Source organism: Solitalea lacus, from assembly GCF_022014595.1.
GTDB classification, from domain to species: Bacteria; Bacteroidota; Bacteroidia; order Sphingobacteriales; family Sphingobacteriaceae; genus Solitalea; species Solitalea lacus.
This window is the reverse complement of sequence record NZ_CP091740.1, coordinates 2,998,686-3,460,058: the sequence shown is the minus strand read 5'-3', so window position 1 is coordinate 3,460,058 and position 461,373 is coordinate 2,998,686. Positions and strand designations below refer to the sequence as shown.

General features: G+C 38.7%; 372 protein-coding genes, 4 tRNA genes, 1 other RNA gene and 2 pseudogenes (2 of these 379 running past the window's edge). 200 read left to right on the top strand and 179 right to left on the bottom strand.

Translation table 11 applies throughout. The features are described from left to right. The 8 genes from lacZ to L2B55_RS14815 form a co-directional block, all read left to right on the top strand. On the top strand, positions 1-1,770 hold the 3' portion of the coding sequence (gene lacZ / locus L2B55_RS14850; protein ID WP_237846945.1) for a beta-galactosidase, LacZ type. The gene continues 1,437 nt to the left of window position 1, outside the view; the window shows 1,770 of its 3,207 coding nt (coding positions 1,438-3,207); its start codon lies off the left edge, out of view; the stop codon is at positions 1,768-1,770. Between the two features lie 256 nt (positions 1,771-2,026). After that, positions 2,027-4,402, top strand: coding sequence for a beta-galactosidase (locus L2B55_RS14845; protein ID WP_237846944.1), 2,376 nt, complete (start codon positions 2,027-2,029; stop codon positions 4,400-4,402). A gap of 95 nt (positions 4,403-4,497) precedes the next feature. Next, positions 4,498-7,041, top strand: a complete 2,544-nt coding sequence (galB, locus tag L2B55_RS14840; RefSeq protein WP_237846943.1) for a beta-galactosidase GalB — start codon at positions 4,498-4,500, stop codon at positions 7,039-7,041. A 349-nt stretch (positions 7,042-7,390) separates the two neighbouring features. Continuing rightward, positions 7,391-7,831, top strand: a complete 441-nt coding sequence (locus tag L2B55_RS14835) for a potassium channel family protein (RefSeq protein WP_237846942.1) — start codon at positions 7,391-7,393, stop codon at positions 7,829-7,831. A 28-nt stretch (positions 7,832-7,859) separates the two neighbouring features. After that, positions 7,860-8,948: an AI-2E family transporter gene (locus L2B55_RS14830; RefSeq protein ID WP_237846941.1), complete on the top strand. Its 1,089-nt coding sequence runs from the start codon at positions 7,860-7,862 to the stop codon at positions 8,946-8,948. A gap of 46 nt (positions 8,949-8,994) precedes the next feature. Then, a complete protein-coding gene (locus L2B55_RS14825; protein ID WP_237846939.1) occupies positions 8,995-10,344 on the top strand; it encodes a TolC family protein in 1,350 nt (449 codons plus the stop codon). A gap of 3 nt (positions 10,345-10,347) precedes the next feature. After that, positions 10,348-11,397: an HlyD family secretion protein gene (locus L2B55_RS14820; protein ID WP_237846937.1), complete on the top strand. Its 1,050-nt coding sequence runs from the start codon at positions 10,348-10,350 to the stop codon at positions 11,395-11,397. 8 nt (positions 11,398-11,405) lie between these two features. Further along, on the top strand, positions 11,406-12,971 hold the full coding sequence (locus L2B55_RS14815; protein ID WP_237846935.1) for an MFS transporter: 1,566 nt from the start codon (positions 11,406-11,408) through the stop codon (positions 12,969-12,971). A 225-nt stretch (positions 12,972-13,196) separates the two neighbouring features. Here L2B55_RS14815 and L2B55_RS14810 read toward each other — a convergent pair whose 3' ends face one another. Next, a complete protein-coding gene (locus tag L2B55_RS14810; protein WP_237846933.1) occupies positions 13,197-14,336 on the bottom strand; it encodes a TlpA disulfide reductase family protein in 1,140 nt (379 codons plus the stop codon). Between the two features lie 78 nt (positions 14,337-14,414). Next, positions 14,415-15,638: a thioredoxin family protein gene (locus L2B55_RS14805; protein WP_237846932.1), complete on the bottom strand. Its 1,224-nt coding sequence runs from the start codon at positions 15,636-15,638 to the stop codon at positions 14,415-14,417. Positions 15,639-16,102: 464 nt separating this feature from the next. Between L2B55_RS14805 and L2B55_RS14800 the strand changes: the two genes are divergently transcribed. The 8 genes from L2B55_RS14800 to L2B55_RS14765 all read left to right on the top strand — a co-directional run bounded on the left by L2B55_RS14800 (position 16,103) and on the right by L2B55_RS14765 (position 34,470). Then, positions 16,103-20,491 carry a DEAD/DEAH box helicase gene (locus tag L2B55_RS14800; protein WP_237846931.1) on the top strand — a complete coding sequence of 1,463 codons (4,389 nt, stop codon included), beginning with the start codon at positions 16,103-16,105 and terminating at the stop codon, positions 20,489-20,491. A gap of 188 nt (positions 20,492-20,679) precedes the next feature. Then, positions 20,680-23,880: a GH92 family glycosyl hydrolase gene (locus L2B55_RS14795; protein WP_237846930.1), complete on the top strand. Its 3,201-nt coding sequence runs from the start codon at positions 20,680-20,682 to the stop codon at positions 23,878-23,880. 12 nt (positions 23,881-23,892) lie between these two features. Next, entirely contained in the window at positions 23,893-25,737 is a 1,845-nt protein-coding gene (locus L2B55_RS14790; protein ID WP_237846929.1) for an alpha-1,3-galactosidase-related protein, read from the top strand. A 543-nt stretch (positions 25,738-26,280) separates the two neighbouring features. Then, positions 26,281-29,484 (top strand): SusC/RagA family TonB-linked outer membrane protein, encoded by a 3,204-nt coding sequence (locus tag L2B55_RS14785; protein WP_237846928.1) that lies wholly within the window; start codon positions 26,281-26,283, stop codon positions 29,482-29,484. Positions 29,485-29,522: 38 nt separating this feature from the next. Then, complete coding sequence (locus tag L2B55_RS14780) at positions 29,523-31,184, top strand: RagB/SusD family nutrient uptake outer membrane protein (RefSeq protein WP_237846927.1); 1,662 nt, start codon at positions 29,523-29,525, stop codon at positions 31,182-31,184. A 57-nt stretch (positions 31,185-31,241) separates the two neighbouring features. Next, positions 31,242-32,186: a TlpA family protein disulfide reductase gene (locus L2B55_RS14775; protein ID WP_237846926.1), complete on the top strand. Its 945-nt coding sequence runs from the start codon at positions 31,242-31,244 to the stop codon at positions 32,184-32,186. A gap of 105 nt (positions 32,187-32,291) precedes the next feature. Then, complete coding sequence (locus L2B55_RS14770) at positions 32,292-33,212, top strand: TlpA family protein disulfide reductase (RefSeq protein ID WP_237846925.1); 921 nt, start codon at positions 32,292-32,294, stop codon at positions 33,210-33,212. A 40-nt stretch (positions 33,213-33,252) separates the two neighbouring features. Beyond that, on the top strand, positions 33,253-34,470 hold the full coding sequence (locus L2B55_RS14765) for a thioredoxin family protein (RefSeq protein ID WP_237846924.1): 1,218 nt from the start codon (positions 33,253-33,255) through the stop codon (positions 34,468-34,470). Between the two features lie 57 nt (positions 34,471-34,527). On the opposite strand, the gene L2B55_RS14760 is transcribed toward L2B55_RS14765, so the two are convergent. Next, on the bottom strand, positions 34,528-34,899 hold the full coding sequence (locus L2B55_RS14760; protein ID WP_237846923.1) for a hypothetical protein: 372 nt from the start codon (positions 34,897-34,899) through the stop codon (positions 34,528-34,530). 112 nt (positions 34,900-35,011) lie between these two features. On the opposite strand from L2B55_RS14760, the gene L2B55_RS14755 reads away from it, so the two are divergent. The 10 genes from L2B55_RS14755 (at position 35,012) to L2B55_RS14710 (ending at position 49,566) form a co-directional block, all read left to right on the top strand. After that, positions 35,012-36,271, top strand: coding sequence for a pyridoxal-dependent decarboxylase (locus tag L2B55_RS14755; RefSeq protein ID WP_237846922.1), 1,260 nt, complete (start codon positions 35,012-35,014; stop codon positions 36,269-36,271). 324 nt (positions 36,272-36,595) lie between these two features. Beyond that, complete coding sequence (locus L2B55_RS14750; RefSeq protein ID WP_237846921.1) at positions 36,596-37,291, top strand: RNA polymerase sigma factor; 696 nt, start codon at positions 36,596-36,598, stop codon at positions 37,289-37,291. A gap of 208 nt (positions 37,292-37,499) precedes the next feature. Then, the gene (locus L2B55_RS14745; RefSeq protein WP_237846919.1) at positions 37,500-38,681 is read left to right on the top strand and encodes a FecR family protein; all 1,182 of its coding nucleotides are present in this window, start codon (positions 37,500-37,502) and stop codon (positions 38,679-38,681) included. 162 nt (positions 38,682-38,843) lie between these two features. Beyond that, positions 38,844-42,293 (top strand): TonB-dependent receptor, encoded by a 3,450-nt coding sequence (locus L2B55_RS14740; protein WP_237846918.1) that lies wholly within the window; start codon positions 38,844-38,846, stop codon positions 42,291-42,293. A 35-nt stretch (positions 42,294-42,328) separates the two neighbouring features. Continuing rightward, positions 42,329-43,762, top strand: a complete 1,434-nt coding sequence (locus L2B55_RS14735) for a RagB/SusD family nutrient uptake outer membrane protein (protein ID WP_237846917.1) — start codon at positions 42,329-42,331, stop codon at positions 43,760-43,762. 155 nt (positions 43,763-43,917) lie between these two features. After that, positions 43,918-45,078, top strand: a complete 1,161-nt coding sequence (locus tag L2B55_RS14730; protein WP_237846916.1) for a TlpA disulfide reductase family protein — start codon at positions 43,918-43,920, stop codon at positions 45,076-45,078. Between the two features lie 30 nt (positions 45,079-45,108). Beyond that, positions 45,109-46,497 (top strand): thioredoxin family protein, encoded by a 1,389-nt coding sequence (locus tag L2B55_RS14725; protein WP_237846915.1) that lies wholly within the window; start codon positions 45,109-45,111, stop codon positions 46,495-46,497. A gap of 52 nt (positions 46,498-46,549) precedes the next feature. Next, the gene (locus tag L2B55_RS14720) at positions 46,550-47,698 is read left to right on the top strand and encodes a TlpA disulfide reductase family protein (protein ID WP_237846914.1); all 1,149 of its coding nucleotides are present in this window, start codon (positions 46,550-46,552) and stop codon (positions 47,696-47,698) included. Between the two features lie 277 nt (positions 47,699-47,975). Beyond that, positions 47,976-48,578: an aspartyl/asparaginyl beta-hydroxylase domain-containing protein gene (locus L2B55_RS14715; RefSeq protein WP_237846913.1), complete on the top strand. Its 603-nt coding sequence runs from the start codon at positions 47,976-47,978 to the stop codon at positions 48,576-48,578. 4 nt (positions 48,579-48,582) lie between these two features. Next, complete coding sequence (locus tag L2B55_RS14710; protein ID WP_237846911.1) at positions 48,583-49,566, top strand: sulfotransferase; 984 nt, start codon at positions 48,583-48,585, stop codon at positions 49,564-49,566. Here L2B55_RS14710 and L2B55_RS14705 read toward each other — a convergent pair. Both L2B55_RS14705 and cysC read right to left on the bottom strand, forming a co-directional pair. Next, the gene (locus L2B55_RS14705; protein WP_237846909.1) at positions 49,553-50,575 is read right to left on the bottom strand and encodes a phytanoyl-CoA dioxygenase family protein; all 1,023 of its coding nucleotides are present in this window, start codon (positions 50,573-50,575) and stop codon (positions 49,553-49,555) included. The two genes, L2B55_RS14710 and L2B55_RS14705, sit on opposite strands and share 14 nt — an antisense overlap. Further along, the gene (gene cysC, locus L2B55_RS14700) at positions 50,568-51,131 is read right to left on the bottom strand and encodes an adenylyl-sulfate kinase (RefSeq protein ID WP_237846908.1); all 564 of its coding nucleotides are present in this window, start codon (positions 51,129-51,131) and stop codon (positions 50,568-50,570) included. Before cysC ends, L2B55_RS14705 begins: the two co-directional genes overlap by 8 nt. Positions 51,132-51,589: 458 nt before the next feature. Here cysC and L2B55_RS14695 point away from each other — a divergent pair, with 458 nt between their 5' ends. The 4 genes from L2B55_RS14695 (at position 51,590) to L2B55_RS14680 (ending at position 60,316) form a co-directional block, all read left to right on the top strand. Beyond that, positions 51,590-52,135, top strand: coding sequence for a phage tail protein (locus L2B55_RS14695; RefSeq protein ID WP_237846907.1), 546 nt, complete (start codon positions 51,590-51,592; stop codon positions 52,133-52,135). 78 nt (positions 52,136-52,213) lie between these two features. Next, positions 52,214-53,359, top strand: a complete 1,146-nt coding sequence (locus L2B55_RS14690) for an ABC transporter substrate-binding protein (protein ID WP_237846906.1) — start codon at positions 52,214-52,216, stop codon at positions 53,357-53,359. Positions 53,360-53,408: 49 nt separating this feature from the next. Next, entirely contained in the window at positions 53,409-59,384 is a 5,976-nt protein-coding gene (locus tag L2B55_RS14685) for an MBG domain-containing protein (protein ID WP_237846905.1), read from the top strand. A gap of 29 nt (positions 59,385-59,413) precedes the next feature. Beyond that, entirely contained in the window at positions 59,414-60,316 is a 903-nt protein-coding gene (locus L2B55_RS14680; RefSeq protein ID WP_237846904.1) for a PorP/SprF family type IX secretion system membrane protein, read from the top strand. Between the two features lie 61 nt (positions 60,317-60,377). Here the strand turns inward: L2B55_RS14680 and L2B55_RS14675 are convergent, their stop codons facing one another. The 4 genes from L2B55_RS14675 to L2B55_RS14660 form a co-directional block, all read right to left on the bottom strand. Further along, the gene (locus L2B55_RS14675; protein WP_237846903.1) at positions 60,378-62,342 is read right to left on the bottom strand and encodes a tetratricopeptide repeat-containing sensor histidine kinase; all 1,965 of its coding nucleotides are present in this window, start codon (positions 62,340-62,342) and stop codon (positions 60,378-60,380) included. A gap of 249 nt (positions 62,343-62,591) precedes the next feature. After that, positions 62,592-63,038, bottom strand: coding sequence for an SRPBCC family protein (locus tag L2B55_RS14670; protein ID WP_237846902.1), 447 nt, complete (start codon positions 63,036-63,038; stop codon positions 62,592-62,594). Between the two features lie 297 nt (positions 63,039-63,335). Further along, a complete protein-coding gene (locus L2B55_RS14665) occupies positions 63,336-64,478 on the bottom strand; it encodes an acyltransferase family protein (RefSeq protein WP_237846900.1) in 1,143 nt (380 codons plus the stop codon). Between the two features lie 293 nt (positions 64,479-64,771). Beyond that, a complete protein-coding gene (locus tag L2B55_RS14660; protein ID WP_237846899.1) occupies positions 64,772-65,461 on the bottom strand; it encodes an RNA polymerase sigma factor in 690 nt (229 codons plus the stop codon). A 134-nt stretch (positions 65,462-65,595) separates the two neighbouring features. Between L2B55_RS14660 and L2B55_RS14655 the strand changes: the two genes are divergently transcribed. From L2B55_RS14655 to L2B55_RS14630, 6 genes are all read left to right on the top strand, one after another. After that, positions 65,596-66,771, top strand: a complete 1,176-nt coding sequence (locus L2B55_RS14655; protein ID WP_237846898.1) for a FecR family protein — start codon at positions 65,596-65,598, stop codon at positions 66,769-66,771. Between the two features lie 112 nt (positions 66,772-66,883). After that, complete coding sequence (locus L2B55_RS14650; protein ID WP_237846897.1) at positions 66,884-70,228, top strand: SusC/RagA family TonB-linked outer membrane protein; 3,345 nt, start codon at positions 66,884-66,886, stop codon at positions 70,226-70,228. A 9-nt stretch (positions 70,229-70,237) separates the two neighbouring features. Next, positions 70,238-71,665, top strand: coding sequence for a RagB/SusD family nutrient uptake outer membrane protein (locus tag L2B55_RS14645; RefSeq protein ID WP_237846896.1), 1,428 nt, complete (start codon positions 70,238-70,240; stop codon positions 71,663-71,665). Positions 71,666-71,757: 92 nt separating this feature from the next. Further along, complete coding sequence (locus L2B55_RS14640) at positions 71,758-72,687, top strand: ABC transporter ATP-binding protein (RefSeq protein WP_237846895.1); 930 nt, start codon at positions 71,758-71,760, stop codon at positions 72,685-72,687. Between the two features lie 23 nt (positions 72,688-72,710). Next, positions 72,711-75,080: a Gldg family protein gene (locus L2B55_RS14635; protein ID WP_237846894.1), complete on the top strand. Its 2,370-nt coding sequence runs from the start codon at positions 72,711-72,713 to the stop codon at positions 75,078-75,080. Positions 75,081-75,350: 270 nt separating this feature from the next. Then, a complete protein-coding gene (locus tag L2B55_RS14630) occupies positions 75,351-76,712 on the top strand; it encodes a MutS-related protein (RefSeq protein WP_237846892.1) in 1,362 nt (453 codons plus the stop codon). Between the two features lie 356 nt (positions 76,713-77,068). Here the strand turns inward: L2B55_RS14630 and L2B55_RS14625 are convergent, their stop codons facing one another. From L2B55_RS14625 to L2B55_RS14615, 3 genes are all read right to left on the bottom strand, one after another. After that, on the bottom strand, positions 77,069-78,184 hold the full coding sequence (locus tag L2B55_RS14625) for a TlpA disulfide reductase family protein (protein WP_237846891.1): 1,116 nt from the start codon (positions 78,182-78,184) through the stop codon (positions 77,069-77,071). Between the two features lie 355 nt (positions 78,185-78,539). Next, positions 78,540-81,476 carry a M16 family metallopeptidase gene (locus L2B55_RS14620; protein WP_237846890.1) on the bottom strand — a complete coding sequence of 979 codons (2,937 nt, stop codon included), beginning with the start codon at positions 81,474-81,476 and terminating at the stop codon, positions 78,540-78,542. A 123-nt stretch (positions 81,477-81,599) separates the two neighbouring features. Then, a complete protein-coding gene (locus L2B55_RS14615) occupies positions 81,600-82,904 on the bottom strand; it encodes an IS1380 family transposase (protein ID WP_237846691.1) in 1,305 nt (434 codons plus the stop codon). A gap of 545 nt (positions 82,905-83,449) precedes the next feature. Here L2B55_RS14615 and L2B55_RS14610 point away from each other — a divergent pair. Further along, positions 83,450-92,011: a T9SS type B sorting domain-containing protein gene (locus L2B55_RS14610; protein WP_237846889.1), complete on the top strand. Its 8,562-nt coding sequence runs from the start codon at positions 83,450-83,452 to the stop codon at positions 92,009-92,011. A 235-nt stretch (positions 92,012-92,246) separates the two neighbouring features. On the opposite strand, the gene L2B55_RS18940 is transcribed toward L2B55_RS14610, so the two are convergent. From L2B55_RS18940 to L2B55_RS14595, 3 genes are all read right to left on the bottom strand, one after another. Continuing rightward, a complete protein-coding gene (locus tag L2B55_RS18940; protein ID WP_255696580.1) occupies positions 92,247-93,557 on the bottom strand; it encodes a S9 family peptidase in 1,311 nt (436 codons plus the stop codon). Next, a complete protein-coding gene (locus L2B55_RS18935) occupies positions 93,553-94,518 on the bottom strand; it encodes a DPP IV N-terminal domain-containing protein (protein ID WP_255696483.1) in 966 nt (321 codons plus the stop codon). Before L2B55_RS18935 ends, L2B55_RS18940 begins: the two co-directional genes overlap by 5 nt. 666 nt (positions 94,519-95,184) lie before the next feature. Next, positions 95,185-95,793 (bottom strand): dihydrofolate reductase family protein, encoded by a 609-nt coding sequence (locus L2B55_RS14595; RefSeq protein ID WP_237846888.1) that lies wholly within the window; start codon positions 95,791-95,793, stop codon positions 95,185-95,187. 269 nt (positions 95,794-96,062) lie between these two features. Here L2B55_RS14595 and L2B55_RS14590 point away from each other — a divergent pair, with 269 nt between their 5' ends. The 22 genes from L2B55_RS14590 to L2B55_RS14490 all read left to right on the top strand — a co-directional run bounded on the left by L2B55_RS14590 (position 96,063) and on the right by L2B55_RS14490 (position 132,221). Beyond that, positions 96,063-96,467, top strand: a complete 405-nt coding sequence (locus L2B55_RS14590) for a hypothetical protein (protein WP_237846887.1) — start codon at positions 96,063-96,065, stop codon at positions 96,465-96,467. A 274-nt stretch (positions 96,468-96,741) separates the two neighbouring features. Further along, complete coding sequence (locus tag L2B55_RS14585; RefSeq protein ID WP_237846886.1) at positions 96,742-97,305, top strand: helix-turn-helix domain-containing protein; 564 nt, start codon at positions 96,742-96,744, stop codon at positions 97,303-97,305. Positions 97,306-97,670: 365 nt separating this feature from the next. Further along, a complete protein-coding gene (locus tag L2B55_RS14580; RefSeq protein ID WP_237846884.1) occupies positions 97,671-100,037 on the top strand; it encodes a TonB-dependent receptor in 2,367 nt (788 codons plus the stop codon). Between the two features lie 13 nt (positions 100,038-100,050). Next, positions 100,051-100,893: a DUF4249 domain-containing protein gene (locus L2B55_RS14575; protein ID WP_237846883.1), complete on the top strand. Its 843-nt coding sequence runs from the start codon at positions 100,051-100,053 to the stop codon at positions 100,891-100,893. A gap of 105 nt (positions 100,894-100,998) precedes the next feature. Beyond that, entirely contained in the window at positions 100,999-101,259 is a 261-nt protein-coding gene (locus tag L2B55_RS19090; RefSeq protein WP_420854526.1) for a DoxX family membrane protein, read from the top strand. A 404-nt stretch (positions 101,260-101,663) separates the two neighbouring features. Beyond that, entirely contained in the window at positions 101,664-101,981 is a 318-nt protein-coding gene (locus L2B55_RS14570) for a hypothetical protein (protein WP_237846882.1), read from the top strand. Between the two features lie 256 nt (positions 101,982-102,237). Beyond that, entirely contained in the window at positions 102,238-102,591 is a 354-nt protein-coding gene (locus L2B55_RS14565; RefSeq protein WP_237846881.1) for a DUF6922 domain-containing protein, read from the top strand. Next, positions 102,592-102,840: a hypothetical protein gene (locus L2B55_RS14560; RefSeq protein ID WP_237846880.1), complete on the top strand. Its 249-nt coding sequence runs from the start codon at positions 102,592-102,594 to the stop codon at positions 102,838-102,840. A gap of 348 nt (positions 102,841-103,188) precedes the next feature. Next, the gene (locus L2B55_RS14555) at positions 103,189-104,211 is read left to right on the top strand and encodes a LacI family DNA-binding transcriptional regulator (protein ID WP_237846879.1); all 1,023 of its coding nucleotides are present in this window, start codon (positions 103,189-103,191) and stop codon (positions 104,209-104,211) included. Positions 104,212-104,626: 415 nt separating this feature from the next. After that, positions 104,627-107,653: a SusC/RagA family TonB-linked outer membrane protein gene (locus L2B55_RS14550; RefSeq protein ID WP_237846878.1), complete on the top strand. Its 3,027-nt coding sequence runs from the start codon at positions 104,627-104,629 to the stop codon at positions 107,651-107,653. 22 nt (positions 107,654-107,675) lie between these two features. After that, on the top strand, positions 107,676-109,319 hold the full coding sequence (locus L2B55_RS14545; protein ID WP_237846876.1) for a RagB/SusD family nutrient uptake outer membrane protein: 1,644 nt from the start codon (positions 107,676-107,678) through the stop codon (positions 109,317-109,319). 34 nt (positions 109,320-109,353) lie between these two features. Further along, the gene (locus L2B55_RS14540) at positions 109,354-112,365 is read left to right on the top strand and encodes a SusC/RagA family TonB-linked outer membrane protein (protein WP_237846874.1); all 3,012 of its coding nucleotides are present in this window, start codon (positions 109,354-109,356) and stop codon (positions 112,363-112,365) included. A gap of 19 nt (positions 112,366-112,384) precedes the next feature. Beyond that, positions 112,385-114,121 carry a RagB/SusD family nutrient uptake outer membrane protein gene (locus L2B55_RS14535; RefSeq protein WP_237846873.1) on the top strand — a complete coding sequence of 579 codons (1,737 nt, stop codon included), beginning with the start codon at positions 112,385-112,387 and terminating at the stop codon, positions 114,119-114,121. A gap of 192 nt (positions 114,122-114,313) precedes the next feature. Then, entirely contained in the window at positions 114,314-115,672 is a 1,359-nt protein-coding gene (locus L2B55_RS14530; RefSeq protein ID WP_237846872.1) for a glycoside hydrolase family 88/105 protein, read from the top strand. A gap of 26 nt (positions 115,673-115,698) precedes the next feature. Further along, positions 115,699-116,967, top strand: a complete 1,269-nt coding sequence (locus L2B55_RS14525) for a DUF2264 domain-containing protein (RefSeq protein WP_237846871.1) — start codon at positions 115,699-115,701, stop codon at positions 116,965-116,967. A gap of 295 nt (positions 116,968-117,262) precedes the next feature. After that, complete coding sequence (locus L2B55_RS14520) at positions 117,263-118,666, top strand: hypothetical protein (protein ID WP_237846870.1); 1,404 nt, start codon at positions 117,263-117,265, stop codon at positions 118,664-118,666. Between the two features lie 273 nt (positions 118,667-118,939). Beyond that, a complete protein-coding gene (locus L2B55_RS14515) occupies positions 118,940-119,347 on the top strand; it encodes a hypothetical protein (RefSeq protein WP_237846869.1) in 408 nt (135 codons plus the stop codon). A 24-nt stretch (positions 119,348-119,371) separates the two neighbouring features. Further along, a complete protein-coding gene (locus L2B55_RS14510) occupies positions 119,372-125,407 on the top strand; it encodes a CBM96 family carbohydrate-binding protein (protein WP_237846868.1) in 6,036 nt (2,011 codons plus the stop codon). Between the two features lie 455 nt (positions 125,408-125,862). Continuing rightward, a complete protein-coding gene (locus L2B55_RS14505) occupies positions 125,863-128,013 on the top strand; it encodes a glycoside hydrolase family 3 C-terminal domain-containing protein (protein ID WP_237846866.1) in 2,151 nt (716 codons plus the stop codon). A 725-nt stretch (positions 128,014-128,738) separates the two neighbouring features. Next, positions 128,739-128,981 carry a hypothetical protein gene (locus tag L2B55_RS14500; RefSeq protein ID WP_237846865.1) on the top strand — a complete coding sequence of 81 codons (243 nt, stop codon included), beginning with the start codon at positions 128,739-128,741 and terminating at the stop codon, positions 128,979-128,981. A 499-nt stretch (positions 128,982-129,480) separates the two neighbouring features. Next, positions 129,481-131,226 carry an adenosylcobalamin-dependent ribonucleoside-diphosphate reductase gene (locus tag L2B55_RS14495; protein ID WP_237846864.1) on the top strand — a complete coding sequence of 582 codons (1,746 nt, stop codon included), beginning with the start codon at positions 129,481-129,483 and terminating at the stop codon, positions 131,224-131,226. Between the two features lie 50 nt (positions 131,227-131,276). Next, positions 131,277-132,221 carry a 1-phosphofructokinase family hexose kinase gene (locus L2B55_RS14490; RefSeq protein ID WP_237846863.1) on the top strand — a complete coding sequence of 315 codons (945 nt, stop codon included), beginning with the start codon at positions 131,277-131,279 and terminating at the stop codon, positions 132,219-132,221. Between the two features lie 45 nt (positions 132,222-132,266). On the opposite strand, the gene L2B55_RS18930 is transcribed toward L2B55_RS14490, so the two are convergent. The 3 genes from L2B55_RS18930 to L2B55_RS14480 form a co-directional block, all read right to left on the bottom strand. Next, on the bottom strand, positions 132,267-132,395 hold the full coding sequence (locus tag L2B55_RS18930) for a hypothetical protein (protein ID WP_255696470.1): 129 nt from the start codon (positions 132,393-132,395) through the stop codon (positions 132,267-132,269). Positions 132,396-132,710: 315 nt separating this feature from the next. Beyond that, entirely contained in the window at positions 132,711-133,169 is a 459-nt protein-coding gene (locus L2B55_RS14485) for an OsmC family protein (protein ID WP_237846862.1), read from the bottom strand. 63 nt (positions 133,170-133,232) lie between these two features. Further along, a complete protein-coding gene (locus tag L2B55_RS14480; RefSeq protein WP_237846861.1) occupies positions 133,233-133,448 on the bottom strand; it encodes a YgaP family membrane protein in 216 nt (71 codons plus the stop codon). Between the two features lie 172 nt (positions 133,449-133,620). Between L2B55_RS14480 and L2B55_RS14475 the strand changes: the two genes are divergently transcribed. From L2B55_RS14475 to L2B55_RS14450, 6 genes are all read left to right on the top strand, one after another. Beyond that, positions 133,621-134,049: a MarR family transcriptional regulator gene (locus tag L2B55_RS14475; RefSeq protein ID WP_237846859.1), complete on the top strand. Its 429-nt coding sequence runs from the start codon at positions 133,621-133,623 to the stop codon at positions 134,047-134,049. Between the two features lie 55 nt (positions 134,050-134,104). Then, on the top strand, positions 134,105-134,764 hold the full coding sequence (locus L2B55_RS14470) for an NADPH-dependent F420 reductase (RefSeq protein WP_237846858.1): 660 nt from the start codon (positions 134,105-134,107) through the stop codon (positions 134,762-134,764). A 333-nt stretch (positions 134,765-135,097) separates the two neighbouring features. After that, a complete protein-coding gene (locus tag L2B55_RS14465) occupies positions 135,098-135,937 on the top strand; it encodes a CHAD domain-containing protein (RefSeq protein WP_237846857.1) in 840 nt (279 codons plus the stop codon). A gap of 148 nt (positions 135,938-136,085) precedes the next feature. Next, positions 136,086-136,796 (top strand): hemerythrin domain-containing protein, encoded by a 711-nt coding sequence (locus tag L2B55_RS14460; protein WP_237846856.1) that lies wholly within the window; start codon positions 136,086-136,088, stop codon positions 136,794-136,796. A 166-nt stretch (positions 136,797-136,962) separates the two neighbouring features. Next, on the top strand, positions 136,963-137,385 hold the full coding sequence (locus tag L2B55_RS14455; protein ID WP_237846855.1) for a hypothetical protein: 423 nt from the start codon (positions 136,963-136,965) through the stop codon (positions 137,383-137,385). Between the two features lie 26 nt (positions 137,386-137,411). Then, positions 137,412-138,266, top strand: coding sequence for a restriction endonuclease (locus L2B55_RS14450; RefSeq protein WP_237846854.1), 855 nt, complete (start codon positions 137,412-137,414; stop codon positions 138,264-138,266). Between the two features lie 375 nt (positions 138,267-138,641). Here the strand turns inward: L2B55_RS14450 and L2B55_RS14445 are convergent, their stop codons facing one another. The 8 genes from L2B55_RS14445 to L2B55_RS14410 form a co-directional block, all read right to left on the bottom strand. Beyond that, positions 138,642-140,132 carry an IS1634 family transposase gene (locus L2B55_RS14445; RefSeq protein ID WP_237845796.1) on the bottom strand — a complete coding sequence of 497 codons (1,491 nt, stop codon included), beginning with the start codon at positions 140,130-140,132 and terminating at the stop codon, positions 138,642-138,644. Between the two features lie 211 nt (positions 140,133-140,343). Further along, positions 140,344-141,402, bottom strand: coding sequence for a response regulator (locus tag L2B55_RS14440; protein WP_237846853.1), 1,059 nt, complete (start codon positions 141,400-141,402; stop codon positions 140,344-140,346). A 3-nt stretch (positions 141,403-141,405) separates the two neighbouring features. Continuing rightward, positions 141,406-142,683 (bottom strand): PAS domain-containing sensor histidine kinase, encoded by a 1,278-nt coding sequence (locus L2B55_RS14435; protein ID WP_237846851.1) that lies wholly within the window; start codon positions 142,681-142,683, stop codon positions 141,406-141,408. 179 nt (positions 142,684-142,862) lie between these two features. Then, positions 142,863-143,408 carry an HdeD family acid-resistance protein gene (locus tag L2B55_RS14430; protein WP_237846850.1) on the bottom strand — a complete coding sequence of 182 codons (546 nt, stop codon included), beginning with the start codon at positions 143,406-143,408 and terminating at the stop codon, positions 142,863-142,865. A gap of 387 nt (positions 143,409-143,795) precedes the next feature. Continuing rightward, positions 143,796-145,142, bottom strand: coding sequence for a L,D-transpeptidase family protein (locus L2B55_RS14425; RefSeq protein ID WP_237846849.1), 1,347 nt, complete (start codon positions 145,140-145,142; stop codon positions 143,796-143,798). A 368-nt stretch (positions 145,143-145,510) separates the two neighbouring features. Next, positions 145,511-145,951: an Hsp20/alpha crystallin family protein gene (locus L2B55_RS14420; RefSeq protein ID WP_237846848.1), complete on the bottom strand. Its 441-nt coding sequence runs from the start codon at positions 145,949-145,951 to the stop codon at positions 145,511-145,513. Positions 145,952-146,512: 561 nt separating this feature from the next. After that, positions 146,513-146,680 (bottom strand): hypothetical protein, encoded by a 168-nt coding sequence (locus L2B55_RS14415; RefSeq protein ID WP_237846847.1) that lies wholly within the window; start codon positions 146,678-146,680, stop codon positions 146,513-146,515. 37 nt (positions 146,681-146,717) lie between these two features. Then, the gene (locus L2B55_RS14410) at positions 146,718-148,052 is read right to left on the bottom strand and encodes an erythromycin esterase family protein (RefSeq protein WP_237846846.1); all 1,335 of its coding nucleotides are present in this window, start codon (positions 148,050-148,052) and stop codon (positions 146,718-146,720) included. A gap of 138 nt (positions 148,053-148,190) precedes the next feature. Between L2B55_RS14410 and L2B55_RS14405 the strand changes: the two genes are divergently transcribed. Together L2B55_RS14405 and L2B55_RS14400 are read left to right on the top strand one after the other, a co-directional pair. Then, entirely contained in the window at positions 148,191-148,850 is a 660-nt protein-coding gene (locus L2B55_RS14405; protein WP_237846844.1) for a dienelactone hydrolase family protein, read from the top strand. A 45-nt stretch (positions 148,851-148,895) separates the two neighbouring features. Next, positions 148,896-149,543 (top strand): phosphoribosyltransferase, encoded by a 648-nt coding sequence (locus L2B55_RS14400; protein WP_237846843.1) that lies wholly within the window; start codon positions 148,896-148,898, stop codon positions 149,541-149,543. A gap of 37 nt (positions 149,544-149,580) precedes the next feature. Here the strand turns inward: L2B55_RS14400 and L2B55_RS14395 are convergent, their stop codons facing one another. Beyond that, positions 149,581-149,850 (bottom strand): zinc ribbon domain-containing protein, encoded by a 270-nt coding sequence (locus tag L2B55_RS14395; RefSeq protein ID WP_237846842.1) that lies wholly within the window; start codon positions 149,848-149,850, stop codon positions 149,581-149,583. A 61-nt stretch (positions 149,851-149,911) separates the two neighbouring features. Further along, positions 149,912-150,736: a universal stress protein gene (locus L2B55_RS14390; RefSeq protein ID WP_237846841.1), complete on the bottom strand. Its 825-nt coding sequence runs from the start codon at positions 150,734-150,736 to the stop codon at positions 149,912-149,914. A 183-nt stretch (positions 150,737-150,919) separates the two neighbouring features. Here L2B55_RS14390 and ftsH point away from each other — a divergent pair, with 183 nt between their 5' ends. From ftsH to L2B55_RS14355, 7 genes are all read left to right on the top strand, one after another. Continuing rightward, positions 150,920-152,854, top strand: a complete 1,935-nt coding sequence (gene ftsH, locus L2B55_RS14385) for an ATP-dependent zinc metalloprotease FtsH (protein WP_237846840.1) — start codon at positions 150,920-150,922, stop codon at positions 152,852-152,854. A gap of 329 nt (positions 152,855-153,183) precedes the next feature. Further along, entirely contained in the window at positions 153,184-153,453 is a 270-nt protein-coding gene (locus L2B55_RS14380; RefSeq protein WP_237846839.1) for a hypothetical protein, read from the top strand. 57 nt (positions 153,454-153,510) lie between these two features. Then, positions 153,511-154,254 (top strand): outer membrane lipoprotein-sorting protein, encoded by a 744-nt coding sequence (locus L2B55_RS14375; RefSeq protein ID WP_237846838.1) that lies wholly within the window; start codon positions 153,511-153,513, stop codon positions 154,252-154,254. Next, positions 154,251-155,468: an ABC transporter permease gene (locus L2B55_RS14370; RefSeq protein WP_237846836.1), complete on the top strand. Its 1,218-nt coding sequence runs from the start codon at positions 154,251-154,253 to the stop codon at positions 155,466-155,468. The genes L2B55_RS14375 and L2B55_RS14370 overlap by 4 nt, the downstream gene beginning before the upstream one ends. Next, complete coding sequence (locus L2B55_RS14365) at positions 155,468-156,676, top strand: ABC transporter permease (protein ID WP_237846835.1); 1,209 nt, start codon at positions 155,468-155,470, stop codon at positions 156,674-156,676. Before L2B55_RS14370 ends, L2B55_RS14365 begins: the two co-directional genes overlap by 1 nt. Beyond that, positions 156,673-157,362 (top strand): ABC transporter ATP-binding protein, encoded by a 690-nt coding sequence (locus L2B55_RS14360; RefSeq protein ID WP_237846834.1) that lies wholly within the window; start codon positions 156,673-156,675, stop codon positions 157,360-157,362. The genes L2B55_RS14365 and L2B55_RS14360 overlap by 4 nt, the downstream gene beginning before the upstream one ends. Then, entirely contained in the window at positions 157,328-158,503 is a 1,176-nt protein-coding gene (locus tag L2B55_RS14355) for a hypothetical protein (protein WP_237846833.1), read from the top strand. The genes L2B55_RS14360 and L2B55_RS14355 overlap by 35 nt, the downstream gene beginning before the upstream one ends. 127 nt (positions 158,504-158,630) lie before the next feature. Here L2B55_RS14355 and L2B55_RS14350 read toward each other — a convergent pair whose 3' ends face one another. Together L2B55_RS14350 and L2B55_RS14345 are read right to left on the bottom strand one after the other, a co-directional pair. Then, positions 158,631-159,011, bottom strand: a complete 381-nt coding sequence (locus L2B55_RS14350; protein WP_237846832.1) for a hypothetical protein — start codon at positions 159,009-159,011, stop codon at positions 158,631-158,633. A gap of 24 nt (positions 159,012-159,035) precedes the next feature. Then, positions 159,036-160,046, bottom strand: a complete 1,011-nt coding sequence (locus tag L2B55_RS14345; protein WP_237846831.1) for a 2-hydroxyacid dehydrogenase — start codon at positions 160,044-160,046, stop codon at positions 159,036-159,038. A 172-nt stretch (positions 160,047-160,218) separates the two neighbouring features. Here L2B55_RS14345 and L2B55_RS14340 point away from each other — a divergent pair, with 172 nt between their 5' ends. Next, on the top strand, positions 160,219-160,731 hold the full coding sequence (locus tag L2B55_RS14340) for a DUF2231 domain-containing protein (RefSeq protein ID WP_237846830.1): 513 nt from the start codon (positions 160,219-160,221) through the stop codon (positions 160,729-160,731). Positions 160,732-160,787: 56 nt separating this feature from the next. Here the strand turns inward: L2B55_RS14340 and L2B55_RS14335 are convergent, their stop codons facing one another. From L2B55_RS14335 to L2B55_RS14300, 8 genes are all read right to left on the bottom strand, one after another. Further along, entirely contained in the window at positions 160,788-163,553 is a 2,766-nt protein-coding gene (locus L2B55_RS14335; RefSeq protein ID WP_237846828.1) for a cation-translocating P-type ATPase, read from the bottom strand. Between the two features lie 10 nt (positions 163,554-163,563). Beyond that, positions 163,564-164,445: a ribose-phosphate pyrophosphokinase gene (locus L2B55_RS14330; protein WP_237846827.1), complete on the bottom strand. Its 882-nt coding sequence runs from the start codon at positions 164,443-164,445 to the stop codon at positions 163,564-163,566. Next, positions 164,435-165,955 (bottom strand): thymidine phosphorylase family protein, encoded by a 1,521-nt coding sequence (locus L2B55_RS14325; RefSeq protein ID WP_237846826.1) that lies wholly within the window; start codon positions 165,953-165,955, stop codon positions 164,435-164,437. The genes L2B55_RS14330 and L2B55_RS14325 overlap by 11 nt, the downstream gene beginning before the upstream one ends. A 96-nt stretch (positions 165,956-166,051) precedes the next feature. Continuing rightward, positions 166,052-167,062, bottom strand: a complete 1,011-nt coding sequence (locus tag L2B55_RS14320; RefSeq protein WP_237846825.1) for an MlaD family protein — start codon at positions 167,060-167,062, stop codon at positions 166,052-166,054. An 8-nt stretch (positions 167,063-167,070) separates the two neighbouring features. Beyond that, positions 167,071-167,847 carry an ABC transporter ATP-binding protein gene (locus tag L2B55_RS14315; RefSeq protein WP_237846824.1) on the bottom strand — a complete coding sequence of 259 codons (777 nt, stop codon included), beginning with the start codon at positions 167,845-167,847 and terminating at the stop codon, positions 167,071-167,073. 6 nt (positions 167,848-167,853) lie between these two features. Next, positions 167,854-168,624 (bottom strand): MlaE family ABC transporter permease, encoded by a 771-nt coding sequence (locus tag L2B55_RS14310; protein WP_237846823.1) that lies wholly within the window; start codon positions 168,622-168,624, stop codon positions 167,854-167,856. A gap of 142 nt (positions 168,625-168,766) precedes the next feature. Next, positions 168,767-170,434, bottom strand: coding sequence for a Na/Pi cotransporter family protein (locus L2B55_RS14305; RefSeq protein ID WP_237846822.1), 1,668 nt, complete (start codon positions 170,432-170,434; stop codon positions 168,767-168,769). 194 nt (positions 170,435-170,628) lie between these two features. After that, the gene (locus tag L2B55_RS14300) at positions 170,629-171,096 is read right to left on the bottom strand and encodes an NUDIX hydrolase (RefSeq protein WP_237846821.1); all 468 of its coding nucleotides are present in this window, start codon (positions 171,094-171,096) and stop codon (positions 170,629-170,631) included. A 274-nt stretch (positions 171,097-171,370) separates the two neighbouring features. Here L2B55_RS14300 and L2B55_RS14295 point away from each other — a divergent pair, with 274 nt between their 5' ends. Next, positions 171,371-171,892: a YciE/YciF ferroxidase family protein gene (locus L2B55_RS14295; protein ID WP_237846820.1), complete on the top strand. Its 522-nt coding sequence runs from the start codon at positions 171,371-171,373 to the stop codon at positions 171,890-171,892. Positions 171,893-171,903: 11 nt separating this feature from the next. Here L2B55_RS14295 and L2B55_RS14290 read toward each other — a convergent pair whose 3' ends face one another. The 3 genes from L2B55_RS14290 to L2B55_RS14280 all read right to left on the bottom strand — a co-directional run bounded on the left by L2B55_RS14290 (position 171,904) and on the right by L2B55_RS14280 (position 173,685). Next, a complete protein-coding gene (locus tag L2B55_RS14290; RefSeq protein ID WP_237846819.1) occupies positions 171,904-172,290 on the bottom strand; it encodes a TerB family tellurite resistance protein in 387 nt (128 codons plus the stop codon). Positions 172,291-172,378: 88 nt separating this feature from the next. Further along, on the bottom strand, positions 172,379-173,218 hold the full coding sequence (locus L2B55_RS14285; protein WP_237846818.1) for a universal stress protein: 840 nt from the start codon (positions 173,216-173,218) through the stop codon (positions 172,379-172,381). Between the two features lie 11 nt (positions 173,219-173,229). Next, positions 173,230-173,685, bottom strand: a complete 456-nt coding sequence (locus L2B55_RS14280) for a hypothetical protein (RefSeq protein WP_237846817.1) — start codon at positions 173,683-173,685, stop codon at positions 173,230-173,232. Between the two features lie 128 nt (positions 173,686-173,813). On the opposite strand from L2B55_RS14280, the gene L2B55_RS19085 reads away from it, so the two are divergent. Beyond that, the gene (locus L2B55_RS19085; RefSeq protein WP_420854508.1) at positions 173,814-174,044 is read left to right on the top strand and encodes a HupE/UreJ family protein; all 231 of its coding nucleotides are present in this window, start codon (positions 173,814-173,816) and stop codon (positions 174,042-174,044) included. 212 nt (positions 174,045-174,256) lie between these two features. On the opposite strand, the gene L2B55_RS14275 is transcribed toward L2B55_RS19085, so the two are convergent. Next, the gene (locus L2B55_RS14275; RefSeq protein WP_237846816.1) at positions 174,257-174,967 is read right to left on the bottom strand and encodes a Crp/Fnr family transcriptional regulator; all 711 of its coding nucleotides are present in this window, start codon (positions 174,965-174,967) and stop codon (positions 174,257-174,259) included. Positions 174,968-175,136: 169 nt separating this feature from the next. Between L2B55_RS14275 and L2B55_RS19080 the strand changes: the two genes are divergently transcribed. The 3 genes from L2B55_RS19080 to L2B55_RS14265 all read left to right on the top strand — a co-directional run bounded on the left by L2B55_RS19080 (position 175,137) and on the right by L2B55_RS14265 (position 177,480). Next, positions 175,137-175,244 carry a PhnA domain-containing protein gene (locus L2B55_RS19080; protein ID WP_420854507.1) on the top strand — a complete coding sequence of 36 codons (108 nt, stop codon included), beginning with the start codon at positions 175,137-175,139 and terminating at the stop codon, positions 175,242-175,244. Between the two features lie 2 nt (positions 175,245-175,246). After that, complete coding sequence (locus L2B55_RS14270; protein WP_237846815.1) at positions 175,247-176,803, top strand: SulP family inorganic anion transporter; 1,557 nt, start codon at positions 175,247-175,249, stop codon at positions 176,801-176,803. Positions 176,804-176,880: 77 nt separating this feature from the next. Next, positions 176,881-177,480, top strand: a complete 600-nt coding sequence (locus L2B55_RS14265) for a methyltransferase domain-containing protein (RefSeq protein ID WP_237846813.1) — start codon at positions 176,881-176,883, stop codon at positions 177,478-177,480. A 210-nt stretch (positions 177,481-177,690) separates the two neighbouring features. Here L2B55_RS14265 and L2B55_RS18995 read toward each other — a convergent pair whose 3' ends face one another. The 8 genes from L2B55_RS18995 to L2B55_RS14230 form a co-directional block, all read right to left on the bottom strand. Then, positions 177,691-177,879: a hypothetical protein gene (locus L2B55_RS18995; protein ID WP_338092184.1), complete on the bottom strand. Its 189-nt coding sequence runs from the start codon at positions 177,877-177,879 to the stop codon at positions 177,691-177,693. Positions 177,880-178,035: 156 nt separating this feature from the next. Then, positions 178,036-179,742 carry an FAD-dependent oxidoreductase gene (locus L2B55_RS14260; protein ID WP_237846812.1) on the bottom strand — a complete coding sequence of 569 codons (1,707 nt, stop codon included), beginning with the start codon at positions 179,740-179,742 and terminating at the stop codon, positions 178,036-178,038. A 217-nt stretch (positions 179,743-179,959) separates the two neighbouring features. After that, entirely contained in the window at positions 179,960-181,207 is a 1,248-nt protein-coding gene (locus L2B55_RS14255; protein ID WP_237846811.1) for an MFS transporter, read from the bottom strand. Positions 181,208-181,220: 13 nt separating this feature from the next. Next, positions 181,221-181,943: a DUF2490 domain-containing protein gene (locus L2B55_RS14250; RefSeq protein ID WP_237846810.1), complete on the bottom strand. Its 723-nt coding sequence runs from the start codon at positions 181,941-181,943 to the stop codon at positions 181,221-181,223. 9 nt (positions 181,944-181,952) lie between these two features. Beyond that, positions 181,953-182,447, bottom strand: coding sequence for a YeeE/YedE family protein (locus L2B55_RS14245; protein WP_237846809.1), 495 nt, complete (start codon positions 182,445-182,447; stop codon positions 181,953-181,955). Between the two features lie 11 nt (positions 182,448-182,458). Next, positions 182,459-183,019, bottom strand: a complete 561-nt coding sequence (locus tag L2B55_RS14240; RefSeq protein ID WP_237846808.1) for a YeeE/YedE family protein — start codon at positions 183,017-183,019, stop codon at positions 182,459-182,461. A 9-nt stretch (positions 183,020-183,028) separates the two neighbouring features. Continuing rightward, a complete protein-coding gene (locus L2B55_RS14235; RefSeq protein ID WP_237846806.1) occupies positions 183,029-183,403 on the bottom strand; it encodes a rhodanese-like domain-containing protein in 375 nt (124 codons plus the stop codon). Then, positions 183,379-184,791, bottom strand: coding sequence for an MBL fold metallo-hydrolase (locus tag L2B55_RS14230; RefSeq protein ID WP_237846805.1), 1,413 nt, complete (start codon positions 184,789-184,791; stop codon positions 183,379-183,381). The genes L2B55_RS14235 and L2B55_RS14230 overlap by 25 nt, the downstream gene beginning before the upstream one ends. Positions 184,792-185,101: 310 nt before the next feature. Between L2B55_RS14230 and L2B55_RS14225 the strand changes: the two genes are divergently transcribed. Next, positions 185,102-185,740 (top strand): Crp/Fnr family transcriptional regulator, encoded by a 639-nt coding sequence (locus L2B55_RS14225; RefSeq protein ID WP_237846804.1) that lies wholly within the window; start codon positions 185,102-185,104, stop codon positions 185,738-185,740. A gap of 156 nt (positions 185,741-185,896) precedes the next feature. On the opposite strand, the gene L2B55_RS14220 is transcribed toward L2B55_RS14225, so the two are convergent. The 4 genes from L2B55_RS14220 to L2B55_RS14205 form a co-directional block, all read right to left on the bottom strand. Continuing rightward, positions 185,897-186,145, bottom strand: a complete 249-nt coding sequence (locus L2B55_RS14220; RefSeq protein ID WP_237846803.1) for a hypothetical protein — start codon at positions 186,143-186,145, stop codon at positions 185,897-185,899. 353 nt (positions 186,146-186,498) lie between these two features. Beyond that, positions 186,499-188,112: an NAD-dependent malic enzyme gene (locus tag L2B55_RS14215; protein WP_237850297.1), complete on the bottom strand. Its 1,614-nt coding sequence runs from the start codon at positions 188,110-188,112 to the stop codon at positions 186,499-186,501. 38 nt (positions 188,113-188,150) lie between these two features. Then, entirely contained in the window at positions 188,151-188,318 is a 168-nt protein-coding gene (locus L2B55_RS14210; RefSeq protein ID WP_237846802.1) for a hypothetical protein, read from the bottom strand. 67 nt (positions 188,319-188,385) lie between these two features. Then, positions 188,386-189,840, bottom strand: coding sequence for an aspartate ammonia-lyase (locus L2B55_RS14205; RefSeq protein ID WP_237846801.1), 1,455 nt, complete (start codon positions 189,838-189,840; stop codon positions 188,386-188,388). A 784-nt stretch (positions 189,841-190,624) separates the two neighbouring features. Here L2B55_RS14205 and L2B55_RS14200 point away from each other — a divergent pair. The 4 genes from L2B55_RS14200 (at position 190,625) to L2B55_RS14185 (ending at position 193,967) form a co-directional block, all read left to right on the top strand. After that, complete coding sequence (locus L2B55_RS14200; RefSeq protein ID WP_237846799.1) at positions 190,625-191,380, top strand: alpha/beta hydrolase; 756 nt, start codon at positions 190,625-190,627, stop codon at positions 191,378-191,380. Then, entirely contained in the window at positions 191,377-192,183 is an 807-nt protein-coding gene (locus tag L2B55_RS14195; RefSeq protein ID WP_237846797.1) for an alpha/beta hydrolase, read from the top strand. The genes L2B55_RS14200 and L2B55_RS14195 overlap by 4 nt, the downstream gene beginning before the upstream one ends. Positions 192,184-192,463: 280 nt before the next feature. Next, positions 192,464-192,970 carry a P-loop nucleotide/nucleoside kinase family protein gene (locus L2B55_RS14190; RefSeq protein ID WP_237846795.1) on the top strand — a complete coding sequence of 169 codons (507 nt, stop codon included), beginning with the start codon at positions 192,464-192,466 and terminating at the stop codon, positions 192,968-192,970. Then, positions 192,948-193,967 (top strand): hypothetical protein, encoded by a 1,020-nt coding sequence (locus L2B55_RS14185; protein ID WP_237846794.1) that lies wholly within the window; start codon positions 192,948-192,950, stop codon positions 193,965-193,967. The genes L2B55_RS14190 and L2B55_RS14185 overlap by 23 nt, the downstream gene beginning before the upstream one ends. Before the next feature lie 545 nt (positions 193,968-194,512). On the opposite strand, the gene L2B55_RS14180 is transcribed toward L2B55_RS14185, so the two are convergent. The 5 genes from L2B55_RS14180 to L2B55_RS14160 all read right to left on the bottom strand — a co-directional run bounded on the left by L2B55_RS14180 (position 194,513) and on the right by L2B55_RS14160 (position 201,736). Beyond that, positions 194,513-196,000 (bottom strand): Fic family protein, encoded by a 1,488-nt coding sequence (locus L2B55_RS14180; protein ID WP_237846793.1) that lies wholly within the window; start codon positions 195,998-196,000, stop codon positions 194,513-194,515. Positions 196,001-196,394: 394 nt separating this feature from the next. Then, the gene (locus L2B55_RS14175; protein ID WP_237846792.1) at positions 196,395-198,752 is read right to left on the bottom strand and encodes an arylsulfatase; all 2,358 of its coding nucleotides are present in this window, start codon (positions 198,750-198,752) and stop codon (positions 196,395-196,397) included. A 745-nt stretch (positions 198,753-199,497) separates the two neighbouring features. Next, positions 199,498-199,895: a transfer-messenger RNA gene (gene ssrA / locus L2B55_RS14170) on the bottom strand. A gap of 127 nt (positions 199,896-200,022) precedes the next feature. After that, on the bottom strand, positions 200,023-201,255 hold the full coding sequence (locus L2B55_RS14165) for a pyridoxal phosphate-dependent aminotransferase (RefSeq protein WP_237846791.1): 1,233 nt from the start codon (positions 201,253-201,255) through the stop codon (positions 200,023-200,025). A gap of 85 nt (positions 201,256-201,340) precedes the next feature. Then, entirely contained in the window at positions 201,341-201,736 is a 396-nt protein-coding gene (locus L2B55_RS14160; RefSeq protein ID WP_237846790.1) for a DUF1573 domain-containing protein, read from the bottom strand. Between the two features lie 331 nt (positions 201,737-202,067). On the opposite strand from L2B55_RS14160, the gene L2B55_RS14155 reads away from it, so the two are divergent. Next, the gene (locus L2B55_RS14155) at positions 202,068-204,506 is read left to right on the top strand and encodes an alpha-ketoacid dehydrogenase subunit alpha/beta (RefSeq protein ID WP_237846789.1); all 2,439 of its coding nucleotides are present in this window, start codon (positions 202,068-202,070) and stop codon (positions 204,504-204,506) included. Between the two features lie 141 nt (positions 204,507-204,647). Beyond that, positions 204,648-205,208, top strand: a complete 561-nt coding sequence (locus L2B55_RS14150) for a tetratricopeptide repeat protein (protein ID WP_237846787.1) — start codon at positions 204,648-204,650, stop codon at positions 205,206-205,208. Between the two features lie 81 nt (positions 205,209-205,289). On the opposite strand, the gene L2B55_RS14145 is transcribed toward L2B55_RS14150, so the two are convergent. Beyond that, the gene (locus L2B55_RS14145; RefSeq protein ID WP_237846786.1) at positions 205,290-205,967 is read right to left on the bottom strand and encodes a rhomboid family intramembrane serine protease; all 678 of its coding nucleotides are present in this window, start codon (positions 205,965-205,967) and stop codon (positions 205,290-205,292) included. Between the two features lie 421 nt (positions 205,968-206,388). On the opposite strand from L2B55_RS14145, the gene L2B55_RS14140 reads away from it, so the two are divergent. From L2B55_RS14140 to L2B55_RS14120, 5 genes are all read left to right on the top strand, one after another. Beyond that, positions 206,389-207,474 (top strand): phosphoglyceromutase, encoded by a 1,086-nt coding sequence (locus tag L2B55_RS14140; protein ID WP_237846785.1) that lies wholly within the window; start codon positions 206,389-206,391, stop codon positions 207,472-207,474. A 238-nt stretch (positions 207,475-207,712) separates the two neighbouring features. Continuing rightward, positions 207,713-208,102: a DoxX family protein gene (locus L2B55_RS14135; protein ID WP_237846784.1), complete on the top strand. Its 390-nt coding sequence runs from the start codon at positions 207,713-207,715 to the stop codon at positions 208,100-208,102. Positions 208,103-208,201: 99 nt separating this feature from the next. Further along, entirely contained in the window at positions 208,202-208,615 is a 414-nt protein-coding gene (locus L2B55_RS14130) for a DUF4345 domain-containing protein (RefSeq protein WP_237846783.1), read from the top strand. Positions 208,616-209,025: 410 nt separating this feature from the next. Next, positions 209,026-209,604: a hypothetical protein gene (locus tag L2B55_RS14125; RefSeq protein ID WP_237846782.1), complete on the top strand. Its 579-nt coding sequence runs from the start codon at positions 209,026-209,028 to the stop codon at positions 209,602-209,604. 112 nt (positions 209,605-209,716) lie between these two features. Continuing rightward, the gene (locus L2B55_RS14120) at positions 209,717-210,169 is read left to right on the top strand and encodes a YybH family protein (protein WP_237846781.1); all 453 of its coding nucleotides are present in this window, start codon (positions 209,717-209,719) and stop codon (positions 210,167-210,169) included. Positions 210,170-210,224: 55 nt separating this feature from the next. Here the strand turns inward: L2B55_RS14120 and L2B55_RS14115 are convergent, their stop codons facing one another. After that, positions 210,225-211,148, bottom strand: coding sequence for a metallophosphoesterase family protein (locus tag L2B55_RS14115; protein ID WP_237846779.1), 924 nt, complete (start codon positions 211,146-211,148; stop codon positions 210,225-210,227). A 306-nt stretch (positions 211,149-211,454) separates the two neighbouring features. Between L2B55_RS14115 and L2B55_RS14110 the strand changes: the two genes are divergently transcribed. Both L2B55_RS14110 and L2B55_RS14105 read left to right on the top strand, forming a co-directional pair. Beyond that, a complete protein-coding gene (locus L2B55_RS14110) occupies positions 211,455-211,832 on the top strand; it encodes a cupin domain-containing protein (protein WP_237846778.1) in 378 nt (125 codons plus the stop codon). Between the two features lie 256 nt (positions 211,833-212,088). Then, positions 212,089-214,371 (top strand): Tex family protein, encoded by a 2,283-nt coding sequence (locus tag L2B55_RS14105; RefSeq protein WP_237846777.1) that lies wholly within the window; start codon positions 212,089-212,091, stop codon positions 214,369-214,371. Between the two features lie 87 nt (positions 214,372-214,458). Here the strand turns inward: L2B55_RS14105 and L2B55_RS14100 are convergent, their stop codons facing one another. Further along, the gene (locus L2B55_RS14100; protein WP_237846776.1) at positions 214,459-215,460 is read right to left on the bottom strand and encodes an N-acetylmuramoyl-L-alanine amidase family protein; all 1,002 of its coding nucleotides are present in this window, start codon (positions 215,458-215,460) and stop codon (positions 214,459-214,461) included. Positions 215,461-215,746: 286 nt separating this feature from the next. Between L2B55_RS14100 and L2B55_RS14095 the strand changes: the two genes are divergently transcribed. After that, a complete protein-coding gene (locus L2B55_RS14095) occupies positions 215,747-215,959 on the top strand; it encodes a hypothetical protein (protein WP_237846775.1) in 213 nt (70 codons plus the stop codon). 83 nt (positions 215,960-216,042) lie between these two features. Beyond that, positions 216,043-216,540, top strand: a complete 498-nt coding sequence (locus L2B55_RS14090) for a YkgJ family cysteine cluster protein (protein WP_237846774.1) — start codon at positions 216,043-216,045, stop codon at positions 216,538-216,540. Positions 216,541-216,561: 21 nt separating this feature from the next. Here L2B55_RS14090 and L2B55_RS14085 read toward each other — a convergent pair whose 3' ends face one another. Together L2B55_RS14085 and L2B55_RS14080 are read right to left on the bottom strand one after the other, a co-directional pair. Continuing rightward, on the bottom strand, positions 216,562-217,443 hold the full coding sequence (locus L2B55_RS14085; protein WP_237846773.1) for an ROK family protein: 882 nt from the start codon (positions 217,441-217,443) through the stop codon (positions 216,562-216,564). Between the two features lie 47 nt (positions 217,444-217,490). Continuing rightward, entirely contained in the window at positions 217,491-218,537 is a 1,047-nt protein-coding gene (locus tag L2B55_RS14080) for a Gfo/Idh/MocA family oxidoreductase (RefSeq protein WP_237846772.1), read from the bottom strand. Positions 218,538-218,708: 171 nt separating this feature from the next. On the opposite strand from L2B55_RS14080, the gene L2B55_RS14075 reads away from it, so the two are divergent. Further along, positions 218,709-219,680, top strand: a complete 972-nt coding sequence (locus tag L2B55_RS14075) for a CobW family GTP-binding protein (protein ID WP_237846770.1) — start codon at positions 218,709-218,711, stop codon at positions 219,678-219,680. Here L2B55_RS14075 and L2B55_RS14070 read toward each other — a convergent pair. From L2B55_RS14070 to aroB, 8 genes are all read right to left on the bottom strand, one after another. Further along, a complete protein-coding gene (locus tag L2B55_RS14070) occupies positions 219,677-220,297 on the bottom strand; it encodes an NAD(P)-dependent oxidoreductase (RefSeq protein WP_237846769.1) in 621 nt (206 codons plus the stop codon). The two genes, L2B55_RS14075 and L2B55_RS14070, sit on opposite strands and share 4 nt — an antisense overlap. Before the next feature lie 175 nt (positions 220,298-220,472). After that, the gene (locus tag L2B55_RS14065) at positions 220,473-220,880 is read right to left on the bottom strand and encodes a VOC family protein (RefSeq protein WP_237846768.1); all 408 of its coding nucleotides are present in this window, start codon (positions 220,878-220,880) and stop codon (positions 220,473-220,475) included. Positions 220,881-220,971: 91 nt separating this feature from the next. Then, complete coding sequence (locus L2B55_RS14060; RefSeq protein ID WP_237846767.1) at positions 220,972-221,547, bottom strand: porin family protein; 576 nt, start codon at positions 221,545-221,547, stop codon at positions 220,972-220,974. 150 nt (positions 221,548-221,697) lie between these two features. Further along, positions 221,698-222,771: a chorismate synthase gene (gene aroC, locus L2B55_RS14055; RefSeq protein ID WP_237846766.1), complete on the bottom strand. Its 1,074-nt coding sequence runs from the start codon at positions 222,769-222,771 to the stop codon at positions 221,698-221,700. 67 nt (positions 222,772-222,838) lie between these two features. Continuing rightward, a complete protein-coding gene (aroA, locus tag L2B55_RS14050) occupies positions 222,839-224,125 on the bottom strand; it encodes a 3-phosphoshikimate 1-carboxyvinyltransferase (RefSeq protein WP_237846765.1) in 1,287 nt (428 codons plus the stop codon). An 82-nt stretch (positions 224,126-224,207) separates the two neighbouring features. Continuing rightward, positions 224,208-225,311, bottom strand: coding sequence for a chorismate mutase (locus L2B55_RS14045; RefSeq protein WP_237846764.1), 1,104 nt, complete (start codon positions 225,309-225,311; stop codon positions 224,208-224,210). Between the two features lie 79 nt (positions 225,312-225,390). Next, the gene (locus L2B55_RS14040) at positions 225,391-226,218 is read right to left on the bottom strand and encodes a prephenate dehydratase (RefSeq protein WP_237846763.1); all 828 of its coding nucleotides are present in this window, start codon (positions 226,216-226,218) and stop codon (positions 225,391-225,393) included. Positions 226,219-226,467: 249 nt separating this feature from the next. Next, positions 226,468-227,538, bottom strand: coding sequence for a 3-dehydroquinate synthase (aroB, locus tag L2B55_RS14035; protein WP_237846762.1), 1,071 nt, complete (start codon positions 227,536-227,538; stop codon positions 226,468-226,470). A gap of 154 nt (positions 227,539-227,692) precedes the next feature. Here aroB and L2B55_RS14030 point away from each other — a divergent pair, with 154 nt between their 5' ends. Both L2B55_RS14030 and L2B55_RS14025 read left to right on the top strand, forming a co-directional pair. Next, positions 227,693-228,886, top strand: coding sequence for a proline dehydrogenase family protein (locus tag L2B55_RS14030; protein WP_237846761.1), 1,194 nt, complete (start codon positions 227,693-227,695; stop codon positions 228,884-228,886). A 302-nt stretch (positions 228,887-229,188) separates the two neighbouring features. After that, a complete protein-coding gene (locus L2B55_RS14025) occupies positions 229,189-229,662 on the top strand; it encodes a hypothetical protein (RefSeq protein ID WP_237846760.1) in 474 nt (157 codons plus the stop codon). Positions 229,663-229,715: 53 nt separating this feature from the next. Here L2B55_RS14025 and L2B55_RS14020 read toward each other — a convergent pair whose 3' ends face one another. Beyond that, positions 229,716-230,027 (bottom strand): Mpo1-like protein, encoded by a 312-nt coding sequence (locus L2B55_RS14020; RefSeq protein WP_237846759.1) that lies wholly within the window; start codon positions 230,025-230,027, stop codon positions 229,716-229,718. A 177-nt stretch (positions 230,028-230,204) separates the two neighbouring features. On the opposite strand from L2B55_RS14020, the gene lysS reads away from it, so the two are divergent. Next, positions 230,205-231,917: a lysine--tRNA ligase gene (gene lysS, locus L2B55_RS14015; RefSeq protein ID WP_237846758.1), complete on the top strand. Its 1,713-nt coding sequence runs from the start codon at positions 230,205-230,207 to the stop codon at positions 231,915-231,917. 82 nt (positions 231,918-231,999) lie between these two features. Here the strand turns inward: lysS and L2B55_RS14010 are convergent, their stop codons facing one another. Beyond that, the gene (locus L2B55_RS14010; protein ID WP_237846756.1) at positions 232,000-232,440 is read right to left on the bottom strand and encodes a hypothetical protein; all 441 of its coding nucleotides are present in this window, start codon (positions 232,438-232,440) and stop codon (positions 232,000-232,002) included. A 167-nt stretch (positions 232,441-232,607) separates the two neighbouring features. Here L2B55_RS14010 and ung point away from each other — a divergent pair, with 167 nt between their 5' ends. Further along, positions 232,608-233,288, top strand: coding sequence for a uracil-DNA glycosylase (gene ung / locus L2B55_RS14005; protein WP_237850296.1), 681 nt, complete (start codon positions 232,608-232,610; stop codon positions 233,286-233,288). Here ung and L2B55_RS14000 read toward each other — a convergent pair. After that, complete coding sequence (locus tag L2B55_RS14000) at positions 233,275-233,751, bottom strand: Lrp/AsnC family transcriptional regulator (protein WP_237846755.1); 477 nt, start codon at positions 233,749-233,751, stop codon at positions 233,275-233,277. The genes ung and L2B55_RS14000 overlap by 14 nt on opposite strands. Positions 233,752-233,873: 122 nt before the next feature. Here L2B55_RS14000 and L2B55_RS13995 point away from each other — a divergent pair, with 122 nt between their 5' ends. The 3 genes from L2B55_RS13995 (at position 233,874) to smpB (ending at position 236,961) form a co-directional block, all read left to right on the top strand. Then, positions 233,874-234,530, top strand: a complete 657-nt coding sequence (locus L2B55_RS13995; RefSeq protein WP_237846753.1) for a metal-dependent transcriptional regulator — start codon at positions 233,874-233,876, stop codon at positions 234,528-234,530. A gap of 5 nt (positions 234,531-234,535) precedes the next feature. Continuing rightward, complete coding sequence (locus L2B55_RS13990) at positions 234,536-236,422, top strand: Nramp family divalent metal transporter (RefSeq protein ID WP_237846752.1); 1,887 nt, start codon at positions 234,536-234,538, stop codon at positions 236,420-236,422. Between the two features lie 86 nt (positions 236,423-236,508). Then, the gene (gene smpB, locus L2B55_RS13985; protein WP_237846751.1) at positions 236,509-236,961 is read left to right on the top strand and encodes an SsrA-binding protein SmpB; all 453 of its coding nucleotides are present in this window, start codon (positions 236,509-236,511) and stop codon (positions 236,959-236,961) included. 61 nt (positions 236,962-237,022) lie between these two features. On the opposite strand, the gene L2B55_RS13980 is transcribed toward smpB, so the two are convergent. Next, complete coding sequence (locus tag L2B55_RS13980; protein WP_237846750.1) at positions 237,023-237,667, bottom strand: protein-L-isoaspartate(D-aspartate) O-methyltransferase; 645 nt, start codon at positions 237,665-237,667, stop codon at positions 237,023-237,025. A gap of 116 nt (positions 237,668-237,783) precedes the next feature. On the opposite strand from L2B55_RS13980, the gene L2B55_RS13975 reads away from it, so the two are divergent. Beyond that, the gene (locus L2B55_RS13975; protein WP_237846749.1) at positions 237,784-238,464 is read left to right on the top strand and encodes a hypothetical protein; all 681 of its coding nucleotides are present in this window, start codon (positions 237,784-237,786) and stop codon (positions 238,462-238,464) included. Here the strand turns inward: L2B55_RS13975 and priA are convergent. Together priA and L2B55_RS13965 are read right to left on the bottom strand one after the other, a co-directional pair. Beyond that, the gene (gene priA / locus L2B55_RS13970) at positions 238,461-240,944 is read right to left on the bottom strand and encodes a replication restart helicase PriA (RefSeq protein ID WP_237846748.1); all 2,484 of its coding nucleotides are present in this window, start codon (positions 240,942-240,944) and stop codon (positions 238,461-238,463) included. The genes L2B55_RS13975 and priA overlap by 4 nt on opposite strands. A 71-nt stretch (positions 240,945-241,015) precedes the next feature. Continuing rightward, the gene (locus L2B55_RS13965; protein ID WP_237846747.1) at positions 241,016-241,408 is read right to left on the bottom strand and encodes a DUF423 domain-containing protein; all 393 of its coding nucleotides are present in this window, start codon (positions 241,406-241,408) and stop codon (positions 241,016-241,018) included. Between the two features lie 110 nt (positions 241,409-241,518). Here L2B55_RS13965 and L2B55_RS13960 point away from each other — a divergent pair, with 110 nt between their 5' ends. Both L2B55_RS13960 and L2B55_RS13955 read left to right on the top strand, forming a co-directional pair. Beyond that, positions 241,519-244,245, top strand: a complete 2,727-nt coding sequence (locus L2B55_RS13960; protein WP_237846745.1) for a DUF3352 domain-containing protein — start codon at positions 241,519-241,521, stop codon at positions 244,243-244,245. Positions 244,246-244,387: 142 nt separating this feature from the next. Next, positions 244,388-245,815, top strand: coding sequence for a DUF5723 family protein (locus L2B55_RS13955; RefSeq protein ID WP_237846744.1), 1,428 nt, complete (start codon positions 244,388-244,390; stop codon positions 245,813-245,815). Positions 245,816-245,827: 12 nt separating this feature from the next. On the opposite strand, the gene tsaB is transcribed toward L2B55_RS13955, so the two are convergent. The 5 genes from tsaB to rpmH all read right to left on the bottom strand — a co-directional run bounded on the left by tsaB (position 245,828) and on the right by rpmH (position 249,194). Beyond that, positions 245,828-246,514 (bottom strand): tRNA (adenosine(37)-N6)-threonylcarbamoyltransferase complex dimerization subunit type 1 TsaB, encoded by a 687-nt coding sequence (gene tsaB, locus L2B55_RS13950; protein WP_237846743.1) that lies wholly within the window; start codon positions 246,512-246,514, stop codon positions 245,828-245,830. A 62-nt stretch (positions 246,515-246,576) separates the two neighbouring features. Beyond that, positions 246,577-248,232: a S41 family peptidase gene (locus tag L2B55_RS13945; RefSeq protein ID WP_237846742.1), complete on the bottom strand. Its 1,656-nt coding sequence runs from the start codon at positions 248,230-248,232 to the stop codon at positions 246,577-246,579. Positions 248,233-248,317: 85 nt separating this feature from the next. After that, positions 248,318-248,542: a membrane protein insertion efficiency factor YidD gene (yidD, locus tag L2B55_RS13940; protein ID WP_237846741.1), complete on the bottom strand. Its 225-nt coding sequence runs from the start codon at positions 248,540-248,542 to the stop codon at positions 248,318-248,320. Further along, positions 248,542-248,946, bottom strand: a complete 405-nt coding sequence (locus L2B55_RS13935; protein ID WP_237846740.1) for a ribonuclease P protein component — start codon at positions 248,944-248,946, stop codon at positions 248,542-248,544. Before L2B55_RS13935 ends, yidD begins: the two co-directional genes overlap by 1 nt. Before the next feature lie 89 nt (positions 248,947-249,035). Continuing rightward, on the bottom strand, positions 249,036-249,194 hold the full coding sequence (gene rpmH, locus L2B55_RS13930; RefSeq protein WP_237846738.1) for a 50S ribosomal protein L34: 159 nt from the start codon (positions 249,192-249,194) through the stop codon (positions 249,036-249,038). Positions 249,195-249,489: 295 nt separating this feature from the next. Here rpmH and L2B55_RS13925 point away from each other — a divergent pair, with 295 nt between their 5' ends. Next, positions 249,490-250,320 (top strand): ChaN family lipoprotein, encoded by an 831-nt coding sequence (locus L2B55_RS13925; RefSeq protein ID WP_237846737.1) that lies wholly within the window; start codon positions 249,490-249,492, stop codon positions 250,318-250,320. A gap of 60 nt (positions 250,321-250,380) precedes the next feature. Here L2B55_RS13925 and L2B55_RS13920 read toward each other — a convergent pair whose 3' ends face one another. Both L2B55_RS13920 and mscL read right to left on the bottom strand, forming a co-directional pair. Then, complete coding sequence (locus L2B55_RS13920) at positions 250,381-251,313, bottom strand: DUF3078 domain-containing protein (RefSeq protein WP_237846736.1); 933 nt, start codon at positions 251,311-251,313, stop codon at positions 250,381-250,383. A gap of 145 nt (positions 251,314-251,458) precedes the next feature. Further along, positions 251,459-251,869, bottom strand: coding sequence for a large-conductance mechanosensitive channel protein MscL (gene mscL, locus L2B55_RS13915; protein ID WP_237846735.1), 411 nt, complete (start codon positions 251,867-251,869; stop codon positions 251,459-251,461). A 385-nt stretch (positions 251,870-252,254) separates the two neighbouring features. Here mscL and rpoN point away from each other — a divergent pair, with 385 nt between their 5' ends. Beyond that, on the top strand, positions 252,255-253,727 hold the full coding sequence (gene rpoN / locus L2B55_RS13910; protein ID WP_237846734.1) for an RNA polymerase factor sigma-54: 1,473 nt from the start codon (positions 252,255-252,257) through the stop codon (positions 253,725-253,727). A 68-nt stretch (positions 253,728-253,795) separates the two neighbouring features. On the opposite strand, the gene L2B55_RS13905 is transcribed toward rpoN, so the two are convergent. Further along, positions 253,796-254,353: a glutathione peroxidase gene (locus tag L2B55_RS13905; protein ID WP_237846733.1), complete on the bottom strand. Its 558-nt coding sequence runs from the start codon at positions 254,351-254,353 to the stop codon at positions 253,796-253,798. 83 nt (positions 254,354-254,436) lie between these two features. On the opposite strand from L2B55_RS13905, the gene L2B55_RS13900 reads away from it, so the two are divergent. Together L2B55_RS13900 and L2B55_RS13895 are read left to right on the top strand one after the other, a co-directional pair. Next, positions 254,437-254,880 carry a DUF2147 domain-containing protein gene (locus tag L2B55_RS13900; protein ID WP_237846732.1) on the top strand — a complete coding sequence of 148 codons (444 nt, stop codon included), beginning with the start codon at positions 254,437-254,439 and terminating at the stop codon, positions 254,878-254,880. A 29-nt stretch (positions 254,881-254,909) separates the two neighbouring features. Beyond that, positions 254,910-255,803, top strand: a complete 894-nt coding sequence (locus L2B55_RS13895) for a hypothetical protein (protein ID WP_237846730.1) — start codon at positions 254,910-254,912, stop codon at positions 255,801-255,803. Positions 255,804-255,815: 12 nt separating this feature from the next. On the opposite strand, the gene L2B55_RS13890 is transcribed toward L2B55_RS13895, so the two are convergent. Genes L2B55_RS13890 through L2B55_RS13870 form a run of 5 tightly spaced genes read right to left on the bottom strand, consistent with a single transcriptional unit; the run spans position 255,816 to position 259,403 of the window. Further along, positions 255,816-256,256, bottom strand: a complete 441-nt coding sequence (locus L2B55_RS13890) for a hypothetical protein (protein ID WP_237846729.1) — start codon at positions 256,254-256,256, stop codon at positions 255,816-255,818. 56 nt (positions 256,257-256,312) lie between these two features. Continuing rightward, positions 256,313-256,912 (bottom strand): hypothetical protein, encoded by a 600-nt coding sequence (locus tag L2B55_RS13885; RefSeq protein WP_237846728.1) that lies wholly within the window; start codon positions 256,910-256,912, stop codon positions 256,313-256,315. 12 nt (positions 256,913-256,924) lie between these two features. Continuing rightward, positions 256,925-257,392 carry a hypothetical protein gene (locus tag L2B55_RS13880; RefSeq protein WP_237846727.1) on the bottom strand — a complete coding sequence of 156 codons (468 nt, stop codon included), beginning with the start codon at positions 257,390-257,392 and terminating at the stop codon, positions 256,925-256,927. Positions 257,393-257,399: 7 nt separating this feature from the next. Then, on the bottom strand, positions 257,400-258,716 hold the full coding sequence (locus L2B55_RS13875; RefSeq protein WP_237846726.1) for an ABC transporter permease: 1,317 nt from the start codon (positions 258,714-258,716) through the stop codon (positions 257,400-257,402). Positions 258,717-258,776: 60 nt separating this feature from the next. Continuing rightward, a complete protein-coding gene (locus L2B55_RS13870; RefSeq protein WP_237846725.1) occupies positions 258,777-259,403 on the bottom strand; it encodes an ABC transporter ATP-binding protein in 627 nt (208 codons plus the stop codon). Between the two features lie 152 nt (positions 259,404-259,555). Between L2B55_RS13870 and L2B55_RS13865 the strand changes: the two genes are divergently transcribed. Both L2B55_RS13865 and L2B55_RS13860 read left to right on the top strand, forming a co-directional pair. Continuing rightward, positions 259,556-261,082 (top strand): ATP-binding cassette domain-containing protein, encoded by a 1,527-nt coding sequence (locus tag L2B55_RS13865; RefSeq protein ID WP_237846724.1) that lies wholly within the window; start codon positions 259,556-259,558, stop codon positions 261,080-261,082. Between the two features lie 79 nt (positions 261,083-261,161). Beyond that, on the top strand, positions 261,162-261,674 hold the full coding sequence (locus tag L2B55_RS13860) for a GNAT family N-acetyltransferase (protein WP_237846723.1): 513 nt from the start codon (positions 261,162-261,164) through the stop codon (positions 261,672-261,674). Here L2B55_RS13860 and L2B55_RS13855 read toward each other — a convergent pair whose 3' ends face one another. The 3 genes from L2B55_RS13855 to L2B55_RS13845 are packed head-to-tail and all read right to left on the bottom strand — an operon-like array spanning position 261,675 to position 263,523. Further along, positions 261,675-262,082 (bottom strand): GNAT family N-acetyltransferase, encoded by a 408-nt coding sequence (locus L2B55_RS13855; RefSeq protein WP_237846722.1) that lies wholly within the window; start codon positions 262,080-262,082, stop codon positions 261,675-261,677. It abuts the gene before it with no gap. A 10-nt stretch (positions 262,083-262,092) separates the two neighbouring features. After that, complete coding sequence (locus tag L2B55_RS13850; RefSeq protein WP_237846721.1) at positions 262,093-262,560, bottom strand: GNAT family N-acetyltransferase; 468 nt, start codon at positions 262,558-262,560, stop codon at positions 262,093-262,095. Positions 262,561-262,602: 42 nt separating this feature from the next. Continuing rightward, positions 262,603-263,523, bottom strand: coding sequence for a DMT family transporter (locus L2B55_RS13845; protein WP_237846720.1), 921 nt, complete (start codon positions 263,521-263,523; stop codon positions 262,603-262,605). 95 nt (positions 263,524-263,618) lie between these two features. Between L2B55_RS13845 and L2B55_RS13840 the strand changes: the two genes are divergently transcribed. Further along, positions 263,619-265,067 carry an aminotransferase-like domain-containing protein gene (locus L2B55_RS13840; protein WP_237846719.1) on the top strand — a complete coding sequence of 483 codons (1,449 nt, stop codon included), beginning with the start codon at positions 263,619-263,621 and terminating at the stop codon, positions 265,065-265,067. A gap of 72 nt (positions 265,068-265,139) precedes the next feature. Here L2B55_RS13840 and L2B55_RS13835 read toward each other — a convergent pair whose 3' ends face one another. Continuing rightward, positions 265,140-265,841, bottom strand: coding sequence for a type 1 glutamine amidotransferase (locus L2B55_RS13835; RefSeq protein ID WP_237846718.1), 702 nt, complete (start codon positions 265,839-265,841; stop codon positions 265,140-265,142). A 298-nt stretch (positions 265,842-266,139) separates the two neighbouring features. Here L2B55_RS13835 and L2B55_RS13830 point away from each other — a divergent pair, with 298 nt between their 5' ends. Both L2B55_RS13830 and L2B55_RS13825 read left to right on the top strand, forming a co-directional pair. Then, on the top strand, positions 266,140-266,565 hold the full coding sequence (locus L2B55_RS13830; protein WP_237846716.1) for an OsmC family protein: 426 nt from the start codon (positions 266,140-266,142) through the stop codon (positions 266,563-266,565). A gap of 1 nt (position 266,566) precedes the next feature. Beyond that, the gene (locus L2B55_RS13825; RefSeq protein ID WP_237846715.1) at positions 266,567-266,815 is read left to right on the top strand and encodes a (4Fe-4S)-binding protein; all 249 of its coding nucleotides are present in this window, start codon (positions 266,567-266,569) and stop codon (positions 266,813-266,815) included. A 49-nt stretch (positions 266,816-266,864) separates the two neighbouring features. On the opposite strand, the gene L2B55_RS13820 is transcribed toward L2B55_RS13825, so the two are convergent. The 17 genes from L2B55_RS13820 to L2B55_RS13750 all read right to left on the bottom strand — a co-directional run bounded on the left by L2B55_RS13820 (position 266,865) and on the right by L2B55_RS13750 (position 284,014). Then, positions 266,865-267,983, bottom strand: a complete 1,119-nt coding sequence (locus L2B55_RS13820) for an ABC transporter permease (RefSeq protein WP_237846714.1) — start codon at positions 267,981-267,983, stop codon at positions 266,865-266,867. Next, positions 267,980-269,086, bottom strand: coding sequence for an ABC transporter permease (locus L2B55_RS13815; protein WP_237846713.1), 1,107 nt, complete (start codon positions 269,084-269,086; stop codon positions 267,980-267,982). The genes L2B55_RS13820 and L2B55_RS13815 overlap by 4 nt, the downstream gene beginning before the upstream one ends. A gap of 28 nt (positions 269,087-269,114) precedes the next feature. Beyond that, positions 269,115-269,852, bottom strand: coding sequence for an ABC transporter ATP-binding protein (locus tag L2B55_RS13810; RefSeq protein WP_237846712.1), 738 nt, complete (start codon positions 269,850-269,852; stop codon positions 269,115-269,117). A gap of 24 nt (positions 269,853-269,876) precedes the next feature. Continuing rightward, positions 269,877-270,809 (bottom strand): ABC transporter ATP-binding protein, encoded by a 933-nt coding sequence (locus L2B55_RS13805; RefSeq protein WP_237846711.1) that lies wholly within the window; start codon positions 270,807-270,809, stop codon positions 269,877-269,879. A gap of 12 nt (positions 270,810-270,821) precedes the next feature. Further along, on the bottom strand, positions 270,822-271,757 hold the full coding sequence (locus L2B55_RS13800) for an HlyD family secretion protein (protein ID WP_237846710.1): 936 nt from the start codon (positions 271,755-271,757) through the stop codon (positions 270,822-270,824). Between the two features lie 23 nt (positions 271,758-271,780). Then, the gene (locus L2B55_RS13795; protein WP_237846708.1) at positions 271,781-272,416 is read right to left on the bottom strand and encodes a TetR/AcrR family transcriptional regulator; all 636 of its coding nucleotides are present in this window, start codon (positions 272,414-272,416) and stop codon (positions 271,781-271,783) included. A gap of 129 nt (positions 272,417-272,545) precedes the next feature. Then, positions 272,546-273,106 (bottom strand): DUF3347 domain-containing protein, encoded by a 561-nt coding sequence (locus tag L2B55_RS13790; RefSeq protein WP_237846707.1) that lies wholly within the window; start codon positions 273,104-273,106, stop codon positions 272,546-272,548. A 32-nt stretch (positions 273,107-273,138) separates the two neighbouring features. After that, the gene (locus tag L2B55_RS13785) at positions 273,139-274,341 is read right to left on the bottom strand and encodes an efflux RND transporter periplasmic adaptor subunit (protein ID WP_237846706.1); all 1,203 of its coding nucleotides are present in this window, start codon (positions 274,339-274,341) and stop codon (positions 273,139-273,141) included. Positions 274,342-274,343: 2 nt separating this feature from the next. Then, the gene (locus L2B55_RS13780; RefSeq protein WP_237846705.1) at positions 274,344-275,612 is read right to left on the bottom strand and encodes a heavy metal-binding domain-containing protein; all 1,269 of its coding nucleotides are present in this window, start codon (positions 275,610-275,612) and stop codon (positions 274,344-274,346) included. A gap of 5 nt (positions 275,613-275,617) precedes the next feature. Then, positions 275,618-276,871, bottom strand: a complete 1,254-nt coding sequence (locus tag L2B55_RS13775) for a TolC family protein (protein ID WP_237846704.1) — start codon at positions 276,869-276,871, stop codon at positions 275,618-275,620. Continuing rightward, the gene (locus L2B55_RS18925; RefSeq protein ID WP_255696461.1) at positions 276,858-278,780 is read right to left on the bottom strand and encodes an efflux RND transporter permease subunit; all 1,923 of its coding nucleotides are present in this window, start codon (positions 278,778-278,780) and stop codon (positions 276,858-276,860) included. The genes L2B55_RS13775 and L2B55_RS18925 overlap by 14 nt, the downstream gene beginning before the upstream one ends. 19 nt (positions 278,781-278,799) lie before the next feature. After that, entirely contained in the window at positions 278,800-280,074 is a 1,275-nt protein-coding gene (locus tag L2B55_RS18920; protein WP_255696460.1) for an efflux RND transporter permease subunit, read from the bottom strand. Between the two features lie 34 nt (positions 280,075-280,108). After that, positions 280,109-280,243 (bottom strand): hypothetical protein, encoded by a 135-nt coding sequence (locus tag L2B55_RS18915; protein ID WP_255696459.1) that lies wholly within the window; start codon positions 280,241-280,243, stop codon positions 280,109-280,111. A gap of 215 nt (positions 280,244-280,458) precedes the next feature. After that, positions 280,459-280,839 (bottom strand): HYC_CC_PP family protein, encoded by a 381-nt coding sequence (locus tag L2B55_RS13765; RefSeq protein WP_237846703.1) that lies wholly within the window; start codon positions 280,837-280,839, stop codon positions 280,459-280,461. 87 nt (positions 280,840-280,926) lie between these two features. Then, positions 280,927-281,136, bottom strand: coding sequence for a heavy-metal-associated domain-containing protein (locus L2B55_RS13760; RefSeq protein WP_237846702.1), 210 nt, complete (start codon positions 281,134-281,136; stop codon positions 280,927-280,929). A gap of 28 nt (positions 281,137-281,164) precedes the next feature. After that, positions 281,165-283,411, bottom strand: a complete 2,247-nt coding sequence (locus tag L2B55_RS13755; protein ID WP_237846700.1) for a heavy metal translocating P-type ATPase — start codon at positions 283,409-283,411, stop codon at positions 281,165-281,167. A gap of 99 nt (positions 283,412-283,510) precedes the next feature. Next, positions 283,511-284,014 carry a helix-turn-helix domain-containing protein gene (locus tag L2B55_RS13750; RefSeq protein WP_237846699.1) on the bottom strand — a complete coding sequence of 168 codons (504 nt, stop codon included), beginning with the start codon at positions 284,012-284,014 and terminating at the stop codon, positions 283,511-283,513. Between the two features lie 40 nt (positions 284,015-284,054). On the opposite strand from L2B55_RS13750, the gene L2B55_RS13745 reads away from it, so the two are divergent. Then, the gene (locus L2B55_RS13745; RefSeq protein ID WP_237846698.1) at positions 284,055-285,590 is read left to right on the top strand and encodes a M1 family metallopeptidase; all 1,536 of its coding nucleotides are present in this window, start codon (positions 284,055-284,057) and stop codon (positions 285,588-285,590) included. Positions 285,591-285,648: 58 nt separating this feature from the next. Here the strand turns inward: L2B55_RS13745 and L2B55_RS13740 are convergent, their stop codons facing one another. Together L2B55_RS13740 and L2B55_RS13735 are read right to left on the bottom strand one after the other, a co-directional pair. After that, on the bottom strand, positions 285,649-286,674 hold the full coding sequence (locus tag L2B55_RS13740; protein WP_237846697.1) for an EamA family transporter: 1,026 nt from the start codon (positions 286,672-286,674) through the stop codon (positions 285,649-285,651). Beyond that, positions 286,646-287,140, bottom strand: coding sequence for an Lrp/AsnC family transcriptional regulator (locus L2B55_RS13735; protein WP_237846696.1), 495 nt, complete (start codon positions 287,138-287,140; stop codon positions 286,646-286,648). Before L2B55_RS13735 ends, L2B55_RS13740 begins: the two co-directional genes overlap by 29 nt. A 209-nt stretch (positions 287,141-287,349) precedes the next feature. On the opposite strand from L2B55_RS13735, the gene L2B55_RS13730 reads away from it, so the two are divergent. Continuing rightward, positions 287,350-287,787 carry a hypothetical protein gene (locus L2B55_RS13730; RefSeq protein ID WP_237846695.1) on the top strand — a complete coding sequence of 146 codons (438 nt, stop codon included), beginning with the start codon at positions 287,350-287,352 and terminating at the stop codon, positions 287,785-287,787. Positions 287,788-287,877: 90 nt separating this feature from the next. Here L2B55_RS13730 and L2B55_RS13725 read toward each other — a convergent pair whose 3' ends face one another. Further along, entirely contained in the window at positions 287,878-288,276 is a 399-nt protein-coding gene (locus tag L2B55_RS13725; protein WP_237846694.1) for an STAS/SEC14 domain-containing protein, read from the bottom strand. A gap of 85 nt (positions 288,277-288,361) precedes the next feature. Here L2B55_RS13725 and L2B55_RS13720 point away from each other — a divergent pair, with 85 nt between their 5' ends. Beyond that, complete coding sequence (locus L2B55_RS13720) at positions 288,362-290,578, top strand: helix-turn-helix domain-containing protein (RefSeq protein WP_237846692.1); 2,217 nt, start codon at positions 288,362-288,364, stop codon at positions 290,576-290,578. Between the two features lie 98 nt (positions 290,579-290,676). Here the strand turns inward: L2B55_RS13720 and L2B55_RS13715 are convergent, their stop codons facing one another. Next, entirely contained in the window at positions 290,677-291,981 is a 1,305-nt protein-coding gene (locus L2B55_RS13715; RefSeq protein WP_237846691.1) for an IS1380 family transposase, read from the bottom strand. Positions 291,982-292,007: 26 nt separating this feature from the next. Here L2B55_RS13715 and L2B55_RS13710 point away from each other — a divergent pair, with 26 nt between their 5' ends. After that, positions 292,008-292,682, top strand: coding sequence for a PDDEXK nuclease domain-containing protein (locus tag L2B55_RS13710; protein WP_237846690.1), 675 nt, complete (start codon positions 292,008-292,010; stop codon positions 292,680-292,682). Between the two features lie 566 nt (positions 292,683-293,248). On the opposite strand, the gene L2B55_RS13705 is transcribed toward L2B55_RS13710, so the two are convergent. Next, entirely contained in the window at positions 293,249-293,818 is a 570-nt protein-coding gene (locus tag L2B55_RS13705) for a hypothetical protein (RefSeq protein WP_237846689.1), read from the bottom strand. Positions 293,819-294,083: 265 nt separating this feature from the next. Here L2B55_RS13705 and L2B55_RS13700 point away from each other — a divergent pair, with 265 nt between their 5' ends. Genes L2B55_RS13700 through L2B55_RS13690 form a run of 3 tightly spaced genes read left to right on the top strand, consistent with a single transcriptional unit; the run spans position 294,084 to position 294,747 of the window. Continuing rightward, positions 294,084-294,227, top strand: coding sequence for a hypothetical protein (locus L2B55_RS13700; protein ID WP_237846688.1), 144 nt, complete (start codon positions 294,084-294,086; stop codon positions 294,225-294,227). Between the two features lie 48 nt (positions 294,228-294,275). Continuing rightward, entirely contained in the window at positions 294,276-294,434 is a 159-nt protein-coding gene (locus L2B55_RS13695; RefSeq protein ID WP_237846687.1) for a hypothetical protein, read from the top strand. Between the two features lies 1 nt (position 294,435). Continuing rightward, entirely contained in the window at positions 294,436-294,747 is a 312-nt protein-coding gene (locus L2B55_RS13690) for a hypothetical protein (RefSeq protein ID WP_237846685.1), read from the top strand. A gap of 72 nt (positions 294,748-294,819) precedes the next feature. On the opposite strand, the gene L2B55_RS13685 is transcribed toward L2B55_RS13690, so the two are convergent. Further along, entirely contained in the window at positions 294,820-295,995 is a 1,176-nt protein-coding gene (locus tag L2B55_RS13685; RefSeq protein WP_237846684.1) for a Fic family protein, read from the bottom strand. Between the two features lie 1,087 nt (positions 295,996-297,082). Between L2B55_RS13685 and L2B55_RS13680 the strand changes: the two genes are divergently transcribed. From L2B55_RS13680 to L2B55_RS13645, 8 genes are all read left to right on the top strand, one after another. Continuing rightward, on the top strand, positions 297,083-298,930 hold the full coding sequence (locus L2B55_RS13680; protein ID WP_237846683.1) for a M61 family metallopeptidase: 1,848 nt from the start codon (positions 297,083-297,085) through the stop codon (positions 298,928-298,930). 834 nt (positions 298,931-299,764) lie between these two features. Further along, on the top strand, positions 299,765-300,370 hold the full coding sequence (locus L2B55_RS13675) for an RNA polymerase sigma factor (protein ID WP_237846682.1): 606 nt from the start codon (positions 299,765-299,767) through the stop codon (positions 300,368-300,370). 617 nt (positions 300,371-300,987) lie between these two features. Then, positions 300,988-301,401: a hypothetical protein gene (locus L2B55_RS13670; RefSeq protein WP_237846681.1), complete on the top strand. Its 414-nt coding sequence runs from the start codon at positions 300,988-300,990 to the stop codon at positions 301,399-301,401. Between the two features lie 162 nt (positions 301,402-301,563). After that, positions 301,564-301,902: a hypothetical protein gene (locus tag L2B55_RS13665; RefSeq protein WP_237846680.1), complete on the top strand. Its 339-nt coding sequence runs from the start codon at positions 301,564-301,566 to the stop codon at positions 301,900-301,902. Positions 301,903-302,632: 730 nt separating this feature from the next. Beyond that, positions 302,633-303,793: a TlpA disulfide reductase family protein gene (locus L2B55_RS13660; RefSeq protein ID WP_237846679.1), complete on the top strand. Its 1,161-nt coding sequence runs from the start codon at positions 302,633-302,635 to the stop codon at positions 303,791-303,793. Positions 303,794-304,214: 421 nt separating this feature from the next. After that, a complete protein-coding gene (locus L2B55_RS13655; protein WP_237846677.1) occupies positions 304,215-305,402 on the top strand; it encodes a FecR domain-containing protein in 1,188 nt (395 codons plus the stop codon). A 213-nt stretch (positions 305,403-305,615) separates the two neighbouring features. Next, the gene (locus L2B55_RS13650; protein WP_237846676.1) at positions 305,616-309,050 is read left to right on the top strand and encodes a TonB-dependent receptor; all 3,435 of its coding nucleotides are present in this window, start codon (positions 305,616-305,618) and stop codon (positions 309,048-309,050) included. 49 nt (positions 309,051-309,099) lie between these two features. Beyond that, a complete protein-coding gene (locus tag L2B55_RS13645; protein WP_237846675.1) occupies positions 309,100-310,965 on the top strand; it encodes a RagB/SusD family nutrient uptake outer membrane protein in 1,866 nt (621 codons plus the stop codon). A 299-nt stretch (positions 310,966-311,264) separates the two neighbouring features. Here the strand turns inward: L2B55_RS13645 and L2B55_RS13640 are convergent. Continuing rightward, positions 311,265-312,467: pseudogene (locus tag L2B55_RS13640) on the bottom strand (IS1380 family transposase). Between the two features lie 113 nt (positions 312,468-312,580). Then, positions 312,581-312,712 (bottom strand): transposase, encoded by a 132-nt coding sequence (locus L2B55_RS13635; RefSeq protein ID WP_237846674.1) that lies wholly within the window; start codon positions 312,710-312,712, stop codon positions 312,581-312,583. 765 nt (positions 312,713-313,477) lie between these two features. Between L2B55_RS13635 and L2B55_RS13630 the strand changes: the two genes are divergently transcribed. From L2B55_RS13630 to L2B55_RS13605, 6 genes are all read left to right on the top strand, one after another. After that, positions 313,478-314,779, top strand: a complete 1,302-nt coding sequence (locus L2B55_RS13630; protein ID WP_237846670.1) for a TlpA family protein disulfide reductase — start codon at positions 313,478-313,480, stop codon at positions 314,777-314,779. Positions 314,780-314,929: 150 nt separating this feature from the next. Further along, entirely contained in the window at positions 314,930-315,832 is a 903-nt protein-coding gene (locus tag L2B55_RS13625; RefSeq protein WP_237846668.1) for a hypothetical protein, read from the top strand. A gap of 65 nt (positions 315,833-315,897) precedes the next feature. Beyond that, the gene (locus L2B55_RS13620) at positions 315,898-317,097 is read left to right on the top strand and encodes a TlpA disulfide reductase family protein (protein ID WP_237846666.1); all 1,200 of its coding nucleotides are present in this window, start codon (positions 315,898-315,900) and stop codon (positions 317,095-317,097) included. A gap of 103 nt (positions 317,098-317,200) precedes the next feature. Then, a complete protein-coding gene (locus L2B55_RS13615) occupies positions 317,201-319,273 on the top strand; it encodes a carboxy terminal-processing peptidase (protein ID WP_237846665.1) in 2,073 nt (690 codons plus the stop codon). Continuing rightward, positions 319,248-320,780: a S8 family peptidase gene (locus L2B55_RS13610; protein WP_237846663.1), complete on the top strand. Its 1,533-nt coding sequence runs from the start codon at positions 319,248-319,250 to the stop codon at positions 320,778-320,780. Before L2B55_RS13615 ends, L2B55_RS13610 begins: the two co-directional genes overlap by 26 nt. Before the next feature lie 30 nt (positions 320,781-320,810). After that, a complete protein-coding gene (locus L2B55_RS13605) occupies positions 320,811-321,746 on the top strand; it encodes a TraB/GumN family protein (RefSeq protein WP_237846661.1) in 936 nt (311 codons plus the stop codon). A gap of 465 nt (positions 321,747-322,211) precedes the next feature. Here the strand turns inward: L2B55_RS13605 and L2B55_RS13600 are convergent, their stop codons facing one another. Continuing rightward, the gene (locus tag L2B55_RS13600) at positions 322,212-322,406 is read right to left on the bottom strand and encodes a hypothetical protein (RefSeq protein WP_237846660.1); all 195 of its coding nucleotides are present in this window, start codon (positions 322,404-322,406) and stop codon (positions 322,212-322,214) included. Positions 322,407-322,429: 23 nt separating this feature from the next. Between L2B55_RS13600 and L2B55_RS13595 the strand changes: the two genes are divergently transcribed. From L2B55_RS13595 to L2B55_RS18905, 3 genes and pseudogenes are all read left to right on the top strand, one after another. Next, positions 322,430-322,777 (top strand): ribbon-helix-helix protein, CopG family, encoded by a 348-nt coding sequence (locus L2B55_RS13595; RefSeq protein ID WP_237846658.1) that lies wholly within the window; start codon positions 322,430-322,432, stop codon positions 322,775-322,777. A gap of 128 nt (positions 322,778-322,905) precedes the next feature. Beyond that, on the top strand, positions 322,906-323,175 hold the full coding sequence (locus L2B55_RS18910; RefSeq protein WP_255696455.1) for a recombinase family protein: 270 nt from the start codon (positions 322,906-322,908) through the stop codon (positions 323,173-323,175). A gap of 77 nt (positions 323,176-323,252) precedes the next feature. Beyond that, positions 323,253-323,561: pseudogene (locus L2B55_RS18905) on the top strand (hypothetical protein); the annotation flags it as partial. On the opposite strand, the gene L2B55_RS13585 reads toward L2B55_RS18905, so the two are convergent. The 7 genes from L2B55_RS13585 to L2B55_RS13560 form a co-directional block, all read right to left on the bottom strand. Beyond that, complete coding sequence (locus L2B55_RS13585; RefSeq protein ID WP_255696454.1) at positions 323,550-324,128, bottom strand: ISAon1 family transposase; 579 nt, start codon at positions 324,126-324,128, stop codon at positions 323,550-323,552. The pseudogene L2B55_RS18905 and the gene L2B55_RS13585 overlap by 12 nt on opposite strands. Continuing rightward, positions 324,125-324,487 (bottom strand): transposase, encoded by a 363-nt coding sequence (locus L2B55_RS18900; RefSeq protein ID WP_255696453.1) that lies wholly within the window; start codon positions 324,485-324,487, stop codon positions 324,125-324,127. Before L2B55_RS18900 ends, L2B55_RS13585 begins: the two co-directional genes overlap by 4 nt. A gap of 28 nt (positions 324,488-324,515) precedes the next feature. Then, complete coding sequence (locus L2B55_RS13580) at positions 324,516-324,881, bottom strand: ISAon1 family transposase N-terminal region protein (protein ID WP_237846650.1); 366 nt, start codon at positions 324,879-324,881, stop codon at positions 324,516-324,518. A gap of 177 nt (positions 324,882-325,058) precedes the next feature. Continuing rightward, a tRNA-Lys gene (locus tag L2B55_RS13575) sits at positions 325,059-325,131 on the bottom strand. Positions 325,132-325,171: 40 nt separating this feature from the next. Further along, positions 325,172-325,244, bottom strand: a tRNA-Lys gene (locus L2B55_RS13570). Positions 325,245-325,284: 40 nt separating this feature from the next. Then, positions 325,285-325,357, bottom strand: a tRNA-Lys gene (locus L2B55_RS13565). Positions 325,358-325,473: 116 nt separating this feature from the next. Beyond that, positions 325,474-326,595, bottom strand: a complete 1,122-nt coding sequence (locus tag L2B55_RS13560; protein ID WP_237846648.1) for a GNAT family N-acetyltransferase — start codon at positions 326,593-326,595, stop codon at positions 325,474-325,476. A 91-nt stretch (positions 326,596-326,686) separates the two neighbouring features. On the opposite strand from L2B55_RS13560, the gene L2B55_RS13555 reads away from it, so the two are divergent. Further along, positions 326,687-327,208 carry a thioredoxin family protein gene (locus L2B55_RS13555; protein ID WP_237846647.1) on the top strand — a complete coding sequence of 174 codons (522 nt, stop codon included), beginning with the start codon at positions 326,687-326,689 and terminating at the stop codon, positions 327,206-327,208. A 104-nt stretch (positions 327,209-327,312) separates the two neighbouring features. Here the strand turns inward: L2B55_RS13555 and L2B55_RS13550 are convergent, their stop codons facing one another. After that, on the bottom strand, positions 327,313-327,525 hold the full coding sequence (locus L2B55_RS13550) for a hypothetical protein (protein WP_237846645.1): 213 nt from the start codon (positions 327,523-327,525) through the stop codon (positions 327,313-327,315). A gap of 145 nt (positions 327,526-327,670) precedes the next feature. Then, entirely contained in the window at positions 327,671-328,237 is a 567-nt protein-coding gene (gene scpB / locus L2B55_RS13545; protein WP_237846643.1) for an SMC-Scp complex subunit ScpB, read from the bottom strand. A gap of 356 nt (positions 328,238-328,593) precedes the next feature. On the opposite strand from scpB, the gene L2B55_RS13540 reads away from it, so the two are divergent. The 6 genes from L2B55_RS13540 (at position 328,594) to L2B55_RS13515 (ending at position 335,029) form a co-directional block, all read left to right on the top strand. After that, entirely contained in the window at positions 328,594-330,708 is a 2,115-nt protein-coding gene (locus L2B55_RS13540) for a type IA DNA topoisomerase (protein ID WP_237846641.1), read from the top strand. Between the two features lie 163 nt (positions 330,709-330,871). Continuing rightward, a complete protein-coding gene (locus tag L2B55_RS13535; protein ID WP_237846639.1) occupies positions 330,872-331,084 on the top strand; it encodes a hypothetical protein in 213 nt (70 codons plus the stop codon). Positions 331,085-331,231: 147 nt separating this feature from the next. Next, positions 331,232-332,815 carry an arylsulfatase gene (locus tag L2B55_RS13530; protein ID WP_237846638.1) on the top strand — a complete coding sequence of 528 codons (1,584 nt, stop codon included), beginning with the start codon at positions 331,232-331,234 and terminating at the stop codon, positions 332,813-332,815. Positions 332,816-332,900: 85 nt separating this feature from the next. Then, the gene (locus L2B55_RS13525; RefSeq protein ID WP_237846637.1) at positions 332,901-333,890 is read left to right on the top strand and encodes an HAD family hydrolase; all 990 of its coding nucleotides are present in this window, start codon (positions 332,901-332,903) and stop codon (positions 333,888-333,890) included. A 117-nt stretch (positions 333,891-334,007) separates the two neighbouring features. Continuing rightward, positions 334,008-334,412: a VOC family protein gene (locus L2B55_RS13520; RefSeq protein WP_237846635.1), complete on the top strand. Its 405-nt coding sequence runs from the start codon at positions 334,008-334,010 to the stop codon at positions 334,410-334,412. 197 nt (positions 334,413-334,609) lie between these two features. Then, a complete protein-coding gene (locus L2B55_RS13515; protein WP_237846634.1) occupies positions 334,610-335,029 on the top strand; it encodes a nuclear transport factor 2 family protein in 420 nt (139 codons plus the stop codon). A 90-nt stretch (positions 335,030-335,119) separates the two neighbouring features. Here L2B55_RS13515 and L2B55_RS13510 read toward each other — a convergent pair whose 3' ends face one another. The 3 genes from L2B55_RS13510 to mqnC all read right to left on the bottom strand — a co-directional run bounded on the left by L2B55_RS13510 (position 335,120) and on the right by mqnC (position 338,528). Continuing rightward, the gene (locus tag L2B55_RS13510; RefSeq protein ID WP_237846633.1) at positions 335,120-336,706 is read right to left on the bottom strand and encodes an FMN-binding glutamate synthase family protein; all 1,587 of its coding nucleotides are present in this window, start codon (positions 336,704-336,706) and stop codon (positions 335,120-335,122) included. 326 nt (positions 336,707-337,032) lie between these two features. Next, complete coding sequence (locus L2B55_RS13505; protein WP_237846631.1) at positions 337,033-337,323, bottom strand: GNAT family N-acetyltransferase; 291 nt, start codon at positions 337,321-337,323, stop codon at positions 337,033-337,035. A gap of 80 nt (positions 337,324-337,403) precedes the next feature. Then, positions 337,404-338,528: a cyclic dehypoxanthinyl futalosine synthase gene (gene mqnC, locus L2B55_RS13500; RefSeq protein ID WP_237846630.1), complete on the bottom strand. Its 1,125-nt coding sequence runs from the start codon at positions 338,526-338,528 to the stop codon at positions 337,404-337,406. 210 nt (positions 338,529-338,738) lie between these two features. Between mqnC and L2B55_RS13495 the strand changes: the two genes are divergently transcribed. The 3 genes from L2B55_RS13495 to L2B55_RS13485 all read left to right on the top strand — a co-directional run bounded on the left by L2B55_RS13495 (position 338,739) and on the right by L2B55_RS13485 (position 342,047). After that, positions 338,739-339,974 (top strand): M16 family metallopeptidase, encoded by a 1,236-nt coding sequence (locus tag L2B55_RS13495; protein WP_237846627.1) that lies wholly within the window; start codon positions 338,739-338,741, stop codon positions 339,972-339,974. A 21-nt stretch (positions 339,975-339,995) separates the two neighbouring features. Beyond that, positions 339,996-341,279: a M16 family metallopeptidase gene (locus tag L2B55_RS13490; RefSeq protein ID WP_237846626.1), complete on the top strand. Its 1,284-nt coding sequence runs from the start codon at positions 339,996-339,998 to the stop codon at positions 341,277-341,279. A gap of 291 nt (positions 341,280-341,570) precedes the next feature. After that, entirely contained in the window at positions 341,571-342,047 is a 477-nt protein-coding gene (locus tag L2B55_RS13485) for a YybH family protein (protein ID WP_237846625.1), read from the top strand. Positions 342,048-342,125: 78 nt separating this feature from the next. Here L2B55_RS13485 and L2B55_RS13480 read toward each other — a convergent pair whose 3' ends face one another. Continuing rightward, positions 342,126-343,190 carry a hypothetical protein gene (locus L2B55_RS13480; protein WP_237846624.1) on the bottom strand — a complete coding sequence of 355 codons (1,065 nt, stop codon included), beginning with the start codon at positions 343,188-343,190 and terminating at the stop codon, positions 342,126-342,128. A gap of 198 nt (positions 343,191-343,388) precedes the next feature. Between L2B55_RS13480 and guaB the strand changes: the two genes are divergently transcribed. From guaB to L2B55_RS13455, 5 genes are all read left to right on the top strand, one after another. Continuing rightward, positions 343,389-344,864 carry an IMP dehydrogenase gene (gene guaB / locus L2B55_RS13475; RefSeq protein WP_237846623.1) on the top strand — a complete coding sequence of 492 codons (1,476 nt, stop codon included), beginning with the start codon at positions 343,389-343,391 and terminating at the stop codon, positions 344,862-344,864. A 247-nt stretch (positions 344,865-345,111) separates the two neighbouring features. Then, positions 345,112-346,191, top strand: a complete 1,080-nt coding sequence (locus L2B55_RS13470) for an IS110 family RNA-guided transposase (RefSeq protein ID WP_237845150.1) — start codon at positions 345,112-345,114, stop codon at positions 346,189-346,191. Between the two features lie 723 nt (positions 346,192-346,914). Next, the gene (gene ltrA / locus L2B55_RS13465) at positions 346,915-347,832 is read left to right on the top strand and encodes a group II intron reverse transcriptase/maturase (RefSeq protein WP_237846621.1); all 918 of its coding nucleotides are present in this window, start codon (positions 346,915-346,917) and stop codon (positions 347,830-347,832) included. 73 nt (positions 347,833-347,905) lie between these two features. Next, the gene (locus tag L2B55_RS13460) at positions 347,906-349,396 is read left to right on the top strand and encodes an IS1634 family transposase (protein ID WP_237846619.1); all 1,491 of its coding nucleotides are present in this window, start codon (positions 347,906-347,908) and stop codon (positions 349,394-349,396) included. Between the two features lie 18 nt (positions 349,397-349,414). After that, positions 349,415-349,972: a group II intron maturase-specific domain-containing protein gene (locus L2B55_RS13455; RefSeq protein WP_237846617.1), complete on the top strand. Its 558-nt coding sequence runs from the start codon at positions 349,415-349,417 to the stop codon at positions 349,970-349,972. Positions 349,973-350,051: 79 nt separating this feature from the next. On the opposite strand, the gene L2B55_RS13450 is transcribed toward L2B55_RS13455, so the two are convergent. Together L2B55_RS13450 and gpmI are read right to left on the bottom strand one after the other, a co-directional pair. Further along, positions 350,052-350,585: a hypothetical protein gene (locus tag L2B55_RS13450; protein ID WP_237846616.1), complete on the bottom strand. Its 534-nt coding sequence runs from the start codon at positions 350,583-350,585 to the stop codon at positions 350,052-350,054. 71 nt (positions 350,586-350,656) lie between these two features. Then, positions 350,657-352,180 carry a 2,3-bisphosphoglycerate-independent phosphoglycerate mutase gene (gpmI, locus tag L2B55_RS13445; RefSeq protein ID WP_237846615.1) on the bottom strand — a complete coding sequence of 508 codons (1,524 nt, stop codon included), beginning with the start codon at positions 352,178-352,180 and terminating at the stop codon, positions 350,657-350,659. Between the two features lie 133 nt (positions 352,181-352,313). Here gpmI and L2B55_RS13440 point away from each other — a divergent pair, with 133 nt between their 5' ends. The 4 genes from L2B55_RS13440 (at position 352,314) to L2B55_RS13425 (ending at position 355,122) form a co-directional block, all read left to right on the top strand. Beyond that, a complete protein-coding gene (locus tag L2B55_RS13440) occupies positions 352,314-352,706 on the top strand; it encodes a DUF4783 domain-containing protein (protein ID WP_237846614.1) in 393 nt (130 codons plus the stop codon). A 56-nt stretch (positions 352,707-352,762) separates the two neighbouring features. Next, positions 352,763-353,605: a carboxylating nicotinate-nucleotide diphosphorylase gene (gene nadC, locus L2B55_RS13435; RefSeq protein WP_237846612.1), complete on the top strand. Its 843-nt coding sequence runs from the start codon at positions 352,763-352,765 to the stop codon at positions 353,603-353,605. Between the two features lie 66 nt (positions 353,606-353,671). Next, entirely contained in the window at positions 353,672-354,313 is a 642-nt protein-coding gene (gene plsY, locus L2B55_RS13430; RefSeq protein ID WP_237846609.1) for a glycerol-3-phosphate 1-O-acyltransferase PlsY, read from the top strand. A gap of 8 nt (positions 354,314-354,321) precedes the next feature. After that, positions 354,322-355,122: a M48 family metallopeptidase gene (locus tag L2B55_RS13425; protein ID WP_237846606.1), complete on the top strand. Its 801-nt coding sequence runs from the start codon at positions 354,322-354,324 to the stop codon at positions 355,120-355,122. Positions 355,123-355,186: 64 nt separating this feature from the next. Here the strand turns inward: L2B55_RS13425 and L2B55_RS13420 are convergent, their stop codons facing one another. From L2B55_RS13420 to L2B55_RS13395, 6 genes are all read right to left on the bottom strand, one after another. Beyond that, the gene (locus tag L2B55_RS13420; protein WP_237846603.1) at positions 355,187-356,512 is read right to left on the bottom strand and encodes a sensor histidine kinase; all 1,326 of its coding nucleotides are present in this window, start codon (positions 356,510-356,512) and stop codon (positions 355,187-355,189) included. A 9-nt stretch (positions 356,513-356,521) separates the two neighbouring features. Beyond that, entirely contained in the window at positions 356,522-357,853 is a 1,332-nt protein-coding gene (locus tag L2B55_RS13415) for a sensor histidine kinase (RefSeq protein ID WP_237846602.1), read from the bottom strand. Between the two features lie 130 nt (positions 357,854-357,983). Continuing rightward, positions 357,984-359,258 carry an anthranilate synthase component I family protein gene (locus L2B55_RS13410; protein ID WP_237846601.1) on the bottom strand — a complete coding sequence of 425 codons (1,275 nt, stop codon included), beginning with the start codon at positions 359,256-359,258 and terminating at the stop codon, positions 357,984-357,986. Between the two features lie 69 nt (positions 359,259-359,327). Next, complete coding sequence (locus L2B55_RS13405; RefSeq protein ID WP_237846600.1) at positions 359,328-360,605, bottom strand: adenylosuccinate synthase; 1,278 nt, start codon at positions 360,603-360,605, stop codon at positions 359,328-359,330. A 121-nt stretch (positions 360,606-360,726) separates the two neighbouring features. Then, positions 360,727-361,212 carry a Fur family transcriptional regulator gene (locus L2B55_RS13400; RefSeq protein WP_237846598.1) on the bottom strand — a complete coding sequence of 162 codons (486 nt, stop codon included), beginning with the start codon at positions 361,210-361,212 and terminating at the stop codon, positions 360,727-360,729. Between the two features lie 139 nt (positions 361,213-361,351). Beyond that, on the bottom strand, positions 361,352-363,565 hold the full coding sequence (locus L2B55_RS13395; protein WP_237846597.1) for a RelA/SpoT family protein: 2,214 nt from the start codon (positions 363,563-363,565) through the stop codon (positions 361,352-361,354). A 407-nt stretch (positions 363,566-363,972) separates the two neighbouring features. On the opposite strand from L2B55_RS13395, the gene L2B55_RS13390 reads away from it, so the two are divergent. The 4 genes from L2B55_RS13390 to L2B55_RS13375 all read left to right on the top strand — a co-directional run bounded on the left by L2B55_RS13390 (position 363,973) and on the right by L2B55_RS13375 (position 367,097). After that, positions 363,973-364,626 carry a DUF4294 domain-containing protein gene (locus tag L2B55_RS13390; protein WP_237846595.1) on the top strand — a complete coding sequence of 218 codons (654 nt, stop codon included), beginning with the start codon at positions 363,973-363,975 and terminating at the stop codon, positions 364,624-364,626. Then, entirely contained in the window at positions 364,583-365,080 is a 498-nt protein-coding gene (locus tag L2B55_RS13385) for a glutathione peroxidase (protein ID WP_237846593.1), read from the top strand. The genes L2B55_RS13390 and L2B55_RS13385 overlap by 44 nt, the downstream gene beginning before the upstream one ends. 45 nt (positions 365,081-365,125) lie before the next feature. After that, entirely contained in the window at positions 365,126-365,851 is a 726-nt protein-coding gene (gene bshB1 / locus L2B55_RS13380; RefSeq protein WP_237846591.1) for a bacillithiol biosynthesis deacetylase BshB1, read from the top strand. A 112-nt stretch (positions 365,852-365,963) separates the two neighbouring features. Then, the gene (locus L2B55_RS13375; protein WP_237846588.1) at positions 365,964-367,097 is read left to right on the top strand and encodes a TlpA disulfide reductase family protein; all 1,134 of its coding nucleotides are present in this window, start codon (positions 365,964-365,966) and stop codon (positions 367,095-367,097) included. Between the two features lie 76 nt (positions 367,098-367,173). On the opposite strand, the gene lat is transcribed toward L2B55_RS13375, so the two are convergent. The 3 genes from lat to L2B55_RS13360 all read right to left on the bottom strand — a co-directional run bounded on the left by lat (position 367,174) and on the right by L2B55_RS13360 (position 370,788). Continuing rightward, complete coding sequence (lat, locus tag L2B55_RS13370; RefSeq protein ID WP_237846587.1) at positions 367,174-368,505, bottom strand: L-lysine 6-transaminase; 1,332 nt, start codon at positions 368,503-368,505, stop codon at positions 367,174-367,176. A gap of 208 nt (positions 368,506-368,713) precedes the next feature. Continuing rightward, complete coding sequence (locus tag L2B55_RS13365) at positions 368,714-369,601, bottom strand: 1-aminocyclopropane-1-carboxylate deaminase/D-cysteine desulfhydrase (protein WP_237846581.1); 888 nt, start codon at positions 369,599-369,601, stop codon at positions 368,714-368,716. A 104-nt stretch (positions 369,602-369,705) separates the two neighbouring features. After that, a complete protein-coding gene (locus L2B55_RS13360) occupies positions 369,706-370,788 on the bottom strand; it encodes a DUF6588 family protein (protein ID WP_237846580.1) in 1,083 nt (360 codons plus the stop codon). A 171-nt stretch (positions 370,789-370,959) separates the two neighbouring features. On the opposite strand from L2B55_RS13360, the gene L2B55_RS13355 reads away from it, so the two are divergent. From L2B55_RS13355 to L2B55_RS13340, 4 genes are all read left to right on the top strand, one after another. Beyond that, entirely contained in the window at positions 370,960-372,012 is a 1,053-nt protein-coding gene (locus L2B55_RS13355) for an RluA family pseudouridine synthase (RefSeq protein ID WP_237846579.1), read from the top strand. Positions 372,013-372,119: 107 nt separating this feature from the next. After that, the gene (locus L2B55_RS13350; protein ID WP_237846577.1) at positions 372,120-372,962 is read left to right on the top strand and encodes an aminotransferase class IV; all 843 of its coding nucleotides are present in this window, start codon (positions 372,120-372,122) and stop codon (positions 372,960-372,962) included. Positions 372,963-373,117: 155 nt separating this feature from the next. Continuing rightward, positions 373,118-374,692, top strand: a complete 1,575-nt coding sequence (locus L2B55_RS13345; protein ID WP_237846574.1) for a glycosyltransferase family 39 protein — start codon at positions 373,118-373,120, stop codon at positions 374,690-374,692. 66 nt (positions 374,693-374,758) lie between these two features. Further along, a complete protein-coding gene (locus tag L2B55_RS13340; RefSeq protein WP_237846573.1) occupies positions 374,759-375,304 on the top strand; it encodes a hypothetical protein in 546 nt (181 codons plus the stop codon). Positions 375,305-375,473: 169 nt separating this feature from the next. On the opposite strand, the gene fmt is transcribed toward L2B55_RS13340, so the two are convergent. Continuing rightward, the gene (fmt, locus tag L2B55_RS13335; RefSeq protein ID WP_237846572.1) at positions 375,474-376,406 is read right to left on the bottom strand and encodes a methionyl-tRNA formyltransferase; all 933 of its coding nucleotides are present in this window, start codon (positions 376,404-376,406) and stop codon (positions 375,474-375,476) included. Between the two features lie 94 nt (positions 376,407-376,500). Here fmt and corA point away from each other — a divergent pair, with 94 nt between their 5' ends. Continuing rightward, positions 376,501-377,478, top strand: coding sequence for a magnesium/cobalt transporter CorA (corA, locus tag L2B55_RS13330; RefSeq protein ID WP_237846570.1), 978 nt, complete (start codon positions 376,501-376,503; stop codon positions 377,476-377,478). A 36-nt stretch (positions 377,479-377,514) separates the two neighbouring features. Here corA and L2B55_RS13325 read toward each other — a convergent pair whose 3' ends face one another. Continuing rightward, positions 377,515-378,717, bottom strand: coding sequence for an exo-beta-N-acetylmuramidase NamZ family protein (locus L2B55_RS13325; protein ID WP_237846565.1), 1,203 nt, complete (start codon positions 378,715-378,717; stop codon positions 377,515-377,517). A 101-nt stretch (positions 378,718-378,818) separates the two neighbouring features. On the opposite strand from L2B55_RS13325, the gene L2B55_RS13320 reads away from it, so the two are divergent. Next, entirely contained in the window at positions 378,819-380,036 is a 1,218-nt protein-coding gene (locus L2B55_RS13320; protein ID WP_237846562.1) for an ABC transporter permease, read from the top strand. A 247-nt stretch (positions 380,037-380,283) separates the two neighbouring features. Further along, positions 380,284-381,417, top strand: a complete 1,134-nt coding sequence (locus L2B55_RS13315) for a hypothetical protein (protein WP_237846559.1) — start codon at positions 380,284-380,286, stop codon at positions 381,415-381,417. Here L2B55_RS13315 and L2B55_RS13310 read toward each other — a convergent pair. Beyond that, a complete protein-coding gene (locus L2B55_RS13310; RefSeq protein WP_237850295.1) occupies positions 381,410-383,236 on the bottom strand; it encodes a sensor histidine kinase in 1,827 nt (608 codons plus the stop codon). The two genes, L2B55_RS13315 and L2B55_RS13310, sit on opposite strands and share 8 nt — an antisense overlap. Between L2B55_RS13310 and L2B55_RS13305 the strand changes: the two genes are divergently transcribed. Beyond that, a complete protein-coding gene (locus L2B55_RS13305; RefSeq protein WP_237850323.1) occupies positions 383,172-383,321 on the top strand; it encodes a hypothetical protein in 150 nt (49 codons plus the stop codon). The two genes, L2B55_RS13310 and L2B55_RS13305, sit on opposite strands and share 65 nt — an antisense overlap. 2 nt (positions 383,322-383,323) lie before the next feature. Here L2B55_RS13305 and L2B55_RS13300 read toward each other — a convergent pair whose 3' ends face one another. The 7 genes from L2B55_RS13300 to L2B55_RS13270 form a co-directional block, all read right to left on the bottom strand. Then, positions 383,324-384,370, bottom strand: coding sequence for a proline iminopeptidase-family hydrolase (locus tag L2B55_RS13300; RefSeq protein ID WP_237846557.1), 1,047 nt, complete (start codon positions 384,368-384,370; stop codon positions 383,324-383,326). A 107-nt stretch (positions 384,371-384,477) separates the two neighbouring features. Then, on the bottom strand, positions 384,478-384,975 hold the full coding sequence (locus tag L2B55_RS13295; protein ID WP_237846554.1) for a hypothetical protein: 498 nt from the start codon (positions 384,973-384,975) through the stop codon (positions 384,478-384,480). Positions 384,976-385,087: 112 nt separating this feature from the next. After that, positions 385,088-385,228 (bottom strand): hypothetical protein, encoded by a 141-nt coding sequence (locus L2B55_RS13290; protein ID WP_237846550.1) that lies wholly within the window; start codon positions 385,226-385,228, stop codon positions 385,088-385,090. Positions 385,229-385,342: 114 nt separating this feature from the next. After that, positions 385,343-386,035, bottom strand: a complete 693-nt coding sequence (locus tag L2B55_RS13285) for a LytR/AlgR family response regulator transcription factor (RefSeq protein WP_237846548.1) — start codon at positions 386,033-386,035, stop codon at positions 385,343-385,345. Then, positions 386,032-387,075 carry a sensor histidine kinase gene (locus tag L2B55_RS13280; RefSeq protein ID WP_237846547.1) on the bottom strand — a complete coding sequence of 348 codons (1,044 nt, stop codon included), beginning with the start codon at positions 387,073-387,075 and terminating at the stop codon, positions 386,032-386,034. Before L2B55_RS13280 ends, L2B55_RS13285 begins: the two co-directional genes overlap by 4 nt. Positions 387,076-387,253: 178 nt before the next feature. Then, positions 387,254-388,051, bottom strand: coding sequence for a nucleoside triphosphate pyrophosphohydrolase (gene mazG / locus L2B55_RS13275; protein ID WP_237846544.1), 798 nt, complete (start codon positions 388,049-388,051; stop codon positions 387,254-387,256). 95 nt (positions 388,052-388,146) lie between these two features. Further along, a complete protein-coding gene (locus L2B55_RS13270) occupies positions 388,147-388,308 on the bottom strand; it encodes a hypothetical protein (RefSeq protein WP_237846541.1) in 162 nt (53 codons plus the stop codon). 158 nt (positions 388,309-388,466) lie between these two features. Between L2B55_RS13270 and L2B55_RS13265 the strand changes: the two genes are divergently transcribed. Further along, positions 388,467-388,640: a hypothetical protein gene (locus L2B55_RS13265; RefSeq protein ID WP_237846539.1), complete on the top strand. Its 174-nt coding sequence runs from the start codon at positions 388,467-388,469 to the stop codon at positions 388,638-388,640. Positions 388,641-388,727: 87 nt separating this feature from the next. Here L2B55_RS13265 and mnmC2 read toward each other — a convergent pair whose 3' ends face one another. Continuing rightward, entirely contained in the window at positions 388,728-389,417 is a 690-nt protein-coding gene (gene mnmC2 / locus L2B55_RS13260; RefSeq protein ID WP_237846536.1) for a tRNA (5-methylaminomethyl-2-thiouridine)(34)-methyltransferase MnmC2, read from the bottom strand. Positions 389,418-389,484: 67 nt separating this feature from the next. Between mnmC2 and L2B55_RS13255 the strand changes: the two genes are divergently transcribed. Both L2B55_RS13255 and L2B55_RS13250 read left to right on the top strand, forming a co-directional pair. Then, positions 389,485-390,024 carry a GNAT family N-acetyltransferase gene (locus tag L2B55_RS13255; protein WP_237846534.1) on the top strand — a complete coding sequence of 180 codons (540 nt, stop codon included), beginning with the start codon at positions 389,485-389,487 and terminating at the stop codon, positions 390,022-390,024. A 128-nt stretch (positions 390,025-390,152) separates the two neighbouring features. Continuing rightward, positions 390,153-392,792 carry a valine--tRNA ligase gene (locus L2B55_RS13250; protein ID WP_237846531.1) on the top strand — a complete coding sequence of 880 codons (2,640 nt, stop codon included), beginning with the start codon at positions 390,153-390,155 and terminating at the stop codon, positions 392,790-392,792. 54 nt (positions 392,793-392,846) lie between these two features. Here L2B55_RS13250 and L2B55_RS13245 read toward each other — a convergent pair whose 3' ends face one another. Both L2B55_RS13245 and L2B55_RS13240 read right to left on the bottom strand, forming a co-directional pair. Then, entirely contained in the window at positions 392,847-393,359 is a 513-nt protein-coding gene (locus L2B55_RS13245) for a hypothetical protein (RefSeq protein ID WP_237846528.1), read from the bottom strand. 409 nt (positions 393,360-393,768) lie between these two features. Then, entirely contained in the window at positions 393,769-394,293 is a 525-nt protein-coding gene (locus L2B55_RS13240) for a hypothetical protein (RefSeq protein ID WP_237846526.1), read from the bottom strand. Between the two features lie 406 nt (positions 394,294-394,699). On the opposite strand from L2B55_RS13240, the gene L2B55_RS13235 reads away from it, so the two are divergent. Continuing rightward, the gene (locus L2B55_RS13235; RefSeq protein ID WP_237846523.1) at positions 394,700-395,185 is read left to right on the top strand and encodes a copper resistance protein NlpE; all 486 of its coding nucleotides are present in this window, start codon (positions 394,700-394,702) and stop codon (positions 395,183-395,185) included. A gap of 54 nt (positions 395,186-395,239) precedes the next feature. On the opposite strand, the gene L2B55_RS13230 is transcribed toward L2B55_RS13235, so the two are convergent. Next, positions 395,240-397,105 (bottom strand): glycoside hydrolase family 35 protein, encoded by a 1,866-nt coding sequence (locus L2B55_RS13230; RefSeq protein ID WP_237846521.1) that lies wholly within the window; start codon positions 397,103-397,105, stop codon positions 395,240-395,242. A 386-nt stretch (positions 397,106-397,491) separates the two neighbouring features. Here L2B55_RS13230 and L2B55_RS13225 point away from each other — a divergent pair, with 386 nt between their 5' ends. Then, positions 397,492-398,121, top strand: coding sequence for a hypothetical protein (locus L2B55_RS13225; protein ID WP_237846519.1), 630 nt, complete (start codon positions 397,492-397,494; stop codon positions 398,119-398,121). A gap of 17 nt (positions 398,122-398,138) precedes the next feature. Then, positions 398,139-398,327, top strand: coding sequence for a hypothetical protein (locus L2B55_RS13220; RefSeq protein ID WP_237846514.1), 189 nt, complete (start codon positions 398,139-398,141; stop codon positions 398,325-398,327). Between the two features lie 249 nt (positions 398,328-398,576). Here the strand turns inward: L2B55_RS13220 and L2B55_RS13215 are convergent, their stop codons facing one another. The 7 genes from L2B55_RS13215 to L2B55_RS13185 are packed head-to-tail and all read right to left on the bottom strand — an operon-like array spanning position 398,577 to position 404,914. Beyond that, the gene (locus tag L2B55_RS13215) at positions 398,577-399,620 is read right to left on the bottom strand and encodes a hypothetical protein (RefSeq protein WP_237846512.1); all 1,044 of its coding nucleotides are present in this window, start codon (positions 399,618-399,620) and stop codon (positions 398,577-398,579) included. 11 nt (positions 399,621-399,631) lie between these two features. Then, the gene (locus tag L2B55_RS13210) at positions 399,632-401,308 is read right to left on the bottom strand and encodes a flavin monoamine oxidase family protein (protein ID WP_237846509.1); all 1,677 of its coding nucleotides are present in this window, start codon (positions 401,306-401,308) and stop codon (positions 399,632-399,634) included. Then, positions 401,286-402,797, bottom strand: a complete 1,512-nt coding sequence (locus L2B55_RS13205; RefSeq protein ID WP_237846506.1) for a polyamine aminopropyltransferase — start codon at positions 402,795-402,797, stop codon at positions 401,286-401,288. The genes L2B55_RS13210 and L2B55_RS13205 overlap by 23 nt, the downstream gene beginning before the upstream one ends. A 46-nt stretch (positions 402,798-402,843) precedes the next feature. Then, positions 402,844-403,068, bottom strand: coding sequence for a DUF350 domain-containing protein (locus L2B55_RS13200; protein ID WP_237846503.1), 225 nt, complete (start codon positions 403,066-403,068; stop codon positions 402,844-402,846). Between the two features lie 16 nt (positions 403,069-403,084). After that, on the bottom strand, positions 403,085-403,249 hold the full coding sequence (locus tag L2B55_RS13195) for a hypothetical protein (RefSeq protein WP_237846502.1): 165 nt from the start codon (positions 403,247-403,249) through the stop codon (positions 403,085-403,087). Continuing rightward, positions 403,242-404,555 (bottom strand): DUF4178 domain-containing protein, encoded by a 1,314-nt coding sequence (locus L2B55_RS13190; protein ID WP_237846500.1) that lies wholly within the window; start codon positions 404,553-404,555, stop codon positions 403,242-403,244. The genes L2B55_RS13195 and L2B55_RS13190 overlap by 8 nt, the downstream gene beginning before the upstream one ends. A 2-nt stretch (positions 404,556-404,557) precedes the next feature. Continuing rightward, on the bottom strand, positions 404,558-404,914 hold the full coding sequence (locus L2B55_RS13185; protein WP_237846498.1) for an S-adenosylmethionine decarboxylase family protein: 357 nt from the start codon (positions 404,912-404,914) through the stop codon (positions 404,558-404,560). Positions 404,915-405,032: 118 nt separating this feature from the next. On the opposite strand from L2B55_RS13185, the gene L2B55_RS13180 reads away from it, so the two are divergent. Continuing rightward, positions 405,033-405,488 carry a type I restriction enzyme HsdR N-terminal domain-containing protein gene (locus tag L2B55_RS13180; protein ID WP_237846494.1) on the top strand — a complete coding sequence of 152 codons (456 nt, stop codon included), beginning with the start codon at positions 405,033-405,035 and terminating at the stop codon, positions 405,486-405,488. Between the two features lie 90 nt (positions 405,489-405,578). Next, positions 405,579-406,604: a DNA polymerase III subunit delta gene (holA, locus tag L2B55_RS13175; protein ID WP_237846492.1), complete on the top strand. Its 1,026-nt coding sequence runs from the start codon at positions 405,579-405,581 to the stop codon at positions 406,602-406,604. A 54-nt stretch (positions 406,605-406,658) separates the two neighbouring features. On the opposite strand, the gene L2B55_RS13170 is transcribed toward holA, so the two are convergent. The 9 genes from L2B55_RS13170 to L2B55_RS13130 form a co-directional block, all read right to left on the bottom strand. Then, on the bottom strand, positions 406,659-407,825 hold the full coding sequence (locus L2B55_RS13170; protein ID WP_237846482.1) for a hypothetical protein: 1,167 nt from the start codon (positions 407,823-407,825) through the stop codon (positions 406,659-406,661). After that, positions 407,822-408,835, bottom strand: a complete 1,014-nt coding sequence (locus L2B55_RS13165) for a DUF2157 domain-containing protein (RefSeq protein ID WP_237846480.1) — start codon at positions 408,833-408,835, stop codon at positions 407,822-407,824. The genes L2B55_RS13170 and L2B55_RS13165 overlap by 4 nt, the downstream gene beginning before the upstream one ends. Before the next feature lie 43 nt (positions 408,836-408,878). Next, entirely contained in the window at positions 408,879-409,865 is a 987-nt protein-coding gene (locus L2B55_RS13160; RefSeq protein WP_237846478.1) for an NAD(P)H-quinone oxidoreductase, read from the bottom strand. A gap of 124 nt (positions 409,866-409,989) precedes the next feature. Next, entirely contained in the window at positions 409,990-410,607 is a 618-nt protein-coding gene (locus L2B55_RS13155) for an alpha-ketoglutarate-dependent dioxygenase AlkB family protein (protein WP_237846474.1), read from the bottom strand. Continuing rightward, positions 410,588-410,797: an Ada metal-binding domain-containing protein gene (locus tag L2B55_RS18895; RefSeq protein WP_255696579.1), complete on the bottom strand. Its 210-nt coding sequence runs from the start codon at positions 410,795-410,797 to the stop codon at positions 410,588-410,590. Before L2B55_RS18895 ends, L2B55_RS13155 begins: the two co-directional genes overlap by 20 nt. 42 nt (positions 410,798-410,839) lie before the next feature. Continuing rightward, positions 410,840-411,553: a 2OG-Fe(II) oxygenase gene (locus L2B55_RS13145; RefSeq protein ID WP_237846471.1), complete on the bottom strand. Its 714-nt coding sequence runs from the start codon at positions 411,551-411,553 to the stop codon at positions 410,840-410,842. Positions 411,554-411,556: 3 nt separating this feature from the next. Beyond that, entirely contained in the window at positions 411,557-412,411 is an 855-nt protein-coding gene (locus L2B55_RS13140) for a methylated-DNA--[protein]-cysteine S-methyltransferase (RefSeq protein ID WP_237846469.1), read from the bottom strand. A 180-nt stretch (positions 412,412-412,591) separates the two neighbouring features. Continuing rightward, positions 412,592-413,416 carry a hypothetical protein gene (locus tag L2B55_RS13135; RefSeq protein ID WP_237846468.1) on the bottom strand — a complete coding sequence of 275 codons (825 nt, stop codon included), beginning with the start codon at positions 413,414-413,416 and terminating at the stop codon, positions 412,592-412,594. 197 nt (positions 413,417-413,613) lie between these two features. Continuing rightward, positions 413,614-414,054, bottom strand: a complete 441-nt coding sequence (locus L2B55_RS13130) for an Hsp20/alpha crystallin family protein (protein ID WP_237846467.1) — start codon at positions 414,052-414,054, stop codon at positions 413,614-413,616. Between the two features lie 422 nt (positions 414,055-414,476). Between L2B55_RS13130 and L2B55_RS13125 the strand changes: the two genes are divergently transcribed. Both L2B55_RS13125 and L2B55_RS13120 read left to right on the top strand, forming a co-directional pair. Then, positions 414,477-415,199, top strand: coding sequence for a hypothetical protein (locus tag L2B55_RS13125; RefSeq protein WP_237846466.1), 723 nt, complete (start codon positions 414,477-414,479; stop codon positions 415,197-415,199). 494 nt (positions 415,200-415,693) lie between these two features. Further along, positions 415,694-416,101, top strand: a complete 408-nt coding sequence (locus L2B55_RS13120; RefSeq protein ID WP_237846464.1) for an EVE domain-containing protein — start codon at positions 415,694-415,696, stop codon at positions 416,099-416,101. A gap of 75 nt (positions 416,102-416,176) precedes the next feature. On the opposite strand, the gene L2B55_RS13115 is transcribed toward L2B55_RS13120, so the two are convergent. After that, positions 416,177-416,695 (bottom strand): acyl-CoA thioesterase, encoded by a 519-nt coding sequence (locus L2B55_RS13115; RefSeq protein WP_237846461.1) that lies wholly within the window; start codon positions 416,693-416,695, stop codon positions 416,177-416,179. 490 nt (positions 416,696-417,185) lie between these two features. Here L2B55_RS13115 and L2B55_RS13110 point away from each other — a divergent pair, with 490 nt between their 5' ends. From L2B55_RS13110 to L2B55_RS13060, 11 genes are all read left to right on the top strand, one after another. Then, on the top strand, positions 417,186-417,935 hold the full coding sequence (locus L2B55_RS13110) for a DUF11 domain-containing protein (protein WP_237846458.1): 750 nt from the start codon (positions 417,186-417,188) through the stop codon (positions 417,933-417,935). Positions 417,936-418,204: 269 nt separating this feature from the next. Next, the gene (locus tag L2B55_RS13105) at positions 418,205-427,555 is read left to right on the top strand and encodes an HYR domain-containing protein (RefSeq protein ID WP_237846456.1); all 9,351 of its coding nucleotides are present in this window, start codon (positions 418,205-418,207) and stop codon (positions 427,553-427,555) included. A 21-nt stretch (positions 427,556-427,576) separates the two neighbouring features. Further along, positions 427,577-428,554, top strand: a complete 978-nt coding sequence (locus L2B55_RS13100; RefSeq protein WP_237846448.1) for a PorP/SprF family type IX secretion system membrane protein — start codon at positions 427,577-427,579, stop codon at positions 428,552-428,554. A 57-nt stretch (positions 428,555-428,611) separates the two neighbouring features. Beyond that, positions 428,612-430,846 (top strand): OmpA family protein, encoded by a 2,235-nt coding sequence (locus L2B55_RS13095; RefSeq protein WP_237846446.1) that lies wholly within the window; start codon positions 428,612-428,614, stop codon positions 430,844-430,846. Between the two features lie 554 nt (positions 430,847-431,400). Further along, complete coding sequence (locus L2B55_RS13090; RefSeq protein WP_237846445.1) at positions 431,401-436,923, top strand: T9SS type B sorting domain-containing protein; 5,523 nt, start codon at positions 431,401-431,403, stop codon at positions 436,921-436,923. A gap of 18 nt (positions 436,924-436,941) precedes the next feature. After that, on the top strand, positions 436,942-437,919 hold the full coding sequence (locus tag L2B55_RS13085; protein WP_237846437.1) for a PorP/SprF family type IX secretion system membrane protein: 978 nt from the start codon (positions 436,942-436,944) through the stop codon (positions 437,917-437,919). Between the two features lie 531 nt (positions 437,920-438,450). Beyond that, the gene (locus L2B55_RS19075) at positions 438,451-438,579 is read left to right on the top strand and encodes a hypothetical protein (RefSeq protein WP_420854525.1); all 129 of its coding nucleotides are present in this window, start codon (positions 438,451-438,453) and stop codon (positions 438,577-438,579) included. Positions 438,580-438,866: 287 nt separating this feature from the next. Continuing rightward, complete coding sequence (locus tag L2B55_RS13080; RefSeq protein ID WP_237846432.1) at positions 438,867-439,841, top strand: PorP/SprF family type IX secretion system membrane protein; 975 nt, start codon at positions 438,867-438,869, stop codon at positions 439,839-439,841. A gap of 48 nt (positions 439,842-439,889) precedes the next feature. Then, positions 439,890-441,878: an OmpA family protein gene (locus tag L2B55_RS18970; protein WP_276573974.1), complete on the top strand. Its 1,989-nt coding sequence runs from the start codon at positions 439,890-439,892 to the stop codon at positions 441,876-441,878. Positions 441,879-442,246: 368 nt separating this feature from the next. After that, the gene (locus L2B55_RS13065) at positions 442,247-446,899 is read left to right on the top strand and encodes a Calx-beta domain-containing protein (protein ID WP_237846430.1); all 4,653 of its coding nucleotides are present in this window, start codon (positions 442,247-442,249) and stop codon (positions 446,897-446,899) included. A gap of 162 nt (positions 446,900-447,061) precedes the next feature. After that, positions 447,062-447,595, top strand: a complete 534-nt coding sequence (locus L2B55_RS13060) for a hypothetical protein (RefSeq protein WP_237846427.1) — start codon at positions 447,062-447,064, stop codon at positions 447,593-447,595. On the opposite strand, the gene tamL is transcribed toward L2B55_RS13060, so the two are convergent. Next, positions 447,592-449,958 (bottom strand): translocation and assembly module lipoprotein TamL, encoded by a 2,367-nt coding sequence (tamL, locus tag L2B55_RS13055; protein WP_237846426.1) that lies wholly within the window; start codon positions 449,956-449,958, stop codon positions 447,592-447,594. The two genes, L2B55_RS13060 and tamL, sit on opposite strands and share 4 nt — an antisense overlap. Here tamL and L2B55_RS13050 point away from each other — a divergent pair. The 5 genes from L2B55_RS13050 (at position 449,949) to ltrA (L2B55_RS13030) (ending at position 454,539) form a co-directional block, all read left to right on the top strand. Further along, complete coding sequence (locus L2B55_RS13050; RefSeq protein WP_237846422.1) at positions 449,949-450,710, top strand: TrmH family RNA methyltransferase; 762 nt, start codon at positions 449,949-449,951, stop codon at positions 450,708-450,710. The two genes, tamL and L2B55_RS13050, sit on opposite strands and share 10 nt — an antisense overlap. A gap of 124 nt (positions 450,711-450,834) precedes the next feature. Beyond that, positions 450,835-450,905: transfer RNA gene (locus L2B55_RS13045), tRNA-Cys, on the top strand. Between the two features lie 96 nt (positions 450,906-451,001). Further along, complete coding sequence (locus L2B55_RS13040; protein ID WP_237846421.1) at positions 451,002-451,181, top strand: spore protein; 180 nt, start codon at positions 451,002-451,004, stop codon at positions 451,179-451,181. Positions 451,182-451,428: 247 nt separating this feature from the next. Continuing rightward, a complete protein-coding gene (locus tag L2B55_RS13035) occupies positions 451,429-452,508 on the top strand; it encodes an IS110 family RNA-guided transposase (protein WP_237845150.1) in 1,080 nt (359 codons plus the stop codon). A 723-nt stretch (positions 452,509-453,231) separates the two neighbouring features. After that, positions 453,232-454,539, top strand: coding sequence for a group II intron reverse transcriptase/maturase (ltrA, locus tag L2B55_RS13030; RefSeq protein WP_237846420.1), 1,308 nt, complete (start codon positions 453,232-453,234; stop codon positions 454,537-454,539). A gap of 282 nt (positions 454,540-454,821) precedes the next feature. Here the strand turns inward: ltrA (L2B55_RS13030) and L2B55_RS13025 are convergent, their stop codons facing one another. Continuing rightward, positions 454,822-455,853 carry a quinone-dependent dihydroorotate dehydrogenase gene (locus L2B55_RS13025; protein ID WP_237846417.1) on the bottom strand — a complete coding sequence of 344 codons (1,032 nt, stop codon included), beginning with the start codon at positions 455,851-455,853 and terminating at the stop codon, positions 454,822-454,824. 132 nt (positions 455,854-455,985) lie between these two features. Between L2B55_RS13025 and L2B55_RS13020 the strand changes: the two genes are divergently transcribed. Further along, complete coding sequence (locus L2B55_RS13020) at positions 455,986-457,908, top strand: ABC-F family ATP-binding cassette domain-containing protein (RefSeq protein ID WP_237846414.1); 1,923 nt, start codon at positions 455,986-455,988, stop codon at positions 457,906-457,908. Between the two features lie 281 nt (positions 457,909-458,189). Here L2B55_RS13020 and L2B55_RS13015 read toward each other — a convergent pair whose 3' ends face one another. Next, positions 458,190-458,774 (bottom strand): Crp/Fnr family transcriptional regulator, encoded by a 585-nt coding sequence (locus L2B55_RS13015; RefSeq protein ID WP_237846411.1) that lies wholly within the window; start codon positions 458,772-458,774, stop codon positions 458,190-458,192. Positions 458,775-458,982: 208 nt separating this feature from the next. Here L2B55_RS13015 and L2B55_RS13010 point away from each other — a divergent pair, with 208 nt between their 5' ends. Together L2B55_RS13010 and L2B55_RS13005 are read left to right on the top strand one after the other, a co-directional pair. Beyond that, the gene (locus L2B55_RS13010; protein WP_237846404.1) at positions 458,983-460,548 is read left to right on the top strand and encodes an alkaline phosphatase D family protein; all 1,566 of its coding nucleotides are present in this window, start codon (positions 458,983-458,985) and stop codon (positions 460,546-460,548) included. An 82-nt stretch (positions 460,549-460,630) separates the two neighbouring features. Further along, positions 460,631-461,373, top strand: the 5' portion of a protein-coding gene (locus L2B55_RS13005) for a type IX secretion system plug protein (RefSeq protein WP_237846401.1). It continues 553 nt past the right edge of the window; the window shows 743 of its 1,296 coding nt (coding positions 1-743); the start codon lies at positions 460,631-460,633; the stop codon falls past the right edge of the window.

Here is a 461,373-nt window from a genome sequence, read left to right as displayed (position 1 = left end):
AACCCACATTTTGAGAGGATCAGAAGGATGTATGAACGCGATAAAAATCATGCATCGGTAATTACCTGGTCTTTAGGAAATGAAGCGGGTAATGGAACCAATATGTACGAAGCTTACCAATGGCTGAAAAATGCGGATCCAACCCGTCCAGTGCAATATGAACGTGCTGAAGAAGATTTTAATACTGATATGATCGTTCCTCAGTACCCTGATCCGGATTGGATGTTACAGTACTCTTCACAAAGTAAAGATGTTCGTCCGTTAATTATGAGTGAGTTCGCCCACATTATGGGTAACAGCTTGGGTAACTACAAAGATTATTGGGATGTAATTGAAAATAATCCAAAACTACAAGGCGGATTTATTTGGGAGTGGATCGATCAGGGAATTGATACTATTAGAAATGGAAAGCGATTTTTAGCTTATGGAGGTGATTTCCCATTAGAAGGCCCTGTAAATGAAAATTTCAGTGATAATAACTTCTGTGTCAAAGGGGTAGTAACCGCAAATCGTGAATTAACTCCAATGGCAGTTGAGGTGAAGAAAGTTCACCAGTTTATTAAAACCGCTTACCTTGGCAATAATAAAATCAGTATTAATAACAGTTACTTCTTTAGAAATATTGACAATACTCAGTTAAACTGGGAATTGGTGCAAAATGGAAAGGTAATAGAGAAAGGAACTGTACCGACTCTATCTGTTGCTCCTCGTCAAAGTATTTCTATTGATCTGCCAATTAAATCGAAACAACAAAATGGCAATGAATATTTCCTAAACGTTCGTTACACCTTAAAACAAGCCGAACCGTTTTTAGAAAAAGGGTACGAGGTTGCATATGAGCAATTTGCCATAAGTAACACAAGCAGTAAATTTTCTCCTGATACAGTAAAAGGAAACCTGATATCCAATAAATCTGATAATTCATATACAATTAGCGGAAGTGATTTTTCAGTAGTTTTTGATACTAAAAATGGTCTGCTGAAGAGTTATACAGTTAATAAGCAAGCGTTAGTTCAAAATGGTCCTGAGCCTGCTTTTTGGAGAGCTCCAACGGATAACGATATAGGGGCGGGATTTAATGCAAAGCTGCGTAAATGGCGTAATGCTTATACTACGGGTAAATTAATTGCAGCAGATGTTAAACAAAATGCTGATGGCTCATACAGTGCTATCTTTAAGAAATCATTGTTAGACGGTGATGCCGAGCAAGAACAAACAATAACGGTTTATGCTGATGGAACACTTAAAGTGGAAAACAAATTCAACGCGGTTAAAGGCAAGCACGAATTATTGCTCAGAATTGGTAATAACCTCCAGTTGAATAAGCAGTTTGGTAATATAGAGTTTTATGGCCGTGGTCCATGGGAAAACTACTGGGATAGAAAATCGGCTTCATTGGTTGGTATATACAAGCAAAATTTGAAACAACAGTATTTCCCTTATGCACGTCCGCAGGAAAGTGGTAATAAAACCGATGTTCGTTGGGTAAACTTTACAGACAGTAAGGGTAAAGGAGTACAGTTTGTTTATGGTGATAACTTGTTAAGCTTTTCTGCCTTGCCGTATAGTTTAGATGATTTGGATCCAGAGGAAAAGAAGAAACAATATCACTCAGGAGAATTGACAGAACGCAACGAGATTTATGTTCACATGGATTTGCAGCAAACCGGTTTGCAGGGGATTGATAGCTGGGGAGCTTGGCCACTGAAACAGTATCGGATTCCTTTTGCCAGTCAGCAGTACACTTATTGGATTAAACCGATAAAATAAAAGAGATCTAATGTAAATTAAATGTTAATCCAACTAGTAAGAAAGAGGTTGTTAACTACAGGCAATCTCTTTTCTTTTTAACTCAAATGATCCTTGTTTTAATAAAAAGTTAAATAATTAAAATTTACACAACCGTTTGCATTGCGATTATATAAGCGATAAGCGGAATTTGGGTTGCAAGGGCTTTTCAAGTCTTGGAGCATTCAATTACATTTGATAGTTGTTTTCGTTTTTTTAAGTCAACTTAAACCAAAATATGAAAAGATTAATACTGGTTTGCTTATTAGCATGCGCACAAATTGTATTTGCTCAGAATGCAATTAAAAAATCGGGTAATCCATCAGCTACTGCTAAAACAAAAGGAACCTTTGTTTTAGGTAAGAAGGAGTTTTTACTAAATGGAAAACCGTTTTTAATTAGAGCCGGCGAAATTCATTTTCCACGTATCCCCAGAGAATATTGGGATCATCGTATTAAGCTTTGCAAAGCAATGGGGATGAATACCATTTGTATTTACCTCTTTTGGAACTTTCATGAACAAAAGCCAGATCAATTTGATTTTACAGGACAAAAGGATGTAGCAACCTTTGTCAAACTTGTTCAGGCCAATGGCATGTATTGTATAGTTAGACCCGGACCCTATGCATGTGCTGAATGGGATATGGGGGGATTGCCTTGGTGGTTGCTTAAAAAGGCTGATGTAAAGGTAAGAACTAATGAGGATAGCTATTTTATGGATAGATCAGCCAAGTACTTAAAGGAAGTTGGAAAACAATTGGCTCCTTTACAAATTCAAAACGGGGGCAATATTATAATGGTGCAGGTTGAAAATGAGTATGCGGGTTTTGGAAATAGTTCTGAATATATGGAGGCAACCAGAAAAAACCTTAAGGCTGCCGGCTTTGATAAAGTACAACTAATGCGCTGTGACTGGCCTTCTTCTTTTGATTCTTACACAACTGATCCTGAAGTTGCCATAACGCTCAATTTTATGGCAGGATCAGATGTGGATAAGCAATTCAAACGCTTTCAGGAAAAGCATTCTGAGGCTCCATTAATGTGTGGTGAGTACTGGACTGGCTGGTTCGATAACTGGGGCAATCCACATGAAACCCGCTCAGTTAAAAGTTTTATTGGGAGTTTGAAAGATATGATGGATAGGAAAATATCCTTCAGCTTATACATGGCCCATGGCGGTACAACATTCGGACAATGGGGTGGAGCCAACTCACCGCCTTATTCAGCAATGGTGACTTCTTATGATTACAATGCCCCAATTGGTGAACAAGGCAATACAACTGAAAAGTTTTTTGCCGTTCGTGACCTGTTAAAAAAATACTTGAATCCGGGCGAAAAATTAGGAGACATTCCAGCTCCTATTCCTGTAATAACAATACCTAAAATTACCTTTGAAGAGGCTGCTCCATTGTTTGATAATTTACCACAAGGTAAAGAGTCTGTAAATATCAAACCGATGGAGATGTTTGACCAAGGTTGGGGAAGAATAAATTACAGAACGAATTTAACGGCATCTTCAACCCCAAGAAAACTGAATATTACTGAAGTTCATGACTGGGCTCAAGTTTTTGTTGATGGAAAATTAATCGGAAAACTTGATCGAAGAAGGGCAGACAGTACAATTGAAATTCCTGCAACAAAAGCAGGTGCTGTCTTGGATATTTTAGTGGAAGCAACTGGTCGGGTGAATTTTGGAGAAGCGGTAATAGACAGAAAAGGTATCACAGAGAAGGTTGAAATTTTAGATAGAAATACTGTTCAAGAACTAAAGAATTGGACCGTATATAATTTCCCTGTTGATTATCAATTTCAAGCCAAAGCAAAATTTGTAAAGCAAAAGGTAAATGGGCCGGCTTGGTACCGAGCCAAGTTTAACCTTAACAAAACTGGTGATACCTATATAGATTTAAGTACCTGGGGTAAAGGAATGATTTGGGTGAATGGTTATAACATTGGGCGTTTTTGGAAAATTGGTCCGCAACAAACTTTTCTTATGCCAGGGGTTTGGCTTAAAAAGGGAGTGAATGAAATCATTATCCTTGATTTGGAAGGGCCTAGAGAGGCTGCTGTTCAAGGTTTAAAGGATCCGATTCTTGATAAAATTAATCCTGATGCTTCTTTGTTAAGCAGAAAAGTAGGACAAAATCTCATTTTGGCTAATGAGAAGCCTGTTTTTGAAGGAAGTTTTGATGCTGCCGATAGCTGGAAAACAGTAAGCTTTGCATCGGCTTCAAAAGGCAGGTACTTCTGTTTTGAAGCTTTAAGCTCACAAGAGAATGACAACTACACTTCTATAGCAGAGATGCAATTGTTGGGTAAGGATGGAAAACCTATTTCAACGCAAAAATGGAAAGTGATTTATGCTGATAGTGAGGAGGTAACTGCTGCAAATAATTCTGCAGAAAAGGTCTTCGATAATCAGGAATCAACTATTTGGCATACTCAATATATCGGAAACCAGAGCAATACTAAACATCCTCACCAGTTAGTAATTGATTTAGGAAAGGATGAGGAAATTACGGGTTTTAGGTGCCTTCCTCGTTCAGACAAAAGTAAGAATGGAATGGTTAAAGATTATAAGGTGTATCTGAAATCAGCTGTGTTTAATTTCTAAAAGCAAGGGCCTCAAGTATAAGTTATTTGAGGCCTTTTGCTACTAATAGGATCCTGTTTTTTATGTAACTATAGATAAGATTGAAATTTAACAGAATGAATAAAAAGCGTGTTGTAAGAAAATTACTTTTCCTTCTTTTACTTTTTTCAGTTGCCAATGCATATAGTCAGTCAGTAAGAACAGAAGAGAATTTCGATCATATTTGGCTTTTTGCTCGTTACGGTTTACAGGCTGATGGTTCTTCTGTTGTGGAGCCAAAAAACGTCCAAAACAATGCTTTTGATGACACGAAATGGCGAAAACTTGACTTGCCCCATGATTGGGGAATTGAGGGTCCATTTAGAGCTGATTTAGATGGTAATACCGGGAAACTTCCATGGAGAGGTATTGGGTGGTACCGAAAGCATTTTACTGTTTCAGCCAACGATAAAGACAAACGGTTCTATATAGACTTTGATGGCGCTATGGCCAATGCCGAGGTATGGTTGAATGGTCACAAAATTGGGGAGCGACCTTATGGATATACTTCATTCCGGGTAGATTTGACACCCTATATTTGGGAAGGCAAAGAAAACATTATTGCCGTACGATTAGATACGGAGCTATTGGGTTCGCGTTGGTATCCGGGAGCAGGAATTTACCGGCATGTACGTTTGGTAAAAACAGCTCCTGTGCATGTGGCGCAATGGGGTGTTTTTGTCACTACTCCTCAAATAACCGATAGTTACGGCAATGTTTCAGTTGCTGTTGCTATCGATAATCGATTAACTAAACCGGTCAATGTAGATTATAAGCTGGAAATATTTGAGCTGAGCGCCAATGATATTGCGCAAAAAAAAGTAGCCACCGTTGAAAAGAAAACATTATTCATTAATCCTAATCAAACGAGTTCGGACTCGGTTGTGGTAAAAGTGAATAAGCCTAAATTGTGGGATTTGGAGCATCCTAATCGGTATTTAGCGAAAGTGTCTGTATTTGAAGGGGGAAAGTTAACCGACCAGTATTCGGCGCCATTTGGATTTCGCACCATCCAATTTACGCACACTAACGGCTTTTTATTAAATGGAAAACGAGTACCGCTTCAAGGTACCTGTAATCACCATGATTTAGGAGCTTTGGGAGCTGCTGTTAATATCCATGCTTTGGCTCGACAACTGACCATTTTAAAAAATATGGGGTGTAACGCCTTGCGGACTTCCCACAATCCGCCTGCACCCGAACTGCTTACGCTTGCTGATAAAATGGGAATGTTGGTAATGGATGAAGCTTTTGATTGTTTTCTTATTTCAAAAGATGATAAAAACAAAAATGATTATGCTCGTTGGTTTGAAAAATGGCATGAAAATGATTTGGGATCATTAATTAAGCGTGATAGAAATCACCCTTCTGTTATTCTTTGGAGTACGGGAAATGAAATTCCGGAGCAATATTATCCTGATAAATTCTACTTGTTTACTCAATTGCGAAATGTGATTCGCAAGTACGATCCTACTCGTCCGGTTACTTGCGGTATTTCAGCACCTAATCAAACTGCTTTCAACGGGGTTGAATTGACAGTGGATGTACATGGGATGAATTACGGTTCGGGTGATGCTTATGGAGGGCCTGATTTATATAAACGCTTTTTAAATTTTAAAGGGCATGAGCATTTTACCGGTTACGGAAGTGAAACAAGTTCTACTATAAGTTCACGAGATGAATATTTCCCTGGAAATTTTCAAGTGTCTTCATATGATTTAACAGAACCCGGCTGGGGATCGCTGCCCGATGCGGAATTTGCTGCATTAGATAAGAATCCGGCTATTTGTGGTGAATTTGTTTGGACCGGTTTCGACTACTTAGGGGAACCTACACCGTTTAACAGCGATGCAAGTCTTTTATTAAATCATGCTTCTTTGAGCAAAGAAGAACTGGAAAATAAAAAGTTGGAGTTAGCTAAAATGGAGGCGATGCGTCCTCCTTCAAGAAGTAGTTATTTTGGAATTGTTGATTTGGCGGGCTTTCCCAAAGACCGTTATTATTTATATCAGGCCAGATGGAAACCTGATTTACCCATGGTTCATATTTTACCGCATTGGAATTTCGCCGAGCGTTTGGGGAAAGTTACGCCTGTATTTATCTATACTTCTGGTGATGAAGCGGAACTGTTTTTAAATGGCAAATCCTTGGGAAGAAAAAAGAAACAGTCCTATGAGTATCGTTTACGTTGGAATGATGTTGTCTACGAGCCTGGCGAGTTAAAAGCGGTAGCCTATAAAAATGGTAAGAAGTGGGCTACTTCAAGTGTAAAAACTACCGGGACGCCTGCAATGATGAAACTTTCGGCAGATAAAACTTCTATTAAAGCCGACGGAGAAGATTTATCATTTGTGACCATTGCCGTTACTGATAAAGAAGGCAATAGGGTGCCAACGGCCAATCACCTTATATCGTGCAAGTTGGAAGGTCCTGGTGAGGTTGTTGCAACCGACAATGGTGATGCCTCCTGTTTAATTACTTTTTCTAATCCAGTTCGTCCCGCATTTAACGGCTTGCTGTTAGCTATCATCAAAGCCAAACCGCAGCAAAAGGGTAAGTTAAAATTAACGGTTATTGCTGATGGATTGGCCAGTAGTTCAATCGATATAGATATAAAGTAAAAAGCTCACAAAGCTAAAACTTATGACTATGCCTCCGATAAGTGTTTAACTTTTTGGAGGCATTTTTAATTTCTACTAGCCCACGACACTTTTTGATAACCTGTTTAAGGAAAAGTTAAGTTTCCAAGTCGGATACAAACCTCTCCATTCATATATTTAATTTTTTTTGTATCTTAATATATACCTGTTTTTATAGTTTTTAACTATAAAAACATTTCGTAAAAAGCGAGCATTTTCCATCCTGTTGAGCACTATCATCTTTATTTAAGTTTAAAAACAAATAGGACTTCATTATATAGAATTTGAGCATGAAAATCGGCGTGGTCCCCCCCTAAATAGTAAGTATTGAATGTTTATACAAGTTATTATTAGCCTTATAATTATTGCTATAACCATTTTTATACATGGTGTGGGTACCTCATTGCTGGTTAAATACCTTTTGCGAAAGCATGAATCAAAGGATCATGTGTTTAGATTTGTTAAAACCATGAAAATACTTTCCTATACGGCAGTAGTTTTAATGCTGATGCACTATCTGGAAATTGCACTTTGGGCTTTGGCATACCTGGCGATACCGGAGCTTGAGAAACTAAGTACTTGGGAAGAAGCCATTTATTTTTCAACGGTTACTTATACTACATTAGGTTACGGCGACATAACCCTTTCTCCTGTATGGCGCATTATGAGCGGTTTTGAAGCCATGAATGGTATACTCCTGTTTGGTTGGTCTACAGCAATGTTTTATGCGGTGGTACAACGAATGGTAGAATTAACAAAGCAACGAGCATAAGTATATACATTACTAAATACATCATACAATGAACAACGAGCTAGAAAATAATTCGTCATTGGAAAAGAAAGTTATAGACCTTTCGCTAAAACTGATATTAATATTAATTCTTGTTGCCTGGTGTGCAATGATTATTTTACCATTTATAACTCTGGTGCTATGGGCAGTTATTTTGGCCATCACAATTTACCCTATGTATAAACATCTGCTTAAGTTGCTAAATGGGAAAAAAGCATTTGCAAGTACTGCCGTAACCATTATTCTACTTTGCATACTTCTTATACCTGCAATTTTGATGATAGGAGCAATTGTAGACGAGGCCAAGGAGTTAAAAACTGCTTTTGTTAATAAAACTCTTGTTGTTCCACCGCCTAACCCTAAGGTTGCAGAATGGCCATTGGTTGGAAAAGAGATATATAAAGCTTGGTCCTCACTATCCACAAATTTAGAATCAGCGATTGTTACCTATCATGATCAGATATTGGAGGTTGGTCAAAAAATAGTGGGAGCCATGCGCAGTGTGTTTTCTAATATTATGATGTTTACATTTTCAATAATTATAGCTGGAATATTTTTAGCCTACAGCGATGAGTCTGAAAAGTCAACTAATGCATTTGCCAAACGTCTCGTTGGGAGCAAGGGAGATGAGTTTAACAAATTAGTAATACAAACAATTCGGAATGTTTCCAAAGGAATCTTAGGGGTCGCATTCATACAGTTCGTAATAATGGGTGCGTGTTTTATGCTTGCTGGAGTTCCGCTTGCCGGATTATGGGCAATATTGGTGTTTTTAATAGCTCTTATTCAACTGCCTGGAGCAATCGTAGCCATACCTGTAATAATTTACATATACTCTGTTAAAGAACCAGTCCCTGCCACTATATGGGCTATAATAATTCTACTTTGTGGATTAAGTGATAATGTGCTTAAACCCTTATTAATGGGTAAAGGGGCTCCTGTTCCTATGATTGTAATTTTTCTTGGAGCCATTGGAGGGTTTATGTTATCAGGTTTCATTGGCTTGTTTACCGGTGCCGTTGTACTCTCATTGGGTTATAAACTTAGCGGCATATGGATAAATTACGATAGCCCTCAACCAACAGCAAAAAAAGAATAAGATGTAGGTAGAAAAGGTAATTCTAACTGATAGGTTCTGTTATTAGATGAAGAAACGGAAAATTCTACAGCACATTATTTTTTTGTTCATCGCTTTGTTGCATATAAGTGATGTTCAGTTTGGATTTGCTCAAAACAGAGTAGCATTAACAGTAAAAGAAATAAACCTTGACGAAATCCTTCAGCTTGCAAAAAGAAATAACCTGGAACTGAAAATGTCTCAAAAGGACAGTGCTATTGCGGCTGAAGATATTAAACAGACAAAAATGTCAAGGGCTCCGTTTGTTAATGTAGGTGGCATTTATAATTATATAGGTAACCCGGTTTTATATAGCGGTTTTTATTCCAAGGATACCGTAATTGATTATTATCATCATCAGGCAAGCTGGAGCATAGCTGCCGGGGTTCCCCTTTATTTCGGCGGAAGAATTAATACGCAAATTACGCAAAGCGAAATTGTAAGCCGTATCCGGAATGAAGCATTATTGATGACAGAAAATCAATTGAGGCTTTCAATCATTTCTCAATTTTATACACTTTATAAACTTTACCGAGAAGTTGAAATTATTGAAGCTAACATCAGTAACGTAAAAGTAAACATCAAACAATTAGAGTCGAAAGTAGCAAACGGACAGAACCTTGTAAGTGATCTTACCCGTACACAGTTACAATTGTCAAATTTTCAAATAGACGTTTTTAAAACCTGGAACAGCATTGATTTGTTGAGCAATTATTTATGTATTCAAACCGGATTGCCAACCAATACCCGTTTACAGCCCAAAAATGTGGTTTTGAAAGTTCCAGAAGATCAGCTTCAGTATGAACAATGTCTTGAAGAGGCTTTTGCAAACCGCAATGAAATAAAGCAATCTTTGTTGCAAAAGAGTTATTCGGAAATGACGTTAAAATTGTCAAAGAGTTTTTATAAACCGTCTATTTCGGGTAATGTCATTTATAGCTCTAACCATCCGGTTCCGGGAACCTTTCCGCCCCAGCCCGATATTTTAAACTACTGGGCTGTAGGCATTGGCTTAACTTATGACCTTTCGAGTATCTACAACTTGAATCATCGCATAAAGGCTGATAAGCTTCAAATTGCCAAAGAAGACGATAATATAAAACAGGTTAAGTATAACATTGATCAGGAAGTAAAGGCTGCTTATGTTCATTTTATTGAAAGCAGAACGAATATTATAGCCTATCAGAAAAATGTTGAAATGGCTGAACTTAACTACCGGGTCGTAAAAAGCAGATACGATAATGACTTTGCATTAATCATTGATATGATTGATGCTGAATTACAGGTGAATGATTCAAAAATGTCATTAAACAAGGCCATTATTGAAGCGATCATTCAATATCATTCATTATTATATTCAATGGGTAAACTGAATTAAACTATGATGGACGGAAAAACTACTGATGGGGGAGAAAAAAAAAGAAATCGAATAATCGAAATTATTGCTATCCTGTTTTTAGCAGCTGGTGTACTGTGGATGGTTTCAATATTTTTTGATTTTAGTAATACTATAAAAACTAATAATGCCCAGGTTGATGCAGATATAGCTGCGGTAACCTCGCGTGTGTCAGGTAACATCAAAGCAATTAAGTTTAGTGAGTATGGGAAGGTGAGGGCAGGAGATACGATTCTACTACTTGATGATGAAGAATTCCGTATAAAAGTAGCTCAAGCGGAAGCCGATTTGGACATTGCAAAAGCAAATCTTGCCACAGCAAAGCAGACTGTAGTAACCTCAATATCTTCGCAGCAAGCAACTGAAGCCCGGCTAAAAGGCAATGCTGCCAATCTCGAAAAAGCTGAAAAAAACTTTAAGCGTTTTACCAATATGTATAGAGATTCAGCTGTTACGCTCAATCAATTCGACCAAGTGACCGCACAGCTAAAGTCCGAACAAGCCAATCTTCAAGCAATACGAAGCGATGTGAATACCAGTAAGTCTGTAATTGAGCAGAATCAGTTAAATATTGAATCTCTTAAAGCAACTATTAAACGTAAGGAGGCTGACCTTGCAGCTGCTCAATTACAATTGTCATATACAAAAATTATAGCCCCTGTTGATGGAATTGTGGGAGAGCGAACAGTTCATGTTGGGGAGTTGGTAAATGTAAATCAGGTAGTTGCTGAGATAGTCGCACAGAACAAAAAATGGGTTACGGCAAATTTTAAAGAAACTCAAATGGATGATATTAAGGTAGGGCAACAAGTTGATATTATGGTGGATGCTTTAGGAGGAAAAATCTTTAAGGGTACAGTGAAGGACCTGTCTCCTGCAACAGGCGCCAGATTTTCGATGGTGGCTCCTGATAATTCAACCGGAAATTTTGTGAAAATAACACAACGCATACCCGTGAGGATAGAGTTTGTTGACGATCCTGAAAAGCTTGTGGAAATAAAGCCAGGAATGAATGTTACTGTTGAAATTAAATGATAATTTAAATGCGATGGAAAAAAGCGGAGTTGTTTAAAGCAACAGGATTATATCTCCTGATTATTCCGTTTCTGAATGCTCTCAATGCAACTGGGTATGAGAACGCTCAGATACAGGGCCACTTTGGGGCTTCTTCGGTGGAGTTTATGTATATCAATCTAATTCCCTTTTTTACGATAGTTGCCGGTTTACCCTTAGCGCTTGAACTTTCTAAAAAGTTTCCGCTAAAGTCAATGATGCTTATAATAACGATTATCTCAATTATTCTCAATACTTGTTCAGCTTTTGCCTCCTCTATCTTATGGTTTACCTTTTGGCGCTCGCTGCTTGCTTTCTTCTCCATTTTCGGTATTGTGGCAGCTATTATTCCTATTGTGCTTCTTTATAATCCAACACTTAATATGGCCATCATGTATGGCATCATACAGTTTATCATACAAGGAAGCAGTAATCTTTATAAGTTTTTAGGGGCCCAGTTTGCAAGTGTTTACGATTGGCGCACCTCATTGTTAATGCTTAACATTAATTTTTTTCTGTGCATATTATTAACGTTTGTGTTTATCAGAAAAGATGTGCCCTTAGGTAAGCAACCTTTTCGATTTGATTTTAAAGGCTGGATTTTGTTGATTTTATTTTTGTTGCCATTACTATTTATTGCTGCTGAAGGACAAAATCGGGAGTGGTTTTTCGATTCAAAAATAGCACTAGCCACAGCAGTATGGCTAATAATAACAGCTTGTTATATTTTCTATGCTAGAAATACAACAAACCCAATTATTGATTTTGAAGTTTATAAGTATAAGAATGTGGTACAGGGCACCTTATTCTTTTTTTTAATAGGATTGGCAAATGGAACCGGTAGTGTGATAATGGGGTATATGTCGGGTTTACTCGGTTTTAACGACCTGTACATCGCCAGAACCCATTTGTACATATTCCTTGGATTAACAATCTCAGTTCCTGTTTGCACTTATATGATGTATCATAAAGTGTATTTAAACGTTGCCGCCATTATTGGTTTTCTTGCATTCACCCTGTATCATATGCTTATGTATTTCAGGTTTTATCCCGGAATCGGAGAAGAGGATTTTATTTTGCCATTAATTATAAAAGGTATTGGTATTGGTTTTTTATACTTATTAAGTGCATTGTATATTTCTGAAAGCGTTCCTAAACAATTAAGTACTTCTCGTATGATGAGTGGAATAGTAGCCCGGATTGTTTTTGCGACAATTATAGGCGGCGTTGTTTTAAGTACTTTTATTGCCAATACAACCATACAACACAAAACAGGTATTAGTCAGCAACTCACACCAGGCAATGAGGCTGCGGCACAAAAAAAGGCGAACACTAAAAGTTATTATTTGTACCAAGGGTTAAAATCAACAGAGGCCGATAAAATGGCTGATAATCCTTTGCAGGCTGAAATGACAGAACCTGCGACCTTGCTTACTTATAAAGATATTTATTTAGTGATGGCAGTTGTAAGCTTTCTCCCAATTCTATTGATATTGTTCTTAAGAATTGGAAGACGCCCATTGCAGCGCATTGAAGTTGAGCCGTTGCCGATATAAGGGGGATCCAGAATTCTGTGTAAATCGCCTAGCTCGCTTACTGTTTTTAAGGATTTGTCATCCACAAAATCTTCTACTTTTATTTTAACTGTGTTTTTGAAAAAAGATCCGAGTTATTCACCCGGATCTTACTTATACAGTTTCTTATATACTACCCATTAGTTGCGGCGTAGATCCTGATATTACCAAAGAGTCTACGCCACTATGCTAAATTCCTGACATGATTTATCTTACTTTCAACACTTCTTCAAGCTTTGCTGCTAAATCCTCTCCTCGCAAGTTAGCGGCGATGATCTTGCCATCAGGGCCAATCAAATAATTTTGCGGTATTGACCTAACTCCATAAAGAACAGCTACCGCATTTTTCCAGCCTTGCAAATCGCTCAGCTGTGTCCACTCTAATTTATCCTTTTCAATAGCATTCAACCATGCTTCTTTCTTTCCCGGATTGTCTAAAGAAATTCCTAAAACTGTAAAGTTTTTATCTTTGAATTTATGAAAAGCAGCCACGACATTGGGATTCTCCTCACGGCAAGGCCCACACCAGCTGGCCCAGAAATCCAACAGAACGTACTTCCCTCTGAAGTCAGATAGTTTTACTTCCTTACCATCCACATCAGTCTGTGAAAAGTCAGGTGCCATAGCGCCTTTTGCTGTTGCTTTAGCCGTCAAAATCTGCTTTGCAAAAGCCTGTCCTGCAGGCGTATTTTTAACTGATGCAGACAAGGTATTAAAAAGAGACTCGATTATGTCAACATCTTCAAGCCTTGAACCTCCAATGTCCTTTAGGGCCATCAAACTGAAATACGAATCAGGGTTCTTTTTAATGTATTCTTTCTGAATTCTTTGCTTTTCGGCATTAATCGGTTTACTTTTTGCCACTAAACGCTTTGCCAAACTCCCGTCTTTTTTTTCTGCTTCAGTTCCCGCGGCCCATTCCTTATCCAACCCAGCAAGCGCCAAGGTTTGAGCAGCAAAAAGTTTGCTGTATCGAGCATATTCAACACTTAATTTAGCCCCAGAAATAGTAGCGTTTTTAATCGAATCTTTTGTAGATAATACAATGTCTCCCTTATCTAAATATAAAATGTATTTATCTTGGTTTTCCCCAAGTCTTTGACCAGAATGAGCAAGGGTTAATGTTGCAGATGTAGGAGCTGAAACTTTACCGGAAAATAAAAACTTCCCATTTACCAACTCAGCAGAATCAATCTTATTTTTACCCTCTGCTCTATACATCAAATAAGCCTTAGCTTCTTGTTTTTGATTTGCTACTCTACCTTCAATCTTAAAGGTTTCAGTTTCAGTTTGAGCCCAAACCAAAATAGGCATGGACATAGCCGCTGTTAAAATTATCTTTTTCATCAAAATTTGTTATGGGTTACCAAGCTTGCATAATAATATGCTTATGCAAGCTTTATTAAATTTTTTTTAAAAATATCCTTAGATTTTCTGCTTGGCTTTCAATCCTTTAACCATTTCAATCTGGCCTTCAATTGTCTTTGTTGGTTTACCGGCTTTAACCTCATTATCTCTAATCTCATTCCCTATTAAAAGCGCTTTATCCAGGTTATAATTTCTCCAGAGTATATAAAAATAGGTATTCAAATAACGGGGATCACGATTCCTTTCCAACAAATCTTCCATCCATTTTATTCCGGCAATGCCTTCATCTTTCTTGCCTGTACAATTACCCAACAAACCGGTTAATGCAAGCGTATAAGCATCATTATTCTTACCATACTTAGCTAAAAACGCAGTCCCTCTTCGCATATATTCATTTACATCAACACTACCCTTGCTATCAAATGTTTCATAAACGCTATAAAACATGGCGTACTCGTCATAATAAGGGTAATTTTTAGCTTTGAATTTCTCCATTGCGGCTTTGAATTCCGGTCTCGGCTCATTACCGACCAAGCCCTTTAAATGCCATAAATAAGTATCTGCAATGTATTTATCTATCTCAGTTGCCCCAACTGATTGGGCATATGCATTACGATTCGTTTCAAGGTACTCAAAGACAGGAGAGAAGGGTACTGCCCCAACGGTTTTCACTAATTCAAAAGTACTTTTCTTAGCCTTATCATTTGCGCTTAATTCGTTAAAATAGTTGGCAAAATCAGCGCTTGCCTTTTCACCCCGATAAGCCTTTTTAAGTGCGGTGAAATATTTAGCTACGAATTCTTCCTTGCGGTTACCAGCATCCCATTCTTTAATTAAGGATGCCAAATTCCTTTCAGGATTCGCGGCAGTTTTTGCCAGTTCAATCAGCCCATCGGCCGATGGAGCTCCTGCAGTCGAATGTACAATAGCACCATTCTTATCGATGAACATTAAAGTAGGATAAGCATTAATCTGGTACTTTTTACCCAGTTCAACACCAACACCCTTATCGTCGCACTGAATTTTACAATTGATAAACTGGCTATTGAAATAACTGCCCACCTTGGCCTGAGGGAAAACCTCATTTGACAACATTTTACAGGGGCCACACCAGGAGGTATAAAAGTCTATAAACACCATTTTATTCTCTGCTTTAGCCTTTGCCAGGGCCTCGTCAAGGTTGTGAAGAAACTCAATTCCTTGTGCTTTGACAATCACCGGCGCAGCCATCAGCCCTAAAACGGCGATATAGACAGCACCTATTTTTCTGATTATTTTCATTTTATTTCGTTTTATTTTTAAAGAAGGTAAATAATAAGATTACTGATTTTGATTGCAGAATGCTTTGATCCTTCCAAACCAGAATAGGTTCTGATGTATGATGGATTCGTTGTTAAACCATCTATCCCTGTCTTTATTGCTTAAGGCATTCATGTAATACAGTATCTAATGATATAATGGAAGTCCTTAAAAGTATTACTAATTCTTATTTTTTTAAATCAGATTTTAAAAGAATGTTTTTCAAATTAAAAAACCTGGTACCTTTTCAAGTTAACTGGGAATTTGATTTAGATTAGATATGAAGAGAAGTTTGTCGAGTTATTTAATCGTTTGCTTGTATAGACGCCATGTTAATGTCTTTTTACTAACGTTTTTGATTTTTTTTCAAATTTATTCGAATAGGTCACCAAAGGGCAGGAGCGGGCATAAAAACCAAAACCCTTATTTCGTACTTTTATAGAAGTATGTCACTTAATTTATTCCATAAAGTAGTAAGCTCATGGTTTGAAAAAAGTTTTCAAACACCTACGGATGTACAGGTGCAAGCTTGGAACGCTATAAAATCCGGGGAAAATACACTTATTGCAGCTCCAACAGGCTCGGGTAAAACGTTGGCAGCTTTTCTTTCAGCAATTGATGAGCTGGTAAAACAGGGGATCGAAGGCAGAATAGAAGCAGGAACACAGGTGGTGTATATTTCTCCGCTTAAAGCTTTAAGCAATGATATCGAACGTAACTTGCAATTTCCGCTACAGGGGATTAAAACGGAGCTGCAACAAGCCAGATTGCCCGACGTTCAAATTGAAGTAATGGTACGAACGGGAGATACCCCGATGGCCGATCGGGCCAATATGCTGAAGCATCCGCCGCATATTCTGGTTACTACACCCGAATCACTTTATTTGCTGCTTACCAGCGTGAATGGTCGTAAAATGTTGAGCACCGTACACACTTTGATTATAGATGAGATTCATGCTTTGGTAGGTGATAAACGAGGTTCACACTTATCGCTTTCTGTAGAGCGCCTGGAAGCACTTGTTAAGCGTAAGCTGCACCGCATTGGCCTTTCTGCAACGCAGAAACCGGTTGAACAAGTGGCTAAGTTCCTTGTGGGCAATTCTCTGGATGAGAAGCTTAATTGCAAAATCGTAGATACCGGGCATTCACGAAAGCTTGATTTATCCATCGAAATTCCCCGTTCACCGCTTACGTCGGTGATGGCAAATGAAGTATGGTCTGAGATTTATGACAAACTCATTGAACTGATACAGCTTCATGAGACGACTTTGATTTTTGTGAATACGCGAAGATTGGCCGAACGCTTATCGCACAATCTGAACGAACGGCTTGGTGCCGGTCAGGTGCTGGCACACCATGGAAGTATGTCGAAAGATCATCGTTTTGAAGCTGAGCAAAAATTAAAGTCAGGAAACTTAAAGACCTTGGTTGCGACGGCTTCGATGGAGCTGGGCATTGATGTAGGTTCCATTGATTTGGTGTGCCAAATTGGATCGCCGCACTCCATTGCGGCCTTCCTGCAGCGCGTTGGCCGATCAGGTCACAGCGTTGACAAAACGCCTAAAGGAAAGCTCTTCCCCTTAACCTGCGATGAATTGGTGGAATGCGTAGCGATTATGGATGCCATTCAGCGCGGGGAACTGGATAAGATTATTATGCCTGAAAAACCATTGGATATTCTTGCCCAACAAATTATTGCTGAAACTGCTTGTGAGGAATATACCGAAGAAGAGTTGTTTGCATTAGTTAAGAGGGCCTACCCTTACCGTGATTTAATCCAGAAAGAGTTTGATGAAGTAATTACCATGCTTGCCGAAGGCTTTTCCACTCGCATGGGAAGGAGAGCCGCCTATATTTATCATGATAGTATCAACCATCGAATCAAGGCCCGCAAGGGAGCCCGGTTAACAGCCATAATGTCGGGAGGAGCTATACCTGATAATTTTGAATATGACGTCATGCTGGAACCCGAAAATGTTTTTCTGGGAACCTTGAACGAGGATTTTGCCATTGAGAGTATTCCCGGCGACATCTTTCAATTAGGAAATAATTCATGGAGAATATTACGGATAGAAAATGGTAAGGTACGTGTGGCTGATGCCGAGGGGCAGCCACCTAATATTCCATTTTGGTTAGGAGAAGCACCTGGAAGAACGGCCGAACTTTCACTGGCTGTTTCCCGTTTGCGGGAAGAAATTGCAGGTCGACTTGATCTTGATTCTCTGGCTGTTGATCAGGATGGAATAAGTTATGATAACAGCTGGAAAGAAGAAGCCGTAAACTGGCTGGTGGAAGAAAAAAAGATAGCGCCTGAAGCAGCCGATCAAATGGTCGTTTACCTGGCCGCTTCAAAGGCAGCATTAAAAGTAATGCCCTCACAGCACACTTTGGTGATGGAGCGTTTTTTTGATGAAGCAGGGGACATGCATCTGGTCATTCATTCACCTTTTGGCAGCCGTTTAAACAAGGCCTGGGGGCTTGCTTTAAGGAAGCGCTTCTGTCGCACGTTTAATTTCGAGTTGCAGGCAGCGGCCAACGACGATGCCATAATCCTTTCACTTGGCTCAACTCATAGTTTTCCGTTAGAAGAGGTTTTTAATTACCTCAATCCGGCCAGCGTACGTGAAGTATTGGTCCAGGCTATGTTAGATGCGCCTGTTTTTGGTATCCGCTGGCGCTGGAATGCTTCGCGAGCCCTGGCGGTGGTGAGAAGGAGAGCCGATCGGAAAGTACCGGCTCAATTGCAGCGCATGCAGTCGGAGGATTTGGTGGCCCATGTGTTTCCTGATCAGCTGGCTTGTTTGGAGAATATTCAGGGTAATAGGGAAGTGCCCGATCATCCACTGGTAAATCAAACCATTCGCGATTGCTTGTATGAGGCCATGGATATTGAAGGGTTAGAGAGCCTGCTGGTCAAAATAAAAAATAAAGAAGTAGAGTTGGTGGCCATGGATCTGAAAGAGCCATCGCCGCTTGCCCACGAAATACTGAATGCCCGACCCTATGCATTTTTAGATGATGCTCCGCTAGAGGAACGCAGAACGCAAGCCGTAAAAAGCAGGCGATGGTTTTCGCCCGCCGACCTGACTAATATTGGTCAACTGGATGCCGAGGCAATAGCAACCGTGAAGCGGGAAGCCTGGCCGGAGGTGACTAATGCCGATGAATTGCATGATGCCTTGCTGCTTTCAGGTTTTATTACCGGACAGGAGGTAACTGAGAATACCTGGTCATCCTACATTGATGAACTGCTGCAAACCAACAGGGCCACTGCATTGGAGTTAGCTGATCAGCATCTGCTTTGGGTGGCAACAGAACGACTCTCTTTTATCCAGGAAATCTACCCTAAACATGAACCCTTGTACAAGGTGGTTGTGCCCGAATGGTTGATGAATATTGACCCGGATAAAGATGCTTTAACGGAATTGGTTCGCGGGCGCTTGGAAATTATGGGTCCTGTTACTGCGCGGCAAATCGCCAACCTTATGACGCTTCCCGTTGGTGAAATCAACGCCGCCTTGTATCGACTCGAAAATGAAGGTTTCATATTTAGAGGGAAATTTAATGATACAAGCGAGGAAGAATGGTGCGAGCGGCGGTTGCTGGCGCGCATTCACCGGTATAATATTCAAAAACTCAGGAGTGAAATTAAACCGGTTTCTGCAGCAGACTTTATGCGGTTCTTATTTGCCTGGCACCAAATGGTTGCCGATGGGCAGGGGCAGGGGCCCGATGCTTTGGAACACATCATTCAAAAATTGGAAGGCTTTGAGGCTCCGGCTGCATCCTGGGAAGGGGAGATCTTCCCAAGTCGTATCGCCGACTATGATTATTTATGGTTAGATATGCTTTGCATTTCGGGCAAAATAGCCTGGGGACGGTTTCGCCCTTCGGTTTCGGCTATTAATAAAGAAAAGAAAGCCGCCAGTCCGATTAAAACTACGCCGATTACGTTCCTTCGCAGAAATTATTTAAGCACCTGGAAGAATGTTTCCAGCGGTATCGAAGAAACTAAGTTCGATTCAGATTCGCTACACCTTTCTGCGAATGCTTTGTTGGTATTGACAACATTGGAACAATGTGGCGCTTCTTTCTTCGATGATATTCTACAGAAAACAAAACTTTTCCCCTCGCAGACTGAGGACGCTTTGGGAGAGTTGATCAGTGCCTGCCTGATTACCTCCGATTCGTTTACAGGAATGCGCGCTTTACTGGTACCCAACAAATTCAAAACGCAGGCAGGAAGCAAACGCAATTCGGGTGTGTTTTCGATGAACTATGCAGGCCGATGGTCACTATTGTATGCTGCTGACAATGTTCAAACTAATGCGTACGAAAATACCGAGGCTATCGCCTGGGCTTTGCTGCGAAGGTATGGTTGCATATTCAGGAAACTGGCTGAACACGAAAACCTGACGCCACCTTGGCGCGATTTAGTAAAGGTACTGCGTACCATGGAAGCTCGGGGACAAATAAGGGGCGGACGTTTTGTGGAAGGGGTTTGGGGGGAACAGTTTGCACTGCCCGAAGCCATTGTGGAACTGCGCAACAGTCGCAAAGCAAACTCCGAACATCAAATAGAGCTGCTGATTTCTATCAGTGCTGCCGACCCTTTAAATCTTACCGGCATTTTAACACCTGGTCGGCGTATCGCTTCCTACAGCGGAAACCGTATTCTTTATCGAAATGGAATTCCGGTGGCAATTATGGAAGCAAAGGAAGTACAGTTTTTGATAGAGGTCGATGAAGATCAAAAATGGGCATTGAAAAACGCCCTGGTACAGCGCACAATTTCTCCAAAACTTCGCAAATACCTCGGGAAGGGGGTATATTAGGAATTTAGGCAAATTGAAAAGGCTTTAAGAGAAATCTAAAAGCTTTTTTTGCACTTAGCTAGGTTGCTAAATCGATTTGTTAATTGTAATATGGTACTTTTTCTAGCTATAATCGTTTTGCTACTTACAGATGGGGCAAGTTGAATAAAAATGGTAGATGGACATTATCAGTAAATAACATAAATACAATGCCGAAATTTATTTTTCTTATTTTTTTTGTATCAGTTTTACAGGCTACTGCCCAACAGCAAATTGTTTGGCATATAGGTGAGAATAATCACCGAGGAAATGAATTTGCCCTTGGTACTTCAGGTTATAAAAGCTTTGTGGCAAATTTTGGGGGTGAAAACACTGTGTTTAATGTAGGTTATTCTTCCGCAGCTAAACATTGGCCCTTTGTATTACCGGGTCCATTAGATAGTTGGAGCGGGGGCGGTTATTGGGCCGGATTTCATCCTCGTCATTTTCCACGTATTTTCTTTTCGTTACCTAAGCCTTTAGCTCAGGAAAAATATGTGCTTACCATTGGTTTGGCCGATGTTGCCAATAAGAATGCTCCTAAAGTTCGAGTTAACATTAATGGGCATCGTACTGAAAAGCAATTGGAACCAGGAAGCGGAAAACTGTTGACAGACTCTTTGGCACTTGGAAAAATACAAACAATTAAAATTAATGTACCCTCAAAATGGTTAAAAGAAGGATTGAACACCATTCAGCTAGGCTGCACAACCGGATCCTGGGCAATTTTTGATTACATTGATTTTGAGACCGAGTCGCCTGTGAGAATAGGTGCTGCATTCAGTTCGTTAATACTCTCAGCTAAATCAGCTGATTTTGAATATTTACAAGGGCTAAAACGAGTACAACCTTTGATAATTGATATTCATCAGTTTGATGCAAATCAGAAAATAAAAATTGCAATTGAAGGACTTCCTTCTATAAATAAAACTGTTGAAAAGGGACATAGTATTTTAGAAGTACCTATGCCTGCTCTAAAATCATCGGCAAAGTCAGTTAGTAAAGCTATTACTATATCTGCAGGGAATAACATCATTTATAAAGGCACTATATTACGTTCGTCTAGGCCGTTGCATACCTATGCTGACTATGTGGATCTGCTAATTGGGACAGGTAATTCAAGGTGGATGTTCAAACCCGGACCTTCTCTGCCGTTAAGTATGGTACAAATAGCCCCTGATAATCAGGATGAGACCTGGAAAGCGGGTTATGAATACACCATAGATAATATTATGGGGTTTAGTCATTTTTCAGACTGGACCCTATGCGGATTATTAATGATGCCCACAGGAGGGAAGCTTCAGGTAAATCCAGGAAAAGAAGATGATCCGGATGGAGGATACCGTTCAAGAATTGATAAAAAATCAGAAAAGGGGCAAATTGGGAAATACAGTGTTTTTATGACTGATACCCGTATTCAGGCCGATATTACAGCCACCAAGCGGGCCTCAATGCAACGTTATACTTTTCCTAAAATGGACAGCGCCCGCATCTTAATTGATTTATTTACTCCCAACGAATATCCACATAACCTTGTAAGTGCCAAAATAACCAAGGTGAGCAATACGGAAATTGAAGGATTCGCCACCTATTACAATGCTTTTACAGGTTATTCACTTGAACAATCCTATACAGTTTATTTTGTGGTACAATTCAGCAAACCTTTCCTTTCAATGGGAGGTTGGGTGAATTCGAATGTAGTGCCTGTTAAAGCCTATATACCCGAATGGCATAGGGATCATGAGTTTACTTCTGCTCCGGAAATCCATCAAAACATAAATGAAATTAGTGGCAAAGGTGATTTGGGAATCTTTCTGAATTATAAAACAAAAGAAGGAGAGGAAGTTAAAGTTAGAACGGGGGTGTCATTAGTGGATTTATCCGGTGCACGTAATAATCTGGAAACTGAAATTAATAAGCCTTTTAAGTGGAATTTTGAAGAAGTAGTAGCTAATCAGCGGAAAGTATGGAATGAGCTTTTGGGGCGTGTAGAGATTGAAACCGATGATTACTTGCAGAAAGTAAAATTTTATACCAACCTATACCGGGCTTTGTCTGCTAAAGCAATCGGGTCAGATGTTGATGGTCGCTTTACTGATGAAAATGAGCAAATTCGTAAGCTTTCGGATAATAAGGCTTGCATTGTCAGTGGTGAATACTGGAATACATTTTGGAATAATCAGCAGCTTTTTAACCTGGTGGCGCCCGAAATTTCGTCTCAATGGGCAAAATCAGCCATAGCTTTGTATAAGAACTCAGGCTGGTTTAATACCGATCCGGCGGGCGTTGAGCAAACAGGGGTAATGGTAGCGATGCACCTTGCATCACAAATTCAGGGAGCATGGCAGAGCGGTATACGTGACTTTGATTTAAGTCTTGCCTATGAAGGACTAAAAAAAATGCTTACTGTCCCTCCTCAGAACTATAGCGGAGGGGGAACTGTTGGGGTAGAAGATTTAAATCCCTATCAGCAATACGGATACATACCCCAGGGAATGGGGGCTGTTTCTAATACAATGGAATATGCCTATGATGACTTTTGTTTAGCACAAATGGCTTTAACTCTTGGGAAACAGGATGATTACCAGCGCTTTCTAAATCGTTCAAATAGCTGGAAGAATATAATGGATACAGTTAGTGGATTTGTGCGTCCGAAAAACAAAGAAGGAAAATGGATGTCACCATTTGATCCTTATCATACTCCCGGATTTGTTGAAGGCAATTCCTTTAATTACACGTGGTTTGTACCCCATGATCCTAATGGATTAATTTCTGCAATTGGCAAAGAACGTTTTATTAATCGTTTGGATACAGCTATGTTGAAATCATCAAAAGCCAACTTTAATGCCTTGGGAGATAATTTCTCAGCTTATCCGATCAATCATGGTAATGAACCCACCATGCAGGTTGCGTATTTGTTTAATTGGGCAGGAGTTCCTCACCTGACGCAAAAATGGGTAAGAGCTATTCAGGAACAATATTACGGTTGCACCCCTTACGATGCTTATCCGGGCGATGAAGATTTAGGACAGATGAGTAGCTGGTTTGTGATGAGCGCAATTGGTCTTTTTCAAATGGACGGAGGTTGTTCGGCTCAGCCGGTTTATGAATTAGGCAGTCCTAGGTATTCTAAAATTACGGTGCATTTGGATGGCAAATACAATCGCGGAAAAGAGTTAGTGATTGAGGCTTCAGACGCATCGAAAGAAAATAAATACATTAAATCAGCATCCTTTAATGGACAACCGCTTAATGATTTCAAGCTATTGCAAAGTGAGGTGCTAAAAGGTGGAAAGTTGAAGTTGCAAATGGTAGCGGAGCCCAATATGAAATCTAATTTATACAGCCTTTGGTACTATTTATCAAAGTAAATTATATGTTTTTTGAACTACGCTAATAAAAACGGGATGAAAGTGAAATACCTACTTGTAGCCATTGTTTGCCTATGTTTTGGAGTTAAAAATGTTTTTAGTCAAGACGTAATCAAAGCATCCGATTTTGGTGTAAAATCAAACAGTTTTGAAAATGCGGCAACAGGGATTAAAAGGGCCATCAATGCTTGTAAAGCAAAAAATAGCACTGTTTTGGTATTGCCCGGTGGCCGCATAGATATTTGGCCGGATGAAGCTGAGAAGCGTGAATTGTATGTTTCTAACTGTACAGAAAGTGATACGCTTTCGAAAGTGAAGAATATTGCGTTTTTATTTGAAAACAGTAAAAACATAACTCTGGATGGGAATAATACGCTAGTAGTGCTTCATGGCAAAATGATCTCATTTGCTATTCTTAACAGTCAAAATATTAAAATCAACAATATCAGGTTTGATTATGAAAGACCAACAATTTCGGAGTTGACAATAAAGTCAGTTACTAACAATATAGTTGAAACCGAAATACATCGTGATTCAAAATACGTAATTGATAGCGGTCGAATTTGCTTTATTGGAGAAGGCTGGAAAACTAAATCTTATCACACTATTCTCTTTAGCCCTGAAAGGAATACATTGCACTATAGCACTTTCGATCCTTTTCTGTCGGCTAAGGCTGTTGAAACCGATCCATTTAATGTAAAGTTTGTCGGTGATTTTTCAAAGGCCCAATTCAAACCTGGACAAATACTTACTATCCGCGATCCTTACCGCGATAATTGCGGAGCATTTATTTCGCTAAGCAAGAACATATGGCTAAATGCTGTCAAAATGCACTATATGCATGGTTTGGGGATCGTATCCCAGTTTTCTGAGAACATATATCTGAAGAAAGTAGCTGTTGCTCCGAGGGAAAACAGTGGCAGGGTGATTGCCTCGTTTGCTGATTGTTTCCATTTTTCAGGATGCCGAGGAAAAGTGATGATCGATAGCTGTTTTACTTCCGGTTCACATGATGATCCTGTTAATGTTCATGGAACGCATTTGCAGATAACGGGAATAGACAATGCAGGGAAAATTACAGTACGGTTTATGCATCACCAAACCTATGGGTTCGCTGCTTTTTTTGCCGGTGATAGCATTGCTTTGGTGAACCCAAAGTCACTATTGCCGCTGGCAGTTGCAACAGTAAGGTCAGCTAGGCTTATTAACAAAAAAGAAATGGAGCTGGAATTGAATCAGCCTATGCCCGCTGACATACGAACAGGTTTGTGCATCGAAAATCTTACATGGACTCCAGAGGTAACGGTTCAAAACAGTCGTTTCGAGCGCACCAATACCAGGGGATTGTTGATCACAACACGGAGAAAGGTGTTGATCACAAACAATGTTTTTTATCGTACTGGGATGCATCCCATTTTAATTGCTGATGATGCCAGCAGCTGGTTTGAGTCGGGGTCGGTTCAGGATGTGGTAGTACGCAATAATGTGTTTGAGGAATGTGGATATAATTCAGGTAGTGGAGCCATTAATATAGCACCAGAAAATCATGAATTGGATGCAATTAATAGTGTGCATCGGAATATTCGCATTATGGATAATATATTTAAGGTGTCTAATAATACTGTATTAAGTGCCCGTAGTGTCGATTACCTTACATTTACCGGCAATAAAATAATCTATCCGCAACCTAATGTGAAAGGAATCAGCAGGGGGGCAACTGTTCATTTGACAGCCTGCAAGCATGTTTTAATTAATAAAAATATTGATTTGCAGGGTGTACTGCAGGTGAATACCTCAAAGATGAACATCAATGACATTAAAGCTGATAGTAAGGTTGATGTGCAAGAAAGTAGGTGATTTTGATTAAAATTTAAAGGTTACCAAAGGAAGCCTCATTCTTAACTGAATGAGGCTTTGCTGTTCTTAATCCTGTTAGGGTACGTATCATTTACTATGCCACTATTCAATTCCTTAATTCCGCTTTATTACGCTAATATTTAGTGATAGTGTTGGTTTACAATTGCTTGCAAGGTTGCTTCATAAGTGGTTTTTCAGTTTAATAAGTAAATAATCTATCAATTAGTCGAAAAATGGCAGAATAGTCCATTGTTTCTGAGGCGTGTAAAAATCAAATTTGGAATTCCTACATGAGGCAATTTTATAATTCTGATAGAACTTGGAAAAACGAAATTTTTATCAGGATTTAATTTAACCATCAATAACCAAGACCTCAAATTGAGGTTCGTGAAAGGAGGGGGATAGAAGAAATATTGACTTAGATCATAAATTATCGAGGGGTATGCTTTGCCCTATCAATCCGTAAAGGTAAGTTTTTCAACTCATTTGCTTTTCAACAGCAAACAAAGATTTATTGAGAATAACTCAACCAATCCAAATCTAATGAAACAGAACTACACAAAAGTTAATACTATAAAACAACTCTTAAATAGAGGAATCAGAAATAAAGGAATGGTTACCTTCCTTTTGGTTGCCACTTCTGTAAATCTAATGGCGCAAGAGGCTCCTAAAGAAACAAAGGATGTTAAGACTGTGGATGTCTCTAAACCGTCTTATGTGGTTAAAGGACGTGTAATGGACGAAAAGGGTCAGCCTTTAGAAGGAGCAACAATTCTTGTTAAAGGGACCAATTTGGGAACGCTTTCCGATAAATACGGTGACTTCACAATTAGAGTGCCGGAAGGTTTTGACGTTCTGATGGTCAGCCATGTTACTATGAAGTTTCAGGAAATCAATGTGAAAGGAAAAGCCAGTATCAAGGTTCAAATGGAGAGTTCGGGCCGTCAACTTGATGAAATTGTAGTTGTGGCATATGGAAAGCAGCAGAAAAAAGATGTTGTTACTTCAGTTTCAACAATCAAGGCTGAAGAAATTATGCAGGAAAACCAAACCAATATTGCTAATGCTTTGCAAGGTAAGGTAACCGGTGCGACTGTTATTTCCAGTAGAGGTACTCCAGGTAAAACCAGACCTCAAATTCTTATTCGTGGGGTCAATCCAAAGCAAACACCTTTGATTGTAGTAGATGGCGTACCACGTTATAACGACAATAATACTAACTCTGTTGGTCTTACATTAAACGGACTAACGATCGATGATATCAATCCTGATGAAGTTGAGTCTATTTCAGTATTAAAAGACAATGCGGCAACTGCAGTTTATGGTACCAGAGGTTCTTTTGGTGTAATTGTAATTACTACCAAACGCGGAAAGATTGGTAAGCCACAGTTTTCTTATTCTACAAACTTTTCAATGGATGAGCCAGCCAACTTCCCTAAGCTGTTTGACAGCTATAAGTGGGCTCTTGTAGATAATGAATACAAAAGGAACAGTGGTCAAGCGATTTCATACAATGACTCAGTTTTGAATGTGATTCGCTATGGCTTAGATCCGGCTAAATATGCAAATGAAAGTCTTTATGACCGAATGGTTCAACGTACCGCTATGCAACAAACGCACTCCATGAGTGTTAGAGGCGGAACTGAATCGGTTCGTTACTATATCAATGGCTCATTCAATGACCAGAAAGGTATTATCAGCGCCTTTGATTCTAAGCGCTATACAATTCAATCAAATGTAGATATCAAAATCTCCAATGATATCAAACTAGGGCTAAGCACTGGTTTTAGAACCACTAGAGTTAGTAGTGCATTTAATCAGACTGGAGATGCTGTATTTGGTGACCTTTTCCTTAGCAGCCCCCTTACTCCATTTTATAACAAGGACGGTTCAATCTATGGTACAAGCGAATACAATAATAAGCTAGTAAATACCATGCCTGATATTGCAGGGTCTAGAGTTAACAGGTCTAACAATATTTCAATTCAGTCTAACTTTGAATACTCTCCTTCATTTATAGAAGGTCTAACTTTCAAACTGAATAATAGTCTCAACTTTAACGCTGCTGACTACAAAGCTTATCAGAAGTTTTACAACACCTATGTGCCTGATGCTAGCTCTCCAACAGGTTATAGGAAAACTGGAGGATTTTCTTCCAATAAAGTTGAAGAGCAGCTTGGTAGCGCCAATTTCTTTAATACAGATTTAGGTTTTGATTATTCAAAAGCGTTCAAAAAGCACAGAATAGGCCTTATGGTTTTGGGAACCAACTATTATACTAACTCCCTTAATACTACTGTTTCTCGCGATGGACTTGTTGGTAACCTTGAAAACATCAGTTCAGGTCGTACACTTAACCAAACAACGGCTGGTAATGAATCTGAGTCAGGTAGAGTTGGAGGATTAGCTCGTTTGAACTATGATTTTGCCGGTAAATATTCTTTGGAATACTCAATGCGTGCAGATGCTTCTGATAACTTCCCTAAAGCACACAGATGGGGCTTTTTCTCGGGAGGAGCTGTTGCATGGCGTTTGAGCCAGGAGAAATTTATCAAAGACAACCTTCGTTTTGTGAATGATTTTAAAATTAGAGCATCCCTAGGTTATACTGGTATTGATAACCTGACTGCAGCTAATTACTATTATTCTTATAACATTGCCACTTCAGGTCCAAATGGAGGTGCAGGGTATTCGTTTGGCGGTACTTATCAACCATCCTTTATTTTGAATACCAGTAATATTCCAAATGTAAATGTAACGTGGGGAAAAAGCTTGATGCGAAATCTTGGGGTTGATTTCTCATTGTGGAGCGGTTTACTTTCTGGTACATTTGATATTTACGATAAGAAGGTTTCTGATCTTCCTAAAGAAAAATTACTTACCATTCCTGCCACTTTTGGTATAGGTGCACCGTTGTTTAACTTCGCTAAAGAGAAGTACAATGGTTATGAAGTGTCTCTTACCAATAATACAAAGTTTGGCAAAGAAATGTCGCTTCAAACCTCACTTAGCTTCCAGTATACCAAGTCACGCGCTGTTGACTATGGTGAATTGCCAGAAACTAAGGAATACTTGAAAAAAGAAGGTCATTCTATTTTAAGTAAAGCTTTCTACCAATCACTTGGTATTTTCCAGACACAAGAGGAAATTAACAATTACGATGTTAACCAAGACGGAGCGGCTGTTAAGAACTCAACTCTTAAGCCAGGCGATATTAAATACGCCGATTTGAATGGTGATAAGAAAATTGATGCTAATGACCAGATAGTATATGATAATACGGTCTATCCTCCTTACTCAGGTGGTTTGAACCTAACATTCAGATATAAGTCATTTTCAGTAAATGCTTTCTTCCAGGGAGCAGGTGGAAATATGGTTACGTTTGCACCAAATATCTATACTGATTATGGTTACAACAATAGCTGGAGACCTGATAATACTGATGCACGTTACCCACGTATTTCTAGCTCGTCAAACAATTTGGCAAGTTTTAGACCAAGTACCCACTACTTGAATAAAGGTGATTATATCAGGTTTAAGAATTTAGGCTTTGCATATAATGTTCCTGTCAATTTAGTGAAGAGGATAGGACTATCAAATGTATCAATCTCTGCGAGCGTGTTGAATTTAATGTCATTCTCAACAGTGAAAGATATTGACCCAGAAGTTATGGAAAACGCTTCAACAAGTGGTGGATATTATCCTATTCAGCGTAATTATAGCCTCGGAATCAACGTTGGCCTGTAAAAAATTAAAAACAAGGTGACAGCAAAATAAGAAAAGACATGAAAACCAAAATATTTGTATTAAGCCTACTGGTTTCCGGCATCTTCAGCCTTACAAGTTGTAAAACGGGACTGGATTTAGAGCCCAAAGACCGCATTTCTGATGTTGAGATGTGGCAGGATCAGAAGCTGGTATCATTGTACGCTAATAACTTCTATTCACAGTTAAGAAGCGGATTCAACAATACGTTATTGAACGGCAGGTTGTTCAGTAGTATAACTGATGATGCCATGGATCCAAGTACAAGCAGTACATCACCACGTATCAGCTTTGCCAATCCAGCATATACAGCAACCAATTCGCCACTTAATGGCTTATGGTCCTCGCGTTACAATTATATTCGTAGAGCTAATATATTTCTCTCTAAAATTGACGAGGTGCCTGGCGATGCTCAGCTGAACACACGTTTAAAAGCTGAAGTAAGATTCTTGCGCGCATATTATTATTATGACCTAATTCAGTTCTTTGGCGAAGTACCTATCATTACGGTTGCCCAAGATTATGATGATGAATCATTGTTTCTGCCTAAAAACACCCTTTCGGAATGCTATGATTTCATTATTAGTGAACTAGATTTAGCCGCCAAAGACCTTCCTACTGTTTATCCGGCAAGTGATGCTGGCAGGATTACAGAGCAAGCTGCATGGGCAATGAAATGCAGAGTGCAGATGCTTAAACAGGATTGGACAAACGCGGCGGCAACTGCCAAAGCGATAATGAATTTAAATGTAAACAGACTTTTGACGGATGCCAATCCGGTAAAAGCCTATACAGATGTTTTTGCGACCAAAAACAATGTCGAGATGATCTTGTCAGTTCAGCACAATGATCGTTTTGACGAGTTAGGTACTTTATTTGATAAAAATACAATGTCGCCATACTTCGGTGGATTGGGTTACAATTGTCCTACTCAGAATTTGGTGGATGAATATGAAATGAAGGCAACAGGTAAGCCAATTACTGACGCTGCATCAGGTTTTAATGCTGCCAATCCTTATTCAGGCAGAGACCCACGATTTGATGCAACCATTTTGTATGATGATGTAACATTCAAAAGCAGAAAGATGCAAATGTATACTGGTGGCGAAGACATCACTGTAAATGCACTTGCAGGTATAACCAGTGAAAAAATTTCACCAACAGGATATTATTTGAGAAAATTCACCAGTGAAGCTTTTAATCCAAATGGAGATCCAAATGGAAGAAGCAGTTACAACTGGCCACTGATTCGTTATGCAGAAATTCTGTTGAATTATGCAGAAGCGCAAAATGAAGCTGTTGGACCAGACGAGTCAGTTCGCAGTGCGCTGAACTTGGTGCGTCAGCGTGTAGGAATGCCACAAGTAGCCCAAGGTTTATCACAAGCCCAAATGCGTGATGTAATCAGACATGAACGCCGAATTGAATTGGCGTTTGAAGATTTCCGTTACTGGGATGTGAAAAGATGGAAACTGGCTACTACTTTGTTTTCTAATAGCACTCCAATTCGTAAAGTAACAATTACCAAAAACCCGACAACTGGTGTAAAAACTTATGCTTATTCTGCATTTACTACCACTCAGTATAGCAGGGCATTTTTGGATAAACATTATTTGTTCCCTATCCCTCAAACTGAAATGGATAGACCAGGTAATAAGTTAATTCAAAATAAAGATTGGTAATCTGCAATTCCGTTTAAACAAAATAGATATTAATTAGTCATATAATAAACTTAGATAATGAAGACCATCAATAAATTATTAATTGCGGCATTTTCACTTGCTTTATCAGCACAAAGCAGTTATGCTCAAACTGTAAAATTTGTTACCATAGATTCAACAAAAGCATATTTTAAGAATGCTGACTCTATTGCTGCAAGAAAAACAAAAGCTTTAGCGGGTATGGAAGATTTGAAAAAAGCTACTCCTGAATTCATGAAAGCGCTGAATGAAGCAGCGAAAGATAAAGAATTCAAGCTGGCTGAAATTAAGTACTATACTGCAGAGTACATTCAAATTCCTTTTGAACAATATCGTAAGCTTCTTTATGATATATCAGGAGATTGGACGGATAATACTTATGGAGACATAGGGTATAACAAAAAGGCTGCTGTACTTCGTAAAACCACACCAGAAGAGAAGGCAAAGAGAGTAGAAGCAGTTAGGGCTTCTTATGCTTCGAAATCGGGTTCACCTATTGCTACAAATAATGTCGAACTGAGTAAATTAGTAGGCCAACCTGCGCCAGACTTTACAGTAAAAACACTTGACGGAAAAGAGGTTAGCATCAGCAGCTTAAAAGGGAAAGTAGTGGTGATGAATTTCTGGTTTACAATGTGCAAACCTTGTGTGGAAGAAATCCCTACGTTGAATAAATTTGTAGAGAAATACAAAGACCGTAAGGACATTGTTTTCTTAGCTCCTGAATGTGCTAACGCTACAAATGAGGATGTGCAGAAATTCTTGAAGCGTGCTCCTTTTTCTTACCAAATTGTATTAGGTGGAAAAGATGCGGCTATGAAACAATATCAGGCAAAAGTATTCCCTGCAAACTTTTTAATTGACAAAAATGGTATCATTCGCACCGGGTATGTAGGATTAAATCCTGTGGCTCTTGATGACTACGGAAAGATGATTCCTAAGCTTTTGGAAGAAGCTCCTGTAAAAGTTGTAAACAAAAAATAAATCAGGTTGCTTCTAAAAACGAAGTATTCTTCATTATTAAATATTGTATTGTTCGGGCATTACCAATTTGGTAATGCCTTGAGCAGTATTAAAAGAATATATCCCATGTTACTTAATAAAGTATTATTACCAGCCTTATTTGTTGTGTGTTCAACCGGTATGTTGAAGGCGCAAGTGGTTAGCACAACAAAAGCTGACAGCTTAAAACAAATTGAAGAGCGTAAAGCGAAATATCTACAAGGGCTCCGAAAAGTGAGTTCTGATAAAGAATTGAAATACGCGGATTCTATCACTCAGGCGAAAAATATTTTTAGTTCTGATATACGGTTCTTGACTCCGGACTACAAGAAACTGTACTATACTGAATTTAATCAACTGATTGAAAACAGCCATTTTAAGATGATTGCGGATGTTTTTGTTGATTCAGCTTCTGTAATCAGGGCTAAGGTGGCCCGCCCAGCCACTAAAAAAGAAGAGGAAAAAACCATTGCAGATCTTAAAAAAGTGATAGACGAGGAAACGAAGTCGCCTAGAGGTCAGGAACGCGAAAAAATATTTGCTTCGCAATTGGGAAAACCGGCTCCTTTGTTTTCAGTGGTGGATGTTGATAACGTAAAATATGATCTGAACCAATTGAAAGGCAAAGTGGTAGTGTTGAACTTCTGGTTTACTGCATGCGCTCCTTGCAAAAAGGAAATACCTGATTTGAATGCAATGGTTGAGAAATACAAAGGCAAAGACGTGGTGTTTTTAGCATTTGAGGTTAATAGTTACGAGCCTGCTAAATTGAAAGCCATTACCGAAAAGTTTTTCAAATACACGATGATTCCTAGTACCAGAAAGGAAGGGGATGTAGCTAGTAAATATCAGATCAAAGCATATCCTACTTCTTATGTAATTGATCAGTCGGGTATCGTCAGATTTGCAGTGGCTTATAATCCTTTCAGATTACCGGAAATGGATAAAACCATTGAAGGGTTATTAATGAAGAAACCTGTAGCAACGAAGAAACCTGCAAAAAAGTAATTCGGGAATTGCATTAAGTATAAACTAAAAAAAATATTAAATGAAAGGCTTTCTATTTAGCGTATGCTGCGTGTTTGCAAGCGTCGCTGTGAATGCACAGGATAGGGCGATTAACTTTGAGCACGGTACATGGGCCGAGATCAAAGCGAAGGCGGCGAAGGAAAAAAAGGTAATCTTCATGGATTGCTATACCAGCTGGTGCGGGCCTTGTAAAAAATTGGCAAAGGAAGTATTCACACTCAATGAAGTGGCTGATTACTACAATGCTAATTTTGTCAATGCCAAAATGGATATGGAAAAAGGCGAGGGACCAGAGTTAGCAAAGCAATATGGCATTAGAGCCTACCCTTCATTGCTGTTTGTTACTCCTGAAGGAAAACTCATTAGTAAAAATGAAGGAGCTCCCGATTTCAGAGCGTTTATTGATTATGGTAAGAAGGCTGTGTCGGGAGAGTCTCTGGAATCCTTGATGGCCGAATACAAAAAAGGCAACAGATCTCCTGAGTTCATGAAGAAATACATGACCAGAATGGAAGGCATTAAGGGAAATACTAGCGCAATAATTGAAGAGTATTTTAGCCGCATTCCTCAAATCCAGTGGCAAACAGCTGAAAACTGGTACTTTATTAATCGTTATGTAAGGAGTGAACAGTCTTTGGTTTTCAAGTATGTGCTTCAAAATCAAAAGGCCTACGAAAAGAAATTTACTGCTGAGGCTGTGTCGGATTATTTTGTAATGATATATGGCAATTCTATTCAGAAGGCGGCCAACGGCGCTTTTCCGGCGGAAGATCTGAAAGATCTGAAAGACGGTTTTGGTAAGATGAATTTTGCAGGAGCGGGTAAGCTGGCATTGCAGTGTGATGCCGCTGCGGCAAGTATAAGCAAAGACATGAAAGCCTATGCTGATGTAATGGAAGTTATTTTTACAAAATACCCGGAAAAGAAAATCGATGATCGAATTGTAGCAGTGGGTTCTTTTTGCTGGAAAATGCTCAATCAGGCTTCTGATCCTTACGTTTTGCAAAAGGCAACCAAATTGGCAGAAATGTCTATGCAAGTCCAAGACCCGGAATTTATGGATGTTTACGCAAGACTCCTTGTAGAAACAGGAAATTTTGATAAAGGTATTGAAGTAGAACAGAAGGTAATCGCGATGCTGAAAGCTAAGCCGAGTGCGGATGTTTCTCTTACAGCTTGCGAAGAACGCCTGGAGAAATTTAAACGCAGGAAAAGTCAAGCTTCAGTGCAGAAATAAAGACTTTTAAATTAGGTCAAAGAAAAATGTTTTTTAGAGATTAAAGATAGATTGATCTCACCATATAAAAAGGTAAACTCCATAATTGAAGTTTACCTTTTTTAATGTTTGTAATGGTGGTGGCACAGGAGGAATGCCACGTATTTCATCTCTTTCGACCTTTGCTACTACAACTTGTTTTGTTTGCTTATAAACTATTAAAGCAATTGAACTTTCTTTTAATTTTTCAATGGTCAATTGATAACCTTTTTCTGTGAATTTTATTGGTTTTTGTTTTCCATCTTCATAGTAAAACTTATTGAAGAGTAGGTTATTTCTTAATTCATTTCCTTTAGGTTGGCTATATAAGGCAATCAGTTTCGTTGTTGAATACGATTTAGGAGATACTAGTTTTTCTCCAATAAATTTGGCTAAAACGGCACATAACATAAAGAGGCTTATAATATGGTTGTCTATTTTTTGAAAATAGACTGATTATATGATATTTATCATTTTTATGTATTTAAAGTTCTGATAGCTTCGCCTCTTAAGATTGAAGATTATGTATTGGAAAAAATTAAGTCATATCGAGATTAAGGAAGTTGTATTTGATGCTTTAAATAAAAATGCAAATTATCGTAACCAGCCTATTCTAGGCGTGCCGGGAACTTTCCTTGATAGCGAACAGTTTTATCCGGATGCTCCGTTTCTTAAAGACGCGCCGTTTATGTCGATTATGATCAATAATCCCAATCATATTGGCTGTCACACTTTAAGCGAAGAGTCAGTGTTGGATATCTTTTCGGGCACTCAACAAATAGAAAAGGAATTAATAAAGCTTTGCGCCGAACAGATTTTTAAAGGAGATGCAAATGGTGCAGACGGTTATGTAGCTCCCGGAGGTACAGAGGCCAACATTCAAGCCATGTGGGTTTACCGAAATTATTTTATGAAAAAGTTCGGAGCAAAAATAGACGAAATTGCCTTGGTTTATTCTCAGGACAGTCACTATTCAATGCCTAAAGGTGCAAATATTCTAGGTCTCCGTTCTATTATTTTGGATGTGGACGATAATGATCGATCTATTGTTCAGACTGATCTTGAAACCAAAATTGAGCAAGCCCGTGATTGCGGAATTAACTACTTTATTGTAGTGATGAACCTTTCAACCACCATGTTTGGCTCAGTAGATGACATTGACCGAGTGGCTGGTTATTTCGATTCTACAGGTGTTGAATACAAAGTACACGTTGATGGTGCCTATGGTGGTTTTATCTACCCGTTTACCAATCCTGATAGTCGTTATACTTTTCAAAATAAATACATCACCTCTTTCACAAGTGATGGACATAAGATGCTGCAAACTCCTTACGGAACAGGTTTGTTTCTAATACGTAAAGGTTTTATGGAGTATGTATGTACCGATGAGGCCCAATACATCCCTGGAAAAGACTATACGATTTGTGGTAGTCGATCTGGTGCCAATGCGATATCGATTTGGATGATTTTAATGACACATGGGTCGGCGGGATGGCAGTACAAAATGGAGTCGCTTTGTGATCGCACCAGTCGTATTTGTAGCAAATTGGATGAAATGGGGGTTAAATATTTTAGAAACCCTCATATAAATATTATCACTATAAAAAGCGGAGATGTTTCTAAACAACTGGCTGAGAAGTATCACCTGGTGGCCGATAGTTATGAATTTGAAGCCAAGTGGTGGAAGATTGTGGTGATGCCTCATGTTAAGCAAGGATATATCGATAGTTTTCTAATGGAATTGGAGGCTGAACGAAATGCTTTAGTATCGGAAACTGTTTAAATTATTAGTTAATTGATAGGTAACGAAAATGACTTAAAAGCAAAAAGATGCGTATGAACTGTAAAGAAGAATTTACGATTGTAAGAGATGATTCTTTTCGACTTTTTAATTTTTATGTTGATTTTTGGAGTCCTGTATACAATGTAGAAGAAGTTTGATTTATATATAAAGCATAAGCTTAAAGATTTTGGTTCGGTTTAATTGTGCGAATAAGCCCGGCTCCCGCCGGGTTTTTCGTTTATAGACAATTTTAGGAGGATTTGCTTTTGCGATAATTTTTTCTACTTTTCCGGTCTTTATTTTTCTAATTGTTAAAAAACTGTGATGATTACGGAACGTGATACACTTAATAGTCTCCTTCTAAGAATTGTGGAGGGCGACGAAACCGCTTTTCGACTGGTTTTTAATGAGTACTCAGGTAAGGTATACACGTTTGCCCTTAAGCTAACGCATTCAGAAACGTTGGCCGAAGAAATCGTACAGGATATCTTTATGAAAGTTTGGTTAAATCGCCAAGCGCTTTTAACGATCAACTATTTTCCCTCGTACTTGTATGCACTTACCAAAAATCATACGTTTAATGTTTTAAAACGCTTAACAAAAGAAGCAAATATAAAAGCTGCTATTAGTCTCGATCTATCAGAGATTCAGCATGAAACCGAGGGCCGGATTGTTTTTAACGAGTATGAACGTATACTTAAGGAGGCTATTGATAAACTTCCGCCTCAGCAGCGAAAGGTATATACCATGTGTCACTTAGATGGAATGACCTATGAAGAAGCTGCCCAATTGCTTAATTTATCAAAGCTTACCGTAAAGACACATGTGCAACAAGCTTTACGTTTTGTCAGAGGGTATTTCAACTCCCATTTAAATGTTTGGGTATTGTCGGTACTGTTGCTTTCCAATAAAATCAATGCTGACTCACCTGCGTCAAACGAAATGTTTCCATTTTCAGATCAGCAAATACAGGATGCTGATGCTATATCTCTGCAGACATTCAGACTCAAGGCTGACTAAGGATTTGTCAACCCGAAGCAGGGGGGAATATATTGTTGACACAGATTCTTTCGTTCCTTAGAACGACAAAACATTGTTTTGATTTCTATATTTAAATTTTATTTTAATTCTAACTACTCCTCTAACTCTTTCCAATTGTCTTACTAGTAAAACCAATCACATAACAGGTTTGGTTTTGATTGATTATATATTTTAAACCCAAGGATCAATGAGCAACTTTCGCTTTGTTTATTTATTTCAACAGTATATAAATCATAACTGTACAGCGCAAGAACTTCAGGAGTTCATGGATTTGGTTAACAAGTCGAAGAACGATGATCAGTTAAAAGCACTCATGGATGAGCTATGGGAAAAAGTGCCTGCAGGAAAGACATTGAATAGTGTCACTGGTGAAAGAATTCTGAATGAGATCTTTGCCTCAGATACGGGCGTAGTTTCATTGCAAAGGAGATCACTTTCTGTTTGGTACAAAGTAGCCGCTTCATTTGCAGCACTGGCATTTCTGCTGGGCGTTTTATACTATTCATTTTTAGGTGAAAAAAATCAGCAAAGGCAGCAAATTGTACAGAAAAACGATGTGGCCCCCGGCGGTAACAAGGCGGTATTAACCCTGGCTGATGGTAAACAGCTGATATTGGATAGTGCCGTTAATGGTGCTCTTGCCAAACAGGGGAATGCAAACGTATTAAAACTGAAAAATGGAGAGATTGCCTATAATTCCGGTAGCAGTGCAGATAAGGAAGTGATGTACAATACACTTGCTACGCCTGCTGGAGGGCAGTATAAACTTATACTACCCGACGGCAGTAAGGTTTGGCTGAATGCAGCATCATCTATCAGGTATCCGACAGCGTTTGCCGGTAAAGAGCGTAACGTTGAGATAAGTGGTGAGGCGTATTTTGAAGTAGCAAAGAATGCTGAAATGCCTTTTAAAGTAAAAATTGACGGTGATACAGAAGTAGAGGTATTGGGAACCCACTTTGATATTATGGCCTATAAGAATGAATTGAAATCGGCTACCACTTTATTAGAAGGTTCGGTGAGGATTAAGAGGGGGAATAACCACCAGCTGCTTGTTCCCGGCCAGCAAGCAGTATATCAACGTGGTGTTAATAATGCCGTTGAAGTTGAAAAAGCTGACTTGGAATCAGTTATGGCTTGGAAAAACGGGTTGTTTGTGTTTGATAATGTTAATATAGAACAGGTCATGCGACAAATAGAACGCTGGTACGATGTAGAAGTTGTTTATAAGGGAAAAGTTCCGGATATATCTTTTACCGGGGTAATACCACGAAATAGTAATGTTTCTAAAGTGCTACAAGCGTTGGAATCGACAGGAGGGCTGAGGTTTGCAATAGAAGGAAAAAGAATTATTGTTTATTCAACCTAAACCAATCAACTTATTATGAAACCGGAAATCTGATTTGAAAACTTAGCAAGTAGAACCCGCTGAAGAAAAGAACCACCCCGGATTGCGGCCGGAGTGGAGAATGGTCGGGTTAACCTAAAAAACTGTTTTAATAGAATTATTATTCCCAAACCAATCAAATGTATGAAAGAACCGATACATTTTAAAATTCCGGGTATAAACAGCCCGGGTGCAAAACTGTGCAATAAACTTTGCAGAGCAACCGAAAACCAAGTTCTTCTTATCATGAAATTAACAGGTATAATGCTATTGGTCATAAGCCTGCATGTTAGTGCAGTTTCTTTGGGCCAAAAAGTAACTGTATCGTACAATAATGCCTCCTTAATAAAGGTGTTGCATGAACTGCGTAAGCAAACTGGTTACTTTTTTATTTTCAATAATGAAACCATTCAAAAAGCTCGTCCTGTAAGTATTAAGGCTGTTAATAAAGAATTAGAGGAGGTGCTTAAGGAGGTGTTCAAGGGACAATCGCTGGAGTATAGCATTCAGGATAGGATTATTTCTATAAAATCCAGCGAAGAGCATGTTATTGTTCCATTAATAAATATGGAGCTTGTTACCATTTCTGGAATTGTATCAGATGAGCAGGGTAATCCATTGCCAGGTGTGAGCATCTCCGTTAAGGGACATTCCAAAGGTGTTCAAACGGATACCGATGGCCGGTATACGCTCTCTGTACAAAAAGGAGAGGTGCTGGTGTTTTCATTTGTGGGTTTTAATTCAACTGAAATTAAAGTGACCGGTCAGCCAGTGATAAACATAATGCTGAAAGTAAATGTTTCGGCTTTGGTTGAGGTGATTGTAACAGGTTATACCGTTGAGAGAAAAACATTAACATCTGTTTCGGCCAGCACAATAAGTAATAATACGATTTCAAACCTGAAACCAACTACTATTGGTCAGGCCTTACAAGGCAATGTGCCGGGCATAATGGCAACCAGCGCATCAGGATCTTCAGGTTCGTCCACCACTGTTCGTATCCGTGGAATTGGTTCAATTACTAGTTCTGCTTCACCTTTATATGTAGTTGATGGTTTGATTGTTAACGATGGTCAAATAGGTGCTACAATAAGTTCTAATAACGAAGTGCTTAATAACCTGAATCCTGATGATATTGAAAATATTAGTGTGTTAAAAGATGCAGCAGCTACTGCTTTATATGGAGCAAGAGGTGGAAACGGTGTAATTGTAATCACTACCAAAAAAGGTAAGGAAGGTCCCACTAAGGTATCATTTTCGACAAGGCAAGGATTTAGCGAGGCACTAAAAGGTAATGTAAGGATGATGAATAGCCAACAGCTGTTGCAATATCACCGTGAACTGCTGACTTTAAGGGGCGAGGCCCAGGCTGATATATTAAATTATCGTCCTGATTTTCTTACCAAATACAATACTAACTGGTTTGATGAGGCTTACAGAAAGGGCTATGACCAAACCTACAACCTGTCTTTAAACGGCGGTAATAGTAAAACACGGTTTTATCTTTCGGGCGAATACAGCAATCAGAAAAATACCCAGATAGGAAACGAATTTAAACGTTATTCAACATTACTGAATTTAGATCATGAGGTGAATAAGCGTTTAAGTCTGTCGGCTAAGGCCAATGTTTCGTCAGCAAATCTTAATAACATTCCTTTTTTTGATGCTTTAAACTCTCCAACAAGGGGTGCCTTTGCTTATTTGCCGTTTCTGCCTGCAAGAGATGTGAACGGCAAGCCTTATGACGGTTTTCAAGCCGGTCAGCCGGGAGCTATAGGCTCAACACTTTTTGACCCAATTCCTGCAAGCTATAAACCCTTATTTTCAGGCGGCTCGTTTCTGGATGCAGCAGATAAGAATTACAGCCAAATTAAAAACATCCTTGCCTTATTGAATATTGAAGCTACTTATAAGTTTACCAACTGGTTGAAGTTTTCTTCGAATCTGGCTTATAATTATGGCAATAGTGAATCAAAAGAATGGCTCGATCCATTGAGTGCAAGAGGAAGCATATTTAATGGTGATTTGAATATAGGGAACAGTAATAACAACAACCTGATCAGTAAAAACCTACTGCGATTTGATAAATCATTCAACCAGGGGCATAACTTTTCAGCTGTTGCCGGCTATGAATATCAGTTTGGCAACAATTATACCTTTAATGCAATTGGTGATAATTTTCCAACCGGTAGTGTTCAATTGCTCAATGCAGCTGCAACGATAGCCCGGCCGATTGAATCAAAGTCACAGGAAGCCTACATCTCATACCTGTTTAATGTGAATTATGATTATGCCGGAAAGTATTTCGCTGGAGGCTCATTGAGGAACGACGGCTCATCGAAATTCCCTATTAATAATAAATGGGAAAATTATTTTTCTGTGAGTGGTGCCTGGCGCTTAGATAGAGAAAGCTTTATAAAGGAGGCTGACTTTATCAATCTGTTGAAGGTGCGAGCCAGCTTTGGTACTTCAGGTAATGATGCAGGGGTGCCACTTTATCCGCTGGGGAGATATTCAGTTTCAGGCACCTATAATGGGCAAAACATTATTCAACGGCTTGGATACTACAACCCTGACTTGAAATGGGAGAAGTCTGGATTGCTGAATGCCGGAGTAGACTTTGGATTCTTTAATTCGCGTTTGACCGGTTCAATTGAATATTATAACAAGAAGACCAAGAACTTCATCTTCGACCTTCCTGTATCTTATACAACGGGCAGTTTGTCAATTCTCGGAAATGCAGGAAAGCTTCAGAATTCAGGCTTTGAGGTTTCCTTATCCGGAACACCCATTAAAACCAGGGATGTAAAATGGCAGATTGATTTAAATGTTGGCGGCTATAAAAATAAGATCCTTTCACTGTTAAACGGTCTCGATACAATGTTTAGTTCGCGCAATATTTTGATTAAAGGAAAATCTGTCGGCACTGTTTACATGAAAGAATGGGCCGGTGTTAACCCTGATACCGGTGCGCCAATGTGGTATATGAAGGATGGAAGCACCACCAGCAACTTTTCACAAGCGCCTGCGCGGGTATTAGGCGATGCTCTTCCTAAATTAACCGGTGGTATTACTAATAGTATTGCTTACAAAGGCTTCGATCTTTCGGCGCTGATCACTTTCAGCCTTGGCCATAAGGTGATTAACCTTACCCGTCAGATACTTGAACACGACGGTGCTTCAGTATTGAATACAAATCTTACCACCGACGCTTTAAATTACTGGAAAAAGCCCGGAGATATGGTCCCGTTCCCGAAACCAGCCTGGAACAACAGCAACTCATCAAATGCAATTACATCACGTTACTTGGAGAATGCCTCGTTTGCACGCCTGGCTAACCTGCGTTTAGGCTATACCTTAAATCCCTGGAAGAGCACCAATTTAAGTTTTATTGACAGGTTTGTGGTGTATGCACAGGCTACTAATCTATATACTGTTACAAAATATAAAGGATTAGATCCTGATGTAAGCACTGCTTTCCGTCCGTTTATTAATAATGTGCTGGGTGGTGATGGACGTGATTCAGGAGGACTGGAAAACTTTAGATTACCAACTTCAAGACAGTTCAGTCTTGGATGTTCTATTACATTTTAACGGTTCATGGTTGGATGAAAGTAAATGCAAAGACAATGAAAAAGAATAAACTTAATTATATAAATAGGTATGCTTTCAGAATAATGATAGCCTCAGCATTGACACTATCGTTGCCGGCATGCCATGGCAAACTTAATCTGGAACCTTTTGACAGTTTAAACGAAAATCAGGTTTTTTCGGATAGCAAAACCTTGAGGAATTATTTGAATGGTGCCTACGGAACAAATACATCAGGCCTAAAGAATTCCTCTTTCTATGGTAGCAGTTTAATTACCAGTCAGAATTATCAGGGAGTGGATTTATATTCGACCGGATCGGGCTCTCTTTCGCAGTACATTATGACCGCTAATAGTTCGGGTAATCCAAGCTGGACAGTTGCTTATTCTGTTAACTTCATTGCCAACAAGGTAATTGAAAAAACTGTTGAACCTTCTTTAAGTACCTTCAAAGGGGAGGCTCATTTTATCCGGGCAATCACTCTGTTTGATCTGGCCCGAGCTTATTGCCGTCCATTTACTAACCTGGCAGCTAAACCTGATGATCCTAATACAGGTTTACCAATTGTCTTAATTGCATCTGGTATTCAGGCTGATCCGTTTGCCTTGCTTCCCGGACGGGCTACCTTGCGTGAAACTTATACGCAAATAATCAGCGATTTAAAAGAAGCACAAAATCTATGTCCTGTTTCGGAGCCCAAAACCTCAGCCATTAATTATGCATCTAAAGATGCCGCCACTGCTTTATTGGCCAGGGTATACCTGTACATGGGCGACTGGGATAATGCCATTAATGAAGCGTCAAAGATCGTTTCTGCTAACAAGTATGCATTATGGAATGCCGCCGAATTAAAGGATATCTTCACTAAAAGTAAAACTTCGGAAGAGATTTTCACGTTGGCCTTTGATGCCGGTTCACCTAACAGTATTTTCATGACGGAAGTAAAGAGTGGCATGTTCATTACACCAAACTGGCTCAATATTTTGGGTGATCCCATTAACTCAGCTGATGCACGCAAGAACCATATTGTTAAGGTTGCCAATACCAATAACTACCGGCTTTCTAAATATGATCAACCTGTTGGGACAGCCTTTGTTGACGTTCGGGTATTACGTTATGCAGAAGTTATATTAAATAGAGCCGAAGCCTATGCAGAAAAAGGCATGCTTATGGAAGCCGTGACCGATGTCAATGCCTTACGCAGTAAACGCGGTCTTCCCCCATTTGCATCAGCATTGCAGGCTGAAGTGTTGGATGAAATTAAGAAGCAGCGGCGTCTGGAGTTTTTGGGTGAGGGCTTTGCTAAGGTTGATATTTTCAGGAAGAATGATACTCGTCCTGCAATAACCGGAACACCTTATATCATTAATGAAATCAAGCCTGATGATTTTAGGGCGGTGTTCCCCATCCCGCTTGCAGAGGTTCATTATAATAAAAACGTCAAGCAAAATCCCGGGTACGGGGATAACTAGTCTAAGAGGAAACCTGAATCCCTTGTTTATACAATCGAAATGTGTTTAGGTAAGGATGCCTGCTTGTTAGCAGACAGGTATCCTTATTTAAATAGTGCTGCACTTAGTTTGTATAACTAACTGCTTGAAATTAAAAAATAATCATGTTAAACAGAATGAAGAAAATAACACTGTCGCTGATATTTATTATCAGCTGTATAACCGCTAACGCCCAGGAAAGGGGTTTTACCATTAAAGCTAAGCTACAAAATGTAGGCAAGTTCAAAGTTTTTATAGCTTATACTTCGGCACAAAAACATGTAATAGATACTAATTATGTTGTGGAGAATGGGTCTCTGATTTTTAGAGGAAGGCTAAACGAGCCAACAGTAGTGACAATGGGAGTCCGTAATCCTGCCTTGAGCATTAAGGTTGGAAAAGGTGCTATTCCCTCACCAATTTTGAAATTCTTTTTGGATAATGATGACCTAGTTATTACGGGCGATGCAAATGAAATTTACCGGGCCGATGTAAAGGGTGGCAAGCAAAATTCGGAGTGGGCAGTTATTAAAGCACAACAAGCTGAACTAACTCACAAAGAATGGACGGCAGCAAAAGAGGGGTATGCAGCAATAGCTAAAAATGGGGATTCTTCGCTGTTTAAAAAAGCGCAATCCCTTCGCATAGCTAATAGTAAACAAGATGAAGCCTTACAAAAGGCATTCATTAGAAAATACCCTGGTTCATTGGTGAGCATGTATTTTCTGTCTAATATGATTAACAGTTTGTCGATTGACGAATTGGAAACATCATTTAAACGGTTGAGTAATGAACATAAACACTCAGACTTTGCGCAGCGTATTGTTGATAAAATTAACAACAGTAAAGCTACTGCTATTGGAAAAACAGCAATTGAACTCAATAAAAAAGATATGAACGGCAATGCTGTAAATCTGCAAACACTAAAAGGGAAATATGTACTGCTCGATTTCTGGGGTAGCTGGTGTGGGCCTTGTCGTCAGAGTCATCCGCATCTGAAAGAATGGTATTCAAAATATAAGGATCAGGGTTTTGAGATTGTGGGGATCGCTCATGAACAGGGGAATGATCTGCCTGCTTCAAGAGCTTCCTGGCAGAAGGCTATTAATGAAGACGGAATTAATTGGATACAGGTACTGAATAACGAGGATATGGAAAAGTTTAATGCGGTTAAAGCTTATGGAGTCACCGCATTTCCTACCAAGCTGTTGTTGGATAAAGAAGGTAAAATCATTGCACGCTCTGTAGGAGAAAGCGCTGATTTTGATAAGAAGCTGAAAGAGATCTTCGGCAAATAAATTAATCTGTTAAACTTAAAATCTGTAATAATGAAAAAGATTTTTTCGCTACTGTTTCTATTAATATCTGCCAATACGCTATTTGCCCAGGAAGGTATCATCTTCGATCATGGTACCTGGAAGGAAATATTGACTAAAGCAAAACAAGAGAATAAACTGGTATTTGTAGATGTATATACCAGCTGGTGCGGGCCATGTAAGAAAATGGTTGCTGAAGTTTTTCCAAAGAAAGAAGTAGGCGATGTTTTTAATGCCTCATTTATTAATTACAAAATTGATGCGGAGAAAGGAGAAGGTATGCAAATAGCAAAAGAATTTGGCGTTAAGTCTTATCCTACTTATCTGTTTGTGAATGGCGATGGCGGATTGGTTTACCGGTCGGGTGGGTATAACGAGGCCAAAAAGTTTTTACAAGAGGCAACTATTGCCCTTAAAGAAAAAAAAGATCCAAAACCTCTTGCTAAATGGGAAGATGAATACGATGCAGGACAACGGAGTAAAGAGTTTTTGCTTGGCTACCTGAAAAAAAGAGCGACACTAAAAGCTCCCAGCGCAGAGGTTATTGAGGTTTTAGTTCCCCAGCTTACACCAGCCGATCTTTTGAGTCAGGAGTTTTTAACTTCTGTAATATATTCTAATGAGAATATAGCTTATGTGCCAAAGGGTAAATTTTTCAACTATGTTATCAATCATCATGATGAAATTGATGCTCTTTTAGCTAAAAATAAAAATTATTCATTGCGTGTATTAGACAATGGCATTCAGCAATATTTTATTAGTGATATTATCGCCAAAAATAAGGAGGGGATGCTGCCAGTGATGGAGGCTGCTAAAAAGCAGGTAATGGGCTTGCTGAAAGCTGATGACATCGAAACAATTTCTAAAAGGCTTAGAATGGATTATTATAAAGGAACACATAATTCCCAAAAGCTCATTCCTGCTGCATTAGACTATGTTAATAATGGTCTTATGAAAACAGATATTGCCGGAATGATAGCTGCAGATGTAGCTGATTATCAGAAATTCAGACAACCCTACCTTGATGGAAAAGCTGATTCTTCAAAAGTTGAACAATGGCATACAATGAATAGAATAATGGCAAACCAGCGGGTATGCAATTTCTCTTACAATTTACGTGAGGCTGCAGAAGCGATTTACCATAATGTTGAAGACAAAAAGGTATTAGCGCAAGCTGCTGAATGGGCAAAAAAAGCAGCAACCTATTTTCCTCATTTTTCTAATGAAGCTGTGTATGCGGGCTTGCTTTTAAAGTGTGAAAAGAAACAAGAAGCTATTGAAATGATGAAAAAAGCAAGTGAAGATAATATTATAAAAGGCAAAGATCAACAGAAAATGATACTGAGCAATATTGAGAAAGCGGAGAAGGGTGAGATGCCGGAGAAACTGTGGAAGCTTTAGGTTTAAGGTTAGATAGATTTTTAACTAGTAAAAACAAAAAGAATTATATAAAATGATTAAACAAGTGTTAACATTTTTCGGGCTGGCCTTTGCCATGACTTCAATGGCCCAGGAAAATAGCCAAAAGCAAGCCTATGTTATTAAAGGTCAGTTGAATGAATTGCAGCAAGATGCTAAGGTTTTTCTTGAATATCGTAATAGTAACGGGCGGGTTCAGGATTCAGCAATCGTGCAAAACGGACAATTCATGCTCAAAGGTGCAATAACCGAAACAACCTTCGCAACAATTACTCTAAAGCCCTTGCAAGAAGATAAGGAATTATCGGCCATTGAGAAAAGGTTCACTGCTGATCAGCAGTCGTTTTTTCTCGAAAAAGGCGCTATCACTTTAAAGGGCAATAATCAGGTGAAAACGGCTGTCATAAAAGGCGGCAAGGCTCAAGCCGATTATTTATTGTTGCAATCGCAGTTAAAACCCTTGCAGGAAAAAATGGATCCTTTAAGCCTTAAAATTAGGCAGTTTTTTAAAGAAAAGAACGAAGCTGCAGTGGCGGAGTTAAGTCCAAAATTACAGGAGATACGAAGGGAGATGAATAAGGTAGAAGAAGACTTCATTCGTCAGCATCCTGACTCATTCGTGAGTCTTAATTTATTGGATCAAAGAGGCGGGGTTATTGATGTAGCTAAATTTGAGCCTTTATTTACTAATCTGAGTAACTCATTAAAGAATACTTCTGTTGGAAAGAAGTTGGCGGCCAATTTAAGTAAGGCTCTGAAAACGGCAATCGGTCAACCGGCGATTGATTTCAGTATGAATAATACCGAAGGGCATCCGGTTTCGTTATCGTCATTAAAAGGTAAGTACGTTTTGGTTGATTTCTGGGCCAGCTGGTGCGGACCATGCAGGGCTGAAAATCCACATGTAGTAAAAGCCTATCAACAATTTAAAGACAAAAACTTTGAAATTCTGGCAGTTTCTCTTGACAATGACAAAGAAGCCTGGTTAAAAGCTATTAATGATGATAAACTGCCTTGGCTTCATGTGAGCGATTTAAAAGGATGGAAAAATGCTGTTGCTAATGAGTATGGTATTTCTGCCGTTCCACAAAATTTACTGCTCGATCCTAATGGTATTATTGTAGCCAAAAACCTTAGGGGAGAGGAATTAGCTCGAAAATTAGACGAGGTGCTCGAAAAGTAAGATTTGTTACCATAGAGGATAAGACAGATCAAAATGCTCCTGATTATCTTCTGCGAAACAGCCCGGCTCCCGCCGGGTTTTTCGTTTTTAAACAATATTTTAAGATTCGTTAAAGAAAAATAAATTTTAGGAAAGTGGAGAGTTAGATTGGTTTTTCTTAGTTTCAGCAACGAAAGTGAAATCATTAAATATGTCCAATAGTTTTTTTCAGCTGCCTTTTAATTTTAGTGAAAAAGCGCTTCTGTCTGATTTGCAAAAATGTTTCAATCTAGCTTGGATGGCCCATTTCAACCAAAATGATTATGCTGGAGAATGGACTAGCATTGCCCTGAGATCGGCATCAGGATTGATTTCAGATGTTTTTGCCCATCCCAATGCAGATTATCAAGATACTCCATTACTAGCCCACTGCACTTATTTTCGTTCTATTATAGACTCGTTTAATTGTGAAAAGGAAAGCGTTCGACTTTTGTCTTTAGCACCGGGTAGCAAAATTAATGAGCACGTAGATCAGGCAGGAGGATATGCTGATGGGTTTCATCGTTTACATATACCTATTCAAACGAATGCAAAGGTTGAATTTATTGTAGACGGAAAGCATGTTCCTATGAAGGTTGGAGAGTGTTGGTATGCTGATTTTAGCTTACCACACAGTGTTGTTAATAATAGCAATGAAGCGAGAATTCATTTAGTTATTGACTGCAAACGTAACCAATGGTCGGATGAGTTATTTGAACAATGCGGCTATGACTTTAGTTTAGAGCAAGCTGGAAATAAATACGATAATGAAACTATTTTGAAAGTAATAGATGAATTAGAACAGTTAGATTCTCCGGTTTCCAGAGAACTCATTGAACAATTAAAAAGTCAGCTTAATTAGGAGTATGTTCGAAAAGATAAACTCAGATTTAATTAAAAATTGGATTCCGGTTAAGTTAACTAATTCAGCTAATCAATGGTTATTTGAATGGTTGTATATAGGTGATAAACGATTTATAGAACCCTTTTTTGATGAAACAATAGCAATCTGCAGATCTCAGCCATTCAATAGCAAGCCTATTCGATTGGCGTCAGATTTTGACAGTACTGTTTTTCAGGCCAATCATGTTGACTCGATTGCTCCATCAGCTATTATATTTCATGTTTCTCGATGCGGCTCAACATTGCTTTCGCAATTACTTGGTATTAATGAGCAATGTATTTCCCTGGCAGAGGTTCCTTTGTTTGATGATATACTGCGTTTTCATTTAAAAAATCCAAAGGTAGCCCAAGTAAATCAGCGAGAAGCTCTAAATGCAGCAGTCAAGTTAATGGGCAAAAAACGGGATGAGAGTGAACGTTCTTTGTTTATTAAGGTGGATAGTTGGCATGTCTTTTTTTATGAAACATACAGAAAACTCTATCCTTCTGTTCCATTTATTTTATTGTATCGTTCTCCTGATGAAGTAATTCGCTCTCATCAACAATTGCGCGGAATGCAAGCCGCACCAGGGGTAATTGAACCAGAAGTTTTTGGGTTTAAACCTGAGGATGTTAATTACGCTAACCTAGATGCATATATATGCGATGTGTTAATCAAGTATCAGCAGCAATTTCAAAAGATCGTGCAAACAGATATTAATGCTCATTTGATTAACTATAACGAAGGTCCTTTAAAAATGATGGAGAAAGTATTTCGCATCACAGGAAAATCAGTTACTGATGAGGTGTGGAATGAAATAGTTGAGCGAAGCTCGTTTCACTCTAAGCATCCCGACAGAAAATTCACTGAAGAGCGGAAGCAGGAACTCAATATTTCGGAACTAAATATGGCCTTTAAACTGTATAATGAGTTGGAAGAAATTCGTACATCAGTTACTTCCATTTAGTTTTCACCTCAGAATCAATTGGTGCATAATTAATGTACTGTACCATGCGTGGCAAATGAGAAGTATTACTACTGCTGCCATGAGGTAAAGCCTGGTGCCAAATAATAAAATCTCCGGCATTTGCAGTTATTGGGGTAGCTCCTAATTGATGAAGATCTTCTTTTCGTGGATCCGTTTCAAATGGTAAACTATTGATCCAACTTTCAATTCTATGTTGAAAGCCAGGAACTAAGGTAAATGCACCTTGATCTGCCTGTGTATCTGATAAATAAAGTAATCCTTGCAAGCCAAAAGGAATTGGTAATTCAAGGCTTACATCCCAATGTAAGTGGGGGCCGGGGAACTTCCAGTTTTCATTTTCTGGCGGATTAAAACTTACTCTGTCAGTACTTACCCATAAGTCGGTTCTATTCCATAGTTGCTCGTATGCAGCTTTGATTTTGGGTGAGTTTCTGTTCTTTTCTAAAGCAGGATGCTGAAACAATTGTACCATTATACCCTGACGGGCTGAATGCTCATTGTACCAAGTTATCGGATTGTTCAAATCAATAGACAAAAATTTGGTAAGAGCGGCAATTACTGCATCGCAATCTTCTTTAGGGACAGCGTTACGTACTATTACATAGCCGTTACGTTCCCAAAATAACATATCATCCTCACTTAAAATACTATCTGTTAATAAGCTTTCAGAAAGTTTGTCCTCAAAGAAACTGGCATTAAATAATTTGATTTTTTCTTCATCTAAAGCATTATTATTTAACCTTAGAATCCAGTTTTCGAAAGCATTGAAATCAGGCGCTTCATTATAGAGGTAAATTATGGTTTGTTCAAGTCCAACTCCAAGAATATTTAACAAGGTGGTGTCGGTGGTCCATTCTGCTAGAAAGGCATCTTGAGGTATAATGCCAGCCCTCTTCTTCATGGTTTTATCCCAGAAACGTTTCAAATGAAAGGTATTCAACACTCCCAGATCTTCTGATCGAAAAAGCTCAGCTTTAGTTTTATTCATTTGGTGAGATAATTTGCTTGATTTTGCTTTCTTGAGGTTTTTGTGTCTTTAAAATAAAATCAGCTAAAACTTGGGCCGAATGCACAGGTGTTTCCCTATCGGTGTTTAAAATCAGGTCAGCATTTTCAGGGGATTCATAAGCCTGACTGATTCCTGTAAAATGATAAACCTTTTCAGGGTGACCATCAGGTAATAAGGCTCGCTTATATAGACCCTTAGTGTCGCGCTCGATCAATCTTTCAATTGCACAATTTACCCAAACAATCTTCGCATTATATTTTCCCGCTAGTTCCTTTCTAATGCATTCAAAAGGGTTAATTGCAGCAATAATACTTATATGGCCACTTAAGGCAAAATCGTTGGCAACAGCTCCTAATCTTCTTATGTTTTCTTTCCTATCATCTTCTGAAAATCCCAAATCTTTGCATATGGTTGCTCTGTACCTGTCGCCATCAATTATTTCTACTGGAAATCCATGTTTGCTCAATTCTATTGCAGTTAACCCAGCAATGGTGGTTTTTCCTGCGCCAGAAAGCCCTGTTAGTTGAATAATCACTGATTAATAATTGTTAAATCCATAAATTAAAATATTAGGCCTTACAATAACTTCTTGTTTGAGCTTGTTAGCTCCAAGTTTTTTATTGATTTGATGAGGAAAAACATCCCCGTAAAAGTGTGTTGTTTAGTAGAAATTTTCTGCCATTATTAATAATGGTTGGTTAATAATATCATTTAAAATTATAAAAGTAGAAAGAAATTTTATTACCAAATAGTTTGTTATGAGTACATTGTAACTTTTATGAATTAAATTTAACTAATTATATATATTTTTTAATAATTAAGTTGTTGATTATCTGTTGATATGATAAAAAATTACTTATTGTGAATAAATTTTCTTGTGTGGAAATTTTTGCCTACTAAAAAATAAGTTCTATAATTGCGCTGCAAATCAACAGATTGGCAGTTATTTAGGCTCCATTATATAAAAAACAACTTAATTTAAATAGATACACTATGGATGAATACTTAGCAATCATTAAGCTTTTTGCTGGAAACTTTGCTCCAAGAGGATATGCAATTTGTCAGGGACAACTACTACCTATCTCTCAAAATTCAGCATTGTTTTCAGTTTTGGGAACCACCTATGGAGGCGACGGACAAACTACATTTGGACTGCCGGATCTTAGAGGGCGTGTCGCAGTAGGTTATGGACAAGGAAGAGGGCTTTCAAACTATGTATTAGGAGAGGTTACCGGTATGGAAAATGTAACCCTTACCCTTAATAATTTACCTGCGCATAATCACGCTATAATCGGGACTGTACAATTACCAGTAAATGTAGATTCTTCAGCTACAGATAGTCCTTCGGGTTCTTACCCTGGCCCAACTCCAGGAAATACTTATAACCCAACTCCTAGCCCTGGTGAGTTTGCCGGTAATCTTACTACTAATTTGAACACAGCCATTACTGGCAATAGCATCCCTGTAAGTATTATACAGCCAACTCTTGCGCTGAATTACATTATTTGTACTCAAGGTGTATTCCCGTCAAGAAATTAACGGAATGAACAGATTTTAATAAGTTAAGCGGACTTTGTAATTGTCCGCTTAATTACTTTGAGTTTATCATCAAATACTATGACAGAAAAAAGAGTAGGAGTATTACTTCCTCGATCTTCGCTATACCCGACTTTATCAATTGACTTAATGTCTGGTTTTAAGGCCTACTTGAAAAAATCCGAGGTTTCTGTTAAGATATTTTCTGAAAATATAGGTTTTGGAGAAGCAGAGGCTGTAGTTTATACCAAAGTAGAAAAGCTTCTTTTGGATGAAGATGTTTCATTTGTTATTGCATTTATCGATCATACCGAGGCATTTAAGCTGGTGCCATTATTTTCTAAGCTTAATAAGCTTTTAGTCGTAATGGATCCGGGAGGGCATATTCCTATCGACTGGCAATCTTCCCCATTTTGTTATACATTATCCCTTCAGGCTGCATTTGGTAGTAGGCTCACAGGCCAATTGTCAGGACAAGAAGGAGCTGTTCGCCCCGTTTTTGCCACTTCTTTCTATGACGGAGGATATTTACAATGCTTCGCTTACCAGAAAGGAATTGAGGCTGGCGGTGGGCAGATTCAATCCCATTTAGTTGTTCCATACGTTAGAGAAGATTTTAGCATTTCTCCTTTACATGACGTTTTGGAGCAAAAACAACCAGATTCAATTTTGGCGCAGTTTTCAATAGAATCCGGTGAATTTTTCCTGAAAGAATACACTCGTAGTGGTTTATATAAAAAACTAAAGCTTTACACTTCTCCATTTATGCTCGAAGAGACATGGCTTAATTCTATGGATTATCCTTTTGAGGGTATCAAGGGTCATGTAACATGGTTTCACGATCTTGAAAATGAATCGAATCATTTGTTTAAAAGAACCTTAGGAGGCCAAAGTAACATTTTCTCAATGTTTGGTTGGGAAACTGGTCAATTCTTCATCCAGTGTACTACTATTCTAAATAAATATAACGGAGTAATAGTTGATGCAACTCACGAACTTGAGGCCATCGCATTTGAGAGCCCTAGGGGGGTGGTTGAAATGCATAGCACTTCTCATCATTTGGTAGCTCCTATGTACATCACTGAAGTAATACCTAGTCAATCTGGCAAATGTAAACTTCAGCTTATTGACACAGTTCCTGATATTATTGAAAAATTTGAGCAATACAAAATAGAAAAACCTGAAGGAGTATTCTCCAAATGGACCAATACTTACTTGTGCATTTAACATTCAAAACAATCTACTATATCTACCCAACAGCAAACATCAATTAATAATGAAGAAACTCTGCTTTAAGAAAAAAATCAATTTAAATCTGAGAAAAACATCACTTCTCTTGTTGATACCAATCCTATCATTATGCTCCAGTCGCTTAATGGCTCAAACAACATTGGCTCCTGGAGATCTATCAATTACCGGCTTTAACTCAGCCTTGACAAACAGAGATGGATTTTCATTTGTCTGCTGGGTTAATATCTCATCAGGTACTGTAATAAAATTTACAGATGATGGTTTTAATAGCGCTTCACACTCAAATACTGCAGGAAATATAAGGGAAATGGAACAAACCATTACCTGGACTGCAACTAGTAATATTGCTGCCGGAACTATCATTATTATTGAAGCAGATGGCACTACGCCAACACCAACAACATACAGCAATTTAGGAACTGTTAGTATTGCAACTGGTAGCACAATGCTTCTTGGAAACAATGGAGACCAGATATTTGCTTTCCAAGGCAGTTATACTACTTCTAATAGTACTTTAGGAACACTTTCTGGTACAATGCTATATGGTATTTCATTTCAAGGTACAGGTGCAAATACAACATGGTTATCTACTGGTACTACAGGAACAGTAAACTCATACCTTCCTTCTGATTTGTCATCTGCAAATATGTTTTTGGGAAGCAATGCCGTAGCTGCCGAATATAATGGACCAAGAACGGGATTAACCATTGCACAGTACAAAGCAGCCGTTGCTAATATTGCTAACTGGACACTTTATACAAATACAAGTAGCCCCAATGGCGTAACTTCATATTCTACTACTCCGATAAGTAGTGCTGCTCCAGCTCCTTCCATTACAGGACAACCATCAAACAGCACAATCTGTGCTGGAGCTAATACTTCATTTGGGATTACAGCGTCTAATGCCACAACTTATAAATGGCAGGTTAGTACTAATGGAGGAGCCTCTTTCAGCGACTTAAGTAATGTGGCGCCTTATTCAGGTGTATTAACAACAATATTAACTATTACTGGAGCAACAAGTGCAATGAACGCATATCAATACAGATGTATTGCTTCCGGTTCTTCCTCTCCTGATGCGACTTCCAATAATGCTACACTTACAGTAAATTTAATTACTGTTACTCCAGTTTCCCAAACCAATGTGGCTTGTAGAGGATATTCGACAGGAAGTGCTACTGTGGTAGCTTCTGGAGGGACAGCTCCTTATACTTATTCATGGGCGCCATCAGGTGGTACCGGGGCAACAGCTTCGGCATTAGCCGCTGGAACATATTCCGTAACTGTAACCGATAATATTGGTTGTCAAGCTATAAAATCATTTACAATCACCCAACCTGCAGCTGTTCTTTCTACTAGCGGTACTAGTTCTAAAACCGATGTGTCTTGTAACGGCGAATCAAACGGAACAGCAACTGTTGTCGCTTCTGGCGGAACGGCTCCATACACTTATTCATGGGCACCTTCTGGTGGCACTGGGGCCACTGCATCGGGATTAGCTGCTGGAACATATACCGTTACTGTAACCGATATCAATTCTTGTCAAACGACAAGAGCCTTTACAATCAATCAACCGGCTGCCATCAGCGGAACATCCGTTATAACTCATGTTGCATGTAACGGCGGAGCCACAGGAGCAATTAACCTTACACCTACGGGTGGAACACCGCCATATACTTTTAACTGGGGTGGCGGTATCTTTACTGAGGACAGAACAGGATTGACAGCAGGGAGCTATTCGGTTACCATTACAGATGCTAATAATTGTACTGGAACGGTTAACGTAACTATTAACCAGCCTACAGCATTGGTGGCAACAGCTGGTGCTCAAAACAATGTAAGCTGTAACAGCGGTTCAAATGGTTCTGCAACTGTGAATGTAACAGGAGGTACAACGCCGTATATTTATAGTTGGGCACCTTCAGGTGGTACTGGAGCTACTGCTTCAGGCCTTGCAGCAGGAACTTATACTGTAACAGTAACCGATGCTAACAGTTGCCAGACTACACAAAGCTTTACAATAACTCAGCCTAATGCTCTTGTAGCATCATTTGGTGCTCAAACCAATGTAAGCTGCAATGGGGGTTCTAACGGATCGGCTACAGTAAACGTAACTGGTGGTACTGGAACTTATACTTATTTATGGTCACCATTGGGTGGTACTGGAGCTACTGCTTCAGGCCTTCCAGCCGGAACCTATACTGTAACGGTTAAAGATGCAAATCTTTGCCAGACAACACATAGTTTTACCATAACCCAGCCTTTATTGCTTTCTGCCACAACATCTAAAACCGATGTTTTATGTAACGGAGGAGCAACAGGATCGGCAACGGTAACTGTTTCCGGAGGAACCTCTCCATATACGTATTTATGGTCGCCATCGGGTGGTACCGGAGCAACAGCATCAGGGCTTGCGGTAGGAAACTACAGCTGTTTGATAACAGATGCTAAAGGATGTACCATTACCCTAAACTTTACTATCAATCAACCTGCAGCACTAAATGCTACTACTGCTCAAGTGAATGCTACCTGTTCAACACCGGGGCAGGCAAGCGTAACTCCATTTGGCGGTGTAGGTTCTTATTCTTATTTATGGTCTCCTGGTGGAGAAATAACACAAAGTGTTACCAATCTTGCAGCAGGAAACTACAGCTGTCTGATTACAGATGCTAATGGTTGTACAGTAACTAAAAATTTTACTATCACTACAGCTAATACACTTGTTGCTTCCACTGCACAAACCAATGTATTGTGTAACGGCGCAAGCACAGGCTCGGCTACGGTAGTTCCTTCAGGAGTACCTGGTCCATTTACCTATGTATGGTCACCATCAGGAGGCACGGCAAATACAGCATCAAATCTTGCAGCCGGAAATTACAGTGTACTAATAACATCTTCAAACGGCTGTTCTATAACCAAAAGCTTTACAATAACACAGCCTGTGGCTTTGTTAGCAACAACCGGCTCACAGACTAATGTAAGCTGTAACGGAGGATCTAACGGTTCAGCTACAGTAAACGTAAGTGGAGGAACGGGAACATATACATATAGTTGGGCACCTTCAGGAGGTACAGGAGCCACAGCCTTAGGGCTGGCAGCCGGAACCTATACTGTTACGGTTAAAGACGCCAACCTTTGTCAAACAACGCAAAGTTTTACTATTAACCAGCCAGCAGCATTAAATGCTACACCAACACAAACTAATGTAAGTACAGCAGGAGGAAACGATGGTTCTGCAACCGTTTCTGTAAGTGGAGGAACAGGAACTTATACTTATTCTTGGTCGCCAAGTGGTGGTGCCGGATCAACTGCATCGGGCTTAACTGCAGGTACTTATACATGTACAATTACAGATGATAACTCTTGTACGCTAACCCAAACATTTAATATTTTACAGCCAGCAGCTTTGACGGGTTTTTCGGCAATGAACAAAACTTATGGAGACCCGAGCTTTACGATAACAGCTCCAACATCTAATAGTGCTGGTTCATTTACTTATGTAAGCAGTGATGCAACAGTAGCAAGTGTAAGTGGAAATTCAATATCGATACTTAAACCAGGCGTAATTACTATCACCGCCACACAATCGGCAAATGGAAACTATACTTCGGCTTCAATTTCTGCAACCCTTACTGTAAGTCAAAAAGATATATCGGTTACCTTAAATAATTCTCCTTTAATTATCAAACAATATGATGGAAACACTTCAATTGTCCTTAATGCATCAAACTACCAGCTAAATGGTATAATAGGAGCTGACAATGTAACCATAAATGGTATCGCTCAATTTGATAATAAAGATGCTGGAAACAGTAAGGCAGTCATTGCCAATAACTTTGTGTTATCAGGTACGGAAAAGGATTACTATAACTTAACAACGACTACTGCAACCACAACTGGAACGATTACTCCCAAACAGGTAACGGTAACAGCAGATGCTAAAAGCAAGGTATACGGAGATGTTGATCCAGGATTAACCTATGTGGCAACAGGATTAATAAATGGGGATGCATTAACCGGCAGCTTGAGTCGTGACGCAGGAAATACTGTAGGCACCTATCAGATCAAGCAGAATACGCTAGCAAATGCTAACTATACCCTGACTTATACCGGTGCCAATCTTACCATTACTCCGAAAGCGGTATCGGTAACAGCCAGTGCACAAACGAAAGTATACGGAGATGTTGATCCAGGATTAACCTATGTGGCAACAGGGTTAATAAATGGCGAAGTATTAACTGGCAGCTTGAGCCGTGACGCAGGAAATACTGTAGGTACCTATCAGATCAACCAGAATACGCTAGCAAATGCTAACTATGTCCTGACTTATACCGGTGCCAACCTAACCATTACCCCGAAAGCGGTAACGGTAACAGCAGATGCTAAAAGCAAGGTATACGGAGATGTTGATCCAGGATTAACCTATGTGGCAACAGGATTAATAAATGGGGATGCATTAACCGGCAACTTGAGTCGTGACGCAGGAAATACTGTAGGCACCTATCAGATCAAGCAGAATACGCTAGCAAATGCTAACTATGCCCTGACTTATACAAGTGCCAACCTTGCCATTACCCCGAAAGCGGTAACGGTAACAGCAGATGCTAAAGCCAAGGTATACGGAGATGCAGATCCAGGATTAACCTATGTGACAGCAGGGTTAATAAATGGTGATGTGTTAACCGGCAGCTTGAGTCGTAACTCAGGAAATACTGTAGGTACCTATCGGATTAACCAGAATACGCTAGCAAATGCTAACTATACCCTGACTTATAACGGGGCCAACCTTATTATTACTCCGAAAATAGTAACGGTAACGGCCAATGCACAAACGAAAGTATACGGAGATGTAGATCCAGGATTAACCTATGTAGCAACAGGATTAATAAATGGCGATGTATTAACCGGCAGCTTGAGTCGTGACGCAGGAAATACTGTAGGCACCTATCAGATCAACCAGAATACGCTAGCAAATGCTAACTATACCCTGACTTATACAGGTGCCAACCTTACCATTACTCCTAAAGCAGTAACGGTAACGGCCAGTGCACAATCGAAAGTTTACGGCCAGGCAGATCCAGACTTGACTTATCAGGAAACCGGGTTGATTAACGGTGATGTATTAACCGGAAGTTTAAGCCGTACAACAGGAAATAATGTAGGTGTCTATGCTATCAATAAAGGTACCTTATCAGCTGGAAACAATTATTCATTGAATTTCCAATCGGCGGATTTGACAATTACGAAAGCGGTATTAACCATTACTGCCGATAACAAACAAACCTGTCAAGGCACTTTGCCGAATTTAACAGTAAACTATAACGGGTTTAAGAATGGGGATGGAGAGAGTAACTTGCAAACCAAACCAACTGTTAATACTGTTGCTAATTCAACTTCAGTAGCTGGTAATTATATCTTAACCCCTGCAGGTGCTGCATCCAACAATTACACATTCGTTTATGTAAATGGAGGTTTAACAATTAACGCTTTACCTCAGTTAAGTATTAGTAGTAACAAGCCTCAGCGCATTTCTAAGGGAGATTTTGTTGAGTTGAAAGCTCAGGGAAATGCTTCAGTTTTTGAATGGCAAGAAGCTCCTGGTATTCAAAATGGCAAAAGTACTTCTGTTTTAACAGTAAGACCAATGCAAACTACTACCTATGTGGTTAGAGGCTACAATGAAAATGGTTGTTATACTGAACAAACCTATACGGTAGAAGTAGTAGAAGATTTTGTGTTAAAGGCAACCAATGTAATTACTCCTAATGCTGACGGCCGTAACGATAAATGGTTGGTTCGCAACATCGAAAGCTATCCAAACAACCTGGTGAAAATTTTTGATAAGGCAGGCCGAATTATCTACACCAAGACAGGTTACCTTAATGAATGGGATGGATCCTTTAACGGCCAACCATTGCAAGAAGGTACTTATTACTACATCATTGACTTGGGTAATGGGTCAAAACTGTATAAGGGTTACATTACAGTAGTTCGCGACTAACATTTGGTTTAACTCAACGAGAATACAATATGAAAAATATAAAATATAAAAAGTGTATTTACCTAATGACAATGCTGTTGTCATTAGGTATTACCTTGCCGGTAATGGCACAAAGGAGCTTAGTTCCAGCTCAATATTTCTTTAATCAATACCTGGGTAATGCGGCAATGGCTGGAGCTGATTCCAGTTTGAATATTATGTTGTCGTATAATAAACAATACGATGATATGCCTGGCGCTCCCGTTAATTCGCTGTTAAGTGCAGACTATTATTTAGGGAAAAGGGTAGGTTTGGGCTTAAATGTGTTTAATCAAAAAGCCGGCCTGCTGAATCAAACCCGTGTAGCCCTATCATATGCCTACCACTTGCCTGTAGCTGAGGGACAGCGGTTGAGTTTTGGTATTTCAGCCGCCGTGGTTAATAATAGCTTACCCTTAAGTGATGTAGATGGTGATCAGGAAGATCCGTCGCTGTTGGACTATAACTCCAGAGGGTCATATGTTGATGGTGATTTCGGGCTAGCATATACAGTTAAAGGATTGAATGTACAAGCTTCTCTACCAACCATTCGGAACTATATTGTTAAAGAGGTATATCATACAGTGGATCGTCCTACGCTTTTTACTTCGGCTTCGTATAAATTTAATTTTGGTAAAGAGTTTAACAGTGTAGAGCCAAAGTTGTGTTATACTCAAATCAAAGGTAATAGCGACCTTTGGGATTTTGGATTAGAAGCTCGTTGTGCCAATAATTTAGCTTCAATTCAGACTATTTATCATAGCTCATCAAACTACACAGTGGGTTTAGGGATAGATGCATGGTCGCGCTTTAAAATAATGGCATTTTATACATCTGAAACGAAAGATACTAGACGTTATACAGATGGAAACCTGTCGTTAAATCTCAGGGTGTTACTGCACAAGACGAAATAGGGACTTTACAAGATTTTATAAGAAAAGGCTTTTAGAGGAATCTAAAAGCCTTTTTACAATATTATACTTGTACTGATTGTGAATTGGCTAATACAGTTAATTTTTGAATATCAAACTCAAGATAGATACTGGTGCCATGTTTTTCTTCTGACTCAACCTTCATGTTGCCATTAAATGATTCGACTCTTGAATGCAGGCTTGAGAGCCCCATTCCGTTTTTGATCTCATCATTATAATCAAAACCTTTTCCATTATCTTCAACGGTCATGGTCAATAAATGATCATGGCAGCTAATCTGAACAATAGCTTCGCTTGCTCCTGAATGTTTGATCACATTATTGACTAATTCCTGCACAATGCGATAAACCGAAAGCTCAAAACCTTGCTTAAACTTGGGTACATCACCAAGCGTAACAAATTCTACACTGATAGCAGCACTGTTGATTCGTTTACAAAAATTCGCTAGTGCCACAACAAGTCCGTGTGTTACCAATAATTCAGGCATTAAATTATGAGCCGTTTTGCGTATTTCGCTCGCCGATTCATCCAATAAGCTTAGGGCATGTTCAAAACTCTTGTCATTTTGCAGTTCCAAACTTTTTGCTTTAAGCACGCTGAAGTGCATTTTTGTTGCAGAAAGCAAACCTCCAACGCCATCGTGTAATTCCTTAGCAATGCGATTGCGTTCTTTTTCCTCGCCTCTTATCATTGCCTCCAAACTGTTTATCTCTTTTTCCTTCTCCAGTAATTGAAGGTTTTGATTCTGCAGCATTATCTTGTTGCGATAATTAGTGAAAATGAAAGATGAAATTATTAGGATAAGTACAATCCCGGCAATAGGTACCATTAACAAACGTGTTTTTTGCTTTATGGCTAAGTCTTTCTGAGCTATCTGAAGTTGTTTTTGCGTAAGTTGCTGGTCTTTTTGCGCGGTTTGGTACTTAATTTCGAGTTCATTTATAGTTTTAATCTGTTTTTCGCCTAAAACACTGTCTTTGTATTGCTGTGCTAAAACATAACAATTGTAAGCCTGTTTATAATTGCCAATAGCAGCATACAATTTAGTTAATGAACTGTAAATATTGCCCGAAATCTCAGTTGTTTTTAACGAACGAGAAAGGTTTAGTGCATCGATATAGTAGTTCTTTGCAGTATTATATTTACCAGTTAATAAATATAAGTCGCCTACCCGTTTTTTTATATCAGCAATATCAAAAGGAGTGGTTTGTTTTAAGGCATACTGAAGACTTTTTAAACCATATTCAATAGCTTTCTCGTATTCCTTTTGGGTTTTATAATAATCTGAGATGTTAATATTGGTAACCTGAAGACAATAATAATTATCAATCAACTTTGCTATATGCAATGCTTTCTTTTGTATTGCAAAGGATTGTTCAGTTTTTTTTAAATCATTTAAAACAGTTCCTAAATTGATTAATGAGTTGCATAAGACTGTTGAGTCATTCCCATGTTCGGCATAATTAACAGCTTGCAAATGGTAGGAATAAGCTTTTTCAAATTGCTGCATTTGTTGAAATATTGCACCAACGTTGCTATTTGCTTGTGATAATGCATCTAATTGCGAAAATCTCTTGAAAACATTAAGGGCCAGTTGATAATATGATAAAGCACTATCTAACTTACTTTGGAACTGATAAACATTTCCTATGTTAGTGTAACAGGCTCCTTCTCCAAAAGGATACCTTATTTTGTGATATAAGTTTAATGATTTGCGATACATTGCCAAGGCCTGTTGATATTGGCTTCTATCCGAATAAACAATCCCACTGTAATGCAGCGCTCTTGCCTGCCCTAAAATGTAATTCAATTGCAGGCTTATTTCGTATGCTTTCCGATAAACAATTAATGCGGTTGTTTTATCCCTGCTTTCTAATGCATAGGCAGAATCGAGCAGCTTCTTAACCGTATTACTATCGGGTTTAGATTGCTGAGCATTAGTCTTAGATATAGTCGACAAAACCAACCAGCACAATATATTTAGGTAGAATATTTTCTTAAATCGCATGCTTTTCAAATAAAAATAAGGCTTCAGTTTGATGATGAACGCTATAATACATTTTTGTTGTAGATGTAGTTTTTGATTACAAATCAAATATAATAGAAGATGGTGATTTTGTCTGGTTATGGGGTGTTATATGTTCTCATATGTATTACGAATGACCCTTGAATGAAAAGGCTTTTAGAGCAATCTAAAAGCCTTTTGTTTATATTTTACCCTGACAATACCGAGATGGTTTTTGTCTTCAAGAAAAAATTATGCATCCGGAATTACAGGTTCAACTAATTTTGTCAATTTATCCAGTGACTCCTGCCAGCCTAAATAACACATTTCTACAGGAATTAAAGAAGGAATGCCTTCCTGAACGATTTTAAGCTCCGTGCCGCAAGAAACCTTCGTGAGCCAGATCGAGGTCATCATTACTCCAGGCAAGTTAGGATCGTCAAATTGATCTGTGTATTTGATGAACTCATTGGTTTTGAGTTCCATAAATTCTCCGCCAAAGGAATGTCCGTTTCCGGTGGAGAAATTGATAAAGGACATTTTATAACGACCGCCTACTTTCACTTCCATATTATGAACAACACATAAAAATCCATAAGGTGGAAGCCAAGATGCAATAGCGTTACTGTCTGTAAAGGCTCGATAAAGTTTTTCAGGAGTTGCTTTAAGCACTCTGTGTAATGATACAGTGTTTGACATATGTATTTATTTTTTGTAAGTCCTACTCTTTGGGATTTTCGGTTCTTAGTAATTCGGCGGAAGATCTTATAGAAAGTAGAGTCAACCTAATTTAAGAAATAAAACTTAATATCAAGTTATAACTCTATGTTGTTGCAGACGATATGATTTGGAGGAGGCGGGAAATGATGAGATTAAAGCAGGAACAGCCGGAGAAACATTGTTGAATTCAATGTTGCAATTGCAGGTATTGGATATTGCCAATACCTGCAATTGCAGTGGGTTATTAAGCAATTTCGTTAAGTTTATTTCCTTTAATTATGAACGTCGTACTGAGTCTGCACTGTTATCAATGGTATTCGCTAACGTTTTCGGGCTTTGCGTTCTGACGGTTTTTTTTGCCAGGTATCTCCTGACTGGTATATCATAGAATACCATTGCGAAATAGGCAATGACGACTATTAAAATGATTCCCGGTATGATAATATAGGGTAGTGCCCCAATTGGCGGCTTTTCATTTGTATAATAATTTCCAAAAATCCATATGACTGCATAATGCGTCATGTAAAGAGGGTAGGATATGTTGCCGGAAAACCGACAAATTTTTTTCCATTGAGGCGACAGGCTCGAGCCGGCTCCGAGAGAAACGATCAGTGGAAAATAGAAGAGTACAACTAGCGGCTCCGTCAGCCAGTTCCACTTAGATCCGGGCATAATAAAGGCTAAAAACAACAATATGGCAAGGCCTATAAACCCAAGCTTGTTTTTAATAATCCAATTCGAACGGTAAAGAAAGAGCCCTGCTAAAAAGGAATAAGCAACACGGGCTCCTCCATCTAAAAAGTTATCTTTTGACCATCCGCCCAGAAGGTTTCCTGCCCGGTAACTAACTATACAAATACCAACGGCAGCCAGCAAAGTCAATAGTGCCAAGGAGCGACGGCCCACCTTATAAAGGACAAAAGCATAAAATAGATTGGCAACATATTCCCAAAAAAGTGACCAGGATGGTGCATTGAAGGCAAAGAGGTTATAAAAACGTTCTTCCATCAGGGGAAGCGGAATAAGAAGAAGCGAGCAGACAAATAACAAAACAAGTTTGCCTGTGTCATAAGCTATGCTTGTTGCGAAGGGATCAAAAAGAAAGCCCAATAAACCCAATGCAGTACCCAAGATCACTAAAGGGTGTAATCTTATCAGTCTTAACTTGAAAAACTCCTTCACTCCCAAATTCCGGATACGGTTATCATAGGCATATCCTATTACAAATCCGGATAAGCAGAAGAAGAAATCAACGGCTAAAAAACCATGACCAATAAAGTTTTTGTTGACATCGGTGAAAACCCATTCCATAAAGTGGAAAATGACAACAGCCAGCGCGGCAATACCTCTTAATCCATCAAGAATCTCAAAATGTTTTTTCGTATTTAAAATATTTTCGTTTGGATTTTCTTTGTTCATCTTAGATAAGTGCGAAAAAATCATGCTTCGCTGACATTGGTTTAAGTAATAAAGGCAGAAATGCTGCCGCAAACGTTTCTAGGATTGCCTATCGGCGCAAAGAAAACTTTGGCTTTATAATCAACCCGTGGCTAAAATAGATTGATTTGGTGGAAGAATCAAGTAGTATGTCTTCTGCGCTGTAAGTCAAAATGCTTGTAGCAAGCGTATACCCAAATTGTTTTCAGATAAGATCTTTTCGGTTTATCCTCTAATATGATGATCTGATGGCTGGCCATATTGCCGGCCGAGGGCTACATACCTTTCTTCACGATGTGTAAGTGTTCAAAAGAAGTAGAAGAAACGGCAGTGGAATTATTGTTCCCATGTACCAAATAAATTGTAAATAGTAATGCCAAAACATTCCGATGCTCAAGGACAAAATCCTTAATAGACTGTAATGATTTGGTCATATGGCTATTTACTGTAGCAATAGAAATGCCCAACAATTCTGCAGTCTCTGCATAGCTTTTATCCTCAATTTTGCAGAGCTGGAATACCCGTTTTTGTTGTGTTGTTAGCTGATCGATGGCGCGCTGCAACAGTAACGATTTTTCCTTGTTTTCAAGCAGCTCTTGAGCATCCAGGCAATAATCCATCGTGTTCGCTACTAAGGAATTTATTAGCGTTTGGTCATTCGCTACCTTTCGGAAAAAGTTATAAACAAGGTTTTGGGCAATGGTATACATGTAAGATTGAAAAGATTTTTCTAAATCAATCGTTTCACGGTTATTCCATAATTTAATGAAAAGTTCTTGTAACAACTCTTCTGCATCTTCAGCATTTTTTACCATTCTTAAAATACGCAAGTACAGAGGCTTACTATAAGCTTTATACAAAGCAGTAAAGGCAGACTCATCGCCTTCTTTTAGCTTGATAAGCAATTGCTGTAGTATGTCGTCTTCCAGAATCTTCAACTTCGTTTTATCTTTTCTCGTGTGCAAACATATAAAAAATCAGATTAAATGAAAATTTATTTAGCTGAATATTAGGTGATTATTAAATAATTGTAATTTTTTTACAATTGGACTCATTGTTTTTTTGATTAGCAGTGTATTAGCTATCAATTACATAGAAAATGGAACAATCATTATATTCATTATTTAATAAGTACCTGGAAGATCGTTGTTCGGAGCAGGAGATATTGGTACTACTGAAACACTTCAAAGTTTCAGAAGATGAAGCTGTTTTAAAGCAACTCATATTAGCCGAGTTAAGCCAGGAGGAAATACTTGATTCTGATTTACCTGATGTTGATCTGCGCTTGGATGTGATCTATGCAAATGTAAAATCACATATAAAGCAGAATAACCAGTCAAATGTTCGCACGATTAGATTATGGCCTCGTATTTCGGTAGCTGCTGCCATTGCTTTAGCTGTTACAGTTGGAGGTTACATATATTTTAATAACCTGAAACAACCCTTTGAACAGCCTCAGCCCTCCCTCTATGCAAATGATATTGCTCCTGGTAAAAACACAGCAACATTAATATTGACTAATGGCAAAAAAATTATTTTGTCAGATGCGGTAAAAGGCGAGTTGGCAAAAGAAGCAGGTATAAGTATATCTAAAACGGCTGATGGTCAGATTGTATACGAGGTTAAGGATATCGCTTCTTCTTCAAATGAATTAAATACACTTTCGACTGCAAGAGGAGAAACCTATAGCGTTCGTTTGCCTGATGGTACAAATGTAACTCTGAACGCAGCCTCATCGCTTAAATATCCTGTAAGCTTTGCTTCTCTTAAAACACGTAAAGTTGAACTTACCGGCGAGGCCTATTTTGAAGTAGCTAAGGATAAAAAACATCCTTTTGTGGTAACGACCAATAATCAGGAGGTGGAAGTACTGGGTACACATTTTAATATTAATGCTTATGGCGATGAAGCCAATATCAAAACTACTTTACTTGAAGGTAGGGTAAGGGTTTCTGGAAATAATAAACAAGTTGTACTTCAGCCTAACCAGCAAGCAGTATTTAGTAATGATATACAAGTGAAAAATGTGGATGCTGAGGGCCAAATAGCCTGGAAAAAGGGTGAATTCAACTTTCAAAATAATGATTTAAAAACCATAATGCGCCAACTAGAGCGATGGTATTCAATCGAAGTTAAGTATCAGGGTAATTTCGATAAATACAGCTTTGGTGGTAGTACATTTAGGAATGAAAATCTATCAGAAGTGTTAAAAGTACTTGAATTAAGTGGTATCAAATTTAAAGCGGAGGGAAAAACAATAACAGTATATCAATAATAGACCAAAAAAAAGCCAGAAGCATTCGCACTGCTTCCGGCTGAATGCAGATTAAAATGCATAACAACCGTTAAGAGATCATTTTTACAATTTTCAATCTATTCGCAAATCTATGCAGTTAAAATTACTATTTAAAAAATCTTCACGCCTAATTCCAATTAAGGCTAAATCAAGTTTAAGCAAATTAACTTCAGGGTTAATTATTGTTTTAGCATTATTAATTAGTGAAAGTGTTTATTCTCAGGCTATTACGCTTAATAGCGCAAATGCTTCTTTAGAAAGCGTACTTGAATCAGTAAGTAAACAATCAGGGTACAAATTTTTTTACAATCAGGGCCAAGTTGCTAAAGCAAATCCTGTAACGGTATCTATTAAAAATCTTTCTTTAAAAGATGCTCTTGATGAAGTATTTAAAAATCAGCCGGTTGCCTATGCAATAGCAAATAAAACTATTGTCGTTACTGAAAAGGCGAAAAGTGGGAAACAGAAAAGCGACAATTTAAATGATGAAATCATCAACGGAACTATTATTGACAAAGCTGGCTTGCCGCTTCCAGGAGTAAACGTACAGATAAAAGGTAGCACTAAAGGCACTCAAACAAACGTAAATGGGGGCTTTTCACTAAGTGCGAATCAAAATGATGTTTTGGTTTTTTCTTTTATAGGTTTTAAGAAGAAAGAGGTAACTGTAGGCAAAAGTACTACCATGAACATCGTTATGGAAGAGGAATCGATGCAACTGAATGAAGTGGTGACAATAGCTTATGGAACAGCAGCAAAACGATTTCAAATTGGAAGTGTCAGCACACTAAAATCCTCGGAAATAGAAAAACAACCTGTGATGAATGTCGCACTGATGATGCAAGGCCTGATGCCAGGTCTTATTGTAAGCACATCAGGAGGTGCTCCGGGTGCACAGCAAAAACTTCAGTTGAGGGGCCAAAATACTATCCAAAGTGCATCTTATGCTGGTGGTATTAATCCGTTTGATCAGCCCTTGATTCTTATCGATGGCATTCCGTTCGCACCACAGAATAATAGTTTAGGGAGTACAAAATTAGGTGGAAACGGCGTAAGTCCATTGAACAGCCTGAACCCTGCAGATATCGAAAGCATAACTGCCCTTAAAGATGCTGATGCTACTTCTATATATGGGTCGCAAGGGTTGAATGGGGTAATACTAATTACTACAAAAAAAGGAAAAGCAGGCAAACCGAGTCTGAAAATTGATGCTTTCACAGCTCCGGAAAAGGCAACAAGAGTTGTTGAAATGCTAAATACCCAGCAATATCTTTCCTTAAGGAAGGAAGCCCTGAAGAATGACGGCGTTACCAATTTCACTCCTTATCAAGAGTTGTCTGCTTTTGATTCTACAAAATACACGAACTGGTTCCAAAAATTTTATGGCGGAACGGCAATTAATAAGACGGTAAATGCAAGTCTATCCGGAGGAAATGCAGATGTTACCTATCTTATATCCACCGGATTAACGAAGGCTACTTACAATTTCCCTGGCGATTTCAAGAATGAAAGGGTTAGCATTCATTCCGGTTTTAGTTACAATCCTGCTAACAGTAAGATTTCTGTGGATTTTGGTACTGATTTTTCCTACAATACAGATAAGTCGGCTACTGCTGAATTTACTAAAGCTTTACTTCTGCCGCCCAATCTGCCAGACATGTTAAATTCTGATGGTAGCCTTGTGTGGAATTACAAAGGAAAAGACTTTAGTCCTTATCAGATGCAAGCGCAGTTACTTACACGTTCAGAGATTGTAAATAAAGGTCTTAACAGCTCATTAAGGCTTGCTTACAAGCTATTACCCGGATTGAATATTAGCACTAATTTGGGTTATAGTTATTTTTATTCAGACCGAACTATGCAAGCCCCCAGAAGTTCTTATCCGCCATCACAAGCTAGCTCTTCGAATGCTATGTTTAATGATGATATAAATCAAACATTGAATGTAGAGCCACAAGCTGAATATCGGAAAAAAATCTCCAAAGGAAATTTGACCGTATTGCTTGGAGGTACCTATAAGAATCAAATTAATTCTGTAAATGGTATACAAGCATATAACTATGCAAATGATGCGTTTATAAATTCACCAAATGGAGGAGATAAGAACCAAACCTATCTTAACAATAGTATTTCTCCTTACAAGTATATTGCAGCATTTGGAAGAGTGAATTATGTTTATGATGATAAGTATATTATTAACATTACCGGTAGAAGAGATGGTTCCAGCAATTTTGGACCTAACCGACAGTTTGGTAATTTTGGTTCAGCAGGTTTAGGTTGGATATTCTCAGAGGAAGCATTCTTTAAGAAAGCAGTACCCTTTATCAATTTTGCAAAAGTTTCAGCTAACTATGGTACAGTGGGTTCTGATGGTATAGGTCCTTACCTCTTCCAGGACTATTGGACAAGAAATACCAATGTCGTTTTCCAGGGGGTAACTCCTTATCAACCCAATAAACTTTATAACCCGGATTTTAGCTGGGGGCTTAAGAAAATGTGGAATATTACATCAGAATTTGCTGCTCTTGATAACCGGATAAACCTGAATCTTTCTTGGTACCAAAACAGAACCAGCAACCAGCTAACATGGACCCCGTTACCATCGCAAGTTGGTATGTCTTCTGTGTTCCAAAACCTTGATGCAACTGTAGAAAATAAAGGTTGGGAGATTTTAATTTCGTCAGAAAATGTGAGGAGCAAAGACTTTTCATGGAGATCATCCCTCAATGTTTCTGTCAATCGAAATAAACTGATTGAGTACAACAATCTTGCAAACTCTTCGTACAAGGATACTTATACGATTGGTCGCTCCACCAGTACAATGAAGGTATTTCAATATAAAGGAGTAAATGAAACAACCGGTGTTTTTGAGTATTATAAGGCCGATGGGAAAACTCCAACCTCTAATCCCGCAAACCCTGACGATAAAGTGGCTATGGTGGATCTTCAACCAAAGTTCACTGGTGGATTTTCAAATAGTTTTACTTATAAAGGTTTTGATTTGTCTTTTTTATTCCAGTTTGTAAAACAGATGGGGTATAATCACTTGTATAATCTTGTTACAGAGGATTACCCTTTAACTAATGCAAATAAACCTGCAGCCTTGCTCGACCTTAACCGTTGGCAGAAACCTGGTGATAAGAATGCAGACTTGCAAAGATTGGGCAATAATGGAGGTTCTGCTTATTATTTCCGAAATTCTACTGCGGCCTTTGGAGATGCTTCCTATATCAGATTAAAGAATGTGTCATTGTCTTACGCATTCAGGGGCTCTTGGCTTGAAAAAGTAAAGGTTCAGAATTTACGTGTGTATGTGAATGCCCAGAACCTGTTAACAATTACAGGATATAAATTAGGAGATCCTGAAATGAACGGGAATTTGTATGGGATTCCACCTCAACGGACTGTTGCTTTCGGTACTTCATTAACCTTTTAAAAAAAAATCATGAAAAATATTCTTCTAATAAAAAATAGTAAACTCTATGTGGTTGCCATTTTGGTTTGTTTATCGTGCTTTTCTTGCAAAAAATGGATCGAAATACCAGCTCCCATAGATAAGATTGAGTCAGAAGTTGCTTTTTCTGACAGTACCACAATCGTTGCTGCAATAGATGGTGTTTATGCCAATTTTGGATATTATAATTATACGGGTATGGGAGGAATAAATGGCGAGTACCTCACTATATATCCAGCACTTTCTTCGGATGAACTTTCAGCAAGTTCACCTGGTTCGTATGTTAAGCAATTTGAAGACAATGGCCTCAGACCGGAAAATTCTACTGTATCAGCTTTTTGGAGAACAGGCTATGAAGGAATATACAGAATAAATGCATGCATTGAAGGGATCACTAAAAGCAATGGGGTTCGCAAAGAACTCAAGGACAGGTTTATAGGTGAAATAAAGGTGGCACGTGCCCTTTATTATTTTAACTTGGTTAATCTGTATGGTGGTGTGCCAATTGTTACAACGACAGAATATGCCGCTAACGCCAGACTTCCGCGTGCGTCGGAGAATGAGGTTTATCAGCTGATCATTGCTGATCTTAAGGAGGCCCGGAATGTATTAAAAGCAACCTATCCATCAGCTGGGCGTGCAAGACCTAATCTTTACACAGCAACCGCTTTGCTGGCGAAAGTTTATTTATATCAGCAAAACTGGGTTGAGGCGGAAAAAATGGCAAAAGAAGTATCCAATTCGGGAGTATACAGTCTGGTAACTGATCCTGATAAAGTTTTTTTAGGCACGAGCAGTACTTTTACTAATACCGAAGCCATCTGGCAGTTGCCAACAGTTGGAGGTAATTATCAACAAACAGCCGAGGCGTATACATTTGCATTTTATCCTATTAGGTTCGGTGTGATTCCAACGTATTATCTAACCCAAACATTAATAAATGCTTTTGAGCCTAACGATCTGAGAAAGACAAAATGGTTAAAAGCATTTACATTGAATGGGAATACCTATTACTATCCGTTTAAGTACAAAAACCTTGATGCTGGAACCACACCGCGCGAGGATTATATGTTGTTCAGGTTGTCGGAGCAATATTTAATATTGGCAGAAGCGCTTGCCCACCAGGGTAAATTGACAGATGCTTTGGTTTACCTCAATCAGGTACGTACTCGTGCCGGCCTGCCAACTATTAATCCGGAAACACAGGAAAGTTTATTAAATGCAATAATGCAAGAACGACGGATTGAGCTTTTTTGTGAACGAGGAAACCGCTGGTTTGACTTAAAACGAAGCGGTACTGCCAATACCGTATTAGGAGGAATGAAATCAGCAAAGTGGCAGCCAGAAGATGCATTATACCCAGTTGCATTGTCTGAGTTGAATACTAATTCTACTCTTGTGCAAAATCCTGGATATTAATAGAGAAACTCCTTTAATTTTTATATAGTTAAAATGCTTGGGCTGTGTTTTTACACAGCCCCTTGCTATCTTTTTTTTAAAATAACAGAAATATGCATAATCCATTAGTTAAAATTGAAGGTCTATCTCATAAATATACTGAGAATTGGGCCATCAGGGATATTAACCTGGAGATTGATTCCAAAGGAATTGTAGGACTGCTTGGTTCCAATGGAGCAGGCAAGTCCACCACGATGAACATACTTTGCGGTGCATTGAATCCAACGGAAGGAAAAGTGGTCATTGATGGAATTGATATGCGGGAAAATCCAGAAGAGGCCAAGAGATTAATTGGTTTTATGCCACAATACCCACCGCTTTATCTTGATCTAACGGTGGAAGAATACCTTACGCATTGCGCACATCTTCGACTTATTGAAAAGGGCAATATTAAAAAGGCGGTTAACGATGCGATGGAACGTTGTAAGATACCTCATTTTAGGAATAGACTGCTAAGTAATTTATCCGGTGGATACCGCCAGCGGGTAAGCATTGCTCAATCAATTATACACCTTCCCAAGTTAGTGGTGCTGGATGAACCTAATACCGGATTGGATCCTAACCAAGTAATAGAATTGAGAGCCTTAATTAAGGATCTGGCTTCAGAACGTGCTGTTATTCTTTCTTCTCATGTGTTATCTGAAGTGCAGCTGTTATGTCATAACATCCGAATGATTGAACATGGAAGAATTGTATTTGCAGATACTATGGATGCATTCAATAACTATATAGAGCCTCACAGTATATTGATGACTATGGAAAATCCGCCAAAATCGGAAGAATTATTGGCTATTGAAGGAGTGAGTTCTGCAGAATTTCTTACGGAAAAACAGATAAGACTCTTCTTTAACGGAAACACAGAGATCTCTGAAAGAATTATTGAGACCTGTGTGCATAATAAATGGCGCTTAAGGGAGATAAACCTGGAAAAAACTTCGCTCACTGAAGTATTTGCCCATTTGTCAAACCATAGAAAGAATTAGATACGAACCTTAAAAGAAAATAAGTGAAAAAGATTATAAGAATAGCGAGAATAGAGCTAAGTACAATGTTTTATTCTCCAATAGCATGGCTTATACTAATCATCTTCGTGATTCAGTGTGGAATACGGTATGCAGAAATTATGGAGGCCTATGTTTCTGCTCAAATTACTAATGGTAGTTCAACGCATTCTTTAACTAGTGGTATTTTTTCTTTTGGCAGAACCGCAGAAGGACTGTTTTCATATATGGCTGGTAAGCTATATTTCTATCTTCCATTGTTAACTATGGGGCTTATGAGCCGCGAAACCAGTAGTGGAACTATTAAATTGTTATACTCTTCGCCTTTAAAAATCAGGGACATTATTCTGGGTAAGTTTACGGCCATGGCTATCTTCAGTTTTGTGCTGGTTTTTATACTTGCCTGCTTTGGAGCCACTGCTATAGCCACTATTCCGTTTGCCGATTATGGGCAGATTTTATCAGGTTTATTGGGTATTTTTTTGCTGCTTTGTGCTTATTCTGCTATTGGACTGTTCATGTCCTGCCTTACCAATCACCAGATTGTTGCTGCTACGGGCACATTTGTAGTGTTTGCAATGCTTGGATATATCGATAAAATAGGACAGAATTTAGATTTTGTCAGGGAGCTTACTTACTATCTTTCTTTTACAGGACGTGCAGCAAGTATGATCGGGGGTATGGTTATGACGAATGATATTTTGTATTTCCTGCTTATTATTTCCTTGTTTTTATGTTTTAGTTATTTCAAGTTGCTTGCAACAAGAGAATCGAAGCCTGTGGTTGTAAGAGTAGGAAGATACATAGGTGCATTCGTTATTGTGATCACAATGACATATGTATCATCAAGGCCAACTTTAATAGGTTATTTTGATACTACCCGGAATGACAGGAATACACTTTCACTCAATGGGCAAGCCATTATTGGAAAAATGAAGGAGGGGACCGTTGAGGTGACAAGTTATATCAACCTCAATGATGCTTATTTCGGAGTGGGGCACCCAAGTGAAAGGATGAGAGACCTTGGCAGGTGGCAGAATTATATAAGATTCAAACCTGATATTAAACTGAACTACGTATATTATTATGATACCACTTTTGGGGCATACTCACGGTTTAAATATGAACCCAAGGGCACAACAATTAAAGCATTTGCTGAAAAAAATGCCAGGGCAAATAAGGTTAACTTAAGCGATTTTAAAACGCCTGAGGAAATAAGAAAAGTCATTGATTTAAGATCTGAGGAGAATAGATATGTGATGCAAATAAAATGCGATGGCAAAAGTACTTTTTTAAGGATTTACGATGACATGCAGACTTTTCCATCTGAAACAGAAACGTTGGCAGCTCTTAAACGGCTGGGAGAAGATAAGTTTCCAAAAGTTGGTTTTTTACAAGGTCAACAGGAGCGTAGTTCTGATAACCGCGAAGGGGATAAAGAATATGGATATTTAACCAGTAAAGGTTCATTCAGGCATTCGCTTATCAACCAGGGATTCGATGTGGAAACGGTTTCTTCAAACCAAAAGATACCATCCTATATATCTGTACTTGTAATTGCAGACCCGCGTGTAAGTTTTTCTTCCCAAGCTCTTGAAAATATCCGTGAATATATTGATAGAGGAGGGAATCTGCTGATTGCCGGTGAACCGGGTAAACAGGAGGTATTGAACCCTGTGTTGAAGCCATTAGGCGTGGAATTAACAGATGGTTTGCTTGTGCAACCGGGAACTAATTTGGCACCGGAACTGATATTGGCCGATTTTACTAAAAACGCAATTAAATTTTCGAACACAATTGCCAAGAGCGTATATGATAGTGCTAAGGTTATCATGAATGGGGCAACCGGATTAAGGTATAAAGAAGGAATTTTTACAATTGAACCATTGCTGACAACCAATATCAAAAAGGGCTGGCTTAAAAAAGCTGAACTGGATAAAGATATTCAATTGACTGCCAGTATCGGCAACTCAGTAAATGAGCCACAGGGAAAAAATGATGTTGCCTTTGTTGCTACTGATGGCGATGAGAAAGGTTCATTTCCTACAGCCTTGGCACTTTCTCGGAAAATAAACGGTAAAGAGCAACGAATCATGGTATCAAGTGATGCGGATTTTATGAGCAATTCAGAAGTATCAAATGTTCGAAAGCTCGATGGAGCGATAACCAACAACTTTGGTTTTGCCCTGGCTACGTTTGGTTGGTTGAGCCAAGGAGAATACCCGATTGATACCTCGATACCAGGAAGTAAGGATACCAAGCTTAACTTAACGGATAATGGACTTTCCATAGTGAAATTGATTTGGATTTACCTATTACCCGGAGCATTATTGAGTTTTGGATCTGTTTTGTTAATAAGACGCAGAAACAAATAATGATATTATGTTTAATGGCATTTAGGGAAAAGGGAGTGTCGACAAAGGCATATTTGCTTTAAGTAGGTAGGGATGAAATCCAGATTTGCCTCCATGCTATTTATCAATTAGATATTTATATTTAAGTGGCAAAAGTCGCGCTTCAGTGCGGCTTTTGCTATTCTACTGCCGATTGGAATAGGGGATTACGGCTGATCGTTATGGGATGATCATTGTAAGCAATGAAGGGATTTAGGATATATTGAATAAGAAAAGAGAAGAAGTGAAGATATGAGTTTTATAGTTGATAAACAGAGTCTGGAAGACCTAAACCTGATAAGGAAAGATAATCCCAACTCGATGCTTAGCCTGTACAATCAGGTTAAGACTTTAGGTGGAGAGAAGCTTTTGGAGACTATATTTAATACTCCATTGTCAGATCCTGGCAAGATCAACAAGCGTAGTGCGATTTTTCAGTATTTTCAACAACAAAATCTGAAGTTCCCTTTTAGTAAAGAAATGGTGGACATGTCGGAAAAATACCTGAACGAAGGTCATGATGATAGTTTTCTACGATCCACTATTCGTTTACTAAAATTTAAATCACTCGATATCGCCGTTCATTCGGAAGAATACGAGCGGTTAATAAATGGAGTAAAAACCACCATTGATCTGCTTGAGGATTTGTCCCAATATCTACTGCAACTAAATGACGCAGTGAATCATCCTTATAAATCTGAGATCGGGAAGTTAAAGCAGGTCTTCAAAGATCAACGGTTGGTCAATCTGTTAAAAGAAAACAGTCTCATGAAAGGGAATAGTGATGGGGATAACAACAGCATCCCATTCTTTAGGATAAACCGCTATCATTTCCTGCTTACTAGTACTTTGCAGGAAGAGTTGAAGTTTGTTTTTAAAGCCCTTTATGAGCTTGATGTTTATGTTGCTGTTTCGGGTGTAGCCAGGGCAAAGGGTATGGGGTATGCAAAAGCATTACCTGCCTCTGCAAGCTGTTTAAATGCCAAGGGGCTTAGGCATCCGGCTTTAGATAAAGCTATTTCTAATTCGATTTCATTAAGCCGGGATGAAAATGTGCTTTTTTTAACCGGAGCGAACATGGCAGGCAAATCAACCTGGATGAAAACGATCGGTTTAAGCATGTACATTGCGCATTTGGGTTTTCCGATTGCTGCTGATAGTTTTGAGTTTTCCATATTCGAAGGAATCTATTCATCAATTAATATTCCAGATAACCTGAATATGGGTTATAGTCATTTCTATGCCGAAGTGCTTCGGGTGAAAGATGTGGCACTGCAAGTAAGTGCCGGCAAAAATCTTTTGGTCCTTTTTGATGAGTTGTTTAAGGGAACCAATGTCAAGGATGCCTATGATGCAACCCTTGCCGTTTCTCAGGCATTTTCCGGTTATACGAATTGCCTGTTTGTGATCTCCACGCATATTAATGAAGTAGGTGAAGCATTGGGGGAACGCTGCGAGAATATTCAGTTTAGATACCTGCCCACAGTGATGGAAGGGTCTGTTCCAAAGTATACCTATCAATTGAAAGAAGGTATTGCCAACGACCGACAAGGCATGATGATCATTGAAAATGAAAGGATTTTAGAGATTATTGAAGGGAGAGAGGCCTCTTAGCTGGAAATTGGGGTGAAAATTGAAAAGGTTTGAACTTCAAAAAGCCTTTAAAAGTGCCTTGTGAAATTTAATAGCAACAAAAACACTGTCTTATACACACTAGGCAGCGTTTTTTTATAGGACCATAGGTCTGTAAATTTATCATGTTCGAAGGAGAATTGCGTTGTCGTTAAGCTTTACAAAAGGACTCAATTGCATCATATGAAGGGTGGTTTCTTCATATGTAACAGGTTGTATTCGACATGCTCTAGACCAGATTTTAACCTATTCTCATATTGGGAAAAAAACAAAGGAGGACGATATTCGCCCCCCTTTTATTTAGGTACTATGAAGAAAAGTTCTTATTTAAAGTCACATTAATTTAATAGTTCAGCCAGTTTCTTCTCCAAATTCTCGCCTCTTAGGTTTTTTGCAACGATTTTACCGTCTTTATCAATTAACCAATTAGCAGGAACGGAATGAACGCCGTAAAGCAATGCAACCTCATTTTGCCAGCCATTGAGGTCTGAAACTTGAGTCCAGGTTAAGTTATCCTTTTTAATTGCATTTAACCAATTCGTTTTACCCTTTGGAAAATCTAATGAAACACCAAGAACAGTGAAGTTTTTATCTTTAAACTTCTCATAAGCCTTGACAACATTTGGATTTTCAGCTCTACAAGGGCTACACCATGATGCCCAGAAATCAATTAATACATATTTCCCTCTAAAATCACTGAGTTTCACAGGCTTTCCTGTTGTATCGGCTTGCGTAAATTCTGGAGCCATAGCACCTACTGCAGTGGCTTTTACAGTAGCTATACGGCCAGCAAAATCTATACCTGCCTCACTATTTCTATTTTCCGCAGACAAAGAATTGAACAACGGTTCCATAATGTTGAGATCTATATCATTACCGGCAACTTCATTTAACGCAATCAGACTTATGTAACTATCTGGGTTTTCTTTGATAAATTGTTTCTGAAGCTTTGCTATTTCAGCTTCCGCAGGGTCGCCGATCTTTTTCAAACTAGCCCTATAGGCTGGATCTTTTCTTTGTGCATCTGTAGCTTTGTCCCATTGGGATCTTAATCCATTAATAATTCCTTTTTGCTCAGCCAATAGCTTTTGATACTTAATATAATCATCATTTACCTTTGAGCCTTTTATCAATGCATTTTTAATGGAGTCTTTTGCAATTAACTCTACACCACCTTCAGCTACATAAAAAAATAGCTCATCCCCTTTCGATTGGAAGCCTTTCCCATCATGATCAATTAAAACTTTTGCGCTTCTTGGGCCAGCCACTGTAAAAGCAAATGAACCGCTCTTTAAAACTGTAGAATCAATCACCCTTTTCCCCTTCGAAGCATAAAACAAATATGCTTTTGCAGGTGTCTTTATACCTTCAATTTTCCCCTTTACAGTATAAGTCGACTCTTGTGCAAATAGAGAGCATGGAAGTGCTAATAATAATGTTGTAAGTATTCTCATCTTTATTTCTTTTGGGTTGATTATTGTGACTGCTCCATTTTCTTTTAATTGATAACTAATACACAGCTAGTCCATAAAACAATGACTCCACTTAATAGAAAAATCACTAACCTTCAATAACTACCTGGTAATCAGGTGAATATTTTTTTAATATATGCTTGCTAACAGTAAGCTACATGGTAGCATGATAAGTCGTGGAGAGAGGGACATGGGATTGGAATCTTTTGTGAAGTAGTTATAAATCTTACTACCCTGAATATCCAACAGAAAAATAGGATAATAAAAGAGGGTGAATTAAAACAACTCACCCTCTCTTGATTTTCAAGATTTTTGACAATCTTGATACTAGCTAATGTTAATAGCCAAAAATTTCTTCTAATGTTAATGTTTTCAGATCACCTACTTTTTTCAAGTCATCCATCTTAATTTTTTTATCAGAAGCTACTACACAATAGGTATAGGATTTATTAGCCAGCTCCTGTTGGTGGAACTTGATAATATCTTCCAGATTAATTTTATCCAGTGCTTCGTATTCTTTTTTACGAGGATCGTAGTTTAACCCTTTTTTCTGAGCAGCAAGATAGGAGAAGATTACACCATCCTGAGTGATGCGCTGGGTTTCGATGTCTTTTTTCTCACTAAGTTTAGCTGCTTCAAAGTTTTTATTTACTTGAGGTAAGTTATTCAATAACTCGTTCATGCCTTTTAAAGCATCATTCATTTTATCAGCCTGGCAACCTACATAGGCCATAATGGTATAAGGTTCGTCTTTTTTAGCAGGAGTTGCGTAGTTGGCATAAGTTGAATAAGCCAATGCTTTTGATTCACGAATGGTTTGGAAAACAATGGAACCCATCCCTCCGCCAAAATAACCATTGAATAAATCAATTACAGGTTGTTTATCGGCATTATAAGTTGAAGTGTTGCGTAACCAATTAACTTCCGATTGCACCATGTCGTAATTGGCAAACAATACTTGATTTGAGTTTTGGGTAGTGCGAGCAAATTTAATAGCAGGAGCTGCATCTTTGAAGGTGGCTGGTAATTTATGCAGACCCGCTAACGTAGTTGTAACCTTAGCTAACGGCTCAGGGCCGTAGTAAATTACCGTATGTTTATAATTCATCAAATCATGCAGAATATCAACCAGTTGCTGAGCTGTGATATTGGCAATTTCCTGATCACTCAACGCATTATTAAACGGATTTTTAGCCCCGTAAGAAGCATAGCTCGATAAGCCTTTCATGATATTGCCTTTATTTAATTTGGCATCGGCACGAACCTTCATAATACGACCTTTGAAGGCGGCAAAGGCTGCATCATCGGCTTTACAGTTTGCAATAATATGCTCAAACAGCGAAACGGCTTTGCCAAAGTTTTCTTGTAAGCCGGTAATGGTTACCGTGCTTTCTTCATTTCCGGCTCCTGCATTAAAGCTGCTTGCAATATTGTAATATTCCTTGCTGATTTGTTCTGAAGAATATTTATCCGTTCCTAAGAACGAAAGGTATGAAAATGCCAGTGGCAATAATTTGTTGTTCCAACCGCCCATATCAAACTTATAGTACAAGCGATATAGCTGGTTATCTTTGTTTTGAGTGTATAGAACGCTTGCATTTCCAAGTTTTCCTTTTTGAATGTCTTTTTCAAAATTCATCCATTGAGGAATAACCGCAGTTGCAGGCATATTGTTAACCATCGCTACAAAAGCTGACTGTTTACCTGCATTGGTTTCAACAGGAGTAATTGTTGGTTTATCAACTTTCACAACGTTTTTGTCTTCACCTTTGCGTTTGTACAGTACTACGTAGTTATTGGCAAAAAACTTATTAGCAAACTCAACCACCTGTTGTTTGGTAATTTTAGCCTCATCATCTAACCACGAAACGCTCTTATTCCATCCTTCTCCCTTGTTTTGGATGAAAGTTGTCATTAGTGCCTCGGCTCTATTTCCATTGCCTTCAAGCCCTTGGATTTCACCCAATTTTGCATTCGCAATTACCGCTTTAATCAGCGATTCATCAAAATTACCTTTCTTCAGTTGTTCTAACTGACCCATTAACAATTCTTTTACCTGTTCAAGTGTTTGTCCTTGTTTGGGAGTTCCAGTCAAAATGAAAATACCGTAATCTTTGTACTGGTTCAGTCCGGATCCTGAACTTTGTAATTTTTGCTGTTTATTAAGATTCAGATCCATTAAACCAGCTTTGCCATTACTTAAAATGCTGGAAATTAAGTCAAGCATTAGAGCATCATGTGTGCCTTCGGCCGGTGTTCTGTAACAAATGCGCATGTTTTCAGCGCTTGGGCCATAAATATCTTTAACAATAGGAGCTGCGATTGGCTTTTCTAGAGCTGGCTTATATTCAGTGATTGGCTTAGGCTGCATATAAGCGAAATACTGAGCAACTTTTTTTACCACTTCATCCGGATTAAAATCACCGGCCATTATAATAGCCATGTTATTAGGCACATAGTACTTATTATAGTATTCACGAATGGCCTTTAGCGAAGGATTTTTAAGATGCTCAATAGTACCAATTGTAGTTTGCTGTCCGTAATTATGTGTAGGAAAGAGATTGTAATGCATGGCCTCACTCATTTTGTTGCCATCATTATCTAAACCACGGTTTTTCTCTTCATATACAGCTTCAAGTTCCGTATGAAAAATACGAAACACCGGATAACGGAAGCGCTCAGCCTGCACGGTTAAAAACTTATCCAATGCATTGGCCGGAATATCTTCTTCGTAAACTGTTTCTTCAACCCAGGTATGAGCGTTAGTTCCCTGCGATCCCATTGAGGCCATTAGTTTATCGTACTCATTGGCGATGGCATACTTTGAAGCCTCTCCTGATACACGGTCAATTTCTTTGTAAATTTCCTTACGCTTAGCTTCATCTGTGGTGGTATTGTACTGCTCATACAACCCCTCAATCTTATCTAGTAAGGGTTTTTCTTTAGCCCAGTCTAATGAGCCATATTTGTCAGTACCCTTAAACAATAAATGCTCAAGGTAATGTGCCAAACCGGTATGGTCTTTCGGATCGGTATTACTACCAGCCCTTACTGCAATTTTGGTAGCAATACGCGGTTCTTTCTTGTTAACGCTTAAAATAACACGCAAACCATTTTTAAGTGTATAAAAGCGTGTTTGCATGGGATCATTGGTTACATACTTATACGTGTAACCGGCTGCCGAAGCCTGTTTCCATTCATACTTACCTTGCGAAAAAGCAACTTGAAAGGTACAGGTAAATGCTACAAACAGTAGCAATACTCTAATTCTCATAAGGGTATAAAAATTTGGTTAAAGATTAAATCAGGCCAAAAATATACTTCGTATTTGTTAGTTGAGATATTATTTTGGTTACAATAGGTTATGTTTTGCAAATGCACTCCACTTTAACCTGAATTATGCATTAGAATAGGAGAACTTACCATCCAGCAGGTCAATTTTAGCAAATAATCCATCCATCCATTGCCGCTTTTTGAGGGGCAATGAGATTTTTAGCACTTTTCTGTTGGCATGAGTTGCAGTCCAGGCTCCTAATGCAAAGCAATAGGATTTTAGTGTTTGGTGGGTAGCTTTATTGTGTTCATTTAAAGCAAAGTGTCTAAAAAGACTAATCAGGTTATAGGCTACCATGATGAACCGGAAGGAGGCTTCTGTTGCCCAAAAGTTTTGCATGCAGAAGTTTTCCAGACCAAAATCTTGTTTGAGCTCTTTAATCCGATTCTCGCAATCGGCCCTTGAATTATAAATGTTCCATACCTGGTCAAGAGGTAAATCCAAATTGGTCACATAGCAACTAAACCGATACCCTGGCATATCCTCAAAAAGAAGTTTACCTGTGCAATTAGGCCGATCCTCTACCCGTTTTTTGACAATAATATACCGCCTTGGCTTACCTTGTGAATGGCTGAAAGTCATTTCACTCAACTCTATTCCTTTGCTAAGGGTAATCCATGCGCTCCGGCAGAGTACTTCGCTTTTTATATTGGGATACATTCTGACGGCTACCACGTAGTTTAGCCGCTTTTGCTCAAGGTAATCAAGGATTTCTTCGGTATAGAAGCCACTATCTCCACGAACCAAACCCACTTTCTTCCCCTGCAGACAACAATCAAAGGTTTCCTGCATAAATGCTACGCAATTAGAACTGGCCGCGGTATTTCCGGGTCGCAACCAGGCATTGGCCACCATTCTGGTTTGACTGATAAAAGCCATCAGGGGATGATGGGAGTTCCTGCCCTTTTTATTGGGATTATAACCTACGGCACTGCCTTCCTGTTCTCCATACCGGGTAATAACGGTACTGTCAAAATCAACCGTAATTGTGTTGATTTCCAGCTGCTCCATGAACCACTGCTGCAGGGCAGGGAAGACTTCTGTATTTTTGGCTTGATTGAATTTATTGAAAAATCGACTATAGGTGCTCTGAGAAGGCATCTGCTTCAGACCGAAAATGTCTTGAAGAACCGTATCGTATCTTACCCAGTCGCAATGAATGTAACGACTGGCCCCCGTCCAAATACCTAACCAAAAGGACCGAACAATATCCGATGGTAAATATCCCCGATTGGAGCCTGCAACAGGCAGTGCCAGTTTATTAAGCTGTTCATAAATCTGGGTCTTATCAAGCATGCGCTTTAGTAAACTCATCCCGCCAAATGGGGTTACGGGTTTGTCTGAATACTCTATGGGCAAATTAACCATCAGGGTGAAGTTGTAAATCGCTTTGGGTGACTAATATAAAGACACTTATCGATTACTTTAATAATCTATTGCATAATTCAGGTTTAAGTTAAATAATGCATTTAGGTACCTGTTTGAACTAATATGCTGAAGCCAATACTATGTTCATATTTCTGAAAATAAGATTATGAATTCTCTACTATAACTATCTGCACTTTATTATACTCATTCTTTCTAAAATAGTTTTTTGAATATAGAAGAGACAGGTGTATTGAAATTAAGGTAAGGTGCTCATTTATAGGTTATTTGATGTTAAAGGCTGGGCTTCTAAAATTTAAGAATTTATGCTAAAAAGACGATTGTTTTTTAGATATAACTCATTGAAAATCAATATGTTTAACTGTGACTGGGTTTGCTTGTAAATTTAATCGTCTAACTAACTGTTATTTAAATGAATTTTTTGGCATGATTCATGGTAAATTTTTAATGTATTGGGAAATTATTTCTACTGTGAAATAGTTTCCTCGAAATAGACCTCCACATTCTTTTAATTTAAGTTCAATCTTATGATAAAAGTCAACTACGCTTTCGCCGTGGACAGCATTTCTCATGCTTTTAACGGAACACCACAAATGGGTGAAACCTTAATCACACACACAAACACAAAACGAAAGGCCACTTTCAAGGTTCCACATATCATAGGCAAAAGCAAGTTCCGAAATCATCCCCCTGGCCCTCCTTCTCCGGATATTTTACTTAATCCATCTATACACTTAAAAAAATCTGCAATGAACAATTTTTTACGCTTTCTTGGAACGGTTTTTAGGAAACCAAGAGCTTTTCTGACTATAATTTTACTGTTGAATCTGGTGGGGGTGGGGAGTGTGTTGGGGCAAACTCAAACTCAAACATTTACATCATCAGGTACTTTTATAGTTCCTCCGGGTGTTACTAGTGTTTCTGTTTCTGCTTGGGGTGGTGGTGGTGCTGGTGGGGGGGTTGCATCATCGTCATCACGTAGAGGTGGCGGCGGAGGGGCTGGAGGTTCATTTGCAGGAGGAACACTTTCTGTTACACCGGGAACAACTTATACTATTACTATTGGTGCAGGAGGAGTTGGGCAAGTTGGATTAGATGGTACCAATGGAGCTAGTAGTTCATTTGGTACTAGTATTATCGCCCTAGGAGGTCCTGGTGGAAAGGTTGGAAATAATTTCAGCCAATGGGGTTTAAAAGGAACTGCTCCGATTTCAGGAAATACTGTAAATGGAACTTCTCAAGCTAACTGGTATGGTGGTGATGGAGCAAATGCAGGTAATAATGATAATGGTGGTGGCGGTGGTGGAAGTGCTGGCGCCGGTGGTAATGGAGCAGATGCAAGTGGATCAAATGGTGGCTCTGGAGGATCAAATGGTGGTATTGATGGAGCTGATGGTGTTTCAAGCGGTGATGGAGCAGGCAACGATGCTAGTTCTCCTGGTGCAGGAGGAGGAGGTGCAAGGTTAAATAGTGACGGGGGGAATAATTTCAAAGGTGGGAACGGAGGAAATGGTCAAGTAACAATTACGTACACTTGTGCTGTTCCTTCTCAACCCAGTACAATTACAGGCATCACAAATCCTTGCCTAGGTTCTTCACAAACCTATAGTGTAGCCAATGTGCCAGGTGTAATATATACATGGATATTGCCTTCCGGTTGGACAGGTACAAGCACAACTAACAGTATAACAGTAACGGTGGGTTCTGGCTCAGGAAGTGTTCAGGTAACTCCTTCTAATGCTTGCGGAAACGGAACTGCCAGATCGCTAGCAGTTACTCCGACGACTACCGTTCCATCTCAACCATCAGCTGTTGTAGGAAATGCTACTCCATGTCAAGGATCATCCCAGACTTACAGCGTAACGAATGTTACCGGAGTAACTTACAACTGGACTTTACCATCTGGCTGGATAGGCACAAGTACAACTAATAGTATAACAGTTACCGTTGGTTCTGGCTTTGGAAATATAACTGTGACACCTTCTAATAGTTGTGGGAACGGAACTGCCAGAACACTAGCAGTTACTCCGACTCCTGGCGTTCCAGCCCAAACATCAGTTGTTTCAGGAAATGCTACTCCATGTCAAGGATCGTCCCAAACATACAGTGTAAGCAATGTGGCTGGGGTAACTTATGCATGGACTTTGCCTTCAGGCTGGACAGGTTCAAACACTACAAACAGTATTACAGTTAATGTAGGTTCCGGCTCAGGAAATATAACAGTGACACCTTCCAATAGTTGTGGAAACGGGGCCGCACGAACTTTGGCCGTTTCTCCAATGACAGTACCTGCCCAACCCAGTACAATTACAGGTAGCAGCACAACTCCTTGTCTAGGTTCTTCACAAACCTACACTGTAACTAATGTGTCAGGTGTAACTTATGTATGGAACTTGCCTTCAGGTTGGACGGGTACAAGTACTAGTAATAGCATAGCCGTTACTGTGGGTTCCGGTTCTGGAAATATAACCGTAACACCTTCCAATAGTTGCGGAAACGGAACTGCCAGAACTTTGGCGGTGACAACTAGTATACCCCCAACTACAACAGGAGTTACCATTTGCCCGGGTGGAAACGGCGAGATGATAACTTCAACAGTTTGTCCTTCAGGTAGCTTGACTGGTTCTGGAGCTATTTATGCTGGAGGAGGTGCTAACATAACCAGTATAGGAAATACGTCGTGGGGGGGCGCAACAGTTGGTAATATTGTAAGTGATAATAACTCCTATGCAACTGTTACCTTGCCAAATTCAAGTGCGATAAGTAATTATTTACAGGCCTCAAACTTCGCGTTTGATATAATTCCTAATAATGCGAATATTAATGGTATTCAAGTAACAATTGGTAGATTTTCAAGTAATGTCAGCAGTAATGTTCGTACTCGAGACAATGAAGTTAAATTAGTAAAAGCAGGATCTATAGTTGGATCCAATAAAGCTAATTTGGGTGTAGACTGGCCTTCAAGTGAAGAGGCTTTTACATATGGGGGGGTATCAGATCTTTGGGGAACAACCTGGACTGCAAATGATATAAAATCTAATTTTGGAGTTGTATTATCAGTATTGAATGCTACTCAATTTGGCCAATCTTATACAGCATCTGTAGACTATATCCAAGTCACGGTAACCTATACAGTTAATGGAGTTATTCAATGGTATACTGCATCTTCAGGCGGTTTGCCAATTGGTACAGGCTCTCCATTTAATCCGGTTGCATCTTTGCCGGACGGCAATACCAATACACCAGGCACCTACACATTCTTCGCAGAATGTTCAATCAACCCGGGTTGCCGTACTGCTACGGAATTTAAGATTAATCCAATGCCAAATGCTCCGGCAGCAGATGAAAATACCTACTCATATGATGGCACGGCGAAAACGGCAAATTCAAGTGTAGGAGCCGGAGAAGTTATTGATTGGTATGCTGCAGCTACTGGCACCACAACAGCTTCTGCACCCACAGGCACCAATGCCGGCACTTATATGGCATATGCAGAAGCCAGAAATACAAGTACTGGTTGTGTAAGTGCTAATAGAACACTTATAACGTTAACAATTAATAAAGCCACAACTACTACCGTGGTTACGATTAACGGCGGACCGTTCATTTACACAGGTTCGGCTCAGACCCCGGCGACCGTTAGCGTAACGGGTGCAGGCGGATTGAACGAAACACCGGATGCTGCTTATGCAAACAACACCAATGCGGGCACAGCCACAGCGAGCTACAGCTACGCGGGGGATGCCAATCACGAACCAAGCAGCGACAGCAAGCCATTTGAAATCGGCAAAGCCTCGTCGACTACCGTGGTTACGATTAACGGCGGACCGTTCACTTACACAGGTTCGGCTCAGACCCCGGCGACCGTTAGCGTAACGGGTGCAGGCGGATTGAACGAAACACCGGATGCTGCTTATGCAAACAACACCAATGCGGGCACAGCCACAGTGAGCTACAGCTACGCGGGGGATGCCAACCACGAACCAAGCAGCGACAGCAAGCCATTTGAAATCGGCAAAGCCTCGTCGACTACTGTGGTTACGATTAACGGCGGAACGTTCACTTACACAGGTTCGGCTCAGACCCCGGCGACCGTTAGCGTAACGGGTGCAGGCGGATTGAACGAAACACCGGATGCTGCTTATGCAAACAACACCAATGCGGGCACAGCCACAGCGAGCTACAGCTACGCGGGGGATGCCAACCACGAACCAAGCAGCGACAGCAAGCCATTTGAAATCGGCAAAGCCTCGTCGACTACCGTGGTTACGATCAACGGCGGACCGTTCATTTACACAGGTTCGGCTCAGACCCCGGCGACCGTTAGCGTAACGGGTGCAGGCGGATTGAACGAAACACCGGATGCTGCTTATGCAAACAACACCAATGCGGGCACAGCCACAGCGAGCTACAGCTACGCGGGGGATGCCAACCACGAACCAAGCAGCGACAGCAAGCCATTTGAAATCGGCAAAGCCTCGTCGACTACCGTGGTTACGATCAACGGCGGACCGTTCATTTACACAGGTTCGGCTCAGACCCCGGCGACCGTTAGCGTAACGGGTGCAGGCGGATTGAACGAAACACCGGATGCTGCTTATGCAAACAACACCAATGCGGGCACAGCCACAGCGAGCTACAGCTACGCGGGGGATGCCAACCACGAACCAAGCAGCGACAGCAAGCCATTTGAAATCGGCAAAGCCTCGTCGACTACCGTGGTTACGATCAACGGCGGACCGTTCATTTACACAGGTTCGGCTCAGACCCCGGCGACCGTTAGCGTAACGGGTGCAGGCGGATTGAACGAAACACCGGATGCTGCTTATGCAAACAACACCAATGCGGGCACAGCCACAGCGAGCTACAGCTACGCGGGGGATGCCAACCACGAACCAAGCAGCGACAGCAAGCCATTTGAAATCGGCAAAGCCTCGTCGACTACCGTGGTTACGATCAACGGCGGACCGTTCACTTACACAGGTTCGGCTCAGACCCCGGCGACCGTTAGCGTAACGGGTGCAGACGGATTGAACGAAACACCGGATGCTGCTTATGCAAACAACACCAATGCGGGCACAGCCACAGCGAGCTACAGCTACGCGGGGGATGCCAATCACGAACCAAGCAGCGACAGCAAGCCATTTGAAATCGGCAAAGCCTCGTCGACTACTGTGGTTACGATTAACGGCGGACCGTTCACTTACACAGGTTCGGCTCAGACCCCGGCGACCGTTATCGTAACGGGTGCAGGCGGATTGAACGAAACACCGGATGCTGCTTATGCAAACAACACCAATGCGGGCACAGCCACAGCGAGCTACAGCTACGCGGGGGATGCCAACCACGAACCAAGCAGCGACAGCAAGCCATTTGAAATCGGCAAAGCCTCGTCGACCACTGTGGTTACGATTAACGGCGGACCGTTCACTTACACTGGTTCGGCTCAGACCCCGGCGACCGTTAGCGTAACGGGTGCAGGCGGATTGAACGAAACACCGGATGCTGCTTATGCAAACAACACCAATGCGGGCACAGCCACAGCGAGCTACAGCTACGCGGGGGATGCCAACCACGAACCAAGCAGCGACAGCAAGCCATTTGAAATCGGCAAGGCCTCGTCGACTACCGTGGTTACGATTAACGGCGGACCGTTCATTTACACAGGTTCGGCTCAGACCCCGGCGACCGTTAGCGTAACGGGTGCAGGCGGATTGAACGAAACACTGGATGCTGCTTATGCAAATAACACCAATGCGGGCACAGCCACAGCGAGCTACAGCTACGCGGGGGATGCCAACCACGAACCAAGCAGCGACAGCAAGCCATTTGAAATCGGCAAAGCCTCGTCGACTACTGTGGTTACGATCAACGGCGGACCGTTCACTTACACAGGTTCGGCTCAGACCCCGGCGACCGTTAGCGTTACGGGTGCAGGCGGATTGAACGAAACACCGGCAGCTTCGTATTCGAATAACACCGATGCGGGAACGGCCACGGCAAGTTATACCTACGCAGAAACTGCCAACTACTTAGGCTCCAGCGGCAGCGAGACCTTTGCCATCGGCAAAGCAGCAACCACCACCGTGGTTACGATCAACGGCGGACCATTCACTTATACCGGTTCGGCTCAGACCCCAGCGACAGTAAGTGTGACCGGAGCTGGCGGCTTGAATTTGACCCCGGCAGCTTCATATGCGAATAACACCGATGCGGGAACGGCCACGGCAAGTTATACCTACGCAGAAACTGTCAACTACTTAGGCTCCAGCGGCAGCGAGACCTTTGCCATCGGCAAAGCAGCAACCACCACCGTGGTTACGATCAACGGCGGACCATTCACTTATACCGGTTCGGCTCAGACCCCGGCGACAGTAAGTGTGACCGGAGCTGGCGGCTTGAATTTGACCCCGGCAGCTTCGTATGCGAATAACACCGATGCGGGAACAGCCACGGCAAGTTATACCTACGCGGAAACTGCCAACTACTTAGGAAGCAGTGGCAGCGAGACTTTTGCCATCGGCAAAGCAACAACCACCACCGTGGTTACGATCAACGGCGGACCATTCACTTATACCGGTTCGGCTCAGACCCCGGCGACAGTAAGTGTGACCGGAGCTGGCGGCTTGAATTTGACCCCGGCAGCTTCGTATGCGAATAACACCGATGCGGGAACAGCCACGGCAAGTTATACCTACGCGGAAACTGCCAACTACTTAGGCAGCAGTGGCAGCGAGACCTTTGCCATCGGCAAAGCAGCAACCACCACCGTGGTTACGATCAACGGCGGACCATTCACTTATACCGGTTCGGCTCAGACCCCGGCGACAGTAAGTGTGACCGGAGCTGGCGGCTTGAATTTGACCCCGGCTGCGGCTTATGCAAATAATATCAATGCAGGCATGGCTACATCAAGCTATAATTTTGAAGGGGATATCAATCATTTGGGTTCTAGCGATAGCAAGAATTTTGAGATCGGTAGGGCTAATGCCGTGATAACCGTTATTCCATACAGTGTCACTTATGATGGAAACGCACATACATCGACCTTCACAGCTGTAGGCGTAGAGGCTACTCCAGTGAATCTTGTGGGCCTGTTGACAGTGAGCGGCACCACGCATACTAATGCGGGTACATACTCTGGCGATGCATGGAGCTTTGCGGGCAACGGCAACTACAACGAGGCTAGTGGTACGGTTAATAACGTAATCGGCAAGGCGCCTACTACAACTATTGTTTCCATTGCCAATGCTTCTTATGATGGAAGTGTTCATGGCGGCACGGCTTCCGTAACCGGAGCAGGCGGTTTGAATCAGACTTTGACAGTTATTTATAGCGGTACAACGCTAGGAGGTGCTACCTATAACAGCACTACTGCACCTACGGATGCAGGAAACTATAACGCCAGAGCTACTTATGAAGAAAGCGCCAATCATTTGAGTTCTCAAGACAACAAAGCCTTTACCATAAATGCAGCACTTACTTCTGTTTCCATCAATCCTTATCAAGTGCAATATTCAGATCAGGTGACTTTACATGCTACTATTACGGCTTCTTCAGGTCAGGCAGACTTAAATGCCACCGGAGGTAAAGTATTGTTTGGTTTACAGCCAATTGGGGGGGCTTATGTGTACCTCGGGGAAACTGATGCAACAAATTGGTCGGTTGTTGGAGGGTCAGGAAAGGTAACAAAAGCTTATACGATTACTCAAGCGCCGGGTACCTATACTATAGTTGCTACATTCACTCCTAATTCATCGAATTTTACGGCTTCAACTGTTAACAATAGTAGTATTTTAACGGTTAAACAGGAAGATGCAACTATAGATTATACTGGAATGCAACTTGTGGCCACACCAACGGCTACTGCTACCTCAGCAAATATTACTTTGAGGGCAAATATTTTAGATATATCAGTAACCTCAACTAACGATGCTCTACCAGGTGACATAAGTAAAGCTAGGGTTAAGTTTGTTTTGAGAGATAATGGCACAAGCACAGATATATCAAATTGGCTTCCAGTAACACTTGTTAATAATAATGATTCACGAATTGGATCTGTTTCATTTAATTGGTTGAATGTGCCAATTGCAGCTACCGAAGCGTCAAAACAATTTACGATTGGAATAATTGTAGATAAAGGTGGTGCTACAGACAATGGTCATTACAAAGGAAGTGAATCCAATGATAATGTTGTGGTGACTCTTTACAGACCTGATGGTGATTTTATTACCGGGGGTGGATTTATTGTTCCGACCAATTCTGTGGGAAGCATGAGTTGTGATGCTGGTAAAAAAATGCACTTTGGGTTTAATGTGAAGTTTAATAAAAAGGCTACTAGTTTAAAAGGTAGTATGAACATCATCTTCCAACGGACTGAAAGTGACGGAAAGGTGCATATTTATCAGATTAAAGCCAATGCGATGCAGTCCTTGGGAGTAAATGCAAGCAATCTAAGTCATCAGACTGCTAATTATGTTTCTAAAACAAACATAACCGACATCACCAATCCATTGGCACCGGTTGCAATGGGCGGAAACAAATACTTGCACGTAACTATGACCGATAATGGAGAACCTGGAACCAATGACTGGATATCATTTGCCCTAGTGGATGGAGATGTAAATCCGAATGTGCTTTCAAACCTACTTTTATCAAGTAATTGGGACAACAGTAAAACTCTGGAAATGAAATTAGGGGGAGGAAATATAGTGGTTCACAGCGGATTTAATGTGAATTCGAACAGTAGTATTACCGCGCAAGGATTATCATTAGAAGCAGTTAATTCCAATGAATTAATTGACAAAAATGAGAAAAAAGATGAATTAAAGGGCGGTTTGAAAATTCCTAACGTATTCACTCCAAATGGTGATGGAATTAACGATAGTTTCACGATTTCAGGAATAGAACAACTTGACAATAGTTTGGAGATTTATGATACAAGAGGTAAGGTAGTCTACAAGGCCATGAATTACTCAAATAATTGGAACGGAGGGGGAATTCCTAGTGGTACCTATTATTACGCACTTAAAGTGAAGGAAGAAGGTGTTTGGAAAACCTACTCATCCTATGTTCTAATTCTTCGATAGAAACATTAAATCAAAAAAGACCCGAAAATATCTCGGGTCTTTTTGATTTAATACTGTTTATCTTAATGAGAATTTAAAAAAGTCCGAAAAATAAATTGTTAAGCAATCTTTTTGAGCAATACCTGAATAAAGGTAGTTTTTCTATTCTCCATATTATTCACCCACAAAATATTCGAATCTTTGGTTGAAATGAGAGAAAATGCTTTGTTAAAAGAAAATGTCTGACTTTATAATATTAATTGCAGCTCAATTCATTTTTGTTACGGTTTGGCGGATCAACCCCGAAAAAACTCTTTATAAAGAAATCCCTTTTTCGTTTTCTTCCGTAAGGACCTCCATCACTATGGCCCAAACCAGGTATGGGTAAGAAATCAAAGGTTTTACCGGCTTTTATCAGTGCATCGGCCACGCGGTAGGTTGATTCAGGAGGAACATTTGTATCTGCTTCACCAACAATCAACAATAGATCGCCTTGCAGTTTATGGGCATTGGTCACATTGGATTGCTCATCGTAATGTTTACCTACCGGATAACCCATCCACTGTTCGTTCCACCACTGTTTATCTATACGGTTATCGTGGCAACCGCATGAGGAAACGGCTGCTTTGTAAAAATCGGGATGAAATAACAGGGCGCCCAAAGCATTTTGCCCGCCTGCTGAAGTGCCGTATAAGCCTACCCTTGTGGTGTCAACATACGGATATTTTGCCGCAAGTGCTTTGATCCAAAGAATGCGGTCGGGGAATCCTGCATCGGCTAAATTTTTCCAGCACACATCGTGAAAGGCTTTTGAGCGGTTAGCAGTTCCCATACCGTCGATTTGCACTACAATGAATCCTAATTCTGCTATGCTTTGCATTTCACCATAGGGCAAAAAGTTTTTAGGAGAAAAAGCGTCATGCGGACCTGCATAAATATTTTCAATGACCGGGTAACGTTTATTTGGGTCAAAATTTCGCGGGCGGAACATTACACCCCAAATATCAGTTTTACTATCTCTTGCCTTAGCATGAAGCACTTCCGGTAAACGGATACCGGTAGCCAGATAGGCAGAAATATCCGCCTTTTCCAATTCCATAATTAATTTGCCGTCTGAAGTGCGGTGTAACTCCGTTACAGGTGGCACATGAGGCTGTGAGTAAGTATCAATAAAGTATCTTCTATCGGGTGAAAAAATCACCTGGTGATTACCTTCGGCAGGGGTTAGCTGAATTAATCCTTTTCCATCTAATCCAATACGATAGTAATGAATGTTATAGGGGTCTTCGTTTTTGTTCATGCCGCTGGCGCTAAACCATATTTCCCGTTTTTTTTCATCCACACTATCAACTCCGCGTACCACCCATTCGCCTTTTGTTATGGGTTTAACATTTGCTTTGGATGCATCCACTAAATATAACTGACGCCATCCGTCTTTTTCAGTAGCCCACAGAATTTCATTACTATTCTGAAGATAATTGGTATAAATGCGGTTTTCGTAAATGAAGGTGTTTGTTTGTTCATCAACAATATTTCGGGTATTGCCGTTTACTGCATCTACTTCAATGATACGAAAACGTTGATGCCCGCGGTCTGTTTTTTCGTATGTGAAATACCGACTGTTGTATTTTATTCCATCTTGGATAAGGCATCCCTAAAAAGTCGTATTTTTCGGTATTAACTTTAATAGGCTGTTTGTTGTCTACATGAAATACAAACATTTCATAGTTAGTAAATTCATCACCAGGTTGTGGATATTGTTGTGATTTTAGTAGACCACGGGTGGTGTTTTCTACAGAACTTAATACATAATATACTTCTTTAAATTCTTTAGGGTTGATTTTGTAAGCTATAAAATATTTACTGTCGGGAGACCATTTGATCTCTCCATACGGCTGTTGCTGTGTACCATCGGAAGTAAAAACCACTTCTGCGCCGCCGTTTACAGGACGCATGTAAACATTGTGGTTTTTAATAAAGGCAAACCATTTTTTATCAGGTGAAATACTATCGCTTTGAATATGCTGGAGCGTCCAGCGATTGTAAGAGTTAAAACGATATTTTAATGCCGATTCAGTAATAGATTGAACAGAAGGAGTACAGTTATAAGTAGACAGGTCACATTGCCAGTATTGGCCATTAAACTGAAGGGATATTTTGTTGGAGCTTTCAAATTTCATAGTTGTGATTTGCATCCGACGGGCATCAATAGGTTTTCCGGATACTTTGCTGATAGCCTCGGCCAATCGACTTTGATCAAAAGCGAGTTGCCTTTTTCCGTTAACTGCATCTACGTAAATGTACTCGGTGGTACTGTCTTTTGAATAATTGCGATACCAGAAGCTATTGCCATCGGCCTGCCAGTTGGGCTGTATATTCATTTTAAAGACAGTGTTTTTAACCATACTGTCTAATAAAGCAGCCTTTTGATAGCGTTCTATCACTTCTGAGTGGGTTGGTTTGTAGGGTGATAAGGGAATTGGTTTTGAAGGTACTGGTTGTGCTTTGATATAGCAAAATAAGGCCATAACAAAACTTAGTGTGAAAAAAAACTTTCTGCCGTACATGTATAATATGGTTGTTTGATTTTTACAGATTTTAGGGATAAGCATAGAACTAAAAATTATTTAGTATTTAGCCCGGTTGCAAAATTATTTTTGCAATGATTGTTATGCTATTGAAGAATTGATAGCTTCTTGTATCATATTAGCATGATGTATTGGATTATTTTGAAAATTCAGAGTTAGGTGAAATATTCTCTTGTTATTAAATGTGAGAACTTAGGGTTTTGTGGGCTTTCGGGTGGAAGGAGATGGGAGTTTTTCACTAATGATTACAATTAAAAGTGTTTTAAAATGCACTTTTTAATGTGTTTTATCATTGTGGCTGTAATGTGATTGAAAAAAGTGCATTGTAGTGCCTTTTTTGTGATAATAATAAATATTGGGTTTTCATTAGTTTATGTTTTCAAGAGCTTAAAGGAAAAGAACAAACAGTAATGACCTATTATAAATCGAAGATTCAATATTGTTTATTATTAAACATCTGAATGAATATTTAATAAATTCGGGAAATCCTTATGGTGAAGGTATTCAGATGGGTCATTTTTCTCTTATAAATTCCCGTATTTATGGACTGAATTCTTTAATTTTTTGAAGCCGTTCAATGCCTGTCTTCAACAGGCAGGTTTAATCCTAAGCTCCAACAGTGCCCGTCTTAACTTTTCCAGCTCGCTTGTAATTGGCGATAATAACTCCACTTGGTGTAACAATACTCTCTATTAATGTAAATGCTGCCGGAATCGTTCCATTGTCAAAAAGCTTTTTTCCCTTTCCTAAAGTCAAGGGGTGAATTTTGAGTTTGAGTTCGTCTACAAGGTCTTTTTTAAGCAGCAGCTGAACGAGTTCACTACTACCCCAAACTTGAATGTCTGAACCTTTTGAATTTTTGAGCTTTTGGATATCTGTTAATTTTTTTATTACTACTGAGTTTTTCCACCCGGTAACTATCGGGTCCGACTTTTTCATACTTTTGGAAAACACGTATTTTGTGCCTTCATTAATACCCGGCCAAAAGTCTCCATGTTCAGGCCAGTAGTCGGCCCAAATTTCATATGTTTTTCTGCCCAAAAGATAATCTGCAGGTTTCAGTTCTTGTTGAACCACCTTATCATAAACTTCGTCAAAATAGGGTGCTACCCAACCGCCGTATTTGAAACCGCCAGATTTATCCTCCTTAGGTTCCCCGGGAGCTTGCATTACTCCATCTAATGTAATCATTGATAAGACAGTTATTTTTCTCATAGAAAATGCTTTTAAGTTTTAGTCTTCGACAGACTGCTAAAAACTAAAATATACGCAAAAACAAATGATAATTAAGTGCCGAACTCTAATAGTGCATGCAAAATCCCCAACGGCCCAAAAAGGATTTCAATGCTAACAGGGCTAGATTGTATGATGGGGTAATAAGAGCTTAACATAATTCTTTTTAAAGCTTAAAGTAAAGATAAAATGCAGTTAATTAAATGATTAGAATCAATGCCTTATTTAGCTGCATAAAAATTTATTTAGCTATGAAAAGAAAATTAGTATTGATTCTTACACTTTTTGCCTTCAATTGTTTATTTAAAACAAATGCTCAAAGTTTAAATCATGAACTATCCCCGTCTTCTAAAGAAAAATCCTTAGAAGCCGTTCTAAAGGATGGATGGTATCCAGCATTCGTTTTTAACGATAAGCCGGACATGATTCAATTAATGGTTCAAATTAGTGATAATAAGGTAGTTGCTATGCGGTTTGAAACCGGTAGTCTGCTTGATGATGGAAGGAGCACTGAACTATATAATTATATTGGCGGAAACCTGAATATTAAGCGAAATGAGAATGGAGACATTATAAAAGCAAGCACACGCGTGTCAATAGTTGAAAAAGTGACAGACAACTATCTTAAAGCTTTTGATATCTATTTGAAGTTATAAGAGTCTTAATTTTTTATCCATCAAAAACTCCGTAATTAATCGCTATGGAGTTTTTCGCTTTTAAAGCTTATTGCAATGGATTTAAAATACTTATGAAACTGTATTCACTTTTCTAGCCCGGTAATGATTCCTCTTTTGCTGAGCTGATTAAATACTTGACAATGATATGAGCGCGAGTAGCACACAACCTAGGAAATACAAAATCATTAATATCTTTACGACCACGGCGGATTAAGACGTCGCACTCTATCGACAAATATGAAATGGGAAAGGCATGAGTACACTTTTTATTAAAAATATGGTCTGCAACCGCTGTATTATGGTGGTGCAAAACGAACTGGATAAACTGGGTCTAGCTGTAAAGTATATTAAGCTGGGCGAGGTTACACTCGATAAGGAACCTGCACCAGAAGAAAAAAAGAAGTTGGAAGACGTATTAGTTCCAATGGGCTTTCAGGTAATTGGTGATAGAAAGAGCCGAATTATTGAGAAGATAAAAAATGTGATCATTGAGCTTGTGCACTATCAGGACAATGATGTCAAAGCTAATCTGTCGGAAGTGTTGAGTAATGAACTTCATCATGAGTATAACTATCTTTCAAATCTGTTTTCCGAAGTGGAAGGCACCACCATTGAAAAGTATTTTATTGCCCAGAAGATAGAAAAGGTTAAAGAATTATTAGTCTATGATGAACTATCGTTAAGTGAGATAGCCTTCCGTCTAAACTACTCAAGTGTAGCTTATCTAAGTAATCAGTTCAAAAAAGTAACAGGATTAACACCAAGCCATTTCAAGCAGATCAGGGAAGATAAAAGAAAACCACTCGATAAAGTATAAATCTTACAAATCAATTCCATAATTCCACAATAGCTTCTGTTACTTTTATTGAGAATTTTGCCATGCCTTATAACAAGAAATAACAAGATTATGGAAACTAACAATTAAGAAACTTTATATTCCCTTGGAAGATGTTGAAAGAGGTCAAATGGGTTTCGGTATAGGACTTTTGCTCAATTATTAAGGTTCCAACCAAAGAATAGAAATAATGAAAAAAACTAAAAGGTTTTGTACCAAACCGGCTGCGTCTATCTGACCCAACATTCTACCTTTCTTTATTATTGAAATTAAATTAACTATTAAATAACAAACACCTGTAAAAAGTATACATTCTAATGATCTCCTTTATTTTTATGCTTAAATCTGTGCGAAGAAAGATTTGTCTTTTTCTTTCGCTACTTATTTCTTTTTCTGTAAATGCCCAAACCAAAGAGAAAACGACTATTAGCGGTTATGTCAAGCAGGCCGGCAATGGTGAGAGTCTTATTGGTGTCTCTGTTTTTTTGAAAGAAAGTGGAAAGGGAACCGAAACGAATAATTACGGTTTTTATTCAATGAGTGTTACTCCTGGTGAATACACAGTAGTATTTCAATACTTGGGTTACAAGTCCATTGAACGAAAACTAAAAATCATTGAACCCTCAACATTAAATATCAGTCTGGAATCTGAAGAAAAACAGATGGATGAAGTCACCGTTTCTGCTGCTGGAGTAAAAAAGAATGTTACCAGCATGGAAATGGGTATTAATAAATTGGAAATGCGTTCCATGAAAAAAATGCCGGCATTAATGGGAGAGGTTGACATTGTGCGAAGCATACAATTATTGCCCGGCATCAGCACCGTCGGCGAAGGTTCCTCCGGGTTTAATGTTCGCGGAGGTAGTGTGGATCAGAATCTGATTCTATTGGATGAATCGCCGGTATATAACAGCTCGCACTTATTCGGCTTCTTCTCTGTTTTTGATCCTGATGCAGTAAAAGATGTAAAGCTGATCAAAGGTGGGATTCCTGCTACTTATGGCGGCCGACTTTCGTCTATTCTCGATGTAAGGATGAAAGAGGGGAATGTCAATAATTTCAGTACTTCGGGCGGAATAGGAACCGTGTCAGCACGTGCACTCGTTGAGGCTCCCATTGTAAAAAACAAAGGCTCTTTTATTATTGCAGGTCGAAGGTCATATGCAGATCTTTTTCTGAAACTTTCTCCGGATGAAAAAGTGAGAGGCAACCAGGCATACTTCTACGATTTAAGTGGTAAGGCCAACTACACGATTAATCAAAATAATCGCCTGTATCTTTCGGGTTATTTCGGTAAGGATAAATTTAATTTCCGCGATGAGTTTGGAATGGATTGGGCTAACGCCACCGGAACACTTCGATGGAATCATACCTTTAATCCTAGCCTCTTTGTAAACTTTACAGGAGTGTATAGCAATTATGATTATTCGCTGGGCCGGCCAAGTGGAACCAATGCTTTTGAATGGCGGTCAAAAATTATCAATCAGACTTTAAAAGGGGACTTTACTTATTACATCAATTCGAACAACAGACTTAGCTTTGGTACGAACGTAACCTTTTATCAGTTTATGCCAGGAGAGGCTCGCCCATTTGGAGGTAATGTTACCTTTAATGACATAAAACTGAATACCCAGCACGGTCGCGAATATGCTCTTTACCTTGATAATGAACAGCAAATTTCGGAGCGTTTGTCAGCACAATATGGTCTTCGCTTGTCTGCGTTTGACTATGTGAGCGGCCAAAACAACTTTACTGTTTACGAATACGAAGGCGAAACAGGCAAAAAGAAAGATCCGGTAAACCCGAAAACATATGCCAAAGGTGATCTTATTAAGCGTTATTTTAACTTGGAGCCTCGATTATCATTACGTTATATTCTAAACGACGAATCGTCATTAAAGGCCAGTTATAACCGTACAACACAATATCTGCATTTAATTTCTAATACTACTGCCGCTACTCCATTGGATGTTTGGCAGCCAACAACCAATAACATGCAGCCTGAGTTAGCCGATCAAGTTGCTTTGGGTTATTTCAGGAATTTCAAGAACAATATGTTTGAAGCATCCGTTGAAGGCTTTTATAAAAACATGCAAAACCAGATAGATTATATTGATGGTGCCCAGATATTTTTAAACAGTAACCTCGAAGGCGAATTACTTTATGGCAAAGCCCGCGCTTACGGCCTTGAATTTTATCTGAAGAAGAATGAAGGAAAGCTAAACGGTTGGGTCAGCTACACCTTATCAAAATCAGAACGCAAGATCGATGGCATCAACAATAATCAATACTATAACAGTAAGTATGATAAAACGCATAATCTTTCTGTAGTTGGTATTTACGATATGAGTAATCGCTGGAGCTTCTCTGCTATTTTTACCTATTCTACGGGTGTTAATACAACGTTCCCGAATGGAAGATATGAAGTAGATGGCATTGTGGTTCCTAATAACACAAACGGGACAAGAAACAATTACCGTATTCCTTCTTATAATCGTTTAGACCTTTCGGCGACGCTGTATACACATCATAAACCGGGTAGCAAGTTCAGCAGTACTTGGGTATTCTCTATCTATAATCTTTATTTTCGAAAAAATCCATACACGGTTTATTTTCAGCCCAATAAAGATAATCCACAAGTAACGGAGGCAACTCGTTTGTCTATCATCGGTTCTGCAATTCCTGCAGTTACGTATAATTTCAATTTTAAATAGACCATAAGACTTTATGAAATACCTTAAACTATTTTATATACTCTCAATTTGCATGCTTTCGCTAAGCTCTTGCGAAGATGTCATTGATGTAAAATTAGATGATGGCCCTGCTTTATTATCAGTAGATGGTTGGATTACCAATCGCCCGATACCGGACACGATCAAGCTATCACACACGGCACCCTATTTTTCCAATAGTCCTGCTCCAGCTGTTGTTGGTGCGAAGTTAGTGCTGAGTGCGGCCAGCGGAGCTGTTGAATTGCTAACGGAGGTGTCTCCAGGTAAATATTTGGTCAAAAATATCAGGAGCATTGAGGGCGAAAAATATACACTCAGAATTGAATATGATAATGAAGTATATGAAGCGAAAACTCAAACAGCTCGCCAGGGATTTAATATTGATTCTTTAGCCTTTGAATACAAGGAAAAATCTTTGTACAGAGATGAAGATGGATATATTGTAAAGTTTTACGGGCAAGAAACTAAGGGTTTGGGGGATGCGTGCAGGATCAAGCTGCGCAAAAATGGCAATTACCTTTCTAAAGTTGCGGATCTGAACTTTATGAATGATCAATATGTGGATGGTAATAAATTGCAGGATCTGGAACTTTTCTCTGAAAAGCCATTCCAATTAAAAGATTTGGTGACAGTAGAAACCTGGTCGATTACAATGGATGACTACCATTTTTATGACGAGCTGCATATACAAGTAATGAATGGAGGGATCTTTGCCAATCCTCCTGCCAATGTTCGTACGAATGTGCAAAATGTGAATCCACAATCGCCTAAAAAAGCCGTAGGATATTTCGGGGCTTCGTTAGTGCGTTCGATAAGTTCAATAGTGAGGGAGAAATAATAAAAAAATAGAACTGAAATGGCATGATCCGTTTGTTCCATCATTTAATAGGTAACCAATGGATCATGCTGTTTTTAGTTAACCAATCATTGGTTCGGTAAAAAAATATCCAGCTCTATTTACACCGAACTTATTGGTGGCTTACAACTCATGGTGGGGTTGATCATCCACCCCGTAGCCATCGCCGTTTTCATTAATATGTTGGTAGCAACCATCACCATGATGCCTAAAGGATTTATTGTGGGTGGAGCTTTCTATCCATTTAGTTTGATAATCAGCTCATTGATTATCCTCCTTTCTGGCCTATGCTTTACAGCCTCGATCACCTGCTGTTCCATCGGGGAGAAAAAATGGCTACATAATTGACTTGCCTAATACCTTCTCAAGTGATACGCTCAAAACTACCGCTATTAGGGAGGGGCAGCCTGAAGGATTCCTAACGTGGACTGAATGTGATGGGGGTAGTGCTAACCTACGCCGCAGGGGCTTACAGTGCCAACCCAAAATATACTCAAGTCGGATTTGCCCATCCCATAATGAAAGGTCCCATAAATTTTGAAATAGTTCTTGTTTTGCTAAAAAAATGTGCTCATATTTACTAATAATATTAGTAATTGTGTTTCGCAAAATTGAATTTGAAAATAAAGGAAAAGTCTATAATCGAACAGTTTATGAAGTAATTCAGTAGGTTTAGTTTGAACTGATAAAGAGTTTTTAAAACTAGGCATTAAATAAAAGTAGGTAATAGTAGCATAGTAAAAGATGTGGATATGGAAAAGAGCATAACAACAGACAACCTCATAGAATTTACACCAGAGATTCTTAATCAGTTTAAACAGAAAGGCTATAAAACCATTGCTGTAACCGTAATTGAAAGCAACGAAGACATGACATACTTAGAATATATTAGAACTTATGGAGAAATGATTGCATTCTTGCTTATGCCTTCTTTTGATGAGTACGTCGATAAGTTCACAGATTTCGACAATCTCCCTTATCCAGTCGTATATCCCATCAACAGTGCTATTATAGAAAAGAGAGCTAATGGATGCTCTGGGGTAATTGTTTATGTAGAAGCGGATAGTTAAATCAGAAGTAAATAGACGGAAATAAGTATCAAATTAGAACTTATTTTAAGGGTAAGAGAATTGAAATTGTAGAACAGTGTGACTTATTTTAATTTATAGATATAAAACAGATATTCTTTGAAAAATATAAAGGAATACACCCTGGTATGATTCTAGAGAGGGAGTTAAAGAAACGGAATATCAAAAAGGTCCTTTTGCGCTTTCATTAGAAGTCTATCCTCAGACACTTACAAGTATTGCTAAAGGGAAAAGAGGAATGACTCCAGCGATTTCTTTGAAAATTGATAAGGCGCTTGGATATGAAGGAGGAACAATGCTTATACTTCAGGCTTTTTATGAGATTAAAATGGAAAAACAAAAAGAGCTAAAATCTCTACAACCTGACTTGAAAAAGTTCAGGAAAATACTTTTCTGGGACACTGAAATAAATAAAATCGATTGGCAAAAACAGTATAAACCTATAATTCAGCATATTTTTGAGAGAGGGAATGATGTAGAGAAGAAGGAGATTCTTAGGTTTTATGGAAAAGAAAAAATAAGAGAAATTACCGGTAGTGATAAGGTCACTGGCAATAGAATCCTTCTTTTAAACACAGGTAAAAACAAATAAATGCTATACTGGAACACTGTAAATGATCTTTTAAAAGAAAGCCTACTGCATTTTTGCGAGCTTGATCTGCATAAGTTACGTTTCGAATGGACCCATTACGAAGCTGAAATATTTAAGAATTTTAAAGACTTCTCATCAGCAGATGTGGATTTCGATCCAATATGCCTGAGAATTAAAGAATGGGAGTTCATTAAGGAAAACTTTGAGGAGGCTATTTCCGATAAATCTGTTAATACATCTGATGTATAGCAGGGTGTGGAGTTATATTGCTTGAATCTTATGAAGAACGAATAAAATCCCTTAAAAAATAGGGAACGAACCATCATCTATTGTCGCTGCTCATTGAGCATAATCGTTATATACGTGAAAGACAATTACATCTTGTGAAAAATATATGTTTTTAGATCGCTTGCAATAATAGTTTTTAGTTGCAGTGATGTTGAATAGTTTCATACCCGTTATAAGTATTCAGGAGTTTCGTAAAGGACAGGTAGCCGGCAGTTAAGAAATTTAAGGTTACAAGTAATGCAATCGATTGCAGTAATTTTAATCGTCGATTATTTGTAGTTTGTGTTTCCATATATTTGTTTCTGTAAAATGAAGGAAAAAGAAATTACAATTTATGATATAGCGGAGAAGTTAGGGCTTTCTTCAGCGACGGTTTCCAGGGCTTTAAATGGAGGCAAGGGAAATAAAAAGGAAACTATTGACTTGGTTATGGAAACTGCCAGTCAGATGGGATATCGCCTGAATACAGTCGCATCGAGCCTTCGAAAAAAAGAAACCAAAACGGTTGGTTTGATAGTGCCACGTATCAACATGTTTTTTCATTCCATGGTAATTAGCGGAGTGCAAGATAAGGCGCACGAATATGGCTACAATTTACTCGTTTCCCAGTCAAATGAAGAAATTAATATGGAGAAGGAGTTGGTAAATACCATGTTCTTAAGCAGGGTAGATGGATTGATGCTGTCCACAACGATGTTTACAAAGGATAGCTCATCATTAGATTCTTTCATTAAGAAAAAGATTCCACTGGTTTTTTTTGACAGGGTACCTCAAAATTATACAGGGCCTGTAATTGAAGGGGATGATTATCTGGGTGGTTTTATGGCAACTGAACACTTGATTGTGAATGGTTGTAAACGAATAGCCCATTTCACTGGGCCTACCGGCGTGAATATCTATAAGAATCGATTAGCGGGTTATAAAGATGCGCTGATAAAGCATAACTTACCGGTAGACGATATGATTATTTTTGAGCACTTATTAACCAAAGAATCTTCGGTAGAAGTCTGTGAAAAGATGTTTGCCTTGCAAGAATTGCCAGACGCTTTATTTGCTTCAAATGATTTATCAGCAATTGTAGCTGCCCAAATAGCAAAAGATAAAGGTTTAGTGATACCAGATGATTTCGCAATTGTAGGGTATTCCAATGACCCGCTCACTGAGATTTTTACTCCATCCATTACTTCTGTTGATCAAGCTGCGTATGAATTGGGACGCTTAGCATTTCAAACCTTGCATCAACAAATGAATCCAGTTGAATCACTGATTCTACCAAGAAAGCAGGTAGTGGGTGTTAACCTGATTGAAAGGGAATCGAGCAAACGGCAATAGTTTCTGTTCCGGCACACTCTATCAACTATCCAACTTTGGACAGCCCTGTGGCTTAAACCTTAACCATGCCCCTTTATTTTTTACATCAGCTAAGGCATTGTAAAATGACCTTAAGGCAAGTATTCACTTTTCTGTAGACCCTAATCCACCCAGTTCAAAATTCATTAACCAGCTTGTTCAACACTACAATGCAATCCTTTTCTTGTTTGTCCTCATCTCCGCTACTAAATCTCTAGGCTAAAAAGCCGTTTGAATACACTTAAATAGGTTTTTGAAAATTACGCAAACGTTTGCATAGATAATTTGTAATCGATTACAAATTATAAAAGTATATTCGCTTCTGGAAGGTTTTGAAATCCATAGTTTCAAGGAAATCAGAATAAACCAAATAATATTTCAACCCAATTCAATTTATATGATAAAAGTTTACGTAAACCCCGGAGGTGTTTGGTCCAAAGACATCTCAAAAACTGACCGCTGCAAAACGTGGTTATCACTTGTTTTGATCTTACTGGTTTTGTTGCCTTACAGCATGCTGAAAGCTCAGACAACTCCAGTAACAGGAACTGTAGTAGATGATGCTAAACTGCCGCTACTGGGAGTAGTTGTGGCTGTTAAAGGTACCAAACGCAGTACTCAAACCGATGCGGCTGGAGAGTTTAGTATTAAGGCCGGTGAAAATGATATTCTTGTTTTTACGGCGCCAAACTTTCAGCCATTTCAGGTTAGTGTAAAAAACAAAACGAGGTTTAATGTTAAATTGGATCCAAGTGATTTAACATCAGAAACCATTCAGTTTCTTTACGGAACCCATAAGGCTAAAACCTTTTCAGGAGCAGTTGCAACTATTAAAGGTGATGACATTAATACCGTAGGTTCACCATCGGCCAGTAATGCTCTTGCAGGTAGATTGTTAGGCTTAATTTCTTCCCAATCTATTTCTTTTGGAAATGACGGTTCCAATTTCTCGCTTAGAAATTTTTCTCCGGTAATTATTGTTGATGGTCAAGTACGTGATATTGATCAAATCAACACAAGTGAAATTGCTGAGATCAGTGTTTTAAAAGATCCGGCTTCCCTGGCTCCATTTGGTATGCGTAGTTCAGATGGGATAATTGTTGTGAAAACCAAGAGCGGATCTGCTAAAAAGCAAACGATCAGTTTTTCTGCTCAAGGGGCGCTTCAACAACCTACGTATCTGCCCAAGTACCTTGATTCTTATAATTATGCTGTTCTGTCAAACGAAGCAGCAAGGAATGATGGTAGCACAGAGCCTTATACACAAGCTGATTTGGATGCATATAAAAATGGAACTGATCCTAACGGGCATCCAAATGTAGATTGGTTCAAATTGGCCTTAAAACCTACATATAACTTTACCCGATATAATTTTAATGCAACAGGAGGAAATGCTTCTGCTCGTTATTTCGTATCTCTTGAAAATATGAATCAGGGGGGGATGTTTAATGTTGGCTCACAAGATTATAATACTAATAACGATTACAACAGATATGCATTTCGTTCAAATGTAGATATTGATATTGATAAGAATACGAGTGTAGGATTACGCCTTGCCGGTAAATTTGAAAAGGCCAATTCTCCTGGTGCAGGTATCGGTTCTATCATGAGTGCGTTAAAAAGTACTCCTGCAAATGCATACCCGGTATTTATTCCCGATACTACATTATTAGGCGGTAATTCATTATATAAAGCTAATATCTATGGATTAATTAACAAAACCGGCTTTAATCGTGAAAGCAGAAGAATAGCATTTGTAGATGCTGACCTTAACCGCAAACTTAATTTTATTACTGAAGGCCTTTCAGCTACAGGTTCAGTTCATTATACTTCTTATTATAGCAATACAGTTTTTAGAAGTCGTTCTAACTTTGCCGTTTACCAGTTAACGGTTGACCCGGCTACAGCAAATAAAACTTACCAGCAATTCGGAACGAATGCAAATTACTCAAGTTCTGATAGTTATGACAACAGTTTTTCGAGACGTTTGAGTTTGGATGGAGGCTTGTCTTATAACCATTCTTTTGATAAACATGGAATTGATGCAACTGTACGCTATACATGGGATCAGTATGATATTGGCACGTCGCTAACCCATGCTTATAAAGGTGTTATGGGTCGTGTAAGCTATGATTATAATGAAAAGCTTTTTGCTGATGTGGCATTCAGCTACCAAGGTACAGAACAGTACGTAAAAGGAAGCCGATATGGATTCTTCCCTGCTATGTCTGTTGGCTATGACCTTGCTAAAGAAGATTTCTTAAAAACCTCTGGTATTAATCAGTTGAAATTTAAGGTATCAGGTGGTTTGTTAGGTTTTGACCGAGCATCAAATTATGCATACCAACCGTATTATACTTCTAGTAGCAATGTTTATTATTTTGGTAACTCAGGAACAGCTTTGGGTGGATGGAATGAAGCCGCTATTGCAAATCCTAATATTACTTGGGAGAAATCTAAAGTGTTTAATGCCGGTATCCAGGCCCGCATGCTTGACAATAAATTGGGAGTAACGGTTGAATACTTTAACAAATACAGATATGATGTATTGCAAGCGCCAGGCTCCTCAAACACTCTTTTAGGATTAAGCTATCCTGATGAAAACTTGGGTAAATATCGTTATGAAGGTATTGAGTTAGGTTCTGATTATAGCGTTCGTTTAGGTAAAGTTGACCTAAGTTTAGCTGCCAATGCTCAGTTGTTTGATAATAAAGTGATTTTCCAAGATGAGGTAAACCGTCCGTATGATTATCAATACAGAACCGGTCAGCGTGTTGGCCAGCCGTTTGGCTTAGTTGCTTTAGGTTTATTCCAATCACAAGCAGAAATCGCTACTAGTCCAACTCAGTTTGGTGTAGCCCTGCAGCCAGGTGATATTAAGTATAAAGATTTGAACGGTGATAAGGTAATTGATGATAATGATGTAACTGCAATCGGAAAAAAATCGGCTCCAATTTACTACTCGGGGTCATTAGGCTTGAAATACCAAGGTTTTGATTTCTCTGCCGTGGTGCAAGGTGTTGCTAATAAAGATTTCTTCTTTACCGGAAGCAATGCATGGGAGTTTCAGAATAATGGAGTATCATCTGGTACGGTACAAAATTTACACTTAAACCGTTGGACGCCGGAAACTGCTGCTACTGCTACTTATCCGCGTTTAACTTACGGAACCAATGTTAACAATCATCGTACTTCTACTTATTGGATCAAAGATGGCGATTATCTGCGTGTGAAGAATGTAGAGTTAGGATATACGTTACCATCTTCTGCGTCAAATAAAATCCATCTTTCAAATTTGAGAGTATTTGTTAATGCATATAATCCATTAACCATTACCAAGCTTAAGGATATGGACCCGGAAGCATTATTCAATTTCTATCCTCTGTACAAAAGTTATACAGTAGGAATTAGTGCTAAGTTTTAACAATAGATAGAAGGATATTAATATGAAAAGAAACTATACATTAATTAGCTGTTTGTTTTTTTCGTTGTTACTTTCTTCTTGTGAGAAAGATGTAATGACGCAGCTACCTGTAGATCGTACGGATATTACCGATATTTTTAGCCCGAAAGATAAAGAGGGTAATATGATAAATGAGTATGTTGCAAGTATTTATGCGCAGCTGCCGCGTGGCTTTAACCGTATTGGTAGTAATGTTTTAGATGCAGCTACTGATGATGCGGTTAGTGCAAGCTCAACAACTGTTGAAGTAGATAAGTTTAAAATAGGTCAAGTGAGTCCTACGGATTTACCTGAAAATCCATGGGCAAGTAATTATGCTGCAATTAGACGTGTTAATGTATTACTTGCTAATATAGACAACTCAGGAATACCTCAGGTTCGTAAAGATGCTATTAAAGCTGAAGTACGTTTTTTAAGAGCTATGTTTTATTTTGAGTTGGTAAAACGTTGGGGAAATGTTCCATTGGTGGGTGATAAGGTTTTTGCCGTAGATGATAACTTATCATTAGCACGCAATACCCGCCAAGAGTGTGTAAACTATATCGTGAGCGAGTGTGATGCAATTAAAGGTAAGGTACTGCTCACTACTGATGCTACCTATGAGATTGGTCGCATTAGCAAGGGTGCTGTCTTAGCCTTAAAAGCCCGCTTATTGTTATATGATGCGAGCCCATTATACAATCCAACCAATGACATCACTAAATGGCAAGCGGCAGCAGCTGCGGCTAAGGAACTTATGGACATGGGTGCTTACCAGCTTGTAGCATCAGCCAGCTTTGGAACTATGTTCACAACCCGTAATAACACCGAATTTATTTTAGCATATCAACAAGCTGATAATACTTCAGTGGAGTCATTCAATGAGCCGCCTGGCTTTCAGCGTGCAGGTAAAGGTTATACCAATCCTACCCAGGATTTAGTGGAAGCTTTCAAGATGAAGAACGGCAAAAGTATTACTGACCCTACTTCCGGATATAGCCAGGCAGCTCCTGCTACAAATAGGGATATTCGTTTTGCCCTTACTATCTTTTATAACGGGATGAGCTGGTTAAGTACCCCTTTAGAATTGTTCGACGGAGGTAAACATAATTTGAAACCAGGTGTAGGCAGCGGAACAAAGACCGGGTATTATATGCGTAAGTTTATGACTACCACAGGATCTGCAGCTTCTTTCACAAGTGCTACACATAACTTCCCACTCTTTAGATATGCTGAAGTTTTATTAAACTATGCTGAAGCACAAAATGAAGCTTTAGCAAGCCCTGATGCTTCTGTTTATACAGCCATCAATCTTATTCGTACCCGTGCAGGTTTTACAACTCCACTAGCTGCAGGAAGCTTAACACAAGCCCAAATGCGCGATATTATCCGTAATGAGCGCCGTTGTGAGTTGGCCTTTGAGGAGCACAGATTTTGGGATATCCGCCGATGGAATATTGCCAAAGATGTGTTAAACGGTAGTTTGAGAGGTATGAAAATTACCAAAGATCCTGTAACCTCAGCTTTAACGTATCAGATCGTGAAGGTGCAAGATGTTACATATGATCAAAAAATGAATCTCTATCCAGTTCCTTTTTCGGAGATAATGAGAAATAATCAATTAGATCAAAATCAAGGATGGAACTAGCGAAAATGAATGATTTAGTTTAGACAGAATTCTAATGAAGAAGATATATTTACTAATAGTGTGTTTATTAGCTGTAATACAGGTAATGGCACAGAATCGAACAGTTAGTGGTACTGTTTATGATAAAATTGGTCCTTTGCCAGGGGTAAGTGTGATCATTGAAGGTACAACTAATGGAGCTGCAACTGATGCAGATGGTAAGTTCTCTATTAAAAATGCTCCTGCTAGCGGAAAATTAATTTTCAAAGCAATCGGTTTTAATACTAGAGAATTAGTACTGGATAAAAAAACAGTTTATAATGTAACCCTTCAGGAGGCTGCTCAAGACTTAGGAGAAGTTGTTGTAGTTGCTTTTGGTGTGCAAAAGAAGCCTACAGTAACCGGAGCTATTGCCTCTGTAAGCGGAAAGGAGCTTAGACAAAGCCCTACAGCTAACTTAACCAATGCATTGGCTGGTCGTTTGCCGGGTCTTTTTTCTCAACAAAATAGCGGACAACCAGGTAAAGATGCAGCTAATCTTCAAATCAGGGGAGTAAGTTCTTTCAGAGGAGGAACGAGTCCCTTATTTATTGTTGATGGAATACAACAAGAAAGTATCGGTCAAATTGATATGAATGAGGTAGAAAATATCTCTATCTTAAAAGATGCTTCTGCCACTGCTGTCTATGGGGTGAAAGGTGCTAACGGTGTTATTATTATTACTACCCGTCGCGGAAAAACTGGTGAACCTAAAGTGAGCTTTAGTGCTCAGTCTGGGGTAAATATGGTTCATCGAATGCCTGAATTTTTAGATTCTTATAATGCCCTTACCTTATTAAAGGAGAGTTATGTAAATGACAAAATAGGCGCCAATTTCCCTTATTCTGAAGCGGCTATGGAGCATTTCAAAAATGGAGACATGCCTGACGTATACCCTAATGTAGATTGGTATAAGGAGTTGATGAACAAAGCCTCGGTGCAAACTCAGTATAATGCCAATATATCAGGAGGTACTGATCGCGTTAAGTATTTCGTATCTGCGGGCTATTTAAACCAAGGTGGTATTTTTAAAGACTTTAAAGAAAGTGAAACGGATAATGGTTATTATTTTAAACGCTATAACTTCCGTTCAAACGTTGATATTAATGTTAATAAGAATCTTGATTTAACGCTTAACCTTTCTTCTCAATTACAAAATGTAAATCAACCGCATCCTAGAGAGGCCGGTCGCTCTGTATTTAACCAGTTGATGCGTCTTGGTGCTGCTCCTTATGCGTTCCCAATTTACAATCCTGATGGTTCTTATGGTGCTCCAGTTGATGCTACTATGCACCCGAATATGGTAGCGCAATTAACCTTAGCCGGTTATGACAGAAGTTATCAAACCGATCTTTCTACTACTGTTAGTGCCACTCATAAGTTAGATTTTCTGCTAAAAGGATTGTCAGCTAAAGCACAAATGGCTTTTTCAAATAATCAGTATTCCTTAAAAAGTTTATACAGAGACGATTATCCTACTTATCGTTATAATGCAACTAACGATACTTATTTACTATATAAACCGGAAGCCCCTGTATTGAGACCTTATCTATTAACTACAGGCAATCAGGCTCCTAAAACAATTACTGATATCCAAACATCATTGAATTATACAAATACGTTTGGTAAGCATAATCTTAGTGTATTAGCATTATACAATCAAAATACAAAGCTTGTAGGACCTAATAGACCTATTAGTTATTTAGGATATGTTGGTCGTATGACTTATAATTATAACCAGCGCTATCTATTAGAGTTGAATGCCGGATATAATGGCTCAAACTCATTTAATAAACAAAATCATTTCGGGTTTTTCCCTGCCGTTTCAGCAGGTTGGGTTTTAAGTGAAGAGCCATTCATTAAAAAACACGCGAAGTTTATTGATTTCATGAAAATTCGTGGTTCTTATGGTATAGTAGGTAATGATGATATTGGTATTGCTTTAGAGACCTATGCTTATTTAAGCACTTACGTTAGCTCGGGGTCTTATAATTTTGGCGAAAGTAATGCAACTTATTCCGGTTTGGCAGAAGGTAAAATTGGTAATCCAAACCTTACCTGGGAAAAAGAGAGAAAATCAAACATTGGTTTTGAAACTCAATTGTTTAAATCAAAGTTGAACATTACGGCAGATTACTTTGATAACTACCGTTACGATATTATTACTACTCGTGCTACCGTGGGCCAAATTATTGGGGTTGACTTGCCTGAAATGAACATGGGTAAAGTAAGTAATAAAGGTTTTGAATTAGAGATTGGCCACAACAATAACATTGGAAAGGTTGGCTATTTTCTGAAAGCCAATGTGGCTTATGCTAAAAATAAGGTGCTAGAGCGTGATGAAGCTCCAAAATCCTTTGATTATTTAAGGGCTACTGGTCAATCGGTTAACCAACCCTTTGGATGGACAGCTATAGGATTCTGGACAGCAGAAGAACTTGCAGATGCTAATAACGCAAGGCAGACAGGAGTTTTATCGCCGGGTGATATTAGATATAAAGATTTAAATAACGACGGTGTTATTAACGATAATGATAAAGGCCCAATTGGATATCCGATAATTCCTAATACCACTTTTGGCTTCTCAGCTGGAGCTAACTATAAAGGATTTGATTTTAGCTTCTTGCTGCAAGGATCAAAGAACAGTAGCCTTACATTAAATAGTGAGCTTGTTTATGATAACTTGGGTAAATTCCAGGAATTCCATTTAGGCCGATGGACTCCTGAAACGGCAGCTACTGCTACTTATCCTACCTTACACTTTTCAAATGGAGTTAACAGAGTGGCATCATCATTTTGGCAATATTCAGGTGATTACCTTCGCCTAAAAAATGTTGAAATGGGATACACTTTTACTCCTGCGGTTATTAAGCGTGTTGGTATTCAAAGTTTACGTCTATATACTAATGCTTCTAACATTTTTACCTGGGATAAGGTAAAAATTGTTGACCCTGAGTCTCCATCAGGTCGCGGTGAAAATTATCCACAACAGCGAGTATTTAGCTTTGGTTTAAATGCTAATTTTTAATCCAACAAATTATTTAAACATGAAAATCTCTAAATATTTAATCTTACCGGCTTTTTCTGCTTTGGCTTTATTAGCTTGTCAGAAAGAGGGTTTGTTAACCAATGATACACAAACAGATATATTTGATGCAGCTGTTTGGTCCGATAGTATCAAAACTGTTCAGGTATTAACAAGTGCTTATAGTGGTGTGGGGCCGGAAAATTATATGACTCGTATCAACACCTCGAATACCTTATCGGAATTTTCTGACGAATCAGACGAGCGCTGGTCTACTACCCTTTCCGGTTGGACTTTCCAACAGGGTGCATATACGGCTAGCTCAATACCTTTGCCATTTACTAATCATTGGAGCGACACTTATAAAACTATTCGTAAAATTAATTTATTTATTGCTCGTGTAGATGAATCTCCTTTATCGGCCATAGGGAAAAAAAGAATGAAAGCTGAAGCTCGTTTTTTACGTGCATGGTTTTATCATATTTTAACAAAAACCTATGGTGGAGTTCCTATTCTGGATAGAACTTGGGGTGTCAATGAGGATCTTAATTTACCGCGTAATACTTACGAAGAATGTGTGAATTTTATGATCCAAGATCTGGATGCAGCAGCTGCTGATCTTCCGATCAGGTATGTTGGACAGGATTATGGGCGCGCCACTAAGGGTGCTTGCCTAGCTTTGAAGGCCAGGGTTCTACTATTTGCAGCAAGCCCTTTGTTTAATGGAGGTCAACTGGCAGCAAATAAAGATGCGATATACGGATACAAAGAGGGTTCACCAAATCGTTGGGTTTTAGCTCGAGATGCAGCAAAAGCCGTAATTGATATGGGGGTGTACTCACTAATGCAAGGAACAAATAATGATAACAGCACTGCCGAAGGTTTTTATAAAGTGTTTTTAACGCGTAATAATCCGGAAATGATTTTCATGCGTCTTTCAGGTAGTAATCGTAGTTATGAAGCTTCACATTTGCCTAAAAGCCGTGGTGGAGCGCTTCATACTTCCCCTAATGGCAATTATGTAAATGCCTTCCCTATGGCTAATGGTAAGCCGATTACAGATCCAACCTCGGGCTATAATCCGCAAAATCCATATGTAGGTCGTGATCCTCGTTTTTACCGTTCTGTTATTTATAATGGAGCTACTTGGAAAACTACTTCTGGTACTTTCGGTCCGGTATATACGTATTTAAATGCTCCAACAGATGGATTAACCATTCCGTTTGCTAGCGTTGGTACGCAAAGTGGTTACTTTAACCGTAAAATGATGAGTGAAGATGTTACCGGTTCTACCGGTGGCGCTGAGCATTACTTCCCATTCTTAAGATATGCAGAGGTGCTCTTGAACTATGCAGAAGCCCTGAACGAGAATGGACAAACTGCTGAAGCTTATGCTCCTATGGCTGAAATTCGCAAAAGAGCTGGTTTAAATCCGTTTAATCTTCCTACAGGTTTGACGCAAGATCAAATGCGGACTTATATTCGCGATGAACGTCGTATTGAATTGGCATTCGAAGAACATCGTTTCTATGATATCAGACGTTGGAAAATTCTTCCTGATACATATTGTAAACCATTACGAATGATGGTAGTTACCCCCAAAAGTGGTACTATTACCCCATTAGGTACTAATTATACTTACGAGGAAAGAGATTTTGTTAAGCCTCCTTGTCCGTATAATGATAATATGTATTTGTTACCGATTCCTCAGTCACAAATCAATATTTCTTCAAATTTAAAACAAAACCCAGGCTGGTAAAATAAACCCGAATTTTCTGAATTGATTTTTGTCATTCTGAATAAAAAAGAAATGAATAGAGGTATTTCTGAAATCAGAATGACAAAATTCTTGAGGGATGGGTACCTCTCGTTCTAAACCCTATTGATTCTTATCTTGTGTAAAGGAGAATTAACACAAGGTGTGGATTGAAAAAATTAATCTTAAAATCAAATGCGCAAACTTACATTTTCGCTACTGTTAGTGCTTGTAACATTTTGTTCGGCTCTAGCCCAATTGCGAGCCGATAGTATTTTTCATCAAATGAAAAAGGTGGCCGATTGGCAATGGAAAACCTTAGAAACCGAGGGCTGGAGAAATCCTAAAAAGGATTGGACCAGTGGAGCGATGTATGCAGGTATGGTGGCCTGGGCTAAGGTGGCTAATGACGAAACTTATTTCAAAAAATTGATACAGGTTGGAGAAGACAATAAATGGAAAGTGGGTAAGTACCGTCACTTTGCCGACGATTATTGTGTTGGACAGCTTTACTCACAACTTTACACCATTTATAAAGACCCAAGGTATATTGAAGACTTCAAGACCCTAGCAGATACCATTGCTATGTTGCCTCATACAGAAGGTCTGGAATGGAAAAAAGGAATTCATATGCGCGAATGGGCATGGTGTGATGCCTTGTTTATGGGACCTCCAGCATTAGCTTATTTGGCTGAAGCCACAGGCGATATGAAATATTTGGATTGTACCTCAAAGTTATGGTGGAAATCAACGGAGTACTTGTACGATAAAGATGAACACCTTTATTATAGAGATAGCCGTTATTTCAATAAAAAAGAGAAGAACGGAGCAAAAGTGTTTTGGAGTCGTGGTAATGGTTGGGTAATGGGCGGACTGGTAAGAGTTCTTTCCGTAATGCCTAAAAATCATCCCGATAGAGAAAAATTTGTCCAATTGTTCAAAGATATGTCGGCTAAAGTTGCCAGCATACAGCAAGCTGATGGGAGCTGGCATGCCAGTTTACTAGATCCGGCTACATATCCTGTTAAGGAAACCAGCGGCACAGGTTTCTTTTGTTACGCCTTAACCTGGGGAATTAATCAAGGTATTTTGCCATATAAAAAATACTCAACAGTAGTTGCTAAAGCCTGGGATGCCCTCACAACGTCTATGCATCCTAATGGTAAACTTGGTTTTGTACAGGCACAGGGTGCAGCTCCAGATAAAGTAACCTACGACGATACTGATGTGTATGGTGTTGGAGCATTTTTATTAGCGGGTACTGAAATGTTACGCATGACCGTTGATCAGGAAAAAAATACAGCTATGGTGGAGGCAGTTAATCCTGCTGCATCTGAAAGGAATGAGAAAATAACGGTGGAATGGTCTTCTGTAACAGCGCAAATCAAAAAAGCGAAAGTAAAAGGTCTTGTGGTAGAAGATGCTGTATCAGGCCAGCAAATTCCTTTTGAGGTAATTTACACTGATCAGCAAAAGCCTAAATCGATTGTTTTTCAAACGTCATTAACTCCGGGGGGAAACAAGATTTTTAAAATTAAAAGGACCAGTAATTAACCTAAATTCTTTTATTCATTATTAATATGGTATTAATTAAAAGAACAAGCGGAATGATGCTTATTTTGCTTGTTTTGCTTGGCTTTAGCAATACTTCGGTTTATGCTCAAAAGAAAAAAAGCGAGAAAACTGTTATAAACACCGGACTTCAGGACCGGGAATACTGGAGCAATTTATTATATAAAATGGCTTCACCTGTCATTTTCAACCTGGCCAATGGAACGCTGAGAAAAAATATGCCCGTAGAAGTTCCTCCTGGAGCAAAACCGGATTCATACAAAAAAGTCACTCATCTGGAAGCTGTTGGGCGTACAATGGCGGGAGTGGCTCCCTGGCTGGCTTTACCTGATGACAATACTAAAGAAGGGAAGATGCGTAAGGAGTTGCGTGCCGCCTTATTGAAAGGTATTGTCAATGCTGTTGATCCCAATAATCCAGATTATCTGAATTTCAGAACAGACGCCCAACCTATTGTTGATGCTGCATATATGGCACAGGCATTTTTAAGAGCGCCGAAAGCCTTGTGGGAACCTTTGGATTCTTTAACCAAGAAAAGAGTGACCGAAGAGTTTAAAGCCCTTCGTACCATGACCGGGGCTTACAACAACTGGTTGTTGTTTGCAGGTATCAATGAAGCTTTTTTAATGAACATTGGCGAAAAGGCTGATCCGGTACGTATTCAATACGCACAAAAGAAAATTAATGAATGGTATGTAGGAGATGGATGGTATAGTGATGGACCTAGCTTTAGCCTCGATTATTATAATAGTTATGTTATTCACCCTATGCTTGTGGATTTCTTCAAGGTATTGGTTGACAAAAAACGACTTAAACCTGAGGAGTATGATAAAGCTCTGAAACGCATGATCCGTTATTCAGAATTCTCAGAGCGTTTTATTGCTCCTGATGGTACATATCCTGCATTTGGGCGCTCCATTACCTATCGTACAGCAGCCTTTCAGGCCTTGGCGCAAGTAGCACTCATGGAAAAATTGCCTGAATACATTCAGCCTGCGCAGGTGCGCTGTGCCTTAAGCGCGGTGATGCATCGCATGTATGACCAATGCGATAATTTCGACAGTAATGGTTGGCTGGTCTTGGGCTTTTGCGGCTCGCAACCGATGATCGCCGATGGTTATACTTCTACCGGAAGCTTATATATGGCCACCTTGGGATTTTTACCGCTGGGCTTATCGGCCGATAATAAATTCTGGACCGATCCTGCTGCTGACTGGACTTCAAAAAAGGCTTGGAATAGCCAACCGTTTACGAAAGATTATCATGTTGAATATTAAAAATAGTTTAGATATGCCTTTTATACTAGCTTGTGTATGCTCAATGAAACGTAGAATAGTTCTTAAGGCTATGCTGTGAGCCAATATCCAAGAGGTAAACTAATGGGTTATTCTTTTCGCCGGTAATATCATTTGATCCACTGGAATCCTCATGACATTAAACGAGATAGAATTATATGATCACAGTTGAAAGTAAAGAACTAAAGAATTTTGCCCAGGATACAAAGTATACGAAGATTGTAGATGATTTAATTCGGCAGACTGACCAATTCTTTCGAAAATAGTATTTAATAAAATGAAATGTCAATTACGAATAGGAGCAATTATTTTATTGTTCATCATAATATTAGCTAATTCAGGAAAGAGCCAAGCGAGTACAGTTATTAAGGCAGATAGTGCAACCATGGTGATGCCGATTAATTGGAGTCAATTTCAAAAAAAAGCACCCAAGGATAAATTAGCAACTACTGTAAAAGCTACCTTGCTTAATGCAAACAGGTTTGCGCTTACTGCGTGGTACCATAATGTAAAAAAATACCGGATTGATTCAACCGGGTACCTCGACCTGAAAAGCAAATCAAAGATAAATGAATACCGGTACCGTTTTCCGGCGGCAATGTCATTCGGTATAGCTATCGCTATTAAAACAGGAATTTATGATCCTTCTGTAACAGGAGTGTCCTTACAAGAAGCTAAAGATAAAGCTATCCTGATGCTTAGTTCTGTGGCTTATGATCATAAAGCCAATAATACCCGCAAGGTTTGGGGTGGTGATTGGCAGGCAGCACATTGGGCCTATGATGCCGGATATGCAGCTTGGCTCTTATGGGATGATTTTTCAGCAAAGGATCAAGTTTATTTGGTCCAGATGATAATTGCGGAAGCTAATCGTTTTCTTTCAGTTGCTCCTCCGTATTATAAAGACAGTACAGGGAAAGTATTGTTTCCCGGCGATTCTAAAATTGAAGAAGATGCCTGGAACGCTGAATTGTTATATCTGGCAGCCGTAATGCTACCAAATCATCCTAATGCAAATAAGTGGTTATATAAAGCTGCTGAGTATTTAATCGCGGCAACTTCTTTGCCATCTGATTTAAACAATGCCAGAATTTTACATGGCCGTCCTGTAAGCAGTTGGCTGAATGGCTACAATATAGAAGAGCCAGGTTTTGTAATCAACCACGGCATTATCCATCCAATGTATAATGCACTTGCCTCGATGATCAATGCGCCGATCGTATTCTCCCTGGTTGGAAAAGCAACGCCGGAAGCCGCGCGCTTTAATCTTGACAAAATTTACTATTCCATCACTTCACATCAGTTTTCAGCACCTCCTTATAAAGCACCGGGCGGTACGATGTACCAGGTGGGCTCACCTGAGGTTTATTATCCAGAAGGTTCAGACTGGGGCTTTGGTGTTTATGATACCTATGCTAATCTTGATATTGCAGCCTCTACATATGGATGGGATAATCGGGCGCAAAAACATAATGGGAAATATTGGGCAAAACTGCATACTGCCAAAGTGCTGGAGCAACAGAAACGTTTTGCTGACAGGCACACCTATGCCAATGACAAGGAAAACAGTTATCCGGGCAAAGAAGAAGCCATTGCCACCCGAATGGGGTCAGCATGGATGACCATTTGGTTACAGCAACAGATACCTGCAGTTTATGATAATAAACCCATTTCAAACTAGCTTGCAGTCGGATATGCTGCGGTAAATGTCATTTTACTTCAATAAAATTCACACATAGAATATTACATGAATCAAATTATTACCACCTAGCCAAGGTCAGGACCGTTAAAGAAAATTATCCATCCCCCTATTTATAGAAATGAAACCTTAATTCAATTGTATATGATACACACTCAATCAAAGATGCCGAAGTTTCAGTTGAGGAGTCTGAAACATATTCGGGTTTTAACAGGAGTAGTCATACTACTAAGCCTGTTTATAAGTTCGCTATCGATGGCGCAAAAAAAGTCAAAATCTCAGCCGCCGAGCTGGATTGCGTTGATGGACGATCCGAATGTGAACTATTTTGCGGCAGTAAAGGCCTTTAACTTGTACTGGAAACACAAGGAAAAGCCGGTGGAAGAAAATGAATTGTTTGAATCAGTTGAAGATAAAGAGAAGGAAGAAAAGCTGGAAAGAAAGCGGGAACGACTAAGAGAGGATGATCCAGCCAAACTCTATGCCTTTGAATACAAGCGTTTTCTTTGGTGGAAAGAACAGGTAGAACCTTTTGTGTTGCCTGACGGACGGATAAAGAGCATGGATGAAAGAATAGCGGAGTGGAAGGTCCAGAAACAGCATAAGCACACCAAGGGTGAAAAACAAGAAAAGATATCACCTAAACCAGAGAAAAAGAATTAATCAGTAAGAGTAAAGAAATTGAGCATGAAAAAACTTTACAATTTAACACTTACATTAACAGCCATTCTGGTTTCCTGCTTAACGGCCTGGGGCCAGACATCGGAATGGAAACCGGTTGGTCCCACTCCGTTCCCGGTTAATGCTTCCTCTCAGATCAACGGCATCGGTCGGGTATCGCAACTGAAGTTCGATCCGCTTAACCTCAACCGCATGTATGCGGTTGCCCCGCATAGCGTGTTTGTAAGCGACAATCTGGCCACAAGCTGGAGCATCATGCCTGGTACAGATGATTTCCCTGCGGGAACCAATCTTGCCTCCATTTGTATTGATTATACCAATACCAATATTTTGTATTTAGGAACGGGAGATGCTGACTATTATAGCGCCAGCAATGCCAGTGGGGTTTGGAAATCGACCGATGGCGGGCAAACCTTTGCCCTGAGCAATACCGGAATGGGTAATAAACTGGTAGATGACATCCTGATGTCGCCGGATGATCACAACGTCCTGGTGGCCAGTACCAATGCCGGTATTTATAAAAGTACCAACGGCGGATCTTCCTGGACGCTGACTTCTGCGGTGACCAAGATCACTGATATGTGTATGAAAGCTGGGGCCAGCACTAAGCTTTTTGCCGTGTCTTCTGATAATCAGAATTTTTATTCCTCAGCCGATTTTGGCAGCACCTGGACAACGACCACCCTTGGCGTTACACCTTCCAATGGCGGCCGTGTCGCCATTACGTCGGCTGACCCCAATGTGGTGTATGTTTCTTATGTAGGCTCCAACAATACTATAGGAGGGGGGATTGTCTACCGTTCTGCAGATGGCGGTGTTACGTTCACCCTTAAGAAAGGGGATGTGCTGCCTAACTTAAATGGGTACTCAGGTACTACCAGTGGTCAGGGCGGTTATAATTACGATATTGAGGCAGACCCCCTGGATCCGAATATCCTGTATTCCTGCGGTCACTTGGTCTGGAAAAGCACCGATGGTGGCGCTAACTGGATCCAATCGCAAACGAGTTGGGGGGCAGTGCTGCATACCGATGAGCACCAATTTCTTTTCCATCCGAATGATCCCAATAAATTATTCAACGCTAATGACGGCGGTGTTTGGATTAACACCAATCGTGTAACCACCAATACGTGGGTGCCGACTTCTGACGGACTGGCCGCTACGGAGTTTTATAACTTTGGCAATAGCCGCAGCTATAAAAATTTGGTAGGCGGCGGTACCCAGGATAATGGTGAGGTGTATTATAAAGATGGCGCCTGGAAAACTAACCGTGGAGGAGATTTTACTTCCAAGTACTTTTTTGATAATGCATCCAATTATGCTTATTATGGAGAGAGTGGTAAGCGAAGGGATTTGCTGAATAACCCTACAGGATCTGATGCTTCCATCAATCTTCCGGCAGTTGCCGGCAATAGTGATCAATATACTGCTTCACACCAGAATGCTAATATTGCCTTCTATGCCAATTTAGGGTCAGGTATCTTTAAAACGATCAATTTGCAATCGGCCAACCCTGTATGGTCGGCCTTGAACAGTTTTAAGCCCACTACTCAGCCCTTGGCCATGGAGGTTTCCCCTGCCGATGCCAACGTGCTGTATGTGCTGTCACAGAATAAAACGGTCATGCGCAGTACCAATGCGCTGGGTGCCGCTACCTTTACCGCTGCTGCCCCAGCCCCCATGCCAACCGGTCAGCCGACCAATGGTGCGTTGGCGGTGTTCCGCAATGGAGTAGTGTACATGTCGAGTGATGGTTATGTGTACCGTTCTGCAAATCAAGGGGCTTCCTGGGCGGCGGTAGGTGCCGGTCCGGTAAGTACTATCCTGAAAAGCCAGAAAATTAAGAAAATGATCGCCGATACCTTGCAGGCTTCTACAGAAACGGTATTTGCTTATACCCGCGAGGGTGTTTATTATATTAACAATACCCTTGCCGACTGGGCTTATGTAGGTATCAATTTGCCTACTACCGCCAACTTAAATGGCATGGAGCTGGCGGCAGATCCTCTCAATCCGCTTAATAGTTTATTACGTGTGTGTACTTTCGGAAGAGGGATCTGGGAAACGCCTGCGCGTACACTTGTGGGAACAGCCCCTGTCGTAACAATCATCAGTCCTTCGAGCAATGCGTCTTTTGCTGCCGGATCCACTATTACTATTGAGGCCACGGCCAGTGATGCTGACGGAACGGTGAGCAAAGTGGAGTTCTATCAGGGTAACGTTAAAATAGGCGAAGATGCTGCGGCGCCTTACAGCTGCACCTGGAACAATGTGACCGATGGTGCGTATGCAATTACGGCCAGGGTAACGGATGATCAAGGTAACCAGGGTGTTGCAGCTCCCGTGTCAGTTCTGGTAAATACAACCGTTGCTATTGCCGATAGCTATGTGCGGGATGGTGGAAGCGCCACTGCCAATTTTGGTACGGCAACCGGACTTATCGTGAAAAAGGATGGTGCCGGTTTTAGCCGGGAAATATACTTAAAGTTCGATCTTTCCTCGATTAGTCCCGATAATTATGCCTTCTTGAGGCTGAATATAGCCTCAGCAGGTACAGGGATCAGCGGTACCACCTGGCAGGTGTATTACGTTCCGGACGACAGCTGGACAGAAACCGGTATCAATTGGAGCAACAAACCGGCTGCTACTACGCTGTTGGGAACCGTTTCAGGAAAAAGCTCAGGCTGGGCAGAATGGAATATAACCCAGCAGGCGCTGGCAGAACTGGCAGGGGATAAGACGCTGTCCTTGAAACTGGTTTCAACGGTTTTGGGAAACACAATGGATGTAACGTTTAATTCAAGGGAAGCAAGTGCTACCCTGAGTCCGCAGCTTTCATTCAGAAATGAAAATACGGCCCCTGCTGTTTCCATTACTTCACCGGCGTTCAACGCTTCAATATCATCAACCATTATAATTAATGCCAATGCCAGTGACCAAGAAGGCTCTGTAACGAAGGTGGAGTTTTTTGAAGGCAACAACAAGCTGGGGGAGGACCTTTCCGCTCCTTATAGCTTTACCTGGAATAATGCACCGGCAGGCAGTTACCTGCTCACTGCGCGTGCAACGGATAATGCCGGAGCCACTGCAGATTCTGACCCGATTGCTATCCTGGTAAATACCAAAACGGCAACTGCAGATGCTTACGTAAGAGATGGTGGTGATGCCACGAAAAACTTTGGTACTGCAGCGGGTCTTGATTTGAAAAAAGATGGTGCCGGATTTTCTCGTGAAGTATTCTTGAAGTATGACCTTACTGGTATACCTACGGCTCTTGATACTGTCAAGTTAAGGTTGAATATTGCTTCTAGTAATACTGCAACTAACACCACAACTTGGCAATTGTATTATGTTCCCGATGATAGCTGGACGGAAACGAATATTACCTGGAACGCCAAGCCAGCTGCCACAACGTTATTAGGAACTATTCAGGGCAAAAGTTCCGGATGGGCAGAATGGGATATTAAAGCGCAGGCGCTGGCGGAACTGGCCGGAGATAAAATCTTGTCGTTAAAGATTGTTTCAACTGTTCTTGGCGGGGCTACCAATGTAACGTTTACCTCTCGTGAAATTGGCTCGGTTGGCTTGAGACCTCAGATTACCTATAAAGTACGTATAGCTCCGACAGTAGCGATCACTTCGCCTGTTAATAATGAAAACTTTACCGGCGGGTCATCCGTTACCATCAACGCCAATGCAGCTGATGCGGATGGAACGGTAAGCAAAGTGGAATTCTTTTCAGGTGCCACCAAGTTAGGTGAAGACCTTAGTGCGCCATACAGTTTTGAATGGAATAATGTAGCAATAGGCAGTTATGCCCTTACGGCTAAGGCTACAGACAATAGTGGTGATGTAACAACTTCGGCAACCATAAACGTGGCTGTTAACTGTATTGGTGCAGCGGATATTCCACAGGCAAACTTAAAAGTGATTTATTTTGATAGTCAACAATCAAGTTCTCCTGCCATCAACGCCATTGATGGCAACCCTGCCACTATCTGGCATTCACTGTGGAGTCCTACGGTTGCACAGCTGCCGCACGAAATTCAATTATCGCTGGGGAATACGTATAACGTGAACCGGTTTAAATATTTACCTACCTCAAATGCAGGTAACGGAACAGTTGCTCAGTATCAAATCTATGTAACCTTAGATTCGTTGTCATGGGGAGCTCCGGTAGCTACCGGCACCTTTGAAAAAAATGCGACTGAAAAAGTGGTGATTTTCCCTGAAAAGCCAGGTAAGTTCGTTCGCTTCAAAGCCTTGTCGGAGGCAGCCGGCCAGCAATTTACATCGGCTGCAGAATTAAATGTAGGCTATTGTTCTACTCCTCCGGCTGTAGCGATTACCTCGCCGGCAAACGCTGTCAGCTTTAATGCACCGGCAACGATTACCATTGCGGCTACTGCCAGTGATGCGGAAGGTACGGTAGACAAAGTAGAGTTCTTCCAGGGAAGTACGAAACTTGGTGAAGACCTGGAACCTCCTTTCAGCTTTGAGTGGACAGGTGTGCTGCCGGGCGTTTACGGTTTTCGTACAAAAGCAACTGACAATAGCGGATTAAGTACCATGTCGGATTCAATTACCGTAATCGTAAAGGATGCTACAGCTCCGGTTATTACTTGCCTGGACAGTATTGTTGTGAGCAATGATCCAAGCCAATGTGGTGCAGCAGTAAACTTTGCAGTTACAGCTACAGATGATTTCAGTCAGGCTACCGTTACTTACAGCCATGATCCGGGAACTATCTTTCCGGTAGGGACTACAATCGTTACGGCAACAGGCACCGATGCATCGGGCAATAGTTCAACTTGTTTGTTCCCTGTGACGGTGAAAGATGCAACAGCCCCTGTGATCACTGCACCTGAAGCTATTGTGGTCGATAACGATGCCGGTCAGAACGGAGCCGTAGTAACGTTTACCGCCCCGGCTGGGACAGATAATTGTACCGGAGCAGTTACTACCCAAACGGCAGGTTTGCCAAGCGGCAGTTTCTTCCCGGTAGGAACCACCACCAATACCTTCGTGGTAACGGATGGTGCGGGTAATACCAGCAATTGTTCATTTGCCGTAACCGTAAACGACGTTCAGGCTCCGGTTGTAGCAGCAACACAAAGCATTGTGTTATGTCATAATGCCGATAGTTTCTATTCAATTGGAGATATTACAGCTACCGATAATAATGTAGTTAGCTCAGTTACTTATCAAATAAGCGGCGCAACTGTACGAAATGGCAACGGATTAAATGCCAGCGGACGTTTTGAAGTAGGTGTTTCAACGATTGCCTGGACGGTGAAAGATCAGGCAGGAAATGCGACTGTCGCTCAAACGACCGTAACGGTTAACGGCCCGATCACAGCATCTATAGCTGATGTATACGCGGTGAATCCGGGAGGCGATGCAAATACGATTTATCTTGGCTATTACCCATCGTCATTAACGCTTACAGCCCAGGCCTCTGGAGGATCCGCTCCTTATACCTATGCCTGGTCCAATGGGGCTACTTCGGCGAGTGCAGTCGTAAATCCAACAGCTATAGGAGTTCATGACTTTACTGTAACGATTACAGATGCGCGTGGTTGTGCTACTACATTCACTAAGCAAGTGATTGTGCGTGATATTCGTTCAGTAGGAGATAAGGTGTTTATATGTCATAATGGAACAAACTCGTCTATTTCGGTGAATGCGGTACAGGCCCACCTGAATCATGGAGATAAGCTGGGCGATTGCGGCGTGAATTCTAACTCGAATGCTATAAAGGAGCCGATACTGTCATCTGAAAGTACACCCGTAGCGTATCCGAATCCGTTTGATAAGGTGTTGAACATTAAACTTCCAATGGCAACGGAGGGTCAGACAGTGAATTACGAGATTTATGATGTTATTTATAATACATTGCTCATAAAATCACAGACAACCGTTGTCTCTGGACAAATTAACATTGCTCAGGCAGCCAATCTTGCTTCAGGTCAATACATGATCAGAATCAGTGTGGGCCAACAAAGCCTTGCGATCAGAATAATGAAATCGATGCAATGGTAGATTGCAAAGTGTGATAAAAATAACGGCTGTCTCAATTAGGCAGCCGTTGGTTTAGGCTTGCCGGGGACAAAAAAAATATTTCCGTTCTGGTACAGCAAACTGCTGCTGGAGCAGTTCATCATACAGAAAGGGTGAAGGTAGTTGATCAGTCCTTACTTTACGATCCGATTATGTCTCGAATTTGGAAGGACGAGGAAGACCGAAATCATTAGATGAGTCTGTTCGTGCAGATGTGGAAGCGATACCCAAAAATGGTAGCAAGGAGGTGGATTATGTGGATAGGTCAATGACAGACTGGAAATTACTCCTGCCAGTCGTTATTGCGCGGATGAAAATTTGTGCCAAGCCATCTTAAACACATTTGAATTGGTAGACTAACGAAAGTGTAAAAGTCCAACTGAGAAAAAAAGGAATCACAGTGGTGTTTTTTAACGAATAAATATTTATATAAATCAATGAGAGTAGTCTATTTATTTTTCGCTTTAATTATTGGCATAAATACAGTTTACGGTCAAAATAGAAGTGACCAGGAAGCTTTACAAATTGCCAATGATGTATTATCAAAAATGACCTTGTCTGAAAAGGCGCTGTTGCTCCATGGCGACCATATATTTAGTTTCCCGGGTATCAAGAGATTGGGTATCCCGGTATTTTATCCAATTGACGGTCCTTGTTCGGTAAGGCCCGAATTGTCGGATGGTGGGCGTTACATTCACGTGGGAGATACTGTCGATTGTGCAACAGCTTTTCCGACCCTGTCGGCCTTATCGGCAACTTGGGATGCTGACCTAGCATTTCAGTTTGGTAATGCCATTTCCAATGAATTTAGGGCGCGGGGAAAAGATATGTATTTGGGGCCAGGGGTTAATATTGTGAGAACCCCTTTATGTGGACGGAATTTTGAATACATGGGGGAAGATCCGTTTTTGACATCATCCATATCTACTCCTATAATACAGGGTGTACAGCAGAATAATGTTGCTGCCTGTATCAAGCACTTTGCCTTGAACAATCAGGAGTTGGATAGGTTTGCTGTTAATGTAACAGCCAGCGAGCGGGCATTGCATGAAATTTATTTTCCTGCTTTTGAAACAGCAGTAAAAAAGGGAGGAGCATTGAGTTTGATGGGGGGCTACAATAAATTTAATGGTGATTGGTGCTGTGAAAGCGAATTTTTGTTGAATAAGACATTAAAACAAGACTGGGGATTTAAAGGGGTAGTTATAAGTGATTGGGGGGCTATTCATTCGATGACCAAAGCAATGAAAGCTGGCTGCGATTTGGAATCAAATTTTTCGCGAGAGTATCTTAATATTCAGAAGGCTGTAAATGAAGGAACACTTCCTGTTTCGCTTGTTGATGAAAAGGTTAGAAGAGTACTGTGGATGTATGCTAAGCTAAGAATGATTGGACCAGATGCTGAGAAAAGGGTAAAAGGTGAATTACGTACCGAAAAGCATAAGTTGCTGGCTCGAAAGATTGCTGAAGAATCAATTGTTTTATTGAAGAACCAAGGGCATATTCTGCCTTTAGATAAGAATAAAATTTCCAAACTCCTCATTGTGGGAAAGGTAGCAGATTCCCGATTAACGATAGATATTAATGCAAAAGCTGTTAATGATTTGCTTGGCGGAGGAAGCGGAGAAGCTAAACCATTGTACGAAATAACACCATTAGAAGGTATTAGGCACTATCTGTCTGCTTCCTCTCAAGTAGAGTACATTGCTAATCCGGAGAACTATAAGGATGCTGATTTTGTAAAAAAAGTAAAAAATGTAGATGCTGTTTTGGTTTTCACAGGAAATACGCATGAGCAAGAGCATGAGGGCGAGGACCGAAAGGATATTCTACTTCCTAAAGGACAAGATGAAATGGTTCGGGCTATACTTGCCATACGGCCAAGAGCCGTAATAATTAACCAAAGTGGAGCTCCGGTTGCTATGCCATGGGAAAAAAAGGCCAAGGCCATTGTTCAGAATTGGTTCAACGGACAAGAAAATGGAAATGCGCTTGCTCGGGTTATTTTCGGAGAGGTAAATCCTTCAGGAAAATTAAGCTGTACATTTCCTAAACAGTTGTCAGATGTAGCCTGCCATTCTTTAGATGCTTATAAGTCTAAAAGCGAAAATTATATAGAGGATATTTTGGTAGGATACCGTTGGTTTGATAAACAAGGTATCAATCCACTTTTTGCATTTGGTCATGGTTTGTCATATGCTAAATTTAAGTTTGGAAAGATCAAAATTACCCAATTAGCAGAAGGCGATTCTATTAAAGTTGTTGTTCCTGTAACAAATCAAAGTAATAGAACGGGTACAGAAGTAGTTCAATTATATATTAGTGAAATTTCTCCATCAGTATTAAGACCGAATCAAGAATTAAAAGGTTTTCAGCGGATTCAACTGGCAGCTCATGAAACCAAAGAAGTGGCATTGAATTTATCAACTAGAGATTTCTCCTATTGGAGTGAAATAGAACATGGATGGAAGTATAATTCAGGGAACTATGAAATTAGAGTAGGCGCTTCTTCCCGAGATATTCGCGTAAGCAAAGAAATTACTTTAAAAGAGAACTTTAACTTATTACAAGCAAATGAGCTCAAGTAATATTGAACCTTTCTTAAGATATCTATGAATAAAATTTATAGCGTATTAGTCTGTCTTAGATCGATGGGATTGCAAACAGAAGTTTTAGTGCAAAAGTTATAGGCAGTATCTCACTAACTGTGTAAGTATAAAAAATAATGGGGTTTTAAACCCCATTATTTTTTTGTGTTGTGGATATAACTGTATTAACGAAACAAGAATTTACATACAGAATTTATCCTAACAATGAGTGACAAAACAGTGTATTTCGATATTATTCATACACCAACTACTCATAAGCCTTGATAAGTTGGAAAAGAGTCATTTTTCAGGAATAATGTAGAAGGTCTTTGGAAATTTAATCTGAATTAAACGGATATTTATTCGAATAATTCAGAATTTTTATAAATTTCACAAGCAAAGTACAGGTCTCGTCTTCTGTTTGTTGACTTTTACCAGCCTAAGTTTATAATATTCAAAAGCCGACGCTATGCTTTTTAAAACCGGCAGAAACTATGACCTTAATAGAGGAGTGGATGCTAAATTGATTTACCTTAAATCTTACCGTTAACCCCGATTTTGGTAGGTGGAAGCAGCCCCGGCTCTCAGGCTCCACAGAATAAAAACCGTTAACCTGTAATATTGTTAACGGGTTTTTACTAAACAAAAAAACACATATTGCTAAAAACCAGCAAATTAACCAATAATAAAATCTTTTAACGGATATATATAACGTACCTTTAATTATGCAAATACAACCCTTTTCAATTAATGTATTGTTTGATGGTGTCAACTATAAAGGTATGGTGCAAACGGAAAGCAATACCAAACGCTTAGTCTATAATGTATATATTAAGGGGGCTCCCTTCACGCTTACAATAAACGAGAAAGGACACTGGAGCCAACTGTACGGACCAATGCAGCTTCCTTTCTTTATAGAGACCATTGGTGATGAAATCGATCAACTAAATTCGAATGAAAGCCATTGAGTAATGATTCATCAAAGAGTCAATAGGATGTAGATAGAATTTCGAATCCCTCTGGGTTCACAGAACACATTAAAAAACCGCTTCAAATTATCTTTATAGCGGTTTTTTTATTTTTCAAGACTGTAGAATTCATCGCTCATTTTTAGTCTCAATTCCTAAAATAAGTGCATTCAACAGTCATACAGTAACCATTCAAGGTAAGCACCTATCCATTGGCCAATTTTATAGTTCTGCAGTTAGCAAACTTCTTCGTTCGCTCTCTTTAAGAGCATGACCCTATCACTTTATTCCTGAAGTATTTATAATTCTAAACTTTTAATTTGGGTGGTTTATTAACATCTGCTGATGTCATTAAAGAGAGTTGTCAAGTCGAATTGAGTCAGAATTTGATGACGAAAATCAGCGCGTCGGTTTAGCATTGTCATAAAACATCGTTTTAACTGGTAATAGCTTTGAATAACTTGGTAAGGAATTTTAAAAATAGGAGGTCCAAAGGATTATGACTTCTTTATCTCCAAATGCTTTAAAAGTACTTCAATGTAGGTACTTGCGTAGGAAAAGTGATGGGTTTCTTGAAACACCTGAGGATTTATTTCGAAGAGTGGCAAGAGCTATTGCCGCTGCGGAAATATACTGGGGAACGGCAAGCGATGCTGAAAAATGGGAAGAGCTATTTTATTCGGCATTGAGCCAGCTTTTATTTCTTCCTAATTCTCCCACACTCATGAATGCTGGCACCAAACTTAATCAGCTAAGTGCATGTTTTGTTTTACCTGTTGAGGATAGTATGGAAAGTATTTTCAGTACATTGAAATTGGCTGCCCTAATTCAGCAAAGTGGAGGCGGAACTGGCTTTAATTTCTCTCACCTTCGACCCCAAAACGATTTGGTAACGGCTACAGGTGGCACTGCATCCGGCCCTGTTTCCTTTATGAAAATATTTGACGCAGCTACCGAATACATTAAACAAGGTGGCAAACGAAGAGGCGCCAACATGGGAATCCTGAATGTGGAGCACCCAGATATTGAAGAATTTATTAGCACCAAAAGAGAGAAAGGAGTGCTAACCAATTTCAATATTTCGGTGGGAGTTTCGGATGCTTTTATGGTTGCAGTAGAAAGGGGGGAGGTGTGGAACCTAGTTCACCCCAACACAAAAGAAATAGTAAAAAGTATTGAATCAAAAAAACTTTGGGATGACATTGTAGAAAGTGCCTGGAAAAGCGGTGATCCTGGGTTAATTTTTCTGGATACAATTAATGCAGTAAATCCAATTCCTCAAATTGGGAATATTGAATCAACTAATCCTTGTGGCGAAGTTCCATTACTTCCTTACGAATCATGTAATCTGGCTTCCATTAACCTTTCAAAATTTATAATTGAAACAAACGGAAAACGAACTATTGATTGGCGCCATTTAGAGAAGATTGTGAAAATTGTAACTCGTTTTTTAGATAATGTAATTGAAGTGAATAATTACCTGTTGCCTGAGATTAAAACAATTGTACAAGGTAACCGCAAAATAGGATTGGGAGTTATGGGATGGGCTGAGCTGCTGATTTTACTCGAAATTCCTTATGATTCAACCTCAGCAATAGAATTAGGAGAAAAATTAATGCAATTTATTCAGCAAAAAAGCTTCGATACCTCCATTGAATTGGCAGCGCAAAGAGGCGTATTTAAAAACTGGACTCAAAGTATCTATTATCCCCAAACATCTATACGGAATGCAACCAGGTTAAGTATTGCACCCACTGGCACTATCTCGATCCTTGCCAACACCTCTTCGTCCATTGAACCCCTCTTCGCATTAGCTTATCAGCGTAATCATGTTTTAAATAATGAAAGTTTGGCTGAGATTAACAGCTTATTTATTGAATATCTTTATCGAAATAACCTCTATTCAGAAAATATTATTGAACAGGTTAAAGTGGAAGGGATTGCTAGAAATGTGAATGAACTCCCTGAATCGGTTAAAAATATTTTTAAAACTGCCCTTGAGATTTCTCCTGAATGGCACCTCAAACATCAAGTGGTATTTCAAAAATACACCGATAATGCAGTTTCGAAAACCATTAACTTGACTGAGGATGCAAGCATTTCAACCGTTGATTATATTTATAGAACCGCATGGCGAGAAAAGGCGAAAGGCATTACCATTTTTCGTTATCACTCAAAAGGGAAACAAGTACTTGAAAAAGGGATTAAAAGCAGCGTGAAAGCTTGCAAGGTTTGCATTGAATAAACAACATTTGGAGAAGTATCTGCAAAATCAATAAAAGTAATTTCAGTTCTATGACTCGTATTGCAACCATAACATTTAGTCCTTGTATAGATAAAAGTGCTGCGGTAAGCGCTTTATTGCCTGAAAAGAAACTGTTATGCAGTGAACTCAAGTACGAACCTGGTGGGGGCGGGATTAATGTAGCTCGTGCCATTAATAAATTAGGTGGAGAAGCAGCTGCTATTTATCCAGCGGGAGGCTATACTGGTGAATTTTTCACCCAGTTGCTTGAAGATGAGCATGTCCCTTCAATTGTAATCGATACGGTTTCTCATACCAGGGAAAATATAATTATTCTTGATAAAGCGACGAATCAGCAGTATCGTTTTGGGATGCCTGCCGGTGAATTATCAGAAAATGAATGGGTGGCCTGTCTGCAGGAAATAGAACAGCTAATGGATGTTGAATTTATTGTAGCAAGTGGTAGTTTACCTCCAAGTGTGCCTTTAGATATTTTTGCAAGAATTGCAAAGATCGCAAAGAAGAAAAATGCCAAACTGATTGTTGATACTTCGGGTGAAGCATTGAAGAATGCTATTATTAATGAAGGCGTTTACTTGTTAAAACCTAATTTGGGCGAATTAAGTTCTCTTGTGGGTAAAGAAGAATTGCAGCTGGATATGATTGATGATGCAGCAAAAGAAATTATTGCCAAGGGTTACTGCGAAGTTATCGTTGTCTCCATGGGTGCCGCCGGAGCCATGCTGGTAACCAAAGATATTATGCAAACTATCACCACGCCTCCTGTTAAACGAAAAAGCACCGTAGGGGCTGGCGACAGCATGGTTGCCGGTATTGTTCTAAGCTTATCAAAGGGTAAAAACTTATTACAATCGGTTCAATATGGAGTGGCTTGTGGTACTGCAGCTACCATGAATCCAGGAACTGAATTATGTCGTTTTGAAGATGTTGAAAAATTATTTATGCAAATTCAACGTACGCGCACCGTTATTTGACAAAGGAATGTACTTAACAACTTCTACTTTTTGTAATCACCTTTTTCAAATCGCCCCATTCTTCGTTAAACGTATTCGGTAAACAACGGCCACTTTCATAGTGCCCAGTCTGTGCGAAGGCAATGCTGTTTCGCTAACTATAAAAGGCAGTAGTTGCTTAATTAACTTTTGCATGCCATTATACACATAATTTACCGGAACGATTAAAGTAGTATCATCCGCATGGTAACCTATGCGACCAAGAATCTGGCCTTTAAAAGCTCTTCAATTTGAGTCCTGTTTAACTCGCCAAGCATAAAACAACTTTTAAATTTTATCTGAAAACTATTCTACCACCTTTGTTTGAATTTTAGCTTAATAAATTTATTTCTGCTGGCGAACAAGAGCAATGACCACAATCAATTGCAACCGTGACAACTGGTTTCGTTTATAAGAGATAAAATGATGATACAGATAGGTTTTCCACAAGTTCAGATTAATCCTGAATAGTTAGGTTAGCTGTTCATTAATTAATATGGTGGGTTTCACAATGATCTTTGATTTAATAGAGTTTGAAATTAAACAGGCGGCTTCCGATTTCTGCAAAACCCGTTCTGCTTTATCGCGCTCTTTTTTGTCAGTAATTTCAACGGTGGGTTCAAGAATAATTTCACTTATCATAAATTTTCCATCAACTTGCTCTAATTTCCCTTTAGATCTGCACCTAAAATTTTTAAAATTAAGTTTAGAGTTTTCAGCAATGGCTAAAAAAGTTGTCATTAAACAACTACCTATCGAAGCAGTAAACAAATGTTCGGGCGTCCAGATGCCAGGAATGCCTTTTGGAAATTGAGGAGGGGTTGCTACTTCAATGCAACTGTTTGCCTCGTGGCTTAACTCAGGAGAACACATTAGTCCTTTGCGTTCCATGTTCCAGTTTACATCAACATGATAATAATGCGGTTCCATGGTTAAATGTATATTTCTTAAAAAGCCGATTATTAATGTTAAAAAAAATGACTTATTCAATCATTATTTCGTGCTTTTGGCTATACTGCAAGTATTAATTCCCAAAGGTGCATAAAGCGGGCAAAAACCAATCGCACTTGTCGTAACAAATACACCGGCCAAAACCAATAAAATAATACTCCATGTACCAGTTAAAAAGTCGGTAAAATATAAGATTACAATCATCGCAGCAATGATCAACCTGATCATTCTATCTGCATTTCCCATATTTCGCTTCATTTTTCTATGTTTTTCTTACAAGTTTACAGGGTTTTTGTGTGTTATAATGTGATCAAAGTCACGAGCCAAGGTGTTTTTCGTCAGGATCATGTTTGTTCAAATTTATAGTTTAAAAATATTTGTACATACAAATAAAGGTTCTTTATCTTAGCGAAGCAGAAATTATTCAGGGATGGGCGATCTTAAAAATTCATTTAGTGGATGTTTGTATTATTCAGCAAATGCTTTGGCCAGGGTGATGAATGAGATGGCTGAAGAGGCTTTTAAGCCGGTTGGTTTGCCTCCATCTTATTGTTTTTTATTGATGATAGCCAATAAAGAACCCGGTATTTCTGCCGGCGATACAGCAGGGGTTATGCAGTTAAAACCTTCCACCATTACTCGATTGGTTGACAAAATGGTAGATCAAGGTTATTTAGACAGGCAATACCAAGGAAAACAATCATTCATTTACCCTACGGAGAAAACCAAATACATAAACGAGCTAATTAAAAGTTGCTGGAGGAATATGTACACCATGTATGCTGAAAAATTAGGCGACTCTTACGCGCGTCTGATCACAGCCAATGTATTTGAGCTGTCCAAGAAATTAGGGGTATAATTTTTTTTTAAATCAATAGTTGTATATACAATTGTATTAATCTCTAAAATGTAAAATGAAAATTGCAGTATTAGGAACGGGCATGGTAGGAGTGACCATTGCCTCAAAATTGATTGAATTAGGACACGAAGTAAAATTGGGGAGCCGCTCGGCTACTAATGAAAAAGCTGAGGCCTGGATGGGCAAGAACGGCAGGAATGCCTCTCAAGGTACCTTTGCTGATGCAGCAAAATTCGGAGAGGTCGTCTTTAACTGCACAAAAGGTGTAGCTTGCTTAGAAGTTTTGAAATTGGCTGGAGCAGAAAACCTGAAAGGTAAAATTCTGATTGATGTGTCCAATCCGCTTGACGATTCAAAAGGCATGCCGCCTTCGCTGGCTGTTAGCAACACCGACTCGTTAGGCGAACAAATTCAGCGAGCTTTTCCGGATGTAAAAGTGGTAAAAACATTAAACACCATGTGGTGCGGAATTATGGTCAATCCTCGCATGTTGCCCGAAACAACCAATGTTTACCTGAGCGGTAATGATGCCGATGCTAAAGCAACCGTAAAAGGTATTTTGAAATCTTTCGGTTGGCAGGAAGAAGAGATGCTTGACTTGGGCGATATTACCACCGCCAGAGGATCGGAAAGCGTTTTACCCATTTGGCTACGCGTATGGATGGCTACCGGTAACGGAGCTTTCAACTTTAAAATTGTGGCTGCACAGCAGTAATAAAACTTCTGATAGGCGGTATTATGTAATAAATTAATGCCGTCAATATTGAACATTTAAATCATTTAAGGTTGGGGGTGTAGTATTTGTATAGTTTCTACTCCTGGATCAATCATCAATTGTTACTTACATCATGACCCGAATCAGACCATGATTTGATTGTGCTCATGCATATCCGGATGCCTTCAGGTTAAATTTATAACTGCCTTTAAAAGTGCTCCAGCATAGATGATTTCTTATCTCGGACATGGATTGTTGGGCGTTGAACAACAATTACAGAATGAATTATTTACTGAGGTTGATAGGACTAAATATTTCCAGTATTAAGTAATTATGAACAATCATGAGGTGCGGGTCGTTATTGAAAAGTTTTTTAAATTTTTCAGGAAGTGTGCCAGAAAAATGGAGCCTGAATTGCAGTTTGATGATCTTATTCTTTTGTGGTGTGAAATAAAAAGGTTCAGAGCCTTTCTTAGAATGGCAGGTTATGAATCGGATACTGATCTGTTCTTACCTGCGGGAATAAAAGAGGTATATGGCAAGGCTGGTATTATTAGAAACTTACAATTGCATATACATCGCATTTATAACGCTGCAAAAAATGAAAGAAAGAAGCCTTATAAATACATGCTGCTGCTAGAAAGCGAGCTTGACAATTGGAAAGACAGATTAAGGAAGGAGCTTTCTTTCAATCCCTGGTTTGATGCTGAAAAAATTATTAAAAAAGAATTGCCGAATGTTATCCATTTAAAAGCAATCGAGAATTTTGTGCAAGAAAAAATAACCGAGCTGGATGCACTTATTCACAATAATCATAACAGTGATGACGACTTGCATCTTATCCGCAAGAAATTAAAAGATCTCCTCCATAATTTCAGCACGTTTGAGAAAGAATTGCAACGGCCCTTTCCAGTCTATGTATGGAATGAAGAAGAAATTAAAATTATAAAAAGTGTTGTTGCTGAGTTGGAGCAGTTTAATGATTTGTGCGTTTCCGTTTCATTTTTACATCAGGGTATTGCCAGTGAAATTAGTGACGAAGAAAAGAAACAACTAAGAGTCTTATTACATCACTTGTCACATGAAAAAGAAAAAGCGAAGATTAATATTTTAGCCCAACTGGTAATTATGAATTTGCATTCAATAGCAGTAAAAACTGATCATATAAACTGAAAGCACTGCTGAGGTTTAACCAGGCAGATCATTGCTTTTATTCCTCTTCAGAGTTCATGTAAAGGGTAGTCACAACAGTTTTTAACGGCATGAAAAAATATAAATTAATCGGAGTATCACTTATAAATTAATTTACAGATATCATTTTATGCCCTATAATTATTTCTTAACTCAGGTAATGCAGCGTTATTCGGTTAACCCGCTAAAAGCTGGAGGGTATTTTTATGCTCAACTTCATCTGAAAGGTCTGGATAAGGAATTTATATTTTCCATTCTCAATTTGTTTGAGGAAAATAATTTCAAAGCAGCAGCGTTTGAGCCATTCAGTATTGAATTGATTGTTGACTATATCCAGCGTACGCATGCCTTTTATCTTCAAAAAAAATTGCCTGAAATAGAACAAAGCATCCTCCTGTTACACAACTATTATCAATCCAATCATCCATTGCTTAAAACCCTGCATGATTTTTTTCAACGCTATTGCAACGAGCTCGGTAATCACCTTAGGGAGGAAGAAAACAAACTGCTTCCTTATATTGTGATGTTGCGTAATGCAGAAAACTCCCCAAAGCACCTTTTGCACTATCTACTTGCAGGTGAGGAATATTCCATTACAAAATTTCTTGCCGGGCACCATGATACCGAAGACGAACTGATGCAAATTCGCAATGCCATCCGAATGTATAATCCACCGGTCTCCGATCAGTCATTACACCGTATTTTGCTTTCTCAACTGCAAGCCTTTGAGCAAGACCTGCATGTTCATGCCATTATAGAAGAGCAGGTCCTAATTCCTAAAGCTATTAAAATTGAAACTGAACTAAAATATAAGTTACGCTACTTGGTTCTATTGAACTGATAAACGGAAAGGGGAAAGAGGAATATGAAATTGAGGAATTTGACCGCCTGATATCTCTCAGTTTTCCCTGACCAAACTCATCTTTTCAGCTGATTACGATCGTGTTTATTACTTTTTTTCATGAATATATTTGATTCATGAATTTTTGTATTAAATAAGAACTGCTATGGAATTGATTATTGAAAAAGACTATACGATCAAAAAAATTCAGAAAGCATTTAATGCAGCATACCCTTTCTTGAAGATCGAATTTTTTAGACGGCCCCATCGCGAAAGCAAACCTTCTCCCAAATCTGAACTCATTGCTCCTAATAAAGTATTAGGTGATTTGACTGAATTTCATTTTTCAGGTTTTGTTGATATCGCCCCTAAAAGAACTGTTGCCATGATAGAAAACGACTTTTGGGAAAAATTTGGCTTATCGGTACAGGTCTTTCGCAAATCGGGCAATTTATGGATAGAAACTTCTCTGACCGACAACTGGACACTGGAACAACAAAATTATGAAGGTGAACAACTGAGTACGCCTATAGCGAATGACATGTCCCTGGAAGATCGAATTGAGGACCAGCGAGTTGATGAAGAATGAAAAAGTAGCATCAGCTCCTGTTTACCATGAAATCATCTTTGTTAATTGAAAAAGCATCGGGAGAAATTGTTCCTTTCTCAGCTCAAAAACTTGGACTCTCTTTAAAACGAGCGGGGGCGAGTGATGCTGAGATTAATGCAATAGTTGATAAAGTAAGCAGCCAACTCGTTAATGGAAGCACTACCAAAGAAATCTATAATATTGCATTTAAGTTGTTGAAAAAACAAACGAATTACACCTCTGCAAAATATAACCTGAAACAAGCAATTATGCAGTTAGGTCCTTCGGGTTTCCCATTCGAAAAGTTCCTGGCAGAGCTCTTGAAATTTCAGGGATTCAAAACGGATCTTAATGTTATTATTAAAGGGCATTGTGTGAATCATGAGATTGATATTATTGCGGAAAAGGATGATAAACTCTTTATGATTGAATGTAAGTTTCATAATCAACCGGGTTACATATGCGATGTGAAAATTCCACTCTACATCCATTCCCGGTTTAAAGATGTGGAAGATCAGTGGGAGAGAGGCCTCAATTATAAAACTAAGTTTAACAGAGGATGGGTAGTAACCAATACCAAATTTTCATCAGATGCCATAGAATATGGCAAATGTGCCGGTCTGTACTTGTTGGGCTGGGATTACCCTCAAAACGAAAGTTTGCGCGAACTAATTGATAAAGAAGGTCTGTATCCTGTTACCTGTTTAACCACACTCGCCGGTGCTGAAAAAACAAAATTGCTTGAACAGGGAGTTATTCTTTGTAAAGAAATTTGTGTCGATCCTTCGCTTCTTACAAAAATTGGAATTTCAAGAGGTAGATTACAGAAAATTTTGAATGAAAGCAGAGGGATTTGCAAGCATGGATCTCAATATTCATAAATAATAGTAATTGTTAGCCTAATTTTTCTTCTTACTCATCCAATGCAAGGCTATGCAGGGGGCCAACATTATAAATAGTAGCACAATTCTGATATTCAAGAAAAAAGATAACGTTAACCTGGCCAAGTCAGTTTCGTTTGTATGAAATATGCCCTCAATCCTTGGTACCCAGGTGTTCCAAAAAGCAATTGCTACAATAAAAAGGATGATGGCAAATAAAACACCGATGAGAAATGTCCGAAAAAGAAAATTTCTCCAAAATATAACTTTTTCCTTCTCCATAATTTTAGTTTTAAGAGTTGAGCTTTTAATACAAAAGATTTTTAAGCTTCTCCTTTTCCAGGAGAATAATTTTTCCCTCCTGACTTGTCCCTTTTAGTGCGGCAGTTTTAGATTTTGCACCAATTTTTCGATTAACGGCGTTATTTTGGCCCTAATGCGTATTTCCTTCCCTGTAATTCCATTCACCATCCTGGCGTCCGTGATCTTTTTCAATTCGGTTACGAACTTTTTTATAGATACTTCGGTTGACAATTCAATATGTTTGGATACTACTAGCGACATGAAGCAGACCAATAAGTGAAGGTTTATAGGCTCTTCTTTGTAATGGAAAATTGGTCTGGTCTGAAGATCGCTTTTAGATATCCTAAAAGCCTGTTCAATCCTGTACAGTTCGTGATAATGCCCTATTATCGTATTGTTGTCAGCAACACTTTCTTCCAGATTAGTGTAATACCCTTTTATTCCCAACAATTTTTTCGTTTTTTGGATCAGCGTACGGTTGAGTTCTAATACTTCGCCTCTCGATTTGGTAAACTTTGTCTTCTTACCCTTTGAGGGAGTCTGGATAATCGTTTCTGCTTTCTGTATCTGCTTTTCCATTTCGTACTTATCTTTTTTGTATCGTACTGCCGAATAACTGCATATCAGATATCCATTATCGGTTTTTATCCTGATGCTATGGCCGTCTTCTCTCTTGAGAGAGCGATCGATTTGTTCGATCAAGGGACTCGAAAGATTCCCCAGTCTTGCACCTACGATATAATTGATATTACTTTCGACCAATGCCTGGACATTGACCGAACTTATCATGGCCGCATCTGCGACGATGGTAAAATTGGCAACGCCATGCTTGCGGATGAACTTCTGTACGACGGGAAGGATCGTGTGCCCCTCAAATGTGCTGCCGGAGAACACCTCATAGGATACAGGGAAGCCTTCTTTGGTCACCATCAAAGCAACCAATATCTGGGGTTGTTGTGATTTATTGTCTTTAGAGAAGCCATTCTCCCTGAGCTCGTCTTCCTCAAAAGTCTCGAAATACAAGGTGGTTACATCATAGAACAACAGCTCGAAATTGAACGCGTAGCTGCTCTTTGCGAAGGCAACAACGATCTGTTCGACATCCTGCTTCAGCTCCAGCCAATCCCTGGCTGACTTATAAAAGCTCTGCCTTCGATGACGAATGCCAAAATAGGTATCCATCAGCTCTATAGATCGCAATTTTGAAGCAGGCTCTAAGATCCGCATAATGACAAGATCCAACAATAGTGGTTTCTTGATATAGGATAGACCGACCTTGTTGACGACTTTCGAAAGTACTTCATATAAAAAGGTATAATGTACACCTAAAAACTGCGCTCTGTCCAGGAAAATCAAATTGTCAAACTTTGTTTCCTCCTTGAACGGCAAGCTCGGTGTGTAATTGTCGATGAAATCCTGCGCGACCAACATAAGAGATTCGACTTCCGCCTCTGACCTTCCTGAACCGATATGCTTGTAGACTACCCTTTTTCGCTTATAATAATAAATTACCTGAACAGCCTTTGCTCCTGAGGCAGTCGTAACAGTTCGAATTCGTAGCATAATTTAAGCTTAGTGCGACAAATTACGGTTTTCAAAACTGTAAAATACTGATATTCAGAAGTGAATTAGTTTTAGTGCGACAAGGGAGGACAAGTCAGGAATAAAAAGGATGATGGCAAATAAAACACCGATGAGAAATGTCCGAAAAAGAAAATTTCTCCAAAATATAACTTTTTCCTTCTCCATAATTTTAGTTTTAAGAGTTGAGCTTTTAATACAAAAGATTTTTAAGCTTCTCCTTTTCCAGGAGAATAATTTTTCCCTCGATAATGTCGATTAGTTTTTCGCTTTTAAAATCACTTAAGGTTCTGATGAGCGACTCTGTTGCCGTACCGATCACATGGGCAAGATTTTCCCTTGATAATTCGATAATGGGTTTATTCTCTTCGTTATTTTTAAGCTTATCGGCCACCTGCAGCAAGCCATTGGCCACGCGCTTTCGCAGGGAATTATAGGCAAGGGTTAATAGCTTTTCTTCTTTTTCCAGAACGTTTCGGGTTAACAGCTTGATGAATTGATGGGCTATTTGAGTGTTGGTAGTGATCAGTTGCAAAAAATCTTGTTTTTGGATCTGCATCAACTCCGCATCTTCCAAAATCTCCGCATTATCAATATAGTTAACTTCATGTAAAATGGCCATATAGCCAATAAAATCGCCGGGACCGTAGATGGCAGTGATGAGTTCTTTGCCTTCTTCGTTGATCTTATAAGTTTTAATTTTCCCTTTAACAATAAAATAAACAGCCGTGGGCCGGTGCCCTGCTTCATAGAGCGAATGTTTCCTTTTATAACTGTAAGTTTCGCTTCCTTTAGTAGTAAATTGAACATTGCCCATTCCTTTTGCATATTCAATAAAATCCTTTATTCCTTTTGCATCCCCACTAAATCCCTGTTGCAAAAGCTTTGCTTTCTTTAACCTCATTTCTATAGCCTTTAGCAGATCGATGTCATCAAAAGGTTTGGTTAAGTAGTCGTCGGCTCCCATTTCCATTCCCTTTCTGAAATCGGATTTTTCAGATTTTGCTGTTAGGAAAATAAAAGGAATGCTCGCTGTTTCTTTATTCTTGCTCAAAAGGTGCAACACCCCGTAGCCATCCAGTAATGGCATCATGATGTCGCAAATAATGAGATCAGGTTTTTCATGTAAAGCAACTTCAACTCCTGTTTTGCCGTTATCGGCGGTTAAAACTTTATAATTGGAAAGCTCCAGGATTTCTGCCGTATTTTCTCTAACATCTTGATTATCTTCAATTAATAATATTTTTAGCATCTTTTAAGAATTATGATTTATTTGTGGTACGTAAACAGTAAAGGTTGACCCTTCATTTAGTTTGCTCTGAATTTCAATGCTACCGCTCATCAGTTCAAGGTATTTTGCAACAATATTCAATCCCAAACCGGTGCCTTGTATGTTTGTAGCATTTTTTGCCCGGAAAAACCGTTCAAATAAATGCTGTTGATCCTCCTCTGAAATACCGATACCATTGTCTTTTACTATGAGCACCAAGTCGTTATCAGTAACATTGCATACTACATGAATAATTGAATTCTCGGGAGAAAACTTAATGGCATTTGAAATTAAATTCACTACTATATTTTTCAAGAGAGCAATGTCTATTATTGCTTCACTTTTTCCCCCATGGGTAAAATTGATGATCTGTCCTGGTTTTACGATCTGCTGCATGTCCTGAATAACATCCTCAATTTCTGTACAACATATTTCTGTTTGGGTTATTTCCATTTTTGCCTGTAGGCAACCTTCTTCAAGTTTACCGAGAGACAAGAAATCTTCAAGAATGCTTTTCAAGGAAGCAACTGAACTTTTAATACGTTGAATGTGTTTTGACCTTTTCCCCTGATCCTCTTGTGTATTATACCGCCCAATTAAGGCTGCAGAAGATAAGATGGTGCTAAGCGGGGTACGAAACTCATGAGAGGCCAGGGTTACAAATCGCGATTTCAAATCGCTTAGTTCTATTTCTTTTTCAAGGGCCTCATTCAACTTATCCTTCGATTTTTCCAATTCAGCCAATGTTTCTCGTAGCATTTTGGTACGGTCTTCAACCTTTTGCTCCAGTTCGCGGTTCAGTTGTCTTACTTTCGTTGAAAATCTATGGAGCTCCTCCTGTTGTTGAAGCAACAATTCTTCCTTTCGCTTGCGTACAGTAATATCAGTAACAAAAGCAATTATCTGCATTTCCTCAATTGTCCGGTAAAGACAAAGGCTGACTTCTACAGGAAATTCGCTTCCATCTTTTTTTTTGGCATATAGATCCCTGCCGGTTCCCATGGGCCGGTTTTGAGGGTGATCATAGAAATCTTTTCTGTATTCTAAATGTTTAGAGTGAAACTGTTGGGGAATTAATAGTTCAATTAATTTACCCAAAACCTCATGTTTGTGATATCCAAATTGTAACTCCGCCTGGTGATTAAAATTGACGATTTTACCTTTCTGATCTGTAAAAATAATTCCAATGGAAGCATGATCAAAAAGGGCTTCAAATTGACTAGTTGTATTAGAACCAGCAAGCACTGCAGGTTTATTTTTCATTTTTTTTCTTATTCAGAATGGGGGACAAAAACGACTCTATAATTTAAGAAAAAGGAACATCAGAATTGAGTGGTGCTCCTGTGTGATATTGGGTAGGTAAGTTAGGCTCGAATGCAATTGATGGGCCCTAACGCTTGAAAAACGCATTTGATTTTTTGTGGTTTTAGGCTGTATTTCTATCAAACCAATAATTGCCTGCTCCATGATCGTGCTTTAAATGCAAGAATAATTAGTATGAAGCCGATGGTTACTGCGTAAGCAGCGATTAACCAAATAAGAGCAAGCGCTCCTGCTCCCGGATTTAAAATTACCCATAGACCAAACAGGATTGAGATAATTCCGTTCAACGCGAGCCAAGCCTCATTTTCTATTTCTTTTCGTAGTCTAACAGCTGCCAATACTTCCCATATTCCATTAAAGAGTGCCCTGAAGCCCATGAAAATAACCAAGTAAATTGCCGATAAGGCCGGATAGATTAATGTTAAAATCCCCACCAGAAGGCTGATGATGCCTATAAGTAGCATGCCGACCCAGTTGAATACTTTCCGGTGTTGAAGTGATACTGCTATTGACGAAATTCCGTCAGCGATTGCATAAAAAGCGAAGAGATATAATAATGACTGTAGTGCAATACCAGACCAGCTAATAGCAATAATGCCAAAAATGAGGCTTAACATACCTCTGATTAGTAATGACCACCAGGTTCGGTTGAGAAGTGTCTTCATAGAACTAGGACCTAAATAGTAAATTCTTAATAATTTACAAGTAAATAAACTTAAATACAAACCTGTTATGGACACAATTTCCCACTTACACTTTCTTAAGGTTAAGCGAAGCAAAGTCAAGAATTAAATGAGGTTTCTTCTCTCCGCGATCAATAGCTGGTGTTTAGAATAATAACGTTCATGAACAAACTTGCGGAGTCGCTTCTTATAGGTGGCAGATATTGGCGTAATAGCTGATAGCGATTGAAATAATATTCCATGATAATAGCTATTTATAGGCAAACGATTAAACCAGATAGTAGATAGAAGTATTTACTCATGAAGGAAAGATGAAATGATAGCAGCTTTTGCCTTTTAAAAACATGGAATAGCGTAGATTGGAGCGCCTCATTTTAACAACAAATAAACATCTTTATGATATTCGACAGAATCAGCTCTGCTTGCTTCGGCAGTCATGTAAACCACAAATACAGTAACAGGTTTTTCTAAAGGCAGGGAAACGGGCTTCTGATCCTTAAGACAAGAACTGAGAAATGTGGTATCCAATTTATCTTTTAACAAATAATTGCCTAGTTCCATTGGTTTTTCAAGACGAATGCATCCATGACTCAGATAGCGATTATTTAATTTAAAAGCTGTTTTTAGGTTTGTGTCGTGCATATATACGCTGAATGGGCTGGTTAGGTTGAACTTTATTACTCCTAATGCATTGTCGCAACCCGTAGATTGACGAAATTTATAAGGGAAATTGCTCTTGTTCAAAGAAATCCACTTTATCGAGTCGGGATTGAGAATATTGCCATTTTTGTCAATGATTTGCATGTTCATTCCCTCAATTAAAGAAGGTCTGAATTTGAACAATGGCAATAATTCATTCACTGCAATGCTGTGTGGAACATTCCAATAAGGGTACAAAATCACTTCATTACAATAAGCTACAAACCGTGGAGTTTTGGTGGAAGGTTTACCCACCACAATTTTCATATTCAATTTAACACTGTCGTTTTCGTAATAGCTTAATGTGGTAGAGCCGATATTTACCACGACGAATTTATCGAGCTGAAAATGATGTATCCAACGATAAAAGTTTATAGATGAGATTAGCTTTTTTAAAAGAGAACCCTTTTGAACTTGTACTGTATCATTGAGTTTTTTATTCAATTCATTTTTTAATATTAAATATTCTCTGCTTTTTGGTTCCAGTTCCTTAAAATATTGATCCAACTCTTCAGCTGATTTTACTGCAAGCAACTTGGCCAGTAAATATTCATAGTCCCTTACTGCGCACTTTTCAGAAATCTGGTCATAGCTTACCCAGTAATTTAACTCTGCTCCGGTGTAAATATCTTTAGCATACGAAAGGGCTGCGTCTGTAAATAACCAGTCTGCCCTAAATATTTTCTGGCAATCCATCTCTGTAATGTGATTCCGAAGTTCATTAGCGTGGTAGTTTTCCTTATCAAGACCCAAATACTTTCTATTTTCAATTATGTCCAGAAGCTGTTGCCTTAGTTTTACTGATTTTTCATCGGTTGAAAACCAGAACAATTTTTGATGATTTTGCTGGTAGAATTTATCAATCAATAAGGGCTGAATAAACTTTTCTTTAACATCGCTGGTATCAATGAGTATTGGTCTTCCATGTTGAATAAATGACAACTGAGGTGAAATACAGGCAATTGCTAATATGATAAAAAGTATAGTATAGGGTGATATTAAAACTTTTCTTTTCAACGGAGTAGAATTTTAACGATACATGAATTGTTTAGTCATTATCAGCCTTACTTCGGATTCTTTCCTTTCTGATGTCTGCGAGTGCGAAGTAGCCCCTCTTTCTATGTTTTGCAGATCCAAAAGCCAGGCTATTGGATCTGCAATATGATGGCATTAAATGATTTCTGATTTTTTGATCAAATCTATTTGAAGATATCATCTTAAGAATCCAGCCAAAGTCTTAGCTCTTCCTAATAAATATTCAATGATGTTCTGAAAGTTTGAACCCCACATATCAATTGTCGATTTACTATTGTAAGTTTTTGTTATGAAAAGAGGCTGTCCTTCAAAAAGGCAGCCTCTCCTTTCATGCAGCACAAAAGGCCTTGTTACTTTACACTGATGTGCTTTGCAGCCACTTTTTTTGCTGCTTCATTTTTGGGAAGGACTAATTTCAATACCCCATCTTCATACTTAGCCTCAATTTTGTCTTGGTTTACACCCTCAGGCAATGTGAAAGAACGTGAGAAAGAAGAATAGTTGTATTCCTGACGCGTGAATTTTGCATCTTTTTCTTCTTTCTGTTCTTCAGTTTCGGCGCTAATGCTAAGCATGTTGCCTTCCACATCAATCTTGAAATCATCTTTTTTCATACCAGGAGCGGCCATAGAGACTTTAAAATTGTCTTTGGTTTCAGAAATGTTTACCGCAGGAACCGTTAAGTCTCTGTCCCAAGCTTTTCCAAGCCATCCGCTATTCCAAGGTTTGAAAAAATCTTCGAATAAAGATGGAAACAAATCCTCTCTTCTTCTCACAGGTGCTGATCCCATAATCACCTCCGTTTTTTAAGGTTTTTGATAATAAACTAATTAAGTAATACAAAATTATGTTAGGAAGTTTTCCTAGTCAACGATGTGGATCAGGATGAAAGATGAGTTTCGTCATGTCCAGAAGGGGAGATAAAAGGTTGAATAAAGGTCTTTTATATCATAACTTACTTTTGTGTAAATGACAACGCAGAGGTAATATATTTGCTCCTTCAGGAGACATGCTTCATGGAAACAAGCCATCGCTTTAAAAAGAAAAATACCTTCATGAAGCTTTCGGCTCAATGGAGGTATTTGTAGGCACAAGCCTTAAATTGTTAACCCTTTTCTACTTATTTTACCATTCTTTCGACTTCCTGCTTTAGCAAAATAATATCAATATGGCCTTGTAATCACACGCGGCATCCTCAGATACGACATACCCCACAGGTAATCATTTTAACTAAATTATCAAGCAGTGGGATGGGGCAGTTAAAGTGTTTTTTGAATAGGGAGGTTCCCCACTACTTCAAATACCATGACTTGCATCTGATCGGATAATTACGGCTTCATAAAAAGAAAAAGTCACTCTGGTTCTGGGAGCTCCTCCGGTTTTGGGGTTTGTGGTGGCTCCTGTTCTGGAATAATTTCAGGTTGCTTTTCCTTCCCCGGCCGTTCCGGATTATCGGGCGGCTTAATTTCAGGTTGAATCGAAGGAATTGGAATTTCGCTGGGTTTCTTTTGCTGTTCCATTTGATAAGATTTTAAGCTGCAAGCAGCAGATGAACAATTAAACTCCAAACGGGTATGTTTCCGGCATTTGATGCCCATCAGGTTGCAGGTGTAAAGGATGTAATGCAGTGGTTTCATCCAGATAAATAAAGGCATCATACCGTAAAGGCAAAATACTTGGCACATAATTGCCATATGTTTCATATTCCGGATTGTAAACCACTCCAATAGCCCGCTGACCTATGTGATTTTCAAGAAACACATCATCCTTAAAATGATCCATTAACAATAATTTATCCGTTGGACCGGCCAAATGCAACAAATGCTCCCAGCTACCCTTTTGTGCAGGAGGCATGTGCATGTTTCTCATCACATCGCCCCATTGCCGTCCGGCAATCACACTTCCTTTATATGAGCCGAAACCTACCAGCACTACTCCTTTTTCATGATGTTGCAAGCGCGCTAGTTCACCTATATTAAACAAACCTTCATAAGTCATATCGGTGGCGCGCGCATCACCTATATGTGTGTTGTGTTCCCAAACAATGGCTTTTGTATTTTTTCCATGAAATTGCAGAATTCTTTGTAAAGTTTCAGCCATGTGCCGGTCGCGAACATTCCAGGAGTGTGGCCCGCCATGAATCATGGCGCGGTAGTATTTCTCTGCATTTACAGCAATAAAGGCATTTTGTTCGGCGCTAAAAACATTTTCATAATCGGTATTGTACTGGGGTAATTTTCTCCGGATTTCCCTCAATAAGTCCACTACCTCATTTTCACATAAATGTGGTACAAATTGTGAGGCCCTTGCATAAGATCGACCCTCTTCATATCGATATGGCTCAAAGCATTTAAACGCCTCTTCTGCAGTTTTTAGAGCATGCGGGTCAACTTTTTCCAGGTATCCCATAATTGATTCCATTGATTCCCACAAGCTGTACACATCTAAACCGTAGAAACCAACCTTCAGGTTAGCCGGCAATGCTTTATTGAAACTCTTTAACCACTCTGCCAGAGCCACAATTTCCCAGTTGGCCCACATCCAAGTAGGCCAGCGGTTAAAGCCATGCAATACATCAAAAGCTGAATTTCCAGCATCTGTATAACTCTTAACATACCGATTAACACGGTAACAATCCGGCCAGTCGCCTTCTACGGCAATAAAGTTGAATCCATGCTCACGGATAAGCCGCTGGCTGATGTAAGAGCGCCATTTATAATAATCGTGTGTTCCATGTGATGCCTCTCCCAGCATTACAATTCGGGCGTTACCGATGTAATTAATAAGCGGATCCAAGTCAGCCATTTCATCTAAAATATACGACTTTTCCCTAATCGCTTTTATTACTGACTCTTCATCCAAAACTGCATCTTTAGTGAAGTATCGGCGCATATTTAATTGTTTATCTCATGTCAAATAAAGCTTAAAACCAGCGTTTTATTAATGAGAAGTATCACGGTATGACCTGATTCAAATCATTGCCGCAGGTAATAAAGTAGGATATTTTAGTATAGTGAAAAGCTATCAGTTATGGCCTTGCGATATAATAATGAAGTAAAAATTCCTGTAGGAAGAGTTGTTCTCACAGGAGATTTAAGCATTCCTATTAATGCATTGTCGATTGTGATTTTTTCACATGGCAGTGGTAGTAGTCGCTTCAGTCCACGCAATAAAATGGTAGCAGAGCATTTACAGAGAAAAAACATAGGCTCTTTATTATTTGATCTGTTAACAGAGGAGGAAGATGAGCTTTATCAAAACAGGTTTGATATTGAGTTGCTCACCAAACGATTAATCAGCGCTACGGAATGGCTGGAAACTTTGCCTGATGCAAAGAATTGCAGGTTAGGATATTTTGGTGCCAGTACAGGTGCTGCCTCGGCACTGAAGGCTACAGCTCGTTTACCTCAAATTGGTGCGGTGGTATCACGGGGAGGTCGCCCTGATTTGGCCATGGAAGACCTTGACAAAGTGGATGCACCTACTTTACTGATTGTAGGCAGCCGAGATTACGATGTGCTGCGCCTGAATGAAGAAGCCTATAAAAAGATAAGCGGAGTAAAGAAACTGGAAATAGTGGAGGGTGCTACCCATTTATTTGAAGAAAGAGGCACAATGGAGGAAGTAGTTGACCTTGCGACTGACTGGTTTCAAAAATATTTACAAAAGTTTTCATTCGTAAGCAGGTAATACCTGCCAGTAGAAACCATATCACAGCATAAATAACTAAAAACCATGTATATAGATAGATTGGATGCCGGCGAAAAATTGGTAAAACACTTAAGGAAATATCAAAATGATCCAGGTGTTGTATTAGCTGTACCCAGAGGAGGTGTGCCAATTGCTTATGTAGTTGCTAAAGAATTAGGCTTTCCCTTAAATCTTTTGCTCGCAAAAAAAATTGGCCACCCCCATAATAAAGAATATGCGATAGGTGCTGTAAGTTTAACCGACAGTTATATTGTACCGCATGAGAATGTTCCGGAAGGATACATAGAACTGGAAACCGAACGCATACGTAAGAAATTGCGGGAGATACATAAAAAATTTATGGGCGATACCGAACCCGTGCCTTTGAAAGATAAAACGGTAATTGTGATTGACGATGGTATTGCTACAGGGAATACGTTGATGGCCGCCATCGGTATTATCATAAAGCAAGAACCTGCCAAAGTGATTATTGCAGTGCCGGTAGCTACACAGAGTGCAATTCAAAAATTAGCTCGCCTGGTTGATGAAATAATTTGTCCGCTTATTCCAAGTAATTTTTGGGGCGTTGGAGCTTTTTATGAAAACTTTGAACAGGTAAGCGATAAAGAGGTAATATATTACTTGAATAAACTCCGGGCGGAATTAGGACAACCCGAATTGCCCTTGAATTGAGTAAGAAGTTAAGAAAAGATTTGTACTGACCATAAATTCATACTTCAAATGACTTACTTTTCCAGCGTTTTAAATGTTGCAATCTATTAACAGCAGTTTCAATAATATCAGTAGGGATACACTCTTTTTCCATTTGCTCAATAATACATTCCCTCATTTCATCCAATGTCATATCCGGATTCGTGAATTCTCCATTTTCGTAGCAAAATTTGCAGAACTCCGCACTTTTTGAGCCATCATGCTCTGTACCCAATAGTTCAGGAGCATCTAATGGCATACTGCAACTCTGGCAAAAGTTCTTTTCCATGATTCAAAACGTGATCATTATTAACCGTTTAATAAATTCCGAAATAAGCAATAATAAGCTCTTACTTATGCGCAATAAAAACAGGTGTTTTATAATCTCTTATGATATCGGTGATAAAACTTTTTCTGAAAAACTCATTAAGCCCTCCTCGTCCAAAAGCGCCTGTTACCAACAAAGGATTCTTTTGATCGGCAAGCCAGGTAATAAAATGGTTTCTTGGACTAACATCCATCTTAAATAAAGTCAGGTTGCTGAAATGCCGTGCAGCCAACTCTTCGATGTAAATTTGACTCGGAATTTCATTTCCTTCACCTACATACACCAAAATAGTTCTCTTTTTGCACCATTCAGGAAATAAATAGGTAAACTGTTTGATGGCATAAACAGAAGATTCACTGCCATCATAGGCAAGGACAATGTTATCAGGGAATTTAAATTTTTCTTCGGGCACTAGAATTACAGGACATTCGGTATCGCGCAGCGCATATTTCATGTAGTCATTTGGCTGAATTCTGCCGATGTTCTCATAAAAAAGTTCACTTCCTATGATCATTAAATCAGCAAAACGGCTCTCCTTGCTTATTTCATACAAAGCATATGCTCCTAAATCGTTGTGTACCCGAAAATCGATCCCGTTATTCTGGCAGAGTGTTTCAAAATGGTGAATATTTTTTTCTGCCACTTTTTCATCTTCATCCTCCAGCCCCCAAGTTGGTAAAACAGCAGCTCCACCAGGTACCCCATATTGCCAAACAGTAGTGTAGTCTTTATGACTTAAAAAAGCACCCGTTAATAATGCAGGTTGCATAGTATGCAAATGATATGCAAAGTCAAAAGCGCTTTCAGAAAAATGTTGTCCATCAAAAGCTAAAAGGATCTTTTTCATAACTATTGATTTTAGTGATTACCCAAAACTACACTTAGTTTATAGAAAGATTTATGACGGAAAATAGCAGGTAAACTGATTTTAATCAAGAGATTAGGTAGTTAGCTTATAATCAGTAGTTGGGTTGATTAACATCATACTTTTTAAGCAATAAGAGAATTAATTTTAAGTGAATGCTTGTTTATGCCACAAAAACGTAAAAATATTAAGGTCAATCCACCGGACAATAAAATTCCTATAAACTGGCTTACATGGTTTTACATGGGGGCAGGGGTGTTTTTAGTGATTTCACTTTTGTTCAACAATCCCGGAACCAAGGAGGTTAATTGGCAAGAATTTGAACAAAACTTCCTGAGTAAAAATGCGGTTGATAGAATCATCATTGTAAACCGTGAGCAAGCGGAAATATTTTTAAAAAAAGAATTAATCAACGATCCATCCTTTAAAGAAGTATTACAACCTCGATTTAGTAAAGAAGCCACATCTGGGCCTCATTACATCATGAACATCGGTTCAGTGGAAACTTTTGAACGAAAACTTGAGCAAGCTCAATCTAAACTAAAAATCAAGGAAATCCCGGTTAACTATATCACTAAAAACAACTCATTCTGGAACCTATTGTCTTGGCTGATGCCTTTGGTTGTCTTATTTGTTCTATGGTCGTACATGTTCAGAAGATCAGTCGGAGGAGGGCCAGGGGGAGGCTCATCGCTTTTTTCATTTGGAAAGTCGACGGCAACACTACTGGATAAAGAAAACAAGAGTTCAGTCACTTTTGATGAGGTGGCAGGGTTGGAAGAGGCAAAAATGGAGGTTAAAGAGGTGGTTGATTTTTTAAAAAATCCTAATGCTTTTACCAAACTGGGAGCCAAAATACCCAAAGGCGTAATTTTAGTGGGCCCGCCTGGTACAGGTAAAACCTTGCTGGCAAAAGCCGTAGCTGGCGAAGCCAGAGTGCCATTTTTTAATATATCAGGTTCTGAATTTGTTGAGATGTTTGTTGGGGTAGGAGCTTCGCGTGTACGTGATTTATTTAAACAAGCCAAGGAAAAAACACCCTGCATTGTTTTCATTGATGAAATTGATGCCATAGGGAGGTCGCGAAGCAGAAATACCATTTTCACCGGTGCCAACGATGAACGGGAAAGCACCCTTAACCAGTTGTTGACCGAGATGGATGGATTTGGTACCAACAGTGGGGTAATAGTATTAGCGGCAACCAACCGGGCAGATATGCTTGATCCGGCATTGCTTCGTCCCGGCCGTTTCGACAGACATATTTACCTGGAACTTCCTAACCAAAAAGAAAGGGAAGAAATTTTTAAGGTACATCTTCGTCCGTTAAAATTAAATGATGCCATTGATGTTCATTTTTTGGCCATGCAGACACCTGGTTTTTCCGGAGCTGATATTGCCAATATTTGTAATGAAGCGGCCTTAATTGGCGCTCGGCGGAAGAAAGAAAAGGTTGATAAACAGGATTTCCTTGATGCCATTGACAGGGTGGTTGCCGGTCTCGAAAAGAAAAGCAAGATCATCTCCCCGGAAGAAAAGAAAATCATTGCTTACCACGAAGCCGGCCATGCATTGGTGAGCTGGCTACTAAAATCGGTCGATCCATTGATAAAGGTGTCTATAATTCCAAGAGGAAAATCATTAGGTGCAGCCTGGTATTTACCTGAAGAGCGACAATTAAAAACAGCGACACAATTTAAGGAGCATCTGTGTGCCACTCTTGGCGGTAGGGCAGCCGAAGAAATCATGTTCGGGGAGGTTTCATCGGGCGCTTTGGATGACCTGGAAAAAGTTACCAAAGAAGCTTACATGATGGTGGCTTATTACGGATTCAATGAAAAATTAGGAAACATCAGCTTTTACGATTCTACCGGTCAGCTAGAAACAGGTTTTCAAAAACCTTATAGTGAAGAAACCGGCAAATTGATTGATGAAGAAGTGCGTAAACTGGTTAATGATTCGTACGAGCAATCTAAATTGATCTTACATGAGAATAAAAAAACTCTAACCAAAATCGCCGAGCTCTTACTTCAAAAGGAAATAATTTATAAAGAAGACCTTGAAAAAATAATCGGTAAAAGAGCCATAGATATAACGGCTTAAAAATTACAACTATGGCAAAGCTAATTGATTACGACCTAGCGGTCAGCAAAAATTAAAAAACGGAATCGTTAGGCAAAAGCCGTTATAATAACTCCTGGCCGTCTCGGTAAAAGTAAGGCATTTTACTTTGGAGCATGCGGCCTGGTTGCCGGTTATTTCTTCAACGCTGAATGCATCAACGTTAAAAGGTAAAAAAGAACCCGTAATACCGCATTCCCATTGTTGCAAGGTTTTTTATATGATACATTTCTGTTAATCAGAATATTGATGTATATTTTTATTAAAACTTTAGGTTTAAAGTTTACAAAATACTTCCAATCGATAAAAACATGGAAATAATCCCTTATAAAATTTCGGAATACATTAAGGAACATTTCAGGGAAGATTTTTTGAGCGAAATAAAGAAAGTAAAGAATGCTTCAGGCAAAACGCTTTATTTGGCAGAAATCACACAAAACAATTTAACCTATCATTTAATGTTCAATGAAAAAGGTGTTATAGTGAATGAAGAGGCAGATCCAAACTTTCCGCAGGATGATCATGAAGGGCTGTCTTTTGATGAAGGATTTCATCCCGATGAGAATAACAAGGATGTGTGATCTTTCTGCATCACTCCTTCAGGCAATTCGTTTTATCACTGTTTCAATCCACTTAAATTGAGAATAATTATCAGTCAGATCCTGTTGTTCATTTGCATCAGTGCAAATGCGCAAACTGCTAAAGAAATCATCCAAAAGGCAGAAGAAAATGCCAGAGGTGTTAAAACATCTCAGAGTAATATTACCATTACCATTGTCCGACCAAAATGGACAAGGGATATGAGTTTGAAAACTTGGAGCAAGGGGCAGAAATACAGTTTGATTTTGATTACGGATCCAGTGAAAGAAAAAGGCAATACATTTCTAAAACGAGATAAGGAGATATGGTACTGGGTTCCGGCTATTGAAAGAACTATAAAAATGCCTCCGAGTATGATGATGCAGAGTTGGATGGGAACAGACTTTACCAATGATGATCTGGTACGGGAATCTTCCACTGTGAATGATTACACTCATAGAATTGTTTCGGAGGAAAGCATTGACGGAAGGAACTGTTATAAAATAGAATTAACCTCTAAGCCTGATGCTCCGGTGGTTTGGGGGAAAATCAATGTTTGGATTGATAAGAAAGATTTTATCCAGTTGCGTGCCGAGATGTTTGATGAAGACGGACAACTGATCAATGTAATGCTATCGTCAGAATTAAAAAATATAGGTGGAAGGTTACTGCCAACCATCATGGAACTCATTCCACAGGATAAAAAAGGGCATAAAACCATCATGAAAATCCTTTTCATGGAGTTTGACAAGCCTATTAGCGATGATTTTTTCACTATACAAAACATGAAGAAGGTTAAATGATGTACCTCAAGTTGGCATGGAGAAACATATGGCGCAACAGGCGCAGAACCCTGATCACCATGGCTTCTGTTTTCTTCGCAGTTATGCTTTCCACTCTGTTGATGAGCTTAAAGGAGGGTACTTACTCCAACATGATCGATTCGATGATTGGCTCTTATACCGGCTTAGGTCAGGTTCATGCTAAAGGTTATTGGGAAGAAAAATCGCTTGATTACAGTTTTGAAGCCAATGAAGCATTTAGGTCGAAAATTGAAAATACTTCCGGTATCAAAACCATCCTTAAAAGACTGGAGGGTGTTGCAATGGCTGCTTCAAAGGATGTTACAAAAGTAGCAACCGTGGTGGGAATTGATGTAAAGAAGGAAAGTGTAGTAAATAAATTAAATGAGCGTGTTTTTTCGGGTGTGTATTTACTTCCTGATGATAAAGCGGTGATGATTGGCTCCGGCTTGGCAGAATATTTAAATCTGAGAGTTAACGATACAATTGTTTTGTTGGGACAAGGATATCAGGGGGTAAGCGCCGCAGGAAAATATCCAATAAAGGCCATAGTAAAGTTCGGCTCTCCCCAACTAAGCAAACAATTGGTATTTATGCCGATAAAAGAGGTACAATGGTTTTACGGAATGGAGGGTATGATCAACAACCTTATCCTACATTTTGATGATTCGGATGATTCAAAACGCGTAATGAAAGAGCTGCGAGGCAAGCTTGGTGACGAATATGAAGTGATGAGCTGGCAGGAATTGATGCCGGAGCTTGAGAATATGATCAAAACGGATAAGGCGGAAGGATATGTGTTTATGTTCATCCTTTATATGGTGGTTTCCTTCGGGATTTTTGGAACCATACTGATGATGCTCTCCGAACGGCAAAGAGAATTTGGTGTATTGGTTTCTGTAGGAATGAAACGATTGAAATTAGCAATAATTGTTTGGCTGGAAGTTATAGTAATATCATTAGCTGGAGCGATAATGGGAATTATCGGTGCTTTACCGGTTTGCTATTATTTCTTTGCCAATCCCGTTGAATTGGGAGGAGAATTAAAGGAAATGACAGAAGAATATGGCATGGAAGCCGTGCTACGCTCCTCCATAGAGCCATCGATGTTCATTCAACAGGCATCGGTAATTCTGATGATTTCATGCTTTATTTCAATCTATCCATTTATTAAATTGGTACGGTTGGATGTTATAAACGCAATAAGAAGCTGATGTTGTTAAAGATAGCCTGGCGAAATATATGGAGAAATAAAGTTCGGAGCCTAATCGTCATAATTGCTCTGGCACTTGGATTATGGGCAGGCATTTTTGCTTCAGCCTTTGTCAATGGCATGATGAAACAAAAAATTAACAGTGTAATAGGGTTGGAAATTTCACACTTACAGTTTCATCAAAAAGATTTTCTGAATGATTTTCAGGTAAAACAATACCTGAAAAATGGGTTTTCTATCAGAAAAGAATTACTGAAAGACCCATTAGTAAAAGCTGTGGCCACCCGCACGGTAAGTCTGATGATGATTAGTTCAGCAAAAGGATCAGGAGGGGTGAAAGTGGTGGGCATTTCACCGGAAGAAGAAAAATTAGTAACCGGTTTGCATGGAAAAATGATCGAGGGTGATTACTTCAAAGGAGCCCAGCGCAACCCGATTCTGATCAGCAAAGTTATTGCTGAAAAATACAAAGTAGGGTTGCGATCAAAAGTTGTGCTCACTTTTCAGGATGTGGATGGAGAAATTACCGCAAGCGCATTTCGGGTTGTGGGAATATACGATACCGGCAATAAAATGTACGATGACCAGAATGTATTTGTGAAAATAGATGATATTCAAAAATTACTGAGAATAGGAAGCGGCGTACATGAGTTGGCTGTACTACTCAAAGAAGATGAACCTGCTGAAAGCATGGCACTGAAGTATCAAAAAAAGTACCGTAACCTGGAAGTACTGTCATGGATGGATCTTTCTTCAGGGATGCGCTACATGATCGAAACCATAAAAATGTATACGGTATATGTTGTAGGTATCCTTTTGTTGGCATTGCTTTTCAGTATTGTTAATACCATGCTGATGACTGTATTGGAACGGGTACGAGAAATCGGGATGCTTATGGCCATCGGCATGACGAAATCTCAGGTATTTGGAATGATCATGCTGGAAACTATGTTTCTGGTTATTGTCGGAGGTCCGCTCGGTTTGCTTCTTGCAAAGGTTTCCATTACTTATTTTGGAAAGGCAGGTATCAATCTGGGCAATGCTGCTTATGGTAATCTTGGCTATTCTAATATTGTTTTTCCGACACTCTCCGCCGTGGAGTATTTGAAAGTTACTGTGATGGTTTTGATAATGGCCCTGATAGCTGCAATTTATCCTGCAAGCAAAGCCCTTAATCTAAAACCCGTTGAAGCAATCCGAAAAATATGAACACTATTGTAATAGAAACAAAAGACCTCTGCAAAACCTATGAGGACGTTGTTCCGGTAAAGGCGGTAGATCATATTAATCTTACCATTGAAGATGATGAATTTACCGCCGTAGTTGGCCCTTCGGGTTCAGGAAAAACAACCTTACTGAATCTGATCGGTGGATTGGACAGACCTACTTCCGGCAGTATTAAAGTGAACGGCATTGAACTGAACAATCTCTCAGAAAATCAGCTGATTGATTTTCGACTGAAAAACATTGGTTTTGTTTTTCAGAGCTTTAACCTTATTCCTGTGCTTACGGCAAAGGAGAATACGGAATTTATTATGCTGCTGCAGAAGAAACCGAAGAAAATACGCGATCAACGAGTTGAAGCACTATTAGAAGAGGTTGGCTTAGGAGATAAAATGGATAGCCGACCGGCACAGCTGTCCGGTGGGCAACAGCAGAGGGTTGCGGTAGCCAGAGCAATGGCATCCAAACCCGACTTTGTTTTGGCTGACGAGCCTACCGCCAACCTGGATGGTAAATCAGCATCTAACCTGCTCGATATTATGGCTAGGCTGAATCGTGAAGAAGGAGTAACTTTTATATTCTCCACGCACGACCAACGTGTGATCGACAGGGCCAGGCGCGTAATTACCCTTGAAGATGGCAAGATCGTTTCTGATGAGAAGCGCGGTTAAGTTTATAGTGCTTTTTATTATACCTGCTTCCTTGTATGCACAAGAAGACACTTCATCTGCCCCTAAAAAGTTTACACTAAATGGTTACTTGAAGGATATGCAGATTATGAGTTTTGGAAGCAATGTGAACGGTACTATAAATGATAATATCATTCACAATCGACTCAATTTCCGTTGGTATCCGATGGAGAAAACAACGGTAGGTGTAGAAATGAGAAACCGGGTTTTTATGGGTGAAACAATTAAGTCGATACCCGGTTACAGCCACTTGCTTGATTTTGATCCGGGTTTGGTGGATATGAGTTTCCTGATCATCGATGAACCGGGGCTCATCTTTCTTTCCCAAATAGATCGCGCTTGGATAAATTGGAATAATGATAAGTGGGATATTCGGATCGGCAGGCAACGGCTCAACTGGGGTATGAACCTTTTCTGGAATAGTAACGATCTTTTTAATGCTTATTCACTAGTGGATTTTGACTACGAAGAGCGTCCTGGAGTGGATGCCTTACGCGTTCAGCGTTTCTTTAATAATATGAAAAGCTTGGAGCTTGCCATAAAACCGGGCAAAAACGCTGATGAATGGGTAGGAGGGATCTTATACCGCTTCAACAAATGGCAATATGATTTTCAGGTACTGGCTGGATGGTGGTTCACCGATACTGCTTTCGGCGCTGGTTGGGCTGGCAACATTGGCAATGCCGGCTTTAAAGGTGAGGTGACTTATTTTAGCCAGCGGAATACTTCTAACAATGTCTTAAGTCTTAGTATTTCGACGGATTATGTATTTCGCAACCAACTTTTTCTAACTATTGGCTTTTTGCTCAATAGCGGTACCGCAGATACTAACTTCAGCAATCCAGAGAATCTTTTTATGACTTCCGTTACAGCTAAGAATTTGATGCCAACAAAATATTCAGGTATCATCAGTGTTAATTATCCTTTCACGCCATTGTTAATAGGCGGTTTTACAGCCGTCTATTCACCCGAAGTAAGAACGGCTTTTTTTATGCCTCAGCTTGGCTACTCGATTGCCAAAAACTGGGAATTAGCCCTGTTTGGTCAAAGTTATTGGTTAGATATGGGTAAATTCAACAATATCAGCTATAGTGTTTTTCTACGATTGAAATGGAGTTTTTAGAAGGTCAAAAATAAGGTATTAAAAACAGGTAAATCGCTTAAAGCATTTTCTATTCAGATCCTCAGGATCAACTGCTTTAAGAAGCAGGCTATTGGAAGTGTGTGTCAGAATGTCTGCAAATAACTTTTCATATACTCGAAAGTAGTTGATAACAAGTATATTTTGCATCGATAAACTCCTTTTCTGCACTGTGCATGAGTTGTCGTATTGAATCTTGGTTAGCTTTTATATCTGAAACAATTGCTGAATTATCCACAGGAATTTCATCCTTTAAAAGTTTTTCTTCCTGAAGTTGAATTGATTCTTGAAGAGAGGTAAAATTTTGTTCCTGCTTCTTTAAAAGCTCAAAGCCGGGCTCAAGTTTTTCAGCGATCTGTGGAATTGCATCCCTTCGTATTATTTCATATAACTTGAGATTAAACGCATGAATATCCGCTTCATAGTTTTTGATTGTTTCAGTCCATTCGTTTAATTCATTCAAATAGTATTCTGCGATTAAATAAGCCATATTAGTTTCCTATAAGTAGTGATTTTATTTTAAGACCTGCTCATTTACTTGCAATTCATTTTGTGATTTTTGTTCAAGTCCCCAGCAATCAATGTTATAAAAAGTAGTGGTAGCAATGTTATACAAGGCTTCTTTCGTTGCAAATGCTTGGTGAGGGGTGAGCAGAACATTCTTAAAACTCAATAACTTTTTCAGCATTTTATCATCAAATTTCTTCTCAAAGAAGTCAAAAAAGAAAAGGCCCCTTTCTTTCTCGTATACATCTGCACCAAAATAGCCGATCTGACCATTTTCAAGACCCGCAATTACATCTGCTGTATTTACCACCGCGCCCCTTGCCGTATTGATCAGCATTACACCTTTCTTCATAGTTGTTATAAGTGCTTCATCAATCAGGTATTCGGTTTGTTCATTCAAGGGAACATGAATAGTGATGATATCGGATAAGCGACAAAGTGTATTAAGATCAACATAGTGCAGGTCATACAGTTCAGTCAGCTCCTTGTTTTCCTGAATATCGAACCCTAAAAGAGAGCATCCAAACCCATAAAGAATTTTTGCTGCTACACTGCCTATTTGTCCTGTTCCTATTATACCAACCGTTTTATGATGCAGATCAAAACCGATGAGGTTATCCACTTTAAAATTGTATTGGTGTACCTGATCATTGGCTAATGGCAATTTTCTACTCAGCGCTAGCATCAGCCCTACAGCATGTTCGGCTATGGCGTAGGGTGAATAATCAGGCACATTGGTCACTCTTATTCCCAGCTTTGTGGCACTTTGAATATCCACATTATCATAGCCAGTGGCCCGAATGGCAATAAACCGCACGCCATTCTCATGCAATTTTTCAATTACAGGAGCTGAAGCATCATCTCCAGCAAATATACAAACCACAGAATAGCCCTTGGCTAAATCAACCGTTTTAAGCGAAAGCGCCTCTTCCACCATTTTTAGCTCATGCATGGCCGTATTGGCGTTTTCAAGGTATTGGCGTTCAAAGGCTTTGGTGCTAAAAAAGATGGTTTTCATTGTTTTATAATTAAATTATACCGAGAATGGGTTCATTATCCTAAGTAAAGCAGATATAAATTTAACCAGAAGGTATTCCGATTTGCATGAGCACTGTCAAATTAAGAACTGATTTGGGTCATGGAACAAATGAAAGCATTAATAGAAATTTGAGTGATCTAAATTTATTATTATGAATCAAGCTCATTGGCACCTTGTACTTAACCACTTCCCAATAGTGGGAACTTTTTTTAGTATTTTACTGCTTTTTGCCGGCATTGTCCTTAAAAATCCCGGCTTAAAACGTTCTGGTTTAGTACTTTTTGTTCTTACAGGTATTCTTGCTATTCCAGCATTTCTCACCGGAGAGGGTGCTGAGGAAGTTTTAAAAAACAAGCGGTTAACTGACGAAAATTTGGTAGAACAACACGAGGAACTCGGAGAGATTGCGATGTGGACATTTGGGATAACAGGTTTACTTGCCCTAGTGACACTTATACTTGATATAAAACAGAAAGCTGCAGCAAAGTATTTCGCGCTGCTCACCTTAATCATTAGCTTGGCCAATGGTGTTTTACTGAAAAACGTGGGAACAAGTGGAGGGGAAATCAGGCATATTGAAATTAGAACAAATAGACCGGATACGACAATCCATAGCAAACAAAATCAAAAACAAGAAACAGGACAAGGAAAGGATGAGGATTAAACTTTTTTACCGCTAAATGCCCTTATTAGCAAGTAAAACCCAAATATCAAAAACTCTTAAGATTCAGCATTAGAGGAAGTTTTCATTTTTTTTGATTTAAGCATCAGTGAACGCCTTGTGCTAAAAACCTTCATACCTTCCAGAAAAAACAGATATACAAGAGCCCCTGTTAAGATATACAGCCAATCAATTGCACTTAAAGGTCCTGTATGCAAAAGTACATTCAATGCAAATGTATAGCTCACGATTAACATAAAAACGGTGGACAGACCGACTCCCAGGAAGAGGTTCTTATTACTAAAGAAATAACCGGTGAAAATTGATTTGGAAGTACGGATTGAGAAAATGTTTACAAACTGGCATACAATTAATGAAATCATGGTTACGGTAACAGCTTTCTCATGACGGAATGCATCTCCTAGGTGATGATTGTAGGATTGGAAATATGCTGCAAATGAAAACAGTCCTTTAAAAATACCTGAATAAATGATAACAAACAGACTTCTCCGATTGAGCATTTCGCCTAATTTACGCGGTGCTTGCTTCATTACATCTTTTTCAGTCGGATCAAAAGTGACCATAAGCAGAGGCAGCATATTACCAATGAGGTCTATTAATAGAATGTGAACCGGCATCAATACCAGTGGATAGCCCATGAACGCACCTGCAAAACCAATTAAAATACAAGTTAGTTCTGCAGTATTGCCTATCAAGTTTGCCAGAACAATCTTTTTGAGATTGATATAAATAGTTCGACCCTCTTTGATTGCTAATACAATTGTAGAAAAGTTATCATCAAGTAAAACCATATTGGCTGCCTCCTGAGCTACTTTGGATCCATGCTTCCCCATAGCCACGCCAATATCCGACCTTTTCAAGCTCAATGTATCATTTACCCCATCACCAGTAACGGCCACTATTTCTCCTTTTTCTTTTAGTAAAGAAACAATACGGAGTTTTTCATCCGGTGAAACCCTTGAGAAAATCAGCGAGCGCTTACCAAAGGAGGCATTGAGCTGGTCATTACTCATTTTCTTTAACTCGTTCTCGCTGATTAAATCTGGAAGATTTCCATCTTCATTGCAAATGCCAGTCAAATTTGCAATTGCCTTTGCAGTAATTTCATTGTCGCCAGTAATCATTATTATTTTCATTCCGGCTTCATATGCTGTTTGTATAGCTTGCCTTACCTCTTCATGGGGAGGGTCAATCATAGTAACAAAACCTGCAAAGATCAAATGCTCTTCTGCATCTTGAATTGTGTAGGGTTCTTTTTTTAAAGGAAGGTCTCTGTAGGCTGTTGCAATAATACGATGTGCATTGGAAGCCTGTACTTTTGAAATATTCAGATAATTTTCTCTTTCTTGCTGTGTTAAATTTTTCACCTTTCCATGCAGCATAATTTTATCTGCTTTTTCGAGGATCGACTCAATGGAACCTTTAACAAAACTGATGTATTTACCCTTATGCTCCCGGATAATTGAAATCCGTTTACGAAATGAATCAAAGGGAAAGGATTGAACCTTCGGATATTCTTTTTCAATTACATCAGAAGAATATCCTCCTTTCATGATCAGAGGGGTAAATGCGCATTCTGTAGGATCGCCTATAGGATACCAATCCGGGTGGTACTTGTCTGGGGGATTTGCTTTTCCGGTCGAGGCCAAAAAACCATCCAGAAAAAAAACTTTATCATCCCCTAGGTTATTTTTTTCGATAACATTTCCATCAATATCCAATATCTGCCCCTTGGGTTCATATCCGATTCCTGTAATGGTGTAGTCATTTCCATTAAAGTGACAATGAATGATGGTCATCTCATTTTTTGTGATGGTACCTGTTTTATCCGATGCAATGACCGTGGCTGCGCCTAAGGTTTCTACGGAAGAAAGATTTTTTACAATAGCGTTGTTCTTCGCCAATCGTGCTACGCCTAAAGCCAGGGAAACAGAAATCTGGGCAGGTAATCCTTCGGGCACCATAGCGGCAGCTACCCCAATTGCAAACATTATGGCACTTTCGTAATGCTCTCCATAAAGCAGCCTGCCAGCAAATAAAATAGCCGCCAACAACAAAGTGATGTAAGTAATCTTTTTACCAACCGAATTCAATTCCCGTTGTAGGGGTGTCAGGCCAGTATCAATTGTAAGGGAGGCAGCGGCAATTTTTCCTAATTCTGTTTTCATACCGGTAGATATGACAATTCCTTTTGCCTCACCTTTAGCTATACTTGTTCCCATGAACACACAATTATCCTGCTCAGAAATTGATAAACCGGTAGTTTGGATGGTTTGGTGTGATTTCTCCCTTGGTTGCGATTCGCCGGTAAGAATGAACTCATTAGCAGAGAGACCACTTGAGTCTATCAGTCGTATATCTGCAGGAACACCGTCTCCTTCATACAAAAAGACGACATCGCCCGGAACTAAAGCTGAAGACGGAATTTCAATTTTATTTCCGGAGCGGAGAACACAACATTTTTCAATGATAAGACTTTTAAGTGATGCAAGGATGTTTTCAGATTTCCAATCTTGGTAAAAGCCCACCAAGGCGTTAAAAAACACAATTAATAAGAGGATAACACCGTCGCGATAAGATTGCAAAAAGAAGGAGAGTGCTGCAGCAAAGATTAACAGGATCACCAGCAGGTTTTTGAATTGCTCCAGAAAGACTTGAAAGCCACTACGGTGAGATGTCTTTTGAATAAGGTTAGCTCCATATTTATTTAAACGATTAATGCTTTCCTGTTCTGTTAATCCAGTTTCAACAGAGGTTTGAAAATCACTCACCAGTTCTTGTACGGATTTACTGTAAGAATCCATTAATTCATCATTATTGCAATGCGGTTCTGATTAATTCATCAATTGCTATCTGATTTGTTGGATGTGGAATGGTGTTGGTTGTTATCACTCGGTCTGCACCACTTTTTAGGAGGCGTTCATAGGCATTGGTAGCAAAAATTCCATGCACCCCAATACATACTGGTGACCTGTAGCCTGTCTTTATCAACTGCTTTATTGTTTCGGCCATTGTGATACCCGTTGAAATAATATCATCCACCAAAACAGGGGTATGCAGATCCGGTTGGACTACTTCAGGCACTTTGATGGTTACTTCGTTATCACTTCGCCTGGTTTTCTCCAATATCAGATATTTACTGTCAGCTGCTTTTGCAACAGCAGACACCCACTGTTCACTTTCACTGTCAGGGCCTATTAAAACAGCATTTGTTAAATTTTCTTTTATCCAGAGGGAGATTAATGTGGCGACATGCAGAACTTGAGTTGGTATTGAATAAATTTCATCTAAACCAGTTCTGCGATGCAAATGAGGGTCAATTGTTATCAATTTATCTACCAAAGATGATATCAATTTGGCAAAAAGTTCAGATGTAATGCATTCACCGGGATTGAATAGCTTATCTTGGCGCATGTAAGCCAAATAAGGGGCTATCAATGTTATTTTCTTTGCGCCAAAATCTTTTAATGTGTTACAAAAAAAATAAAGAGATAGCAGTTTATCATCAGGCTGATGCAATGTGCAAACAAGTATCGCATCTTTATCAGTTAGATCACTTTTAACTTTTATATAACTTTCTCCATCAGGGAAACGACGAATTTCTGCTTCTCCTTTTTCAGCCTTAAGTGAAACAATTAACGAATGAGCCAATGCTTCGTTACCAGGCAAAGCAAATATGATAGGTTTATTCATCATTTAAATGGATTATTTGGTGATTGCCACGTTTATAGTAATCATAAGCATATTCCAATTCTCCAGGAGAGTTGGCATGTATAGAAAATAAGGGTTGTCCTTTTTCAACTTTCTGATTTAGCTGCACAAAAAAATCAACACCGGCCACCGATACATCCGGCGCACCAGCCAACTTGGCCACTCTTGCTATTTTTCTATTGTCGATTTCCTTGATAATACCATCTGTTTGGACTTCAACTATTTTAATGTATTTAGCTGTTTTCGGTTCGTTAAAACCACCTTGGGCTTCGCAAATGGCTAATAATTTTTGATAAGCAGCTTCTGAACTTAATTGTTTCTCTGCAATCCTGTATGCTGATTCCTCAGATTCATTCTTTACCAAATGGATAATGGCTGCAGAAATCTTCAGTGCTCTGGATCTTAATTCTTTTGAAGATTTATCTTCATTTCTCAAAACAGAAAGCACATCTCGGGCTTCCAAGGCCGGTCCTATTCCGAAGCCAACCGGCTGCGAACCGTCTGTGAAAATAATGTTAATTTTTAATCCGATGTATTTTGCAACCTTCTCCATTTGGGCCGCTAATATTAATGCATTTTCAGTACTTCTCACTTTTGCAGTAGTTCCAACTGGGATGTCAATTACACAATGAGTAGAACCTGCTGCTACTTTTTTTGATAAAATTGAAGCAACCATTTGACCTTCACTATCAATATCCAAAGCCTTTTCAATTTTTATAATTATATCGTCAGCAGGGCTTAGCTTTACAGCCGCTCCCCAAACAATGCATCCTTTTTCTTTCTTCACTACTTTTTGCATCTCTTGCATACTTAGATTCACATTGGTAATCACACCCATTGTATCTGCAGTTCCGGCAGGTGATGTAATCGCTCTGGAAGATGTTTTTGGAATTGTAATACCTAAGGACGCAATTATAGGAACAACAATCATACTAGTTCGGTTACCTGGTATCCCTCCAACGCAATGCTTATCGGCTATTATTCGCTCATCCCAACTTAACTTGTTTCCCGTTTCAATCATAGCCTTGGTGAGGTAACAGATTTCTTCCGGGTTCATGTTATCCCCTGAACAGGCAGAAACGAATGAAGAAAGGTAAATGTTAGAATACTTTTCTTCGGCAACATCGCTGATAATTGCCGATAGGGCTTCCTGATTTAATGCATTGCCAAATAATTTTGATCTTACATAGGTCATGGATTCTAGGGGGTCCAAATGATCTACCCACAAAAAATCACCATCTTTTACACCTAATTTTTTGATGGCACTAATCGATAAGCTTATTTCTCCATCATTTAATAACCCATTTTCTGTTGTATTGAGGGTAGCTATAATATTGCAGTTGTTTAGCCCTACATTTAACCTAGTTAAAGCCTGAAATCCTTCGGATTGACATACATAGCAACTCTTAGGCATAAATACAACTAATTCTTGCTTCGTATCAATGCCTAATGAACGGAAGCGGAGTAGACTTTTGGGATGATGATGTGATTGCATGTTCCATTGTATTAAAAAAGCACAATCATTTGATTGTGTCTAATCAGCCACTCGGCTCAAGTTTACCAAACTTTAAAGGATTAAAAATGATCGCTATCAATTGGTATCCTGATTGGTATCAGATTTCGACATCTTCTTCTTCTTCTTCGGCTGCTGTTTTTCCTGATTTCGAAAATACCCTCTTAATAATGCGCTGTGCTTTAGCGCTTCCATGTTTTCGTTGAAAGCAGCAGTACCTTTTTCAATATTGGTAAGACTGCTGTTAAGTTTCACGGCGAGCACAGAATCTTTTAATAAAGCATGGACCGTTCCTTTTCCGTTCGATACCTCCTGCACTACTTTATTAAGTTCTTCCGCAAGTAAATTGGCATTGTTGCTTACCAGTTTGATTTGGGTAACTGCTTTATTCAGATTGGAAGAAAAACTTGTATCAGTTAACAAAGCTCCTACTGATCCTTTACCGTGTTTTACATCAGCAATCAACTTTTGAAGATCACTGGTAAAGGCTTTTACCTGACCTGAAGCTGTTCTAATATTGATCATTGAGGCTTTTAAATCAACTGATAGTGTGCTGTCATTTAATATACTCCATAAACCTTTGCTGTTATTGATGCGTTGAACGGTGGTTTTTAAATCTTCAGTTATTACAGCTAGGTTGTTATTAGTCTTGTAGAAAGTTTGCAGCATTTCGTCGGTATTGGGTGTTTTTCTCGTTCGTAGAATATCTCCATCGCTTACCACCTGAGAAGTTTGCTGGGCGGGAGAAATATTAATGACTTTGTTTCCCATCAGTCCATCGGTTCCAATTGCTACAATGGCATTCTTTTGAATGAATTTCTTCACAGCTTCATCTACTTCCATCGATACTTCTATCACCGTATCGTTTATAATGTTAACTTTTCTCACTGTTCCCACCTGAATGCCGGAAAATCGTACATTATTTCCGGGCATTAGGCCATAAACATCATCAAAATGGGCTTTTAATTGAATGGTATTGCCAAACAGGTTGCGGTTTTTGCCGATCATGTACAGCGTAAACACCAGTAGGAGTAACCCCGCTAGTACAAATACACCGAGTTTGATATTACTTATTGCTTGTTTGGCCATAGGATGAATTATTCAAAAAACTGTCTAACCTTATTATCTTTTATTTGCTGTAATTCTTTATAAGTTCCATCTGCATAACATTTGCCATCTATCAACATCACAATCCGTTCGGCTGTATCATGAATTAATTTCATATCATGTGAAATAACAAGCGAAGCCGTGTTGTATTTATTTTGAATTTCCACCATTAAATTACTGATCTCTTTTCCTGTGATCGGGTCGAGGCCCGTAGTGGGCTCATCGTACAAAATAATTTCGGGTTTTAGGATCAATGTTCGGGCTAAAGCAATTCTCTTCCGCATACCGCCTGAGAGTTCTGCAGGCATCATGTCGATGGTATGGGCAAGGCCCACATTGGTTAAAGCTTCCTTAACCATTTCGTCCACCTCCTGATGGGCTAATTGAAATCCATGTCGTCGTAATGGAAACTCCAGATTCTCTCTAACAGTCATCGAATCATAAAGTGCATTGCTTTGAAATAAAAATCCGACTTTCACTCTAATTCTATCCAATTCTTCACGGCTTAGATCAGGAATATTTTTGCCCAATACATTAATGGTGCCTTCATCCGGATCGAGTAAACCAATAATGCATTTAATCAACACCGATTTACCCGATCCCGATTTTCCTAACACCGCAACGTTTTCACCTTTGTGCAGTATTAAATTAAAATCATTTAATACCATATTGTTGCCAAATGATTTTTTTAGATGTGAAATCATTATTACCGGAGTCGCCTCCGATACCTTCGTTTTTAATTCTGTTACGGGTTTTTCTTCCGGCATGTTATGTTAGTTTAAACCCAAAATATCTGTAAACTGCGCCACAATTAAATCAATAACGAATATCATCACCGAAGAAATTACCACGGCAGAGTTGGCCGCTATTCCAACACCCTCCGTACCTTTGCTTGAATTGTATCCTTTGTAACAGCCAATGGTGCCTACAGCAAAACCAAATAGAAAGGATTTTAGGACAGCCGGTATAACGTCGCCAAAACTGATAGCATCAAACACCTGTCGGTAGAATAAATTAAAGCTAGTTATCGCATGAATATTTACGCCCAAATAAGAACCATACAAGGCAATGGTATCCGACAAAACCACTAAAACAGGCAGCATCAAAGTTGCGGCCAAAACCCGCGTTACAACCAGGTATTTAAAGGGATTAGTGCCCGATACTTCCATTGCATCAATCTGTTCGGTTACTTTCATTGAACCAAGCTCAGCACCGATGCTTGAACCGATTTTGCCTGCAAAGATCAATGCGGTAATGACAGGGCCAATTTCTCGGATAATTGCAATGCCCACCATGGCCGGAAGTTGCGATTCAACTCCATATTCGATCAAACTGGGACGTAATTGTATGGTTAAAACCAAGCCCATAATGAAACCGGTTAGCCCAATAAGCGGCAAAGATTGATAACCAATGATGAAACATTGTCTCAGAAATTCCCTGAATTCATAACGGGGTTTGAAACCTTCTAATAAGAATCGGCCCGTGAATTTGGAGATATCACCGGTTTCATCTAGAAAGCTTTGCCACGTATCAGTAAGAGCCATATTTTAATTTAATAAAATATTGGGAATTATTTAGCTGAGAGATAACAGTTAATCGTTATCTGTTAAAAAGTTTGAAGAATAATGCACTAAGAAAGACGGATATAGTAACCTGCTACCAATAAAAAGAATAATTAATTACTTATCACCGAATAAATCCCGGTAAATTATCAAAATACTCCACCTGCTTGCTGTCGAGCAGGTAATCTTTTATGCCCCATACCATCGCTTTCAGAGCAGTGTACATTTCACGGTTAAAATTAACAAGGGTAGAAGTTTCCACTTCGTTCAAATGCTGCGTTAAGCCTTTCTGATAAAATTCCTTTAAAGTTTGTGTATAACCATCCTGTACCGATTGATAGATGCTTACCAACTCTTCAAAATAAATTGATTCTTTCTCAAGCTGAAGTAATTCTGTTAATCGTTTGGAAAAGAATTCAACTTTCTGTTGGGTTTGCAGGTAGAAATCATATTTAGCATCATTGGAAGAATTTCCGAGTTGTTTAACATCCAAATGCGCATCTTTCATGCTTTTAGCAGCATACATACAATTTCGAACCGCCGAAATTAATTGATTCAATTTTTCAGATTCGGGTTGGTTCATCACTATTTTCTGCAATTGAATATAATAACTATGGAGTTCACCATGCAGATGCTTGATGTACTCATATTTTTCCAGATACGATTTTAAGTAAAAATAATTTTGATACGTTACGTTTTGTAGTTCTATGGTATTTACATTAAAGGTATCGAGGCTAAATTGGATGATTAGAAAAATGAAACGTTTGGTCTCCTTTGTTAAGGCATCCATGGCCGAATCTGTTTCATCAGGAGCTATTTTAGCGATAAAAAGGGTATCATCTTCCGAGACTTTGAATTTACCTTCCAAATAACGTCCGATAGTATTTAGAAAAGGAAAAAACATAATGATTCCTAACAGATTTACAAAACTTTGAAAGAAAACCAGAGCTATCAAATGGTCTTTTATTTGTAACACTTCTACAATTAGGCTATTAACTGGTCGTAACATAATAAACACCAACATAGCAGTAATCATGTTGAACAAAAAGTTACCGATCGCGACCCGTTTTTTAGGGGCAAATCCCTTTAAGGAAGCTATGATTAATTTTATGGAAGTGCCTATTTCGGAACCCAGCACAATGGCAGTGGCGGCATACAGGCTGATAACATCAACATATAAGGCGCTCAAAACGATGGTCATCGTGGCCAAACTCGACTGGATCAGGGTGGTAATAAAAAAGCCGAGCAAAAGAAAAACTATAGCCGGGTATTGATTAAAGGAGATCAGGTCAATTTGTTTGACAACCTCTTCAATACCTGTTCGCATGTAGTCAAGTCCGACAAACAAGAACCCAAAACCAAAGAAGAATTTGCTCCATTGGTACCAGCGATTGTCCTTGTTCATTAAAGCCATCGCTATGCCGGCTAAACCGGTAATGGGAAATGCAAAGCTCTCTATATTGAATCTGAAACCGATGGTGGCAATTACCCAACTGTCTAGTGTGGTGCCAAAGTTAGCCCCTAATATTATCGCCAGGGCATTTTGCATTTTTATCACATCAGCACCAACAAATGCCAATACCATTAGGTTTACAACTGAACTACTTTGTAATAGGGCTGTGACAACAGCCCCTCCGGCAACAGCTTTCAGTTTATGTGAAGTTTGACGTTTCAGAAAAAGCTTAAACGGTCGACCTGCCAGTTGTTTCAAGGCATCTTCCAGTTGGTTCATCCCAAGCAGGAAAAAGGCAATTCCTGCAAGTATTTTCCAAACATCGATGGAGAAAAACATAAAATCCTACTTATTATTCATAAATCGTTTTACAGCTGCAGTCGTTGCCTTTAGTAATTCGGTCATTCAAAGTAAAATTGCCTGCCGCAGTTTTAACATCATAAAGTATTCATTTTCCGGGTTGATTGATCGTTATCATGTTGTATATAATTCTGAAGACCCAGAGCCTGTATGGCAAGGGTCAGCATTCCCATTTATATCTTAGTGCAGTATTTGTTGAAGAGTTCATCAATCAACGCTACTTGCCTCTGATTGATCTTTTGCCTTGCTTCTGGTAAAGTAAACCAGCTTGCTTTATCAATTTCCGGGAACTCTTGTCTTTCTCCCGATTTTGGGGGCCATTCCAATTCAAATACATTACTTTTAATTTGCTTGGGATCAATATCACCCTTTACTGCCCAAACGTGAATAATCTTTCCGTTTTTTTGTTTTACGGGCTGAAAACGATCGAATTCACCAACAACTGTCATACCTGTCTCTTCTTTGAATTCACGTTTTGCAGCAAAAAATGGATCTTCGCTTTCCCCAAATTCTCCTTTAGGTATTGACCAGGTTCCGGTATCTTTTTTTGACCAATAAGGTCCACCCGGATGCACTAATAATACCTCGTAGTCTAATCCATTAATTCTATACATCAGTATACCTGCGCTTTGTTTAAGCATATTTATAGAACAATATTGATTCTAATCATTGCAGATCTAATAATGGGTCACTTCTAATAATCTTACGGTGGATCAGGTAAGTAAAGATCTTTATAAAAACTTTAATTGTTCCCTGAAAATCACCAATTCGACAACGGTTAAAACTCACTCATTGTTCAACAAAAAAACAGCAACTGCCCCTTTTTATACATGAGTAGAGTCAAAACAAACCGTGATTATAGTCATTGACTGTTCTTTCTGACCTTAATAAATTTATAAACTTGAAACAATTGTCATGGAAAAGAAAAATCACTCGATCATCACACTACATGATTTGATGATTTATGAATTAAAAAAAATTGCCGATGGTGAATTGCAGTTATATAAAGTGTTGCCCATGTGGATTAACAAAGCTTCATTATTAAAGCTCAAAGAGGTGTTGAAAAAGTATACGGAAAACATCCATCAGCAAACTGAGAAATTGGAAACTTTTTTCCGGGAGGAAGGTATTTTGCAGGTTACTGATTTGAATGAGGCAATGAAAGCATTTATTAAAGAAACAGAATGCAAGATTAATAGCTGTGCTAATACAGAGGTTTTAGATGTATGCTTATTGTCTTCTATTCAGGAAATTAACCATTATAAAATAAGTGTGTACGGAACTGTAACTTCCTTTGCGCACTTGCTGAAAAAGACCAAAGAAGCACAACTTTTTCATCAAGCTGAAATTGTTGAAAAACACATAGACGATCGTTTGTCGCAACTGGCCGAATTTGAAGTTAACCAGAAAGCTAATATTCATATAGCATTCGAATAAGAGCAAGAACTCTAGTTTTCAAATAGTTTGGCTATTTTGTTTATTACTTCCTGTTCTTTTTTATTCGTAGCATGGTAGGCGGAGGCAATAACATGGCAAGTTTTCAGAATGTTAGTAATGATTTCTTTGGTAAATCGTTCTTTATTTGCATGGTAAAAAGATTCAAACGACTCAAACTCATTTTCAGGGAATCCTTCCGCTTCCTCATATTCAAAGGAAAAATCAATAATATTAGCTTTATCAGTTCCATGCCTGTCAATAGAATTCTCTAAAGGAATCCAGGTATTTTGAATAAGTTGGATGAGGGATTCTTTTTCGGCCATATGTACTTTCCTGTCGGCGGATGCTACAAGGTAAAATAGCTTACCTAATTCAGCATATAATTCATCATTAAACATAGTTTTTGATATTTAGTTCATTCATTACTTACTTATGTATTATACGCCACTGCTGTAAATGGATGATAATTTTGACAATCGTTTCATTTTATTTATTGTGAGCAATGAACAAAGGCATTTTAACCTCTCTCATTAATGTATCTGCAATACTTTGATTGAAAAACATAGATATAGCACTCCGACGATATGCACCACACACTACCAGGCTGTTACCTCCATAGATTCGTAAACTTTGCACTATTTCTTCTTCAGGGTATCCACTTAAAACAGTATAATCTGCTTTTGGGAAGTGCCTTTTCATAAACTCTTTTACCAATCTATTGTCTGGCATGTGATGGGATTCTTTTGGAGGTTTTACAGAGATAACATTCGTTTCAAGATGCTTAAGGTTAGGAAGCAAATAACTGAACATTTTTATTGCATGAACCGATGAAGGTTTTCCATCATACAATAACAATAGCTTTTCTATTGAGTTGTATTTATTAGGCACTAAAAAAACCGGACATTGTACATCACTTAATAAATCATCAATAATATGTGTTGGCGGTTCTTCCGTTCGATTGGAGAACGTCTCATGGTAATTAATTACCATTAAATCGGCAAATACACTTTCATGCAACAATTCACGTATGGCAAAATTAGGGTCACGATGCACACTGTAATTTAGACCGGCTTCTTGGCAAGCTCGTTCAAATTTTTCAACCGACAGTTTTCTTGTTTCTTTATCAATCTCATTTAATTCCTTTAACTGTTCAATAGGGGTTCCTTTTAATACCACGGTTTCATAAACTTTGTAGCCACGACGGGTGAAATCATCCAAAAAAACTCCTACTAAATGAGCATTGTGAAGCTTTGCTAAAAAAATAGCGTACTCTTTTGTGCTTTCAGAAAATCTTAAACCATCAAATGCACAGATAATATTTTCCATTTGTACAATTATTAATAGTGACTAATAAAAATGGGTAAATTGAGAGTTTTGATTAGCAATTCTGCTTTGCGGGGTTGAAAAAAATATGAATTTGCACTTTGGACGTAAGCCCCCATCTCCACAAAGACATTTCTTTTTCCAATAAAATAATGAAATAGTTCCTTATTGACATCACCATTCAAGTCAAAAACAACGTTGGAATAATGTGGTTTTAACCAATCTCTGATTTTGTGTTTTTCTTCAGCACCCCATTTACCGTTTGTTTCTTCAACATTGGTAATTCTTCTTCCATTTTGATCCACCATTTCGTTCACTGGTTTAGGAGTAGTTTCCTGAGCTTTTTTTTCTAAAAATATTCCAGTTAACTGGTAAATAGTAAGTTTTGCTATAAATGCAGCAAAGTCCAACGTACTGGTTTTGAAATCTAATGCATTTACAGCTAACAATATCTTTTTCATTGTTTCCAAGGGTGAAATTGTTACTCAAAGGTATCGGTGGTTTTATTGAGGTTTTATGACGTTTGCAAACAGATGAGGTGATTATTGTCAGCTCTTAAAGCAATGTCCATGCCCAAATATCATGATCATCCTGATCGATGGGTCCGGTTTGTCTGATACTTCTGTCTCATTCCCAAAACCTCGGCAACTGTTGCAGAAGTGTTGAAGGTGCATTAGCAAGTATGGGTTTGCCTCAACAGTCAATTCCACTAGCATTGTTTCTTTTCAATGTTGGAGTGGAGATAGGCCAGCTGATTTTTGTTTTTGTCGTTTTATTGGTGATCCGTGTTATACACCATTTGTTACAGAAACAACAACAACAACTTTAATGGATAAGTTTATATATTATTGGGGCAATGGCTGCTTTTTGGTTTTTAGAAAGAATTCTTACCTTTTTCGAGATATCGTTATTGTAAGACTTTTTTAGCTAAGTTAATCTTTACACAGCTACCACTTAAAATAGACAAGGGTATAATGACTTTGAAAATTCACTTAGTGAGGTGTTCAATGATCAATCCATAATTAAAACACGGTAGCAATTCTAGAATTGATAATTTGATATTTTCACCAATTTCTTCACATCCTTGATCAGTATCATTCGGCCCTTTGTTTCAATAAGTCCTTCTGTTCTAAAATCTTTAAGCAATCGGACGACATTTTCTTCTGCGGTGCCTACCATGCTCGCTAAATCATTTCGTGATAAGTTGATTACTGCTTCATTAGCCTCCCCCGATTCTGTTTTATATTTTTCTCTTAATACAATTAACGTAATTGCCAAACGCTCCCTTACTGAATGCCTGGCAAGAACTGAAACACTGTTGGCCAAAACGGTAAACTCATGACTTAATGCTCGCAATAAACGCTTGGCCAGTAATGGTGATTGGTCCAATGTTGCTAAAAAGTCTTCTTTAAGAATAAAGGCTATCGAACAGTCTTCGATTGTGGCTGCCGTATCCTGGTAGCGTTCATTAGAAAGTATGGCATGGTAGCCAATCAGATCCCCACTGTTGGCCACATAGATGATCTGTTCCTTTCCATCCTTGTCGATCTTGTATTTTTTTACCTTTCCTTGTCTGATGAAATAAATACCAAAAGCAACCGCTCCCTCTTTAAAAATAATCTCTCCCTTTTTATAATGTTGCTCAATTATATTCTTATAGAGTAGTGCATATTCTTCAGCAGGGAGGTCGGCTAATATTGAATCGGACCGGAAATTCCACTTTTCGATAGGGAAAATACCTTGTATGCTCATCTTAATGAAATCTAATCTTTTAAAGTTGATAAAAATCAACTTTTTAATTGAGAAAATGCAGTCTGAAAAAGTTTATCAAGCGATAATTTTGCAAAATTAAACTATAAGTATTTTTCTGGTGTATTGTTTTATGCACATGAATTTTTAAGGCTATTTAAAAATATAAATAATGGAAGTAAAAGATTGTAGTGGGAATCCATTAACAGACGGCAATTCAATAATATTGATTAAGAGTTTGAAGGTAAAAGGTTCTTCACTTACCCTGAAAAAAGGATAGCGGTGAAGCGGAAAATAAAATATTACCGTCTTCTTTGGCTTAAACATGATTTACCTGCCGGTTTATCAGTTTTCCTTGTTGCACTTCCTCTGTGTTTAGGGATTGCTTTAGCATCTGGAGCACCTCTCTATTCGGGGCTTTTGTCGGGCATTATTGGGGGATTGGTAGTTTCAGTTGTTAGTGGTTCTTCATTGGGAGTATCGGGCCCTGCCGCTGGATTAACAACGCTATTGTCCGCCTCTATCATTTCATTAGGAGATTATAAAATCTTTTTGCTTGCTGTAATAGTAGCAGGTTTGCTTCAGCTTTTGTTCGGTCTGTTAAAGCTCGGAGCAATAGCAAACTATTTTCCTTCGTCGGTTATAAAAGGGATGTTAGCAGCTATTGGAATTATTCTAATTTCAAAGCAAATTCCTTTAGCCATTGGGTATGATAAGCCAGACTTTTGGACAAGTGGGTTTCCGCAATTATTCTCAGTAAATAACTTTCTGGGTAATTTTCAAAATTTCAATTTGCACATTACCCGCGGTGCCATTTTGATCACAAGCATTTCTTTAGCAGTGCTACTATTGCTGCAATCACGTTTTTTTGCAACAAAAAAGCTAAAAATAGTTCCGGCTCCATTAGTGGTGGTCATCATTGGGATTACTACCAATCTTTTTTTCAATTATTTTGCATCAGGACTTTCTCTTAAACAGACACAGTTGGTAACAATTCCTGCCAATATCTTCTCCAATATTTCTTTCCCTGATTTCTCAAAGCTGTTCTCTACAAGAGAAATTTGGAAGGATGGAGGAATTATCGGGTTGTTTGCAACGTTGGAAACTTTACTTTGTGTAGAAGCCGTGGATAAGTTAGACAGGCAAAACCGCATAACTCCTGTAAATCGGGAATTGATAGCACAAGGAATTGGTAATATTATTTGCGGGTTTTTAGGCGCAATTCCGATAACGTCTGTGGTTGTAAGAGGTTCTGCCAACGTAGATGCCGGTGCAAGAACAAAACAATCAGCTTTTACACATGGACTTTTTCTATTGCTTGCGGTACTTTTTATTCCATTTTTACTGAGTAAAATACCCTATTCTTCGCTGGCGACAATTCTGATGGTTACAGGCTACAATCTTACAAAGCCCAAGCTTTTTCGTAATGTTTGGAGTTTGGGATGGAAGCAATTTACTCCTTTCCTTATTACCATCGTTCTAATTCTTTCTACTGACTTGTTAATTGGAGTAAGCATTGGGTTGTTAATTTCTATTTATTTTATCGTGCAAAATAATTTCCAGCTGGAGTATAAAATCACAAAGACACTGCAGCATAATACTGAGGTTTATTACATTAAACTTAATAGTAATGTTACATTTCTTAATAAAGTAAAGCTTCGCAAGGCTTTAGATCAAATTCCTCCTTACAGCGTGTTGACTATCGATGGAAGTGAAAGTAATTTCATCGATTATGATATTCTTGAAGTCATCAGTGAATACGAAAATAAAGCTCACAACAAACATATTGAAGTTCATCTAAGCGGAATTACCAAGGTGAGTGTAGCATCAATTCATTGAACCAACAGGTATTGTTATTCAAGACATATACACTCCTTCCAATTACACATAATTCAAAGTTATTTATAAAAAGTAGTATGAGTGAAATAGCATTAGAAACCGATTATTTTACTACTGATAAACATTTCGACAAACTTTATGCACCCAGAATTCAGCAGCTTTCAGAAAGGCACTGGACACCAATGAGCGCTGCGTTTCAGGCTGCCGGTTTTCTTACCCAAATACCTGGTTCCAAGATACTGGATATAGGTTCAGGTGTTGGCAAGTTTTGCCTAATAGGAGGCTATCATTTTTCCCATAATCATTTTTACGGGGTGGAGCAGCGTTATGATCTTATTTACCATGCGGAAGCTGCCAGAGAGTTTTCTGGGCTACAGAATGTTAGTTTTATCCATAGCAACTTTACACATCTCGATCTTGATAATTACGACCATTTTTATTTCTACAATTCGTTTTATGAAAACAAGGTGCATGAAGATTATCGCATAGACGATAGTATTGCATACTCCGAAAGTTTGTATGATTACTATACAAATTTTTTATATAACGCTTTAGACGAAAGACCCAAAGGAACACGGCTGGTAACCTTTCATAGTTCGCACGATGAGATTCCTCCAGGATATCAATTAAAGGAGACTTTTTATAAAACCCAATTAACCTGTTGGATTAAAGGATAAGAACGAATTACTATTGGGTCAAAGACTTGAAGAGACTCATGAGGTAAATCAGTTGCCTTACTGGAGATTTCCTCCTATATTAAATTCTGAGTTGAGTTTATGCAAATTCTAATTCAACATTAGTGCCCATTTTTGTGTTGTTACTAGTATTTGATGTTGTATTGTTACTAGTATTTAATGTTGTGCTATTACTAGTATTTGATGTAGATGCTATTCGGACAGTATACGGTAAAGTTCAAGATTGAGATAATATGCACTTCCCGATATCATCCTTTTTTCCAGTATACCCATACCGGACAGTTCATTAAGATATTTTCTGGCTGTATTTTCAGCATAATATTGGCGATCGGTCAGGTGCTTCACACGGGTAAAGGGCTGGGTGAACAGTGCATTTACCAACAGTTCGGGTCGATTGAAAAATAATGACTGTACCTTAAAATAGATAAATAATTGAGGTTAGTAGGATGTTTGACCTCAAATCGATCCAAAATAAGATTAACAACCTTAAAATAAGCATATTTTTAAGGTGTTTCAGGATAGAGTTTCAGACCATTCTTAATTCTCGGAATTCTCATCAAACAAATAATTATGTGCGTACGAAAGCATACCTCCTGCTACGTTCTTCGCTTTGAATCCGTTTTGCGTTAACAGGCGGGTTGCCAGGTAGGCGCGCTGACCAGAACGGCATATCACATTAATCACTTTGTCTTTTGGAAGTTCATTGAGCCTGTCACGAAGTTCTTTGAGCGGAATATTGAGTGCTCCTGGATAACTTTCCACGGCAAGCTCAATAGGTTGGCGCACATCCAGTATAAATCCGGCCTTTGCATTTTCCCAATGAATAAGTTCCATGTCACCTCTCAGTATATTCGCAGCCACCATGCCCGCAAAGTTTATTGGATCTTTGGCACTTCCGAATTGAGGTGCATAGCAAAGCTCCGATTCTTCCAGATCGTATACGGTAGCACCCATTTGAAGCAGTGCAGCAAATGTACTGATGCGTTTATCTACATTGTCTTTTCCTAAAGCCTGAGCCCCTAATAGTTTTCCATCCGATTTACGGAAGATTACCTTCATGGCAATTGGCATGGCTCCCGGGTAATAACCTGCATGTGAATTTGGATAGAGATAGATTTTCTCATAGTCTTTTTTTCCTAAGCGAATCAGAGTTTTCTCACTCACGCCTGTCCATGCCACCGTAGCCCCAAACAATCCTACTATGGAAGTGCCCTGTGTGCCTCTAAAGGATGCTTTATGACCTGCAATCACATCAGCAGCAATTCTGCCTTGCCGGTTGGCCGGACCTGCCAGTGCGATAACACTCCACTCGCCTGTCACAAAATCCTTCACTTCAATGGCGTCACCAACTGCCAAAATATCCGGATCGCTAGTGATCATCTGATCGTTTACACGAATACCGCCGAGTTGTCCAAGTTCCAGACCGGCCATTTTAGCCAGTGTAGCATCAGGCTTCACTCCCAGGGCCAGGATGACGATATCAGCAGAGTAGGTTTTGCCCGATCGGGTTTCTACGATAAGGGTGCCATTTTCTCCTTGTTTAAAACCCGCCACACCATCCTTAAAGGCCAGGATAATACCATGCTCTCTGAGATGGCTCGCCACGATATCCGCATTTTCTTTATCGATCGGAGGCAGCACCTGGTCAATCATTTCCAGCACAGTAACTTCAAAACCTTTTTGTACAAGATTTTCGGCAGTTTCCAGCCCGATAAATCCACCCCCTACTATCACAGCTTTCGTCTTCGGCCGGATGGTTTGGAAACCGGAGTAGCGATACATGCCGGCCAGAAAAGGATTTCCTTTTTCAATCCATTCGTTGATAGCGCGTGCATCCGGCACAGTTCTCACATGGAATATACCCGGAAGGTCAATTCCGGGAAGGGGAGGTCTTACAGAAACCGCGCCGGGAGAAAGTACGAGTTTATCGTATTGGTGTATTATAACTTCACCGGTTTTCACATCGCGCAACTTCACCGCCTTTTCTTTTGGTAAAATCTCAATGGCCTCGCAATTAGTTCGCACATCAATATTAAACTGCTCACGAAACATTTGTTCACTTGCCACCAATAAACTTGATTCCTTCTCGATGACACCACCAATGTAATAGGGCAATCCGCAGTTTGCATACGAAACATAGGGCCCTTTTTCCACCATCATGATTTCGGCTTTTTCATCTAACCGTCTGAGACGTGCAGCGCAGGATGCTCCACCGGCAACTCCACCTACAATAATTACTTTCATAGCTTTTAATTGACGTTCTGCCTATGGCAAAAAGAGATTCTTTTAAAGGGCTTCAAAGTCCAGTTAACCTAATTTATCGATTTGTTTTTGAATCTGTTTAAACCAAACAAAGTTTTCTTTTTTGCCACTTTGTCCTAAAATAACTCGTAAAAAAGCAGTGCATTAAAACCTGCTTCAATTTGGTTAAATTAATTTTTTATGGCATGAAATACTTGAATTAGGTCCGCATTAATACAGCCCTGGCTTGCCCGGGCATACGGTATTTAATGATGAGTGAAGAAACGATCGTCAGACCGCCAATGAATAAAATGGCGTAAGTTATACCAAACATGTCGGCTGTGATACCTGAAATTATGGCGCCCAAGGCATAACCCAAATCTCTCCATAATCGAAATGTACCAATACTTTCGGCTCTTTGTTGAGGAGTTGAGGCTTGGGCAATGGTGGAAAGAAATGTGGGATAAACCAAAGCCGTGCCCAAACCAAGTAAAGCTGAAAGTGAAGCCAGAATTAAAATACCGGTACTAAATGGAATCAGCAAAATGGCCAAACCCTGTACTAACATGCCCCAAAACAGCATTGCCTTTTTTGAATAATGATCCGCCATTTTACCAGTAAAGAGTTGTCCAATTCCCCATACGGTTGGATAAATGGCTGTAATTATTCCCATATTTTGATTGTTGTAGTTAAGCGAAAGAAGAACCATGGGAAGCAAACCCCAAATCATTCCGTCATTCAAATTGTTAATTAAGCCTGCTTGTGTAACACTACTTAATGTTTTGTTTTTAAAGGTGGTTTCCCAAAAGACATTTTCTAACTGGGCTGTATTGTCGGTTGCACTTTCTTTATGCACAAATAGTCTGGTATCTTTTACCCAGAATAAAGTCAGCAAAAAACCGGTAATAGAAATAAAAACACCTATATAAAACGGATATGGGGTAATGCCATATTTGTTAGCTACGTATCCTGTTAAAAAGGCAATTAATCCAACTGAAAAGTAACCCGCGAATTCATTTAATCCCATGGCAAATCCGCGGTCCTTTTCGCCAACCAGGTCAATTTTCATTACCACTGTGCTGCTCCAGGTTACCCCCTGGCTGATGCCTAACAGCACATTGGCCAAAATGACCCAATACCAGCTTTGTGCATAGATCAGCATAAACGGAATTGGGATTGCCATTAACCAACCAATTAACAATAAATTTTTGCGACCAAACTTGTTGGCAAGCTTACCCGTGTAATAGTTTGCAATGGCTTTTGTAAAGCCAAATGCGGTAATAAATGAAAGAATGGCTGTTTTTGAGGCCATGCCAAATTTCAATTCAGCAAATTGAGGAAAGATGGTTCTCTCCATTCCTATCATACCACCAACAAAAGCATTTACAATTACCAAAATGGTAAACTGCTTCCAGTTTTCTTTAAGTCCAAGCTTGATCGTTTCTGCCATCATTATTATTTGAAGCAACTAATGTGTCTAGTTACGATTTAATTTTTAACTGATAAGTCAAATTAAGCATGATATTATTCTCCTTCAGCTTTTGACTGCTCGTAATTGGAAATCGGGTAACATGAATGTATCCGACGTCAAACTTAAGGTTGGGTAAAACTTTGTATTCAAGATTTAGCCCCAAGCGGTCATGATCTAAAAAGTGTTGAACAGTTGTTCCTGACACATTAAATAAAAGTTCGTCAAACAAAGATAGTTTCATTTGTTCCGTAAAGTCATAACGAAAACTCAGACGATTTCTCAATCGTGTTATGTCAGGCTGCAAACTGTTGAACATGCGATATTCTGCAGCTGAGCGATCCACAACATAGAATTTATTAAAAATCTCGTGCTGCAACTCCATGGCCACTGAAAATCTGATTTCTTTGCCGGGATCAGCCATTTCATCTGCCTGTTTTTGGATGATTTTGTAATTCGAAAAATAAGCAAAAGGCGAAATGGAAAACTTTATATCCTTGTTGTGTTGGTAATGAATCCAATTTCTGAATGAGAACATCAGGTTTTCATCAAACATGTTGCGGTATTCAAAACCGTTTTGTCGTCGGTGCTGAAATTCTGCATCCGTTTTAAATTTTGTACCAACAGGAATACTCAAAGTGCCTCTCAGCCAGGCATTGTAATGTTCTTGAGCACGTAGTGTTTGAGCAATAAAAATCAATATTGCTGTTGTGAGCAATGCCGTAAACTTTCTCATAAGTTCTGCTTAGTGAGGCAATTTATCTCTCAAAAAACCATAAACCCATGTCCCTGCAATGGCACTCAAAAGCGTAATGCCGATAACTGTGGCCCCTGTACCGATTTGTGCAAATATTGGCCCCGGACAAGCTCCTGTTATGGCCCAACCCAAACCGAAAATCAATCCCCCGTAAATTTGCCCTTTATTGAATTTTTTAGGGTGAAACACGATCTCTTCGCCATGGATGGTTTTGATGTTGAATTTCTTGATCAGCCAAACTGAAATCATTCCCACCACTACGGCACTTCCGATGATGCCGTACATGTGAAAGGACTGCATACGGAACATTTCCTGTATGCGAAACCAACTTACTACTTCGGACTTTATGAATACGATACCAAACAATACCCCCAAAACCAGGTATTTTATGTTGTAATACCATTTGTGCTGTAAACGACTTTCGTTTACACACATGGCGTCTAAGGAACGAACCTCAAAATCTGTATGTGTATTTTGTTGCATTTATTTTTTGTTTAAAGTGAAAGAATAAAAGGCAAAATCAAGTTGGCCATAATAAACCCACCAATCATAAAACTCATCGTGGCGATCAATGACGGTAATTGTAAATTGGATAATCCCATAATGGCATGCCCGCTTGTACAGCCGCCTGCGTAACGGGTTCCAAAGCCTACCAAAAAGCCCCCTCCGATCATCACCATTAGGCCCCTAAGACTAAACAATGACTGCCAATTCATTAGGTCTTCGGGAATTAAGCTATTGTAATTGGTAATACCGTATGTTGCCAGCTCTGCCGCCAATTTAGGATTGACTTCAATTGGGTTGGGGTTTGCCAATAAGTTAATGGCTATTACCCCGCCTAAAAATATTCCGAACACGAAAAACAGGTTCCATATTTCTTTTTTCCATTCGTATTTGAAAAACGGAATGTTTGCCGGCATACAGGATGCACAAATGTGGCGCAAAGATGAACTGATGCCGAATGATTTATTCCCCATGATTAAAAGTGCGGGAACGGTTAATCCGATTAACGGGCCGGCCACATACCAAGGCCAGGGCTGTAATAAAAAATCCATGAATTTGTTTTATCTCTTTTCGTTAATTAATCCTTTTATATTTTCCCATGTGCCACCGTTTATGACACTTTGAAAACCATTTTGCTCTAAAAAGCTTTTTGCCTGACTGCTTCTGTTGCCACTTCTGCAAAACACGACGATAGTTTCCTTGCCCTTGAATTTTGCCAATTGGTTCGGTAGCCGATCCAGCGGAATATTTACCGCTCCTTTAACGCTGCCTGATGCAAACTCGGCAGGCGTGCGTACATCTACTAAAAACGCACCTCTTTTAAGGGCTTCGCTTAATTGACTGTTGTCTTGGGCGAACATATTTTTGAATAATCCAAACATTGCTTTTACTGTTGATTTAATGATGAAAATTAGTTTAACACTTTGCTTTGGCATACATAATCCGTTTTAGGAACAGAGGTTTTTGCAATGGCTCCGAAACCGCCCTCTACTTCAGTGAAGTTTCTGTAGCCTCTTGACTGTAATATACTTGCTGCTATCATGCTGCGGTATCCGCCGGCACAATGCAGATAAAAATGTTCCCGGGCGTCGATATCCTTAATCCAATCGTTGATATAGGCCAGCGGTTTGCTGTAGGCTTCTTCAACGTGTTCTGCTGCGTATTCGCTTTCTTTGCGAACGTCTATGATTTTGCCTTCGCCAATTTTTACTTCCCTTGCAAACTGTTCTGCTGTAATGCGGTCTACTATATCGATTTTCTCGCCCCCTTCTTTCCAGGTTTCAAATCCGCCTTCCAAATGCCCCAGTACATTGTCAAAACCTACGCGGCTCAACCTGGTTACCGCTTCTTCTTCTTTTCCATTATCTGTCACTAATAAAATGGGCTGCTTTACATCCACTATCATGGCACCTACCCAAGGGGCAAAATCACCGTTTAGTCCGATATTGATCGATTGGGGAATAAAACCTTTGACAAAATCGATGTTGCTTCTGGTGTCCAAAATCAACGCTCCGGATGCTTCGGCAGCTGCTTGAAATTCTGAAATCGAAAGGGCTTTCATTCCGTGGCTCAATACTTCATCAAAGCTGTCGTACCCCTTTTTGTTCATGGCCACGTTCATTCCGAAATAGGCCGGTGGCGGGAACAAACCATCGGTAACGGCTTTAACAAAAGCTTCTTTACTGGACTGATTTAAGGCATAATTCATTTTCTTTTGATTACCCAACGAATCCACTGTTTCTTTCATCATGTTTTTTCCGCAGGCTGAACCGGCTCCATGTGCAGGATACACCGTTATATCATCCGGCAAAGGCAAAATTTTGTTGTACAGACTTTCATAAAGCAATCCGGCCAATTCTTCCTGGCTGAGGTGCGCTGCTTTTTGAGCCAAATCAGGACGACCTACATCCCCCAGGAAAAGGGTGTCACCACTAAATATGGCAGTTTCTTTTCCATTTTCGTCAATCAATAAAAAGCATGAGCTTTCCATGGTATGACCGGGGGTGTGCAGCACCTTGATTTTTACATTACCCAGCTCAAAAACCTGGTTATCCTGAGCCACAATGGCTTCAAATTCAGGATTTGCATTGGGCCCGTAAACGACAGGCGCACCGGTTTTTTTGCTTAAACCAAGGTGACCACTCACAAAGTCCGCGTGAAAGTGAGTTTCAAAAATGTATTTGAGTTTTACACCATCTTTTTCCAACCTTTCCAGGTAGGGCCGTGTCTCGCGCAATGGATCAATAACGGCAGCTTCACCATTTGAAGTAATGTAATATGCACCCTGTGCTAAACATCCTGTATAAATTTGTTCTACTTTCATTGTTATGGTAATTGTTTGACTTATAAACTCTTGTCTGATTTTGATGATGCAAAATTCGCTTGATTATTTTTCCTGTTCTGCTATTTTAGTTACACAAGGAATTTTTTTTCAGGAATATTTATCGATGATGATGATTTAAAATGCTCGTAGTCGAAGGATGCGCAGTCGAAAGACTTTTTTTGTCATACATTAAATGGTTTAGTACTTTCGCTAAAGAACTTTGTTAAGAATGCCGATGCACCAATTTGTAAAAAGTTAGGCATCCGTACAGACATCAATTCCCCCCCAATGCTAATTTTAACATTGAAAAATGGAAACTCTTGAACAAATCACTGAATTTAAGTCATCGCCAGAACTGGTTGAGAAACTGTATGAATACGGCACACAAAAAAACTACAAAGCTGGAAGCACCATCCTAAATGAAAACGCTAATATCCGATCCATTCCTATAGTTATTAATGGAACCATTAAAGTGATCAGAACGGAAGAAGATGGCAGGGAAATTTTACTTTATTATATCAAAGCAGGCGAAAGTTGCATTATGTCCTTCCTGGGCGGATTGCATCATGAAACTAGCAAAGTAAAAGCCCAGGTAGAAGAAGATGCCGAAATCCTTTTTTTACCCGTTGACAAAGTTTCATTATTCATAAAGGAATATCCGCAATGGTTGGATTATATTTTTCGTTTGTATCACAAACGCTTTGAAGAACTATTAGAAATTGTCAATGCCATTGCGTTTAAAAAAGTAGATGAACGCTTATTGGCTTTGCTTAAAAAGAAGGCAAACCTCACCCAATCCAATACCATCCAAATTACCCATGAACAATTAGCCAACGAACTCGGAACGGCTCGTGTTGTCGTTTCTCGGTTATTGAAACAGTTGGAAGAAAGCGGCGTGGTTCAACTTGGCAGAAACAAAATTATACTTACGCAGTCAAACGGGCTATAATGGTTTTGAGTGAGAAGTATTCTCACAAGGGCTTATCTTATATGATTACTACAGGTTTCCATAAAATCAGTTTTTAACTGACAATTTTTCAAATTGTTCTTTGAGCTGTAACAAAAGTAACTGTACGGACAGTATTAACTTCCGAATTTTACTCAACTAATATAAACTGATATGAAAAAGAAAAACCATCCGCATTTTGATTGCGGTTGTCATAGCGGCTTTGTATTTCACCAAAGTCATATCAGACACCCTGGCAATTGCCTCAGGTAAGTTATAAGTGCCATATAATTGATTGTCGGTATGAGCGAGCGATTTTTTTAATTTTTTATCAATAATGGTAGATAGGTGCATATTCCATTGTGCTCCCATGTAATTATTAATAGGGCCACTATTAATATTATCCATCTTAATTGCACTGTCCAATGCGCCTTTTCTTTATTTCAGCCAAATATTTACGAAATTGGGCAGGAGCATCGTGTTCAGGCCGCATATGCAAGTCAGTTATATGAGCAATGCGCATTAACCTTTTAGCCTGCGATCTACTGGCACCGTTTGAGCTGTTATTGATGAAAAACCACCCAAAGCCACAGCTCCCGTAGCTAGTCCTATATTTTTAAAAAGTTCTCTTCTTTACATAGTTAAGACTTTGTTTGATTTGCAAGAAAACCTTTATCGCTATTAAGGACGTATAACTCGGGTATCCAGTGCAAATTCCTCATTCAAATGGGATTGGTGGCTCTTCACATTGTGCCGGTCAATTAACGATATTTTGGTTCATACATTTTGTTTTTAATAAATGTCCTTATATCAGTCGGCTTTTTTATACCGGCTAAACCGCTTTCAAATATTTTTTCTGCAACTTTTACAGCTACATTATAGGACACTTCCTGAATATTATCTATAAGAGGGTAGATTAAACCTTTTGCGAAATTTTCTTCAGTGACTTGTTCGGCCACTGCTTCTGCTGCAGTTACAAATATTTCATTGGTAACTCTATTTGCTTCGGTTGCAAATATGGCCAAACCTATAGCTGGAAAAATATAGACATTGTTCCCTTGACCCGATGTGAATGTTTGGCCCTCAATGGTTACTGGTGCAAATGGACTGCCGCTGGCGAAGATCGCCTTGCCTTTACTCCAGGTGTATGCTTGTTCTGCTGTACATTCTGAATGTGATGTTGGATTTGAGTAAGGAAAAATAAGAGGTCTTAAGTTAACTGCACACATGTTTTCAATAACCTGTTGATTAAAAGCTCCTCCGACAGTACTGACCCCGATTATAGCAGTGGGTTTTATTTTAAGTATAGATTTTGCAAAATCATCAGATGGTTCGCTTTCATGTGCAAAAGGCTTTTGATAATCGGCAAGATCATTTCTTGATTTGACAAGCAATCCATTTACATCAAACATCCAAACATGCTTCAATGCTTCTTTCCTATCAAGACCGTCTTTTTGAAACTTGTAAACAAGCATATCAGCAATGCCAAATGCTGCTGCGCCTGCTCCCAAAAAAAGTATCTTCTGTGTATTGAAAGGAGTGCCTGAAAACCGGCTTGCTGTAATAATGCCGGCAGTAGCGATGGCTGCGGTGCCTTGCATATCATCATTAAAAGTACAAACTTTGTCATGATACCTATCCAGAATGCGGATCGCATCTTTACCCGCAAAGTCTTCCCATTGAATACAAATTTTGGGGAAAACTTTATTAATTGCCACTACAAATGTTTCAATAAATTCATCAAATTCTTGTCCGCCTATTCTTTTTCTTTTTAGACCTGGATAAAGAGGGTCATTTAAAAATGTTTCATTATTTGTTCCCACATCCAATATAATAGGAAGAGTATATTCAGGAGGAACACCGGCACAACTTGTATATAAAACCAATTTGCCAATGGGAATTCCCATTCCACAAATTCCTAGATCGCCTAACCCCAATATTCGGCCACCGTCAGAAACAACTGTAAACCGAACATCTTTGACGGGCCAGTTTCTAAGTATTGTCTCGATGTTATCTTTTTGTTCGATGGATATAAACAATCCTCTTGGCCGCCTGGTAATATGGCCCAAACGCTGACAAGCCTCCCCAACAGTAGGGGTATATACCAGCGGTAAAAACTTTGCAGGATTACTTATGACGGTCTTAAAGAATAATGTTTCATTGGTATCAAGAAGGGCGGTGAGATAAATGTATTTATTAATTGGAGTTTCAAAACTATCCAATTGCTCATTCACTCTGAGGATTTGTGTTTCCATGGTTTCAATTTGGTCCGGCAACAATCCTTCCAAGCCATACTTTTTTCTTTCTTCTAATGTAAATGCTGTTCCCTTATTGGTGCCTGGGTTACGCAATATTGAATAGCCTGAATCTTCCATTGTATTTCTATTCAAGTGTTTTATATTTTCCAGTAAGGTTAGTAATCGCTTTCAATACTGGTTTTGTCAATATTCAAGAGATATAAAGAACCTACAAAATCGTCAACAGAGGCACAAACAGTCCAAACAGAAAAAATCTGTTTAGGCCACCAAATCATTTTTAAATTTGCAGCCGTAGCAATTATACTCAGTCTAATTTCTGACACTTTTAAAATGCTTGCTTATATAAGATATTAGACTGATTATTGATTTTATAGGTTTAATTTCAAGTATTTATGGCTCTTGACCAGTCATTACAGCCGGGTCGAGTAGTTTTTTAATCTGATCCTCTGTCAGTAATTTCTTTTCACGAATCAATTCCAGAATTCCCTTGTTTGATTGGAGTGCTTCTTTTGCAAGCTCAGTTGTTTTTTCATATCCTAATACAGGATTCAGGGCGGTAACGATACCAACACTGCGTTCAATATAACGCTCCAACACTTCTTTATTTGCAGTGATACCATCGATGCAATTCTTCCTGAACAATGGCATTGACTTGAAGAGTAAACCCTGCGACTCCATTATGGCAATCGCCTCCAGAGGTTCATACGCATTTAATTGCAGTAAGCCTGAATGAGCAGCCATTGTTACTGCAAGGTCATTGCTAATTACTTTGAAACATATTTCATTCATCAATTCAGGCATTACCGGATTCACTTTACCAGGCATAATTGATGATCCGGGTTGCAAAGGTGGAAGGTTGATTTCAAAAATGCCGGTGCGTGGGCCGGAGGCAAGGAAGATTAAGTCACTACTGATTTTTGATAAGGCTATCGCGAAACTTTTTAGTGCAGATGAATAAATCACAAATCCTTGCTGACTGCTTGTTGCGGCGATCAGGTCTTTGCTCATCACAATGGGCTTGCCGGTGATTTTGGCAAGATGCGCCGCCACCTTTTCGGCATACCCGGGCGATGCCGTTATACCAGTGCCAATAGCAGTTGCCCCCATATTTTGTTCGCACAAAAATGTTTCTGATCTACGCATGGCAGTTATTTCTGCATCAAGCTGGTTTCCAAAAGCATGAAACTCCTGACCTATAGTCATCGGTACAGCATCTTGTCCTTCTGTGCGTCCCATTTTCAGCAGGGCTTTGAATTCATCTCCTTTTTGATGGAAGGATTGCGAAAGAGCTTGGGCTTCCTTAATCAACTTGTCATTATGCAGCAATAACGCCACTTTAATAGCGGTTGGATAAACGTCGTTGGTGGATTGACCCATGTTCAGGTCGTCATGAGGCTCAATGAATTGATATTCGCCTTTTTTATGCCCGCTTAGTTCTAAGGCAATATTGGCGAGCACTTCATTAGCGTTCATATTAGCTGATGTGCCTGCGCCCCCTTGGTATAAGTCAACCAGAAACTGATCGTGATATTTTCCATCCATTACCGCTTTACATGCCTTCTCGATAGCATCAAGTCTTTCTTTCTTCATTCTCCCTACCTCAGCATTAGCCCTGGCTGCCGCCAGTTTTACTATAGCAAAGGCCTTCACATAGTCGGGGTAAGTCTTTGTTGTGAGGCTACTCACCTGAAAATTCTCTAGAGCACGTGCAGTTTGAATTCCGTAATAGGCGTTTGCAGGAATTTGCTTCTCACCCAAAAGGTCTTTTTCTGTGCGGGTCTGCGCATTGAGACTACCTATGCACAACCAAAACAGAATTGGCGTTATTAATTTTGTGTTACTCATGTTTTTATTTCTAAAGGGTGTCTTGAAGTAATTTTTGATTCCAAACCTGGTCTGCCGAGCAGATAAATAGTCGTTTCGTATTTTCCGAACTGATTTTCAAAAGCAGGAAGCTTCGCGAATTGGAATTGAGCCGAGCCCTACTCAACAATTTTTGTATTGTTTTCATAGGTAAATAGTAATTGTTTAATTAAATAATGTATTTACTTATAACAATCTGACAATCTGATGATTAATATAGGAAAAAAAGCGATATGATGCTACATTTCTTTGCCTTATTCATGAAAATCCTAGTCCGGGGATAAGGCACGTGGGCATTTAGGAACCGAAATTATGAACAAAGCAAAGAATTAGAACTTATACAGCTTACCACTAACATCCCCTTTGACGACAGGGTAAACACGCATGCCGGGGTAGATGCGCTGAGTTTTTCGTTGATGCGCGAATATTTGCATAAAACTAACAGCAAGCTTTACGATGAAAGTGTTAAGATGGATACTAAAGAGCTTGCCGTTCAAGTGAATTTCAGCTAATATTCGCTTGGCAAGCACGGATGACGTGCAACTTGGTTCTTCCAGCAAATCCACTTATTTTAGTCACGGGTTGGCTATTGAGTGTGGTTTCTTTGCGCCGATCGGAAAACTCAGGAACGTTGGGCATCATTCCAACTAACAATGAGTTTAAGATTGGATAATTGACATAATAGCAGAATTCAAAGTATTGATATACTCAGAGGTTTGAAATGATTTTTATTACCTGGATATTTTGGATAATCGGTATTTATCTAGTGACAGCAATTCTTCTCTATTTCTTTCAGAATTATTTCTTCTATCACCCTGAGAGGTTGCCTAAAAACTTTCGATTTGTTTATCCTGAAAAGTTCGAAGAGTTTGAGATACGGGTGCCAAATGGTAGTTATATTGATGCTTTGCTATTCAAAGGAAGAAATTCTAAGGGCGTGGTTCTTTACTTCAAAGGTAATACCCGTTCCATCAAAGGTTGGAGCAAGTTCAGAACTGATTTCCTTAATTCAGGTTATGATTTTTTTATTTTTGACTACCCAGGGTTCGGGAAAAGTACAGGACATCCGACCGAAACAGAAATATTTCATAATACCGAAGCTGTATATGAAAAAGTAAAAGAACTATACCCGGAAGACAGGATCATCATTTACGGAAGATCGTTGGGTAGTGGCTTTGCCACCAGGATTGCTTCATTGAATAACCCGCGTTTATTAATATTGGATTCACCCTTTTATAGCTTAAAGAAACTGGCCAAATATTACAGCTGGATCCTACCCTTAAAAATGATATTGAAATTCAATGTACCTCTCAATGAATATATAAAAGATGTATCCTGCCCCATAATTATTTTTCATGGTAACCGCGATAGAATTATACCATACAAGTTCAGCAAACAATTGAAATCAGAGTTCCCTGAAAAAATAAAACTCCTAACCATCAACGGGGGAAAACATAACAACCTGCCATTATTTGATGAGTATCATCTACAGCTGAATGAAATCCTAAAACTGCTGTTATGATGACAATAATCTGGATAATAATTGGTCTGGCAGTTGCACTAGTGTTTGGAAACATTCTAACATATACTTTTCAGTATCATATATTATTCCGGCCCCGAAAGATGTCTGATGATCATCCCTTTCATTTTCAAGTCCATTTTGAAGAGATAAATCTCATCACTCCAGGAAATGGCAAGATCAACTGTTTGTGGTTTAAAGCCAATAATGAAAAATCAAAAAAAGGTGTTATCCTTTATTTCCATGGAAACGTTGGCAATCTGTTACGTTGGGGACATATATATGATCAGGAATTTCACAAACTGGGACTTGATCTGATTATGATGGATTACCGCGGTTACGGTAAAAGCAAAGGCAGGATCAACGAAAAGTTTTTTTTTAAAGATGCAGAAGCTGTCTTCATGTTTGCCAAACAGCATTATTCATCACAAGAAATCATTATTTACGGCAGAAGTATAGGTAGTGGATTGGCTTCTTATCTGGCTTCTGAAGTTTACGCCCGGAAACTCATACTGGAAACTCCTTTTTCATCTATATCAGACTTATTTCATTCATATTATCCATTTCTTCCTAAATTGTTTGTGTTCCGATTTCCTTTTAAGAACAAGGAATACCTTAAAAGTGTGCCATATCCTATCATTGTTATTGTTGGCGCTAATGATAAAATTACCCCTGTAAGAAGCTCCAGAGAATTAAAGAAATCGTTAAAGAAAGATGACAAGTATGTCATTATTAAAGATGGGAAACATAACAACCTTTCTTCATTCTCAGAATTTTATGAACTGATAAAAAAAGAGTTGTCCTGATGTTCATCTTTATGATGGAACTGTTCCGTATTCCTTACAAAACAAAAATCGCTTAACAAGGCTTCGCGGATTGCTTGTTTAATGGCCTCACGATAAGTTAGGGTGGTCAGCTTATTTGCCATACAGCAAATGGTATTTAAATAAGTTAGCGGTAAATACCGCAAATATTCTTGATTTAAATCTACAAACAAGCTGATTAATATCATATTAGTTATTTTGTTCAAAATCTGTCCTTTACTTAAATTAATGAAATTTTTCTTGAAACATTTTTGAACCTTTTATGATCGTAATTGTGTTTGGCTTGCCAGGTTCTGGTAAAAGTTATTTTGCTTCCCGTCTTGCTGAAATGATAAATGCTGATTATATAAACAGTGACAGATTAAGGATGGAGATGTATGCTGTCAGAACGTATTCTGAAGAAGAGAAACTTTCAGTTTATGATAAAATGCTGGAAAAAGTAAGGCACTCAAATGTGGATAATAGAAATACAATAGTAGACGGTACATTTTATAAAAAAGATATCAGGAAAAAATTCACAGATGAATTAAGGGCCTATGGTACTATCTTTTTTATTGAAGTAAGAGCTGAAAAATCCATCATCCGTGAACGGCTAAAAAATCCCAGGTCGTACAGTGAGGCAGATTTTAACACCTATAAAAAGATAAAGACCCAATGGGAGCCTATGGAGGATGATCACCTAGTGCTGGAATCGACAAACGATAATATCGAAGAGATGTTATTGCAGGCTGTTAACCATTTAAATTATGGAGAAAGAAGAAATAAATAAACTGATTTCAACAAATAAATTTCTCGATATGTGCGACCATGCTGAGCTTGTTGAAACGCATATTTCATGGGTTATTTTGTGTAACAAGTTTGTTTACAAGATCAAGAAACCCATGCATTATTCATTCCTAGACTTTTCCACGCTTGAGAAAAGGAAATATTATTGCCAAAAGGAGGTGGAATTGAATCAAAGACTGACAAAGGATGTGTACCTGGATATTCTGCCCGTTAGAAAATCGCCCGAAGGAATTACTCTTGGCCTGAATGAGGGAGAAATTGTTGATTATGCGGTTCGAATGCGAAAGCTGGATCGCGAAAAGCAAATGGATGTTTTACTGCAAAACAATAGGGTTTCAGAAATCGACATCCAACATATAGCACAACATATAGCAGCTTTTCATATAAATGCCGGCTGCATTTATCAGAAAGAAGTGCTTGATGTTCAGAAGAAATTCAATGCCCTGGAGGAGGAAATAGATTATTTACTCGGGCATTTGGATACTGAAAGCAGGGATATCATCAACAAGGCGGTTGAAGCAACCAAAAGGTTTGTTCTCAAACATGAAGCCCTTTTATTGAAAAGACTCAACTTGGGTTTTTTTCGTGATGTTCATGGAGATCTACACTCACGGAATATTTTTCTGCTGCCGGAGCCGGTTATTTTCGATTGCATAGAGTTCAGTGATGATTACCGCCAGATTGATGTGCTGAACGAGATCGCCTTTTTATGTATGGACCTCGAAGCATTCGGACGACAGGATTTGTCTGAATTGTTTATCAAAGCGTACAATGACTTGTTTCCTGCTATACAGACTGAAGAGGAAAAATCACTCTTTATTTATTACAAATGTTATCGTGCTAATGTGAGGGCAAAGGTTAACAGTCTTAGGGCAAAGGATGCTGATAATGAGCAGCGCAAAAAAGCATTAACTGAAACGGAAAAATACTTACGGCTTATGGATTCTTATGTTTCATTACTTACTTTTCCAGCACTTTAAAAAGGGTAATCTATTTACCGCTGTTTCTAAAAATATCAGGCGGTATTTGGGTGTTGTCCATTTGATCAATTACCCGTGCTTTCATTTCATCCAATGTCATCTCCGGGTTTGTGAAAGCGCCATTCTGATAAAACTGTCCGTGTAAAATAAAAAAAACCGCTTTAAATTATATTTTAAAGCGGTTTTAATGTGTTCTGTAGAGCCGGAGGGGAATGTGTTTTCCTCAAAATAACCTGATGTTCAATATTTTAAGGTGGTAAAAAATCCTAACTCACCGAATTACTCACCACTTTAATTTTATTTAAGGATAGCTGCAAATGCTATGTTCAAATCTAAAAAAAATCGGCTGTTAGCAGCAAGTTTTAATGACAATTTATGATAATGTTTTGTTATTCATCAAGTGCTTGAAAATACTTTACGTTTTATAATGTTAGCAGCTACAAATAATTGCAAAATCTTATATAGTTAATACCGGTGAGAATAGTTCAGGCTGAAGTAGATGAACTGGAGCGGAACTTGCTTTAAATCATGTCGTTTAAATCTCCTTAGGACTGCTCTCCGTCAATCCTTAAAATATAATCCTCTCCCTCTTCAAAGGCATTGCTTTGTTTCAGCACATGGTAAATACGATTCATGTCCTCCCCGGCTATCGTGGTACTGAATTTCCATGCTCGAAGCAGCATCCGGATATACTTCTCCGGCTCGTTCCTTCTGGAAACGGCTCGTAGAGCCCCAAGATAATCTTCCCTGAAAACTGTGGGGATAATAATCTTGCTCTGGTTAGTTTTTAAGAGTTCAGCATTCATCATTACCCTTGCCAGCCTACCGTTGCCATCTAAAAATGGATGGACCTCGCTGACCAGAAACATCATGTAGGCCGCTTTCGCAAACGGTTCGTTAAGGCCCTGGTAAAATTCAAATCCCTTGATCAAAGTTCCCCTAACCAGTTCCATGTCGACGAAGTCGGTATTGCCAGCCCGGTTGTTCCTGTCCTTGAACTCGCCGGGCTTTTTTGATGGCCTGGCACTAAGCATGATCTTGTGCCTGTATTGCAATATCTCCAGCAAATGTTCCGGGCTTTCGGGAGTGATTTTCATCTCATTGCGGTTGCTCACGATCTGATAGGTGCCGAGTATGTCATGGGAATCCTCGTCTCTTGTTGCCATTGGCCGGCCTGTTTCAATGATTTGCATCGCTTCTTCCAGTTTGAATTTGGTCCCCTCGATGAAGTTCGAAAAATAGGCCTCATAGAAAGCAAAATTTTTGAATGCGGTATTGCTCACATTGGGATCCGAGAATGGGCTGGTCGGGGTGTTTTTTAGCGTTACAAACAGGTTTTCGAAAAGCTCGATCCGTTTGGCATCGAACGGTTGCCCAAATGCCCGGGCAAGGGCGATCGGGGATTTTAGTATACTCGATGGCTTGGTCGTCAGGATCGCACTGATAAGTCGGTCGAGCTTTTCGAATTCCTTTTTCATTCCCAACTGGCCGGATAATTCCCTCGCCCTGTCGCGAAGTTCGTTCAATCCAACTTCTCCTTGGATCTTTACTATCTGTTCGAGCTTTTCCTCCACCTCTGGTAGGGTCAAGATTTTTGATGAAGGTCCTGGTCTTCTGGATGTTTGCAGGTTTTCTAGAATTGCCCTTGCCTGTCCTGAGACATGGAGACCATCGACAAATGGCAGATCATCAGATAGTGCGGATGGTCCAGCCATCATGTTCAAGGTCACCCCTGGAAGTTTTATTCTTCTTTCATAGTTATAGGTCAGAAAGATATCACCGGAAGTAGTTGGGCGATACTCAAAAGCGGAGCGGTGACTCAATAGGGCTCCGCTATATAGATGGCCGATAATCTTGAAAAGATTCCTCTTGATGATCGACTGTTCTTCGTCTTCCAGGTTCGGTGAATAGATGCGGGGAGCGAGTTTCTTTAGTTTTCCCTGCTTGATCAGTGAAGATATGGCGCGACTTTTCTCGGCATTGCTCGAGGAGAATATGATTTCCTGTAGGTGCAGGGGTGTGTTCTTGTCCATTATTTACAAAAAATTAATGCTAAATACGACATAAACACTTTAGAATACAAATTTTTCAAGGTAAAATATTGAATTAGTACAAATTTTTCAAGACAAATCCTTGCAAATTTTTCAAGCTTAGACCTCTTTGATATTTAAATTTACAAATTTTTCAAGATTAAATAATGATTTTTTACAAATTTTTCAAGGCAATATTTCGTAACTAAGTACTGTTTGACAAAATCCCAGGATAATAACCGGTAAAAAAAACCGGGGAACAGCACTATAGAAAAAATTTGGTTTCATTTTTAGTCTTAATATTTAAAATTGATTTAATTAATATTTCTAAGTTTTTCTTTGAAAGAACCAACGGTCATCAAATTGTTGAACGTTGGTTCTTTTATGTTCTTTAACATTACTTCTTGGCAATATTTACGGTTACCTTGTCAATCTTCCCATTGAACTTAGATGATTCACCATAATCGGCCACAGGTGTTCCTTCATCAATACCAATATCTGCCAAATCATCAACAGAGAATATTCCCGGCTGTGTTTTTTCAAACTTATTTTCAGCGACCTTTTTACCATCAACGTAAATTGTTGCAGTTCCACCTTTTCCTACCCCAACTCCATCGTATCTGAAATCATACATCAATTTATACTTACCTGCAGGCAGTGCATCAGTGGCCATCACTTGCATAGACTGCAAGCCAAGATAATTGTAAGTAAAGGCAGGTTTTCCATTTTTCATATAGAATGACAAGCCTCCAAAACGACCACCCTGGCAAACAATAACACCGTTTCCATTGGCTTTTACATCCACATCAGCAGTTATGGTGTAAGAAGTATTTCTCAGGTCTATAAAAATATCAACCCCCATTCCTTTCATGCCCTCTCCATATGTTACAGAGGTTCTGTCACCCATAACAGTTGGCCGGCCCATCACTGCCGCATTGGTTCTTTCCAGGAGGCGATCGTCCAACGGCAAAACATGATATTTTTCAGCTTCCTTCATAAACAATGCTTCCATGGATTTCAGTTTGTCTGGGTTTTTCGCTGCCAGATCATCAGACAAACTGAAATCTTCAATAGTATTGTATAACTCCCATTTATCTTCCTGTAGTGTATTGAGGGGTTTCTGTCTCCATGCCGGCCTATGTATAGTGCGGGCAAACCAGCCATCCTGATACACCCCCCTGTTGCCAAACATTTCGAAATATTGTACTCTATGTTGCTCGGCTGCACCGGCATTATTAAATGTATATGCAAGGCTTGTACCCTCAATCGGATCTTGTTTAATACCATTAACCATGGTTGGTGCAGGTATTTTTGTAACCTCATAAATAGTTGGAGCGATATCAATTACGTGGCCAAACTGCGAACGCATTTCGCCTTTTGCTTTGATACCCGCCGGCCATTGAATGATCATGCCATTTCTAGTGCCTCCAAAATCAGAAGCAACCTGCTTGGTGTAAGAGAAAGGAGCATCCATTGCCACTGCCCATCCTGCTGCAAAGTGCGGATAGGTGCTGGGGCCACCCCATTCGTCATAATGCTTTAGCATATCAGGAACAGTTTCGACCACACCATTAAAATAAGTCATCTCACTGTACATGCCGTTCATTTGTCCTTCGGCACTTGCGCCATTATCTCCGGCAATGAATATGATTAATGTATTATCCATTACCCCTAATTCTTTAATAGTTGAAATGAATCTTCCAACTTCGTAATCGGTTTGTTCAGCAAAACCTGCATACACTTCCATTTGGCGTGTAAATAGTTTTTTCTCGTCTGTCGAGAGTTTATCCCAATCTTTTATATCGGCCGGTTTTGGTGCAAGTTTTGTATTTGAAGGAACAATGCCCAGTTTTTTCTGCCGCTCTAATGTCTGTTCACGAATCTTATCCCAACCCTGATCAAATTTCCCTTTGTATTTATCGGCCCATTCTTTTGGAACATGATGAGGCGCATGCGTTGCACCCGGTGCGAAATAAATAAAGAAAGGTTTATCGGGAGATAATGCCTGCTGATAACGAACCCATGAAATGGTCTGGTTGGTCATATCCGTAGTAAAGTGATAATTCGGATCGGTCGGTGTTTCTACTATTGTAACCCCGTCATAAATTAATGGAGCCCATTCATTGGTTTCGCCACCAATGAAGCCATAAAATTTTTCGAATCCCGAACGTGTAGGCCAACGGTCCTGGGGACCCGAGTTGGAGATTTCCCATGTAGGTGTTTCGTGATACTTGCCAAAGGCGGCCGTATTATATCCGTTTTGGCGCAATACCTCGGCCATAGGTGTTATTGTTTGAGGCCTTACTCCGGTATTTCCCGGAAAGGTGGTAGCAGCTTCGGTAATACAGCCCATATTATTACTATGATGGTTGTATCCTGTAAGCAATGCCACTCTGGTAGGTGAGCAAAGTGCACTGGTATGAAAACGGTTATATTTAATACCGTTATCAGCAAGTTTATCCATGTTAGGTGTGCTTACAGGGCCACCAAAGACTTCGGACACTCCAAACCCCATATCGTCTATTAATACAATCACAACATTGGGTGCACCTCGTGGGGGTTTTATATCAAAATGTGTCGGAGGTGTGGCATATCTTACATCAAGTTCTTTATAAGTCTTGCGTGTTGGTTCTTTAATGGGGAGAACCGTTCTGTCCAAACTTTTTGAAGAAGGGTCCTGGGCATTTGACTGACAAACCTGCAAAACACTTAAAGCAGTTGCCATAAATGCGCCTAAAAGAAATGTCTTTTTCATAGCTAAGCATTGATTAACGAGTAAAACACTTTGGCTTATTGTTAAACAATTAAATTTTCCCACTAAGAGAATTATTAAGAAACGCTCACATGAAAGGGATGAAGGGCTGTGTGTTTAGGTTTTAATACTGGCTATAACACATAAATAAGGAGTACGAGTAGAGAGCTTTTCAAAAACATGAAATAGTGTTGTTTAATTTACCTATCATTTATGAGTTTATCAATTAAAAGTATCTGATTTTCAAAAAGTAATTAAAGTTATCCTTCTCTACGATCCTTCCTTACTTGCAGTAAAAATCTCTCCGTCAATTCTTGACAGAACCATTGCTCAACTCACATGTTTCGGCTTGTTTTTTTCTGAAGATGCTCCTAAGGAAGTAACGCTGAAGACCTTTTTAAGTGACCACAGAACCTGCAAAACGGCCACGAATTACGCATGAATACTAAGATATACGCAATCTCAGTATTTTCAAACACATTTCTATAGCACATTAAAAAGTATTCTTAACGCCCTGAAACGTAGAAAAATAGAAATTGATATATGAAATACGCATTGCGCATTTTGGGTTGAAGAATCTAATACTGCTGGTTGTCAGAAAGAGTGCTGACTGTGATAAAAGCTCAAGTCACTTAAACCTAATTTGCATTTTAAAGTTATAAAATTGCCACCTTTTTTGCCACCCATAAATTAAAATTAAACAAAAAACGCCGTTTATTATACATAAACGGCGTTTTTGTTACTTAAGTGGTGGAGTCGGAGGGATTCGAACCCTCGTCCAAACATGGGATCTGTTGCGCTTTCTACATGCTTAGTTGGTGTTTAATTTTCGACCGTAACCTGCCCCCCTACAGGCTAATTACAGCTTAGCTTCTTAAATTGTCGGGTTAGCTGCGAAGCGTTACTAACCTTATTCCTTCTTTTTAGTGCTCCCATTTCAAACGCGGAAGGATTGCGCTTTTGGGGAACATCTTGCCTCTAGCACTATGCTAGATAAAAGTAGTTTCACATCCTGTGAAGATTACGCAGCAAGAGCGTAGTTATTTTCGCCATTTATAGGTTGAGGATTTTCTTTTACAGGCACTCTCCACAACGCCTGGCATGCTTACACACAAATCTTCCACCCTGTCAATTCCGGTCGACCCCATTTGTATGAAAGATTACAAATATAGTGTAATTGCTTATGCTATGCAAACAGATTGCTGTTGCTTATTTGTAGTATTGTTATTAACCATAGTTGATAGATTGATAAACCATCTCGGAATATAATTGGTTATAGTGCTGATTTGGCAGTTAGTCCGGTTGATGATAAAATTCTACCCGGGTACTCAACAAGGGCCTTCTCCAAACATATTAAAGCTTTTTTCAAATCGTCCTGATTGATTACATAAGCCATGCGCACCTCATTTCGGCCAGCTCCCGGTGTTGAATAGAAACCAGTAGCCGGTGCTAGCATTACCGTTTGGTTTTCGTAGGTGAATTTATCCAGCATCCACTCACAAAAACGATCACTATCATCAATTGGTAAACGGACAATTGCATAAAATGCACCGCCTGGATTAGGACAATAAACACCCTCCATTTTGTTTAGGGTATTTACCAATAGGTTGCGGCGTTCTGAATACTCCTTTATTACAGTATCAAAATAACTTGATGGAGTAGCTATTGCGGCTGTTGCTGCGATTTGAGCTACAGCAGGAGGGGCGAGACGCGCCTGAGCATACTTTAAAGCAGCAGCATAAACTTCTTTGTTATGGGTGACTAATGCTCCCAAGCGGGCACCACAAGCGCTGTAGCGCTTCGATACTGTATCGATCATGATGAAATGGTTTTCCAATCCATCCAAGTGTCCAGGTGAGATGAATTCGCGTCCATCATAACAAAACTCCCTGTAGGCTTCATCACAAATCAAAAATAGATCATACTTTAAAACTAGTTTTTTTAGTTCTTCCAACTCTTCTTTTGAGTAAAGGTAGCCAGTTGGGTTATTCGGACTGCAAATTAATATGGCCTTGGTTTTGGGTGTGATCAAACGTTCAAACTCGCTAATTGGAGGGAGTGCAAACCCGGTTTCTATGGACGACTGGATTGGCTTAATTATAGCATCTGATAAGCATGTAAATGCATTATAATTTGCATAAAATGGTTCGGGGATAATTACTTCTTCTCCATGGTCAATACAAGCACTAATGGCAATTGTCAATGCTTCAGATCCACCATCAGTTACTAAAATGTCACTTGGAGTAATGTTGTACCCATTTTTTTGGTAATATTCGGCAAGCTTGTTTCTGTATTGAGGTGTTCCTTCTGATTGAGTGTAAGCCCAAACCTTAAAATCAATATTCTTGACGGCATCAAGCATCCCAACTGGAGTTTCAATATCGGGTTGTCCGATATTCAAATGATAAACCGTTTTACCCTCGCTTTTAGCTTTCTCTGCAAAGGGAGTTAACTTTCGAATGGGTGAAGCAGGCATTTGTAGCCCTTTAGTTGAAATCTTTGGCATGGGTGCAAAAATAAAAAAGTCCACTATATTTATAGACTATATAGCGGACTTTTTTTGTTTCGAACAAGAAACCTAAAGGATAAGTTTACTTTCCTGCTGGTTTCGTTGCAGGTTCAACATCTCCCTTAATATAAAGTACTTTTGAAGGTGTTTTAGAGTTGGAAGTAATGGTAACGTTTTTATTGAAAGCCATAGGACGACCTTGACTGTTATAAGAAACGGTTACAATACCGGTTTCACCTTTTTTCACTGGCTCTTTAGTCCATTTAGGAACTGTACATCCACAAGGTGCAGTAACGTTAGTAATAATTAACGGAGCATCGCCAACGTTAGTGAATTTGAAGTCATAAGTAGCAACGGTTCCTTCTTTAATCTTACCAAAATCATGAACTTCTTTTTCAAATTTAAACTCTGCCGACTGAGCTTTAGCAAGGTTAAAACCGGCAAACATTATAAATCCTAACAATAATAACTTTTTCATGTTGTGTGATTTTAATAGTTTCTTTTAGTTGTATTAATAAACCAATGATACAAAATAGTTCAAATATAATACCAAATATTTCTATATGTTTTAACGCTCGTTTTGGGCAATTAGTTGCATGTCAGTGGTTTTTATTTGTAACAGTTTGATGATGATGCACCTCTAGAGAGGTTTGACAATGGTTTAAAGCAAAAATTAAACCGATTGTGACCGGATGTGATTGAGGAAAAATTTTAAAGATAACACATTTAAGCCTAGCTGAATAATGCTTTAGGAGTAAATGCTGTTTACAAGCTTAATTTTCTTATTTTTGCGCACCAATTTAACCCACATGATGATTAGCGATAAAGAACACATGGTTACATCTTTATTAGAGAATAATGAGCTTAGCTTTGAAGAGTTCAAGCAAGAAGTTCTCACCGATTACCGCCTGGCGCAAGAAAGTCGTCAAGCAAGTTTATTGGGCAGAAAGGAAGTGCTGACTGGTAAAGCCAAGTTTGGCATTTTTGGTGATGGAAAGGAACTTGCACAAATTGCAATGGCCAAGGTTTTTAAAGAAGGCGATTTTCGTTCGGGGTATTACCGTGACCAAACGTTTCACTTTGCTGCCGGTATGTACAACATTAGTGAGTTTTTTGCTCAATTGTACGCACACGCCGATGTAAATGCTGAAAGTTCAACTGCCGGAAGGGGAATGACTTGTCATTTTGGTACCAGAAGCCTTGATGATAATGGCAACTGGAATAATCTTACCGAGATGAAAAATTCTTCGGCAGATATTTCATGTACTGCGGGTCAAATGATTCGTTTAGTCGGTTTAGCACAAGCATCAAAACTTTATCGCGAGAATAAAGAGTTGGCATACATGACCCATTTTTCTAAAAATGGTAATGAAATAGCCTTTGGTACCATTGGTGACGCCAGCACATCGGAAGGTCATTTTTTTGAAGCTTTAAATGCGGCAGGGGTATTACAAGTTCCTATGTTAATGTCGGTTTGGGATGATGGTTATGGAATTTCTGTTAGTCAGAAATATCAAACTACCAAGCAAAATATTTCAGAATTATTAAAAGGCTTTCAGCGTGATGAGAATGGTGAAGGCTTTGAAATTATACGAGTAAAGGGTTGGGATTATGCCGGATTAGTAGAGGCTTATGAAAAAGCCGCTTCTATTTGCCGTACCCATCATATTCCGGTTTTAGTTCATGTGCAAGAGGTTACACAACCGCAAGGACACTCAACCTCAGGTTCACATGAGCGTTATAAATCAAAAGAACGGTTGGAATGGGAAGCTAACCATGATTGTATTAAAAAAATGCGGGAATGGATTGTAGAATCATCAATTGCCACTGTTGAGGAGTTGGATCAAATTGATGAAGAAGCAAAACGTTATGTGCGCGAAATTCAGAAAAAAGCCTGGGCTGATTTCAATGCTCCAATTAAGACAGAGATTACTGAATTGGTAACCATTTTTGATGAAATTGAAGGGCAAAGTCAATTTGCTGCTGATGTAAAATATCATAAAAACGCTTTACGCTCAGCTATTGATCCTACTCGCAAAGATGTAATCGCGGCTACTCGTAGGGTATTGCTTATTACTCGAAATGAAAAAATTGCCGGCCGCGAGAAGTTGATTAAGTGGTTAAATGAGGCCAATGAATCTAATCGCGACCGTTACAATACTTATTTATTTAGCAATACCATTGACTCACCATTGAACATGGTGGAAATTAAGCCGGAATTTCCAGAAACACCTAAAACGGTTGATGGCCGTGAAGTACTGCAAGCTTGTTTTGAAGCAAATTTCTCCCGGGATCCGCGTTTAGTTGCCTTTGGCGAAGATGTGGGTAAGATTGGAGATGTGAACCAGGGATTTGCCGGTTTACAAGAGAAATTTGGTGAGCTCCGTATTTTTGATACCGGTATTCGCGAGGCAACAATTGTAGGGCAGGGGATAGGGCTTGCTATGCGTGGACTGCGTCCGATTGCTGAAATTCAATACCTTGATTATATTTATTATGGCTTGCAGCCGCTTGCCGATGATTTATCATCATTGACTTACCGTACTAAACGTGGACAAAAAGCGCCGTTAATTATCCGTACACGCGGTCACCGTTTGGAGGGTATTTGGCATGCTGGCTCACCAATCGGGGTGTTGATTAACGCTTTAAGAGGTATGCACTTGTGTGTGCCACGTAATATGACTCAGGCGGCAGGTATGTATAATATGTTATTGCGTTCAGATGAACCTGCATTAGTAATTGAATGTTTGAACGGTTACCGATTGAAGGAAAAACTTCCAAGCAATGTTGGTGAGTTTACTGTGCCATTAGGTAAACCAGAAGTTTTACGTGAGGGTTCTGATATTACCCTTGTAACCTATGGTTCTTGTGTGCGTATTGCTGATGAAGCTGCTCATCAGTTGGCAGAATTAGGTATTTCTGTTGAATTGATAGATGTTCAAACCTTATTGCCTTTCGACTTGAATCATTCCATTCTTGAATCAATTAAGAAAACCAGTCGCGTATTATTCCTCGATGAGGATATGCCTGGAGGAGCGACTGCATATATGCTTCAAAAAGTGATGGAAGAGCAGAAAGGTTTCCGTTATTTGGATTCGGAACCACGTACATTAACGGCTAAGGAGCATCGTCCGGCTTATGGTTCTGATGGTGACTATTTCTCTAAGCCTAACATTGAAGATGTAGTTGAAACTGTTTATGAGATGATGCGTGAGGCTAACCCTCATCGTTTTCCCAAGTTATACTAATTATTGAAGGGTGATTTACGAAGTGCAATTTTAAAGTTAAAATCTAAAATTGCGCTTCGTACTTCTAAAATCAATGGTTAATTTTGTGCTTCGTTTAGTGTTATATATAAAAATCATTACTTACTACTCATAACTTAATACATGTTAAAGTATTCTCGTTTAGCGTTGGGGATTGTAGCTTTTGGCTTTGCCATTTACCTGTTTGTTATTGGTCAAATTGCATGGGGACTATTAGCTCTATTATTTTCTATCTTATTTGTTGTGTTTTTCTTTAGAAATGAAAACATGCTTGCTGCATTTTTCTACATGAGAAAAAACAATCTTGAAAAAGCACATTCTTTCTTACAAAGAATTAAGCACCCGGAAGCGGTTTTATTGAAAGGTCAACAGGCTTATTATTACTTTTTAGTGGGCACATGTGAAGCGCAAAAGAGCATCTTCCAATCGGAGAAATATTTTAAAAAGGCTCTTGCAATTGGTTTACGTATGGATCATGACGTTGCAATGGCTAAGTTAAGTTTGGCAGGTGTTGCAATGAGCAAAGGAAACAAACGTGAGGCGCAAAATTTATTAGCAGAAGCTAAGAAGTTGGACAAAAACAAAATGCTGGCAGAGCAAATTAAAATGATGCAACAGCAAATGGGTATGGTTGGCATGCAAAAAGTAGGCATGCAAAGCTACCATGGCAGAAAGAGAATGTAAGCTAAAAAATTAAATAAAGAAAAAGCTGAATGGTTGTTAAGACTGTTCAGCTTTTTTGTTAAGTACAGGGATCAACAATACTTAGTGCAATAAACTATCAGGTTTAGATTCTTCATCGTCTTTGTTTTCCTCATTCCAATATTCATCGTCAAACTCTTCTTCCTCATCCTCATTTTCAATCGCATAAGTTTTACGTTGTGGGCCTTGATTTCTGAAGAAATAACCCAGTAACGCTCCAATAACGCCTCCTGTTAAATGTGATTCCCAAGAAAGCTCAGGGCTTATAGGAAAGATACCCCAAATTAAACTACCGTATAAAAATACCACCAAAAGGGATAAGCCCATTAATCGCGGATCTTTTCTGAATAATCCACTAAAAAATAAAAAGGAAGTGAGACCGTAAACAACACCGCTTGCTCCAATATGTATTGCAGGTCTTGCAAAAAGCCAAACACCTAACCCCGTAAGTAGGTAAATACTGAAAATAGTTTTAATAGCCAACTCTTTAAAGAAATACCACAGCATAGTTGCCGTGATGAGCAAGGAAAGGGAGTTAGATGCCAAATGGTTGATGTCTGCATGGATGAAGGGAGCTGTTAAAATGCCTTTTAGTCCGTTTATGCTTCGAGGATAAATGCCCCAATGTGCAAAGCTAATATCAAACTTAAACTCTATCCATTTTACAATCCAAAGTAATAATACCAGGTAAAAGCCAATGATAAAACTTTTGATTATTGAGCCGGTTTGAGTAGTTTCCAATGAGTTTGATTTTTACGAAAGATAATTAATTTGTTTATTCAGTATCATTTATAATTAACCGCTTTACTTGTTTATGGTTTTTACCTATTGGAAGTTTCATGCCGTTTTTTAGCTTACCCGGTTAAGGAACACCATTTTAAGGCTAATAAAAATCAATTAACGTTAATAGTAAATAAGAAACCTCGGTCAGTAGCAATCGATCCATATTATTTTAAGTTGGATGAAAATCGTGTGGATAATATGCATGCTGTAATTGTTAATTAAATCTTGAGGATATACTGCATGCGTTATTTCTGTTTAATTCGCCAAATAGCCGTTAATAATAGCCAATACATTAATCAATGGATGGAAAGATCTTTGTCACTACGGTACGGGAATATGAGCCAAAAATTGTATCTTAATTCATCAGCTCATTTGCCTTATGAAAAAGCTGCTTGTACTGATGCTATCCATTTTTGTTCTCAATGTTTTTGCTCAATCTGAGCATAAAACGAAGAACATTATACTTATTACCCTGGATGGTTACCGCTGGCAGGAATTATTTACAGGGGCAGATTCAGCCTTGGTATTTAATAAAGAATATACGGCAAATACCTTTAACACAGTTACGCGATTTTGGGGAGCAACTGAAAATGAGCGCAGGCAAAAATTAATGCCTTTTATGTGGCAAACCCTTGCTCAACAAGGACAGCTTTATGGCAATCGCCGCTTGAACAACAAAGTAAATGCGACAAACCCTCATTGGGTGTCATATCCTGGTTATTGCGAAATTTTATGTGGATATGTTGATACCTTAATTGGGGGCAATAAAAAAAGGAACAATCCGAATATTACCGTTTTGGAGTTTTTAAACAATATCGAAGAGTTTAAAGGTAAAGTAGCTGTTTTTAGTTCATGGGATGTATTTCCATATATCGTAAATGCCAATCGGTCCAAAATTCCGGTGAATACCGGATTTAGCCGGGCTGAAAATGAACAAGGGAGTGCTAATATAAAACTCCTAAATACCATGCAAAATCAGGTTCCAGAGTTGTTTGGAGGTGTACGTTTCGACGTATTTACTCATTACTTGGCAATGGAGTACATGAAGAAGCATAATCCAAGAGTCATATTTATTGGTTATGGCGAACCCGACGAATGGGCACATAAAGGTAAATATGAAAATTATCTGCAATCAGCAAATTACATTGATCAGTTCATTGCCGATATATGGAATTTTGTTCAAACCAACCCTTTTTATAAAGATAAAACCACGCTGCTTATTACGACTGATCACGGTCGGGGGGATGCGAAAAAGGGAAAATGGAAAAGCCATGGATTTGATATTGTAGGAGCAGGGGATGTATGGCTGGCCGCTATTGGTCCTGACACCAAGCCGTTAGGCGAAATCAAAACAGAAGGACAACTTTATCTCACGCAAATAGCCCAAACCATAGCCAATTTATTAGGGCTTGAATACTCAAACCATAAACCATTAGGAGGAGCCGTTATCTCAATAATCCATTAAAAAACCATCTTTAACCAATTGAAGAAGTTAATGGAATTACACTAGTTATTCTTTCCCTTTAAGTTTAATGACTATTCTTTGTTAAGCCTTATTGAGCATATAGCAATGTAATCAAAGGCTTGGGTTTTTGTTGAAAATCACCCTCTCAATTGTCGCTTTCACACCTCCTGATTGAAAAAAAAGCCATGCATCTTTACACTATCAAAATCATTTGTGTTAACCTCAAAAAACAGAAAAAATGAAAAGTTCAATAAAAAGTAAAGTATTATTTGTGCTCTCGCTCTTGTTTGGTTTAATGTTTATCAATGCGGGGCTTAATAAGTTCTTAAACTATATGCCAATGCCAGGCAACTTACCCGAAAGAATGGTAAAAGTAATGACTGCCATAATGGAAATAGGTTGGCTTTTACCATTGGTTGGAATAGCTGAAATTGTTGGTGGTTTGTTAGTGGTCATACCAAAAACCAGGGCAATAGGAGCGTTGATTCTTTTTCCGGTAATGGTTGGGATATTACTAACCAATATCGTTATAGACATGAGTGGCTTACCAATTGCAATTGCATTTGGAGCTGTACTAGCCTGGATTATCTACGATAACAAAGTTAAATACCTACCCTTGATAAAATGAGTTTGCTATAAACTCACAATAAAAACTTAATCTTGGTATTTACCAAGATTAAGTTTTTACATCGACCCTAACTTTGTCTTAAATAAAAGTTTTAAGGCAATGAAAAAACAAAAAGCAATTAAAGTCGGCAACACCCTCTTTGTCGGTATCTCAATTCTGGGTTTAGGTTCAGTAAGCCTGCTGTCTCTTTATAACCCACAAGCCACCATGGATCTGGTTAGGGTGAACTTAACCAATACTGATGCAATAAGTTCTATCAGGGGTATTTATGGCGGCGTTGGCTTAACTATCGTCATTAGTTTATGTTATCTCCTGTTTCAAAGGGTTATCGTTGCAGTGCAATTTCTTACTTTGTTTTGGTGTTCATATGCACTATCAAGATTAATCACCATTTTTATTGATGGCCCCTTAGGCGGATTTGGCAATCAATGGATTGTGATTGAGTCTATCTTCTTTCTATTCGGCATAATCCTGCTGTTCCTCAATAGAAATCTAAAGTACGAGCAACATTAAACGATTCGGGAAATTATTCAAAAAAATATCATGAATCATAAACTGAATTTCGCCTTTCTACTCGCCCTTGTTTTAGGCACTCTATCTTTTATAGCATGTAGTATATCAGACGCATCTTATAGAGGCCCTAGTTATTCAGGAGCGAATCCGACCCCACATTTTCTAAAGATGGAAACAACAACAGCTAGTCTAGAAGAAGAAGTACAGCTAAGGCAGGATAAGCATAATTGTCTGGATACAAGGTCAATGTCTGCTGTGTCTAATATTACACAGGGAGCGCTTATTTTACAATAATTGTTGATATAAAATTGCAGTTTTATAAATTTGCCCAAAGGAACAGTTTATCTGCCTAATTTTCTGTTCAGGACATACTACATCTTTAAAAATTAATTTTTTAAACACATTTAACTATGAAAAAGAACGTTTTTCTGGGGATTTCCATGCTATTGTTGTTAATGGCGTGTAAAAAAGAGAAACCTGTAGAACCGACAAAGCATCCGGAAATGAATTATGTGGATTTACAAAATGCCGAGGTCAAGTATCAGCAAACTAAAAAAATCGACTATGACAATGACGGTATTGATGACCTCTCTTTTGGAGTGTTATTGGTAGGTGATCCTATATTGGAAATCGACCGTTTACAGTTTTACGCTAACGCAAAAAATCACTCTGGTTTCTTGATCGATGCACGGCAAGAATCACTTGCACTCAATAAGTTTGATGTAATTACAAAAAACTATGAAGGTTATACATGGGTAATGAATCCGGCAACTATTTTGTGTGAAAAAATTACGGACAATAATGGCAGTCATTGGACCGGACCTTGGGCAGACGCCAATCGTAAGTATTTGCCATTACAGATAACAAAGAACGAGAAAACCTATAATGGCTGGGTGGAAATTTCTTTTGATAAAATAGGAGAAAAATTGGTGCTCCACAAAATAGGCCTAAGTACTGAAGAAAATAAAGATGTAAAGGCTGGATTTTAAGCTGACATCGCTAGCTTTACTAAGTCTTTTAAAATTAATTGGCTTTTAGATACAGATGGCCGGTTTCATAGTCGGCCTAAAACTAAGGTCTTTTTTTCTAATGCAACCTGTAATGACTAAATATATTCAAGTGAAAGCAATTGTTTTTCTATCGATAAGTGCTCTGTTGATTACTTCATGTCATCATTCTAATAAAGATGAAATCAAAAATGAAATTTTTCAAACTGAAAAAGCATTTGAAAAGATGGCAGCAGAGAAAGGTATAGCAGAAGCTTTCTATTATTTTGCAGATGAAAAGGCCGTAATAAAGAGGGAAAATGATACCCTAATTAAAGGGAATGAGAATATTAAAATTTATTACGACAAAAATAATACTAAAAATGCAACAGTAAACTGGACACCAGATTATATAGACGTTTCTGATTGCGGAACATTTGGGTATACATACGGTAAATATTCCTGGAAAGTAAAGAACAAAGAAGGTGTTCTAAAGGAATATAAAGGAATATTTCATACCGTATGGAAGAAACAAATGGATGGTGATTGGAAATATGTCTGGGATTAAATTATAAAAAAAAATATCTTGCCGATTACGCTATAAAATTTTAATAAACAGTTAATTAATAAGTGTACATTGTTCTGGAACTTGTACCATCATCATGCAATTCCATAACAGCATATGCTGGTGCAAATTCCTGGAATTTACCTTTCCACCATCCCCCGCAAACAGCACCATTGCAATAATATTTAACTCCTAAATATTCCAGTTCATCTTGTAAATGGATATGTCCACTGATACACACTTTAATATTAGGATATTCAATGAATAGTTTTTTGAGATCAATGGCATCAATGTGCATCAAATTTCGCTTGAACAATCGATCTCCATTACTCTCTGTCTTCTCAAAAAACAAACCTGCACAAATGGAAAGTATAGGAATATGTGAAACGATACAGATGTAATTTTCTTTCGGTATATTTTGTAAAGTTTGTTTTAACCACTCCAGTTGTTCTTCATCAATTTTAGCAATGTATCCTCCGGCAGGGTTTAACTGTGTGCTATCCAAAACAATAAAATGCCATTTGCTTTTTTGAAAGCTATAATAACGTTTCGGCATTTGGAATTCATCAACTATCCATTGTTTGCCGTATTGGTTATCTGAGTTAAGTCCATCGGTTTTTGAAAACCACCCCCAAATATCATGGTTGCCAATGCAATGATGTATTGGAAGGCTGTTGTTGTTCTTTAAGATACTGTTGAAAATATCGAATTGTGCTCGGGTAGATGCTTTATCTGCTTCCAAAGCGTCCCAAATGGCATCACCTCCATTTATGATAAAATCTACTTTAACTTTTGATTGTTGCACCTGGTGCAATGCTTTTGTCATGCCTGTTTCAGGAACAATACCCGACTTTACATGGATATCGGTCAGGTGAGCAAAACGAAGAGGGTTTTTCTTTCTGGTAACTAATTCATTAGAAAAACCCAGGGAGGGAATTGCAACCGAAAGCAGCGATGCTTTTACAAACGAACTTCTTTTCATTACTAACCAGTTTGAGCTTTAAATTTATTAATTTCATTTCGGAAGGCAATGCCTTTGATATACCCGGCTGTTTCATATAATAGAAGAAAATCCTTCCTAAAGGTTTCAAATAACTGAACTTAAACTTTTTATTGTCATATTTTTTATCGAAACTTTGTAAACTATTTGTCGATAAACAGTATTAGCACCGCTCAACATTAATACACTTCAGTTTCTCATTCTTTCAGCATTCCCAACAGCGCTCTTATTTGTATTTAATTCTTTTTGTTGATTCAGAATTTACCATTATAAAAACAGGAGGTAACTATGAAATACGCTCTCAAATTTCAGGTAATTCTACTTGGCTTAATGTTTATTACAATTGCTGCTAAGGCTCAGGATCCAATAAAAGTAGCGCCCGGTCAGTATCAAAAAGTACTGCTTGATAATGCTCATGTGCGTGTGATGGAAGCTGTCATTAAGCCAGGAGAAGAAGTTCCCTGGCACTCACATCCTAATCATATTGCTTACATACTATCAGGAGGTAAGCTGGAGTTTACCGCCAAAGGCAAATCGCCTGAGACTGTAGAATTGGCTGCTGGGAAAGCTATGTATTTTGATGCCGTAACCCATATGGCAAAAAACATTGGTGATACCGAAGTTAAAGTGATTGTAATTGAATTGAAAGATCAGAAGAAAAAGTGATTAAGACTTGAATCATATCTTAATCTTCAGAATTGCACAGCCACAAAGTGCATGGGAACCATGATCTTTTCTGGGTTGACTATGTGCTTTGTGGTTGAAATTTACCGAAATTTTAGATTGACTTTACATTTGCCTAATGAGAAAATCTACAATGGTTAAAGCAACCCATTCATATTAAAACTCTTACCTATCTTTTTTAAAAATCTCTCCCTTTGCTAAAAAGACAGGGTTATATTTGCAGCCTCATTTAAAAATCATGTCAGAGCAAAAATACTTTCTGAAGATTGCCCAGGATTTGGGCATCGGCAGCCGCCAGGTAGAAGCAACGGTAGGATTGTTGAACGAAGGAGCTACAATTCCTTTTATTTCTCGTTATCGTAAAGAGTTAACAGGCAGTCTTGATGAGGTGGCTATTACCGCTATTCGTGATGAGATAGAACGTTTACGTGATCTTGATAAGCGCCGGGAAACAATTCTTAATTCTATTCGTGAGCAAGGCAAGCTGACCGACGAGTTGGAGAAAGATATTCTTGCAGCCGAAACGATGAGCCGCTTAGAAGATCTTTATCTTCCGTACAAACCAAAGCGAAGAACCAAAGCTACTATTGCACGAGAGCGAGGCTTGGAGCCATTGGCTTTGGTTATTTTTGCTCAGGAATTGAAAGATATTGATGCTGAAGCAGCAAAATTCATTGACGCAGAAAAAGAAGTGAACAATGAAAGTGAAGCTTTACAGGGCGCGCGAGATATCATTGCTGAAATGGTGAACGAAGATGCGGTGTGCCGTGAGAAAATGCGTGCGCTGTTTACCGATAAGGCTGTGATTTCCTCAGCGGTAATGAAGGGTAAAGAAGAAGAAGGCGCTAAATACCGTGATTACTTTGAGTGGTCTGAACCATTGAAAAACTGTCCTTCTCATCGTTTGCTGGCAATGCGTCGTGGTGAGAAAGAAATGATTTTGAGTCTAGATATTGCACCTGTTAAGGAAGATGCAATTGAGATTATAGAAGGTTTATTTGTAAAGAACAGGGGAGAAGCAGCTGAGCAAGTTAAAATAGCTATTGACGATTGTTACAAACGTTTGCTGGCTCCTTCGATAGAAACCGAAATGCGTTTGCTGACCAAGAAAACGGCTGATGAAAAAGCTATTGTGGTTTTTGCAGATAACCTTCGGGAATTATTATTGGCCTCACCAATGGGTCAGAAAAGTATTTTAGCTATTGACCCGGGCTTCCGTACAGGATGTAAAGTAGTGGTGCTAAACCCGCAGGGGAAATTATTGGAGAACACCGTTATTTATCCTACTGCATCTTCTGCTGGAAAGATAGTTGAGGCAGAAGCTACTGTTTTGGCCCTTTGCCAGCGTTTTGAGATTGAGGCGATTGCCATTGGTAACGGAACGGCAAGCCGTGAAACAGAATCATTTGTACTCGGTATAAAAGAGCTTCCGAAAGATATTTTGGTGGTAATGGTAAATGAGGCCGGAGCATCTGTTTATTCCGCTTCAGAAGTAGCGCGTGAAGAGTTTCCGGATTATGATGTAACAGTGCGTGGTGCCGTTTCAATTGGTCGTCGATTAGCCGATCCATTGGCCGAACTAGTTAAAATTGATCCTAAATCAATTGGGGTAGGCCAGTACCAACATGATGTGGATCAAACAGCTTTAAAAAATAAATTGGATGAGGTTGTTGGTTCATGTGTGAATGCGGTGGGGGTTGAGGTGAATACAGCAAGTAAGCAATTGTTGACTTACGTTTCTGGTCTAGGCCCTGCATTAGCTCAAAATATTATCAATTACCGTAACGAAAAGGGAGCATTCAAATCGCGTAAGGATCTGATGGCGGTTCCGCGTATGGGTGAGAAGGTATTTGAGCAGGCTGCCGGTTTCTTACGTATTTTAAATGGAGAACACCCATTGGATGGAAGTGCAGTTCACCCTGAATCATATCACATTGTTGAGAAAATGGCTGCCGATCTTAGCTGTAAGGTTGAAGATTTGTTAGCTAATAAAGACCTGCGAAAAAAAATCGACCTTAAGATATATGTAACCGATACCGTTGGGTTGCCTACACTGAATGATATTTTACAGGAGTTGGATAAACCAGGCCGTGACCCTCGTAAAGAGTTTGAAGCTTTCAAGTTTGCCGATGATGTTAATGAAATTGCCGATTTAAAAGTGGGTATGCGTCTGCCGGGTATTGTTACTAATGTTACCAATTTCGGGGCATTTGTTGATATTGGTGTGCATCAGGATGGGTTAGTTCACTTAAGTCAATTGTCGAATCGTTTTATTACTGATGCCAATGAAGTGGTTAAGGTTGCACAAAAAGTTTGGGTTACCGTAACCGAGGTTGATGTTGATCGTAAACGAATTGGACTTACCATGAAGGACGAAAGCGCTCCAGTTCAACGTACCAAAGCTGAAAAAGAAAAAATGCGTAACGAACGTGCTAATCGTCAGCATGGTAATAAAGGTAAAGCTGAAGAGCCTCAGGATATGAACTCAATGCTTGCTGCTTTGAAGAATAAATGGAAGTAAGTCAGTAATTGAAAGTTAAACAGAAAGGGCTGTCTAATAGTAAGATAGCCCTTTCTGTTTAAGATCTTTTCATGAAGGAGTTAAGTGTTAGTCGGCCGTATTTACCGGAACATAACTAACTCCATTTTCCCTATTTCTCTTATAGGTCATAATGGCTTTTATGATGGCTGTTGCAATTTCATCTTTTCCTTTCTCACTATTCATATAATCTTCCTCATCCGGGTTAGAAACAAAACCAGCTTCTACCAGGATGCTTGGCATTGCAGTCGCTTGGAGTACCCAAATGCCTTCATTGTTACGTTGTTTCACTCCACGGTTTACTCGACCTTGCTTGGTAAATTCATTTTGAACCAAGTCGGCTAACATAAGGCTTTGATCAAAAAACTTCTTGGTCATTAATGAAGCAATGATTCGGGCTTCCGGAGAGTCAAACATATCGTCTCCTGATGATGAACTTCCATGTTCACTATGTTCGCCATGGAGTTCTGAAGAGTCAGAGGTGTTGTTTTGGACAAACTGTACTTTTGAATCGTTTTTATTTACAGCCCAAATAAAAGTTTCCGTACCATTAGTAACGCTCGGGCCGTTCCAAGTACGGTAAACTGGTACCTTTTGAGTGTGTTTTTTTCTTTTCTTGCCTTTGCCGGTATAATAGGTTGTTGTTTTATAATCAACAATTTCACTGTACTTTTTACCCGGCGCCCAATTGCAGTGCAAACTGATAAATAAATCACCATGGTTGTCATTAGCAAATCTGGCACGATAACGGTTGGCCTCGCGAGGACTTGTGAAGCCCCCTGCATCATTCCTGTCGTTCCTGGTGAATAAGACTTTGCAATCCGGTAGGGAGTCTTGTATCTTTTTGGCAAGAGCCTGTCCAAAGCTGAGGGTTAAATCAGCTTCATAACTATATCTTCCCTTGGCATTTAGCGTCGGATAACCATGACCTGGATCAATAATGATAGTTTTGATAGTCTTAGGTTTGGCCGATTGAGCAACAGCCGTTTGGAAACTGAATAATGAAATGGTTGAAAGAAGTAAAGAGAGAGCAAATTTTAGTTTTACAATTGATTTAAGTCTTTTTTGCATTTTATTGAACTATTAACGATAACCCTATTTAGTTAATAATAATATCCCGATCTCGCCTGTTTATACCGTTAATTATAACACACCTAAACAACGCCCAAAAAATATTTATTTTATTCAGGGGCTTAAAATAATTTTATTTTTTCAAAAGGTGAGAAAATAAAATGATATTATCTTCATATTTAAATAATGTAATTAAAATGTTAGCTGGTTTTACAAAAGTTTCTTAATTAGTTTGAAGTATTTGCATCAATAGGACTTAAACCCTATTTTTGGCAAAATTTTAAATATGGAAACCAAAATAGATAAAGACTTCGCATTTTTAGCCGTAGGTGTTATTGTTATCATGATTGGAACATTTGCGCGTTTCATCATGGATTCACATTTATTGTCATTGGTATGCTGGGGAATAATTGCTGTAGGTACTGTATTGAGCTTTATGGCAATTGCTAGTATGCTGAATACTTCACACGAACGTGATCTTCATCAAGAAAATAAATAATTCTAAAGATTCAGTTAGAACTAATCTTTTTGATATATCATCCATTTACCTCACCCTTGCGTGGGGTAAATGTGTTTTAGGGGATGAGGATGATTGATTTAAAACAGCTCAAAGGAGAAGCACAAAAGCGTAAGAAAGAAAATAAGAAGTATTTCGAACGATTAAAGAGTAAAAAATCTCATGATGTTGATGAGGCTTTTGCCGAGCAGCATGAACACGTTTTTGCCCATACTGATTGCTTAACCTGTGCTAATTGTTGTCGTGGAACGGGGCCGCTGTTTACTCAACGCGATATTGAACGCTTAGCATCGCGTTTAAAAATGAAACCGGGTAGTTTTGTAGAAAAATACCTTAGAGTTGATGAGGATAATGATTATGTATTGCAGTCAGTGCCTTGTCCTTTCTTAGGAGATGATAACTATTGTTCGGTTTATGACGACAGACCCAAAGCCTGTCGCCAATATCCTCACACTGATCACTCGCCCATGTTGCAAATTCTTGATATAACCTTAAAAAATACTGCAATTTGTCCGGCTGTTTACGAAGTAGTGGAGCGAATGAAGAAATACTTTCCCGCTTAGCTCTTTAATTGTGCTACACTATCAAACGGTTAATTCTTCACTAAATAGAGATGCTGCACCTATAAGTGCTGCTTCCTCAGATAATTCTGCTTTAGTGATCTTTACTTTCGGGAATTCCTTTTGAACATCATCCTGCACCTTGCCAATGAATAAATTCCAGGCATTGGCAATGTTTCCGCCTATAACCACATATTCAGGATTTTTCTCACGCAAAATAGGAAGTATGAAATCGCTTAAACTTTGACTGAACTCGTCAAAAACCATTTGAGCAGTTCCGTCGGTAGCTGTCAATTCTGAAAGCTGTTTTACATCAGCCACTGAGCGTCCGGAAAGTGCTTCGTAACGATTGACAAACCAGCGGGTTGAAATATAATCTTCGGCCATTCCGTCTCGAAACTCACTACACCAAAGGTCTGCATCTTCTGCACTATTATCCGCAAAATAGGCCGAACCTAATCCGGTTCCAAGGGTTATTCCGAAAGCGGTTTTGGCCCCGGCTGCAGCACCACTAAATGTTTCTCCTTTTAAAAAACAGGCGGCATCGTTTAAAAAACGGAAATTGTATTCAGGTAATTGAAGAGCTTCCGCCAGTAAGGTTTTAATATTTAATCCGTAAAGTAAATCATATTTGTTTTGCCCTTGAATAAAGCAGATGCCCTTTTCGTAATCAAACGGTCCCGGCATGGCTATTCCTATACCTGCTATTTCCGTTTTATCTACTTGCTCAATCGAATTAGCAATGCATCCCGACCAAACAGAAATTATATTATCTGGAGTTCCGTGTGCGTTAACACGCATACGCATATGGCTCGACTCAATAATCTTTCCGTTATTAAGGTCAATTACCGCCGAAGTTATATGCGATCCTCCTATATCAACGCCTATGGCAAATTTTTTAATCATTTTAAACTACAAATTGGGGTGGAAGATACTTAATTTAATTGCCTTCATCAAAGGTTAACAACCTGTTTTGTGATATTACTTTTATAAGCAGCTTCAATAAGTTGAATGCCTTTCATGGCATCTTGGGGATTAACAGGGACAGGTCCTTTATTACGAATGTGATCATATACAAGTTCGTAAAATTTAGCATAGTTTGAAACAGGAGTAGGCAACTGTTTTTTCATAGAAACCCCGTCGTTTATAATATTCAGAATACCCCATTCAGCTTCGGGTTCAACACCATAGTCTGTTTCAAAAGGAGTCATTCCGGCCGCAAGTTGCATCTCCTGCAAATTCATTCTTTTTTTAATGAATGATCCATTTGTTCCATGTAATATATAACCGGGAAGCTCTTCTTTAGCTAAAATTGTACTCTTAAGCTTTAATCTGAAATTAGGATAGAACAATAGCAATTCGAAATAATCATCTACTAGGGAGCCGTCGCGGGTTTTACGGATATCAGCAAAAAGGCTTTGTGGCATACCAAATAATGCAATGGCCTGGTCAATAATATGCGTGCCTATTTCATATAAAAGACCTGTGGCCGGAGCTGCTTCCTCTTTGTGTTTTTTAGGATTTAGTTCGGTTTTAAAACGTTCAAATCTGAAATCAGCTTCAACTAATCTTCCTAAAGCTTCACTTTCAATAACGTTTTTTACAATTAAATAATCACCATCCCAGCGACGGTTATGAAATACAGAAAGCATCTTTTGACGTTCATTTGCCAACGATATCAGCTCCTTGGCCTCAGCTGCAGTTGCTGTAAAGGGTTTGTCAATAATAACATGTTTGTTAGCTAGTAAGGCTTTCTTTGCTAAATCATAATGTGTTTGATTGGGAGTGTTGACAATGATGAGTTCAAGACTATCATCTTTCAGTAAATCATCAACCGATTTATAGATGGTTAATTGGGGATACTGTTCTTTGGAGGCTTCATTGTTACGTTCAACTACTGCTGTCCATTTAAAGTTGTGGTTGTTAATAATTAAAGGCGCATGAAAAACTTTAGTTGAATAACCAAAAGAACAAATGCCGGTAGTAATGGGTGATAGCATTTTGGAAAATAGTGGTTGAATAATGTGAAAAACAAAGATATTAAGAATTAATGTTGTGTTGTTCAACCAACCTTTATTTATCGAATAATTGAATTTAACCTGATAAAAAATATGCTGTAACTTTGCCAGCATAATAATAAAGACGATACCTCATTTATTTATTTCATAAAAATGCAATACCCAGTTCCTGTTACCATTTTAACCGGCTTTTTAGGCGCCGGAAAAACATCTTTACTGAATCAGCTTATAAAACAAAATATGGATAAGAAACTGGTTGTTCTGGAAAATGAATTTGGTGATGTAAGTATTGATAGCGAATTGGTGTTTAAAGGTAACAATGAATTGTTTGAGATTTCCAATGGCTGTATTTGTTGTTCCATGAGTGGAGAATTTAACGAAGTGTTGGCTAAGTTGATACAAGAAATTCCTGTTTTTGACCACCTTGTGGTTGAAAGTACCGGAATTGCAGATCCTTCGTCAGTAGCAGCTGCATTTGTCGGCGATCAGATCATTCAATCACACTTTAAACTGGATGGCGTAATTTGTTTGGTTGATGCCCAAAATGTGCTTTCTCAATTGAAAGAGCGAGAAGAAGTTCGTAAACAGTTGGCATTTTCCGATGTGATTGTAGTTAATAAAGTCGATTTAATTGATGCTGAAGAGTTAATGACTGTTGTAGCTACGATAAAAAAAATAAACCCTTATGCTTCCCTGGTTAACTCCCTGCATGGAGAACAGGAAGAACTTAACTTATTGAGTTTATCAGCATATAGTCCTAAAAAAGTAGAACAAGGGTTTAGGTTCTTTCCAATGGGAATGCAGATAAAGCATGAAGAAGTTGTTTCGCAATCTTTTGTCTTTGATCAACCTTTAGACTTACTGAAGTTCAGGCACTGGCTCAATGTACTATTGGTGATTCAAGGTCAGAGTTTTTACAGAGTAAAAGGTGTGTTGAATTTTGCCGGTTTGGATGAACGGCATATTGTTCAATCTGTTATGAATAACGCATCTTATACTTTAGGTAGCGATTGGGAAGAAGGTATGGTTAGAACCAGTAAGATTGTATTTATAGGAAAAAATCTACGCCGCGATTTATTGGAAAAGGGGCTTAAAAATTGTTATGCTGATTTTTCATTTGTTTAAGCTTTATCGTTACTAATACCAACGCGTTTTTGAATAAAAGCCTTGTCTTTAATTTCATTAAGCATGAAGTCGGCTAAATCGCCTGTGGTAATTGAATTTCCTCCAGGATGATATTCGGATTTAACTAGATACTTTCCTGTTTTTTTTTCGTCAAGAATATTTGGAGGGCAAACAAATGTATAGTCCAGGTTGCTTCCTTTTAATAGGTCGTAAACTTTCAAATGCGAATCGGATATTTCTAAATACTGTGTTGGGAACTTTGGGGTTTGAGCAATGATATTTTTTTCGTCAGCTTGTAAAATGCCCATATTCCCCACAGCAATGAGTCGCTTTATTTGCAGGGATTTCATTCCTGAAACTATATTTTTATAGCTTTCCAACCGGTCATCAAGATTTTTAAAACCTAAAGCAGAAAGCACTATGTCATGTCCCTGCAAAGCTTCTTGAACTTTTTCCGCATCTAAGGTATCACCCATAATAATTTCAAGAGATGGATGTTGTACATGCACACCATATGGGTTGCGGGCAAATGCAGTTACATGATAGTTTTGCGCTAACGCCTGTTGAACAATTTGAGTGCCGGTGCGCCCCGAAGCACCAAAAACTAGTATTTTCATAGTTAAGAGTTATCGCGTCTTGTTATAAACAAATAGTTTTTGATATGTCTATGCGTATTCAATGATTGGCAAAAGTAAGAGAATTCCTTCTCTGTAACTATTTGCCTTATAGCGCTTTTAATATACAAATTCTGTTTTACAAGATTGAACAATCTTTTTTTATAAATTGAAAATATTATGTGTTATCATTTTCATTGTAATAATTTTTGTCATTAGGTTCCCAAAGCTCAATTTTATTTCCTTCAGGGTCCATAATCCAGCCAAACTTTCCAAAAGGATATTCTTCAACTTCGCCAACGATTGTAATGCCCTCTTCTTTGAGTACCTTAAGTAGTTCAATTAAATTCTCAACTCTGTAATTAAACATGAAAGGTTTTTCACTTGGAGAAAAATAGTCAGTATCAGCCTTAAATGGGCTCCAAGCTGTATATGCAACATGGTCAGGTTCATCTTTTAAGCGCCATTCAAACGTTCCTCCATACTCGCCGGATTGAATACCCAAATGCTTGGAATACCATTCTCTTTGTTTTTCAACATCACTGCATTTAAAGAATATGCCACCAATGCCTGTAACTCTTTTCATGGTTTTAAGATTTTATAGTTTTTTCTGTTTATAAAAATAAAAAGACCGCCTGATCAGACGGTCTTTTATTTACTTTTTTATTTTTTTGGTCTTAGAAACGGAATCCTAAACCTAATGAGAATACAGTGTTCTTAACTGAGCCAGATTCGCCTTCCTCTAATTTTGCAATGTTTGCTAAACCTAAAGTGTAACGGGCATCTAAAAATAACCCCATTGGAAATTGATATTCTGCACCAAAGTTGGCTCCCAAATCAAGGTTTTTGTAATTTTTTTTAATATCAACTGATTCGCCATTAAGCTTTTCTTTAGCGCTTAATAAAAGCCCTACCTGTGGTCCCGCTTGAAGGTTTAAGCCACTAATAACATTATACTTAAACATTAAAGGGACATTTAAATAAAGTGTGTTGTTTTTAAACTCTCCTGATTTGTATCCTTGAGATGATAACAAGACTTCTGGTTGGAAGGCAAATTTGTCAGCAATTTCAGCAGTTACTAATCCCCCAACAAAAAAGCTGGTAAGGGACGACGGAGACGCCGAAAAGCCTGCATTTGTGAATGTGTTGTTTGCAAAGTTACCACCTGCTTTAATACCAAATTTAACTGGAGATTGAGCCATTGTTGCTCCTGCCATCATTACCGAGGCAATTAATAAGTAGAATTTTTTCATTTTGTTTAATTGTTAGTACCGAACCAAACATAATGGAAAAAAATATATAAGTGTAAAATATTTTAATTTTAAGTATATATACTTATTTATAAATTTATTTTATTTCTCTTTTAGATGAAGTAATGGAAAAAAAAAGAGGCCGAAGCCTCTTTATATTTTAGCATTTTTATTTCGCAAATAATGATCTGCTAATACTAAAGCAGTCATTGCCTCAACAATAGGAACTGCTCTGGGAACAACACAGGGATCATGGCGACCTTTGCCATGCAATTCTACCTTATTACCGTCTTTGTCTACTGTTTCTTGACCTTGCATAATAGTTGCCACTGGTTTAAATGCTACCCGGAAATAAATATCCTGGCCATTGGAGATCCCTCCCTGGATACCGCCTGAGTTATTGGTTCTGGTTGAAAAATCCGTTTCGAACAAATCATTATGCGACGAACCTAGCATGGTTGCTCCTTCAAAGCCCGAGCCGTATTCAAAACCATGTACAGCGTTGATACTTAACATAGCCTTTCCCAAATCGGCATGTAGTTTATCGAATACTGGTTCTCCTAAACCTACGGGCACTTGTTGAGCGATGCAGGTTACCACACCGCCAACAGTATCACCTGCTTTGCGTACACTATCAATGTAAGCAATCATTTCTTGCGCTTTTTCTGGATCCGCACAGCGCAGAATATTGTTTTCCGCCTCTGCCAGATTAAGCTCACTGTAAGGTTTTTCAACTTTCATTGCTCCCACTGCGCTTACATAAGCACTTATTTCAATGCCTGCAACTTGCTTTAAGAGTAACTTAGCAATAGCCCCGGCTGCAACACGGGCAGCAGTTTCACGGGCTGAAGAGCGTCCGCCTCCTCGATGATCTCTTATGCCGTATTTAGTTTGGTACGTATAATCAGCATGAGAAGGACGGAATGGACCTACGTTATGATCATAGTCTTTTGAACGCTGATCTTCGTTGGGAATTAAAAAAGTAATAGGGGTTCCAGTTGATTTACCTTCAAATATTCCTGAAAGAATTTGCGCTGTGTCAGACTCCTTTCGTTGAGTGGTGATTTTCGACTGTCCTGGTTTTCGACGATCCAACTCTGATTGAACAAAGTTTAGATCTAATTCCAGGCCTGCCGGACAGCCATCAATGATTACACCTATTGCAGTTCCGTGTGATTCGCCAAATGTTGTTATTCTGAATGCTTCTCCGAATGTATTGCCTGCCATATTATAATTACGATTCTAGGTTTTAGAAGTAAATTAATTTATAGATCTAAAACTGTAATTCTAAAACTTAATTGCTCGTTATAGCTTTATCAAACTCAAATCCCACACTTTCTAAATCCCCCCAAAAATGCGGGTATGATTTTCCGGTTACTTGAGGATCCTCAACTTCCAAAGCGTCGACCTTTAAAGCCAATGGTGCAAAAGCCATTGCCATACGATGGTCGTGATAGGTATTGATAAAAACAGCCGAATTCTGTGTTAAAATATCGGAAGCTTGAAGAGGTTCTATCGAACTTTTCGAACAATCAAGATGATAGTTTAACCCATCTTGAGTGATCGTTACACCAAACTTACCCAGCTCGTTTTGGAGAGCAGCTACGCGATCAGTTTCTTTAATTTTTAAACTTTCCAGACCTGTAAACGTGCAGTTGTGACCTTGACCTGCACAGATTACCGCAAGGGTTTGTGCAATATCCGGGCAGTGTTCAAAATCAATAAAGTTGGTTGTAATTTCATCCGAAACTTTGGTTAACCGAATACCATCTGTTTCAAATGTTGTTTTTACCCCAAAATCTTCCATTATTTTTGCAATCACACTATCACCCTGCAAACTAAATCCTTTTAAACCGGTTAGCTTGATTTCTGCATGGTCAGAGAGGGCGGCTAATGAATACCAGTAAGAAGAACCGCTCCAGTCAGGTTCAATAAATAAGTTATTTGGTTGATAATCCTGATGCGGAATCACTATTGCGCCTTCCTGCCAACTATGCTGAATACCCAACTCTTTCATCATGGCCAGTGTCATTTCAATATAGGGTCGAGAAGCTACCGTGCCTGTTAGGTTTAAAATCAAACCTTGAGGCAGGGTAGGGGCAATCATTAACAATGCTGAAATATACTGACTACTTACACTTCCGTTTATCGAAATATTATTGGTTAAGGTTAAGTCTTTTCCTCTGATTTTCAATGGAGGATAACCCTCTTTTCCTGCATATTCAATGTCGGCGCCTAGTTCTTTCAACGCATCAACCAGCAATTTAATTGGCCTTTCCAGCATGCGGTGTGTTCCGGTTAAAAGCCATTCTCCGGGCGTAACGGATAGGAATGCTGTTAAGAAACGCATTGCAGTTCCAGCTGGGCCAACATTTATCTCAGTCAAATGATTTTTTATGTCTGTTGTTAGAAGCTGTTGAAGTGTTACAGTATCGTCGGCAATGGAAAGATTCCTAATTTCGAAAGGATGCTTACAAAGTGCCTGCATAATAAGTGCGCGGTTGCTTTCACTCTTAGAACCAGGCAGTGTAATCTCTCCGTTTATGTTATGAGTTGTAGTTTTTACTAAAATACTATTCATATAAACTGATTACATTGATTAGGCATGATTACCCTGATTGAGCAATAGGAGGCATCATACCTAATCTGTGAAATCTTTTTAATTAAGCGTGCTCAACCGGTTTGGTGTTCATAATTTCTGTTTGACGACGGATCGACTCGCTGTGAATCAGGTCTAGTAAACGGTGAGTGAACGGTTCGCTTAAGTTTAACGCTTTTGCAAATGAAGTACGTTTAGCCATAATTTCTTCCCAGCGATTAACCTGAAGAATAGTAACGTCGTTGTCACGTTTGTATTCACCGATTTTTTCCACAATTGACATACGCTCAGCCATTTTTTGGATTATCTGGTCGTCAAGTTTGTCAATCTGTTGGCGAAGTTGTTCTAATTTACTTACAAATTCTACGTTTTGTGATTCTGGTTTACGCAACGTTAAATTGTTAATCAAAGTAACGAGCGCTTCAGGTGTAACTTGTTGTTTTGCATCAGTCCAAGCTGTTTGCGGGTTAATATGGCTTTCGATCATTAATCCCTGCATGTCAAGGTCCATTGCTTTTTGCGAAATGTAAGGCAACAACTCACGATTACCGCAAATGTGACTTGGGTCAACAATAATTGGCAGTTCCGGGTGCTGTGTTTTTAAGTTGATAGCCATTTCCCACATTGGTTCATTGCGGAAAGCCGATTTTTCGAATGAAGAGAATCCACGGTGAATAGCGACCAATTTGTTGATACCTGCACGGTGTAAACGCTCAATTCCTCCGATCCATAATGATAAATCAGGGTTTACAGGATTTTTAATCATTACCGGAATATCAACACCTTTAAGAGCATCTGCAATTTCCTGAACCGAAAAAGGATTTACTGTTGTGCGAGCTCCTATCCATAAAACATCAACGCCTGCTTCCAACGACTCCTCCACGTGTTTTGCTGTAGCAACTTCACAAGTTACCGGAAATCCGGTTTCTTCTTTTACGCGTTGTAACCATTTTAAGGCTTCAGCGCCATGTCCTTCAAATTCACCTGGACGAGTACGCGGTTTCCAAACACCTGCACGGAATAAGCTAACTTTTCCTGTTTTTTTCAATCCATGCGCGGTTGCCATAACCTGATCTTCTGTTTCGGCACTGCATGGTCCGGCAATTACTAACGGTTCATTGCCGCTTGGGAACCAGTCGTTTAATGGAAGGACGTTGAATGATTTCATGTTGAATAGTTTTAATTTAACCTTATTATTATAATTTGTTTGTTTCTAATTAATGTGATCGCAGCTATGAGAGGTGAGTTTATTTCATTGGATTTTTTTGGTACTCTCCTAAAACAGCCAGATTCACTACAGTCTTTAATAGCTTACGCATACTGTGATCGTAGTCGTTTTCTTTTTCCCACTCTAAATCTACATAAAAGTTATAATCATTTGGTTTTCCGATAATTGGCATAGATTGGATCTTTGTAAGATTAATGTTGTTTTCAACAAAAATGTTTAAAACCTTAGCCAGAGAGCCAATAGTGTTACCTACCTGAAAGCAAATAGAAGCCTTATTGATTTCAGGAGATTCAACGCCATCCTTGGATAAAATCAGAAAACGGGTAAAGTTCTTTTTATTGGTTTCAATGCGACGCTCTAAAACTTCCAGATCATACATTTTTGCTGCGGTTAGATTTGCAATTGCCACTGTGTCGGTTAACAAATTCTCGCGTATGTTTTTTGCGCAAGCAGCTGTGTCGTTTTTTTCCAATACCTGCAAGTGCGGGAAATCTTCAAAGAAATCATTGCACTGGCGAATTGCAATAGGGTGAGAGTGAACATATTTGACATCTTCAAACTTTACCCCGGGTAATGCCAATAAATGCAATTGAATGTGCAGGTAAACTTCTCCAACAATTGGGAAATTGTACTCTTGCAATAAATTGTAGTTAGGCAACAAACTACCGGCAATTGAATTTTCTATGGCCATTACGGCATAATTGGCCTCGTTTTTCTTTACTGCTTCGCAAGTTTGTTTAAAAGTAACACACTCTACAATTTCAATGTCTTCACCGAAATATTTGTAAGCCGCTTCTTCGTGAAACGAAGCTCTTGTACCCTGAATTGCAACCCTTTTTCTGTTCATATTGTGCATAAAATGAAAAAGGTCCCGTCGCATTTGCGCCGGGACCTTTTATGTGAGTATATCTTTCGTATCTACATACTAGTCCCGGCTTTTACTAAAAAAGTAAAAGTAACCGAAGAACCAATATGCGTTGCTTAATAACATTCTTGTTTGTTTTGTGATTAGTACAAATGTAAAAGTCTTTTTGAGTAAAACAAAAAACTTTTGTTAAAAATTATAAATAATTTAAACTATTTTACTTTTTGTTAATTATTTGATAAGATTATTGTAGAATCGTATCGACTCTAATATATCTTCATTTGTGCATGAATGATTAATTGACGATGTGCCTATCGTATTGAGCAGGGTGAAATTGATTTTATCATCCTCATTCTTTTTGTCATTTTTCATGTAAGTAATCAATTCGTCGAAGCTTTCTTCTGAAACTGTATAGGCTGGATAGACTGATAAAATGAAGTCGTAGATTTCCTTTAATTCATCCTCACTTAAACCCGCATGTTTGGCTGATAGCCAACTTTCGGTAATCATACCAATAGCAATAGCTTCGCCATGAGTAAGTGGTTTTTCATCATTTTGCAATGAATAGCTCTCAACAGCATGTCCGATGGTATGGCCAAAATTTAGTTTTTTGCGGATGTTCTTTTCGTGAGGATCTTCAGTAACTATTTCATTTTTGATTTCTACCGATCGGTAAATAATTTTTTCATCAACATTACTGAAGTCAAACGACTTTATAGCTTTAAAATAGGCCTTATCCATTATCAGACCGTGTTTAATAATTTCTGCAAAGCCTGAAATCAATTCTCGTTGAGGCAGGGTTTGTAAAAAGTTAGGATCTATAATGACTAATTGAGGGTTCGTAAAAGTTCCCACCATGTTTTTTACAGCATCAACATCGATTCCTGTTTTACCCCCAACCGAAGCATCAACCTGAGAAAGTAGTGTAGTGGGTATTTGGAGAAAATCAATGCCTCGTTTGTAAGTAGCTGCCGCGAAACTTCCCATATCAGTTACCACGCCACCCCCTAAATTGATTACTAAACCTTTGCGGTCAGCACCAAAATCAAGGAGCATTTTCCAAATACCTATACATATATCAATGTTCTTGTTTTCTTCACCGGCATCAATTTCAATAATATCATGAGGTATATCACCAGCAATATGCAAAGCAATACCAGGATAACAATGCTCTCCGGTATTGGTGTCGACCAAAAAGAAAATTTTTGAATAAGTACGTTGTTTTAGAAAACTGATCAATAGTTCGGCTGCATCTCCGAAAACTACTTTATATCCTGAACTTTGGATGGGTTGTAAACTCATGGCGCCAAATTACGATTTCCAGTCGAATTCAATCAGGTTTTAAGCTTAGAACTACCACGTTTAAACAAAAGTTAATTGTTAACTGATTGTAATTTAATTGTTTAAATATATATCTGTTTTGTGCTTCAAATTGTAAAAAATGTATCTTTGCGCCATGATAGAGAGTCAGCCCGTAAAATCATCAGTTTTATCCTTTGATAATACAGAAATTGCGTTTTCGCATATGTCGAATGGAGAGTTGAAAAAAGCATTCTGGCTTTTTAAAGTGATCAACATTAATTTCCTTGTAAAGATTGGTCCTCCTTTAACAAATTTTGCCTTGAATATTGGTCTGCCAATAGAAGGCATAATCCGCAAAACTATATTCAATCATTTTTGTGGAGGAGAGAGCATTAAGGATTGTGAAGCAACTATTAATCAACTCTCAAATTATCAGGTTGGTACTATATTAGATTATTCTGTTGAAGGTGAGCACAATGAAAAAGCCTTTGACGAAACCTGTCAAGAAATTATAGCGACCATTGGTCGTGCAACAAAAGATAAAAAAGTTCCGTTTTCGGTATTCAAAGTTACTGGTATTGCTCGATTTGACCTTTTAGATAAAATTCAACGCGGTGAAACCTTAACTTCAAATGAGAATGACGAATGGTTGAGAGTTCGCTCACGTGTTGATATGATTTGCCATGCAGCCTATCAGGCAGGCATTCCTGTTATGATTGATGCCGAAGAAAGCTGGATACAAGATACAATTGATAATCTTACAATTGAGATGATGCAAAAGTACAACCGCATCGATCCGATTGTTTACAATACATATCAAATTTACCGTCATGATCGTTTGGCTTTTTTGAAAAAGAATTTTGCTGAAGCTGAATCCAGTAATTATTATTTGGGTGCTAAATTAGTTCGTGGTGCTTACATGGAAAAAGAGCGTAAAAGAGCTGCCGAAATGGGCTATGAATCACCAATTCAGCCTAATAAATCAGCTACTGACCGTGATTATGACGAGGCTGTTAAGTTCTGTGTTGAGCATTTGAATAGGGTGGCTTTTGTTGCAGGAACCCATAATGAAGCAAGTTGCATGAAGCTTGTAAAACTGATGGAAGAGCATGGAATTGAGGCTCAAAATTCTAAAGTGTATTTTTCTCAGCTGTTAGGTATGAGTGATAATTTGAGCTTTAATCTTTCACATGAGAAGTTTAATGTAGTTAAATACGTCCCTTATGGCCCTGTAAAAGCTGTATTGCCTTACCTTTTCAGAAGAGCTCAGGAGAACACTGCTATAGCCGGACAGATGGGACGAGAACTTGGTCTTATCTTAAAGGAAAAACAACGCAGAGGGATTTAATGTAATGCTGCACCTCTTCAAGGTGTTGTCGGTTATGTGATATAAAGTTTTAAGAATAAGTTTAAAAGCTGTGTCAATAATGACGCAGCTTTTTTTATTTTTTGAATTTGATCTTAATCATCTCAAAACTCGGATCTAATTGGTTGTAGGGTAGGTTTTGGTCTATTTTTTGATAAAAGTTTTTTGCTTAAACATGTTGTAATCCTATTGATTAAGTGATTTTTAACTTATATTTAAGTATGAGACTCTCACATTGAGAGTTCAGTATACCATTTGACCTTTAAAAACTAATAACTATACACATGAAAAGTATATCATCTCTAATCTACCCTTTAATTGTATTAGTAATAACAGCCTGCGGGGGAAGCGAAAGTAAGGAACAAATTGACGCTGCTCATAAAACTACTTTAATGCAAGTTGCTGCAATGGATTCACTTTACAATCTGATGATTGCCCAGCAGGTTCGAACAGTAACAGAACGAGATGAGATAGTTAAAGCTGTTAAAAATGAAAGTGATAGCGCTTATTTGGCATTACGTGACCGTGTAAAAGGTAATTTATTACATCAGCGGGCATTGATTGATTCAATGAAGATAGAAGTTGAAAAGCATCAAAGATTTTTAAAGGATATTCCTGTATTGGAGAAAGGACGTCGACAAATTAAAGCCGATCAAGCATTATTATCCCAAACACAAGAAAAGCTTGAAAAACAATATATGGACTCCCAGGCGAGTATGAAGTCATTAAGATTATATGTAGATGAAGGAATCAAATAGTGTTTTTAAGAGAATCGGCTATTACATCTTAATAATCTAATAGCCGTTCTATTTTATAATTTCTGTTTTCCCGCCAGTATGTCAAAAAAAAGCTTAAAGTCGCTACCTAAGCTATATAACGGGTATTGAAAAGTAGCCGGTTTATTTTTCTCAAAAAAGAAATGACCAACCCAGGCAAAACCATAACCAACAAACGGAATTAACAATAATAACCAAGCACTATGAAAAAGCATTGAGGCCGGAAGTAATAAAATGACTAATCCGGTACCGATGAAGTGTAATCTTCTGCTTGTATTGTTTTGATGTTCAGTTAGGTAAAAAGGATAAAACTCTTTAAAGGTTTTATATTTTTTTTCTGTAGCCATAGTTGGTAACTTCTAATTAAATCTTCAAAAATATAATAAAACTTAAGTGAATTGAAAAAAATGAAGGTTGAGTGGAGGGAAAAGTAAATAATCTTCTTGTGTAATTTTCAAATTATCAGGGCTGTTGGCTTAAAATCCCTATATTTGCACTCCAATTTTAAGATAAGAGATAATACCATGCTAAACGAACAGGAAATTCAACGTCGTGAAGGATTGAAAGAATTACGCCAGTTAGGCATCAATCCATATCCTGCTGAATTATTTGAAGTTAACGCTCATGCTAAACAGATAAAAGATAATTTTAAGGAAGGTAGTACTGAATTTCAGTCAGTATCACTGGCTGGTCGTATTATGACCAAGCGGATTATGGGAAGTGCCTCGTTTGCAGAACTGCAAGATGCTTCAGGTAGAGTTCAGCTGTATGTTGCCCGTGATGAGATCGCTCCTGGAGAAGACAAAGCATTATATAATACTGTTTTTAAGAAAATTTTAGATATTGGAGATTTTATAGGTGTTACTGGTTATGCGTTTATTACCAAAACCGGTGAAATCTCTATTCATGTTAGCTCTCTAACAGTGCTAAGTAAATCACTAAAACCATTACCAGTGGTAAAACGTGATGACGAAGGACATGTTTATGATGGATTTACTGATCCGGAGATGCGTTATCGTCAGCGTTATGTTGATTTAACGGTAAATCCTGAGTTTAAGAATATTTTTATCACCCGTTCTAAGTTGATCAGTACCATGCGTCAGTATTTTGACTCGCATGGATGGTTGGAAGTTGAAACGCCAATTTTACAGGCGATTCACGGTGGTGCAGCAGCTCGCCCGTTTAACACTCATCACAATACGCTTGATATGCCTTTGTTTTTGCGTATTGCCAATGAGCTGTACTTAAAACGACTAATTGTTGCGGGTTTTGATGGTGTGTACGAGTTTGGGAAAATGTTCCGAAATGAAGGTATGGATCGTACGCACAATCCTGAGTTTACTTCAATGGAAATTTATGTAGCCTATAAAGACTACAAATGGATGATGACCATGACGGAAGAAGTGATTGAAAAGGTTGCTTTAGCATTGCATGGTACAACGAAAGTACAAGCCTGGGGTAATGAAATTGATTTTAAAGGACCTTACGAGCGTTTGACAATGTACGGCTCTATTGAAAAGTATACAGGTATTGATGTTTCAAAAATGCATGAAGCTCAACTGCGTCAAGTTTGTGAGGAGCTTAAAATTGATATTGATGATACCATGGGTAAAGGTAAATTAGTAGATGCTATTTTCGGTGAGAAAGTAGAACATTTATTAATTCAGCCAACGTTTATCACTGATTACCCAATTGAAATGACTCCTTTGGCGAAAAAACATCGTTCAGAAGAAGGTTTGGTTGAGCGTTTTGAGTTGTTTGTAAACGGTAAGGAAATAGCTAATGCATACTCAGAATTGAATGACCCTATTGATCAGCGTGAGCGTTTTGAAGAACAATTAAAGCTTGCTGCTCGCGGAGATGATGAAGCAATGGCTATGGATGAAGACTTCTTACGTTCATTGGAATATGGTATGCCTCCAACTGCCGGTTTAGGTATTGGTATCGATCGTTTAACTATGCTGATGACTAATCAAAGTACCATTCAGGAAGTATTATTCTTCCCTCAAATGCGTCCAGAGAAGAAAGCTACTGTTAGCACAGATGAAGACTTCGTTGCTATAGGCGTTCCTGTTGAGTGGGTGCAGGTAATTCGTAAAATGGGTTTCAATACCATTGAGGATTTTAAATCCGCGAATCCGAACAAAGTATTTAACGATATGGGAGGGTTAAAAAAGAAAATGAAGCTTGATCTTAAAAATCCATCTTTGGATGAAGTAAAAGCTTGGATTGAATAATCTCTTGATTTATACTGAACAAAATATTAAACGCGTTACTGTTTGGTAACGCGTTTTTTAATTTACAATAAACTGGCCTATATTATTTACGTTTATAAACAAGTTTGGTAGCAATCTGACCGTCTGCATTAACATCAATCATAACAATTGTAAGGTCAGTTGTGGTAAGAGAGTAATTGCCGAAAACCGTCTCAGGCGCATTCTGTCCAGTTTTTACTAAAATTGTACTGCCGTCAATTCTGTAATAAAGAGAGGTGATGACTGCGTTGCCGTCTGCATCAACCTGAGAAATTATTTTATCCACCTTAAATTCGATTTCAAGCTTATCTTTTTCCGCAAATTGAGAAATTGGTATGGCAAAGCTGCTGGAAAGTTCGTTTTTACTATTGTAGTTTAATACTTCAGCACTTTGCAGTTTCCAGCTTCCTTCAAAGGTAGGCTGAGGTTCCGCATCATTTTTGCATGAAACAAGTAATGAAATGCTGGTCAACAATGTCAAGATTAAAAAAGTAATTTTTTTCATATGATGGTTGTAATTGTTTGTAATAAAATATAATCAATAGTTTATATCCTTAATACGGTAAAAGATAATTGATAGTTACGAAGTTTTAAACAATATCTTTTACCGTAAAGCAGCATTCAGAAACTTGTTGAGAGCTAGATTTTGTATCTTGCGACAAAATGAATACTATATCTTTTGCATTGGAGCCGTCATGGCTGACTGTTTTAGAAGAGGAGTTTGAAAAAGAGTACATGAAACAATTACGTACTTTTTTACAAGATGAAAAAAGCAAGGGCTTTACAATTTATCCTAATGGAGCAGATATATTTAATGCATTTAACTTTACCCCTTTTGAAAAAGTTAAAATTGTAATCATTGGACAAGATCCTTATCATGGGGAAGGTCAAGCGCATGGCTTATGTTTTTCGGTGCAAAAAGGTGTATCAGTGCCACCATCATTAAAAAACATCTATAAAGAGCTTGAAGCTGATTTAGGTATCGACGTTGCTAATCACGGATCGTTAACAGAATGGGCTGAGCAAGGTGTTTTGTTATTAAATGCAACGTTAACCGTACGCGCCAATCAAGCAGGATCACATCAAAACAAAGGTTGGGAGCTGTTTACGGATAGGGTTATTAGGAAATTATCAGAACAGAAAGAAGGGTTGGTGTTTATTTTGTGGGGTAATTTTGCTAAAAACAAATCTACATTAATTGATCAAAATAAACATTTTGTATTAACAGCAGCCCATCCGTCACCATTTTCAGCTTATAATGGGTTTCTGGGCTGCAGGCATTTCTCTAAAGCTAATGCATTATTACAGCAACAAGGCTTAACTCCGGTTAACTGGCAAATTACTTGTCAATAACGATTGGGAGAGAAGGCTTTACATTGCTAGAAAGGATCATCATGGTGCTTTGGTGGCCGATTTCTTCAATCTTGCTCATTTTTTCCAAGATAATTTTTTCATAGCTTTTCATATCCTTAGCTACCAGCTTAACCACAAAATCAGATGAGCCGGTTACGTGGTGACATTCTACTACTTCATCAATTTCATTAATCTTTTTAATGAATTTATTACGGGAATCAGGGATGTTGAGGTTAATAGTAATTTGAATAAAGCATTTTACTGTAAACCCTAATGATTCCTCATCTACTGAAGCGTGATAACTTTTAATGTAACCTTGGTTTTCGAGCTTACGAACGCGTTCCAGCGTTGGTGCAGGCGATAATCCAATTTCGTTGGAAAGCTGAAGATTCGTAATTCTTCCGTCTTTTTGCAATAGCTTGATTATGTGTAAGTCTATTTTATCGAGGTGGTGTCCGTTCATTGTTTTATTTTTCGTGCAAATTAGCGAATTTATTTACCACCAAACAATATTTTGCCAAAAAAAAATTTGGGTATTTTAGATTAGTCTAAAAAATATATTAGCTTTGACTGTTTTTATTAAGGATGAATTCATTTACAGAGGAAAATTATTTAAAGGCAATATTTAAATTAACTGAAAACAGCGTAGGAAACGTAACCACCAATGCTATTGCGGAAGCAATGAATACCAAAGCTGCCTCGGTTACCGATATGATTAAAAAACTAGCTGAGAAGAAGTTGGTTAACTACGCTAAGTATCAAGGTGTTAGTTTGACAAAAAAAGGTGAAGAGATTGCCGTGCAAATTATCAGGAAGCATCGATTATGGGAGTGTTTCTTGGTTAATAAACTTCATTTTAAATGGGATGAAGTACATGAAATTGCCGAAGAGCTTGAGCATATCAATTCAGATAACCTGATTAATCGTCTTGATGAATTTTTAGGTTTTCCTAAATACGATCCTCATGGTGATCCTATTCCGTCAAAAAACGGTGTTTTTTCAGCCAATAACTTTTATAAACTATTGAAATTAGAAGTAGGAGACTCTGGTAAAATTGCTGGAGTATCCGATCATAGTAACTCATTTCTTCAATTTCTTGAAAAGCAGCAATTGGGGTTAGGGACATCTATTTATATAACTGAAAAAAATGAATACGACCAATCTGTGCTGATAAGTCTGGCAGATGGTAGAAATCTGTTTTTAAGTAAAGAAGTAGCAAATAACATTCTGATAGCGAAGTAAGCAATATGGCAGAAGTTCAAACAACAACCTCCTTAGGCGAAGTACACTCAAGCGTAAGTATTCCTCAACATAAAAGCACTTGGAAACGTTTTCTGGCGTTCGTTGGCCCGGCTTATATGGTAAGTGTTGGTTATATGGATCCGGGTAACTGGGCTACCGACATTGCCGGTGGAAGTAAATTCGGTTATCATTTGATTTGGGTGCTTCTAATGTCAAATTTAATGGCGCTGTTGCTGCAAAGTTTAAGTGCTCGTTTAGGCATTGTAAGAGGCTTGGACTTGGCGCAAGCTTCCCGTAAAACCTATCCCAAGTTCATTAATATATCGCTTTATTTCCTGGCTGAAATAGCCATTGCTGCATGTGACCTGGCTGAGGTAATAGGAATGGCCATCGGACTTAAATTGCTGTTTGGTCTACCTTTAATTTGGGGTGTTTCAATAACTGTGTTTGATACGCTTATTATTCTCTTCCTGATGAATAAGGGCATTAGAACCATGGAAGTTTTTATTGTTTCGATGGTTTCAATTATTGGCCTGTCATTTTTGGTTGATGTTTTTATCGCTCAACCTGATTTTGGAGAAGTTGCAAAAGGTTTTAAGCCCTCTATTTTAGGAGGGGATGCTCTTTATATAGCGATTGGAATAATAGGAGCTACAGTAATGCCACACAATCTGTATTTACACTCATCCTTAGTGCAGACACGAAAGATTGGTGGTGAGCGAAAAAGCCTTAGAGAGGCCCTCAAGTTCAATTTTTTTGATACTACGATTGCACTGAATCTTGCATTTTTTGTTAACGCGTCTATTTTGATTTTGGCAGCCGCCGCATTTCATAACAATGGATATTATGACGTGGCTGATATTGAAGATGCTCATGAGTTGCTGACATCAATCTTCGGGTCATTAGCTCCGGCACTATTTGCAATTGCTTTAATTGCGTCCGGACAAAGTTCTACCATTACAGGAACCCTAGCCGGCCAAATTGTAATGGAAGGTTATTTGAACTTACGTATTAGGCCATGGTTACGTAGATTGCTTACTCGTTTAATTGCAATTGTTCCTGCCTTTGTAACTATTATTTGGTTGGGCGAGGAAAAACTAGGGGAATTATTAGTACTCAGTCAGGTGGTTTTAAGTTTGCAATTAGGGTTTGCAATAATTCCACTCATTCATTTTTGTAGTGATAGAATGCAGATGAATGGCTTTGCTATTAAATTATGGGTGAAAATATTGGCCTGGATTTGCGCAACGCTCATCATTTCGTTAAATGTAAAACTGGTGATAGAAGAAATTACAAGTTGGATTAAAACAGCAGGTAAAGATGTAATCTATATCTATATTTTTGTGATACCGATTGCCATTTTATGCGGTTGCTTACTAATCTATGTGATTTTCTCGCCTTTTGTTAGAAGGAAAAGCCCTAAAGACGACTTTTTGCCTCACGGAGAAGCTTTGGATCTCGAGTCTCCTGAAATTATATTCTATAAAAACATTGCCGTAACAGTTGATTTTTCAGAAATGGATAAGCACTCAATTCGTAATGCTTTGGTTCAAGGGGGCAAAGATGCTTCCTATACCTTGATCCATATTGTTGAAACAGCAGGGGCTCAATATCTTGGGCAGAATATTAATGATTTTGAAACCCGTAGTGATATCAGAAACCTGGAGAAATATGTAGCCGAGATTGAAGGAATGGGATATGATGTAAGCTATCAAATAGGCTATGGTAATCCGGCAAAAAGTATCTCTGAAATTGTAAATTCAAACCCGATTGATTTATTAGTAATGGGGGCACATGGTCATAAAGCCTTAAAAGATGTTATCTTTGGGGCCACAGTTGACACTGTAAGACACAAAGTAAAAGTGCCGGTGTTAATTATAAAACCACAATGATTGAGTGATAGGGGGAGAACAGGGCCACGGCATAAATCAGGCCATTTTTTCATCCAAACACTTTCTCGTACATTCATTAAATAGACATGTCGGGTAATAACATTAATATAAAGAATAAAAAGGCGTACTTCGAGTATCATATAATTGATAAGTATACTGCCGGAGTAAAGCTATTAGGAACCGAGATTAAGTCGGTAAGAGAGGGCAAAGTGAATATAAATGATGCATTTTGTGCTTTTATGGATAATGAGCTTTACATCCGCAATATGCACATTGCTGAATATTCGCATGGTTCATTTTATAATCATGAGGCTAAGCGTGACAGAGTTTTACTTTTGCAGAAAAAAGAATTAAAAAAATTAGCTCAAAAAACAAAAGAGAAGGGCTATACAATTGTGCCTCTTTACATGTTTATCAATGAGCGCGGTTTTGCTAAAATTGAGATTGCACTTGCTCAGGGGAAAAAAGAATTTGATAAACGCGAAAGTATTAAGGAGCGAGATGCAAAAGTAGAGATGGGCAGACTGAGGAAGTTTTAATAATGAGATTTACAATTTTAGATTTTAGGCTAAAATTGTAAATCTTGAATTGTCGACTTATTTACCAAGCCTTGTCACCAATAAGGGGTACGAACCTGAATTGGGCAAATTCTACCTTTTCAAACTCGTTTTCAGATATCCTTAAAACGGTTGTCATGGTTTGAACTTGTTCATCACCCACAGGGATAACCAAAATACCTCCAATTGCCAATTGTTTTAATAATGTTTCAGGAATACCAGGTGCTCCGGCGGTAACCAATATTTTGTTGAAAGGAGCCTGTTCCGGTATGCCCATAGAACCGTCCCCTAAATAAAAATGAGGGTGATAGCCTAATTTAGGCAAAAACTTAGTCGTTTTGTCATACAGCTCTTTTTGTCGTTCAATAGTATAGACTTCTGCACCCAGTTCCAATAGAATGGAGGTTTGGTAACCCGAACCTGTTCCAATCTCCAAAACTCTCTCTCCCGGTTGAATGTGCAATAGTTCTGTTTGGTAGGCTACCGTATAGGGTTGTGAAATAGTTTGCCCTGCATCAATTTTCAGCGCCTTATCAGCATAGGCAACCTCTGCAGTGTATTTGTCAACAAAAAAGTGTCGCGGAATCTTTTCAATAGAAATTAGAACCTTTTCATCTTTAATGCCTTTCTCTCTCAGCTGCTTAACCAATACTTTTCTTAATCCTTTGTGTTTATATGAATCGAGCATTAAATGTGAATTTTAATTAATAAAATATCAAAAATACAATAAATTTGACTCAATTTATGAAAGGGGGCGGTGAAAAAGCCAAACTCTTATTTGCTTTTCAAATCTAATTTATTCAAATGATCAAACTTAGACTATTATTTATCTTAACTCTTTTATTTTTATTTAGTAAACCATCAGAGGCTCAAAATATTTCGCCTTATAAGTATAGTTTTGGCCTTAATTTGGTAAGTTATAATGAGCAAATTCCTGTTGTAGGAACTGATTATAACAACAATGACTATGTTGCTAGCTATGCAAACGAATTAATATTTAAAGTTCGGAATAATCTTTTTTCTTTTCGCTTAGGTGCTAGATATAATCACTTTAACGATCAAAATCCAACGCCGGATTGTGCAACTTGTGCAAGCAATACTGGTAAGTATCAAAATTTAAAGGTTGGCTTAGGATTTGAACGCGAGTTTTTATACACATTAGTTCGTCCAGTAATCGGTTTAGATTTATTTTATTATCGATCAGATTATAAAGGGCAAACATTACCATCATTAGGGGTAGAATCAAATTATACAAATAACAGAAATGGAGCAGGGTTTTCTCCATTTATTGGTATTAAATTTTATCCTGTTGATCGAGTAACAATAATGGCTTCCTCATCAATTGAAAGTATTTGGTTTCATGAGAAATCAGAAACAGAAACCAATGGGATTAAATATTCAACTCCAGGACACTATTCGTTTGAAACTTATTTTAATCCTATTGCCGGGCTAACCCTGATATATAACTTTGGATCTGAGGATTAATAGGGATCAACATCAATCTTTATCAGGCTGTTGCGGTTCTCTTTTTGAGTATAAAAGCGTTCAATAGCAGCCTGAATTAGCTGTTTAACTTTACCAATTGAAACATTCTCTCTTTCAACCTTAATTAATATTGTTTTGATATAAAAATTACGGATTCTAACAATTAAAGGAAATTCAGGTCCTAAGACGCGTTTCCCTAATTGTAACTTCAGATCTTTGGCTAAAAACTCAGCTGATTCACTTACTTGGTTAAGGTCCCTGTTTTTAATGTCAATTTGAATTAAACGGAAAAATGGAGGATACTGGAAGCCACTACGCTCGGCCAATTCTGCCTTGAATAGCAAATCGTACTTATTGTACATTACCCACTCAATCACTTTATGCGAAGGTTGATTACTTTGAACAATTACTTTACCTCTACTATTTCTTCGGCCGGCACGTCCGCTAACTTGAGTCATTAATTGGTAGCTGCGTTCAAAAGCTCTAAAATCAGGATAATTGAGCATGGCATCGGCATTGAGAATGCCAATTAAACTGACATTTTCAAAGTCTAACCCTTTGGTGACCATTTGGGTTCCAACCAAAATATCAATTTTGCGTTCTTCAAAATCATTAATTAACTGTTGGTAGCCATATTTACTTCTGGTCGAATCGAGGTCCATGCGTGCAATACGTGCCGAAGGAAACATAATGGCAAGTTCATCTTCAATTTTTTCTGTACCAAAGCCTTTTTGTTCAACTTGGGTGCTGCCACATGCCGGACAACGATAGAAAATCTCTTCCTTAAATCCGCAGTAATGGCAGTGCAGTTTGTTATCATGTTTATGATAGGTGAGACTTATATCGCAATTAATGCATTTCGGTGTAAAACCGCAAGTCCCGCACACGAGCATAGGCGCATACCCTCTACGGTTTTGAAATAAAATTATCTGTTCTTTTTTGTTTAATGCCAACTCCATTTCTGTAAACAGTAAACTGGAGAAATGGGAGCGCATTGATTTTTGTTTACGCTCTTGCTGTAAATCAGCTACTTGAATTTCGGGAAGTTGAACACCTCCAAAACGTTCGACCAACGAAACCAATTTATAGCGACCGCTGGTTGCATTGAAGTAGCTTTCTACAGATGGTGTAGCCGATCCCAGAATTATTTTAGCGCCATGAAGGTGGGAGAGGTATAAGGCTGTATCGCGTGCATTATATCTCGGAGCAGGATCAAATTGCTTGAATGAGGTTTCATGTTCTTCATCAACAATAATCAACCCTAAATCGGCAAAAGGTAGAAATACTGATGAACGAGCCCCTAAAATGATCTTATATTGATTTTTAAGCGTTTTCTGCCAAATCTCAGCACGTTCATTGTCATTGTATTTGGAATGATAGACGCCAACATTGTCACCAAAATAGGCCTGCAAACGCTGAATCATTTGGGCCGTAAGGGCAATTTCAGGAAGGAGGTACAGTGTTTGTTTTCCGGTTTTTAAGCAGTCCTCAATAAGCTTTATGTAGATCTGTGTTTTGCCGGATGCAGTTACTCCATGCAATAAAACAGGCATGTTTTCCGTAAATCCCTGTAATATTTCAGTCAGTGCGCTTTCTTGTGCAACCGACAGTGTATAGTTTTTTATTAGTTCAATTTCGGGTTCCGAAAATCGGCTAACTTCTTTCTTTTCAATACGAAAAATATCCTTGTCAACCAATGCCGTGAAAGCTGCAGCCGAAGCACCACTTTCTTCCATTAATTCTTTTTTACTAACAGAGGATTTAATTTTTGAAAGATGGAGATACACCATCAATAAATCCACCTGTTTAGGAGCACGCTCAAGTAATTGAAACAGCTCTTTTAATTGTTCAGGACGATTGTAAGCTTTGTGCAGTTGTACAAATGTTTCAAATTTAGGCTTGTATCGGTTATTGAGTTCTTCAGAAACTAAAACAATTTGTTTTTCATTTAACGACTTAACGATAGGCATTACCAATTTTTGCCCCAGTACTTTCATGATGTCGTTAATACTCAACTCGTCTTTAATTTCAAGCGCATCAACAACTAGGTACTCCTTATCAGTAAGCAAGCTCTTATCGAATGTGTGGTCCCGATTCAGTAAAACTTTGGTTTCGCTAGCCAATTTCATGGCCGAAGGAAGGGCCGCATTCATTACTTCGCCAATGTAACACATGTAGTATGATGAAATCCACTGCCACATGCGTAATTGATTTTCGGTAATTAATGGCATGTCATCCAATATCGAAATGATATATTTAGCTTCATACAATGTTGGAGCATCAGTTGTCAGTTGATTTACCAGGGCGGTATATACTTTGTTTTTTCCGAACTGCACCACAACCCGTTGCCCAACTCTTATCTGTTGATTCAATTCATGCGGAACTCGATAGGTATAATTGCGCGAAATAGCCAATGGGAGTATCACCTCGGCAAATAACGTTACCCTGTCGTTATAATCACCATTATGAAGCTTAAGCATATAGGAATTGAGCTGTTAGATTTTCGATATTAAAAATAGACAACGCAAATTCGATGATAAGTTACTAACACTTACATTCGTTCGCGCATAGCTCCAATAAAGATTGACATCCAGCCAATAATAAAGGATATACCCCCGAATGGAGTTATGATGCCAATAAAAGTTGTGTTGCTTATGCCAATAAGGTCTTTTAAAGCCAAAATGTATAATGAACCGGAGAACAAAACAATTCCGGCAAGGAAAAACCAAACAGCTCTTAAAAATGAACTTTTAACGGATATTTTAGGGTAAAATGCCAAAACCAGCATCACCATAGTGTGGTAAAATTGATATTGAACTCCTTTTTCCCAAATAGAAAGCTGGTAATCATTAAGCAGAGGTTTAAGTCCGTGAGCCCCAAATGCACCCAGTCCTACAGCCAGAGCTCCGCAAATGGCTGCAATCATTAAAACTTGTTTTTGCATGAACGGAAGGTTAATCGTTTTATGAAATAAGCAACAAAATTAACAACAGTTTACAAGAAATAAACGTTAGAAAAGTGTAAAAGTATATTTTTGTTTATAAATCATTCTCAATGAATAAATTTTGGGCAACAGTGATATTACTGATTACAGCAGTAATCTCAGTGGCATACTTCTATTTTAAAAACTTAAACTCAAGTCTCTCGCAAACACAACCTTTTAAAGCTATTCCGGTTACGGCAGCTATAGTTGTTGATTTTCAGCATTCTGATGAACTTTTCTCCTTTTTTAAAAAGAGTGACATGTTTACTAATTTGTTTACATCTAACCAGAATGAAAAATTTAAACTGCTAAACAGCTATTTTCTTCAGCATGCTGATTTAGGAAAACAGCTTAAAAAAAGTCGGATGCTTGTATCTCTTCATCCTACAACAGCCGGAAATACCGAATTGTTATTTGTCGTTGCTATAGATAACCAAGAAGAACTGAAAAACTATTTTAAAAATTTGGATGATAATGAAACTGGATTAAAGTTTTCAACCAAGAAAATTGAAGATACCGACGTTTATGCAATTTCACTTGAAAATAAAGCAGTGTTTTCGCTGTGCAGAACAAATGGCATGTTGATTGGGAGTTTTGATGAGCAGTTGATAAGAGAGAGTATAGAAGTGCAAAGGAATACCGCTGCTCCTTCATTCGGGACGTTTTTTAAGGTGGAAAATGTTAAAAAAATGGCATTAAATGCTTCTCTTTACATTAATTATAAGCAATTGCCAGTAGTTGTTGATGCTTTCTTGAACAAGGCGGACCAGGGAGAATTCAATTTTTTGTCACAAATAGCTCAGTCAAGCTTTCTCAATCTTAATTTTAAAAGTGATGCACTTATGTTTAACGGCATTACTCAGGCAAGTCTTTCCAATGCAGAGTATTTAGCTTTGTTTTTAAATCAAAAAGCACAAAAAATTACAATTCCATCTGTTGTAGCCAACCAAACATCGGTTTTAATTGATTTCGGCATTAGTAACTATTCACAATTTAAAAAAGATCATAAAGTCTTTTTGGGGCAAAGCAAACAAATTGGAGCCTATGATACGTGGTTAGATTCATTCAATAAAATATATAAATCAGACTTTGAAAATGATTGGGCTGATTTTATGGGAAATGAATTCGCCTTGGCTATTTATGACAATGACGGTTTAACTGTAAGGGCAAATCATTTGGGGATTATCGCATTGAAAGATACTTCTAAAGCCTCCGCTTTTTTGAAGAATATTGTATATGTGGATAAAGGTAGAAGAAGCTCTCCTGCGTTTGAGCCTTTTTACAAGGGATATCCTGTTTTTTATTGCAGTTATCCTGATTTATTGAGCTCTGCATTGGGTGGCGTTTTTAAGGAAATCAGAAGACCTTACTTTACCATAGTGAATAATTGGCTTATTACCGCAGCATCTCAAGGAGTTTTGCAGCAGTTTATTGATGAATATCAATCTTTAAATTATCTGGATCAGGACAAAAGCTATCTAAGTTATAAGCAGTACATCAATGAGGAATCATCTGTTTTCGTTTATCTAAACTTTGCAAATAGCAAACGTATGCTCTTGAACGGAATACAAAAAGATTACTTTAATTACCTTTCCGCGGATCAAGGATTTAACAACTTTTATGGATTAACCTATCAGTTAAATACTAGTGGAGGGCAGTTTTTCAGTAATTTAAATTTGTTGTATCAACCTCATCAAAATAAACTTACCTCAAAAGACAACTCTAAATACACACTTGCAAAAACAATTAGTTTAGATGCCGATATGAATGCTGCTCCTGTTTTAATAAGCTCTTCGGCAGGAAAAAATAACTGGTTATTTACTGATATACAAAACCAATTGTATTTCTACACTGAAGAAGGGCGTTTGCTTTGGAAAGTAAAATTGGCAGAACCAATTATGGGAGAGGTTAAATCTGTTCAAAAAAATGGCAGTCCTTTGCTGATTTTTAATACAGCAAGTAAACTATATGTAACTGATGAAAACGGAAAGCCTTTACCTCATTTTCCGATTAGTTTTCGCAAACGTATTACTACTCCGGTGTCTTTGTTCGATTATGATAACAATAATGATTATCGCATTGTAACCACTTTGCAGGATCAGTCAATTTTAATATATGATTTAAATGGAAAGGCTCTTGAAGGCTGGAATCCCAAACGTAATGTTGGATTATTTAACCAATCCGTTCAGCTAGCCAAAGTAAGTGGAATTTCTTTTTTATTTGGCTATACAAATGATAATAGGTTTGTGTATTTCGATAGAAAAGGTAAACAACTTGCAACAGGAAAGGTGCCGGTTTTAATCAAAAATCAATTTTATCGGTCAACAGGAACAAACACTGCCAATTCAAAATATGTTAGTGCTGATACGGCTGGAAATGTAGTAACTGTGTTTTTTGATGGAAGGGTAAGAGAGAAAAGTTTAGGTGCCTGGTCTGGAGAGCATTTCTTTGCCTTGAAAAATATAGCAGGAGACTCAACACCCGAATATGTGTTTTTCGATAAGAATCATTTGTTTGTTTATTCAACTGATGGGTCATTGGTGTATGACTATGAGCCAGTTGGAGAGGCAGGCAATACTGTTCAGTTTTTTGAAGAACAACCCGAAAAATATTTAATTGGTTTAACAATACCTAAAGCTGGCGAGTTGTTAATGTTATCTGACAAGGGTGAAACGGTTTCAGGGTTTCCGTTAGAAGGCAATACCCCGTTTTTATATTACAATTCATCGATTTATGGTAAAAAATGTGTGGTAACCGGACTTTTAGGCAAAAAAGTTGCGGTGTATAAAATGAATTGAGTTAAACCGGACCTATAACTTTTTTAATTTTTAATTAACTCTTGATGCCTTAAGGTAAACGGCTTATCTTACTAGAAGATTATTAAAATATTCTAGAGTTTGGTAGTTCACAGATTTCCTATTTAAAGATTGAGTCAACCTTATGAAAAGAGTCTTTACGCTTCTTGCGGTAATAGTTTTAGGTAGCACTAATTTAATTGCCCAGCGTGTATCTGTTTTTGGAACAGGTACTTTGTTTGAATCGCTGGAAAATCCATCAACTGGCGTTTTAAATAAGAATTGTAACACATTCCAGTTCAATTGTTTTGTGCCTTCTTTTAATTTCGATGGCCGACTTTTTGGAGATGCTGATACCTTATTACGGAACTATGCATTGAATAATAGTAAGGCAATAAACAAAATAGCACCTTTTTCTAATCCTCAAAAGTTAAACTATGGAGCAGGAGTTGCCACATTTAACTGGTTGGCAGCAAAGATTTTGATCAATTATCGTAATGAATCGGAATTGTTGATAGATGTTTCTTCAAAAGCCTATGGCACAGGAGATGTGAAAAATGAAGCTATTTCTTTAGCCAATAAAGACAATATTGGTATAGGAAGTTATCCCAATCAGCTTCTTACAAACAGTTACGGAGCGGCGTATACTCAAATTGCAGTTGGTTTCAGCACATCTATAAACGACTTGCTGAGAGCTGGTGTTAAGTTAGGTTATGTTAGCGGTATAAATTACTCTGATTTAAAGTTTACCAATACACATATGGATATTCAGCAGAGTTCGAGCGCCCCGGATGAGAATTTGTTGTTTCTGAGTTTAACAGGTACATCTAAGCTTTTAGGCAGGACAGACTCCCTGGAAGCAAATCATTTTCTGCCTAATTTTAAAAATCCGGGACTGACATTTTCAGCAGGAGTAAGTGGCCGAATTAATGATGACTGGGAGGCTTCTTTGTACGTAAAGGATCTAGGATTTATAAATTGGAAAGATATCAATAGAGAAAAAATCTATGATGGAAGACGCTATGTAAATGGTGTATTTGTAAGCAAATTTACTGTTGATAGTATTGAGAAGATTCTTAAGTTTAATGATACAACTTATACAGAAAAGCACTTTAAAACCTCCTTGCCTGCCAGATTGGAAGGCGGGATTGGTAAAACGTTTCTGCCATACTTACGATCTTCATTGTTTTTTTCAATGCCCTTGCACTATTGGCAATCCGATGTAGCATTAATTAATGACTTCTTTTACAAAAACTATCATTTCATTTTACAGGCACAGTATAATACGCATAACACGTTTCAGGTTGGTACTCATTTGATGATAAAATCACCAGTGTGTGATTTTGTCTTCGGGTCTGATAATTTGCTTGGAACTATTAAACTGGCAAAGGCAGCCAATGTCAATTATGAATACTTTTACAACTCTCATACTTCTGCCAATGTAAATTTTGGTTTAGTGTTTAAGTTTGGTAAATGTTATTATTCTGAAAATGCAACCTATATTCCGATGGATGATAAACGTAAGAGCAAAACCACGCGTAAAAAGGTGCAACGTACTAAGGCCATTGAATAGCATTGTGTTAGTTTACTTTTTAGATTGAGTGCCAACAAAATCCTTTAAGTAGAACGGCTCAAAGTAAGCCACATTTTCAAAACTTTGCTGTAGGTATTTTTCATAAGCCAACGGAGCAATGTATCGGGCTGAATTATATGATTCGTTTACAAAAACTGCATTCGTAGATTGCAATGTGTTTTTACATTTTTCAGCGCCGTTGCCAAAAAACATTACTTTATGGTTAGTAAGTACATCAGCAAATGAGCTTTCATTAATTATTGATGCATTGGTTTGTAAAACTTCATTCAAATCCTGATCATAAATAGCAGTGAAAACCTCCATTCTTCTGGCATCAATCATTGGGCATAATAAAGCACTGCCATCAATAGCGAGGTTATCGTCTTTAAATCCTTTTGCCATTGCCTTTAAGGTGTTTACTGCAATTAAAGGTTTATTTAGTGCATAGCATAAACCCTTGGCGGTTGAGATGCCAATGCGCAGGCCTGTATAAGACCCAGGGCCCATGCTTACTGCAACAGCATCAAGGTCGGATGCGGAAAGACCTGCAGTTGATAATATATTTTCAATAAAAACGGTTAAAGAGCTGGCGTGAATATTCGGACTGCTTTCTTCTTTAAATCCAATTAGTTCGTTCTTATTTGATAATGCTACCGAACAACATGCCGTAGCAGTTTCTATACTTAAAATTAAAGCCATTATTAATGTAAAAAGGCGAAAGCAATAATGCTTTCGCCTCCAAAAATACTATTTTTAATCTTTTAGTTTTTAACTGCCAAGGCTGAGTTGTATTGACTGGTATTACTCAAAACTTCAATAGCCTTTTTAACATCCTTATCGCGTTTTAAAACTGATTCCACTTTCCCTTTTTGATAATAATACCTAACGGCAATTTCGTTTTCAAGTAAAGCAGTTATTTCATCTTTAAATTTCATTAAATCTGATTGCTTATCATGCTTTAATGAGCTTTTAAGCTTTTCATAATCAGGTTTGATGGCATCAAAGTATTTTTCTTTAACTGCTGCGTTTTTATAATCTTCAAGCGTTTTTTCACTTGCAGTCACATAGTCATAATCTTTATCTGATAAAAACTTCACAAAGTCACTGAAATCATTATCTGAAAACTTGAAGTCTTTAGCCGGACTTATTGTAGCATTTTTATTTCTATAAAGGGTGGCATAGTCGAAAATAAGACCTTTAGCCAATAAGCTTTGAGCAATGCTGCTTAATGAATTCTGTTCAGTTGCAAAGTCAGGGCTTACGCCTCCTCCATCATATACTTTACGTCCATTTGCAGTCTTGAATTCCTTAATTAATGAATCCGGAATTTTACCGACGCTACCATCAGGGTTTCTGTGGGTATAATCTAAAGCTTGGATACATCGTCCGCTTGGAATATAATACTTTGCTACAGTAATCTTCATTTGGGTGTTAAATGCCAGTGGACGGGTGTTTTGAACCAGTCCCTTTCCAAAGGTTCTTTGACCAACAACAACGCCTCTGTCCAGGTCTTGAATAGCACCAGAAACGATTTCTGAAGCCGAAGCAGACTGGCTATTGGTGAGCACAGCTACTGGAATAGTCAGGTCAACTGGAGTGTTAACAGTTTTATATGAGCGATTATTATCGCTAACTTTTCCTTTAGTGGTTACAATAAGTTGACCCCGGTCAACAAAAACATTGGTAACATTTACAGCTTCGTTTAATAAACCGCCCGGATTGCCTCTCAGGTCAAGAATTACAGCCTTTATATTTACATTTTTCTTTAACTCAGTTAAGGCATCTTTTACCTCATTGCCGGCATTTTGGGTAAACCCTGTAAGCTTAATATAGCCAATATGCTCATTAAGCATGCTTGAGTAAGGCACGTTCTTTATTTTAATTTCCTGGCGAGTAAGTGCTTTCTGGAACTCAGCCTTTTCACCAGGCCTCATTAAAGTTAAGTTAACTATGGTATTAGGTTGTCCCTTTAGAAAAGTGGTAATGTCTCCACTGGATTTACCTTTTACCGATTTGCCATCTACAGCCAAAATTATATCTCCGGCACGTAAGCCAGCTGTTTGAGCAGGTGAGCCTTCATAGGGTTCATTAATGATAATATCACCTTTGCGCTGCATAATGGTAGCTCCAATACCTCCATACTGACCTGTAGTCATAAATTTTACATCCTCAATCTCAGATTCGGAGTAAAAGTTCGTATAAGGATCTAATGACTTGAGCATTGCATCAATTCCCGTACGCATTAATTTGGCGGGTTCAATCTCATCAACATAGTTGGCATTCACTTCTCGGTAGAGTGCAGAGAAAATGTCGAGGTTCTTTGATATTTCAAAGAAATCATCAACAAAGGCCATCGTGCCCAGCGAACTTGCTGCAATGGCGATGGTTAAGAGCGTTTTTTTGTAGCGTTTAAACATAATTGGAAAAGATGAATCAATCTACAGCTTAAGTCTCAAAAAGTATTCCTTAGCTAAAGCTAATTATACGCAAATAAATTTAAAATTAAGGTACCGGATCATGTCCATGTCCTCCCCAAGGATGACATTTTGATATACGTTTTACGGTTAACCAGCCTCCTTTCCAAGGCCCGTGTTTGCGGATCGCTTCAACCCCATATTGAGAGCACGTAGGTGTAAATCGACAATTTTGGCCCAATAATGGTGAAATTGCATATTGATAAACCTTGATTAAGGCAATAAAAAAATGATTAAAAATAGTGTTTAACATTAATTTTTTTGAACGTTCTTAACCACTTCTTTACTTAAACGTATGAGTAGTAATTTAAGTTTTTTTTCTAACTCTACATAGGTAAAAATATCGTTGCCAACATAACTGCACATGAAAATAACGTTGATCTTTTGCACTCTTAAGGTTTTATATAAGAACTCTTCTTTATTTAAACGATAGGCTTCTCTGATTAATCGCTTTACCTTATTACGTTTGTTAGCTCGTTTAAACCGTTTTTTAGGTACACTGATTAATAATTGTGCGGGAAAATTGGCTGGAGCAGTAGGGAGGAGTGGCAGCCAAACAATACGGAATGGGTATAATAAGAAAGAAGAACCATTTTGTAGTAATTCCGCAATTTGCGTTTTGCTACATAATCGTTCTTCTTTTTTAAAAGTATTCATTGATAGTTTGAAACCGGGTTTTTTGCGGACTAAAATGGCAAATCCGAGTGTATAAACCGGCCCCACTTGGGCCTGAAGGCCTATATCAATTATGCTTTATGTCTTTTTTCGTCAGATACAGTAAGTCTTTTTCTTCCTTTTGCACGACGAGAAGCTAACACGCGACGGCCGTTAGCGCTAGCCATTCTCTCGCGGAAGCCATGTTTGTTACGTCTTTTACGTTTCGATGGTTGGTATGTTCTTTTCATCTCGTTATATTCTTAGCTGATTATAAACTATTTTAACAGGGCTGCAAATATAGACTTGTTTTTTCTCAAATCAAAATGAAATTGTAACATTCATTTTCGAAATTACTGAGGCAAACTTAATAGTCTTTAAGCTAGTTTGTTGTTCGGTTTTTAAGTATTTGTCAAATTTAATGTTAGATTGGTCTTTAATTAGCTAGTAATCAAAATAGTTTCAATGCTCAGAACCATGTTTGCAATTAAAAGATCTTTATTGTTAATAAAAGTAGGCATTGTTTGTTTTTGTGTTCAATTATTAATGTTAAAAGCAGCTGCTCAAGATTCTTCCCGTCAATTTAAAATTTACTCTACTAAGACCAAGTCATTGATTAGTCTTGATGAGTTGATACGTACTACTTCTACTGGACAAGTGATCCTGTTCGGAGAGGAACATAATGACTCGGTAGGGCATGCTGTGCAAGCAAGCTTGTTCAAAGGATTATATGCTAAATATGGTAATAAAGTAGCATTGTCAATGGAAATGTTTGAACGTGATGTTCAATTGATACTAAATGAATACTTGGCCGGATTGATTACAGAGAAAAATTTTAAGACCGATGCCAGATCATGGAAAAATTACACTGATTACAAACCTTTAATTGAGTTTGCTAAAGAAAATAAGCTCTTAGTTTTAGCTGCTAATGCACCTTCACGATATGTGAACAGGGTTTCTCGATTGGGTTTAAGTTCTCTTAATGATTTGAGCGAACAGGCCAAACAATGGTTGCCTACCTTGCCGATTGATACTTTACAAGGGGCTTATTATGATAAGTTTTTAAAAACCATGGGCAGTCATTCGATGCCCGGGGTACAAATTTATCAGTCTCAAAATTTGTGGGATGCTTCCATGGTAGAAACAATTGTGTCTTTCTTGAAAAAAAACAGTGATTATAAAGTTTTGAATCTAAATGGTCGTTTTCATAGTGATGAATTTTTAGGTACTTGTTACAGATTAAAAAAAGCAGGACTGAAAGTGGCTACCATAAGCTGTTTTGCTTATGATTTGTTTGATACCCCTGATTTTTCTAAGTTGCAGAATTTGGCTGATTATGTGATCTTGACAGACCCTAAAGTGAAAAGAACGTTTTAAAAACGGTTTAAGAAGTTAGCGTTACAGCAGCATTTGTAAATCAATGAGGGTTTGAGTTTTTTAATAATTAAATTTCAACCCTAAACTGATAATTTCTTTAAATTGTACACGCGGTCGACTAACTTCTGTAAGCACCCCGTTAACGTATTCCAATTTTTTTATCAATACTTTTTGATCGTAAATTAAACCAGTTGAAAGATTACAAGTTAAGAAGCGATTAATTTTGCATTCGAATAAAGCCTCCCAATAGGCATCAATCTTGTTTAAATCATCATAGGTAGTGAATAAATCGAGCTTGGTAGTTAGGTTGACATTTTCTATTAATTTGCCTCCAAACCTGAAGCTCGAACTCAAACCCACTTGTTGTAAGGCATTTGCTCCATGTCTAATTAATGCCCCTGTAGAGTCATACGTCGCTTTTCTGACGCCAAATGCACCCTGATCGGCTAATTCCTGGTCGAATACAAAAGTACTTCGTGAAGCAAAAGGAGAAATAAACAATGAAAGGCCTTTGTATGGCTTGTAATCCAAACCAAATGAGGCTGTTAAATACCCTGGTGCTAGAAAATTAGAAACTTTCTTTTGAGGAGCATTTTCAGAATATCTGTAACCTACAATAAATTGGCTACGCAATGACATTAAGAAAGTAGTATAAAGCCTATCCGAAGCTTTTATTCCATATTTGGAGTTAAGCTCAAAACGGTCTTCTGTTTTTCGGTAATCTTTATCTTCTATACGCTGAGTTCCGAATGCAGAGTCAAACAACGTTTCCCAGTCATCTTTGACTGACTTTCGATGGGCGGAACCTTTAAATGTTGTGATAAAAGTGAGTGCATTTTGTCCACCGGCTGCCCAATTATTAAAACTGGCCTGACTAAATTGAAAGGTATTGGTTCCTCCGAATTTCCATTTACTAATGCTATCGGTTTCTTGTGCAAATGATTTTAAGCAGGAAAGTAAAACAATAGTTAAAAGAATAACCGGTTTTCTCATGCCGGCAAAAATAAAAGAAAAAAATGGTACTCAAATTTGAGCGATGCTGATCAATGTAAAAATATAGATGCTTGAAGTTGGTTTCTGTCTGTAATATTATTGGTAATAAAAATGCCGATTGTAATACCGGCACTTTTATTATTTATTATTTGCTTTTTAATACGTCTCTTATTTCTGTTAATAAAGTTTCCGTTGGAGTAGGTGCAGCAGGAGCGGCTTCCTCTTTTTTGCGTAAGGTATTTATGGCTTTAACGGCTAAGAAAATTGCAAAGGCAATAATCATAAATTGGATAAATACCTGAATGAAATTACCGATGTTAATTGCCACCTCTGGAGAAGAAACATTTCCGGCTGCATCAAGTATAGCATCCTTTAAAACGACTTTGATTCCTTTAAAATCAAAACCGCCAATTAAGTAGCCTATTGGAGGCATAATGATATCATCAACAAGTGAGGTGACAATTTTACCAAAAGCTCCGCCAATTACCACTCCGACTGCCAAATCAATCACGTTGCCTTTCATGGCAAATTCTTTAAACTCTTTAATAAAGCCCATAGTTGTTAAGAATATTTAATATCCGTTAAATTTTTTTCTTCAATTTATTTGTATTAAGACACAAAAGCAAGAACTTAATCAAATCGATTGAAAAATGAAAAAAAATGTTTATAATTTTATAATAAATCAAAGTTATTAATTATTGTTTATTGTTGTTTTTGAGATTTATTGCTGTTGTTTGTAAGTTGTTGTAAGTGAGTTTTTTGATTACTATCTGCCCGTGGATTGATAATAATTTCAATTTAATATCGTCCTAATAATAATAATGCACTGTTTTTTTTTAATTAAATAATTGTTTTATATTTTGAACAGTGATGATTGAGGAAAATTTGTATGATTTTCCGTTTTTCAGTTTACATTTGTTTGTACAAGCAAAGCCAACACCATGCTAAAACAGAACCTACAGCAAAAGCTATTACAAAAGTTATCCCCTCAGCAGCTTCAGTTCATTAAGCTGTTGCAGATACCTACTGTAATGCTGGATGCACGAATTAAGGAAGAGTTGGAAGAGAATCCTGCTTTAGAAGATGTTAGTCTGATGGCTAATAATGAAGAAAAAGATGAATATAGTTTTGATGAAGATAGCGATGATTTTAACGAATCAGATAGCGATGTTTCAGAAGAATTTAGCATAGATGACTATATTCAGGATGATGAAGAGAAGGATTACGCAACTTCTATGGCTTATGACGGAGAAGAGGAAGATGACAAGAAAGAGCTCCCGTACGCAGAAAGCAATACCTTTTTTGAAATGCTCCAATTTCAATTAAGTTTAGTTGATTTGGATGACCGTCATTTTTTAATTGCCCAACAACTAATTGGTAGTTTGGATGATGATGGTTACCTGCGTCGGCCAATATTGTCTTTAATGGATGATTTAGCCTTTTCTCAAAATGTTGATGCTACAGTAGAAGAGGTTGAATCAATGCTCAAAATCATTCAAAGTTTTGATCCTCCGGGTATAGGTGCCAGAGATCTTCAGGAATGTTTGTTGATACAACTTCGCAAAAAGGATCAGGAAAATAGAATAGTGCAATTGGCTATCGAGATAGTTGAAAACTATCTTGAGGAATTTACTAAGAAGCACTACGAAAAATTGGAACGCTCACTAAATATTTCATCTGCTGAGCTCAAATCGGCAGTAAGTGAAATCTTAAAGCTAAACCCTAAGCCTGGTGATTCTAGTGCTGATGCCAATTCTAAGCAGCTGCAAATTATCCCTGATTTTCACATTGTTAATAATGATGGGGTGCTAATTTTAACATTAAATTCCCGTAATGCTCCTGAATTGAGGGTGAGCCGTGATTACAAGGAGATGTTTCAAACTTATGATAAGCAAACTAATAAGGATAAAAAGCTAAAAGAGGCGGTTCAATTTGTAAAGCAAAAACTTGATTCGGCAAAATGGTTTATAGATGCGATTAAGCAACGTCAGCAAACGCTTATAAAGACTATGAATGCCATTATGCATTATCAGTACGATTACTTTTTGGAGGGGGATGAACGCAAATTGAAGCCAATGATTCTTAAAGATATTGCTGATCAGATTGGGATGGATATATCAACTGTTTCTCGTGTGGCAAATAGTAAATATGTGCAAACCGAATTTGGTACGTTCTTGTTAAAGTCGTTCTTCTCAGAAGCTATTCAAACAGAAAGCGGAGAAGAGGTTTCGAACCGAGAAGTTAAGAAAATTTTGGAAGACTGTATTGGGAATGAAGATAAACATCGTCCTCTGGCAGATGAAAAGCTTGCCGAAATTCTTAAGGATAAAGGGTATAATATTGCCCGTCGTACAGTAGCTAAATACCGTGAACAGATGAATATTCCGGTTGCACGTTTACGAAAGGAGTTATAGACTTATATAACAAACCAAAGGCCTTTTCTATAATGGGAAAGGCCTTTGTCATCTTATGTCGTGAATGATTATTGCAGTAGAGAAATAATTTCCTGGTCGGTTGGTTTTACCTTTGATGGGAAAAATTTTACCAATTCCCCCTTTTCGTTGATTAGGTATTTACAAAAGTTCCAAGTAGGTTCTTGTTCATTCCAACCATTTTTAGCTTTATCTGTTAGCCATTGGTAAACAATATTTTTATCGGCACCTTTTACAGATGATTTCTCAAATAACTGAAAGCTTACGCCATAGTTTTTCTGACAAAAACCTTTTATTTCAGTGTTGGAACCAGGCTCTTGTCCTCCAAAATTGTTAGCCGGAAAGCCCAGTACCACAATCTTATTGCCATATTCATCGTTTAATTTTTCAAGATCACTGTATTGAGGAGTATATCCACATTCAGAAGCGGTATTGACAATAAGCAATTTTTTGCCTTTATATTGTTTAAAATCGATGGTTTGTCCGTCAATAGAAGTAAATTTTAAATCGTAAAAGCTCAATTTTGGTTGGGTATTTGCTTGGTTGCTTATCGCTTTGTTATTGCATGCACCAACAAATAGGGTTAAAACAATTAATAGGGTTTCCATATAAGTAATAGGTTTTATTGTCAAAATTACATAACACTCACGTTTTATTTTAGTTTTGCATTAAATAATCATTCTTTAATTTTATGAAGAAACTGTTTGCACTAACATTGATTGCCTGCTTTTTTTCGTTAGCAGGTTTTGCTCAAAGTGGAGCCGATGCTATTCTAGGAGTTTGGTTAAACAAAGATAAAGATGCTAAGATCCAAATTCTGAAAAAAGGTACTGAGTACTGGGGCAAAATTATTTGGCTTAAAAACCCTAAAGACAATAAGGGTCAAGATAAGAAGGATGATAAAAATCCGGAAGCAGCTTTAAAAAGCCGCAATATTCACGGATTGGAGATATTGAAGAGTTTTAAGTATGATTCGGGAGATGATAAATGGGCAGATGGTACCATTTATGATCCTAAAAGTGGTAAAACTTATTCATGCAAAATAACGTTAAATGATAAAAATAGCATGAATGTTCGTGGATATATCGGAGTTTCTCTAATTGGTAGAACCGACGTGTGGACACGTGCAAATTAATTTAATAATTGAACAGGAGTTTTAGAAGAATGTTATTTGAATACCGTGGAGATATGAAAGTGAAAGGGGACTTTTTAGTAGTAGCAACATTTATATTCATGTTTTTTTTGAATATAGGAGAGGTGGGTGCACAGCAAAAAACAAACCCTAAAACCCCTGTGACTAAAAAATCAACAGTTACTAAATCAACCATAAAGAAAACAGTTGTACCGGATTCTGTTAAGAAAGCGGTCAAAAAAGCTGAAAAGGATACCACTCTTTTATCAAATCAGGTTATTGGTGACTCGCTTGCTATTGCTCAAACCAAAGTTTTACCTGCAAAATCAACCACTACTGGAACCGCTAAAGGTAAAACAACCACTAAGCCAGCAGATCCGAAGTCTAAAACAGCTGCCACAACAGCCAAAAATGCAAACACTAAGGTTAAGGTTGCTCCCGATTTAATTAAAACCAATTCCATCGGAGTGCTCAGGCTGGGAATGGCTATCGATACGATCAAAAAAATATTTCCTAAAGAACGAGTTTATAGGGTATATGTTTACGATGCTAAAGATAAATATGAACAGTATCAGGTTACTGCAACCGACAAAGTAAGTCAGTTTTTATTGATAAATCCTGAATGCGATGGTGATTCGATTTGCATAATCCGTCAAATTGTAGCCAAAAGCCCTTATTTCAAAACCGACCGTAACATTAGCGTCGGGATGACTTTAGATGATCTGGTGCTTGCTTATGGCTTTCTTGATTCTCGTTGGGAAGAGGAGAATTTGATTGTTCGCAACAGAGAAGGAATCGACTTTGTGATGGATACATCAGATATTCCTAAACGGTGGTACCGTAAAATGAATTTAGATCGTTTGCCTTTACCCACCAGGATTATTGGTATTATGATTACCTCCAAAACACCACCAGTAAAATGGTAAAATTTTGTTTTACTAGTTAACCTGTACGGCTTTTTCAAGAGAAATTGGAACGTTTTCGGCTGCATTGCCATAAATCAGCTTAAATGTGCCTGAAATCATTACCGGTTTGTAGGTAAATTCGATTGCTTCGGCCATTTCAACTTCAATCATAATAGGAACTCCGTTTTTTCCACAGTAATAACATTGATTAACTGGTAAAGTAGAAAGTAAAAAACGTTTATGTTTTAAGCTTTCTTCGATGGGAATCATATATCCCTGTAATGCAACTCTTTTATTTTCCATAGCCTTAAGTTGGGGAGAAAATACCGCAACCTGTTTTTCTGAATTTACGGTATTAATTTTTAATGTTCCTATAATATCCCATACCGGAGATTTGATTAGATCGGAAACATGCTGTCCCTTTGCAGTTATTGTTGCCAGAATAAAAATTGTAGTATAGATCAGTTTTTTCATTTTGCTTTGGGTTAAATTAAATTTGGGTTGGTTTGTGAAGAGATTCTGTCAGGTATTTATTCCATTTCAGCACCCATTAGCATCAAGGCAAAGTGTTCCTCATCACGCTCATTTAATTGAAGAATTCCTTTGATAGCTATTACTTTATCGGTAAAATCGATAGGTACATTCATATGCACTTCAACCATTTCAGGTACTCCCTTAGATTTTCCACAAAAATAGCATTGATTAAGCGGTAAAACAGAAATCATAAAATGTTGTTGAATTTTACCTTGTTCTAAAGGAATTAAATAACCTTTAAGTGTAATTGTTTCACCTTCCATGGCTTTAATCTCAGGGCCAAAAATAGGGAACGTCCATTGTTCACCGTTAATAAGTTCTTTTCTGTAGGTTAGATGAGCAAGTTTAGCCCACACCTCTGTTTTAATCATGATGTGCTTTAACTCATGATTGGGAGGAGGAGTTGTGTCATTTGGAACTGGAATACCAGGAGTGATGTTTGTTAATTTTGAAGAGTTTTCAGTATTTTCCTTTGATTGATGTTCACCAGTAAAGCGCAACTGCGAAAACAATAAAATAAGTGCCAGAATGCCTATTATGTACAATAAAGCATTCCAGTTATTGGTTAGATGGGTTACTAGTTTCTGTTTCTTCATTATTTAACGTCACTAATTCACTTGTTCCGCTTGATCCAATATAATTTCCATATGGTTGGTATCATTTGTATTAAGCTTTATCTTGCCTTTTACGGTAATTGCCTTATCCGAATAAGGGATGGCTTCTGTCATAATAACCTCAACCATTGGAGGAATATTTCCTTGTCCGCAAAAGTAACATTGACTAATTGGTAATACTGAAATTGCGAAATTCTTGTGCTTTGCTCCCATTTTAAACGGAACTATGTATCCTTTTAGATCAATAGTTTTACCATTGATTGCTTTTAATCTATCACTGAAAATCGGCGCAAAATCTCCAGACTTATCCATTTTATAACTCAGGTCATTAATAATATCCCAATTGGCGGATTTAATTGCCAAGTGTTCAGGAGGCGCATCTGCTTTTTGAGCTTTTGAAGTTAACGTTGCAAAAAGCGACAGTATTATGATTAAATATTTGAATTTATTTTGGTTGTTCATTTCTTTACTATTTCTCTGCTAAAGTTTTTGATATGTCCGTTCTGTAGGCTTGAATTGCAGGGATAATGGCTGCAATAATACCAACTATGAGTCCGCCTATGATTAGCTTCCATTCGTCTTTTACAAACGCTTTTCCGGTTAGTTTGGTTTGTTCAGCCTCCTGATAGCTTCCAATAATTTCCAAAGCCCCATGCGACCATAATAAGCCGATTACTGTTGCAATAATTGCCAATAATAGTCCTTCTGTTATAATCAGCATAAATACTTTACTGCGTGGGGCGCCCATAGTACGGATTATAGCTAAATCATACTTGCGGTCTTTAAGTGAATTATACAAACTGATAAATACGCTGAAAATGGAAATAATAATAATCAATCCTGCAAACCATTGTATCGCCTTAATCCCTACACCAATCAGCGAAAATAAGCGTGCACTTTCTTGGGCGGGAGAGGCAGCCTGCATATTGGTTTCGGCATTTACAAAACGAGGAAAGGTAACTATGCTTACCGGCGATCGGTATTTGATTAGCAAAGCAGTAATTTCACGATTATCTTCAGGTTCATTTTCAATCTCGGCATGAGTATGCGGCGTTTTATCCAAAGGGGCTTCACCATGGAATTGGTCATGCACCAAATGAGACTCATCTAAGTCTTGTGCATGTTGATCTGTTGCTCCAATTTCGCCTTGAAGATGACTAGTATGTGCAGCTTCACCATGCATGCCCCAAATGCTCTCCATGGAGGTCAGCACAAGGTTGTCGACTACCGAGCCTGTCTGATTGTAAATTCCTACAACTTTATAATTATGCTCATGATGTTCTTCTCCTCCTTCACTTAAGCCGTGCGAACCATGAAACGTGTCGCCAATTTTAAGTCCTTTTACTTTGGCTACGATTGCTCCAATATTTACTTCATATAAGCCGTCGAAAGGTTTTCCACTGGCCAAACTCAATTCATATAGCTCTGCAAATTTTGCATTGGTTCCCACAATTCGAAACTGTTCATAACTATCACCCAAGCCAACAGGAACCGCCATTTTTACAGCAGGATTACGCATGATGTTTTGCGCCTGGGATAGTTTGATGTTGCCTGTAGGAAAATCAATATGATAAATACTTGAAAGTATAAGTTGTAGAGGACTACCTTTGGCCCCCACCACAACATCTACTCCCTTGGCATTATTCTCAAGTTTTTTGCCAATTTGATCAGAAACAAGCATCAGTAAGGCAATAATCCCTACACCGAAAGAAAGTAGCAATACATTGAGTAATGTAGAAAGGATATTAGCCTTTAAGTTATACCAACTTAGTTTTATTAAGTTCATTTAGTATGTTCAGATGAGGATTTAAAATTTTAAAATGCTAGTTGAAACTACTGTCATTGCTTAAAGTACATATTGTTTTGCAAAACGTTGTTTTACACGTTCGTCGTGGGTCGCAATAACCAATGTGGCACCGTTCCTGTCGGCCTGTTCTTCTAACAATTTTAATACAGCTTCTGTATTGGCATCGTCTAAACTAGAAGTGGGCTCATCTGCAATTACAATTTTAGGATGATTAACCACTGCACGGGCAATCGCAACCCGTTGCATTTGTCCCTGACTTAGTTCTGCTGGCAGTGCTTTACCTTTATCTCCCAGCCCCAATGATTTCAATACTTCCAGTGCACGTTGTTTATCCTGTTTTAAACCTGCAAAGTATTGGGCAACCATAATATTGTTTAGTACGGATAGATTTTTGATTAAATGAGGTTGTTGAAAGATGATTCCAATATTTCTTCCTCTAAAATGATCGAGGGCAGCCCCCTTTAAGTTGTAGAGGTTGGTTCCTTCAATATTCACAGTCCCTTCAGTTGGCTGTAACAGCCCGCTTATAATGTGTAATAAGGTGGTTTTTCCTGTTCCTGATCCGCCAAGCATCAGCCAGTGTTCGCCCTGGTTAATAGTCCAGTTCTTAAATTGAAGAGCTGCTGAACCGTTATATTGATGCTTTACAGCTTGTATATTAATCATTCTTTGGGGTTTAGACTTCGAAAATAAGGATCAAAAATCAGAAATTTAAGCAAATCACTGTAAAGAGCTTGTTAGGCATCGTAAGAATAGCCTGTTCGCCGATTTGAATTTGTCAAAAGCCATTACTTTTGAAGTCTTGAACTGGAAATACTATGATTACATTAATAGAAGCTCGAAACATTTCTTTGTCATTGCAACGCGACCCGGTGTTAAAAAACTGCTCATTTACTGTAAGTAGGGGCGAATGTATTGTTATTACTGGCAAATCTGGAAGCGGCAAAACCAGCCTAGGGAAGGTAATTGCCGGTCACTATCCTATAAATGAGGGTGCCTTTCAGATAAATGAGAACAGCATGCCAAGGGTATTTGTGCATCAGCAACACGATTTTCGATTTTCCTTTCACTCCAGAACCTATTTTGGGCAGCGATACGATCGTAATTATAGCTACGAATTTCCAACTGTTCAAAAAATACTGGACTTGCAGGGTGCAACAGAGGATACAGCTGCGACTATCATAAAATTGCTAAAGCTTGAGGAGAAATTAGAGCAACCGGTTATTGAGCTTTCAAATGGAGAAGGGAAACGGGTTCAGTTGGCACAAGCATTATTGTTAAAGCCAAGCTTGTTAGTTCTTGATCAGCCATTTGTGGGTTTAGATACTGAGACCCGCAAGGTGTTGCATCAGGTAATTTTTACTCTTAAAAATCAAGGTGTTACTCTGGTTATTATTAGCTCTGTTGAAGAAATTCCTGAATGTATCGACCATATTTGGATATTAGAAGATGGCGGAATTGTTCAAACGTTTAATCCCGGGAATTTTCCATTTGATATGTATCAACCGGATTTAAACAATCTGAAAGCAATTGAATGGAACGGTATTGAACAGTACACACCTATTTGTAATAATTCATTTGAATGCGCCATTCATATGGAAAACGTGTCAATTGAGTTTGACGGAAAGATGATTTTGGATGACATTTCATGGACGGTGAACCGAGGAGAACATTGGGCTTTAACAGGTCATAATGGTTCTGGAAAATCAACTTTACTTAGTCTTATAACAGGGGATAATCCTCAAGCTTATTTAAATACCATTTATTTGTTTGATAATAAGCGTGGTACAGGAGAAAGCGTTTGGGATATTAAGCGGAAAATTGGCTACGTTTCTCCTGAAATGCATAATTTTTTTCAACGTACAAGTTCCTATGTGGAAGCAATTACCAGCAGTGTAAATGATTATACCCTGAGTGGCTTCTCGCAAGAGAGCACTACTTGTTATGAAACGGTTTGCTCAGGTTTTAATGATCAGATGGGCTCTTCTGTTGAAGTAAGCTACCGACAGCAGCAACTTGCGTATAATTGGATAGAGGCAATGGAGTTGAAACATTTAATACATAAACCGTTTTACAAGGCTTCATTGGGTGAGCAAAGATTGTTGTTATTAATCCGCTCATTAGTGAAAAATCCGCCATTGTTGATTCTGGACGAACCATGTCAGGGTCTCGACAAATATCAAACTCACAGATTTGTTTCTATCGTGGATGATATTTGTAAAAACCTAGGAAAGACATTGATTTATGTTTCGCATTATGAAACTGACTTGCCAAAATGCATTGATAAGCAGTTAGTTTTAGCAAAAGGTAGAGTGTATAGTAATATGTATTGCGATGTTGTGTGATTTTAATGGGTTATCATTTAACGATTCCTATGTTTCAGATTTTTTCTAGATTGCATATGAAATAACATTATCCCAAATTATGCGCACATATACCTCAGATCGATTGGTAATTAAAGAGCTTAGTTTAACAGATGATGCTTTTACTTTTGAATTGGTCAATACACCCGGCTGGATCCGATTTATTGGAGATAAAAACATCAAAAGCTTGAAGGATGCCATAAATTATATTCAGAAAATAATTAATAGTCCGAATATTAATTATTGGGTTGTTAGTCTAAAGGAGACTTGTTTGCCAATTGGGGTTGTAACATTAATAAAACGGGATTACCTTGATCATTCCGATATTGGATTTGCTTTTCTGCCTCAATATGCCAAGAATGGTTATGCATTTGAAGCTGCTACATTAGTTTTAAGGGATGTGATTTCTAATCCATTACATACTCGAATTCTTGCTACCACATTAAAAGGTAATCTTAATTCGATTAAGCTTATAGAGCGATTAGGACTTAAATTTGAAAAAGTTATTTCTGTCGAAAATGAGTCTTTACAGTTGTATTCTGCTGAGATAAAAGATTTGGCCTTATCAAAATAACTATGTTAACTCTTTTGCATCATTTATGTAAAAACAATGTTCATACTTTGTCATCCCAATTTTGGGATAGTAATGTATAGCAGTCGGAGCGGCCAATAAAATCAGTTTGGCTAAAGGAGCCGCTAATTTGGTTTGTCTTATTAACTCTTTACCAATGCCTTGTTTTTGATATAGAATGTCTACCGCTAAATCAGATAGATAGGTACAATAGGCAAAGTCGGTTAATGAACGCGAAATGCCAATCAACTTTCCTTCGTCCCGTGCAGTAATAATTAAATTGCCAAACTCTAGCATCTTTTTCAAGCGATCGGGCTGGTCAATGGGTCTTCGTTCACCCAATGTAGAGTTAACAAGCACTGTGCTAAACTCCTCAGTCGTTAGATTGGTCTCTTGTTGATAGGTTATCATTTATAAATCGTTAAACATCAATTTCCATTTTAATATCTGAACGGGCATATCCACTATCTTCCAACGGAACTTCGATAAAACCCAGTTTATGGTACATAGTGATTGCGGGGACGAGTATTCTGTTGGAATAAAGAATCACTTTGGTAGCACCCATCTCTTTTGCTTTAGCAAGAATGGCTTTACCAAGTTTCCAGCCAATTTTTAAACCTTGATAATTTTCATCAACAGCCATTTTGGTCATCTCAAAACACTGTTGGTTTACACGTTTTAATGCTACTGTTCCAACTGGTATTCCATCAACCTCAGCCATGATTATTGTGCCGCCATGAGCAAAAATATATTGATCAGGTTTGGTTAAAACTTCTTTATCAATAGGTTCTAGGTAGAAATATTTTTCAATCCAAGCACTGTTCAATGCTTCAAATGCCTTGTAGTGAGTTGAGTTAAAATCAACAATGTTTACTGTGAGCGTTTCCATAAAGTCAAATTATTAGTAGGTAATAATTATTGCTAATATCTTTTATTCTACCGCCAATGCAGCCTGATCTGTTTTTTGTGCTTTAAATCCTTGGTTTACAAGGTAGAGTCCTGCTAAAATAATGACAGCAGAGATGCCAATAATGTTGTTTAACTTTTCATTTAAAATCAGCCAACCCATTATTACAGCAATTATCGGATTTATGTAAGCATACATTGCCACAATTGAAGTTGGTAGTTTTGAAAGTGCATAACTATAGCATGTATAGGATATTATTGAGCCCAATATCACCAAGTAAGCTAGTGCCCAAAGTCCATTTTGATCGAATTTTAAATAGGTGTAATCGTCAACAAAGGGGCTAAAAACAAATAGCATCAACCCGCCGGAAAGTGTTTGAATGCCGGAGGCAAGAAACGGACTAACTTCTTCGGAGTAGTTCCTCTTCGCAATCATAGTTCCTAATGTCCAGGAAATACTGGCAAAAACAATTACAATTATTCCAAACAAGTATTCCCTGTTTTGAAAATCGGCAAGATTATCGCTAAAAATAAGGGCCAACCCAGTAAACCCCATTAAAGTACCAATACCAATCTTCCAATTCAGTTTTTCACCGCTGTTACCAATCAGATTAATCAATATTACCCAAATAGGCATCATGGAGCAAATAATGGTGGCTAAACCACTACTAACATGTTTTACACCCCAGGCTACTACTCCGTTGCCAAATGTTATCATTAGTAAACCTGCTAATACTTGCATTCGTAATTCACTCCATTTAGGCAAGTTTCCTTTGCGGATAAAAAACACTGAGAAGAAAAATGTTGCTGCCAATAATTGTCTTACAGCCGCAAATAGAATAGGAGGGATTGACTGTATCCCAACTCTGGTTGCCAAAAATGTGGTTCCCCAAGTAACACAAATAATAGCTAGTGCTATATATGCTTTGGTCTGCGTGTTAGCCATTTCTAATTTTTTAACTTGTTCTACACAAAATTCAATAAAAAACCCACATAAAAACAGATTCAGTTTTGTTAAATTTGACCATATCAGTTTTGTTTATGGAACAAGAGATATTTATTGAAAAAGTAAGTTTGTATGAACAAATTGCTTTTAATATACAACGACTTATCGAGCAGGAAGTACTCAAGGCTGGTGATAAGATGCCTTCGGTACGAATGCTTAGCGCTGAACAGAAGGTCAGTATGTCCACAGTTTTTCAAGCTTATTATTTATTAGAGAAAAAGGGGATGATAGAAGCGAGACCTCGCTCAGGTTATTATGTAAAGAAATCACCTAAGCGTAATGCCGAACCTTCTGCTACTTCTACCTGGAAGCTGCCAATAAATGTTAGGGTAGATAGCCTTGTTTCAGACTTTATTAAGCCTTTTGAAAAAGATTCAATTGTTGATTTGTCTATAGCTGGTCCTTCTGTTGATTTATTGCCGGTAGCCAAACTAAACAAATCCATACAAGCAGTTTTAAGGCAAAATAAGGGTAATTCTTTTCAGTATTCATTTCCTCCCGGAGATGAAAACCTGCTGCGGCAAATTGCACGTTTATCCATGCATTGGGGAGGTAGCCTTTCATCCAATGAAATAATTGTGACCAATGGATGTATGGAAGCCATTAACATTTGTTTGCGTGCAGTTGCTAAACAGGGTGACACCATTGCTATTGAATCTCCTACGTATTATGGCGTTTTACAAACAATAGAAAGCTTGGGGATGAAAGTGCTTGAAATTGCGACTTATCCTGATAAAGGAATTGATGTAGATGAACTGGAAAAGGCACTTGATAAAACGGAAGTGGCAGCTTGTTTATTTACACTCAATTTCAACAATCCATTAGGTAGTTGTATGCCCGATGCTGAGAAAAAACGTTTGGTTGATTTGTTGGCGGAACGGGAAATTCCATTAATTGAAGACGATATTTTGGGGGATATTTATTTTGGCAAGAGCCGACCTAAAACTGCTAAAACATTTGATAAAAAGGGCTTGGTGCTGTTATGCTCTTCATTTTCTAAAACCATTGCACCCGGTTTAAGGGTAGGGTGGACAGCTCCTGGACTTTATAAAGAAAAAGTGGAACGCTTAAAATTTATGACGAGCATTTCTGCTCCTACATTGATGCAGCAGGCTGTAGCTCACTTTTTGGAAAATGGCCGCTATGATAATCATTTGAAAACCTTGAGATTGTCCTACCATATTCAAATGCGAAAATACAGGGAAGCTATATTTAGATATTTTCCAGAGGGGACAAAAGTAACGGATCCGCAAGGAGGCCACGTAATGTGGATTGAGTTGCCTTCTGAAATAGATACCACAATCCTGCAAGGCAAAGCTTTAGCTCATGGAATTGCGATTCTCCCGGGTTCAATTTTTTCTGCGCAAAAGCGGCATCAGCACTTTATTCGGATTGGCTACTGTAATCAGTTTACTCCTGAAATTGAAAATGCATTGGGAGTACTAGGTAGACTTGTAGGAGAAATGCAGACTGAATGTAATTGATAGCCGGAATGAAACATTGCTAAATTGCTGACTATTTAAGATTGAAAAGTGTGGTGGTTATCAGTAATTTAGTCAAACCTCCACAGTCTTTACTTCTTCAAGGTATTTTAAAATTAAGCGCATTGCATTGTGATTATGTTCCAAATAGTTGTCAGTATTATTTATTATTTGGGCTGCAGATTGAATAAATGCGTTTGAAATCAGTTCGTCTCCACAGTTTTCAATCATTGCATAAAGTGACTCACTGGTTGTCTCTAAATGGAACTGAAGACCAACAACATTTTTCTTAAAACGAAAAGCCTGATTAATACAAGCACGTGAACTTGCAGCTAATGTTGCTCCTTCCGGCATATCAAAGGTGTCACCATGCCAATGAAAAACAGTGATTCTATTTTGGGGGAAATTGAATTTATGTGTGGCTTCAAACACCTCAACCGGAAACCATCCAATTTCCTTAAACTTATTCGGGTAAACTTTAGCGCCCAGAGATTCAGCAATTAATTGCGCACCGAGGCATATACCTAGAACAATTTTATCGGCTTTAATTGCTTGTAGGATAAATTCTTTTTCAGCTTTTAACCATGGATATTGTTCCTCGTCATAAACCCCCATTGGGCCACCCATTACAATTAGCCAATCAATTTCGTTCAGATCAGGCATTAATTCGTTCTCAAAAAACTTGGTATGTGAAAGCTGAAATCCTTTTTCATTAATCCAGGTTTCAATAAAACCAAGTCCTTCAAATGGTACGTGCTGAAAATAGTGAATCCTCATAGTGATAAAGCATTAATTAGTGATATGTTTTAATTTGCGGCCAGTGTGAATTGATAATTCTAAAATTAACCGTATTTCTAACCCTTCCTGACCAGGAACATCTCTTGACGAAATGTTCATCATAAACCGCGCCAATACTTTTAATAGCTTTCTGTGAATGAATATTTAGTTTTTCAGTTTTGATTTTAAGCAGGTTGCTATCAAAGATAACTTTTCGTACGTTTTTTAGATGGGTTAGCAAAAAGCTAACAAAAAAATAACGAAGAACTCTTAAATTTATAATAGAGGCTTAACAAATATGGAGAAAAATATCGCCAAAGCGTTAAAAACGGTTACGGCTATTATTGGTAACGATAATTATAAAACCATGCTTCAAATTAATAATCATTTATTAGTTGCTGATGAGCCTGAGCAAGTTGGAGGCAAAGACCAGGGTCCTGCCCCTGCAGAATTTTTAATGAGCAGTTTGGCAACATGTACAGCAATTACCCTGAGAATGTATGTGCAGCATAAAAGCTGGGATGTTGGTGAAATAAACGTTCAGGTTTGTTTGGAGCACAATAACGATCATGGTAACTTAACCACTAATATTGTACGGTTTGTTTCGGTAAGCAAGCAAGTGGATTATGACAAGCTTCAGCATTTGATAGCAATTGCCAATTCATGCCCGATTCATAATTTGTTAACACACCCAATCAATATTAATACCTCAATAAAATATTAATATGGAGAAGCAGAATTTAAAAAAAGAATATACCAATGGAGAAGTAACCGTAGTATGGCAAAATGCAAAATGCATTCATTCAGGTATTTGCTTTAAGGGATTGCCTCAGGTATTTGATCCTAGACGCCGTCCATGGATTTCTATTTTAGGAGCTGATACACAGAAGATTATTGATCAGGTTAAGCGATGTCCTTCAGGGGCATTGAGTTATTATATGAATGGAAAAAAGAACAAGGATGGTACTACTTAAAGCAAGAACCTTCTTGAAGCTTAAAAAGATTTTTGCTTTGGATGAATAGCTATGATGTTTTTCTATAGTTCCAAATAGCCCAACTATTAAAAAACAAAGCAAATAGAATCATTATGCCAAAATGATAACTGATATCTCTAATACTACTTCCTTTTAAAACGACCATTCGCATTACGTCGATAAAATAAGCTACAGGATTGAATTTTGTTATCACTTGAGCCCAATGAGGCATAGAGTCAATTGAAGTGTACAAACCTCCTAAAAGGATAAAAACCATCATCAGGAAGAAAGAAATAAGCATGGCTTGTTGTTGTGTACCAGCATAAGTAGATATCAGTAATCCTAAGCCTAAAACGCACAAAAGGTAAACTGCAGCAAAAATGTAGATGGTAAAATAGCTGCCCAAAGGAATGATTCCGTAAACCAACCAGGAGATGCCCAGCCCTAATGTGAGAACAAGCATGCCTAAAAGCCAAAATGGAATCAATTTCCCTAATAAGAAATGATGTTTTTTAATTGGCGTAACGTTGATTTGCTCAATAGTGCCTATTTCTTTTTCACGCACAATATTAATAGCAGTTAAATTAGAGCCAATCATGGTGAGGAGTATAACCAATATACCCGGAACCATGAAGTACTTGTAATTCAACAACGGGTTAAACCAGTTGGAGGATGTTATCTCTATAGTAGGCTGTTCGTTGAGTCGTTTGGGTTGTACCCATTCCAGTCTTATTTCGTTATTGAAATCCCTTATAATACTGTTAAGGTAAGAGCCTCCCAGATTAGCTTTTACTCCGTTAATGGCATTTAAGGCCATGAAAACCTTGGATTCGTTCTCTTTGACTAGATTTTTTTCAAATGACTCCGGTATCTCCAAAAGCAAATCGGCTTGATCATTTTCAACCTGGTTTAGCGCCGATTGATAAGATTTAGAATAATCCATCAATTTAAAATAGCCGGAGGAAGTGATTTTATTGACCAACTTTTGTGAATAAGGAGAATGATCGAAGTCAATAACACTTAGTTTGATATCTTTTATTTCATAATCAGCAGCCCACGGCAATATCATCAACTGAATTACAGGCATGATAAAAATAATGCGGATAATGGACGGATCTCGGAATATCTGCCTAAATTCTTTTTCAAGTAAAAACTTCAGTGTTCTCATGCCAGTCGTACTTTAAATTTTTTGATGGCTAAGGTTATCAAAAAGAACATCATACCCAGAAGAATTAGCGTTTCTTTCCAAATTGCAGTAATCCCTAAGCCCTTAATCATAACCGATTTTACTATGCTGTAGTACCATTTTGCAGGAACTATGTTTGACACTATACGAAGTGGAACCGGCATGTTTTCAACCGGAAACATAAAGCCACTTAGCATTACCGTTGGTAAGAACAATGCTACTAAAGAAATGAACATCGCGGTTTGCTGCGAATCGGCTGCGCTTGAAATTAATAATCCTAATGATAAACAAACCAGTATAAATAGAATGCTTTCAGCAACAAGTAAAACAATGCTTCCGTTAATGGGTACCTCCAATACAAATACACTTAAGCATAAAATGCTGATAATATTTATGATGGACAGCAAGAGATAGGGGATGGCTTTTGCCACAATTACCATAAGTGGCTTCATTGGCGAAACAAGCATAATTTCCATGGTTCCCGTTTCCTTTTCTTTTACAATGGTTATAGCTGTCATCATAGTACAAACCAATAAAAGTACCATTGCCATTACTCCGGGAACAAAATTGTAGGCACCCTTTAGCTGAGGGTTGTAAAGCATGCGCATTTCAGTGGTAATGGTAAACGGGGTATGAATGTTAGGATTTAATTTTTTTTGATAATCGCGGATGATAGAAGATGCATAATTCGTAAGAATATTTGCCAAGTTAGGGTCGGACGCATCAGCTATCAATTGAATTTGAGCATGATTTAAATGATGAAGATCTTCGCTGAACCTATCAGGGAATACAACTGCCATTTTAATTGTGCCTGATTGAAATGCTTTTTCAATATCATGGTATGAATGAAGGTTTTTAGCTACTTCAAAATACTTGCTCGCATTAATTTCGTCAATTAAACTAATGCTGGTTTCATCTTTAGCATTGTCTAATACAGCAATTTTTGAGTTTTTGACTTCATTTGTTAAAGCAAAACCAAAGATGACGATTTGGACAATCGGCATTCCCAATAGGATAAACATTGTCCGTCTATCTCGCCAAATATGGTAAAATTCTTTTTTTACAAAGCTGAAGAACTGTTTCATACCTTTAATGTTAGAAGAATTGCCTGTTTTATTCATTTCGTTTCGCACCTCTGGCCAATTCGTAAAACACTTCGTCCATTGATTGTGCTGAAAAACTTTCCTTTAAACCAATCGGTGTATCTAAAGCTTCGATTCGGCCATCCACCATTATTGAAACGCGGTTGCAGTATTCGGCTTCGTCCATATAATGTGTGGTTACGAAAACGGTTATGCCCTGATCGGCTACTTCATAAATCAAATCCCAAAACTGACGGCGAGTTACTGGATCAACTCCACCTGTTGGTTCGTCAAGAAAGACTATTTTAGGTTGATGAAGCACTGCAACTGAAAATGAGAGCTTTTGTTTCCAGCCCAATGGTAATGATCCCACTAGTTTTTGAGTTTCATTTTGTAAGCCCAACCGATTAATCAACGATTCGCTTTTGTCTTTCAAGTTTTGGTCGGATAAACCATAAATACCACCATAGAAACGAATATTTTCCATTACGGTAAGATCTTCATATAATGAGAACTTCTGACTCATATATCCGATGCTTTGTTTAATTTTTTCAGTTTGCTTGTAAACGTCAAAGCCCGCAACATTGGCCTCTCCCGAAGTTGGTATTGATAGCCCGCAAAGCATACGCATAGCAGTGGTTTTTCCGGCACCATTAGCTCCTAAGAATCCGAAAATTTCTCCTGGTGTTACTTCAAACGAAATCTCATTCACCGCAGTGAAATCTCCGAAACGTTTACTCAACTTATTGGCCTTGATAACGGGTTGCATATTGGGAGTTTATTGGAGTTAAGATTATTCCTTTGTCATAGCGACGGAGCCGGTCATTAGTTTTATAAAACAGTCTTCAATAGTCGGTTTTATAAGTTTTATATCAATTTCCGTATGACCATAATTTCTTAAATAATCAAGAACTGCAGGTTTAGGATCAATTATTCCATCTTTAAATGAAATATGAATATACTCTCCAAAAGCGAAGCAGGCTTCTGTATGGTCATAGTTTCTCAGGTGAGTTAATAAATGAAACATAGAATCAGATTTTATTGCAAACAGGTTTCCTTTATACGCTTTTACAATATTTTGGGGAGTGTCTATTGAAAGAATTTTTCCGGATTGGATCAAGGCAATTCTATCGCACAGATTAGCTTCATCCATATACGGCGTTGAAACCAATATGGTAATGCCTTGCGTTTTTAAACGTTTTAACATTTCCCAAAACTCCTTGCGAGAAACAGCATCAACACCTGTTGTGGGTTCATCTAAGAAAAGCAAAGTAGGTTTATGTATCAAAGCACAGCATAAAGCTAATTTTTGCTTCATCCCGCCGGATAATTTGCCTGCTCTTCGGGTTTTAAATGGTTCAAGCTGAATGTAGATATCCTTAATTAGTTCATAGTTTTCTTCAATGGTCGTTCCAAAAATAGTAGCAAAGAAGTTTAGGTTTTCCTCTACACTCAAATCTTGGTAAAGTGAAAACCGTCCAGGCATATAACCAACTCTATTCCGGATGGATTTGTAGTCTTTGACAATCTCAAAGCCATCCACCGTGGCTGAGCCACTATCGGGTAAAAGCAGAGTGGTAAGCATTCTGAAAATGCTGGTTTTCCCGGCCCCATCCGGCCCAATTAACCCGAAAAGTTCACCTGGGTTAACGGTAAAAGAAACCCCGTCAACGGCTAACACGCTGCCTTTGTTATAAGTTTTGGTTAAACATTGAAGGGTTACCATAGTTTAATTGAATTATTGAAATTTTACCTCTCCGTACATTCCAATCTTTAAGGCTCCATCATTTTTTACATGGATTTTTATTGCATACACCAAGTTGGCGCGCTCTTCTTTGGTTTGGATAGTTTTTGGGGTGAACTCAGCTTTGTCATTTACCCAAATAATTACCCCTTCGTGTTCTTTGTATTTATCCGGACCATCATCAGTTAATACTTTAACTTTCTGGTTTAACTTAACTTTAGAAAGTTGATCCCCAGTAATATAAGCCCTTAAATTAAGGTAGGTTAAGTCTGCAATTTTATAAAGAGCCTTGCCGGGCGAAGCCATTTCGTTTACTTCGGCATATTTTACCAAAACGGTACCTGTTAAGGGGTTTATAATCTTGCTTTTTGCCAATTGATCATTTACTTGCTCAATTTGAATTAAAATGGGATTTACATCTCCCTTTAATCCCTTGGTTTGTGTAGAAAGCATTGAATGTTGTGCGGCGTCTTGCTCACGTATTACTTTCAGTTGTTTTTCCAATACATCAATTTGGGCATTGACGTCATCAAGCTGCTTGGTAGGAACCGCCTCGGCGTTTACCAAATTTTGAATGCGCTGGCGCTCCCGATACTGCGTTTTTAACTGACTTTCGGTTACAGCCAATTGCTGTTTGTAGGCGGCGGTTTGTGTAACTATATCCGGCAATTTGGCATTAACAGCCCTGGCCTGACTTTCTAATTGCCTTTTCTTTAAATAAAGCTGAGTGCTGTCAATATATCCAATGGTTTGACCGGCTTGCAGCTGACTTCCTTCCTCAAGGTTTAATTGTTTGATGGTTCCGCTTGCTTCAGCAGAAATAATGGTTTCAACTGCTTCAAAAGATCCGGACGCATCAAAATCGTTTGAACCCCTGTTGCATGATGTCAGTATTATTAAACTAAATCCAAGTATTGATGAGATTTTCATGTATGTTGATGAATTACTTCCGGTTATTGTTGAGTTTGCGGTTTTAAAATGGCTTCTATCCACAGTGGGATAAGTTTCTTTCTTTCAAGCATAAAAGCATTAAACTCTTGCTGATCAATATCGTTTATGTCTTTTATAATTGGATTCACTATAAAAGGAAAGATAGTTAATCCAAGCATATTAGATAAAAGGTGTAAGTGATGAATGTTGGCAATTTCACCATTCTGTTTAGCTTGGTTAAATTGTTTCAGAAATAATGATTCTTTGATATGTGTTTTTATACCCATTTTCAGGATCAAATTTTCCGGGCCGTTTCTCAATTCACTTAATACAAATAATGGCATATCAGGCTGCCGAATCAGCATGTCGATGTAATAATTAATCAGGCGTTCAATTTTCTCTTTAAATGACGTTTGTTCTTGATTTAGAACAGCAACAGCACCCTGAATAAATTGTTGAAAATGATCGGCCATGATGAGCTCAAATAATGCTGCCTTACTACGGAAGTAATAATTAAGCAGAGCCAGGTTGATGTCCGCTTCTGTAGCAATATCGCGGGTTTTGGTGGCAGCATAACCTTTTTGGGTAAACAGCTTTTGAGCTGCGGCTTTAATTTTTTCTTCCGTTGAATGGTCTGGTTTCTGTATTTGTTTGCCCATTACATTTAAGAGCTGGATGATACAAATGTTCACAGATTTTTTGAATTAATCAAAAGATTTAAACAAATGATTAATTCATAAATAAATGAAAGGCTGTCCAATGGAACAGCCTTTCATTTATAAAAACTTTTATTTCAATGTTTCTTCAATACGGCCGCATTTCATCATCTGCTCACCGTAGTAAGGATTTTGAATTTCCTTGCTGTTTGATAACCAAAAACCTCCTTTGTCATTATTCGCCATAGGACAAAACTCCACGTAAACCTCTCCATTTTTTAAACCTTCCCTTTTAATGACACGCTCAAGCTGCTTGCTCAAATCATTAAGCGATGCTCGGATTCCTTCTAAATCATTAGCTGATGCAGTAACTGATGCTGCTTTTACCAGATCGGCATCTTTTAAGGCATCAGTAGCAGTTTTAAGTGCTGTAGCTGCTGTTTTGGATTCTGCCTCGTTTGAAGCCACTAAATTATTTTTCAGGTGGGTATAGTGTGCATAAACATTGGTTAGTTCGTCACTGTTAAAACTTGGTCCGGCAGGCGAAGTATTTTGCGCGGTTGTATCATGGTCGTGTCCTTCATGATTAGCGTGTTGGTGACCTTCATGACTTTCTTCTTTTTTGGTTTGTTGATTACAAGCGGCCAATACTCCTGCTACAAGAGTCATGGCGATATAGATTTTGATTTTCATATTTATCGTTTACTTATTTCAAGTTGTTAAAATTACATTTTATTCATATCATGGCCTTCCATCGGGTTGATTCCTTTTTTGAAAATATATTCGCTGTGCAGTAGATATGCGCCAGTTATCACTATCACATCTCCGGCTTTCAACCCCGATTTAATCTCTATCCTGTCTCCCGTTTCTAAACCTGTTTCTACCATTTTACTTTTAAAGGTATTATTACCGGTTTTTACCCATACAGTAGCACCTTTACCATCTCTAATTACCGCATCAATAGGCAATGTTAATGATTTTCGTAGCTGGCTTTTTAGTAAAACGTAGGCCGGCATTCCTGGTTTTAACTGGTTTTCGGTATTGGGAATGGAAACTCTAATAAGATTAATTCTCGTATCCGGATTGATTTCAGGATTTATAAATTCTATTCTGCCACGAATTTCTTTGTTATTTAAATCCGGTATTTGCACAATGGCTTCACTGGCCCTAGCAATCTCCGATAATTGATAGGTGTACACCTGAGCTTCTGCCCAAAGGGTTGAAATATCTGCCAGTTTAAATACGGTCCCTCCTTCATTGATATAATCTCCTTCCTTTACCGCAAACTCGGTAATAATGCCGCTAGCTTTGCTGTAGAAAGTTGTGACAGGGGGGGCTTTTTTACTTTTGACTAATTCATTTATCTGTGCTTCGTTCATACCCCATAATTGTAATTTGTGCTTAGCGCTTTGTATGAGCTGATTAAAGTCAATAACGGTATTGTCCAAAATTTTCTTTCGTTCTATTGCCAGGATGTATTCCTGCTGTGCATTGCTAAGTTCTTCACTGTACAGGTCAAAAAGCGGACTCCCTTTCTTTACATAATCACCGAGATTTTTAAAATATAGTCTCTCGATTCTACCCATTACTCTCGAGCTAACCGAAGTTGTATTGACCTGATCAAAGTTGAGCGTTGCGGTAAGCACCAGCTTGTCATCGATGGTACCCTTAAAAAGGGTATCGTATTTAATATTGCCCAACTGAATTTGCTGTTCGCTCAATTTTATCTCATCCGATTTTTCACCTTCACTTTTCTTAACAGGTGTTAAATCCATTTTACAGATAGGGCATTTTCCAGGCTTGTGCTCAATGACCTGTGGGTCCATTGAACAAGTGTAATACATATCCTGTTCTTTTGCTTTTTCATCCTTCTTACTATTACATGATACCAATAATAGTGCAATAATTATTTTTAAAATATGCCTCATAACTACTCATTTACTTTTATAAAACTTTCACTATCCATAAGATATTGGGCATTTATTGCCACCGAATCCTGAGGGGATAAACCGCTAATTACCTGAATGTGGTTGTCATGCGTAATACCCGTAATGATTTTATGTGCGCGAAAACCACCGTTTTCCTTTAAAAAAGCAACTTTGTCTAAGCCGAGTGAAACTACAGCATTTTTGGGAAGCCAGTATGCCTCTTTAGTATTGCCGAAAATGACTGCTTTTACCTGACTGCCAACGGGAATTTGCAGTGATTCGTTGTTGAAATTTACCCTTGCAGTTAATGTTTTGCTGTCTTTTCGATAAAAAGGTTCAATGAAATCAATGGTTGCTCGGAAACTTTTATCAGGAGCGGTTTCAGGAATTACTCGAACGGGATTATCTACTTGAACGAGCCCCTGCTGCTCGGCATAAATGGATAACAGGGCCCATGCCTTTGCAGGATTGAATACAGTAAAAATGTTTTGCCCTTTGGTTACATACATGCCTTCTTTAAGCGGTAATTCACTCGTGATTAATGACACATCTTTCATGCCTTCAGGAGCGGTTGGGTTCATGCCGATACTTCTTGTTGCAGCAGCTTCGTGGATATGACCACTGTAATTGCTATATACACTAATTACAAATGAAGATTTTTGAGTTTGCATAAGCTGTTGCAATTGCTGGCGGCTCATGCCTAACAAGAAGAGTTTTTCTTTGGCTGCATTGATGAGCGAAATGTTGTTTGCATCGTTTTTTAACAGGAAAAGCAGATTTTGCTGAGCAGTAAGCAATTCAGGGCTATAGATGTCGAAAATTTTCTGTCCTTTATACACTTTTTGATAGCGATAGTGAACATACATTTTTTCTATTCGCCCGCTAATTTTTGCTGATATAGTGCCTACTTCATTGGTGTTGTAATCAATTTTGCCAATGGATTCGATTTCAATTTCCCGCTCCCTTTTCTCTATAGTGATTTTAGGGATGGTAGAAACCACAAACTCATTGGTTGGTTTAAGTAATGATTCAAGTTTGACATCGTTTACCGTTTGTCTGCCTGTAGTTTCTTTCTTTATCAATTGCATGCCACAAACAGGGCAGTCACCAGGTTCATTCCGTAAGATTTCGGGGTGCATTGAACAGGTATAGATTGCTTCTTCCTTACTTGCTTGATGTTCAGAATGTTCTCGGGTTGTATTGTTCTTACACGAAGAAATGAAAACAATAAATGCCGCAAAGAGGATTGTATATTGAATTATAGTTTTCATAATTGTTACCTCGTTTCCATAATACGTTCTAGTTGAACCTGCATCTGCAGTAGTTGATTCAGTTGCTCCAGATATTCCAGTTGTGTCATATTCAGTGTTTCCCAGGCATCATAAAGCATGAACAATTCTTCTGTATTTTGTTCATAGCCTAATTGCATGGTTTTATAGTTATTGCGCAATGCAGGAATTATATTGTCCTCATACAACTTGAGCTGCTTTTTCTTCAGTTCGATTTCGTTTCGCATGCCATAGGCCATCCCGCTATATTCATTCAACATCATCAGTTTTTGTGATTGCAGGGCATTCGCTTTCCACTTCAGACTTTCAATATTAGCTTTGTTCATTTTAGCTGACCAGGCCATTGGAATTTTCATCATGCCCATTAGTGTGAATTGCATAGGCGAACCACCAAAACCAAACATATGATCGTAGCGAATACCAAATTGAGGTTTCAAGCTTAGCTTTTCAGTGTTTTGTTTCAGGTAAGTAAGCTGAATATCCCTGTCAATTGCTTTTAAATCACTGCGATTACGATAGAAAAAGCTGCTGTCGAATACTATTGTTGTATAATCTTTCAATTGATAGGTGGTATCAATATCAAAATCATCCATTGCTTTACGGCTCATCAAAGAATTCAGCATAATTCGTTTTTGTCTGATGTCATTCTCATTCATCAGACGCATATTTTTCAGGTTACCTAAAGCGGCCTTCGCTTTATAATAAGCACTGATTTTTTCTAATCCATACTTATAGCGCAGCTCCGCATTCTTGATCATAAAATCGAGCAATGCTTCATTTTGATCAATCACTTTCTGTTTTTTCTTCAGCACTATCCATTCGTAATAATTCTTTCTTGCCTGGGCAAACAACTCGTTTAGTGTAGCATTTTTCTTTTCTTTTTCTACACTCGACATTGTTTCCATATAGGCGGCATCTGCATTTTGTTTACTTTTATTAGGAAACATCTGTTGAGCGCCAATCATGTATTGCCCCATGCCCGATTCGCCCATGTCGTTTTTTTTCCACATTTCCGGGTTGTATGGAGCCATAAAAAAGCCTGTATTCACCTCTGGAGGCATCCAACTTCTCGCCCCCTTCGCTGCCTCATCCATTGAACGAATTTCATAATCGTACATTTTTACAGAGGGATGCGATTGCCGGATACTGTCGAGTATAGATTCCAGCTTTAAAGTCTGGGCCTTGCTGCTACCAACAGCAACAACTGCCAATATTATTGTTATGATTTTATTCTTTAACATCTACCAAATCAATTTTACCTTTTCTTTTGAGTTCAAACTCTTTCATCATTTCAAACACAATGGGAGTTACAAATAGCACGTAGATTACAGAAGATATGGTTCCGCCAATAAGGGGAATGGTAATGGGTCTCATTACGTCGCTACCCACGCCTGTAGACCATAATATTGGAAACAAACCAAACATTGATACCGATACCGTCATCAACTTGGGGCGCAAACGTTTAGCTGCACCCTCAATCACGTATTTCCGTAAAAGGGAAGGGTTAATGGTTGCTCTGGAATTACCGTGGTCAGTAACCATTTTATTCATGGCTTCATTTAGATAAATTGTCATTAACATGGCTGTTTCGATGGCCATTCCAAAGAGTGCAATAAATCCAACGGCTACTGCCACTGATAAATTTACCTCATAAAAATACACCATAAATACGCCACCAATCAATGCAAAGGGAACAGTGATCATGGTAATAATCGATTCTTTAAATGAGTGATAGGTGAAGTAAAGCACCATGAAAATGATAACAAGTACGACTGGCATAATTAGCTTCAATGTTTTGTTGGCTCTTATTTGATTTTCCCATTGTCCACTCCATTCCAGGAAATATCCTTTGGGTAACTTGGTAATCATTTGGTTCAATTTACGTTGAGCTTCTGTGACGGTACTGCCCAAATCGCGTTCACGTACGTTGAATAGAACCGTGCCCCGAAGCATTGCATTTTCGGAGCTGATCATTGGTGGGCCTTCAGAGATTTTTACATCCGCAACAGCTTCAAGGGGAATAGGGCCGAAGTTCATCGTTTGTACCTGAAGGCGCTTCAAGGCTTGGATGTTGTTTCTAAAGTCTTGTCCATACCGCGCATTTACCGAAAACCGTTGACGACCTTCAATGGTAGTGGTGAGCTTCATGCCTCCTAATGCGCTTTCTACTACGGCATTCACATCGTCAACACTTAAACCATAACGACCAATTTCTTCCCGTTTTATTACTATATCAATGTATTTTCCACCGGTAATGGGTTCCACATACAGGTCTTTTATGCCATCTATATCTTCCATTTCCTTCTTTATCCTTTGGGTGAAAGAATTGATCGTGTCGAGGTTTTGGCCATAAACTTTCAAGCCAACATCAGTGCGCACACCGGTGGAAAGCATGTTAATGCGATTGATAATGGGTTGAGTCCAGCCGTTGGTAACCCCCGGAATCTGTAATTTAGAGTTAAGCTCATTGATTATGTCGTTCTTGGTAAGTCCTTCTCGCCACTCAGATTTAGGTTTGAGCAAAATAATTGTCTCAATCATGCTGATAGGGGAGTTGTCGGTAGCAGTATTAGCTCTACCGGCTTTGCCCAGTACGTGTGATACTTCAGGCACCGACTTAATTAATTTATCTTGTAACTGCAAGAGGCGTTTAGCTTCCGAGTTTGAGACGTCAGGCAATGTTACCGGCATAAATAGCAGTGAGCCTTCATCCAAAGGGGGCATGAATTCTGAACCCAATCGCAAGAGCATTACCACGCCAACGGCTAAAGCCACTAGATTAATGCCAATAACAGTTTTTCTCCATTCAAGGCACCATTTCAAAATGGGAGTATATATTTTTTCCAGGCCTTTAGTTATGGGATTTTTATCTTCGGGTTGTAATCTTCCTTTTAACAAAAAGGAAATCAGAACAGGGGTTAGCGTTATGGCTAAAAATGCATCTACTAATAAGATGTAGGTTTTGGTCCAGGCCAAAGGATGAAACAGCTTTCCTTCCATTCCTGTAAGTAAAAAAACAGGAAGGAAAGAAGTTATCACAATAATGGTTGAATAAAACACACCTGGTCCAACCTGTTTAGAGGACTTTATTATGATATCAAGTCTTTCCTCCATTGTTAATGGATCTTTATCTCGTTTAAACAAATTCATGAAAAGTATTTTGAGATTATCAGGCTTTATTTTTTAACTGCGCTTCGGAAATATGCCGGTACGAATTTTCTACCATCACAATACCATCATCTACCACCACACCGATGGCCAAGGCAATTCCTGTGAGTGACATGATATTGGAGGAAATGTCAAATGCTTGCAGCAAAATGAAACCAACGGCAACAGAGATTGGTAATTGTATAAGGATGACAACTGCGCTTCGCCAATTAAATAGGAAAATAATGACCACAATGGAAACTGCTATCATTTCTTCAATCAGCGTACCTTTAACCGATTCAATCGCTTCTTCGATCAGGGTACTTCTGTCATATGAAATTTTAAATTTCACGCCTTCCGGTAATCCCTTTTCCACTTCTTTCATTTTCTCTTTTACGGCAGTAATTACTTTCTCTGCGTTTTCATTATAACGCATTACTACAATACCCCCAACCACTTCTCCTTCACCGTTTTGGTCGAAAATGCCGAGGCGAAGGTCTCCTCCCATTTGAATACTCCCCACATCTTTTACACGCACCGGAATGCCATTGTAATTACCTACAGCAATATTTTCTACATCCTCCTTGCTTTTAATGTAACCTAAACTGCGAATGATGTATGCCATATTGCTCATCTCAAATTTCCTTCCCCCCACATCATTATTATTCGCTTTTACCTTGTTCATCACGTCCATCAAAGAAACATTGTAGAACTGCAATTTTACAGGATCAATAACCAGTTGATACTGCTTTTCAAAACCACCAAAAGAGGCAATTTCAGCCACTCCTGACACAGTTTGCAAAGCGAATTTTATATACCAATCCTGCAAGGCCCGTTGTTCGCCTAAATCCATTTTTGGTGCATCCAAATGATACCAAAGGATATGGCCCACGCCGGTTCCATCTGGCCCGAGTGTTGGAGTAACTCCTTGCGGCAACAAGCGCTGTGCATAGTTCAATCGTTCCAATACTCTGGTTCTTGCCCAGTAGATATCTACATTATCTTCAAAAATCACGTACACAAAACTCATCCCAAACATGGAAGAACCACGGATGTTCTTAATTTTGGGGACACCTTGCAGATTACTAACTAAAGGATATGTTATTTGGTCTTCAATAACCTGAGGACTTCTGCCCATCCATTCAGTAAAAACAATTACCTGGTTTTCACTTAAGTCAGGGATGGCATCTATGGGGTTTTGTTCTAATGAGAAAATGCCCCAGGCAAATAGGCAGCCTGCAATAAGCAGTACCACCAACCTGTTTTGCAAAGCAATTTGAATTAATTTACGAACCATCAGTTTGGGTTTTGAGATTATTTAATCACTTCAACTAATTTGCCGCAGCTGAGCATTCATTGGTTATTTTCGACATGTCATGACCTTTGTGCGATTGGTTTGTACCGTTGTTACAGGCTCCAAGACTGAAAGTTCCAATGTTAAATAGGCTGAATATTAATTTTTTCATTTTTTAGTGCTCTTTTTACCGTATTGAAGGTAAATGCAAAGCATTTACGTACGGATTTTAATTTCATACTTCTAAAAATAAATTGATAAGGTATTAATTATCAATTGTTAAATCAATGGGCGTTCAATTAAGAACTTGGATTTAGCTTGAGATAGCAATAGATATACCGATTACCAGACATGAATGCCTGACATTACATAGAAACTGCTGAAAGATTAAATCCTGAAATTTTGATGTAAGATAAACCGCTCTACGGGAAGTTCAGGCGGAGAAGAGTTGAAATAAACCGATTGCTGATCAACATCAGCTAAAGCAGTTAAAGAGGTAACTACATAACAAAGTGCAAATTGTACACTTAATGCAGGAGCTTTATACTTATGCTGACTTTTAAGGAAATCGTTTTCAACCTTAATCAGCTTTGCTTCGTCTTTGCAGCAACCTTTCATAGGTTTTTCTGAATTGCCGCAGCAGCATTTTTTTGATTGGAAATCAGTAGAAGTTAGCATTTTGCCACAATAATGCGCATAAACCGGTATCCCTGCATACATCAACAAGAAGAAAAAGGTAAAACACAATAGAAGCAAACGTTTAGCCATTGATACAAATGTATAATTTTCTTTTAAGAAAGAATTGTAAAATACTTGTCATGTTTTATCACGACAAGTACTTTTATTTAAGTGATATTAAATTGCTTCAGCTTTATATCCAACTGCTTTTAGGGCACCCTCAACTAATTCTGAATTAAGGTTTTCACCTTCAATAGTAAGCACTTTATCCGGACTGTTTAAGTCAACTTTCCAATGTTTTACTTCTTTTAGTCCGTTCAACTCTGGAGTTACCGTTGAGATACAACCTGTACACTTGATATTTGTTTTAAATTTTAATGTTTCCATGTTATTTATGTTTTAGAGTTATTTGTTTTTAAATTTTCTTGCTGCGCAGGCGCAAACTATTTGTTACTACTGAAACCGAACTCAAAGCCATAGCCGCACCTGCAAACATTGGATCCAGTTGCCAACCAAAGACTGGATAAAACAATCCAGCAGCCAATGGAATACCAATGAGATTGTAAATAAATGCCCAGAAAAGATTTTGACGTATCGTTCTCACGGTAAAGTCAGAAAGATGAAGTGCCTTCACAATTTGTCTTAAGTCTGAAGAAATTAATGTCATTTTAGCTACATCCATGGCAATATCAGCTCCTTTACCCATGGCAATACTTAAATCTGCTTGAGCTAAGGCTGGTGAATCATTAATTCCATCACCCACCATTGCTACAATTTTTCCTTTAGCTTGTAACTGTTTTATGAACAAGGCTTTATCAGCAGGTAGTAGTCCAGAATGAACATGTTTGACTCCTGTTTCCCTTGCAACAGCTTGTGCTGTTTCAGCATTGTCGCCGGTAAGTATGTATACTTCAATGCCTGATTTTTGTAATTCAGTGATAGCCTCCTTAGAGCCCTCTTTTATGCTGTCGGCAATTGCAATTATTGCCACAACCAGGTTATCTATTCCGACGTAAATTACTGTTTTGGCTTGTCGTTGCCATTGATGCGCTAGTTGTTTAATTTCTTCAGAAAATGAAAAGCTGTTTTCCTCCATTAAAGGTTTATTTCCAATCAAAACTTTAGTAGAATTAAAAATGGCTTTCACTCCTCTGCCTGTAATATTGATAAACTCGTCGGGTTCAATAGTATTGGTGCTTGATTCCTTTAAATAATTGACAACTGCCAGAGCTAACGGGTGTTCTGACCGTTGTTCAATACCTAAAACATAAGGTGCATACTGATTTTCTGCATTTTTGTTAAGCCAAACCATATCGGTTACCTGTGGAGTACCACGAGTAATAGTGCCAGTCTTATCGAGAACTATAGTATTGACTTTTCGGGCGACTTCTAAGCTTTCAGCATCTTTAACTAAAATACCGCTTTCGGCTCCTTTGCCTACGCCTACCATTAAAGCGGTGGGAGTGGCTAATCCTAATGCACAAGGGCATGCAATCGCCAATACTGCAACAAATGCGGTTATAGCATGATACCAAGGATCATGAACACCCAAAACCATCCAGGCTGTAAATGAAGCCAGGGCAATTAATATCACAATGGGAACAAAAATGCCGGCAATTTTATCAACCAGTTTTTGTACAGGCGCTTTACTGCCCATAGTTTCCTCAACATGCCTGATTATTTGTCCCAATAAGGTTTCACGTCCTATTTTTTCTGATCTGAACTTAAATGCTCCTTGTTGATTTATTGTTCCGGCAAATACCTTACTGCCTTTGGTTTTTTCAACAGGAACCGACTCTCCGGTTATCATGCTTTCATTTACATATGATGAACCTGAAATTACAGTTCCGTCAACAGCAATTTTTTGTCCGGGTTTAACAATAATGATCTGATTGGGATGGACTTCTTCAATTGTTAATTCACGCTCAATGCCGTTTTCTTCAATAGTTACGGTTTTTGCTTGAAGGCCCATTAGTTTTTTTATAGCCGAAGAAGTTTTTGATTTTGAGCGCTCTTCCAGTAATCTGCCTAATAGAATAAAGGTTACCACTACCGCCGCCGATTCAAAATATATCAGGGTATGCATTCCTGCTTTGTGCAATAGATGCGGAAAAATGGTGTTAATGGAACTAAATAAGAAAGCAATACCACTGCTTAATGCCACTAATGTATCCATGTTGGCAGACCTGTTTTTTGCTTGTTTAATGGCATTTACAAAGAACTGCTTACCAAAAACAAACAATACAATGCCCGTTAATACCATCATAATCCAGTTGCCCGGTTGCCAGTGCATAAAGAACATGCCTATAATAACTACGGGAAGCGTTAAAATGCCAGCCCAAAGTGAGTTTGTTTTTAGCTGTCTGTATTTTACTTCTTGCAGCCCAGCTTGTGCTTCCTTAGCGTTTTCAGTAATAAGCAGATCGTAGCCAATGGACTGAACTGTCTTTTTAAGCTGTTCCGGAGAAGTTTGTTTAGAATCAAACTCAATCGCTACTGAATTGGTGGCCAAGTTTACGCTTGCGCTTACTACTCCGGCTTCATGTGAAAGCATACTTTCTATGCTTACAGCACATGACGCGCAACTCATTCCCTCAACTGGAAATGTTTGTTTTATCAAATTCCCTTTTCTCAAAGGTGCTATGGTTTCTATAGTCTGCATAAGTCGATTTGTTTGTTATACAAATGTACCTTGTATAGAAGCCTGAAACTTTACAGAATTATGGAAGAATGTTATATGATTTTATAAAAGAACCTAAAACTAACCCACATTATCCAGCGTTTTGCGCATCGGATTCTTAAGTTTTTTAAATTCTGAAGGGGTTAAGCCAATAGTTTTTTTGAATTGCGCCGATAGGTGAGCCACACTGCTATAACCTAATAAATTGGCTATTTCGCTTAAGGTGAACTCATCATAAAATAATAATTCTTTCACACGTTCAATTCGTTGTAAAATGAGATACTTCTCAATGGTAATTCCTTCGTAAGAGGAAAACAGGTTACTCAGGTAGCTGTAATCTGTGTTTAAGGTAGAAGAAAGATAATCTGAAATATTGATATTGAGGTTTATTCCATTTTTATCATGCACCAACTCAATAATCAGGTTTTTAATTAACTCAATCAGCTTACTTTGTTTATCTTCCAGCAACTCGAATCCATTATTTTGCAAGGTAGACTTAATTCTGTCTATTTCATGGATTGAGGGAGTGCCATCAAGTTCAACTTCACCCAGTTTAATAGAATGGATCGTTTGTCCTATTTTCATCGATCCTAAGGATGAACATGATGGTGTGGTGATTGAAAAAATGATAATTGGTAATGAACAGATTGCTGATTTTAATGACCCGAAGAAAGTTGTGCGAAGCAATACCAATCTTATAGTTTTTCCAGCAAAGGCAATTCTGTCTAAAGCAGAGCAAACAATTGTTATAAAATGGAATTATCCCATAAATATCGGATCTCAAATCCGTACGGGAGCAGTTGATGAAAGTTCTTTTTTTATTGCTTATTCATTTCCGAGAATTGCGGTTTATGACGATATAAATGGATGGGATACATGGAGTTATAAAGGAACGCAGGAGTTTTATAACGATTTCGGTGATTTTGAAGTGGAGATTAATGTGCCCCAAAATAATGTGGTATGGGCCACTGGAGAACTTCAAAATGCTGCCGAGAATTTGAGTGGTGTTGTTCTGGATAAATTAAAACAAGCAAAATCTACACACAATAACATTCATATCATTGATTCAACTGACTACAGAAAGAATAATGTGTTTGCAGCCAATCCTACAGGTAACTGGAGATTTAAAGCCTTAAACGTAACCGATTTTGCCTTTGCTTTAAGTGATCATTATTTATGGGATGCAAGCAGTGTATTGGTTGATTCCGTTACCGGTCGAAGAAGTATGGTTCATACAGCCTATAATAAAACTCATCGTGATTATTTTGAGGTGCAGGAGATAGCCAATAAATCAGTTGAGCTGATGAGTCATGTGTATCCTAAAGTTCCGTTTCCATACCCGCAAATCACCATAATAGATGGAACCGATCAAATGGAATACCCTATGATGGTAAACGACAACCCTACGCATAGTAGAAAAGATGCAGTTCAATTAACCACCCATGAGATTTTTCATACTTATTTTCCATTTTATATGGGAATAAACGAAACACAATATGCATGGATGGACGAAGGTTGGGCTACTATTGGCGAGTCAGTATTGTCTCCAATAATGGGAGAACCAGAAGATGACGGGATTTACAGTCGTGTTCGTTACGAAAGGATTTCTGGAACCGATGAAGATATGCCGCTTATAGTAAATACCAAGAGCTATGATGGATTTGCTTATGTTACAAATTCCTATGGGAAATCAGCCTTGTGTTATCATATCTTACAGGATATGTTGGGTGATAAACTGTTTTTTAAAGCTTTGCATCAATATATGAATGATTGGAATGGAAAACATCCGATTCCCTATGATTTTTTCTACAGTTTTAACGCAGCTGCAGGTAAAAACTTGAACTGGTTTTGGAAAGCATGGTTTTTTGATTGGGTTTATCCGGATTTAGCGATTAAGAAAGTAGCAGATATAAAAGGTGAATCTGTTATAACCATTGAAAATAAAGGAGGTTTGCCAGTTCCAATTTATCTGACAATTACTCTTGAAAACGGTAAAGAAGTACAAAAATATTATAGCGCCGAAGTTTGGGCAAATAACGACAAAGAGTTTCTGGTAAAAGATAAATTTGGTTCCAAAATTACGAAGGTAGTTTTGGTAGATATTTATACGCCTGATAAATTCAGGCAAAACAATCAGTGGGTAGTGGAACTTGATAAGTAAAGGATCTAAAACATAAGAAAAGGCGCTGAATTCTATTAATCAGCGCCTTCTCTTTTTTTTATACTTGTTTATCAACTAAAACCAATGTCTTTTCTAAGGGCTTAGGTTGTTCATTTAACGAACTTTTGGGAGGAGTTAAAGCCGCGGCTTTTGCCTTTTTGCTATTCCCCTTGTTTACCAGCATTACCCCAATTAAAATAACGCCTAATGAAAGCGCCTGTTGCAATGAAATGGGTTCGTTTAGCATTAACCATCCCAATAAAACAGCTACTGAAGGGTTCACATAGGCATAGGTGCCAACTTGTGCAGGTGAGCGAACTGATAGTAGCCATACATATGACAAGTAGCCTATCAAAGAGCCAAAGGTGATAAGATAACCTAGGGCCAGCCATGATTTTGTAGTGGTTTGTTGCCAGTGGTAGGTTTGATATTCACCACGAATTGCAGCAACCAAGAAGAAGGCAACACATGCAACAAGCATTTGTATACTCACTTTCATTAGGGTAGAGCCTTCCGTTGGCGAGTATTTTGTGAATAATGAACCGCCGACCCAAGCAATAGAACCGCTAAGTAATACTAATAATCCAAGAAATTGTTTGGAGTCTGAAAGCGAGAAATGTGTTGTTTCTTTACCCGCGGTTACCAAAATCACCACTCCTGAGAAACCGATCAATAAGCCCGAAATAATAGCAAGGCTAGAAAAAGAATGTTTCCATTCCCGTTTATCAAGTAGGGCCATCCAAAGTGGTGCACCGGCTACAATAATTGCTGTAATGCTGCTGGCTATGTATTGTTCGGCCCAAATTACAGCACCATTACCCCATAATAAGAGTAATAAACCAGATATACTGCTTTTAATTATAGTGCTTTTGGAAGGTAGCTTTTCTTTATTGTACAAACACCAGCCTAGTAACAAAACACCTGCAATTAAGAAGCGAAGGCCTCCCAATATCATTGGAGGAATACTTTGTATGGCTACCATTATACCTAAATAGGTTGAGCCCCAAATGAGGTAAATGGAAGTAAATGCTAAAATAATAGCAATTTTAGAAGGTTCACGTAGTGTGTTGTTGAGCGTTTTCATTGTTCGAAAGTGGTATTGTTAGTTGTGTAGTTTCCTTTAGTGTTTCAAGTACAATGGTGGTACGAGTTGATAAAATGCCTTGTACTTGCCCCAGTTCCTCACGCATCCATTTTACCAAAGCTTGAGAGTCTTCTGTTCGTATTTTTATCAAATAACAATCATCACCGGCAATGTGATGTACCTCTTGAATACCCGGCAACATACTAAGCTTAGCGTCCTGATGGCAATTATTTGGTGCAGAACTGGTCTTTATGAAAATAAAAGCTAGCAATCGTTGATTTAATGCTATCGGATTAATCTTAGTGGTGTAAGAAACAATGATTCCTCGCTTTTCAAGTTTGCGAACACGTTCAAGCATTGCAGAGGGAGCCATGCCCAACTGTTTTGCTAAGTCAGCGTTTGAAGTGCAGGCATTCTCTTGCTTAATAGATAAGATTTTGAGGTCAATGTCATCCAGGTCAAACATGGTTATTTCGAATATTATTCAGTAAATTTAATTGTTTGTAGAATAATATTCAGTAACAATATTGATGTATAGAATATGTTAGGTTCTTGGTTTAGTTTTGAAAAAGAATTGTGTTGATGGAAGTTAATGTTGCACCACTTAGAAGGGAACAGATTTATGTTAAATTTGCCTATTCATTTAATAATTAAATTTAATTGATAACTATTTTTATGAAAAATGCATTTTACCTGGCCCTTGTAATAGCATTGATGACAAGTTGTAAGCCAAAAGAGGATTATAAAGTCCTGCTAAAAGATGTGTTGAAAGTGCATGATGAGGTAATGGCTGATAATGAAAAAATTTTAAGGAATAAAAGACTGCTGAATGATCTTGGTAATAAACTGGATAGTTTAAAAAAGGCAAATCCGGCTTTAGATACTTTGAAAGAAAGACAAGATATTTCAGCGATCGTTAAGCAGCTGGAGGTAGCAGACAATAGTATGTCTGACTGGATGCATGGCTTTGATCCGGAAGTTGGCTCAAAATCAAATGAAGAAGCAGTGGCTTATTACAAAGAGGAAAAAAGAAAGATCAATGTAATTGATAGCCTGTTCAAACAATCTATTAAGGAATCCGATACTTATTTACAGAAGTTTTCTGTTAAGTGAAATTAAACTCCTAATACACAACACAGGCCCATAGTTTTGATAAAATCTATAGGCCTGTTTTATTTAAAGAAGCTCTTATTGTAGTTTTTCTTAAACAAATTGCATTAACCAATCTTTAGCTTCCTGATCGTTGGTAAAACTTTTCATTGGAATCGGAGGTGGTTTCAGGCTGAATAATAAATTCATAATCAACCGGGCCAAGCCCGGTTTAGATACCATAGCCATTGCAGAATATACTGTTGGCAATTGTTCAGTGGAAAACTTGCGAGTTTGTTTATCTGGCACCGGCGAGTCGCACAAGTAAATCAATAGTGGAGCTCTTTTATTGCCAGTAATTTGTTTTACCAGCGCCACATTGTTTGAAATATTCTCTATAGTTCGTTTAGGACTTTTTGATAAGGAAACTAGAATATTACCATCAAACCAATAGGTTGCGATCTCACCTTCCCAAATTTGCCTGTCTGTTGGTATTGTTATATTATTAATCATACAAATCAGTTATCAGAAGGCTAAAATAAACATACTCTTCAATTCAAATACTGTAATACCTTTCATTTGTCTATTTTCGCAGTTTATGTTCGATTCAGATAATACCATTTTTAAGCTTGCCGTTCAGTTTGTTAATCAGACTAACCGGCATTTGTTTATAACCGGAAAAGCCGGTACCGGAAAAACCACTTTCCTAAGGTACATTCATCAGCATACACCCAAGAAAATGGTAGTGGTGGCTCCAACAGGTGTTGCTGCTATTAATGCCGGAGGGGTTACTATTCACTCATTTTTTCAGCTGCCATTCGAACCATTTTTACCCATTAATCAACCTTATTGGAACAAAGATTTAGGTCGATTCAATACTATTTATTCATACCTGAAAGGCTTAAAGATGAGTAAGGATCGTAAGGAGCTGATTCAGGAAATGGATTTACTGGTGATCGACGAAGTGAGTATGGTTCGGGCGGATTTACTGGATACTGTTGATAGCTTGTTGAGGTATGTTCGTCAAAATCCGGTTCCTTTTGGAGGGGTACAGGTGGTTTTTATTGGTGATCTGTTTCAGCTTCCGCCTGTTGTAAAGAGCGATGATTGGAGTGTATTACGTAATTATTACAAGAGCCCGTTCTTTTTCGACGCAAATGTAATACAAGAATCAGAGCCACTTTATTTAGAATTGACTAAAATTTATCGCCAGCAGGATGATGTTTTTATTAATCTGCTTAATAATATAAGGAGTAACACGGTTACAACTGCTGATTTGGAATGCTTGCATCAATATTATAAGCCTGAATTTAAAAAGCCACAACATGAAGATTATATTACCTTAACCACTCATACTGTCAAAGCTGATCAAATAAACAAGGCTGAACTGGAAGCCTTACCAAGTAAAGGACATTTGTTTAAAGCGGATGTTACAGGAGATTTTAATGAATCGGCTTATCCTGTCGATGAAGTGTTGGAGTTAAAGGAAAAAGCCCAAATCATGTTTATTAAAAATGATTCGGGTGAACACCGGCGCTATTACAATGGTAGGCTTGCGACCGTTAAGGGAATTTCTGCTAAGACAATTACTGTGGTTTTTAGTGATGGAAATGAACTTGAGCTTGAAAAAGAATCCTGGCATAATGTGAAGTATCAGTTCAATAAAGATACTGAAGCCATTGACGAGATTGTTCTAGGTGAGTTTAAACAGTATCCGGTTCGATTGGCTTGGGCCGTAACCATTCATAAAAGTCAGGGTTTAACATTTGAGAAAGCCATAGTTGATGCTGGGGCTTCTTTTGCTGCAGGTCAGGTATACGTGGCATTAAGTAGGTTGACCAATTTGCAAGGATTGGTGCTGTTATCAAAAATTACCCAGCAGGCCATTTCTACGGATGATCGTGTGATTGAATTCTGTAGCAAAGCCTTAAATGATCATTTGCTGGAGCAGGAATTGAAGGCTAACCGCAAACAATATGTAAATACCTTGTTATTGCAAACCTTTAATTGGAATAAACTGGTTTTCTATATTGAGCAGCACTATTATAGTTTGAATGGCGGCTTGGTGTCAGATAAAACCGAAGCGGCAGATTTAGCAGAGAAGTGGTATAAAATAGTCTTAAGTCAGCAGAAGGTTGCCAATACCTTTATCTTACAACTCGATAAACTGTTGCCTTTGGCACAAACAGACGGTTATGCAACTTTGATTGATCGTATTGACAAGGCAGTAGGGTATTTCAGTAAATCTTTGGATGAAGTGCTTGATGAGTTGGATGAGCATATCAATCAAACCCGAAAGAAAAAACGCGTAACCAAGTACTTAGCAACATTGAAACAATTACGTAAATTTTTGTTTCGAAAAGTGGAGTTGGTAAAAGCGGCGCAACTAATTGCACAAGGTCTGGCGCAAGGGGTTGATTCGGAGCAATTATTAAACGAACTCAAATTGTCTACATCAACTGCTTCAGCTGAGGGTAATTCTGATGAAGTTGGAAAGTCTCTCAAAGGTGAAACTAGAAGAATAACTCTTGAAATGTTCAAGTCGGGTAAGGCAATTGCTGAAATTGCTGTCGAAAGAAATTTGACAACAGGAACGGTAGAAGGGCATTTAACATCATTTATTTCAAGCGGAGAAATTAAAATTGAAGAGTTGATCACTGAAGCGAAACTTGAAATAATTCTTCAATGCATCCTAAAGATAGGGGATAAATCATTAGGGGCTTTAAAAGAGGATTTGGGTGATGACTTCTCCTACGGAGAAATTAAGGCTGCCTTGGAATATCGTAAAACAGTCAAAAACGAATTAAGAGAGTAATAGAATTGCACGAATAATTGGCCATATAAAAAATCGGATACGTCAGGCTCAGGTTAAAGCTGCCGTAGCTGTGAATGCCGAGTTGGTATTAACCTGAATTATGCATTAGAATAGGAGAACTTACCATCCAGCAGGTCAATTTTAGCAAATAATCCATCCATCCATTGCCGCTTTTTGAGGGGCAATGAGATTTTTAGCACTTTTCTGTTGGCATGAGTTGCAGTCCAGGCTCCTAATGCAAAGCAATAGGATTTTAGTGTTTGGTGGGTAGCTTTATTGTGTTCATTTAAAGCAAAGTGTCTAAAAAGACTAATCAGGTTATAGGCTACCATGATGAACCGGAAGGAGGCTTCTGTTGCCCAAAAGTTTTGCATGCAGAAGTTTTCCAGACCAAAATCTTGTTTGAGCTCTTTAATCCGATTCTCGCAATCGGCCCTTGAATTATAAATGTTCCATACCTGGTCAAGAGGTAAATCCAAATTGGTCACATAGCAACTAAACCGATACCCTGGCATATCCTCAAAAAGAAGTTTACCTGTGCAATTAGGCCGATCCTCTACCCGTTTTTTGACAATAATATACCGCCTTGGCTTACCTTGTGAATGGCTGAAAGTCATTTCACTCAACTCTATTCCTTTGCTAAGGGTAATCCATGCGCTCCGGCAGAGTACTTCGCTTTTTATATTGGGATACATTCTGACGGCTACCACGTAGTTTAGCCGCTTTTGCTCAAGGTAATCAAGGATTTCTTCGGTATAGAAGCCACTATCTCCACGAACCAAACCCACTTTCTTCCCCTGCAGACAACAATCAAAGGTTTCCTGCATAAATGCTACGCAATTAGAACTGGCCGCGGTATTTCCGGGTCGCAACCAGGCATTGGCCACCATTCTGGTTTGGCTGATAAAAGCCATCAGAGGATGATGGGAGTTCCTGCCCTTTTTATTGGGATTATAACCTACGGCACTGCCTTCCTGTTCTCCATACCGGGTAATAACGGTACTGTCAAAATCAACCGTAATTGTGTTGATTTCCAGCTGCTCCATGAACCACTGCTGCAGGGCAGGGAATACTTCTGTATTTTTGGCTTGATTGAATTTATTGAAAAATCGACTATAGGTGCTCTGAGAAGGCATCTGCTTCAGACCGAAAATGTCTTGAAGAACCGTATCGTATCTTACCCAGTCGCAATGAATGTAACGACTGGCCCCCGTCCAAATACCTAACCAAAAGGACCGAACAATATCCGATGGTAAATATCCCCGATTGGAGCCTGCAACAGGCAGTGCCAGTTTATTAAGCTGTTCATAAATCTGGGTCTTATCAAGCATGCGCTTTAGTAAACTCATCCCGCCAAATGGGGTTACGGGTTTGTCTGAATACTCTATGGGCAAATTAACCATCAGGGTGAAGTTGTAAATCGCTTTGGGTGACTAATATAAAGACACTTATCGATTACTTTAATAATCTATTGCATAATTCAGGATTAATGTATCATGATATAGGGAAGATGATCCTTTCACGACAGCAGACAGAAGGCTGGGGCAATGCTGTAATTCCCCGAATTGCTCGTGATATTCGGAATGATCTGTCGGAAATGAAGGGCTTTTCTGAAAGAAACCTTGGATATATGGTACAATTTGCCAAAGCTTATCCTGAGTATTCAATTTTGCAACAGCCTGTTGCAAAATTGCCATGGAGCCATAATATTGTACTGCTTCAATCCGTAAAGGAAGCGGACGTACGAAACTGGTACGCTGAGGAATGTCTTAAAAATGGCTGGGGAAGAGTGGCTTTAACCAAGCAGATAAAACAAAATTTGTGGGGCAGGCAAGGAAAGGCGACGCATAATTTTCAGCAAACCTTGCCATCGCTGCAGTCTGATTTAGCCCAAGAAACATTAAAAGACCCATATAATTTCGATTTCCTTACACTTACCGAAACGTTTAATGAACGGGAACTGGAAGCCGGGTTGGTAGGACATATAGAGAAGTTTTTACTGGAATTAGGCAGCGGCTTTGCTTTTGTGGGACGTCAGTACCCTTTAACCGTTTCTGACCGGGAATTTTTTATCGATCTTCTTTTTAGGAATTTCCGAGTATGAGCTAACCCGCTATTTACCTAATGAGTTAGCCGGCAGCCTACCAAGTATTGATGAATTGGAAAAGGAATTAGAGAATGAGCAATAAAGTATTGAAGAGACGGAGGTAGGGCGTTCCGGAGGAATGGGAGGTGAAGCATGCGATTTGGCTATTAAGCCTAACTCCGCTTCATTTCGTATGTATTATGTTTTAAGTTTAAGCAGCAGGTTTTTGGGTTTTTCGTGTCACTTCCGCATCTTGCCATTGATTGCTACCTGAGGTTCAAGGAGGTTGGAAATAGGTCAGACGGAGTCTGACTTTTCTTCAATCTCAATTGGGCAGACACTGTCTGCCCAATTGAGTTCAAATTCTGCTAAACACTTTCAGTTTCGACAGGATAATCGCCGCTATGTTTCGGTCTCGACCCAGGAGCTGGGTGATGGCTCAAGCTTAAGCCGACACGCGTACTTTGGCTTGTACCGGTTTGTCTTTTAGGTGGCTACAAGAGTTTTCAAGGATATTACTGCCCGGATTTCTTTAAGGAGAACAAATTCCTATTAATATCAAAAGAGTAAAGAGGGATTTGTAATTAGCCTGCAATTGTTTGGCTGAAAAGGTAAGATGGGTAAGGATAGTCACTAGTTCTATCATTGTCCTTCGAAAGTTCACAATGAGTCATTACAGCTCCTACGTAACTGTTAGGAGTCTCTAGGTACCATAAACTTAAATTTCCAATATTTAAGTTAGCTAAAGGCATATTGTATTCTTGTATATATATCATATCACCAGGACGCAATTTCTTATTTTTTACGAACTCTTGTTCTACTCCGAATATCGAATTACTTAGATATAGGACTGATTGATATATTTTATTATATCGACCTCCAGGAACACAATACTTTCGTGGTGCTGGCCCCATATTTCTTGATGAAGCAGGCTTATCAGTCCTCCCTCTAAAAAAACACAAAGATTTTTCACAACAAGTAATGTCATTATCTCTTAGCTCTTTAATAAACTTTTTTTTAGTTGGATGATTCAATAAAGCTCTCAGTGTTGGATATTTAGACCATTTGCATACTTCATTGAATTCTTCACCACAGGTAAAAAAGCATCCAGTAGAAGCAAATTCGAAACTTATTGTAGCAGAGGCTTTAGACATATGTTTTTCCTTATATAAAAATAAGAAAAACAAGTCCGGACAGATGATAGGTTGGCAACATTCATCACAGCAAGACAGCGCCCTCTCAAGAGTTAAAAAAAACGAACAATAGCCGCAGTATGTCATTTGAGATAAACCTTGAACGATTGCAACTCGTTATAACTGGAGAGCCAATTCAAGAAGCTCGATCAACCCATTATGAATTTTAATTATCATAAGAATCGGATTCCGACCTGTTTTGAAACGGAATCAATCTCTCAAAACGATGAAAAGAAAAATAGCTATGGTTGTAAGCCAAGTAAGAATGGAAGATGAAGATGAATTAGATATTATTTTTTGGCAAAAAAAACTGTTTCAGATCGTTTACAGGAGGTTACTCGTTTGCGAAGAAACTATTTTACATGGTTAAACGGTTCTTTTCCCAAAAAATAGAAAAGGTAATTAATAGAAAACATCTATGATATTTGAAGACGATTTTAAAGATTTTATTGCACTCTTAAATAAGCATCAGGTTGAATATATGGTGGTTGGCGCGCATGCTTTAGCTTTTCATGGTAGGCCAAGACATACTGGTGATTTAGATGTTTGGATAAAACCAAGCGGAAAATGCAGATAAAATGATAAATGTAATGACCGATTTTGGTTTTGGCTCTTTAGGTCTTAGTAGAGAAGATTTTTTGAAAGAAAATTATGTTACCCAACTGGGGTATCCCCCATTGAGAATTGATATTCTAAACGCTATTTCAGGGGTACACTTTGAGGAGGCTTATAATAGCAAGATAGAAGGTGTGGTTGATGATTTAAAAATAAATTTTATAAGCCTGTCTGATTTTATCCAAAATAAAAAAGTATCAGGTAGAAAAAAAGATTTAGGAGATATAGAATCTCTTAAAAAGGTGGAAAGATGGAGAAAAGGGCCTAAGTTATAAATCTTAAATAATGATAAAATGAAATATAAAATAAAACAAGGTGTAATCCTTTTGGATATTGAAGGTAACCAATTACCAATTATCTCTCCAGTGTTTAAATTCTTTGGGACTTACCCGATAACGGGCGAAGTTACCATCATGTAAAGCTAATAATTCTGTTTCTACAGCTTCAATAAAAGGAGCTTGATCTTCTACAGGAAAGTCAGTAGCCCTAACCCTGATATGTTCAGCTGCCATTTTCGAGTTCAAGGTTCCTGCGATAATGGTGTTGATCGTTTCCCTGATCTGGTTCCTGTACTTTAGACGAAAGGGGTCTGGTTCACCCAATGACTGACGAACGACTGCATACCTTGCTGCTGAGCGCTCATAACCCCACATGAATACGTCCTTAAGCAGGCTTATATCATTAAGTTCGTAAACACCTACCATGCCTTGTGTGTAAATATCGTCTGGCACATCTGTGAATGACAGAGGTGAAAAGTTACTCTTAATGAAGGGGATATTTGCAGACAGGCGCGACACGCGTTTATTGACGTCATCAAATGGTTGCAAATAAGGTAAATGCACCATGATAAAAAACGATTGTTCGAATGGGTTATTGATCTCCGACGCTTTTGCTAAAATCAATTCAAAAAATTCACTAATCAATTGAGGAATGGCCAAAGGTGTAAAAACTGAACCTGTTATTCCTACTGGAATAATGCGGAGCCTACCTGGTGCTTCCGGGTCACTTAACAAGTTGTTGGCAAGCATAGCATGTACATTTCGTACGGTGAAACTATTGAACCCGATCTCTGTTGCTGTTTCTACCATAAACTCAATGGCATCCTTGTGGTTTAAGATCATTTGCGCTTCCAAGGCAGACTTGGTCTCATCAGTCTCACCTTGTTCAATTAAGCGCTCAGTATCCAGGAGACTATAAGTATTTCCTTCCAACCTACTGGAGTTCCAGGAAAGATCTATGAGGAGACGGTTCAGTATTTGTCGTGCGTACGTTCCTGCCGGCTGATCACCTGCGGCCTGTCCAATGGCTGCCAATTTCATTTTCTCTTTTAGGGTTAAATAAGAGTCAATGTTAGGCCGGTAGCTCTCTATGAATTCGCGTCGGTAGCCGACGGGTTTTCTTTTTTGCAGGGGAGCTGTAACCCTTTCTCGCACCTGTTCACCGCTTTCGGAAAGTGGGATTAAACTTTCTGATTTAGCGGTTAAACCCTCCTCTTTAAGTGGTTCTAGCCCAGATCCTGCCAAGTGATATAGTGTAGCTCTAGCTTTGCCAGATGTCGTAATGATAGCGTTATTTGACATATCTTTCAGATAACGCTGCAGCTTTCTTAAGTGCGTTTCTGGTTCCAAATCTTGTCTGATGTCCTCTACACTAGCACCATGCGGGTAATGGGCAATGATACGCAGTATCATTGCGGTTAATATTTCTGCGTTCGTATTCATTGTCGCGATTTAAGTATCACGACAAAGTTAGTAATAAAATGTCGCAATACTCAGTATCGCGACAAGGTTAGCAATAAAATGTCTCAATACTCAGTATCGCGACTGTTGCTGTCGCGGTACTGAGCAATAAAGCTTAGTTACGACGATATTATAACGTAATGGTCGCGATTTTAAATGTTTTTTGGGGGCATACTAACCCTAGGTTTTTAAATCAGGTGTCCGTATTAATATAAGGTTAAATTGTCTTTAATTTAGTTTGAGTACTTATGAAAAAAACGAATACAAGTCTGCAAAGATTGCTACAATATTGTCTAAACTATTCTTGAAGACACTCGTTGCTGTTTTAATTTAATAACGTTGAATTATTGAACTTAAACCATTAAAAAACACATAAAAATTTACCATTTACTCTTTTCCTTAGTTCATTTTTAATTTCTGTTTCTACTGCTAATGCCCAAAGCAAAAATTGGGTCAGAGGCTTATTGTACCCGCGATGGAACGTGTTGTAGGTAGTAGTTTTCTAACGTTTTATTAATCTTATAACTTTGGTCGTAGCCTTTTTTTCTTCACTGCTTTCTCATCCATTTTCTTTTTAATCTCTTTAATATCGGTCAAATCCTGGCTTCGGCCGGCAGACTGTTTGTAATAAAATCATGCAAACCGATGTAATTAATGGTAAGTTTCTCAGCTTTTAACTGCTGCACGTTTTTTATTGCTCGATTATGGCGCTTTTGTTAAGAAAAGTTTCTGCGGGGTAGTAGTTCCTGAACTGCTTTTCGTCATTCTCTCAATAGCCGCGCATGAGTATTGTCGATATTCTGTTTTTTAGTTGGAGTCATTTTGGATCTTGACCGGCAAATGGAAAATAAAACAAAATCTAAAAGAAGTAATGAAGAAAATTTTTTCGCTGTTTATTCTTGTCAGCATGGTAGCCCCGGTATTTGCCCAGCAACCGTACCACTACAAAGTTGACCTCACAAAAGCATCCAAAAATACCGTACAGGTAACATTGCGTACGCCAAAAATGAGCAAAAAGGAAGTAAATTTCCTGATGCCTGCTATCATTCCGGGTACTTATATGCTCAGCAATTTTGGCCGTTTTATCTCCAATCTGAAAGCCTATGATAAAAAGGGGAAGGAATTACCTGTAGCCCATGAAAAGCTTAGCAACAGCTGGAAAATTGGCAAAGCCACCAGGCTTGATAATGTCTCCTACACGGTGGAAGATACCTGGCACCAGCCCTTTGATGCAGGTGTATATCCAATGGGCGGAACGAGCATTCAACCTGGTAAAAACTTTTCAATCAATGCCCCCGGCTTTTTCGGTTATTTCGAAAACATGGAGAAAGCGCCGTGTGAATTGGAGTTTGTAAAACCGCAGGGTTTTTACGGCTCTTCGGCACTGGAGGTTATTAACAGCAGCGACAGTTCCGATTTGTTTAAGGTAAAAAGTGTTTACGATCTCTACGATTCACCTATTATGTATTGCAAGCCCGATACCGCCAGTATAAACCTGGGCCAAACAAAGGTATTAGTTTCGGTGTACAAGCCGGATGGTAAAAAATATGCTGGTATGCTGGCCAGCCAAATGAAGCAATTGCTTACTGCTACGCAAAACTATCTTGGTGGAAAGCTTCCCATAAAAAAATATGCCTTCCTATATAATTTTTCGAACAAAGCTCCAATGCAAGGCGCTTTAGAACATAATAATTCTTCCTTTTATGCAATGGATAATATGACAGAGGCTAAAATGAAGAACACGATTGTGAGCATTTCGGCTCATGAATTCTTTCACATCCTCACACCGCTATCCATCAGTTCAAAAGAAATTAAGGAATTCAACTATCAGCAACCCGTTTTGTCGAAGCATTTGTGGCTGTACGAAGGTACCACAGAGTACGATGCGCATCACTTGCAGGTGTTGTATGGCCTTACTGATTACCAGCAATTCTTTAAAACACTTTCGAAGAAGATAGCAACCTCGCAGAGTCAATATATTGATACGCTGCCTTTTACTATTATGAGTAAAGAAGTAGCTACCACCTACAAAAAGCAGTATGGTAATGTGTATGAAAAGGGCGCTTTAATTGGCGCCTGTCTCGATATTTATTTGCTGCATCTTTCGAGTGGCAAGTATGGATTGGGTCAGTTAAAGCACGACCTCGGCATTAAGTTTGGCCAGGATAAGTACTTTGACGACGATAGGCTGTTTGATGAAATTGCCGCACTTAGTTTTCCTGAAGTAAAGGATTTTTTAAACAAATATGTGGCAGGCAATACTCCTATTCCATACACCGAATTTTTTGCAATGGCTGGTGTTGATTACCATACCCGTTTGCAGAGGTATATATATTCTATCGGGCAGCCCGGTATTGCTACGATGGCAGGAAACAAAGCAAGTGTTGTAGGTGTAAGCAACTTGGATGAAGTAGGCAAAAAACTGGGTTATAAATTGATGGATGAAATTGTAAGCCTGAATGGGCAGCCTGTTACCGGTAAAGATTTCAGTGAAATACTCGACCGCCAGCGTGCACCCTGGAAGGCAGGTGATATGCTGACCATTGTGGTAAAACGGAGGAACGATGCCGGAGAGATGGAGCAAAAAACATTAACAGCCCCTGTTTCAGTAAAAGAACGCATCACGGAAACCTATAAAATGACCCTGATGGATGATAAGGATATTACCCCCTTGCAGCGTGCCGTTCGCAATGCCTGGCTGAAAAATGGTTGCAGTTAAAAAAGATGACCAAGAAGGTAGAGAACTACAATTTTATGCACAAAGTATATCAAAAAGTTACTTAACATCAAAAATGAGATTAGGAATACAATTGTATTTGTTAATGTTTTTAAGGAATACAATTGTATTTGTTAGCCGGTTTTGTTTCAAATGCCCAGGTAACAAAAACTGTTAAATGGAACTATAAAATTAAAGAAGGTAAACGCCCCTACTTATGAACTGCATAATACAGCAACCATCGATAAAGCCGATCTATTCACAGACCATACCGGCTCCCTACCTACCTACAACAATAAATTTGCAAAGAATTCATTGGTGAGTTTAGCAGATGCAACTAAAGAAGTCGGAAAAGCTTGAATAACATTATAAAAAACGTTTGGTGTGGATGTAAAGCAGTTTTCAAATATGGTGAGTTTTGTGGATACCGTAAAGGTAAAGGCGGCTGTAAAAACAGTTGTATCGGGTACGGCTGTTTTTATGGTGAGCGACGATACGCAATGCTTTCGACAACAATGAATAAATTTTCACTGTCCATTCCAATAATAAATGATGAGAAAGATTAGTGCAGTTCTAAGCTGGAACAGGGTGGTCATCATCTCCATAACATACAAACTTAGGTGTTGCACCTCCACTGATATAATTCCCCTTTTCGTTTACATCATCACTCAAAATATCTGATATTACACCAACTATTTATCGAAATTTGTTTTAATATTTGGCATGTTGTTTTTTTTACTTTTTCTGATAACTTTTAATTCCTCTAATAGGTTGTTATTAGTTAGCTTGTGCTTTTTTTGTTGTAAAAATTATTGATCGTTTAATAACTATATCATTTTGCAAAAAACAGAAAAAATTAATCGTGACAAACGGCTTCAACAAATTGCTGCTGGAGATGAACGGGCTTTTCAGTCCTTGTTCGAATCGTACCGTAGTAGGTTGTATCATTACATGTTGGGTATTGTAAAATCAGAAGAAGTAGCGGAGGAGTTAGTGATAGATGTATTTATGAAGATATGGATGGGGCGGGAGCTTCTAACTCAAATCGAAAACATGGACGCTTTCCTGTTTCGCGTTGCCTGTAACAAGTCTATCGATTTTCTTCGGAAGGCATCCAATAATCGTGAACTCACCAATATTATATGGGATAATATCCAACTTGCGAGCAGCACCACGGCGGAATCCCGGTTAATGCAACAGGAATACGAAAAAATACTCCGGGATGCCATTGATTTATTACCACCTAAACGCCGCCAGGTTTATCTTATGAGTAGGGAAGAAGGAATGACTCATGCAGAGATTGCCAAAGAATTAGGTATTGCCCCCAGCACTATCGCCAATCAAATAGTCGATGCTCAGCGCTTTATTAAAAGCCATTTGCTAAAACATCTCAACAGTACAGTCTTGTTTGCAATATTGATGCTTGAATTGAAAAAAGGTTAATATCGGGTAGAGCCATTTATTTATACGTTTACCTCTATGTTTATGCAGATATGATGGGGCGGGAGCTTCTGACTGAAATCGACAACATGAGATGCTTTCCTGTTTCGTCTTGCCATTAACAAGTCTTTCGATTTTCTTCAGAAGGCATCGAATAACCGTGAATTTACCAATATTATATGGGATAATATCCAACCTGCGGGCAGAACACGGCGGCAACCAAGTTAATGCAACAGGAATATCTGCGATACCATTGATTTATTACTACCTAAAAGCCTCCAGGTTTACTGTAAGAGCAGAGAAAAAGGAATGACTCAGAGATTGCCAAATAATTAGGCACTGTTCTCCCTGCACTATATTGATGTATGAATCGAAATAAAGTTAACATCGGTTAGTAGTAGTCATTTATTTATACGTCACTTCTATATAAACCATTACAAAGTAATGGCAATACCACAAAATTCTTGATACACCCGAGTGGAAAAATGGTTTGCAAATGGTTTGCATGGAAATATAGTGAGTAACTCCTTTTGGGTCAATTGAAAGTTCTGACAAGCTAAAACAGTGTGTTCTTATTTTTCAATATGAAAACCTTTCTTAAAAAATACGTTATGAATCTCATGAACCTAGAATCCCTGAAAGGTAGTTTAAATTACCTTGGTTTTGATGCAAAAATCAATTCGCAGCTGGAAGAAAAGATTGCTAACCAAGAGCCTTCATTTAGGCTGCAGGATACAATAATTCATTTTAATAAAAAAGTTGATTTTGAATTGCATTTTAAAAAATCAGAAATATATGATCTGTATTTTTTCAATAAGTATGATGCGATATTAAGACAAGCCAACAAAGTGGACATTGCTAATACTTTTTACCTGAATAAAGGAAAAGGGGTGACAGCAACGGATGCCATTAATCTGCTGATAGGGCGTTCAATTTACAGGGAGTTGATAAACCGGGAACAGGAAAAGTACCATGCATTGTTGCAGCTAGACTTCAAGGAAAATGATTGGAAGCTACTAAATTTAAGAGCCTAAACCAATATACTAAAAAGCACAAGTCTTGACGAAAGGTGCAACTAACTGAATCGAATGGAAGGAAGGGTAGGTGTTTTGGTATAAACTAGCCCTAGCACTTATGAATTGCAGCTCAGGTAACTTCTGACAAATAAAGAACCCTTTAATCGTGTAGTAACAGTAATGGAAACATTTGTAGGAAAAGAAACGCTCATCATGTTTTCTCCGGAAATATTAAGTCAATTGAAACAAGAGGGGTATCAATCCATCCGAGAAGAACAATTGATCGATCTGGAATTAGACAGTTTTGATAGATATGATAAAGAAGTAGCTTTTTTACTTACCCCCTCATTTGAAGAGTACCGGAAACCAATATGCGGGAAACATCATTACTGGTACGGTAACAGTACCAATTCTTATTCAATCGATTCTGCTGAATTGAATATAATGGCTGAAGGTATTTCGCATGTTGTTTACTATATTGGGAATAAAACTCCTAATAGAAACGAAAAAGATGAGTAAGAGCTCTAATTCCAAAAGCCAAAAAGGAATAGATATTTCTTATCGCTAAAGTGAGTGAACCTTTCTTCATAACCTAAATCAAATTGGGGCCAGCAATGGCTCCTTTTTCTAAAATATTATTTGATAGAATGTTTGTTCCACGATCTGTTTCTTTATTTATAGGAAAATCGGGATAAATTAACAAATATCTCATAATGAATCTTTTGACGGAGAAGAAAACTTACCTTTTGATGAAGATTCAGCCCAGTTCGGAATCACTCCGTCTCCTGAAACGGAGCATGTTATTAATACTACTACCACGATGTAAATCGGGTTTTTAAGCAATATGTCGATCAGCTCCCTGATCGACAAAGAAGCATGATTTATCAGAAATTCTACCTGGGTTTATCATATGCTAAGATTGCTAATGGTGTTTGATAAACTAAGACAGCTTATCGGCGGAATCCCGGTTAATGCAACAGGAATACGAAAAAATACTCCGGGATACCATTGAATCATCCAGGTTTACTTTTGATTAGGGAAGAAGGAATGCTCAGAGATTGCTAAATAATTAGGCATTTTTCCCAGTTCTGTATTGATACTTGAATTGAAATAATATTAACATCGGGTAGTAGTAAGCATTCGTTTATTCGTCGATTCATTTATAATACTGGCAACGTCTGTTCAAGAGAAGAGTTGGATTGTAGGTGCTCCTAAATAAATGTTAGAAAATTTAAAAACCAAGTAATTTATGAAGCGATTTATTTATGTTATTCTGTTTAGTTTATCCTTCTGTGCTGTAAAAGCGCAAACAAGAATTTTTCGGATACAGGGTACATTGGTTAACATGCCTGATGTTAAAAAAATAGCTATCAATTATATAAGTGCAGAAGGCAGGGTGAAGGATACCACAGATGTTGTAGATGGAAAATACGGGTTTGCAGGCAGTATCAATGAGCCGCAGGCTGTACAATTGGCGGCAATTTATCCTCTTGAAATACGAAGGCAACATGCTAAAAATTATTTAGCTTTCAGTAATAGAAACAAATATAACGTGTACATTTCTTCAGGTAGGGTTGAAGTGGTTTCTACCGATACATTAAACAATACCAAAGTTTCGGGGGCTGAATGGCATGCAGATTACCTGTATTTACAGCGGGTTGATAGTGATATTAGAGCCGGTTATGCAAAAGGTAATGCAGAGCAGATGCGGATGCAGATGAATAATATAAATGATACTGCAGCACTGGAAAGAATAAAGCGGGAAGTAAATGGTAATACTGCAAATCATGTAAATAATGGTCTTTTAAAATATGCAAAAACACATCACAATTCGCCTTTGTCGCTTGATGCATTAAAAACATGCGCAAACGGGACTAATTGGATTGATGGAGGATTAAAGACAGTGCAGGATGCTTTTAATGCATTAACACCCGAAGTAAAAAATCTGCCTTCCGGCGAAAAAATGAATCATTATTTAACTTTTGTAGCCACTACCGATATAGGTGCAACTGCCCCAGAGTTTACCCTTGCCGATACCTCCGGGAACAAAATTAGTCTGGCATCCTTTAAAGGGAAATATGTGCTGGTCGATTTTTGGGCCAGTTGGTGTCATCCATGTAGGGATGAAACACCTTATGTTATCAAAGCTTACAACCGGTTTAAGGAAAAAGGCTTCACTGTGCTGAGCATTACATCGCCTAAAGAAAGCAGCAGGACCGCATGGCTAAAAGCAATTAAGGATGATAAAATGGTTTGGTACAATGTATGGGATAAAGAGGGTAATGTTTCTAAAATGTATAATGTAGAGAGCATTCCCAGCAATTGGTTACTCGACAAAAATGGAGTGATTGTCGCAAAAGATTTGCGAGGCGATGATTTAGAACAAAAACTGAATGAGCTGATAAAATAAGTTTCTGATTCGCTTAAACTGAATCTTTATGAGTTGTATTTGCCGCAGCTTGCTAAGTTTTTGATTAAATTATTTCGCCCCCCCCGCAGCTTGCTGCGGGGGGGTACTCAAAAACCTTTGGGTTAAAAATCCATAAGTTGAAAATGAAGTGGTTGCATGCAAAAAAACAACACAGCACTCGCTGTAATTATTCGACGAAATGTCAGGCTGATCAAGCAGGTGAAATTCTATTATTTATAAATCAAATAGTTGACATTAAGTGATTTATTTAAAAAAAATAACCTGCAAAGCAACTGAACAGTACATAACCTATTTCAGATATTTATGTAGAATTAAAAAAAGTTAACATTGGGTAGTAGTAGTCTTTTATTTATACGTCACCATATAAAAGGCAAGATTGATATTGTCATAAACTATGCAAGTGAATAACGATTTAAACGGACAAATAAATATCCTGGTTGAAAAATATACCAGCAACACCTGCTCAAGGGAAGAGCTGGATCAATTGCTGTTGCTGGTAAAGAACAGTACCAATAGCCAGTCAGTGGAAAATGCGCTGCATATCTTCTGGGAGAGGGTAAAAAGCGAAAATAAACAAGAGAATGTTGACTGGGATGCCATTATGCAACCGCTGATGGAAGATTTAAAACCCGAAACGCCGGTAGTGTCTATAAAACGGGGCTTTAACTGGAAATGGGTTGGTGTGGCAGCTTCGGTTGTATTTTTAGTAGGTATACTGGGATATTGGTCATTCCGGCAAACAGAACCCCAAGTTTCGCAGCAGGTGGCTACTGCAGATATTATTGCGCCTGTTGCTAACCGGGCAATGATTGTATTGGCCAACGGGCAAAAAGTTTATCTCGATCAAAAAGCAAACGGTGCTATTGCCCGCGACGGCAATGCTACTGTAGAGAAAACGGCTGATGGAAAAATTGTTTATAAAGCAAACAATGGGTCACTCGCCTCTAACCTGTACAATACCCTTTCTAATCCACGAGGGAGTAGTGTTGTGGATATTACACTTTCAGATGGAACAAGAGTTTGGTTAAACGCCGGCTCGTCGCTCAGTTATCCGGTGGCTTTTAGCGGCAGGGAAAGGAAAGTGCAAATATCGGGTGAAGGTTATTTTGAAGTGGCGCACAACGCCAATATGCCTTTTAAAGTTAGCAAGGCCAACATGGAAGTTGCTGTATTGGGTACGCACTTTAATGTAAACGCATATGATGATGAATCGGTAATAAAAGTAACCCTGCTCGAAGGGTCCGTAAAAACCTCTTTGGGTAACAAAGAAGGTGTTGTGTTAAAACCGGGTCAACAGGCACGGGTAGCCAATAATATCGAGGTATTTAAACAGGTAAATCTTGAAAAAGAAATGGCCTGGAAGCAAGGGATGTTCCGCTTTGAGGATACCAATATAAAGGAGGTGATGCGCCAGGTAGCACGATGGTATGATGTGGAAGTAGAGTTTCGGGGCGATGTGTCGAAGGTGAATTTTGGCGGATCGGTTTCAAGACAGGTTAATATATCTGAATTGTTGAAACGGCTGGAAGCAACAAATTTGGTGAAGTTTTCTATTGTAGGTAGGAAAGTAATTGTAATGCCTAATTAAAAATTAAATATGTAAAACAAAAGAAGAAGGGAAGTTCATAAAAAAGTCGGAAGAGCAGTCACTCCACCGGGCTTCCAATTAAAATAAAATCATGGATAAGAATGCTTGTTGTATAATCTAAAACCAATCAAAACTATGCTGTTTATTTCGTGCTGCCGTATTACGCGGCTGTTAGCCAAAACTTGCTTGCCTGGAAGGCAGACGCTTCTTGTTATGAAGTTAACGACTATTTTTATGCTGGTCATATTTCTTTCGGCATCTGCTGAGGTGCAATCGCAGGTAATCAGTATCTCTGCTAAAAAACTTTCTCTTGAGAAAGTATTGGACGAGATCCAAAAGCAAAGTGGGTATGAATTTTTATACAGTTCAGAGATGATAAAAAATGCCCGTCCGGTGGATATGGATGTAAAAAATGTCGGTATTGATGAGGTACTATCCCTTTGTTTTAAAAATCAGCCCTTTCAATACACTGTTATTGGGAAGACGGTTGTTCTAAAGTTAAATACCGATCCTTCAAACGGCAATAAGCTTAAGGCTTCGCCTATTGTTATTACCGGTAAGGTTTGGGATGACGAGGGCCCGCTGCCAGGGGCAACGATAATCATTAAGGGGTCGAGTTTGGGAACTACTACAGATCAGCTCGGGAACTTTTCTTTATCTGTACCTGATACTTCTTCACGTGTTCTGGTCTTTACTTTCTTAGGATATGAAACGAAAGAACTAACAGTAACAAAATCAATAGCAGTTACCATTAAGATGGTTAAAAAAATAGTTGTGGGCAACGAAGTTGTGGTGGTAGGTTATAAGACGGAAAAGAAAAAGAATCTCACAAGTGCAGTGGGTACTATCAGCGCCAAAGACATGGAAAACCAGCCCTATACCAATATTTATGAAGCATTGAATGGACGGATACCCGGTTTCGATATTACTCAGGACTATACGCCTGGTGGAGGGGGGAACAGGATGTTAATCCGGGGCAAAAATACAGGACTTGATTACCTAAGGGCCGCAGGCGATGCCGCTACGGCTATTACCCCATCGACTAATAATTTTGGTTTCGGTAACGACCAGCCCCTTGTTTTGATTGATGGTTTTGAAGGTGATATTAACTTGGTTAATCCTCAGGATATTGAATCAGTAACGGTTCTAAAAGACGCTTCAGCTGCCATTTACGGTATCCGTGCTGCTAATGGAGTTGTACTTGTTACTACAAAGAAGGGTGAACTGAACTCTTTAAAAGTGAATTACGATTATTATGCAGGATTAACGAATTTTACCCGCAGACCCACCTACCTCTCATCATGGCAACAAGCCACCTTGGTAAATGAAACAATAGCCAATGAATCAGCTCCAGGTGGTGGTGGTGGTGTTATCATTGGTGGTGGCGGTGGTAGACTTACTCCATATACCCCTGAGGAGATACAAAAGTTTAAAGATGGATCCGATCTTGTAAATTACCCCAATACCAATTGGGAAGACCAGTATTTAAGAACGGGGAGTATGCAGCAACGCCATAATTTGAGTATTAATGGCGGCGATAAACGATCAAAATACGCATTATCTTTAGAGTATATGCAACAAGATGGTAATATTCCTAATCTCAAAAATCAACGATACAGCTCCAGGTTTAACATGGTCAGTAAGTTAGGCGAAAAATTTGCATTCAATGGAGGGGTGAATTTTGCATATAGCCCTGCGACGGGCCCAATCACCGGTGCAGGGGCTGCAAATGGTACAGCTGACCCTAATATTTTGTTATTGCTTACTCAATTTTCACCAATGCTTCCGCAGAAATGGGCAAACGGTGCTTATAGTAATAATAAAAGATCAGTAAATCCTGAAGCTTGGCTGGAAACACCTTCTTCCTATAAAAATACGAATTCTGCTGTAAATGGTAACCTAGGTGTTAACTGGACACCTTTGAAGGGTTTATCCGTAAAACCCTCTTTAGGATATAATTATTCTACTACTTCTTCAAAGTATTTTTTGAGTGAATTGGTTTCTTATGCCAATGGTGCTGAAGGTTCACCTTTGGTAGAAAATCCCTTTACCTCAAATTATCTGAGCAAATTAGATGAGACCATAGGTAAATCTTATAACCTTACCTCTCAGGTTGTGGTCGATTATACTAAGCTATTTGGCAACCACGAAATAGGAGTAATGGTGGGTGGAATGCGTAGCTATGCGTACGCTAATTTTTTAAATGTGTATAAGGAGAATTTTCTGAATACAGCCATTCAAACACCCAGCATAGCTGCCGGTCAGGGCAATAAGGCACCTGGAGGAAGCGAGTTGGAGGCTGTACAGCAAGCCTTTTTTGGCCGCTTGCAGTACAATTACAACGACTTGTTTATTTTGGAGTCAACCCTTAGGGCTGATGGAACCACCGCTTTTGCACCGGATAACCGCTATAAAATATTTCCCGCTTTTTCGGGTGCCTGGATTATCTCCGGCCACGATTTTTATAAAGATGCGGAACGCCTGAACAAAACGCTTAGTTTCCTGAAACTACGGGCTTCCTGGGGTATTCTGGGTAATAGTTCAGTCGGATATTATACCTACTTGCAACAGTTGGGAGTGGGAAGTTATTCTTTTAATAATCAATTGCAAACTTCAGTATATCCAAATGGAGGTTACAATCCTGATGTGAGATGGGAAGAGACCAGAACGATTAATTTTGGTTTGGATGCCCGCATGTTTCGCGATAAGCTGAGCCTTGCATTTGATGCTTACCATAAACAAACCAATGGGTTAATGCAGCAGGTGGGGGTGCCTGCCAATTATGGATTATCAGCTCCATTTGAAAACTCAGGCAGCATGTACAACAAGGGCTTGGAAATGGATTTAAGGTATAGTGATAAAATTAAAGCTTTTATTTGGAGCGTGAGTGCCAACGCAGCTTACAACATCAATAAGATAACTTCATATCGTGTTAAGGAGCGTTCTACTGATCTTTCCACAGCTTATGACAGAGTAGAAGGAGAGAGTTTGTACACCATTTGGGGATTGGTATCTGACGGTATTTATCAAAACCAGCAGGAAGTAACCGGATCACCTGTTTTAAACAGCACTGTAGGTCCCGGCGATATCCGCTATGTGGATATTAACAAAGATGGGAAAATTGACGGAAACGACCGTGTAAATCTTGGTCAAGCTACAGCACCTGTGAAGTATGGTTTAGCTCTTGAGGGAGGCTGGAAAAACTTTGGCCTACGCCTGTTGTTCCGTGGTGATATTGGCAGAAAAGTATTGATGGGTCAGTCGCTTGGACAAGTGTCCAATGCAGACAATAAAGTGGTGACCGACTACTGGGATAGATGGACAACAGATAACCCTAGTAGCAAATTTCCTCGCTCCTGGAATAACTACACACAGAATAACCCCACTGCCACCGTTTCGGATTTTTGGATGCGTAAGGCAAATTACATAAAATTGGCTAATCTTACGTTTTCATACAATCTGCCGGCTGCGGCCTGCAAACGTGTAGGGTTGGGTAACGTGCGTATGTACTACACTGGAAGCAACCTTTTTGTTATTGCCCCTGGTTTTTGGAATTGGCTTGATCCCGAAACAACAATGTTGCAGGCTTCTTCGAATGGTTATCCTGCTACGTCGTTGCACAGTTTTGGCATCAGCGTTGGTTTCTAAATTTTGTAAAAAGAAGTAGTACTATTCTCATGTTTTAAATTTTACGATCATGACTATTAAACAAGATAAATACGCTATGATAGCTGTAATAGCAATTATTTGCAGCAGCCTGCTGGTAGCATGTACAAAGGATTTTCTTGACAGAACTCCTAAAGATGTTTATACCAATGAAACATTCTGGACCACCAGTAGAGATGTAACGGCAGCCATTAATGGTTGCTACTTAAACTGGGAAAGCGCGGATAATATTTTGTATAACGATTGTTATACGGATAATGCTGCTTATTCAAGTATGTTTAGCGGAGGGCCATTTGCCAATAATTATGAAGCATTTGCCAATGGCATGTTGACTGCTTCCGGCAATAGCAATAGCCCCAACAACTATACTTATCAAACCATTAATACCTGTAACTGGTTTTTGGAGAATGTAGACAGAGCCGGCGACAACATTATTGCTCCCGCATTAAAAAATCGTATGAAGGCGGAGGCACGTTTCCTGCGTGCTTACCGTTATTTTATACTTACCCAGTTTTATCGTGATGTACCTTTTGTAACACACACTATGACAGCGGAGCAAAGCCGGATGCAAAAACAGGTGAAAAGAGAAGTGATTCGCGATTCGATTATCAAAGAGCTGGAATTGATTGCCCCCGTTTTGCCTGTTAATTACTCTGGCAGTGATAAAGGAAGAGCTACCAGGGGGGCAGCGCTGGCCCTGAAAGCCCGTATTGAATTGTTTAGTGGTAAATACAGTGATTGTATTGCTACCTGTCAGCAATTAATGAATCCCCCTTTCAGCTATTCATTGTATCCCGACTATCAAGATCTTTTTCGCCCGCAATTTGAGAACAGCCCTATGAATCAGGAAGTAATTATGGATGTTCAGTATATGCTAGGCACTAATAATTATAAAAGTACCCTTGCAGAAATAGCCATTGCGCCGGCAGGATCATCTGCTGTGGCCATTAGCCAAAGCCTGGTGGATGAGTTTGAAACCCTGAACGGAAAAACAATCCAGAACGACCCCTCTTACAATGCGCTGCAACCGTATATGAATCGCGACAGACGCCTTGACGCTACCATTATTCGCCCTGGATTACTCTACAATGGCATTTATTTTGACCCGATTACCCCTAATGGTGGCGGTGGTTTTGGCGGTGGTCCCATGGGTGGAGGCGGTAGTCCCATTGGTGGAGGCGGCGGTTCCATTGGTGGAGGCGGCGGTTCCATTGGGGGAGGCGGTAGTCCCATTGGTGGAGGCGGCGGTTCCATTGGTGGTGGTACTCCTATTGGCGGTGGCGGTACTCCTACAGGTGGCGGAACGTCTTCAGGCTATACGTTAAACCCCAGTAATGATAAAACTGCGATGGGCAATTCACCTACCGGTTATAACTTAAAAAAATACCTGAGTAATTTAAGCGACTACTGGAACACTGCCTACGGAACAACAGCATTAAGCAGTACCGGAGGTAATGTTATTGTGTTTCGTTATGCCGAAGTATTGCTGATGTATGCCGAAGCCAAAATTGAAGCCGGACAAATAGACTATTCTGTATACGCTGCTATCAATCAGCTTCGTCAAAGAGCCGGTCTTCCCAATGCTGATGCTACTACTCACCCTGATAAGGCTTCCTTAAGGGCGCTTGTAAGGCGTGAACGCAGAGTTGAACTTGCAGGTGAAGGCTTGCGTTGGTTTGATATTGTGCGTTGGCAAATAGGGCCTCAGGTAATTAAAAATGTGTATGATTGTCTCAATGGTTTCGTTGATAGAAGCAATGGAAACCTTTGGCTCACTCCTAATTCAAGCTCGGCAAAATTTTCCCGCCAGTTTACACCAAGGTATTATGTATTCCCCTTTACACCGAAAGAATTGCAGGCGAATACCAATCTTGTACAGAACGCTGAGTGGAAATGATAATTGCTTACTAGGTTTGAATCGTCCTGAAATAAGTTGACGGTTTTTAATACTTATCCCAGTTTCAAAAGAGGCTGGGATTTTTCTTTATAGACACGCTGAGGTGTTTTCATCTGCAAAGATAAATGCGGCCGATAATTATACAGGTCGACCGCTTCCTGCAACAATAATCCCAAAAAAGTCATTAGGGATTTAAGTTTTTGTCAAGTCAAATGTTTTATTACAATTCCATAGGCCGGTAAACCATTCTCTTCGTTTCATGGCCAGCGACAGTTTTAGGATTTTCTGGCTGCCGTTTTTTACCATATACCCGCCAATGGCAAACACCTTGTAGCGTAATGTTTCAGGCGTTGTTCTACTTGGGTATTAAGCACGACCTGCCTGAAAAGGCTGATGAAGTTATAGGCCATCATCACCCAGTTCAGGGCCGCTTCGGTGGCATCAAAGTTTTTAAGATTGAAGCTGTCTGCCCCAAAATCGTATTTCAGTTCTTTGATCTGGTTTTCGCAATTGGCCCTTTGCCGGTACAGATTCCACACCTGAAGTGCCGGCAGGGTTAAATCGGTGACAAAACAACTGTAGCGGTAATTTTTATAAATGCCCTCGTCTTCAAATAGTTTCAGCGTTTTGCCCGTTGCACAGGGGCGTTCACTGATTTGCTGGCGGACCATGACCAGCCTTCTGGGTTGATCCCACAGGGGACTTTGATAAGTGCTTTCGGCCACTTCGATACCAGCAGTAACTTTTACCTACAGGTGTTGTGCGGCGAGTTTTTGTTGGATCGGTTTGTACTGCCGGGCGGCAATGATGTAGTTGCCCACTTGTGGACTTTGCTCCAGATACTCAAATACTTCTTTACCGTAAAATCCACTGTCGGCCCTGAATAAGCCTATTTTTTTACCGTTTAGTTTTTCTATCGTATCGGCTAAAAAGCCCTGAAAATTATTGCTCGTATAGCTGTCGCCGCTTCGCAGCCAAAAGTTGGCGACCATTTTTGTTTCCTCTATAAAGGCGATTAAAGGATGATGACTGTTGCGGCCTGGCTTAAGGGGGTTGTATCCTTTTTTACTACCCTGTTGCCCGCCGTATCGGGTAAGGATGGTGGAGTCGACATCCAGCGTGTAATTATCATACTGCAGATTGCCAAAAAACCATTGGTATAAAGGGGTGAAGATCTGCTGGTTGGTGGCCAGGGTATGTTTATTAAAAAAGCGCTGGATGGCTTTACTGCCTGCCATTTGTTTGAAACCCCAGCATTGTTTCATGACCGCATCATGGCGCGTTACCTCGCAATGTTCAAACTTGTTGGCCCCACACCATATACTGGTCATAAACTGTTGGATGAGTTGATGCGGAGAATACCCCCGGTTTGACCCTGGGGCAGGCAATGGCAACTGATCCAATGCAGCTTCAAAATCCATCCTGTCCAACATTTTTTTCATCAAAATAATACCCGACCAAGGAGTTATTTCTTTGTCTGTAAAGTCAATTTTCAGGTCCAAGTTCAAATAAGGTTTACTTACTGCAATTTCCTCCAATTTACATTGGTATAAAACCAATAGTTATCAACAAGTTAACACTCTTAATTTCTAATGGCGGTCATTAGAAATTGAGGCTAATGACTTTTTTGGGATAATTTTGCATGCAGTCTTGACTTCAACACTTTGCCCAAGCCTAATTCTTCTTTCAACGTTCGGCTCATCCGTTCGGCCAATGCGTTTTCATACGGATCCGACTGTTCGGTCATGCTCAATTGAATGCGATGCTCCTGGGCCAAGCTGACGTATTCGGCACTGCAATAATGTCACTCACCCACACTTGATCAGGGTGCTCCACCGAACGGTTTTTTAACAGATTGGGGTATTTGCGCAGCCAGTGTTTGGAAAAAGTAGTTTGCACATACTGTCGCTTGGGTAAAATAAGCAGGCCGTGCTTTTTCAATATCTTAAAGAACTTATCCAAGATTGAATCGACCTCAAATCGGCATACTTTCGTATGGAACGGCTCCATCGAGAAGAACAAGTAACTGATGCACCACAGTAAACGGCCGGAGGAAGTAGAAGCCGTATTCGGACAACTAAAATCCAACAACCGGACCGATTTACCATGAAAAGGTTTAGCAAAAGTCAATCTTGAGTTTGGCTTTGATGGCCCTTGCCACAACCTGAGAAAACTAGCTAAAAGGCCCTTCTCAGGGGAAACCATGCCCTGTTGACAAGCCTATCAGAAATCGTGTTATAGGTACAACAACGATACATAAGTTATAGGCTCTAAAACTCACCATCACCCTGTCCGCGTGATCAAAATCCAAGCACAGCACGTTTTTGGTCAGCAGCTTAAAAACAAAGGTCACCCTTTTTTTTGGACAGCCTCTTTTTTTTAATCTAATAAATGAAAAAAAGTAAATGTCGGTAGTAGTTAACATTAATTAAATCGTCTTTCTAGTATTAGGTAAGATTACTTTATGGTTAATTAATTCTTGCCTATTTGTAATAATAAAAAAAACTTGAATATGAAACGTAAAACATTAGCATTCCTTCTTACTGTTTTGTTACTCACAGCAGTACAGCAACATGGTAAGGCACAAACCAATCCCGTTGTAAAAGTGGAGGTATTAAAAAATATGGTGGCACTCAATCCTTTTAAACTGAGCCCTGATCAGGCTAAGAGTTTCGATCCTTCTCAAGGAAAAGGTCTTTACCTCGAAGATGGTACTACACTTAGCTTTGAGCAGTTTATGCAATACGCTTCAAGGCCCGAAAAGGATTATGTGGTGATACCTTATGCCAATGCTGCCGATCCTAACAAAGTGGTAGCCATGCTGGTGCGTAAGGCCACAATCGAAGAGCAGATGCAGTTAAAAGGAGTGACAGAAGCCTTACAGAAACGGAAAACTTATTCAAGTGAAGGTTCTATTGATGATCCGGAATCGAGTATGGCCATTAAGTTTGATCCGAATCTTAAAGCAGCCGACTTTTTGAAAGGGTTGAAAAAGGTTAACCAATCGGAAGTGGCTATGACATCTATCAACATAGGCCGTGTTGCCATATTTGATGAGAAAGGCAACCTGATTCCGCTGGAAATTGATGGTAAAATGAATCCGGTGGTACATAAATATCAACGCAGTGCCCTTTTTGAATCGGACTTATATATTGATGAAGATGAAGTGATACGAGCCATGGTTTACCGGAAAGCGACCATGGAAGAACGTAAGCGAAACGGTGGTGGAGAGACAAGAACCAATATCAGGGAGGCTTCAGTGGGAGGAGATGAAGGTAGTGATATTGGCGGCGGCGGTGAAATGTCCGCAACGGCTCGTTTAGCACAGCCTGGCGAGAAAGCGGCTGGCGGCGGTAAACCTGCTGAGTTTAAGGGAGAAAATGCGTCAAAAACAGAAAAGGCAAAAGCTTTTAACTTTAAAGCAACAGATATTAATGGTAAAGAGGTAGAGCTTTCATCTTTTGCGGGTAAAAAAGTGGTAGTACTCAATTTTTGGTTTATTCAGTGTAAACCCTGTGTAATGGAAATGCCCGAGTTGAATAAGCTGGTTGATGAATACAAAGACAATAAGAATGTAGAGTTTATTTCTATTTGTTTGGACAAGAAAGAAGATGTTGAAAAGTTTTTTGAAAAAATGGCATTTAAATACCGTTGTATTCCCGGAGCGAACTCAATTGCCGGTAAATATGGCGTAGTAGGTTTTCCTACACACATGGTAGTTGATAAGAAAGGAAACATTGTATTGCGTCAAACAAGTTTTTCTGACGATCTTATTAAAGATATTAAGGCAGAAATTGCCAAAGGCTCAAAATAAGAATGCCCAGTAAAAATGCCTGTAAATCGAAGATAAGCTCTCGTTTGCAGGTATTTTTTTACCCCGTTGATTAAGCGGAACGGCAAGGGGGTATCCTCTTCCAAGTTTTTTACAATTAGCTAATTTTTTAATTATTCAAATTATTGATCCATGTTTAAGAAACTGATGATAATCACAATTGTAACGCTGTCTACCTGCCTTGCCTATTCTAGCCAAGCTCAAACGGGTCTGCCTTTACACCTGAAAAAGGGTGATAAGTACCTGGTAGAGTATAAAACGAATGCTACAGCCCGCATAAGCGGTGACAATCCTGATAGTGCAGTGGTCATGTCCACGGAAAATATACTGGGTACTGTTTACGAAATTATTTCGGTCAATAATAACCTGTACCAGATAAAAGCCACTTACATGTCTCTGGTTTTTAAAGCGATTCCCCCTGCAGGAACGGGTGCTGAACTTGTGCAATTCGACTCGGGTAAGCCCGAAGACCTCGATGGTGAAATGGGCGAAGCTGTAAAAGAAGTGGTGGGAAAATCGTTGGTGTTTACGTTTGATGCTACTACTAAAAAAATGGTGAGTGTAGATGAGGATCCCGGTATTGAACCGCAACGAAGCCAGGGAGGCCCTGCGGTTGGACTTTTCTTCTTCAATGAAGACGCCCTGCGTGTGTTTGCTCCCAAAATTTTTGGTGGCGATCTTCCTGCCGATGCAAAATTGGAAGTTGGATATAAGTGGGATCAAAACAACAACAATACAAATGGGGGTATGGAAACAAAGGTTTCGCGACATTCTTCGATTACGAAGATAGAAGCGTCTAAACTTTTTATTACTATCGATCAAACCGTTACGGTGGCTGGTAGCCCAGATGGTGGCGATGGTATGGCTATCGATTCAAAGACCTCCGCAACCGGTAAGAAAACCGTTGACCAGGCTACCGGTTTACTGATAGAGAGCAGGTTTGATGAAAAAGGCTTAAGACAAATGGTTAACGATCAGGGTAAGCAAAACACTGAAACGAATACCATTACAATCTTAACGGTGAAAAAAGTATAGACTGCTAATGTTTACATCTGTAGCAACGGTATGTGTATTGCCGGCTCAGTATAAAGCGACAAGATATGTTTAAGAAAATATTATTTCAGTGCATTGCGATTCTTCTGACAGCTGTTTCAAGTTACGGGCAGTTTGCAGGATCATTTCAAATCAAAGGAAGTGTTAGTGGTATTGCCGATGTGGACAAAATTGTACTCCGTTATCGTACCGCCAACGGGCTTAAGAGCGATACTGTAAAGCCTATTGAAGGGAAGTACAGTTTTGCAGGTCAGATAACAGAACCTCAATTGACATGGATAAACATTCTTCATGCGCCCAATGAGTACGGCCGGGTAAAATACCCGAAAAAAGGTGAAATGACTGAACTGTACATTAATCCAGGTGAGATTGTGCTGCAGTCCATCGGTCAGTTTGCAAATATGCAGGCTTCGGGATCGGGTGCAAAATGGCAAAAGGATTACGTGTACCTGGCAAAGCAGCAGCAATTGACAAAGGATAGCGGGCAAACTATGGTGCATGACTATCGAGAGGCTTCCTTGCGGTTACAGGCCAAGCCGCAGCCGGTAGGCTACACGGCTGCTGACAGAGAAAAGGATTCAATACAGGTAAAAAAGATTGACAACGAATATATATTGTTGAGCAAACATCTGAATGAAAATATCCTGATACCCTATATTAGAAAAAATCCAGGTTCACCACTCTCGCTTTGGGTACTAAAAATTTATGCCGGTGATCGGGTTGACGATTATCAGACAGTTAAGGCCTTATATGAATCTTTATCGAATGATGTAAAGCAAATGCCACTTGCAAAGCCATTTACACGACTGCTGGATATTGCTTCCAAAACAGCCTCTGATGTAGTTGCACCGGTATTTTCATTGCCCGATACCACCAACACAATGGTTTCACTCGAGTCATTCAGAGGAAAATATGTATTGGTTGATTTCTGGGCCAGTTGGTGCGGACCCTGTAGGGCCGAAAATCCACATGTGCGCAAACTCTATGAGCAATACAAAGACAAAGGTTTTACCATCCTAAGTGTATCCATCGATAGCAAGTCGCAGGTAAAAGCCTGGAAAAAAGCCATTGTGGATGATAAGCTTAGCTGGCCGCAGGTGGTAACTACCGATGGAGCTGTAGCTAACCTTTATCACGTTAATAGTGTACCTCAAAACTTTCTGATTAACCCTGAGGGAAAGATTATTGCCAAAAATTTGCCAAGGCAAGAACTAGCTGCCAAACTGAAGGAATTGTTTGCCCGTTAGCACTCACTTAAAGTTGCTATATGATAGGGAAAGAGTTGAATAATAAATGAAGGGAATTGCCAGGCGAGCAGGCATGTAAGAAGTATAAACACGAATTAAACAAATGAAGATTAAAGTAAAAATACTGGGGGTGTTGGGTTTGGTGTTGCCTTTTGCCGGGGCGGCTCAACCGAAAGAAAATAATTTCGACAAGCTGTTTCATGGTGTAGCCAATGTGTTTAAGGCTAATCATTACAGCCAACGCTCGTACAACGATTCCTTTGCCTTAAAACTATTTACACAATACTTGGGCTGGCTCGATAAAGATCAACTCATTTTTCAGCAGCCCGATATTGCAGCTTTGCAGCAAGCCGGATTGCAGATTGATGATGAGCTCAATGGCGCCCCTGCTCAGTTTCAATTGCAGGCAGCAGCCATTTACAGAAAACGAGTATTGGAATCGGAAGCCATTTGTAATGCCATTTTGAATAAACCTTTTCGTTTCAGCAAAGAAGAAACCTGGCAGAACCCAATGCCGGGTTCACTTAATTTTCCTGCTAACAAAACCGAACAGATTGAGAAATTGAACAGGTGGTTGAAATGGCAGGCGCTTGAACGCCTGGCAAAAATGCCGGTAAAAGAAATGGGAAAGGCCGATGCAGAGCAGGTAGTACGCAAAATTTTGCGTGATAACATGCAAAAGAAGTTTGCCGAGTGTACTCATTATCCCGACAGTCTGTTTGCTGGTCAATACCTGAAGATGATACCATTTTCGGCCGATCCACACTCATTTTACAACACCGCAGAAGAAATGAAGGCCTGGAGATCTGCCATGGGAGGAGAGAAAGCGGCTTATTATGGCGTAGGCCTGCCATTGAAAGAAGAGGACGGATATGTAAAAGTAATTTCAACAATTGCAGGTGGGGCGGCAGCCGCTTCGGGGCAGATAGGCGCAGGCGATATTTTGCTGGCCGTAGAACAAAATGGAAAGAAAGAACCTGTAGCTGGTCACACAATTTCTGAAATTGTTTACCTCGTTCTTGGACAGGAAGGAACCAAAGTAACACTGCACATCAGAAAACCCGATGGCAGTTCCCGGGCTGTTACCTTACAAAGAGCCGAATTGCCTCAGGATCCGCAGTGGGCCAGTAGCCTGCTGATTGAAAAGGAGGGCAAAAAAATCGGTTACCTGAAATTGCCCATGTTCTATAGCGGGGAAAGAAGTTGTTTCATGGATATAAGAAAGGAAGTGAAAAAACTGAAGGCTGAGAATGTAGAAGGCATTATCATTGATTTGCGTAACAATGAAGGCGGTTCGTTTATGGATGTTTCGCAAATGATAGGAGACTTCATTCCTATGGGACCGAGAGTACAAATAAAAGACAAAGAAGGAAAGATTGATTCTAACCTTGATACCGATGGTAAAACAATTTATGACGGGCCCCTGGTAGTGATGGTGAACAGTGGATCGGCATCGGCATCGGAATTATTTTCTTCGGCCATGCAGGATTATAAACGGGCATTGATTGTGGGATCACCCAGCTTTGGCAAAGGTACTGTTCAAACCAGCCAGGCCATCGTGGAAAAAGTACCCAACTTTAATGGGGGCTTTCTGTATACCGATCCGCTGGGGGGCGAGTTTTGGATGACTGTTCAAAAGTTTTATCGCATTAGCGGCGCCTCGGTTCAATTAAAGGGTGTAACGCCCGATGTATTACTGCCCGATTACCTGGACTATACTAATGACAGAAGAGAAAGGAATAAGCTTAACGCCCTCCCTTACGACGAAATTAAACCGGCAGATTATACAACTTGGAATGTAGGTTATAACCTGGCGGAAATAAAAAGCAAGCTGCAAGCCCGAGTAAATGAAATGCCCGAGTTTAAACAGTTGCAACAAAATCAGGAGCAGTTACAAAATATATACAAAACTCCCGCAAGCCTCAGCTGGAATAAATACATGGAAGGCCAGCAAACAGCCAATACGCTGCTTGAGGCATGTAGAAAACTGCAAAAATTGACTGTCACGCAGAAACTGAGTTTGTCTGCCACTAATACAAACAAAAATGTTGTGAACATAAAGCAACTGGCCAGCCAAAATTTACTGAAGGAAAACGTAGAAACTGACCGGGAAGTAGATGTAGCAGCCGATGCAATTATATTAATGGCTAATGAAAATCAAAATGGAAAAAAGTAATCGCTTAAGTATGAGCAAAGGAATCTGTTGTGCAGTAGTACTACTTCTTGGAGTTGTGTTATGTAAAGAAGCCAATGCTCAGCTCCGGATGAATGCATCGTTACAAGGCTGGCACCTAAAGGATAAAGCCAGCGATAACGTACCAGGCATCAGCCTGCAAAAAGCTTATGACTTTTTAAAAGAGCACAGGTACAAAGTAAATCCTGTAATTGTAGCTGTTATTGACAATGGAGTAGATACCACTCATGAAGATCTTAAAAATGTGTTGTGGAGAAACAATCGCGAGATAGCCGGTAACGGTAAAGACGATGATGGTAATGGCTATGTTGACGATGTGTGTGGGTGGAACTTTTTAGGAAATAAGGAAGGAAAAAACCTTACGACAGAATCTTCGGAAAAAGACAGAGAAAATCAACGGGCCTACCAATCCTTACGTTCAAAATGGGATAAATTCGATGACAGTAGTAGTTCAAGTCTGTCGGTCAATGAACAGAAGGAATATAGTGTGTGGAAACAGGCATCTCAAGCCATTAACAACCCTGCATATGTATCATCAGATTCCGCTGTTAGTGTAATGATGCAATTGCATAAATCATACGATAAGGTAAACAAACGGCGCAAGGATTTGGTAGGGGATAACTGGGAAGATATAAACGACCGGAACTACGGTAATCCTACTGTTGGGGCGGGCAATCCAAAGCACGGTACGCATGTGGCCGGTACTATTGCCGCCGAACGTAACAACAACCTGGGAATGGATGGTATAGCCGATAAAGCCCGCATTATGCCCATTAGAGCTATACCTGATGGCGACGAACGGGATAAGGATGTTGCCCTGTCCATACGATATGCAGTTGACAATGGTGCAAGGGTGGTAAATATGAGTTTCGGTAAAGACTTTTCGCCACAGAAACAATGGGTGGATGATGCCGTAAAATATGCACAAGCTCACGATGTTTTGCTGATCCATGCTTCCGGAAACGAAGGTGTAAATGTGGATACAAGTCAGCGTTACCCTTCACCTTTCTTTATTAATGCTGACTATTCGGCAACTAACTTCATTACTGTGGGGGCCAGCGATGTGAAACCCTCTGCTTTAGCATCTTTCTCTAACTACGGAAAGAAGGTGGTGAATGTATTTGCTCCCGGTACTAATATTTATGCAACGATTTCTAAAAAGAATAAGTATGAGTTTATGGATGGAACAAGTATGGCAGCCCCAGTTGTTTCGGGCATTGCTACTATCATACGCGAGTATTTTCCCCGTCTCTCGGCCCGACAGGTAAAATATGTGATTGAGCAATCGGTGGTAAAACCTGTAGATAAAGTAACCAAACCGGGACTGCGCAGGCCAAAGGGGGTACAGCCGGAGAAAGTTGAATTAAACGACATCTGTACATCCGGAGGAATTGTGAATGCTTATGAAGCGGTAAAGCTGGCTGCTACCTTAAAGGGTGAGCTAAGCAAACGTGCCGTAAAAAAGATCTTAAAAATTCAGAAACGATAAACAGGTATTTATAATTCTAATATATTTTGTATGAAACCTACTATTGTGCGTAGCTTCTTTTTAGGATGTTTGTTTTTTGTTTGTTCATTTGTTGCTGTTGCCCGGCCAACAGCGGATACTACTGTTCAAAATACCCTGCTTTGGAAAATAAGCGGCAAAGGGTTAGCCAAACCATCCTACTTGTTTGGTACTACACACCTGGTTTGTAAAGCAGATCTGGGTATCCTGCTTCCGGCAGCGCTGAAAAAAGCGATTTTGTCGGCTAACGAAGCAGTTTTTGAAGTGTATAATGATGATCCAGACAAAATGGCTAAGGAATCTATGCAAGCTAATCTGATGCGCGGACATATGACATTGGATAGTTTGGTGTCGCCACAGGAGATGGATACGATTAATCGGTATTTCAAAGCAAACCCTATTAAGGGAGCGATATATCAGATGCTGAAAGAGACGAAACCTGTTCTTGTTGCCGGTATGATTGGCAAAAAAAGAATGCTTTGTGAAGGGGAACAAACCAGTATGGAAGAAGAGTTGCAGTATTTAGCGAGGCTGTTTTATAAACCTTGTAGCGGCCTTTCTACCTATACAGAACAGATGAGTTACCTGGATAGTGTTCCGTATAGAGACCAGGCGAAGATGTTGTTAGGGGTCATTAGAAAGCTGAATAATCCAGACATTAATGCAAAACAGGATAATTATTCCATACAAAAACTGTATGAGCTATATAAGCAGCAAAAAGCAACCGAACTTTTTAAGGGCATAAATGCGGATACAAAACTTAACGATCCCTGGGTTAAATTTGTACGCGATGATCGCAACCTACTATGGGTGCCCCGCATCGAAGAAAAAATAAAGCAGAATTCGGCCTTTATTGCCGTAGGTTTTGCCCATTTGCTGGGTGATAAGGGATTGCTTCAACTGTTACGCAATAAAGGCTATACAGTAGAAGGTGTGGTTAATAATTAGAAAGATAAGATCTTCTTCATATACCCTAAATAAATCATGGGGGTCTGAAATGGCCCCTCTTTTTAACAAAGAACATGTAAGTCAGCATTAAAGATAGTTGTTAGTTTACAATAGTTTGTGTTGTTGGTTGTTGAAGGAGTGGTGCAAATTAGGAGTGCACCACCTCCTTCTATTAAGCCTCACCAATAACAACAAAAAAGACCTTTGCTTTTATATCCTAAATAAACCATGGGGGTCTGAAATGGCCCCTTTTTTAACAAAGAACAGGTAAGTCAGCATTAAAGATAGTAGTGATTAGTTTATAATAGTTTGTGTTTTTGGTTGTTGAAGGAGTGGCGCAAACTGGGAGTGCGCCACCTTCTTCTATTAAACCTCACCAATAACAACAAAAAAGATCTTTTCTTCATACCCTAAATCAATGGGCGTCGAATTGATATTCGGCGCCTTTGTATGTCGGGCATGGTATTATTCTAACAAGGTGCAAGTCCTTGTGATACGAAGGTACCTTGGAAGTGGAATACTGGTCGATGGAGTCATCGGAGTACGTACCTCTGGCACCCCACAAGGGAGCCCGCTAGCTTTACGTACACACTCACAAACATTGACTTTGTTAAGCGACTTGTCATTAAAAGAGGTAGATTTTAGTTTTGTATATTTCATAAAAAGTATTATTTTTATGACAAATGAAAAGATCACCGAATTCGGAATTGGCGGAAAGAATCAATCAGGCGCATGCCTTATTGGAGCAGCGGAAGCCGTATATAAATATTGTAGAGCAGTTGATGGAAACCTATGGTGTGTCCCAAATACAGGCCTATCGTTATGTTCAGCAAGCCAAAGCGCATAAGGAGAAGTTAACCATTCCGGAGCGTTCAGTTGTCTTTACAGTAAAACTTCCGCCCAGTCTGATCGGTCGGATAAGGGAATTTGCAGTCTCTCAGGGGACTTCAATCAGCAAAATAGTCAGGGTGGCATTGGAAGAGTTTTTAGCAAAAAAACAACACTATGGCCAAAAAGGAGAGGATCGCTAAGATATCGTTCTCCTATGACCGCTTGTGGGAGCAAAAACTCACACAGGTCTACCATCTTCTCGTCCCAGGCTAGTCGGAAATCATTTCCTCAGCAAATTCTATTAATCAACCCATAGAAGATCAGGTATATGAAAACTGCAGCCATTTATACGCGAGTATCCTCCGATCAGCAGAAGGAGAATAAAACCATCGACAGCCAGGTAGATGCTTTATTAGAATTTGCCAAAGAAAACGGTTATGTGGTCCCAGAAGAATATATCTTTAAAGATGAGGGTTACAGTGGAGCGATTTTGGTTCGTCCTGGATTGGAAAAAGTGAGAGATCTAAGTGCCGAAGGACAAATACAAGCTGTTTTGGTCTATAGTCCCGATCGTTTGAGCCGGAATTATGCGTATTAGGTGGTTTTAATCGACGAATTTCATTCCTGTGGTATAGAAGTGATGTTAGTTAATTCGCCCAAGCCGAAACGCCGGAAGAGGCCTTGTTGCTACAGTTTCAGGGGATGATTGCAGAATACGAACGGGCAATTATCAAGGAACGCTCCAGGAGAGGGAAACGGTTTAAAGCTAAATCAGGCAATGTAAGTGTCAGTGGCAAAGCTTGTTTTGGTAAAACAGAAGCTTACCAGGAAGGCCTAATCCCAATCGCTCAGTTAAGAAAAAGGAAGTCAGAGCTTCAGAAAAGGGTTTACACTATAGAGAAAGACCTGGAACTGTTGAAAGCGCATGAGCTGGCTTTGGATCAATCCCAAAACCTGTGGAGCAACCCTTTCTTAAGCAAATAATTTAGTAAGCCTGAAAAGGAAAAAAGGTACATCCTTTACACCCCTGAATTGACTCCGGAAGGCTTTGATTTTAGCATTGAACGATTCGGCCGAAGCGTTGGTGCTGCGGTTGTCAAAGTAGTTCAGGATCCGTTCGTAATGGAGCTGTATGGTTTTGGACAGGGTATTAAACGTTTTAAAGCCGGCCTTTTCTACCTGGTCATACCATTGGGCCAAGCGTGTTAAGGCCAGGGATTTAGATGAGGAGTGGTTGTAAATCCAGGAGAGCTTTTGAGCCAATGCATAAGCCTGTCCCAGATCTGGATATAGCTCAAAGAGGAGACTTGCCCGTTTTTCTTGTTCCTGGCTCCAGTTCACCTGGGCTTTATACAGCAGGTGGCGGCTGCGGGCCAGCAATTGCTTGAGCGTATCCCCGTTGGCATAGATCTTCGGATGATATTCTGCTTGGGTTTTTCGGGCCTTTTCCAAGGCCTTGTTTTCCGCCTCTATGGCCTTCCAGCGATGCTGGATGCGAATTTCCTGCAAGGCCTCTCCCCCCAGTTGTTGCACATGAAAACGATCGATCACCTGTTTGGCGCATAGGGAAAACAATGTTTGACAATAAGGTTCATGCTTCCTGCCAGGTCCATGGTTACTTCTTTTACTTCGTTCCGTAACCGTTTGGGAAGCCGCTTGAGCAGGGGAATAATCCCATCGGACTGTGTGCCCTTGACGATGGCCACAACGGTCCCTTTTTTGCCCCTGGCGTCTTTATTTGTGATGATGGTATAGAGTTCCCCTAAGGACAACGAAGTTTCGTCAATGGAAAGATAAGGTCCCATGTTTTGGGGAAACAAAAGTCCTTTTTCGATATCGTTGCCCGCTTTCCAGGAGTTAAAATTACTTAAGCGGTTCCGGTAGCTGCGATGAAGTTTCTTGCCATTCACGCCATAGAAACCGGCGATGGTTTGCAGGCTATGCGCCTGTGTATCGGCTGAATGCTTTTAAAAAAGCCGCAAAACCCTTGGTAATGCGGGTGCCTTGGGCCACTAAATCCCAATTGCGGTAAACGACTTTGCCGGTATCCTCGTTCATCCAGCGGCGGCGGGTAATGTGGAGGTACACCTGAAAACCACGAATGGGAAAATCCTGCAGGGTGATGGGCTCAAAAAAGCCTTTGGAGTGCAATTTGTTTGCCGCATGCTCTTCAGGGGTCTTGTTTACTTCCTTTAAATAGATATGGATAGCGGCGTCTTTTTTCTCCACCTCGGTTAATTCAAAATATTCCTCAATGGATTCAGGAAGGATCAGTGGGATCAGGGCTTTATAGGACTCGTGCATGGTGTTTTTTAGGATGCACAAAAATGAACTTTTATTGCTTACTCCACAACTTTTGCACTTGATCCATCAAAACCTGCACATTGATTATGGGTGCAATTTTTGACAGAAGCCCAGAATAAAAAACCTCACTAATCATGCGTTTAGTGAGGTTTTAGGTGAATTTGATCACTTGTTTTGTGATCCCGCTGGGATTCGAACCCAGGACCCATACATTAAAAGTGTATTGCTCTACCAGCTGAGCTACGGAATCATTGTTGATTTTATTGAAAACTGTTCAACTTTCAGTTTTGTGATCCCGCTGGGATTCGAACCCAGGACCCATACATTAAAAGTGTATTGCTCTACCAGCTGAGCTACGGAATCGTTGTTGATTTTATTGAAAACTGTTCAACTTTCAGTTTTGTGATCCCGCTGGGATTCGAACCCAGGACCCATACATTAAAAGTGTATTGCTCTACCAGCTGAGCTACGGAATCTTTTCCCTTTTTAACTGCCGTTAAAGGCGGTTTGTTTTGGGACTGCAAATATACAGGCTTTGATTTAGTTTGCAAACTAAATGTTCAGCTTTTTTTAATTTAAAATTAAGTGGCTGTTATTCAGGGAAAATAAATCTAAAAGTTGCATGGGTTTTAGATCGGGTTGCCCCTAATGCAGCATGAATAGCCTGCATTTTAGTGTTAAAATCACCAACCCACGAAAGCTCCGCCTCGGTATAATGATTTTGTGGCAAAACATAAAATTGCAATTTTCTAAACAATGCCGACTCCAACCCATGATTCTGATAAGCTTGTTTAGTGCCCATTACCACAACACGAATCCGATTCATTTTACCTTTCCATTTGTAATACACAAATTTTAGCTTACCCCAAAGGTTAAGTTTGCCGTTCAAATGCTTTATAATTTGATTTGCATCAGGCAGACACACAATAAACGAAGCCGGTTCGCCATTAACATAGGCAAACCAAATTAACTGCTCATCCATTATGGGTTTCATTTTTTCGAAACTATCCAGTAAGATTTCCTTTGTGATTGGAACAAAGTTTTCAAAGTCTTTCCATGCATCGTTATAAATTTCTTCGAAATCTGCTGTGAACTTATCGAAGTTATTTACAGTTAAATATTCAAAGGTGTAACCTGGTTTTGTAATTACCCAGTCTGCGATTTTTTCTACCCGTTTAGGTAGTGCAATAGGCATAGTATTGGTGTACTGTTGATAGGATTGCTTAAATCCATAAGTTTCAAAGAACTTTTGATAATAAGGCTGATTGTATTGCATACCAAATGAAGGATGAATAAACCCTTCAATTAATAAGCCCCAATACGTATCGTTCTCACCAAAATTAATAGGGCCGTCCATAGCTTTCATTCCACGCTCGATTAGCCATTTTTGGCAAGTATCGAACAACAAGAAAGCTGCAGATTCATCATCAATACATTCGAAAAAACCCATGCCGCCGGTAGGTTGATCGTATTGATACGCTTTACGTTGATTAATAAAGGCTGAAACACGACCAATGGCTTTGTCATTCTTATCATAAAGTACCCAACGGGTAGCTTCACCAAATGAATGGAAGTTATTTCGCAGAGGATCAAAGATTCCTTCGATATCACTATCAAGTGGCTGAACCCAAACAGGATCATTTTTATAAATTAATTTAGCTACCTCCAGAAAGTCTTTTTTGGTTTTAGCGTCTTGAACCTCGATAATTCTCATAGAACAATTTTAGTGGTCCAAAAATATAAATTTTGCCTTGTGGCTTAGCCAAAAAAACAGAGATTTGCCAAAATAACCATTCAATAATCTTATGATCATAGGCGATAAACTACCTGCGTTTAATTTAAAGGGTGTAGATGGCGAAATGTATAACCAATATGCATATGCCGATAGATATGCCTTGCTGATAATTTTCACCAATAATACATGTCCTGTGGCACAGGCTTACCGAAATCGAATTAGGAATTTGCTAAAAAGATATGAGGAAGATAATTTAGGTATTATTCGTGTTAATTCAACTTCCAAAAACAGTGATGCTGAATCATTAGAACAAATGAAGAAAATGTACGATGATCTCAAGCTGCCTCATTTGTATTTGGTTGATGGAGATCAGCAAGTTGCCAAAGCTTTCGGTGCTACCAAAGTGCCTGAGGCATATTTGTTTAACTCTAAAAGAGAATTGGTGTATAAAGGAGCCATTGACGATAGCTGGGAAAATGAAAATATGGTAACACGCGTATACCTGGAAGATGCAATTGAGGCAGCTTTAGATGGTATAGATGTGGATTATCCTGAAATTGAACCGGTGGGTTGTGATATTATTTGGAATTAGTAGGTAATAGATGGTTTAGGAAACTTCATTCTTACTGTCCATTTAAAATAAAAATCCCTGTCATTTATTATGGCAGGGATTTTTTTATGTATTAAATGTAAATATTAAAATCTGTCATCATCATCAAAATCGTCAATATCGTCAAATGCACCGAAATCATCCATCGGAATTCCTAAATCATCATCATCGTCATCATCTAAAAGACGGTTCTTAGCGTTTTTGGCTTCTTTTGGATTAAGAGGCTTCATACCTTTCTTCGCATCTTCTGAAGCACTTTTGCCGCTGGTTTTTTTAATTGGTTTCTTTGGCGTTTTCATTTACCTCTTCAAATTTAAATTTTCTACTTATTGATTCTTGAGCTGAATTTACTAAGCTTTTTGATGATTTTTAAGAAAAAAATATGTTTAAAATCATCATTTGTAAAATTAAAAAGTTTTTAACTTCTCAAAAACAAGTTTGCAATTAATTTTCTGTCTGTTGTCCTATTTCGTTTTCGTTAATTGATTGTATGTCTTTTAGTTGTGGCAAGTCTTTTAACGAGTTTAGACTGAAATAGTCCATAAATAATTTGCTGGTTCCATAGAGCAAAGGCCTACCTGGGGCATCGCTTTTTCCCTCAATGGTGATTAGCTCTTTCTCAAGTAACTTATGAACACTATAATCACAATTTACACCCCTTATCTGTTCAATTTCGGCCTTGGTAATTGGTTGCTTGTATGCAATAATTGCTAAGGTTTCCATAGCTGCCGCCGATAATTTTTTCTTATTGCGGTGCTGTATTAAAGAGCTTACTGTAGGGGCATATCTTTTTTTTGTCATAAACTGATAACCTCCACTCAGGGCTACCAATTCAAAGAAATGCTCTTCAGCCTCATACTTTTTACTTATGGCTTCAATAGTTTCATCAACTAGTACATCTGCAACCTCCTCTCCATTAACTTGGCTTAAACAAGCTACGATCTCGGCTGAAGTTATGCTTTGCTCAGAGGCAAATATCAGTGCTTCAATATGTTGTTGAATCATCTCCATCTGTCGCAAAAATAAAACATCTGTTAAAGCAGCAAAAAAAAATGTTAAATTTTGATAAATGGCTGTTAATCAGAGGGTATCTACTATTTGTGAGGGTTGGTAGAATGAATAATTTTATGAAAAAAAACAATTGTTTAAACACTTAACGAAGAGCGAGGGCTATAATAAAATGTTTTTTAGCTTATCCATGAGAACAAACTGAAAGGACTTTTTTAATTTTAAATGCTAGGTTCATCAAAAAATACTTTTTGGAACATTAAATTGCGAAGGGTATTGGTCAGAATTTGAGTTCTTTTGATAAACTTTCTGAACTTTTATACGACATTTGTGCCCCTTAAAATTGTTCAAGCCGAAGTATGAAAGTTTGCATTGCCGAAAAACCAAGTGTAGCCAAGGATATTGCTGAAGTAATTGGTGCTAAACAGCGTAAGGACGGCTATTATGAAGGTAATGGTTTTCAGGTAACTTGGACATTTGGTCACTTTTGCACCTTAAAAGAGCCCCATGACTATACTGAACGATGGAAAGCATGGCGTTTGGAAGATTTACCCATGATTCCTAAAAGTTTTGGCATTAAGTTGATTGATAATGGGGGCGTACACAAACAGTTTAAGGTTATAGAAGATCTGGTGAGCAAATGTGAAGAGGTGATTAACTGTGGTGACGCCGGGCAGGAAGGAGAATTGATCCAGCGTTGGGTTTTGCTTAAAGCCAAATGCTCAGTTCCTGTAAAACGATTATGGATTTCATCTTTGACAGAAGAAGCCATACGTGAAGGGTTTCAAAAGCTGAAAGAAAGTGAGCAGTTTAATAACCTGTATGCTGCCGGAAGTGCACGTGCAATAGGTGATTGGTTGTTGGGTATGAATGCCACTCGTTTGTTTACCAAACGATTTGGACAGGGTAAAGTTGTACTGTCTATAGGGAGGGTGCAAACGCCAACCCTGGCTATGATTGTGCAACGGCAGAAAGAGATCAATGCTTTCGTATCAGAAGAATATTGGGAACTGAAAACTCTTTACCGCGAAACGGAATTTACAGCTACCATTGATAGGCTTAAAACTTTGGAAAAAGCTGAAAAAGGCTTGGAGTATTTAAAGCAACATCTTTTCGAAATTACCTCGTTTGAGAAAAAGGAAGGTAAAGAAGGAAATCCGCGGCTGTATGATTTAACATCCTTACAGGTAGATGCCAATAAAAAATATGCTTATTCAGCAGATGATACGCTGAAATATATACAGAATTTATACGAAAAGAAACTCGTTACCTATCCAAGGGTTGATACTACTTATCTTTCTGAAGATCTTCATCCTAAAATAGCTGGTATTATGGGGCAGTTGACTTTCTACAGTAAATTTACGGATCCTGTATTAGCAAAACCAATCCCTAAGCTTAAAACAGTTTTTGACGATAAGAAGGTAACCGATCACCATGCAATTATTCCTACCGGTGTTACTCCTGCAGGTCTAAGTATTGATGAAAAGCGAGTTTACGATTTAATCACCCGTCGCTTTATTGCAGCTTTTTATTCAGAGTGTAAGGTGTCAAACACTACAGTTTTAGGTAAAGTTGGGCAGGTAGAGTTTAAAGCCTCAGGTAAACAAATTTTAGAAGCCGGTTGGAAAGAATTATATGCCAATGATAAAACTGAAAAAAAAGAAGGAGAAGATGAGGAACGCATAATGCCGGTTTTTGAAGTAGGAGAGAGTGGACCTCATGAACCTCGTATACATCAGGGTAAAACATCTCCCCCTAAGCCTTATACGGAAGCCACCTTGCTGCGGGCTATGGAAACAGCGGGCAAGCAGGTAGATGATGAAGAAATGCGTGAGTTGATGAAAGACAACGGTATTGGGCGACCTTCAACACGTGCTAACATCATTGAAACATTGTTTAAGCGCAAGTACATAGAAAAAAAGAAAAAAAACATCCATGCTACTCAAACCGGTATCGATCTGATTGATACTATACAAAATGAATTACTTAAAAGTGCTGAGTTAACTGGTACCTGGGAACGAAAACTACGACTTATAGAAAAAGGGGAGTATCAACTGGAACTTTTTAAACAGGAGTTGATTCAAATGGTGGTTGGACTTACAGCTGAAGTGAAAAGTAATGTTGGCAAAGTAATAACTATTGCTGATCAAACTGTTTCCAAACCGGATGAAAAACCAAAAAAGGATGCTAAAGCCAAAGCTCCCAAAGAAACAGTTTCCATTGAATCCCTTAGCTGCCCTAAATGTAAAGTGCATTTCCTAAAAAAAGGAAATTCGGCCTACGGTTGTACAAATTTTAAGGTTTGCGGCTTAAAAATTCCTTTTGAAGTGTATGAGAAAAAAATAACTGATAAGCAGCTAATCGATTTAGTCTTAAAAGGCAAAACAGGTAAGATAAAAGGGCTGAAGGTAGACGGAAAGGAGATAGAAGGAAAACTTATCATGAATGAACGATTTGAACTGAAAGTTGAATAACTAACTTTTAATTAAACGGAAGGCTTGATATTGGTTTTAAAAAAAAGTTGTAAATTACATTAAACGTCAGTTGTAGCCTTTGAATTAAAATTAACTCACTTTCAATTTCTGTAAGTTCCTATTAAGAGTAAGGTTTAACGACTGAAAAACAAACTCTAAACTTATGGTCCGCTCTCTATTCCGAAGTATTCTCAGTATACTTTTACTGGGGGTAGTCTTGGGTTCCCCATCTTACGCCCAGCAAAAAAAGCCCAATATTTTAGTCATTTTTGGTGATGATATTGTTGTTCCACAAATTAGCACCAATACGATGGGGTTAATGGGATATCAGACTCCCAATATTGATCGAATTGCTAAAGAAGGCAATTTTCACTGATTCGTATGCTCAACAAAGGTGCACCGCAGGCCGAGCTTCTTTCACAGCAAGAAGCAATAAAGCGCTTGCAGGAACTGGAGAATTTATCGGCACCACGTTAATTAATCAATCTAATTTTAGTTTATTCCTTAATCTAAATTGTTCCTTATGAAACGCATCTCAATTCAAATAGGTTGTTATTTATTATTGCTGTTGGGTAGCTTGGGTAATCGAACCTTTGCCCAACAAAAGCCTAATATTCTCTTCATTATGGCCGATGATATCGGTTGGTTCAACTCTAGTTGCTACAATCGTGGCATGATGGGTTTTAGAACACCTAATATCGACCGTATCGCCAATGAAGGGACGATGTTTATGACCTGGTACGGGCAACAGAGTTGCACGGCCGGGCGCGCTGCTTTTATTACAGGACAATCGCCTATTCGTACTGGTCTTACTAAAGTAGGTATGCCAGGATCTGATATTGGACTTAGCGATAAAGATCCCTCTATTGCAGAATTCTTAAAACCTCTGGGCTATATGTGTGGGCAATTTGGTAAGAACCACCTTGGTGATCTCAATAAATTTTTGCCTACTGTTCATGGTTTCGATGAGTTTTTAGGGAACCTTTATCATTTGAATGCAGAAGAAGAACCTGAAGATCCTGATTATCCTAAGGATCCTAGATATAAAGAACAATTTGGCCCCCGGGGAGTATTGCATTGTTATGCCTCAACAACTGACGATCCTAAAGAGCTTGGCAAATTTGGGAAAGTAGGTAAACAAAGAATAGAAGATACAGGACCTCTTACCATTAAACGCATGGAGACTGTTGATGAAGAGTTTACAACTGCGGCAATTGATTTTATGGATAAACAAGTAAAAGCCGGTAAACCTTTCTTTTGTTACTTCAATTCTACTCGAATGCACATCAACACACATCTTAGTCCGAAGTACAATGGCAAAACCGGCTTAGGCTTACAGGCTGATGGAATGACTGAATTGGATGACAATGTCGGTAAGTTGTTGAAAATGTTAGATGACCTAGGTATAGCAGATAATACAATTGTTGTCTTCACAACTGATAATGGGGCTGAAACGATGACCTGGCCCGACGGTGGAAGTACTCCTTTTCGGGGTGAAAAAGCAACCAACTGGGAAGGAGGATTCCGGGTGCCAACTGTTATTCGCTGGCCGGGCGTAATTAAACCAGGTACTATATCCAACGATGTATTTGCTCATGAAGACTTTATTCCAACATTTTGTGCTGCTGCCGGCCAAGCCGATATTGTACAAAAATGCCTTTCGGGTTATTCTGCTGGCGGCAAAACTTATAAGGTTCACTTAGATGGATATAATATGCTGCCTTTTTTTAAAGGTGAGGTGAAAGAAAATCCTCGTAAGGAGTTTGTTTATTGGAGCGATGACGGAGATCTATTTGCAATCCGCTATGGTCGTTGGAAGATTTCATTTATCGAACAATACCATGAAGGGCTTGATATTTGGGCAAAGGATTATACTAAACTTAGGGTGCCAATGGTATATGATCTTCTAGCTGATCCATTTGAAAGGGGGCCATATTCATTTGAATACCCTGAATGGCAGGTGCGTCATATTTACCTAACTTATGGAGCGCTCGGTTTTGCGACTAAATGGCTTTCCTCCTTCAAAGAATTTCCACCAAGGCAAAAACCGGGTAGTTTTAATCTGGATGAAGTGATGCGAAAGGTGACGGTAAAATCAAGTAATTAGAATTGGAAAGAGTATATGATCTGAGTTTAAAAGGAGATTGAGTTTTTCTTCTTAGCGGTAAATGGAAAGACTAAAAAGTACAATTATGAAAAGGACGTATAGAAGATTATTGATATTACTGCTCATTAACCTTTTTATAAGCAGTGTTTTTGCTCAAAGCGATCCATTACCATCCTGGAATGACGGAGAAGTTAAAAAGGCAATTATTGCTTTTGTTGAAAAAACCACCAAGGAAGGTACTTCAGATTTTATAAGAAAAGAGGATCGCATAGCTACATTCGATAATGACGGTACCCTTTGGAGTGAGCAACCGGTTTATTTTCAGTTATTCTTCGCTATTGACCGTATTAAAGCAATGTCTCCACAGCATCCGGAGTGGAAAACCAAAGAGCCATTCAAATCAGTTCTTGCAAACGATATGAAAGGCATTATTGCTTCTGGAGAAAAGGGTTTACTGGAAATTATAATTGCTACTCATTCCGGGATGACCACTGATGAATATGATCAGCTTGTTACTGATTGGTTTAAAACAGCCAGACACCCTACTACCAAACATTATTATTATGAAATGATTTACAAGCCCATGGTTGAATTGCTGGCCTATTTGAGAGCCTATGAATATAAAACCTATATTGTTTCTGGTGGTGGTCTCGATTTTATGCGTGCATTTGCCCCAGAGATGTATGGGATTCCTCCGGATCAGATTGTGGGAAGTATGGGTAAAGTAAAATATGAATTCCGAAATGGAAAGCCCGTTTTGGTAAAACTACCGGAAGTGGATTTTATTGACGATAAAGAGGGAAAACCAATTGGGATACATAAGTATATTGGTAAACGTCCAGTATTAGCATTTGGCAACTCAGATGGTGATTTTCAAATGCTGGAGTGGACAACATCTGCTCCCGGACCCCGAATGGGATTGATCGTACATCATACTGATTCGTTAAGAGAAGTAGCTTATGACCATCAATCTTCTATCGGAACACTTGATAAAGCGCTGACTGAAGCTCCCAAAAGAGGGTGGTTACTTATTGATATGAAAAAAGACTGGAAAAAGATATTTTCTTTTGATTAGCATGATTGATTTTTAAGTCTTTAAAATGAGGTTTTCTTGGCCAATGTGTTTCTGAAGTATTTATGATTGCACCGAAATCATTGGTTTTTACTTTTATTAAAAATGTAAGGATTGACCATGAAGCACAGAATTGTTGGAATGACGCCACTTTTAATGGTTTACGATATGCAAGCCTCTTTATCTTTTTATTGTGGTGTGTTAGGGTTTAATTTAATCGAATCTACGGGGCCTAAAGAATATATTGGTTGGGCTTTCTTACGATTGAATGATATTGAATTAATGTTGAACACCCAATATGAAATGTCTGATCGTCCAAGTGAAAAGGAACTATTAAGGAATGGGCATCATGCTGACACTTGTCTGTATTTTGGTTGCAATGATATTGATGCACTGTACCAGTCGCTTAAAAGCAAGAAGCTTGAGCTAAATGAACCTTATATAACCGGTTACGGATGGCAAGCGCTCGATTTAGCGGATCCTGATGGTTATAAACTCTGTTTCCAACGGCCGCTTAACCCTTAATTGTTGACTTAAATAAACTTTAGTTAACCAAACTTTGTGCAAAACTTCCTTTCTCCTTTTTGTAACTTTAATTCCCTTGAAAAGAGCCTTAATTTGTTTTTAATTAGTTATTTCCAGCTGAGTGGTGGTGAAAGTCGGTCAAAACTGGATTGAATTAGTTGATACTTACTTATTGTTTAACTATAATAATTTTAATCATGGAAGTTTTAGTGCATAACGACCTTAAGGTTAGGGAGCTTTATGAAGCTTTCAATAGAGGAGATGTTGGAACCATCCTTTCTGAGATTGCTCCTCAATTTACATTCTATTTTACGGGTGCACCCGATATTCCACATGGTCATAATTATAAGGGGCGAGAAGGAGCCCAGGCATTTTTTACTGATTTAGATAAGTATGAGGAAGTCCTTGAATTTACTCCTAAGCATTATTTTGAAGAATCGGAAAACGGACATAATATGGTAGTGTCTACAGGTGTTTATAGAGGGAAGGTAAGAAGTACAGGGAAGACATATGAAACGAATTGGTGCCATGTTTGGGAGTTCGATGAAGATGGGCATCCGCTAAGTTGCAGTGAAATTCTCGATACGCTGACTGTTGCCAAAGCGTATATTAATTAACAGGATAGTTTAATGTGTTAAATTATCGAAATTATAAAGTAAAAGCCCCTAAACGTGTTTCAGGGGCTTTTACTTATGATGTGTTTGTTTTTAATTCCAACGATCTATATAGGCAGTTGCTAAATCTAACTTGTAACGATCAGGCATATTGCCGCTGATCATTCCTCCCGGTTCTACCGATGGGAAAATATCTTCATACGTTCTAATTTCATTCATAAATACACGACGGTAAATATGAGAACGGGTTAGCTCTCTAGGGTTTTCGATACCTGCTGCACCCATTAGCTCCACAAAATTCTTTACCGTTTCGGCATGGTAGTTAGCAACACGCTGTTTCTTGTCATCAATCACTAATCCAACAGCCAATTCAGGGTTTTGCGTTGCCACACCGGTAGGGCATTTGTTGGTATTGCACTGCAGGGCCTGAATACAACCCAAGGCCATCATCATAGCACGGGCCGAGTTACATGCATCAGCTCCAATTGCTACAGCCCTAACAATACTAAATCCTGATAGGATTTTACCCGATGCAATAATTTTAATATGATGACGAATGTTGTATCCAACGAGCATATTATGTACAAAGGCCAAGCCATCTAATAACGGTGCACCAACGTAGTTGGAAAATTCCTGAGGTGCTGCACCTGTTCCACCTTCACCGCCATCAACAGTAATAAAGTCTGGGAAGGTGTCCAGTTCAATCATTGCTTTACAAATACCTATAAACTCATTTCCGCGGCCAATACACAATTTAAACCCAACCGGTTTGCCTCCAGATAAATCACGTAATTGTTTTATGAATTTGATCAATTCAATTGGTGAATCAAATGCCGAGTGATAAGGAGGAGAAGCTACGGTAATGCCTGGTTTAATATGACGAATGGCTGCAATTTCCGGGGTGTTTTTACTTGCAGGCAAAATACCTCCATGGCCAGGTTTGGCTCCTTGCGAAATTTTAAGCTCAATCATTTTTACCTCCGGCCTAAGTGCATTTTGTTTAAATACTTCAGGAGAGAAATTGCCCTCATCATCACGACAACCAAAATAACCGGTTCCAATTTGCCAAATAATGTCACCTCCATTTCTCAAATGGTGAGGGCTAATACCACCTTCGCCGGTGTTATGTGCAAAGCCGCCAATTTTAGCTCCTGCATTAAGTGCTTCAATGGCATTTGAGCTCAATGATCCAAAGCTCATCGCCGAAACGTTAAATACACTTGATGAATAAGGTTGTTTGCAGTCTTTATTGCCAATAATTACGCGAGGGTTTTTATCCAGGATATGGAAGTTTTTAGGAGCTATAGAATGACTCATCCATTCATATCCTTCCGCGTAAACGTCCATTTGCGTTCCAAAAGGCATTGAATCTGTTTCTTTTTTAGCTCGCTGGTAAATGGTAGAACGGTCGATACGGTTAATTGGCCGTCCATCAATATCTGATTCAATAAAATATTGATACAATTTAGGGCGCAAAGCTTCCATCCAATAACGCATACGGCCAAAAACCGGATAGGTACGCATAATAGAATGTTTGGTTTGCATCATATCCCTAAAGCCTATTACAGTAAGTACAATAATAATTGCCAGCAATACCAGCCAATAAGGACTTTCGTAATAACTTAAAAGTGAACTGACAAAAATACCAGCAATAGCGCTGATAATGAATCCTTTTCTCATGCAGGTTTTCTCTAAGTAAACAATTAGTCGTTGTTACCAGGATGTTTTAACACGACCTTAACTTCTGATTTTAAACTATTGATTGATAAAATAAGCTATGAAAGCTTGCTGCGAAGATACGAGGTATTTTCTGATGCCCCTATTTAGTAATGATTTTTATACTTTAATGAAGGTTGGTAACATTGAAATTAGGATGGATGAGCACAAGTTATAAGCAAACCAATTAAAGCTCGAACAAGTGTTGCCTTGTAAATGTAAACAGTAAGTGCAGGGGGGGGCAAATTATTTGATCCAACTGTTTTTTAGAATTGATAATGTTGATCCTTCTAAACATTATATCCTGGTGCCACAATCCGTTTCCAGTCGGGGTGACGATTTAGGTAGGAAGCTACATAGGGACAAAGCGGAACCAGTTGCTTTCCATCTCTTTCTATCATTTTAAGTACAGTTTCGACTAGTTTTTTGGCAATTCCTTTTCCTTCTAACTCTGGAGCCACTTCAGTATGTGTTAAGTAAATACTATCGCCTGATTGTAGGTACTCTATGAAAGCTTTATAACCATCTACCACTGTCTCAAAATGCTTGTCGGTTTGTGTAATTATTAAGTCGGTTTCCATAATAGAATACTGAATAAGTTCTCAATATAGTTAATTGAAATTAAAAAGCTCCTATTGGGTGATAGGAGCTTTCTAAAATATTAATAACTGATTACCTGATCTTCCAAATGTTCCGGTAACTCTCTGAATTCGTATTGTTGATTACGAAGTTGAGGGGTAAATCCTGCTTCTTTGATTGCTTGCTGAATTCCACTCGCTGTAAAACGATGCGGAGCTCCGGCAGCTGAAACCACATTTTCTTCAATCATAATAGAGCCAAAGTCATTTGCTCCTGCATGCAAACAAAGTTGAGCCACTTGTTTACCTACGGTTAACCATGACGCCTGAATATTTTTAACATTAGGAAGCATGATACGACTTAAGGCAATCATACGAACGTATTCATCTCCGGTAACCGTGTTTCTAACATTCCTGATACGACGTAATAATGTTCCATCATCCTGGAATGGCCATGGTATAAAGGCCAAGAACCCTTTGGCATCTGCTGGTTTTTCTGATTGAACCTCACGCAGCCATACTAAATGTTCAAAGCGTTCTTCCAATGTCTCCACATGACCAAACATCATGGTTGCAGAAGTAGTCAAGTGCAGTTGGTGTGCAGCACGCATAACATCCAACCATTCACGGCCACTGCATTTTCCTTTTGAAATCAGGCGGCGAACACGGTCATTTAATATTTCTGCTCCGGCACCTGGAAGTGAATCCAAACCGGCTTCTTTCAATGCCTGAAGCACTTCAGTATGCGAAAGCTTATCTAACTTAGCGATATGGGCAATTTCGGGCGGACCTAAAGCGTGCAGTTTTAAAGTTGGATAAAGTCTTTTTAGTTCATTAAACAGATCAGTATAATAACTTAAACCTAAATCAGGGTGATGGCCACCTTGAAGCAAAAGCTGTTCACCCCCTAAACGGAAAGTCTCTTCAATCTTAATTTTATAGGTTTCTATATCAGTAATGTAACTTTCCTCATGTCCCGGACGGCGGAAGAAGTTGCAAAACTTACAGTTGGCAATACAAACGTTAGTAGTATTCAGGTTGCGGTCAATAATCCAGGTGACAATATTATCAGGTTTCTGGATTAAACGAAGCTGATGGCCTACGTGCATTAACTGTGCGGTTGAAGCATGTTTAAATAAAAACAAACCTTCATCGGCAGTTAAGAACTCAAAATTTAAGGCCCTTTCTAGTAGTTTTTCAATATTCATTTTTACGGAAAAATAACCCTAATAGGGTATACGCAACAATAGTTGGCAAATATAACCCTTAGTGAATTAATGAAAGAATGATTAATGGAGAGAATTATGATGACAAGGTAAATAAAACAGAAGTGTTTCCGTGAATCAAGTGCAATAGACCATTTATCAATTTATCAATTTACTTATTACTTTTGCAATTCCGATATAAGCATAATCCTGATGATTCATTTTGAACGTTTTACTCTAGATAACGGACTTCGTGTGTTGGTGCACGAGGATCCAACTACTCCAATGGCTGTGCTCAATGTATTATATGACGTTGGAGCACGAGATGAAGATCCTGATAAAACAGGCTTTGCCCATCTATTTGAGCATTTAATGTTCGGAGGATCCATTAATATTCCTTCGTACGATGAGCCTTTACAACGTGTAGGAGGGGAGAACAATGCCTTTACCACTAATGATATTACCAATTACTATATTCAGGTTCCGGCGGTAAATATTGAAACTGCTTTTTGGCTTGAGTCTGACCGGATGTTAAGTTTGGCTTTTTCAGAGAAAAGTTTAGAAGTACAGCGCAATGTGGTTTGTGAAGAATTTAAGCAACGTTATTTAAATCAACCCTATGGCGATGTTTGGCTAAACCTTCGTCCATTGGCTTTTAAAAAACACCCGTATCAATGGGCTACCATTGGCAAAGAACTTTCTCATATTGAAAATGCTACCTTGGATGATGTGAAGGCGTTTTTTGCTAAGCATTATAATCCTCAGAATGCTATTTTGGTAGTTGCAGGCAAAGTTACCCTGGAAGAAGTAAAACGATTGGCGCAAAAATGGTTTGGTCCTATACCAGGCGGAGAAAAGTATAATCGTAATTTACCGCAGGAGCCTGTTCAATCCAACGCCCAAGTGCAAACAATTACTGCAAAAGTGCCTTTAAATGCAATTTACAAAGCTTTTCATATTGGAAGCCGTAAGGAGAAAGAATTCTATGCAACAGATCTGATTTCAGACATTCTTTCACGTGGGGATTCTTCACGCTTATACCGTTCCTTAGTAAAAGAACAACAATTGTTTAGTGAAATAAATGCCTACGTTTCAGGTGATATGGATCCTGGACTTTTCATTGTTGAGGGTAAACTGGTTGAAGGAATAGTTATGGAAGAAGCTGAGAAAGCTATTCTTGAAGAGCTTAATAGAATGAAGAATGAGCAAATTCCAGTTGAAGAGCTTACCAAGGTCAAAAATAAAATTGAGTCAACCATGGTGTTTTCAGAACTTAATCTGCTCGATAAAGCCATGAATCTAGCTTATTTTGAATTGATGGGAAATGCGGCTAATTATAACCTTGAAAAGGAGAAATATCAACAGGTTACCGCTTTTCAGATTCAGGAGCAGGCCAATGCTATCTTTACCGAAAATAATTGTTCAACACTGTATTACCTTGCCAATTAATCGCTTAAGCAAACGAATTTAATGGAAATTTTAAACAGAAAGTCTGCGCCTGAATCAAAGGCTATTGAAAATATAAAGTTAATTAAGCCGGAAACAGAAGTGTTACCCAATGGTATCAATTTGTATTATATCGATGCATCTGATGCTGATTTGGTAAGAGTGGAATTCATGTTTCCAAATTTGCAATGGAGGGCCTCGGAACCGTTGGCCATTGGAGCAGCCAATTCCATGTTAAATGAGGGTACAACGCATTATTCAGCATCACAACTGGCTGATAAGATTGATTTCTATGGAGCTTTCTATCAACATGAGGCAGGTTTTGATCATTCAAGTGTAACCCTATACAGTTTAAATAAACACCTGAAAAGCACGCTGCCAATTATTAAGGAAATTATTACTGAAGCTTCTTTCCCCGAGCAAGAGCTGGCCACTTACATACAAAATAGTAAGCAGAAGCTGCAGGTTAACTTGCAAAAGAATGATTTTGTAGCCCGTAAGAAATTTAATGAGGTTTTGTTTGGTGCCGGTGCTTATTATGGTTACAATGTGTCATTAGCCGATTATCAAGGCTTAACCCGTGAGCAATTGGTTCAGATTCGTAACAGGCAATACACCGCAAGTAATTGTACTATAATCATTTCAGGTAAGGTTAAAGCAGAAGAACGGGCATTGGTAGCTGAATTATTTGGTACTGCTGACTGGCTTTCAAATGAAAAGATTGAATTAAATAAATCTGTCTTTTCATCTTCGCAAACAATAGCTCATTTAGTAGAAAAACCAGATGCATTACAGTCGGCAATACGATTAGGTAAGCCGTTGATCAACAAAACTCATCCTGATTTTCAGGCTGTACAAGTGTTGAATACAGTTTTAGGTGGTTATTTTGGTTCTCGCTTAATGTCAAACATCAGGGAAGATAAAGGCTATACCTACGGCATTGGGTCAGCAATAGTTTCGTTAAAAGATGCAGGTTATTTCTTTGTGGCAACCGAAGTAGGGGCCGATGTATGTGCAAATGCTTTAACGGAAATATATAAGGAGATTGAATTGTTGAAGAATGAACTGATTCCGGAGCAAGAGCTGAATCTGGTGAGAAACTACATGCAAGGATCGTTTTTGGGAAGCTTGGAGAATGCTTTTTCACATGCGGATAAATTTAAAGGAATTCTTTTCTACGGTTTGGATTATGATTTTTATGATCGTTTCTTCGATACTATAAAATCCATTACCCCACAACGATTACAACAACTGGCCAATGAGTACTTTACAGGCGATTTTTATGAAGTTGTAGTAGGGAAGAAGTAAATTGAAATGGATTTTTGACTGAGAAATATAGAGCATATCAAAAGGCAAACCCACATTTCAGGTTTGCCTTTTCACTGCAGTTGAAACGTCAAACTGTGTCTAAAGAGAAAATTCCAGCCTCTTATGAAACTGGAAAAAACGTCAACTTATTTCAGGAACGATCACCTTGATTAAACAATTTCTGCATTTTTCTTAAATTTTTAGTCATTGTTTTTATCAAATGATACAGGTTTTTTTATTACTTTTAAGCTGATGGGTTTAATATTCAATTAGTTAAATAAGGTATTAGTTATGAAAAACATGATTGTAATAGGATGTTTAATAAGTCTAATGTTCGCCTGTAACGAAAAAAAAGAAGAACCGGCAGCTGTGGTGATTGATAAAGAACAAATCAAAAAAGAAATTCAGGCTAAGGAAGATGAATTTGCTGAAACTTATAATAGCGGGGTGTTAAAAAATATTGGTTATTACGCAGAAGATGCGACAAGCTTTTTTCAGAATAGGGAACCACTGGTAGGGAAAGATGCAATTATAGCTTTTTTACTGTCCGACGTAACTTCAAAAACAAACAAAATTTCATTTACTACTAAAGAAGTTTTTGTATCAAATGATGGAAATCTGGTTGTAGAAATTGGTGCTTTTAAAGTTGTCGATTCTATCAGTACTCCGGTCAATACAGGAAATTACATAACTCTGTTTGAGAAAAGAAATGGTAAATACGTTGCAGTAAGGGACATGAGTGCTTCGGATGGTATGTCTGTCAAATAAAAAGGATATTATATATTTTAAGAGGCTTTTCGAACGACATTCGGAAAGCCTCTTCACTTATAAAGCTATTTGATGTTATTACCGTATTCTTCCGCCACCACCTCCTCTCATGCCACCGCCTGATCGGCCGCCTCCCATTGAACGACCGCCGCCTCCCGAACCGGACCTGGATGATGGAGAAGTATAGCTGGGTGACTGCCGGGTTGAAGTCGATGGAGATTGACGATTCGAAACCGATGGAGATTGCCGGTTCGAAACTGAAGCATTATTTCCAGCTTTGTTACCAGCTTTATTTGATGGTGTATTGGACGGACGTGTAGTTGCGGAAGCTCCACTTCCTCGCCGATTTGATGATCCATTACCATAATTGCCTCTGGCCATATTGTTTGACACGGTAGTTGACCTCATCTTATTGTTATTGTAATTATTGAAATTGTTCCTATTGTTAATAACTACAGTATTATGACTATAATGCCCTCCATAATAACCATGATGATAGTAATAATGATTACTACGATATATACCAACTGCCATAACTGTTGCAAATCCGAACCAAGGTGGATAATATCCGTAATAATACGGTGGATAATAAGGAACATAAGCGGGCGAATACACATACTGCACGATTGGTGCAGATTGAACAACTACAGTTGTTGCCGGAACATTTTCAGTAACAGGGTTTTCTCCGGTATATCCGGGATTAGCGGTAATTGACGAATTGCCTTTGGGTTCAATAACGTAATCCTTACCGTATAATTCTTCGTCGCCAACAATCTGCAAGCTGACTTTTTTATTTTTATCTCTGTCTAATAAAATGACCGCAACATCCTGTGTTTCTGATTTGGTAACGTCAACTTGAAGAATAAATGAATACGACTCATCTTTTTGTTTAGTGACCACTTTGATAAAATCAATTTTTTTATCCAGGTTTAAATCGAGGTTGTTGATCTTTGTTTTCTCATCATTTAACGATTTTTCAAAGCCTTCAATCGTTTTTGACTTTTGAAACAAATCTAAAACGGCATAAAGATCTAAGTTGTCTCCGGGTAGTCCTAATGGGGGAATTGAATCCTGACTATTTTTTTGAGAAAAAGCCGGCAGACTTAGCATGATTACAACTGCCAGTAAAAGAAACTTTTTCATGATATGGGTAACTTATAGTATAACATTCACTACAAGTTAACGAATATCAGGCATATATAAAACTGTTGTCAACTTTGTAATAATTGCAATAATTTGATGATTTAAACGAGAGAAAAGGCTTTTTTAGAATGTATTTGCTATTTTAGGAAAGTATTGTTACCTTTGCCCCGCAAATAATAACTCCTAAAATTATTTGCCATGCATTTAGATCCGTCAAAATTTGTTCTCGAAGGCCTTACTTACGACGATGTGTTGTTGATTCCGGCTTATTCAGAAGTTTTACCTCGTGAAGTTAATACCCAATCACAGTTAACGCGCAATATCAAAATAAATGTTCCTATTATTTCAGCAGCGATGGACACTGTTACCGATGCTGATTTGGCTATTGCCATTGCTCAGGCAGGTGGTTTAGGAATGATTCATAAAAATATGAGCATTGAAAAACAAGCGGCAGCTGTTCGTAAAGTAAAGCGTTCTGAAAGCGGTATGATCCAGGATCCTGTTACTTTAACAGAAGATGCTAAGCTGAGTGATGCACTGCGTTTAATGAAGGAAAATAAAATTGGCGGTATTCCTATTGTTAATGGCAGTACTAAACTGGTAGGTATTTTAACAAACCGAGATTTGCGTTTCCAAAAGGATGTTACCCTTTCTGTAAGTGAAGTAATGACTACGCAAAACCTCATTACCGCACCTGAGGGAACAGATTTGCTAAAGGCTGAAGAAATTCTTCAAAAATATAAAATTGAAAAATTGCCAGTAGTTAAAGCCGATGGAACACTAGCCGGCCTAATTACTTTTAAAGATATTCAGAAATTTAAAGCTTATCCAATTGCTTGTAAAGACGAGCATGGTCGTTTGCGCGTTGGTGCAGCTGTTGGTGTTACTCATGATACTCTTGAGCGTGTAACTGCTTTGGTAAATTCCGGAGTAGACGTAATTACTATTGATACTGCTCACGGACACTCAAAAGGTGTTATTGAGATGGTGAAAAAAGTAAAAGCAACATTCCCTAAGTTGGAAGTTATTGCCGGTAATATTGCAACAGCGGATGCTGCATTGGCACTTGCTGATGCAGGGGTTGATGGCGTGAAGGTTGGTATTGGTCCTGGCTCAATTTGTACAACTCGTATAATTGCCGGAGTAGGGGTGCCGCAATTAACAGCTGTATTTGAGGTTGCCAAAGTGTTAAAAGGCACTGGCATTCCGGTAATTGCTGACGGTGGTATTAAACAAACCGGTGATATTGTGAAAGCTATTGCAGCTGGAGCAAGTTCAATTATGGCAGGTTCATTATTTGCCGGTGTTGAGGAATCTCCTGGTGAAACCATCATTTTTGAAGGACGTAAGTTTAAATCTTACCGTGGAATGGGCTCAGTAGAAGCAATGGAGCAAGGTTCAAAAGATCGTTACTTCCAAGACGTTGAAGATGATATTAAGAAACTTGTACCAGAAGGTATAGTTGGTCGTGTTCCGTATAAAGGTACCTTAGCTGAGGTAATGTACCAATATATTGGCGGATTAAAAGCAGGTATGGGTTATTGTGGAGCACGTACAATTGAAGATCTGCAAGAAGCCAAATTTGTTCGTATTACAGCTGCAGGTATGCGCGAAAGTCACCCGCACGATGTAACCGTTACTAAAGAAGCGCCAAATTATTCTACAAAATCATAATGCACTTTATATTTTGAAAACGGGCTTTGGAGTTTCTCCAAAGCCCGTTTTTTTTGTGTGCCGTGCATATCTATAAACTAGGAGGTGCAAGTCCTCTATGGGGGTCGGTAGTTACCAACCATTAGCCAAGAGCAAGGGTGTCCGTTGCGAAGCGGAATCTGCAGGCCGTATGTTTGTAAAGGAATAAGTTCCAGGAAGTTATGTAAATTTAAGAAAGAACCCCTAAAATTTTATAACACTGGAACTTATGCAACCACAAGTTAATCAATTAGATTTTAGCGGTCAAAACATTTATGTTGGTTTTGACGTGCACTTAAAAAGCTGGCAGGTTACCGTTATGACTGAACTGCTCACCCATAAAACCTTTTCGCAGCCACCTAAACCCGAAGTATTACACCAGTATCTCCGGCAGAATTTCCCCGGCGGCACCTATCATTCCGCCTACGAAGCAGGCTTCTGCGGCTACTGGATCCATAACCGCTTGGAGGCTCTGGGCATTCACTCCATCGTGGTCAATCCTGCCGATATTCCCACCACCGATAAAGAAAAAGTGCAAAAAGAGGATTCCAGGGATAGCCGTAAAATCGCACACTCATTAAGAAGTGGCGCCTTAATCCCGATTTATGTTCCTTCCAGTAAAACCCTAGAGGACCGTTGTTTAGTTCGCACCCGGTCCATACTGACCAAGGACCTTGCCCGGTATAAAAACCGGGTAAAATCGTTCCTGTACTTTCATGGCATTGAACTACCTGCGCCCTTCACCAAAAAACAGTCCCACTGGTCGAAACCTTTTGTTGATTGGCTGGAAAGCATCGCTATGGCTGAGCAGAGTAGTAAAACGGCCCTGCAGGCCATGATTTTAGAAGCGAAACATTTGAGAGCCTCTGTATTGCAACTCACCCGGCATTTACTAGAGCTATCAAAAACAGGTACTTACCAGGAAGCCATCGCTTTACTGCGAAGTATCCCTGGCATCGGATTATTAACGGCCATGACCTTATTAACCGAGCTGGAGACGATTAACCGGTTTAAAAACACGGATCAACTCTGCAGTTTTATAGGACTCATCCCCTCGACGCATTCAAGTGGGGAAAAAGAACTAGCCGGTACTATCACCCGACGGGGGCATAGCGTGCTGCGCAGCGCCCTGATTGAAAGTGCATGGGTAGCCGCACGCCTGGATCCGGCACTGACTAAAAGTTTTCATGAGTATTGCCGGCGAATGGAACCGAATAAGGCCATCGTAAGAATAGCCCGGAAATTACTCAACAGAATCAGGTATGTATTAATAAACAAACAAGAATATGAGTGTGCAGTGGTTAAATAAAACTAAAACGCCATATAAAAACATCCTTTTAATCTGAGACTGATAACACGCTTCCTGCAGTGCTGGTCATTCTGTATCTGCTATCTGAAGGCTACAGCTCACTATCTATAAAAAATTAAACACGGCATTGCAGCCCGATTTACCGGTTCTGCTAATAGAAGGATGTTTTTATAGGCTTTTAGTTCATTGAAAAGACAGGTGTGTCTGAAGATTCAGGGCAAGAGAGTTTTCTTTAGCCATTTAGGACAATGAATACAGCAAAAAAGCCCCTGTCATTGTGGGGCTTCAAAGCTATATTCACCGTCATAAATCCTATTGCTGGTGAGTTGCTCTCCAGCAGCGCCCACTTCCTCTTCGGATTTATATCACAAAGGTAATCATTAAAAAAACTTCCAGATCTCTTGCTTTACAACATAGAAGGAAGCTTGAGGCAAATCCCTGAACCGAGGAACACGAACCCTATCAGGCATATCCAGCAGGATGAGGTTGCAAAACAAATCGAAGTCCAATAACTACCCGGATACTGGAGTGTAAATAAGGCGGTTACATGGGGAGAAAGTGTATAGGTTTACCACGGGAGGTCTGGCAGACGTGCGGAAACAAGCAGTATGAAACACGGCTAACAATTGCTGTCAGAAATCAGCAGAGATCAAAGTACGCTGCTACGAGTTAGCAGGGGAAGGGTCGAATCTTAAGAGGTGAGCATCAAATGAAGGTTACTGTATGAATGGTAGAAAGCAGAAAACGGAGCAAGACACCTGGCAGAGCGGAAATAGGTCGGAAACCGAATCAGGCTCTGGAGGGCAGACATATCTATGGATGACTGAAAAAGGAAACACCAACACAACGCAAGGGCAACAAGCCCAACTTTTAGAGTATATACTCTCGCCATCCAACCTTAATGCGGCCTACAAACAAGTTAAGCGTAACAATGGAACAGGCGGGGTTGATGGGATGAATGTGGAAAAGCTTTTGCCCTACTTACAATCCCATCGAGAAGAACTGCTTGACTCACTACAAAATGGGCGGTATAAACCGCAAGCCGTTCGTAGGGTCGAGATATCCAAAGAGAACGGCAAAAAGCGAGCTTTAGGCATCCCTACAGTAGTGGAAAGAGTCATTCAGCAGGCAATCACCCAACAATTAACACCTATTTACGAACGACAATTCTCGCCCAACAGTTACGGCTTCCGTCCAAAACGCAGTGCTCATCAGGCCATAAAGCAGTGCCAAACCAACGCAAACGACGGTTATCGTTACGTTGTGGACATGGATCTGGAAAAATTCTTCGATACTGTTAACCAAAGCAAGCTGATAGAGATTTTATCCCGAACCATCCCTGATGGCAGGGTAGTATCATTGATACATAAATACCTAAAAGCAGGCGTAATGATACAGGGGAAATTTCAAGAGACATCGATGGGAGTTCCGCAAGGAGGAAACCTAAGTCCGCTGTTGAGCAATGTAATGCTCAACGAACTGGACAAGGAACTAAAGGAAAGAGGACATCGTTTTGTCAGATACGCTGACGACTGTATGGTATTCTGTAAAAGCCGCCGAGCTGCTGAAAGAGTGCTTGTCAGCCTTACAAACTATATCGAACAAAAGCTTTATCTCCTGACTTGTCCGGGGTACTTATGATTAAAATATAAGTACTTGATATTGTTGTGTTTATTTTCATTATTTTGGCGTTTTGCTGACCTAAAGTTAAAAAGTGTATAAAATTAGGCAAATCCAGTACGCAGCAGGATCGACTTCAGTTCAAATTTATAAGATTGAAAATCGTAAAAGAGTTATTTTAAGGCATATAGGCACTGCTCGCTCTCCCGATGAACTTGCAGGTTTACTCACACTTGCTAACGATTATATCAAAACAGTTACTAAGCAACTATTCCTATTCAATGACGCTCAGTCTGACAATATTATAAACATCAAACAGACCGAGTTTATAGGCGTATATTATTCATTCTTTCATGAATTGATCTCCAAGCTGATTATTTACATTGGATTTGATAAGTTGAAAAACAACTTTCTTCTGGATCTGGTAATTATGAGAATGATTGAACCTGGATCAAAACTTCGTTCTATTGGTTTGTTGGAAGAATATTTTGGCATAAAACATCGTAGGCAAAAGTATTATGACTCTGCTCCACAATGGTTGGACCTAAAAACAAAGGCCGAGAACATTGCTGTTAAGTTTGCTCAGGAACACTATAACTTTGACTATAACCTTGTTTTTTATGATGTAACCACACTTTACTTTGAGACCTTTGAGTCAGATGATCTGCGTAAAAATGGGTTTTCTAAAGATAACAAATCACAACAGCCACAGATTCTCATCGCATTGATGGTAAGCAAGGAAGGATTACCTATCGGGTATGAAGTATTTCCAGGCAATACTTTCGAAGGCCATACCTTTATTCCGGTAATACAAAGCTTTATCAAGAAACACAATGTAGAAATCCTTACCGTGGTTGCGGATGCTGCAATGATAAGTACTGAAAACAGTATGGCTTTAAACGAAAATGGCATCAACTATATTGTAGGTGCGCGGTTGGGAAATATATCTAGTGATTTACTGGCTGAAATTAATGGCAACATCACTAGAAAAGATGGACAAAATATCCGGATAAAAACGTCTAACGGGGATCTAATCTGCAGCTATTCATCCTTGCGCTATCGAAAAGATAAATATGAAATGGAGAAACAGATGGAAAAGGCAAAATATTTGATTGATAACCCATCTAAAAACAAGAAGCTCAAGTTTACCAAATCATTAGGACAAAAAATGGAGCTCAACCAGAAGCTTATCGATAAAACCCATAAACTGCTGGGAATTAAAGGTTATTATACGAATCTTCCAGAATCAGCGGCTAATAATCAAAACATCATAGATCGATATCACGAGCTTTACAGGATTGAGCAGGCTTTTAGGATATCTAAAAGCGACTTGCAGACAAGGCCAATATTCCATTATAAGGAGGAGCCGATAAAGCTTCATTTATTAATATGCTTCATGGCTTTGATCATATCGAAAAATATTGAACTAAAAACTGAAACATCTATTAAAAGCTTTATTCACGAATGTAAAAAGATAACGGACGCTCGGTTAAAGAACAAAATTACAGGAAAGGAAATCACGATGAGAGCTAATTCAAACTCCAAAATTATAACACTAATTGAGAAACTAAATTTGCTGACCTAATTTGAACAAGTCAGGAGAGTGCTTGTCAGCCTTACAAACTATATCGAACAAAAGCTTTATCTGAAAGTAAATAGAGAGAAAACCACAGTTGCACACGTCAAGGATGTTAAGTTCTTGGGGTATGGATTCTATTTCAACAAAAATGGTTGCAAAATGCGCACCCATAAGAAAAGTGTTGAAAAGATGAAAGACAAAATCCGAGAACTGACCTCACGGAGCAACGGATGGGGCAATGAACGCCGAAAGGAATCAATAAGACAGTACATCACAGGCTGGCTTAACTATTTTCAGCTGGCAGACATGAAAGGATTGTTGGAACGCATAGATGAATGGTATCGAAGAAGAATCAGGTCATTGATATGGAAACAATGGAAAAGTATCAAAACCCGAATTAGGAATCTGATAAAACTGGGTATCCCGAAAAACAAGGCAAAGGAATACGGCAACACGAGGAAAAGCTACTGGCGTACAGCTAATAGCCAAATCCTTAGCAGAAGTATCACCAACGAACGTCTTAAGCAATCGGGCTACCTGTTCTTTACTGACTACTATCAAAAATTGCGTTGTGTAAATTAAGAAACCGCCGTATACGAGAACCGTACGTACGGTGGTGTGAGAGGACAGATAGGGAAATAATCCCTATCTTCCTACTCGATTACAAAAACTTCCCTACTATGCTAAATGTGCTTTCTTTTAACATGGTAGCTTTTTGTACGCGCTCAATTCTATATATTTTTTTGCTTTCGTAATAGAGTTTTTCATCTAACTCATACAATTCATTGGTTGTATGATTTTGGATAAAGATTTTGTCTATACCTGTTTTGCCCTTGGATATTTTAATAAATTGAGTTTTTAAGCTCGAGTCCAGGGCCTTGTATTCTTCTGTGGAGTCTGTTGATGTTACAGAATAACTTTTGCTCCAGGCCGGTTTATTGATGTTTGAGTTGATGAAAACGCTGAGTTCATTCAGCCAGATAGTATTTAGAACGGCCTTTGTTTCTTGCTTACCATTATCATTTACCGTTTTTTCTACTTTCGGATTCTCTCTGTTGAGTCTTTTCGCTTCGTTCTCAAAGTACTCCTTTAAATCAAAATAAGTAGATGTGTTTGGTTTTTTATTGATTGAATTAGTGCATGCTGAAATGGTTACAACAACAAGCAATAGTGAAAAAGACACAAATTTGTTCATGCCTTAAAAATAACAAGCGGCTGATGAATTTTCACCAGCCGCTTGTTTATATTTTTAAATTTCTCTAGGTGTTATACCAATTCATTGCCGTTCATTTCTTCCGGTTTTTGAATGTGCATAAGTTTTAAGATTGTAGGTGCAATATCACCTAATTTGCCATCCTTCACCGTTTTAACGTCTTTATCAATTACAATGCACGGAACCAAGTTTGTAGTATGTGCTGTGTTTGGCGTTCCATCATCATTAATCATGTAATCTGCATTACCATGGTCAGCTATAATGATAAATGAGTAACCGTTATCAATTCCTGTTTCTACAACCTCTTTTAAACAAGTATCTACCGTTTCTGCGGCTTTAATTGCAGCGCTAAATACACCTGTATGGCCAACCATATCTGTATTGGCAAAGTTTAAACAAATGAAATCAACCCATTGACTTTTTAGTTCTGGAATGATTGCATCTTTGATATCAAACGCACTCATTTCGGGTTTTAAATCGTAGGTTGCCACTTTGGGTGAAGGACACAGTAACCGTTTTTCGTTTTCAAAAGGTGTTTCCCGACCTCCAGAGAAGAAGAACGTAACATGAGGGTATTTTTCGGTTTCTGCAATTCGTATTTGATTTTTACCAGCCTGCTCTAAAACTTCACCTAAGGTCATGGTTAAATCTTCCTTATTAAAAATTACCTTAACATTTTTGAACGTTTCATCATAATTAGTCATGGTAACATAAAATAGGTCAAGTTTCTTCATGTCCTGTTCAGGGAAGTCCTCCTGAGTAAGAGCTTTGGTAATTTCACGACCACGGTCGGTACGGAAATTAAAACATATAACCACATCGCCATTTTTAATGGTGCCAACTGGTTGCCCGTTAGCATCAACTTTAACAATTGGTTTTACAAACTCATCAGTAACATTTTCAGCATATGAATCTTCTATGGCTTTTTCAATATTTGACACAGGTTTGCCAACACCTTTTACCATTACATCATAGGCTAATTTTACCCTTTCCCAGCGATTATCGCGGTCCATGGCATAATAACGGCCGATAGCTGAAGCTACCTTTCCGGTAGTTTGTGCTATATGTAGTTCAAGATTGCTCATGAAGCCCAACCCGCTTTTTGGGTCGGTATCTCTGCCGTCTAAAAATGCATGAACAAATACATTATTTAATTGCTTGCTGGCAGCAACCGTTAGTAAGCCTTTTAAGTGGTTAATATGAGAGTGTACACCTCCGTCAGAAACCAATCCTATAAAGTGAACACTTTTATTATTTTGCTTTGCATAGTCAAAAGCTTCAATAAGAACCTCATTTTGATCGATTTCATGCTCGCGAACTGCTTTGTTGATTCGCACAAGTTCTTGATAAACAACACGTCCGGCACCGAGGTTCATGTGGCCAACTTCTGAATTACCCATTTGGCCTTCAGGTAAACCTACCGCTTCGCCTGAAGCTTCCAACTTTGAGTTTGGATATTCATTAATTAATGAATCAAAAAAGGGAGTATTTGCTTTGTAGATGGCATTAGACTCATCTTTGCGTCCGTAGCCCCATCCGTCTAGGATGATAAGGGCGATTTTTTTGCTATTTTCCACCTTACAAATATATTTTTTTAGCAAGTATTTTACTTAAAAAAATATAATAGCAAACGATTGTGTAATTTTTTGGCATTATTTGTGTTTCAAACCTGCAACAAAAAGCAGGTAATTTTTAAAATTTAATCACAACGTGAGTAAAATACTTTTTATAGTATCCTTCATCTTTATTGCCCATACTAAATGGCCGCATCAAAATGATACTATAGAAATGATTACAAAATCGATTGAAGCTGCCAATACGAAAGAAATTGCCAAATACCTTAACTCTTCTGTGATTTTGTCCATTCTAGAAGATGAGAATGTGTACAGTAAAACACAGTCGGAAATGATTCTCAAGAATTTCTTTATAAAATATCCCCCTGTTCAAGTAAAATTAAAACATACCGGATCTTCACCTGAAGGAATGCAATATGCCATATGTGTTTATAAAACCTCTAATGCTACCTATCGTCTGTTTTTCTATATGAAGCAAAGTGGTAATTCTAGCCTAATTAACGAGCTAAGAGTTGAGCAGGAAAAATGAGTTTGCGGCAACTTTGCCAACATTTTTTTATCTTGGCGCATTAAAAATGCGAGGTTTTGGAAAAGGAACAAGTTAAACAGTTTATCCTTAGTGCTTTGGCTGAGGATGTGGGAGATGGCGACCATACATCGCTTTCAAGTATTCCCGAAGGAACCCAGGGATCTGCTCGATTATTGATTAAGGATGATGGGATTCTTGCTGGAGTTGATTTAGCAAAGGAGATTTTTGCTACCGTTGATGCAGCTCTTCAACTTGAAATTTTACTTAATGATGGCGCTTATGTTAAGAAAGGTGATATAGCCTTAGTGGTAACAGGGAGCGTTCATTCAATTTTAAAAGCCGAACGTTTGGTACTTAACACCATGCAACGTATGAGCGGAATTGCTACCGTTACCAATAAAGTTGCAGAAGAATTAAAAGGTACTTCAACAAAGGTTCTGGATACTCGTAAAACAACTCCTGGAATACGTTTTCTTGAAAAATGGGCTGTGCAAATCGGCGGTGGAGTAAATCATCGCTTTGGTTTGTATGATATGATATTGATCAAAGATAACCACGTTGATTATGCCGGAGGAATTAAAAATGCCATAGAAAATGCCCATGCATATTTGAAACGAACAGGCAAGAACCTGCAAATTGAGATTGAAACACGAAATTTGGAAGAAGTACAGCAAGTTTTAAATACTGGCGGTGTTGATAGGATCATGCTTGATAACTTTAGTTTTGATAATTTACGTAAAGCAATTAATTTGATTAGTGGTAAATTCATAACCGAAGCATCTGGTGGAATTACTCTTGAAAATGCACGTGAGTACGCACTTACCGGTGTGAATTACATATCAATGGGTGCCTTAACCCATTCAGTTAAAAGCTTAGACATGAGTCTTAAGGCTATTTAGTTTAATTGTCGCTCTCAACGTTTTTTAATATTTTTAATTAATTTACTTGAATAGAAAACGATTCTGATGATATCAACTCAATCGTTAATCGCTCTTTTTTTAGCTTATTTGATTGGATCAGTTCCTACGGCAGTGTGGGTTGGTCAGATATTTTACGGTATTGACGTTCGTGAGTATGGAAGTGGTAATGCTGGAGCTACCAATACCTTTCGGATTTTAGGTAAAAAGGCCGGAATTCCGGTGATGCTTATTGATGTATTTAAAGGTTGGTTGGCTTGCTTCCTGGCTCATTGGTTCTCAAATTATAATCCGGACTCTATTCAGTTTGCTAATTTTCAGCTTTCCTTAGGAATTATTGCCATAGTGGGGCATATTTTTCCTGTGTTTGCAGGGTTCAGAGGCGGAAAAGGTATTGCGACCTTGTTCGGTATGGTACTTGCCATACATTTACAGGCTGCATTAATTTGCTGCCTTATTTTTTTAGTTATACTGATATTCAGCCACTACGTGTCATTAGGCTCAATGGTGGCCAGCTTTTCGTATCCAGTTTTAATGATTTTTGCTTTTCATGTGGGAAATAAGTCAGTAATTTTGTTTGGTGTATGTGTAGCTGTTTTAGTTTTGGTTACTCATCAGAAAAATATTGAACGCTTACTTAAAGGGAAAGAGAGTAAATCTTATCTCTTTAAAAGAAAATCTCAAAATTGATATTTGCCATGAAGTTGAAAATTGTATTTCTAGCAGCTGCTTTCTTATTGTTTGAAGCTTGCTCTAAGGTGCCACTTACAGGAAGGAGCCAGCTTAGTTTAGTTGATGAAGGGCAAATGCTCTCATTAGCACAAGCTAGCTATGCTGAATTTTTAAAGGAAAATAAAGTGGTTCCAGCCTCTGATAAACAAACTGTTTTTGTTAAAAAAGTAGGTGATAATCTTATTAATGCTGTTAAGGTTTTTATGAATCAAAAGGGTTATAGCCAACAGATAAAAGATTATAAATGGGAGGTGAATCTTGTTGAAAGCAAAGAGCTGAATGCTTGGTGTATGCCAGGAGGAAAAATTGTGGTTTATACCGGTATTTTACCGGTTACAAAGGATGAAACAGGCCTTGCCACAGTGATGGGACATGAAATCGCGCATGCTATTGCCCGTCATGGCGCTGAGCGTATGTCACAACAAATGGCTGCTCAAATGGGTGCAGTTGTTGGCAATGTTGCCACTTCAAGCAGCTCTCAAAACCAACAAATTTTTAATGAGCTTTATGGGGTAGGTGCTCCATTGGCTTTATTGAAATACGGTCGAAATCAGGAATCTGAGGCTGATCGATTAGGCTTAACTTTTATGGCTATTGCCGGTTACGATCCGCGTAAAGCTGTTGATTTTTGGCAACGAATGTCAGCGTCCGCTAAAACTCAGCAAAAACCACCTGAGTTTTTAAGTACGCACCCAAGTGATGAAACCCGTATTTCAGGTATTCAGAAATATTTGCCAGAAGCTTTAGGATATTATAATCAGAAATAGTTTCATTTAAATAAAGAATCAAAAAGCGCGTATGTTAAATTAACTACGCGCTTTTTGATTTAGGTCATTCGTTATTAGCCATGCTCGGTAAAGAAAAGCTAAAAATAGTGCCTTGGTCGCCATTATTCTCTACCCATAATTTTCCATTATTGCGCTCCACGAAGTCCTTCGATAAAATTAAACCTAGGCCTGTGCCCGATTCATTTTCAGTTCCTTTTGTAGAAAAATGATCTAAACTGAATAACTTATTCAGTTTATCTTTCTGTATTCCAATTCCTGTATCATTTACTGAGATAACAATTTTTTGTTTCTTAGAATTTGAAGAGAAGGTGATTGTTCCTTTTCTATTGGTAAATTTAATAGAGTTCGAAAGCAGGTTCCTTACCACTGTTTTTATCATGTTGAAATCGGCGATAGCAACGGCTTGTTTCGAAACGGAATTAATTAATTCAATATTCTTATTGCTTGCTTCGGGTTTAAAAAGTTCAATTGATTCATCAATTAAGGCGTGAAGATCAATTGTTGTTGGATTAACCTGTTGACCCAGCATTTGGGTATTGGACCAGTATAACAAATTACCCAAAAGCTTCATGTTTTGATCTATCTGACTTTTTAGTTCATTAGAATAAATAGTAAAGTCTTTTGCATTAATAAGTTGCTCCTTAAACAAATTCAACAAGCCTTTAAATGAAGTTAGTGGCCCTCGCAAATCATGAGAGATTATTGAAAAGATCTTGGCCTTTATTAAATCCTGATTTTCTAAGGTTTTATATTGCCTACTAATTAGTTTATTCTGATTACTGATTTCTTTTTTGAGTAGATAGGTTTTTCGCTGTTCTATCCTATAACTAATGATATAAAATGATATATAAGCGAATCCGGAAAAAATCTCTGAGATATAAGTGTTAATTATGTCGCTAAGTCGTTCTCTCTCAGTTGAATAGGGTGTGAATGAATTTGGAGAATAGTAGTTTATGGCGTACAGAATAATTCCATGAAGAAATGTTCCTAAGAAAATGTACTTGTAGTATTTAAAATCTGCAATAAGCAAAAGGAATACATAGTTTGAGAGTAAACCTAATAGTATAGGACTCGAGATGCCTCCATAAAACCATCCTATTGTGTTGAAGAAAATTGAGTTAAATATGAAGATGAAAACTGAGATTTTGTATTGATACAGGAAACGGGAGATGTAGTAAACAATGCCATTGTAAGTCAATGATATGTACAGATTTTCACTAGAAAAATAACTTGGATCAATAAAAATGTAAGAAATGGTATATGCGATATTTGTAAAAAATGCCAAGTTCAATACTCTATGTTCAAGGGGGACTCTTTCAGGATCCCCCATAAACATATTAAGAACTTTATGAAAGTTAATTCTAGGCATCTTATTAAGTTAAGCTTCATTTAAGGGTAATGAAAAGCAAAAGTTGCTTCCTTTATTCTCTTCACTTTCCACCCAAATTGTTCCACCATTTCTCTCTACGAAGTCTTTCGACAGAATCAGTCCCAATCCAGTTCCTATTTCATTTTCAGTGCCGAGAGTGGTTGCATGTCCAATGTTAAAGATTTTGTCAAGATGCTCTTTTTTTATTCCCACTCCGGAATCATGTATGGAGACAATAATTTTTTTGTCTGCTATCTGTGATGAAAAACTTATTGTGCCATTTCTGGGGGTAAATTTTATAGCATTAGAAATTAAGTTCCGAATTACTACTTTCAACATGTTAATATCAGCAAAGGCATTGCTTTCTTTAGGCATTTGATTAACTAATTTTAAATGTTTTTTTTCTGTCTCACCTTTAAATAACTGAATAAACTCTTCAATTAAATGATGAATATTCGTTTTCGTAGGGGCAATTTCTAATCCCTGCATTTGAGTATTTGACCAATAAAGTAAATTATCCAGCATTTCGAGATTTTGGTCTACCCTGTCTGTCAATTGCTGAGATAGCTCAGAAAATTCAACTTGTGTGATTAATTTTTCATCGAGTAAATCCAAAAGACTTCGTAATGAATTTAATGGTCCCCGCAAATCGTGTGAAATAATGGAAAATACTTTAATCTTTATCAGATCTCTTTTTTCTAGATTTTTATATTGCTCACTAATGATTGCATTTTGATTTGTTACAGACTCCTTTTTCTTAATAGCCATAAATCGTTCATAATCATAATTAATTCTAAAGAAATAGATTAGAATAAATATGGCCATGAGAATAAGGGTATAAATAATTATTTGATGAAGATATTTTGATATGATGCTAGGGTAGCCAATAACCAGCCAAGGGTTGCGATATTCAATTATATAAATGAATATGCCTAGAGCTAAACAGGATAGAAAAATAGGGATATGATATTTGGGATGCGTAATTACAAGTAATAATATAACTGTAAAAAATAAATAGAACACAGCAGGACCTTGGCTTCCGGCGGCTAGAAACCAAATAAAGAGGTTAAAGATGAATATCGTAACACCAAAAAAACGACTTGTCCATTTAAATTGATGTTTAAACCTTGATAAATAATAGAAAATAATCAATAAAGCGATAGCTACGATTATTATGATTGAAGCTGTAGAAAAGGGTTTAATATTACTGCCAACAAGAATGCTGAAAATGGCAAGAAAAATATTAATCAAACAAGCTAAATTGAACATTCTGTGCTCAAGGCTGAAGTTCTGCTTGCTGCCACTTAAACTCAAAAGAATTCTTTGAACTTTGAATAGCATATTATCAGATATCAAAAGTGAGAGAGGAGTTAAATTTTGATATTGAAGACGGCTAAAAGTTAAGAATAAAAAAGGTCCTTTTGGTAAATAGTGCTAATTTTTTGCGTGATACTGACGATACAATCTGATTCTAAGATTCCAGCGCCAACTTTATTGCTTGGGCTTTTAGCAAACATTCATCGTATTCTTTCTCCGCTATTGATTGGCCCGTAATTGCTCCGCCAACATGGTAAGATAGATAACTGTTTAAGGAATTGTAAAGTATACTTCTAATCACTACATTAAAATCGAAATCACCTTCAGTAGTTATGTAACCTATAGATCCTGAATACACCCCACGCAAGCTCTCCTCATACTTTTCTATCAGTTGCATTGCCCTTATTTTAGGTGCGCCAGTCATTGATCCCATCGGATAGGTGCACTTAAGTGCATCTATAAAATTGAGTTTATGATTTATAGTGGCCGAAACTGTGGATATCATTTGATGTACTTGTTTGAAACTATATATGCCAAACAGTTCTTCCGTCTTCACACTTGCTGGTTCAGCACAACGAGTAAGATCATTTCGTACTAAATCAACGATCATAACGTTTTCTGCACGTTCCTTAGGATCATTGTAGAGTTGCAGTTTTATCATCTCATCCTTCAAACTGTCCTCGCTGCGACGAGCAGTTCCTTTTATCGGCTGCGATATTAGTTGAGTTCCTTTTTTTTGGAGGTATCTTTCTGGCGAAGCACAAAGAATGTAGTGTTCATTGTGTTTGAAGAATGAGGCAAAAGGAGTAGGAGACAACCCATTAAGTTTTTTCCAGATTTGCAGTGGATTAATCTGGCAGTTTTCAGCATAAAACTCCTGGCAAAGATTCATCTCATAGATATCTCCACGATTAATATGCTCAATGACTTTGGCTACTTTTTGAATATAATGCTCACGACTGATTCTTGATTGAATATTGATTTCATGCTTTAAGCCCTCCAACCTTTGAGGTATTATATTTTCAATCTGTTCTAGAATGTTGTGAATAGTTAATTGCGGATCATTGGTAATAATCTCAACCCGTTGTCCTTTAATCCGGATTTCAATGCGGGGAATAAAAAAGTAAAGTATAGGAAAATGTAGGTAATCCGGATTGTTTGACTGTAGGTCCTCAAGCTCATTTTTAAGGTCGTAAGTCAAAAATCCGAATATGTTCCTGCCTGCTTTCTTTTGAAAGGCGTACAGGGCCTCAAATGCGCCTGTAGTATTCATTTTTAACTCTTCAATTGCATCAATTGCAATGAGGGTGTCATATGAACCATAGGCGTCTGAATAATTATTTGAATCGAGATAACAACAGGTATTAAAAGAAGAAGCCCAATGAAGGGCTTTCTCTTTAAATAGGATTATATCTTGTTTGTTAAACAAAGTCAAAATATATTGAAATGTGAAAGATGCAACAGTAGTTTTTCTGTTAAAAAACTACTGGTAGTTTTCTTACTTCAAAATTAATGTTTGAACACGGTCAGGACCAACTGATAAGTATTTAATTGGAACTTCAAGTTCTTTTTCCAAGTATTCAATATAAGCTTTCAGTTTAGCCGGAATTTGCTCAGGTTTGGTAATTCCGGTTAAGTCTTCATGCCATCCATCCAGCTCTTTTAATACAGGTTTAGCGGCAATGGTATTGATGTCATATGGCATGAAATTGATTTGCTCTCCATTATAGTCGTAATGGGTACAAACATATATTTTCTCAAAACCACTTAATACATCAGCTTTGGTCATTACTAATTCGGTAACACCGTTCAGCATGATCGCATATTTTAAAGCTGGCAAGTCAATCCAGCCAGTACGGCGTGCGCGACCTGTTGTAGCCCCAAACTCATGGCCTATGCGACGTAATTCTTCACCAGTCTCATCATTAAGCTCAGTTGGGAATGGACCACCTCCAACACGGGTGCAGTAAGCTTTAAAAATACCGATAACTTCGCCAATACGATTTGGTGCAACTCCTAAGCCTGTACAAGCTCCGGCGGTGGTAGTGTTAGACGAGGTAACGTATGGATATGATCCGAAGTCTACATCCAACATTGTTCCTTGAGCACCCTCTGCAAGTACTTTCTTGCCATCCTTCAAATAAGAATTCACCAAATGCTCGGCATCAACCTGAGGTATTTGCTTTAAAAGTTCAACGGCTTCGAAGAACTTGGCTTCGCGCTCTGGTAAATCACTGTAGTCAAACTTGTATTGATCTAAAATGCCCAAATGTTGAGCTTTTATGCGTTGGTATTTTTGGTCAAAGTCAGGCAAACTTATATCGCCTACACGAAGACCTTTACGACCAATTTTATCAGTATAGGTAGGACCGATTCCTTTAAGAGTGGATCCGATTTTTTTATCACCCATGTTGCTTTCGTAAGCAGCATCAAGCAATTGGTGGGTAGGCAAAATTAAATGAGCTTTGCGGGCAATCATTAATTTACCAGTTTTGATAGGATCGTAACCGTTTGACTGTAAGTTTTCAATTTCGCGTTTGATGATAATCGGATCGATTACCACGCCGTTGCCAATTAAGTTATGAGTATGTGGGTTGAATACTCCAGATGGAATAGTATTTAATACATATTTTTTGCCATCAAATTCAAGGGTATGACCGGCATTTGGTCCGCCTTGAAAGCGGGCAATTAAATCATACTCAGGGCTCAGTACGTCTACAATTTTACCTTTACCCTCATCACCCCACTGCAGGCCCAATAACACATCTACGCGCATAGTTTTTGGAAATTATATATAGTTAATGGTTGATAATTAACAGATTTTGGTTGTTGTTGTAATAAACAACATTTCACCATTTTGTATGACAATGATCTGTTAACTATGAATCAGATTTAAATTAAGCGATTTTATTTACGTATGAATCACAATGTCCACCGTCTCTTAAACGGGTGCAAGCTCCATAGAGATTTAATGAGTGATGTTTGATTTCGAATTTTAATAAATCACCCATCATTGCCTGAATTTGTTGTACTCGAGGGTCACAAAACTCAACTACTTTACCACAGTCAAGGCAAATAATATGGTCGTGCTGACGATAACCATACGATTTTTCAAATTGTGCCATGTTTTTACCAAACTGATGTTTGGTAACCAAATCACATGATACTAATAACTCCAAAGTATTATATACAGTAGCACGACTTACCCGGTATTTTTTGTTTTTCATGTGGATATACAATGATTCCACATCGAAGTGATCATTACGAGAATAGATTTCTTCTAGGATAGCAAAGCGCTCAGGTGTTTTACGAAGGCTGTTTTTTTCCAGATATCCTTCAAAAATTTTCCTTACGGTTTGCGTTATTTCAGCTGTTGATGGCATAAAACTTTTTAAAAGCAGGTCAAAAATATCGTATTTATCCGATTAAAATCAATTTTTTGTTAATAAAACACTTAAACAGATATGAATACACTAAAAATAAGTATTGTGTAATTTCAATTTGGTACCCGTATAGGTTTTATTATGATTGCATATTATCAAAGCGGTATACGCTTAAAACCCCTTTTGCATCTCCTAATTGCTTAATCAAATTATGCAAATGGTCGGTATCATGGACATACACCATAATTGACCCTTCAAAAATGCCGTCGTGACTATCTACTGTAATAGAACGTATGTTTACTTTAAAATCACTGGAGATTACCTTGGTAATATTGTTGATAACCCCAACATCATCAATGCCACGAACACGGATGCCGGCTAAAAAGGCAATTTCTTGTTGACTGGTCCAACGTGCTTTTACAATCCGATAGCCAAATTTCGACATTAATTTTACCGCATTAGGGCAATTGGTTCTATGAATTTTAATTCCGTCGTTTACCGTTACAAAACCAAAAACATCATCTCCCGGAATCGGATTACAACATGGAGCCAGTTTATAGTCAAGTTTTGTCATATCGTCACCAATAACCAACGTATCGTCGACTTTTTTCTTTATGCTCTTAACATAATTTTCAAGTGATTGAGTTTCGATTTTTTCAACAGGCTTGTTTTCGGGTATTCGCTCTGAATCAAGGAATTCCTTTAAATTATGTTGATCAAACTTTCCAACTGCCACTTTATAATACAAATCCTGAATGCTGTGGATCCGGTAATGGTTGGCTATTTTGTGCAACATATCATGGTTGAAAGGAATTTTAAGCGATTTCATTTTTCGCTCTAAAATTTCTTTACCATCATCGGCAATCCGTCTTTTTTCTTCCTTTAATTGTGATTTTATCTTTGATTTGGCTTTAGCCGTAATCACAATATTCAGCCAGTCTTCTTTAGGGGCTTGTTTTTGAGATGTTAATATCTCTACCTGATCCCCGTTTTGAATTTTATAACTTAACGGAACCAGTTTGTGATTTACTTTGGCTCCAATACACTTACTTCCAACATCGGTATGAATTTCAAAGGCAAAATCGAGGGCGGTAGCACCATTTGGAAGTTTTATCAATGAACCTTTTGGCGTAAAGGCGAATACCTCATCAGAGAAAAGGTTCATTTTAAAATCATCCAGAAAATCAAGTGCGTTAGATTCAGGACTGTTCAATGTTTCCCTAACCTTTTGAATCCATTGATCTAATCCACTTTCGTTAGATGATTCTTTATATTTCCAGTGAGCTGCAAAACCTTTTTCGGCAATTTCATTCATTCGTTGCGTACGGATTTGAATTTCAACCCAACGACCTTTGGGCCCCATTACAGTGGTATGCAATGATTCATAACCGTTACTTTTAGGGCTTGAAATCCAGTCCTTCAAACGGTCTGGGTTAGGTAAATATAAATCGGTAATAATTGAATACGCTTTCCAGCAATCAGCTTTTTCAGCTTCAGGTGTACTGTCTAAAATTACCCTGATTGCAAACAAGTCGTAAACTTCTTCAAAAGGCACACCTTTAGTGCGCATCTTATTCCAAATAGAATGGATTGACTTCGGACGACCCAACACCTCAGCATGCAATCCTTGATCAGTTAGTGCTGTCTTTATTGGATCAACAAACTCTTTAATGTACTTATTGCGTTCTGTTTTACGCTCTGCCAGCTTTTGGGCAATAAACTTATACGTAGCTGTTTCGGTATACTTCATTGCCAAATCTTCTAATTCAGATTTGATAACATATAAACCGAGGCGGTGGGCTAAAGGAGCATAAAGATAAATAGTTTCAGATGAGATTTTTAATTGCTTATCGCGAGGCATATGCTCCATAGTACGCATATTGTGCAAGCGATCAGCAAGCTTTATCAAGATAACCCGGACATCATCAGCAAGGGTTAATAACATTTTCCTGAAATTCTCAGCCTGAATTGAACTGGTTTGATCAAAAACTCCTGAAATTTTTGTTAAACCGTCAATAATGGAGGCAACCTTTTTACCAAATTCGCGCTCAAGATCTTCAAGCGTGATATGAGTATCTTCTACTGTGTCATGTAGTAACGCACAAACAATAGAGGTTGTTCCCAACCCGATTTCCTCAGCACAAATTTGCGCTACAGCAATAGGATGATAAATATAAGGTTCGCCCGATTTACGTCGCATATCCTTATGACTTTCTAAAGCCATATCGAATGCTTTACGAATCTCTCGCTTATCGCCTTTTTGCATTGTTGGCTTACATGCTCGCAAAAGGGCTCTGTATCGTTTAATTATCTCGTTCTTTTCGGCTTCAAGGTCTATTACCAATTCCTTCATAAATCAGTTCACCTGTTTAGGAGTTTGCTAATAATTAATCTTATGTGTGGTAAAACACTGTTTTAAAAACGGTGCAGGTTGTTTGGGTTGGTAAAGTTATTCATTTTTATTGAATTTGTGACGCTTTTACCAATCTGCAACAATTTGAATGTGTTTATTTTATCTGATTTTAAATATGACGATTGTAATCTAAAAAACGCAAACAGTATTAGTAATGTTTAATTTGTGTTGTCTGATTGATATTTAACGGCAAATTTTTACGTTACTGTTTTTGAGAGGTTAAGTACAAGGTTAATGTGGAAAAATTGTAATTTAATTATTTTAAACCAACGAATTGATATAATCGTATAAATGGATATAATTGCTTAATGAATGCAATAGCATTAAATTTGCAACTATTGTAAAGAATGAACGGCCCTTTAAAAATATTGATGTTGAGTTTGTTGTTATTTGTGGTTAAGGCTGCAAGTGCTCAGCAATTGGAAGGGAAGTACGATACCATTAAGGTGCAGGCCTATATAAACAACGGTGACACTATACCACACATTTGGTTACCGGAAGTAGTAATTCTAGACAAACATATTTGGAAGAATGATCGGCAACGTGAGCGATATAACAAGCTTAAGCGTGATGTATTAAAAGTCTTACCCTATGCCAAATATGCCGGACATCGCTACCGTCAACTCGAACAACAATTACTTGTGGCAAAAAATGAAAGCGAACGTAAAACGTTGGTGAAAAATTGTGAAGAAGAAATTAAGCGGAATTTTGAACGCGATATAAGAAATATGACCATCAAGCAGGGTCATATTTTAATAAAATTGATAGATCGGGAAACAGGACGTACCAGTTATGTGTTACTTAAAGACTTAAGGAACGGGTTGACAGCCTTTTTTTGGCAGTCGATTGCTAGTGTTTTTGGTAACAGTTTAAAAGAACATTATGATCCGGTGGAGGATAGTGACATTGAAGGCATTATTCAATCAGTAGGGGATCCCGATTATATGCAAGCATACAATGAGTATTACAAATATTTATCATCTCAAGGCATTAAATATTAAAGGCGAGGAAGTTTCGCTGGAAAAATATAAAGGAAAAGTATTACTAATTGTAAATACAGCTACCGAGTGCGGATTCACCCCACAGCTTAATGAGTTGGAAGAACTATACGAAGAATTTAAAGATCATAATTTTGTTGTACTAGGATTCCCATCTAATGATTTTGGGAATCAAGAACCTAGGAAAGAGGACGAAATTCAGTCATTTTGTCAAGTTAACTACGGAGTATCTTTTCCTATGTTTTCAAAAGTTAAAGTAAAAGGAAGTGATGCTCACTCCTTATTTAAATTCCTGTCTGACAGAGTGCAAAACGGGAAAGTAAGCTCCAAGCCGCTTTGGAATTTTCATAAATATTTGGTTGATAAAGAAGGGCATGTGGTTGATTATTTTTTACCGGTAACAAAACCTATGAATGCACGGGTTAAGAAGAGGATTCGAGCCTTGTTAAGTTTATAGAAATCCAACACTTTTATTTCACAATCATTTATAGCTTAATAAATAATGAAACTTGATATACTAGTTTTTGCTGCTCATCCCGATGATGCAGAATTATGTTGTTCTGGAACTATTGCTTTGCACATAAAACAGGGAAAAAAAGTTGGTGTTGTTGACTTGACACGCGGAGAATTAGGAACCAGGGGTACATCTGAAACCAGAGCAGCTGAAGCAAAGGAGTCTTCAGCTATGTTGGGTTTAAGTGCTAGGGAAAATCTTGGTTTTGCAGATGGATTCTTTGCAAATGATAAGACTCATCAGCTCGAAGTAATCAAAATGATTCGTAAATATCGCCCTGAAATTGTGCTTGCCAATTCTTTGGCTGATCGTCATCCTGATCATGGTAGGGGAGGCCAATTGGTGCGTGATGCTGCTTTTTATTCCGGATTACGAAAAGTTAACACTTCTATTGAAGGAGAGATTCAACATGAGTGGCGCCCTAAAGCTATATATCATTACATGCAAGACCGTTTGTTTGTACCTGATTTAATTGTTGGGTTTGGACAGGAAGAAATGGACAAAAAAGTCGCTTCATTAAAGGCTTTTAAAACACAGTTTTTTAACCCTGAAGACCAGTCGGGTGAACCTCAAACCTATATTTCAACTCCTGAGTTTTTTGAATCTGTTATCGGCCGTGCACGCGAGTTGGGTAAACCGATTGGAGCTCCATATGGAGAAGGTTTTGAAGTTGAGAAAGTGGTGGGAGTAAAAGACTTGTTCAATCTGTTTTAAAGGAAATCAAATTAACTATAAGATGACCCGGGCATTGTCCGGGTTTTTTATTTGTTGAAATTATACCATTTAAAAATTGTAAATTACTGTAATTGAATTTTTAGCTAATAATATGCGCGCTCAAATACTTCTAATTACGCTGCTGGTTTTGCTGCCTTTCCCTTTATTCGCTCAGGATGAAGTGGTGATTCCCTACAAAATAAAAGGATACCTTGAAGGCATTGGTAACGGTAAAGTGTATTTGTATTCCTATGATAAAAGTAAAGGTTTAAGAGTTGATTCCACCAGAGCCGATAATGGCGATTTTGTCTTTTCCGGAGTAGTATTGGAACCTGTACTGACCTATTTGCTGGCTCGGTCTGAATACTACTCATCAGCCGTCAGCTTCAAAAAGCAAACTCCTTTACAGTTCTTTCTTGAAAATGGCTATACCTTCATGATTGAGGGGCGGTACGGCACGCTGGACAAAGCGATGGTTAGCGGAGGTTTAATTAATGCAGACTATAAGCGTTACCTGAATGCAATACAATTAGCAAATGGGGAAAAAAATGTGGTGGAGAGTAAACTTAAAAATGCTTCCGATGAAGACCAACTTACCCTGAAAAAAGAGTTAAAGAAGGCAAATGATAAATTGTTTTTGCAAACAATACAATTTATTAAGCGCAACCCCAATGATTTATTGAGCGCTTGGTTAATTGGTAATGTTGTGTACAAAACGAGTTCGATGCAGGTGGTGGAGCAATGTTATAATTCACTTTCAGCTGAGGTAAAGCAATCTGCATGGGGTAAAAAGCTTTATACTCAACTCTATGCCTATAAAACCATGCAGAAAGGAACTATGGCTCCTGATTTTGCCCGTAAGGGTGTTGATGGGAAAGATGTATATCTTAGTGGATTCCGTGGCAAGTATGTGCTATTGAATTTCTGGACCTCGTGGTGTGTAACGTCTCGTAAAGACAACATCATGTTGAATAATCTTGTTGAACAATACAGCGATAAAAATTTGCAATTGATTAACGTTTCTTTAGACAAAAATCTGGACAATTGGGTTAATGCCATTCGGTCGGATAAATTGTTAGGTGCTAATGTGAATGCCTTTTTTAAAGATAAAGAAGGCAAGCTGGCGGCAAGTTACAACGTTCGTACATTACCTTTGCAAGTACTCATTGGACCTGATGGAAAAATTATTGGTAGGTATAATAGTGCTGAAAATCTACACAAAAGCTTAGACTCTGTGCTAAAGTGATTTAACAATAATTGTTAACGGTGTCTTTATACTTAAAAACAAAACCCGAAAATTAATCTTCGGGTCTTGTTTGTTTTTATAGATTCTTTAAAATATTTCTGATGGTTTCCATTCCTTCATCAATATGTTTGTGTCCCATCATTAATGCAGGGCGGAAACGTATTGAACGATCACCGCATCCAAGGAACATTGTATTATATTCCATACCTATTTTAATGAACTTATCTCTCATTTCTTTAGAGGGGAAATCGAACGCATTCATCAAGCCACGGCCGCGAACGTTACTTATTTTATCAGTATATTCTACAATGTTGTATAAACATTCATGCAGGTAGTTGCCCACAACAATCGAGTTCTCTAACAAATGATCCTCTTCAATAATTTGCATTACTTTGGTCGATCGAACCATATCAGCTAGGTTGCCGCCCCAAGTTGAATTGATACGAGAAGGAACATTAAATACATTAGTTTCAACTTCATTTACTTTTCCGCCGGCCAAAATACCGCAAACTTGCATTTTCTTTCCAAATGCTAAAATATCAGGACGCGCATATTCCCCAAAATGCTCATGGGCCCAAAATCTGCCTGTTAATCCAACGCCGGTTTGCACTTCATCATAAATTAGCAAGGCATCATTCTCATCACACTGTTCGCGTAATTTTTCTAAAAACTCCTTACGAAAATGATTGTCTCCTCCTTCAGACTGAATAGGTTCAATAATAATGGCGCAAATATCATCTGGATTATCAATGAAAGCCTGTTTAATCTGGTTGATAGCTAACAGTTCTTTTTCAATTACTTGTTCGTGTTTCTCATCACTATAAGGGAAACTTAGTTTTGGGTTTACAATTCGTGGCCAGTCAAATTTGGCGAACCATTTGGTTTTATCCGGAAGCGTATTGGTTAAACTTAAAGTATAGCCGGAACGACCGTGAAATGATTGTTCAAAATGGATTACCTTGAAACCTTTTTCAACACGGTGACCTTTTTTGAAGTTTTTCTGGACTTTCCAGTCCATAGCAGTTTTTAAGGCGTTTTCCACGGCTAATGTTCCGCCAGAAATGAAAAATGCATGAGGCAAATAATCAGGAATGCCTACACGTGCAAAGGTTTCAACAAACTCTGCATATTGTTGGGTATATACATCAGAATTGGACGGATTGATAATTGCAGCCATTAACAGGTTTTTCTTAAACTCTTCATCGTTTATCATCTTAGGATGATTATACCCTAATGGTACAGATGCAAAACAGGTAAAGAAATCAAGAAGCGTACGGTTGTATTTTGAATCATAAATGTAGCATCCATGGCTTTTCTGCAAATCAAATATCAAATCAAAACCATCAGCCTGAATATGCTTACTTAATGTTTCATGAACGTCATTTGGTGTTATTTTCAATTGGTACATAAATGATGGGTTTGCTCAAATCTATAAAACAAACAGAAATGCGCCAAATTTTGTTTTTGTAAAGGTTTTTGAACCGAAATAAAAATTGGTTTAAATAGTTTAAAGTTAGTTTTTGAACCAAGATGAATTTTGGTACAGGGTACGAAAAGGAGGTCGAATGATAAAATATTGGGTGTTAGCGTGGAAAACGAGTGGATACTACCTATCGTTAATCAATTTGAACTTTGTCGGCAAGGCCTAAAAGTCCAATCAAACCTCCGGTGTGGATTGTGAGTATTTTAGAACCAGGCTTGAAATAATCTTTTTGAATAAGGTCAAAAACAGCATACATCATTTTGCCCGTGTAAACATGATCAAGTAGAAGGCCTTTTTTATTGAATGAATAAAGCCAGTTCAGATAACCTGGGTTGGTTTTAGCATAACCGCCTTGATGATAATCCAAATGAAGAGTATATGTCGCTTCGCTTCCTATGAGCTGTTGAATATCGGTATATAAGAAATCTGCTCCCTTTAAAACTGCAACTCCTTCTATTCGAGTTGTTAAATGCTGCTGTGCCGCACCTAGAGCAATTCCGGCCAATGTGGTCCCTGTTCCGCAGGCCAGAAAAATATGGTCATAGTTTTCATGTAACTCGTTAAGGATTTCAGCGCATCCGGGAAGTGCAAGGCTACCAGCCCCACCTTCATCAATAAAATATGTTTGGGCATCATTACCGAATCGATCGTTGTACAAGTCCTCTTTTTGTCGATACTTTTCCCTCGATACAAATTGCAGCTCCATTCCAAACTGTTTGCATAGAAACAGCTGATGGTTTAATATTCTCGGCTCATCTCCCCTTACAATACCGGTGGTTTTGAAATTGAACATTGCTCCGGCACAGGCTAGTGCCAGCAAATGGTTGGAATAGGCACCGCCGAAGCTAACTAAATGAGTTTTATCTAAGCTTCTGGCGTCGGCTAATACATATTTCAGCTTACGCCATTTATTGCCCGAAATGAAAGGATGTATTAGATCGTCACGTTTAATAAAAACTCTAACCTGCTTTTGATCAAACAGATCATCTTTCAATTCTTCAACAGGGCTGTAAATATGCATAAGGTAATTTATGATTTTGCCATTACAATTGCAGGTTGACTAAAAAAAGAAGTACAATTGATCCTAGCTCAATTGTACTTCCGAAAAGCAAAAACTAAGTAGTATTATTTCCAGTCGAAATTAAAGCCTATACCAGCATTTGCGGTTGGGTATTTAGCTAAAGTTCCACTAGCATGGAAAGTGAATACAGCAAATTTCAAACGGAAACCACCAGTTAAATTCATACTGCTGCTTTCGCGGTTGCTGAATGAAATAGGGTCTGTTACAATTTCATAAGTTTTATTACCGACAGCATTAACTCCGGTTGTAATCGGATATTTTCCTAATAGTCCCACTTCCGATGTTGTACTTTGGTAACCAACGCCTCCAAATACTGTTAAAACAGATATCTTCTTAGAGATGATAGCATTAGTCATAAAGCCCTTGCTGGTAAATTCTAAACGTTGGTTAGCTGTTGATTGATTATAAACTTCTGACTTGGGTAAAGCTCCCTGGTCAGGGGTAAGCTCTGTTCCTTTTCTATAAGTAAGATTGGTAAATGCAGCCATTACACTTAAATCAAAAGGAAGAAGCTTCATGCCTGGGATCCATTGCTTGACATCATGTTTAATGCCGAAACCAAAAAGTTTGATATTGCCGGCATCGCCCATATTAAGAGCAGGGATAAAACGTACACCAACTTCAGTTCCTTTAATTAAACCCACTGAAACTTGCGCCATTGGGGCAGGAGCCACATGAAACCCTAATCCTTGAGGTAAGCGAAATTTTGCCAGCTCCGCATCGTTGCCGGTTACAGGATGTTTGCCATAGACAGCAACCTCAGGTCCTTCATTGTTATCGCCCATTAAGGTTGGCGAAAAAGTATTGGTTTGACTGTATCTAACATTTGATGAAAGTCCAAGTGTTTTCAAGTCAAATGAACGACCTTCAGTTGGAACAAAACTTACACTTGGAGTGATGGTAATGTCAAAACGGCCTAATCCATGGGTTTTAGCAGTTTGAAACCAGCCATTGTTTAAACCAGTTCCGAAACCTTTTAAAAATGGATTTAAATAAGCCTGGGCAAGTTTACCAGCATCTTCTTTAGCTTTTAATACGTTTACCACTTCATCCTGGGCAAATAGATTTAAACTGCCCAAAACCAAAGAAGTAGTTATTACAAATAGTTTTGTAAAGGTTTTAATCATACTATATGGTCTTTAGTTAATTTATCGACAAAGCTAATTATCATTTCAGTTAAGTGATTGGTTGATTGCGATATTTTTTTTAGTAATTGTTAATAAGTTTTAAAAGACTCTGTTTGGGTTGATTTTTTCAAGAGATCGGGTTTTTGAGCGCAGAGCTTTATCTTTGTGCTCATGCTTGAAAACGAAGAATACAACGAAGAAGAGTTTAATGAGCCTGAAGGGGCCAGCGACCTTTATGAGCATTTCAGGATTGTGGTTGATAAAGGGCAATCGTTGTTGCGTATTGATAAATTTTTGATGAACCGGTTGGAGAACTTTTCCCGTAACCGGATTCAGAATTCTATAGATGCAGGTAACGTACTGGTTAATGAAAAACCGGTAAAAGCAAGTTATAAGGTAAAGCCTTTGGATGAGATATCAATTGTAATGCCTCACCCACCCCGAGATACGGAGGTGTATCCGGAAGATTTACCTATTGAGATTGTTTATGAAGATAATGATCTGTTGATTGTTAATAAGGCTGCCGGCATGGTTGTTCATCCTGGGTACGGAAATTATACCGGTACATTGGTGAATGCATTGGTATATCATTTCCAGCAGCTACCAACACTGCCGGGCAATGATGGCCGGCCTGGTTTGGTTCATCGTATTGACAAAGATACTTCTGGGCTTTTGCTTATCTCAAAGAATGAATGGGCAATGACACATTTGGCCCGCCAGTTTTTTGATCACTCTATCACCAGAAAATACCTTGCTTTGGTTTGGGGCGATTTGACCGAAGATGGTACCATTACTGGATACATTGGTAGAAGCGCAAAGGATCGTCGTGTACAGGATATGTTTGATACCGAAGAGAAAGGGAAATGGAGTGTAACACATTACCGTATTCTGGAGCGCCTGAACTATGTTACACTAATTGAGTGTGAGTTGGAAACAGGTCGTACACATCAAATAAGGGCTCATATGAAAAGTATTGGTCATCCGTTGTTTAATGATGAAACTTATGGAGGCAATAAAATTTTAAAAGGTACCGTTTTTGGTAAGTACAAGCAATTTGTTGAGAACTGCTTTGAGCTTTTGCCTCGCCAGGCTTTGCACGCTAAAACATTGGGATTCATTCATCCTACAAAAAAGGAGTACATTCATTTTGACACGGAACTGCCTAGTGATTTTAAGGCTGCTTTGGACAAATGGCGGAAGTACGCTGCCCAAAGGGAAGAATAGTTTTTTAGAGGTCATCAGATTAATAGTAATTACAGGTTTGGATTATTAAAGATTTTGGATAAAAAGGTGGACCGATAATCCGAACTTGTTAATCAATTTAAAATTAAATGCGTCATTTCATTAATTATAATGGGGAGATACTCCCAGAAGAACAACCTTTGTTTACCGCTAAAAATAGGGCTTTTCGCTACGGAGATAGCCTTTTTGAAAGTGTAAGAATGATTAATGGGGAATTGAAATTTCTGGAGTATCATGTTGAACGCCTGCAGGAAGGCATGAAGCGATTATATTTTTCTAATCATAAGGTGTTTACGGCCGAGTTTTTAAATGATCAAGTACATCAGTTGGCCAAGAGCAATAAGATTTTTGATCAGGCACGCGTTCGGATTTCTGTTTTTAGGGAAGGGGGAGGACTGTACACTCCTGAAATTAACACGGGAACTTTTGTAATTGAGATGCAGAAATTGGAGGAGCCGGCTTATGAGATTAATAAGAAAGGGGTGATTATTGATTTGTATGACGATGTCAGAAAGAATTTCAATCCTTTATCGGGCTTAAAAACCGGGAACAGTTTGCCTTATATTTTGGCGGCAGTTTACAAACAGCAAAAAGGCTTGGATGATGTGATTTTACTAAATGATGAAGGGTATCTGGTTGAAGGTATTAGCTCCAACTTATTTTTGGTAAAGAATGGCGAATTTTATACTCCTGCTTTAACTGAAGGCTGTGTTGCCGGAGTAATGCGAAGAGTAATACTGGCAATGGGTCTGCATACCGGATTAAAGTTTCATGAATTAAAAATACGTCCGGAAGCATTACGTGATGCCGATGAAATATTCCTGACTAATGCTGCACAGGGTATCCGTTGGGTTGTAGGCTACCAGGAAAAGCGGTTTTTTAATAATTATTCCAAAATGTTAACTGACATGCTGAATCGGTTTTCAATATAACTAAATCCTAATTACCCTTTGGGTTCTTTAGAAAGTCCTACAATATACTGGTTCTGAAGCATGTGATTGATTTTGTATGACAAGAGTCTGTTTTATATATCCGCTATGCTGTGAAAAATTAAAGTAATATCTTCGGGGAACAATCCATCCTGAAAATGACTGAAAACAACAGCTCCTGGTTAACTCGTAATGCGGTTATCGTTCTAGTCGTTATAATCAAATTTCTACAACTCTTCTTAGTGTCAGGCAGTTATGGGTTTCATCGCGATGAATTTTTATACCTTGCAGAAGGCGATCATTTAGCTTGGGGATACCTTGAGGTGCCTCCATTGGTTCCTTTGCTGGCGTTTGTCACCAAAACTATTTTTGGTACGTCAATTTTTGCTGTACGGCTTTTTCCGGCATTGTTTGGGGCAATGATTGTAGGGCTGACGGGGCTTATTGCCCGTCAAATGGGAGGGAAGCGTTATGCCGAAATATTAGCATGTTGCCTGGTTTTGTTTTCTTCTGCATTTGTAAGAACCAGTGTTTTATTTCAACCTGTAATTGTTGAGTTATTCTTTTGGACAATGTATGCCTACTTGATTGTAAGGTATCTAAATGAAAGATCGGATAGCATGTTGATTTACCTTGGAATAGCTTTCGGTTTAGGTATGATGACCAAATATTCCTCAGCATTTTTTATCCTGTCTACCCTCATTGCTTTTATAATAACTCCAGAACGTAACGTATTTGGTAAACGAAATTTTTGGATCGCAGTTTTAATTGCTTTTTTAATTTTCCTTCCCAACTTGATTTGGCAGTATAGCTATAATTTTCCGGTATGGCATCATATGCAAGAACTAAGGGAAACTCAATTAACCAATGTAAATACGTTAGATTTTCTAAAAGATCAGCTTGTCATGAACCTAACGGTACTCCCAATCTGGATCATTGGTTTTATCGCTCTTCTGTTTTCTCCATTATTATCAAAATATAAAGTAATTGGGCTCACGGCTTTCTTCGTTGTTTTTATTTTGATGTTAACGAGCGGAAAAAGCTATTACACGCTTGGTATTTATCCAATGCTGTTAGCTGCCGGAGCCGTTAAAATTGAACAATGGTTAGATGGAAAGGTTAGCTATTGGTTTCGACCTGTTGTTGTAATTATTCCAGCATTGTTGCTTTATCGGTTATTACCAATATGTATCCCTTATCTTCCTGTTCCTAAAATGATTGCTTTTGGTGAACGAATGCAAAAAAAAGGAATTGATGGTCCGTGGCGTTGGGAAGACGGGCATATTCATGACCTTCCGCAAGATTATGCAGACATGTTCGGTTGGGACGAAGTGGCCCAAAAAGTGGCAAAAGTTTATCATTCTCTTCCAATAGAGGAACAAAAACAAACCGTGATTTTTTGTGATAATTATGGTTTTGCCGGAGCCGTTCATCATTTTAATCAAAGTGTGAAATTAAACTTGCCGCCGGTTCAAAGCCTGAACGCGAGCTTTATGTTATGGCTGCCTGAAAAACTTGATTTTAAAACCATGATTTATGTTGATTGGGTTAAAAATTATGACGCAGGAGCCTTTAAACTCTTTAATTCAGTAAAAAAGGTGGGTGAGTTAACTAACAAACATGCCCGTGAATATGGTACAGGTATTTATCTGCTTCAACAACCTGTTTCAAATATTGATACCTTGGTTGCTGCTGCCATTAAAGAAGAAAAATCATTTTTAACAAAAAATTAAATTAACACATCGATCATTTCGTTCGTATAGGTAGAATAAAAAGTTATCTACTATATATCGAAGCCCATGAAAAAACTTATTTATACAGCCTTTATTGTTCTCTTTGCTATTGCCGGAGTCGCTTGTAAGAAAAAAGATAGTCCTGCCCCTGCAATTGATAAAAACTTAGGCTTTTTCCCTTTACAGGTTGGTAATTATTGGAGAATAAATAGTGACAATTACGCAGAGATTAAAGAAAAGAAAATATTAAACGGGAAGGAATATTTTCATTATCAAGCATTGGTGGGAGGTGACGCATTTGACAATGCTTATTACCGGATTGATGGAAACAAATTAATACAAGGCTACAATTTTTATACTGATGTTCCTGAAGTTCTAATTGCTGATTTTAATGAAGCACTTGATGAAGTTTTTTATGCAACAACGATCTTAAGTAATCCCAACAATATAAAAATTACAGTTATAGAGAAATCGGAAGATACTATGAAGTTTAAATACGAAGAAAGTGTTTCTGGCAAACCAAATATATATTTCAGAACTTTTCGTAAGGGAGTTGGGCTTGATGAAAAATATGATGAAATCAAAATCAACGGGGTGGTTTATAAGTTTTAATGCATAAGATAAGTATAAAAGAAAATCCTCATCACTAATCAAACTAGTGAAGAGGATTTCTACTTCTTTTCTAAGTAAGAGAACTGTTTTATTGTTTTATTTTCTCAGAAGGGGATTTGAAGTAAAAGCTAGCTAAAAAGATCTCTTGAGTTTCGAAGGGAAAGGGTGGTTAGATTCTATATCCTCTCAGGAATTCTTCAACTCCCATTCGTTTTTTACCTTGAAGTTGTAGTTCCAATACATTAATATATCCATCTGTAGTGGCAAACTTCAAAAACTTTTTGCCATCCGAGATTACCTTTTCAGGTGTATCGTTATGTTGAACAAGCTCCTTGTCAACTTTAAATAGCTTCAGACTTAGACCATTTAGTTCAGTAAATGCAGTAGGATATGGACTTAATCCACGAATAAAGTTGAATATTTTCTCTGTCGATTGGTTCCAGTTGATCTTACAATCGTCTTTAAAAATTTTAGGCGCATGTAGAAGGTTGGCTTGCTGAAGACCAAGATCAGAAATAACTTGCTCTTGGCTTATCGGGTTAGCCGCGTTCGATTCAATGGCTTTTACAGTTTTTAACACCAGTTCAGCGCCAATTCCCATTAAGCGGTCATGAACAGATCCCGCATTGTCTTCATCCGTAATTGGCGTTTTAGCGTTGAAAATTATGTTGCCAGTGTCAATTTCATGTTTTAAGAAAAATGTGGTAACTCCCGTTTCTTTTTCGCCATTAATTACTGCCCAGTTAATTGGTGCAGCACCCCGATACTGAGGCAAAAGAGAGCCATGCAAATTAAAAGTGCCTTTAGGAGGCATGCTCCATACTATTTCTGGTAACATTCTAAAGGCCACCACAATAAATAAATCAGCATTTAATGACTGTAATTCGCTGGTAAACTCAGGGTTGCGCAGTTTTTCAGGTTGCAAGACTTTTAACCCTTTCTCTACTGCGTATTTTTTTACCGCTGATTCACTGAGCTGTTGCCCTCTGCCGGCAGGCTTGTCGGGTACGGTAACAACTGCTGCTATGTCGTAATTGTTTTGTACTAAAATATCTAAAGAGGCAACCGCAAAATCAGGAGTGCCCATAAAAACTATCCTCATAAACTATAAATGAGCTGCAAAGGTAGTTAAGGGAAAGAAGTTTGGCATAATACAATAGGCAAAAAATGGTAAATTGCTTAAAAGCTGTTTTGAAATGGGAGCAGTTGTTAATTGTGCGGCTTATGCCGACGGCCGACGGGTGGCAAACGTTGAACTCAACGCAATCAATCAAATTCTCCAACAGCCCGATAAGTTTATCTGGATTGGGCTTCACGAGCCTGGTGAGGAAATACTTGAACGGGTGCAGGATGAGTTCAATCTGCATGATCTTGCCATTGAAGATGCTCATACGGCCCATCAACGGCCTAAAATTGAAACATACGGTGAATCGCTGTTTATTGTTTTACGCACTGCACAAATGAACAGTGAAGAGCACTGCATTGATTTTGGCGAAACCCACTTCTTTCTTGGGCATAACTTTATCATTTCTGTGCGTCACAGGTCAACGTTATCATACGCTGAAGTACGAGCCCGTTGTGAGAGCACGCCGCATTTGTTGCGCAAAGGACCTGGTTTTGCTTTATATGCAGTGATGGATTCGATTGTTGACCAATATTTTCCTGTGATTGATGCGCTGGAACGGGAGCTCGAAATACTTGAAGAGAATATTTTTAAAAAGAAAACCAGTCGCGAGACTACAGCCCAGATTTACTGGCTCAAGCGTGAATTGCTAAGTGTTAAACGTGCTGTTTCACCACTGATTGATGTCTGCAACCGGTTAACGCGGTTTGATCTAGAGCTGATTTCTGAGGATACCCGTCCGTACTTCCGTGATATTTATGATCATGTTCTTCGCATTAACGAGATGGTTGATACTGGAAGGGAGCTTTTGAACAATGTCCTCGATGCCAATTTTTCCATGATTTCTATTTCACAGAATGAAGTGTCGAAGAAATTTGCCGGCTGGGCAGCCATCATCGGAGTGCCCACCATGATTGCCGGTATTTATGGCATGAACTTCAAATTTATGCCCGAATTAGATTGGCAATTCGGATACCCGCTCGCTTTGGCCCTCACTTTAGGTTCGTGCATGATACTCTACTTATTTTTTAAACGATCGGGATGGTTATAGGTTTAAGAGTAAAACCTATAACCATAGACCTAAAATCTAGTTATATAATAAATACTTTTTACGCATTTCTTTGTATTGAGTAAGAGCTGGCTCCCAACTTTTTCGAATCTCAGATTCAGTTTTTCCGGCAATTAACTGCTTACGTAACTGATCGGTTCCTGCAAGTTTATCAAAGAATAAGGTTTTCAAGAAAAACTTCTCTTTGTCAGGATATGCTTTGTACATTTCCATTAACCAATTTAGGTTAAGCTTTTTAGTTTTGACAATGCCCGAAAGATTATAATTTCTAAGGTCGATTCCGTAGCAAGTCTTATTTTCTTGCGGTGGATTTTTACTCATTCCAGGAATACTTTTGGGGGTAAATGAGAAAGAATACTTGGTTAACTCCGGAGCGCCAATGGCCTGAAAAGGAAATAATGTACCCCTGGCCAAACTAATTTCGGTACCTTCAAAAAAGCAAATACTTGGATATAGATAAATTGACTGGTTGTTGGGAAGGTTAGGAGAAGGTTTTATAGGTAATGTGTAAGCCCGGTTGTGATCCCAGTTTTGCATAGTAATCACTTTTAGTTTACATTGTTTGCCATCCTTTAACCATCCCTCTCCGTTAATCATTTTGGCGTATTCACCTATTGTCATACCATGAACGATTGGCACCGGGTGCATGCCTACAAATGATTTAAATTTAGGGTCAAGAATAGGGCCATCCACATAAAAACCGTTAGGGTTCGGACGGTCGAGAATTAACAATTCAATATCGTTTTCCGAACAGGCCTCCATCACGTAATGTAAGGTTGAGATGTAAGTATAAAAACGAACGCCTACATCCTGAATGTCAAAAATAACTACGTCAATTCCATTAAAATCTTCAGGATAAGGTTTGTAATGTTTGCCGTATAACGAGATAATTGGCAAGCCTGTTTTTTTATCTATGGTATTGTCTACTTTTTCACCAGCGTCAGCGTCACCCCTAAAACCATGCTCTGGTGCAAACACTGCTTTTACTTTTATTCCCGCTGAGAGTAATGTGTCGGCTAAATGGGTGGTGCCAATGGTTGAAGTTTGGTTGACAACCAATCCAACTTGCTTATTCTTTAAATAAGGGAAATATTGAGCTGTTCTTTGAGCTCCGGTTATAATCGGGTTGTTTTTTTTAGAAAGAGGGATAACGATCTGAGAATACCCGGTTACTATTCCAATAAGTAACAAAATAAAACCGGACAGGATTGTTTTTTTCATAATTATGGAACTTATCTGCTGTAAAAATATCTTTTGTAAGAGTGCGTTAATATTCGAAAAATCACACACCTTTGTACTACCTTTAAAAATGCGCAAAAATATTGAACACTGAACTATTTATTGCTAAACGAATTTCTTCCTCATCACAACGTACTTTTTCAAAGGTAATTGTTCGTATTGCTATAACAGGTATTGCATTGGGGCTGGCTGTTATGATTGCTTCATTTGCAATTGTAACCGGTTTTAAAGCCGAAATACGGGATAAAATAATAGGTTTTTCTGGTGCTATTCAATTAGTTAAATATGATTTGAGTACTTCATTGGAAAATACTCCCATTAAGCTGAATGCACAGGCAGAGCATTTATTAAAAACTACTGCTGAAATCACACATGTTCAGGCTTTTGCAACTAAAACAGGAATCATATCGGCAAATGAAGATATTGAAGGGGTGGTGTTGAAAGGTGTTGATATGGATTTTGACTGGTCTTTTTATGCAGATAAAATGGTTTCAGGAAGCACTCTGAAACTCAACAAGGATAGTGTTACCAATGAGATAATGTTGTCAAAATTTACTGCAGATCGATTAAAGGTTAAAGCTGGAGATGTTGTTCTAATGTATTTTATACAGGAACCTATGCGCCGTAGGAAGTTCAAAATCGCCGGGATTTTTGATTTGGGAATTGAGGAGCTTAATAAATTGTATGTTATTGGAGATATTAAAGTTGTTCAACGATTAAATGATTGGAGTAAACAGGAGGTTGGAGGCTACGAACTGGCAGTAAGTGATTACAAAAAAATTGATACGCTTTCTAAAGAGATTTTTAACAAAGCGGGAGAGGATTTAGCAGCTTATTCAGCCAGGGAACGTTTCCCAGCTATTTTTGAATGGTTGGCCTTACTGGATGTTAATGCCATTGTGATTCTAGTTTTAATGCTACTGGTTGCAGGTATTAATATGATTTCTGCTTTATTAATTCTCATCTTAGAAAGAACCAATATGATTGGTTTGTTAAAGGCCTTAGGTTTTACCAATCTGAATATTCGAAAAATTTTTCTTTACAAAGCTTCCTATCTCATTTTAAGAGGAATGTTCATTGGTAATGTGATAGGTATTGGTTTCTGTCTGGTGCAGGAAAAGTTTAAGTTCATCTCACTTGATCAGCAGTCTTATTATATGAAGTTTGTCCCAATTGAGATTAATTGGTTAACAGTGCTAATACTCAATGTTGGCACTCTTTTAATCAGCATGTTAATGCTCTTAATTCCTTCAATGCTTGTTACACGAATAACACCAGTAAAGGCACTTCGATTTAAATAATAAATAGAAATTAAGTTTTGTTTTTCGCTTTAATCCACGGATAATTCTCAGGTTAAAATCTCAATAAAGGTGCGGTCTGAACTTCATGGTTGTAATGGTTTAGTTTTGCCAATTCTATTTCTTTTTAATATTGAGCCCATTTCAGCTACTATTTTGTGTGAAAAGTTGAATTAACTACACATTATTCCACAAATAGTAGAACTTTTTGGTCTTTTTTTCGTAGAAAAGATTCCAGTGCTTTTGTACTATGACTAAACCTCTATACATCTTTTTTCTACTTGTCTTATCTGTAACAGCTTATTCTCAAGAACGCTTTGTAATCATTTCAGGTCAATTTGAGAACACTAAGGCAGGCGCTTATTTAATTGTTCATCGTGAAGGCTATTTTGGTAAAAAAGCTTTTACTGACAGCATTTGTTTGCATGATGATGGTTCTTTTGAAGACACTCTTAGGGTAACAGAACCGTCTTTAACTTTATTTAGCCTCAGTAATGAGTCAGATTGGTTGAATAATAATATAAAAGGCTTTTTATTTCCTGATTATAGTTTGTATATGACAGGTGATGTAAAACAAGGGCTAAAAAACACACTTAAATACTACAACTGCGGAGAGATTGTCAATAATTTTTTATTGGAAAGAGAGAAGAGGTTTGTATTTGATGTAAGGGATTTTACGATTATTAAGCCACTGGAGCACCGACAGCGAACTTTTACCGCCTTAAACAATAATATAGGACTATATAATAAATCATATACTCAAGCTGTATTATTATCTGAAACGGCATTTACAGATTCATTAGCTAATTATTATAAGGCCAGAAAAAAGTTTCAGGAAGAATATTTTATGCACAATCGTGGTAAGGACGGTGACTATTCAGTTCGCTTTTTTGAAGCATTGGAAATAGTCGACATTCAGTTTTCTGAATTATTAGCCTTATTAAAGTATCCTTCACAAAATGTCCTTATTGCTCATGAATTAGGAATTCCATGGTCTGATGTGAATGTTCATTTTTACAAGCGGTTTGAACCCATGGCAATGAACCAATTTGAAGCTTATTTACCTGTGGTTAATTACCGGGATTTTTTGGTTCGATATATCAATCTGTTAGTGGGAGATTATGTTGAAGTATTGAACGTAAATCCACAGTTGTCCACTTTTACTGAACGTTTTGAATTAGCCAAAGAACAGTATAATGGTAAAATACGGGAATTGGTTTTGGCCGAAATAATTAAGGAAAATTGTATTGAGCTCTCTCAATCACATGAAGGAAGTGAAGAAACCGAGCAGCTGATTGAAGAGTTTAAAAAGTTGAATCCGGATGAATTTGCACTAAAAGAAATTGAGGGAATTTATTCAAAGGCTAAAATGCAGGCTAATTAGGACGCAATAAATCAAGCGCCTTTTCCTTATAAGAATCTTTGTTACCGTTACCTTTTAAATGGGATGCAACAGGCAGAGTAAAATAAAATTTACTGCCTTGCTGCCAAATGCTTTCGGCCCAAATTTTACCATCATTCTTTTCAACAAAATCTTTGCATAGCAGCAGGCCTAAACCCGAGCCTTGCTCATTAAAGGTGCCGGGGGTTGAAAATGTGGTTGAGCAAAAAAGTTTGCTTAATATTTCTGGTTTGATACCTGTACCAGTGTCTTTAATGCATATTTCTGCAAAGTTATCTTTGTTATTTACTGCTGAAATTGTAATTACATCTCCTGGATTACAAAACTTGATGGCGTTGTTTATTAAGTTTCGTAAAATAAGTCGAGTCATTTCTTTATCAGAAAAAGCATTCAGATCATTTTCAATTTGGCATTCAATTGAAATGTTTTTTTCTGATGCCCTTGGGGTGAGGAATTCAATTTCGGCTTGAGCTTGATTAAATAAATTTAATATCACCGCCTCTGGTGACTTACCTTGTATTTGTGTTTTTGACCAAAACAATAGGTTATCCAAAACACTTGCGGTTTGTTTGACGCTTTTAGCAAGTTCAGGCATTAATAAGTTCAACTCTTGTTCACTAATCATCCCTTTTATGGTCATGTTTAAAATATCACCGAGTTGATGAATTGGTGTTCTTAAATCGTGCGAAATGATGGTGAAAACACGGTCTTTTAATTTATTCAGCTCCGACAATTGATCTGATTGTATTTTAAGTTGTATAGCATCTTTTTTTAATTCTGTTATGTCTCTGAAGATCAGTGCTACGCCACTGTAAATCGTATTTTTCTGAAATAAAGAGGTGACCGAAACATCAAAAAAAGCTGATTGATTATTAATGTTAACTTCAATTTCCGTGTTACCGTTTATCCGATCCTGAACAATTTGGTTGAGATGTTTTGCATTAGGAAACAGCTGTATAAGCTTTGTGCCAATTAAGGGATTAGGAATAATGCCCTCTAAAAAAGTTAAGGTGTTTTCATTAAAATCAACGATTCGGTCATTATGATCAAGAATTAGAAAGCCATCATGCATTGCGTTGATAACTTTTTCTCTGCCAATAGGTATGATATCAAACAGCTTGTAACGAAGCAAACCTAAACTGATCATTAATCCGGTTGCAATAAAAGCAAAAGGAGTTAAATCAATATGTTCCTGAGGTCTTAGTCCTAAATGGTATAGAAAATTAACTATCCAAGGGATAAAGGCTCCTAGTAAAATGCTTCTGTTTTGCTTTTTATAGATTTGATCAGCCTGTTTGAAGGTGCGAATTAAAAGGTAACCACCCCATGCTAAGAGAAAATAGAAATAAACTGTAAAAACACGATACCAAATTCCGGGTTTAATATTGAGTAAAGGAAATGCATGTTCTTTATCAATACTTACAGTTGTATAATGGAGATGATGTTCTGTATTAGTCCACACCATTCCAACAGTTATAACCGGAATAATGAAGATTAGAAATAATGCTTGCCAACTTAACCATTTCTCTTTTCCAGTAAAGTGAATTATGAAAGAAATCCAGGCTGTAGGTAAAAAAGCAATACCGATATACTCAAGGTTTATCCAAAAAAGCATATCTGCTAAGGTTAGGCAACTTAACTCAAAGCCATAGGTAATAGCCCATAAAGAAATAAGAAATGTAAGTAGAGAGAACCAGCGTCTGGTTCCGTCTAATTTTTTGAAAATTAAACAAGAAATGAATAGCGTAAATAGTCCTGCTGTTAGTAAAACTACAGAATACACATTAAACTCTAATCCCATACGACCTAACATTATGAACTACGGCGCTAATGTAGCAAAAACTATAAAAGCGCCTAATGAAGTAATCACTATTATTAAGTATTAATACTATAAATCCACCTTTTTCTTTCCTTCAGCAATTGCTTTAATAAACTTGACAACACCATTCATGTAAGTTTCCTGATCATCATACATGCTCATATGGCTGCCGTTTGGGCAAAATAAATAACTGCCGTTTTGTACTTGAGTTGCCATCCATTTCATATGCTCCGGATCCATGGTGTCATGTTTTGAGCCGATGATCAAAGTGGGGACACTAATGTTTTTTAAATCATTTTTTCTATCCCACTTTTTTAATTTGCCTGAAATTCCAAACTCACTTGGGCCCTGCATGGTAACGTATAAGGATTGATTTATTTTGCCAAACGAACGATTCATGGGTTCAGGCCATTTTTGAACAGGTATACGGCAGATATGTTTCTCATAAAAGTTCGGAAGCAATAATTCCATATACTTTGGATTTTCAAAATCATTTTTAGCTTCAATAGCTCTTATTGAATCAAGAACTGCTGGATTCATTTGCTTGGCTAGTACTTCATTGGCGTACTTATCATAATCAGGGGAACTTGACATCATGTTGGAAATGATAAGCCCTTTTAAATTTTGCTGGTATTTTATAGCATATTCCATGGCTAAAATACCTCCCCAAGAATGACCAAGTAAATAGAAATTGTCTTTGTTTAGGTTTAATGCAGTTCTAACTTGTTCAACCTCTTCAGTAAACCGAGGAAGGTCCCAAAGTGAAGTATCTTTGGGGTTATCGGAATTACCGCACCCTAATTGATCATAATAAATGAATTCAATGCCTTCTTTGGGAAAGAAGCTTTCAAAACACTCGAAATATTCATGAGTGGCCCCTGGTCCTCCATTTAATAGCAATACTTTTATCTCAGGATTATTGCCAATTGTTTTCGTCCAAATATTGAATTTCCCCTTTTGTGTTTGAATTGGAATTATTTTTATTCCCCCTGTTTGCACTCCTTTATCGGAAGAACTAAAGTAGCCGTCCTTAATGTTTTTATTGTTAGAGCATGAGAGTATCATACCCCATATTGCAATAAATAGAACCAATAATGTTTTGGAAGTGATTTTCATAATAACAGGTGTTGGGTTAACTAAAGTTAATGGTTTTTAATTAATAGTCAACTTGTTTTTCTCATTACAAGAAGCTGCAAATAGATTAAACATAAGGACGCTTAAAGCTATTGGTATGAAACAACGGATATTCCAGGTTGCATTTTGATAGTAAAGGTTGATTTTAGGGTATTGTCGGTCGATTGTTCCTTGTATGCCAATATTAAGTACTCTCCAAAGCTGTCAATTAAAATTAAAGTGTCAGTAATGTAAGTTAAGGCAACTACATGTTTCGATTTATCCTTAAAATCAGATTGGATTATTTCAAATTTATGCTCATTAAACAGGAGAGGGTTGCCAATGTTATCAGTAAAGTTTGGAACAATCCTATTCAATTTATGGATGTAAAGGCCAATGGCGAAACCGGCTTTATACGGTAGAGTTTGAGCTGCTTTAGGTATTGCTTTAGCAAGCTGTTGCCAGTTTGTATATCTGTTTTCAACATCAAATGCTTGAGCTTGCATTAGAAGTTCGTTGTAACTATCTTGAAAAACATTTTGCTCGAAAACAGTTGATGACTTTATAGTGAAGAGGTGCTTAAATCCTAGTTTAATTAATGCGTTCATGCCTAGAAGGTGTGTTAACCGGGGATTAAGAATACGGAAAGAAAATTAACACTCTTATGAAGTTTCCCCGGTACCACCGTGTCTGCAATTTTATTTTTGATGAAAGTGTGCATTAAGCTGATATATAAATGGTGTGATTCAAATCGTATCCACCAGTTTGTGCGTTAAGGGTAACTGTAATTAAGATTGGTGCCATGCATGAAATTCCAATAATACCATTGATACTGCTTTTTAAAAAGTCTTTTCTTTCCATGCTCAAATGATTTTCCGGTTGTAGCAAAACCGTGTTAATCAAATTTGTTGTAAATAAATTGGAGAATGAAAAAAATGAGGTGAAACGGAAATTTGTTGAGGTAGAGTAAGATTGTTAATGTTTCAATAGCTTATTTACAGTTTCTTCATAACTGCTTCCAATGGGGATTTCCTGGTTATTAATGGTGATGGTTTTATTCCTAATGCTATTCATTTTATTAACAGGAACGGCGAAAGAGCGATGTACACGTACAAATTCGTTTAATGGAAGCTTTTCAAGAATGGACTTGAACGTCATTCGGGTAACAATGGGTCTGCCATTGGCAATGTGAATCTTTAAGTAATCGTCCAGGCCTTCAATAAACAGAATCTCACTTATATCTAATTTTAGTAAACTGTAATCGGCACGTATAAATATGTATTTGATTTTGGTTGAACTAATTTGGTTTTTGTAATAATAATACTCGTTTGCTTTGTTTACGGCCTGTTCAAAACGGTCAAATGTAAATGGTTTTAAAAGATAATCTACTGCACTTAAATTAAAGCCTTCAACAGCATATTCACTATAGGCGGTTGTAAAAATAGCCATTGTATTTTGCTCAACTGATTTATAGAAATCAATACCATTCAGGGAAGGCATGTTGATATCTACAAAGACCAAATCGATGGGAAACTTTCGAAGGTGTTTTAAAGCCTCATTAGGTTTGTTGAAAGTCTTTTGAAGATCAATAAAATCAACCTTGCTGCAAAAAACTTCAATTACTTTTAAAGCCGGAAGTTCGTCGTCAATAGCAATTGCAGTTATCATTTCAGATTTATAGTTAATAGAACTGAAAAGTTATGCAAATTATTGTTGATAATTAAATTATGGTTAGAAGGGTAGAGTAAGTTCAAACGGTTTTTTGCATTTTCAATTCCTAAGCCATTTGATGCATCTGTTGAGGCATGATGAACTTTGTTGTTCTCAACCGATAGATGAAGTTCGTCTTTTTCAATATTGATAGCAATATTAATCTTGGAGTTTTCTTCAGCATTTACCCCGTATTTAAATGCATTTTCTATAAAGGCAATCAAAATTAAAGGTGCAATCTTTTTACCAAACACATTACCAGTAACAGCATACTGCAAGTCAACAGAGTTGCCGAAACGTAGTTTTTGTAATTCAATGTAATCAGTTATGTATTTGATTTCTTTGTCAAGAGGAACAAAATCATGGTTAGCATCATGAATGATATAACGCATCATGTCAGACAGTTTTACAACTGCCATCGGTGCTGCCTCAGATTTTTCAAGTGCTAATGAATAAATACTATTAAGGGTGTTAAAAAGGAAGTGTGGGTTAATTTGAGCCTTTAAGTAAGAGAGTTCTACGCTTAATTTTTGTTGCTCAGCTTGTTTCCATCGGTTACTTATTTTAATCACTAAAGAAAGAAACAGTGCTGAAAGGAACAAGAAAAGGTTTTGACTTATCCTGAACGAATAACGCCCAAAGATGGATTTATTAGGTTTGAACCGCTTAACCTCACTTACACCATGTGATAAGTCATTAATGTTTTGACAAGACCGTATCAGCATATCGGGCAGAAGAATTATAGCTAATAAGCTTAATGCTACCAATGATAAGTAAATGGCATATCTCTTTTTAAAGAAAAACTTGGGTATTAATACGAAATAGTTTAGGTAGAAGAAGGCTAAAACCAGTAATTTGTCAGTAATAAAAAGCTGACCTCCTGAACGGGTAAATAAATCCAATAAGGATTTCCGTTCCGGAGACAGAACAAGAAGAGCCGTAATGTAAATGGCACAACCTAAGATATGTATAGTCAGCTGACTTGCTCTACTTTTCAATGAATTAATACTTTTAACCTAAAATAAAGTTTCTTCTGATAATTGCACAAATTTTTGAGGTAAGTTAACTTTTTTTTGAGGTGGAGTGATTTAACGCTGTAAAGGTATAACAGAGCTGAAACTAAAAACGCCTAAAACTGTTCAGCAATTTCAGGCGTTTCAATATTTTATTGAAGAATTATAACTTCTTGGCTTCGTTCCAATAAACATCCATTTCGGCCAGTGACATGTCTTTAAGGTTTTGTCCATTTTCTTTGGCTTTACTTTCGAGGTATTGAAACCGCTTGATGAACTTTTTATTGGTTTTTTCCAGTGCGTCTTCAGCGTTAATGTCTAAAAAGCGAGCATAATTGATAAGTGAAAAAAGTAAATCTCCAAATTCGGCTTCGGCTTTTTCCTTATCAATAGGTTTGTCTTCATTAAATTCAGCCCTAAATTCGGCCAGTTCTTCTTCTACTTTTTCCCAAACCTGATGTTTTTCTTCCCAATCAAAACCTACTCCACGCGCTTTTTCCTGTATACGAGACGCTTTTACAAGAGCAGGCAACGACACAGGAACACCTTCCAAAACCGACTTATTGCCTTCTTTCAGTTTTAGCTGCTCCCAGTTACGTTTTACCTCTGCTTCATCTTGTACAGTTACATCTCCATAAATATGAGGGTGGCGTGAAATAATTTTATCGCAAATACCGTTTAACACATCCGTAATGGTAAAATCATTTGTTTCTGAAGCTATTTTGGCATAAAACACCAGGTGTAGCATAATGTCGCCCAGCTCTTTTTTTACCTCGTTCATGTCTTTATCCAAAATTGCATCAGCAAGTTCATAAACTTCTTCAATGGTCAAATGGCGTAAACTGTCGTGGGTTTGTTTCATATCCCATGGGCAACCTGCACGTAGGTCATCCATAATGATTAATAAACGTTGAAAAGCATCCTGAGGGTTATATGCAATAATTTTACGATCGTCGAGCATGCAGATTTATTTTAGTTCTGCAAAGATAGGCAAAGCTTGATAGAATGTTTGAAAAGTAGAATGGGAGATGAAGGCGTGAAAATCAGAATCTCTGCTTATTCCTCAGGATTAGCCAAGCGACGATTTTGAGAATCATGCGGAATATTTCTCACATCATCAAAACAAAAGTACTGGCCCTGAAAATAAAATAAAGGAAGTTGAAGTAAAAGCTGGTGAAAATAACGGGTGTTTTCAATTTCAAACTGCGAGTTTCCCATTTCGATATTTGATTATTTGTTTTAGTCTTACAAATATATATAGTTTGATAATTTTTCAAAATAATATTTTATAATATTTAAAAATGTTAAACTATTGCTTCGAATAATGAAATTATATCAAATATTGTTATTAATAGAAAATTGTCATTTTGTTAAATATGAGTGCAGGAGTCGTAATAGTTAACCCTTTAATTAACATGATTCAGTTTAAAGAAAGGAATGATCTGAACGGTCCCTGGTTTAACACAGCAATAGAGATTTATACCAAGGCATTTCTGGCCTATGAACGCCCCTCGTTGGAAAGAGTTTCAAGGTTTCTGAAAACTGTTTAAACAGAACAGTTTGGCTAAGGATAATTAAATTGAGAACATCTAACCAGATAAGCAATAATCGTTTTTCTAAAATTTAAATTTGTATTGCTAAAATACTTTTCTGGCTCTTAACATTTCCCTTTTTCCGGCAGCTCCTTTAGGCTTTTCAATGGTGAATCCCAATGATTTTAAAATTCGTTTTAAGTTACCGGTAATGCTATAGGTTACAAATAGTCCGCCCGGTTTTAAGAATGATGCAACATGCCTAATCGTCTCTTCAGACCACATCTCAGGCTGAATTGCCGGAGCAAATGCATCATAATAAACGATATCGAACGTAGGAGATAGATTAGTTTGCAATATCTTTTGACGCTCAATTTTAAGCTTAACATTGGCACCCAGATCGATCAATTCTCCATTAAGCAAACGTGTGTAATTTGAAATATAGTTTTGCCATATTGAAGGATTGGTCAATTGAAGCTCGAATTCTGTTTGTGAAATGACTTCGAGGCTAACCGGGTAAGCTTCAACTCCAAAATAGTTTAGTTTTATATTTTCATGTTCACAATACTCAGCAGTAACCAAAAAATTGAGGCCGGTACCAAAACCCACTTCTAAAATGTTAACTTCGTTTGGGTTTGTAAGAAGGCGAAAATGCATCAGTCCTGTTTCCAAAAATACATGTTTTGCCTCTTGTAATGCTCCGTTTACCGAATGATAGGTTTGCATTAAATCTTGTTGAAGAAGCGTATAACTGCCATCGGCAGTTTTGATTAATTGAACATTGCTGAACTGCATGGGAAACTCTTAGTATAAACGCGAAATTAAACTAAATACAGGGTTTCTTTAGCTAATTATTATAATTATGAATGAAAATCTTTTGTCGGTTAGAGAAATTGAACAACAGGATGTAGAGCTCTTGGTTAACTATTGGACAAGCGCTGAACCTGATTATTTAAAGAGCATGGGGGTTGATTTGGATAAAATGCCTGATCAACAGCAGCTTGTTTATCTTATTTCTGCTCAATTGCACCATTCCTACAATGAAAAGCAAGCATATTGTATTATTTGGCTAATTGATGGAAAACCGGTAGGGCATTCAAATGTGAATAAAATAGTTTTCGGGCAAGAAGCTTCTATGCACCTCCATTTTTGGAACGCTGAAAACAGGCATAAAGGAGCCGGAGCACAGTTGGTAAAAATGAGTTTGCCTTATTTCTTCCAAAATCTTCAGCTTAAAACATTGTACTGCGAGCCTTATTCCTTCAATCAAGCTCCAAATAGGATGCTGGAAAAGGTTGGATTCAGAATGGTGAAAGAATACCAGACAATTCCGGGGGCATTGAGTTTTGAGCAACCCGTGAAGCGTTGGGAGTTGACTTATGAAGCATTTAAAGAACTTTGATTCTTTGCAATACAGCACCAATTTCTTTAAATACTACCACTGTCATCTCCCTTCAATTTCCTATTTTTGCAAACTTTAGATTACAGATACTAATCATTGTAATCAAGATTAATCTGTGTAATTCAACTATGAGCATTTCAAAAACATACAATCCGCGCGAAACCGAAGATAAGTGGTATAGCTACTGGTTAGAAAAGAAATTTTTTAAATCTGTTCCTGATGAACGTGAACCTTACACAGTTGTAATTCCGCCGCCAAACGTGACCGGCGTGTTACACATGGGGCACATGTTAAACAATACCATTCAGGATGTTTTGGTGCGCAGAGCACGTATGCAAAATAAAAATGCTTGCTGGGTGCCAGGTACCGATCACGCTTCTATTGCAACTGAAGCTAAAGTGGTGGCCATGCTTAAGGAAATGGGCATTAGCAAAAAGGACCTTTCTCGCGAAGAGTTTTTGAAATATGCCTGGGAATGGAAAGAAAAATACGGAGGTATTATTCTTGAACAGTTGAAAAAACTAGGTGCTTCTTGTGACTGGGATCGTACCCGTTTCACCATGGAAGAGCAGATGTCGGAAGCGGTTATTGATACATTCATCCACTTATACAAAAAAGGATGGATTTATCGTGGAATTAGAATGATTAACTGGGATCCACAGGGTAAAACCGCTGTTTCTGATGAAGAAGTAATCCGTAAAGAAGTAAATCAGAAACTATATTATATCAACTATTTTATTTCTGATTCAGGAAAGCCTTCCGCTGACTTTATTACCATAGCTACCACTCGTCCGGAAACTATTATGGCCGATACAGCTGTTTGTATTAATCCAAATGACGAGCGCTTTACCCATTTGCATGGTAAAAAAGTTTTTGTTCCATTAATCAATCGTGAAATTCCGATTATTTTGGATGAATACGTTGATATGGAATTTGGTACAGGCTGTTTAAAGGTTACGCCTGCACACGACCTGAATGACTACGAGCTAGGGCTGAAACACAAGCTTCCGGTAATTGATATTTTAAATGACGATGGTTCATTAAATGAAAAAGCTGAAATACTGGTAGGTGTTGATCGTTTTACAGCCAGAAAAGAAATAACTTTTTTACTGAAAGAGACTACTCAGCTTGAGAAAGTGGAGGATTATAAGAGCCAGGTAGGGTTTTCGGAGCGTACTGATGCTGCTATTGAACCTAAACTTTCATTACAGTGGTTCTGTAAAATGAGTGAACTGGCTAAGCCTGCTTTAGAAGTAGTATTAAATGGTGAAGTTCAGCTGATTCCGGATAAGTTTATCAATACTTACCGTCACTGGATGGAAAATGTAAAAGACTGGAATATTTCGCGCCAATTGTGGTGGGGACAACGTATTCCGGCTTGGTATGATGAAAACGGTGATGTTGTCGTTGCGAAAACAAAAGAAGAAGCAGAAGCTGAATTAAAAGCACGTATCCCTCAACAGGAAACTTTTAACCTTACCCAAGATGAAGACGTTGTTGATACTTGGTTCTCATCATGGTTATGGCCAATTTCTGTTTTTGATACCTCAGTATTTGCTGATCCATCAAGCAAAGGCAATGCTGATTTGCAATATTACTATCCAACCAATGATTTAGTAACCGCTCCAGAGATTTTGTTCTTCTGGGTAGCGCGTATGATCATGGCTGGTAAAGAGTTTCGTAATGAAGTGCCATTCAAAAACGTATACTTAACCGGAATTGTACGTGATAAATTGGGCCGTAAGATGTCAAAATCATTAGGTAACTCACCCGATCCGTTAGATTTGATTGAGAAATACGGTGCCGACGGAGTGCGTGTGGGTATGTTGCTTTCATCTCCTGCCGGTAATGATTTAATGTTCGATGAAGCCTATTGTGAACAAGGACGAAATTTTGCCAATAAAATCTGGAATGCATTCCGTTTGGTAAAAGGTTGGGAAATTAAAGAAGGTGGCGATGTTAATAACGAGATAGCGATTGCCTGGTTTGAAAATAAATTTAACGCAGCCTTAGCTGAAATTGAAGAGCACTTCAATTCTTTCCGCTTATCAGATGCGCTGATGAGTACCTATAAATTGATTTGGGACGATTTCTGTTCGTGGTACCTGGAAATGATCAAACCTGTTTACGGCCAGCCAATTGATCGTGATACCTATAATGCAACCATCGAGATTTTTGAACGTTTGTTGAAGCTTGTACATCCATTTATGCCATTTTTAACAGAAGAATTATGGCATGAGATTGCTGAACGTTCGGAAATGGACTGTATCATTGTATCTCATTATCCAAAATCAGTTCCAGTAGATGCTAAAGCATTAAAGGCTATGGATGCTGTGTTAAATGTGATTTCACAGGTTCGTAACATCCGCAACTCAAAGCAGATTAGTCCGAAAGAGGCATTGCCATTGGCAATAAAAATAAACAGTGATATTCATTATCAGTCATACATTGGTTTAATTACCAAATTGGCCAATACCTCTTCAATTGACTTTGTTACTGAAAAGGTTACTGGAGCAGGTTTTCATGTAGGCATTGATGAATTCTTTGTTGATTTAGGTTCAAACATTGATATTGATGCAGAACGTGAACGTATTAATAAAGAATTGGACTATTTAAAAGGATTCTTAAAATCGGTTGATGCCAAATTAAGCAATGAGCGCTTTGTGCAGAATGCTAAGCCCGAAATTATTCAAAACGAAAGGAATAAAAAGGCTGATGCTGAAGCTAAAATTAAAGCTTTGGAAGAGAATTTGACTACGTTGGCATAAACGTGGCGTAATAGTATATAAAAAAGGTGGAATGTAAGCATTCCACCTTTTTTATTAACGTGATGCGTCTAATTGAGGAGATGATTTTGTAAGTCGTTTTATTTCACTCATATCGCCATCGGCCAATCGAACCATCAAAAGATATCGGATGTCTTCTAGATTTACAATCCATGCATTATGTCCGTCTTGCTTAATATTTATGGCCGACACAATGTCATAAGAGTAGTATTTGTCTTTTACTTGTGCACTTAAATCCATTGGAAGATTTTTTTCAAATCCATAAGTGATCTGATAAATCAAATGGCCATTCTTTGCATAAACTGCATGATTGCGTAAGTCATCCATAATGAATTTTACCAGATAGCGCTTATTGATTTCATACCAACGAACATCTTTGACGTTTTTAAAGGTTTCGCTAAATGCTTTTGTAACCTTAGCACTCACTTCTGAGCCAGATGCAGTGCTTGTTACGGTAATTTCAGGTAGTTGCACTTGTGCAGAAACGTTAGCTATAGCAAATACACTTAATGCACAGCTTAGGGCTGAAGAAATAACTAACTTTTTCATGGCTTAATAATTTTAGATGTGATAATTGGCATCAGAACTTCAACTTTGGTAAACGTGCGGCCAATTGAGCAAAGCTAAAATTTAATGCTTTAATAACTCGGTTAATTTAAGTAGATACTGCTAACGATATTATTCGTTTTGGTTGATTTATGAGGCTAATTTAATATGTAAATTGTTTGTATACAATGATTTAGTGTAATACATATTGCATTATAGGTATTTATACGCATTGATTTTTGTTTGCATATGTTTAACTTACTTTTTAATAAATCTTCTGCTTGCGGACGTTTAGTTTAGTTTTTGAGTAAAAAGAGTGATTTATAATAACAAAGTGCGCAACCTTTTGTATCACAATTGATTAAAGGTTGCGCACAAGCCCGTCCAATTTTATCCTATCTCCCTTTGGTAATTAATTTTTAGCCAGTCCGACAAGTTCTAACTGCGCTTTAGTAATTTTTCGCATTTCGTCCATTTGTCCATCAGCCATTCGTACTAAAACATAACCTTTAGTGTCTTCAAGGTTAATCATCCAGATATTTCGTTGATTTTGTTTAACATTTATTGCCGAAGTAATACTGTACGCACCATATTTACCTTTTACTTGTGAGTTAAGTGTCATTGGTAAATTTTTTTCAAATCCGTATATAATATGATAGATTATCGCGCCTTTCTTTGTATAAAGAACATGGTTTCTCAAGTCATCCATGGTGAAGTTTACCAGGTAACGTTTGTTATTATCAACCGAGTACCATTGCATATTGCTGGCGGTTGAGAAAGATTTGCTGAATGCATCTGTTATTTTTTGATCAACAACGGCACCGGTTGAGGTAGTGGTAACAGTTACTTCAGGAAGTTGAACCTGTGCCAAGGATTTGCCCGCAATTAAAGATGTAATTGCTAACGTTAGGGTGAGTGAAATAAATAGCTTTTTCATGGTTTTGATCATTTAGTGTTAGTTAATAAGGTACAGAACCCGTTAGTTATTATCGTTTAAAAACATTTGTTAAAATTTAAAGTTCCTTGTGTTCGTTTTGATTAGTATGGTGTTCGTTTTGATTAATATGAAATTATGTAAAGTATTGTTGTTCAGTGTGTTATTTGTGTATCAAAGAGTGTGTTTTTAATGTATCATTCTGACGCTATTGTATCATGAATAATACAATAGTTTGATGAAAGTTTTACAATTGCATATGTATTCAACAAGGCTTTAAACGTATTCAGTTGATAGTTCTGTTTCAGTGGGGGTAAAGGCTCTATGACCCGATATTATTCTATATAGCGTAAATATTTTATATGCATTCTTTTTGTTACCTTAAAACGTATATTAACTATGAGCTCTTATGAAGTATTATTTTTTAGTTTTTTGGGGAGTTATTTTTCTGTCTTCATGTCAATCAAACCTGAAACAAAAAGCGGCAGAGGCGTCGGCAGATAGTATTGAATCGTTAATGGATTCCATTGAAGATGATGATTCAATAACTCTAGAGAAACCTAAAAACATGTTGATGGCATATACCGGTATATTGCCTTGTGCAGATTGCAGGGGTTTACAAACCGAACTGGAGTTGTATAGCGACAATACATTTGTATTAAAAGAAACTTATATGGGTAAAGGGGATGGAAAACCTTTTGTGACTAATGGGAAGTATAATACGGTAAAAGGATTTGAAGATGATGTCGATGCAACTCTATATGTAATCAATTTTGGTAAAGTGGATAAGGAGCGGTATTTCGTAAGGCTAAGCGAAAAAGATGAATTGCTAATGTTGGATAAGGATCGGAAACGAATAGATTCGAAGCTTAATTACATTTTAAGTAAACGATAAATGTTAAAAAAGAAAACCCAGGTTAAATGACCCGGGTTTCTTTTTTAATATTGGTTAAGGTTTTACATCTGTATTAAGCTTGTCGAGCACAGGAGTTTTTACTCCTTTTAACGTTGTACCCGGAATATGTTTCAATTCAACTACCACAATATCATTTTGACCTTTTTTTAACCAGCAGCCTGGTACGTATAACGTTTGCTGTGGTCCTACGCTCCAGTATCTTCCTAAATGATGTCCGTTTACAAATACAATACCTTTGCCCCATTGTTCCATATCCAGGAAGGTGTCTCCAAGTTCTGTTAAATTAAATGAGCCAGAAAGTACTGTAGGTTGTCCTTCTTCGGCCTTGGTAGTTAACTTGGAAAGTTCACTTTGCTCTTCCAATGGCATCTTATACATCTGCCAGTTGCCAGTAATTTGATTACCATTGATAATTACCGGACTAATGATCCCTTTATTGTTCTCTGTGATTTTGGCACCATAGTTTATACGGCCCATATTTTCAACCAAAATATCAACTGTGGCATTAAACGGAATATCAATTTCGCAGGTATAGTTTTTATAGTAACGATTTAACTCGGCTACTTTTTCTCCGTTAACATAAATCAGAGCATAGTCGCGTAATCCATTTAGTTCAAGTTTACCCGAAATAGGCTGATTAAACTTTCTACTGTACAGCACAAATCCATGCCCTTGGTTCAATTGCTCAAATGTTAGCGGTTTGTCATCAGCTATTGGTTTAATTGAACTCTTAAGGCCAAACAAAGCAGTCGATTTTGTGAGTTTTATCTCAGGAATCTCAATTACATTATTTGCAACAGGGACTTCAGGTATTTTGTAGCTAACATGTTTTTTTAACAATTCACGAATTGCCTGATATTTTGGAGTAGCCCAGCCAGCTTCACTAATTGGCGCATCATAATCATAGCTGGTCATGTCAGGTTGAATATCATGATTTTTGTCGTAGTTTGCTCCAGTTGTATAGCCAAAGTTGGTCCCACCGTGAACCATGTAGTAATTAAATGAAACATTATTTTTTAAATACTTTTCTGTTTGTTTCACCACATCTTCTGTAGGTACTTTCGGAAACGGTTCGGCCCAATGATCTAACCAGCCCGGGTAAAACTCAGCCACCATATATGGGCCTTTATTACCGTTGTATTGATTAACAACCTTTTTCAAATTCTCTATATTATCCTCACCGTTAGCAGTAGGTAAGGCTCCATCAATTGATCCGCCTTCAAATAACCAGCTGCCATCAGAGGTAAATAAAGGAACATCAAAACCTGCATCAAGCAGTTGTTGTTTAATGGCAGCACTGTACTGTTTGTGTTCGGCTAATGGAATATCTTTACGTTGGGCAACATAAGAACCAAATTCATTTTCAGCCTGAACCATAATAATGGGGCCTCCTTTTGTTATTTGAAGGTTTTTAACTTCAGCAGCCAATTTATTAATATAGACTTTGCAGGCCTCCAAAAATTTAGGATTGTTTCTTCTTACTTCTAAACCTTCAACATTTTGCAAAAACCAAGGATAACCTCCGTATTCCCATTCAGCACAAGCATATGGTCCTGGACGAAGGATTACCATTAAACCTTCTTCGCCAGCAATTTTTACAAATTCAGAAATATTACGGTTATCAGTTTTGAAATCCCATACACCCGGAGCCACTTCATGGTAGTTCCAGAAAATATAGGTTGCAACGGCATTTAAGCCCATTGCTTTTACCATTTTTAAACGATGACGCCAGTATTCTTTAGGTACACGGGCAAAGTGTAATTCACCTGAGTGCAATTGAATTGGTTTGCCATCATAAATAAAATCACCATTCTCAATCTTAAAAGAATGCTTAGCTTTTTGGGCAAAAAGTGTAGTGCCGGAAAAAAGCATTAGAGCCAGTAATAACGTTTTTTTCATTAAAGTTTTATGTTCTGCTGGCCTAAGATAAGTTTAATTTAAAAAAGACGTTAAATCCGATATTACGCAACCGTTTGTGTAATCTTTTGATAAATTTTGGTGATCTGTGTATTTGAGGTAGTTATGAATGTAATTGGATTTAAATAGACGAGGCGTAAAAAACTCTACCAGTTTATAGTTAAACCAGTTGGGGATTAATAATAATACAGGCTAAAAAAAAACAATGTTCGTGCAGCAAGTACACCTAACAGTATCATCACTGTTTAGGTCCCGCCGGTTCAGCTCCAACCGCCGCTTAAAGCGTAAAAAACTATTTAACATAGTTTAGAAGTAAAGTATTTGTTTTAGTTATATTTATTAATTTTGAGTTTAAATAATTAACTCATATGCTAAAGAAAAACAAATTTACTCTTGCTTTTGCTATCATCATTGCATTCTTGTCTGTATCCTGTAACAAAGAATCAGAAATGCCAGATCCTCCAGAAAGTGCAGTCTTTCTGGAAAAAGCTGAAGCTTTGCTACTCAAAAATGGATTTAAGAAAAGTAAAAGGGTTGCTTCAAAGAACGTAAAGAAGATTAATAGTCTTACCGAATTGAACCAATATCTATCCTCGAGAAAAGACACTACTATTCGTCTAACTGAAACTCAAAGTACTGAGAATATCAGTAATATGCTTGATGAATCCGAACAAAGCTATGGTTCACCAGGTGTGCATTATTTTACATTTCCTCATTTACAGGCTATTGGATTTGCCTCTAAACTTGCAGTATGGGTTGGTACTGTCAATGGAATTCCCAATCAAGTTCTTACATCGGTTTTTGCTGTCGATGGCGTCACTTACGGCAGTCATACGTATACTCACGCCTTCGCAAATGGTGATTTCAGTACCAACTACACTATATTTGGAGCTACCGTAGAGACAGTCTACATTGGTGGTGTTTCATATGAACGATTGTGGGATACAAGATTTTTCGGCAACTATCAAAAAACATATGTTTCATTAACCAAATTGTAAAACTCCAAAATATGTTAATGAAAAAAGTATCTATCTTTATCAATGCGCTTTTGATGATCATCATTGTTCTAGGAGGTATTGCCGGTTTTAATCACTGGCCATTTGCAGCAACTCTTTTGAAGCTCAGTTTGATTAGTAGGATAATATTGCCATTTAGCCTTCTTTGGCTGGTAGTGTTAATGTGTAAAGCTAAATCCAAAGTTTAATGGTTTAAGCTTGATGGGGCCTTTTTACCAATGCTGATGTGTGCAGCTGGTTGATTCCGTATTGGTTCAAAGATACTTAAGCTATGCATTGGTAGCTCCATGAGCAGATACAACTAATAAAAAAGAAATAGTAATGAAAGCAGTCTTCCCCAAAGGCTGCTTTTTTAAGTGCTATGAAAACAAATGATACGATCACAAATCGGCAACTTGAAGAATATATCTATAGAGGAACAGGCGTTCAAGTTAGAATTAATGTCCCTGTTTCCATATAAAACCATCTAATACATAGTGTGTCGACTGGGGTAAGGATAACAAGGGAACCAATAATGCCAACATCTCTTTACTACTTATTTCCGGAAGTAAACTAAATATGCCGAAAACCGACTTATGCTCACGCCATATAAAACCATCCCATAAACCTTCTTCTAAATAAGCTAATACTGCTATAATGCCGAAAAACACGAACAACCCATAAGGGCTTTTTAGTTTTTGTAACAAAGGGCTTTTATAGACTGGATTTTCTTTTTTCTGTCTGAACCAAACTAAGGCCATGTATGGAATGCCATGAGAAACAACATTTAAAGTAGTAAAGGCCATGTCTCCATTATAATGTACAATGCCAAAATACCAGGATAATCCGGTGCCAAGGATGATTAAGTTTTTGGGTAGGTTGATTTGCTTATGAAGGATGCTCCGATACAGTTCTTTAGCCACGTAAATACTAATAATAACGATGTATAAGGATGATATCAGGGTTAATAACAGATCTGACTGAAAAGTAAAGAACTCGTCTTCAATGAACCAATTGAAATTTCTATCATCAGTTAAATGCCAATAAAGTATTGGGTACAGGGTTGAACTATAAATAATAAGTACATCGATTTTTTTACTCCAAGAGGGTAATTCCTCGTGACGAGAATAAAGTCGCATAAACCCATACTGTTGCTTTACAAAATGATATACGGCTAAATAAGCCAATATTCGCCAAAAAAGCATGCTATCAATAGTATGAAGCAACACTCCTGTTATATAGCACAAAGCAGGGATAGCCAAATAAAGAGATTGATGCTGTTTTAATCGGCTCGGATTAAAATAAGTTTGATATAAGGTGGTGTATACGTGAGCAACGTCAATCAGCAAAATTAGGATAACCCAATAGATAGTGGGTATGCCGGAAGCTTGTTGAAAATGTTCAGGAAACATAATTACAGCCAGCAAGGAAATAAAAGGGGGAGCAATGATAAATGCTAAATCGGCATTTAAAGAGTTTATCCAGTATTGCTTAAGTGGCATAAATCAATAGTTTAACTTTGTTTGGTCAACATGCTTACGGCTGCATCTATTCCCTGATGAAAGGCTTCCTCAAAAATTGAAATACCGCTTAAATCTGAATGAGCGAAGTAGATTTTATTGTCAATTGGTTGTGCCGCTGTTTGCTTTCCTTCGCCCCATATAAAACCTGGCTGAGGTCTTATCATGCCATGACCCCAAATCCAAATGTCAATCATTTCAATAGACGGCGTAATACCTGGGTGCGATCGTTCCATGTCTTGGCATATTAGATCAACCCAATCTTGATAACTGCGCGAAAAGGCCGCTAATCGTTGTATTTTAGGCTCTTTACCGGTGAGTGGAAGGTAATAAGTTAATACTTTCTTTTTTTCAGTTTGATTAATGTGCTGGTGACATGCATTCACATAGCCAACCGAAGGGCTGTCATACAAAACGTTATCCCAGCATAATCCAATTCCTTTTGCATCAGGTAATTGATTAATGGTAATATTGGTAATCATCCAAGGGGCGTAGTTAAACTGTTCGTAGAAACTAGTGTTACGTATGGATTTTACATTGTTCAACAAACGTTGATTTACAAACTGCGGGGTAGCCAGCAAAGCCTTTTTGGCTTTTATGGTTTTGCTTTTTGCTGATACCGTATCGTAGATTTCTATCTCCACGCCATCTTGCTTTAACTGAATTTTATATGCCAACTGATTAACAATAATATGTTCAGTAACTTGATTGCGTAGTTGATCCGCAAGCCAGGCATTTCCCTCGGGCCAAGTAAGTAAATCGCCGTTTTTAGCGTTTGATGCTTTCCCTTTGCGACCTGCAAAGTAACAAATGCCGGCCCACGCAGAAGTTTCTTGTATTGTGCTGCCAAAATCATCTTTACAGGCGTAATTCAAGTACCAAAGCAGTTGAGGAGAGCTGAATTTTTGCTGCTCTAAAAATGCAGAAAAGCTTATTTTATCTAAATCAGTAAACTGTTTATCAGAAGAACTGTTTTTTACAGGAAAAGAAAAGGCATATTTACCATCATTTCCTTTACAGTTCCGATAAGTATCCATTAGTCTGATAAAACGACTTATTTCCTCTTTTTCAATAGCTGATAGTCCTGAGTTGGGAATTAATCCTTCTTGCCACTGGCCTTTATAATAGAGGCGTTCTTCGGGCTCAAAACAAAGGTGATATTCGTTATAAATCGGCAGGCCTTCGGCATCAAATCCGGTAATGCTGCCAATCTCTTGTAAAAAATCAATAATAACAGTATCTGATAGATCGGGGATAGGTAAGTAGTGTGCACCCCAAGGATATGCAGAAACCTTATTCTCACCTTTTGAAGAATTTCCGCCAGTATGCTTATCCATTTCAATCAGTTTGAAATTAGAAACACCTTGTTTTTTTAGCATTCTTGCTGCCGATAATCCGGAAATACCTCCACCTACAATTAAATAATCAACCTCTTCTGTCGTAGAGGGTTGAGGAATTGAAAGTTTATCCCTGAGCAAATGACCAATTTTAGCATTGGCCCCTATGATAGAGCCATTAATATGTGCCGTTTTTGCTGATCTTTTTCGTTTAAAGAGGTAACCACCTGCAATGGCTGCGGTTAAGCCAATTCCGGCCCTTAATAAAAATGCCTTTCGGTTTAAACGACTTAGTAAATTTGTCGATTGGTTATAAGTATTTTGCCCACTCATCTTCAAAATAATGCACTAATACTTGGTTGTTAAGTTTATTCACTTCAGTTGGGACCTTGGCCATATCAGCGGGGAAGTAGATCATTTGCTTAAGACTCTCGCGGTTTACATACTTAAGTCCTACCGGGAAGTTTGCCGGAAGTTGATAATTATGTTTTTTCATGCCCATTACATAGCCCCACTCGCCAAAGGATGGAACATAAACATGATAGGGAACTGTATTAAAACCAACCGACTGAAGTGTTTTATCGATGCACCAAAAAGATTTGGGAGCCACATACGGTGAGGTTGATTGAATGACCACAATACCTTCGGGAGATAAAAGTTTTTCGATCTCCTGATAGAAACGGTTGCTGTATAACTTTCCGATAGAAAAATTTGAAGGGTCAGGGAAGTCGACTACAACAAAATCGAACTGTCCCGAATGACTTTTGGCCCAAGTAAAGGCATCAGCATTAATCACCTTTACTTTAGGGTTGGAAAACGAGTGTTTATTCAAATTAGCCAACATGCTGTTTTGAGTGAACATAGAAGTCATTTCTTTATCCAGGTCAACTAGGGTAATATGGTTTATGCTGGTGTATTTCAAGATCTCTCTAACCGCCAATCCATCACCGCCTCCTAAAACCAATACATTTTTAGCATAGGGCAAAGTGGCCAGTCCCGGATGTACAAGCGCTTCATGATAACGGTATTCATCGGCTGAACTAAACTGAAGGTTACCATTCAAAAACAAGCGAAGTTCCCGTTGATTTTTGGTGATGATAATACGTTGATAATGAGTGGTTTTTGAATAAATGATCTTATCAGGATAGGCCATTGATTCCGTAAAACTCATAATCCTATCTGCATAAACAAACCCGGCCAGTAAAAGTACAAGACTAACTAATGCCTGTAGCTGCAATCGTTTAAACCAGCTTATTTCTTTGCTAAACTGCACAAGCACCACAAGTGCGACGCCAATGTTGAGTAATCCAAAAAAATAAGAAGTTCGGATGATGCCCAGATGAGGTATTAGTAATAGCGGAAAGATCACGGAGGCAAGCAAGGCGCCAATATAGTCGAACGTAAAAACTTTTGATACAAGCTCTTTGAATTCAAAACGATTTTCCAAGATCCTCATCAACAAAGGAATTTCCAGTCCTACAAAAATACCGGTAAGCATTACCATCATATATAGCACCAACCTGAACGATTCTGTTTGTTCAAATAAAAAGAACAAAAGGGTAGAACTTGTACCGCCTATTAACCCTACCAGAATTTCTATTTGGATGAACCAGGAAAGCAGGTTTTTATCAAAATATTTTGATAGCCATGAACCTATACCCATTGAGAACAGGTACACTCCAATGATAGTTGAAAACTGGGTGACGGAGTCTCCAAGCAGGTAACTGGCCAATGTACCCGCTACCAGCTCATAAATGAGGCCACATGTGGCCACCACAAAAACAGAAAATAGTAATAAAAGATGAAAGCGGTTTGGTCTCATGCTGTTTAATAATTGGCAAAACTGGATCTCTTCTTGCCGGTGATTTTTATCCGTGAATGGCCGAAGCAATGATGATGGCTAGTGCTATCATGTATGCCGAAGCCATTAGCGCAAGTGCCATGTTTCTTTTTTCTAAAATCTCTTTCCACAGGTTTTCGGGAGTAAGTTTCTCGATTATCCAGAATGAAATCAGAAGGATCAGAATTCCTAAGCCTGAATATAAAACTAGGGCAACTACGTACTTTAAATTGATAAGTTCAGATAATGTCATAGTGAAGTATTTAATGTTATTTATGATAATAGCTTCGTGTGTAACCTGAGCGTTGTTCTTTGCTTTCGTTGTCATCACCTAAAAAACGAATCCCTTGTTGGTTAACCCACATATAACCTCCTAAGATTACCATTAAGGCAATGATATAGTAATACTTAATTGTTTTAATTTCTTCAATCATGGTCTTCGGTGTTGTATGGTGAATAATCACTATTCATCCATCTGTTCTTATCAAACTGATTAATTCTAAAAAACTGTAAAACCGGCACTGAAATCAATAATAGGGAGATCAAAAAGAAATTAGACCATACTGTATTATTTTTATTTACGGTCACTCTAACTGAGTTTGGAAATAGGCTATCTGATGAAGGCTCAATAATCAAATGATAAATACCTGTAGGAATGCGGCTTAAGGTCGCATCAGTACTTTTACTTCCTTCTGACCATGATTCGCCATCTTCTGAGCCATGATAGTATTCAATGGCTTTGGTGAATTCATAAAACTTTCCGGTTTTTTCCTCAACAAGAGTAACCGGAACTTCCACCCAATTGTTGTCAACTTCTGACTTTAAATAAATATCTAGTACGGTAGGTCCATTTACCTTAAAACTTTTGGTTGTAATGGCCTTGAAATTTGTGCTACCCCAACTAGAAGAGTCTCGTTCAGGAAAGATGTTTTGATCGAAAAGTACTGCCGATTCATTGGAATATGCACAAAAAACATGATACAAGAAAAGAAACAAAATGGCCATTAATGTAATTTTTATTATGCCATTTTGCTGTTTTTCCATTGAGGAAACCTCATTGGCACCAATTCCAATCTTTGCAGGCAACAATTTATTTTCTATTGAAAATGCTTCAGCAACCTCAGTGCTTGATTTATAGGTAGCCATAAACCAATCGCTATTGTTTCCTTGTTTTTCATGCACAAGCATGAATGGAGGGGCAATGAATTCCCTACAAGCAATATTGTCTTCTAATATGTTCCAGTCAAACTCACCTAAAGCATAAATTATTTGGGGCGTGTACTTATTGAATAACTTAAATGGAAGTTGGTTGTATCGTGCCTGATACATGTTGCCTTGTGGTTTTAGATCAACTAAAAAGTTTTTCCCAACAATAAAATTCCAATGCCCATCATATTCTGATAAAAAAGCGTAACCTTTATTTTCGTTGATCAACAGATATTCTCTCCATCGGTATTCATTGCCGCTTTCCTTTTTAACCATATAAGCAGCTACCACAAATGTATAGCCGTTAATTTCACCTTTGGTTCCAATTGGTATGGCTGGAACAGTTGAACCGTCGGAGAGCTTGAATGTTCTTAATTTTTGAGGAGTTCTTTCGGCTTTGAAAAAAGTATGGCATGTTGGGCACCCAAAACAAATACTGTTCTGATAATCTAGTACTTTTATCGTTGAACTGCATTCAGGGCAATTAATGACTCCGCTGCTTCCTAAATAGCTATGATGTAATAAACTTCCCATATTTAGCGCTCAATTTCTTGTTTGCTTTTTTCTATTCCATTAAAGAAAGCAAGCGTTTCGGCATAAATGCTTTTCACCTTGTCGTTATTGTCTTGTTTAAAATTCGAAAGGAAAACATCAAAGGTTGCAAGGTTGAACTCGGGCCAGGTATGTATAGAAAGGTGCGATTCGGTTAAACAAACAACAGCAGTGAATCCTCCGTTTTCGAAATTATGATAGACTTCCCCCACTTTTGAAAGATCTAAGCTATAGATCAGATTGTCAAAAAGTTGTTTACAAGGTTCTGCATTTTTTAAAAGATTGATTTCGGCAGTTGTAAATTCGGCTATGATGTGTAAACCGGGTTTATAGCTCGTCATTAATAGGTTTTGCTAACGGATTTTAATTGAGCAGCAAATATATTTCTTTTCACTAAAATTAATTGTTGAAGCTTATCAAAAGTGACGAGTAACCTCAAATAATTTTACCTTTGCCCACATGCAACAATTAACAGCTTTAAATCTTCCACCGTATCCTTTTCAGTTAAAACAGGAAGGTGATAAACTGTTTATTTTTGATGAAGTAAGACGGAAAAACCTGGTGTTAACGCCGGAAGAATGGGTGCGCCAGCACTTTATTCAGTTTCTCATCAATCAAAAGAATTATCCAAAAGGCTTAATTAATATTGAAGGTGGATTAAAGGTAAACGAACTGAGTAAGCGCTCGGATATTTTGATTTATAATTCTCTTGGCCATAAGCATTTGTTGGTAGAATGTAAGGCGAGTTCAGTAAAGCTTACACAAAAGGCGTTTGACCAACTTGCTCGCTATAATTCAACTCATAAAGTGAAAATCATAGTTTTAACCAATGGCCTGGAGCATTATTGTTGTGAAGTGGATCATGATAAGAAAACCTATAGGTTTTTACATGAAGTGCCGGAGTATAGTCGATAATTGATCGTCCTAAATTCATCACGATCAAATTATAGGCTTTGAACGAGTAATCAAACTCCAAAATAAAACTGAAATCTCTATTTTTACCGCATGACTGCTGCCGAAATTCTTAAAGAACTTAAAGCAAAAAAATATCGTCCCATCTATTTTTTACATGGTGAGGAGGAGTATTACATCGATTTGATAAGCAATTACATCGAAAACAATGTGCTATCTGATGCCGAAAAGGGTTTTAATCAAACCATTTTGTATGGCAAGGAAACCGATATGACTACTGTTTTAAATAATGCGAAACGGTATCCAATGATGTCGGAATATCAGGTGGTAATTGTGAAAGAGGCGCAGAATATCAAATTTGGTAAAGATAAAGGCGATAAAGATCAAGACCCATTTGCTGCCTATGTTGAAAACCCTTTACGTTCAACTGTTTTGGTGTTTTGCTATAAGCATAGCAAAATTGATGGGAGGGTAAAGATTTTTAAGAATATAGAAAAACACGGAGCTTTATTCGAGTCGAAGAAATTATATGATAATCAGGTTCCAGGCTGGATTAATGAACATGTTCAGGAAAATGGGGCAAGGATCAGTCCACAAGCAACAGCATTACTTGCCGAATATTTAGGGAATGATTTGCTGAAAATTGCCAACGAACTGGAAAAGCTAATGATAAATATTCCTAAAGGTTCCGAAATTGGGATTAAGGAAATTGAAACCAATATTGGCATTAGTAAAGAGTATAATGTGTTTGAGCTGCAAAATGCTTTGGGCAAGAGAGATGTGTTAAAGGCCAATCAAATTATTAACTATTTTGCAGCAAATAAGAAAGAAAACCCTGCTGTTGTGGTAATGGCAACCCTTGCGGGTTATTTCAGTAAATTATTCGTGTATCATTGCTTAAAGGACAAATCAAAATCGGCAGTGGCATCGGCATTAGGTGTAAATCCGTTTTTTGTAGGAGATTATGAACTTGCCGCCCGTAATTATCCCCAAGGGAAAGTGATGCAAATTATTAGCTTTTTACGAGAGTATGATCTTAAAAGTAAAGGTGTAGGCAGTACAGGCAATACTGATGAAGGCGAATTGATGAAAGAGTTGGTTTGGAAGATATTGCATTAGTAAATGCCCTTATTCTCTATTATTTAGGATAAGGACATTTACAAGCTCTCATTGTTAAAATTTCTCTCCGGCACCGCCACCTCCAAAATCACCGCCTCCAAACGCAGGTCTGCTTTCCGTTTGAATAGGAGCAGGAGCTAAAGTTTCCGCAATAACTATTGATTCAATATTTAATTTATCCATGATATGCTTTTCGTTTAAATCAGCATAGGTAAAACCTTTTTTAGATGGAGTTAAGTACTTAATGATGCTATATGAGGTTCCTATTGCAACAATTCCACTCATAATCAACATTATTTCGATAGGCATTAAATAATAGTAATTTCTATATGTGAGTGCAGCTATTCCAATAAATAATAACCCTGCTCGTATTAAAATCACATCTTTCTTTTTAATGCCTAATAAAATGTAAGCAAATGGAATCGCAATGGTCCAAGCCCAGAAAAACCAACTCAACGGTAATGAGGTACCTGGAGCAAGATTGGATAAATTACTGCCAACTTCCCTTACAACAAAATAGTTGCCTGAAAGATAGAAAGTTGTTAATGTGACAATTTGTAAAACTGTTAAACAATCGCTGTAATTAATTGCATATGGTTTATTTAATGTTTTACGAGCACTCAAATACATGAATACAGACACCAACATTAATAAGAAGGGGGTAATTGCTGAAGAAAATCGAGTTGTAAGGATATAGCAGCAATAGAAAAGGGTTAAATAGGCAACAGCACAAGTTACCGTATCAGCAAATCTTAATGTTAGAAAGATAGCTATTAAGCAGGCCAGAAAAGCTCCAAATTCTGGATAAAGGTTTATAGACTCATTTAGCAATAGATAAATACCCGTGAAAATGAGAATTGCGCTAAGGTACAGTAACGCATCATCAACTCCGGAGCGGTAATGAAATTTATCTTTTACCATTAGTCCCAGAACCGCATACGTAATGATTCCTCCTATGATAGTCAAAACGCCATAGCCAGTTAAAGAACGTATGGAGTCCATGGTCATTAGACCAACCAGGCCACTTGCAAATAATATAATGACGCAGGTAAGAATAAATAACCCAATTCGTATAAATACATTTGGGCTATAAAATCCTACAGCATATTTCTGTTTTATTGCCTTTAATTCATCAGTAGTAATATATCCGGTATCACAGGATTGTTGGGCTTTTGTTTGTACTCTTAAATTACTATACCAGGTTTTATTGTAGATAATCATGCTGATTTAAGTTTTTTGTTTAGGTTGATGAGAAATAAAACGACGCCCACAGCGGATCCGATAAAGTACATCAGAATAAGGTAAACGGCCCCCATATCATGCGAAGTTGAAAGTATTCTAACTGCTATACAGCTGATAGCAACATAACTATAAAGGGTTATGATTAGCAGAAAGTAAAATGACTTGTCTTTTATTGAGTCCAGATAATAGAAATAAGCAATAATCCCTAATAACAGCAGCCAAACAATAGCAATAGAACGATAAAAGGAGGGCACGGTTTCATAATACCCTGAGAGATAATAAAAGAAATACGTAGCCAGTAAGGCTACAAACGTTATGTGCAGGCCGAAATTCTGGTACGTGAATTTGAAGTGTTTCTTAATGTTGAATTTTTCTGAGAAAGAAGCTCCAAGTAATAATATTACCCCTAAAATTAAAGCAGTATAAATAATTCGTTCATTGTCGAAATCATTCTCTTCTAAAAATCGGGTAGGGGTAATGGAGAGTCCCATCCAAAGAGCCAGATTGGTGATAGCTAAGCTTAACACCCCCAAGTGATCAAAATAATAAGCTGCAGAGAAAAGAACTACCATCGGAATAAATGTCGCCATTCCGTAATGTGTGCCAAAAAGCGTATAAACATATTGAAGGTATCCGACAAAGGTCACAAAAGTTAAGCAAGACAATAATAAAATATAATCGAAAAAGGAGCCTGGTGATGTTGTCTTTTCAAAGGTAAAAGGAGTTTTCTTTTTTAAACAGTAACCAAATCCTAAAATGAATATTAAAGCAATGAACAATAAAATAAGCTGGTGACCTATTGTATCAATGTTTTTGTACACTGTTATGCTTAATCCGGAACTTAAAAGCACTACTCCGATATATAGTAATGATCTAAGCTCCCAATGGACAGAAAACAAAGGGTTGCTGTTTTGTGCTTTGATTTTATTCAGAGATTCAGTGCTTAACAATTCTTCAGCATGAAGAGTTTCGGCGAGTTTGTTATTCATTGGTTAAAAAGATAGAGGTTTAGTTTGTTTTACTTTATAAATGCTATTGGCCAATAATTAACACAATTTTCCCCATATGTTTACTACTTTCCATCAATTTGTGGGCCTCTGCCACTTGTTCTAACGAAAAGGTTTGATGGATCACTGGTTTGATTTTACTTTGTTCAAGCAACGGCCAAATATGTTTTTTTAAATTTTCTGCAATGGCAGCCTTAAATTCAATCGAACGAGGACGCAAGGTGCTTCCGGTTATAGTCAGGCGTTTTTGCATTACTTTTAAAAAATCAACTTCAACCTTAAAACCTTTCATTGCGTTGATAAAAACCAATCGGCCTTCATCTGCCAGTGAGTTGATGTTTTTATTGATGTATTCACCGCCAACCATGTCCAAAATAACATCGACACCTTTATTGTTTGTAACCGTTTTTATTATGGTTTCAAAATCTTCAGTATTATAATTGATGCATTTATCTGCACCAAGCTTTTTACAATAATTACACTTTTCATCGCTTCCGGCCGTAGCATAAACGGTGTTTCCCAAAGCTTTAACCATTTGAATAGCAGTGGTGCCAATACCGCTACTGCCACCGTGTACCAAAAAGGTTTCTCCTGGTTTTAACTGGCCTCTGTCAAAAACATTACTCCAAACAGTAAAAAAGGTTTCAGGAAGTGATGCCGCCTCAATCATTGATAATCCTTGAGGAACTGGCAGGCACAAGGCAGCGGGAACCACACAATATTCAGCATAAGAACCACCAGCTACTAATGCACAAATTTTGTCACCAGGTTTAAGGTTGTTTACCTTTGATCCGATTTGCTCCACAGTTCCAGCAAGTTCCAGTCCCGGTATGTCAACCGGAGCTCCAGCAGGTGCAGGGTATCGTCCTGTCCGTTGAGCTATATCCGGGCGGTTTATACCCGCTGCAATTACTTTTATTAAAACTTCGCTTTCAGTAATCGAAGGTATTTCTCGATTTCGTATTTGTAAAACCTCTGGTCCGCCTGGTTGGGTTATTACAGCAGCTTTCATATTATGACGAATTTAATTTGTATACAATGCGATTGGATAAGAAATAAGCATAAGAGCTTTTTCATTTGTTTTCGTATGTAAAATATGATTGTGGATTTCGAAAATAAGGTTTTAAGCAGCTGAATCAAATCAGCTGGTCAATTATTGTTCGAAAAGTGAGGTTAATACGAGGGAGTGATACTTTTTTGGTTGGCGGTAAGCGATGCAGCCAATTGGTTTGGGTTGCACCTTTCATGATTAACAGACTGCCATTTTCAAGAAAAAGAGATACTGTTTGTTTTGTTTGCTTGTGTTTATATGAGAATTTTCTCTCAGCACCCAATGTTAAAGAGGCTATAGTAGTATTTACGCCAAGTGATTTTTCATCGTCACTATGCCATGCCATACCTTCCTCTCCGGTATGATACAGGTTAAGCAAGCAGGAGTTAAAATTGTAATTGCAAGTTTCTTCTACCAGATTTTTTAGCTCGATGAGTTCGTTGGTCCATGCTAATGCCTGTTTGGTAGTGTTTGAATAAGTGTAAGCATACTTTTCATTTCCATACCAAGCAGCTTTACGCTTGGTAATGATATGTTTTCCAAGAATGATGGCCTCATCGTTTTTCCATTGGATGGAATGCAAAAGGTTTTCAAAGTATGCATTTGCTTGTACTCTTGACATTATTCGACCATAATAATTTACCTCTCCATCATAGGGCAATAAATTGGTCTCTGCAGTAAGTTCATTTCCAAATAAATCCATTCTTCCAAAGTTTATATTCTTTTCTCAAACAATTTCCACAAGGTCTGTACCCTGCTTTACGGGCTTCATCGGCTGAATTAAAAAATACGCGGTATTCAGTTTTCATTCTTTTACCTGATGAACAATTAAGCATACCGTAAATTTTGAGCTTAACATTGCCCCCAAATCGTATCAAACCGGAGTGGATCATGCTTCTTAGGTGTTTATCATCGACCTTAATATGTTCAATCATCTAGCTTAATGCATCATGGAAAATAATTCCCAGCGTATGTCTTTGGCCACTATGTACTTCACTTACCCCATGTTTCATGTTAACACGGTAATAACCTTTTGTCCCCTTTACAGGTCTGAAGTTAGTTGTGAAAAGTAGCATATCACCTTTTCTGGGTTTTAAAACAATTGCTTTTGATTGTGCTCGTGGTATTTGCTCAGTCATCACAAACTCTCCTCCGGCAAAATCTTGTTCGGGCTCATTCAAAAACAATACTAACTGTATCGGAAAATATATTTCTCCATACAAATCCTGGTGAAGGGTATTGAATCCACCCTTACCGTACTTCAAAATTAATACAGTAGGTTTAGTTTGATGATGCTGATGACAAAGTGATTGTAAAGCATCAAAAGTTTCCGGGAAATGAGTGTCGATTTGGAGCTGTTTCATCCAAGTGTTAGCAATAGGAGCAATGCATGGATAAACTTCCATTCGGATAGTTTGTAAAATGGCAGGCAAAGGATAATTGAAGTATTTATATTCTCCTTGCCCGAAACGGTGACGCTCCATAACCACAGTTTTTCGGTACCCTTGATGCTTATCATAGAGTGTAATTAATTCATCACATTCTTCATAATTAAGAACTTGAGGAGCTAAAGCAAATCCTTTTTCATGCATTGATTCATATAACAAAGGCCAATCAAGAGCTTTTATTCTTTCAATTACAGTTGCCATTGTTTAAAACATTTTATCCAGGCTAACCTGGGCTGCTTCCCATCCAATCATAGCTGTTTTTCTAATACTTCCCCAGTGGTATTGACCTAATATACCCGTTGATTGAATAACACGGTGACAGGGGATCAGAAAAGCAACCGGATTATCACCAACTGCGCTGCCTACAGCTCTTGAAGCTTTAGGATTGTCCAGCCGTTTAGCGATCTCTCCATAAGTTGTGACATTGCCAACTGGAATTTTTAGTAAGATTTCCCAAACTTTTAGTTGAAAAGGAGTGCCCTTCAAATGCAATTTTACTTCGTCAAGTTCATGCCAGTCGTGTTTGAAAATATTCAAGGCATTTTGTTGCATCAGGTCATTAAACTGATGAAATCGGGCATTAGGGAAATATTTGGTTAAAGTCACAAACGCTTCATTCTCATTGTCTGCAAATGCAGTATAACAAATCCCTTTTGAAGTTGAGGCAATAATTATGGTTCCGAATGGGGTTTCGGCAAAGCTGTAATTGATGGCAAGGTTTTCTCCTCCATTTTTATATTCGCCAGGAGTCATACCTTCAATCTTAACAAACAAATCATGCAAACGGCCGGTTCCTGAAAGTCCTGTTTCTAGTGCAGTATCAAATAAAGTGGCATTATTTCGTTTAAGCATTTGTTTTGCATGAGTAACGCTTATGTACTGCAAGAATTTTTTCGGACTGGTGCCTGCCCATTCGGTAAACATACGTTGAAAGTGAAACGGACTAATATTTACTTTTTCAGCTACTTCGTTCAAATCAGGTTGCGACTTGAAGTTTTGTTGCATATAATCGATTGCATCAGCAATACGATTGAAATTGATTTGATCTTGCTCATTCATTTTATCTGAATTTGATAAACAAATGTAGGTATGAAATGATTTTCACACGACCCGAAACTTGCTAAGTTTTTTAAATATTGGTTTCTGTACATCTTTTAAAATAAATTAATTCGCCATTGCTTATAGGGAGACTGCCTGTGAGTGCGAGGGCGGTCGAGCCTCGCTCACACGCGCTAACCATCAGCTGCCAGATGATTTCCCGATTGATTTATTGCTTTTCATCTCATCAAACACAGGCTGATAGCCTTTACCATAAAGAAGCTGATAGTGCCGTTCGCCTGTGTTTTTCAGTGCGCCCTTTAGTATCTCTGCCATCGAAGTATATTCTTCTTTATCTTCGGGGATGCGTGTACGTCTGATATCAAACAGGCTGACAATATTTTGTACTGCTGCATCCATCTGATTATCTTCAATCGTGGCAATCCAGCCTTTTCTTTGCAATTCCACAAACAATTCCGTCAAATGGCGCATGCTTCCTTTCCACCTGAGTTTGTAGGTCTGAACCTTTGACTCAATGCCATAGAAGGAGGGAATGTCCAATTCGAGTGTTATCATGCTGTATGCTAATGAGATTGCCTCATAGCTATAACTGATTTGCCCGTCAATGAAAACAAGCAGGTCAATCTCTTCAAGCTGCTTGACGGTGGCTCCTTCTACGTCAATGTGAATGTTCATTTTTTTCAATCGCGGTAAAACAGTTCTATATTCAGCAACTTTGTTAGACAGCAGGGACTGTAATTGCGCCAGCAAATCGCGGGTTTGCAACAAAAACTCATCTATTTCAGTAAGCTGAAGCTGCAATTCTTTCAGAAACTTTATACGCTCCTTATCAATCGGAATGCCTTTGAGGTGTGCGTACAACTCGGTGTTGAATTGCAGGTAAAGCTTTTGAAGCCAAACTGCATATAGCTTAGGACTGAGATAACCATTATAGGTAATAACATTTTTTGAAATGTCGATGTCAAAGCGCTGCAACTCGCGAAGGAAATTTTTTATTCCGCTCATGACTTCCCGATTTTTGAGTTGTTATTTTTGATTTAACTGTTTTGTCTCAGGTGAAATTCTTTCTCTTTGGTTTTTCCCTGAGCAGGGGAACCAGTTTTTTATGTTCCTCCTTCGGATTTTTAGATTTCTATCCCCCTAGGACTGCTTGGCAGCCAACAGGGGACTGTTGCCCGCCTTGCAGCTAGGAAGGAATAATTTTAAGAAATCTTAATGGTGCGTGGAGCTTTTGCCTTTGCCTGTTCTGATTTCGGAAGCGTGACATGGAGGATGCCGTTCAGGTAGTTGGCAACCACTTCATCTTGCTTTACACCTTCTGGCAAAGAAAAGGACCGCATAAAGGAATTGTAAGAAAATTCCCTCCGAGTGAAATTGTTGTTATTTTCTTCGCTCTGGGTTTCTTTGCGCCCGGAGATAGTCAGCAAACCATTGTCCACCAATACTTCGAAATCTTTTTTATCAAGCCCGGGAGCTGCGACTTCCAACTCATAGTTATCAGGATTTTCCCTGATATTGACTGCCGGGGTATTTGTTGAACTTGCTCTTCCCCACTCGAAGTTTGGAAACAAGCTGCTGCTGAAGAAATCGTCCATCCATCCACCCCGGGAAGGAGAAGACGGGTTGTACTTAACAAGTGTCATAATGACCTCCTTTTTTAAAGGGTTAAAGAATAATTTATTCAGAAAACTTGAAATGCAAGTCAAATACCAGCAGGCTGAATGCTGAAAATTTGGCAAAAAATCTGTCAGATTTTAAGTTGAAAAATGAAATTTTTTCAGCGTCAGGTGGAGAGTGTTGCCGCTAACGTTCCGGCGCTTGCCCTTAGGTTTGAGTGAATAAAATAATTAAATTTTCCAGAGAAAAGAGCGGGTGCACCCAGGGCGCTTGCCAGGCGTTTGTGCCTAACCTCAGAACGGGCCCCGTTCTCTTCAATGGTTGAACAGAACCCGATAGAATCTTAGGTTGTCAGGCCTGTTAAGGGTATTAGTTTTTCTTCAACTCAAATCTATGAAAAAGTCGGTAAGCATCGACATCGATGTTTCTAAAGCCGACTTGGACAAACATGAACATTCGGGTAAGTAATGATGAAGCCGGTTATGGAAAGTTAGCTCGGTGGATTGCAGGGAAAAGCAGGCTGGTTTGCATGGAGCTTACCGGCGTGTACGTCTTCGGCCTGAGTATAGCGGCTGTTTATGACAAAAGTAATTACGGAATTTACAAAGGGGTATTTACAGGTTCGTCAGGTAATATCGTAATTAATATTAAAGCAGATGGATCAGCTACAGCTACTTTGATCATAGATGGGCAAGAGTATGTCTTTGCGTCGTCTGGCACAATTAAAAAAGATTCCGATTCTCAAGTCATATTTACAAACCAAATCGGTTCATTCGTGTTTTCTGTGAAAGCTGATGGCTCTTCTCCAAGTTTCAGTGCGATAACAATCGCAGGTCATTCTCAAGCTGGTATTGCAGTAATAAAGGAGACGTCAGAGCATGTAGTACACTGTTATGAAGGAAAAGCTTATTATAACAATGAGGAAGGTGCAACATTTAATTTTGTGGTAACAGACAATAAAATTGAAGGTCTTGTGAAATCTCATTCTGATAGACCTCATATGATTACAGGTACTTTTGTCAACAATGCAATAGACTGCATGATTGATGATGGTGTGAATTTTAAAGGAACTATTAGCGGAAATACTGCAACCGGTACATGGAAAGATGTTAATCCTCAATCGGATGAATTTGGTATTCAAGGTACTTGGTCAGCGACAAAAAAAATGTAAAACCAAGCAATAAAAAGAGGTTAAAAAAATGGCTGTTCGGAAAAATATGGGCAGTCTTTTTTTTGAAAATGAGATATGCGTTAGCGGGTCAGTCGTGTTTCCTGATTAAAGGTCTGTATTTCTCCCTTTCAGCTTTTACCTACGATTAAAAGTCACCAACACTTGTTATAGAATTATATTTTTTTCTTCGTGCTCTAAGGCAACACCCGTTGGTTCTTAATAAATTATTTTCCTTTATCATTTTCACATTTCCATCATTTTTCTTAAGGTACTTCTTTGTCTTTTTTTCCGGTAGCAGGGTCGGTGAAGTAAAAAGAAACGTGGGGTTTGTTGAATCCAGACAAATCATTAGGGATGAATTACCGTTGTTTGTGAGACTTTCTACCTTTTCATTTTATAAGGGTGTTTGGTTTATATTTGTCCCCAATTGCTGTCCCCAATAGGGTGAAAGCTAGTGAAAAAGCCTCTTTAAACGTTTTAAAAGCAGAAAAATAATGAATTATTGGTTGGTCAAATCAGAACCGCACAAATACAGTTGGCAAAAGTTTAATGAAGACGGCCGGACATTTTGGGATGGTGTACGTAATTACCAGGCACGAAACAACCTGAAAGCGATGAAGGAGGGAGACTTGGTATTATTTTATCACAGCAATGAGGGTAAAGAAATAGTTGGATTGGCTAAAGTGGTTAAAGAGTTTTATCAGGATCCGACAACAGATGACAAAAACTGGGTGGTTGTTGATTTGGTGCCAGTGGAAACGATGAAAAAAACCGTAACCTTAGAAACCATTAAAGCCGATGAGCGATTAAAGGATATTGCTTTAGTTCGTCAAGGGCGTCTTTCGGTAATGCCTTTAAAAGCAGAAGAGTTTGACCGTATTTTGGAATTGGCAGGAGAATAAGTTGAGGTAATATTCGAAATTAAAATGGGCCTGGAATGTCTTATTCTCCAGGCTCATTCTTTTATAGTTTGAGAATTATTCTTCTGAAAGAAATAATGCTTTAAGCTCAGTAGCTTCATCGGGTTTCATTTTGCCGGCTAAAATCAAGCGTAGCTGTCTGCGGCGTAAAGCCCCGTCATAAAATTTTTTCTCGTCCTCAGTTTCGGCAATAACTTCAGGAACAGGAATTGGGCGCCCTGTCTGATCTACTGCTACAAAAGTATAGTAGGCTTCATTACTCTTAAAGCGTGTGCCATTCGGAATGTTTTCTCCCCAAACGTCCATTCTTACTTCCATTGAGGTGCTAAACGCACGAGTTACCTGCGCATTTATTGTAACTACATCTCCTAAACCAATTGGGTTTTTAAAGGAAACATTATCTACTGAGGCTGTAACAACTACACGATTTGAATGTTTTTGTGCGGCAATTCCTGCTGCAATGTCCATCATGTGGAGTAAACGACCTCCCATTAAATTATTTAGGGGATTAGTGTCATTGGGTAACACCAATTCATTCATTATAGTTAACGACTCTTTTGCTGGTTTTGCTTTCATCAGTTTTAGGTTTTGGTGCAGCTATTTATGCACTCATCATTAAAAGGTTAAGATTCAGGGCTCAAAGATACTTATTCTGTTCTACTTGGTCTGTCAGCCTAAATAAAAATCATTCTAAAACAAAAATGTATTGATTTCAATACAGCATTTTTATTGATAGTGCAAAAAATCAGCTTATACTTTAGAAAAGTAAATGTTTGTTCGATTAATGAATTGATAATTAATTAATTGTTTATGCCGGCCAAAGCGGTTTTGTAGCTTTTTAGTGCTATGTGAACCTTGTAGGAATGCATTGTTATGGCATAAGGTTTGACAAATACTGATCTGAAAGTAACCGTCTTTCTGTCTAAAAATCAGCAATATGGCTTGTGATCATATGAGTTGATGTAGTTCTGGGTCGATTCATATGATTGCAAAGCCATGTTTAAATAAGTAAAAATAAAGTATGTAAAATCTATACAATTTGTCCATCTAATTAATCCTACTATTTATGAACGATCGCTCTCATCGCTCCTCATTGAGGAGTATCTATTATCAACGCCAACGCTGGATTATCAGCTTCTTTATTTTCTTTATTAGTATACTCTTTCTGGCCTCATTTGCTTTCGCCAAAGAAATCAAATTAACAGGTATTAATAATGCAGACTTAAGCATTACTAATTCTGTTGATAGAATTACAGTTAAAGAAGGAGAAATTTTTACTTATCAAATAAGGTTAGAAAATGTAGGGCCTTCAACGGCTAAATTGATCAGAGTAAAGGATGTACTACCAATCAATTTCGAATACTATTCATCTTCGGTTTCTTCAGTGGTGTACGATCCAATAACTCGACAGCTGTCATATAATTTAGATCAATTGAAAGCAGGAGATTTTCAAATCATCCTTATTAAAGTAAGAGCAAATAAAATTGGTATTGCATCAAATACAGCAGTGATCACTGCTCAAACAACAGATCCTACTTTAAGTAATAATGTTTCAACGGCTGACGATGTAATTATTTCGGTTCGGCCACGAAAGGTTAACAATAATGCTATCATGGAAAGTGACAGTGAAGAGCCTGTTTTAGTAAACAGTACGAGTGCTTTAAAAAATAGAATTCGGGAGCGGTTTGCTTCAAATCTTCTAATTGCTTGGATAGAAGGGGATTTATTTCCTCAAATCCAAAATTGGCACATACCTTGCATTTGTAATAATCAAAAGCAATTTAAACTGCAAAAAGGAAGAAGCTATCCGTTCTAAGCGTTGTTATTCAAGTGATTGAGTGTCTAATTTGAAATAATCGTATTATAAAATATACAATATACACTGTTTAATAAAACTAAAACTATTTAAAAAGAACAGCTTACCAATCATCTAAATCTCTCTCTCTCTAAAATCCAATTAAAAATTTATTGATTGTTTTTCTATGTCTGAGGACCTGAAATGGCCTTGCTGGAAATCCTATTGCCTAAAATAACGCTTGTCAGACAGTTATAAGTTGATGAGTGAGTTAGGTTTTAACACTAATAATGAATAAAAAAATTCTGCTTATGTTAATGTTTCTATCCAGTCAATCTAACCTTATTAAATCACTTCGGCTGATTAAGTTTAAAAGAGAATTCGTTCTCAACGGGCTTAACAGGTTTAAGAAGCTATCCGTATTGATTCTGCTGTTTAATCTGTGTGAATTAACTTCTGTATACGCGCAATGTCCTTATGATAACGGAGCCTTGCGTATTGGTGTTGATCAGTCTCTTTGCGTAGGAGGGCCTGCAACGCGCTTGGATAATAGCAGCATTAATTCTGGAAATACACAGTATGCAATTGTTAATGTTTACCCCGGCTTTACCTATAGAATTTATACAAGTAATACAAAAAAACCGTTAGTAATTGACTTGTTTGATGAAGCGGATAAGTCAAAAAAGGGTTTTACAATAACTAATGATCCTACAAAAAATCCGCTCTCCACCTCGTCTGATGATGTTTACATTGAATATGTGGCAAATTTTACAGGAAGGCTACGAGTTCAGATAAATCAAAGAGGCACTTGTGGCAATGGATTGGGAACAGCATTTGACGTGTTTATAGAAATTCCATCTACTGCAGGAACATCGTTTGAGCTTAATTTAACTGAAACTCATATTGATCAAACGTGTAATACTTTAGGTTCGATCAATGTTACGGCAAGTGGAGGAACTCCCCCATATCAATATAGATTAAATGGAGGCGCTTTACAATCTAGTGGTGTTTTTAATTCATTATCCGCAGGTACATATACTGTAGCGGTAATTGATGCCAATAACTGTTCAAAATCATCGCAGGTAATTACGATAAATTCAGTGCCTGATAATGTACCACCAACTGCGATCTGTAAAAATATAACTATACAATTGAATGCAGCAGGTTCTGCAACCATTACAGCCGCCTCTATTGATAATGGATCGAATGATGCTTGCGGTTCAGTAAGTCTTTCAGCCAGTCCGACCAGCTTTACTTGTGCGAACTTAGGTGCTAACAACGTAACCCTGACAGTAACGGATGCCAAAGGTAATTCATCAAGCTGTGTAGCAGTGGTAACTGTAATAGACAATATACCCCCTACGGCAATCTGCAAAAACATTACAATTCCCTTGAATTCAGCAGGTTCTGCAACCATAACTGCAGCTGATATTGATAATGGGTCAAATGATGTTTGCGGTTCGGTAAATTTATCAGCCAGCAAAACCAGCTTCGATTGTTCTAACATAGGTCCTAACAATGTAACCTTGACAGTAACAGATGCCAAAGGAAATACTTCAACCTGTGTGGCTGTGGTAACAGTCACGGATCAAAGCAAGCCGTCGATTACTTGTCCGTCGGACATAACGATAGCAGCCAACAGCGCTTGCGGAGCAACCGGAGTGACCCTGACTCCACCAGTAGTGAGCGACAACTGTACTCCGGTAGCAGGTTTAACAATCACTAACAATGCACCGGCAACCTTCCCTGCAGGCCCAACCACAGTGACCTGGACAGTAAGGGACGTGGCAGGCAATACTCAAACCTGTACTCAAGTAGTTACGGTAACGGATCAAACTAAGCCTACAATTACCACCTGTCCAGCTGATAAAACGGTAGCGGCCAACAGCGGATGCAGTGCAACCGGGGTATCCCTGACTCCGCCGGTGGTGAGCGATAATTGTACTGGGACTGCTAGCTTAACAATCACAAATGATGCTCCGACGACCTTTCCGACAGGTCCAACCACAGTGACCTGGACAGTAAGGGACTTGGCTGGCAATACTCAAACCTGTACCCAAATAATAACGGTAGCTGATCAATCCATCCCGACTATTACTACATGTCCTTCGGACATCACGGTAGCGGCCAACAGTGGCTGTGGAGCAACCGGTGTTACCCTGAATCCACCGGTAGTGAGCGATAACTGTACCGGGACAGTGAGTTTAACAATTACTAATAATGCACCGACGACCTTCCCGGCAGGTAGCACCACAGTTACCTGGACAGTGAAGGATTTGGCAGGCAATACAGCAACTTGTACCCAGGTGGTAACGGTAACGGATCAAACAATGCCAACTATTACTACCTGCCCGTCAGACATTACAGTAGCTGCCAACAGTGGCTGTGGAGCAACCGGCGTATCTCTTACTCCTCCGGTAGTAGTTGACAACTGTAGCGTGGCAGGAGGGTTTACAATTACTAATAATGCACCTGCAACCTTCCCGGCTGGCCCAACCACAGTGACCTGGACGGTTAAGGATGCTGCAGGCAATACAACAACCTGTTCTCAAGTAGTTACGGTAACCGATCAAACTATACCAACGATTACTACCTGCCCGGCAAACATTACGGTAGCTGCCAACAGCGGCTGTGGAGCAACCGGCGTATCTCTTACTCCTCCGGTAGTAATTGACAATTGTAGCGTAGCAGGAGGATTTACAATTACTAATAATGCACCTGCAACCTTCCCGGCAGGCCCAACCACAGTGACCTGGACGGTTAAGGATGCAGCAGGCAATACAACCACCTGTGCTCAAATAGTTACTGTAACGGATCAAACCAAACCGGTTAAACCAGTTTTAGCTGACGTAATAGGTCAATGTTCTGCAACCGCTATGACGCCAACAACCACTGACAATTGCAAAGGCTTGGTGACCGGTACCACTGCTGACGCAAAGACTTATTCGACCCAAGGTATACATGTGATCACCTGGTCCTTTGATGACGGCAACGGCAACATTGAGACAGCCACTCAAAATGTTATTGTACAAGATATAACCAAACCAGATAAACCTACCCTTGCTGATGTAACAGGTCAATGTACGGCTACGGTTACGGCACCTGTGGTTAACGACAATTGCAAGGGGACGGTAATTGGTACAACTGCTAGTCCCTTGACTTATTCGACTCAGGGTACGCATGTAATTACCTGGATCTTCGATGATGGCAACGGCAACGTGGAAACTGCAACCCAAAACGTAATCATAAAAGACAACATCAAACCCGTTAAACCAGTTCTTGGTGATGTAACAGGCGAATGCTCTGCAACCGCCACAGTGCCATCAACCACAGATAACTGTGGTGGGGTAATCCTGGGTACTACCACTGATGCATTGACATATACTACCCAAGGCACTCATTTGATTACTTGGAGCTTTGATGATGGCAACGGTAATGTGGAAACGGCCACTCAACGTGTGATCGTAAAAGATGTGACCAAGCCTGTACAACCTACATTGGCTGATGTTACTGGTGAATGTTCGGCTACTGCTTCAGTGCCTACAACCACCGACAACTGCTTAAGTGTTGTCATAGGCACTACTACTGATCCGTTGTCGTATACAACTCAAGGAACGCACACGATTACCTGGACCTTTAATGATGGTAATGGTAATGTTGAAACGGCCACTCAGCGGGTTATTGTAAAGGATATAACCAAACCGGAAATTCCAGTTTTGGCTGATGTTACTGGTGAATGTTCGGCAACTGTTTCAGTGCCAACAACTACTGATAACTGTAAGGGACTAGTGACCGGTACAACAACCAGCGCCCTGACTTATACGGCTCAAGGTACCTATACCATCACCTGGAGATTTGACGATGGAAATGGTAACGTTGAAACAGCCATTCAAAAGGTGATCGTTAAGGACATTACCGAACCAATAAAACCAGTCCTTGCAGATATAACGGGTGAATGTTCGGTTACTGTTCCTATTCCTGTAGCTGGTGAAAACTGTGGAAATGTCATTCAGGGTACTACTTCCGATCCTTTGACTTATACTGCTCAAGGTACATACCAGATCACTTGGACATTTAATGACGGCAATGGTAACGTGCAAACAGCCACTCAAAATGTAATTATAAAAGACAAAACCTTGCCTGTTAAGCCTGTCTTAGATGATGTAACAGGCGAATGCTCGGCAACTGCTACTGTGCCAACGACCACCGATATCTGTTCAGGTACCATCATAGGTACTACCTCAGATCCATTGACCTATATAACCCAAGGTACACATGTGATTACCTGGAGGTTTGATGACGGCCATGGTAATGTGGAAACGGCCGCTCAAAATGTGATTGTAAAAGATATAACCAAACCAGTTAAGCCAATTCTTGCTAATGTAACTGGCCAATGTTCCGCTACGGCTACGGCACCGGTAGTCAACGACAATTGTAGGGGTACTGTAACAGGTACAACTGCAAACCCTTTAACTTATACCACCCAAGGTACGCATGTAATTACCTGGACCTTCGATGATGGCAATGGCAATGTGGAAACGGCCACTCAAAATGTGATTGTAAAAGATATTACCAAGCCGACGATTGCGTCTTGTCCACCAAGCATAACTGTACCTGCCAACAACGGATGCGGAGCAACAGGGGTGATCTTAACAGCACCGGAAGTTAGTGACAACTGTACTGCAGTGGCAGACTTAATAATCACAAATGATGCACCGGTGATCTTTCCTGAGGGTAACACTGTTGTAACCTGGACAGTAACCGATGCGGCAGGCAATACACAAAAATGTAATTCCCAGATAGTAACTGTTGTGGATCAAACCATGCCGGTTATTATCTCCTGCCCTGAAGATATGACGGTAGCAGCTAATAGTGGCTGTGGAGCCGTAGGGGTAAGCCTGACTGGGCCAGTGGCAAGCGACAACTGTACTGCTACAGCAGGTTTAAGAATTACCAATAATGCACCGGCCACTTTCCCGGCAGGGGCCACCACGGTGACCTGGACGGTGAAAGACCAGGCAGGCAATATTCAAACCTGTACCCAGGTAGTTACGGTAACGGATCAAACCCAGCCGACCATTACCACCTGTCCGCAGGACATTACGGTAGCTGCCAACAGTGGTTGTGATGCAACCGGGGTAACTTTAACTCCGCCGGTGGTGACTGACAACTGTACCGGAACCGGAAACTTTACCATTACCAATAATGCTCCGGCCACATTCCCGGCAGGCACCACTACAGTGACCTGGACGGTGAAAGATGCGGCAGGTAATATTCAAACCTGTACTCAAGTAGTTACGGTAACGGATCAAACCCAGCCTACCATTACCACCTGTCCTCAAGACATTACGGTAGCTGCCAACAGTGGTTGTGATGCAACCGGGGTGACTTTAACGCCGCCGGTGGTGACTGACAACTGTACCGGAGCAGGAAACTTTACCATTACCAATAATGCACCGGCCACTTTCCCGGCAGGCACCACTACAGTGACCTGGACGGTGAAAGATGCGGCAGGTAATATTCAAACCTGTACTCAAGTAGTTACGGTAACGGATCAAACCCAGCCAACCATTACCACCTGTCCTCAAGACATTACGGTAGCTGCCAACAGCGGTTGTGATGCAACCGGGGTAACTTTAACTCCGCCGGTGGTGATTGACAACTGTACCGGAACCGGAAACTTTACCATTACCAATAATGCACCGGCCACTTTCCCGGCAGGGGCCACCACGGTAACCTGGACGGTGAAAGATGCGGCAGGCAATATTCAAACCTGTACCCAAGTAGTTACGGTAACGGATCAAACCCAGCCAACCATTACCACCTGTCCGCAGGATATTACGGTAGCGGCCAACAGTGGTTGTGATGCAACCGGGGTAACTTTAACTCCGCCAGTGGTGACTGACAACTGTACCGGAGCAGGAAACTTTACCATTACCAATAATGCTCCGGCCACTTTCCCAGCAGGCACCACTACAGTGACCTGGACGGTGAAAGATGTGGCAGGCAATATTCAAACCTGTACCCAAGTAGTTACGGTAACTGATCAAACCCAGCCAACCATTACCACATGTCCTCAGGATATTACAGTAGCTGCCAACAGCGGTTGTGATGCAACCGGGGTGACTTTAACTCCGCCGGTGGTGACTGACAACTGTACCGGAACCGGAAACTTTACCATTACCAATAATGCTCCGGCCACATTCCCGGCAGGCACCACTACAGTGACCTGGACGGTGAAAGATGCGGCAGGTAATATTCAAACCTGTACTCAAGTAGTTACGGTAACAGATCAAACCCAGCCGACCATTACCACTTGTCCTCAAGACATTACGGTAGCTGCCAATAGCGGTTGTGATGCAACCGGGGTAACTTTAACTCCGCCGGTGGTGATTGACAACTGTACCGGTACCGGCAACTTTACCATTACCAATAATGCACCGGCCACTTTCCCCGCAGGTTCCACCACGGTAACCTGGACGGTGAAAGATGCGGCAGGCAATATTCAAACCTGTACCCAAGTAGTTACGGTAACGGATCAAACCCAGCCAACCATTACCAGCTGTCCGCAGGATATTACAGTAGCTGCCAACAGTGGTTGTGTTGCAACCGGGGTGACTTTAACTCCGCCGGTGGTGATTGACAATTGTACCGGAACCGGAAACTTTACCATTACCAATAATGCACCGGCCACTTTCCCAGCAGGCACCACTACAGTGACCTGGACGGTGAAAGATGCGGCAGGTAATATTCAAACCTGTACCCAGGTAGTTACGGTAACAGATCAAACCCAGCCGACAATTACCACCTGTCCTCAGGACATTACGGTAGCTGCTAACAGTGGTTGTGATGCAACCGGGGTGACTTTAACTCCGCCGGTGGTGATTGACAACTGTACCGGAACCGGAAACTTTACCATTACCAATAATGCACCGGCCACTTTCCCAGCAGGCACCACTACAGTGACCTGGACGGTGAAAGATGCGGCAGGTAATATTCAAACCTGTACTCAAGTAGTTACGGTAACAGATCAAACCCAGCCGACAATTACCAGCTGTCCGCAGGATATAACAGTAGCTGCCAACAGCGGTTGTGATGCAACCGGGGTGACTTTAACTCCGCCGGTAGTGACTGACAACTGTACCGGAACCGGAAACTTTACCATTACCAATAATGCACCAGCCACTTTCCCAGCAGGCACCACTACAGTGACCTGGACGGTGAAAGATGCGGCAGGCAATATTCAAACCTGTACTCAACTAGTTACAGTAACAGATCAAACCCAGCCAACAATTACCACCTGTCCGCAGGACATTACGGTAGCTGCCAACAGTGGTTGTGATGCAACCGGGGTGACTTTAACTCCGCCGGTGGTGACTGACAACTGTACCGGAACCGGAAACTTTACCATTACCAATAATGCTCCGGCCACATTCCCGGCAGGCACCACTACAGTGACCTGGACGGTGAAAGATGCGGCAGGTAATATTCAAACCTGTACTCAAATAGTTACGGTAACAGATCAAACCCAGCCGACCATTACCACCTGTCCGCAGGACATTACGGTAGCTGCCAACAGTGGTTGTGATGCAACCGGGGTAACTTTAACTCCGCCAGTGGTGACTGACAACTGTACCGGAGCAGGAAACTTTACCATTACCTATAATGCACCGGCCACTTTCCCAGCAGGCACCACCACGGTAATCTGGACGGTGAAAGATGCGGCAGGTAATATTCAAACCTGTACTCAAGTAGTTACGGTAACGGATCAAACCCAGCCAACCATTACCACCTGTCCGCAGGACATTACGGTAGCTGCCAACAGTGGTTGTGATGCAACCGGGGTGACTTTAACTCCGCCGGTGGTGACTGACAACTGTACCGGAACCGGAAACTTTACCATTACCAATAATGCACCGGTCACATTCCCGGCAGGCACCACTACAGTGACCTGGACGGTGAAAGATGCGGCAGGCAATATGCAGACCTGTACTCAACTGGTTACGGTAACGGATCAAACCCAGCCGACAATTACCAGCTGTCCTCAAGACATTACGGTAGCTGCCAACAGTGGTTGTGATGCAACCGGGGTGACTTTAACTCCGCCGGTGGTGACTGACAACTGTACCGGTACTGGAAACTTTACCATTACCAATAATGCTCCGGCCACTTTCCCAGCAGGCACCACTACAGTGATCTGGACGGTGAAAGATGTGGCAGGCAATATTCAAACCTGTACCCAAATAGTTACGGTGACGGATCAAACTAAGCCAGTGAAACCAGTAGTTCTAGCTGATGTAATAGGAGAGTGCTCTGCAACTGTTTCGGTGCCATCAACTACCGATAACTGTTCAGGTACTATCATGGGTACTACCACTAATCCATTGACATATACCGTTCAAGGAAGCTACGTTATCACATGGAGCTTTGACGACGGCCATGGAAATGTGGAAACAGCCATACAAAACGTGATTGTAAAAGACGTGACTGCGCCGCAGATAACCGCTCCTGCAGATATTGTTTCTCAGGGATTAAATACCGGTTCGTCAATTAATTTGGGGACTCCTGTAACTTCTGATAATTGTGGGGTTGCCAGTGTGACTAATGACGCCCCTGCATTTTTCACTGAAGGCGTTACCAAAGTTACCTGGACGGTGACCGATGTGAATGGGTTAAAATCGACAGCTGTTCAGAATGTGACAATTGGTAATGTTGGTCCAATAGCTCCTGACGTTGACCTGAGCACCCTGATGAATCATCCTGTATCAGCTGATGCTTTAGAAGGTGCAACTAATCCGGATAATGTGCCTTCAAGAGGAAAGGCGGCTGGATTAACACTTTCTAATGTATCACAACCCAGCCATGGAACGGTTTCCGTGGGAAGTGATAATATAATCAAGTATACTCCAGCCAATGGATACTATGGTAAAGACGTCTTCTATTATACGGTTTGTGATAATGGAAAGCCTGCTCTTTGCGCTACAGGAAAAATTACAGTGGACGTTTTGGATGATAATGTGGACCTGGTTATTAAAAAGACTACGCTTCCTAATTCAGTTAATCTGAATGAAGAATTTGAGTATAGCATTGAGGTGTCGAATTCGGGTCACGTTAACGCCCATGATGTAGTGGTATTGGATCCACTTTCGGATGCTCTTGTATACGTGAGTAGCAGCGCTAACTCGGGGCAAGCGGTCTATGATCCAAACACTCATAAGATTACCTGGAACCTGGTAAGTCTGAATGTAAATGAATCTGCCATCTTGACGCTCAAGGTTAAAGGGGTAAAAGGCGGAAATGTACTCAATAGAGCAGAAGTAGTTGGCCCGCAACCAGAACTGGATCCATCAAGCAACATTGCTGAAGTAATTAAAACCGTACTTGGCTTTAAAATACCGAATGTCTTTACACCTAATGGAGATGCATTTAACGAAACATTTGTTATTGAAGGCATTGAGGACTTAAAAACAGAGTTGGTTGTAATGAGCCGCTGGGGAAATGAAGTCTATAAAAGCCAAAATTATAAAAATGATTGGGACGGTTCTCAATTGCATGATGGCACTTACTTCTATGTGCTAACTGTGACGGCATCTGACAATAGATCGGTGAAATACACCGGATATGTAACCATTTTACGATAACTGTTTTTAAATTTTTTGAATATGAAATCACTAACGCTTCTCACAATCCTCTGGTTAATGCTGCTCAATTCAGCTGTATATGCCCAACAGGATGCACAATTTTCTCAGTACATGTTTAATGGGATTTATATCAATCCCGCTTATGCCGGTTATAAGGAGCAAATGAACCTGCACACCTTTTACCGCAGCCAGTGGACCGGAGGACTGGAAGGCAATCCGGAGACCTTTAGTTTGGCATTGGATGCAATTGCAAACAATGGAAATGTAGGTTTGGCATTAAATGTTTTAAAGGATCAATTAGGTGCAGAAAGCACCCTTGCAGGTTACCTTAATTATGCTTACCGGTTACCGGTAAGCGAAAAAGCTCGCCTGGCCTTTGGACTTGGTGCAGGGATCTCTCAATACTCTATCGATGGAGCAAAACTGAACCCTAATCAGCTTGAGGATCCTAGGGTGCCTAAAGAAAAACAATCAGTAATTGTTCCTGATCTCAGAGCTGGTTTATATTATAGTAGCGACCGCATATACGCAGGATTTTCATTAGATAACTTGATTGGTCAATATATGAGCTACACAAAAGATCCCACTGTATTGATCCCTAAAAAAATGCCTCATTTCTATCTTACAGCAGGAGGATTAATTCCTCTCAGTGGAAGCCTTTTACTGAAACCCTCCTTTATGTTAAAGAATGAATCAAAAGGACCAACTACTCTCGATTTAAATACGTTTGTGTTGTTTGCTGAACGCTTGTGGCTGGGAGCTTCTTACAGGACCGGGATTGGTGTGTGGAATAAAGATAATCTTCAACGGGATTTATCCACTACTAATGCAGTTGTCGGGCTGGCAGAGTTTTTTGTAACTGAACGTATAAGAATCGGTTATGCCTATGATTTCTCTTTTAACAAGTTCAAGGACTTTAACTATGGAACCCATGAACTGTCATTGGGATATTCCTTTATTCCTAAAAAACTTAAAATGTTGACACCTAGATATTTTTAATAACCAAAACCGATCAATGCTGAGCCGCAGAGCTGACGGTTATAAACCTCATTAGTTATGGTAAAATTTACATTATCTCTGATTATAAGCATACTCCTAATATCTCAAACGGGGGCATATGCGCAGGCATCATTACTTGAAGCACAGCGCCAATCTGAATTGCTTAATTATAGTGTGGCCATTGGGCTATATGAAAAAGCTTTTGAAAGGCGAGCCACTTATACGGCAGCACAGGGTTTGGCCGAAAGCTATCGTAAGGTAAATAATTATGCCGCCACAGAAAGTTGGTATGCTAAGGTTGTTCAAATGCCGGATCATACTGCAATGGATGTGTTTTATTATGCGGAAGCATTGCGCAATAATTCAAAATATGCAGAGGCAAAAGGGATCTATGAAAGTTATCTTAAGGAAGCAGGTGGATCGGCTCTGCCTATTATCGGGCAATTGGTTCAATCCTGCGATTCTGCCGTTGTATGGATGCAGCATCCTGTTAAATACATTTTTAAACTGGATTCAGCTTTAAACACGCCGCAAAGCGATTGGGGAGTTGCAAAATATCAAAATGGTATCGTCTTTTCTTCCGATCGAATAATTGATTCTTCAGCGGTGAAGGATAAGCGTTTTCTTCATTTTGATATAGATAATAATCTGTCGAAAAAGGTTTGTGGTTGGACAGGATTACCTTACCTAAAGCTGTTTTATGCAGAAAAGGATGGCAATGGCTGGAAAAAAGTGAAGCCTTTTTCAAATACTTTAAACGGGGAATTTCACAACGGATCTGTCTGTTTCTCAAAAGATGGTAAAGAAGTATTTTTTACCCGTACTCGCTTTGATAAATCAAACAAAAAGAACAAAAATTACACCATCAAACTGGAATTGTATTCATCCATCTATAATGAAACAGATAGCTCCTGGAGTGCACCGATACCCTTTGCTTATAATTCGCAACAGGACTATTCGGTTAGCGATGCTTGTTTGAGTAACGATGGAAGCATGCTTTATTTCGCTTCTGATATGCCGGAAGGACAGGGCGGATCGGATTTGTATTTCTGCGAACGCCAGGAGGATGGAAGCTGGGGATCACCCGTAAACATGAAGGGTTTTAACACCGTTGGCGATGAGCGCTTTCCAAGCTTCGATAATGAGGGTAATTTTTATTTTTCTAGTAATGGTAGAGTGGGATTGGGTGGCCTTGATATTTATGTGGTCCATACTTCTGATTTCAATGGCCGAAAGGTAGCCAGAAATTTGGGGTATCCTTTTAATACTCCCCAGGATGATTTTAAGATCGTTTTTGCTGAAGATGATAAAAGCGGATTCCTTTCCAGTAATCGCACCGGGGGAATAGGTATGGATGATGTATATCAGTTTGCCAAAAAGGAGCTAAAGTTTCGTTTGGAAGGAAATGTTTTCAACAAAAAAACGCATAAATCAATTAGCAATGCTGTTGTCACCTTATATAATCTTAAAACCAATACAGAATTGAAAATCCCTACGGATGAAAAAGGTAATTTTTCATTTAGTATGGATGAAAATTCAGATTACACAGTTAATGCTGAAAAAACCTCTTTCATCGCTCCTCCAAAGGATAATTTAAGCACGAAGGGTTATAAAGAATCACAGATTACCAAATTGACAATAGGTTTGGATTCTATTGAGTTTCTTTTGGAAGGAAATGTTTATAATAAAAAATCAAATAAATCCATCAGCAATGCTACCGTCACCTTATACAATCTTAAAAATAACACTGAGTTAAAAGCTCCTACCGATGAAAACGGATATTTTGCCTTTAACATGGATGAGAATACAGATTACTCCATTAATGCTGAAAAAACAGCTTATATAACGCCATCAAAGACAACTGTAAGTACCAAGGGTTTTAAAGAATCAAAAGTTACCAAAGTATCAATTGGATTGGATTCTATTGAATTAAATAAAGGCATCCGGTTAGATAATATTTACTATGATTATGCGAAATGGAACATTCGTGAAGATGCTAAAAAAGAGTTGAACAAACTCGTTCAAATTTTGAACAATAATCCAACAATGATCATTGAGCTAAGTTCTCATACCGATTCCCGTGGTACTGACCAATATAATATGGAATTAAGTCAGAAAAGGGCACAGTCAGCAGTTAATTATATTATTTCTACGGGTATTTCGCCTCTGCGCATCACGGCTAAAGGATACGGTGAAACCAGACCGGTAAATAAATGTACTAACGGAGCTAAATGCAGTGACCAAGAGTTTCAGGAGAATAGAAGAACCGAGTTTGCTATCACTAAATATTAAGGTTTGATATAATTAATCACTAGGTCTCAATAATAAAGAGGCTGACTCCATCAGGAGGAAGCCTCTTTATAAAATCAAAAATAAAATTGAATCTATTTCGAGGGCCTTAAAAAGGGTCTTGCTGGAAAAACGCTACTATCTAAATAACGCTTATCAGTCTCTCAAAATTTAAATTACGCTGATAAGTGGGATTATAAAATTTTATAAATCTCGCTTATGACCACTATGCTACCCCTTAGAATCAACCTTTTGAAGGTAATTAGGTTGATTAATTTCTGTACCACTCTCATCGGTTTTTGTTGCCGCGGGCAATTGCCTCAACCATTGCAGTCTATCTGGAGTTTAGTCCCGTGTAGTTGGGCTTTATTCTTTTGAGTTACGCAGTGGCAATTTCTCAAATAATGAACTGATTTTTCAATTTCAATGACCTTGAAAAAGGCCTTATATAACGCTTTATCTAAATGAACGCTTATCAGATAATTAATCATTTATTAATCAGTTAATGCTTATTAAACTGATAAGTGGGATTGTGAAAAATATTTAAATCCCCGCTTATGACTGCTATTTTATTCCCCCAAATCAATCTTTTGAAGATAATGAGGTTGATTGTCTTCTGTCTTATTGTAACCATTTGGTATTTGCCCCGTGCAAGGGCCCAAACCATTGATGTTCATCTGGAAAATAGTCCGGATGCAAGCTGGACCTATTCAACAAGTAATCGAACTAGTAATTTTTGTAATAATGATAGGGATGAGTGTATCAGGTTTCTGTTGTATTTGAACCCTGATGTTGGAGGGGTGAGCTTCAATGTTTTTAAAGGACCAAGTTCTGTAGCTTCAGCTAGCTATAAGATTGATTGTGGACCTGCAAAACCACTCGGGGAACTATCTTGTGTAACTCCCCATGTAGATGGTACACCGACCGAAATTGTATTTTGTAAACCAGGGAATGATGTTTATGATTATGTTATTACTACGGTAAAAAGGCCAAGTATACCCAAAGACCTTGATATTAGGGTCAATTGTTCTGCTCAGCTTGATTTCGGAGCCGTTGCATCAGGTACCTCATTGACAATTAACTCTACTACAGGTCCTACTCCAGGTCAGTATAATTCCTTGATAATTCCTAATCCTGTAACATCCAGGTACGCCACATATACCTCGGTAGCTGGTTCGCCTGCGGTGCTTACTTATTCAGTAACTGGCACAATCAAGGATGGTTGTGGCAATTTGTTGCCTGTGACAGGTTCATTTAAGGTTAATAATTATCCAGCTTTAACAGCAGTTATTACATCAGATGTTCCTGTTTTATGTGGTTCAGCTTCAGCAGTACTTACTGCCAATGCAGGAGGAGGGAAACCTTCTTATTCTTATCAATGGAAGTTTAATGGTAATAATATTTCAGGAGCAACCGGTAGTACCTATACAACTAATACACCCGGTTCTTATACAGTTGAGGTACAGGATCAAATTACAAGTTGTCCTTCAGTTGTTTCAAGCCCTCCTTTTGTGCTTACTCAAAGTTCAAAACCCACTGCAACCATTAGTGGTGGAGGGGTAACTATTTGTCCGGGGATCTCAACACAATTAAGCATTGCCCTAAGTGGAACAGCTCCTTGGTCAATAACCTATACAGATGGAACTACACCTGTTACTGTAAACGGGATTAACTCGAGTCCGTATCAATTTTCAGTTTCTCCTTCTTCTACCAAAACATACACGATTGGTAATGTTTCAGATTCAAATTGTAGCAATGTAGGAGATGGATCTGCATTAGTAACAGTAGGGGACATTACTCCACCAGCAGCTCTTTGTAAAAATATTACTATTCAGTTGGGTTCCAATGGGACAGTAAGTATTGCGCCTGCGGATATAAACAATGGTTCGACTGATAATTGTGGTTCTGTGACACTATCGGCAAGCAAAACCAGTTTCGATTGTTCCAACATCGGTCCGAACAATGTTACCTTAACAGTTACCGATGCATATGGCAATTCTTCAACTTGTGTGGCCGTAGTAACTGTAGAGGATAAGGCTGCACCAACCGTTATATGTAAAAATATTACGGTTCAGTTAGGGGCCAATGGTATTGCAACCATCACTGGAGTAAATATCGACAATGGTTCAAGCGATAACTGTACAGCGGGTGGTCCACTTACATATTCATTAAGCAAGAACACTTTCGATTGTTCGAACATCGGTCCGAACGATGTGACCTTAACGGTTACCGATTCTCATGGTAATTCCTCAACCTGCAGTACTGTGGTGACAGTGGAAGATAAGGTAGCGCCAACCGTTATCTGTAAAAATATTACGGTTCAGTTAGGGGCCAATGGTACTGCAACAATCACTGGAGTAAGTATCGACAATGGTTCAAACGATAACTGTACAGCGGTTGGTTTGCTCACTTTCTCAGTAAGCAAGAGCACTTTCGATTGTTCCAACATCGGCCAGAATAAGGTTATCTTAACAGTTACCGATTCTCATGGCAATTCTTCAACTTGTGAGGCAGTGGTGACAGTAGAAGATAAGGTTGTTCCTACAGTTGTTTGTAAAAATATTACGGTTCAGTTAGGGGCCAATGGTACGGCAACAATCACTGGAGTAAATATCGACAATGGTTCAAGCGATAACTGTACAGCGGGGGGGGCGCTTACCTATTCATTAAGCAAGAATGCTTTCGATTGTTCGAACATTGGCCCGAACAATGTTACCTTAACGGTTACCGATTCTCATGGTAATTCCTCAACCTGTAGTACTGTGGTGACAGTGGAAGATAAGGTTGCTCCAATTGCCAAATGCAAAAACATTACAATTCAGCTGAATGCCACTGGCTCAGCCTCGATTACCGCAGCTGATATCAACAACGGTTCGTCAGATAATTGCGGTATAAAATCACTGACTATAAATAAATCCAATTTTGATTGTTCGAATGTAGGCCCCAATGCAGTGACATTGACTGTTACAGATAATAACAATAATGTCTCAACCTGTGAGGCAGTAGTAACCGTAGTGGATAATACCGCACCCACTGTAAGATGTAAACCGATTACGATTCAATTGGATGCAGCAGGCCAGGTAAGCATTACGGCAGAAGATCTTAATGATGGTTCTTTCGACAACTGCGGTATCCAGTCAATGGTTATAAGTCAAACACATTTTAATAGTTCGAACCTGGGCACCATTATAGTGACGCTGACAGTTACAGACAACCACGGTAATGTTTCCACTTGTCAAGCATCAGTAACGATAGTGGATGAGGGAGCTCCGGTTGTAAAATGTAAACCACTGACAGTGCAACTGGATGCCAACGGACAAGCCCACATTACGACAGCGGACATCGATAACGGTTCTTCGGATAACGATGGTATTAAATCAATGACTATAAGCAAAAGCGTTTTTGACTGCTCGAATGTGGGCGAGAATATCGTGACGCTTACCGTAACAGATAACAGCAATAATGTTTCCACCTGTCAGGCTGTAGTTACGGTAGTAGATAATATCCCTCCAGTTGCAAAATGCAAACCGGTAACAATTCCATTGGATGCTACGGGCAAAGCCAGTATCACGGCAGCTGATATCAACAACGGTTCTTTTGATAACTGCGGTATTAAATCCCTTACTGTAAGTAAAACCGATTTTGATTGCTCCAATGTAGGAGCTAATGCGGTGACCTTGACGGTAACGGATAATAACGGCAACGTTTCTACCTGTCAGACAGTGGTGACTGTAGTGGATGATACCGACCCTGTTGTAATCTGCAAACCGATCACCATTCAATTGGATGCTGCAAGCCATGTAAGTATCACAGCAGAAGACCTTAACAATGGGTCATGGGACAACTGTGGGATTCAATCAATGGTAGTCAGTCAGACTAATTTCGATCACTCAAACCTGGGTACCATTACTGTGACTTTGACAGTTACTGATAACCACGGTAATGTTTCTACTTGTCAGGCGAGTGTGACGGTGGTGGATAATATAGCTCCGGTTGTACAATGCAAGCCGCTGACGGTTCAACTGGATGCCAACGGACAGGCCGTCATCACGGCAGCGGACATCGACAATGGTTCTTCGGATAACGATGGTATTAAATCATGGACTATAAGCAAAAGCGTTTTTGATTGCTCGAATATAGGCGAGAATACCGTGACGTTGACAATTACGGATAACAGCAATAATGTTTCCATCTGTCAGGCGACGGTGACAGTGGTGGATAACACCGCCCCGGTTGTGAAATGCAAGCCGCTGACAATTTCACTGGATGCCAATGGCAAGGCCAGTATAACTGTAGCAGACATTGATAACGGCTCGTTTGATAACTGCGGCATCAAATCAATGGAGTTAAGTCAAACGCAATTCGATTGCTCAAATGTGGGCGAGAATCCTGTGACATTGACGGTAACAGATAATAACGGCAACGTTTCTACCTGTCAGACAGTGGTGACCGTAGTGGATGATACCGCCCCTGTTGTAATCTGTAAACCGATCACCATTCAATTGGATGAATCGGGTAAGGTAAGCATTTCGGCAGCAGACATCAACGATGGCTCATGGGATAATTGCGGCATACAGTCAATGGTAGTCAGTCAGACTAATTTCGATAGCTCGAATCTGGGCACCATTACTGTTACGCTGACCGTGACAGATAACCATGGCAACGTGTCCACCTGTCAATCGGTGTTGACAGTGGAGGATAAGATCAAACCGATCAAGCCTAGTTTACCTGATCTGAATGGTGAGTGTTCAGTGACTGCAACTGCGCCTACCACTTCTGATAATTATAATAATGCAACTATAACCGGAACGACCTCCGATCCGCTTGCTTATACTGCCCAAGGTACCTATATTATTACCTGGACGTTTGATGATGGCAATGGCAACGTGCAAACGGCCACCCAAAATGTGATCGTTAAAGATGTGACTCTGCCGCAGATTACCCCGCCGGCCGACATCACTTCGCAGGGCTTGAATACTGGTTCGGCCATTAATCTTGGCACGCCGGTAACTTCTGACAACTGTGGAGTGGCTAGTGTAATCAATAATGCCCCTGCCGTTTTCCCTGAAGGGACCACCACAGTAATCTGGACGGTAACGGATGTGAACGGCTTGCAGTCAAACGCTGTGCAGCATGTAACAATTGTTAATCTGCCGCCCATTGCCCCTGATGTGGAGGTAAGTACCTTGATGAATCATGAGGTCTCCGCTGATCCTATGGAAAGTGCCAGCGATCCGGACAATGTGCCGTCAAAGGGAAGAGCAGCCGGCTTGACGTTGACCAATGTATCGCAGCCTAGCCATGGAACAATCTCCGTAGGTAGCGATGGAAAAATTCAATACACTCCGACCAATGGTTATTACGGTACCGAAATCATCTCATACACCGTATGCGACAAGGGGAACCCCGCTCTTTGTGCTACCGGAAAATTGACAATCAAGGTTTTGGACGACAATGTGGATCTGGTGATCAAAAAGAGCACATCGCCTAACTCAGTTGACTTAAATGAAGAGTTTGAGTACATGATCGATGTTTCCAACTTGGGTCATGTATCAGCGCATGATGTGGTGGTACTGGATCCTCTCTCGGTTGCACTGGTCTATGTGAGCAGCAATGCAACCAATGGACAAGTGACCTATGATCCGGTTTCGCATAAAGTTACCTGGAACCTAGCCAGTTTGGATGTGAATGGCTCGGCCAGCTTGACGCTCAGGGTGAAGGCAATTAAAGGAGGCAATGTACTCAATACGGTAGAGGTGAAGGGCGCGCAACCCGAAATGGATCCTTCGAGCAACACGGCGCAGGTTATTAAAACCGTGTTGGGCTTTAAGATTCCGAATGTCTTTACGCCCAACGGGGATGTCATTAACGACACATTTGTTATTGATGGCATTGATGATCTGAAAACGCAGTTGGTGGTGCTTTCCCGCTGGGGGAATGAGGTCTATAAAAGCGACAACTACCGCAACGATTGGGACGGTTCACAGCTGCACGATGGTACTTACTTCTACGTGCTTACTGTTACAGCATCTGACAATAAGTCGGTGAGATACACGGGTTATGTAACCATTTTACGTTAGGATTTTAAATTTTTTGATATGAAAACATTAATTATTGTCCCACTCCTATGGTTCATGTTGTTCTCTTCGGTTACCTATGCCCAACAGGATGCCCAGTTTTCGCAATATATGTTCAATGGAATCTATATTAATCCCGCGTATGCCGGATATAAGGAACGATTGAACTTGCACACCTTTTACCGCAGTCAGTGGACCGGCGGCCTGGATGGTAACCCGGAAACCTTTAGTTTGGCCTTGGATGCCATAGCCAATGATGGGAATGTGGGTCTGGCATTAAATGTTTTAAAAGATCAACTAGGAGCTGAAAGTACGCTTTCTGGATATCTGAATTATGCTTATAGATTACCAGTTAGTGAAAGCGCTCGTCTGGCCTTTGGATTGGGTGCGGGAGTTTCGCAATATGCGATCAACGGCTCAAAACTAAGTCCAAATCAGTTGGAGGATCCTACTGTGCCCAAAACAAACCAATCGGTATTTGTTCCTGATATCAGAGCTGGGCTATATTACAGCAATGATTTCTTCTATGCCGGGGTTTCGATGGATAACTTGATTGCCCAGTATATGAGTTATACCAAGAATCCCTCTATATTGATCCCTAAAAAAATGCCCCACTTTTATCTAACTGCAGGAGGATTAATGTCATTCACTGAGCACTTTTTGGTGAAGCCGTCCTTTCTGTTAAAAAATGAATCCAAAGGTCCTGCAAGTCTGGATTTAAATGTGTTTATGTTGTTTGCCCAGCGGGTGTGGTTAGGAGGGTCATACCGGACAGGAATTAGTATTTGGAAGAAGGAGAACCTGCAACAGGATTTGTCGACAACCAATGCACTTGTTGGTCTGGCTGAGGTGTTTATCTCTGATCGTCTGCGCATCGGCTATGCCTATGACTTCTCGTATAACAAGTTTAAAGACTTCAATTACGGAACCCATGAACTGTCATTAGGATTTTCCTTGATTGCCAGACAATGTAGAATGTCGACGCCCAGGTATTTTTAATATGGAATCATTTAAAATCTTTGAGTGAATTATTCACTAAAGCTTCATTTAAAAAGGGACTGACTCCAAGGAGAGTTAGTCCCTTTTTTAAAAAGGAAAATTAACGATCTCTATAACGAAGACCAATGAATTGGCTTTTCAAAAAAACAAATGTTTATCCTGAATCAAAGGAGACCATTTCTTTTAGTTCACCAGCTTTGCGAGGTCCCCCTTTTTTACATGCTAACCCCAACAGGAGAAAAGTCTCCTTATACCTACCTGATGGAACGAATAACTTTAAACTTATGGAATTATTAAGCCTTTACATGGTACAATTGAAATAGGTAATGATAGTAAAGTGACTTATAAACCGTTTAACGGACACTATGGTATTGAAATTGTATACTATATTCGGTTTTGTGAAATCGGCCTTCCAGGTAGTTCTGACTGAGATATAGGTGAACTAGTTGTAAATGTGATAGATAACTATGTTGATCTTTCGAAAAACAAGAGTACTTTTGGGCGCTGGGTTAATATTAATGAAGATTTTGTATACACAATGTTGTTTCAAATACAGGACATGTTAAAGCTAAAGAATTTGTAGTTAATGATATTTTATCTAAAGAGTTGGATTTTGTAAGCACTAATACAACCGAAGGTAATGTAACTTCTAAAAAGTAATCTGGAATCTGAGTGCTTTGATATGAATAAGTCAGAAACCCTTAATCTAAAATAAAGGCCAATTATGGCGTAACAAATACTGCAGTAGTAATATGGAACACAACCAAAATTAGACTTATCTATTCTAATAGTTGTTCCGGTCCAAGGGTTTAAAATTCCAAATGCATTTACTCCTAATGGTGATGGTGGTAACAATAGTTTCATCATTAATGGAATTTCTGCAGACGGTAAAGTAGCCAAGTATATTGGTTATATAACATTTAAAATAGATTTATAAAGATCTTGATATGAGAAAAATATCTTTTTTTTCGCTAATGTTCGTCTTGTGGGCAACAGCTGGTTATGCGCAACAGGATGCACAGTTTTCTCAGTACATGTTTAATGGCATATATATAAACCCTGCTTACGCAGGTTACAAAGAGCAGTTGAACTTGCATACTTTTTACAGGAATCAATGGAGTGGGGGATTGGAAGGAAATCCGGAGACATTCAGTTTAGCCTTAGACGCAATAGCTAATGACGGAAATGTAGGTTTAGCATTAATGGTTTTAAAGGATCAATTGGGTGCTGAAAGTACATTAGCCGCTTATGCAAATTATGCCTATAGGTTAAAAGTTGGTGATGTATCCCGATTGGCTTTTGGCTTAGGGGTTGGAGTTTCACAATATGGCCTTGACGGCAATAAGCTTAAATTCAATCAACCCGATGATCCACGTCAGTTTAATGGAATGCAGTCAATTATAGTCCCTGACATTAGAGCTGGGATCTATTATTCCTCTGATCGTTGGTATGCAGGTGCATCAGTAGATAATCTTATTGGGAAGTATATGAATTATACCAAGGATCCTTCGATTTTGATCCCAACTAAAATGCCACACCTTTATTTAACCGCGGGCGGCTTAATTACAATAACGAAGTCTGTTTTATTGAAACCGTCATTTTTGCTCAAGAACGAATCAAAAGGACCAACCAATTTAGATTTAAATACATTTGTGCTTCTTTACGAAAAACTGTGGCTGGGGGCATCTTACAGAACGGGAATGAAACTGTTTAAGAAAGATAACCTGCAATCTAATCTAAGTACTACAGATGCTGTGGTGGCTTTAGCAGAGGTGTATGTCACAGATAGATTAAGGATCGGTTATGCTTACGACTTTGCATTCAATAAGTTCAGGGATTTTAACTACGGAACCCATGAAATCTCTCTAGGATATTCATTTATACCGAAGAAAATTAGAATGTTATCACCACGGTATTTTTAAAGTAAACTTGATGTTCAATAGATTGTGTTAATACCAAAAAATGAAAACATGCTAAAACGTGCACTATACATATCAATTTTCATAGTTTGTTCAGGTGTTCAAGCCGTATTCGCTCAGGCAAGTTTACGTGAGGCGCAACGTCAAATTGAATTATTGAACTACAATGATGCTATAAGCTTATTCGAAAAAGCTTTCAATAAAAAGATATCGCTAGTGGCTGCAAAAGGGCTGGCCGAAAGTTATCGTCAACTCAATAATTATCAGTTTACCGAAAGTTGGTACGCTAAAGTGGTACAAATGGATGGACATGAGCCTGTTGATGAATTTTATTATGCCGAAGCTCTTCGCAATAATTCTAAATATGGTGAGGCAAAAAGTTGGTACCAATTTTATAAGAAACAGGTAGGAGCAGATGCTTTTCCCAATATAGATCTACTAATTGCCTCATGTGATTCGGCCAAAATTTGGATGCAGAACCCTGTAGATTATTTGTTTCAATTAGATACTACTTTAAATACTCGTCAAAGTGACTGGGGGGCAATACCATTTAAAAATGGGGTAGTCTTTACATCTGATAGGATTATTGCAAGTACTGCTAAAAATAATAAACCTATCCTTTACTTCGACTCCAATAATAACTTAAATAGGAGTGTTTATGGTTGGACAGGTCTGCCATACCTGAAATTATTTTATGCTGAGAAAAGAGAAAATCAATGGGAGTTCGTTCCGTTTTCAAACTCTTTGAATGGAAATTTCCATAACGGTCCGGCTTGTTTTTCTAAAGATGGAAAAGAAGTCTATTTTACCCGTACACGTGGTATTACAAATAGCAAAATGTATACTGATGATAAGCGAAAGCGTAAAGATTATACCATCAAATTAGAATTGTACTCATCAAAATATGATGAAAAAACAAAGAGTTGGAGTGAACCTAAAGCATTTGAGTACAACTCTCCTTTGGAATATTCTGTAGGTGATGCATGTTTAAGTGCCGACGGGAAATATCTGTTTTTTGCATCGGATATGCCTGGTGGTTTGGGCCAATCTGATTTATATTATTGTAAACGTAAAAGCGATGGCAGTTGGGACGAACCTGTTAATTTAAAAAAAATCAATACTCCGGGGGCTGATCGTTTTCCAGGTTTTGATAATAAGAATAATCTTTATTTTGCAAGTAATGGCTTAATCGGCTTAGGCGGTCTTGATGTCTTCGTCGCAAAATCGACAGGTGTTAATAACTGGGCTGAACCTAAAAATATGGGTTATCCGGTAAATACTCCTCAGGATGATTTTAACTTGGTATTCGCCGTTGATGGAAAAAGCGGGTATTTGTCAAGCAATCGCAAGGGAGGTGTTGGAATGGATGATATCTATCAATTTGCTGAAAAAGTGTTGCAATTTAGATTAGAGGGTACTGTCGTAAATAGAAAAACAGGTAAGCCTCTAAACAATGCTATTGTTACATTGTACAATCAGGAGCTTAATTCCAATTTAAAAGCCACTACTGATAATATTGGTGCTTTTACTTTTAATTTGGACGGGAATAGTGATTATTTTGTTACTGCTGAAAAAACCAATTTTATTACCGGTCGCTCAGCCATTTTGAGTACTAAAAGCTATAAAGAATCAAAAACAATTTATGCTAAACTAGCTTTAGCTATTGATTCAATAGAATTGTATAAAGGCATAAAGCTAGAAAATATTTATTATGACTTTGATAAGTGGGATATTAGAAATGATGCAGCAACAGAGCTAAATAGGCTGGTTCAAATCATGAAGGATAATCCAACCGTAATTGTTGAACTCGGTTCTCATACTGATTCGCGTGGCGCATATAATTACAATCTGAAATTAAGCCAAAAAAGAGCGCAATCAGTTGTTGATTACATTATTTCTAAAGGTATTGAAGCAAGAAGAATTACAGCTAAGGGATATGGAGAATCAAAACCAGTTAATGGATGTACAAATGGATCAAATTGTACCGAGGATGAGTTTCAGCTCAATAGAAGGACAGAATTTACTATTCTAAGATATTAAGCTGTTTAAAGTTGTTGAATAATGAAGAGGCTGTCTCCTATGTTTGCTTTGTCAAATGTAGGAGACAGCTTTTTTCATTTACTTACTTTATCTTTTTTATATGAGTTTTTGCTGTATAAAATACTAAACGTCGTATTAATACAAGGTCATAAGGGCTCAAGGTTTTGTGGAAGAATCTAAATAATAATTCTTTAAAAAGCTATTACTTATTGTTTTAAAGTCACTTTGCTCAAAGGGTTTTAAGCAATGATAAATTAATGAACCCAATAGTACTCATATTGCTTTTTAAGGAATTGTTTTTGCAACAAAACTTATTGTGCTTCTTTGATAGTCTCACTATGAATTAATCATTAGTTATTGGTTATTTTATGGTTAAAAAATTTACACTCTCGCCTCTCTCTTTAAATACAGCATTGTTTTATAAAAATGCCGTTAGATACCTTTTTTGTGCTCTTTTATTGCTAGTAGTAGTCCAAAGTAAGGCACAAATAGTTAGTATTGAAAATGCAGTTACTGTAATGGAAGGTAATTCAGGTACTTCCAATTCCTTAGTTTTTAAGATTAATATAGCTCCGGTAAGCGCAACAGATGTAACGGTAACATATGATTTTTCAGCAAGTACAGCAATTCCGGGAATTGATTTTGATAATGCTGTAACTTCAATCACTATTCCTGCAAATACAAGCTCTGTCACCGTATCAATACCTATTAAGGGTGACATAATTGATGAACCTAATGAGGATATTAAGGTAAATCTTACAGGCACAACCGGAACCGCTTCAATTATAGCTGCTCCTGCTAATTCAGCAATAGGAACTATTACTGACGATGATAAGAAGCCGGTGGTTACAATTTCAAGCCCTGCTCAGTTTAAGGAAGCAAATGGCGTAATAAATTTTCCAGTTAATTTAAGTAATCCATCATCAGTTGATCTGGTACTTAATTTTTCCTATAGTGGAACTGCTTTTGGTGGAGCATCAGCAGGTCCTGGTGTTGACTATAAAAATTCTATGACATCCATTATTATTCCTGCTGGAAACTCCTCAGCAATAATTCCTGTAATTGTTTTTGGCGATGTTAGGGATGAAAATACAGAAACAATCATTATCACTTTAAATTCGGTTTCATTAGCGGCTGTCTTAGGTTCAACTGCGGCAAGTCGTAGAGCCACAGTGCAAGTCTTAGATACAGATGCTCCACCTACAGTAGCTTTTGAACAAATCTCCTCTTTCTATACAGAGGGGATTGGTACTGCTGTCACAGTTAGGGTAACCCTGACAGGTAACATTACCGAACGAACAGTTAGAGTGCCGTATTCAATTAGCGGAACAGCATTGGAATCTCCTGCTTCAAATTATGATTTCCAAATCACCTCAGGTGCCTCTCAATTAGTTTTTAACAGGGAAGATCCTTTTACTATGACTCCAGGCCAACGAGTAATGGATATCACATTGATAATTACCAGTGATAACCTGGTTGAGCCCAATGAGACTGTTGTTTTTTCTTTGGAAACACCCTTAAACTCTTCAGCAATACTTGGGAGCAATAGAGTACATACCCTTACAATTGTAAATGATGATACGCAGATAAGCGTAGCTCCGCAAGCTTCTAGTATGGCAGAAGGGACTGGAGGAGGTGTTACTGATTTTACTTTTGTAGTAAAGCGTGATGGAGACACCCCGCTTAATCAGCCAATCAATTTTACTTATTCTGTATCGCCAAGCGGATCAACTTCGGCAGATGCAGGCGATTTTCCCTCTGGTTTCCCGACGAATGTATCAGGTACTATTCCTGCCGGACAAAGTTCTGTATTAATTTCAATTCCTGTAAATAAGGATAGCAATACAGAGCCTATTGAAGAGTTTATGGTGAAGATAACGCCAGAAAGTGGAGTTGTAATTGGTGCGGATTCGGCACAAGGAGTAATTCAAAATGACGATAATGCGGTGAACCTTGTGTTTGACAAAACCACAATTGATGAAGGACAAAACGCAACAATATATGCGCAGGTCCAATCACCTTTTCCTATTGATGTCACGGTAACGGTAGCAATCAATAATCTTAGCGGCTCAGCAATCAGGGGAATAGATTATAATATTATTTCCGGAACCCTAACTTTTATTATTCCAAAAGGATCAACTCAAAGCAATAGTATAAATCTAAGTGCAGTTAAGGATAATAGTTTTGAAGGCACATTACCAGAAACTGTTATTGCTACAATAACTTCTGCAGCCAATGCTACTGCAGGAGCGGGAGCTATTCTTCAAATTAGAGATCTCCAATCAGCGCCATTAGTTAGTATTTCGACAGATAATTTGAAGATTAATGAAGTTGGTAGTCCTAATGTGGCTACTATTACTGTTTCACTTTCAAATCCTACTAATGAACCAGTTAAGGTAAATCTTAGCCTGATAGGCACAGCCCAATTAGGTGTCGATTACTCAGCAAATAACCAAAGCGTGGTAATCCCAATAGGGGCTTCATCTGCAAGTGTAACTGTTGCTGCTATTAATGATGGTTTTTTTGAAGGTCTGCCTAATGAAACGATTAATGTTGGTATTTTATCGGTACAGGGTGGGGGGAGTATACAAAATACGGTCAATAATAAATTAACCATTGAAATTGTTGATACTAACTCTCCTCCAGTAGTGAGAATTAATGATGCTCCTACAGTTATTGAAGGATCACTGGGAGAAATCCGTTATTTGCAGTTTCCAATAACTCTAAGCCGGCAGAGTACAAAGGATATTATTCTGAATTATTCATTTTCCGGAACGGCTACTGGCGTAACCGACTATGATAATTCGGTTACGCAACTGAAAATTGAAGCAGGCAAGGTTTCAGGAGTTATTTTGATTCCTGTATTGGGAGATAATATTGCAGAAACACCTGCACTGGAAACCGTTGTAATATCATTGCTGTCAGGAACCGATTACACGCTAGCTGCGGCTCCTGATAATGTAGCTACAGGTATTATAATTGACGATGACGGCATGCCCACGGTTAGCTTAACAATTGATTATACCTCAATTCGTGAGCCCGGTACACATTCTCAACCGACTGCAGCTAAAATCAGGGCAAGACTTGCCAATTCAAGTCAGACATCAGCTTCCGATATTACAGTAACTGTAAATCTTTCCGGATCAGCAGTAAATGGAACTGATTATGCAACTATTTCCAGTCCGGTAACATTAGTTATTCCAGCTGGTTTAACTGAGAGTTCTATCGCTGTTACAGTTTCGGCCTTGGCAGATAATATTTTCGAATTTTATGATGAGACGGTGCAGGCAGATCTGACCTCACTTAGTTCTAATGCCCAAGCAGGGCTTACAACAACGCAATTAGCTATTTTGGATAATGACTCGGCTCCATTATTAACCATTGATGATCCACCATCTGTAATTGAAGGTAATACCGGTACAAAAGTGATCACGTTTAATATTACTAAAACAACCACTATCCCCACGCTTCGCGATATTAAAGTTAACTATGTGATATTACCCGGTACAGCTACGGCCACAGATTCCGATTATGAAAATATCGTATCAAATTCGGTTATCATTCCCGCCGGCCAATCGGGGGCAACGGTTAATGTCACCATAAATGGAGATTCAAAGTATGAAGCTGATGAAACATTTACCGTATCACTTCAGAATGCTCAGTTTGCGAATTTGGGAGCAAAACGCTCGGGTGTAGGGACGATTGTTAACGACGATAATCAACCTGTTATTTCCATTGGAGACGTTGAGGTCAATGAAAATGCTGGAACAGTAACTTTAACTCTTAACAAAACGGGCATGACCGAGCTCAATGCTGAAGTTAACTATGAAACATCAAATGGGACAGCAACTGCATTGAATGACTACACCTCAATACCTTCAATAAAAATTACGTTTCTTCCTGAGGAAACCTCTAAAACCATTAAGGTTCCAATTGTGAATGATCTAATTCCAGAACCTAATGAAATTTTTAATGTCATATTGACCAACCCTGTTGGTGCCACAATAGGTAAGGCAAACGGTATTGTAACAATTATTGATGATGATATCAGTAAATTTTATATTAAGAATGATTCTATCAATGAAAATTCTGGCACGATAAAATACCGGGTTTATAAGTTAGGTAATAGTCCAGGAAGTGTAACTTATCAGATAACTGATGGGAGTGCAAAACAAGAATCTGACTTTAAAGCAGCAAATTATACAGCTGTTTTAGATTTTGCGGATAACGAATCCTATAAAGATATTACGGTTAATATAGTTGATGATGCAATTGATGAACCCAATGAAGATTTTATAATTAACCTTTCTAATCCATCCGTTGGTTCCAGCATCATCCCTGGGCTTGATAAGGCCGTAGTTGCCATTATTGATAACGATACACTAATAGCTCCAAGTATAGATCTTGCTGTTTATAAAATCGTGGAAAATAAAGAAGTAAAGGTGGATGAAGAATTTAATTATACGATTACTGCAGCAAACCTTTCTAACGTAACAGTTGATTCGATAGCTGTAAGAGACAGTCTACCGGAAGGTCTTGAGTTTATAAGTGCTGTTGCATTAAAAGGTGCTATTAGTTACGATCCTGTAACTCACAAGCTGTTTTGGGCAATTGACAGTTTGCAAAAAGGTGAAGAACAATCTCTAACATTAAGAGTGAAAGTGAATCAGGCAGGAATTTATATTAACACCGCAAGTGTTTCAACCCGTCTTGTTGATAAAAATTTAAAGAATAATACGGCATCAGCAAGTAAGTTAATTAATGGCTTTGCAATCCCTAATGTGTTTACCCCTAATAATGACGGAGTAAATGATTACTTTGTTATCAAGGGAATAGAATCAATTGGAGCTGAGCTGACGGTGTACAATCGTTTTGGCCAACTTATGTTTAAAGCTGCGAACTATCAAAATGATTGGGATGGTAATCTATTACCTATTGCTACATATTATTATGTGATCTCAATGAAAAATGAGCATAATAGTGTTCAACAGATAATAGGTCATGTAACGATATTAAGGTAATTGGAAACAAGAAATGTTAATCATGGATGTGAATTTGTTCAACTGTTTTTTACATCCACAATAAAAAAATAATAAAGCGGTTTTTCTGATTTTAGCAACTATTGAAAAGATGGGGCAATCTCTTACATTTGGGTTGTCTATTGCACAATAAAAAACATTAGAATGAAACCGATAATTACCGCAATTATATTTTTTCTATCCATTAATCTTTTTTCAACTGTCAAAGCACAAGGAGAAAATCAAACTATCATTGATAAATTTAAATTAGTTGAGGTTGATGGAAATTTAAAAGTAGTTGCCCTTGGGAACGATGAATCAATAAGCCGAAGAATAATAGGCGTTCATTCATTTGTGGTTAACGGATTAGATGTACCACTTAAGTTTACAGCAGGTGAGGCTCCTGTAAATCAGAAGTTTTCAGGTTCAACCTTCGCCTATATTTATCCCCAAGCAAAGTCGATTGGTTCGATAAGATTATACTACCTATTTCATTTCGGGGATAGCTATTGGCCTTTTAATATACCGATTGCTTTACTGTTAATTATTCCTTTAGCATTCTTTATAATTGGATATTTTATTAGAAAGCTTTTTGTTCTATTAATCGGAATTGTAGTTGCAGTTTTTGTATTCAGTAGTGGGCTTAGTCCTGGTAATTACACTGAAGTTGTTTGGAATTGGTTGGTTACCCTTTTTTAGAAAGGATAACCAATACCAATGTTATAATTTATAAACCTGAAGCTGGGATATTGATTTTTGAAATCTTTATTAAACCAGTTCTTTATTACCCAACGGTCATTCTGAAATTGGGGGTCATGCAGTTTTAAACCGGCATCAAACCTAATTATCATGAATGTCAGATCAAGTCTTACTCCCAAACCAGTTCCTATTGCCAGCTCTTTATAAAAGCTATTGAATTTAAATTGCCCTTGTGGATATAGAAAATCCAAATCTTTTTTAACGTTCCAAACATTTCCGGCATCTATAAATGTGGCTCCGTTTAACTTAAATCCAAAGAAATTGGTTGTAATATTGAACCGATATTCAAGATTAGCTTCAAGTTTCATTTCTCCTAATTGTTCCTGACTAACCAGTACGGTATCATATGCATTTTGTGGGATTATATCGTTTCGGGGAAATGCTCCCGGACCTACCTGTCGGGCCCGCCAGGCTCTTAAACTATTGGCTCCCCCTGAACCATAAAGTTTTTGATAGGGCATTGAAGATGAGTTTAAATATGCAATACCTACACCCAAATTAAACCGCGTAACTATTTGTCGTTTGTTAATTGATTTGTAATACCGGATTTCAGCATCAGGTTTTACATATTGGTAAAAAGGTCTTCCAAAGGTGTTATATCTTCCTGTTGTGTCTTTAGAAGCCCCTGCGATTTTGTATCCGAGGTAAAGCGTGTTACCTGCAATGTCAAAATTACCCTTGAAATAAATAAAATTACCACCAAATCTCAGTCTAAAATCATTAAATAAATAAGTGTATTGTGAACCAAGTGAAAAATAGGAGTCGTAACGTTCAACAGCCGCAATATTTCCTGCACGGATATAAGCTTTCTCTAAAGAATCATTTAAGTTAGCATTTACCAACGACACGCTTAAAGGTGTTAAGTAATGGCTTTTTTGTAAATTTTCCCGCCATTCGTAGCTAATATTGGTGTTGGTATTACCTGATTTAAAATACTGCTGCCTGTCTTCATATGAATACCCTAAGCTTATCCTTGTTTTGGGTAACGAATACTTGCTGATGTTTACATTAAATGGAGCTAATAAACGAGGAAATAATACACTTGCACTAGTTTCAACGGTTTTGGACCGGATGTTTGGCTGAGGAACGCCATTGAAATTATCCGGTTGAAACTCCAATCCACCTTTTAGTTTAAATTCAAAAATTTCACCGCCACCAAAAAAGTTTTTGTTCATGTAAGTAACTCCGGCATTAGTACCTAAATAACTTCCACTTAAAGTAAACTCGCCTTCAAGAGTAGCAGTTCGCTTCTTTGCTGGTATAAGCTCAATGTAAGTATCAAGTTTAGTGCTATCACCCGGCACCTTTTTAAAATCAGCATTGATGAATTTAAATAAGTTCAGATCGCCCAAACGGGTATAGGTTTTAAGAAAATCATCATTGTTATAGAGCGTTCCCTTTTTAAAGAAGATTAAATTGGAGAAATGCCGAGGTTTATATCTTCCTTCTTTGTCAAGAAAGTACAAGTCTTCGCGGGATCGAATAGTATCGGCTTCAACTTCTCTACGTTTAATTCCGGGAGTGATGGTCACAAAAGTATTGTTCATTGTATATACCTGATGATGATCCTCACCCTTTGGGTTGTTGATAATGGTAATAATATCGACTGAATGAACATTTTTGCTGGTACTTGCTCTTATGCTGTCATTAAATAAAGTGTCAAGTCTGAATCTTACATAAGATTTTTCAAAATCTTTATATCCGTTTTGTTTAAAAGTATTGTTGGCCCGACTTGCTTCACGTTCTAATAAATAGTAATCGTAATTTTTTCCGGAATCAATTGGTGTTTTGTATTCTTTGGTATAGAGTTTATTTAAAGCAGTATCGGGTATGTTAAATTTATAATTTCTGACTTTATACACAGGGCCTTGTTTGGCTTCATAGGTAAGCCTGATTTTTTTTTTGCCCAATGTGTCAATTTTAAGCTTAACTGTATTGTTAAAATAACCTTTGTTCAATAAAAATCTGCTCATTTTCTTTACAGCAGAAAAAGCTTGTGCACTGTCGAAAATTGCAGGTGGTTCACCAATTTTTTTTGTTTTGGTTTTGTATTGTCCTTTTTTTGTATTGAAGGTATTGTATAAGCCCAGTGCAAACTTTTGACCTAAAATTTTGGCATTGGGATTAGGAACAAACGATTTGGCGTCTTCAGTTAAATCCTTTTCAACTCCTTTAATTTCAACCTTGTCTATCAGTGATTCGTTTTGTTTTAAATATCGGGAAGGGTTACAACTGCCCAGAGTTAGGGAGATTAAAAATATAAATATAGTTTTGTTAAAATTTTCAGGTATAAATGATTTCAAAGTCACAAATAAGTTTTGTTAAATCTCTTCACAATAAAAAATACCGTGAAGAGCACGGTTTGTTTATTGTTGAAGGGGTTAAAATGGTGAATGAACTCTTGGCGTCTTCCTTTATTATTCAATCAATTTTTACGACTGAAAATTATCTAAAAAACCTTACAAATATAAATCCAAAGGCAAAAAAAATAGATGTTAATTTAGTTACAGAACCCGAACTTCAAAAAATTAGCACATTACAAACGCCGAACGAAGTGATAGCCCTGGCTCAAATTCCATTTGACTTTCGGAAAAATCACTTCGACATTGCTCAAATTAAGGATAAGTGGACAATAATGCTTGATGATGTTCAAGATCCGGGAAATTTAGGAACCATAATTCGTATTGCAGATTGGTTTGGTATTAAAACCTTGATAACCTCTCTTAATTCTGTTGAGGCATATAATCCGAAAGTGGTGCAATCAACCATGGGTTCTATTTTTAGAGTTGAAGTGCTGCGGATAGATATTGAACAAATATTGCAAGCGGCAAAAGTACCGGTTTATGGGGCCTTGCTCGAAGGAGATAATTTATACAAAGCCGAATTTTCCAAGCCTGGAGTAATATTGATGGGCAATGAATCAAAAGGGATATCGGATCGTATCAGGAAATACATAACTGCACCTTTAAGCATACCTAGTTTTGGTCAAGCAGAGTCATTAAATGTGGGTATTGCAACAGCTATTTTTTGTTCAGAAATGCGTCGCAGGCAATAAAAAGATGCAAAATGCGAATGTTTGAAAAAATAGTAGTTTGATAATCAATAAGGAAAGAAAATATTTTTGAAGAGGACTTGTCAAACAAATATTAATTCTTAAATTTGCAACCTCGTTGAATAAAGGTCGGGTGGCCGAGTGGCTAGGCAGAGGTCTGCAAAACCTTGTACAGCGGTTCGAATCCGCTCTCGACCTCAACTTGTTAATCGAAATGGTTAATTGTTAATAGATGTAAACCATAAATTAATACGATTAACAACAACTATTAACAATATTAACTTCAGGGAAATCATGGCAGTTACAAGATTAAAAAGAAAAGACAGAAGAAATAAAACTGTTTCGCGTTTAGAGGTTCAGCATTTGAAATTAGCTACTAACTTAGAGTTAGGAAGCCGTTCAAAAGAAAAAGCAAGTAGCCAAGTTGTTAAAAACCGTGCTATCATTGCTGAATTAGAGAAAGCAGCGAAGTAATTCTGTTTTTTAATGATATTTAAGTCCCGATCAATTTTTGGTCGGGACTTTTGTTGTGTGCCGTGCATATCTATAAACTAGGAGGTGCAAGTCCTCTATGGGGGTCGGTAGTTACCAACCATTAGCCAAGAGCAAGGGTGTCCGTTGCGAAGCGGAATCTGAAGGCCGTATGTTTGTAAAGGAATAAGTTCCAGGAAGTTATGTAAATTTAAGAAAGAACCCCTAAAATTTTATAACACTGGAACTTATGCAACCACAAGTTAATCAATTAGATTTTAGCGGTCAAAACATTTATGTTGGTTTTGACGTGCACTTAAAAAGCTGGCAGGTTACCGTTATGACTGAACTGCTCACCCATAAAACCTTTTCGCAGCCACCTAAACCCGAAGTATTACACCAGTATCTCCGGCAGAATTTCCCCGGCGGCACCTATCATTCCGCCTACGAAGCAGGCTTCTGCGGCTACTGGATCCATAACCGCTTGGAGGCTCTGGGCATTCACTCCATCGTGGTCAATCCTGCCGATATTCCCACCACCGATAAAGAAAAAGTGCAAAAAGAGGATTCCAGGGATAGCCGTAAAATCGCACACTCATTAAGAAGTGGCGCCTTAATCCCGATTTATGTTCCTTCCAGTAAAACCCTAGAGGACCGTTGTTTAGTTCGCACCCGGTCCATACTGACCAAGGACCTTGCCCGGTATAAAAACCGGGTAAAATCGTTCCTGTACTTTCATGGCATTGAACTACCTGCGCCCTTCACCAAAAAACAGTCCCACTGGTCGAAACCTTTTGTTGATTGGCTGGAAAGCATCGCTATGGCTGAGCAGAGTAGTAAAACGGCCCTGCAGGCCATGATTTTAGAAGCGAAACATTTGAGAGCCTCTGTATTGCAACTCACCCGGCATTTACTAGAGCTATCAAAAACAGGTACTTACCAGGAAGCCATCGCTTTACTGCGAAGTATCCCTGGCATCGGATTATTAACGGCCATGACCTTATTAACCGAGCTGGAGACGATTAACCGGTTTAAAAACACGGATCAACTCTGCAGTTTTATAGGACTCATCCCCTCGACGCATTCAAGTGGGGAAAAAGAACTAGCCGGTACTATCACCCGACGGGGGCATAGCGTGCTGCGCAGCGCCCTGATTGAAAGTGCATGGGTAGCCGCACGCCTGGATCCGGCACTGACTAAAAGTTTTCATGAGTATTGCCGGCGAATGGAACCGAATAAGGCCATCGTAAGAATAGCCCGGAAATTACTCAACAGAATCAGGTATGTATTAATAAACAAACAAGAATATGAGTGTGCAGTGGTTAAATAAAACTAAAACGCCATATAAAAACATCCTTTTAATCTGAGACTGATAACACGCTTCCTGCAGTGCTGGTCATTCTGTATCTGCTATCTGAAGGCTACAGCTCACTATCTATAAAAAATTAAACACGGCATTGCAGCCCGATTTACCGGTTCTGCTAATAGAAGGATGTTTTTATAGGCTTTTAGTTCATTGAAAAGACAGGTGTGTCTGAAGATTCAGGGCAAGAGAGTTTTCTTTAGCCATTTAGGACAATGAATACAGCAAAAAAGCCCCTGTCATTGTGGGGCTTCAAAGCTATATTCACCGTCATAAATCCTATTGCTGGTGAGTTGCTCTCCAGCAGCGCCCACTTCCTCTTCGGATTTATATCACAAAGGTAATCATTAAAAAAACTTCCAGATCTCTTGCTTTACAACATAGAAGGAAGCTTGAGGCAAATCCCTGAACCGAGGCACACGAACCCTATCAGGCATATCCAGCAGGATGAGATTGCAACACAAATCGAAGTCCAATAACTACCCGGATACTGGAGTGTAAATAAGGCGGTTACATGGGGAGAAAGTGTATAGGTTTACCACGGGAGGTCTGACAGACGTGCGGAAACAAGCAGTATGAAACACGGCTAACAATTGCTGTCAGAAGTCAGCAGAGACCAAAGTACGCTGCTACGAGCTAGCAGGGGAAGGGTCGAATCTTAAGAGGTGAGCATCAACTGAAAGTTACTGTATGAATGGTAGAAAGCAGAAAACGGAGCAAGACACCTGGCAGAGCGGAACTAGGTCGGCAACCGAATCAAGCTCTGGAGGGCAGACATATCTATGGATGACTGAAAAAGGAAACACCAACACAACGCAAGGGCAACAAGCCCAACTTCTGGAGTACATACTCTCGCCGTCGAACCTTAATGCGGCCTACAAACAAGTTAAGCGTAATGATGGAACAGGTGGGGTTGACGGGATGAGCGTAGAATTGCTTTTACCCTACTTACACTCCCACCGAGAAGTATTGCTTCATTCACTACAAAATGGGAGGTACAAGCCTCAAGCTGTTCGCCGGGTTGAAATACCCAAAGAGAACGGCAAAAAGCGAGCCTTAGGCATCCCCACGGTAGTGGATAGGGTCATTCAGCAGGCAATCACCCAACAATTAACACCTATTTACGAACGACAGTTCTCGTCCAACAGTTACGGTTTTCGTCCAAAACGCAGTGCTCATCAGGCAATAAAACAATGCCAGGTCAACGCAAATGAGGGTTATCGTTACGTTGTGGATATGGATTTGGAAAAATTCTTCGATACTGTTAACCAAAGCAAGCTGATAGAGATTTTATCCCGAACCATCCCTGATGGCAGGGTGGTGTCATTGATACATAAATACCTAAAGGCAGGGGTAATGACGCATGGAGTTTTTCAAGCGACATCGATGGGGGTTCCGCAGGGAGGGAATTTAAGTCCATTATTGAGTAATGTAATGCTTAACGAATTGGACAAGGAGCTAACGGAAAGAGGACATCGTTTTGTCAGATACGCTGATGATTGTATGGTATTCTGTAAAAGCCGCCGAGCCGCCCAGAGGGTGCTTGTCGGCATTACAACCTACATTGAACAAAAGCTTTATCTGAAAGTCAATAGGGAGAAAACCAAGGTTGCACACATCAAGGACGTTAAGTTCTTGGGGTATGGATTTTACTTCAACAAAAATGGTTGCAAAATGCGCGCCCATAAGAAAAGTGTTGAAAAGATGAAAGAGAAAATCCGAGAACTGACCTCACGGAGCAACGGATGGGGCAATGAACGCCGAAAGGAAGCAATAAGACAGTACATCACAGGCTGGCTTAACTATTTTCAGCTGGCAGACATGAAAGGATTGTTGGAACGCATAGATGAATGGTATCGAAGAAGAATCAGGTCATTGATATGGAAACAATGGAAAAGTATCAAAACCCGAATTAGGAATCTGATAAAACTGGATATCCCGAAAAAACAAGGCAAAGGAATACGGCAACACAAGGAAAAGCTACTGGCATACAGCTAATAGTCCAATCCTTAGCAGAAGTATCACCAATGAACGCCTTAAGCAGTCGGGTTACCTGTTCTTTACTGACTACTATCAAAAATTGCGTTGTGTAAATTAAGAAACCGCCGTATACCGAACGGTACGTACGGTGGTGTGAGAGGTCGGAAAATGAAATAGGAGGAAAACCTATTTTATTTTTCCTCCTACTCGATTTTATTAGTTACTGTTAAATTGTTTCATTATTAAATTGAAATTTCTAACAACAGAATAATGAAACAATTTAGCCGGTTGGTGAATAAATTATAATCCTTTTTCTAAAATCTTCTCGTTTATTTTCTTTACAAGACCTGGACCTTCATAGATAAAGCCAGTATAGATCTGAACCAAAGAGGCTCCTGCTTTTAGTTTTTCAATAGCATCTTCTCCAGAATGTATACCTCCAACGCCTATAATAGGGAATGCTTTGTTAGATTTTTCAGATAAATAACGAATTACTTCGGTAGAACGTTTACGTACCGGTTTGCCACTTAAGCCTCCCATCTGCTTTACTAACTCCTGATCTGAGTTTAAGCCCTCACGAGAAATTGTGGTGTTAGTGGCAATAACGCCAGCAATTTTTGTTTCCTGAACAATTTCTATAATATCATCAAGCTGCTCGTTGGTTAAATCGGGGGCTATTTTTAATAAAATAGGTTTTGATTTAGGTTTGGCAGTATTAAGAGTTTGAAGTCTGAATAAGAGCTTTTTAAGTGGTTCTTTGTCCTGCAAATCGCGTAAACCAGGTGTGTTTGGAGAGCTTACATTCACTACAAAGTAGTCAACATAATCAAAAAGCTTTTCGAAGCACTTTACAAAATCATCGTCGGCTTCCTCATTAGGGGTAACTTTGTTTTTTCCAATATTACCACCAATAATTAATGAACGATTTTTTCGGTTTTTCAACCGATTTACCATTTCATCAACACCTTCATTATTAAAGCCCATTCGGTTGATTAAAGCTTCGTCTTCAATCAGGCGAAACATACGGGGTTTATCATTTCCAGGTTGAGCTACCGGAGTAATGGTACCTACTTCTATAAAACCAAAACCGAAATTATCAAGCTCTTCGAAAAGTTTTGCATCCTTGTCAAAACCAGCGGCTAAACCAACTGGATTCTTGAATTTTATACCAAATACCTCGCGTTCTAAACGTTTGTCATTCAGACAGTAAATAGATCTGATTAATGCCGAAGCTCCAGGGAATTTATTAGCGGATTTAATCCAATTGAATACTTTGTGGTGAATTTCTTCGGGGTCGTATTTGAAGAATATAGGCTTAATGAGATTATACATGCCGCAAATATACATCATTGAATGAAAGTAGAAGAGAGTGATAGGTCTGATTGAGCTGGCAAATAAGTTTTTTGATTGTCAAATTTTGAATATTACTCATTTTCAAGATGGTTTGCCCTATCTTTGTGCCCAATGATTGCATTAAACGACCTTACGTTTGAATTTGGAGCCCGAGCTTTATATGATGAAGCTAACTGGCATATTAAACCCGGAGAGAAGATTGGGTTAATCGGAGCCAATGGAACCGGTAAAACCACTTTGTTGAAAATTTTGGTGGGTGATTATACACCAACATCCGGAACCATCTCTAAATCGAAGGATATGAAGATTGGTTACCTCAATCAGGATCTGTTATCTGTTCATTCTGATTTCAGCATTTTGCATGTGGCAATGGAAGCTTTTGAGCGCCAAAATCAGTTGCATGATGAAATAGAAGCTTTGCTGAAAAAAATGGAAACGGATTATTCAGAGGACTTGCTTCATAAATTAAGTGATAAGCAACACGAATTTGAAAACCTGGATGGGTATAACATTCAATATAAAGCAGAGCAAATTTTAGCGGGATTAGGTTTTAGCCCTGAGGATTCAGCCCGTCCCCTAAAAGAGTTTTCAGGTGGATGGCGTATGCGGGTAATGCTTGCTAAAATCCTTCTGCAAAAACCTGATCTGCTATTGCTCGATGAGCCTACCAACCACTTGGATCTACCATCCATTAAGTGGCTGGAAAACTATCTGAATGGTTTTGATGGTGCTTATATTATTGTTTCTCACGACCGATATTTTCTTGATCGCGCTGTTCAAAAGATCGTAGAATCAAAAGGAGGTCAACTGATTCAGTATGCAGGTAATTACAGTTTTTATCTCGAAGAAAAAGCACTTCGAGAGGAACTTCAACGTAATCAATTTAAAAACCAACAGCAAAAAATTAAGGAAGAAGAACGCTTGATTGAGCGTTTCCGTGCAAAAGCTTCTAAGGCCAAGATGGCACAGTCGCGTATTAAAGCCCTTGAGCGTATGGATCGTGTTTCAGATGTAGACGATGATAATCCATCAGTGTCTTTCCGTTTCAGCTTTTCTCGGCCTTCAGGTCGTAGTGTAGTGCAGTTGCGTAATATCTCTAAAGCTTATCCGAATCTTGAATTGTTAAAGAATACAGATGGCGATATTGAAAAAGGTGATAAAATTGCATTGATTGGTGCCAACGGTAAAGGTAAATCAACCTTACTACGCATTGTTGCTGATGCCGAAAAGGCACAAGGTGAAGTTACCAGAGGGCACAATGTGTTTCAATCCTTCTTTGCTCAGCACCAATTAGAGTCTTTGCATCTCGAAAATACCATTTTGGAAGAGTTGCAAGCTTTTGCTTCTACACGTACTGATACAGAATTACGGTCGTTATTGGGCTGTTTCTTGTTTACAGGCGATGACGTGTTTAAAAAAATTAAAGTGTTATCAGGAGGTGAAAAATCACGTGTAGCCTTGGCAAAGGTGTTAACTTCTGACGCCAATTTTCTTATTCTGGATGAGCCTACCAACCACCTTGATATTCAATCTGTAAATATTTTAATTCAGGCTTTACAGCAGTATGAAGGAACATTTATCCTTGTTTCCCATGACCGTTACCTGATTGAAAATGTTGCCAATAAAATATGGTTCATAGAGAATAAGGAAATTAAAGAATATCCGGGCATTTATCACGAATACGAAGAATGGCAAGAGAAACGATTGAAAGACCAAGCTAAAGCTCCTCAGGAGTCTAAAAAACAAGTTGAGCAGGCAAAGGTTGAAAAGCAAGACAATCGAAGTGAAAGCAAGGAGAAATCCCGTGAGTTGAAAAAGCTGAGTCAGGAACTTGAAAAGCTTGAGTCTCTAATTGAGGATTTTGAGAAACAGAAGAAAGCTTTTGAAGATGAAATGGCTAAAGAAGAAGTGTATTCAAATTCACAAAAGTTGAATGAGATAAATAGTGCTTACGAAAAGATAAAAGTGCAATTAAACGAAACACATCAAGAGTGGGAAAATATTGCTGAAAAAATTATGGAGCTTGAAGCATAATCTATAGATGCTCTTTGAAAAAATAAAGCGCTAAATCTTCTTATGATTTAGCGCTTTATTTTTTAATGCTTTAAAAGCACTGCTTTTAAATTATCAGAACCTCTTTCGGGTTTGTATGTTGTCATTTTATAAAACACAAACAAAAGCAAAATTATACAAAGCAACACGCCCGAATAGTAATTCAAAAACTTCCTTGTTTTCCGCATTATATATCTCCCCAACACTGCAAATATAATTACTTTGTGTATATAATGTGTTGATTTATATCAAATTAGTTAATTCTATTCTTTGGTTTGATAAATTTTGGCCCTGATCCTGCTCAATGTTTCCGGAGTAATGTTAAGGTAGGAGGCAATGAATTTTAAAGGTGTACGCTGAATAATCTGAGCTTCGTTTTCTAATAGGTACCTGTATTTTTCTTCAGGGGTAGAATAGTTTAACACTTTAATTCTACGGTACAGCTTCTGAACATTAGACTGACTAACTAAGCGACTGGCGCGTTCAATTTCTGGAAATTTATCAAAAAGTTCGAGCCATGACTGCCGGGGAATGAGTACCACTTGTGAAGGTTCAAGAGTCTCAATTGTAAGGTCGGTTGGTACTTGATGAAAAAAACTCTCCGGATCGCCGAATGAATCAGGGTCGTAACAAATCCACAGTGTAACTTCTTTGTCTTCCATATGAAAATATCCTCTAACTAAACCTTTGTTTAGGTAAAGCACATTCTTTTGAATCGAACCTTCTGATAACAATACAGTTTTGGCAGGATATTCTTTAAGTTCGGCAACGTTTAGTATGGCCTTTCGCGCATCATCACTTAAAGGATGAAAAAGTGATAAATAAGGCTGTATTTCAAATTGAGACATCGTTATTTATATCAGACGGTTATCAATATACAAAATTGAAATTAAACTAGTTTTAATTTGTTTTATATAAATTATTGTTAAATTAATTGTTTAATAGTTGATTAATTTTTAACAAAACATTTACCTTTTAATAAAAATTTATCAACCCCGTATTAACATTGGAGTTAGAAGTTTGTGTCAACAAATCAAGGATAAAACTCCTGGAGAAATGAAACAACCTTTTAAATTATTTAACCCTCTTCTGTTATCGTTGGTTTTTATTTTGATTCAAATAGAAACTGTTCATGCGCAAATTAAACGTTTAACCTATATAGATTATCTTAAAAACCAGGGATTTCAATTAGCTGAATCAATGGCTCCTTTTTATCATGGCGTTGCTTCTGGAGATCCCTTACCAGATCGGGTTGTAATCTGGACTCGGGTTACCCCAACGCATAAAGAGGCTTCCAATAACGATTGGAAGTTGGCATTTTCGGTCAGCTGGAAAATGGCAACCGATACGGCATTTGATCATATTGTTCGTTCCGGAGACATTGCAACTGATGAATCCAAAGACTTTACTGTAAAAGTGGATGTCGATGGTCTTGATCCCAATCAAACGTACTATTATCAATTTGAAGCTTTTGGCAAACGGTCCATTATAGGAACCACCAAAACAGCTGTTGACCCCACATCTGATTTACCAATAAAATTGGCTTTTGTTGATGGCAATAATTATTCAGTCGGTTACTTCAGTGCCTATCAGCGTATTACCGAATTGAAAGAATTAAGTGCTGTTGTTGTTCTCTCTGGATATATTGATGATCAAGAACATTCCGGAGATCTGGCCGATCGTAGACAAATTCCGGGTGCCGAACCAGTAACAATTCAGGATTATCGAAACAGGTATGCACAATACCATTTGGATAAGAACCTAATGTTGGCTCATGCAAAGTATCCCTTTATTGCCGTTTGGGAGAATCAATCCTTAAACAATTCAAATGATCATGCTATTAACTGGACTGAAAAAAGCAAAGCTGCAGAACAGGCTTATGTTGAGTGGTTGCCAGTACGTGTAAAGAAGACCGAACTTCAGCGTAAGTTCAGTTTTGGAAAAATGTTGGATCTTATAATGATTGATACCCAGCCATTTGAAAAAGGTAATCTTGTTGCCAGTACCGAAGGTGCAGTTGCAAAAGAAGCTTTGTTTATTGATCCTTTGCATAAAGAATGGCTCACCAAACAATTAAATTATTCAACAGCTAACTGGAAACTTTTAGCCTCTCAAAATTTATTAAGTTCCTTGAACTCAGTAAATGTAGATTGGGCTAGTATCAAATCTTCTGATTATTGGGATAATCATCCCAAGGAGAAAGAGAGCTTATTGGGTTTTTTGAAAGCGTTTGAATTAAAAAATATTGTATTTATAAGTGGCGGTTTTAATGGCTCTCTGGCATCCGAAGTTGCTGATTTAACCGAAAAATACAACCCTGCAACTGGTAGGTTTGCACAGGCTGTAGAAATTGTTGTTCCTTCTATTTCTAGCCCGAGCTTAACAGATGTTAACTCAACAAATGGTATAGCTGCTGAAGTTCGTTGTCTAAATAAAACATATAATCCACAAATTAAAATGGCTAATTTAAAAGATCATGGTTTTGTTGAGATGAATATAAGTCAGAAAAAAATTGCAGTAAAGTGGCATTATTCAAAAGAAATATTAACTGATGGCCAGTTCAAATTAAAGTCACAAACAGAACTAAGCATTCCAAACGGAAAACCTGTTTTAGAAAAATAAACCAATTACCAAACCCTAAGTTAAACCGTTATCCGTTGATGACGGTTTTTTTTTATTACGTTAGTAAAAAAATCAACTACGAATGAAAATTAGGCTTGTTGTTTTATGTATAGTTATGATAGGGGTGTTCTCATTTGCTTATGCACAAAATGAGAAGCTTAGGTACCAGGACTGGATTTATAAAACAAATATTAAAACTGTTCAGTTTGAAAATATAATCAATAAAGAGTCTACGGTACCAATTATAATCTTTGCAAGCGGAGAACAATTACTCCTTCAGTTTGATGATATAAATGCAGGTAATCAAGATTACTACTACACCATTGTGCATTGCACTGCCGATTGGAAACCCAGTAATCTTTCAACTATTGATTATTTGGATGGTTATACCGAAGATCGGATAGTTGATTATAGTTACTCATTTAATACAATTAAGTCATACACTCATTATTCGTTAAAGTTTCCTTCAAACACCATGAAGCCGATTATTTCAGGTAACTATTTGCTAAAAGTATATCTGAATAATGATCCTGATCAGTTAGTGCTTACACGAAGGTTTTGCGTTGCCAAATCATTGGTAAATATTACAGCTGAAGTAACCCGAGGTACTGTGGTAAAAGCTCGAACGCAAACGCAAAAAATCAATTTTAATATTTTGCATCCCGCCCTGAATATCTCTAACCCTATGGCCGAAGTAAAAGTGGTCATCACCCAAAATGATAGACCTGATAACGCAATAACAGGGTTGAAACCAACATTTATCCGCACAAACGAGTTAGTATATAATGATATGGATTCGGGAACATTTCCAGGCGGGAGTGAGTT

Bases quoted from the DNA above. Each gene is read 5' to 3' on its own strand.
- L2B55_RS14845 (WP_237846944.1), top strand. From the start codon at position 2,027: ATGAAAAGATTAATACTGGTTTGCTTATTAGCATGCGCACAAATTGTA.
- galB (WP_237846943.1), top strand. From the start codon at position 4,498: ATGAATAAAAAGCGTGTTGTAAGAAAATTACTTTTCCTTCTTTTACTT.
- L2B55_RS14835 (WP_237846942.1), top strand. From the start codon at position 7,391: ATGTTTATACAAGTTATTATTAGCCTTATAATTATTGCTATAACCATT.
- L2B55_RS14830 (WP_237846941.1), top strand. From the start codon at position 7,860: ATGAACAACGAGCTAGAAAATAATTCGTCATTGGAAAAGAAAGTTATA.
- L2B55_RS14825 (WP_237846939.1), top strand. From the start codon at position 8,995: ATGAAGAAACGGAAAATTCTACAGCACATTATTTTTTTGTTCATCGCT.
- L2B55_RS14820 (WP_237846937.1), top strand. From the start codon at position 10,348: ATGATGGACGGAAAAACTACTGATGGGGGAGAAAAAAAAAGAAATCGA.
- L2B55_RS14815 (WP_237846935.1), top strand. From the start codon at position 11,406: ATGCGATGGAAAAAAGCGGAGTTGTTTAAAGCAACAGGATTATATCTC.
- L2B55_RS14810 (WP_237846933.1), bottom strand. From the start codon at position 14,336: ATGAAAAAGATAATTTTAACAGCGGCTATGTCCATGCCTATTTTGGTT.
- L2B55_RS14805 (WP_237846932.1), bottom strand. From the start codon at position 15,638: ATGAAAATAATCAGAAAAATAGGTGCTGTCTATATCGCCGTTTTAGGG.
- L2B55_RS14800 (WP_237846931.1), top strand. From the start codon at position 16,103: ATGTCACTTAATTTATTCCATAAAGTAGTAAGCTCATGGTTTGAAAAA.
- L2B55_RS14795 (WP_237846930.1), top strand. From the start codon at position 20,680: ATGCCGAAATTTATTTTTCTTATTTTTTTTGTATCAGTTTTACAGGCT.
- L2B55_RS14785 (WP_237846928.1), top strand. From the start codon at position 26,281: ATGAAACAGAACTACACAAAAGTTAATACTATAAAACAACTCTTAAAT.
- L2B55_RS14780 (WP_237846927.1), top strand. From the start codon at position 29,523: ATGAAAACCAAAATATTTGTATTAAGCCTACTGGTTTCCGGCATCTTC.
- L2B55_RS14775 (WP_237846926.1), top strand. From the start codon at position 31,242: ATGAAGACCATCAATAAATTATTAATTGCGGCATTTTCACTTGCTTTA.
- L2B55_RS14770 (WP_237846925.1), top strand. From the start codon at position 32,292: ATGTTACTTAATAAAGTATTATTACCAGCCTTATTTGTTGTGTGTTCA.
- L2B55_RS14765 (WP_237846924.1), top strand. From the start codon at position 33,253: ATGAAAGGCTTTCTATTTAGCGTATGCTGCGTGTTTGCAAGCGTCGCT.
- L2B55_RS14760 (WP_237846923.1), bottom strand. From the start codon at position 34,899: ATGTTATGTGCCGTTTTAGCCAAATTTATTGGAGAAAAACTAGTATCT.
- L2B55_RS14755 (WP_237846922.1), top strand. From the start codon at position 35,012: ATGTATTGGAAAAAATTAAGTCATATCGAGATTAAGGAAGTTGTATTT.
- L2B55_RS14750 (WP_237846921.1), top strand. From the start codon at position 36,596: ATGATTACGGAACGTGATACACTTAATAGTCTCCTTCTAAGAATTGTG.
- L2B55_RS14745 (WP_237846919.1), top strand. From the start codon at position 37,500: ATGAGCAACTTTCGCTTTGTTTATTTATTTCAACAGTATATAAATCAT.
- L2B55_RS14740 (WP_237846918.1), top strand. From the start codon at position 38,844: ATGAAAGAACCGATACATTTTAAAATTCCGGGTATAAACAGCCCGGGT.
- L2B55_RS14735 (WP_237846917.1), top strand. From the start codon at position 42,329: ATGAAAAAGAATAAACTTAATTATATAAATAGGTATGCTTTCAGAATA.
- L2B55_RS14730 (WP_237846916.1), top strand. From the start codon at position 43,918: ATGAAGAAAATAACACTGTCGCTGATATTTATTATCAGCTGTATAACC.
- L2B55_RS14725 (WP_237846915.1), top strand. From the start codon at position 45,109: ATGAAAAAGATTTTTTCGCTACTGTTTCTATTAATATCTGCCAATACG.
- L2B55_RS14720 (WP_237846914.1), top strand. From the start codon at position 46,550: ATGATTAAACAAGTGTTAACATTTTTCGGGCTGGCCTTTGCCATGACT.
- L2B55_RS14715 (WP_237846913.1), top strand. From the start codon at position 47,976: ATGGCCCATTTCAACCAAAATGATTATGCTGGAGAATGGACTAGCATT.
- L2B55_RS14710 (WP_237846911.1), top strand. From the start codon at position 48,583: ATGTTCGAAAAGATAAACTCAGATTTAATTAAAAATTGGATTCCGGTT.
- L2B55_RS14705 (WP_237846909.1), bottom strand. From the start codon at position 50,575: ATGAATAAAACTAAAGCTGAGCTTTTTCGATCAGAAGATCTGGGAGTG.
- L2B55_RS14695 (WP_237846907.1), top strand. From the start codon at position 51,590: ATGGATGAATACTTAGCAATCATTAAGCTTTTTGCTGGAAACTTTGCT.
- L2B55_RS14690 (WP_237846906.1), top strand. From the start codon at position 52,214: ATGACAGAAAAAAGAGTAGGAGTATTACTTCCTCGATCTTCGCTATAC.
- L2B55_RS14685 (WP_237846905.1), top strand. From the start codon at position 53,409: ATGAAGAAACTCTGCTTTAAGAAAAAAATCAATTTAAATCTGAGAAAA.
- L2B55_RS14680 (WP_237846904.1), top strand. From the start codon at position 59,414: ATGAAAAATATAAAATATAAAAAGTGTATTTACCTAATGACAATGCTG.
- L2B55_RS14675 (WP_237846903.1), bottom strand. From the start codon at position 62,342: ATGCGATTTAAGAAAATATTCTACCTAAATATATTGTGCTGGTTGGTT.
- L2B55_RS14670 (WP_237846902.1), bottom strand. From the start codon at position 63,038: ATGTCAAACACTGTATCATTACACAGAGTGCTTAAAGCAACTCCTGAA.
- L2B55_RS14665 (WP_237846900.1), bottom strand. From the start codon at position 64,478: ATGAACAAAGAAAATCCAAACGAAAATATTTTAAATACGAAAAAACAT.
- L2B55_RS14655 (WP_237846898.1), top strand. From the start codon at position 65,596: ATGGAACAATCATTATATTCATTATTTAATAAGTACCTGGAAGATCGT.
- L2B55_RS14650 (WP_237846897.1), top strand. From the start codon at position 66,884: ATGCAGTTAAAATTACTATTTAAAAAATCTTCACGCCTAATTCCAATT.
- L2B55_RS14645 (WP_237846896.1), top strand. From the start codon at position 70,238: ATGAAAAATATTCTTCTAATAAAAAATAGTAAACTCTATGTGGTTGCC.
- L2B55_RS14640 (WP_237846895.1), top strand. From the start codon at position 71,758: ATGCATAATCCATTAGTTAAAATTGAAGGTCTATCTCATAAATATACT.
- L2B55_RS14630 (WP_237846892.1), top strand. From the start codon at position 75,351: ATGAGTTTTATAGTTGATAAACAGAGTCTGGAAGACCTAAACCTGATA.
- L2B55_RS14625 (WP_237846891.1), bottom strand. From the start codon at position 78,184: ATGAGAATACTTACAACATTATTATTAGCACTTCCATGCTCTCTATTT.
- L2B55_RS14620 (WP_237846890.1), bottom strand. From the start codon at position 81,476: ATGAGAATTAGAGTATTGCTACTGTTTGTAGCATTTACCTGTACCTTT.
- L2B55_RS14615 (WP_237846691.1), bottom strand. From the start codon at position 82,904: ATGGTTAATTTGCCCATAGAGTATTCAGACAAACCCGTAACCCCATTT.
- L2B55_RS14610 (WP_237846889.1), top strand. From the start codon at position 83,450: ATGATAAAAGTCAACTACGCTTTCGCCGTGGACAGCATTTCTCATGCT.
- L2B55_RS18935 (WP_255696483.1), bottom strand. From the start codon at position 94,518: ATGGCCTTATTTTGCTATATCAAAGCACAACCAGTACCTTCAAAACCA.
- L2B55_RS14595 (WP_237846888.1), bottom strand. From the start codon at position 95,793: ATGAGAAAAATAACTGTCTTATCAATGATTACATTAGATGGAGTAATG.
- L2B55_RS14590 (WP_237846887.1), top strand. From the start codon at position 96,063: ATGAAAAGAAAATTAGTATTGATTCTTACACTTTTTGCCTTCAATTGT.
- L2B55_RS14585 (WP_237846886.1), top strand. From the start codon at position 96,742: ATGAGTACACTTTTTATTAAAAATATGGTCTGCAACCGCTGTATTATG.
- L2B55_RS14575 (WP_237846883.1), top strand. From the start codon at position 100,051: ATGAAATACCTTAAACTATTTTATATACTCTCAATTTGCATGCTTTCG.
- L2B55_RS14570 (WP_237846882.1), top strand. From the start codon at position 101,664: ATGGAAAAGAGCATAACAACAGACAACCTCATAGAATTTACACCAGAG.
- L2B55_RS14565 (WP_237846881.1), top strand. From the start codon at position 102,238: ATGACTCCAGCGATTTCTTTGAAAATTGATAAGGCGCTTGGATATGAA.
- L2B55_RS14560 (WP_237846880.1), top strand. From the start codon at position 102,592: ATGCTATACTGGAACACTGTAAATGATCTTTTAAAAGAAAGCCTACTG.
- L2B55_RS14555 (WP_237846879.1), top strand. From the start codon at position 103,189: ATGAAGGAAAAAGAAATTACAATTTATGATATAGCGGAGAAGTTAGGG.
- L2B55_RS14550 (WP_237846878.1), top strand. From the start codon at position 104,627: ATGATAAAAGTTTACGTAAACCCCGGAGGTGTTTGGTCCAAAGACATC.
- L2B55_RS14545 (WP_237846876.1), top strand. From the start codon at position 107,676: ATGAAAAGAAACTATACATTAATTAGCTGTTTGTTTTTTTCGTTGTTA.
- L2B55_RS14540 (WP_237846874.1), top strand. From the start codon at position 109,354: ATGAAGAAGATATATTTACTAATAGTGTGTTTATTAGCTGTAATACAG.
- L2B55_RS14535 (WP_237846873.1), top strand. From the start codon at position 112,385: ATGAAAATCTCTAAATATTTAATCTTACCGGCTTTTTCTGCTTTGGCT.
- L2B55_RS14530 (WP_237846872.1), top strand. From the start codon at position 114,314: ATGCGCAAACTTACATTTTCGCTACTGTTAGTGCTTGTAACATTTTGT.
- L2B55_RS14525 (WP_237846871.1), top strand. From the start codon at position 115,699: ATGGTATTAATTAAAAGAACAAGCGGAATGATGCTTATTTTGCTTGTT.
- L2B55_RS14520 (WP_237846870.1), top strand. From the start codon at position 117,263: ATGAAATGTCAATTACGAATAGGAGCAATTATTTTATTGTTCATCATA.
- L2B55_RS14515 (WP_237846869.1), top strand. From the start codon at position 118,940: ATGGCGCAAAAAAAGTCAAAATCTCAGCCGCCGAGCTGGATTGCGTTG.
- L2B55_RS14510 (WP_237846868.1), top strand. From the start codon at position 119,372: ATGAAAAAACTTTACAATTTAACACTTACATTAACAGCCATTCTGGTT.
- L2B55_RS14505 (WP_237846866.1), top strand. From the start codon at position 125,863: ATGAGAGTAGTCTATTTATTTTTCGCTTTAATTATTGGCATAAATACA.
- L2B55_RS14500 (WP_237846865.1), top strand. From the start codon at position 128,739: ATGCAAATACAACCCTTTTCAATTAATGTATTGTTTGATGGTGTCAAC.
- L2B55_RS14495 (WP_237846864.1), top strand. From the start codon at position 129,481: ATGACTTCTTTATCTCCAAATGCTTTAAAAGTACTTCAATGTAGGTAC.
- L2B55_RS14490 (WP_237846863.1), top strand. From the start codon at position 131,277: ATGACTCGTATTGCAACCATAACATTTAGTCCTTGTATAGATAAAAGT.
- L2B55_RS18930 (WP_255696470.1), bottom strand. From the start codon at position 132,395: ATGCAAAAGTTAATTAAGCAACTACTGCCTTTTATAGTTAGCGAAACA.
- L2B55_RS14485 (WP_237846862.1), bottom strand. From the start codon at position 133,169: ATGGAACCGCATTATTATCATGTTGATGTAAACTGGAACATGGAACGC.
- L2B55_RS14480 (WP_237846861.1), bottom strand. From the start codon at position 133,448: ATGAAGCGAAATATGGGAAATGCAGATAGAATGATCAGGTTGATCATT.
- L2B55_RS14475 (WP_237846859.1), top strand. From the start codon at position 133,621: ATGGGCGATCTTAAAAATTCATTTAGTGGATGTTTGTATTATTCAGCA.
- L2B55_RS14470 (WP_237846858.1), top strand. From the start codon at position 134,105: ATGAAAATTGCAGTATTAGGAACGGGCATGGTAGGAGTGACCATTGCC.
- L2B55_RS14465 (WP_237846857.1), top strand. From the start codon at position 135,098: ATGAACAATCATGAGGTGCGGGTCGTTATTGAAAAGTTTTTTAAATTT.
- L2B55_RS14460 (WP_237846856.1), top strand. From the start codon at position 136,086: ATGCCCTATAATTATTTCTTAACTCAGGTAATGCAGCGTTATTCGGTT.
- L2B55_RS14455 (WP_237846855.1), top strand. From the start codon at position 136,963: ATGGAATTGATTATTGAAAAAGACTATACGATCAAAAAAATTCAGAAA.
- L2B55_RS14450 (WP_237846854.1), top strand. From the start codon at position 137,412: ATGAAATCATCTTTGTTAATTGAAAAAGCATCGGGAGAAATTGTTCCT.
- L2B55_RS14445 (WP_237845796.1), bottom strand. From the start codon at position 140,132: ATGCTACGAATTCGAACTGTTACGACTGCCTCAGGAGCAAAGGCTGTT.
- L2B55_RS14440 (WP_237846853.1), bottom strand. From the start codon at position 141,402: ATGCTAAAAATATTATTAATTGAAGATAATCAAGATGTTAGAGAAAAT.
- L2B55_RS14435 (WP_237846851.1), bottom strand. From the start codon at position 142,683: ATGAAAAATAAACCTGCAGTGCTTGCTGGTTCTAATACAACTAGTCAA.
- L2B55_RS14430 (WP_237846850.1), bottom strand. From the start codon at position 143,408: ATGAAGACACTTCTCAACCGAACCTGGTGGTCATTACTAATCAGAGGT.
- L2B55_RS14420 (WP_237846848.1), bottom strand. From the start codon at position 145,951: ATGGGATCAGCACCTGTGAGAAGAAGAGAGGATTTGTTTCCATCTTTA.
- L2B55_RS14415 (WP_237846847.1), bottom strand. From the start codon at position 146,680: ATGGAACAGCAAAAGAAACCCAGCGAAATTCCAATTCCTTCGATTCAA.
- L2B55_RS14410 (WP_237846846.1), bottom strand. From the start codon at position 148,052: ATGCGCCGATACTTCACTAAAGATGCAGTTTTGGATGAAGAGTCAGTA.
- L2B55_RS14405 (WP_237846844.1), top strand. From the start codon at position 148,191: ATGGCCTTGCGATATAATAATGAAGTAAAAATTCCTGTAGGAAGAGTT.
- L2B55_RS14400 (WP_237846843.1), top strand. From the start codon at position 148,896: ATGTATATAGATAGATTGGATGCCGGCGAAAAATTGGTAAAACACTTA.
- L2B55_RS14395 (WP_237846842.1), bottom strand. From the start codon at position 149,850: ATGGAAAAGAACTTTTGCCAGAGTTGCAGTATGCCATTAGATGCTCCT.
- L2B55_RS14390 (WP_237846841.1), bottom strand. From the start codon at position 150,736: ATGAAAAAGATCCTTTTAGCTTTTGATGGACAACATTTTTCTGAAAGC.
- ftsH (WP_237846840.1), top strand. From the start codon at position 150,920: ATGCCACAAAAACGTAAAAATATTAAGGTCAATCCACCGGACAATAAA.
- L2B55_RS14380 (WP_237846839.1), top strand. From the start codon at position 153,184: ATGGAAATAATCCCTTATAAAATTTCGGAATACATTAAGGAACATTTC.
- L2B55_RS14370 (WP_237846836.1), top strand. From the start codon at position 154,251: ATGATGTACCTCAAGTTGGCATGGAGAAACATATGGCGCAACAGGCGC.
- L2B55_RS14365 (WP_237846835.1), top strand. From the start codon at position 155,468: ATGTTGTTAAAGATAGCCTGGCGAAATATATGGAGAAATAAAGTTCGG.
- L2B55_RS14360 (WP_237846834.1), top strand. From the start codon at position 156,673: ATGAACACTATTGTAATAGAAACAAAAGACCTCTGCAAAACCTATGAG.
- L2B55_RS14355 (WP_237846833.1), top strand. From the start codon at position 157,328: ATGGCAAGATCGTTTCTGATGAGAAGCGCGGTTAAGTTTATAGTGCTT.
- L2B55_RS14350 (WP_237846832.1), bottom strand. From the start codon at position 159,011: ATGGCTTATTTAATCGCAGAATACTATTTGAATGAATTAAACGAATGG.
- L2B55_RS14345 (WP_237846831.1), bottom strand. From the start codon at position 160,046: ATGAAAACCATCTTTTTTAGCACCAAAGCCTTTGAACGCCAATACCTT.
- L2B55_RS14340 (WP_237846830.1), top strand. From the start codon at position 160,219: ATGAATCAAGCTCATTGGCACCTTGTACTTAACCACTTCCCAATAGTG.
- L2B55_RS14335 (WP_237846828.1), bottom strand. From the start codon at position 163,553: ATGGATTCTTACAGTAAATCCGTACAAGAACTGGTGAGTGATTTTCAA.
- L2B55_RS14330 (WP_237846827.1), bottom strand. From the start codon at position 164,445: ATGATGAATAAACCTATCATATTTGCTTTGCCTGGTAACGAAGCATTG.
- L2B55_RS14325 (WP_237846826.1), bottom strand. From the start codon at position 165,955: ATGCAATCACATCATCATCCCAAAAGTCTACTCCGCTTCCGTTCATTA.
- L2B55_RS14320 (WP_237846825.1), bottom strand. From the start codon at position 167,062: ATGGCCAAACAAGCAATAAGTAATATCAAACTCGGTGTATTTGTACTA.
- L2B55_RS14315 (WP_237846824.1), bottom strand. From the start codon at position 167,847: ATGCCGGAAGAAAAACCCGTAACAGAATTAAAAACGAAGGTATCGGAG.
- L2B55_RS14310 (WP_237846823.1), bottom strand. From the start codon at position 168,624: ATGGCTCTTACTGATACGTGGCAAAGCTTTCTAGATGAAACCGGTGAT.
- L2B55_RS14305 (WP_237846822.1), bottom strand. From the start codon at position 170,434: ATGTTTTTCTCCATCGATGTTTGGAAAATACTTGCAGGAATTGCCTTT.
- L2B55_RS14300 (WP_237846821.1), bottom strand. From the start codon at position 171,096: ATGCTTAAACAAAGCGCAGGTATACTGATGTATAGAATTAATGGATTA.
- L2B55_RS14295 (WP_237846820.1), top strand. From the start codon at position 171,371: ATGGAAAAGAAAAATCACTCGATCATCACACTACATGATTTGATGATT.
- L2B55_RS14290 (WP_237846819.1), bottom strand. From the start codon at position 172,290: ATGTTTAATGATGAATTATATGCTGAATTAGGTAAGCTATTTTACCTT.
- L2B55_RS14285 (WP_237846818.1), bottom strand. From the start codon at position 173,218: ATGGAAAATATTATCTGTGCATTTGATGGTTTAAGATTTTCTGAAAGC.
- L2B55_RS19085 (WP_420854508.1), top strand. From the start codon at position 173,814: ATGGGTCCGGTTTGTCTGATACTTCTGTCTCATTCCCAAAACCTCGGC.
- L2B55_RS14275 (WP_237846816.1), bottom strand. From the start codon at position 174,967: ATGAGCATACAAGGTATTTTCCCTATCGAAAAGTGGAATTTCCGGTCC.
- L2B55_RS19080 (WP_420854507.1), top strand. From the start codon at position 175,137: ATGGAAGTAAAAGATTGTAGTGGGAATCCATTAACAGACGGCAATTCA.
- L2B55_RS14265 (WP_237846813.1), top strand. From the start codon at position 176,881: ATGAGTGAAATAGCATTAGAAACCGATTATTTTACTACTGATAAACAT.
- L2B55_RS14260 (WP_237846812.1), bottom strand. From the start codon at position 179,742: ATGAAAGTAATTATTGTAGGTGGAGTTGCCGGTGGAGCATCCTGCGCT.
- L2B55_RS14250 (WP_237846810.1), bottom strand. From the start codon at position 181,943: ATGAGAAAGTTTACGGCATTGCTCACAACAGCAATATTGATTTTTATT.
- L2B55_RS14245 (WP_237846809.1), bottom strand. From the start codon at position 182,447: ATGCAACAAAATACACATACAGATTTTGAGGTTCGTTCCTTAGACGCC.
- L2B55_RS14240 (WP_237846808.1), bottom strand. From the start codon at position 183,019: ATGGATTTTTTATTACAGCCCTGGCCTTGGTATGTGGCCGGCCCGTTA.
- L2B55_RS14235 (WP_237846806.1), bottom strand. From the start codon at position 183,403: ATGCCAAAGCAAAGTGTTAAACTAATTTTCATCATTAAATCAACAGTA.
- L2B55_RS14230 (WP_237846805.1), bottom strand. From the start codon at position 184,791: ATGAAAGTAGAACAAATTTATACAGGATGTTTAGCACAGGGTGCATAT.
- L2B55_RS14225 (WP_237846804.1), top strand. From the start codon at position 185,102: ATGGAAACTCTTGAACAAATCACTGAATTTAAGTCATCGCCAGAACTG.
- L2B55_RS14220 (WP_237846803.1), bottom strand. From the start codon at position 186,145: ATGGATAATATTAATAGTGGCCCTATTAATAATTACATGGGAGCACAA.
- L2B55_RS14215 (WP_237850297.1), bottom strand. From the start codon at position 188,112: ATGGAAGATTCAGGCTATTCAATATTGCGTAACCCAGGCACCAATAAG.
- L2B55_RS14205 (WP_237846801.1), bottom strand. From the start codon at position 189,840: ATGAGTAACACAAAATTAATAACGCCAATTCTGTTTTGGTTGTGCATA.
- L2B55_RS14195 (WP_237846797.1), top strand. From the start codon at position 191,377: ATGATGACAATAATCTGGATAATAATTGGTCTGGCAGTTGCACTAGTG.
- L2B55_RS14190 (WP_237846795.1), top strand. From the start codon at position 192,464: ATGATCGTAATTGTGTTTGGCTTGCCAGGTTCTGGTAAAAGTTATTTT.
- L2B55_RS14185 (WP_237846794.1), top strand. From the start codon at position 192,948: ATGGAGAAAGAAGAAATAAATAAACTGATTTCAACAAATAAATTTCTC.
- L2B55_RS14180 (WP_237846793.1), bottom strand. From the start codon at position 196,000: ATGGACAAGAACACACCCCTGCACCTACAGGAAATCATATTCTCCTCG.
- L2B55_RS14175 (WP_237846792.1), bottom strand. From the start codon at position 198,752: ATGAAAAAGACATTTCTTTTAGGCGCATTTATGGCAACTGCTTTAAGT.
- L2B55_RS14165 (WP_237846791.1), bottom strand. From the start codon at position 201,255: ATGCCAAAGATTTCAACTAAAGGGCTACAAATGCCTGCTTCACCCATT.
- L2B55_RS14160 (WP_237846790.1), bottom strand. From the start codon at position 201,736: ATGAAAAAGTTATTATTGTTAGGATTTATAATGTTTGCCGGTTTTAAC.
- L2B55_RS14155 (WP_237846789.1), top strand. From the start codon at position 202,068: ATGATGATTAGCGATAAAGAACACATGGTTACATCTTTATTAGAGAAT.
- L2B55_RS14150 (WP_237846787.1), top strand. From the start codon at position 204,648: ATGTTAAAGTATTCTCGTTTAGCGTTGGGGATTGTAGCTTTTGGCTTT.
- L2B55_RS14140 (WP_237846785.1), top strand. From the start codon at position 206,389: ATGAAAAAGCTGCTTGTACTGATGCTATCCATTTTTGTTCTCAATGTT.
- L2B55_RS14135 (WP_237846784.1), top strand. From the start codon at position 207,713: ATGAAAAGTTCAATAAAAAGTAAAGTATTATTTGTGCTCTCGCTCTTG.
- L2B55_RS14130 (WP_237846783.1), top strand. From the start codon at position 208,202: ATGAAAAAACAAAAAGCAATTAAAGTCGGCAACACCCTCTTTGTCGGT.
- L2B55_RS14125 (WP_237846782.1), top strand. From the start codon at position 209,026: ATGAAAAAGAACGTTTTTCTGGGGATTTCCATGCTATTGTTGTTAATG.
- L2B55_RS14120 (WP_237846781.1), top strand. From the start codon at position 209,717: ATGACTAAATATATTCAAGTGAAAGCAATTGTTTTTCTATCGATAAGT.
- L2B55_RS14115 (WP_237846779.1), bottom strand. From the start codon at position 211,148: ATGAAAAGAAGTTCGTTTGTAAAAGCATCGCTGCTTTCGGTTGCAATT.
- L2B55_RS14110 (WP_237846778.1), top strand. From the start codon at position 211,455: ATGAAATACGCTCTCAAATTTCAGGTAATTCTACTTGGCTTAATGTTT.
- L2B55_RS14105 (WP_237846777.1), top strand. From the start codon at position 212,089: ATGTCAGAGCAAAAATACTTTCTGAAGATTGCCCAGGATTTGGGCATC.
- L2B55_RS14100 (WP_237846776.1), bottom strand. From the start codon at position 215,460: ATGCAAAAAAGACTTAAATCAATTGTAAAACTAAAATTTGCTCTCTCT.
- L2B55_RS14095 (WP_237846775.1), top strand. From the start codon at position 215,747: ATGGAAACCAAAATAGATAAAGACTTCGCATTTTTAGCCGTAGGTGTT.
- L2B55_RS14090 (WP_237846774.1), top strand. From the start codon at position 216,043: ATGAGGATGATTGATTTAAAACAGCTCAAAGGAGAAGCACAAAAGCGT.
- L2B55_RS14085 (WP_237846773.1), bottom strand. From the start codon at position 217,443: ATGATTAAAAAATTTGCCATAGGCGTTGATATAGGAGGATCGCATATA.
- L2B55_RS14080 (WP_237846772.1), bottom strand. From the start codon at position 218,537: ATGCTATCACCCATTACTACCGGCATTTGTTCTTTTGGTTATTCAACT.
- L2B55_RS14075 (WP_237846770.1), top strand. From the start codon at position 218,709: ATGCAATACCCAGTTCCTGTTACCATTTTAACCGGCTTTTTAGGCGCC.
- L2B55_RS14070 (WP_237846769.1), bottom strand. From the start codon at position 220,297: ATGAAAATACTAGTTTTTGGTGCTTCGGGGCGCACCGGCACTCAAATT.
- L2B55_RS14065 (WP_237846768.1), bottom strand. From the start codon at position 220,880: ATGAAAAGAGTTACAGGCATTGGTGGCATATTCTTTAAATGCAGTGAT.
- L2B55_RS14060 (WP_237846767.1), bottom strand. From the start codon at position 221,547: ATGAAAAAATTCTACTTATTAATTGCCTCGGTAATGATGGCAGGAGCA.
- aroC (WP_237846766.1), bottom strand. From the start codon at position 222,771: ATGGCAGGCAATACATTCGGAGAAGCATTCAGAATAACAACATTTGGC.
- aroA (WP_237846765.1), bottom strand. From the start codon at position 224,125: ATGAATAGTATTTTAGTAAAAACTACAACTCATAACATAAACGGAGAG.
- L2B55_RS14045 (WP_237846764.1), bottom strand. From the start codon at position 225,311: ATGAAATCATTCAACGTCCTTCCATTAAACGACTGGTTCCCAAGCGGC.
- L2B55_RS14040 (WP_237846763.1), bottom strand. From the start codon at position 226,218: ATGAACAGAAAAAGGGTTGCAATTCAGGGTACAAGAGCTTCGTTTCAC.
- aroB (WP_237846762.1), bottom strand. From the start codon at position 227,538: ATGAGTTTACAACCCATCCAAAGTTCAGGATATAAAGTAGTTTTCGGA.
- L2B55_RS14030 (WP_237846761.1), top strand. From the start codon at position 227,693: ATGATAGAGAGTCAGCCCGTAAAATCATCAGTTTTATCCTTTGATAAT.
- L2B55_RS14025 (WP_237846760.1), top strand. From the start codon at position 229,189: ATGAAAAGTATATCATCTCTAATCTACCCTTTAATTGTATTAGTAATA.
- L2B55_RS14020 (WP_237846759.1), bottom strand. From the start codon at position 230,027: ATGGCTACAGAAAAAAAATATAAAACCTTTAAAGAGTTTTATCCTTTT.
- lysS (WP_237846758.1), top strand. From the start codon at position 230,205: ATGCTAAACGAACAGGAAATTCAACGTCGTGAAGGATTGAAAGAATTA.
- L2B55_RS14010 (WP_237846756.1), bottom strand. From the start codon at position 232,440: ATGAAAAAAATTACTTTTTTAATCTTGACATTGTTGACCAGCATTTCA.
- L2B55_RS14000 (WP_237846755.1), bottom strand. From the start codon at position 233,751: ATGAACGGACACCACCTCGATAAAATAGACTTACACATAATCAAGCTA.
- L2B55_RS13995 (WP_237846753.1), top strand. From the start codon at position 233,874: ATGAATTCATTTACAGAGGAAAATTATTTAAAGGCAATATTTAAATTA.
- L2B55_RS13990 (WP_237846752.1), top strand. From the start codon at position 234,536: ATGGCAGAAGTTCAAACAACAACCTCCTTAGGCGAAGTACACTCAAGC.
- smpB (WP_237846751.1), top strand. From the start codon at position 236,509: ATGTCGGGTAATAACATTAATATAAAGAATAAAAAGGCGTACTTCGAG.
- L2B55_RS13980 (WP_237846750.1), bottom strand. From the start codon at position 237,667: ATGCTCGATTCATATAAACACAAAGGATTAAGAAAAGTATTGGTTAAG.
- L2B55_RS13975 (WP_237846749.1), top strand. From the start codon at position 237,784: ATGATCAAACTTAGACTATTATTTATCTTAACTCTTTTATTTTTATTT.
- priA (WP_237846748.1), bottom strand. From the start codon at position 240,944: ATGCTTAAGCTTCATAATGGTGATTATAACGACAGGGTAACGTTATTT.
- L2B55_RS13965 (WP_237846747.1), bottom strand. From the start codon at position 241,408: ATGCAAAAACAAGTTTTAATGATTGCAGCCATTTGCGGAGCTCTGGCT.
- L2B55_RS13960 (WP_237846745.1), top strand. From the start codon at position 241,519: ATGAATAAATTTTGGGCAACAGTGATATTACTGATTACAGCAGTAATC.
- L2B55_RS13955 (WP_237846744.1), top strand. From the start codon at position 244,388: ATGAAAAGAGTCTTTACGCTTCTTGCGGTAATAGTTTTAGGTAGCACT.
- tsaB (WP_237846743.1), bottom strand. From the start codon at position 246,514: ATGGCTTTAATTTTAAGTATAGAAACTGCTACGGCATGTTGTTCGGTA.
- L2B55_RS13945 (WP_237846742.1), bottom strand. From the start codon at position 248,232: ATGTTTAAACGCTACAAAAAAACGCTCTTAACCATCGCCATTGCAGCA.
- yidD (WP_237846741.1), bottom strand. From the start codon at position 248,542: ATGTTAAACACTATTTTTAATCATTTTTTTATTGCCTTAATCAAGGTT.
- L2B55_RS13935 (WP_237846740.1), bottom strand. From the start codon at position 248,946: ATGAATACTTTTAAAAAAGAAGAACGATTATGTAGCAAAACGCAAATT.
- rpmH (WP_237846738.1), bottom strand. From the start codon at position 249,194: ATGAAAAGAACATACCAACCATCGAAACGTAAAAGACGTAACAAACAT.
- L2B55_RS13925 (WP_237846737.1), top strand. From the start codon at position 249,490: ATGTTAAAAGCAGCTGCTCAAGATTCTTCCCGTCAATTTAAAATTTAC.
- L2B55_RS13920 (WP_237846736.1), bottom strand. From the start codon at position 251,313: ATGAGAAAACCGGTTATTCTTTTAACTATTGTTTTACTTTCCTGCTTA.
- mscL (WP_237846735.1), bottom strand. From the start codon at position 251,869: ATGGGCTTTATTAAAGAGTTTAAAGAATTTGCCATGAAAGGCAACGTG.
- rpoN (WP_237846734.1), top strand. From the start codon at position 252,255: ATGCTAAAACAGAACCTACAGCAAAAGCTATTACAAAAGTTATCCCCT.
- L2B55_RS13905 (WP_237846733.1), bottom strand. From the start codon at position 254,353: ATGGAAACCCTATTAATTGTTTTAACCCTATTTGTTGGTGCATGCAAT.
- L2B55_RS13900 (WP_237846732.1), top strand. From the start codon at position 254,437: ATGAAGAAACTGTTTGCACTAACATTGATTGCCTGCTTTTTTTCGTTA.
- L2B55_RS13895 (WP_237846730.1), top strand. From the start codon at position 254,910: ATGTTATTTGAATACCGTGGAGATATGAAAGTGAAAGGGGACTTTTTA.
- L2B55_RS13890 (WP_237846729.1), bottom strand. From the start codon at position 256,256: ATGAAAAAACTGATCTATACTACAATTTTTATTCTGGCAACAATAACT.
- L2B55_RS13885 (WP_237846728.1), bottom strand. From the start codon at position 256,912: ATGAAGAAACAGAAACTAGTAACCCATCTAACCAATAACTGGAATGCT.
- L2B55_RS13880 (WP_237846727.1), bottom strand. From the start codon at position 257,392: ATGAACAACCAAAATAAATTCAAATATTTAATCATAATACTGTCGCTT.
- L2B55_RS13875 (WP_237846726.1), bottom strand. From the start codon at position 258,716: ATGAACTTAATAAAACTAAGTTGGTATAACTTAAAGGCTAATATCCTT.
- L2B55_RS13870 (WP_237846725.1), bottom strand. From the start codon at position 259,403: ATGATTAATATACAAGCTGTAAAGCATCAATATAACGGTTCAGCAGCT.
- L2B55_RS13865 (WP_237846724.1), top strand. From the start codon at position 259,556: ATGATTACATTAATAGAAGCTCGAAACATTTCTTTGTCATTGCAACGC.
- L2B55_RS13860 (WP_237846723.1), top strand. From the start codon at position 261,162: ATGCGCACATATACCTCAGATCGATTGGTAATTAAAGAGCTTAGTTTA.
- L2B55_RS13855 (WP_237846722.1), bottom strand. From the start codon at position 262,082: ATGATAACCTATCAACAAGAGACCAATCTAACGACTGAGGAGTTTAGC.
- L2B55_RS13850 (WP_237846721.1), bottom strand. From the start codon at position 262,560: ATGGAAACGCTCACAGTAAACATTGTTGATTTTAACTCAACTCACTAC.
- L2B55_RS13845 (WP_237846720.1), bottom strand. From the start codon at position 263,523: ATGGCTAACACGCAGACCAAAGCATATATAGCACTAGCTATTATTTGT.
- L2B55_RS13840 (WP_237846719.1), top strand. From the start codon at position 263,619: ATGGAACAAGAGATATTTATTGAAAAAGTAAGTTTGTATGAACAAATT.
- L2B55_RS13835 (WP_237846718.1), bottom strand. From the start codon at position 265,841: ATGAGGATTCACTATTTTCAGCACGTACCATTTGAAGGACTTGGTTTT.
- L2B55_RS13830 (WP_237846716.1), top strand. From the start codon at position 266,140: ATGGAGAAAAATATCGCCAAAGCGTTAAAAACGGTTACGGCTATTATT.
- L2B55_RS13825 (WP_237846715.1), top strand. From the start codon at position 266,567: ATGGAGAAGCAGAATTTAAAAAAAGAATATACCAATGGAGAAGTAACC.
- L2B55_RS13820 (WP_237846714.1), bottom strand. From the start codon at position 267,983: ATGAGAACACTGAAGTTTTTACTTGAAAAAGAATTTAGGCAGATATTC.
- L2B55_RS13815 (WP_237846713.1), bottom strand. From the start codon at position 269,086: ATGAAACAGTTCTTCAGCTTTGTAAAAAAAGAATTTTACCATATTTGG.
- L2B55_RS13810 (WP_237846712.1), bottom strand. From the start codon at position 269,852: ATGCAACCCGTTATCAAGGCCAATAAGTTGAGTAAACGTTTCGGAGAT.
- L2B55_RS13805 (WP_237846711.1), bottom strand. From the start codon at position 270,809: ATGGTAACCCTTCAATGTTTAACCAAAACTTATAACAAAGGCAGCGTG.
- L2B55_RS13800 (WP_237846710.1), bottom strand. From the start codon at position 271,757: ATGAAAATCTCATCAATACTTGGATTTAGTTTAATAATACTGACATCA.
- L2B55_RS13795 (WP_237846708.1), bottom strand. From the start codon at position 272,416: ATGGGCAAACAAATACAGAAACCAGACCATTCAACGGAAGAAAAAATT.
- L2B55_RS13790 (WP_237846707.1), bottom strand. From the start codon at position 273,106: ATGAAAATCAAAATCTATATCGCCATGACTCTTGTAGCAGGAGTATTG.
- L2B55_RS13785 (WP_237846706.1), bottom strand. From the start codon at position 274,341: ATGAGGCATATTTTAAAAATAATTATTGCACTATTATTGGTATCATGT.
- L2B55_RS13780 (WP_237846705.1), bottom strand. From the start codon at position 275,612: ATGAAAACTATAATTCAATATACAATCCTCTTTGCGGCATTTATTGTT.
- L2B55_RS13775 (WP_237846704.1), bottom strand. From the start codon at position 276,871: ATGTTAAAGAATAAAATCATAACAATAATATTGGCAGTTGTTGCTGTT.
- L2B55_RS18925 (WP_255696461.1), bottom strand. From the start codon at position 278,780: ATGAATTTGTTTAAACGAGATAAAGATCCATTAACAATGGAGGAAAGA.
- L2B55_RS18920 (WP_255696460.1), bottom strand. From the start codon at position 280,074: ATGGTTCGTAAATTAATTCAAATTGCTTTGCAAAACAGGTTGGTGGTA.
- L2B55_RS18915 (WP_255696459.1), bottom strand. From the start codon at position 280,243: ATGAAAAAATTAATATTCAGCCTATTTAACATTGGAACTTTCAGTCTT.
- L2B55_RS13765 (WP_237846703.1), bottom strand. From the start codon at position 280,839: ATGGCTAAACGTTTGCTTCTATTGTGTTTTACCTTTTTCTTCTTGTTG.
- L2B55_RS13760 (WP_237846702.1), bottom strand. From the start codon at position 281,136: ATGGAAACATTAAAATTTAAAACAAATATCAAGTGTACAGGTTGTATC.
- L2B55_RS13755 (WP_237846700.1), bottom strand. From the start codon at position 283,411: ATGCAGACTATAGAAACCATAGCACCTTTGAGAAAAGGGAATTTGATA.
- L2B55_RS13750 (WP_237846699.1), bottom strand. From the start codon at position 284,014: ATGAAAATAGGACAAACGATCCATTCTATTAAACTGGGTGAAGTTGAA.
- L2B55_RS13745 (WP_237846698.1), top strand. From the start codon at position 284,055: ATGATAATTGGTAATGAACAGATTGCTGATTTTAATGACCCGAAGAAA.
- L2B55_RS13740 (WP_237846697.1), bottom strand. From the start codon at position 286,674: ATGAAAACGCTCAACAACACACTACGTGAACCTTCTAAAATTGCTATT.
- L2B55_RS13735 (WP_237846696.1), bottom strand. From the start codon at position 287,140: ATGTTTGACCTGGATGACATTGACCTCAAAATCTTATCTATTAAGCAA.
- L2B55_RS13730 (WP_237846695.1), top strand. From the start codon at position 287,350: ATGAAAAATGCATTTTACCTGGCCCTTGTAATAGCATTGATGACAAGT.
- L2B55_RS13725 (WP_237846694.1), bottom strand. From the start codon at position 288,276: ATGATTAATAATATAACAATACCAACAGACAGGCAAATTTGGGAAGGT.
- L2B55_RS13720 (WP_237846692.1), top strand. From the start codon at position 288,362: ATGTTCGATTCAGATAATACCATTTTTAAGCTTGCCGTTCAGTTTGTT.
- L2B55_RS13715 (WP_237846691.1), bottom strand. From the start codon at position 291,981: ATGGTTAATTTGCCCATAGAGTATTCAGACAAACCCGTAACCCCATTT.
- L2B55_RS13705 (WP_237846689.1), bottom strand. From the start codon at position 293,818: ATGTCTAAAGCCTCTGCTACAATAAGTTTCGAATTTGCTTCTACTGGA.
- L2B55_RS13700 (WP_237846688.1), top strand. From the start codon at position 294,084: ATGAAAAGAAAAATAGCTATGGTTGTAAGCCAAGTAAGAATGGAAGAT.
- L2B55_RS13695 (WP_237846687.1), top strand. From the start codon at position 294,276: ATGATATTTGAAGACGATTTTAAAGATTTTATTGCACTCTTAAATAAG.
- L2B55_RS13690 (WP_237846685.1), top strand. From the start codon at position 294,436: ATGATAAATGTAATGACCGATTTTGGTTTTGGCTCTTTAGGTCTTAGT.
- L2B55_RS13680 (WP_237846683.1), top strand. From the start codon at position 297,083: ATGAAGAAAATTTTTTCGCTGTTTATTCTTGTCAGCATGGTAGCCCCG.
- L2B55_RS13670 (WP_237846681.1), top strand. From the start codon at position 300,988: ATGAACCTAGAATCCCTGAAAGGTAGTTTAAATTACCTTGGTTTTGAT.
- L2B55_RS13665 (WP_237846680.1), top strand. From the start codon at position 301,564: ATGGAAACATTTGTAGGAAAAGAAACGCTCATCATGTTTTCTCCGGAA.
- L2B55_RS13660 (WP_237846679.1), top strand. From the start codon at position 302,633: ATGAAGCGATTTATTTATGTTATTCTGTTTAGTTTATCCTTCTGTGCT.
- L2B55_RS13650 (WP_237846676.1), top strand. From the start codon at position 305,616: ATGAAGTTAACGACTATTTTTATGCTGGTCATATTTCTTTCGGCATCT.
- L2B55_RS13645 (WP_237846675.1), top strand. From the start codon at position 309,100: ATGACTATTAAACAAGATAAATACGCTATGATAGCTGTAATAGCAATT.
- L2B55_RS13635 (WP_237846674.1), bottom strand. From the start codon at position 312,712: ATGACCGAACAGTCGGATCCGTATGAAAACGCATTGGCCGAACGGATG.
- L2B55_RS13630 (WP_237846670.1), top strand. From the start codon at position 313,478: ATGAAACGTAAAACATTAGCATTCCTTCTTACTGTTTTGTTACTCACA.
- L2B55_RS13625 (WP_237846668.1), top strand. From the start codon at position 314,930: ATGTTTAAGAAACTGATGATAATCACAATTGTAACGCTGTCTACCTGC.
- L2B55_RS13620 (WP_237846666.1), top strand. From the start codon at position 315,898: ATGTTTAAGAAAATATTATTTCAGTGCATTGCGATTCTTCTGACAGCT.
- L2B55_RS13615 (WP_237846665.1), top strand. From the start codon at position 317,201: ATGAAGATTAAAGTAAAAATACTGGGGGTGTTGGGTTTGGTGTTGCCT.
- L2B55_RS13610 (WP_237846663.1), top strand. From the start codon at position 319,248: ATGAAAATCAAAATGGAAAAAAGTAATCGCTTAAGTATGAGCAAAGGA.
- L2B55_RS13605 (WP_237846661.1), top strand. From the start codon at position 320,811: ATGAAACCTACTATTGTGCGTAGCTTCTTTTTAGGATGTTTGTTTTTT.
- L2B55_RS13600 (WP_237846660.1), bottom strand. From the start codon at position 322,406: ATGAAATATACAAAACTAAAATCTACCTCTTTTAATGACAAGTCGCTT.
- L2B55_RS13595 (WP_237846658.1), top strand. From the start codon at position 322,430: ATGAAAAGATCACCGAATTCGGAATTGGCGGAAAGAATCAATCAGGCG.
- L2B55_RS18910 (WP_255696455.1), top strand. From the start codon at position 322,906: ATGAAAACTGCAGCCATTTATACGCGAGTATCCTCCGATCAGCAGAAG.
- L2B55_RS13580 (WP_237846650.1), bottom strand. From the start codon at position 324,881: ATGCACGAGTCCTATAAAGCCCTGATCCCACTGATCCTTCCTGAATCC.
- L2B55_RS13560 (WP_237846648.1), bottom strand. From the start codon at position 326,595: ATGAGAATTATCGAGGTTCAAGACGCTAAAACCAAAAAAGACTTTCTG.
- L2B55_RS13555 (WP_237846647.1), top strand. From the start codon at position 326,687: ATGATCATAGGCGATAAACTACCTGCGTTTAATTTAAAGGGTGTAGAT.
- L2B55_RS13550 (WP_237846645.1), bottom strand. From the start codon at position 327,525: ATGAAAACGCCAAAGAAACCAATTAAAAAAACCAGCGGCAAAAGTGCT.
- scpB (WP_237846643.1), bottom strand. From the start codon at position 328,237: ATGGAGATGATTCAACAACATATTGAAGCACTGATATTTGCCTCTGAG.
- L2B55_RS13540 (WP_237846641.1), top strand. From the start codon at position 328,594: ATGAAAGTTTGCATTGCCGAAAAACCAAGTGTAGCCAAGGATATTGCT.
- L2B55_RS13535 (WP_237846639.1), top strand. From the start codon at position 330,872: ATGGTCCGCTCTCTATTCCGAAGTATTCTCAGTATACTTTTACTGGGG.
- L2B55_RS13530 (WP_237846638.1), top strand. From the start codon at position 331,232: ATGAAACGCATCTCAATTCAAATAGGTTGTTATTTATTATTGCTGTTG.
- L2B55_RS13525 (WP_237846637.1), top strand. From the start codon at position 332,901: ATGAAAAGGACGTATAGAAGATTATTGATATTACTGCTCATTAACCTT.
- L2B55_RS13520 (WP_237846635.1), top strand. From the start codon at position 334,008: ATGAAGCACAGAATTGTTGGAATGACGCCACTTTTAATGGTTTACGAT.
- L2B55_RS13515 (WP_237846634.1), top strand. From the start codon at position 334,610: ATGGAAGTTTTAGTGCATAACGACCTTAAGGTTAGGGAGCTTTATGAA.
- L2B55_RS13510 (WP_237846633.1), bottom strand. From the start codon at position 336,706: ATGAGAAAAGGATTCATTATCAGCGCTATTGCTGGTATTTTTGTCAGT.
- L2B55_RS13505 (WP_237846631.1), bottom strand. From the start codon at position 337,323: ATGGAAACCGACTTAATAATTACACAAACCGACAAGCATTTTGAGACA.
- mqnC (WP_237846630.1), bottom strand. From the start codon at position 338,528: ATGAATATTGAAAAACTACTAGAAAGGGCCTTAAATTTTGAGTTCTTA.
- L2B55_RS13495 (WP_237846627.1), top strand. From the start codon at position 338,739: ATGATTCATTTTGAACGTTTTACTCTAGATAACGGACTTCGTGTGTTG.
- L2B55_RS13490 (WP_237846626.1), top strand. From the start codon at position 339,996: ATGGAAATTTTAAACAGAAAGTCTGCGCCTGAATCAAAGGCTATTGAA.
- L2B55_RS13485 (WP_237846625.1), top strand. From the start codon at position 341,571: ATGAAAAACATGATTGTAATAGGATGTTTAATAAGTCTAATGTTCGCC.
- L2B55_RS13480 (WP_237846624.1), bottom strand. From the start codon at position 343,190: ATGAAAAAGTTTCTTTTACTGGCAGTTGTAATCATGCTAAGTCTGCCG.
- guaB (WP_237846623.1), top strand. From the start codon at position 343,389: ATGCATTTAGATCCGTCAAAATTTGTTCTCGAAGGCCTTACTTACGAC.
- L2B55_RS13470 (WP_237845150.1), top strand. From the start codon at position 345,112: ATGCAACCACAAGTTAATCAATTAGATTTTAGCGGTCAAAACATTTAT.
- ltrA (WP_237846621.1), top strand. From the start codon at position 346,915: ATGAATGGTAGAAAGCAGAAAACGGAGCAAGACACCTGGCAGAGCGGA.
- L2B55_RS13450 (WP_237846616.1), bottom strand. From the start codon at position 350,585: ATGAACAAATTTGTGTCTTTTTCACTATTGCTTGTTGTTGTAACCATT.
- plsY (WP_237846609.1), top strand. From the start codon at position 353,672: ATGATATCAACTCAATCGTTAATCGCTCTTTTTTTAGCTTATTTGATT.
- L2B55_RS13425 (WP_237846606.1), top strand. From the start codon at position 354,322: ATGAAGTTGAAAATTGTATTTCTAGCAGCTGCTTTCTTATTGTTTGAA.
- L2B55_RS13420 (WP_237846603.1), bottom strand. From the start codon at position 356,512: ATGCCTAGAATTAACTTTCATAAAGTTCTTAATATGTTTATGGGGGAT.
- L2B55_RS13415 (WP_237846602.1), bottom strand. From the start codon at position 357,853: ATGCTATTCAAAGTTCAAAGAATTCTTTTGAGTTTAAGTGGCAGCAAG.
- L2B55_RS13405 (WP_237846600.1), bottom strand. From the start codon at position 360,605: ATGCGCGTAGATGTGTTATTGGGCCTGCAGTGGGGTGATGAGGGTAAA.
- L2B55_RS13400 (WP_237846598.1), bottom strand. From the start codon at position 361,212: ATGCCATCAACAGCTGAAATAACGCAAACCGTAAGGAAAATTTTTGAA.
- L2B55_RS13395 (WP_237846597.1), bottom strand. From the start codon at position 363,565: ATGAAGGAATTGGTAATAGACCTTGAAGCCGAAAAGAACGAGATAATT.
- L2B55_RS13390 (WP_237846595.1), top strand. From the start codon at position 363,973: ATGAACGGCCCTTTAAAAATATTGATGTTGAGTTTGTTGTTATTTGTG.
- L2B55_RS13385 (WP_237846593.1), top strand. From the start codon at position 364,583: ATGAGTATTACAAATATTTATCATCTCAAGGCATTAAATATTAAAGGC.
- bshB1 (WP_237846591.1), top strand. From the start codon at position 365,126: ATGAAACTTGATATACTAGTTTTTGCTGCTCATCCCGATGATGCAGAA.
- L2B55_RS13375 (WP_237846588.1), top strand. From the start codon at position 365,964: ATGCGCGCTCAAATACTTCTAATTACGCTGCTGGTTTTGCTGCCTTTC.
- lat (WP_237846587.1), bottom strand. From the start codon at position 368,505: ATGTACCAATTGAAAATAACACCAAATGACGTTCATGAAACATTAAGT.
- L2B55_RS13365 (WP_237846581.1), bottom strand. From the start codon at position 369,601: ATGCATATTTACAGCCCTGTTGAAGAATTGAAAGATGATCTGTTTGAT.
- L2B55_RS13360 (WP_237846580.1), bottom strand. From the start codon at position 370,788: ATGATTAAAACCTTTACAAAACTATTTGTAATAACTACTTCTTTGGTT.
- L2B55_RS13355 (WP_237846579.1), top strand. From the start codon at position 370,960: ATGCTTGAAAACGAAGAATACAACGAAGAAGAGTTTAATGAGCCTGAA.
- L2B55_RS13350 (WP_237846577.1), top strand. From the start codon at position 372,120: ATGCGTCATTTCATTAATTATAATGGGGAGATACTCCCAGAAGAACAA.
- L2B55_RS13345 (WP_237846574.1), top strand. From the start codon at position 373,118: ATGACTGAAAACAACAGCTCCTGGTTAACTCGTAATGCGGTTATCGTT.
- L2B55_RS13340 (WP_237846573.1), top strand. From the start codon at position 374,759: ATGAAAAAACTTATTTATACAGCCTTTATTGTTCTCTTTGCTATTGCC.
- fmt (WP_237846572.1), bottom strand. From the start codon at position 376,406: ATGAGGATAGTTTTTATGGGCACTCCTGATTTTGCGGTTGCCTCTTTA.
- corA (WP_237846570.1), top strand. From the start codon at position 376,501: ATGGGAGCAGTTGTTAATTGTGCGGCTTATGCCGACGGCCGACGGGTG.
- L2B55_RS13325 (WP_237846565.1), bottom strand. From the start codon at position 378,717: ATGAAAAAAACAATCCTGTCCGGTTTTATTTTGTTACTTATTGGAATA.
- L2B55_RS13315 (WP_237846559.1), top strand. From the start codon at position 380,284: ATGACTAAACCTCTATACATCTTTTTTCTACTTGTCTTATCTGTAACA.
- L2B55_RS13305 (WP_237850323.1), top strand. From the start codon at position 383,172: ATGAATAGCGTAAATAGTCCTGCTGTTAGTAAAACTACAGAATACACA.
- L2B55_RS13310 (WP_237850295.1), bottom strand. From the start codon at position 383,236: ATGGGATTAGAGTTTAATGTGTATTCTGTAGTTTTACTAACAGCAGGA.
- L2B55_RS13300 (WP_237846557.1), bottom strand. From the start codon at position 384,370: ATGAAAATCACTTCCAAAACATTATTGGTTCTATTTATTGCAATATGG.
- L2B55_RS13295 (WP_237846554.1), bottom strand. From the start codon at position 384,975: ATGAACGCATTAATTAAACTAGGATTTAAGCACCTCTTCACTATAAAG.
- L2B55_RS13290 (WP_237846550.1), bottom strand. From the start codon at position 385,228: ATGGAAAGAAAAGACTTTTTAAAAAGCAGTATCAATGGTATTATTGGA.
- L2B55_RS13285 (WP_237846548.1), bottom strand. From the start codon at position 386,035: ATGATAACTGCAATTGCTATTGACGACGAACTTCCGGCTTTAAAAGTA.
- mazG (WP_237846544.1), bottom strand. From the start codon at position 388,051: ATGCTCGACGATCGTAAAATTATTGCATATAACCCTCAGGATGCTTTT.
- L2B55_RS13270 (WP_237846541.1), bottom strand. From the start codon at position 388,308: ATGGGAAACTCGCAGTTTGAAATTGAAAACACCCGTTATTTTCACCAG.
- L2B55_RS13265 (WP_237846539.1), top strand. From the start codon at position 388,467: ATGAGTGCAGGAGTCGTAATAGTTAACCCTTTAATTAACATGATTCAG.
- mnmC2 (WP_237846536.1), bottom strand. From the start codon at position 389,417: ATGCAGTTCAGCAATGTTCAATTAATCAAAACTGCCGATGGCAGTTAT.
- L2B55_RS13255 (WP_237846534.1), top strand. From the start codon at position 389,485: ATGAATGAAAATCTTTTGTCGGTTAGAGAAATTGAACAACAGGATGTA.
- L2B55_RS13250 (WP_237846531.1), top strand. From the start codon at position 390,153: ATGAGCATTTCAAAAACATACAATCCGCGCGAAACCGAAGATAAGTGG.
- L2B55_RS13245 (WP_237846528.1), bottom strand. From the start codon at position 393,359: ATGAAAAAGTTAGTTATTTCTTCAGCCCTAAGCTGTGCATTAAGTGTA.
- L2B55_RS13240 (WP_237846526.1), bottom strand. From the start codon at position 394,293: ATGAAAAAGCTATTTATTTCACTCACCCTAACGTTAGCAATTACATCT.
- L2B55_RS13235 (WP_237846523.1), top strand. From the start codon at position 394,700: ATGAAGTATTATTTTTTAGTTTTTTGGGGAGTTATTTTTCTGTCTTCA.
- L2B55_RS13230 (WP_237846521.1), bottom strand. From the start codon at position 397,105: ATGAAAAAAACGTTATTACTGGCTCTAATGCTTTTTTCCGGCACTACA.
- L2B55_RS13225 (WP_237846519.1), top strand. From the start codon at position 397,492: ATGCTAAAGAAAAACAAATTTACTCTTGCTTTTGCTATCATCATTGCA.
- L2B55_RS13220 (WP_237846514.1), top strand. From the start codon at position 398,139: ATGAAAAAAGTATCTATCTTTATCAATGCGCTTTTGATGATCATCATT.
- L2B55_RS13215 (WP_237846512.1), bottom strand. From the start codon at position 399,620: ATGCCACTTAAGCAATACTGGATAAACTCTTTAAATGCCGATTTAGCA.
- L2B55_RS13210 (WP_237846509.1), bottom strand. From the start codon at position 401,308: ATGAGTGGGCAAAATACTTATAACCAATCGACAAATTTACTAAGTCGT.
- L2B55_RS13205 (WP_237846506.1), bottom strand. From the start codon at position 402,797: ATGAGACCAAACCGCTTTCATCTTTTATTACTATTTTCTGTTTTTGTG.
- L2B55_RS13200 (WP_237846503.1), bottom strand. From the start codon at position 403,068: ATGACATTATCTGAACTTATCAATTTAAAGTACGTAGTTGCCCTAGTT.
- L2B55_RS13195 (WP_237846502.1), bottom strand. From the start codon at position 403,249: ATGATTGAAGAAATTAAAACAATTAAGTATTACTATATCATTGCCTTA.
- L2B55_RS13190 (WP_237846500.1), bottom strand. From the start codon at position 404,555: ATGGGAAGTTTATTACATCATAGCTATTTAGGAAGCAGCGGAGTCATT.
- L2B55_RS13185 (WP_237846498.1), bottom strand. From the start codon at position 404,914: ATGACGAGCTATAAACCCGGTTTACACATCATAGCCGAATTTACAACT.
- L2B55_RS13180 (WP_237846494.1), top strand. From the start codon at position 405,033: ATGCAACAATTAACAGCTTTAAATCTTCCACCGTATCCTTTTCAGTTA.
- holA (WP_237846492.1), top strand. From the start codon at position 405,579: ATGACTGCTGCCGAAATTCTTAAAGAACTTAAAGCAAAAAAATATCGT.
- L2B55_RS13170 (WP_237846482.1), bottom strand. From the start codon at position 407,825: ATGATTATCTACAATAAAACCTGGTATAGTAATTTAAGAGTACAAACA.
- L2B55_RS13165 (WP_237846480.1), bottom strand. From the start codon at position 408,835: ATGAATAACAAACTCGCCGAAACTCTTCATGCTGAAGAATTGTTAAGC.
- L2B55_RS13160 (WP_237846478.1), bottom strand. From the start codon at position 409,865: ATGAAAGCTGCTGTAATAACCCAACCAGGCGGACCAGAGGTTTTACAA.
- L2B55_RS13155 (WP_237846474.1), bottom strand. From the start codon at position 410,607: ATGGATTTATTTGGAAATGAACTTACTGCAGAGACCAATTTATTGCCC.
- L2B55_RS18895 (WP_255696579.1), bottom strand. From the start codon at position 410,797: ATGATCCACTCCGGTTTGATACGATTTGGGGGCAATGTTAAGCTCAAA.
- L2B55_RS13145 (WP_237846471.1), bottom strand. From the start codon at position 411,553: ATGGCAACTGTAATTGAAAGAATAAAAGCTCTTGATTGGCCTTTGTTA.
- L2B55_RS13140 (WP_237846469.1), bottom strand. From the start codon at position 412,411: ATGAATGAGCAAGATCAAATCAATTTCAATCGTATTGCTGATGCAATC.
- L2B55_RS13135 (WP_237846468.1), bottom strand. From the start codon at position 413,416: ATGAGCGGAATAAAAAATTTCCTTCGCGAGTTGCAGCGCTTTGACATC.
- L2B55_RS13130 (WP_237846467.1), bottom strand. From the start codon at position 414,054: ATGACACTTGTTAAGTACAACCCGTCTTCTCCTTCCCGGGGTGGATGG.
- L2B55_RS13125 (WP_237846466.1), top strand. From the start codon at position 414,477: ATGAACATTCGGGTAAGTAATGATGAAGCCGGTTATGGAAAGTTAGCT.
- L2B55_RS13120 (WP_237846464.1), top strand. From the start codon at position 415,694: ATGAATTATTGGTTGGTCAAATCAGAACCGCACAAATACAGTTGGCAA.
- L2B55_RS13115 (WP_237846461.1), bottom strand. From the start codon at position 416,695: ATGAAAGCAAAACCAGCAAAAGAGTCGTTAACTATAATGAATGAATTG.
- L2B55_RS13110 (WP_237846458.1), top strand. From the start codon at position 417,186: ATGAACGATCGCTCTCATCGCTCCTCATTGAGGAGTATCTATTATCAA.
- L2B55_RS13105 (WP_237846456.1), top strand. From the start codon at position 418,205: ATGAATAAAAAAATTCTGCTTATGTTAATGTTTCTATCCAGTCAATCT.
- L2B55_RS13100 (WP_237846448.1), top strand. From the start codon at position 427,577: ATGAAATCACTAACGCTTCTCACAATCCTCTGGTTAATGCTGCTCAAT.
- L2B55_RS13095 (WP_237846446.1), top strand. From the start codon at position 428,612: ATGGTAAAATTTACATTATCTCTGATTATAAGCATACTCCTAATATCT.
- L2B55_RS13090 (WP_237846445.1), top strand. From the start codon at position 431,401: ATGACTGCTATTTTATTCCCCCAAATCAATCTTTTGAAGATAATGAGG.
- L2B55_RS13085 (WP_237846437.1), top strand. From the start codon at position 436,942: ATGAAAACATTAATTATTGTCCCACTCCTATGGTTCATGTTGTTCTCT.
- L2B55_RS13080 (WP_237846432.1), top strand. From the start codon at position 438,867: ATGAGAAAAATATCTTTTTTTTCGCTAATGTTCGTCTTGTGGGCAACA.
- L2B55_RS18970 (WP_276573974.1), top strand. From the start codon at position 439,890: ATGCTAAAACGTGCACTATACATATCAATTTTCATAGTTTGTTCAGGT.
- L2B55_RS13065 (WP_237846430.1), top strand. From the start codon at position 442,247: ATGGTTAAAAAATTTACACTCTCGCCTCTCTCTTTAAATACAGCATTG.
- L2B55_RS13060 (WP_237846427.1), top strand. From the start codon at position 447,062: ATGAAACCGATAATTACCGCAATTATATTTTTTCTATCCATTAATCTT.
- L2B55_RS13050 (WP_237846422.1), top strand. From the start codon at position 449,949: ATGATTTCAAAGTCACAAATAAGTTTTGTTAAATCTCTTCACAATAAA.
- L2B55_RS13040 (WP_237846421.1), top strand. From the start codon at position 451,002: ATGGCAGTTACAAGATTAAAAAGAAAAGACAGAAGAAATAAAACTGTT.
- L2B55_RS13035 (WP_237845150.1), top strand. From the start codon at position 451,429: ATGCAACCACAAGTTAATCAATTAGATTTTAGCGGTCAAAACATTTAT.
- ltrA (WP_237846420.1), top strand. From the start codon at position 453,232: ATGAATGGTAGAAAGCAGAAAACGGAGCAAGACACCTGGCAGAGCGGA.
- L2B55_RS13025 (WP_237846417.1), bottom strand. From the start codon at position 455,853: ATGTATAATCTCATTAAGCCTATATTCTTCAAATACGACCCCGAAGAA.
- L2B55_RS13020 (WP_237846414.1), top strand. From the start codon at position 455,986: ATGATTGCATTAAACGACCTTACGTTTGAATTTGGAGCCCGAGCTTTA.
- L2B55_RS13015 (WP_237846411.1), bottom strand. From the start codon at position 458,774: ATGTCTCAATTTGAAATACAGCCTTATTTATCACTTTTTCATCCTTTA.
- L2B55_RS13010 (WP_237846404.1), top strand. From the start codon at position 458,983: ATGAAACAACCTTTTAAATTATTTAACCCTCTTCTGTTATCGTTGGTT.